Annotated in this window: 424 protein-coding genes, 3 tRNA genes, 2 rRNA genes, 1 other RNA gene, 2 pseudogenes and 1 riboswitch (2 of these 433 only partly in view); of the genes and pseudogenes, 182 read left to right on the top strand and 250 right to left on the bottom strand. The window is 55.4% G+C overall.

The window, feature by feature from the left end; all coding sequences use genetic code 11:
• Positions 1 to 1078: the 3' portion of an alpha/beta-hydrolase family protein gene (locus tag FIV00_RS07400; protein WP_247649352.1), read on the top strand. 593 nt of this gene lie to the left of the window's left edge; the window shows 1078 of its 1671 coding nt (coding positions 594-1671); the start codon falls outside the window, past its left edge; the stop codon is at positions 1076 to 1078.
• Positions 1079 to 1131: 53 nt separating this feature from the next.
• Here FIV00_RS07400 and FIV00_RS07395 read toward each other — a convergent pair whose 3' ends face one another.
• Positions 1132 to 2487 (bottom strand): MFS transporter, encoded by a 1356-nt coding sequence (locus FIV00_RS07395; protein WP_152500144.1) that lies wholly within the window; start codon positions 2485 to 2487, stop codon positions 1132 to 1134.
• 97 nt (positions 2488 to 2584) lie between these two features.
• Here FIV00_RS07395 and FIV00_RS07390 point away from each other — a divergent pair, with 97 nt between their 5' ends.
• The 13 genes from FIV00_RS07390 (at position 2585) to FIV00_RS07330 (ending at position 14991) form a co-directional block, all read left to right on the top strand.
• On the top strand, positions 2585 to 2947 hold the full coding sequence (locus FIV00_RS07390; protein WP_152500143.1) for a hypothetical protein: 363 nt from the start codon (positions 2585 to 2587) through the stop codon (positions 2945 to 2947).
• 38 nt (positions 2948 to 2985) lie between these two features.
• Positions 2986 to 4524 (top strand): ABC transporter substrate-binding protein, encoded by a 1539-nt coding sequence (locus FIV00_RS07385; protein WP_152500142.1) that lies wholly within the window; start codon positions 2986 to 2988, stop codon positions 4522 to 4524.
• Positions 4525 to 4562: 38 nt separating this feature from the next.
• Positions 4563 to 5501 carry an ABC transporter permease gene (locus FIV00_RS07380; RefSeq protein WP_152500141.1) on the top strand — a complete coding sequence of 313 codons (939 nt, stop codon included), beginning with the start codon at positions 4563 to 4565 and terminating at the stop codon, positions 5499 to 5501.
• On the top strand, positions 5494 to 6354 hold the full coding sequence (locus FIV00_RS07375; RefSeq protein ID WP_152500140.1) for an ABC transporter permease: 861 nt from the start codon (positions 5494 to 5496) through the stop codon (positions 6352 to 6354). Before FIV00_RS07380 ends, FIV00_RS07375 begins: the two co-directional genes overlap by 8 nt.
• Positions 6351 to 7118 carry a dipeptide/oligopeptide/nickel ABC transporter ATP-binding protein gene (locus FIV00_RS07370; RefSeq protein ID WP_173005908.1) on the top strand — a complete coding sequence of 256 codons (768 nt, stop codon included), beginning with the start codon at positions 6351 to 6353 and terminating at the stop codon, positions 7116 to 7118. The genes FIV00_RS07375 and FIV00_RS07370 overlap by 4 nt, the downstream gene beginning before the upstream one ends.
• Positions 7112 to 7882, top strand: coding sequence for an ABC transporter ATP-binding protein (locus FIV00_RS07365; RefSeq protein ID WP_173005907.1), 771 nt, complete (start codon positions 7112 to 7114; stop codon positions 7880 to 7882). The genes FIV00_RS07370 and FIV00_RS07365 overlap by 7 nt, the downstream gene beginning before the upstream one ends.
• Before the next feature lie 34 nt (positions 7883 to 7916).
• Positions 7917 to 8549 carry a transcriptional regulator gene (locus tag FIV00_RS07360; RefSeq protein WP_173005906.1) on the top strand — a complete coding sequence of 211 codons (633 nt, stop codon included), beginning with the start codon at positions 7917 to 7919 and terminating at the stop codon, positions 8547 to 8549.
• A gap of 10 nt (positions 8550 to 8559) precedes the next feature.
• Complete coding sequence (locus FIV00_RS07355; RefSeq protein ID WP_247649351.1) at positions 8560 to 9729, top strand: aminotransferase class I/II-fold pyridoxal phosphate-dependent enzyme; 1170 nt, start codon at positions 8560 to 8562, stop codon at positions 9727 to 9729.
• Positions 9730 to 9738: 9 nt separating this feature from the next.
• Positions 9739 to 10704, top strand: coding sequence for a hypothetical protein (locus FIV00_RS07350; protein WP_209006848.1), 966 nt, complete (start codon positions 9739 to 9741; stop codon positions 10702 to 10704).
• A gap of 32 nt (positions 10705 to 10736) precedes the next feature.
• Positions 10737 to 11324 carry a pyridoxamine 5'-phosphate oxidase family protein gene (locus FIV00_RS07345; protein WP_247649350.1) on the top strand — a complete coding sequence of 196 codons (588 nt, stop codon included), beginning with the start codon at positions 10737 to 10739 and terminating at the stop codon, positions 11322 to 11324.
• Between the two features lie 156 nt (positions 11325 to 11480).
• Positions 11481 to 11903 (top strand): MarR family winged helix-turn-helix transcriptional regulator, encoded by a 423-nt coding sequence (locus tag FIV00_RS07340; RefSeq protein ID WP_152500135.1) that lies wholly within the window; start codon positions 11481 to 11483, stop codon positions 11901 to 11903.
• Between the two features lie 99 nt (positions 11904 to 12002).
• Positions 12003 to 14075: an MBL fold metallo-hydrolase gene (locus FIV00_RS07335; RefSeq protein WP_152500134.1), complete on the top strand. Its 2073-nt coding sequence runs from the start codon at positions 12003 to 12005 to the stop codon at positions 14073 to 14075.
• Positions 14076 to 14085: 10 nt separating this feature from the next.
• On the top strand, positions 14086 to 14991 hold the full coding sequence (locus tag FIV00_RS07330) for a DMT family transporter (protein ID WP_152500133.1): 906 nt from the start codon (positions 14086 to 14088) through the stop codon (positions 14989 to 14991).
• A gap of 73 nt (positions 14992 to 15064) precedes the next feature.
• Here FIV00_RS07330 and FIV00_RS30420 read toward each other — a convergent pair whose 3' ends face one another.
• The 9 genes from FIV00_RS30420 to FIV00_RS07290 all read right to left on the bottom strand — a co-directional run bounded on the left by FIV00_RS30420 (position 15065) and on the right by FIV00_RS07290 (position 23702).
• Positions 15065 to 15193 (bottom strand): hypothetical protein, encoded by a 129-nt coding sequence (locus tag FIV00_RS30420; RefSeq protein ID WP_256366677.1) that lies wholly within the window; start codon positions 15191 to 15193, stop codon positions 15065 to 15067.
• A complete protein-coding gene (locus FIV00_RS07325; RefSeq protein WP_209006847.1) occupies positions 15190 to 16503 on the bottom strand; it encodes a c-type cytochrome in 1314 nt (437 codons plus the stop codon). Before FIV00_RS07325 ends, FIV00_RS30420 begins: the two co-directional genes overlap by 4 nt.
• A gap of 67 nt (positions 16504 to 16570) precedes the next feature.
• Entirely contained in the window at positions 16571 to 17782 is a 1212-nt protein-coding gene (locus FIV00_RS07320) for a formate dehydrogenase subunit gamma (protein ID WP_209006846.1), read from the bottom strand.
• 127 nt (positions 17783 to 17909) lie between these two features.
• Complete coding sequence (gene fdh3B / locus FIV00_RS07315; RefSeq protein WP_152500131.1) at positions 17910 to 18515, bottom strand: formate dehydrogenase FDH3 subunit beta; 606 nt, start codon at positions 18513 to 18515, stop codon at positions 17910 to 17912.
• A gap of 12 nt (positions 18516 to 18527) precedes the next feature.
• The gene (locus tag FIV00_RS07310) at positions 18528 to 21419 is read right to left on the bottom strand and encodes a formate dehydrogenase subunit alpha (RefSeq protein WP_152500130.1); all 2892 of its coding nucleotides are present in this window, start codon (positions 21417 to 21419) and stop codon (positions 18528 to 18530) included.
• Between the two features lie 104 nt (positions 21420 to 21523).
• Positions 21524 to 21724 (bottom strand): twin-arginine translocation pathway signal protein, encoded by a 201-nt coding sequence (locus FIV00_RS07305; protein WP_152500129.1) that lies wholly within the window; start codon positions 21722 to 21724, stop codon positions 21524 to 21526.
• A 57-nt stretch (positions 21725 to 21781) separates the two neighbouring features.
• Positions 21782 to 22390 carry a molecular chaperone gene (locus FIV00_RS07300; protein ID WP_152500128.1) on the bottom strand — a complete coding sequence of 203 codons (609 nt, stop codon included), beginning with the start codon at positions 22388 to 22390 and terminating at the stop codon, positions 21782 to 21784.
• Positions 22391 to 22455: 65 nt separating this feature from the next.
• Positions 22456 to 23136, bottom strand: a complete 681-nt coding sequence (locus FIV00_RS07295) for a DUF3306 domain-containing protein (protein WP_152500127.1) — start codon at positions 23134 to 23136, stop codon at positions 22456 to 22458.
• On the bottom strand, positions 23133 to 23702 hold the full coding sequence (locus FIV00_RS07290) for a DUF3305 domain-containing protein (RefSeq protein ID WP_209006845.1): 570 nt from the start codon (positions 23700 to 23702) through the stop codon (positions 23133 to 23135). Before FIV00_RS07290 ends, FIV00_RS07295 begins: the two co-directional genes overlap by 4 nt.
• A 151-nt stretch (positions 23703 to 23853) precedes the next feature.
• On the opposite strand from FIV00_RS07290, the gene FIV00_RS07285 reads away from it, so the two are divergent.
• Entirely contained in the window at positions 23854 to 25872 is a 2019-nt protein-coding gene (locus FIV00_RS07285; RefSeq protein WP_209006844.1) for a 4Fe-4S binding protein, read from the top strand.
• Between the two features lie 16 nt (positions 25873 to 25888).
• Here FIV00_RS07285 and FIV00_RS07280 read toward each other — a convergent pair whose 3' ends face one another.
• Entirely contained in the window at positions 25889 to 26650 is a 762-nt protein-coding gene (locus tag FIV00_RS07280; protein ID WP_209006843.1) for a hypothetical protein, read from the bottom strand.
• Between the two features lie 92 nt (positions 26651 to 26742).
• Between FIV00_RS07280 and FIV00_RS07275 the strand changes: the two genes are divergently transcribed.
• The 5 genes from FIV00_RS07275 (at position 26743) to ppk2 (ending at position 30540) form a co-directional block, all read left to right on the top strand.
• Complete coding sequence (locus FIV00_RS07275; RefSeq protein ID WP_152500125.1) at positions 26743 to 26931, top strand: DUF6494 family protein; 189 nt, start codon at positions 26743 to 26745, stop codon at positions 26929 to 26931.
• 7 nt (positions 26932 to 26938) lie between these two features.
• A complete protein-coding gene (locus FIV00_RS07270) occupies positions 26939 to 28030 on the top strand; it encodes an Mrp/NBP35 family ATP-binding protein (protein ID WP_152500124.1) in 1092 nt (363 codons plus the stop codon).
• Positions 28027 to 28728 (top strand): biotin/lipoate--protein ligase family protein, encoded by a 702-nt coding sequence (locus FIV00_RS07265; RefSeq protein ID WP_152500123.1) that lies wholly within the window; start codon positions 28027 to 28029, stop codon positions 28726 to 28728. Before FIV00_RS07270 ends, FIV00_RS07265 begins: the two co-directional genes overlap by 4 nt.
• 3 nt (positions 28729 to 28731) lie before the next feature.
• Entirely contained in the window at positions 28732 to 29208 is a 477-nt protein-coding gene (locus tag FIV00_RS07260; RefSeq protein ID WP_152500122.1) for a DUF6505 family protein, read from the top strand.
• Between the two features lie 255 nt (positions 29209 to 29463).
• Complete coding sequence (ppk2, locus tag FIV00_RS07255) at positions 29464 to 30540, top strand: polyphosphate kinase 2 (protein WP_247649349.1); 1077 nt, start codon at positions 29464 to 29466, stop codon at positions 30538 to 30540.
• A gap of 187 nt (positions 30541 to 30727) precedes the next feature.
• Here the strand turns inward: ppk2 and FIV00_RS07250 are convergent, their stop codons facing one another.
• Complete coding sequence (locus tag FIV00_RS07250) at positions 30728 to 31606, bottom strand: PhzF family phenazine biosynthesis protein (RefSeq protein ID WP_152500121.1); 879 nt, start codon at positions 31604 to 31606, stop codon at positions 30728 to 30730.
• Positions 31607 to 31838: 232 nt separating this feature from the next.
• Here FIV00_RS07250 and FIV00_RS07245 point away from each other — a divergent pair, with 232 nt between their 5' ends.
• Complete coding sequence (locus FIV00_RS07245) at positions 31839 to 32351, top strand: hypothetical protein (RefSeq protein ID WP_152500120.1); 513 nt, start codon at positions 31839 to 31841, stop codon at positions 32349 to 32351.
• A 90-nt stretch (positions 32352 to 32441) separates the two neighbouring features.
• Here the strand turns inward: FIV00_RS07245 and FIV00_RS07240 are convergent, their stop codons facing one another.
• The gene (locus tag FIV00_RS07240; protein WP_152500119.1) at positions 32442 to 33017 is read right to left on the bottom strand and encodes a TetR/AcrR family transcriptional regulator; all 576 of its coding nucleotides are present in this window, start codon (positions 33015 to 33017) and stop codon (positions 32442 to 32444) included.
• An 87-nt stretch (positions 33018 to 33104) separates the two neighbouring features.
• Between FIV00_RS07240 and FIV00_RS07235 the strand changes: the two genes are divergently transcribed.
• Both FIV00_RS07235 and FIV00_RS07230 read left to right on the top strand, forming a co-directional pair.
• On the top strand, positions 33105 to 34211 hold the full coding sequence (locus tag FIV00_RS07235) for an NmrA family NAD(P)-binding protein (RefSeq protein ID WP_152500118.1): 1107 nt from the start codon (positions 33105 to 33107) through the stop codon (positions 34209 to 34211).
• 25 nt (positions 34212 to 34236) lie between these two features.
• Entirely contained in the window at positions 34237 to 34776 is a 540-nt protein-coding gene (locus FIV00_RS07230) for a carbonic anhydrase (RefSeq protein WP_152500117.1), read from the top strand.
• Between the two features lie 28 nt (positions 34777 to 34804).
• On the opposite strand, the gene FIV00_RS07225 is transcribed toward FIV00_RS07230, so the two are convergent.
• Positions 34805 to 35878 (bottom strand): alpha/beta fold hydrolase, encoded by a 1074-nt coding sequence (locus FIV00_RS07225; RefSeq protein WP_152500116.1) that lies wholly within the window; start codon positions 35876 to 35878, stop codon positions 34805 to 34807.
• A 134-nt stretch (positions 35879 to 36012) separates the two neighbouring features.
• On the opposite strand from FIV00_RS07225, the gene FIV00_RS07220 reads away from it, so the two are divergent.
• A complete protein-coding gene (locus FIV00_RS07220; protein WP_209006842.1) occupies positions 36013 to 37041 on the top strand; it encodes an AraC family transcriptional regulator in 1029 nt (342 codons plus the stop codon).
• A gap of 73 nt (positions 37042 to 37114) precedes the next feature.
• Here the strand turns inward: FIV00_RS07220 and FIV00_RS07215 are convergent, their stop codons facing one another.
• The 7 genes from FIV00_RS07215 to FIV00_RS07185 all read right to left on the bottom strand — a co-directional run bounded on the left by FIV00_RS07215 (position 37115) and on the right by FIV00_RS07185 (position 45351).
• Positions 37115 to 38278 (bottom strand): iron-containing alcohol dehydrogenase, encoded by a 1164-nt coding sequence (locus FIV00_RS07215; protein WP_152500115.1) that lies wholly within the window; start codon positions 38276 to 38278, stop codon positions 37115 to 37117.
• 168 nt (positions 38279 to 38446) lie between these two features.
• Complete coding sequence (locus tag FIV00_RS07210) at positions 38447 to 39835, bottom strand: aldehyde dehydrogenase family protein (protein ID WP_152500114.1); 1389 nt, start codon at positions 39833 to 39835, stop codon at positions 38447 to 38449.
• 132 nt (positions 39836 to 39967) lie between these two features.
• Positions 39968 to 41335 (bottom strand): glutamine synthetase family protein, encoded by a 1368-nt coding sequence (locus tag FIV00_RS07205; protein WP_152500113.1) that lies wholly within the window; start codon positions 41333 to 41335, stop codon positions 39968 to 39970.
• Between the two features lie 93 nt (positions 41336 to 41428).
• Complete coding sequence (locus FIV00_RS07200) at positions 41429 to 42478, bottom strand: TRAP transporter substrate-binding protein (RefSeq protein ID WP_152500112.1); 1050 nt, start codon at positions 42476 to 42478, stop codon at positions 41429 to 41431.
• A 122-nt stretch (positions 42479 to 42600) separates the two neighbouring features.
• Positions 42601 to 43941, bottom strand: a complete 1341-nt coding sequence (locus FIV00_RS07195; RefSeq protein ID WP_152500111.1) for a TRAP transporter large permease subunit — start codon at positions 43939 to 43941, stop codon at positions 42601 to 42603.
• Entirely contained in the window at positions 43941 to 44537 is a 597-nt protein-coding gene (locus FIV00_RS07190) for a TRAP transporter small permease subunit (protein ID WP_152500110.1), read from the bottom strand. Before FIV00_RS07190 ends, FIV00_RS07195 begins: the two co-directional genes overlap by 1 nt.
• On the bottom strand, positions 44530 to 45351 hold the full coding sequence (locus tag FIV00_RS07185) for an N-formylglutamate amidohydrolase (RefSeq protein ID WP_152500109.1): 822 nt from the start codon (positions 45349 to 45351) through the stop codon (positions 44530 to 44532). Before FIV00_RS07185 ends, FIV00_RS07190 begins: the two co-directional genes overlap by 8 nt.
• Positions 45352 to 45496: 145 nt before the next feature.
• Between FIV00_RS07185 and FIV00_RS07180 the strand changes: the two genes are divergently transcribed.
• Positions 45497 to 46366: a MurR/RpiR family transcriptional regulator gene (locus tag FIV00_RS07180; RefSeq protein WP_152504145.1), complete on the top strand. Its 870-nt coding sequence runs from the start codon at positions 45497 to 45499 to the stop codon at positions 46364 to 46366.
• A 37-nt stretch (positions 46367 to 46403) separates the two neighbouring features.
• Here FIV00_RS07180 and FIV00_RS07175 read toward each other — a convergent pair whose 3' ends face one another.
• Positions 46404 to 47306, bottom strand: a complete 903-nt coding sequence (locus FIV00_RS07175; RefSeq protein ID WP_152500108.1) for a helix-turn-helix domain-containing protein — start codon at positions 47304 to 47306, stop codon at positions 46404 to 46406.
• Between the two features lie 92 nt (positions 47307 to 47398).
• Here FIV00_RS07175 and FIV00_RS07170 point away from each other — a divergent pair, with 92 nt between their 5' ends.
• From FIV00_RS07170 to FIV00_RS07140, 7 genes are all read left to right on the top strand, one after another.
• Positions 47399 to 48769, top strand: coding sequence for an alpha-glucosidase/alpha-galactosidase (locus FIV00_RS07170; protein ID WP_152500107.1), 1371 nt, complete (start codon positions 47399 to 47401; stop codon positions 48767 to 48769).
• 528 nt (positions 48770 to 49297) lie between these two features.
• Positions 49298 to 50932 (top strand): phosphotransferase, encoded by a 1635-nt coding sequence (locus FIV00_RS07165; RefSeq protein WP_152500106.1) that lies wholly within the window; start codon positions 49298 to 49300, stop codon positions 50930 to 50932.
• Positions 50925 to 51815, top strand: coding sequence for a GAK system ATP-grasp enzyme (locus tag FIV00_RS07160; protein WP_152500105.1), 891 nt, complete (start codon positions 50925 to 50927; stop codon positions 51813 to 51815). Before FIV00_RS07165 ends, FIV00_RS07160 begins: the two co-directional genes overlap by 8 nt.
• Positions 51812 to 52912: an HprK-related kinase B gene (locus tag FIV00_RS07155; protein WP_152500104.1), complete on the top strand. Its 1101-nt coding sequence runs from the start codon at positions 51812 to 51814 to the stop codon at positions 52910 to 52912. The genes FIV00_RS07160 and FIV00_RS07155 overlap by 4 nt, the downstream gene beginning before the upstream one ends.
• Positions 52909 to 53610 carry a histidine phosphatase family protein gene (locus FIV00_RS07150; RefSeq protein WP_152500103.1) on the top strand — a complete coding sequence of 234 codons (702 nt, stop codon included), beginning with the start codon at positions 52909 to 52911 and terminating at the stop codon, positions 53608 to 53610. Before FIV00_RS07155 ends, FIV00_RS07150 begins: the two co-directional genes overlap by 4 nt.
• An 18-nt stretch (positions 53611 to 53628) precedes the next feature.
• On the top strand, positions 53629 to 54981 hold the full coding sequence (locus FIV00_RS07145) for a metallophosphoesterase family protein (RefSeq protein WP_152500102.1): 1353 nt from the start codon (positions 53629 to 53631) through the stop codon (positions 54979 to 54981).
• Positions 54978 to 55253, top strand: coding sequence for an amphi-Trp domain-containing protein (locus FIV00_RS07140; RefSeq protein WP_152500101.1), 276 nt, complete (start codon positions 54978 to 54980; stop codon positions 55251 to 55253). The genes FIV00_RS07145 and FIV00_RS07140 overlap by 4 nt, the downstream gene beginning before the upstream one ends.
• Positions 55254 to 55291: 38 nt before the next feature.
• Here the strand turns inward: FIV00_RS07140 and FIV00_RS07135 are convergent, their stop codons facing one another.
• The 14 genes from FIV00_RS07135 to FIV00_RS07070 all read right to left on the bottom strand — a co-directional run bounded on the left by FIV00_RS07135 (position 55292) and on the right by FIV00_RS07070 (position 69953).
• The gene (locus FIV00_RS07135) at positions 55292 to 55762 is read right to left on the bottom strand and encodes a hydrogenase maturation protease (protein WP_152500100.1); all 471 of its coding nucleotides are present in this window, start codon (positions 55760 to 55762) and stop codon (positions 55292 to 55294) included.
• 102 nt (positions 55763 to 55864) lie between these two features.
• The gene (locus tag FIV00_RS07130) at positions 55865 to 57307 is read right to left on the bottom strand and encodes a Ni/Fe hydrogenase subunit alpha (protein WP_152500099.1); all 1443 of its coding nucleotides are present in this window, start codon (positions 57305 to 57307) and stop codon (positions 55865 to 55867) included.
• A gap of 85 nt (positions 57308 to 57392) precedes the next feature.
• Entirely contained in the window at positions 57393 to 57962 is a 570-nt protein-coding gene (locus tag FIV00_RS07125; protein ID WP_152500098.1) for an NADP oxidoreductase, read from the bottom strand.
• Positions 57959 to 58687 (bottom strand): 2Fe-2S iron-sulfur cluster-binding protein, encoded by a 729-nt coding sequence (locus tag FIV00_RS07120; RefSeq protein ID WP_152500097.1) that lies wholly within the window; start codon positions 58685 to 58687, stop codon positions 57959 to 57961. The genes FIV00_RS07125 and FIV00_RS07120 overlap by 4 nt, the downstream gene beginning before the upstream one ends.
• Entirely contained in the window at positions 58684 to 60570 is a 1887-nt protein-coding gene (locus tag FIV00_RS07115) for an NAD(P)H-dependent oxidoreductase subunit E (protein WP_152500096.1), read from the bottom strand. Before FIV00_RS07115 ends, FIV00_RS07120 begins: the two co-directional genes overlap by 4 nt.
• A gap of 388 nt (positions 60571 to 60958) precedes the next feature.
• Positions 60959 to 62044, bottom strand: coding sequence for a hypothetical protein (locus tag FIV00_RS07110; RefSeq protein WP_209006841.1), 1086 nt, complete (start codon positions 62042 to 62044; stop codon positions 60959 to 60961).
• A gap of 248 nt (positions 62045 to 62292) precedes the next feature.
• Positions 62293 to 63450, bottom strand: a complete 1158-nt coding sequence (locus tag FIV00_RS07105; RefSeq protein WP_152500095.1) for a M56 family metallopeptidase — start codon at positions 63448 to 63450, stop codon at positions 62293 to 62295.
• Positions 63437 to 63832: a BlaI/MecI/CopY family transcriptional regulator gene (locus FIV00_RS07100; RefSeq protein WP_152500094.1), complete on the bottom strand. Its 396-nt coding sequence runs from the start codon at positions 63830 to 63832 to the stop codon at positions 63437 to 63439. The genes FIV00_RS07105 and FIV00_RS07100 overlap by 14 nt, the downstream gene beginning before the upstream one ends.
• Positions 63833 to 63967: 135 nt before the next feature.
• Positions 63968 to 64246, bottom strand: a complete 279-nt coding sequence (locus FIV00_RS07095) for a DUF2160 domain-containing protein (protein ID WP_152500093.1) — start codon at positions 64244 to 64246, stop codon at positions 63968 to 63970.
• A complete protein-coding gene (locus tag FIV00_RS07090; protein WP_152500092.1) occupies positions 64246 to 65043 on the bottom strand; it encodes a carbohydrate ABC transporter permease in 798 nt (265 codons plus the stop codon). The genes FIV00_RS07095 and FIV00_RS07090 overlap by 1 nt, the downstream gene beginning before the upstream one ends.
• 11 nt (positions 65044 to 65054) lie before the next feature.
• Positions 65055 to 65924, bottom strand: coding sequence for a carbohydrate ABC transporter permease (locus FIV00_RS07085; protein ID WP_209006975.1), 870 nt, complete (start codon positions 65922 to 65924; stop codon positions 65055 to 65057).
• Positions 65921 to 67009, bottom strand: coding sequence for an ABC transporter ATP-binding protein (locus FIV00_RS07080; RefSeq protein WP_152500090.1), 1089 nt, complete (start codon positions 67007 to 67009; stop codon positions 65921 to 65923). Before FIV00_RS07080 ends, FIV00_RS07085 begins: the two co-directional genes overlap by 4 nt.
• A gap of 12 nt (positions 67010 to 67021) precedes the next feature.
• Positions 67022 to 68086: an ABC transporter ATP-binding protein gene (locus FIV00_RS07075; protein WP_152500089.1), complete on the bottom strand. Its 1065-nt coding sequence runs from the start codon at positions 68084 to 68086 to the stop codon at positions 67022 to 67024.
• A 127-nt stretch (positions 68087 to 68213) separates the two neighbouring features.
• Positions 68214 to 69953 carry an ABC transporter substrate-binding protein gene (locus FIV00_RS07070; RefSeq protein ID WP_152500088.1) on the bottom strand — a complete coding sequence of 580 codons (1740 nt, stop codon included), beginning with the start codon at positions 69951 to 69953 and terminating at the stop codon, positions 68214 to 68216.
• Positions 69954 to 70447: 494 nt separating this feature from the next.
• On the opposite strand from FIV00_RS07070, the gene FIV00_RS07065 reads away from it, so the two are divergent.
• Complete coding sequence (locus tag FIV00_RS07065) at positions 70448 to 71506, top strand: NAD-dependent epimerase/dehydratase family protein (protein WP_152500087.1); 1059 nt, start codon at positions 70448 to 70450, stop codon at positions 71504 to 71506.
• A 37-nt stretch (positions 71507 to 71543) separates the two neighbouring features.
• Here FIV00_RS07065 and FIV00_RS07060 read toward each other — a convergent pair whose 3' ends face one another.
• The 5 genes from FIV00_RS07060 to FIV00_RS07040 are packed head-to-tail and all read right to left on the bottom strand — an operon-like array spanning position 71544 to position 76065.
• Positions 71544 to 72233 (bottom strand): ABC transporter ATP-binding protein, encoded by a 690-nt coding sequence (locus FIV00_RS07060; RefSeq protein ID WP_152500086.1) that lies wholly within the window; start codon positions 72231 to 72233, stop codon positions 71544 to 71546.
• On the bottom strand, positions 72230 to 72979 hold the full coding sequence (locus FIV00_RS07055) for an ABC transporter ATP-binding protein (protein WP_152500085.1): 750 nt from the start codon (positions 72977 to 72979) through the stop codon (positions 72230 to 72232). The genes FIV00_RS07060 and FIV00_RS07055 overlap by 4 nt, the downstream gene beginning before the upstream one ends.
• A complete protein-coding gene (locus FIV00_RS07050; protein ID WP_152500084.1) occupies positions 72972 to 73955 on the bottom strand; it encodes a branched-chain amino acid ABC transporter permease in 984 nt (327 codons plus the stop codon). Before FIV00_RS07050 ends, FIV00_RS07055 begins: the two co-directional genes overlap by 8 nt.
• Positions 73952 to 74872 (bottom strand): branched-chain amino acid ABC transporter permease, encoded by a 921-nt coding sequence (locus tag FIV00_RS07045; RefSeq protein ID WP_152500083.1) that lies wholly within the window; start codon positions 74870 to 74872, stop codon positions 73952 to 73954. Before FIV00_RS07045 ends, FIV00_RS07050 begins: the two co-directional genes overlap by 4 nt.
• A gap of 56 nt (positions 74873 to 74928) precedes the next feature.
• On the bottom strand, positions 74929 to 76065 hold the full coding sequence (locus FIV00_RS07040) for an ABC transporter substrate-binding protein (protein ID WP_152500082.1): 1137 nt from the start codon (positions 76063 to 76065) through the stop codon (positions 74929 to 74931).
• Between the two features lie 569 nt (positions 76066 to 76634).
• On the opposite strand from FIV00_RS07040, the gene FIV00_RS07035 reads away from it, so the two are divergent.
• From FIV00_RS07035 to FIV00_RS07015, 5 genes are all read left to right on the top strand, one after another.
• Positions 76635 to 77537, top strand: coding sequence for a hypothetical protein (locus FIV00_RS07035; RefSeq protein WP_152500081.1), 903 nt, complete (start codon positions 76635 to 76637; stop codon positions 77535 to 77537).
• 127 nt (positions 77538 to 77664) lie between these two features.
• Positions 77665 to 80997: a DUF2126 domain-containing protein gene (locus tag FIV00_RS07030; protein WP_152500080.1), complete on the top strand. Its 3333-nt coding sequence runs from the start codon at positions 77665 to 77667 to the stop codon at positions 80995 to 80997.
• 88 nt (positions 80998 to 81085) lie between these two features.
• Positions 81086 to 83491, top strand: a complete 2406-nt coding sequence (locus tag FIV00_RS07025) for a circularly permuted type 2 ATP-grasp protein (protein ID WP_152500079.1) — start codon at positions 81086 to 81088, stop codon at positions 83489 to 83491.
• Positions 83492 to 83533: 42 nt separating this feature from the next.
• Positions 83534 to 84409 carry a transglutaminase family protein gene (locus FIV00_RS07020; protein WP_152500078.1) on the top strand — a complete coding sequence of 292 codons (876 nt, stop codon included), beginning with the start codon at positions 83534 to 83536 and terminating at the stop codon, positions 84407 to 84409.
• A gap of 133 nt (positions 84410 to 84542) precedes the next feature.
• A complete protein-coding gene (locus tag FIV00_RS07015) occupies positions 84543 to 85985 on the top strand; it encodes a serine protease (protein ID WP_152500077.1) in 1443 nt (480 codons plus the stop codon).
• A gap of 66 nt (positions 85986 to 86051) precedes the next feature.
• On the opposite strand, the gene FIV00_RS07010 is transcribed toward FIV00_RS07015, so the two are convergent.
• The 8 genes from FIV00_RS07010 to FIV00_RS06975 form a co-directional block, all read right to left on the bottom strand.
• The gene (locus tag FIV00_RS07010) at positions 86052 to 87110 is read right to left on the bottom strand and encodes an ABC transporter ATP-binding protein (RefSeq protein WP_152500076.1); all 1059 of its coding nucleotides are present in this window, start codon (positions 87108 to 87110) and stop codon (positions 86052 to 86054) included.
• Between the two features lie 18 nt (positions 87111 to 87128).
• Positions 87129 to 88418 carry a hypothetical protein gene (locus FIV00_RS07005; RefSeq protein WP_152500075.1) on the bottom strand — a complete coding sequence of 430 codons (1290 nt, stop codon included), beginning with the start codon at positions 88416 to 88418 and terminating at the stop codon, positions 87129 to 87131.
• 43 nt (positions 88419 to 88461) lie between these two features.
• Complete coding sequence (locus FIV00_RS07000; RefSeq protein WP_152500074.1) at positions 88462 to 89691, bottom strand: carbohydrate ABC transporter permease; 1230 nt, start codon at positions 89689 to 89691, stop codon at positions 88462 to 88464.
• A complete protein-coding gene (locus FIV00_RS06995; RefSeq protein ID WP_152500073.1) occupies positions 89688 to 90992 on the bottom strand; it encodes a sugar ABC transporter permease in 1305 nt (434 codons plus the stop codon). The genes FIV00_RS07000 and FIV00_RS06995 overlap by 4 nt, the downstream gene beginning before the upstream one ends.
• A gap of 187 nt (positions 90993 to 91179) precedes the next feature.
• Positions 91180 to 92529 carry an ABC transporter substrate-binding protein gene (locus FIV00_RS06990; protein ID WP_152500072.1) on the bottom strand — a complete coding sequence of 450 codons (1350 nt, stop codon included), beginning with the start codon at positions 92527 to 92529 and terminating at the stop codon, positions 91180 to 91182.
• A gap of 2 nt (positions 92530 to 92531) precedes the next feature.
• On the bottom strand, positions 92532 to 93638 hold the full coding sequence (locus tag FIV00_RS06985; RefSeq protein ID WP_152500071.1) for a LacI family DNA-binding transcriptional regulator: 1107 nt from the start codon (positions 93636 to 93638) through the stop codon (positions 92532 to 92534).
• A gap of 353 nt (positions 93639 to 93991) precedes the next feature.
• Positions 93992 to 94402, bottom strand: coding sequence for a D-ribose pyranase (gene rbsD, locus FIV00_RS06980; RefSeq protein WP_152500070.1), 411 nt, complete (start codon positions 94400 to 94402; stop codon positions 93992 to 93994).
• 34 nt (positions 94403 to 94436) lie between these two features.
• Positions 94437 to 95618, bottom strand: coding sequence for a GAK system CofD-like protein (locus FIV00_RS06975; protein ID WP_152500069.1), 1182 nt, complete (start codon positions 95616 to 95618; stop codon positions 94437 to 94439).
• Positions 95619 to 95915: 297 nt separating this feature from the next.
• Here FIV00_RS06975 and FIV00_RS06970 point away from each other — a divergent pair, with 297 nt between their 5' ends.
• Complete coding sequence (locus FIV00_RS06970) at positions 95916 to 96305, top strand: DUF427 domain-containing protein (protein ID WP_152500068.1); 390 nt, start codon at positions 95916 to 95918, stop codon at positions 96303 to 96305.
• A gap of 25 nt (positions 96306 to 96330) precedes the next feature.
• On the opposite strand, the gene FIV00_RS06965 is transcribed toward FIV00_RS06970, so the two are convergent.
• The 7 genes from FIV00_RS06965 to FIV00_RS06935 all read right to left on the bottom strand — a co-directional run bounded on the left by FIV00_RS06965 (position 96331) and on the right by FIV00_RS06935 (position 100950).
• A complete protein-coding gene (locus FIV00_RS06965) occupies positions 96331 to 96768 on the bottom strand; it encodes an SRPBCC domain-containing protein (protein ID WP_152500067.1) in 438 nt (145 codons plus the stop codon).
• Entirely contained in the window at positions 96761 to 97108 is a 348-nt protein-coding gene (locus tag FIV00_RS06960; RefSeq protein WP_152500066.1) for a helix-turn-helix transcriptional regulator, read from the bottom strand. The genes FIV00_RS06965 and FIV00_RS06960 overlap by 8 nt, the downstream gene beginning before the upstream one ends.
• An 83-nt stretch (positions 97109 to 97191) precedes the next feature.
• Entirely contained in the window at positions 97192 to 97563 is a 372-nt protein-coding gene (locus tag FIV00_RS06955) for a phosphate acetyltransferase (RefSeq protein WP_152500065.1), read from the bottom strand.
• Positions 97560 to 97949, bottom strand: a complete 390-nt coding sequence (locus tag FIV00_RS06950; RefSeq protein ID WP_152500064.1) for a MaoC/PaaZ C-terminal domain-containing protein — start codon at positions 97947 to 97949, stop codon at positions 97560 to 97562. The genes FIV00_RS06955 and FIV00_RS06950 overlap by 4 nt, the downstream gene beginning before the upstream one ends.
• A gap of 5 nt (positions 97950 to 97954) precedes the next feature.
• Complete coding sequence (locus FIV00_RS06945; protein WP_152500063.1) at positions 97955 to 99496, bottom strand: AMP-binding protein; 1542 nt, start codon at positions 99494 to 99496, stop codon at positions 97955 to 97957.
• Between the two features lie 42 nt (positions 99497 to 99538).
• Complete coding sequence (locus FIV00_RS06940) at positions 99539 to 100327, bottom strand: enoyl-CoA hydratase/isomerase family protein (RefSeq protein WP_209006840.1); 789 nt, start codon at positions 100325 to 100327, stop codon at positions 99539 to 99541.
• Positions 100324 to 100950 (bottom strand): TetR/AcrR family transcriptional regulator, encoded by a 627-nt coding sequence (locus FIV00_RS06935; RefSeq protein WP_152500062.1) that lies wholly within the window; start codon positions 100948 to 100950, stop codon positions 100324 to 100326. Before FIV00_RS06935 ends, FIV00_RS06940 begins: the two co-directional genes overlap by 4 nt.
• 362 nt (positions 100951 to 101312) lie before the next feature.
• On the opposite strand from FIV00_RS06935, the gene hemA reads away from it, so the two are divergent.
• Positions 101313 to 102530 carry a 5-aminolevulinate synthase gene (gene hemA / locus FIV00_RS06930; RefSeq protein ID WP_152500061.1) on the top strand — a complete coding sequence of 406 codons (1218 nt, stop codon included), beginning with the start codon at positions 101313 to 101315 and terminating at the stop codon, positions 102528 to 102530.
• Positions 102531 to 102609: 79 nt separating this feature from the next.
• Here the strand turns inward: hemA and FIV00_RS06925 are convergent, their stop codons facing one another.
• Entirely contained in the window at positions 102610 to 103839 is a 1230-nt protein-coding gene (locus tag FIV00_RS06925; RefSeq protein WP_152500060.1) for a hypothetical protein, read from the bottom strand.
• Positions 103840 to 104019: 180 nt separating this feature from the next.
• On the opposite strand from FIV00_RS06925, the gene FIV00_RS06920 reads away from it, so the two are divergent.
• From FIV00_RS06920 to FIV00_RS06885, 9 genes are all read left to right on the top strand, one after another.
• Positions 104020 to 104757 carry a DUF1194 domain-containing protein gene (locus FIV00_RS06920; RefSeq protein WP_152500059.1) on the top strand — a complete coding sequence of 246 codons (738 nt, stop codon included), beginning with the start codon at positions 104020 to 104022 and terminating at the stop codon, positions 104755 to 104757.
• 153 nt (positions 104758 to 104910) lie between these two features.
• A complete protein-coding gene (locus tag FIV00_RS06915) occupies positions 104911 to 106158 on the top strand; it encodes a cation:proton antiporter (RefSeq protein ID WP_152500058.1) in 1248 nt (415 codons plus the stop codon).
• A 54-nt stretch (positions 106159 to 106212) separates the two neighbouring features.
• The gene (locus tag FIV00_RS06910; RefSeq protein WP_152500057.1) at positions 106213 to 107823 is read left to right on the top strand and encodes a glutamate synthase-related protein; all 1611 of its coding nucleotides are present in this window, start codon (positions 106213 to 106215) and stop codon (positions 107821 to 107823) included.
• Positions 107824 to 107852: 29 nt separating this feature from the next.
• Complete coding sequence (locus tag FIV00_RS06905) at positions 107853 to 109829, top strand: thiamine pyrophosphate-dependent enzyme (RefSeq protein ID WP_152500056.1); 1977 nt, start codon at positions 107853 to 107855, stop codon at positions 109827 to 109829.
• Positions 109830 to 109990: 161 nt separating this feature from the next.
• Entirely contained in the window at positions 109991 to 110212 is a 222-nt protein-coding gene (locus tag FIV00_RS06900; protein ID WP_152500055.1) for a hypothetical protein, read from the top strand.
• Positions 110209 to 110376 (top strand): hypothetical protein, encoded by a 168-nt coding sequence (locus FIV00_RS29635; protein ID WP_173005902.1) that lies wholly within the window; start codon positions 110209 to 110211, stop codon positions 110374 to 110376. The genes FIV00_RS06900 and FIV00_RS29635 overlap by 4 nt, the downstream gene beginning before the upstream one ends.
• Positions 110373 to 111440 (top strand): Rieske 2Fe-2S domain-containing protein, encoded by a 1068-nt coding sequence (locus FIV00_RS06895; protein WP_152500054.1) that lies wholly within the window; start codon positions 110373 to 110375, stop codon positions 111438 to 111440. The genes FIV00_RS29635 and FIV00_RS06895 overlap by 4 nt, the downstream gene beginning before the upstream one ends.
• Positions 111437 to 112198: a hypothetical protein gene (locus FIV00_RS06890; RefSeq protein ID WP_152500053.1), complete on the top strand. Its 762-nt coding sequence runs from the start codon at positions 111437 to 111439 to the stop codon at positions 112196 to 112198. Before FIV00_RS06895 ends, FIV00_RS06890 begins: the two co-directional genes overlap by 4 nt.
• Positions 112195 to 112446, top strand: coding sequence for a hypothetical protein (locus FIV00_RS06885; protein WP_152500052.1), 252 nt, complete (start codon positions 112195 to 112197; stop codon positions 112444 to 112446). The genes FIV00_RS06890 and FIV00_RS06885 overlap by 4 nt, the downstream gene beginning before the upstream one ends.
• A gap of 15 nt (positions 112447 to 112461) precedes the next feature.
• On the opposite strand, the gene FIV00_RS06880 is transcribed toward FIV00_RS06885, so the two are convergent.
• The 9 genes from FIV00_RS06880 to FIV00_RS06840 form a co-directional block, all read right to left on the bottom strand.
• Complete coding sequence (locus FIV00_RS06880) at positions 112462 to 113259, bottom strand: alpha/beta fold hydrolase (RefSeq protein WP_152500051.1); 798 nt, start codon at positions 113257 to 113259, stop codon at positions 112462 to 112464.
• Complete coding sequence (locus FIV00_RS06875) at positions 113256 to 114317, bottom strand: branched-chain amino acid ABC transporter permease (protein WP_152500050.1); 1062 nt, start codon at positions 114315 to 114317, stop codon at positions 113256 to 113258. The genes FIV00_RS06880 and FIV00_RS06875 overlap by 4 nt, the downstream gene beginning before the upstream one ends.
• Positions 114318 to 114331: 14 nt before the next feature.
• On the bottom strand, positions 114332 to 115360 hold the full coding sequence (locus FIV00_RS06870; RefSeq protein ID WP_152500049.1) for a branched-chain amino acid ABC transporter permease: 1029 nt from the start codon (positions 115358 to 115360) through the stop codon (positions 114332 to 114334).
• On the bottom strand, positions 115357 to 116082 hold the full coding sequence (locus FIV00_RS06865) for an ABC transporter ATP-binding protein (protein ID WP_152500048.1): 726 nt from the start codon (positions 116080 to 116082) through the stop codon (positions 115357 to 115359). The genes FIV00_RS06870 and FIV00_RS06865 overlap by 4 nt, the downstream gene beginning before the upstream one ends.
• Complete coding sequence (locus FIV00_RS06860; RefSeq protein WP_152500047.1) at positions 116082 to 116864, bottom strand: ABC transporter ATP-binding protein; 783 nt, start codon at positions 116862 to 116864, stop codon at positions 116082 to 116084. Before FIV00_RS06860 ends, FIV00_RS06865 begins: the two co-directional genes overlap by 1 nt.
• A 132-nt stretch (positions 116865 to 116996) precedes the next feature.
• Positions 116997 to 118196 carry a substrate-binding domain-containing protein gene (locus tag FIV00_RS06855; RefSeq protein ID WP_152500046.1) on the bottom strand — a complete coding sequence of 400 codons (1200 nt, stop codon included), beginning with the start codon at positions 118194 to 118196 and terminating at the stop codon, positions 116997 to 116999.
• A 379-nt stretch (positions 118197 to 118575) separates the two neighbouring features.
• On the bottom strand, positions 118576 to 120168 hold the full coding sequence (locus FIV00_RS06850) for a BCCT family transporter (RefSeq protein ID WP_152500045.1): 1593 nt from the start codon (positions 120166 to 120168) through the stop codon (positions 118576 to 118578).
• A gap of 318 nt (positions 120169 to 120486) precedes the next feature.
• Entirely contained in the window at positions 120487 to 121548 is a 1062-nt protein-coding gene (locus tag FIV00_RS06845) for an ABC transporter ATP-binding protein (RefSeq protein ID WP_152500044.1), read from the bottom strand.
• Between the two features lie 25 nt (positions 121549 to 121573).
• Positions 121574 to 122353: an IclR family transcriptional regulator gene (locus FIV00_RS06840; RefSeq protein ID WP_152500043.1), complete on the bottom strand. Its 780-nt coding sequence runs from the start codon at positions 122351 to 122353 to the stop codon at positions 121574 to 121576.
• A gap of 119 nt (positions 122354 to 122472) precedes the next feature.
• Between FIV00_RS06840 and FIV00_RS06835 the strand changes: the two genes are divergently transcribed.
• The 9 genes from FIV00_RS06835 (at position 122473) to FIV00_RS06795 (ending at position 132932) form a co-directional block, all read left to right on the top strand.
• A complete protein-coding gene (locus tag FIV00_RS06835; RefSeq protein WP_152500042.1) occupies positions 122473 to 123732 on the top strand; it encodes an ABC transporter substrate-binding protein in 1260 nt (419 codons plus the stop codon).
• 189 nt (positions 123733 to 123921) lie between these two features.
• Positions 123922 to 124839, top strand: a complete 918-nt coding sequence (locus FIV00_RS06830) for a carbohydrate ABC transporter permease (RefSeq protein WP_152500041.1) — start codon at positions 123922 to 123924, stop codon at positions 124837 to 124839.
• 1 nt (position 124840) lies between these two features.
• Positions 124841 to 125689, top strand: coding sequence for a carbohydrate ABC transporter permease (locus FIV00_RS06825; RefSeq protein ID WP_152500040.1), 849 nt, complete (start codon positions 124841 to 124843; stop codon positions 125687 to 125689).
• A gap of 54 nt (positions 125690 to 125743) precedes the next feature.
• Positions 125744 to 127822 (top strand): alpha-galactosidase, encoded by a 2079-nt coding sequence (locus FIV00_RS06820; RefSeq protein WP_152500039.1) that lies wholly within the window; start codon positions 125744 to 125746, stop codon positions 127820 to 127822.
• A gap of 62 nt (positions 127823 to 127884) precedes the next feature.
• Positions 127885 to 128649 (top strand): SDR family NAD(P)-dependent oxidoreductase, encoded by a 765-nt coding sequence (locus tag FIV00_RS06815; RefSeq protein WP_152500038.1) that lies wholly within the window; start codon positions 127885 to 127887, stop codon positions 128647 to 128649.
• Entirely contained in the window at positions 128646 to 129566 is a 921-nt protein-coding gene (locus FIV00_RS06810; protein WP_152500037.1) for a 2-dehydro-3-deoxygalactonokinase, read from the top strand. The genes FIV00_RS06815 and FIV00_RS06810 overlap by 4 nt, the downstream gene beginning before the upstream one ends.
• Positions 129563 to 130177, top strand: coding sequence for a 2-dehydro-3-deoxy-6-phosphogalactonate aldolase (locus FIV00_RS06805; protein ID WP_152500036.1), 615 nt, complete (start codon positions 129563 to 129565; stop codon positions 130175 to 130177). Before FIV00_RS06810 ends, FIV00_RS06805 begins: the two co-directional genes overlap by 4 nt.
• A gap of 5 nt (positions 130178 to 130182) precedes the next feature.
• On the top strand, positions 130183 to 131022 hold the full coding sequence (locus tag FIV00_RS06800; protein WP_152500035.1) for an SMP-30/gluconolactonase/LRE family protein: 840 nt from the start codon (positions 130183 to 130185) through the stop codon (positions 131020 to 131022).
• An 8-nt stretch (positions 131023 to 131030) separates the two neighbouring features.
• On the top strand, positions 131031 to 132932 hold the full coding sequence (locus FIV00_RS06795) for a beta-galactosidase (protein ID WP_152500034.1): 1902 nt from the start codon (positions 131031 to 131033) through the stop codon (positions 132930 to 132932).
• Positions 132933 to 133016: 84 nt separating this feature from the next.
• Here FIV00_RS06795 and FIV00_RS06790 read toward each other — a convergent pair whose 3' ends face one another.
• The 5 genes from FIV00_RS06790 to iolG all read right to left on the bottom strand — a co-directional run bounded on the left by FIV00_RS06790 (position 133017) and on the right by iolG (position 138723).
• Positions 133017 to 133691, bottom strand: coding sequence for a DsbA family oxidoreductase (locus FIV00_RS06790; protein ID WP_152500033.1), 675 nt, complete (start codon positions 133689 to 133691; stop codon positions 133017 to 133019).
• A gap of 22 nt (positions 133692 to 133713) precedes the next feature.
• Complete coding sequence (locus tag FIV00_RS06785) at positions 133714 to 135612, bottom strand: monovalent cation:proton antiporter-2 (CPA2) family protein (RefSeq protein ID WP_152500032.1); 1899 nt, start codon at positions 135610 to 135612, stop codon at positions 133714 to 133716.
• Complete coding sequence (locus FIV00_RS06780; protein WP_247649406.1) at positions 135612 to 136220, bottom strand: NAD(P)H-dependent oxidoreductase; 609 nt, start codon at positions 136218 to 136220, stop codon at positions 135612 to 135614. The genes FIV00_RS06785 and FIV00_RS06780 overlap by 1 nt, the downstream gene beginning before the upstream one ends.
• 291 nt (positions 136221 to 136511) lie before the next feature.
• Positions 136512 to 137633, bottom strand: coding sequence for a Gfo/Idh/MocA family protein (locus FIV00_RS06775; RefSeq protein WP_152500030.1), 1122 nt, complete (start codon positions 137631 to 137633; stop codon positions 136512 to 136514).
• Positions 137634 to 137721: 88 nt separating this feature from the next.
• On the bottom strand, positions 137722 to 138723 hold the full coding sequence (gene iolG, locus FIV00_RS06770; RefSeq protein WP_152500029.1) for an inositol 2-dehydrogenase: 1002 nt from the start codon (positions 138721 to 138723) through the stop codon (positions 137722 to 137724).
• Positions 138724 to 138840: 117 nt separating this feature from the next.
• On the opposite strand from iolG, the gene FIV00_RS06765 reads away from it, so the two are divergent.
• The 8 genes from FIV00_RS06765 to iolB all read left to right on the top strand — a co-directional run bounded on the left by FIV00_RS06765 (position 138841) and on the right by iolB (position 148439).
• Entirely contained in the window at positions 138841 to 139683 is an 843-nt protein-coding gene (locus FIV00_RS06765) for a MurR/RpiR family transcriptional regulator (RefSeq protein ID WP_152500028.1), read from the top strand.
• Positions 139684 to 139825: 142 nt separating this feature from the next.
• A complete protein-coding gene (locus tag FIV00_RS06760; protein ID WP_152500027.1) occupies positions 139826 to 140767 on the top strand; it encodes a sugar ABC transporter substrate-binding protein in 942 nt (313 codons plus the stop codon).
• Between the two features lie 194 nt (positions 140768 to 140961).
• On the top strand, positions 140962 to 142095 hold the full coding sequence (locus FIV00_RS06755; protein WP_152500026.1) for an ABC transporter permease: 1134 nt from the start codon (positions 140962 to 140964) through the stop codon (positions 142093 to 142095).
• Between the two features lies 1 nt (position 142096).
• Positions 142097 to 142888 (top strand): ATP-binding cassette domain-containing protein, encoded by a 792-nt coding sequence (locus FIV00_RS06750; protein WP_152500025.1) that lies wholly within the window; start codon positions 142097 to 142099, stop codon positions 142886 to 142888.
• 32 nt (positions 142889 to 142920) lie between these two features.
• A complete protein-coding gene (gene iolC, locus FIV00_RS06745; RefSeq protein ID WP_152500024.1) occupies positions 142921 to 144867 on the top strand; it encodes a 5-dehydro-2-deoxygluconokinase in 1947 nt (648 codons plus the stop codon).
• Positions 144864 to 146702, top strand: coding sequence for a 3D-(3,5/4)-trihydroxycyclohexane-1,2-dione acylhydrolase (decyclizing) (gene iolD / locus FIV00_RS06740; RefSeq protein ID WP_152500023.1), 1839 nt, complete (start codon positions 144864 to 144866; stop codon positions 146700 to 146702). The genes iolC and iolD overlap by 4 nt, the downstream gene beginning before the upstream one ends.
• Positions 146703 to 146724: 22 nt before the next feature.
• A complete protein-coding gene (gene iolE, locus FIV00_RS06735) occupies positions 146725 to 147621 on the top strand; it encodes a myo-inosose-2 dehydratase (protein WP_152500022.1) in 897 nt (298 codons plus the stop codon).
• Positions 147618 to 148439: a 5-deoxy-glucuronate isomerase gene (gene iolB / locus FIV00_RS06730; RefSeq protein WP_152500021.1), complete on the top strand. Its 822-nt coding sequence runs from the start codon at positions 147618 to 147620 to the stop codon at positions 148437 to 148439. Before iolE ends, iolB begins: the two co-directional genes overlap by 4 nt.
• Before the next feature lie 107 nt (positions 148440 to 148546).
• Here the strand turns inward: iolB and FIV00_RS06725 are convergent, their stop codons facing one another.
• The 7 genes from FIV00_RS06725 to FIV00_RS06695 form a co-directional block, all read right to left on the bottom strand.
• Positions 148547 to 150727, bottom strand: a complete 2181-nt coding sequence (locus tag FIV00_RS06725) for a methyl-accepting chemotaxis protein (protein ID WP_152500020.1) — start codon at positions 150725 to 150727, stop codon at positions 148547 to 148549.
• Between the two features lie 206 nt (positions 150728 to 150933).
• Entirely contained in the window at positions 150934 to 151848 is a 915-nt protein-coding gene (locus FIV00_RS06720; protein ID WP_335343018.1) for a sugar kinase, read from the bottom strand.
• Positions 151849 to 152178: 330 nt separating this feature from the next.
• Entirely contained in the window at positions 152179 to 152964 is a 786-nt protein-coding gene (locus tag FIV00_RS06715) for a DeoR/GlpR family DNA-binding transcription regulator (RefSeq protein WP_152500018.1), read from the bottom strand.
• 391 nt (positions 152965 to 153355) lie between these two features.
• Entirely contained in the window at positions 153356 to 154447 is a 1092-nt protein-coding gene (locus tag FIV00_RS06710) for an ABC transporter ATP-binding protein (protein ID WP_152500017.1), read from the bottom strand.
• Positions 154448 to 154480: 33 nt separating this feature from the next.
• Positions 154481 to 155629 (bottom strand): carbohydrate ABC transporter permease, encoded by a 1149-nt coding sequence (locus tag FIV00_RS06705; protein ID WP_152500016.1) that lies wholly within the window; start codon positions 155627 to 155629, stop codon positions 154481 to 154483.
• Positions 155629 to 156870 (bottom strand): carbohydrate ABC transporter permease, encoded by a 1242-nt coding sequence (locus tag FIV00_RS06700; protein ID WP_247649348.1) that lies wholly within the window; start codon positions 156868 to 156870, stop codon positions 155629 to 155631. Before FIV00_RS06700 ends, FIV00_RS06705 begins: the two co-directional genes overlap by 1 nt.
• A gap of 141 nt (positions 156871 to 157011) precedes the next feature.
• Positions 157012 to 158379, bottom strand: coding sequence for an ABC transporter substrate-binding protein (locus FIV00_RS06695; protein WP_152500014.1), 1368 nt, complete (start codon positions 158377 to 158379; stop codon positions 157012 to 157014).
• A 249-nt stretch (positions 158380 to 158628) separates the two neighbouring features.
• Between FIV00_RS06695 and FIV00_RS06690 the strand changes: the two genes are divergently transcribed.
• Complete coding sequence (locus FIV00_RS06690; protein WP_152500013.1) at positions 158629 to 159669, top strand: LacI family DNA-binding transcriptional regulator; 1041 nt, start codon at positions 158629 to 158631, stop codon at positions 159667 to 159669.
• Between the two features lie 13 nt (positions 159670 to 159682).
• Here FIV00_RS06690 and FIV00_RS06685 read toward each other — a convergent pair whose 3' ends face one another.
• Positions 159683 to 160354 carry a GntR family transcriptional regulator gene (locus tag FIV00_RS06685; protein ID WP_152500012.1) on the bottom strand — a complete coding sequence of 224 codons (672 nt, stop codon included), beginning with the start codon at positions 160352 to 160354 and terminating at the stop codon, positions 159683 to 159685.
• A 669-nt stretch (positions 160355 to 161023) separates the two neighbouring features.
• Between FIV00_RS06685 and FIV00_RS06680 the strand changes: the two genes are divergently transcribed.
• Complete coding sequence (locus FIV00_RS06680; protein WP_152500011.1) at positions 161024 to 162532, top strand: TolC family outer membrane protein; 1509 nt, start codon at positions 161024 to 161026, stop codon at positions 162530 to 162532.
• An 81-nt stretch (positions 162533 to 162613) separates the two neighbouring features.
• Here FIV00_RS06680 and FIV00_RS06675 read toward each other — a convergent pair whose 3' ends face one another.
• The 4 genes from FIV00_RS06675 to FIV00_RS06660 form a co-directional block, all read right to left on the bottom strand.
• Positions 162614 to 163645, bottom strand: coding sequence for a glycine betaine/L-proline ABC transporter ATP-binding protein (locus FIV00_RS06675; RefSeq protein WP_152500010.1), 1032 nt, complete (start codon positions 163643 to 163645; stop codon positions 162614 to 162616).
• Complete coding sequence (locus FIV00_RS06670) at positions 163638 to 164522, bottom strand: proline/glycine betaine ABC transporter permease (protein WP_152500009.1); 885 nt, start codon at positions 164520 to 164522, stop codon at positions 163638 to 163640. The genes FIV00_RS06675 and FIV00_RS06670 overlap by 8 nt, the downstream gene beginning before the upstream one ends.
• Before the next feature lie 75 nt (positions 164523 to 164597).
• Positions 164598 to 165590 (bottom strand): ABC transporter substrate-binding protein, encoded by a 993-nt coding sequence (locus FIV00_RS06665; protein ID WP_152500008.1) that lies wholly within the window; start codon positions 165588 to 165590, stop codon positions 164598 to 164600.
• 489 nt (positions 165591 to 166079) lie between these two features.
• On the bottom strand, positions 166080 to 166937 hold the full coding sequence (locus tag FIV00_RS06660) for a LysR family transcriptional regulator (protein WP_152500007.1): 858 nt from the start codon (positions 166935 to 166937) through the stop codon (positions 166080 to 166082).
• A gap of 91 nt (positions 166938 to 167028) precedes the next feature.
• On the opposite strand from FIV00_RS06660, the gene FIV00_RS06655 reads away from it, so the two are divergent.
• The 6 genes from FIV00_RS06655 (at position 167029) to FIV00_RS06630 (ending at position 171718) form a co-directional block, all read left to right on the top strand.
• Positions 167029 to 167442 (top strand): VOC family protein, encoded by a 414-nt coding sequence (locus FIV00_RS06655; RefSeq protein WP_152500006.1) that lies wholly within the window; start codon positions 167029 to 167031, stop codon positions 167440 to 167442.
• Positions 167439 to 168386 carry a glyoxylate/hydroxypyruvate reductase A gene (locus tag FIV00_RS06650; RefSeq protein ID WP_152500005.1) on the top strand — a complete coding sequence of 316 codons (948 nt, stop codon included), beginning with the start codon at positions 167439 to 167441 and terminating at the stop codon, positions 168384 to 168386. The genes FIV00_RS06655 and FIV00_RS06650 overlap by 4 nt, the downstream gene beginning before the upstream one ends.
• 84 nt (positions 168387 to 168470) lie before the next feature.
• Entirely contained in the window at positions 168471 to 169289 is an 819-nt protein-coding gene (locus FIV00_RS06645) for a sugar phosphate isomerase/epimerase (RefSeq protein ID WP_152500004.1), read from the top strand.
• A 129-nt stretch (positions 169290 to 169418) separates the two neighbouring features.
• The gene (locus FIV00_RS06640) at positions 169419 to 170135 is read left to right on the top strand and encodes a cytochrome c biogenesis CcdA family protein (RefSeq protein ID WP_152500003.1); all 717 of its coding nucleotides are present in this window, start codon (positions 169419 to 169421) and stop codon (positions 170133 to 170135) included.
• 23 nt (positions 170136 to 170158) lie between these two features.
• A complete protein-coding gene (locus tag FIV00_RS06635) occupies positions 170159 to 170581 on the top strand; it encodes a thioredoxin family protein (RefSeq protein ID WP_152500002.1) in 423 nt (140 codons plus the stop codon).
• Between the two features lie 147 nt (positions 170582 to 170728).
• Positions 170729 to 171718, top strand: coding sequence for an aldo/keto reductase (locus FIV00_RS06630; protein WP_152500001.1), 990 nt, complete (start codon positions 170729 to 170731; stop codon positions 171716 to 171718).
• A 134-nt stretch (positions 171719 to 171852) separates the two neighbouring features.
• Here FIV00_RS06630 and gndA read toward each other — a convergent pair whose 3' ends face one another.
• On the bottom strand, positions 171853 to 173277 hold the full coding sequence (gene gndA, locus FIV00_RS06625; RefSeq protein ID WP_152500000.1) for an NADP-dependent phosphogluconate dehydrogenase: 1425 nt from the start codon (positions 173275 to 173277) through the stop codon (positions 171853 to 171855).
• A 263-nt stretch (positions 173278 to 173540) separates the two neighbouring features.
• Here gndA and FIV00_RS06620 point away from each other — a divergent pair, with 263 nt between their 5' ends.
• Positions 173541 to 174521 (top strand): ABC transporter substrate-binding protein, encoded by a 981-nt coding sequence (locus FIV00_RS06620; protein ID WP_152499999.1) that lies wholly within the window; start codon positions 173541 to 173543, stop codon positions 174519 to 174521.
• Between the two features lie 121 nt (positions 174522 to 174642).
• Positions 174643 to 176343 (top strand): iron ABC transporter permease, encoded by a 1701-nt coding sequence (locus tag FIV00_RS06615; RefSeq protein ID WP_152499998.1) that lies wholly within the window; start codon positions 174643 to 174645, stop codon positions 176341 to 176343.
• Positions 176344 to 176374: 31 nt separating this feature from the next.
• Here the strand turns inward: FIV00_RS06615 and FIV00_RS06610 are convergent, their stop codons facing one another.
• The 3 genes from FIV00_RS06610 to FIV00_RS06600 all read right to left on the bottom strand — a co-directional run bounded on the left by FIV00_RS06610 (position 176375) and on the right by FIV00_RS06600 (position 179837).
• Positions 176375 to 177634, bottom strand: a complete 1260-nt coding sequence (locus FIV00_RS06610; protein WP_152499997.1) for an OmpA family protein — start codon at positions 177632 to 177634, stop codon at positions 176375 to 176377.
• Positions 177635 to 177815: 181 nt separating this feature from the next.
• Positions 177816 to 178862, bottom strand: a complete 1047-nt coding sequence (locus FIV00_RS06605; RefSeq protein ID WP_152499996.1) for an ABC transporter ATP-binding protein — start codon at positions 178860 to 178862, stop codon at positions 177816 to 177818.
• A 57-nt stretch (positions 178863 to 178919) separates the two neighbouring features.
• Positions 178920 to 179837, bottom strand: coding sequence for a phosphotransferase (locus FIV00_RS06600; protein WP_152499995.1), 918 nt, complete (start codon positions 179835 to 179837; stop codon positions 178920 to 178922).
• A gap of 268 nt (positions 179838 to 180105) precedes the next feature.
• Here FIV00_RS06600 and FIV00_RS06595 point away from each other — a divergent pair, with 268 nt between their 5' ends.
• From FIV00_RS06595 to FIV00_RS06585, 3 genes are all read left to right on the top strand, one after another.
• On the top strand, positions 180106 to 181683 hold the full coding sequence (locus FIV00_RS06595; protein WP_152499994.1) for a trimethylamine methyltransferase family protein: 1578 nt from the start codon (positions 180106 to 180108) through the stop codon (positions 181681 to 181683).
• Between the two features lie 62 nt (positions 181684 to 181745).
• A complete protein-coding gene (locus FIV00_RS06590) occupies positions 181746 to 184181 on the top strand; it encodes an FAD-dependent oxidoreductase (protein ID WP_152499993.1) in 2436 nt (811 codons plus the stop codon).
• Between the two features lie 45 nt (positions 184182 to 184226).
• On the top strand, positions 184227 to 185603 hold the full coding sequence (locus tag FIV00_RS06585; RefSeq protein ID WP_152499992.1) for a Xaa-Pro peptidase family protein: 1377 nt from the start codon (positions 184227 to 184229) through the stop codon (positions 185601 to 185603).
• A 29-nt stretch (positions 185604 to 185632) separates the two neighbouring features.
• Here FIV00_RS06585 and FIV00_RS06580 read toward each other — a convergent pair whose 3' ends face one another.
• From FIV00_RS06580 to FIV00_RS06570, 3 genes are all read right to left on the bottom strand, one after another.
• On the bottom strand, positions 185633 to 185938 hold the full coding sequence (locus FIV00_RS06580) for a hypothetical protein (protein ID WP_152499991.1): 306 nt from the start codon (positions 185936 to 185938) through the stop codon (positions 185633 to 185635).
• Between the two features lie 148 nt (positions 185939 to 186086).
• Entirely contained in the window at positions 186087 to 186569 is a 483-nt protein-coding gene (locus FIV00_RS06575) for an SRPBCC family protein (RefSeq protein WP_152499990.1), read from the bottom strand.
• Between the two features lie 21 nt (positions 186570 to 186590).
• Positions 186591 to 187622 (bottom strand): haloalkane dehalogenase, encoded by a 1032-nt coding sequence (locus FIV00_RS06570; RefSeq protein WP_209006839.1) that lies wholly within the window; start codon positions 187620 to 187622, stop codon positions 186591 to 186593.
• Positions 187623 to 187780: 158 nt separating this feature from the next.
• Between FIV00_RS06570 and FIV00_RS06565 the strand changes: the two genes are divergently transcribed.
• Positions 187781 to 188662 carry a LysR family transcriptional regulator gene (locus FIV00_RS06565; RefSeq protein WP_152499989.1) on the top strand — a complete coding sequence of 294 codons (882 nt, stop codon included), beginning with the start codon at positions 187781 to 187783 and terminating at the stop codon, positions 188660 to 188662.
• Between the two features lie 18 nt (positions 188663 to 188680).
• Here FIV00_RS06565 and FIV00_RS06560 read toward each other — a convergent pair whose 3' ends face one another.
• The gene (locus tag FIV00_RS06560) at positions 188681 to 189583 is read right to left on the bottom strand and encodes a LysR family transcriptional regulator (RefSeq protein WP_152499988.1); all 903 of its coding nucleotides are present in this window, start codon (positions 189581 to 189583) and stop codon (positions 188681 to 188683) included.
• A 162-nt stretch (positions 189584 to 189745) separates the two neighbouring features.
• On the opposite strand from FIV00_RS06560, the gene FIV00_RS30415 reads away from it, so the two are divergent.
• Complete coding sequence (locus FIV00_RS30415; protein ID WP_256366676.1) at positions 189746 to 189880, top strand: hypothetical protein; 135 nt, start codon at positions 189746 to 189748, stop codon at positions 189878 to 189880.
• A gap of 22 nt (positions 189881 to 189902) precedes the next feature.
• On the opposite strand, the gene FIV00_RS06555 is transcribed toward FIV00_RS30415, so the two are convergent.
• Complete coding sequence (locus FIV00_RS06555; protein ID WP_247649405.1) at positions 189903 to 190724, bottom strand: phosphate/phosphite/phosphonate ABC transporter substrate-binding protein; 822 nt, start codon at positions 190722 to 190724, stop codon at positions 189903 to 189905.
• A gap of 2 nt (positions 190725 to 190726) precedes the next feature.
• Positions 190727 to 191680, bottom strand: a complete 954-nt coding sequence (locus FIV00_RS06550; protein ID WP_152499987.1) for a fatty acid desaturase — start codon at positions 191678 to 191680, stop codon at positions 190727 to 190729.
• A 304-nt stretch (positions 191681 to 191984) separates the two neighbouring features.
• Between FIV00_RS06550 and FIV00_RS06545 the strand changes: the two genes are divergently transcribed.
• Positions 191985 to 193298, top strand: coding sequence for an FAD-binding oxidoreductase (locus FIV00_RS06545; protein WP_209006837.1), 1314 nt, complete (start codon positions 191985 to 191987; stop codon positions 193296 to 193298).
• A gap of 94 nt (positions 193299 to 193392) precedes the next feature.
• Complete coding sequence (locus FIV00_RS06540; RefSeq protein ID WP_152499985.1) at positions 193393 to 194514, top strand: ATP-dependent RecD-like DNA helicase; 1122 nt, start codon at positions 193393 to 193395, stop codon at positions 194512 to 194514.
• Here FIV00_RS06540 and FIV00_RS06535 read toward each other — a convergent pair.
• Positions 194498 to 195151 carry a TetR/AcrR family transcriptional regulator gene (locus tag FIV00_RS06535; RefSeq protein ID WP_152499984.1) on the bottom strand — a complete coding sequence of 218 codons (654 nt, stop codon included), beginning with the start codon at positions 195149 to 195151 and terminating at the stop codon, positions 194498 to 194500. The genes FIV00_RS06540 and FIV00_RS06535 overlap by 17 nt on opposite strands.
• A 369-nt stretch (positions 195152 to 195520) precedes the next feature.
• Here FIV00_RS06535 and FIV00_RS06530 point away from each other — a divergent pair, with 369 nt between their 5' ends.
• The 4 genes from FIV00_RS06530 (at position 195521) to FIV00_RS06515 (ending at position 200025) form a co-directional block, all read left to right on the top strand.
• Positions 195521 to 197959, top strand: a complete 2439-nt coding sequence (locus tag FIV00_RS06530) for a Tex family protein (protein ID WP_152499983.1) — start codon at positions 195521 to 195523, stop codon at positions 197957 to 197959.
• Between the two features lie 144 nt (positions 197960 to 198103).
• On the top strand, positions 198104 to 198790 hold the full coding sequence (locus FIV00_RS06525) for a DUF2270 domain-containing protein (protein ID WP_152499982.1): 687 nt from the start codon (positions 198104 to 198106) through the stop codon (positions 198788 to 198790).
• 93 nt (positions 198791 to 198883) lie between these two features.
• Positions 198884 to 199531, top strand: coding sequence for a GntR family transcriptional regulator (locus tag FIV00_RS06520; RefSeq protein ID WP_152499981.1), 648 nt, complete (start codon positions 198884 to 198886; stop codon positions 199529 to 199531).
• A gap of 56 nt (positions 199532 to 199587) precedes the next feature.
• The gene (locus FIV00_RS06515) at positions 199588 to 200025 is read left to right on the top strand and encodes a GNAT family N-acetyltransferase (RefSeq protein WP_152499980.1); all 438 of its coding nucleotides are present in this window, start codon (positions 199588 to 199590) and stop codon (positions 200023 to 200025) included.
• A 73-nt stretch (positions 200026 to 200098) separates the two neighbouring features.
• Here FIV00_RS06515 and FIV00_RS06510 read toward each other — a convergent pair whose 3' ends face one another.
• From FIV00_RS06510 to FIV00_RS06455, 12 genes are all read right to left on the bottom strand, one after another.
• Complete coding sequence (locus tag FIV00_RS06510) at positions 200099 to 200779, bottom strand: MIP/aquaporin family protein (protein WP_152499979.1); 681 nt, start codon at positions 200777 to 200779, stop codon at positions 200099 to 200101.
• On the bottom strand, positions 200772 to 201281 hold the full coding sequence (locus FIV00_RS06505; RefSeq protein WP_152499978.1) for an arsenate reductase ArsC: 510 nt from the start codon (positions 201279 to 201281) through the stop codon (positions 200772 to 200774). Before FIV00_RS06505 ends, FIV00_RS06510 begins: the two co-directional genes overlap by 8 nt.
• Positions 201282 to 201311: 30 nt before the next feature.
• A complete protein-coding gene (locus FIV00_RS06500) occupies positions 201312 to 201665 on the bottom strand; it encodes a helix-turn-helix transcriptional regulator (protein WP_152499977.1) in 354 nt (117 codons plus the stop codon).
• A gap of 53 nt (positions 201666 to 201718) precedes the next feature.
• The gene (locus FIV00_RS06495) at positions 201719 to 203059 is read right to left on the bottom strand and encodes an MFS transporter (RefSeq protein ID WP_152499976.1); all 1341 of its coding nucleotides are present in this window, start codon (positions 203057 to 203059) and stop codon (positions 201719 to 201721) included.
• An 82-nt stretch (positions 203060 to 203141) separates the two neighbouring features.
• Positions 203142 to 203972, bottom strand: a complete 831-nt coding sequence (locus FIV00_RS06490; RefSeq protein ID WP_152499975.1) for a dipeptide ABC transporter ATP-binding protein — start codon at positions 203970 to 203972, stop codon at positions 203142 to 203144.
• Positions 203973 to 204809 (bottom strand): ABC transporter ATP-binding protein, encoded by an 837-nt coding sequence (locus FIV00_RS06485; protein WP_152499974.1) that lies wholly within the window; start codon positions 204807 to 204809, stop codon positions 203973 to 203975.
• Positions 204810 to 204813: 4 nt separating this feature from the next.
• Positions 204814 to 205743: an ABC transporter permease subunit gene (locus tag FIV00_RS06480; protein ID WP_152499973.1), complete on the bottom strand. Its 930-nt coding sequence runs from the start codon at positions 205741 to 205743 to the stop codon at positions 204814 to 204816.
• Between the two features lie 15 nt (positions 205744 to 205758).
• On the bottom strand, positions 205759 to 206766 hold the full coding sequence (locus FIV00_RS06475) for an ABC transporter permease subunit (protein ID WP_152499972.1): 1008 nt from the start codon (positions 206764 to 206766) through the stop codon (positions 205759 to 205761).
• A gap of 118 nt (positions 206767 to 206884) precedes the next feature.
• On the bottom strand, positions 206885 to 208489 hold the full coding sequence (locus FIV00_RS06470) for an ABC transporter substrate-binding protein (protein ID WP_152499971.1): 1605 nt from the start codon (positions 208487 to 208489) through the stop codon (positions 206885 to 206887).
• 305 nt (positions 208490 to 208794) lie between these two features.
• On the bottom strand, positions 208795 to 210282 hold the full coding sequence (gene glpK / locus FIV00_RS06465; protein WP_152499970.1) for a glycerol kinase GlpK: 1488 nt from the start codon (positions 210280 to 210282) through the stop codon (positions 208795 to 208797).
• A gap of 72 nt (positions 210283 to 210354) precedes the next feature.
• Positions 210355 to 211875, bottom strand: a complete 1521-nt coding sequence (gene glpD, locus FIV00_RS06460; RefSeq protein WP_152499969.1) for a glycerol-3-phosphate dehydrogenase — start codon at positions 211873 to 211875, stop codon at positions 210355 to 210357.
• A gap of 177 nt (positions 211876 to 212052) precedes the next feature.
• On the bottom strand, positions 212053 to 214362 hold the full coding sequence (locus tag FIV00_RS06455; protein WP_209006836.1) for a mechanosensitive ion channel domain-containing protein: 2310 nt from the start codon (positions 214360 to 214362) through the stop codon (positions 212053 to 212055).
• A 286-nt stretch (positions 214363 to 214648) separates the two neighbouring features.
• On the opposite strand from FIV00_RS06455, the gene FIV00_RS06450 reads away from it, so the two are divergent.
• Positions 214649 to 215764, top strand: a complete 1116-nt coding sequence (locus FIV00_RS06450; RefSeq protein WP_152499968.1) for a DUF2336 domain-containing protein — start codon at positions 214649 to 214651, stop codon at positions 215762 to 215764.
• 15 nt (positions 215765 to 215779) lie between these two features.
• Here the strand turns inward: FIV00_RS06450 and FIV00_RS06445 are convergent, their stop codons facing one another.
• From FIV00_RS06445 to fliI, 3 genes are all read right to left on the bottom strand, one after another.
• Complete coding sequence (locus FIV00_RS06445; RefSeq protein ID WP_152499967.1) at positions 215780 to 216214, bottom strand: paraquat-inducible protein A; 435 nt, start codon at positions 216212 to 216214, stop codon at positions 215780 to 215782.
• Positions 216215 to 216422: 208 nt separating this feature from the next.
• Entirely contained in the window at positions 216423 to 216830 is a 408-nt protein-coding gene (gene fliJ, locus FIV00_RS06440; protein WP_152499966.1) for a flagellar export protein FliJ, read from the bottom strand.
• 28 nt (positions 216831 to 216858) lie between these two features.
• Complete coding sequence (gene fliI / locus FIV00_RS06435; RefSeq protein ID WP_152499965.1) at positions 216859 to 218184, bottom strand: flagellar protein export ATPase FliI; 1326 nt, start codon at positions 218182 to 218184, stop codon at positions 216859 to 216861.
• 371 nt (positions 218185 to 218555) lie between these two features.
• Between fliI and ctrA the strand changes: the two genes are divergently transcribed.
• Positions 218556 to 219248, top strand: a complete 693-nt coding sequence (gene ctrA / locus FIV00_RS06430) for a response regulator transcription factor CtrA (protein WP_068406317.1) — start codon at positions 218556 to 218558, stop codon at positions 219246 to 219248.
• 257 nt (positions 219249 to 219505) lie between these two features.
• Entirely contained in the window at positions 219506 to 219982 is a 477-nt protein-coding gene (locus tag FIV00_RS06425) for a TrmO family methyltransferase (RefSeq protein ID WP_152499964.1), read from the top strand.
• A 63-nt stretch (positions 219983 to 220045) separates the two neighbouring features.
• On the opposite strand, the gene FIV00_RS06420 is transcribed toward FIV00_RS06425, so the two are convergent.
• Positions 220046 to 221017, bottom strand: a complete 972-nt coding sequence (locus FIV00_RS06420) for an MBL fold metallo-hydrolase (protein WP_152499963.1) — start codon at positions 221015 to 221017, stop codon at positions 220046 to 220048.
• A gap of 304 nt (positions 221018 to 221321) precedes the next feature.
• On the opposite strand from FIV00_RS06420, the gene FIV00_RS06415 reads away from it, so the two are divergent.
• Positions 221322 to 222233, top strand: coding sequence for a LytTR family DNA-binding domain-containing protein (locus FIV00_RS06415; protein WP_152499962.1), 912 nt, complete (start codon positions 221322 to 221324; stop codon positions 222231 to 222233).
• 31 nt (positions 222234 to 222264) lie between these two features.
• On the opposite strand, the gene FIV00_RS06410 is transcribed toward FIV00_RS06415, so the two are convergent.
• The 7 genes from FIV00_RS06410 to FIV00_RS06380 all read right to left on the bottom strand — a co-directional run bounded on the left by FIV00_RS06410 (position 222265) and on the right by FIV00_RS06380 (position 229503).
• Complete coding sequence (locus FIV00_RS06410; RefSeq protein WP_152499961.1) at positions 222265 to 223143, bottom strand: protein-glutamate O-methyltransferase CheR; 879 nt, start codon at positions 223141 to 223143, stop codon at positions 222265 to 222267.
• Positions 223140 to 224363 (bottom strand): chemotaxis response regulator protein-glutamate methylesterase, encoded by a 1224-nt coding sequence (locus FIV00_RS06405; RefSeq protein WP_152499960.1) that lies wholly within the window; start codon positions 224361 to 224363, stop codon positions 223140 to 223142. Before FIV00_RS06405 ends, FIV00_RS06410 begins: the two co-directional genes overlap by 4 nt.
• Positions 224364 to 224384: 21 nt before the next feature.
• A complete protein-coding gene (locus tag FIV00_RS06400; protein WP_152499959.1) occupies positions 224385 to 224750 on the bottom strand; it encodes a PleD family two-component system response regulator in 366 nt (121 codons plus the stop codon).
• Between the two features lie 36 nt (positions 224751 to 224786).
• Positions 224787 to 225278, bottom strand: coding sequence for a chemotaxis protein CheW (locus FIV00_RS06395; RefSeq protein ID WP_173005900.1), 492 nt, complete (start codon positions 225276 to 225278; stop codon positions 224787 to 224789).
• Positions 225275 to 228097 (bottom strand): hybrid sensor histidine kinase/response regulator, encoded by a 2823-nt coding sequence (locus FIV00_RS06390; RefSeq protein ID WP_152499958.1) that lies wholly within the window; start codon positions 228095 to 228097, stop codon positions 225275 to 225277. The genes FIV00_RS06395 and FIV00_RS06390 overlap by 4 nt, the downstream gene beginning before the upstream one ends.
• 132 nt (positions 228098 to 228229) lie before the next feature.
• Positions 228230 to 228874 (bottom strand): histidine phosphotransferase ChpT, encoded by a 645-nt coding sequence (chpT, locus tag FIV00_RS06385; RefSeq protein WP_152504138.1) that lies wholly within the window; start codon positions 228872 to 228874, stop codon positions 228230 to 228232.
• A gap of 173 nt (positions 228875 to 229047) precedes the next feature.
• Positions 229048 to 229503 (bottom strand): YHS domain-containing (seleno)protein, encoded by a 456-nt coding sequence (locus FIV00_RS06380; RefSeq protein ID WP_152499957.1) that lies wholly within the window; start codon positions 229501 to 229503, stop codon positions 229048 to 229050.
• Between the two features lie 156 nt (positions 229504 to 229659).
• Here FIV00_RS06380 and FIV00_RS06375 point away from each other — a divergent pair, with 156 nt between their 5' ends.
• The 3 genes from FIV00_RS06375 to FIV00_RS06365 all read left to right on the top strand — a co-directional run bounded on the left by FIV00_RS06375 (position 229660) and on the right by FIV00_RS06365 (position 232583).
• A complete protein-coding gene (locus FIV00_RS06375) occupies positions 229660 to 230265 on the top strand; it encodes a DUF1134 domain-containing protein (protein WP_152499956.1) in 606 nt (201 codons plus the stop codon).
• Between the two features lie 126 nt (positions 230266 to 230391).
• Positions 230392 to 231714 (top strand): hypothetical protein, encoded by a 1323-nt coding sequence (locus FIV00_RS06370; protein WP_209006835.1) that lies wholly within the window; start codon positions 230392 to 230394, stop codon positions 231712 to 231714.
• Between the two features lie 86 nt (positions 231715 to 231800).
• Positions 231801 to 232583, top strand: coding sequence for a DeoR/GlpR family DNA-binding transcription regulator (locus tag FIV00_RS06365; RefSeq protein WP_152499955.1), 783 nt, complete (start codon positions 231801 to 231803; stop codon positions 232581 to 232583).
• A 74-nt stretch (positions 232584 to 232657) separates the two neighbouring features.
• Here the strand turns inward: FIV00_RS06365 and FIV00_RS06360 are convergent.
• Both FIV00_RS06360 and FIV00_RS06355 read right to left on the bottom strand, forming a co-directional pair.
• Positions 232658 to 232733, bottom strand: a tRNA-Glu gene (locus tag FIV00_RS06360).
• 145 nt (positions 232734 to 232878) lie between these two features.
• Positions 232879 to 233232: a hypothetical protein gene (locus tag FIV00_RS06355; protein ID WP_152499954.1), complete on the bottom strand. Its 354-nt coding sequence runs from the start codon at positions 233230 to 233232 to the stop codon at positions 232879 to 232881.
• On the opposite strand from FIV00_RS06355, the gene FIV00_RS06350 reads away from it, so the two are divergent.
• From FIV00_RS06350 to FIV00_RS06340, 3 genes are all read left to right on the top strand, one after another.
• Positions 233231 to 234256 (top strand): RluA family pseudouridine synthase, encoded by a 1026-nt coding sequence (locus tag FIV00_RS06350; protein ID WP_152499953.1) that lies wholly within the window; start codon positions 233231 to 233233, stop codon positions 234254 to 234256. The genes FIV00_RS06355 and FIV00_RS06350 overlap by 2 nt on opposite strands.
• A 175-nt stretch (positions 234257 to 234431) precedes the next feature.
• Positions 234432 to 235322: an RNA polymerase sigma factor RpoH gene (gene rpoH / locus FIV00_RS06345; protein ID WP_152499952.1), complete on the top strand. Its 891-nt coding sequence runs from the start codon at positions 234432 to 234434 to the stop codon at positions 235320 to 235322.
• A gap of 138 nt (positions 235323 to 235460) precedes the next feature.
• Entirely contained in the window at positions 235461 to 237686 is a 2226-nt protein-coding gene (locus tag FIV00_RS06340; protein WP_152499951.1) for a CHASE2 domain-containing protein, read from the top strand.
• Between the two features lie 27 nt (positions 237687 to 237713).
• Here FIV00_RS06340 and FIV00_RS06335 read toward each other — a convergent pair whose 3' ends face one another.
• From FIV00_RS06335 to FIV00_RS06315, 5 genes are all read right to left on the bottom strand, one after another.
• Positions 237714 to 238655 (bottom strand): ABC transporter substrate-binding protein, encoded by a 942-nt coding sequence (locus FIV00_RS06335; RefSeq protein WP_152499950.1) that lies wholly within the window; start codon positions 238653 to 238655, stop codon positions 237714 to 237716.
• 22 nt (positions 238656 to 238677) lie between these two features.
• On the bottom strand, positions 238678 to 239433 hold the full coding sequence (locus FIV00_RS06330; protein WP_173005899.1) for an ABC transporter permease: 756 nt from the start codon (positions 239431 to 239433) through the stop codon (positions 238678 to 238680).
• A 147-nt stretch (positions 239434 to 239580) separates the two neighbouring features.
• A riboswitch (TPP riboswitch) is annotated at positions 239581 to 239687 on the bottom strand.
• A gap of 77 nt (positions 239688 to 239764) precedes the next feature.
• Positions 239765 to 241537 (bottom strand): hypothetical protein, encoded by a 1773-nt coding sequence (locus tag FIV00_RS06325; RefSeq protein WP_152499949.1) that lies wholly within the window; start codon positions 241535 to 241537, stop codon positions 239765 to 239767.
• A 257-nt stretch (positions 241538 to 241794) separates the two neighbouring features.
• Complete coding sequence (locus FIV00_RS06320) at positions 241795 to 243087, bottom strand: adenylosuccinate synthase (RefSeq protein WP_152499948.1); 1293 nt, start codon at positions 243085 to 243087, stop codon at positions 241795 to 241797.
• Between the two features lie 224 nt (positions 243088 to 243311).
• On the bottom strand, positions 243312 to 244601 hold the full coding sequence (locus tag FIV00_RS06315) for an MFS transporter (protein WP_152499947.1): 1290 nt from the start codon (positions 244599 to 244601) through the stop codon (positions 243312 to 243314).
• Between the two features lie 105 nt (positions 244602 to 244706).
• Here FIV00_RS06315 and FIV00_RS06310 point away from each other — a divergent pair, with 105 nt between their 5' ends.
• Positions 244707 to 245603 (top strand): DMT family transporter, encoded by an 897-nt coding sequence (locus FIV00_RS06310; protein ID WP_152499946.1) that lies wholly within the window; start codon positions 244707 to 244709, stop codon positions 245601 to 245603.
• Positions 245604 to 245639: 36 nt separating this feature from the next.
• Here the strand turns inward: FIV00_RS06310 and serA are convergent, their stop codons facing one another.
• Together serA and FIV00_RS06300 are read right to left on the bottom strand one after the other, a co-directional pair.
• Positions 245640 to 247229, bottom strand: a complete 1590-nt coding sequence (serA, locus tag FIV00_RS06305; protein ID WP_152499945.1) for a phosphoglycerate dehydrogenase — start codon at positions 247227 to 247229, stop codon at positions 245640 to 245642.
• A 76-nt stretch (positions 247230 to 247305) separates the two neighbouring features.
• Positions 247306 to 248484, bottom strand: coding sequence for a phosphoserine transaminase (locus FIV00_RS06300; RefSeq protein ID WP_152499944.1), 1179 nt, complete (start codon positions 248482 to 248484; stop codon positions 247306 to 247308).
• Positions 248485 to 248787: 303 nt separating this feature from the next.
• On the opposite strand from FIV00_RS06300, the gene FIV00_RS06295 reads away from it, so the two are divergent.
• The 5 genes and pseudogenes from FIV00_RS06295 (at position 248788) to FIV00_RS06280 (ending at position 251986) form a co-directional block, all read left to right on the top strand.
• Positions 248788 to 249081: a hypothetical protein gene (locus FIV00_RS06295; RefSeq protein WP_152499943.1), complete on the top strand. Its 294-nt coding sequence runs from the start codon at positions 248788 to 248790 to the stop codon at positions 249079 to 249081.
• Between the two features lies 1 nt (position 249082).
• A pseudogene (locus FIV00_RS30530) lies at positions 249083 to 249256 on the top strand (hypothetical protein); the annotation flags it as partial.
• Between the two features lie 438 nt (positions 249257 to 249694).
• A complete protein-coding gene (locus FIV00_RS30260) occupies positions 249695 to 249907 on the top strand; it encodes a hypothetical protein (RefSeq protein WP_247649347.1) in 213 nt (70 codons plus the stop codon).
• Positions 249900 to 250355, top strand: coding sequence for an HNH endonuclease signature motif containing protein (locus FIV00_RS06285; RefSeq protein WP_152499941.1), 456 nt, complete (start codon positions 249900 to 249902; stop codon positions 250353 to 250355). Before FIV00_RS30260 ends, FIV00_RS06285 begins: the two co-directional genes overlap by 8 nt.
• Positions 250355 to 251986, top strand: coding sequence for a terminase large subunit (locus FIV00_RS06280; protein WP_152499940.1), 1632 nt, complete (start codon positions 250355 to 250357; stop codon positions 251984 to 251986). The genes FIV00_RS06285 and FIV00_RS06280 overlap by 1 nt, the downstream gene beginning before the upstream one ends.
• A 7-nt stretch (positions 251987 to 251993) precedes the next feature.
• Here the strand turns inward: FIV00_RS06280 and FIV00_RS06275 are convergent, their stop codons facing one another.
• Positions 251994 to 252572, bottom strand: a complete 579-nt coding sequence (locus FIV00_RS06275; RefSeq protein WP_152499939.1) for a hypothetical protein — start codon at positions 252570 to 252572, stop codon at positions 251994 to 251996.
• Between the two features lie 49 nt (positions 252573 to 252621).
• Positions 252622 to 253014 carry a helix-turn-helix domain-containing protein gene (locus tag FIV00_RS06270; RefSeq protein ID WP_247649403.1) on the bottom strand — a complete coding sequence of 131 codons (393 nt, stop codon included), beginning with the start codon at positions 253012 to 253014 and terminating at the stop codon, positions 252622 to 252624.
• A gap of 244 nt (positions 253015 to 253258) precedes the next feature.
• On the opposite strand from FIV00_RS06270, the gene FIV00_RS06265 reads away from it, so the two are divergent.
• The 7 genes from FIV00_RS06265 to FIV00_RS06235 all read left to right on the top strand — a co-directional run bounded on the left by FIV00_RS06265 (position 253259) and on the right by FIV00_RS06235 (position 258818).
• The gene (locus FIV00_RS06265; RefSeq protein ID WP_152499937.1) at positions 253259 to 253633 is read left to right on the top strand and encodes a hypothetical protein; all 375 of its coding nucleotides are present in this window, start codon (positions 253259 to 253261) and stop codon (positions 253631 to 253633) included.
• Positions 253634 to 253718: 85 nt separating this feature from the next.
• A complete protein-coding gene (locus tag FIV00_RS06260; protein WP_152499936.1) occupies positions 253719 to 254273 on the top strand; it encodes a MerR family transcriptional regulator in 555 nt (184 codons plus the stop codon).
• Positions 254274 to 254373: 100 nt separating this feature from the next.
• Complete coding sequence (locus tag FIV00_RS06255) at positions 254374 to 255609, top strand: phage major capsid protein (protein ID WP_152499935.1); 1236 nt, start codon at positions 254374 to 254376, stop codon at positions 255607 to 255609.
• A 1-nt stretch (position 255610) separates the two neighbouring features.
• On the top strand, positions 255611 to 255886 hold the full coding sequence (locus FIV00_RS06250) for a head-tail connector protein (protein ID WP_173005898.1): 276 nt from the start codon (positions 255611 to 255613) through the stop codon (positions 255884 to 255886).
• On the top strand, positions 255883 to 256422 hold the full coding sequence (locus tag FIV00_RS06245; protein WP_152499933.1) for an HK97 family phage prohead protease: 540 nt from the start codon (positions 255883 to 255885) through the stop codon (positions 256420 to 256422). Before FIV00_RS06250 ends, FIV00_RS06245 begins: the two co-directional genes overlap by 4 nt.
• The gene (locus FIV00_RS06240; RefSeq protein WP_152499932.1) at positions 256419 to 257648 is read left to right on the top strand and encodes a phage portal protein; all 1230 of its coding nucleotides are present in this window, start codon (positions 256419 to 256421) and stop codon (positions 257646 to 257648) included. Before FIV00_RS06245 ends, FIV00_RS06240 begins: the two co-directional genes overlap by 4 nt.
• A gap of 165 nt (positions 257649 to 257813) precedes the next feature.
• A complete protein-coding gene (locus tag FIV00_RS06235; RefSeq protein WP_152499931.1) occupies positions 257814 to 258818 on the top strand; it encodes a site-specific integrase in 1005 nt (334 codons plus the stop codon).
• Positions 258819 to 259146: 328 nt separating this feature from the next.
• Here the strand turns inward: FIV00_RS06235 and FIV00_RS06230 are convergent, their stop codons facing one another.
• The 16 genes from FIV00_RS06230 to ruvC form a co-directional block, all read right to left on the bottom strand.
• Positions 259147 to 259971 carry an outer membrane protein gene (locus tag FIV00_RS06230; protein WP_152499930.1) on the bottom strand — a complete coding sequence of 275 codons (825 nt, stop codon included), beginning with the start codon at positions 259969 to 259971 and terminating at the stop codon, positions 259147 to 259149.
• A gap of 220 nt (positions 259972 to 260191) precedes the next feature.
• Complete coding sequence (gene glmM / locus FIV00_RS06225; protein ID WP_152499929.1) at positions 260192 to 261535, bottom strand: phosphoglucosamine mutase; 1344 nt, start codon at positions 261533 to 261535, stop codon at positions 260192 to 260194.
• Between the two features lie 173 nt (positions 261536 to 261708).
• Positions 261709 to 263628, bottom strand: coding sequence for an ATP-dependent zinc metalloprotease FtsH (ftsH, locus tag FIV00_RS06220; protein ID WP_152499928.1), 1920 nt, complete (start codon positions 263626 to 263628; stop codon positions 261709 to 261711).
• 169 nt (positions 263629 to 263797) lie between these two features.
• Positions 263798 to 265186: a tRNA lysidine(34) synthetase TilS gene (gene tilS, locus FIV00_RS06215; protein WP_152499927.1), complete on the bottom strand. Its 1389-nt coding sequence runs from the start codon at positions 265184 to 265186 to the stop codon at positions 263798 to 263800.
• On the bottom strand, positions 265158 to 266123 hold the full coding sequence (ybgF, locus tag FIV00_RS06210; protein WP_152499926.1) for a tol-pal system protein YbgF: 966 nt from the start codon (positions 266121 to 266123) through the stop codon (positions 265158 to 265160). The genes tilS and ybgF overlap by 29 nt, the downstream gene beginning before the upstream one ends.
• Positions 266124 to 266375: 252 nt before the next feature.
• A complete protein-coding gene (pal, locus tag FIV00_RS06205; protein WP_152499925.1) occupies positions 266376 to 266861 on the bottom strand; it encodes a peptidoglycan-associated lipoprotein Pal in 486 nt (161 codons plus the stop codon).
• Positions 266862 to 267001: 140 nt separating this feature from the next.
• Positions 267002 to 268273, bottom strand: a complete 1272-nt coding sequence (tolB, locus tag FIV00_RS06200; RefSeq protein ID WP_247649402.1) for a Tol-Pal system beta propeller repeat protein TolB — start codon at positions 268271 to 268273, stop codon at positions 267002 to 267004.
• A 120-nt stretch (positions 268274 to 268393) separates the two neighbouring features.
• Positions 268394 to 269353, bottom strand: coding sequence for a TonB C-terminal domain-containing protein (locus FIV00_RS06195; RefSeq protein ID WP_152499923.1), 960 nt, complete (start codon positions 269351 to 269353; stop codon positions 268394 to 268396).
• Positions 269354 to 269359: 6 nt separating this feature from the next.
• Positions 269360 to 269812 (bottom strand): protein TolR, encoded by a 453-nt coding sequence (gene tolR, locus FIV00_RS06190; protein WP_152499922.1) that lies wholly within the window; start codon positions 269810 to 269812, stop codon positions 269360 to 269362.
• Between the two features lie 3 nt (positions 269813 to 269815).
• Positions 269816 to 270523, bottom strand: coding sequence for a protein TolQ (gene tolQ / locus FIV00_RS06185; RefSeq protein WP_152499921.1), 708 nt, complete (start codon positions 270521 to 270523; stop codon positions 269816 to 269818).
• Positions 270524 to 270788: 265 nt separating this feature from the next.
• Positions 270789 to 271256: a tol-pal system-associated acyl-CoA thioesterase gene (ybgC, locus tag FIV00_RS06180; RefSeq protein ID WP_152499920.1), complete on the bottom strand. Its 468-nt coding sequence runs from the start codon at positions 271254 to 271256 to the stop codon at positions 270789 to 270791.
• A gap of 91 nt (positions 271257 to 271347) precedes the next feature.
• Complete coding sequence (locus FIV00_RS06175; RefSeq protein ID WP_209006834.1) at positions 271348 to 273459, bottom strand: methyl-accepting chemotaxis protein; 2112 nt, start codon at positions 273457 to 273459, stop codon at positions 271348 to 271350.
• Positions 273460 to 273575: 116 nt separating this feature from the next.
• Positions 273576 to 274616 carry a Holliday junction branch migration DNA helicase RuvB gene (ruvB, locus tag FIV00_RS06170; RefSeq protein ID WP_152499919.1) on the bottom strand — a complete coding sequence of 347 codons (1041 nt, stop codon included), beginning with the start codon at positions 274614 to 274616 and terminating at the stop codon, positions 273576 to 273578.
• Positions 274606 to 274851, bottom strand: a complete 246-nt coding sequence (locus tag FIV00_RS06165) for an endonuclease (protein WP_152499918.1) — start codon at positions 274849 to 274851, stop codon at positions 274606 to 274608. The genes ruvB and FIV00_RS06165 overlap by 11 nt, the downstream gene beginning before the upstream one ends.
• Positions 274848 to 275465, bottom strand: coding sequence for a Holliday junction branch migration protein RuvA (ruvA, locus tag FIV00_RS06160; protein ID WP_152499917.1), 618 nt, complete (start codon positions 275463 to 275465; stop codon positions 274848 to 274850). Before ruvA ends, FIV00_RS06165 begins: the two co-directional genes overlap by 4 nt.
• Positions 275462 to 275977: a crossover junction endodeoxyribonuclease RuvC gene (gene ruvC, locus FIV00_RS06155; RefSeq protein ID WP_152499916.1), complete on the bottom strand. Its 516-nt coding sequence runs from the start codon at positions 275975 to 275977 to the stop codon at positions 275462 to 275464. The genes ruvA and ruvC overlap by 4 nt, the downstream gene beginning before the upstream one ends.
• A gap of 200 nt (positions 275978 to 276177) precedes the next feature.
• Here ruvC and FIV00_RS06150 point away from each other — a divergent pair, with 200 nt between their 5' ends.
• Positions 276178 to 276939, top strand: coding sequence for a sulfite exporter TauE/SafE family protein (locus tag FIV00_RS06150; protein WP_152499915.1), 762 nt, complete (start codon positions 276178 to 276180; stop codon positions 276937 to 276939).
• On the opposite strand, the gene FIV00_RS06145 is transcribed toward FIV00_RS06150, so the two are convergent.
• The 7 genes from FIV00_RS06145 to FIV00_RS06115 form a co-directional block, all read right to left on the bottom strand.
• Positions 276928 to 277242 (bottom strand): MazG-like family protein, encoded by a 315-nt coding sequence (locus tag FIV00_RS06145; protein WP_209006833.1) that lies wholly within the window; start codon positions 277240 to 277242, stop codon positions 276928 to 276930. The genes FIV00_RS06150 and FIV00_RS06145 overlap by 12 nt on opposite strands.
• Positions 277243 to 277339: 97 nt before the next feature.
• Positions 277340 to 278086 (bottom strand): YebC/PmpR family DNA-binding transcriptional regulator, encoded by a 747-nt coding sequence (locus tag FIV00_RS06140; RefSeq protein WP_152499913.1) that lies wholly within the window; start codon positions 278084 to 278086, stop codon positions 277340 to 277342.
• 102 nt (positions 278087 to 278188) lie between these two features.
• A complete protein-coding gene (locus FIV00_RS06135) occupies positions 278189 to 279019 on the bottom strand; it encodes a TIGR00282 family metallophosphoesterase (RefSeq protein ID WP_152499912.1) in 831 nt (276 codons plus the stop codon).
• A gap of 48 nt (positions 279020 to 279067) precedes the next feature.
• A complete protein-coding gene (locus tag FIV00_RS06130) occupies positions 279068 to 279646 on the bottom strand; it encodes a 5-formyltetrahydrofolate cyclo-ligase (protein ID WP_152499911.1) in 579 nt (192 codons plus the stop codon).
• A 92-nt stretch (positions 279647 to 279738) separates the two neighbouring features.
• Positions 279739 to 279893: non-coding RNA, 6S RNA (ssrS, locus tag FIV00_RS06125), on the bottom strand.
• Positions 279894 to 280000: 107 nt separating this feature from the next.
• Positions 280001 to 280381, bottom strand: coding sequence for a cell division protein ZapA (locus FIV00_RS06120; protein WP_152499910.1), 381 nt, complete (start codon positions 280379 to 280381; stop codon positions 280001 to 280003).
• A gap of 7 nt (positions 280382 to 280388) precedes the next feature.
• Complete coding sequence (locus FIV00_RS06115) at positions 280389 to 280685, bottom strand: DUF4164 domain-containing protein (protein ID WP_152499909.1); 297 nt, start codon at positions 280683 to 280685, stop codon at positions 280389 to 280391.
• A gap of 421 nt (positions 280686 to 281106) precedes the next feature.
• On the opposite strand from FIV00_RS06115, the gene tkt reads away from it, so the two are divergent.
• The 12 genes from tkt to FIV00_RS06055 all read left to right on the top strand — a co-directional run bounded on the left by tkt (position 281107) and on the right by FIV00_RS06055 (position 293826).
• Positions 281107 to 283095 (top strand): transketolase, encoded by a 1989-nt coding sequence (tkt, locus tag FIV00_RS06110; protein ID WP_152499908.1) that lies wholly within the window; start codon positions 281107 to 281109, stop codon positions 283093 to 283095.
• Between the two features lie 145 nt (positions 283096 to 283240).
• A complete protein-coding gene (gene gap, locus FIV00_RS06105; RefSeq protein ID WP_152499907.1) occupies positions 283241 to 284251 on the top strand; it encodes a type I glyceraldehyde-3-phosphate dehydrogenase in 1011 nt (336 codons plus the stop codon).
• 295 nt (positions 284252 to 284546) lie between these two features.
• Positions 284547 to 285170: a LysE family translocator gene (locus tag FIV00_RS06100; RefSeq protein WP_152499906.1), complete on the top strand. Its 624-nt coding sequence runs from the start codon at positions 284547 to 284549 to the stop codon at positions 285168 to 285170.
• Between the two features lie 14 nt (positions 285171 to 285184).
• Complete coding sequence (pgk, locus tag FIV00_RS06095; protein ID WP_152499905.1) at positions 285185 to 286378, top strand: phosphoglycerate kinase; 1194 nt, start codon at positions 285185 to 285187, stop codon at positions 286376 to 286378.
• Positions 286379 to 286404: 26 nt separating this feature from the next.
• A complete protein-coding gene (locus tag FIV00_RS06090; RefSeq protein ID WP_152499904.1) occupies positions 286405 to 286776 on the top strand; it encodes a VOC family protein in 372 nt (123 codons plus the stop codon).
• Between the two features lie 230 nt (positions 286777 to 287006).
• On the top strand, positions 287007 to 288074 hold the full coding sequence (gene fba, locus FIV00_RS06085) for a class II fructose-bisphosphate aldolase (protein ID WP_152499903.1): 1068 nt from the start codon (positions 287007 to 287009) through the stop codon (positions 288072 to 288074).
• Positions 288075 to 288167: 93 nt separating this feature from the next.
• Positions 288168 to 288839 (top strand): thiamine phosphate synthase, encoded by a 672-nt coding sequence (locus tag FIV00_RS06080; RefSeq protein ID WP_209006832.1) that lies wholly within the window; start codon positions 288168 to 288170, stop codon positions 288837 to 288839.
• 46 nt (positions 288840 to 288885) lie between these two features.
• Positions 288886 to 289992, top strand: a complete 1107-nt coding sequence (locus tag FIV00_RS06075; RefSeq protein WP_209006831.1) for a tetratricopeptide repeat protein — start codon at positions 288886 to 288888, stop codon at positions 289990 to 289992.
• A gap of 176 nt (positions 289993 to 290168) precedes the next feature.
• On the top strand, positions 290169 to 290732 hold the full coding sequence (gene efp / locus FIV00_RS06070; protein WP_152499901.1) for an elongation factor P: 564 nt from the start codon (positions 290169 to 290171) through the stop codon (positions 290730 to 290732).
• Between the two features lie 73 nt (positions 290733 to 290805).
• Positions 290806 to 291612 (top strand): inositol monophosphatase family protein, encoded by an 807-nt coding sequence (locus tag FIV00_RS06065; RefSeq protein WP_152499900.1) that lies wholly within the window; start codon positions 290806 to 290808, stop codon positions 291610 to 291612.
• Between the two features lie 167 nt (positions 291613 to 291779).
• Positions 291780 to 292769: a flagellar motor protein MotA gene (locus tag FIV00_RS06060; RefSeq protein ID WP_152499899.1), complete on the top strand. Its 990-nt coding sequence runs from the start codon at positions 291780 to 291782 to the stop codon at positions 292767 to 292769.
• Positions 292770 to 292785: 16 nt separating this feature from the next.
• The gene (locus tag FIV00_RS06055; RefSeq protein WP_152499898.1) at positions 292786 to 293826 is read left to right on the top strand and encodes a peptidoglycan -binding protein; all 1041 of its coding nucleotides are present in this window, start codon (positions 292786 to 292788) and stop codon (positions 293824 to 293826) included.
• Between the two features lie 18 nt (positions 293827 to 293844).
• On the opposite strand, the gene FIV00_RS06050 is transcribed toward FIV00_RS06055, so the two are convergent.
• The 3 genes from FIV00_RS06050 to FIV00_RS06040 all read right to left on the bottom strand — a co-directional run bounded on the left by FIV00_RS06050 (position 293845) and on the right by FIV00_RS06040 (position 295531).
• A complete protein-coding gene (locus tag FIV00_RS06050) occupies positions 293845 to 294621 on the bottom strand; it encodes a DUF4240 domain-containing protein (RefSeq protein ID WP_209006830.1) in 777 nt (258 codons plus the stop codon).
• A 33-nt stretch (positions 294622 to 294654) separates the two neighbouring features.
• Positions 294655 to 294972, bottom strand: a complete 318-nt coding sequence (locus FIV00_RS06045; RefSeq protein WP_152499897.1) for a hypothetical protein — start codon at positions 294970 to 294972, stop codon at positions 294655 to 294657.
• Between the two features lie 154 nt (positions 294973 to 295126).
• Positions 295127 to 295531, bottom strand: coding sequence for a LuxR C-terminal-related transcriptional regulator (locus FIV00_RS06040; protein ID WP_247649346.1), 405 nt, complete (start codon positions 295529 to 295531; stop codon positions 295127 to 295129).
• Positions 295532 to 295544: 13 nt separating this feature from the next.
• On the opposite strand from FIV00_RS06040, the gene FIV00_RS06035 reads away from it, so the two are divergent.
• The 3 genes from FIV00_RS06035 to FIV00_RS06025 are packed head-to-tail and all read left to right on the top strand — an operon-like array spanning position 295545 to position 297020.
• The gene (locus tag FIV00_RS06035; protein ID WP_152499895.1) at positions 295545 to 295907 is read left to right on the top strand and encodes a nuclear transport factor 2 family protein; all 363 of its coding nucleotides are present in this window, start codon (positions 295545 to 295547) and stop codon (positions 295905 to 295907) included.
• A gap of 4 nt (positions 295908 to 295911) precedes the next feature.
• Positions 295912 to 296271 carry a DUF1801 domain-containing protein gene (locus tag FIV00_RS06030; RefSeq protein WP_152499894.1) on the top strand — a complete coding sequence of 120 codons (360 nt, stop codon included), beginning with the start codon at positions 295912 to 295914 and terminating at the stop codon, positions 296269 to 296271.
• Positions 296272 to 296288: 17 nt separating this feature from the next.
• A complete protein-coding gene (locus FIV00_RS06025; protein ID WP_209006829.1) occupies positions 296289 to 297020 on the top strand; it encodes a M50 family metallopeptidase in 732 nt (243 codons plus the stop codon).
• Positions 297021 to 297242: 222 nt separating this feature from the next.
• Here FIV00_RS06025 and FIV00_RS06020 read toward each other — a convergent pair.
• Together FIV00_RS06020 and FIV00_RS06015 are read right to left on the bottom strand one after the other, a co-directional pair.
• Positions 297243 to 297974 (bottom strand): annotated as a pseudogene (locus FIV00_RS06020) (DUF1013 domain-containing protein); the annotation flags it as partial.
• A gap of 153 nt (positions 297975 to 298127) precedes the next feature.
• Positions 298128 to 299132 (bottom strand): NAD(P)H-quinone oxidoreductase, encoded by a 1005-nt coding sequence (locus tag FIV00_RS06015; protein WP_152499893.1) that lies wholly within the window; start codon positions 299130 to 299132, stop codon positions 298128 to 298130.
• A gap of 149 nt (positions 299133 to 299281) precedes the next feature.
• Between FIV00_RS06015 and FIV00_RS06010 the strand changes: the two genes are divergently transcribed.
• Both FIV00_RS06010 and FIV00_RS06005 read left to right on the top strand, forming a co-directional pair.
• Positions 299282 to 299479 (top strand): DUF1192 domain-containing protein, encoded by a 198-nt coding sequence (locus tag FIV00_RS06010; protein ID WP_173005896.1) that lies wholly within the window; start codon positions 299282 to 299284, stop codon positions 299477 to 299479.
• Between the two features lie 417 nt (positions 299480 to 299896).
• Complete coding sequence (locus tag FIV00_RS06005; protein ID WP_152499891.1) at positions 299897 to 300439, top strand: DUF1465 family protein; 543 nt, start codon at positions 299897 to 299899, stop codon at positions 300437 to 300439.
• Positions 300440 to 300580: 141 nt separating this feature from the next.
• Here the strand turns inward: FIV00_RS06005 and FIV00_RS06000 are convergent, their stop codons facing one another.
• Positions 300581 to 301174 carry a TetR/AcrR family transcriptional regulator gene (locus FIV00_RS06000; RefSeq protein ID WP_152499890.1) on the bottom strand — a complete coding sequence of 198 codons (594 nt, stop codon included), beginning with the start codon at positions 301172 to 301174 and terminating at the stop codon, positions 300581 to 300583.
• A 136-nt stretch (positions 301175 to 301310) separates the two neighbouring features.
• On the opposite strand from FIV00_RS06000, the gene FIV00_RS05995 reads away from it, so the two are divergent.
• Positions 301311 to 302192 carry a sterol desaturase family protein gene (locus FIV00_RS05995; RefSeq protein ID WP_152499889.1) on the top strand — a complete coding sequence of 294 codons (882 nt, stop codon included), beginning with the start codon at positions 301311 to 301313 and terminating at the stop codon, positions 302190 to 302192.
• Positions 302193 to 302419: 227 nt separating this feature from the next.
• Here the strand turns inward: FIV00_RS05995 and rpmE are convergent, their stop codons facing one another.
• Positions 302420 to 302644: a 50S ribosomal protein L31 gene (gene rpmE, locus FIV00_RS05990; protein WP_152499888.1), complete on the bottom strand. Its 225-nt coding sequence runs from the start codon at positions 302642 to 302644 to the stop codon at positions 302420 to 302422.
• Positions 302645 to 302952: 308 nt separating this feature from the next.
• Between rpmE and FIV00_RS05985 the strand changes: the two genes are divergently transcribed.
• Positions 302953 to 304761, top strand: coding sequence for an ABC transporter transmembrane domain-containing protein (locus FIV00_RS05985; protein WP_152499887.1), 1809 nt, complete (start codon positions 302953 to 302955; stop codon positions 304759 to 304761).
• Between the two features lie 28 nt (positions 304762 to 304789).
• Here FIV00_RS05985 and FIV00_RS05980 read toward each other — a convergent pair whose 3' ends face one another.
• Positions 304790 to 305581 (bottom strand): SDR family NAD(P)-dependent oxidoreductase, encoded by a 792-nt coding sequence (locus FIV00_RS05980; protein WP_152499886.1) that lies wholly within the window; start codon positions 305579 to 305581, stop codon positions 304790 to 304792.
• A gap of 133 nt (positions 305582 to 305714) precedes the next feature.
• Positions 305715 to 307622 carry a propionyl-CoA synthetase gene (locus FIV00_RS05975; RefSeq protein WP_152499885.1) on the bottom strand — a complete coding sequence of 636 codons (1908 nt, stop codon included), beginning with the start codon at positions 307620 to 307622 and terminating at the stop codon, positions 305715 to 305717.
• Positions 307623 to 307805: 183 nt separating this feature from the next.
• Between FIV00_RS05975 and FIV00_RS05970 the strand changes: the two genes are divergently transcribed.
• Both FIV00_RS05970 and FIV00_RS05965 read left to right on the top strand, forming a co-directional pair.
• Positions 307806 to 308570, top strand: coding sequence for a sulfite exporter TauE/SafE family protein (locus tag FIV00_RS05970; protein ID WP_152499884.1), 765 nt, complete (start codon positions 307806 to 307808; stop codon positions 308568 to 308570).
• A 96-nt stretch (positions 308571 to 308666) separates the two neighbouring features.
• Complete coding sequence (locus tag FIV00_RS05965; protein WP_152499883.1) at positions 308667 to 310301, top strand: acyl-CoA synthetase; 1635 nt, start codon at positions 308667 to 308669, stop codon at positions 310299 to 310301.
• A 117-nt stretch (positions 310302 to 310418) separates the two neighbouring features.
• On the opposite strand, the gene FIV00_RS05960 is transcribed toward FIV00_RS05965, so the two are convergent.
• On the bottom strand, positions 310419 to 310598 hold the full coding sequence (locus FIV00_RS05960) for a YdcH family protein (protein WP_152499882.1): 180 nt from the start codon (positions 310596 to 310598) through the stop codon (positions 310419 to 310421).
• Positions 310599 to 310954: 356 nt separating this feature from the next.
• On the opposite strand from FIV00_RS05960, the gene FIV00_RS05955 reads away from it, so the two are divergent.
• The 3 genes from FIV00_RS05955 (at position 310955) to FIV00_RS05945 (ending at position 312938) form a co-directional block, all read left to right on the top strand.
• A complete protein-coding gene (locus FIV00_RS05955; protein WP_152499881.1) occupies positions 310955 to 311161 on the top strand; it encodes a YdcH family protein in 207 nt (68 codons plus the stop codon).
• A 145-nt stretch (positions 311162 to 311306) separates the two neighbouring features.
• Positions 311307 to 311795 carry a 5-(carboxyamino)imidazole ribonucleotide mutase gene (gene purE, locus FIV00_RS05950; protein WP_152499880.1) on the top strand — a complete coding sequence of 163 codons (489 nt, stop codon included), beginning with the start codon at positions 311307 to 311309 and terminating at the stop codon, positions 311793 to 311795.
• 48 nt (positions 311796 to 311843) lie between these two features.
• Complete coding sequence (locus tag FIV00_RS05945; protein ID WP_152499879.1) at positions 311844 to 312938, top strand: 5-(carboxyamino)imidazole ribonucleotide synthase; 1095 nt, start codon at positions 311844 to 311846, stop codon at positions 312936 to 312938.
• 5 nt (positions 312939 to 312943) lie between these two features.
• On the opposite strand, the gene FIV00_RS05940 is transcribed toward FIV00_RS05945, so the two are convergent.
• Positions 312944 to 314341, bottom strand: a complete 1398-nt coding sequence (locus tag FIV00_RS05940; RefSeq protein WP_173005895.1) for an MATE family efflux transporter — start codon at positions 314339 to 314341, stop codon at positions 312944 to 312946.
• Between the two features lie 389 nt (positions 314342 to 314730).
• Between FIV00_RS05940 and rpsU the strand changes: the two genes are divergently transcribed.
• On the top strand, positions 314731 to 314958 hold the full coding sequence (rpsU, locus tag FIV00_RS05935; RefSeq protein ID WP_008188883.1) for a 30S ribosomal protein S21: 228 nt from the start codon (positions 314731 to 314733) through the stop codon (positions 314956 to 314958).
• Between the two features lie 168 nt (positions 314959 to 315126).
• Positions 315127 to 315978, top strand: coding sequence for a tetratricopeptide repeat protein (locus FIV00_RS05930; RefSeq protein WP_209006828.1), 852 nt, complete (start codon positions 315127 to 315129; stop codon positions 315976 to 315978).
• A gap of 16 nt (positions 315979 to 315994) precedes the next feature.
• Here FIV00_RS05930 and FIV00_RS05925 read toward each other — a convergent pair whose 3' ends face one another.
• The 5 genes from FIV00_RS05925 to FIV00_RS05905 form a co-directional block, all read right to left on the bottom strand.
• Positions 315995 to 316666, bottom strand: coding sequence for an RluA family pseudouridine synthase (locus FIV00_RS05925; protein WP_152499878.1), 672 nt, complete (start codon positions 316664 to 316666; stop codon positions 315995 to 315997).
• 89 nt (positions 316667 to 316755) lie between these two features.
• The gene (locus tag FIV00_RS05920) at positions 316756 to 317037 is read right to left on the bottom strand and encodes an aa3-type cytochrome c oxidase subunit IV (RefSeq protein WP_152499877.1); all 282 of its coding nucleotides are present in this window, start codon (positions 317035 to 317037) and stop codon (positions 316756 to 316758) included.
• A gap of 149 nt (positions 317038 to 317186) precedes the next feature.
• Positions 317187 to 318566 carry an AarF/ABC1/UbiB kinase family protein gene (locus tag FIV00_RS05915; RefSeq protein ID WP_152499876.1) on the bottom strand — a complete coding sequence of 460 codons (1380 nt, stop codon included), beginning with the start codon at positions 318564 to 318566 and terminating at the stop codon, positions 317187 to 317189.
• An 81-nt stretch (positions 318567 to 318647) separates the two neighbouring features.
• Positions 318648 to 319565, bottom strand: a complete 918-nt coding sequence (locus tag FIV00_RS05910; RefSeq protein ID WP_152499875.1) for a DUF3445 domain-containing protein — start codon at positions 319563 to 319565, stop codon at positions 318648 to 318650.
• Positions 319566 to 319576: 11 nt separating this feature from the next.
• On the bottom strand, positions 319577 to 321403 hold the full coding sequence (locus FIV00_RS05905; RefSeq protein ID WP_152499874.1) for a M3 family oligoendopeptidase: 1827 nt from the start codon (positions 321401 to 321403) through the stop codon (positions 319577 to 319579).
• A 188-nt stretch (positions 321404 to 321591) separates the two neighbouring features.
• Here FIV00_RS05905 and FIV00_RS05900 point away from each other — a divergent pair, with 188 nt between their 5' ends.
• Positions 321592 to 323139: a sigma-54 dependent transcriptional regulator gene (locus FIV00_RS05900; protein ID WP_173005894.1), complete on the top strand. Its 1548-nt coding sequence runs from the start codon at positions 321592 to 321594 to the stop codon at positions 323137 to 323139.
• 291 nt (positions 323140 to 323430) lie between these two features.
• Complete coding sequence (locus tag FIV00_RS05895) at positions 323431 to 325164, top strand: DUF882 domain-containing protein (RefSeq protein ID WP_371419579.1); 1734 nt, start codon at positions 323431 to 323433, stop codon at positions 325162 to 325164.
• 88 nt (positions 325165 to 325252) lie between these two features.
• Here the strand turns inward: FIV00_RS05895 and FIV00_RS05890 are convergent, their stop codons facing one another.
• From FIV00_RS05890 to FIV00_RS05880, 3 genes are all read right to left on the bottom strand, one after another.
• On the bottom strand, positions 325253 to 325525 hold the full coding sequence (locus FIV00_RS05890) for a DUF2312 domain-containing protein (protein ID WP_152499872.1): 273 nt from the start codon (positions 325523 to 325525) through the stop codon (positions 325253 to 325255).
• Between the two features lie 154 nt (positions 325526 to 325679).
• The gene (locus tag FIV00_RS05885) at positions 325680 to 325976 is read right to left on the bottom strand and encodes a DUF1244 domain-containing protein (RefSeq protein ID WP_152499871.1); all 297 of its coding nucleotides are present in this window, start codon (positions 325974 to 325976) and stop codon (positions 325680 to 325682) included.
• Positions 325977 to 326023: 47 nt separating this feature from the next.
• Positions 326024 to 326833, bottom strand: a complete 810-nt coding sequence (locus FIV00_RS05880) for an N-formylglutamate amidohydrolase (protein WP_152499870.1) — start codon at positions 326831 to 326833, stop codon at positions 326024 to 326026.
• A 484-nt stretch (positions 326834 to 327317) separates the two neighbouring features.
• Here FIV00_RS05880 and FIV00_RS05875 point away from each other — a divergent pair, with 484 nt between their 5' ends.
• Complete coding sequence (locus FIV00_RS05875; protein WP_209006970.1) at positions 327318 to 327749, top strand: DUF1036 domain-containing protein; 432 nt, start codon at positions 327318 to 327320, stop codon at positions 327747 to 327749.
• Positions 327746 to 329182, top strand: coding sequence for a pyruvate kinase (pyk, locus tag FIV00_RS05870; RefSeq protein WP_152499869.1), 1437 nt, complete (start codon positions 327746 to 327748; stop codon positions 329180 to 329182). The genes FIV00_RS05875 and pyk overlap by 4 nt, the downstream gene beginning before the upstream one ends.
• A 70-nt stretch (positions 329183 to 329252) precedes the next feature.
• On the opposite strand, the gene FIV00_RS05865 is transcribed toward pyk, so the two are convergent.
• The 5 genes from FIV00_RS05865 to cpdR all read right to left on the bottom strand — a co-directional run bounded on the left by FIV00_RS05865 (position 329253) and on the right by cpdR (position 331997).
• Positions 329253 to 330278 (bottom strand): alpha/beta fold hydrolase, encoded by a 1026-nt coding sequence (locus tag FIV00_RS05865; RefSeq protein WP_209006827.1) that lies wholly within the window; start codon positions 330276 to 330278, stop codon positions 329253 to 329255.
• A 44-nt stretch (positions 330279 to 330322) separates the two neighbouring features.
• Positions 330323 to 330973 carry a tetratricopeptide repeat protein gene (locus FIV00_RS05860; protein WP_209006826.1) on the bottom strand — a complete coding sequence of 217 codons (651 nt, stop codon included), beginning with the start codon at positions 330971 to 330973 and terminating at the stop codon, positions 330323 to 330325.
• Between the two features lie 172 nt (positions 330974 to 331145).
• A complete protein-coding gene (ykgO, locus tag FIV00_RS05855; protein ID WP_008551489.1) occupies positions 331146 to 331271 on the bottom strand; it encodes a type B 50S ribosomal protein L36 in 126 nt (41 codons plus the stop codon).
• A gap of 153 nt (positions 331272 to 331424) precedes the next feature.
• A tRNA-Val gene (locus tag FIV00_RS05850) sits at positions 331425 to 331499 on the bottom strand.
• A 138-nt stretch (positions 331500 to 331637) separates the two neighbouring features.
• Positions 331638 to 331997 carry a cell cycle two-component system response regulator CpdR gene (gene cpdR / locus FIV00_RS05845; protein ID WP_055677766.1) on the bottom strand — a complete coding sequence of 120 codons (360 nt, stop codon included), beginning with the start codon at positions 331995 to 331997 and terminating at the stop codon, positions 331638 to 331640.
• Between the two features lie 198 nt (positions 331998 to 332195).
• On the opposite strand from cpdR, the gene FIV00_RS05840 reads away from it, so the two are divergent.
• Positions 332196 to 333116, top strand: a complete 921-nt coding sequence (locus FIV00_RS05840) for an N-formylglutamate amidohydrolase (RefSeq protein ID WP_371419569.1) — start codon at positions 332196 to 332198, stop codon at positions 333114 to 333116.
• A gap of 264 nt (positions 333117 to 333380) precedes the next feature.
• On the top strand, positions 333381 to 334184 hold the full coding sequence (gene hisN / locus FIV00_RS05835; protein ID WP_152499866.1) for a histidinol-phosphatase: 804 nt from the start codon (positions 333381 to 333383) through the stop codon (positions 334182 to 334184).
• Here hisN and FIV00_RS05830 read toward each other — a convergent pair.
• On the bottom strand, positions 334181 to 335254 hold the full coding sequence (locus tag FIV00_RS05830) for an alpha/beta fold hydrolase (protein WP_152499865.1): 1074 nt from the start codon (positions 335252 to 335254) through the stop codon (positions 334181 to 334183). The genes hisN and FIV00_RS05830 overlap by 4 nt on opposite strands.
• A 123-nt stretch (positions 335255 to 335377) precedes the next feature.
• Complete coding sequence (locus tag FIV00_RS05825) at positions 335378 to 335809, bottom strand: hypothetical protein (RefSeq protein ID WP_152499864.1); 432 nt, start codon at positions 335807 to 335809, stop codon at positions 335378 to 335380.
• Positions 335810 to 336085: 276 nt separating this feature from the next.
• On the opposite strand from FIV00_RS05825, the gene FIV00_RS05820 reads away from it, so the two are divergent.
• A complete protein-coding gene (locus tag FIV00_RS05820; RefSeq protein ID WP_152499863.1) occupies positions 336086 to 336532 on the top strand; it encodes an Hsp20 family protein in 447 nt (148 codons plus the stop codon).
• Between the two features lie 108 nt (positions 336533 to 336640).
• Here FIV00_RS05820 and FIV00_RS05815 read toward each other — a convergent pair whose 3' ends face one another.
• The 5 genes from FIV00_RS05815 to FIV00_RS05795 form a co-directional block, all read right to left on the bottom strand.
• The gene (locus tag FIV00_RS05815) at positions 336641 to 337699 is read right to left on the bottom strand and encodes a low specificity L-threonine aldolase (protein ID WP_152499862.1); all 1059 of its coding nucleotides are present in this window, start codon (positions 337697 to 337699) and stop codon (positions 336641 to 336643) included.
• Between the two features lie 44 nt (positions 337700 to 337743).
• Positions 337744 to 338331, bottom strand: coding sequence for a DoxX family protein (locus tag FIV00_RS05810; protein WP_152499861.1), 588 nt, complete (start codon positions 338329 to 338331; stop codon positions 337744 to 337746).
• Between the two features lie 38 nt (positions 338332 to 338369).
• Positions 338370 to 339152, bottom strand: coding sequence for a DUF2063 domain-containing protein (locus FIV00_RS05805; RefSeq protein ID WP_152499860.1), 783 nt, complete (start codon positions 339150 to 339152; stop codon positions 338370 to 338372).
• A 1-nt stretch (position 339153) separates the two neighbouring features.
• Positions 339154 to 340050, bottom strand: coding sequence for a DUF692 domain-containing protein (locus tag FIV00_RS05800; protein WP_152499859.1), 897 nt, complete (start codon positions 340048 to 340050; stop codon positions 339154 to 339156).
• A gap of 95 nt (positions 340051 to 340145) precedes the next feature.
• The gene (locus tag FIV00_RS05795; protein ID WP_152499858.1) at positions 340146 to 340448 is read right to left on the bottom strand and encodes a DUF2282 domain-containing protein; all 303 of its coding nucleotides are present in this window, start codon (positions 340446 to 340448) and stop codon (positions 340146 to 340148) included.
• A gap of 605 nt (positions 340449 to 341053) precedes the next feature.
• Here FIV00_RS05795 and gltB point away from each other — a divergent pair.
• Both gltB and FIV00_RS05785 read left to right on the top strand, forming a co-directional pair.
• Complete coding sequence (gene gltB / locus FIV00_RS05790; RefSeq protein WP_152499857.1) at positions 341054 to 345787, top strand: glutamate synthase large subunit; 4734 nt, start codon at positions 341054 to 341056, stop codon at positions 345785 to 345787.
• 87 nt (positions 345788 to 345874) lie between these two features.
• Entirely contained in the window at positions 345875 to 347305 is a 1431-nt protein-coding gene (locus tag FIV00_RS05785) for a glutamate synthase subunit beta (protein WP_152499856.1), read from the top strand.
• A gap of 71 nt (positions 347306 to 347376) precedes the next feature.
• On the opposite strand, the gene FIV00_RS05780 is transcribed toward FIV00_RS05785, so the two are convergent.
• The 3 genes from FIV00_RS05780 to FIV00_RS05770 all read right to left on the bottom strand — a co-directional run bounded on the left by FIV00_RS05780 (position 347377) and on the right by FIV00_RS05770 (position 351442).
• A complete protein-coding gene (locus FIV00_RS05780; protein WP_209006825.1) occupies positions 347377 to 348561 on the bottom strand; it encodes a DUF459 domain-containing protein in 1185 nt (394 codons plus the stop codon).
• Positions 348562 to 348611: 50 nt separating this feature from the next.
• The gene (locus tag FIV00_RS05775; protein ID WP_152499855.1) at positions 348612 to 349898 is read right to left on the bottom strand and encodes a lytic murein transglycosylase; all 1287 of its coding nucleotides are present in this window, start codon (positions 349896 to 349898) and stop codon (positions 348612 to 348614) included.
• Between the two features lie 77 nt (positions 349899 to 349975).
• Positions 349976 to 351442, bottom strand: a complete 1467-nt coding sequence (locus tag FIV00_RS05770) for an outer membrane beta-barrel protein (protein WP_152499854.1) — start codon at positions 351440 to 351442, stop codon at positions 349976 to 349978.
• Between the two features lie 196 nt (positions 351443 to 351638).
• Here FIV00_RS05770 and FIV00_RS05765 point away from each other — a divergent pair, with 196 nt between their 5' ends.
• The 3 genes from FIV00_RS05765 to FIV00_RS05755 all read left to right on the top strand — a co-directional run bounded on the left by FIV00_RS05765 (position 351639) and on the right by FIV00_RS05755 (position 354449).
• The gene (locus tag FIV00_RS05765; RefSeq protein ID WP_152499853.1) at positions 351639 to 352652 is read left to right on the top strand and encodes an SIS domain-containing protein; all 1014 of its coding nucleotides are present in this window, start codon (positions 351639 to 351641) and stop codon (positions 352650 to 352652) included.
• A 156-nt stretch (positions 352653 to 352808) separates the two neighbouring features.
• Positions 352809 to 353576 carry a motility protein A gene (locus FIV00_RS05760; protein ID WP_152499852.1) on the top strand — a complete coding sequence of 256 codons (768 nt, stop codon included), beginning with the start codon at positions 352809 to 352811 and terminating at the stop codon, positions 353574 to 353576.
• A 15-nt stretch (positions 353577 to 353591) separates the two neighbouring features.
• Complete coding sequence (locus tag FIV00_RS05755) at positions 353592 to 354449, top strand: flagellar motor protein MotB (RefSeq protein ID WP_152499851.1); 858 nt, start codon at positions 353592 to 353594, stop codon at positions 354447 to 354449.
• A 44-nt stretch (positions 354450 to 354493) separates the two neighbouring features.
• On the opposite strand, the gene FIV00_RS05750 is transcribed toward FIV00_RS05755, so the two are convergent.
• The 12 genes from FIV00_RS05750 to FIV00_RS05695 all read right to left on the bottom strand — a co-directional run bounded on the left by FIV00_RS05750 (position 354494) and on the right by FIV00_RS05695 (position 366982).
• Positions 354494 to 354949, bottom strand: a complete 456-nt coding sequence (locus FIV00_RS05750) for an NfeD family protein (protein WP_152499850.1) — start codon at positions 354947 to 354949, stop codon at positions 354494 to 354496.
• Positions 354946 to 355926: an SPFH domain-containing protein gene (locus FIV00_RS05745; RefSeq protein ID WP_173006225.1), complete on the bottom strand. Its 981-nt coding sequence runs from the start codon at positions 355924 to 355926 to the stop codon at positions 354946 to 354948. The genes FIV00_RS05750 and FIV00_RS05745 overlap by 4 nt, the downstream gene beginning before the upstream one ends.
• A gap of 328 nt (positions 355927 to 356254) precedes the next feature.
• On the bottom strand, positions 356255 to 357334 hold the full coding sequence (hemH, locus tag FIV00_RS05740) for a ferrochelatase (RefSeq protein WP_152499848.1): 1080 nt from the start codon (positions 357332 to 357334) through the stop codon (positions 356255 to 356257).
• 149 nt (positions 357335 to 357483) lie between these two features.
• The gene (locus FIV00_RS05735; protein ID WP_152499847.1) at positions 357484 to 358722 is read right to left on the bottom strand and encodes a phenylacetate--CoA ligase family protein; all 1239 of its coding nucleotides are present in this window, start codon (positions 358720 to 358722) and stop codon (positions 357484 to 357486) included.
• 30 nt (positions 358723 to 358752) lie between these two features.
• On the bottom strand, positions 358753 to 359607 hold the full coding sequence (locus FIV00_RS05730) for an ABC transporter ATP-binding protein (protein ID WP_152499846.1): 855 nt from the start codon (positions 359605 to 359607) through the stop codon (positions 358753 to 358755).
• A 58-nt stretch (positions 359608 to 359665) separates the two neighbouring features.
• On the bottom strand, positions 359666 to 360997 hold the full coding sequence (locus FIV00_RS05725; RefSeq protein ID WP_152499845.1) for an ABC transporter substrate-binding protein: 1332 nt from the start codon (positions 360995 to 360997) through the stop codon (positions 359666 to 359668).
• Positions 360998 to 361104: 107 nt separating this feature from the next.
• Positions 361105 to 362181, bottom strand: coding sequence for a branched-chain amino acid ABC transporter permease (locus tag FIV00_RS05720; RefSeq protein ID WP_152499844.1), 1077 nt, complete (start codon positions 362179 to 362181; stop codon positions 361105 to 361107).
• A 20-nt stretch (positions 362182 to 362201) separates the two neighbouring features.
• Positions 362202 to 363155, bottom strand: coding sequence for a branched-chain amino acid ABC transporter permease (locus tag FIV00_RS05715; RefSeq protein WP_152499843.1), 954 nt, complete (start codon positions 363153 to 363155; stop codon positions 362202 to 362204).
• Between the two features lie 14 nt (positions 363156 to 363169).
• On the bottom strand, positions 363170 to 363997 hold the full coding sequence (locus FIV00_RS05710) for an ABC transporter ATP-binding protein (RefSeq protein ID WP_152499842.1): 828 nt from the start codon (positions 363995 to 363997) through the stop codon (positions 363170 to 363172).
• On the bottom strand, positions 363994 to 365922 hold the full coding sequence (locus FIV00_RS05705) for an AMP-binding protein (RefSeq protein ID WP_247649345.1): 1929 nt from the start codon (positions 365920 to 365922) through the stop codon (positions 363994 to 363996). The genes FIV00_RS05710 and FIV00_RS05705 overlap by 4 nt, the downstream gene beginning before the upstream one ends.
• A gap of 310 nt (positions 365923 to 366232) precedes the next feature.
• Positions 366233 to 366712 (bottom strand): protein tyrosine phosphatase family protein, encoded by a 480-nt coding sequence (locus FIV00_RS05700; RefSeq protein ID WP_152499840.1) that lies wholly within the window; start codon positions 366710 to 366712, stop codon positions 366233 to 366235.
• 15 nt (positions 366713 to 366727) lie between these two features.
• Complete coding sequence (locus FIV00_RS05695) at positions 366728 to 366982, bottom strand: DUF1272 domain-containing protein (protein ID WP_152499839.1); 255 nt, start codon at positions 366980 to 366982, stop codon at positions 366728 to 366730.
• A 61-nt stretch (positions 366983 to 367043) separates the two neighbouring features.
• Here FIV00_RS05695 and FIV00_RS05690 point away from each other — a divergent pair, with 61 nt between their 5' ends.
• Positions 367044 to 368048, top strand: a complete 1005-nt coding sequence (locus FIV00_RS05690) for a GlxA family transcriptional regulator (RefSeq protein ID WP_152499838.1) — start codon at positions 367044 to 367046, stop codon at positions 368046 to 368048.
• A gap of 79 nt (positions 368049 to 368127) precedes the next feature.
• Here the strand turns inward: FIV00_RS05690 and FIV00_RS05685 are convergent, their stop codons facing one another.
• On the bottom strand, positions 368128 to 369030 hold the full coding sequence (locus tag FIV00_RS05685; protein ID WP_152499837.1) for a LysR substrate-binding domain-containing protein: 903 nt from the start codon (positions 369028 to 369030) through the stop codon (positions 368128 to 368130).
• Positions 369031 to 369126: 96 nt separating this feature from the next.
• Here FIV00_RS05685 and FIV00_RS05680 point away from each other — a divergent pair, with 96 nt between their 5' ends.
• Positions 369127 to 370134 carry a hypothetical protein gene (locus FIV00_RS05680; protein WP_152499836.1) on the top strand — a complete coding sequence of 336 codons (1008 nt, stop codon included), beginning with the start codon at positions 369127 to 369129 and terminating at the stop codon, positions 370132 to 370134.
• Between the two features lie 30 nt (positions 370135 to 370164).
• Here the strand turns inward: FIV00_RS05680 and FIV00_RS05675 are convergent, their stop codons facing one another.
• Entirely contained in the window at positions 370165 to 371193 is a 1029-nt protein-coding gene (locus tag FIV00_RS05675) for a LacI family DNA-binding transcriptional regulator (RefSeq protein WP_173005893.1), read from the bottom strand.
• A gap of 402 nt (positions 371194 to 371595) precedes the next feature.
• Between FIV00_RS05675 and FIV00_RS05670 the strand changes: the two genes are divergently transcribed.
• On the top strand, positions 371596 to 373557 hold the full coding sequence (locus FIV00_RS05670) for a PAS-domain containing protein (RefSeq protein ID WP_152499834.1): 1962 nt from the start codon (positions 371596 to 371598) through the stop codon (positions 373555 to 373557).
• Between the two features lie 7 nt (positions 373558 to 373564).
• On the top strand, positions 373565 to 374290 hold the full coding sequence (locus FIV00_RS05665; RefSeq protein WP_209006824.1) for a response regulator transcription factor: 726 nt from the start codon (positions 373565 to 373567) through the stop codon (positions 374288 to 374290).
• A gap of 29 nt (positions 374291 to 374319) precedes the next feature.
• On the opposite strand, the gene FIV00_RS05660 is transcribed toward FIV00_RS05665, so the two are convergent.
• From FIV00_RS05660 to FIV00_RS05645, 4 genes are all read right to left on the bottom strand, one after another.
• Positions 374320 to 374715 carry a GFA family protein gene (locus tag FIV00_RS05660; protein ID WP_152499833.1) on the bottom strand — a complete coding sequence of 132 codons (396 nt, stop codon included), beginning with the start codon at positions 374713 to 374715 and terminating at the stop codon, positions 374320 to 374322.
• Positions 374716 to 374856: 141 nt separating this feature from the next.
• The gene (locus tag FIV00_RS05655) at positions 374857 to 377523 is read right to left on the bottom strand and encodes a TRAP transporter large permease subunit (RefSeq protein WP_152499832.1); all 2667 of its coding nucleotides are present in this window, start codon (positions 377521 to 377523) and stop codon (positions 374857 to 374859) included.
• 21 nt (positions 377524 to 377544) lie between these two features.
• Positions 377545 to 378579 carry a TRAP transporter small permease subunit gene (locus tag FIV00_RS05650; protein ID WP_152499831.1) on the bottom strand — a complete coding sequence of 345 codons (1035 nt, stop codon included), beginning with the start codon at positions 378577 to 378579 and terminating at the stop codon, positions 377545 to 377547.
• 77 nt (positions 378580 to 378656) lie between these two features.
• Positions 378657 to 379757 carry a TRAP transporter substrate-binding protein gene (locus tag FIV00_RS05645; protein WP_152499830.1) on the bottom strand — a complete coding sequence of 367 codons (1101 nt, stop codon included), beginning with the start codon at positions 379755 to 379757 and terminating at the stop codon, positions 378657 to 378659.
• A gap of 189 nt (positions 379758 to 379946) precedes the next feature.
• Here FIV00_RS05645 and FIV00_RS05640 point away from each other — a divergent pair, with 189 nt between their 5' ends.
• From FIV00_RS05640 to FIV00_RS05630, 3 genes are all read left to right on the top strand, one after another.
• A complete protein-coding gene (locus FIV00_RS05640; RefSeq protein WP_152499829.1) occupies positions 379947 to 381308 on the top strand; it encodes a cache domain-containing protein in 1362 nt (453 codons plus the stop codon).
• Positions 381309 to 381315: 7 nt separating this feature from the next.
• Complete coding sequence (locus FIV00_RS05635) at positions 381316 to 381984, top strand: response regulator transcription factor (protein WP_209006823.1); 669 nt, start codon at positions 381316 to 381318, stop codon at positions 381982 to 381984.
• Between the two features lie 69 nt (positions 381985 to 382053).
• The gene (locus FIV00_RS05630) at positions 382054 to 382812 is read left to right on the top strand and encodes a gamma-glutamyl-gamma-aminobutyrate hydrolase family protein (RefSeq protein ID WP_152499828.1); all 759 of its coding nucleotides are present in this window, start codon (positions 382054 to 382056) and stop codon (positions 382810 to 382812) included.
• A 17-nt stretch (positions 382813 to 382829) separates the two neighbouring features.
• Here FIV00_RS05630 and FIV00_RS05625 read toward each other — a convergent pair whose 3' ends face one another.
• Complete coding sequence (locus FIV00_RS05625; RefSeq protein ID WP_209006822.1) at positions 382830 to 384659, bottom strand: DUF1007 family protein; 1830 nt, start codon at positions 384657 to 384659, stop codon at positions 382830 to 382832.
• A 307-nt stretch (positions 384660 to 384966) separates the two neighbouring features.
• Between FIV00_RS05625 and FIV00_RS05620 the strand changes: the two genes are divergently transcribed.
• Positions 384967 to 386040, top strand: coding sequence for a Glu/Leu/Phe/Val dehydrogenase dimerization domain-containing protein (locus FIV00_RS05620; RefSeq protein ID WP_152499826.1), 1074 nt, complete (start codon positions 384967 to 384969; stop codon positions 386038 to 386040).
• Positions 386041 to 386104: 64 nt separating this feature from the next.
• On the opposite strand, the gene FIV00_RS05615 is transcribed toward FIV00_RS05620, so the two are convergent.
• From FIV00_RS05615 to FIV00_RS05605, 3 genes are all read right to left on the bottom strand, one after another.
• Entirely contained in the window at positions 386105 to 386644 is a 540-nt protein-coding gene (locus FIV00_RS05615) for a TetR/AcrR family transcriptional regulator (RefSeq protein ID WP_152499825.1), read from the bottom strand.
• A 195-nt stretch (positions 386645 to 386839) separates the two neighbouring features.
• A complete protein-coding gene (locus tag FIV00_RS05610) occupies positions 386840 to 387739 on the bottom strand; it encodes a LysR family transcriptional regulator (protein ID WP_152499824.1) in 900 nt (299 codons plus the stop codon).
• A gap of 152 nt (positions 387740 to 387891) precedes the next feature.
• The gene (locus FIV00_RS05605) at positions 387892 to 388422 is read right to left on the bottom strand and encodes a CGNR zinc finger domain-containing protein (protein ID WP_152499823.1); all 531 of its coding nucleotides are present in this window, start codon (positions 388420 to 388422) and stop codon (positions 387892 to 387894) included.
• A 133-nt stretch (positions 388423 to 388555) separates the two neighbouring features.
• Between FIV00_RS05605 and FIV00_RS05600 the strand changes: the two genes are divergently transcribed.
• Positions 388556 to 389206 (top strand): AzlC family ABC transporter permease, encoded by a 651-nt coding sequence (locus tag FIV00_RS05600; protein ID WP_209006821.1) that lies wholly within the window; start codon positions 388556 to 388558, stop codon positions 389204 to 389206.
• A complete protein-coding gene (locus FIV00_RS05595; protein ID WP_152499821.1) occupies positions 389196 to 389504 on the top strand; it encodes an AzlD domain-containing protein in 309 nt (102 codons plus the stop codon). The genes FIV00_RS05600 and FIV00_RS05595 overlap by 11 nt, the downstream gene beginning before the upstream one ends.
• Before the next feature lie 48 nt (positions 389505 to 389552).
• On the opposite strand, the gene FIV00_RS05590 is transcribed toward FIV00_RS05595, so the two are convergent.
• The 3 genes from FIV00_RS05590 to FIV00_RS05580 are packed head-to-tail and all read right to left on the bottom strand — an operon-like array spanning position 389553 to position 392187.
• Positions 389553 to 390062: a DUF2937 family protein gene (locus FIV00_RS05590; RefSeq protein ID WP_152499820.1), complete on the bottom strand. Its 510-nt coding sequence runs from the start codon at positions 390060 to 390062 to the stop codon at positions 389553 to 389555.
• A 34-nt stretch (positions 390063 to 390096) separates the two neighbouring features.
• Entirely contained in the window at positions 390097 to 391074 is a 978-nt protein-coding gene (locus FIV00_RS05585) for a WD40 repeat domain-containing protein (protein WP_152499819.1), read from the bottom strand.
• A 12-nt stretch (positions 391075 to 391086) separates the two neighbouring features.
• The gene (locus tag FIV00_RS05580; protein WP_152499818.1) at positions 391087 to 392187 is read right to left on the bottom strand and encodes a GTP-binding protein; all 1101 of its coding nucleotides are present in this window, start codon (positions 392185 to 392187) and stop codon (positions 391087 to 391089) included.
• Positions 392188 to 392394: 207 nt separating this feature from the next.
• Between FIV00_RS05580 and FIV00_RS05575 the strand changes: the two genes are divergently transcribed.
• The 4 genes from FIV00_RS05575 to FIV00_RS05560 all read left to right on the top strand — a co-directional run bounded on the left by FIV00_RS05575 (position 392395) and on the right by FIV00_RS05560 (position 398101).
• Entirely contained in the window at positions 392395 to 393576 is a 1182-nt protein-coding gene (locus FIV00_RS05575) for a pyridoxal phosphate-dependent aminotransferase (protein ID WP_152499817.1), read from the top strand.
• A 148-nt stretch (positions 393577 to 393724) separates the two neighbouring features.
• Positions 393725 to 395899 carry a diguanylate cyclase gene (locus FIV00_RS05570; protein WP_152499816.1) on the top strand — a complete coding sequence of 725 codons (2175 nt, stop codon included), beginning with the start codon at positions 393725 to 393727 and terminating at the stop codon, positions 395897 to 395899.
• A 229-nt stretch (positions 395900 to 396128) separates the two neighbouring features.
• On the top strand, positions 396129 to 396464 hold the full coding sequence (locus FIV00_RS05565) for a hypothetical protein (protein WP_152499815.1): 336 nt from the start codon (positions 396129 to 396131) through the stop codon (positions 396462 to 396464).
• A complete protein-coding gene (locus FIV00_RS05560) occupies positions 396461 to 398101 on the top strand; it encodes a BCCT family transporter (RefSeq protein WP_152499814.1) in 1641 nt (546 codons plus the stop codon). Before FIV00_RS05565 ends, FIV00_RS05560 begins: the two co-directional genes overlap by 4 nt.
• A 68-nt stretch (positions 398102 to 398169) precedes the next feature.
• On the opposite strand, the gene FIV00_RS05555 is transcribed toward FIV00_RS05560, so the two are convergent.
• The 4 genes from FIV00_RS05555 to FIV00_RS05540 all read right to left on the bottom strand — a co-directional run bounded on the left by FIV00_RS05555 (position 398170) and on the right by FIV00_RS05540 (position 401626).
• Complete coding sequence (locus tag FIV00_RS05555; RefSeq protein ID WP_152499813.1) at positions 398170 to 399261, bottom strand: LacI family DNA-binding transcriptional regulator; 1092 nt, start codon at positions 399259 to 399261, stop codon at positions 398170 to 398172.
• A 99-nt stretch (positions 399262 to 399360) separates the two neighbouring features.
• A complete protein-coding gene (locus FIV00_RS05550) occupies positions 399361 to 399897 on the bottom strand; it encodes an OmpA family protein (protein ID WP_247649344.1) in 537 nt (178 codons plus the stop codon).
• Positions 399898 to 399938: 41 nt separating this feature from the next.
• Complete coding sequence (locus FIV00_RS05545; protein ID WP_152499812.1) at positions 399939 to 400583, bottom strand: L,D-transpeptidase; 645 nt, start codon at positions 400581 to 400583, stop codon at positions 399939 to 399941.
• Between the two features lie 137 nt (positions 400584 to 400720).
• Positions 400721 to 401626: a DMT family transporter gene (locus FIV00_RS05540; protein WP_152499811.1), complete on the bottom strand. Its 906-nt coding sequence runs from the start codon at positions 401624 to 401626 to the stop codon at positions 400721 to 400723.
• A 127-nt stretch (positions 401627 to 401753) separates the two neighbouring features.
• On the opposite strand from FIV00_RS05540, the gene FIV00_RS05535 reads away from it, so the two are divergent.
• Positions 401754 to 402209, top strand: coding sequence for a methylated-DNA--[protein]-cysteine S-methyltransferase (locus FIV00_RS05535; RefSeq protein ID WP_152499810.1), 456 nt, complete (start codon positions 401754 to 401756; stop codon positions 402207 to 402209).
• A gap of 39 nt (positions 402210 to 402248) precedes the next feature.
• Here FIV00_RS05535 and FIV00_RS05530 read toward each other — a convergent pair whose 3' ends face one another.
• The 3 genes from FIV00_RS05530 to FIV00_RS05520 all read right to left on the bottom strand — a co-directional run bounded on the left by FIV00_RS05530 (position 402249) and on the right by FIV00_RS05520 (position 406032).
• Complete coding sequence (locus tag FIV00_RS05530) at positions 402249 to 404207, bottom strand: M1 family metallopeptidase (protein WP_152499809.1); 1959 nt, start codon at positions 404205 to 404207, stop codon at positions 402249 to 402251.
• Positions 404207 to 405517: a ChaN family lipoprotein gene (locus FIV00_RS05525; protein ID WP_152499808.1), complete on the bottom strand. Its 1311-nt coding sequence runs from the start codon at positions 405515 to 405517 to the stop codon at positions 404207 to 404209. The genes FIV00_RS05530 and FIV00_RS05525 overlap by 1 nt, the downstream gene beginning before the upstream one ends.
• A 275-nt stretch (positions 405518 to 405792) precedes the next feature.
• On the bottom strand, positions 405793 to 406032 hold the full coding sequence (locus tag FIV00_RS05520; RefSeq protein ID WP_152499807.1) for a hypothetical protein: 240 nt from the start codon (positions 406030 to 406032) through the stop codon (positions 405793 to 405795).
• A gap of 190 nt (positions 406033 to 406222) precedes the next feature.
• Here FIV00_RS05520 and chrA point away from each other — a divergent pair, with 190 nt between their 5' ends.
• Positions 406223 to 407557 (top strand): chromate efflux transporter, encoded by a 1335-nt coding sequence (gene chrA / locus FIV00_RS05515; RefSeq protein ID WP_152499806.1) that lies wholly within the window; start codon positions 406223 to 406225, stop codon positions 407555 to 407557.
• A 40-nt stretch (positions 407558 to 407597) separates the two neighbouring features.
• On the opposite strand, the gene FIV00_RS05510 is transcribed toward chrA, so the two are convergent.
• The 3 genes from FIV00_RS05510 to FIV00_RS05500 form a co-directional block, all read right to left on the bottom strand.
• On the bottom strand, positions 407598 to 408131 hold the full coding sequence (locus FIV00_RS05510) for a MarR family winged helix-turn-helix transcriptional regulator (protein WP_152499805.1): 534 nt from the start codon (positions 408129 to 408131) through the stop codon (positions 407598 to 407600).
• Positions 408132 to 408366: 235 nt separating this feature from the next.
• Complete coding sequence (locus FIV00_RS05505) at positions 408367 to 409527, bottom strand: MFS transporter (protein ID WP_152499804.1); 1161 nt, start codon at positions 409525 to 409527, stop codon at positions 408367 to 408369.
• 138 nt (positions 409528 to 409665) lie between these two features.
• The gene (locus FIV00_RS05500) at positions 409666 to 410673 is read right to left on the bottom strand and encodes a putative metalloprotease CJM1_0395 family protein (RefSeq protein ID WP_152499803.1); all 1008 of its coding nucleotides are present in this window, start codon (positions 410671 to 410673) and stop codon (positions 409666 to 409668) included.
• A 173-nt stretch (positions 410674 to 410846) separates the two neighbouring features.
• On the opposite strand from FIV00_RS05500, the gene FIV00_RS05495 reads away from it, so the two are divergent.
• Together FIV00_RS05495 and FIV00_RS05490 are read left to right on the top strand one after the other, a co-directional pair.
• Positions 410847 to 411656: a creatininase family protein gene (locus tag FIV00_RS05495; protein WP_152499802.1), complete on the top strand. Its 810-nt coding sequence runs from the start codon at positions 410847 to 410849 to the stop codon at positions 411654 to 411656.
• A gap of 257 nt (positions 411657 to 411913) precedes the next feature.
• Positions 411914 to 412852: a LysR substrate-binding domain-containing protein gene (locus FIV00_RS05490; protein ID WP_152499801.1), complete on the top strand. Its 939-nt coding sequence runs from the start codon at positions 411914 to 411916 to the stop codon at positions 412850 to 412852.
• A gap of 75 nt (positions 412853 to 412927) precedes the next feature.
• Here the strand turns inward: FIV00_RS05490 and FIV00_RS05485 are convergent, their stop codons facing one another.
• Positions 412928 to 413230: a helix-turn-helix transcriptional regulator gene (locus FIV00_RS05485; protein WP_152499800.1), complete on the bottom strand. Its 303-nt coding sequence runs from the start codon at positions 413228 to 413230 to the stop codon at positions 412928 to 412930.
• Between the two features lie 133 nt (positions 413231 to 413363).
• Here FIV00_RS05485 and FIV00_RS05480 point away from each other — a divergent pair, with 133 nt between their 5' ends.
• The 3 genes from FIV00_RS05480 to FIV00_RS05470 all read left to right on the top strand — a co-directional run bounded on the left by FIV00_RS05480 (position 413364) and on the right by FIV00_RS05470 (position 417040).
• Complete coding sequence (locus tag FIV00_RS05480; RefSeq protein ID WP_152499799.1) at positions 413364 to 414803, top strand: short-chain fatty acyl-CoA regulator family protein; 1440 nt, start codon at positions 413364 to 413366, stop codon at positions 414801 to 414803.
• 175 nt (positions 414804 to 414978) lie between these two features.
• Positions 414979 to 415815 (top strand): bifunctional allantoicase/(S)-ureidoglycine aminohydrolase, encoded by an 837-nt coding sequence (locus FIV00_RS05475; protein ID WP_152499798.1) that lies wholly within the window; start codon positions 414979 to 414981, stop codon positions 415813 to 415815.
• A 205-nt stretch (positions 415816 to 416020) separates the two neighbouring features.
• On the top strand, positions 416021 to 417040 hold the full coding sequence (locus FIV00_RS05470) for a type I glyceraldehyde-3-phosphate dehydrogenase (protein WP_152499797.1): 1020 nt from the start codon (positions 416021 to 416023) through the stop codon (positions 417038 to 417040).
• 48 nt (positions 417041 to 417088) lie between these two features.
• Here the strand turns inward: FIV00_RS05470 and FIV00_RS05465 are convergent, their stop codons facing one another.
• From FIV00_RS05465 to FIV00_RS05455, 3 genes are all read right to left on the bottom strand, one after another.
• The gene (locus tag FIV00_RS05465; protein ID WP_152499796.1) at positions 417089 to 417580 is read right to left on the bottom strand and encodes an ureidoglycolate lyase; all 492 of its coding nucleotides are present in this window, start codon (positions 417578 to 417580) and stop codon (positions 417089 to 417091) included.
• The gene (gene puuE / locus FIV00_RS05460; RefSeq protein ID WP_152499795.1) at positions 417577 to 418995 is read right to left on the bottom strand and encodes an allantoinase PuuE; all 1419 of its coding nucleotides are present in this window, start codon (positions 418993 to 418995) and stop codon (positions 417577 to 417579) included. Before puuE ends, FIV00_RS05465 begins: the two co-directional genes overlap by 4 nt.
• 164 nt (positions 418996 to 419159) lie before the next feature.
• The gene (locus FIV00_RS05455; protein WP_152499794.1) at positions 419160 to 420077 is read right to left on the bottom strand and encodes a LysR family transcriptional regulator; all 918 of its coding nucleotides are present in this window, start codon (positions 420075 to 420077) and stop codon (positions 419160 to 419162) included.
• A gap of 119 nt (positions 420078 to 420196) precedes the next feature.
• Between FIV00_RS05455 and FIV00_RS05450 the strand changes: the two genes are divergently transcribed.
• On the top strand, positions 420197 to 421456 hold the full coding sequence (locus FIV00_RS05450) for a urate hydroxylase PuuD (protein WP_152499793.1): 1260 nt from the start codon (positions 420197 to 420199) through the stop codon (positions 421454 to 421456).
• 96 nt (positions 421457 to 421552) lie between these two features.
• Here FIV00_RS05450 and FIV00_RS05445 read toward each other — a convergent pair whose 3' ends face one another.
• Together FIV00_RS05445 and FIV00_RS05440 are read right to left on the bottom strand one after the other, a co-directional pair.
• A complete protein-coding gene (locus FIV00_RS05445) occupies positions 421553 to 423052 on the bottom strand; it encodes an aldehyde dehydrogenase family protein (RefSeq protein WP_152499792.1) in 1500 nt (499 codons plus the stop codon).
• Positions 423053 to 423091: 39 nt separating this feature from the next.
• Entirely contained in the window at positions 423092 to 424147 is a 1056-nt protein-coding gene (locus FIV00_RS05440) for a saccharopine dehydrogenase family protein (protein WP_152499791.1), read from the bottom strand.
• Between the two features lie 114 nt (positions 424148 to 424261).
• Between FIV00_RS05440 and FIV00_RS05435 the strand changes: the two genes are divergently transcribed.
• Positions 424262 to 425167 carry a LysR substrate-binding domain-containing protein gene (locus FIV00_RS05435; RefSeq protein WP_152499790.1) on the top strand — a complete coding sequence of 302 codons (906 nt, stop codon included), beginning with the start codon at positions 424262 to 424264 and terminating at the stop codon, positions 425165 to 425167.
• 16 nt (positions 425168 to 425183) lie between these two features.
• Here the strand turns inward: FIV00_RS05435 and FIV00_RS05430 are convergent, their stop codons facing one another.
• On the bottom strand, positions 425184 to 425879 hold the full coding sequence (locus FIV00_RS05430; RefSeq protein ID WP_152499789.1) for a GntR family transcriptional regulator: 696 nt from the start codon (positions 425877 to 425879) through the stop codon (positions 425184 to 425186).
• Positions 425880 to 425971: 92 nt separating this feature from the next.
• Here FIV00_RS05430 and uxaC point away from each other — a divergent pair, with 92 nt between their 5' ends.
• From uxaC to FIV00_RS05390, 8 genes are read left to right on the top strand one after another with little or no spacing between them, the layout of a single operon-like run.
• Positions 425972 to 427414, top strand: a complete 1443-nt coding sequence (gene uxaC / locus FIV00_RS05425; protein WP_152499788.1) for a glucuronate isomerase — start codon at positions 425972 to 425974, stop codon at positions 427412 to 427414.
• A 24-nt stretch (positions 427415 to 427438) separates the two neighbouring features.
• Positions 427439 to 428419, top strand: coding sequence for a TRAP transporter substrate-binding protein (locus FIV00_RS05420; RefSeq protein ID WP_152499787.1), 981 nt, complete (start codon positions 427439 to 427441; stop codon positions 428417 to 428419).
• 58 nt (positions 428420 to 428477) lie between these two features.
• Complete coding sequence (locus FIV00_RS05415) at positions 428478 to 429002, top strand: TRAP transporter small permease (RefSeq protein WP_371419568.1); 525 nt, start codon at positions 428478 to 428480, stop codon at positions 429000 to 429002.
• Between the two features lies 1 nt (position 429003).
• Positions 429004 to 430284, top strand: coding sequence for a TRAP transporter large permease (locus FIV00_RS05410; protein ID WP_152499786.1), 1281 nt, complete (start codon positions 429004 to 429006; stop codon positions 430282 to 430284).
• Positions 430285 to 430293: 9 nt separating this feature from the next.
• Positions 430294 to 430611, top strand: a complete 318-nt coding sequence (locus FIV00_RS05405) for a cupin domain-containing protein (RefSeq protein ID WP_152499785.1) — start codon at positions 430294 to 430296, stop codon at positions 430609 to 430611.
• Positions 430612 to 430641: 30 nt separating this feature from the next.
• The gene (kduI, locus tag FIV00_RS05400; protein WP_152499784.1) at positions 430642 to 431466 is read left to right on the top strand and encodes a 5-dehydro-4-deoxy-D-glucuronate isomerase; all 825 of its coding nucleotides are present in this window, start codon (positions 430642 to 430644) and stop codon (positions 431464 to 431466) included.
• Positions 431463 to 432191, top strand: a complete 729-nt coding sequence (kduD, locus tag FIV00_RS05395) for a 2-dehydro-3-deoxy-D-gluconate 5-dehydrogenase KduD (RefSeq protein WP_152499783.1) — start codon at positions 431463 to 431465, stop codon at positions 432189 to 432191. The genes kduI and kduD overlap by 4 nt, the downstream gene beginning before the upstream one ends.
• Positions 432181 to 433626 (top strand): mannitol dehydrogenase family protein, encoded by a 1446-nt coding sequence (locus FIV00_RS05390; protein ID WP_247649343.1) that lies wholly within the window; start codon positions 432181 to 432183, stop codon positions 433624 to 433626. The genes kduD and FIV00_RS05390 overlap by 11 nt, the downstream gene beginning before the upstream one ends.
• A gap of 79 nt (positions 433627 to 433705) precedes the next feature.
• On the opposite strand, the gene FIV00_RS05385 is transcribed toward FIV00_RS05390, so the two are convergent.
• The 8 genes from FIV00_RS05385 to FIV00_RS05350 all read right to left on the bottom strand — a co-directional run bounded on the left by FIV00_RS05385 (position 433706) and on the right by FIV00_RS05350 (position 441867).
• Positions 433706 to 434791: an ABC transporter ATP-binding protein gene (locus tag FIV00_RS05385; RefSeq protein WP_152499782.1), complete on the bottom strand. Its 1086-nt coding sequence runs from the start codon at positions 434789 to 434791 to the stop codon at positions 433706 to 433708.
• Positions 434792 to 434805: 14 nt separating this feature from the next.
• Positions 434806 to 435531 (bottom strand): SDR family oxidoreductase, encoded by a 726-nt coding sequence (locus tag FIV00_RS05380; protein ID WP_152499781.1) that lies wholly within the window; start codon positions 435529 to 435531, stop codon positions 434806 to 434808.
• A 70-nt stretch (positions 435532 to 435601) separates the two neighbouring features.
• Positions 435602 to 437107: an ABC transporter substrate-binding protein gene (locus FIV00_RS05375; protein WP_152499780.1), complete on the bottom strand. Its 1506-nt coding sequence runs from the start codon at positions 437105 to 437107 to the stop codon at positions 435602 to 435604.
• A 52-nt stretch (positions 437108 to 437159) separates the two neighbouring features.
• A complete protein-coding gene (locus tag FIV00_RS05370) occupies positions 437160 to 438002 on the bottom strand; it encodes a carbohydrate ABC transporter permease (RefSeq protein WP_152504120.1) in 843 nt (280 codons plus the stop codon).
• 32 nt (positions 438003 to 438034) lie between these two features.
• On the bottom strand, positions 438035 to 438931 hold the full coding sequence (locus tag FIV00_RS05365; RefSeq protein ID WP_152499779.1) for a carbohydrate ABC transporter permease: 897 nt from the start codon (positions 438929 to 438931) through the stop codon (positions 438035 to 438037).
• A gap of 27 nt (positions 438932 to 438958) precedes the next feature.
• The gene (locus tag FIV00_RS05360; protein ID WP_152499778.1) at positions 438959 to 439678 is read right to left on the bottom strand and encodes a class II aldolase/adducin family protein; all 720 of its coding nucleotides are present in this window, start codon (positions 439676 to 439678) and stop codon (positions 438959 to 438961) included.
• Entirely contained in the window at positions 439675 to 440496 is an 822-nt protein-coding gene (locus tag FIV00_RS05355) for an HAD-IIB family hydrolase (protein WP_152499777.1), read from the bottom strand. The genes FIV00_RS05360 and FIV00_RS05355 overlap by 4 nt, the downstream gene beginning before the upstream one ends.
• A gap of 3 nt (positions 440497 to 440499) precedes the next feature.
• On the bottom strand, positions 440500 to 441867 hold the full coding sequence (locus FIV00_RS05350) for a sn-glycerol-1-phosphate dehydrogenase (RefSeq protein ID WP_152499776.1): 1368 nt from the start codon (positions 441865 to 441867) through the stop codon (positions 440500 to 440502).
• Between the two features lie 99 nt (positions 441868 to 441966).
• On the opposite strand from FIV00_RS05350, the gene FIV00_RS05345 reads away from it, so the two are divergent.
• Entirely contained in the window at positions 441967 to 442956 is a 990-nt protein-coding gene (locus FIV00_RS05345) for a sugar-binding transcriptional regulator (RefSeq protein ID WP_152499775.1), read from the top strand.
• Entirely contained in the window at positions 442953 to 444434 is a 1482-nt protein-coding gene (locus tag FIV00_RS05340) for an FGGY-family carbohydrate kinase (RefSeq protein WP_152499774.1), read from the top strand. The genes FIV00_RS05345 and FIV00_RS05340 overlap by 4 nt, the downstream gene beginning before the upstream one ends.
• A gap of 10 nt (positions 444435 to 444444) precedes the next feature.
• Here the strand turns inward: FIV00_RS05340 and FIV00_RS05335 are convergent, their stop codons facing one another.
• The 15 genes from FIV00_RS05335 to FIV00_RS05265 all read right to left on the bottom strand — a co-directional run.
• Positions 444445 to 445263: a TIGR01459 family HAD-type hydrolase gene (locus FIV00_RS05335; protein ID WP_152499773.1), complete on the bottom strand. Its 819-nt coding sequence runs from the start codon at positions 445261 to 445263 to the stop codon at positions 444445 to 444447.
• Positions 445260 to 446519 (bottom strand): FGGY-family carbohydrate kinase, encoded by a 1260-nt coding sequence (locus tag FIV00_RS05330; RefSeq protein WP_152499772.1) that lies wholly within the window; start codon positions 446517 to 446519, stop codon positions 445260 to 445262. The genes FIV00_RS05335 and FIV00_RS05330 overlap by 4 nt, the downstream gene beginning before the upstream one ends.
• Entirely contained in the window at positions 446516 to 447586 is a 1071-nt protein-coding gene (locus FIV00_RS05325; protein ID WP_152499771.1) for a class II aldolase/adducin family protein, read from the bottom strand. Before FIV00_RS05325 ends, FIV00_RS05330 begins: the two co-directional genes overlap by 4 nt.
• Positions 447570 to 449138: a glycerol-3-phosphate dehydrogenase gene (locus FIV00_RS05320; protein WP_152504119.1), complete on the bottom strand. Its 1569-nt coding sequence runs from the start codon at positions 449136 to 449138 to the stop codon at positions 447570 to 447572. The genes FIV00_RS05325 and FIV00_RS05320 overlap by 17 nt, the downstream gene beginning before the upstream one ends.
• A gap of 16 nt (positions 449139 to 449154) precedes the next feature.
• Positions 449155 to 450192 carry a 2-hydroxyacid dehydrogenase gene (locus FIV00_RS05315; protein WP_173005892.1) on the bottom strand — a complete coding sequence of 346 codons (1038 nt, stop codon included), beginning with the start codon at positions 450190 to 450192 and terminating at the stop codon, positions 449155 to 449157.
• Positions 450192 to 451754: an FGGY-family carbohydrate kinase gene (locus tag FIV00_RS05310; RefSeq protein WP_152499769.1), complete on the bottom strand. Its 1563-nt coding sequence runs from the start codon at positions 451752 to 451754 to the stop codon at positions 450192 to 450194. The genes FIV00_RS05315 and FIV00_RS05310 overlap by 1 nt, the downstream gene beginning before the upstream one ends.
• Positions 451751 to 452875, bottom strand: a complete 1125-nt coding sequence (locus FIV00_RS05305; protein WP_152499768.1) for an ABC transporter ATP-binding protein — start codon at positions 452873 to 452875, stop codon at positions 451751 to 451753. Before FIV00_RS05305 ends, FIV00_RS05310 begins: the two co-directional genes overlap by 4 nt.
• Positions 452872 to 453978, bottom strand: coding sequence for an ABC transporter ATP-binding protein (locus FIV00_RS05300; RefSeq protein WP_152499767.1), 1107 nt, complete (start codon positions 453976 to 453978; stop codon positions 452872 to 452874). Before FIV00_RS05300 ends, FIV00_RS05305 begins: the two co-directional genes overlap by 4 nt.
• Positions 453979 to 453982: 4 nt before the next feature.
• Entirely contained in the window at positions 453983 to 454840 is an 858-nt protein-coding gene (locus FIV00_RS05295; RefSeq protein WP_152499766.1) for a carbohydrate ABC transporter permease, read from the bottom strand.
• 1 nt (position 454841) lies between these two features.
• A complete protein-coding gene (locus FIV00_RS05290; RefSeq protein ID WP_152499765.1) occupies positions 454842 to 455756 on the bottom strand; it encodes a carbohydrate ABC transporter permease in 915 nt (304 codons plus the stop codon).
• An 86-nt stretch (positions 455757 to 455842) separates the two neighbouring features.
• Entirely contained in the window at positions 455843 to 457282 is a 1440-nt protein-coding gene (locus FIV00_RS05285; RefSeq protein ID WP_152499764.1) for an extracellular solute-binding protein, read from the bottom strand.
• Between the two features lie 36 nt (positions 457283 to 457318).
• A complete protein-coding gene (locus tag FIV00_RS05280; RefSeq protein ID WP_209006819.1) occupies positions 457319 to 458278 on the bottom strand; it encodes a sugar-binding transcriptional regulator in 960 nt (319 codons plus the stop codon).
• A gap of 657 nt (positions 458279 to 458935) precedes the next feature.
• A tRNA-Met gene (locus FIV00_RS05275) sits at positions 458936 to 459012 on the bottom strand.
• A gap of 274 nt (positions 459013 to 459286) precedes the next feature.
• Positions 459287 to 459401: ribosomal RNA gene (gene rrf, locus FIV00_RS05270) — 5S ribosomal RNA — on the bottom strand.
• Positions 459402 to 459633: 232 nt separating this feature from the next.
• Positions 459634 to 461373 (bottom strand): 23S ribosomal RNA (locus FIV00_RS05265); it runs 984 nt beyond the window's last position.

Below are 461373 nucleotides of genomic sequence, written 5' to 3'. Positions count from 1 at the left end.
CACAGCCCCACCCCCACCGGACAAACCGAACCAGGCGGGATCTGCAGCATCCTTGATTGACTGGGCGGCCATGGGCCAACCAGGTCGAGATTTCATTACCAGCGGTCCGGATGCTGCCGCAATTTCTGCCTTTACCGGCAAACCGGCTCTGGACCCCATCAGGGTCTATGTTGGCCGGGCCGATGGCGAGACCCCGGAAGAGCGCGCGAAGCTTGCGCTCGCGGAACTCAAACGGCTCAAGGCTTTCGAACGCAAAGTGCTGGTAGTCACCAGCCCTACGGGCACAGGCTGGATGGATCCAGGGTCTCATGACCCTGTGGAGTACATGCACAATGGCGATATAGCCACCGTAAGCGCCCAGTATTCCTATTTGCAGTCCCCTCTTGCACTGATCCTCGAAACGCGCACCGGGCTGGATCAGGCAACGGCGCTACTGGAAGTGGTTCACAGCTACTGGAAAACGCTGCCCAAAGACCAGCGTCCAAGGCTCTACGCACACGGCCTCAGCCTTGGTGCCTGGTCATCCATGTATGCAACCAATCTGTTTCGTCTAATCGATGATCCGATTGACGGGGCCTTTTGGGCCGGGCCTCCCTTTCCGTCCGATCTTTGGCACTACGTTCAAACGTCCCGACAACCAGGCAGCCCCTGGGTTCTGCCAACCATTGGCGACGGGTCTGTTGTCAGATATGCCTCCCACTACGCCGATGCCTCCAAGGCCGAAGCCGACTGGAACGGAATGCGCATTGTTTTCCTGCAGTATTCCAGTGATCCAATCGTATTCTACGATCCACTTTCCCTTTGGCGTGCACCACCCTGGATGAATGACCCACCGGCCGAGGACGTGTCGGATCATCTGACCTTCATCCCGATCGTCACACAGTTTCAGCTTGCATTGGACATGGCCTTGTCATTCGGAGCTCCTCCCGGCCATGGCCACGCCTACTACGCACAAGACTATGTTGCCCCCTGGGCCGAAGTTACCGCGCCGGAGGACTGGTCTGCAGACGAGACAGAACGCCTGAAAGCTCACTGTAACCTCGGCCTGCAACTTGGTTGCGCCAATGGTGATCGATAAGGCTCAGGCACGACTGTCACGTGGCTCAATGGCAGGATAATTTCACTCCAGCACTACCCTCGCGGCCAGATTGGATGATGGTCGTCTATGATGAAAACGTGCTTGTGTTTTATTCGCCGATGACGATGCAAAGACCCGGTAACTGCCATGCCGGCGTCGTGGTGAAGCCCGTCCTGCAAGTCGTGGCTGTGCTCAAGCTCGTCGTGTTCGTGCTCAATGTCGCGTGGGTCGCGTGCCGGCCAAAGCGCCAACGCCAGCCCGAATGAAACAACAGACAGTGCACCCATTAGCGCAAACGCTGCCGAAAGACCCAGCCAAGCACCGACAAAACCTGCCAATGGATAAGCAATCAACCAGGTGGAATGCGACAGAGCAAATTGCGCAGCGAAGACAGCTGGGCGATCCTGATCGTGGCAGGAACGCGTGATGACAAGACCAGAAGGTGTCTGGATCATTGATGCACCTGCTCCCAGCACGAACCACAGAAAGAGGGCCGCGGCGGGTGCGACCCCAATTGCGGACAGCATCAAGGCAACGCCTAGCAAAAGTGCCCCGGCCAGCATGATCGGTCGCGGCGCTTGATTTTCCAGAAACCGTGGCAATAGCACAGCGACAAGCATTGAACCGGCCCCGCTGGCTGCAAAGAAGATCGCAACCGTGCCGTCGCCGAAACCGAAGTCGGATTTGACCAGCACAACAGTGTTGACGATCACCATCGAGGTTGCTGAAGCCACTGCAATATAGAGCGCCAGCATTCCGCGCAGCCGCGGCGTGGCAAGATAGATCCAAAGACCACGCGTAACACGTTTGGCAAATGGCGCGGCATTGGCGCTTGCAGTTCGTGACGGCAGGGATGCACCGGCCACCAGCAAGGCTGACGCGAGAAACCCCAGACCGGTTCCGGCAAACAGGCTGTGAAATGTGGCAACCGACAGCAGAAGGCCCGCCAGCATCGGGCTGATGAGGGCTTCAATATCGTAGGTCAACCGCGACAGGGAAAGTGCCTGCGTATAGGCTTTTTCATCTTTCAGAACATCAGGAATGAGAGCCTGAAAACTGGGTGTAAAGGCGGCTGACAATGCCTGAAATGCAAAAATCAGAACGTAGATCTGCCAGATCTGTGTGACAAATGGCAGCGTCAACACGAGCGCAGCGCGCGCGCAATCCAGTGAAATCAGAAAGGGCTTGCGGGGCAGCTTTACCGCCAAAGCAGCAGCGACTGGTGCCAATCCGACATAAGCAACCATCTTGAGCGCGAGTGCCGTACCCAGCACGGCCCCGGCATTTTCGCCAGCAAGATCGTAAGCCAACAACCCCAGAGCTATTGTCGCCAGGCCAGACCCAAGAACAGACAGCACCTGCGCCAGCAAGAGACTGCGATAGGTTGTGTTTGAAAGAGCAAGCAGCATGGCACGATCTTAACCGCTTCAACCTAAGGAACAATGGGTATAGTGTCGCAATTCTTGCTATGCTAAAGGTCGCCGGGTGTTTAGGAGACGGATGCCAATGAAACGGATGCCAAAGGCGATTTTGGGGACGCTGATTGCGTTCTCGTTGCTTTTTGCATCTGTCGCGCGTGCGCCTGGAACGATGCTATCGTTCGATGGCGACAGCATCACGATCGAGATATGTACCGGCGCTGGTGTCAAAACCGTCATATTGTCGGCGGATGGCACTCCGGTCGAACCATCTGATGTCGACTGCGATTTCTTTGCGACGCAAATCGCTGCGTTGCTAAGCGGCGCACCGCCAGCTTCATTGAGTCTTGCGGACACAGGACCGACCCAGCTATTCAACATTTCCAACGTAGCCGTCAAACGACTGACACAGCAGTCCCATCTTATCCGGGGCCCACCCCTGGCGAGCTGATTTCACACCTTGAAAATCAACTCAGATGGAACACTTCAATGTCCAAATCCAAGATCTTGGCCACCTTCGCCGCGCTGGGGCTGCTCGCGCTGCCAACCACAACGCATGCCGTTGCCGAAACACATTTAACGGTCGCGGTCAAAGCGGACCGCTATAGTGTCAAGCCTGACAAGTTCACCTTTACGACCAGGCGGCCTGCTGCCCAGATCGCTGAAACTGCAGTCAAGCCGGACGCGAATTTCAACCCCTCACCGCTTCTGTTCAAGGCTTGGGACTACGAAGACGGCACGTACAAAGTGACCCTGCAAGAGGGTGTTACATTTTCAGATGGCACACCCTTCAATGCCGACAGCGCAATTGCCTCTCTCAAGCTGTACGATCAGAACAAATCCGATTTTCTGCAACTCGATCAAAGCAGCTTCAAAAAGCTGGATGACTATCAGATCTCGTTCAGATCAGAAGTTGAATCAGCCCTGGTGATCGAGAACATGACCCATCGGGGAGCATCATTGTTTCTGCCGACGGACGCCATGGCCGAATATCCGGTTGGTACCGGCCCATATGTTTTGGAGAGTTACGAACCCAAAAAGCAGATCACCGTAACCCGGAACCCCAACTACTGGGGACAAGCACCCAAGATAGACAAGATCACCTTTCTTTTCATCGGCGATGACAATGCCCGGCTGTTGGCACTGCAAAATGGCGAAGTTGATGTCATAGGCGAAGTAACCCCGCAAATGATGTTGTCCATGCCACAAGATGGTTCCGTCGTTTTGAATGAGAGCCGCCCAATCCGCTATGCAGCGCTTATGTTCAATATGCTCGGCAAAGCCCCCTTCGACATCACGACAGATATCAGCGTTCGACAGGCTCTGGCTTTGGCGATCGACCGCGAAACGTTGGCCCAGGTGCTTTATGGCGGACGCGGTCAGGCTGCCAAGACAATCCTGCCTGGCTGGATGTTTGATCTTGGGGACGATCATGCCAATGGCTTTGCATATGACCCGTCGAAAGCTGGCAAGATGCTCGACGAGGCCGGTTGGGTCATGGGCGAAGACGGCATTCGCGAAAAGGACGGTCGCAAGCTCAAGCTTCGCATGGTTGCCGCCTATCCGAACGTTTCAACGGTAAAACCGATGCCGGAAATGCTGGAGCAGATGTTTGCCGCCATCGGTGTCGGCACCGAAATCGTCGAAGTAACCGACAGTGGCGTATACAACGACACGTATTTCGGGCCCGGTCAGGCGGACATGTATCTGGAGTTTGCCTCCAACAACAACACCGACCCCACCTATCTTCTCTACAATGTCTTCACAACCATGAGTCCTTGGGGTTATGCCGTCACGTCGCCTGGAGGCAATGTGGATGAGCTGGCCAAAGCCTCTCGGGTGGCATCAAGCCGCGAAGAGGCCATCGATCTGGTGCGGCAGGCGTATAAGTCCATCGTAGACGAACATACATCCAGCATTCCGATCCTTCTGGTACCGAATTTCACCCTGTCACGTCCGGGTGTATCGGTACCGATGTCGGAATATGCTGACTGGATCGGCTATGGCGATGTCAGCTTCGACAACTGAAGAACGAAAGGGCGGTCAGTCGGCCGCCCTCTTTTGACATGCTCAAATTTCTGCTGACACGCCTGGCGATGACACTGCCCACATTGCTGGGCATGTCGTTTGTCGCCTTCGCAATCGTGGCGCTTGCACCGGGAGACCCGGTGCAAATGGAGCTGCGTGCCATGGGCATTGTACCCAAACCGGAAGACATAGCAGCGATCAAGGTCGAATATGGCCTCGATAAACCATTTTTCATTCGTTACGCACATTGGCTGGTGCGGGCTCTGCAATTCGATTTCGGCACCTCTGTTGCAACTGGACGGAGCGTGATCGCCGAGATCGGACTTTACTTGCCTGCCACCCTGATGCTCTCGCTAACCTCGCTTGTTGGCGCCATAGGCATCTCGCTTGCGCTTGGAACGCTGGCCGTCATGGCCGACCGCTATACAGCAAACTGTGTACGTGCGGTTTCGATTGTGCTGGTTTCCATCCCTTCGTTTTGGCTTGCTCTCTTGTTGATCCACGTCTTTGTCCTCAATCTCGGGTGGTCAAGACTGGTTGGCAACGGTTCGGCAATCGATCTGATCCTCCCGGCATTGACGCTCAGCATTGGCGCAGGCGCTGCGATGGGGCGCTTTGTATATGAACGTGTACGCGCCGAGGCCTGTGAGGACTACGTTCGCCTCGCGATAGCCAAAGGCGTCAGCCCTCTGGGCATCCTGTTGGGTCATGTCGGCCCGAGGATCATTGGTTCAATGACCACGGTCTGGTCCAATACACTGGGCGGGCTTTTGGGAGGCGCGGTGATCGTTGAAAGCATCTTCGGCTGGCCGGGGCTTGGACAGCTGATCCTGCAAGCCATCGGCCAGCGGGATTTTCCGATCATTCAAGGATATCTCGTACTTATGGGACTGGTCTTTTTCGTGACGTCCTTCTTGGCCGACATTGTTTTGGTGACCGCTGATCCGCAGCTCAGACGCGGGTTAGCCGATGAGTGATACAGTTCTTGGCAAACCCGGTTTCTCACGCAAATTCGTGCCTGCACATGTCGGATTGATCATCGGTCTTGTCCTGCTCTCCGGTTTCGCACTGCTCGCTCTGGTACACGGTGCTTTGAATTTGCCGGCTCCTGAAAAAATGGATCTTCTCTCGCGGCTCGCAGGCCCGTCCGAAAAACATCTCCTCGGCACAGATCATCTCGGACGCGATCTGCTGGCACGATTGCTTGCAGCGATTTCGATTTCACTCGGTGCTGCCCTCAAAACGATGGGAGCAATCCTGGCCATAGCGCTTCCCTGGGGATTGATCGCAGGTCTTGCAGGTGGCCGCACCGACATGCTGCTGATGCGGCTCGCCGATATTGTGATGGCCTTTCCGACACTTGTGCTGGCATTGGCTGTCATCGGCTTCATGGGGGCATCTCTGGAAGCATCGATCATCGGCGTTGCCGTTGCCTGGTGGCCCTCAAATGCGCGTCTAATTCGTGCACTTGTGTTGTCGGCGAATGAAAGAGACTTTGTAAAAGCGTCATATCTCGCCGGAGCGTCCCGTTCCAGGGTGATTTTTAGACATGTTTTGCCACAGATACTGCCACCGCTTGCCGTAATCGTCTCGCTGGAGACAGCATCGGTTCTGTTGGCATTGTCCTCACTCAGTTTTTTGGGCATCGGCGCGCAACCGCCCATGCCCGAATGGGGCGCCATGTTGAATGAAGCTCGACCCTTTTTTGCACAAGCTCCTCATATGTTGATCGCACCTGGTCTTGCGGTCGTCTGCGCGGTTCTCGCGTTCAATCTGGTCGGCGAAGGTTTGCGTGACCTTCTGGACAAGAGGAGGCCTTACCAGTGGTGAGCGCGATCTCAACGCGAGACCTGACTGTCACAGCACCGCACGGACAACGCCTTTTGAACAAGCTCAGTTTCGATTTGGCCAAGGGTGAACGCGTTGGCTTGATCGGCGAAAGCGGTTCGGGAAAGTCTTTGACCGCCGCTGCGCTGTGCGGTTTGTTGCGTCCGCCGCTGTCCATGACGTCTGGCGATCTCATTCTCAATGGCATCAGTATGCGTGGCGCGCCTCCCAGCCTTTGGCGATCTCATCGTGGACGGAATGTCTTCCAGATCTTTCAAAGCCCGGCGTCGGCGCTGACGCCCGCAAGACGCGTCGGTCCGCAACTGGAAGAAGCTGCAAGGATTGCCGGTGCGCGCGCCAGGGACGTGATCCCGAATGTGCTGGACAAGGTGGCCTTGCCTTCTGGCGTGGCGCGGCAGTTTCCCTACCAGCTCTCAGGTGGAATGAAACAGCGTGTGTTGATCGCGATGGCGCTGATCCTCCGCCCCGCGGTGCTGATCGCGGACGAACCGACGACGGGACTGGATATACTGACGGAACTGGACATTTTGACCGCGCTGAGCAGTGCGGTCACCGAGACCGGTGCGACCTTGCTCTTCATAAGTCATGACCTGCATGCGGTGCAGGAAGTTGCCGATAGGGTTCTGGTCATGCAGTCAGGTGAAATAGTTGAAGACGGTTCGATCAAGATGCTCGGTCAGTCAGGCGCGTCAGCTGCACGGCAACTGACGGAGGCAGCAGACAGATTGCGAACAAAACCGTGCTAAGCGTCACCAAGTTTTCCAAACGGTATTATGGACGCACAATACTGCGAGACATCAGTCTGACCATCGGCCAAGGCGAGGTCGTCGGACTGATCGGCCGATCCGGAGCGGGCAAATCAACGCTTGCCCGATGCCTTGTCGGCCTTGAAAAGCCTTCAACCGGCGACATCAGATTGAACGGTGCCTCCATCGTCCCGGGCAAAGGATCAGCGCGCAGGAAGTTGCAATACCTTTGGCAGGATCCAGTCCAGTCACTCAGTCCTTATCTTTCTGCACATGGCGCCGTTATGGAGGCACTGAACGGCTTTGCCATCGGCGCGCCGAATTCACGCAAGTCCAACGCATCAGCCTATCTGAATGATCTGGGCGTCACACCGGACATGCAGGCCCGTCGGCCTCATGCGTTGTCAGGCGGGCAATGTCAGCGCGTTGCCTTGGCACGGGCAATAGCTGCCGATCCTCAGGTCCTGATCCTTGACGAGCCACTTTCGGCGTTGGATTTTTCAACCCGGGTTCAAGCGATCGAGATGTTGCAGAAGCTTCATCAGGACACGGGCCTGGCCATGCTGATTGTCAGCCATGACCTCGCACCTTTACAGCATCTGGCGAGCCGCATTCTGGTGCTGGACGACGCGCAAATCGTTGAAGATATTCCGATGAAACACTTTGCGGAACGTGCTGCGCACAAGCTTTCACGCGCCTATATCAGGACACTGGCCACGGATCCGGCGACAGAGCACATTGACGGCAACCTGCCGTCAGACTAAATGTCTAATTATAGACATTATGTATAGAAGTCGAATGACTGAGCTGCACGCACTAACTCCGATCTGCAAGGCAATTTCCGCCCTTTTCCCTGGGCAGGTCGAGGTCGTTTTGCACGATCTCAAAACAGGCAGAATTTCTGCAATCGAAAATGGATTTTCACCAAGAAAGCAAGGTGACGACAGCCTGGTCGAAACGGCGGATTTCCAGTCAGAGCTCCGTCCGGACGACACGATCGGACCTTATCTGAAGTCGAATTCGGACGGTGCAAGACTGCGCTCGGTTTCAGCATTGCTTCGGGACGAGGCAGGTCGGCCGAGTGCTCTATTATGCCTCAATCTGCGCCTGACCGAACTGGAAGCTGCGCGCGATGTGCTTGCAGCTCTCACTTCGTTTCAAATGGACACTGGCTCCAACATGCTCAGGAACGACTGGCGCGAAGTCACAAATTCAATCGTGGCCTCCACGCTGAAAGAATTGAAACTCTCGTTCAATCAGCTGCGTCGTCCCAATCGGCTGATAATAGTCGAGCGCCTTGTCAGTGCAGACATCTTCGCCGCCCGCGGTTCCACTGACTATGTCGCCGAAGTCTTGGGGATTTCCCGCGCCAGTCTCTACGAACTGATCAGACAGGCAAAACAGTCACCAGATACGAAAGTCAAAAGGTGAGTTTGAATTCATGACGCAACCAAAACCCATGCGCGATTTCGGTTTGGAAGTCTTTTTCTCCGAATGGGAATTCAAGGCGCAGCACCACATGACCGCTTCGGATTTGGAAAGCATGCGGGTTTCCGACCTTTTGTCACTGGCAGCGCCCGAAGATCGCGAGGGTTTTGAAACTCTCTGGTTGGGTTATACGGAAACCTGGGGAGCCCCAGCACTTCGTGCTGAAATTGCGCGAACCTACGAGCAGATGAAGCCGGAAAACATTCTTTGCCTCGCAGGCGCCGGCGAAGGACTTTACGCGGTTTCAAAAGTGCTGCTCGAAGCAGAAGACCATGCCATCGTACCAACACCGAATTATCAAAGCGCTGAAACAATTCCGCTCTCGATTTGTGAGGTCACGGGAGTACCTTTGCTGAAAGGCGACACCGATGTTGGGTGGCAACTGGATCTCGATCGCATTCGGGAGGCAATCCGGCCGAACACAAAACTGTTGTCCCTGAACTTTCCGCACAACCCGACCGGCATGCTGATCAATCGTGCAGATCTGGAGGCCCTTGTTGATCTTTGTCGCAAACACGGCATCTGGGTCTTGAGCGATGAGGTCTATCGCGGGGTTGAGCTGGATCCCGCGGACCGGATGCCACAAATTGCGGATCTATATGAACGTGGCATATCACTTAATGTCATGTCCAAAGCCTATGGACTTCCAGGGCTTCGAATCGGTTGGATTGCAGCACGGAACGCGACGCTTCTGCAGAAAGTTGAACGCTACAAGCATTATCTTTCTATCTGCAACTCCGGACCTTCCGAAGTCCTCGCAACCATTGCCTTGAAGGCACGTGAGGAGATCCTTGGACGGAACCGGGCGCTTCTGAAAAAGAACGTGGTCGCACTGGAAAAGCTTTTTGAAGAATTTCCAGGTCTGATCGACTGGAAACGTCCTCAGGGAGGATGTGCCGCCTTTCCGCGCTATACAGGTCCCGAAGATGTTGAACTGTTTTGCCGCAGACTTCTGGAAGAGAGCGGCGTTCTTCTGTTGCCGGGTTCCATCTACGCCTCTGACCTCAATGATGTGCCGAACGGTCATTTCCGCATTGGCTTTGGACGCGCAAAGGTGTTTGAGGATGGGCTTTCTGCCATGAGGGAACACTTCAGGGCGCACTATGCCGATTTTCAGATCTGAGGGCCAACCGTGCAGATAGTGACGCTGGATCAGATCCGCTCAATGATCAGCATGCCCGAGGCGATTGAGGCTGTGAGGCAAAGTTTCATCGACATTTCGAACGGACTGATCGACCAGCCGGAGCCGATGCAGATCCTGTTTCATGACGACGCAAACGAACTTGTTGGCGACTGCCATACCAAAGCTGCACGGTCGAAAGACAAGCCGTATTTCACCATTAAGATCGCCACAGGTTTTTACCGCAATCCCGAACGCGGCCTTCCCCCAAATGACGGCATGGTTCTTGTCCTGTCTTCATCCACTGGACGCCCTGTTGCACTTCTACAAGACGAAGGCTGGCTGACACAAATGCGGACAGCTGCCGCCGGCGCGCTGGCCGCATCGCTGAAAGCGACCGGCTCGAACGGTTCCTTGGGCGTGGTTGGCACGGGAACCCAGGCTCGGCTTCAGGCTTTGGCCATTCGAGAATCCACGGGTCTGAACCGGCTCAGTGTGCTCGGAAGGCACAAGAACAAGATCGACGGCTACATCAACGACATGGAACAGCTTGGCTTTAGCGTCACTGGGGCTGCCAACGCCAAAGCACTTTGCGAAAACAGCGACATTGTGGTGACGACAACCCCATCGACTTCTGCGGTACTTCACGCCGCAGATCTTAAATACCCTCTTCACATCATCGGTATGGGCGCTGACAGCCCCGGCAAAACCGAACTGGCGCCGGACCTGTTCGGGGCTGCGGATATCATTGCCACTGACAACCATGCACAATGTCTGCAACATGGTGACTTTGGAGTTGCTGTCAGGGCTGGCAGTGTTGAAGAAACGGCTGATCGGTCATTCTGTGACATCTTGGCGGGCAAGGCGCAGGATCTCGATTTTGAAAATGCAAGACTATCAATTGTGGACCTGACAGGCTTGGGTGCACAGGATCTCGCTTTAACCTCGGCTGTCGTTTCCAAACTTGACCTCAACTGAAATCGAGGCCGCTTTAAATGGGAGCCAAAGAGGTGGGATTGACGCTGACGCAGATTGAAGAAAGTGTCTGGGAAACTCTTCACGCGGATGTCCAGCGGCCAGGCTCAAGTTTCAGGTATTTGACCCTGTGTTCAGTGGATCACCGCCAAACACCAAAAGCGCGCATTGTGGTCCTGCGCAAGGTCGATCCTCACAAACGCACTCTTGAATTCCACACCGACACCCGCAGTCCGAAGTGGCGCGAGCTGACCGGCAACCCCAGTGCTGCAGTTCTTGGATATTGCGCTGAAACACGTCTCCAGTTTCGGTTCGAAGGTCATGTCACGCTCTTTGAGCCATCCTCCGACTACGCACTGACAGTCTGGTCGTCCCTGCCCCTTCATACCCGCGGCACCTATGCGGGCGGGCCACCTGGTGATGAATTGCCCGAACCTCATGCTCCAATAGAAGCTTTGCAAGACCAACCCGAAGGCCAACAAGGTCGCGATCGTTTTGGCATCATCGTCTTTTCAGTGACATCGCTCGACTGGTTCAAACTCAGCAGAGAAAGCAACGTCAGAGCCCAATTTGGCTATGATGACAACGGCGGCCTCATGTCCAGTTCTTGGGTCAATCCATAAACACAGCCAACCGGCTGATACCCCTGAAAACGCATCTTCAAGTAAAGCGTCTTGATCCGCACGCTCACGATGTTTCCTCTTATGGTGGCAAACTCACTTGACATTTAAGTGTATATACACATTTATAAGTGCAGTTACACATACAGAGAATTCACCATGGCAGAAGAATTTGGCGCCTGCGCCTGCATGAACCTCAGAATGACAACGAGATTGATTGCGCAGTTCTTCGACCAGCGCCTTCAACCAATCGGTCTGAAGAACACCCAGTTTACGTTGCTGGTGGTTCTGCGCCAGCATGCACCGGTCTCAATCACGAAGCTTGCCGAACTGCTTGGCATGGATCGAACCACCCTCACCCGAAACGTTAGACTTTTGAAAAACGACGGCCTGATTGATGAGCAGCCCGGGAATGATGCCAGAGTGCGTTTGCTCTCTCTTAGCCAGAACGGCGAAACTGCTGTAACCGAGGCCACACCCTACTGGCGAGAGGCGCAAACAGAATTCCTGAAACGATTTGGCGAGGGCCGCTGGCAGGCTTTGAAGCTGGAGCTTACCGACATCAACTATGTCGTGAGCTGACCATCTCCAGACAAATCCGCGCCCGCTCGCAGTCTCAGTCCCCGAAACACGGCAAAATAACTTAAATACGTGTAATTACACCTAAATAAAGGAATTGTTATGCAGAGATCAGAGCAAAGTGCGGCCGACGCACTTTATTCTCCTGTCCGCGGCGACGATCCGACTGTTGACCGCGTGGACGCCGCAAAGCGTGAACCTTCCAGCGAAGGGATCGAAGTAAATGGGGCCTTGTCTATCGATTGTTTAAAGCCGACGAAAGAGTTCGAAGACCTCACGGCAGAAGATCCGGATCGTAGTTTTCATTCGCAGCTGCATTACTTCGAGACCCTCTTGTCATATGGGCAAAACCAGGATCCGCGGGTCACCATGCTGATGGTCAATGCCTATCTCAACTCCAACCAGCAAGCGCACGGTATTGCGTTTTTTGAACGGCTTCTCGAAAGGTACGGCGAGGGATTTACCGATGACGTTCGTGCCGTCTATCTTTCAGCCTATGCCATTTTGCGTGCAACCCATGCTGAGCGCGTTCCACTCGTCAAGCGCATACCCTGGGTCTTGAAAACCTTTCAGCATCTGGAGGAAAGCCGGCGCCTTACAGGCGGCACTCACCCAATCGTGCGATGGGCGGCAGGGCAAATCTATGCGCAGGTTCCTTTTTTCTTCGGCAAAAGATCACAGGCCTATGAAGACCTGACATGGCTTGTCGAGAGACCTGAGACGGAACCGGTTTTCGGCTTCTATCGGGAAGTTTATCGGCAACTTGCGCGACTTTATGAGCGGGACGGGCATCAGGAGAAGGCCGACCATTTCTGGCACCGCAGCGGCTATCAGTCCTATGTTCCCAAAGCGATGTTCATGGGTTGGTTCACTTCAACCAAAGTCGCCGGTGCTTCGATGGCACCTGAACCCGTGTTGGAAGAAATCATTCCGGGCTCGATCTTCGCGCTCTACGGCTTCGGATTTTCAGATATCTACTTTGTCCTCTCAACAGATGGCACCGGGCTGATTGCCGTTGACGCAGGCACGCAGCCCCACTCCTTGAAGGCAGCACACGAATTTCTGCTCCAGAAACATCCCTCTCTGCCTACAGTTACGCATGTGTTTGTCACCCATGCCCATTGGGACCATATCGGCGGTCACAGCTACTTTCGCAACCTGAACCCCGACGTGATCTTCTACGGTCGCGACAACTATCAGGCCGTCGTGGATCGTGTTGTTCGCAATCACAGTTATCGGCAATTCCGCGGCCAGGATTTCGATCATCACTGGGTTGAAACCTACGCACCGGATATTGCGGTTAGCGACGTGACCTTTGTTGAGGTCGCCGGGACGAAGATTGAACTGGTTCCCGTTACGGGTGGTGAAACCGAAGACGCAATGCTCGTTCATTTGCCCGACCTCCAAACGGTCTTCGCCGGTGACATCGTCATGCCGTGGTACGGCGAACCCTGGGTCAATGAAGGTTATCCAGATGACGCAGTCAGCAGTATGGATGAAGTTCTCTCAAGAAGACCGAAACACATTCTGCATGGTCATCATCCCTTGACGGCCCTTTACGGGCACGAACAGCTCAAAGCGTTTCGACAACACTATTGCTGGCTGGTCGATATGGTGCGCGTCCATGTCAAGAATGGCTTTTCAGCAAAAGACATCATTCGCCTGAACCTGGTCCCGCATGGTCTTCAACATCAACCGGAGAACTACCTCTCATATCTGGCAGCGCGAGATAATGTGATCGCGCGTACTGCCGATCAGATGGTGGGAATTTGGCAGGAAGACAGGACCGGACAGGATCCGCAAGGTCTCGACGCTCTTACACCCGCAGAATTTGGCAGAATGCTGCAACACTATCTTGGGCTCACGGCCGCACAAGCCGCGACCACAATCCGAAAAATGATCGCGAACGGCGACAACGAACTTGCGCTCAAGATCGCGATCGCTGCCGAGCTGCGATTCGGCTCCACGCAAGTACTCACCGATCTCAAGGAAGAAGCCGGCGACCGGTTGAGAAGTGCCATACAGTTCTTCGACCCGTTCCGGTTTGTCACCTATACGGAAATGATCGGGCAGGAGCATCTACCGATGAAAGGTGTGAAGAGGATTGAGAGCGCACAGGCTCAATTCGAGCTTGGTGCCAGCTCAAGCCCCACCATGAAGCCGCACTCCCTTTGAGGAAAATTCCATGAAACAGACAATGACCCCGCGCCTCTGGGCGGTGTTGCTGCTCACGGCTGCACTCTTTGGGTCTTCGTTTTTATTCATCAAGCTCACGGTGGAAAGCATTCCGCCCATCACGCTTGCGGCCGGACGAGCAAGCCTTGCGGCACTGGCTGTCTATTTTTTCATGAGGCTGTCCGGTGAACGCATGCCAGCTCCAGGGAAAGCCTGGCAGCCAATCATCGTGCTCGGTGTCCTGACCGCCATCATTCCCTATATCGCTATTGCATATGGCCAAACCCATATTGCCAGCAGTCTGGGCGGAATTCTGTTTGCAACAATCCCGGTCTTCAGCGTTCTGATCGCCCCGACCTTTCTGCCGGAAGAGCACTTGACGAAAAGTCGCCTTTTCGGCGTCGCGCTTGGATTTGCAGGTGTGGTTCTAGCCATCGGACCCAGTGCCTTTTCACATCTGGACACACAGTTGGCTGGTGCCGGCGTCACTGTCCTGGCTGCCCTCAGCTATGCGACAGGAAACATATATGCCCGGGCGAATGGCAAACTCCAACCCGTTGTTCTGGCAAGCGGACAGTTGATCGTCGCAGCTTTGGTCCTGACCCCGCTCAGCATGATCTTCGACCGTCCCTGGGCCTTGTCTCCCGGTCCGTCGCAACTGGGCACCCTGATAGTCGTTGCCTTGTTCAACACCGCCGTGCCCGTCATGCTGATGTTCTGGCTGATCCGGAACGCAGGTGCATCAAATGCGTCTCTGCTCGCGTTCTTCATGCCTGTGGCATCCGTACTGCTCGGTGTTTTTGTTCTTGCTGAAGGTCTGTCCTGGACGACAGGTATCGGATTTGTGCTGATCGTACTTGGCGCGGTCCTGGTTACGGGAAGCCTAAGCCTACGTCGGTCGTTTCAGCGCGCATAACCGGGCGTCAGGCCACGCAGAAGGACCAGATCGGCGTTGTGTCCTTTCAGCGAAGCCGAGCTGGAAGACATTCCTAATTGCCCAAACGTACGGATGAGCCTGTTGCCTGTTGAGCGCTGGAATAGCCCATTCGATCCAGGGTCAGGCTTGCTCCAACTGCAATCACTGCGGTTGCAACAAATGCCAGCAGCATTGCCTTCATTGGTCTTCTCCTTCAGAAGTGGCCCTTTTGAGGTAGTCGATCAGATCACTCCGGTCTTCCCGCCGTACAATTCGTTGCATCGGCATCTTGGAGCCTGGAATATAGTGGTCCGGCCCGTCCAGGAACAGTTGATCGATAGTCTTTTCTGACCAGACAATATCAGACCCGGTCAGGGTTTCAGAGTATGAGTAGCCAGGCAATGTGCCTGCCTGACGGCCAAACACATTATAAAGGGTCGGCCCCGCCTTGCGTTCGCCCTCCGCTCCAAGCGCATGGCAAATGGAACACTTGCGCGCGAATTGACGCTCACCGTTGGACATTTCCTCCGGCTTTTTTAGGAAATCAGGCGTTTTGGACGCCATCGGTTCCGCCGAAGACAGATCCGCTAAAGGCCAGGAATAAACGATATTTTCAATGCCGCCAGCATGCAGCACGTCGCCGCTCCTGGAAAAGGCCAATGCCCAGATTGGGCCTTTCAGAGCCGCTCTGAAATCCGTCTCTATTGCCCAGGATCTCGTATCAACAACGGTGATGTATCCATGGCCGTCTCCCGTCGCAAGCTTTGTACCGTCATGGCTGAGATCAATCGCCAGAATGGGCCTGCGCTCAAACGAGAAATCCCGCAGTCGTTCACCGGTTTCGATGTCGACGATCCGGGTTACCCCGTCCTGAGTCCCGTAGGCAAGCCAGGTTTCCCTACCGTTCGTTTCGCCTCCGACAGCAAACACATTGATACCGAAACCATTGCGGTCGATGACCCGTGCTTCCTGTCTTTTCTCAAGATCCCAAAGTTTTATGGAACCATCGACAGACGCCGAATAGAGCCTTTTGCCATCGGCAGAAAATGCGACTGCGTTTACACCCGACGCATGACCGTTCAAATAGACCGGCTCACCGCCATCTACGGGCCAAAGACCAATGCGGGTGTCCCAACTGGCACTGGCCACGAACTTCTTGTCCGGAGAAACGGCGAGCCCCATGATCTTGGCCGTATGCCCTTCCAGACGTCTGGACGATCCATCTTCGATGTTCCAAAGCAGGAGATCGTTGTCGTCACCTGCTGAAACCGCGGTCTTGCCATCAACAAATGCAACGACTTTCACCGCCGCTTCATGGCCGTCCAGCCAGCGTGGTTCACGTTTGGACCAAACCGCAACGGAATTGTCGAAACTTGCTGTCGCGACAGTTCCCGTTTCTTCCGAAACCGCGATGTCCATCACCGGTCCGCCATGTCCCTTCAGAGTCTCGAATTCGGCGGCACTGGCCGCGCCTGCTGCCAGCAAGGCAAGCAGCCCAAAGGCGCTCTGCAAAAAGGCAGGTCGGCAGAGCTTCACTTTCGGTACGGTTGATTGACAGCCAGACATCCCGCTCTGAGGCCTATTCCGCGGGAACCGCGTTCTTGGCTTCAGCGGTCTTTTCCGCGTCTTCAACTTCCTGAACCCAAAGTCCGTGGTGTTCGCGGGCCCACTGCAATTCGACTTCGCCCGACCCCATGGCGTCGTATGCGCCTTCCATGCCGACGGATCCGATGTAGATATGTGCAAGGATCATCGCCATCATCAGGAACGCGACAATGGCATGCCACAGTTGCGCGAACTGCATTTCCTCATGCGGGGCAAGCGCCGTCGGCAGAACACCGAGGCCGACAAGCTGCGGCAATCCAGTCGCATTAAGGATCTCAAAAGTCTTGGCGAACATCGGAAATTCAAATGGGAACAGCAGTGAGATCCCCGAAGCCGATATGGAGGCACCAAGGACAATCACCCCCCAGAAGATCATCTTCTGGCCGAAATTGAACTTCTTGGCTGGCGGATGAACACCCTTTTTCAGCAGTCCCCCACCAACGGCGATCCATTTGAGGTCCGTCTTATTGGGAATGTTGTGCACCACCCACATCACGAACACCATCACGAGCCCAAGCATGAAGGCCCAGGCAACGTTGTTGTGGATCCATTTTGAGGCAAGCGCGACAGGTGCGTAAACTTCCTTGCCGATCAAAGGAATAACCGCAAAGCGACCGAACAATGTTATCAGCCCGGTGATCGCCAGCAGTATGAACGATCCTGCAAGGAGCCAATGCCCAAAACGTTCAATCGCCTTGAAACGCGTGATCGTCTGACCGGTCTTTTCGCCATCGATGCGGATACGACCTCGTAAGAGATAGAAGAGACCCAGCAACAAAACGGTAGCGCCCAGAAGATACGAGCCATAAGTGGCCAGTGGCCCTTCACGGAAAGCCAGCCAACGCATTCCGCCGTCCTGCATCAGGACGGTTGCTTCCTCGCCACCTGACGACACCTTGATATCCGCGGACCCATACCTGAGGGCGCGCCAGAGTTCTGGATCGGACACACCGCCAAGTGTGCCGAGCTGCGAGGAGATACCAGCTGCAGTATCTGGATCTCCGGTCGCGTTGCGCCTGAAATCGCTGTCGATTTTCTCGCCGCGTTGCCGTTTCAGAATGTCTTCCAGCGTTTGCGCACCGCCGGTCGCGCTGCGGTCTGCAGGTGGTTGCTGGTCTTGTGCAACACCCGGCGAAAGGAGCCCGAAAAGAACCACGAATGCCAGCACCAGGCGTTTCATAACCATCCTCACACGTTCCATCACTGAAGACAGACAGGGCGGCACAGTTGCCGCCCCAGTCCAACTTTTTCATGTCGATCGCAATGGCTCACCTGCCCCGCCAGTTCAGGCCGGCAGGCGATACCAAAATCGATCAACCGCCTTGCCGACCGTAAGCGCTGCCCCAGCCCCAGGCACCGGAGCCGAAACCACGTGCGACAACGCGCTCGCGGTAGATGGCGGAAACGACATCGCCGTCGCCTGCCAACAACGCTTTGGTGGAACACATTTCCGCGCAGAGCGGCAGCTTGCCTTCCGCAATACGGTTGCTGCCGTATTTTGAGAATTCTGCGGTTGAATGTGTTTCTTCCGGTCCACCAGCACAGAAGGTGCACTTGTCCATCTTGCCGCGCGATCCGAAATTGCCCGCTTGCGGGAATTGCGGTGCACCGAAGGGACAGGCGTAGAAGCAATAGCCGCAGCCAATGCAAAGGTCCTTCGAGTGCAGGACCACACCTTCTTCATTCTGGTAGAAACAGTCGACCGGGCACACCGCCATGCAGGGCGCGTCCGAGCAGTGCATGCAGGCGACCGAGATCGACCTTTCGCCGGGCTTGCCATCATTGATGGTCACAACGCGGCGGCGGTTGATACCCCAGGGCACCTCATGCTCATTCTTACAGGCAGTCACACAGGCATTGCACTCAATGCAACGCTCAGCGTCACAAAGGAACTTAGCCCTCGCTTGTCCAAGTGGCATTACATATCCTCCTTACGCTGCCGAGATCTTGCAGAGTGTGGCTTTGGTCTCCTGCATCTGGGTCACTGAATCGTAGCCGTAGGTTTGAGCCGTGTTCGTGCTCTCGCCAAGGACATACGGGTCTGCACCCTTCGGATACTTGGAGCGTTGATCTTCGCCCTGGAAATGGCCACCGAAGTGGAACGGCATGAAGGCAACGCCCTCACCGACCCTTTCAGTCACCATGGCCATGACTTTGACCTTGCCACCCTCCGGACCTTCAACCCAGACCTGCGCACCGTCACGCACCCCGAGATTGTTGGCATCTCGCGGATTGATTTCGACGAACATGTCCTGTTGCAGCTCGGCGAGCCACGGGTTCGAACGGGTTTCGTCACCGCCACCTTCGTATTCCACCAGTCGGCCGGACGTCAGGACAATTGGATAGTCCTTGGAGAAGTCCTGCTTCTGGATGGACGCGTAAAGCGTCGGCAGGCGGTAGAATTTCCGGTCCTCATAGGTCGGATAATCTGCCACCAGATCCCTGCGGTTCGTGTAGAGCGGCTCGCGATGGAGCGGCACCGGATCCGGGAACGTCCAGACGACCGCACGGGCCTTGGCGTTACCGAACGGAGCACAGCCATGCTTGATAGCCACCCGCTGAATACCGCCGGACAGGTCGGTTTTCCAGTTGGTCTTCGGACCTGCGACGCCTTCGATCGACGCACGTTCTTCGTCGGTCAGATCGCCGTCCCACCCGAGGTCCATGAGCATCTGCATCGTGAATTCGGGATAACCGTCCTGGATTTCCGCACCCGGATTGGAGACACCGTCAGCGAGCAGATTGTCGCCGTCCCGCTCCACGCCGAAGCGCGCACGGAAGCACAGTCCGCCTTCTGCGACAGGCTTGGACATGTCGTAGAGGTTTGGTGTGCCCGGATGTTTCATGTCCGCGGTACCCCAGCACGGCCAAGGCATACCGTAGTATTCGCCGTCATTCGGGCCGCCGACTGCCTGAAGCGTCGTCCGGTCGAATGTGTGCTGGTTTGCCATGTGCGACTTGATGCGCTCTGGCGACTGGCCGGTATAGCCGATTGTCCAAAGACCGCCGTTGAATTCGCGGGTGATGCTCTCGACGTTCGGTGTTTCCGGATCATCCATTTCGATGTTCCGGAAGAGCCGGTCGCCCCAGCCGAACTTGTTCGCGAACTTTGCCATGATCACTTCGTCAGGCAGGCTCTCGAACAGAGGATCGACAACCTTGTCACGCCACTGCAGCGAACGGTTTGACGCGGTCACGGACCCACGGGTTTCGAACTGGGTACAGGCCGGCAGAAGATAGACGCCGTCCGTGCGGTCATGCAGCACGGCTGAAACAGTCGGATAGGGGTCGATCACGACCAGCGTATCCAGTTGTTCCATAGCCTTCTTCATTTCGACCATACGGGTCTGGGAGTTCGGGGCATGCCCCCAAAGCACCATGGCCCGAACCGCATTGGGCTGGTCGGTATTCGCCGGATCCTCCAGCACACCGTCAATCCAGCGGCTGACCGGAATACCCGTCAGGTTCATGAGGTTCTTTTCTTTGCCATCGGCACCTGTCGTGGTGGCAAATTGGCCTTTCAGCCAATCGAGATCCTCACCCCAGACGCGGGACCAGTGACCCCATGCGCCTGCGCTCAGCCCGTAGTAACCGGGCAACGTATGGCTGAGAACGCCGAGATCGGTCGCACCCTGAACGTTGTCGTGGCCGCGGAAGATGTTGGTTCCACCACCGCTAGTGCCCATGTTGCCAAGAGCAAGCTGCAACACGCAGTAAGCGCGCGTATTGTTGTTGCCGTTGGTGTGCTGCGTACCACCCATGCACCAGATCACGGTGCCAGGACGGTTGTTGGCAAGCGTTCTGGCCACTCGTTTCAGCTGGCTTCCAGGTGTGCCCGTCACACGCTCGACTTCGTCGGGCGTCCATTTGGCAACCTCTTCACGGATCTGGTCCATGCCCCACACGCGGGTGCGGATGAACTCTTTGTCTTCCCAGCCATTGTCGAAGATGTGCCACAAAATGCCCCAGACGAGGGCAACGTCCGTCCCCGGACGGAAGCGCACAAATTCGTCGGCATGAGCCGCCGTACGGGTAAAGCGCGGATCGCAAACGATAACCGGCGCATTGTTCTGTTCCTTGGCGCGCAGGACGTGCAACAGCGAGACCGGGTGGGCCTCCGCAGGGTTGCCGCCGATAATGAAGATCGCCTTGGAATTATGGATGTCGTTGTAGCTGTTGGTCATGGCGCCGTAGCCCCATGTGTTCGCTACGCCGGCAACCGTGGTCGAGTGACAGATACGGGCCTGGTGGTCGACATTGTTGGTGCCCCAGTAGGCCGCGAATTTGCGGAACAGATAAGCCTGTTCGTTGTTGTGCTTGGCTGATCCCAGCCAATAAACACTGTCCGGTCCGCTTTCGTCGCGGATTTTCATCATCTGGTCGCCGATCTCGTTGATCGCCTCATCCCAGCTGATGCGCTTCCACTCTCCGCCTTCCTTTTTCATAGGATATTTAAGACGGCGCTCTCCGTGAGCGTGTTCGCGAACCGCAGCTCCCTTGGCGCAATGGGCGCCGAGATTGAACGGGCTGTCCCAACCCGGCTCTTGGCCGGTCCAGACGCCGTTCTTCACTTCGGCAATCACGGTGCAACCGACTGAACAGTGGGTGCAAACCGATTTCACCAAATTGACGGCTTCATCAGAAGATTGCGCCTGAGCTTTGGTAACAGTTCCGCCTGTGGCGGTAATAGCGGCCAAGCCGCCTGCGGCGATACCGGAGCCTTTGAGGAAGGTTCTGCGGTCTACCGATTTATGTGCAGCGTCTCTGAGGATACTTGCACCTTGGGGGCGTCGCGCAACCCCATTGGTCTTTTTCCTAAGCATTTTGCCCTACCTTGCTTGTATCGGAATCGATACGGCTGGGTGTGTCAGTGAACCGGCCATCGGGCGTCACGCAACCATCGGCCGGGTGTATTCACAGGGTCCAGTTAGAACCGGGCGCTGTCAAAGTAGGCGCGGGTATGCGCCGTGTCCTGCATCTTTTCAGATGTGAGGTCAGGTTCTGCAGCTTCAGCCGTCCCTACAGCAGTGGTCGCAGCCACAGCAACAGGCGCCGAAATGGCAGCAAGTTTCAAGAAGTCCCGGCGGCCGGCCCCATCTTTGGGCTCCACCTGTTCGGGTCGTTTCATTGTTGCAATCCTCCTCTCCTTGCAGCGGCTCCGCCGCCTAAATTGACAACATGAAGTCTAGTTGGGCAGCATGCCGAAGGCCTCGGCTTCAATCTCCATGAATTGCCGCCCGAGAGATCCAACAGCACCGTAGAAGACAGAGCTGGCGGATGTTTCAAGATCGGTGAAAAAGTGGATCGCCCATGGTTCGACATGAGCGTTGAAGAATTCTTTCTGTTCAGACACGGATGTCACCTGGCCGAACCGTCCCATGATCATACCGGCCATCATCTCCATGAGAGATGCGATATTGTCTTCCGGCTCACTCTTGTCTTCCGCGCGCTTGATGCCACGCTTGGCCATATCGGCGCGCAGGTTGGCAAGCGGCTTTTCGTTCAAGAAGCCGGTGAGATAGTGGCTCGCATAGGGCAACAATTCTCCGCGGCCGAGACCGATGAACAGGATGTTGTACTCGCGCTCCGCTGTCTCGGCGGAGGTCACGCCAGCAATTTTGGCAAGAGTGTTGAGTGTTTCACCAACGGGTGTGTCGTCACCCTTTAAACCGGCGACCTGGGCCAGGAGGGAGGCGTCAGCAGGCGTGGCCAGCAAGAGCCCTATGAAATCGTATAGTTCTGCGCGTGCCCGATCCTCCGGATCGATCACGTATTCCTTGACCACAGCGGACATCCGCAAGGTTCCTCCCTCGTGCGCGTCGCAATCAATCTACATAACTCAAGTCTTCGACTTTAGTATTAGGTATAGTCGAACCGCATTTTCCGCCTCGTTATTCGAGGTTCTTCTTGCGACTCACCTGCACCTGTTTCTTGCAAATCAAGAGAGACAACGCTTTCCTCTCCAGATTGGACGACGGAGTCACCTTGCGTCAATTGAAAAGATGTTTTTCCGTCATGTAAATAATCGTTTTGCGTCGCGATATTTTCTTCGCACTGCAACTCCGACTGAGCGTCTTCGACCAACTCCGCCTGCTCGCCATCGGCAACTTCCGTGGCTTCCGTTTCCGTCTCGGCAAGTTCCGCGAACTTATCGAACATGCCCTTACCAACTTGATAAACCGTTTGGAGGTTTTCGACGACAGTCGCAGCGTCGGTAAAATCTTCCCCATAGTCGACAAGGCCATCAATATTGGCCAGAACCGGGTTCAACGTCCACAATCTGCGCAAGGCGCGCCGCCGCAATCGCTCTGGCACGGCTGCTGAAAGAAATTTCGAGAAGTCGTCATTTTCAGCAAGATCATCTGGATTGGGAAGACCGAGTTCTTCCAGAATTTCTTCGTCGGACTTTTCTTCAAGTGCTGCACGCACCTCTGCCTGCTGAGCAGCCTCAAGATCTTCGCGCTCTGCCGCCTCTGCAGCTTTTACAGCAGCCTTTCGCCGGGACCAGAAGTCGGAACCACCATCGTCCTGCTGACTCATTGCAGCGTGTCCTTCGGTTTTCTCAAAGGCGCACGGTAAACGTCACTCAGCTGACGTATGCGCGGGTCGCCCACACCATCTTCCTGCAAATCGATTCGTTTTTTGTCACGTTTGCGTTTGATGAATATCTCTTCCTCGTGGTGGATCTTGACGAAATCCCGGATCCAGGCCACCAGCCCTTCTGGCATTGGGAGCTTTTCCACCATGACTTCGCTGGAATCCGCGTAGTCTTGCCCCTCGTATGCAGAGGCGGTGACGAGCATGACATCGAGAGGCAAATCTCTCTCAACCTCGTCGGCAGGACGCAGCACCACATAAACAGAAGGCACCTTGTCCGACAGCGCGGTCAGGTAGGCTTCCGTATCAGCGCGATGCAATTCCAGCGGAAGCGTTGCGGCATGGTATTCAACCGCCTCGCCCTCTTGTCTGAGCACTTTCCAATCGGCAGGCCCTGCACCCGGTAACAGCGACACGGGTCGCCAAGACCACTTTTGCCAACGAGTAACGCCGGGCAATCGTCTGACGACGACCCCGACAGGCATTGTCTGAGTTTTCTCCGCAGTCACGAGCGGCGGTCCTCCCACACCCCGGCTTTGAATCCGGCTGTTTTGTTTTCCTCTTTAAGCTGCAGCAATGCGAACAAATTTCAAGCCCGGCAGAAGTCGAACTTGACGTACGCCGAAACGCGCCCTTGTTATGGTACGTGGAGAGCTTGAGATGCCGCATGCGAAGATGGCAGCAGGCGATCCCTGGGGAGAGGACGCGCAGACAATGACGGAACCGAGGCTGCTGCTGTGCGATTGTCTGAAGAGTCAGACAATCGATGCAGAGCGGATTGAACAGGCGACAGGCATTTCCTGTTCGAAAGTTTACACCGAACTTTGCCGGAAAGAGGCAGCCATCGCGGAGGACGCGCTTCAAAAGGGTGGCGTTCTGATCGCGTGTCAGCAGGAACGCACAGCTTTTGAAGAGCTTGCTGCCGACATCGAAGCTGAAGACCCCGGTTTCATAGACATTAGAGACCGGGCCGGTTGGACCAACGACACCCGGAACGCCTCGGCCAAGATGGCGGCCCTGGTTGCAGAAGCATTGATTCCATCCCGCGGTGACAAGGTGATGGATGTCACGTCTGAGGGCACCTGCCTGATTTTTGGCGAATCAGAAGCTGCCCTGAGCGCTGCCGAACAGCTTTGCGAAATATTGAGCGTCACCGTGTTGCTGGCCCCTGAAGCTGAAACACCGATGACCGATGACCGGCGGTTCGACATCGTACGCGGTCGCATCAAGACCGTCACCGGAGCACTGGGCCAATTCAATCTGTCCTTTGACGCCTTGCAGGAACGTATCCCGGGGGGACGCGGACCGATGACATTCAGCGAGCCTCGCTCGGGAGGCAGGACACAATGCGATGTCGTACTGGATCTCAGCAGAAACGCGCCAATGGTGCCAGCCCCCGAGAAGCGCGAAGGATACTTGCGCGCCGATCCCGGCAATACCGGCGCAATGACGAAAGCCATACTCGAAGCGTCTCAGCTGACTGGAACGTTTGAGAAACCGATATTTGTCAAATTGAACGAACAATTATGTGCACACTCGCGGGCAGAAAAGACCGGATGCACCCGGTGCCTCGATCTGTGCCCGACCGGGGCGATCACACCAGCCGGCGATCATGTTGCCGTTGACGCCTTGATCTGTGCCGGATGTGGCAGCTGTTCGTCGGTCTGCCCCTCGGGTGCCATCTCATATGATGCCCCATCGGCTGACTTTACCTTCAAACGTGTCCAGACGCTTGCTGCGACGTGGCGCAAGCTTGAAGACACGGAACCTCGTCTTCTTGTGCACGATGCCGGACACGGGGCGGAGCTCATTCGTATGAGCGCTCGGTATGGGTCCGGCCTTCCTGCCGATGTTTTGCCCCTGGAAGTGGATGCTTTGGCAAGCTTTGGGCATGCTGAAATTCTGAGCGCGCTCGGCAGCGGCTTTGCCGGGGTCACCATACTGCTGTCACCGACCACCGAGACCGACGGCATTCCGTTCCAGATAGACCTTGCCAAAACGATCGGCGATCCAGAAAGAATCAAGGTCATCGAGCCACAGGACCCGGACCAGTTGGACGAAGCACTCGGACAGGCGGACACTGAAGCTCTTCAAATTCAGCCAATCCTACCGATCGGGTCCAGACGACAAGTCACCCGCTTGTCGGCAAAAGCGCTCAATCCGGACGAAAAAATGATTGAGCTGCCAGCGGGCGCACCCTATGGCGCGGTTCAACTGAATGTGGACAGCTGCACCTTGTGCCTATCCTGCGTTTCGCTGTGTCCGTCTGGTGCGTTGAAGGAGAACCCGGACCAGCCTCAGCTGCGCTTTCAGGAAGATGCCTGCCTGCAATGCGGCATCTGCGTGAATATCTGCCCGGAGAGCGCCTTGACGCTCGATCCCCGTCTGAACTTGACCGACGATGCTCTCAGACCGCATGTGTTGAAGGAAGAGGAACCGTTCAACTGCGTGGAATGCGGCAAACCCTTCGGTGTTCGCTCAACGGTTGAACGATTGACGGAAAAGCTCGCCGGAAAGCACTCAATGTTCCAGAACGAAAAGGCTGCCCGCCTGATCCAGATGTGCGACGATTGCCGTGTCAATTCGGTGTATCACTCCGAAAACAACCCATTTGCCCATGGCGAACGGACACCGGTACGCACCACGGACGACTACATAAGCAAGCGGCGCGACCATTGAGGCCTGACAGTCAAACTCACTGGTACTGGATAGGTGCGCCGAGATCAGCTGGAGGGATCTGGGTCACGAAGGCCAGGATCGCTTCCAGGTCGGTGAGCGACAATTCGACCGGCACCATTGGCGGCGGTCTGGCTTCGTCAAACGGTTCGGTCACTCCGTCGATGATGGTGAAAGAAGGGTGCGGATTGAGCGCGAAAAACGCCTCAAAACGGGCTTGCCAGTCGGCGAAGCTGCGCATGACTGCAAAGGATGGCGACGAACCGATTGTCGACAGCCTTGTGGCTTCATTGACCATGTGGCAGCGCCCGCAATGGATCACAGCCAATTTTTCGCCTTGCACAATGTCACCGGTCACTTCAATGGGCCCGGTATCCTCGACCTCTGCAACCGCCGCCACAAAAATTGCCCCGCTTTCCGCCTTGAATGTTTCGATGGTTCTGCGACCGACGTCGCTGGCGAGCCAATCGGTAAAGCGCGCCACCAGATCATTGTCTGAAACTTGCGTCTCCAGAAACCACGTTTCGCCAAGACCGGAAAAGACCGGACGGCCGATGTTCTCGGTCGACAAGTGCACTTCAGCTTCTGAACCCACCGCAACAAGCTCGATTCGGATGCTGTTCTTCAGCGAAAAGCGCGGGAGCAGGTGTTTCAGAAAACCGCTCGCGACAAGGGTATCCGGAACCGACATGCGGAATGACCGGGACTGGGCCTCACCCTGGTTCGTCCCCGTCAGAAGAACCAGAACACAGGACAGCACAATTAAGACACGGCAGCACACGCGCTCCTCCTTCACGCCGCTGGCTAATGCCCCAAGGTTAGGTGCGAAATCTGCTGCCCGTCAATCCACTCACGATTGCGGAGGAGAATAAGATGAGCGACGATTTCAACATGTCGATGAGAAAATTCCTGAAACAGGTCGGTGTGACCTCGCAGCAGGCTATTGAAAAAGCCGTTCGCGAGGCCGATTCCTCCGACGGAAAGACTTTCAAGGTCAAAGCCGTTGTGACAATAGAAGAACTTGGCATGGAACATGTCGTGACCGGTGAGATCGAGGGGTAACCGAAACGTGCCTTTGACACGCGAAACCGTTCTGGCCGCCCTCGGGACAGTCAAGGACCCGGCAAGCGGCGAAGCTATCGCAGCTTCAGGCATGATACGCTCCCTTCAGGTGCGTGACGCTTCGGTCCGGCTTGTCTTGGAGATCGACCCGAAACGCTTGGCGGAAATGGAAAAGCTCGAGGCGCACACCAGTCAGGTGCTAAAGGCGCTGGAAGGGTGCGACGACGTCCAGATTGTCATGACGTCCCATTCCGAACAGCCGGAACCCAAACAGGATCCGCAGGAACCCAAACCGATCAAACCCATTCCGCAGGTACCTGGCACTTCAGGGCCGCAAAGGGTTCCAGGCATTGACAGGGTGATCGCGATCGCGTCCGGAAAGGGCGGCGTCGGCAAATCGACCGTCGCTGCAAACCTTGCCTGTGCGCTTGCAGCTGAAGGACGCAAGGTTGGACTACTGGATGCGGATGTCTATGGTCCCTCGCAACCAAAGATGCTCGGCATCTCCGGACGACCGACGTCACCTGACGGCCAGATGATCCTGCCGCTCCGCAATCACGGAGTTACCCTGATTTCCATCGGGCTGATGACTTCCGGTGATAAGGCCGTTGTCTGGCGTGGTCCAATGCTGATGGGCGCACTTCAGCAAATGATGTCACAAGTTCAATGGGGTGCATTGGATGTCCTGATCGTCGATTTGCCGCCTGGCACCGGCGATGTTCAGATGACCCTCAGCCAGAAGTTCATTGTCGATGGCGCTATCATTGTCTCCACGCCTCAGGACGTGGCACTGCTGGATGCCCGCAAAGGCATCGACATGTTTCAGCAGATGAATGTGCCGATCGTCGGAATGATAGAAAACATGTCGACTCATATCTGCTCCAAATGCGGTCACGAAGAGCACGTGTTCGGTCATGGCGGCGTCGCCGCAGAGGCAGAAAAGCTGGGCGTCCCGCTTCTGGCCGAAGTACCTTTGCACTTGAACATTCGCCTTGCCGGAGACGGTGGCACACCGCTTGCGGTCAAGACGCCGGACGCGCCTGAAGCTTCCGTGTTCCGGCAGCTGGCAAAAACTTTGGTTGAGGGAGGCAAGGCGTGAGCGAAGTTCAGCTGCCCCCCTTGTTTCAGGGCGAGGCCGTTCCGGGTGCTATCGATCCCTTTGAACGCGCAACTGCCCTGGCCGTTGCCGGCACCGATGCAGGAACTGTTGTTTACAACCTCTCCGGCAATGTCTTTAAGGCAAGTCTGATCTTCACGCCTGAAATGCCGCTGGAGCCGGCCATGACTGCACTGCCGGTTTGCGGCCTCGGACTTCAGGCAGCCCTTGGAGCACTGGCACCCCCGGAGGTCGCCGTTCACCTGCAATGGGATGGCGGCATCAGGGTGAATGGCGCCATATGCGGGCGATTCCGGGTCAAGGCGTCCACGACACAGCCAACCGAAGAACCCGACTGGCTTGTTGTCGGACTGGAACTCAACATGTCGAGTTCCGACGGGAACCCGGGAGAAGCGCCCGACAGGACGTATCTGACGGAAGAAGGCTGCGCGGAAATCACTGCGACCGATCTGCTGGAGGCCTGGGTTCGCCATACGCTTTACTGGATCAATCGTTGGCTGGAAGATGGTCCACGGCCGGTTCACACCGATTGGCGTGCCCTTGCACAGAATATGGGCGAGCAGATCGACGTCGATGGCCAATCCGGAACATTTGTCGGCGTCGACGAACATTTCGGTTTGCTGCTTCGCGTCGATGAGGACACAAAACTGATCCCGCTCTCAAGTCGGCTGGAGACCTGAACCATGAAACTTGCCCGTGCCATTCATCTCGATGACAGTGACCGCAATGTTTTCTTTTCACCCGCACGAACAGGTGAATGGTGTCTGTCGGGAGGGTTTGAATTTTCAGACTGGACCGAAGCTGACCTGTCCGGCAAAGCTCGTCAGGCGTTTTCAAATGGCTGGCTCGGTCTGGAAACCTTCGGACGGGTCACCTTTGTGGCCATCACGCCTATTGAAGACACTGAGTTCGCCAGTCTCGCTGACGGGCTGGCCCAGCATTTTGTCGATGTTTATGGGGCCCCTTCCGTAGAGGCAGCAAGAGGCGTGGCGACAGAAGAGCTGACCTATATGGCTGAACTCTGTGAAGAGCATCCTGAAAACACACTCATTGCAGTGCAGCGAGAGCTGACAGACGGCGGTGTCAGAGAGAGCTTTCGAACCATTGAAGCCCCCGCTGCAGAACTGGATATGGTCGCCATGCACGGAGATATGGAATAAGCCCGGGCCAAACAAAACCGGTCTGGAATATCTGTTTCGTAGTGAAATTCAGACGTGGCAAGAGTGTTCCGCGCTAGGACCCACAGCCCGAGCGCGACAAACATCCCCCTAGTAAATTCTAAACAAAAACTTAATTCAAAAAGAAATTTACCTAATACGAATTGGCAAGCACTGCGTCACTTCTGAGTTGATTGGCATCAATGCTTGTTGCGATCTTCCGTGTTACCACCTCGCCATTCAGATGAGGAGACACACGTGACAGATACGCAGACAAAGAAAACCACCCCAAAAAACGGCGCTGCACAACCCGCCAAACCTACCGCCACAAAGGCAGCAAGCAAAAGCAAACCGCGCCAGCCTCCAGTCTCTCCAAGCACACAACCCGCAGCCAATTCCAAAGCCACGTCTACCGGCTCGGCCCTACGTCATCACCTTGCTGAAATGCGTCATAACTCCGAGGCGATCTCTCACGTCTTTGAAACAGGGGAATACCCCTATGCCACAAAGATGCGGCGGGCCGCCTATGAGAAGCGCAAGGCGAAACTCCAGGCTGAGCTTTTGAAGGCGCAGAAATGGATCCAGGAAACAGGTCAACGCGTGGTGATCTTGTTCGAAGGCCGCGATGCCGCGGGCAAGGGAGGCACGATCAAGCGCTTTACCGAACACCTGAACCCGCGTGGTGCAAGTGTTGTCGCTCTGCAAAAGCCAACTGAAAGTGAAATGAGTCAGTGGTATTTCCAGCGCTACATCGAGCACCTGCCGACGGCCGGTCAGATGATCTTGTTCGACAGGTCCTGGTACAACCGCGCCGGCGTCGAAAGAGTGATGGGATTTTGCTCCCCGTCTCAGTATCTGGAATTCATGCGCCAATGCCCGGAAATAGAGCGCATGTTCGTCCGTGACGGTATTCTTCTCTACAAATACTGGTTCTCCGTGACCCAGACCGAACAGCGTCGCCGCTTCAACCAGCGGAAGACCGACCCGCTGAAACAATGGAAACTGTCGCCGATCGACATGGCGTCCCTCGACAAATGGGACGACTACACGGAAGCAAAAGAGGCAATGTTCTTCTACACAGACACTGCTGATGCGCCGTGGTCCATCGTCAAATCCGATGACAAGAAACGCGCAAGGCTCAACTGCATGGAGCACTTTCTGAATTCGCTTCCCTATCCGGACAAGGACAGACGGATCGTTGGCGAACCAGATCCGCTCATTGTGGGTTCGAGCCAGCACGTGATCGGTAAGGACACTCATATTCTCGGCAAAACGCTTCACCCGGAGCTAAAGGACAAGCGTGTCGTTGATGGATCGGAACTCACCGTCCTATGAAGCCATAAACTGCCGATAGCAGAGCCGGATAAGGTGCGCTGAAGGAAGTTCTGGCCAAGCAGATCGGCGACGACCGCACCAAAGAACCGGCTCTGAAGCAACTGCGTCTGAAGCTGCAACTTGAAAGGTCCACGAAGAGGAAAAATTGCCTTTGTGGGCCTTTAAAGACTGCTTTGACAAACCCCTGTCAAAGGACGACGTCACCGGTCATTCGCAGCGCTGCATAGCCTCCAACACTGACATCGGTAATCTCACCGTTTGAAGTGTTCAGCACTGTGCGGACAATGCTCGGCCTCCCCATTTCAACACCTTGTTCTGCAACGACAACTGCTTGACCAGATGCCCCTGGTGTCAGGTACCTGGAGCGCACCAGTTCACAAGCAAGAGCACTGTTTGTCGTGCCGCTGGCTGCTTCCTCCGGATCTCCGACCCCATGGCAAAGGTCTCTCAAGCGAAGTTTTGTCTTCCCAAGTCCCTTATAGGTGGAGCACCAAACCCCGATAGTGTCGATGGCAAAATCCCGGCAAAAGCCACGCAGCGCGGCGTCGTCGGGGCGAATGCTTGCAAGGGTTTCCAGGTCTTCAAGTTGCACAAAGACATGACGCAGCGCGGTCGACGCGGTGGAAACACGTTTGAGTGCGTCAGCTTCCAGACCCAAATTTGCAGCAAGGTCGCCTGAGCCAACTTCGCACAGATCAAATTTCGGCAATGGCTGACGCATCGTTACGAAGCCGTCTGAGGCGACGTCGACAACAATACCACCTGCCGAAGTCTGTTGAATGTAGGTGTCAGGCTCTATCCTTTTATCATCGCGCAGGGCCGCAAAAACTGCGAGCGTCACATGTCCGCACATATCCATTTCCGACCATTTGGAATGAAACCTGGTCTGAAACTCTTTGTCTGAAACCTTGCGTACAAATCCGGTCGTGGGAGCACCCAGGTCACTTGCAATTCTCTGGCGGGCATCGGGCCAAAGCGGCCCGTCTTCAAATACCACTGCCCCGATATTTCCTCCCCGCTCATCGGCGGCGAAGGCGGCATATAGACGGACGGGCAGCTTGTCCATGAACCAAAACTTCCGGGCTACAGGTTTGGCTTTGAAAATATGTGCATCATCAGCGTTGAGGTGAAATCCCAACCCGGTCAACTGCTCTGACGAAATTGAACCGGATATCCGCAGGTAAACTTCCACTCACAAACTCGTCACGGAACAGGCGTTCTATTTTATTTCAATGTTACCGGCAGCATTCCCAAGTAACGAGTGCACCGAAATTCACAGTCTGGAAAGAGAACGCAACATGACGACCATCACTTCAGAAAGGAACCTGTCAGCATCCTTGCCGGCAATCAATTTCAACACACTCGGCCTGATGTTCATTACTGGCTTTTTTGCAACTGTAGCCTTTGACCTTTGGGGCCAGGTGATCAGCCCTGCCCTTGGGTTTGCAAAGCTGTCACCCCATGGTCTGGCGCAAAGCCTTCTTGGTAGTCTCGGTCTGCCCAATACCGCTTTTGCTGGCTACTTTGTGCATTTTTACATTGTCGGCCTGATTGGTTACCCGATTGGCTGGATGTTCATTTTCGCACCGCTTTGGCAGCGCGTTGTCGGAGATACACACTGGTTCGTTCCGTCCGCGATTTACGGTTTCGGCCTTTGGGTGTTTGCGATTGGCGGCATCACATCGCTCGCAGGATTGCCGTTCTTCCTGAACTTCAGCGGCATCGTCTGGGTCGCGCTGATCGGCCACGTGCTTTATGGCATCGTCATGGTTGCCATGCTCAAGCTGGTCGAAGGTCAGCAGAACCGCTGACAAAGCTAAACTCTGACAATCTCCAGAAGCTTCGGGCGTGCCTTCGGGCGCGCCTGCTTCTTTTTTGGGCTCTGCAATTGCCGGAGGTTTTCAATTAGCCGGCCAGCTTGACCGAAAAATATCGACACCCTTTGAACCGGCAGCCAGGATCGCGTCAGCGGAAGCATCGGTGTCGGCAAGACGTGCAAGGGTCACTGTCCCAAGCATGAGAGCAAGCATGGCAATGCCCTCAGACTGATCCTCACCTTCCTTCAACAGAGCTGCAACACGTTCTACAGCGTTAAACCCTTCGTGCCGCGCATCACTCGCTCCCCGCGACAAATCCCCTGCCAGCGCTGCCAGCGGGCAACCTTCACCACGGTTCTTGACGTGGCATCGTGACAGGTAAGTCTCAATGTAGCTGTCCCGCGTCGCCTGAAGCTGGGCCTTTGACGACGCACTTTCCATCTCCGCGAGCACATTGTCGACCGCGTTTTTGAAAGCTGCCGCGACAAGTTCATCCTTTGAGCTGAAGTGCCTGTAAAAACCGCCATGCGTGAGACCAGCTGCCTTCATCACGTCGGCGACACTCGTGGTTTCCGTTCCTTGTTCGCGAAACAGATATGCCGCCGCATCCAATATCCTTTTGTGAGATTTGCGCTTTTCGGCTTCTGTCATTCTCGGCATGAGGGCAGTTCTTTCCTGGGCTTGACAATTTAGATTTTAGTTATCATCTATATTTATAGATTACAACTATCATCTAAAAGGTTGCCCATGCCCCTCAAACCCAAGATCCTCGTCACAAGCGCAGGAGGAAAAACCGGACTGCCTGTCACCTTGCAGCTGCTTGAAAAGGGATTTCCGGTCCGCGCCCTTTTAAGAAAACGCGACGGGCGTGCTGAAATGCTGGAACGCGCAGGCGCGGAAATATTCGTCGGCAACCAGTATGCCCTTTCAGACATGCGAACCGCCATGGAGGGCGTTAACCGAGCCTATCAATGCGCACCGACAGCGCCTAACGGTCTGCATTTCAATGCGGTCTTTACGGTGGGTGCCAATGAGGCAAAGCTCGAACACGTCGTCACGCTTGGTCAGTGGCTGACATCGGTTGATCACCCATCCCTCTTCACAAGAGAGGTCTACCTGTCCGATGCGCTGGTGCGCCTGCTCGGGAGCACCAGTGTGACATCCATTAATCCGGGTTGGTTCGCAGACAACTATCTGATGGTCATCAACATGGCTGCTCACCTTGGCGTCTTCACCATGCCACTTGGCGAAGGTGGAAAGAAGAAGAACGCAGCACCATCGAATGAAGACATTGCCAGCGTTGTTGTCGGCTCCCTTGCCGACCCTGAAACCCATGCAGGCAAATCCTATCGCCCCACAGGTCCTGCACTCCTGTCCCCGGACGAAATTGCGCTCGCCATGGGCAAAGCCCTTGGGCGTCGGGTTACCTACAAAAACATTTCCGAAAAGATGATGACCAAGGCGCTACGGGCTTTACCGCCTTCCAACTATTCGGAGGCGGCCGTCTCCCAACTGGCAATTTATGCTGAAGAATATCGACGCGGCAGTTTCGCTGTGAACGCACCGACCAATGATGTGCAGCTGGTTGGGGGCCGAGATCCAGAACAGTTTGAAAGCATTGCCCGGCGGCTGGTCGCATCCCGCCCTGAGCTACGGCGAAGCGTGAGCGGCACCGCACGCGCAATGGCAGGATTTCTGAAAATTGCACTGACCCCGGCTCTTGACCTCAATCGCATTCAGTCAGCCCGCGACTATGTGCAGATCGCAACACCCAGGTTCAGCCAGGACACGCCGGAGTGGCTCCAAACCCACGCTGCCCAACAGAAAATAGCAAACCAGGCACGTGTTGCCTGACAGCCAGACGAACAAAGGAAACACCATGTCTGAGATTTCCGTTCTTTATGAACGCAATCGTCTGTTCGCCGAAGACTTCGCAGCTTCGGAATTGCCCGTTCTTCCGAAACTCAACACTCTGGTCCTGACCTGTATCGACGCACGCGTTGATCCTGCTCATGTGCTCGGCCTGGAACTCGGTGATGCAGTCGTTCTGCGGAACAATGGCGGACGGGTCACGCGATCCGTAATCGAAGAGATCGCAACGCTGTCCATGATGGTGGCCAAACTCACACAAGACGATACGCCAGCTTTCAATGTCGTCTTGATGCAGCATACGCAATGCGGTGCTCAGAACTTTGCCAACCCCGACTTTCAGGACGCCTTGAAAGACAAACTCGGCATCGACGTTTCGAGCTATGCTATCACTGACCAGCCAACGGACCTGAAGACCGACATCGCCCGACTGCGGGATGCTCCCGAAATTCCGGGGACACTAGTCGTGTCCGCGCTGCTTTATGATGTGAAATCGGGTCTTGTCAGAGAGATAACTGGCCCTGCAAAACTTTCCGACTTGCGGATCTGAAATCATCTGAAAAGCTCGTCGACCGGCCTCACTTGACCTTAGAAAAACTGCTTCGAAAGAGGTCCACGATTGTTTGCTCAAGCTCCTCGTGAAGCGCAGCGCGTGAGCGGCTCCCTTCGTCTGAGCACAATGGGTCAGCTTCGCCAATCGCCTTCATGAAGGCTTTGGCACCTTGTCTGCAGACAGGAAGAAAACTGAAATGGACTGCGTTCTCGATATTGGTGAGCGAGCCGTGGGAAATGCTTGAGGCCAATGTGTCAGATCTGACGGCAATCGGAACGGTTTCGTGCGCACCAAGATTGACAAAGTGAAGCGCCGACCGAACCTCTTCAAGACTTTCAAGGTCAAATGCGGTGGCCAGGGCGGGGTCTACGGCAACCACTGTTTGAAGCCTGGTATCAAGATTTGACTGCTCAAAACGCGCCTGGTCGACATTCCGCAAGTCATATGCTTCGACCTGAACCTCTGTCTGGTCGACATATGCCCTTCCCCCGGCGAACCAGCGGCAATCCGGCATGTCAGGATAGGTGTCGCAATAGCGGACATAATCGTCAAGCCGCGCTCTTGCGCCAGCCAGCTGCAGAACCGCGGCACCACCGAGGGAAAATCCGAGGGCGCCGATTTTGTCAGGATCAATGACGGACCGGAATTTCGGTTCGGCGAGCAGAGCGCTCAATACCGTGGAGAGATCGTCAGTACGCTCCCAAAGTTTTGGCGTATCCTCCGGCGTGGAATCACCACTGGTCGTTCCCGGATGATTGGGCCCGGCAACAACGAACCCTGCATCGGCAAGTGCGGTCGCGATCCAAGCCATTTTTTGGACTGTCGCGCCAGAGCCGTGGGACAGCAGGATTATCGGATGGTCGCCACCAGCAACCGGTGCATCGGCAAATGCCGGGGTTCCTTCGAAGATCCTGTCTTCGCCGACCGGTACGGCCTCTCCACCGGCAACTGCAGGGTACCAGACGAAAACGGCAAGGTCCTTGTTTCGCGCCTCGGAGTGAATTCGAATTTCCTTGAAACCAACACCCTCCGGAGTGGCTCCAGCCGCGCTCAATGTGGTCGTCAACGCCAGGGAAAAGACAAGTGAAAGAAGTCGCATGATCGGCCTCACAGTTCATTGGATCAATGGCTTCACACTTGCTAAGTAGGATCGCAAAATCGTCCTGTTTCGCGATTCAGTCATTCCGAAATCGTGAAAAAGGACCCACGCTACCGCTTCTTCGGTGATCCGCTGTGCTGTTCGTCCCCCTGCCTTTTGTGAATGCGCTGTTGCTTGCGCTTGTGTTTGTGATGCTTCGCCGAAGTAACGATCACGCAACAACGCGTGCATTCCTGTTGCTCATCGCCTTGTGCTGCCTGCAATCGATCGTTCTGGGACTGCGCTGGGGTTATCAGCTAGACGCGCTTCGTTTCGTACAGCCCATTCTGGCAGCAATACTGCCACCACTCACTTATGAGAGTTTTCGCAGTCTACGCGATCGACTGAAACCAGGTGCAATGCGTCTTGCATCTGTGCCCCTGGCAGCCTTCGTCGCAGTCTGCTTGCTGTTGTTTGCTCCCCAATTCATCGACAGCTTTCTGCTCTTTCTCGTTCTTGCTTACGCGCTTGCCTTGGCGATTTTGGCCCGGACCGGACCGGACGGTCTGGAACTGGCCAGACTTGACAGCGCCGCCCTTGCCAATCGGGCGGTCTGGTGGGCAGCAGCCTGCCTGTTGGCATCAGCGGGCTTTGACTTGCTCATCCTGTTGGATTTCGAGCGTTCCGGCGGTTCAAATGCCGCCATGCTGGTCAGCAACGCCAATATCATCGGTTTGCTCATTATCGGATTGGCTGCCCTTGCCGCGGGCAAAACGCAGACACTTCCAGATGAAGACGTTGAAAAGTCCACACCGGCACCCACAGATGCTGATGCGGAGATTGTTTCTCGTATCGACACAATGATGCGTGAGAAGCGCCTCTACCGCGATGAAAACCTGAACCTGTCCAGGCTTGCCCGATCGGCAGGCCTGCGCTCCCGTCAGGTTTCGCAGGCGATCAACAGGGTCCGTGGCAAGAACGTCTCGCGCTATGTCAACGACTTCCGCATCAACGAAGTCTGCCGGTTGCTGCGTCAGGACAACCTCACTGTGACGGAAGCAATGTTCAGATCCGGATTTTCAACCAAATCGAATTTCAATCGCGAATTCCTGCGCGCGACCGGCATGACCCCGGATGCCTGGCGCAAGTCGGCTAGTATGCTCGACGTAGGCCTTCAGTCCTGAACTGCATGACTTGGAAGAAACAAAAAAAGGCGCGCCCTGAAGCGCGCCAATTCGGTTGCCAAGATGCAGGTCCTCAGACCATGCCTGACTGAGCCTTGTCAAAGATCTCCAGAGCCCCGTCCTTGGTCAGCTCGACCGGGTTGCCTCCTGCCGTCGGATCGACAATCGCCATCTCTGCGATCAGATCGCGCTTGCTGGTATCGACGTTCAGCCCGGAAAGCGTGTGCGGTACGTCAAGGTCCGTCCGCAGTTTCAAGACGGCGTCCAGGACCCCTTGATAGCCACCTGCAATGCCGAGGAACCCGGCCAGACGCTCAAACTTCTGCTCGATCGCTGATTTGTTGAACTGCAAGACGTAGGGCATGAACACAGCGTTGGTCATGCCGTGATGCGTATCATAAAGTGCGCCAACAGGGTGGGACAGCGAGTGGATCGCACCAAGGCCTTTTTGAAAGGCAACAGCGCCCATTGCAGCCGCGCTCATCAAATGACCGCGGGCTTCAAGATCAGATCCGTCGGCGGCGACCTTCGGCAAGTTTTCAAAAACCAGCCGCATTCCTTCCAGCGCGATGCCCTCCGACATCGGGTGATACATCGGCGCCGAATAAGCCTCCAGACAATGCGCCAGCGCGTCCATGCCTGTGCCAATCGTGATGAAACGCGGCATGCCAACCGTCAGCTCCGGGTCGCAAATGACGATTTCCGGCAGCATCTTCGGGTGGAAAATGACTTTCTTCGTATGCGTCGCTTCATTGGTGACAACACCCGCACGGCCGACTTCGGAGCCGGTTCCCGCAGTTGTCGGCACGGCAATAATCGGTGCAACTCCGTCAGGATCCGCACGCTTCCACCAATCGCCGATGTCTTCAAAGTCCCAGATCGGACGAGACTGACCGGACATGAAGGCGATCAGCTTGCCGGCATCAAGCCCGGAGCCACCGCCAAACGCGATGACACCATCGTGGTTACCTGCCTTGAAAGCAGCAACCCCAGCAGAAATGTTGCTGTCGACCGGGTTTGGCTTGACGTCGGAAAAGACCGCTGCCTTGAGGCCTGCAGCTTCCAGGTCGGCAATCGCTTCTGCGACAATCGGCAAACCGGCAAGCCCGGGATCGGTCACCAGCAGCGGGTTGGTCATGCCGACGGCCTTGACCGACTTTGGCAACTCCTTGATGCGACCTGCGCCAAATCGTACGGAGGTCGGATAGGACCAGTTAACGGAAGGAAGTGAGCTCATGTTCGTCTCGTTGGTTTGAAACTCTGTGGCTTTGCTGAGCCCCTGATTCACAGGGACTGGATTTGATTTTGCGGGTGCCCGCACTCCGGCCATTAAGCGGATGGACCCTTGCCGCGCTGACGTTTGCGCAACCAAAATTCGCAAGCGACGAGGCGTCCAATCGTGCCGTTAATGCTCCACACGGAAGTGGAAGGATCTCGGCTGGGTCAGATTGTGAAAACCGATCTCCGAGAGCGCAGCGCCCTTCCCGGTTTCCTTGACACCGGTCCAGACAAGCGCCGGATCGAGATAGTCGCATCGGTTCATGAACACTGTCCCGGTTTCGATCCGGCTGCCGATATTGGCGGCCGCCTGGACGTCTTCAGTCCAGATTGAAGCCGTCAGGCCATAGGGACTGTCATTCATGAATTGAAGCGCTTCTTCGTCATCCTTCACCTTCATGATGCCGACGACAGGACCGAAACTTTCTTCCCGCATGACGGACATCTGGTGGTTTACGTCCGTCAGGACCTGCGGCGCGAGGTAGGGCGTGCCGTCTTTGTCTTCTGAAAACTTGGACACATCGATATGAGATCTTGCGCCCTTCCGAAGGGCTTCTTGTGTCTGTTCGCGTACCCAAGCGGCAAACCGCGCCTGGGCCATTGGACCCAGTGTCGTTGCCTCATCGAGAGGGTTGCCAAGCTTGTACTGGCTCGTCAGATCAACAAATCCATCGACAAACTTGTCGTAGAGGCTTTCGTGGACATAAACGCGTTCAATACCGCAGCAGCATTGTCCGGCATTGTAGAACGCACCGTCGACAAGGTTCTCAACTGCATAGGACAGATCAGCATCAGCCCGCACATAAGCGGGGTCCTTGCCGCCAAGCTCAAGACCGAGCGTCGCAAAAGTACCGGCCAGCGCCTTTTCAATTGCCCGTCCACCGGCGACCGACCCGGTGAAATTCACATGATCAATCTGTCCCGAGCCGAGCAGCTTCTCGGTTCCCTGGTGCGTAAGCACAATGTTCTGAAAGACGCCGTTGGGCAGGCCTGCGCTTTCAAAGGCCTTTGCAAGCCGCTCACCGACCAGCAGTGTTTGTGCGGCGTGCTTAAGGACAATCACATTGCCCGCCATCAAGGCCGGCATAATGGTGTTGATCGCTGTCATGAACGGATAGTTCCAGGGCGCGATCACCATGACGATCCCGAGAGGCACACGCTTCAGATAACGTTTGAAACCCGGCTTGTCGGTCCTCTCAATGTCAGCAAGGGCTTCTTCGGCAATCTTGGCGCAATATTCGGTCCGCTCGATTGTGCCACCTAATTCGCCGCCATACCGGATTGGACGTCCCATCTGCCAAGCAAGCTCGGGCACGACATCGTCATTCATGGCCTTCAGCGCTTCCAGTGCCTTCTGACAATAGGCAACTCGCTCGGCAATCGGCGTGGCCGCCCAACTGGACTGGGCCGACCGTGCCGCCGAAATGACCTTTTCAACGGCCGCTCCATCCAGTGCAGGCCGCTCCGCATAGACCGATCCGTCAACCGGCGAGATCAGCTTGATCACATCTGACATTTTGAACCTCTCATATCCGCATCTTTCCGTGCGGCTTTTTCGAAAGTGACTGGCTCTTTGTTTTGGTGTTTTCGACTTCGCAAACTCTGAAAGGTCCCCTGACGGAGACCGATATCGAAGGCTGCCAGGTCGTCACGCACGCTCGAATCCGCGGGCAATCTCGTAGTCCGTCACCGCTCGGTCGAACTCCTCGACTTCCCATTCGGCCGCCCTGGCATAGTGATCCACCACGGCGTCGGAAAAGGTCTCGCGCAGGAACTTCGATTTGCGCATGGTCTCGCGCGCCTCGCGAAGCGTGTGAGGGATTTCGCGCGCGCGTTTCGCCTCGTAGACATCGCCTGTGGTTGGTGGATCGAGCGGCAATTTTTCTTCAATTCCGCGCAGTCCGGCTGCCAGCTGGGCAGCCAGCGCCAGATAAGGATTAAGATCGGATCCACCGATACGGCACTCGACCCTGAGCGCTTTGGTGTGCTCTCCGCACAGGCGGAAACCGGCTGTGCGGTTGTCGACCGACCAGACGGTCTTTGTCGGCGCGAAGGTTCCCTTCTGGAAACGCTTGTAGCTGTTAATGTAGGGCGCCAGAAAATACGTATAGTCCGGCGCATATTTGATCAGACCAGCCAGATAGTGGCACATCGTTTCGGACATGCCATAGTCGCCCTTGTCGTCGCAAAAGACGTTGTTGCCCTTCTTGTCGAAAAGCGACTGATGGACGTGTGAGGACGACCCCACCTTGTCACTGCGCCACTTTGCCAGGAAGGAGGCTGAGCGTCCCTTGGCCCAGGCAATCTCCTTTACGGCGTGTTTGGCAATGGTGTGGTTCTCCGCCGTATCCATGGCCGGAGCGTATTTGATGTTCAGTTCTTCCTGCCCCGTCTCAGCTTCACCCTTGGTGTTCTCCACCGGAATGCCCGCACCATATAGACCGTTCCGCAGGGGCCGCATGACGTCCTCTTCCTTGGTCGTCTGCAGGATATGATAGTCTTCATTGTAGCCGGAGATCGGTTCCAGATCGCGAAAGCCGGATTTGCGCATATCGTCGAAGCTTTTCTCAAACAGGAAAAACTCCAGTTCCGTTGCAGCAATCGGCGTCAGTCCCTTTTCGGCAAATAGGCCGACGACCTTTTTCAGCATCGCACGCGGCGAATGCGGGACTTCCTCATGTGTATGGTGATCGAGCACGTCACACATCACCATGACCGTACCTTCAAGCCAGGGTGTCAGCCGCAAACTGGCCAGATCCGGCTTCATGACATAGTCGCCATAACCACCCGACCAACTCGTCGCAGCGTAACCTTCAACCGTGTACATTTCGATATCGGTCGCCAGCAGATAATTGCAGCAATGGGTCTCTTCAAAGGCGGTGTCGACAAAATGCTGCGCATGAAAACGCTTGCCCATCAGCCTGCCCTGCATATCGGTGATACACACAAGCACAGTATCGATCTCGCCGGATGAGACGCGAGTTTTGAGTGCTTCGAAGGTTAGGTTGCCAGGCATTATTATTTTCCGCTGGTTCGTGGACTTGGACTATCTGAAGTTCATTGAATGGACTTCGGAGAAAGTCTTCCCCGAAGCCCGCAGGAACTGATCTCACCCGAAATTGTAGGGAGGACCTGCCTGGTTGATAACGTCATTATATTCCTGGAAGATCGAAATGATCTTGGCTTGAAGTTCACCTTCTGCGGCGATCTCTTTCCAGAAATCCTTGGCAGCATCTTCGACTTGTGCCCATTCGGCAGCCGGAACGGTGCGCAGTTGTAGTTTGTCACCCTTCGCACGAAGACGCGCTTCACCGCCCCAATACCACTGGTTACGATAGGTATGACCGGCCTCGGTCGCAGCCAGAACAAGTTGCTGGAGATGTGCTGGCAGATCTGCCCAACGCTTCTGGTTGACGAACCATGAGCCGATCCAGGCACCGGAAATATTGTTTGTCAGGAAGTAGTCCGTGACGTCAGCCCAGCCGACCGTGTAGTCTTCCGTGATCCCGGACCATGCCATCCCGTCCAGTTCACCAGTTTGCACAGCAACTTCGGCATCTTCATAGGGTATTGACACAGGTACAACGCCGAATTTTGACAGGAAGCGACCAGCTGTCGGGAACGTGTAGAGCTTCAACCCCTCAAGATCTGAAACCGACTTGATTTCCTTCTTGGTGTTGAAGTTGCACGGATCCTGACCGGCGGCGGAAATCCAAGCCACACCGACCTTTTCGTATTCTGATCGCCAGATATCGGCGAGCCCGTACTGATTGAACAGAACTGGCACATCAAGAATATGCTTGGTCGCAAACGGGAAGTACCCGCCGAACTGGCGCAAGGGTGTCGGTGAGGCCATGGAGTCGTCATCGGAGTGGACGGCGTCAATTGTGCCGCGCTGCAATGCTTGAAACAGCTCGCCCGTCGGCACGATCTGATCGGCATAGAATAGCTCGATCTGCAACTCGCCGTTCGAGGCGTTGTTTACGTAGTCCACCATCGGCTTCGTCACTTGCTCGCCTAGCGCACCACCAGCATAGGTCTGCAAACGCCATTTGATGGGCTCCTGGGAAAGCACAGCAGGTGCGGCCAATGTCGTTGCGCCGGCGGCAGCAACGGTACCTAGTCCCGCATTCTTGAGAAAATTACGTCTATTGGTCATTTCAAGTTCCCCTACTTTCAGTTTACGGTCTGTGCGGTTCACCGTTTTCCGGTTCTGGGTTTTAACCGCTGCTCATAGTCCGTTTCCTCCAGACTTTATTGTTTTTGTCTCGCGTGTCGCCGCTACTTTCCGTAGATCAGATTGGGTAGCCAAAGTGCGATTTGCGGGAAAACCATTACGATCACGAGTGCCAGGATCATCACCAGAACAAAAGGCGTGATAGATCCGTAGATGTCACGCATCGTGATGCTCTTGGGCGCCATCGCCCGCATCAGGAAAAGATTGTAACCGAAGGGTGGCGTCATATAGGCGATCTGCGTCGTTATCGTATAAAGCACGCCATACCAGATCAGAATGTCACCGCGCGGCATGCCGAGGTCAAGCGACCCGACCAGAGGTACATAAAGCGGCGCAACAATCACGAGCATCGCAGTGTCGTCCAGGAATGTTCCCATGACCAGGAACGACAGTTGCATCAGAATCAGGATCATCCAGGGCGACAGGCCAAGCTGTTCCGTGAACAGGCTCTCAATGGCCTTGACGGCACCCAGACCATCAAACACCGCACCGAAGCCTAGGGCCGCCAGGATGATCCACATGAACATGCAGGAGATACCGAGGGTGTTCTTCAGGCAAAGAACCAGAATGGCCAATGTCATCCGGCGCTTGAGAACCGCCGCGATCAGGGCCGTGAGGGCGCCGACAGCCGATGCCTCGACCAGGCTGGTTTTCCCCATCACGAAAGGCACCATCATCATCGCAAAGATGATGAGCGGCAAAAGTCCTGCCAGCAGCAAACGGTATTTTTCGCCCCGGGAAACATCCCGTTCGTCTTCGGAGAGCGCCGGCCCGAGTTCAGGCTGTATACGGCATCTGATCGCAATATAGACAATGAACATTGCTGCCATCATCAGGCCCGGCACGGCGCCGGCGAGCCATAGCTGGCCAACCGGTGCCCGGGCGATCATCGCGTAAAGCACAAGCACGACAGAAGGAGGCACAAGGATCCCGAGTGAAGATCCGGCCTGAATCACGCCGGTCACCATCCGTTTGTCATACTTGCGTTTCAAGAGCTCCGGCAGCGCGATCGTCGCGCCAATTGCCATGCCCGCGACGGAAAGTCCGTTCATGGCCGAGATCAAAACCATCAGCAGAATCGTGCCGATGGCAAGCCCCCCGTTGATCGGCCCCATCCAGACATGGAACATCTTGTAAAGATCGTCTGCAATCTTGGTTTCCGACAGGACATAACCCATGAAAATGAACATCGGCAGCGTTAGCAGCGGATACCATTTCATCAGTTTCATTGCGGCCGAAAACGGGATGTCTCCACCACCGGTTCCCCAGAGCATTATCGCTGCAATGGACGCAATGCCGCCAATCGCGCCAAAAACCCGCTGACCGGTCAGCAGCATCAGCATCATCGACGAGAACATCAAAAGAGCGATCATCTCATATGACATCAGATCGTCTCTCCCTTGATACGGGCAATATCTTTCAGGAACTCGGCAAAAACCTGAAGGAGCATAAGAAAAAATCCGATGATCATGACCAGTTTGATTGGCCAGACATATGGTCGCCACGATGTTGGGCTGCGTTCGACAAATCCAAGAATTTCACTTGCAGCTTCCGGACCACCTGTCACGAATGCAACGATCAGGTCCCGATAAAAGACAAATGGTTCCTGCGTGAAGTGCCCCAGCGAATAAGCAAAGGAATTGAGCGCGCCGTAGAGAAGAACCCCGAGGTAAAAAAGTAGAAGCAACACGGTGAAGGCATCGAACCAGGCTTTTTTCTTCAAGCTCCAGTCCGCGTAGAAAAGATCCATGCGCACGTTCGATCCGAGTTGTATCGAATAGGGCCCTCCCAGAACGTAATAGGCGACCATAGCGAACTGCGCGACTTCCAGTGTCCACAATGAGGGACTGAAGAAAGTCTTTGAGACAGACGACCAGAGCAAGATGGCGGCCATCACGAAGATGCCCCACATGATGATTCTGCCAAGACCTCGATTGAACCCGTCGACAAACCGGACGTAAAGGCGGGCCGCCTTAAGCATCAGCACCTCCAGATAAGTCCGCTGTCCCCGTTTCAAGCGCGCCTGAAAGTACCGGGGCGAGCATCTCCGCCCAATGTCCTTCCTGCTCGCTTGTCTTCACCTCATCGTTTCTGATTTCAATCATCAGGCACGGCAATTGCCGGCTTTCACCGTGTCGACGAATGGTGTAGTAAACGCCATCGGACGGTGCATAGGGCTGGTTGTCGCCAACAGTCAGATCACCGCGGATCCTGAGCGCTTGAAGCACAGGATCAGCAAGGCTCCGGTCGCTTTCCGAAATCAAGCCGATTTCCCACGGCCTTGCTTTTCCTTTGTAGACCGGCGTGAAGGAATGGACGGATACAAGCGCGGTTGGAATGCCCCGATCGAGTCGCTGGTTCAGCACCTTGTCGATCGCCTTGTGAAAGGGGCGATGCACCAGATTGAGCCGGAAGGCCTTTTCATCCGCCGAGAGGTTACGATTGCCTGCAATCTGTGTGGTTTCACTCAGACAGGGGATCAGGTCCGCGCGGGTTTCCTCACGGTTGCAATCGATGACCAGCCTTGAGATGGTTGTGAAGACCAGCGGGGCATTCAGGCTTTTCGACAATTGCCTTGCAACGCCAAGTGCGCCGGGGTCCCACGCGATATGCTCTGCCTTTTCCGCCTCCGACAGACCAAGACTGGTGTCGTAAGGCGGCGGGAAATGATTGGAGGCGTGATCGCAGACAAAAACGAACGGTCCAATGCCTTCCGCGTTTTCAACCGCAACAGCCCGGGTTACCCCTCCTGCCTGACCATTTTTTTGGCCGCCGCTTTGAGGGCTTGCACCCATTCCCAACTCCCTGAAAGGCTCACCGAAAAATTGTAATGTTTATTACAGGATTGCCGACTTAACTAAGTTCTGTAATATTTGATACGCAGATTGGAGCCGCTGTCAAATGAAAATCGGCGTCAAATTTTGTGAACAGGTTACGCCCATGGAACGCCCGCTTCTGGAAGACATTCGCGACCGGCTAGACGAATTCACCGCAACGGAGAAAAAGGCGGCCCATGCTTTGCTGGCCAATTATCCGATGCAGGGCCTGGGCACGGTTGCGCAGTTTGCAGAAGCTGCCAGCGTCAGCTCTCCAACCATCTTGAGATTCATTGCCAGACTGGGGTTTCCCGGTTTTGCCGAGTTTCAAAAGAAACTCCGCAGCGAACTTGAGAGCCAGCTCAATTCACCACTGGCGCGCAGCACCAGCATGTCCGATGAAAAAGCTTCCGACCCGCATGTCGGACAGCTGTTGGACAACATACGCGAAACCTTTGATCACTTGCCGAAAGGCGAGCTGGAAGGACTGACCAATCTTCTCTCGGATGAACGCAAGACCATTCATCTCATCGGTGGCCGGTTCACTGATGGTCTTGCGCGTTACATGGCAGCCCATTTGCGCATTGTCCGTCCCAATGTCACCCATGTTGCAGGCCAGCAGGGAAACTGGCTGGATCAGCTTATCGGAATTGGCCCCAAAGACGTTGTCGTCGTCTTCGACATCCGCCGGTATCAGGCTGAAATTATTCAGTTTGCCGAAGCTGCCGCGAAACAGGGCGCAACCGTTGCACTGGTGACGGACAGCTGGATGTCACCGGTCGGCAGGATCGCGAGCTATGTGCTACCTGCCCGTGTTGCAGTCCCGTCTCCCTGGGATTCCTCACTGGCGCTGATGGCAATTGCGGAAGTTCTGATTGCAGGCGTGACACGACAGAACCAGACCCGTGCCCAGGCCCGGATGCGGTCGCTGGAAACTCTGCGCAACGAAATCGACCCCTCAACGGAAGACGGTCGCAGCGGACCGGACATCTGACGTCTCAGCGACGTGGGACCATATCTATTCCAGCCGATCAGGCCGGTCTTGCCTGGCGCAGGTCGCTTGGCACGCTTCCATAGACGGACTTGTAGTTGTCATAGAACTGACTGGCGGAAGAAAATCCGGCCTGGAATGCGGCTTCCGACACAGAAACGTCGGAAGACAAAAGAAGTTCTCGAGCCCTGATTAACCGCATGCGAACAATGAATTGCTTGAGCGTGATCCCGAGCGTCTTCTTGAACATGTTGGATGCGTAGTTGGCATTCAAACCGCTTATCGTCGCGATCTCCTGGGTCGATACCGGCAATGATGTGTTCTGGATGACGGCCTCGATCATGCGCACCACATGCTCGGTCGGTCCCGACTGCCTGCCATCATCCCTGACCGGCCGGAAGTTGTTGCGCAAGTCCTTGATGCTTTCTTCAATGGAAAGCCGTCGCATCAATGCATGGAGTTCCATTGTCAGGCATTCGAACCGACCGAGATCCTTTGATTGATAGTCCTGATGCCAACGGCCCGGAATGTCTCCGATTGCGAGATGTTCCGGCACAACCAGAACAGCACCGGACAGCAGTGCGCGCTGAATGCGACCAATTCCACGAAAAGACAAAAAGACATCAAGTGGAAAATACATGTTCGTAAGCTGGTAGTTGGAAGCCTGGACAGGGTTAAGATCGACAGTCTGATGCGGAATTCCAGCCCAGAAGAAACACATCTGACCCTCCGGAAGCACGACCTTGTCCGTTTCGAACCTGTATGTCATCTCGCCGCCTGTGAGCCAGTTGAACTCGACATGTCCATGCCAGTCCAGACCATGCCGAACCGGCACAAAACGGCGCATTGCAAACTGACCGAAGACAACAGGCTTACCGCCGACAAATGACGGACGGTCAGCATCTTCAGGTCCAAAAACAGAGCGAACGGGCAAATCGGGCATACCTGTAATTTCCGGACATTTTACTTTGATAACAGGATAGAATGTCCCGAACAGTCGTGCAATCTGATCTCACAACCAGGAGGTCTTTGCCCATGTCCAATCCAGCCAAGATTACCTTTATCGGTGCCGGATCAACCGTTTTTGCCAAGAACATCATCGGCGACTGTCTGCTGCGGCCAGCGCTTGCCCATGCTCATTTTGCCCTCATGGATATCGACCCTGAACGCCTTCGCGAATCCGAAATTGTGATATCCAAAATGATCTCCTCGCTAGGTGCCAAGGCAACGGTTTCCTGTCATCAGGACCAGCGGGAAGCGCTGGAAGGCTCTGATTTTGTCGTCGTTGCCTTCCAGATCGGAGGCTACGAACCTTGCACCGTCACAGACTTCGAGATTCCAAAATCATATGGCCTACGTCAGACGATTGGCGACACGCTCGGCATTGGTGGCATCATGCGCGGCTTGCGCACCGTTCCGCATCTCTGGGGCATTTGTGAAGACATGCGGGCCGTGTGCCCGGATGCGTTGATGCTGCAATACGTCAATCCAATGGCAATCAACACCTGGGCGATCAGCGAGAAATATCCTGACATTCGTCAGGTGGGTCTGTGTCACTCGGTTCCTCTGACAGCTGCCGAGCTGGCCGAGGATCTGGAAATTGACCCAAGCCGATTGCGCTACAAAGTTGGCGGCATCAATCATATGGCCTTCTATCTTCACCTTCATGAAGTGCTGGATGACGGTTCAACGCGGGACCTCTATCCCAAATTGAAAAAGCTTCACGCGAGCGGAGCAATTCCGAAAACGGACAACTTGTGGAATCCCCGGTGCCCCAACTATGTTCGCTATGAAGTCATGCAAAAGCTTGGGTATTTCGTGACCGAAAGCTCCGAGCACTTCGCAGAATACGTTCCCTGGTTCATCAAGAGTGGCCGCAAGGATCTGATTGATCGCTTCTCGATCCCATTGGATGAATATCCGAAACGTTGTGTTGAGCAGGTGGCCGATTGGAAAGAGCAGGCGAAGGCCTTCCTCGGACCAGATCCTATTGAGGTGAAGGCTTCGCCTGAATATGCGTCGGAAATCATCAATGCGATCGTGACCAACACACCAACAACGATCTATGGAAACGTGCCCAACCATGGTTTGATCGACGCCCTGCCGAAGGGGTGTGCCGTTGAGGTGCCTTGCCTGATCGACAGCAACGGTGTTCAGCCTACACGGGTCGAAGGTATCCCGCCGCAGCTGACGGCCCTGATGCGGACCAATGTTTCCGTTCAGGAACTGACTGTTCGGGCGCTTGTCGACGAAGTACCGGAACATGTCTATCACGCAGCGATGCTTGACCCGCACACTGCAGCCGAATTGGATCTCGATCAGATCTGCGGCCTTGTCGATGACCTGATCAGGGCTCATGGCCACTGGCTGCCCAGCTGGCTGGCGACAAACAGACAGGCTGCCTGATCGACATCGATTTAACCCAAGACGCCCTCGCGACCATCGAAAACGGATTTGACCAGCACGATCAGTTTGACCACCCTTGCGAAACACTTTGCAAGGGTGGTTCGCGCTTTGGCGCGGACTTGTTCAGTCTGACGCTGATCGGCTGATTGTTCGCGACTTGGCGAAACCTTGTTCAAGAGATTGAACACCGCAGCAACGACGTGCTGTCAGGCCGGCTCAATTGCAGGCCTTGTCGGCAGATGCGAGGATAAGACACCCTTCCAAAGGGCCGCGCATCGGTAAAGCCCCTTTTTCGGCAAACCTTCCGATCCTCTTTCCACACATTCATCTTCCGGGATGAAAAGTTGTTCGTTCAAGAAAAACAACATTCCTTCAAAGGTTGCTATTTCAAACTTACCGGCGGAAAACAGTGGCTTGGCGAAACATCTGAAGATGCTCAACAACTTCTTCCAGCCTATGTCACAAAACTGTTTTCACTTGGCTATAGTCGGAGCTTGGAAACTATCTCGGATCGCACAATGAAGAACAATGACTAGCCTGCCCAAGACCATCCGGGAAAATCTCCACTTTTTGTGCGCTGAAATCGATGGGCAGCTGATCCTTCTGGAAGCGTTCTTCCAGGATCCGACAGCCGCACTCGCTCGAAGGATCATGGACCGGGCGGGCTATGCCCACAATCTGAAGACACGGATCCTGGACGCATGCGTGCGCCAGATGGCGGGCGCGAAAAAAGACAACAGAAAACATCTGACACTGCGCAGCCTCGAATTTGTCGCCGTCGACCTGCAACGCCTTTCCAATCTGGCGCGCCAGTCACTGCGGCATGTGGAACGGATCGACACCTTCAATACACTGGTCCCGGAGCGGTACCCGGTAATCGTTGGACATGTCCGCAGCGGTGTCGCCAGGATCGAAAATGCCATTCATAGCAGCGACAGCAATCTGGCCATCGAAATTGGCCAGATGCAAAACAAGATCGAGGCCGACTACCGCAAGGTTTTCAAGGTCTACACACGGGAAATGCGCAATCCCAAAACTCAGCCGTCCGACATCGCCAACAGTCTGCTCGTCGCAAGCGAGTTTCAGCGTATGGGCGATTCCCTCAAATCCATCAGCGAAGCGCTGATCTCGTCAAATATCGGACAGGCGGTCAATTTTGAACGCTACTTCTCGCTGCAGAGCCTGATGTCCGACCTTGAGGAGCCAAACGGCGAACTGGCTATTGAGGCCATCGCAGAAACGCGGTCCGGCAGCTCCATCTCAGCAATTCGAAACACAAAAACCGAAACCGTGACTGCCGTCTTCAAGGATGGTGAAAAGAACAAGGTGAAAGAAGAGCGTCAGGGTGTTGAAAGCTGGCACTCTATCTATCCGGGCCTTGCTCCCAAGATCCTGTCCTATAAAAAGCGCAACCAGTCGGCTGCTCTTTTGATCGAACATCTGCCGGGCCTGACGCTCGAACATATTCTGCTGAACGAAAACGGAGATCTTTGCGACAAGGCACTCGCACGCCTGTCCAAAACACTTCGTGACATCTGGAAACAGACCAGAACCAAGGAACCCGCCGAGCTGGGCAGCATGCAACAATTGTCTGAACGGCTCGGAGAGGTGCGCCGGGTTCATCCGGAGTTTCAGGAAACTCACGTCCGGTTCTGCGGAGAAGCCTTACAGTCGCTCGACACTCTGGTCGGTCAGGCGGCAAAGCGCGAGGCGCAGGTGGCAGCCCCCTTTTCCGTCTACATTCATGGCGACTTCAACGTCGACAACATCATCTTCGACCCGGGAGAAAACAGGATCCATTTCATCGATCTGCACCGATCGCGTTACATGGACTATGTTCAGGATATCTCGGTGTTCATGGTTTCGAACTACCGTCTGCATGTTCTTGATCGCGAGACACGCAGCCGCATCATGAATGTCTCGCAAACCTTCTTTAAATCGGCACGGGCATTTGCCCGAAAACAGAATGACGACACTTTCGAATTCCGTCTCGCGCTCGGCCTGGCACGATCCTTTGCCACCTCCACCCGTTTCATCTTCGACAAGGTTCATGCCAGACGCATGTGGCTGCGTTCCCGTTACCTGATCGAAAAAGCCCTTGCCTGCCCCGTTGGCGAGGAGGCCAGGTTCCGTCTCCCATTGAAGGAGATTTTCGTTGACTGAGCTGAAGATTGGCGTGGTCGGCATTCCCGGCAAATGGTCCACCGAAATTCTGGCGGATGAGCTTGAAGCCCGAACCGGATTTCGCTGTGTCATCGACATGGCCGATGTTGTGCTTGACCTGAAGTCCCGATCGCTAAGCGCCGGAAATCACAATCTCTGTGGTTTTGACGGCCTGATCATCAAGAAAATCAGCCAGGAGTATAGCCCCACGACGCTGGATCGCCTGGATCTTCTGCGTATCGCCGAAGCTGCAGGTGTACGGGTATTTTCCAAAACCCGATCCATCTTCAGCCTCGTCAACCGGCTCAGCTGCACCCTTACGCTTTCCGATGCAGGCATACCAATGCCCGCAACGTGCATCACCGAAAGCATCGACGAGGCAGCTCTTGCCGTTCAACGGTTTGGCACTTCGGTTTTCAAGCCATTGTTTTCAACCAAAGCACGCGGAATGACGCTGATTGAAGCACAGTCAGACGGTGACCGCCTCCGGCAGGACATCGCTGCCTTCAAGGCAGAAAACCCGGTCATGTACCTGCAGAAGAAAGTCAATCTTTCCGGTCGGGACCTCGGCATGGTGTTCCTGGCAGGTGAATATCTCGGTACCTATGCACGCGTTGCCAAGGAAGGCAGCTGGAACACAACCATCCATGACGGCGGCCGCTACGAAGCATTTACACCTGAACCGTCGTTGATAGATCTCGCGCGCCGCGCACAGGCCCCGTTTGATCTGGATTTCACCACGGTCGACGTCGGGCTGACGGACGAAGGTCCTGTCGTCTTCGAGGTTTCCGCTTTTGGTGGTTTCAAGGGTGCGCTCGAAGGTGCGTCAATCGACGCAGCCAGTCTTTATGCATCATATGCAATTGAAAAGGCGCGTTCGTGAGAAAGCCTCACCTTCAGGAAATTGTCGACGCACTTGCACCTGACCGGGCAACCCGAAACGCTGACCCGGTCTGCTTGAGCGTCGGTGGATTTGTGATCGAAGTGCGGTGTGTCTCCATCACCTTGCTGGCAGAACTGCTAAGATATTTTCAGCATGTCATCGTCGCGCCTTGCGAACCCGACACCGTTGTTCATGTTCTTGGCAATGCACAGCTGCCCTTTGAGCCTGAATATGTCGACTGGGTACGGGAGGCGAGCAAGCGCGGGCGCAAGGATACCATTTATGACTTGCCTGACGGCCGGTTGATCCTCAAGGTTCGAACGGGAGTTCAGTTTCTGCAGTCCCCAGCCTGGTCCATTGCTTTCGGGCCTACAGAGCAAAATGCCAACCAGGTTATCAATTTCATCAACACGCAAATCCTGAACCGGTTTCAGCGCGAGGGCTGGCTCGCCTGTCATGCGGCGGCGGTCAAGACCAGTGACAAGGGTCTGGCCATTTCCGGTCTGTCCGGGGGCGGTAAATCAACCACCATGCTCCGCCTGATGGAGATCGCGGATACGCATTATGTCACCAACGATCGATTGCTCGTTCGCAAAAACGCAAACAAGACGGATGCACTCGGCATTCCCAAATTACCGCGCATCAATCCTGGAACCATCGTCACCAACGCCAGGCTCACCGGCCTCATCGACGAGGAACGGGAGGAAGAGCTTCGCAATCTGGAACCGGATGAGCTCTGGCATCTGGAAGAAAAATACGACCTCTTCATTGATGACATCTACGGGCCGGGCCGCATTTCGCACGAAACGCATCTGACGGATTTCTGGGTCCTGAACTGGTCACGCGACAGCACTGCACAGACCGACGTTTCCGCAGTGGACTTGAAATCACGACCGGATCTTTTATCCGCCATCACAAAAAACCCGGGGCCTTTTTATCAAAGATCGAACGGTGCCTTCTGGACTGACCGGTCGGCTCTGGAAGCGACCGCTTACCTTGAAGCACTTTCAGACATTCGTGTCTGGGAAGTCTCTGGCCTCATCGACTTCGACGCATTGTTTGATGCTGGAATGCAATTGTTGGGAACTCCATCATGAACGACAGGTTCATCATTCTCCTGCGCCATGGCGCTTACCGGCAAAAACCTGGAACGCCAAGCGCACTGCAACCTTTTGATCTGACCGAAACAGGAAAAGCGCAAGCCAAGGCAGCCGGCCTTGAGCTGGCAGAACTCGCCAGGGACGAAAACTGGCACCTTTCGCCGGAAATCTTCTGTTCGCGCCAATTGCGGTCCTGGCAAACAGCAACGCTGCTCGGCAGGACCATGTCGAAAACGACGGGCCAAACTTTTGAGGTAACGGAAACAGAAGCACTCGCCGAAAGGTCGGTCGGGGCACTGGCCAATCTCACCATTCCAGAAATTGAGCAAGTGCTGATGGAAGATCCCCGCCATGAAGCTCCGCCGGAAAACTGGAAATCGGACAGTCACTACAAATTGCCGGTTCAGGGAGCCGAGAGCCTGATGGAAGCCGGGGCACGGGTGGCCGACTTTCTGCAAAAACGTGTCGAAGCAAACCCCCACGTGAATGGCCCGATAGCCCAGATATGTGTCGGTCACGGAGCAGCGCTGCGCCACGCTGCTCATCATCTGGGAGTGCTTTCCTTTCCGAAAATCCGGCAAGTGAGCATGCATCACGCCAAGGCTGTGATCTTGAGATTTCACCCGGATGCCGGCTGGAGCCATCACACCGGCGCCTGGAAAGAACGCCGGGTTCTGGAACTCACAATGGACTGATTGGACCTCAAGAAAACTATGACGACCAACAAACCCGTTGCACAAATGCTACCGCCCATCGCTGCCAAGGATCTGACCGATCTGGGTGTTCCGAACAGCTGCGTTCCCTGGCCGCTTGTCCACACAGGAAGCGAGCCGCACGTTCACGCCAGGACCCCTGATCTGTTATCCAGTGTCGCAAAAGCCAATGCTCTCGGCCCCTGGGATTGGCCAGACAAACCAATAGTTTTTATCTCGGATCTGCACGCAGACGCCGAAAGCCTTCTCCGTTCACTTGTTGCAGTGGGAGCAATCGTTCGCTTTGGCAGTGGCCTGACCGACTTTGAGTTGACGTCTTTCGGCCGCAGCTGCCAGATCGTTGTTGGCGGGGACTGTATCGACAAAGGTCCGAGCAATCTCGATCTGCTTGATAGCCTTTCAGCGCTTATGAAGCTGGGTGCAGACATTGTTCTCCTGGCAGGAAACCATGACCTGCGTCTTTATCTCGGCCTTGAGTCGCTGACCGTCAAACGCGGTTCCCTGAATGCGCATATGTTTGTGCGTATGGGCAAGAAGGTCATGCCTTTGCTTCGGGAGGTCTTCGACAGATATGTTGATCCGGACACCGCATTGGACCGTCTGCCGGACGAAAAGGCCTGTCTTGAACTGATGGTGCCAGGCAAGAAGTGGGCAAAACAGTTTCCAAAAGCAGCTGCCGGCTTTCTGAATGACGCTGCAGTCAAAAAGGAAATGCGCCGGCTCAAGAAAAAAACATCCAGATTTTCCCAACATGCTGAAGAGCATGGCTTCACCATGCGACAGCTCTATGCTGCGGCGCTGGCGTGCAGAGAGCTCTTCATAAATCCCACAGGACAATACGCCTGGTTTTTTCAAAGCATGAAAGCTGTGCACCAAAGCGGGTCTTTGCTTTTTGTTCACGCCGGCGTCGATGACAGCATGGCCGCGCTGATTTCAGCAAAGGGTATTGCGCATGTGAACCGCCGCTTCAGGAAGGAGAGCCGGAAAGATCCCTTTGTTTTCTATTCTGGAACGATCGCCAATCTGATGCGCACCAAATACCGCGATGTCGATCATCCGCTGACAGCCAGGGGTGTTGAAGAACTGCATCTGGCAGGCATCAAGATGCTGGTTCAAGGCCACGTCAATCGACACAGCGGACAGGAACTGACTTCAAAAAACGGGCTGCTGCACCTGGAAGCAGACGTCACTCTTGATCGGCACTCCAGAAGCTCAGAGGGCCTTGAAGGCATTGGCACCGGCGCGACCATCATTCATCCAAATGGCAACATTCTGGGTATCAGTCGCGACTATCCGCATGCCAAACTGTTCAACCCGGACCACATTCTTCAACAACACGGACTGCTGCTATGATGGAACGTAAGGGCCGTTTCCGGCACCAGTCGCTTCAGGATAAGAAATCGATCCAGAAGATGCTCGATGCCATCAAACGCGGGATCGCCAAGGGAGAATTGGAGTTCGGGGACGAAACCGGCGATATCACACTGGAACCGAAGGGTCTCATGAACCTGCGTGTAACCGCGACGGTTGAAGATGACCAGTCGCGCCTCGACTTGCGCATCACTTGGACCAGCGACAGCATCGACCGAAAAGAAAGCGGCAAGCTCAAGGTCAAAGGAGGATAGAAGGCTTCAAGTCCCCCAGTTACGCGCTTTGACAAGGATCAGCTGTCAACTCGGTCCGGCACGACGCCGTTGGTACAGGTGCGTTCTGACAGCCAGTCCAAAAAGAACGCTTCGGCATCGTCAAGGTTTTTCAACGCCTTTTCCGAAAGCCCTTCTTTGACTTCGCCGAATTCGTGACCGGATATCCCGAGCACATAGGCCCGCGGTTTTGCCCCGTAGAGCGTCTCGCAAAGCGCAAGAACCGTCTGTGGCTTCAGACTGTGGCTGCCCAGAACTTCAGGAGCGCCTGCGGCAATTTCCTGGAAGGAAAATGGGTTTTCGCCTTCAATCTCCGCGTCGGCGAACACCACCACCTCATGGCCTGAAATCGTCAAGGCATGCTCGGCGACCAATTGATAGTCGGTGTCGATTTCCAACTCGGATAGTGCCCTGCCTGCCAGTCTTTGGGAGAACGCCGGGCCAAGTCCGTCGTCGCCACGCCCCGGGTTGCCATAGCCAATCAGGATCATCGCGCTATCCCGCTCCGGACGGTCGAAAAATGGATTGCCAACCGTATGTTGCTTGCCTCTGAGGGCTCATCTGGAAGAATGACCGCAAGTGTTTTTCATTTCTCATATGCATTGAGACCTACAGTCGACCAGACCGCCATCAGCATCGAACAGCTCCACCTGCAGCGGCATTTGACCGAGTGCATGCGTCGCGCATGACAGGCATGGATCATACGCCCGCACGGCAACCTCAACATGGTTCAGGAGACCTTCCGTGATCTGTTCCTTGCCCGATAGATGTTTGACGGCGACATCTTTTACCGCCCGGTTCATGCCTTCATTGTTGTGCGTGGTGGAAACGATCAGGTTGCAATAGGTCACCTGGTCGTGCTCATCGACCTTGTAGTGGTGAATGAGATTACCGCGCGGGGCTTCGATAACACCGATACCTTCTTCGCGCCTGTCCCCCTTGGCGATCAGGTCCGTGCCCTGCAGATCCGGATCGTGCAAAAGCTCACGGATCTTTTCGACACAGTGGAGGACCTCGATCATTCGGGCCCAGTGATTGGCGAGCGTGGAATTGTTTGGTGTTCCGCTCGTGACGGCTTTCAGTTCCTTGTGGGCAGCGTCCGCCAACGGCGTGTCGATGAAACTTGCCGTGTTCATACGGGCAAGCGGACCAACCCGGTACCAACCGACGTCAGGACCCAACTCCTTGATGAACGGAAACTTCATGTAAGACCAGGAGCGGACATCCTCGACAATCAGCTCGTGATATCTGGTGTAGGGCACCTGATCGAAGATCGTATCGCCGGTCGAACTCAAGGCCCGCAAAGTGCCATGATAAAGATCCAGGGCTCCGTCGCTCTCTCTCACAATCGACATGTAATTGGATGGGAAGGACCCGAACTCGGAAACAAGGTCCTCGTTTTCAAGTGTGTAGTCGCGCGCAAGCTTCACCGCGTCCTGACACCATTCAATCATCTCGTCGACATTCGACAAGAAATGGTCGCGTCTTTCGAGCGGCAGATTGCGATTGATCCCACCCGGAATGGCACCCGTTCCGTGCACCTTCTTGCCAGCCGTCGCCTCGATGATTTCCTGGCCGTATTTCCGCATCAGAACAGCGCGTTTGCCCAGTTCAGGCTGCTCTTTCAGAACTTCAAAAATATTGCGCTTTTCGGCAGGCGCTCCGAAGCCGAACAAAAGGTCGGGAGCTGCGAGATGAAAGAAATGAAGCACATGGCTCTGCATGACCTGCCCATAGTGCATCAGCCGGCGCATCTTCTCACCCGTCGGCGTCAATTGGTCGACCCCGGCGATCATGTCCATCGCTTTTGCTGCAGCCAGATGATGGCTGACCGGGCAAATACCGCACAGCCGCTGCACAATCACCGGCACTTCCCACATCAGACGGCCACGGATGAAACGCTCAAATCCGCGGAATTCGACAATGTGCAGCCGAGCTTCGTCGACCTCATTTTCCGCATTGAGGTGGATGGTGACCTTCCCGTGTCCTTCAACGCGGGTGACCGGCGAGATTTCAATCATTCTGGGTTCAGTCATCTCGAATTTCCAGCCAACTCTGGTGGGTTGCATCTGTGCGCCGGCGGACCGGCGACACTTCCAAAAAAGGGTTCAGAACGCGCCCTTAGTCGAACCTGATCATTTCGCGTTCAAAGCCGCGGAATTTTCCGGTCAGCAGTTTGAAGAGCGTGTCGAAAATTACATCGCCTGTCGGTGCACAGCCCGGGATCTGGTAGTCGATCTCCACCACTTGGGAGCAGGGATAGACCTCGTCGAGCAACAACGGCAAAGCGGGATCGTTCGGCACATTATGGGTCGTATTGCGGATGTATTTCCCGGTGATGTAGGCCTCGTCAAGGCACTCACGCAAAGGCGCATCGGAATGCATGATCGCGTTTCGCATCGCTGGAAGTCCGCCCATGATGGCACATTGCCCGAGCGCGATCAGGATGTCGCAATTCCGTCTGAAATCGTGCAGCACATGCACGTTTTCCTCGTTACAGCATCCCCCTTCAATAATGCCGATATCACAGCGCTCGGTGAATTTTTTCTTGTCTGTTAGCGGAGAACGGTCGACGTCGACCAGTTTCATCAACTCGATCAGACGCTCATCGATATCGAGGATCGCCATATGGCATCCAAAGCACCCGGCCAAAGACGCTGTTGCTATGCGAGCCTTGGGAAGTTCGCTCATTTGCGCTTCTCCTCGATCTCATGGCCGATCAATCCCTTGTCGAACTCACGCTCGCCGATCGGGACGGCGAAACCGACGCGCTTTCGGATGATGCAGCCCACTGGGCAGACTTCACTCGACATCGCATGATCGGAAACTTGCGCATCCGTATCGGCAAGGTTCTCACCGTTCACGGCGACCCGGCGGTGGATGCCGCGCCCGACATAGCCAAAGACACCTTTGCCATCGACATCCTGCGAGGCGCGAATACAACGGCCACAAGAAATACAGCGATTGGTGTCCAGCGCGATGTCGGGGTGCGATGCGTCGAGCGCACGGCACGGCTCCAGATATGGAAACTTGGTGGCTTCGGTCATGTCGAGCCGGTAGGCCATTGCCTGCAATTCGCAATTGCCGCTGGCCTCGCAGATCGGGCACAAATGGTTGCCTTCATGGAACAGCATCTCCACAAGGTCACGGCGCATTTTTGTAAGATGCGGAGTTTCGTTTTCGACTGCCTGGCCAGGCGCCGCCGGCTGCGTGCAGGCAGCGACGCTGCGGCCACCTGCCTTTACTGTGCAGACCCGGCAACTGCCCTGATGCCGTAACCCTTCGTGATCACACAAGCGCGGAATATAGACACCCGCAGCGTCAGCCGCTTCCATAATCGTCTGCCCCGCATGGGCCTTGATCTCCACCCCATCGATGGTGAAAGTGAAGCCGGTTTCCTTCTCTGTTCCGCTCATTGGGTGAAGTCCTTGTCGAAGATGTAGGAGCGGCGCTTGGCAATCTTGCGCGCGCCGTCGATCGCCGACTGAATGTCGAACGTATCGCGAATGCCATCCTTGCTCGGCTTGGAAACGGCCGAATAGACAAGCGGAAAATTCTTAAGCGTTGAGAGGATCGGATTGGGCGACGTCATGCCGAGACCACATCGGCTGGTCTCTATGATGGTTCCGGAAAGGTCCTTCAAGTAGTCAATGTCTTCAGGATTGGCAAGCCCCTTCTGGAACTTCTGGATCGCCTTCTGCAGAAAGACGTTCCCGACCCGGCAAGGCGTACAATAACCGCAGCTCTCGTGAACGAAAAAGGACATGTAGTATTCAACGATTTCCAGAATATTCCTCTGTCCGTTGAAGATGATGATCGCACCGCCCGTCGCCAGATCATCGAAGGTGAGTTTGCGATGGAAGCTGTCGCGGCCGATCATGGTCCCGCTTGGGCCCCCTACCTGAACAGCGGCAGCATCGGTGCCGCCAACCATCTCAAGCAGTTCCCAGACCGAGTGCCCGTAGGGCAGCTCGTATATACCCGGGTTCAGACAGTCGCCGCAGACGGAAAAGAGTTTGGTTCCGTGGGATCCTTCGGTCCCCATCGCGTGAAACCACTTGGCACCTTGATCCAGGATGCGCGCTGCATGGCAGAAGGTTTCAACATTGTTGACCACTGTCGGGTAACCAAGATACCCGCGACTGACTGGAAACGGAGGTCGCGTCTTTGGTTCGCCCGGCAGGCCTTCACAGGAACTGATCAAAGCGCCTTCTTCACCACAGATATAAGCACCGGCACCGAGCTGTAACCGGATGTCGAATTCAAAACCTTTGACGCCGAGAATGTCTTTGCCAAGCAGCCCGCGGCGGCGACGCTCCTCAAGCACGCCTTCCAACAACTCGCGCAGATAAACGTATTCACCTCGCAGGTATAATATTCCCTCGCGAGCGCCAACTGCCCGTGCAGCTATCGTCATTCCTTCAACGAGAAGGTGCGGGCGCTCTGTCAAAAGCACACGGTCCTTGAAGGTTCCCGGCTCACCTTCGTCGGCATTGCAGATCACAAAGTGCCTGTCGAGCTTCTCACTGGCCGCGAAACGCCATTTTCTGCCGGTGGTGAAACCGGCACCGCCGCAACCGCGCAAGCCGCTTTCTTCAACTGCATTGATGATCTGGCTCGGTCTCATGCCAACGGCATTGTTGAGGCCTGCATCTTCCGGCACTGGTCCAAGCAATACGGCCCCGGCGTGCCGAATGTTGTTTTCAACCATCCGCACGGCCCGCTCGTGCGCTGACAGTTCGTTAAAGCGATCGCTGACAAGGCTTTCAGGAGCCTGACCTGCCATCAATGCCTCTGCGGCCGTGCGAGCGGTCTCGGGTGTCAGGCTGGTCAGCATGACATTGTTCACCATGGCGGCCGGTGCCTGATCGCACATGCCGATGCAAGGTGTCGTCTCGAGAGAAAATGCCCCATCAGCGGACGTCTCACCGAGCTTGATGCCAAGAACGTCTTCAAATACGGCGACAACATCGTCCAAACCACAAAAGCGGTCGACAATGTCGTCGCACAAGCGGATCGTCACCCGTCCCTTCGGTGTCAAAGAGAGGAACGAATAAAAACTCGCAACTCCTTCAACTTCGATGCGCGTGAGATCGGTGTGCGACGCAATCGCATCCATGGTTGAGGGAGCTATGCAGCGATAGCGGTCCTGAACATCGTGAAGTATGTCGAGCATCCGGTGCTTGTCATTGCCGAACCTCTCACAAATGGCAGCGATTTCTGACTGCGGAACAGGAGCCACATTACAGGATGAAGCTGTGAGGCCGTTGGCGCCGGCGCCATTTCGACCGTTGTCCATAGTGAGCTCCCTCGTGATCCGTCCAGGTTCGCTTCCGGCTGGTAAATCGATTTGAACGAAATGCCTTTCACAAGGAATGACCAACACCGGGCACGTTCAATCGCCAGAAACTCCGATTGCTCTACGCTCCCAAAGATGGGGAGAAACGTCTTTGAGCCAGATCAAGATGCACGGAATAGGTGCAGGAAACACGCTGCTATCGTGACAAGGTCACACACGGCAATGCAATGGACACGGTGCGTTGGTTTCCCCGCTGCTACTGGTTGACCTCGAAAGCGGTCCGCAGTGGCTTGGTCAGCAGGTCCGACGGCGCAACGCTAGAAGCGCTTCCGGTCCAAAAGGACCGGTGCGGTCACTATTGAGTGGCCTATGACCATTCAATCGTCAGCTAGGATATCAACGTCGCGCGATGAGCCAATGCCTGCTCGATTGTCTGGCGAAAGCGCGCAGCGACAGCCGTATAACCATCGTCCGTGCCGTGTATCTCGTCGTTCCAGTCCGAGACTTCGGGCATTGCCCCGCGACAATCGACCAGCCAGACGCCAGTATTCAACGGGTTTGCCGACAGCCCGGCCAACATGCCGTAAAGCTCATCCACGAGGTACATGATCAGATTGCGCCGCAGGGACTGGCTGACAATACCGCGCCGGTCCAGCGGGTCTCCCAGCCACTGGTTCTTGTCCGCATATTTGGGATTGCGCCTGTCCTTGCCCCCGGCTGGATGGTGCGGATAAGGAAACGCATAGTCATATCCATGAATAACAATCGGCAGATTGCGAAATCCGGGATCCGCTCTGATGTCGGAAATTACCTTCCTGTAGGCCGTCTTCAGGAAGGTCAGTTTTTCTTTCAGAACCGCGTGATCGATGTGCCCCGCAATGTCGCCGGGATTGCCGTTGAACGGCCGGATCAGATCGTAGAGCACGGGTTCGCCGGTGTCCGGATCAGCCCCGATAATGTCGTTGCCGGCGGCAGAAAACAGGAAGGCGTCAACATGGTCGCGCATCTTCCCCAGTGAACTCATGTATTCACGGCGCGCTTTTTTTTCAGGTCCATAAACCATGTTCTCAGCCGTGTCGCCGGCAGCTCCAACAGAATAAATCAGAAAGTGCCTGTTGAGCTGGTCAATAACGTCTTTGATCAGGACCGGGAACTGAAACCAGCTGTCACCTTCAGAAACCAGAACCGGACGGTTTTCGCCCGCGTTCAGCCGTCTTCGAAACTGGCTCTGCCGTCGCCATCTGGCCAGGCGATTGGCGGTACCCATCGCGTTTTCCAGCTCCTGAAGGTCCGGGTCCATCTCAACCTTTTCGGGGTCAGGAGCCAGCACAAGATCGAAACCGCCCTGGTTTTTAACAACAACCGAATACTTGAGTATCTCCTCTGACTGTTCTGCGAACGCGTCCGGGTCCGTGGCCGGCTCTTTCAACAAGAGTCCCAAATAGTCCTGATAGGAAATTTTCTCCGCAGTCATGCTCAAAGCCTCCCTAAATGAAATCGAAAAACGAAAAGAAATAACTCTACTTATTCTAGCATGCCCTTACGTTATACAATCAGTATTTTAGGTGCAACCTGACCTCATAGAGAACAGGGCACTGTAATCGCCGACCGGACGCGGCTGGTGCAAAGTTTCGTCTGAGGCAATCAAGTTGAGAATAAAAAAGCCCGGACCATGAGATGATCCGGGCTTCTTGGATGTGGTCCAGAATAAGGTCTGGCAAATTACCTTAGAGGTCTCTGACCGAAGGTGTTGATCGCTTCCAGGCGCTCAAGATTGACGATCGTCGACAACATCAAACGATCATGGGTCCAATCGGGTGGTTTCTGAATGGACAGTGCCGTCAGGAACACAACGGCGACGACAGGCAGAACGGCAAGACCCAGCACGCCCCAGTGAGGACGCACCTGTTTTGTGTCAAGCAGAGCTTCCACGCGTCGGCGCAATTTCTGCGACGGGGAACGCCGAAGAACCTTGTCCTGAACTTCGATCAAGGCAACGGCTGCGATGTCGCCAGTCACACGCTTTGCCGCCTGCTCCTGACGTTTTTTCAGACCCGCCTGCGCAGCGCGCAGCAGGCACATGCAATAGGCCATCACGTCGATGCGCTTGTCTTCAGTGACTTTCTGATCGCAAGCCAGTTCACGCAGACGCTCAACTTCGGATTTCCAGACATAGAAGAACGGGTTCCAGAAGAAGAACGGCCGAAGCGTTTCCAGTGCGATTTCCCAGGTGACATCGCCCTGCCTCACGTGCTGAAGCTCGTGACGCATCACCAGCTTGAGATCCTCAGGCTGGGTCAGAAGTTCGGACGGGATGACAATGTAGTGGCGACTAAGCCCCCTTGCGGAAAACGGCACCAGCGCCCAGTCGGACAACAATAGCTGAACACGTCCCGAACGGCGCCATTCGTGGCAATTGGACAGAAAGTCCGACAGACGGACAAAGCTTGAGACCAGCCGCAGTCCGAAATAGGTAAAGCCGGCAAGCAACAGGACAGCTATCGCGCCGCCAATGCCAGGCGAGAAGCTCAAGATGCCTTCGCTGATCTGCCCGCGCATACCAAGGATGGCCTGAAAGTCCTGAGCGGGCATATCAATGCCGCCGCGAATGTACTGGGCCACCACCATATCCGACAGATTGACGCTCGCCGCAGCTGGGACCATCTGAAGCGTTCCCAGGTAGTGATAAAGCGCCGCTGCAGCCGGAGACAGGATCAGAACGGCAAACAGGCCGTTCAGAAGTGCGAGTTGAAGATTGTAGGCAAGCTTGATGCCTGTGCGTGTCATCACCAGCTTTACGACCATCCAGATCAGTGCAGTCACAGCCAGCGTGACATTTAAGTCGATGTAAACATCGAGCATCATGTTAAGTAGCGTCATCTGTCCTCCTCCTGTCCAGTAACGCTCTAATTTCCTCCAGGTCGTCCTCCGAAAACTCGTATTCATCGACCAGCCGGGCCACAAGCGAGGCCGGCGTGCCGTCAAATAGTTTTTCTGACAGATTTCGGATGGAACGGGACTGGTAGGCGTCCTTGGTCAGCACGGGGGAATAGATAAATGTCTTGCCTTCTTTTCGGCTGTCCACGAACCCTTTCTCATCCAGGATCCGCATAATGGTGGCACAGGACGTATAGGCGAGCTTTCTCTCCGACGGCAGACAATCCAGAATGTCGCGCACGGAGCCTTCGCCGATCTTCCAGAGTTCGGTCATGAACTCCAGTTCGACTTCGGTCAAAAACTCGTTGCTTTTACGCTTTCTCATTATGGTCCTGCGCCTATCGCGGAATGGATGTGACTCACAGCGCCTATTCTTGCATCAATCTTCCGCAAATTACTATACTTTTAGTCGATCAAAGAACTTCGCCACGCCCGATACTTTACCGGGCGTGGCAAATGTTTAGACCTTCCAGAAGCAAAACACACACCAGGCAAGGCTAAGTCCCAACGCACCCCAGAGCGGGTATCCGATGAGGCCGAGCCAGGCCAGGAATATGTAGGCAGTGCCGAGCAGTGTGATGAAAAGGCGGTCACCACGCGTCGTTGTGAGCCCCAGCACCCCCTGGCGCGCGTCACCGCCTGGATACCGGATTTCTAGGAACGTCAGAAAACCGACAGCTGAAAAGATGCCGACAAACAAAAGAGCTGTCGGCCAGGTCCAGGCCATCCAACCAAGCATTACACCCTCCCCAGGGCGAAGCCCTTGGCAATGTAGTTGCGGACAAAGTAGATGACGATGGCGCCGGGAATGATAGTCAGGGTCCCGGCGGCCGCCAGAAGCCCGAGTTCATAACCGGCGGAGGAAGCGGTTCGGGTCATCACGGCGGCAATCGGTTTGGCTTCAACAGCTGTCAGGGTCTTGGATAGCAGCATCTCCACCCAGGAGAACATGAAGCAGAAGAAAGCGGCCACCCCGACACCGGATTTGATCGCCGGCAGGAATATCGTCGCGAAGAACCGCGGGAACGAATAGCCGTCGACATAAGCAGTCTCGTCGAGTTCTTTCGGGACACCGCTCATGAAACCTTCCAGAATCCAGACCGCCAGCGGAATGTTGAACAGGCAATGCGCCAGAGCAACTGCGATGTGGGTATCGAACAGACCAACAGCGGAATAGAGCTGGAAGAACGGCAGTGCGAAGACTGCAGCAGGAGCCATCCGGTTGGTCAACAGCCAGAAGAAAAGCTGCTTGTCGCCAACAAAGGAATAGCGTGAGAACGCATAGGCTGCAGGCAACGCCACCAGAACGGAGATCACCGTATTCATCGTGACGTAGATGATCGAGTTGATGTAACCCCAATACCAGGTCGGATCGGTGAAGATCTCGATGTAGTTGGCGAGCGTCCAGGTTTGCGGGAACAGGGTGAACCCGGCCAGGATTTCATTGGTTGTTTTAAAACTCATCGCGACGAGCCAGTAGATCGGCAGCATCAGGAAGAGGATGTAAAGCGCGGGAACCAGGCTTTTCATGCGCATGTTGGTTCTCCTCAGGACTTGTTATCGTTCAGCGTCATCAGCGTGTAGAACAGCCAGGAGGCGAACAACGTGATGGCGAAGTAGATGAGCGACATGGCAGCTGCAGGACCGAGGTCGAACTGACCGAGTGCGATTTTTACGAGGTCGATCGACAGCAGTGTCGTTGAGTTGCCGGGCCCACCACCGGTGAGAACGAACGGTTCGGTATAGATGTTGAAGCTGTCCATGAAGCGCAGCAGCACCGCGATAGTCAGCACCGTTTTCATTTTCGGCAGCTGAATGAACCGGAAGACGGCCCAGTTGGACGCACCATCGATTTCGGCGGCCTGATAGTAGGCGTTCGGAATGGAAACCAGTCCGGCATAGGCCAGGAGCACCACCAGCGACGTCCAGTGCCAGACATCCATGACGATGATCGTTACCCAGGCGGCTACGGGATTCTGGGTCATGTCATAGGAGATGCCGAGGACATGGTTCATCGTGTATCCGAGGAGACCGATATCCGGCAGCGTGAAGATGTTCCACATTGCACCGACAACGTTCCAAGGGATCAGCATTGGCAACGCCATCGTGACCAGGCAGAACGGAACCCACGGTCCTTTCTTCGGCATCGCAAGCGCGATTGCGATGCCAAGCGGAACCTCGATGATGAGGATCATGAAGGTGAAGAAGAACTGCCGTCCGAGCGCATTGTGAAAACGTTCGGACTTCAGAACCTGTTCGAACCAGTCGAGCCCCTGCCAGAAGAACAGGTTGTCGCCGAAGGTTTCCTGGACCGAGTAATTCACCACCGTCATCATGGGAATGAGCGCGTTGAACGCGACCAGGAAAAGAACGGGCGTGACAAACAGCCAGGCGCGTTGGTTTTGAGTTTTCATCAGGCACCCTCCCCCGGGCTGCTCGCCAGCCAGCCATCTTTGTAGAGGCGGGTCTGAGATTGTTTGAAGTCAAGCATCACCGCATCCCCTGCGGTCGGAGCTTCGCCTTCCAGAATCGCGTGAATCCGGCTGTCATGGGCAACGGCTTCCACCACCTTGTGGCGACCGATATCCGCGACCTTGCGAACCTGTGCGGCAAGACCTGTTCCTTCCTTGGAAACAGACACGAATTCCGGACGAATGCCGACTTCCGCCTTGCCATCGCCGGTGCCCGTGACCGGGCCTTCCAGATTGATCTGCTCACCTCCGAAGAATGCACCGCCGTCCTTGACGTCGCACGGCAACACATTCATGCCCGGTGAGCCGATAAAGTGACCGACAAAGGTGTGCGCCGGACGCTCAAAAAGCTCCACCGGAGTTCCAATCTGCACAACTTCACCGTCCTGCATGACCACGACCTGATCGGCAAAGGTCAGAGCCTCGGTCTGGTCGTGAGTCACGTAGATCATCGTCGCCTTGACCCGCTGATGCAGCTCCTTCAACTTGGAACGCAACTTCCATTTCAAATGCGGGTCGATCACGGTCAGCGGTTCATCAAACATGACGACATTAACGTCTTCCCGTACCAGACCGCGACCCATGGAAATCTTTTGCTTGTTGTCAGGCGAAAGGTTTGCCGCCCGTGTCCCAAGCATCTCGGTAACTTCCAGCATCTCCGCTATACCGGTCACCCGGCGCTTGACGATGTCTTCGTCCCGACCTCGGTTGCGCAGTGGAAAGGCCAGATTGTCGTAGACCGTCATCGTGTCGTAAATGACTGGAAACTGGAACACCTGGGCAATGTTGCGCTTTGCAGGCGGCAAGGCCGTGACGTCCTGATCGTCGAACAGCACCTGGCCGTCGGATGGGACCAAGAGGCCCGAAATGATATTGAGAAGCGTGGACTTGCCGCAGCCGGACGGACCAAGCAATGCATAAGCGCCACCATCTTCCCAGGTAAGGTCGATTTTCTTCAGCGCATAATCGTCATCACCCGTCGGGTTCGGATTGTAGCTGTGTCGCAAGTTGGAGAGTTTGATCTGTGCCATGAATTCCTCTCCTCAAGCCGCCAAATCGCCGTCAGGCGAAAAGAAGAAGCAATGGCTCGGATCCAGATAGAACGTGTGGACCTCGCCGACGAAATAGGGATGCACGCCAGGTGACAGTGACACCCATGATTGTCCGTGCATGTCGAAATGAGCGCTGCTCTCAGACCCGCTGAGTTCGGTCACCTGAACGTGCCCGTCCAGGCGAACGCTATGATGATCGCTCTCGACCGGCATCACGTGGTTCGGGCGTATGGCAAGCGTATATGGCCCATCGGAAAGACCGGCTGCCCCACCCGAAGCTGTCCAACGAATGTCGTCGTTCAAAATGATCATATCGCCCTGTTTCGTGACAGGCGCAGTGTTGATCGGCGGGTTGGAGAACACCTTGGCGGACTCAAGATCCTTCGGCTTGCGGTAAATTTCTGCAGTTGAACCGAATTGAACCACGTTACCGTCGCTCATCAGAGCCGTGTTGCCGCCGAGAAGCAGTGCTTCTTCTGGTTCCGAAGTGGCATAGACCACAACGGCACCACGTCCTGCGAAAAGCTCTGGCAGCTGGTCGCGAAGCTCTTCGCGAAGCTTGTAGTCAAGGTTGGCCAGGGGCTCGTCCAGGAAAACGGCATCGCTTTCCTTCACGATCGCCCGCGCCAGCGCGGTGCGCTGTTGCTGACCGCCTGAAAGCTCATGAGGCTTGCGTTTGAGGTAGGGGTTCAGTTTGAGCAGCGCTGCGGCTTCTTCCACCCGCCCTTCGATTTCCGACTTTGCAACACCCGATACTTTCAAAGGGGAAGCAATATTGTCGAAGACCGACATATGCGGATAGTTGACGAAAAACTGGTGAACCAGGCTGATGTTGCGCTTTTGCGCAGACAGGCGGGATACATCCTTGCCATTTAAGATGATCTGCCCGGAGGCCAGGCTGTCGAGACCGGCCATCAGCTTGATCAGCGAGGTTTTCCCGGAACCTGTTTCTCCAAGGAGAACATTGAAGTGGCCCGGGAGCAAGGTCAGGCTCGTTTCCTTGACATGCGTGATGCCGGCAACGCGCTTGCTGACGTTTTTGAGTTCTAGTGACATGAATAACTGCACCTGCGTCCGGACTGGACTTACTTGCGGCAATCAGTTGCCGCTGCCATCGCTTTCGGATCGGTGAAGGACCGGGGCCACGCCCCGGTCCAGTTTGGTGAGAGACTAAGCTCTCGGCTTAGTTCTGCGACCAGCGGGCAACGAGCTCGTCATAGTTGACGGTTTCGCCCTGTGGCTTCTCATTGTCGAGCTTGGCCTTCGGAGCACCCGGCTTGGACAGCCACTCGTTCGGGTCAGACTCTTCGTTGAGACGCGGACCGCAACCACCATAGACGTTGGCGCGTTCGTCAGCCTGCTGCATGCGGGCCATGACGATGTCCATTTCTTCCGCCAGTCGGTCCATCGCTTCCTGCGGTGTGAAGGCACCGGAGTTCACATCACCGATCTGCTGCCACCAGATCTGGGCCAGCTTCGGATAGTCCGGAACGTTGACGCCGGTCGGAGACCAGGCCACGCGATCCGGAGACCGGTAGAACTCAACCAGACCGCCGAGCTTTGGAGCCCGCTCGGTGAAGGACTCGTGGTTGACGGTACTGTCGCGGATGAACGTCAGACCAACGTGGCTTTTCTTGGTATCAACCGTTTTGGAAACCACGAACTGAGCATAAAGCCAGGCGGCCTTTGCACGATCTTCCGGTGTGGAATTCAGGATTGTCCAAGACCCCACATCCTGGTAGCCGACTTTCTGGCCGTCTTCCCAATAAGGACCATGCGGGCTCGGAGCCATACGCCACAGCGGCGTGCCTTCGTCGTCAACCGTGTTGTTACCTTCGGACTTCGGCTTCACCATGTCGGCGGTAAAAGCGGTGTACCAAAAAATCTGCTGGGCCACGTTGCCCTGGCTCAAGGCCGGCAAGGACTGGTAGAAGTCGAAGCTGGCGGCGCCAGGAGGCGCATAGTTGCGCAGCCATTCGTCCCACTTGCGGATCGCGTAGACCGCAGCCGGACCGTTGGCAGCACCACCGCGAGACACGGATGCACCCACCGGGTTACATGTGCCTTCTTCCATGCGGATGCCCCACTCGTCGACCGGGATGCCGTTCGGCTCACCCTTGTCGCCTGCACCTGCCATGGAAAGCCAGGCGTCGGTCATGCGCCAGCCGAGGTCCGGTGCGCGCTTGCCGTAGTCCATGTGGCCATAGATCTGAACGCCGTCGATTTCCTTGACGTCCTTGGAGAAGAACTCCGCAATGTCCTCATAGGCAGACCAGTTGACCGGTACGCCGAGATCATAGCCATATTTTTCCTTAAAGGCCTTTTGCAGGTCTTCGCGGTCAAACCAGTCCTTGCGGAACCAGTAAAGGTTCGCGAACTGCTGGTCGGGCAGCTGGTAGAGGTCGCCGTCCGGACCTGTGGTGAACTGGGTGCCCATGAAGTCATCCAGGTCGAGCCCAGGGTTTGTGACGTCCTTGGCAGCACCGTTCATCCAATCCGTCAGGTTGTAGGCCAACTGAAGACGTGAATGGGTACCGATAAGGTCGGAATCGTTGACATAGGCGTCATAGAGGTTCCGACCGGTCTGCATTTGGGTCTGAACAGCCTGGACCACTTCACCCTCGCCGAGGATCTGGTGGTTCACCTTGATGCCGGTGATTTCTTCAAAGGCCTTTGTCAGAACTTCCGACTCGTAAGAGTGTGTCGGAATGCCCTCAGACAAAACATTGATTTCCATGCCATTGAAAGGCTCGGCCGCATTGATGAACCACTGCATCTCTGCAAGCTGCTCGTCTTTCGACAGAACTGATGGCTGGAATTCCTGGTCGATCCACTTTTTGGCCGCTGCTTCATCGGCAAAAGCGGACCCTGCTCCCGCAAGCACAGCACCTGCTGCGACTGCGGAGAGTAGATACTTACGCATCTTGATCTCCTCCCGTGAGAAATTTTCGCCGTATTTATCCGGCTGGGTATACTTGGACACACCGCCGCCACGTTGTCAAACTAATTTTTTAGTAGATTTTCATAGGATCTAAAGATCGGTATAAAATATTGAAAAATATGTATTTTTTAAAACAACTGCAACCAAAAGCATGCCTGAACCGACCGCAATTTCTCGCCAAGGCAACACGCAGTGTGGCACAAATTTGACGTTAAATGGAGTCAAAAACGGGGTTTCGGTTCTTTCATTTGAATATACAACCACCTTCAAATGGCGCTCACTTTGCAGTGCAAACGAAAAATATTGAAAACCCACGTGCTGCGTTTTTGTATGACCGATTGCAGATTTGAACGCTGTCAGAAACCGATTTGCGTCGCATTGTTTGCTCCCGATGCCGCGTCACCTATCTTCTCTTTCGAGACCTGAGCAAATGCAGATTTTACAAACCCCGCCCCGACAGAACCGGAAGCAGCAATTTGACACACATACCAACTGACACTCCCGTCCTGGTGACCGGCGCATCCGGCTATGTCGCCGGTTGGCTCGTCAAAGAGCTGCTTGAAGCCGGTGTGACGGTGCATGCCGCTGTCCGCAATCCGGATGACACCGAAAAGCTTGAACATCTGACGACGCTTGCGGCAGGTACTCCCGGCCAGATCAGGTTTTTCGGGGCCGACCTCCTCAGCGAAGGGTCCTATCAACAGGCCATGGAAGGATGCTCCGTGGTCTTTCATACAGCGTCGCCATTCACGGTGTCTGTCAGGAACCCTCAAAAGGAGCTCATCGACCCAGCCGTCAAAGGAACGCAAAATGTCCTGAGGACAGCGAACGAGACACAAAGCGTAAGCCGTGTCGTAGTCACAAGCTCTTGCGCTGCCATCTATACCGACGCGATCGACTGCAAAAAAGCTCCGGGCGGGGTTCTGACCGAAGCGATATGGAACACCACAGCGTCCTTGTCTCATCAGCCCTACAGCTATTCTAAGACACTTGCTGAAAAAGAAGCCTGGAAGCTGGCGCAGTCGCAAGACCGGTACAAACTCGTAACCGTCAATCCGTCACTGGTCATCGGCCCATCGCTTGCCAGGAAGCCGACGTCTGAAAGTTTCAATATCGTCCGTCAAATGGGAGACGGCACGATGAAACCGGGAGCACCGAAGCTCGGCATCGGCGTCGTTGACGTGCGCGATCTCGCCAAGGCACACGTTGCAGCCGCCTTTCTTCCAGATGCTGAGGGCCGCCACATCATCTCGGGCCACAACACCAACATTCTCGAGCTCGGCAAGGCACTTATCCCGAAATACGGCGACAGCTACCCGGTCCCTCGCAACTCATTGCCGAAGTGGATGGTCTGGCTGCTTGGACCGCTGATCAACGACATCTCAAGGAAGTTCATCGCCAACAACGTCAACGTCAAATGGCGTGCGGACAACTCCAAAAGCAAATCGGCCCTCGGTGTTACCTATCGCCCCTTGCGCACGTCCATGGAAGAGATGTTCCAGCAGATGATCGACGCAGACGCATTCAGGAAATAGCGCGTCAGTTGGATGATCATCTTTCCAGGTGCTTTGGTTAAACGCCCAGATGCCTGTCTGCGACTTCACGATCAAGCGCATCGAACGGACCGGACCAGACGTCTTTGCCCCGCTCCACGATCACAGCCCGGTCCGCAATCCGTGCCAATTCCTTGAGCGACTTGTCGATGATCAGGATCGAGACACCTGTCTGGTTTTTGAGAGCTTCGATGGCGGTCCAGATTTCCTGCCGGACGACCGGTGCAAGGCCCTCCGTTGCCTCGTCAAGGACAAGCAGTCTCGGATTGGTCATCAGGGCACGACCGATGGCAAGCATCTGTTGCTCCCCTCCCGAAAGAGAGGCAGCCTGTTGCCGACGGCGCTCAGCCAATCTCGGAAACAGATCCGTCACCTTGGCGAAATCCCACTCGCCCTTGCGGCTCGCCGCCACGAGATTTTCCTCAACACTCAGTCCGGAAAAACATCTCCGGCCTTCCGGAACGAGCCCGATACCCAGCCGGGCAATCTTGTGACTGGGCAGCCCATTGATACCGTTTCCAGCAAACCGGATATCACCCTGCGCCGGCAACATTCCGCAGATTGTCTTTACTGTAGTGGACTTGCCCATGCCGTTTCGTCCCATGAGCGCCACAGCTTCTCCTTCGCTCACGTCCAGCGAGACACCGAACAATGCTTGGATAGGTCCATAGGAAGCTTCTATTTGTTCAAGGGAAAGGACCGATGTCATGCCTCGTCCCCCAAATAGGCTTCGCGGACGCCAGGATCTGACCGAATTTCCTCAACGGTTCCGCTGGCAATGATGCTGCCATAGACCAGAACGCTGATGCGGTCGGCCAGCGCAAACACAGCATCCATGTCATGCTCGACGAGCAGGATCGGAGCTTCGGCGCGCAAAGTGTCAAGAAAACCGGTCATGCGTTTCGACCCTTCCGCACCCAGACCTGCCATGGGCTCATCCATGACAAAAGCTTTGGGCGCCAGTGTCAGCGCGATGGCGACTTCAAGTTGTCTGCGCTGACCATGGCTGAGATCGGCAGTACGTTTTTCGGCCACATCCTCAAGACCGACCCGCTCCAACGCCGTTCGTGCTGTTTCCAAAAGGTCCTTGTCGGTCAGAACTGGCTGAAACAGCCGGAAGGCTTTGCCACTCGCTCCGACACATCCAAGAACGACATTTTCCAGAACGGTATCTTCCATCGCCAATGCCGAAACCTGAAAGGTGCGCGCTAGGCCCGCCTTTGCCCGTTTGTCGACAGGCTTTTGGGTAACGTCTTCGTCGAGAAGATGAATACTCCCAAAATCTGGTTGTACCGTTCCGCAGATCTGATGAATAAGTGTGGATTTGCCGGCACCATTCGGCCCGATTACGGCATGAACTTCACCTTTGCGCAGCGTCAAGGAAATGTTCTTGCTGACCTCCAGCGCCCCGTAATTTTTGCATATCCCTCTGGTTTCCAGGACCACATCACCCATGAGCAGCCCTCCGGCCGCTGACCGCCCCGATGATCCCGCCCTTGACGAAAAGCACCACAAGCAGCAGCAGGACACCCAGATAGATATGCCAATAGTCCGACAGGTCGCCCAGCACATGCTCAAGCAGAACATAGACGATGGCGCCGACGACCGGGCCATAAAGCCTGCCGACACCACCAAGGATCACCAGGATCATGATCTCGCCTGACATCTGCCAGGAGAACATGGCCGGACTGACGAACCGGTTCAGATCCGCAAAAAGTGCACCGGCAAGACCGGTAATCGCACCGGAGATAACAAAGGCTGCAAGGCGCAAGCGAAACGGCATCATACCGACAGCCTGAACCCGCTGTTCGGATTGACGCGCAGCGTTCAAGGCAAGGCCGAAAGGCGAGCGCGCGAGGAGCGACGCGAACAAAAGCACCAGCATCAATAGACCGAAACAAAGTCCATAGAACTGAATAGGTGCCAGCGTGTTGAGGCCGGGGAAACCGTTTCGAAGATAGATCGAGACACCATCTTCCCCGCCATAAGCGCTCCAGCTGATCGAGAAGAAAAAGAACATCTGCCCGAAAGCGAGGGTGATCATGATGAAATAGGCCCCGGATGTCCGGAGTGACAACAGGCCGATCACGAAAGCCGCAAGAGAGGACATCACGACCGCCACAAGCCAGATGACCGGCATGGACTTCGTCCCCTCGATTACGAAGGGCCATTCGATAAATGGTGTGTAGGTCTGGGCGTGATAGGCTAAAATGCCCATTGTGTAGCCTCCGAGACCGAAGAACACCGCATGCCCGAGGCTGATCAACCCACCGAGGCCAAGCGCAATATTAAGCCCGACTGCCGCCATGGCCAGAATGACCGCACGTGTTGCCAGCGTGATGGTAAAGGGCTCATCTGCAAAAAAGGCCCAAAGCGGCACCAGCACAAGACCGGCGATGATCAGCAAATTGAAACCGTTTTCCCGGGTCATGCGCGCGCTCCGAACAGACCCGTCGGTTTCAGGATCAGGACGGCGGCCATCAGGATGTAGATCGCCATGGACGCCAGCGAGGCACCGACAGATGTGGCAACAGAGGGCTCCATGAACAGTTTCATCACTTCAGGCAGAAAAATTCCGCCAAGCGTGTTCGTAAGCCCGACAAGAAGCGCTCCGACAAGAGCACCTTTGATGGACCCGATCCCGCCGATCACGATGACGACGAATGCCAGGATCAGGACCGGTTCGCCCATGCCCACCTGAACGGACTGAATGGCCCCGACAAGCGCACCCGCCAATCCGGCCAGCGCCGCGCCCAGCGCGAAAACGATGGTGTAAAGCCGGCCAATATCGACGCCAAGCGCAGCAATCATTTCGCGGTCATTTTCGCCCGCACGGATCTGAATGCCAATGCGCGTTCGCGATATCAGCAGGAATAGCCCGAGTGCCACCATCAACCCGACGGCAATCAGCGTCAGACGGTATAGTGGGTATTCGATACCGCCCGGCAGCGTGATCGGGCCGGACAGGGCATCGGGAACATCAAGAAAAAGCGGAAAGGAGCCAAACAGCCACCGCGTTCCTTCCGAAAAAATAAGGATCAGGGCAAAAGTGGCCAGCACCTGATCCAGATGGTCTTTTCCGTAAAGTCGCCGGATGACCAGGATCTCGACCAGTGCCCCGGCAATGGCCGCTCCGGCGAGAGCCGCCACCAGCGCCAGCACGAAGGAACCTGTGGCCCCTGCAACCGCTGCCGCGCAGAACGCACCGATCATATAAAGCGAACCATGCGCAAGGTTGATCAGCCCCATCACACCGAAGATCAGCGTCAGACCGGCAGCCATCAAAAACAGCATGACACCGAACTGCAGGCCATTCAGAACCTGCTCTATGAGCAATAACAGTGACATGAAAATCCCGATGAAACGGCCGGCGCAGTCAGTGCGCCGGCCAGAGTAGAATTCGGTTACATCTTACACTCGGCCGCATATGCATCGGCACGATCGGTCAATGCAGTTGCAATGATCTTGTTGGTGTAGACGTCGCCTTCCTTGATCACCTCGCGGACAAAAATGTCCTGCACTGGATGGTGGTTCGGCCCGAACTCGAAGTCGCCCCGGGTCGAACTGAAGTCAGCTGCCTTAAGCGCAGCACGGAAGGCATCCGCATCGTTTACGTCTGCCGAAACCATTGCCGACAACAGCAGATTTGCCGTGTCGAAGCCCTGGGAAGCGTAGAGCGAAGGCAACCGTCCGTATTCGGCCTGGAAGCTCTCGACAAAAGCCTTGTTGGTGGCGTTGTCGATGTCCTTGTTCCATTGGCTGGTGTTTTTCACACCCAAAGCAGCATCGCCAACGGCCTGCAGAATACCCTGATCGAAAGAGAAGGCCGGTCCGACGACAGGCAGGTCGACACCGCTGTCGGCATATTGCTTGAGGAAGGAGATGCCCATTCCGCCAGGCAGGAAGAAGAAGACGCTGTCAGCATCAGATGCACGTATCTGCGCAAGTTCTGCTGCGTAGTCGGTCTGGCCGAGCTTGGTGTAGATCTCCCCGGCAAGCTCGCCATCGTAAAAGCGCTTGTAACCGGTCAAAGCGTCTTTGCCCGCCGGATAGTTCGGCGCAAGAATGAAGCTCTTCTTGTAGCCGGCTTCCTTGGCATAAGCACCGGCAGCTTCATGCAGATTGTCATTCTGCCAGGCCACATTGAAATAATTCGGATGGCATCCCTTGCCTGCAAGTGCGGATGGTCCCGCATTGGGCGAGAGGTAGAATTTACCTTGCGCGGTGACTGCAGGCACCACGGCCATTGCCAGATTGGACCAGATGATTCCGGTCAAGACGTCGACCTTTTCTGACTGCACAAGCTTGTCAGCAAGCTGTACCGCGATGTCCGGTTTGCGCTGGTCATCCTCAATGATGACTTCGATATTCTCGTTGCCGGCTTGCTTGACCGCCAGCATGAAACCATCGCGCACATCAATACCAAGACCTGCGCCGCCCCCTGAAAGCGTGGTGATCATGCCGACTTTTAAAGGTTCGGCGTGCGCAGACACCACACCGAGTGCCAGCGCGGCACTCGCCGCAAGGCTAAAGAATTTCATCTGTCTCTCCTGTTGGTTCCAGTGTTCCCGATTTCTGGATGGGCTATTGTTGTTGTCGCCCTTCACTCAAACAGACTTGTGTTTTTTCGCAAGGCCGATCGTGTTGTAATAAAGCACCTTTCGGAGCGTATGTTCCACATATTGCACGCGATTTTCAGTTTTCGCGAAGCATTTGAGCCCACATGTCCAGGTTCATCTGATCGCAAACCTTGGCTGACACGCAACTGAAGCCTAGTCAGACGGAAAATAAATTTCAAGCATGAAATATTAAACCTTAAAGAAGATCACTTTCTGAAGCTTACCTCTGCTTGCGAACAAACAGACGACCAACCCGGATCGGTCGCTGCATTCCCTATAAGCTCGCGCTTGCGCACTCCTGACCAGGTATCGACTTGAAAGGGCCCCTTAAAGAGCCAGAAATTGAAGAGAGAACCATATCGCTCAGAGCAAAACTCTTTTTTGCTTCAGGACCCCAAGGCGTGGAAAGACCGGAAGTACCTCTCGGTCAAGCTGGAACAATGGTATAAGATACAGCGACAATTTTCGCCTGAAAGCGCAGGATGACGACAATGCGATCTGCATATTTGAAAATTGCACTCGCAAAAATCGCGATAGTTTTTTCCAGCGTGATCGCTTTCGCCGGAACTTCAGAAGTTGTTACGATCAAGCCTTACGGGCAGGACGATCAGCGATACCGCTACGCTCAAATTCTCCTGGAAATGTCCCTTGAGAAAGCCGGACAAACCGCTCGCGTTCGACAAATGGACACAGAACTCTCCAGGGACAGGTTACTGCCAGAACTGATCGACGGTGAAATTATTCATGTTGTCGCAGAGGCCCCGAAGCCGGGGTGGGAAGAGAACCTTCTGACAATCAGAATTCCCATAAGGAAGGGAATTCAAGGCCATCGACTGTTCCTCATCAACAAACGGGATCAGCTAGCGATCTCGCAGGTTGAAACACTTGAAGACCTGCTCGCTTTTCCGACAGGATCTGGTGCTCAATGGTCGACGCGCCGGGTCATGGAGAATGCAGGTTTTCAGGTCGTCACAGCACCTGAATACAAGACCCTATTCGATATGCTGAAACTCGGGCGCTTCACGACGTTCGGCCGCGGCCTCAACGAAATATTTCAGGAACAAACGGTTTTCAGCAAGACCAACCCCAATCTGGTCATTGAAGAAACGCTTTGCCTGTTCATTCCCCTGCCGACCTATTTTTTTGTCAGTCCCAAACATCCAGAACTCGCAAGACAGATCGAAACGGGATTGAGGCAAATGATATCTGACGGCAGTTTCGACAAACACTTTCTGGATTTTCACGGAGACGATATTGCGCGGGCAAAGCTGGAAGGCAGGAAGATTTTTTCGATTCCCAATCCAAACCTCAGTCCATTGACCCCGCTCGATGACAAATCGCTGTGGCTCGACCCGCGCAATCTGCGGGGCAATGCGTCTGATTCAGACAGCTGATCACGATCAGCCACACACATAGAGCCGCTCAGCGATGCTTTTTCTGCCTACAGTTTGACGTGGAACGGAGCGTGGAATTGTGAAACGCTAACCCGACTTACCAGCTCGTCCTGACCAGGGTCCGTTCATGTCGATCAAAGCAAGCATTTATCACCTTACGCACTACCGCTATGACCGTCCGGTCACGTTGAGCCCCCAGATCATTCGCCTAAGGCCTGCTCCTCACAGCCGCACCAGGGTACTTTCACATTCATTGAAAGTTGCCCCTGCCGATCATTTCGTCAATCATCAGCAAGATCCCTACGGCAACTGGCTTGCCCGTTTCGTGTTTCCCGAACCCGTTCGTGAATTCAAGATCGAAGTGGATCTGGTCGCGGACATGACCGTCTACAATCCGTTTGATTTCTTCGTTGAAGAACGTGCGGAAGAATGGCCATTCGACTACCCGGAAGAACTCCGCGAAGATCTCCTGATCTATACGCGCGCCGATCCAGCAGGTCCGCGTCTAACGGACTTTCTCGCTTCCATACCGAGAGAAACAGAACGCACGGTCGATTTTGTCGTCGGGCTGAACGCACGGGTTTCAAAGGAAATCGGATATGTCATCCGAATGGAACCGGGCGTGCAGACACCTGAAGAGACCTTCAATAAGGGTACCGGCTCTTGCCGGGACTCCAGTTGGCTTCTGGTTCAAACCTTGCGCCACCTTGGCTTCGCCGCGCGCTTTGTCTCAGGATATCTTATCCAGCTGAAGCCGGACCTTGAAGCGCTCGACGGGCCATCGGGAACGGACCATGATTTCACCGACCTTCACGCCTGGACAGAGGTCTACCTCCCCGGTGCCGGCTGGATCGGACTGGACCCGACATCCGGGCTCCTGACAGGGGAAAGCCACATCCCGCTCGCTGCAACGCCGCACTACACGAATGCCGCACCAATCGTCGGCATGGCTAGCGATGCGAATGTCGACTTTGCCTTTGATATGAAGATCGCACGGGTTGCCGAACATCCGCGCATTACAAAACCCTTTTCAGACGAAGCCTGGAACGCCCTCAACACTCTGGGAGAAGATGTCGATCGTATCCTCAAACAGGAGGACGTTCGCCTTACAATGGGCGGCGAACCTACATTTGTCTCAATCGACGATTTTGAATCCGACGAATGGAACACGGACGCGGTCGGTCCGGCCAAACGCGACCGGGCTGACGTTCTGATCCGCCGCCTGCGGGAACGTTTCGCACCGGGCGGGTTCCTGCATTACGGCCAGGGCAAATGGTATCCGGGAGAAACGCTCCCCAGATGGACGTTTTCGTTGTTCTGGCGACGCGACGAGAAGCCGATCTGGAATGATCCGGATCTGATCGCCGATGAGGGTCAGGAAACCGGTGCCGATGCCGAAAAGGCGCAAGCCCTGCTCAATGGCATGGCAGAAAATCTTGGTCTCGAAACCGACTATGTGGTTCCGGCATTTGAGGATCCTGCTGTGTGGCTCGTCAAGGAGGCGGGCCTTCCAGTGAATGTCACGCCGGACAATTCGGAACTGGAAGACGCAGAGGCGCGCCATCGCATCGCACGCGTGTTTGACCGAGGCCTGGCAACGCCGTCCGGTTACGTTCTTCCCGTACAACGCTGGCAATCGAAAGCGGCAGGTAAGGGGTGGCGCTCAGAACGCTGGAACCTCAGGCGCGACGCCCTGTTCCTGGTTCCGGGTGACAGTCCGGTCGGGTATCGAATTCCACTTGAATCCTTGCCTCATGTTCCCCCAGCTCAATATCCCTACACAAACATCATGGACCCGACATTGCCACGGGAGCCCTTGCCCGACTTTCCTGTCGGAAAGCAGGGTGACAGGCCTCAGGGAGTTGCACATTTCACCGCAGGTGGCGCACAGCAGGACCGGCGCGAGCAGCAACTGACAAATGACGAGTTGGGCGAGGCCGCCGTGCGGACGGCACTGTCGGTAGAGCCGCGCGACGGTAGGCTCTGCGTCTTCATGCCACCGGTCGAACGTCTTGAGGACTACCTGGAACTTGTCTCGGCGGCGGAAACCGCCGCTACCGATATGAATTTGCCAGTTCACATCGAGGGCTACCCCCCTCCAACCGACCCCCGCATGAATGTCATCCGCGTTGCCCCCGACCCAGGCGTCGTGGAAGTGAATATTCATCCGGCGACGAGCTGGAAGGACTGCGTCGCCATAACTGAAGGCGTCTATGAGGACGCGCGCCAGTCCCGCCTTGGCGCTGAAAAGTTCATGATCGACGGTAAGCATACCGGCACCGGAGGCGGCAATCACGTTGTTGTCGGGGGCGCAACGCCTTTGGACAGCCCTTTCCTGAGGCGGCCGGACCTGTTGCGCAGCCTGATCCTGCACTGGCAAAGACGGCCGAGCCTGTCTTATTTGTTTTCCGGCCTTTTCATCGGCCCGACTTCGCAGGCACCACGGGTCGACGAAGCTCGTCACGACGGCTTGTATGAACTGGAAGTGGCCCTGTCACAGATCCACCGCCCGGACGAGGGCGCTGCACCTTTCCCATGGCTGGTCGACAGATTGCTGCGAAACCTTCTTGTCGACGTCACCGGCAACACGCACAGAGCCGAAATTTGCATCGACAAGCTCTATTCACCGGACGGCCCGACCGGACGTCTTGGACTGGTGGAATTTCGAGGCTTCGAAATGCCGCCCGACTCGCGCATGAGCCTTGCACAACAGCTGCTTCTGCGTGCGCTGATTGCCCGTCTCTGGCAGCACCCATTGTCAGGCAATTTGACCCGCTGGGGAACAGCTCTGCATGATCGCTTCATGCTGCCGCACTATGTCTGGACTGACTTCCTTGAAGTCCTGAAGGACTTGGAACACCATGGTTTTTCGATGCGGCCCGAATGGTTCGAGGCGCAAGCCGAATTCCGCTTTCCCTTCTGCGGTGAAATCGAGGTTGAAGGTGTGCATCTTGAGTTGCGCCAAGCCTTGGAACCCTGGCACGTGCTTGGCGAAACTGGAGCGATTGGCGGAACTGTCAGATACACGGACAGTTCAACCGAACGCCTGCAAGTCAAGCTGACGACCAGTGACCCGGACCGTTACACCGTGACGTGCAATCGCCGAATGATGCCATTGCAGAAAACGGAAACGAATGGCGTTTCCGTCGCCGGCGTTCGGTATAAGGCCTGGCAGCCTGCCATGGCTCTGCATCCCGTGCATCCGGTTGATGCTCCGCTGACATTCGACATATTCGACACGTGGAGCGGACGCGCTCTGGGGGGCTGTGTTTATCACGTCGCGCACCCTGGCGGGCGCAACTACGAGACGTTCCCGGTCAATGGCAACGAGGCCGAGGCAAGGCGGCTCGCCCGCTTCGAGGCCCATGGTCATTCACCTGGTCTATATATGCCAACAGCAGAGCACCCACATCCGGAGTTTCCTTTGACCCTAGACCTGCGCAGGCCTCAAAATGTATAAGGACGATCCGCGTTCATCGAAAAGTGCTTGAATACGGATAGGGTTATGTCAGCGGGCCGAACAACGGCTTCGGCTCGGGAACACGCAGATGAGTCTTGACGAAAACGCAGAGACTGGAGCGCCTGGATATGCCTTGTTGAAGGCATACCGGCCCTTTCCGGGCGTTTCCGATGAGCTTCTGGATCCTCAAGGAAGAGTCCGTCCGGTCTGGCGCCCCTTCCTGAACCACCTGTCTTCGCTCACGTCAGAAGAGATCAGTGACCGCTTTGCCAGGGGCAACCAGTATCTGAACGATGCGGGGGTTTATTTCCGTCAATACGGTCAGGAAGGTGCAAATGAGCGCGAATGGCCGCTCAGTCATATTCCCGTTGTCATAAGCGAAGACGATTGGCAGGTGATTGCCGAAGGTCTCGTTCAGCGGGCGGAACTCCTGGAACAGGTGGTTGCAGATCTCTATGGCGACAACAGGCTTGTCAGCGAAGGATATCTGCCCGCCAATCTGATCGCCAAAAGCCCGGAATGGCAGCGCCCGCTTGTTGGCATAAAACCGAACTCGGGACAGTTCCTGCATTTCCTTTCCTTTGAAATCGGCCGTGGTCCGGACGGCACCTGGTGGGTGCTTTCCGATCGAGCGCAGGCACCCTCAGGCGCCGGGTTCGCGCTGGAAAATCGTGTCGCAACAGGCCGCGTATTCAATGAGTTTTTTGCCAAGGCCAACGTTCATCGACTGGCTGGTTTCTTCCGACGGTTCAGAGACCATCTTGTGGATTTGCGCGATGAAAGTGACAGTCGGGTATCGATCCTCACGCCGGGCCCATTGAACGACACGTATTTCGAGCATGCCTATATTGCCCGATACTTAGGCTTCATGCTGTTGGAAGGCGAAGATCTCACGGTCGAAAACGAACGCCTGATGGTAAGAACCGTTGCAGGCCTCAGACCGGTCAGCGTTCTTTGGCGCAGACTGGATGCGGCCTGGTCCGATCCGATGGAACTGAACGAGAACTCTCACATCGGAACACCGGGTCTGGTGGAAGCAGTCCGTCGCGGCTCCGTCACAATGGTCAATGCGCTCGGCACTGGCATTTTGGAAACCAGGGCCTTGCTCGCCTTTCTGCCGCGTATCAGCGAGCACCTTCTGGGTGAAACCCTGAAACTTCCAAACGTTGCGACTTGGTGGTGTGGAGAAGCGACGACACGCTCTTATGTGAAAGAGCACGCCGAGAGCATGATGTTCAGCCCCGCACTTTCAACGGCTCTGCCCTTCGCTTCTGCGCAGACTGACTTTATCGGCAAGGACTTCCGCAAGTTCCACAAGGGCGTGCTTGATACCTGGATCGACAACAAACGCGACGCTTTGATCGCCCAGGAAGCCGTCACGCTTTCCACGACCCCTGCCTATTTCGAAGAGCAACTCGTGCCAAGGCCGATGAGCCTTCGCGTTTTTCTGGCAAGAACAGAAAAAGGCTGGGAAGTCATGTCCGGAGGCTTTGCCCGGATCGGCCGTACCGAAGATGCAAGCGCGATTGCAATGCAAGCGGGCGGATCGGCGGCGGATGTCTGGATTGTTGGTGGCAAGAGACCTGCAAAAGACACTTTACTTCACCAGACTGAGTCCCCTTATTTCAAATCTCAACCAGGGGCGTTGCCGTCACGGGCAGCTGATAACCTGTTCTGGCTGGGCCGCTATGTGGAGCGGGCTGAAGGCGCTGTCCGGCTGCTGCGTGCCTATCATGCAAGACTGATGGAAACGGCTGATCCCGATGCGCCGCTGGTTTCCCAGACGGCGGACTATCTGGAAAAGATAGGCGTTACACCTGAAGACCCGGTACCCGACGCGCTGATTGCGATGCTTCAATCAGCCGTTTCAAGTGCGGGCAAGGTCCGCGACCGCTTCTCGGTCGATGGATGGCTCGCCTTGAACGATCTGGCCCAAACCGCGAACGGTGCCAAACGCGCGATGCGCCAAAACAGCGACATCCCACGCGCCATGGGTTTGCTGCTGCGAAAGATCACGGGCTTTTCCGGCCTCGTCCATGAAAACATGTACCGGTTCACCGGTTGGAGGTTCCTGAGCATAGGCCGGGCACTAGAACGAGCCCACAGGATGACGGACCTCTTGTCCGTGTTCACCGAGCCTGATGCTCCGGAAGGTTCGTTGGAACTGCTTCTGGAGGTCGGTGACAGCGCAATGTCGATGAGCCGCCGTTACGCGGTGTCGCTCAGCAAGGCAACCGTTCTGGATCTTTTGGCGATGGACGGGAAGAACCCCAGAGCGGTGCTTTATCAGCTGACAGACATAAAAGATCATATTGACGACCTGCCAGGTGAAACGGAGCATGGGCATCTGTCTGACCTTGCCCGCTCGGTGCTGCAAATTCACACCAGCCTTGCCATAGCGTCGCCCGAAACGCTTAATCCGGCAGCCCTTAGCGAGCTGCGTGACCAGATTGCCTATCTCTCCGTGGAACTGACTGATGCCTATATTCGCTAGCGCCGGGGCGTTGCACACAACTCCTTCCAAGTGAGGTCAAACGTGCTCTACGACGTCGCCCTGGAAATCACCTATGACTACGCCAGTCCGGCAAATTCGGGTCGCCATGCGCTGCGTTTGATGCCCGCGACGATCACTGGCGAACAAAGACTGATATCCGGTCAGATTCAATTGGCTCCGGGGCCCTCCGAGCGTCACGACCGCACAGACTTTTACGGCAACGCGGTGACCGATGTGGCCTACCGCAAGACCCATAGCGAATTGACATTCAAGCTCAAAGCGCGGATCGACCGCACCGCCTTTACCGAGGAACTTGATATCTCACCACCGCTCAACAATCTCGGCAAGGAACTGGCGGTGATACAGTCCCTCCAGCCAGAAGCTCCTGTGCACTTCACGTCGGCCTCTCCGAGGTTGCCGCTGGATCCGGTCTTTGCTGTTTATGCCGAAGAGCATGTGAACCCGAATATGAGCGCATGTGCTGCGGTTGAAGCCATTGGCAAAGCATTGCACAAGGATATGCACTTCGACGCGGACGCAACCACGGTGGACACGCCGGCCCTTGAAGCCTTCGAGCGTCGGCATGGCGTTTGTCAGGACTATTCGCATATCATGATCGCCTGCCTCAGGAGCATCGGCATTCCGGCAGGATATGTCAGTGGCTTCTTAAGAACGATCCCGCCAGAAGGCCAACCTCGCCTGGAAGGTGCTGATGCGATGCACGCCTGGGTACGGGCGTGGTGCGGGATTGAGGTCGGCTGGATCGAATACGACCCCACCAATGCAACGCGCGTGGGTCAGGACCACATTGTCGTCGCCAGGGGACGTGACTATGGAGATGCAGCACCGGTCAAGGGTGTGTTGCGCACTGCAGGGTCGCAAACGACCGATCACAAGGTGGATGTCATCCCGCGCTGAGGCTTCGAAACATGAAGCTGGAGTAAACAACATCGCGATAATCGAAAGATATCCCCCAAAGAGCGCCTGACACCTGTTCCAATGTGATCGGTTTTGATAAAATCTGATCAGCGACCATTGGGCCGGGAGCTGCATGATGCGTGCATTTATCTGTGCAATTGCCTTTCTCGTTTTATCTTTCGGCAACGTGCAGGCCGACTACGACCAGTCGAAAGACTGGTTTAATTCGCTCAGTCGAAACGAGCGTATTCGCCTGCAGTTCCTGTTGGTCTTTACCGGTGATTATGTGGCCATTGTCGACGGAGCCTTCGGGCCGAAGACTTATGGTGCGCTTATGGAATTTCAACGAAATCGGGAATTTCGGCGAGATGGGGTCCTGGACACCGAGGAGTTACAAATCCTGCATAGGGACGGACTTGATCTGGTCAAACGTGTCGGCTTCAGAACCCGGAACGATCCAACAGCCGGCATCACGCTCGGCATCCCCGCCAGCTTGTTCGACCCACCCAAGAAATCCGAGCGCGGACACCTCTGGCGCGCTTTTGACGGAAGCATCGAACTGGAGACGCTGCGCGTTGACGGTCAACGATCCGAATATGAAGCTCTCTATCGTCACCTGACCTCGACAGAAGATGGCCGGACGATCGAAAACAAGCAGTTCCGCAATGATTTTTTTGTTGTGTCGGGCACACAAAACGGCCGTGACTTCTATCTGCGCATGATGAGAACCGGTGCGGACAGCCGCGGCTTCTCGCTCTTCTGGCAACCCAAACATGCAGTGTTCATGGATCGGGTTGCCATTGCAATGTCCAACAGCCTGACGTTCTTCGACCGCTCGGCGACGGGCCGGATGGACGCGGTGACATCGGCCCCTGCTCTGGACAACGCGCCGGACAGCGAAAACCGGTTGGGAGAACTCTCCGCTGGAAGCACTGCATCGACATCGGACGAAACCGGTTCATCAACCGGTTCCGGCTTTTTCATCACACCAGATGGGCACGTGGGAACAAATGCTCATGTCGTCGGCAACTGCGACAATCTCGAAGTCGCAGGATATGGCTCGGCGGCCTTGGTTGCTTCCGACACGACCAACGACCTTGCGATCATTCAGCTCGACAGCAAAAAGGCTGATCACTTTGCTCAGTTCCGTGCCAAGCAACCCATTGTGCGCGGCGAGGAAGTGTTTGTCCTGGGCTACCCGTTTGCACAGATCCTGGACAACAATCTGAATTTCACCTACGGGATCGTCTCGGCACTTGCCGGTGTGAGCGGTGACATTCGGCACTTCATGGTGTCTGCGCCCGTACAGCCAGGCAATTCCGGTGGACCGGTTCTCGATCGGACAGGTGCCGTCATCGGCACGGTGCTCTCACGCCTCGACAAATTGAAAACCCTCAAGGTCGCCGGTGACCTTCCGGAGAACGTCAATTTCGCCATTCGCGGCCGCTTGATGGCTGAATTCATGGAAAGCCTTGGCCTTACGCCTTCCTACAACACCGTAACCAGCATTAAGACCCCTACCACGATAGACCAGGAAGCTGCCCGCTATACGGTTCAGGTTCTGTGCAGGAACTGAAGCTGCGGCGACGCTGCTTGCATCCATCGTCAAGCAATCTCACCAACGTCGTAGCGGCTGCTCAAGTTAGCGAACAGCCTGGTCCTTGTTGTCGAAGAAGTGCATCCGGCTTTCGTCGAAACGAAGGCCTACACGTGATCCTTCTTCCACCTGATCGCTTCCACTGATCCGCACCAGTACGGTTTCAAGTCCGTCGAGCGCCACATAGAGGAAGGTGTCGGCACCAAGATATTCGGCAACTTCGACCGTGCCTGTGCAATGTCCTTCGTCCGTCGCAACAATACTCATATGTTCCGGGCGAATGCCAAGCTTGACAGGTCTTTGAGGGTTGTCCTGGTGGGGGTAGTGCCCGCCTCCGTGACCTTGAAGCGAGAACTGATCTCCCTCGACCGAACATGGCAGCACATTCATTTTGGGAGAGCCGATAAACTGGGCCACAAACAGATTGTCCGGGCGCTCATAAAGCTCGCGCGGTGAGCCCACCTGTTCGATCCGTCCCGCTTGCAGGACAACGATCTTGTCCGCCAGCGTCATGGCTTCGACCTGATCGTGCGTCACATAGATCATCGTGGTTCCGAGGCTCTTGTGAAGCCTTGCAACCTCGAAACGCATTTCGACCCGAAGCGCCGCATCAAGGTTGGACAGCGGTTCATCGAAAAGGAACGCGCTCGGTTCACGGACGATCGCCCGGCCAATGGCAACACGCTGTCGTTGACCGCCGGAAAGCGCCTTTGGCCGGCGATCGAGGTATTCGTCAAGCTTGAGCACATCTGCCGCCGCATTGACCTTCTTTTCGATTTCGTCCTTTGGCAGGCCTGCGGTTTTCAGACCGAAACCGACATTTTCACGCACGGACATATGCGGATAGAGCGCATAGGACTGGAACACCATGGACAGGCCTCGGCCGGACGGTGGCAGAGCAGTGACGTCCTTGCCGTCAATTTCGATCTCGCCCCGGCTGGTTTCCTCCAGTCCGGAGATCAACCGCAGCAATGTCGATTTACCGCAGCCTGACGGACCGACAAAAATCACGAATTCGCCCTCCTGGATATCCAAATCGATACCCTTGATGACCTGAAGACTGCCGAACCACTTTTCGACCTTGTTGAGCTGGATCGCTCCCATGACATTAAACCCCGCTCGTTAAGCTGCCTGTTCTTGGTGTGAGGGCGACGCCCAGGTTAGCCAGATGGCTGCCGTCCATGAGAAGGTGCCTCCTCCGGCTCCGGCACCGTTTTCCGGGCTGAAATACTCGGCAAAACCGCCTGTTGCGATCAGATCGGCGGTGTCCTGACGCAACCTGTTGGCGCGCTCATTGTCACCTGCTTCCGCAAACCCTCTTGCGATCATATAGTTGATCATGGCCCAGACCGGACCGCGCCAATAGCGCAGCGGCTCATAGTTCCTGTGATCAGGATCGTAGGATGGCATCAGATATCGGACTTTCGAGGCAATGCGATCGAAATGGCCCTGCAACGATGTCAGCGTCGTCTGATCCGCAAGGCCCGCATATGGTGCCAGGAAGGATGCGCTTGAAATACCGTCGGTCTGCCGTCCGGTTCTTTCGTTGAGAGCCACATGAGCTTTCAACTCATCGTTCCAGAGTGTTTTGGCACCAGCCTCCATCTTGCGGATCCAGCCACGAACTTCTTCGGCCTCAGCATCCAAACCGAGCCTTTCCGCCAGGATCAGAAGATCTCTGTTCGCGCGCAGGAAAATGAAGGTCACTCCGGGATCAGCCACAAAGAATGGACAGGTTTCGGCAACCTTCTGCGGATCCCAACCCACATTCCGGCAGGCAGCCATAATGCTCAAATAGCGATCATAGTCTTCCTTGTGCGGACGCATTGCCGGATCCACATGGGAGGTGTCCTTGCGCTCGTAAGGACCAATGTCCTTGACCTCGACCGCGCGCAGAGCCTCGTCCCAATCCGGCAGATTGTCGCGGCCTGACTCCCAGGGATGAATGACAGCGAGAACGCCGAGGTCCTTGGGGTCCCGATAAGCAAGATACCAGCGATGCCAGTTCATCAGTTGCGGCATGAGCTTTGCCGCCCGCTCAAGTGCCTTGCCCGAACCGTCTGCATCGACCAGATCTTTGATCACCGTCGCGGCGACCGGTGGCTGAGAGTGCCCGGAACTCGGGATTGGCCCGCCATCGGTTCCCCAGACAGATGGTCCGGGGAAGTAGCTCGGATCGTCCTTTCGGAACAGGATGTGCGGCACCATACCGTCACGCCATTGACCTTCGAACAGCATCTCGATTTCGCGCCATGCGCGGCCTTGATCGAAAGTGGCAAAGCCCAGCGCAACAAAGACGGAGTCCCAGTTCCATTGATAGGGGTAAAGCCCCTTGGTCGGGATTGTATAACCGCCCTGATCATTCTCAATCAGGATAGTCCGGGCGGTTTTGTCTAGATCTGCGTTTGACACAGGTAACTCCTATGGGCCTCTCACGAGCCCTTTTGAATTTCCACTAACCCTTCACACTGCCGGCCGTGAGGCCCTGCACAAGGAAGCGTTCGAACCAGAGGAAGATAAACAGAACCGGCACGGTCGCGATCACGGCACCCGCCATCAGGTGTTGGCGTGGGACCTCCGACGAGTTCAGAGAGACCACCCCACGAGACAGGGTGAAGATGTCCGGATCATCCAGGAACATGAATGCAAAGAGGAATTCATTCCAGGCAATCATGAAGACATAAAGCGAAACGGACGCCAGCGCCGGCAGTGACAGTGGCAGTGTGATTTTCAGGATCACACCAATCCGCGAAAGGCCATCCATGAGACCGGCCTCTTCCAGCTCGGACGGGAGCCCGCGGAAGTAGCCTTGCAGCATATAAAGTGCGACCGGGATGGTTGTTGCCGGATAGACGATCAGAAGACCGGTCAACGTATTGCGAAGGCCGAGCTGCGAAAAGACTGCATAGAGCGGGATCACGAGAACGATCGCCGGGACCATGTAGATGAGCAGCACGGATCGCGCGAGAAACGCCTGTCCCGGGAACCGGAGCCTTGAGACCGCATAGGCGCCAGGCACTGAAAAGGCGAGCGTCAAAACCACTGTCGCAATCGACACGAAAGTCGAGACCAACAGATAACGGCCAAAGTTGAACTGGGTGAACAGCTCCACATAGGAGCGGAACAGACCATAGAGCCCCTGCGAAAAGTCGATGGACAGATCAAGCGGATTGGCGAGCAGGGTCTGCTGGCTTTTCAGCGACGTCATCACCATCACATAAAACGGCAGGGCAACAACGATCGTGAACAGAACGAAGCCAATACCCTTGGCGATGCGAATATAGACAACCTCACGCTCGTAGCGGGTCATCGCACCAAGAGATGCACCAGAGAGCGACAGATGGTTGGCGCCGGTGACACCTGCGATGAAGGCGATCAGCGCAAGCCCTTGCCACACCGGTTCCTTGTTGAGCGGAAGCCCGAAGGGTGCTGCAAAGGTTGCGGCCATCAACACTATGAAGAGAACCGCGGCGGACAGCGCCCAGGCCGGAAGACCACTTGCTGCTGATGACTGCCGCCACACAAAGACGAGTGAACTCAACAAACCCGCAATCGCAGCAGCGGTTGCCTGCGGCAGAGCCACCTCGCCGGTGATCAGCGTCAGTGTCACACCGATCACCACCATTGCGGTCACGCCCCAGATCAGGCCTGTAATGGCCGTGAGCAAAACACTTCCCGGTCTCATAGGCCTTCCTCCTTCGGTGAGAAGCGGATGAACAAGGTGGCAAAAGTCACAAGCACCACAAAGACGACCACCGCGACGGCAGCACCAGCCCCGAGATTGGAGAGTGCAAAACCCTGTTCATAGACATCGACAGTCAATGTCCGCGTACCTGCGTTGCCGCCGGTCAGCAGGAAAATGTCGTCGAACTTGTTGAACGTCCAAATGAAACGCAGCAGGAACAGGACAGACAGGATGCCCATCAGTTGCGGCAGTGACAGGTACCAGAATTGCTGCAGCGGTGTAGCGCCGTCCATTTCGGCCGCTTCATACATGTCCGTATTGATCGACTGCATGCGCGCAAGAATGAATAGGAACGACAGCGGAAAATATCGCCAGGCCTCAAATGCGATCACGGTCGTCAGAGCCAGTGGGAACTCCATCTGGATGCCGAAAATCGAATATTCGATCGCGCGCTGCCCGAAGAAATTGATCGGGTCGGATACCACCCCCATCTTCGTTAGGAGCGCGTTGACAGTGCCTGAGAATGGGTCGAACAAGACAACCCATGTAAAGGCAACTGCTATCACCGGTGAAACATAGGGGAACAGAAACAGACCGCGCATGAAACCGCGCCCGACAAAGACGGTGTTAAGCAGCTGCGCAGCGAAGAGACCGAGCACAAGTGCACCGCCGGTGCCGAAAATTGTGTAGTAGAAAGTCACTCGCAGAACCGACCAGAATTCATCGGCACTGAAGATCCTCTGGAAGTTTTCGAACGTGAAGTCGAAATTGGTGAGCACGTTGTTGGCATCACCGGACACCTCGGGTTCGCTCGCGCGCTCCGGGCGGTTGGCAGACAGGAAGGCCTCTGTGACGGTTCCCTCGAGGCGGAGCCGTTCACTCCAGCCTGGTTCAACCGTGCCAATGGTACAAGTCAGCGCACGCCCATCAAGCGCACAAGCGTCTGGCACAACAGCAACATTAAACCCGTCCGGCACCTGATCCTTCACAACAACGTTCCGGATTTCCTCGGTCCGGGACGAGTTCCGGAGCCTGTATTCCAACGTTGCTTCGTCACCGTCTGCCGCGGGACGGCCACGCACACGTTCGTTGACGAGGACAGTCGGCGGCCTCAGATCGGCCAGCTGGACAGGCTTCACACTTATCCAGAAATTGGCCAGAAGAGGACCGGCGACAATCATCAGGATGATGGCGAATGTCGGTGCCAACATCAGATAGGCCAGCCACATTTCGCGGCGCTGCATGGGTCCGATCCCTTTGGGGGGACCTGAAGAAACAGACTGTTGGTCAGTTGCGCTCATCGTTCCAGCTCAGCTTTCGGCTATGCGTACGCCCCGAAGGACGTCGGCGTCCGGGCAGATCTCCTCCGGCCCTCCCGCACGCAGTCGCACGGGAGGTGGGAGGAGGACCGGGCAATCCAGGACTGTACTGTCCGGTCCTATGCGGTTGTCGATGGGGGCCCCGCCACCTGATGTGGCGGGTGTTCAGTTACTGGACTTTCGCCAGTTCTTCATTGAGTTTGGCAACCGTTGCGGCCGCATCGCGCTCATCGTCGATATATTCACGCACCAGACGGTTGATCACCTGGCTGTTGATGATCTTGGAAGCAAGCGACAGCTGACCTTCCGTGACACCCCAACGGCTGGCCGTGTCCAGACCCGAGACGATTGTTTTGATTGTTTCCGCGTCATAAAGGTCGGTCAGGGGTGCCTTGCGATCGACACCAACCGGCAGTTTGGACCAGCCATCGACAAACGCCGTTGCATTGTCCTTGTTGCCACGGCGAACCGGGAACTTTCCTTCCGGCGCGATCGACAGTGTCGACATGTAGCCATCATCCATGGAGAACTCGATGAACTGCATCGCAGCTTCCGTGTCCGCATCGTTGGTGATGCCGAAATAGCGAACATCGCCCCAAGCTGCACCATCCGGGTTGGACGGACCGCTCAATGTGGTCACGATACCGGTCTTGGATGCCAGCTCACTGGACGTCGGATCGTCGGTGATGGTTGGCGGTGCACTGTCACGCAGACCGGCCAGTTCATCCAGGATGAACGGAGACCAGATGATCATCGCTGCTTTGCCGGCAAAATAAAGTTCGCGCGACTGTTTCCAGAACAAATCGCCTGGAGGAGAGGCCTTTGCGATCGCCTTGTAGAAATCCAGCGCCTCAATGGTCTTCTTCTCATCAAGCGGCTTGAAGCCTTCGTTGTTCACCGGATTGACGCCGTTTGCCAGAAGCACATGCTCCAGCACCTGGCTCATGAAGTTTTCGTCAATCTTGGTCGCAGCAACAAACGCGAACATTTCCGGCGGATTGTGCAGCTTTTCAACGGCAGCCAGAATGTTCTCGTAGCTATCGGGAGCCGCAAGGCCATTCGCATCGAAGAGGTCCTTGCGGTAGACCACCATCTGGGTCCAGCCATCAACCGGAACCGATGCGATCCCGCCATCGACGGCTGCCATGGAAACAGCGCCAGGTGCGAAGGTATCCTTACCGAGGGTTTCAACCACTTCGGTAGCAGCTTCCGTGTCCAGAATGCCGGCTTCCGCCCAGGGAAGAGCATATTGCAGCGTGTGATAGATCACGTCCGGCAAGTCGCCTGCGGCAAAGGCAGCCGTTGCCCGGGTACCCAGTTCTGATTCCGAAACCGGAATGACATCGACTTCAATGCCTGTTTTTTCCTTGAATGCAGCCGCCAGTTCTTCCTGTTTGGCCAGTCTTTCCGGCTGCTCTTCCGTCGTCCAGAAACGCAAAGTGTCAGCCTGGGCCGTTGTCAACCCGAGTGCAAGTACACCCGCGATGGTCGAGGCCAGGAATTTAGTCCTCCCAAACATTCTCATTCTCCCTTGTTGCCAGAATGTGGCTGGTCTTTCAGCCGTTCCCGGAGCGCTGTCGCCAACGCTGCCGGTGTCTTCGCCGGCGCGCCATCCGAGGCGCGGCGGATCAGGTCTGCCTTGGACAGCTCCTGCAAACTTGTCGGTGACTTTCCATCCAGAATGTCGGTCAGCATGCGCGCGACCCGGCCACCCGCTTCCTGCGCACTCTGGGAAAAGGTCGTGAGCGGCGGATCGAGATATTCCCCGACGGGCAATCCATCATAGCCGATGACCGTGACGTCCGCCCCGGCTTTCAATCCAATCTTTCGACAGTACTGAACAGCACCAATGGCCAGAGCGTCGGTCGCACACAGCAAGGCTGTCGGCGGTTGATCCAGCGACAACAGTTCTTCTGCACCGAGGATCCCGCCTTTTTCGCTCACGGTCTGAATGGTTTCGAGAGCAGGGTCGTGTTTCACACCCAGGTCTCGCAGCCCCTGGCGATACCCTTCTCTGCGCTGACGCGCGAAATTCAGCTCCAATGTGCCGCCGACCAGTCCGATCCGCTCATGCCCGAGGCTGTAAATATGACGAACGCCCTCGGCGAACGCCGCCTCGTTGTCGATGTCGTACCAGGCATAACCGGACGGATTTGCCGTGCGCCCGTGGGCAACGAACGGAAAATTGCGCTCCTGCAGATAGGCAATACGCGGGTCGTTGACTTCGGTTCGCGTGACGATGAAACCATCCACCTTGCGGCGTGCGATCAACCGCTCGAGCGACTCGATCATGTGCTCGCGTGAATGTGCGGTGGTCACAAGAAGGTCCAGATCCAACTCATCCAATGCGCGGGCGATACCGTCGATGAATTCAGACAGGAATGGATCAGCACCGTTGCCATGCCCGACCGGGATGATAATCCCGAGGGTATCCTGACGACCGCGTTTCAGGTTTCTTGCGGTTGCCGACGGTTGATAGCCAAGGTCCTTGACCGCCTTCAAAATGCGCTTGCGGGTCTCGTCGGATATGTCTGTGTAGTTGTTGAGGACGCGCGAAACAGTTCCCTTGGCGACGCCGACATGGCGTGCCACATCATCAATCGTGACGGAACCGCGTAACCGCGACATGCTTCCTCCCACTGGACATTTGGAATGTCCTGATTGTTTTTGGCGCAAATCGAAGATCTGGCTTCAACTCCGCCTTTCTTAACAAAAAGTGTTACAAAACCGATTTTGTAAGTCAACAAAATCGGTTTTGGTGCTCCGCAGAATCTTTTTCGCATAGCGGGAAGACACTGTCTTTACAACAAAACCTTGCGCCATTGTGTTTTGGGAAGCGGCCTCGTTATTCGAAACAATGCCGCCAGGAGACAGGCTTACAGACCACTTGAGGAAACAAATAAGGTCGTTTGGCCTTCAGGGCGCACACCTGCCTTCAAACACTGATAGCAGCAAGATCAAGAAACGGTCTGGACATTCATCTAAAACGGGACGCCGGAAACCAGGATGACATTTGCGTAAGGCGTGCACTCACCTGTTCTGATAACGGCCCGTGCATTGGCGGACCTCGATTTCAGATCGTCATGGGAAATTTTCAGTTGCGCAATCGGCTTGCCGGTATCCGCCTCCCAATGCGCCAGCCGGACTTCGATTTCCGTGCCAAGCTCAGGCGATGTTTCATCGGCGAACACTGCCTGCTCAATGATAAGTTCGCGGGACAGGGCCTCAAGAACATCGAAGAAACCTGGAATACCGGGAGTAACGGCGAGGTCAATAACCTCAACACCGGCAGGCACTGGCAACCCCGCGTCGGCAACGACGATCTCGTCCAGATGCCCGAGCGAGGCAACAAGTTGGCTTAAGTGACGGTTTAGCAGCTGTGTGCGTTTCATGTTGTTTTTCCAGCAGATGTCTTATCTTGGCCGATCAGGTCAACGAGACCAGGGCTTCGCAAAGCGGTTCGGGATCATAATAGGGAGCAGACTGAGCGCTGACGAGATCCAGTTTCAAAACCGTGATGCCGCGAGCACTGATTTCAAGCGTTTCGTCATCGGACAGTGTGCGATCGACAACGACGAAATTGATCAGTTTATGAGTTGGACAATCAGGTCCGACATCCCTGTGCAGATAGTTCAGCAGGGTGTGGACCTTATCGGACAGGTTCATATTTCCCGTTTCCGGGTCCAGTCCGAGACTTGGAATATAGACCTTGGGGACAGTCCGTTCTGCAATCGCCCGACCGACCCCTTCCGGCAACAGATTTGCGATCAGGCTTGTGTAGAAGCTGCCAGGTGCGTAGCAGATGAGATCAGCCGTTTGCACCAGCTTCCGATTTCGCGTTGGAAACGCTGTCACAGCGGGATCACGCCCGGCCAGCGACTTGTTGAGGAAAAGATCCTTGATCGGTGATGTAAGCGGCGGATGTTCCTTGGCAGTCAACAAATGCTGCCCGACAACCATCTGGCCATCCGCCAGCTCTGCGCCCAAATGCAAATTATCATCAGAAACAGCCCGCACTGTTCCAAGGACGCCAACAAGCTTGGAGACGAGGAAGATAATCGGCTCAAGCTGCTGGTTCTGGTTCAGATAGCCGCCGGCAAGGATCAGGTTTCCAATGCTGGCGCCACGCAAGTCGAATCCTTGCGGACAAGCTGCGCGGAACATGCCGAGCTGGTTTTGAATGAGCGTGCGCATCGGCTGCTCGATGGCCGTGACCAGCGGGTGAGTGCCGGCAATCATGGCATCGAGTTCTCCTTTCAGATCGTCTTTTCGAGCCGATTTGGAGTAACGATGCGTGAACAGTCGAAACACTTCCGGATGACCGAGAACAGTCTCGTCCGCAAGCGCCATCAAGCGGCTTCTCAAGTCTCCGATCGCGGGCATGTTGAACGCCACCCGGAGCCCCTGCGAGCTTCCTCCGCTATCAAACGGTGTCACCAGATGTATGGAATTGTGCGTGTATTTCTTGAGCCTTTGCGACAGACCATTGAGAGCTGATCCTCCGCTGAAAAACAGGACACGAGGGCCAAGTTTCGGGTTGGATGAAAAACGCTCGATCCGAAAAGGGTCCGGCATGCGCACGGCGCGGGTTATGGTAATTTCCGACACTTCCAACCCTTTCTAAGCGGAAGCCGGCTGCACTTGGCACCGGTTGAAATCCTCGTTGCACAGAAGTGGTTACAGATTGGACAACCCCGCAATGACAAGTCTGAGTGAACACTATAAGCGTTTCGAATACGGCTCAAAAGATACCTTTTCCTCTGAGAGGACCTCGGGCGTCTGTCGGGAATTTGCACACTGGTGCGATCAACCTGCAACAGTTGTGTTCACGGCAATGTCAGAAATTTGTTTTTGCGCTCCCGCGTACCGATACTCAACTAGTTCTCAGGAACCAAGGAGATTCAGATGACCGCACAGCAATCCGCGGCATTCGCCAATGCTGCTCGCAACCCGAACAATCCTGAGCACATGATGGTGATCAAGCCCGTGCCACGACGCATCCGTATTTACCAGGGTGATACTCTGCTTGCCGATAGCACTGCCGCTTTGCGTGTCCTGGAAATTGGCAAAGCCTTTTATGACCCCGTGGTTTATGTGCCCGAGGCAGATTTGAAATCGGATTTCGATCCAGTTGAGAAATCCACCCATTGCCCGATCAAAGGTGACGCCAGCTATGCTGCACTCAATGGTGAGGAAATCGGCTGGGTCTATAAATCGCCAATAGAAATGGCCAGCCAATTGAAGTCACATTATGCGTTCTGGCCTGCCAAGGTTCGCCTGGTCGAAGGGGATTGATCAGCGAAGTCCAGACAGCACCTGACTATCCGGCACTTGCCTCTGAGAGGCCGTGATCCATTGTCTCCAATATTTTGCCCCAGCCCGCACGATGGTTGTCACGGCTTTCCTCTGACGGAAATTTCACATGTGTGAGTGTAAGCTCCGTACCGCCCGCAACTTCCTCAAAGTCGAGCGTCACCGTGCTGTCGGCGGTTGAAAAGGGGCTGTCCCAAGTAAAGACAAGACGGCTATGGCGGTTGATTTCCTTATAGATCCCCCGGTGCGGGATCTGCTGGTCACCCGCCTGCATGATAATTTCGAATTCACCACCAACGCGAGGGTCGGCCGTTGCCTTTGGCACACTCATGTCCGGTCCAGGGATCATAAACTTTGCCAGCATGTCCGGATCCAGCCATGCCTCGAATACGCGGGCTGCGGTAACTGAAAACCTGCGGGATACAACAACTGTCAATTCACTCATCGTCCGTCTCTCCGGAAAGGGCCTGGTCCAATGCGTCGAGCCGTTGGGTCCAGATTGACCGCAATTCCTGAAACCAGTGATCGATTTCGCTAACCGGTTCCATAACCGGTTCAATCAAGTGCTCGCGCCATTCGGTTCGGCGACGCACGAGCCCTGCAGCTTCCAGGATCTTTATGTGCTTCGACACGGCATTCAGGCTGACTTCGAAATGCTTGGCGAGATCCGTGACTCGCGTCGGCCCATGCTGCACAAGCAGTGTGAGCAACTCCCGGCGCTTTGGATCACTTACCGCCTTCAAAATGACGGTAAGTTTCTGGTCGTCAAGCCGTTGTTCAACCATATGGTTGAATTACCTCCTGCAGCTAATTCAGTCAACCCCGAAGTAGATCATTCGAAGCGCATTAGTCCATTGAACTTCTGGTCTCAGAATTTTCCGACATCCTCGACATAGACCAGTGCACGGCCTTGGCATATGCGGTGTCCGCTTGAACTGACACAGACGGTTTCCAGATCGACCAAGTGTTTTTCAGGGCGCAGCTTAGTGACTGTGACAGACGCAGTCAGCGTTTCGCCAACCGGAGCGGGTGAGAGGAATTCCAGGTTTTGTTTGAGATAATTTGTGCCGCGGCCCGGCAACTCGACACCCAGGAGGTAGGAAAACAACCCTCCGATCAAAGGCCCTGGAACAGAATTGGGCACGTTGGCTGCGTCGCCTGAAAGCGCTGCGAACTCGAGCATGTCCTGCTGCGAATAAGTCCTGGTCAATTCAGCCTTTTGTCCTTCACGGAAGTTCATGATGGCCCTCCCAGTCGGCAGGATCCTGATAGTGTGACTGCACCATCTGCGCTTCGCTTCACTTCAATCAACACCTCGCCGTTGTCATCCGGTCTTTCACTAAAAATGAAGACAAGTTCTTCATCGGCATAGGATGGATTTGGGAACATCAGTGTTTGCAGCTGATGGTCTCGCCCCGGATAGAGCGCCTGAAGATGAGCGAAGACGCGCGAATAAAGCAGCATGCCGTGGGACACGGTCCGGCCAAACCGGGTTCGAGCGGAAAATTCCGGATCGACATGGATAGGATTGTCGTCCCCTGAGAGCTTTGCAAATGCGTCAAAGTCGGTTTGCCGGGGAACCCAGGTATATGTTGCCATGACAGCTGCTTCTGTTGTGCGGTCCATCGGTCTTAAGCGTCCTCCGATGCCTTATGTGTCGACAATTGGTCTTTGAGAACGTTCTTTCGGACCTTTCCGGCGGCCGTCCTGGGAAGATCGTCAACGACGGAGAATGTTTTTGGAATCTTGTAGGGCGCCAAATACTCGCGGCACCAGCCGGGAAGTGACGAGGTGTCGATTTTCCGATCCGGCCGCGCAATCACAAAGGCTGCCCCCACTTCACCCCACGTCGCGTCGGGGAGACCGACAACGACGGCTTCGAGAATGTCGGGATGGCTTGCCAGTGCTTTTTCCACTTCGGCCGGATAAACATTTTCGCCACCGGAAATGTACATGTCCTTGATCCGGTCGACGATGAAGTAGTAGCCGTCCTCATCCCGGCGACCGACATCACCAGATCTTAGCCATCCGTCGACCGTGAAAGCTCCGGCAGTCGCATCCGGATTGTCCATGTATCCGGGAGTGATGTTCGGCCCTCTGAACTGGATTTCACCTTCACCGGGCCCTTCAAGAACACCGCCCTCACCGTCCACAAGCCGCACGTCGGTAAGGATCTGCGGCTTGCCGACCGAGCCGATTTTCTCTGCAGCATGATCCCGGTCCATGAGAAACACCGTCGGGCCGGTCTCGGTCATCCCCATGCCGTTGCAGATGGTCACTCCGCGCTTTTGGAAGTCAGTCAGGAGGTGTTTGGGAACCGGCGCACCGCCACAGCCGAGTGAGCGCACACTGGAAAAATCGGTGCGCCCGACCGCAGCCGAGAGCGCCAGGGCCTGATAAATTGCCGGAACGCCAAAGAAGCTGGTAACGGCTCCGGCATCGATCAGTCCGAGCACAGTATCGGGATCGAATTTCCGAAGAATGGTCGACGACCCTCCATTCAGAAAGATCGGTAAGGTTGGCAGGTTGATGCCGGCTGTATGAAACAGCGGCAGAAAATTGACACCGCTTTCTCCGACACTAAGGCCCGTCGCCTGCGCGTAGTTGATCATGTTGGCATAGGCCATTCCCGCAGTTTGAATGACCGCCTTGGGCAGACCGGTCGTACCGGAAGTAAAAAGCAGATACCAGGGCGTACTGGCTTTTACCCGACCGCAGCCGATTGCAGCCGGGCTAACGGAGCTCAGCACCTGATCGAGCGCGCTTGGGGCTCCATCCGCAGAACCGAGCATCAGAACGGGTATGTCCCCATCTTCCGCCAGCTTGGATGCAGTATCTGCGCAGGTGAGGTCGTGAAACAAAAACTTCGCCCTGGACGCCGCCAGAACCGGTCGCAATTCGGCAACAGGCTGACGCCAGTTCAGAGGCACCAACACAATTCCGGTCTTTTGAGCTGCAAAAAGCAGAATGAAGAAATCCGGGTGGTTGAGGCACAGCACAGCTACACGGTCCCCTTTGGAGAGGCCGTGTTTCAAAAGCAGATTTCCCAGTCGAGTTGCCCGACTGTTCACTTTACAAAAAGTGTAGCGAAGTCCGCTTTCGTGATCGATGAAGGCAACATGGTCGGGCGTTAGCTCTGCCCGCTTGGCCGCCATGTCAGTTAAAAACTCCATGCGTCCTCCCGAAACCAGGTTCTTCGAAGAACTTTCAAAATCTCATGCCCGTCTGCGTGTGAATTCCAGCATGCCCTCAATGGTCTCCGGAAGGGCAACCAATTCAAGGAAGCGGTCCTTTTCCTGATCGAGGCGTCGGCGAACAGTTTCACGCCGTGCGTCATCCCAAACGCCCCGACGGGTCGCAAGATGCGTTCTGGATGATCCCCCACTGAGATCATCCAGCCATTTGCCAATCTGCCCTTCCAGCTCAGATAGCGGACAAACCGAGGACACAAGACCGATCTCGCGCGCTTCAGCTGCGTTAACCCGCTCGTTACGATACTGGATCTCAAGGGTCCTGCTGACACCAATACGGTCCGGCATCAGCGCGGTCCAGCCACCATCCGGGCCGAAGCCGACCTGCGAATAATAAGGCTGCAGAAAAGCATGTTCGGCCATCGCAACAAGGTCTGCGGCAAGCATCAATCCAACCGACCCGCCGGTGACAGGACCGTTAAGTGCAGCCAATACCGGTGCCGGAAAGTCAATAAGATCCAGAATGACCCCGTGCAGACCGTCGACCAGCTCTTCTGCATAGTCCCTGAGGTCTTGCTGTGTCCTTCGGTGATCCAGAAATCCGGCGATGTCACCGCCTGTTGAAAAACTGCTGCCTTTCGCAGTGACCACAAGCGCTCGCGGTCTTTGTCGAGCCGCATCCATTAGAGCGTTTTTAAGATCCGAGATGAGTTCCGGGATGAGCGAATTATGACGATCAGGCCGGCTCAGCCAGACCCAGACAACATCGTCCCGGTTTTCAATCAGGACGAACCCCTGTACCGTCGTTGTCACGGTCTGATACCGCGTTCAATCAAACTGTATGCTGCCTCGACAATGTCCGGGATCGGCTTGTCCGATTTAAATACGACAAGCTGTTCGCCCAGCGACTTGGCGATGCCCATCAAGGCCCAGGCGCGGGTATCCGCGTCGCCTTTTGATATTTGCCCGGCCGCTTCGGCCGCAATCAAGCCGGTTTTGTAACCGGCGGCAAACGTCTCGTAATATTCCTGGTAGGCATCCGGATCGACGAATAGTGCTTCTTGAACAATCCGGTAAAGATCCGGATGAGCCTGCACAAATTCCAGAAATGCCTGCAGACCGGCCCGCTCCGCATCAAGGCGGTTCTCGAAACCCTGGGTCGCCTCGGCGATCTCGTGCCGGACCAGCCGTCCCATCTCAAGAACAAGTTCGGAAAAGACCTGCTCTTTCGTGGAGAAATAGATGTAGAATGTTCCCTGGGCGACCCCTGCCTCACTGGTGATATGACCGATGGATGCATCGTTGTAGCCCTTGGACCCTATGACCCGTTCGGCAGCTGCCAGAATCGCCCTTCGCGTCGCTTCACCGCGGGCGGTCTTGGGCAGATTTCCCTGCGCCTTTTGCGGTACTTCCGCAACTCCGGCAGATTTTCGCACCAGATTTTCCTCCCAAAAGCATGAAACATGAATCAGTATTCATGTTTATCTCGTGAAAGCAAGCAGCATGTTGGAAAATCGCAGTTTACCTCACATTGAAGGTCTTGCCTGTGACCGGTGTCTCACATAAATCAGGCGGACATACGCTACCTTTTTGGCTAGGACGGATAGACGCATGTCTGTGATTTGACCTTGATCAAGGCTAATTGTCTGGTAATGCGGTTTTGAATAGATAGACGTTACTTGGTAGTCTGAGATCTAAAGGGATGATCTCGGTTAAAACTGACCCGCCCATGGACGCATTATCGGGGCGGAAGAAATAAGAGGCGCTGGAGAATTTCCAGTGAAGAGAGGGCCGAAGGATGGACGTAAACGCGTATCTCGAGGAACGCCTGGGCAAGCTGCACGACAACGGCAATTACCGAGTGTTTGCAGACTTGGAACGCATGGCAGGCAATTTCCCGCGCGCGAAACGTTACCGTGAAGACGGCTCTGTCCAGGACGTGACCGTCTGGTGCTCCAACGACTATCTCGGCATGGGTCAGCACGACAAGGTTGTCGGTGCCATGCAGGATGTGATTTCCAAATGCGGCGCAGGCGCCGGTGGAACACGGAACATTTCAGGCACCAATCACTATCACGTGCTTCTGGAAAACGAACTGGCTGACCTTCATGGCAAGGAAGGCGCGCTGATCTTCACCTCCGGTTATGTTTCCAACTGGGCCGCGCTCGGCACTCTGGCGTCTCAAGTTCCGGGCATGATCGTTTATTCCGACTCCCTGAATCATGCGTCCATGATCGAAGGCATTCGGCACGCACGCTGCGAAAAGCGGATCTTCAAACACAATGATTATGAAGATCTCGAGCGTCTGATGGCAGCTGACGACCCGGACGCTCCCAAGATGGTTGCGTTTGAAAGTGTCTATTCGATGGATGGCGATATTGCTCCCATCAAGGAGATTTGCGACGTCGCTGACAAATTCGGCGCTCTGACCTATCTCGATGAAGTGCATGCCGTTGGCATGTATGGGCCGCGCGGTGGCGGTGTTGCCGAGCGTGAAGGACTGATGGACCGCCTGACGATCATCGAAGGTACACTCGGCAAGGCCTTTGGCGTGATGGGAGGCTACATCACCGGTTCCAAGACAGTTGTCGACTTCATTCGCTCCTTCGCATCCGGGTTCATTTTTACGACGGCACTTCCGCCTGCATTGGCGGCAGGCGCGACGACCTCGATCCGTCACCTGAAGGACAGCCAGCTTGAGCGTGCAGCTCACAAGCAAAGAGTTGCGCAGGTTCGTGCCGCCCTCGACAAGCGCGGCATCCCGCACATGGAAAACCCCAGCCATATCGTTCCGGTGATGGTGGGCGATGCCAAGAAGTGCAAATGGATCTCCGATATTCTGCTGGAGACCTACGGCATCTATGTACAGCCGATCAACTATCCGACTGTCCCCGTTGGCACCGAACGCCTGCGCTTCACACCGACCCCGCTGCACACGGCCGCCGACATTGAGCATCTGGCCGATTCGATCAACGATCTCTGGTCGCAATGCGCCTTGGCCCGGGCCGTCGCCTAAGCCAGACGAAGTATAGGTTGCAAGACCCGCTCTCCGTTGGAGGGCGGGTTTGTTTTTTATTCAGTCGCAATGGCAATGGTCATTGGAGACAAGCAAAGGTCTTGTTGTGAAACGCTTCGTGCAAGCGCTCTGCCGAATTTGAGCCGCGTTCTGCGTTTGCAATCCGCAGAACTTTTCCGTCTTCGTTGACACAGACAAAACTCTCCCCTTTAGACTTTGTTTTGTATTGCTCCAAAATGTGAAATTGAAGGTGGAACAGCCACAACTCCGCGTTCTCTGAGACAGCCCAGTTCTGAACCGACACCATCAACTCGGAGCCCTCATCGGTGTAAGCGACTGTCCCTCGGCACCAAATCTGACCGGGTGACTGGCAACGTTCGCGTTTCCTATCACGATTGCTTGATGAAAGGCCCATTCGGCCAAGCAATGGCTGTGAAACGGCGTCTCTTGCAATCACGAGAGCATTGCGGAACTGCTCCACGTTTTTCGTGGCTTCACCTTTTCCGCGAACACTTATGTAGTCGCCATGCGGAAGCCTCAGCCCAAGTGGTGTAACCACTGGCTCAGCAGTGCAGGCCTCGACGACACCAGAAAAAAGCAAAGGGATTTCTTTCGTCAGGCAATAGTACCCACCACCTAGATCCCTCAATTCGTTGATGTTCAGCAAGGCGTCTTGCAAGATATCGCTCGAATTCGGTAACTGCAGTAAATCCCAGACAAAACTAACCGCACGGCTGTTGAGCTTATTCTTGAGGCGGCTCATGTCGATGTCGCCCGTCAAATCAAACGGTCGAGATGTCGCCGATTGCTGCAACTTGGTATCTTGTGACCTAGTTGGCCGTCCAACCACCGGGACATTTTTATCGCGATAGAATTGCGCGTGTATCTCAAAGCGGCCAGCTGAAAAGTTCTTACATGAAATAGGAAGATCAAACGGAGCCCACCATGTGAAGAGACCGCTCCAATAGAAAGTATTGGTTTCGTCGGGATTAAATGGGAGCGTAACCGGGGTTAGTGCGCCTTTGCAGCCAGGGCTTGAGTAATAACCGCGCTCGTTCACGTCACCCGGCATGACAGGCCACAACCAGAGAACGACGCTGGAACCCGACGGAGCGCGCTCATTGATTACATTGATCTTGATTTCTTCGCCAATCGCAAAGCTGTCTGCCTCCAGCTCAACCCGAATATCTCCTTCAGGTTTCGCATCGTTTCCCTCCGCTCTCCCAACCACACTGTTTAAGAAAAGAAAGAGCACAGCGACAAGGAATGAACCAGCGAGCTTTTTTGCATCAGGCCAAACAATCTCCAAAACACTGCTCCTCGAATGCACCCCCAAAGAAATGCGAGAAAGTGTGTTAAAATCTTGGTTGCCCAAAAAGAAATTTGGCAAAAATTCGCAATAAATTCAGGCTCTCCATTTCTCCGCACTTTTCCTTTTTCCGCTTGCTGCCCTAGCTACTGCAGGTGAATGGCCTGATAGGAGGGGCATATGAAACGGATTGCGGCTCTGGTCTTTGCCTGGTGTTTCCTCACGGCGACGCCTACCGTGTCCGAAGAACTGGACCTTGAACTCGTGCTTCTGGCCGACGCGACCGGCTCGATCGACGACGCCGAGATCCAGTTCCAAAGGCAAGGTTATGCCGAAGCGATCACGGATCCGTCAGTGCTGAGCGCCATTGCCAGCAATGCTTACGGGAAGATCGTTGTGACCTATGTTGAATGGGCCGACATGTTCTCGCAGGACGTTGTTGTCGATTGGACAGTCATAGATGGCAAGGCATCTGCGGAAGACTTTGCGGCAAGGCTTTTGGAGCCACCGCGCCGCGCGTTCGGACGGAACGCGATTGGCGCAGCCCTTCTAAAAGGCAAGGAATTGATCGACACCAACGCCTATACCGGATTGCGGCGTGTCATCGATCTGTCCGCCGACAGTGCCAACAACTGGAACGGTCCGACCATTCACGAGGCCAGAGAAACTGTCGTTTCATCAGGGATCGTGATCAACGGCCTCGCCGTTCTGTGCCGTCATTGTTCCGGGCGCCCTGTGGCCTACGACCTTGAGGAAAGGTTCCATCAGGACATCATTGGTGGTCCCGCAGCCTTCGTAGTGACGGCCGACAGTGCCGCAACATTTGCAGATGCCGTGCGCAAGAAACTGATTCTGGAAATTGCTGCACGCCCGGAAGACGCCGACAAGATCCTGCAGCGTTTCGCACAGGCGCAATAAAAATTCTCTCTCGCAGATCAATGGCCGACGTCCAGCAAATCTGACCTCGGGTAAATTCACAGTTGCCACACACGAGTGTCATCGGGTTATGATTTGAGCCTGCGGTGCCATCGAGCCTAAATGCTGCCGTGGGCTTTGGGAGAGAGTGCATTCATGGCCACCGGTCTTTTGATGCTGGCAATGTTTACGGTGAGTTACACCTTGCTGGCAAAAACGCTTTCCAGAAGCATTTTAACAGCGCCGATGCTGTTTCTGGGCTTCGGCTTCCTAATGTCTCAGACAGGGATGTTTCCCTTTCAGGATGCAGAGCATCTGCTGCATATCGTGGCCGAACTTGCGTTGATCATCCTTCTGTTCCTTGATGCGGCCCAGATCAACCTGCAAGCCATTCGAAAACGCCACCAATGGCCGCTGCGCATGCTGCTTATCGGCCTTCCGTTGGCAGTGGTTCTGGGCACTGCTGCAGCAGCGCCATTCTTTTCCACCGAACCCTTGATCGTAGCAGCTCTGGCAGCAGCGCTCCTCGCCCCAACCGATGCCGCCCTTGGGCAAGCCGTCGTTACCAATAAGGCCGTTCCTGAGCGGGTACGCAGGGCCCTGACGTTGGAAAGCGGCCTGAACGATGGTCTGGCTTTGCCGGTGATCCTGCTCTTTGCCAGCCTCGCAGGTGAAATGATGCAGCCCACCGCCACGAACTGGCTGCTCTTCGGGGCAAAACAGGTTGTGCTGGGGCCGCTTGTCGGAGGTGTTGTCGGTGCGGTCGGAGGCATCATGTTTCTGGCGGCAAAACAGCGCAAGATGACGACGGTGACTATTGAAGGCATTGGTGCCATCGCCATGGCGGGCGGTGCTTATCTGGCCGCCGGTCTTGTCGACGGCAACGGCTTTATCTCAGCATTTGTTGCCGGCCTTTTCTTCGGCAATGTCATCAAGGGCCAGTGCGCATTCATTTACGAATTCACCGAAAGCGAAGGCCAGATGCTGGCCTGGGGCGCTTTTTTCCTGATTGGTCTGGCCCTCGTTCCAACTGCAATTGCCCATCTTGACGGTGGAAGCCTCGCAATCATCCTGATCAGCCTCTTTATTGTGCGTCCGCTTGCCGTTTGGCTGTCGCTCAGTGGAACGGACGCTTCGCCGTTGACAAAACTGTTCTTTGGCTGGTTCGGACCACGCGGTCTGGCAACAGCGCTGTTTGCCCTGCTGGTCGTTGATCAGATCGATCATGAAATCGGTGAGCAACTGCTCAACCTCGCCGTCAACGCAGTCTGGATCAGCGCTGTGCTCCACGGCATCACCGCGGTGCCGTTCGCCAAGTGGTACGGCGCGCGCATGTCAACACAAGATGAAGCTGCTGAGATGGTGAGTGTTCCATCGATGCGGCCGGAAACGCAGCCAGACTGACTGGCGCTCATATTCAACAAGCCAAGGCAATAGAGCCGGTAGCCGGGGGAAGAAATGAAGAAGACAGCTGTAGCAAATCTGAGCGAACTGGCAGACAGGGACCCTCAATACGCGCTTGTTGCAAGTGTTGACCTGGTTGTCGTCCGGTTCGACGACGATGTCTCTGTTTTCTATGGGCGCTGCCTCCATCGTGGTGCGCTTATGTCGGATGGGTATGTTGACGGCGACAATCTGATTTGCGGGCTGCACTATTGGGACTATCGGCTCGACAGTGGTGTCTCCGAATACAACAACTCCGAAGCGCTTCCGAAATTCTCCAGCTGGATCGAGGACGACAAAGTTGTTGTCGATGAAGACGAGATTGCCGCCTGGGCAAAAGAGCATCCTCAACCCTTCGACCGCGACCAGTATCTCGGCCTTTATGCCGACACCAGCCATGGCACGGAAGAAGAGCCTTATACCGGGCTCATCCAGCAATACGCCCGTGACGCCCTCACAAAAACCGGCCATCACGGCAGGGTCGACGCAATGGGTGTACCCAGAACACAGTTGCCCGACTGGGACGACATTCAAATTCTGACCGCTCAGCTGCACCGCCCGCCTCTTCTGGACGACGATCCGGTCGGAACGGATGTCGTGATTGGCCCCAATGCCCAAAAGCCGCTGCGCCTTAAGATACCGCTCTTCGTTTCAGATATGAGCTATGGCGCATTGTCCGAGCCGGCAAAGGTTGCGTTGGCGCGCGGCGCCGAACTTGCCGGCACGGGCATCTGCTCAGGTGAAGGCGGCATGCTGCCTGAAGAACAGGAAGCAAATTCGCGATATTTCTATGAGCTGGCGTCTGCCCGGTTCGGCTTCGACTGGGACAAGCTCAACAAGGTACAGGCCTTCCACTTCAAGGGGGGACAAGGCGCCAAGACCGGCACGGGAGGCCATTTGCCCGGTTCAAAAGTGAAGGGCAAGATCGCCGAAGTTCGCGGTTTGAATGAAGGTGAGGATGCCATCTCTCCACCGCGTTTTCCGGACTGGACGGAAGTCTCGCAGATCAAGGAATTTGCCGACGAAGTTCGTAGCCGCACAGGCGGCATTCCAATCGGTTACAAGCTTTCAGCCCAGCACATTGAGAAGGACATTGATGCCGCACTGGAGGTCGGTGTCGACTACATCATTCTGGACGGCCGGGGCGGTGGCACGGGTGCGGCTCCGATCATTTTCCGGGACAACATCTCAGTCCCGACGATTCCAGCCCTTGCCCGTGCCCGGCGGCATCTGGACAGGCTCGGACGATCAGACGTGACCCTTGTGATCACCGGCGGCCTTCGAAAACCGGCTGACTTCCTGAAAGCCTTGGCACTCGGCGCAGATGCCGTCGCCGTTTCCAACTCGGCCATGCAGGCGATCGGCTGTATAGCGATGCGTGCCTGCCACACCAACAATTGCCCCGTTGGGATCGCGACGCAGAAACCCCATTTGGTCAACCGCCTGCAAATCGAGAAGTCAGCCCGACAACTGACCAATTTCTTTGATGCCTCCGTGGAGCTGATGCAGGTAATGGCCCGTGCCTGTGGCTATTCCCACCTCAACCAGTTTTGTGAGGAGGATCTGACGACTTGGAAACGGGAAATTTCGGATCTTTCCGGTGTAGCCTTTGGCGGCGTTGCCTGACACGGACCGACTTCAAGGGAGACCAGAAAATGGACGCTCAAAATCTCGACTGGATCAAGGTCGCACATGTCGATGATCTGCCGGAAGGCCGGGTCAAGACCGTCACCGCAAGAACCACTTCCATCTGCTTGTCGCATTTCGACGGCCAATGGGCTGCGATGGACAATCATTGCCCGCATCAACGCGGCCCTCTCGGGGAGGGTTCGATTGAAAAGGGCACCGATGGCAAATGCTGGATCCGGTGTCCATGGCATGGGTGGGATTTCGACCCACTGACCGGTGCGCCTCCTGGCGGTCACGAAGACACGGGCCAAAAAGTCTTCCCACTCAAGATCGAGAACGGAGAGGTTTTTGTCGGGATAGAGGCTGAACCGGAGCACGAGCGGACTGTCACCGATGTCATGGCCGAGACCATGGTGAACTGGGGCGTAAAACGTGTCTTTGGCATGGTTGGCCACTCCAATCTCGGGCTGGCAGATGCCATTCGGCTTCAGGTCAACAAGGGCAAACTTGGCTATGTCGGTATCCGGCACGAAGGCGCAGCAGCCTTCGCAGCATCTGCCTATGGCAAGTTGACGGGAAAGCCTGCAGGCTGCCTGACCATTGCAGGACCGGGCGCAACAAACCTTCTCACAGGCCTATGGGATGCCAAGGTGGACCGGGCTCCGGTTCTTGCCCTGACGGGCCAAGTCCAGACACAGGTCTTCGGACCGGGTGCATTTCAGGACATTGACCTTAAATCGGCCTTCGATGCCGTATCGCGTTTCTCCCAGCCCGTCCTCAGCACGTCCAACCATGCCGAGCTCATGTCGTTGGCACTCAAGACAGCAATCGTTGAACGGGATGTCTCAAACCTGATCTTTCCAGACGATGTCCAGACGATCCCGAGCGAGAAAGATGCCGGATCTCCCGAAGGGCGAATTGGCGGCTCTAAGGTGACCCCTTCAACGGAAGATCTCAATAAAGCCATCGAGATGATCAATGGCGCAAAACGCCCAGCGATCGTTCTTGGCTATGGTGCCAAGGATGTCAGGGACAAGGTTATAGCCCTGGCCGAGAAGATCGGCGCACCGGTTATGACGACCTTCAAGGGCAAGGGTCTGATCCCGGACACGCACCCGCTCGCCGCTGGTGTTCTTGGCCGATCCGGGACACCGATTGCAAGCTGGTTCATGAATGAAGCGGACCTGATCGTTTCTCTTGGATCATCATTTGCAAACCACACCGGCATTGCCCCCTACAAACCGATCATTCAGGTCGATTTCGAACGCATGCAACTCGGAAAATTCCATCCTGTCTCTTTACCGGTCTGGGGAGAAATTGGCACTTTCTGTGAAGCAGTCATGCCTCAGGTGACAAAGGCTTCCGACGCTGCCGATCAGGTTTCCGAGCTTGTCGAACGCTGGCAGATCTGGCGCGAGGAAAAGGAGCGCCGTCTAACGGAAGAGCGCGGCCAGGGCATTCACTCAGCAGCAATCTTCAAGGTCTTGAGCGAATTGTGCCCGGAAGACGCGATCATTCCCGTCGATGTCGGCAACAACACCTATTCCTTCGGCCGTTATTTTGAACCACGTGGTCAGCGTATCTTGATGTCAGGTTATCTCGGTTCAATCGGCTTTGGCCTACCCGCAGCCATTGGTGCCTGGTGTGCCACACAGGACTTCGAACAGTATCATGGCCGCAAAGTCATCTCGATCTCCGGCGACGGCGGGTTCGGTCAATATGCGATGGAATTCACCACTGCCGTAAAATACGGGATGAACATCACACATATCCTCCTGAACAACTCCGAGCTCGGCAAGATCTCGAAAGAACAGCGTTCCGGTGAATGGCCGGTGTGGGAAACCAACCTCACAAATCCATCCTTCGCGGCCTTTGCGCGGCTTTGCGGTGGACAAGGACACAGAGTGACCGATAGCGCTGATCTGAAGAGTGCCATTGCCGAGGCAATCGCTCACAATGGGCCGTCGCTTGTGGAAATCATCACCGACGCCGATCTGGTTTGAGGAGGTAGGAATGCCGTCATTCCTGCTGCGCCGGGGCGATACCGGATGCCGCACTGCCACCGGTCTTTACCGGTGCAAACGACAAGTGGCTGGTGTTTACTGGACACCGGAAGCTTGACCCGGGTGAAAAGACGCAAAGTTGATAAAGCTGGAGCCGTAAATTGCAAACAGCAGAATTTTTGATCGAAATAGGCCAGTACTACCTGATGGCAGGTGGTGTTGTTGCAGCTCTGTTCCTGGTAATTGGCATTGACCGGATAGAGCCGTCCTCACGCGGGTCCTACGCTTTCCGGCCCCTGCTCATTCCAGGCATTTGCCTAATCTGGCCTCTGGTGATCTATCGTTGGGTCGTGCTTGAAAAGCATGGGGAGGCGCGGCGATGAAACGTGCTCACCGTACAGCCCATGCCAGGATCTGGACGATCCTTGGCATCTTGCTTCCCCTCGCCTTCTTCACAATTCTCGCCCTGCGGCAAACGCCTCCGGTTGATCGTCCGGCCGTCTTGATCGAGGCTCCGGAAAGTGGTTCGACGGAGGCAGCACAATGAGTGTTCAATATACGCCCGTCATCTGGAACCGGAACAAGATCTTCTATGATGCCGTGCTGCTGATTGCAGTTGCGCTTTATCTCTACATCTTCATTCGTGTCGGCCCGATGTTTGAAGATGTCACCAAGCCGATTGATGGCGCTATCTTGAGAATGCGCGCCTTTGGCAGCTGCGCCTTCTTGATGCTGACAGTGATCTTGTGCATCGGTCCGCTCGCTCGCCTTGACCGGCGGTTCCTTCCACTGCTCTACAATCGCCGCCACTTCGGTGTCATGACCGCGGGCATTGCCGCCGTCCATGCGAACTACGTGCTGACATGGTATTTCAATTTCTCGCCGACCGACCGCTATGTCGCCTTGTTGTCATCCAACACAAACTACGGCCAACTGCTCGGCTTCCCTTTCGAAGCCCTTGGTATTGCGGCCTTGATAATCCTGTTTGTCCTGGCAGCAACAAGCCACGACTTCTGGCTGAGTTTTCTGGGAGCACCAATCTGGAAAGCGCTGCATATGTCTATCTATGCCGCGTACGCCTTCGCTGTGCTTCACGTTGCGCTCGGGGCACTTCAGGGCCCCGCCGACCCGATCTTCACCAGCGTCGTGGCGGCCAGCGTTGTTCTTGTTTGCGGTCTGCATTTTGCGACCGGCCGCATGGAAGCCAGACGGGAACGCGGCGAACAAACCGCAAAGGCCTCACTCCAGGAAGCCGGTTGGGTCGTTGCCGGAGAGCTTGAAGAAATAGACGACGATTGCGCGAAGGTCGTGACGCTCACCGAAGACGAGCGCGTTGCCATCTTCAAATATGATGGCAAGCTTTCCGCCATAACCAATGCCTGTGCACACCAGAATGGTCCACTCGGCGAAGGCAAGGTGCTTTGGGGATGCATTACCTGTCCCTGGCACGGCTACCAGTACAATCTCGCAGACGGCCGTGCGCCTGAACCTTTCACAGAGAAGATTTCAACCTATCGGCTCAAACTGATCGGATCGACCGTTCTGCTCGACCCCAATCCTCAACCACCGGGCACCTATGTCGAGCCTGTTGAGATAGGAGAAGCGGCATGACCTGGAGACAGACCAAAGAAGCGCCGTTTTTTGTCGGCTATCTGAACGCGGTCCCCAAAACTCTTGTAATGTTCCTGGGCGTTTTCTCCGTCTGCTTCGTTGCAGGTCTCGGTCTCGCCGCACTGGCTCTTTCGTCAACGCAAAACGACCCTGGCGCCGGCGGCTTCCAGTGGGGAAACCGATTTGAAACCGCGGGCATATTGGAACTGAGGCCATACCCGGTGTTTCGGGTGCCCGCCAAGGACGGTGAACCGGCAAAGACCTACATGCTGGCTGGACAGGGCAAACGGGGTGTCTTCAAACAGGCTGAAGCCCACAAGGGGTCTGCCGTTTCAATACGCGGTGTTCCGGTAAATCGGGGCGACTTGACAATGGTTCAGGTCGGCCGCGTTGAAGCCGTTGAAGACGAAACCGAGGAATTTGCTCCCAGCGAAGCGGTTCCGCTTGGCCGCTGGAAACTTGCCGGCGAAATCTGTGACGGCAAATGCTATGCGGGCGCTATGCGGCCTGGCAGGGGCCTTGCTCACAAAGCCTGTGCGGATCTTTGCCTGACCGGTGGAATTCCGCCGGTTTTCGTTTCATCCGGTCCGGTCGAGAACCGCAACTTTTTCATGATGGCCGACAAGGATGGCAATTTGCTTGGCGACGAACTCAAGTCGCTGCTCGCGCTTTACATCGAGGTTGAAGGCGAAGTCGAAAGGTTGGATGACCTGATGGTCTTCAAAGTGGATCTGGCGACCGCGAGGATCTTGAAATGAGCGAGACACCTCAAAAACCGACCTGGCAGACGATTGTTGTTTCGCTCGTACTGACGGGAGCGCTCGCGGCAATCGCTTACTATGTCTGGATCTATGCCAATTCGAGCGTACGCATGTTGGACCTGACAAAGGGAACCTTGCTCACCGACATGCGCTTCTTTGTCGGCCTGTTGGCAGTGTTTCTGGTGCTTACGTTTCTTGACCGGATTATCGGCTTTATCTTGTCAAAATTCGGTAATGGCCACTGAGCGGCAAGAATTGCATCAGTCTGATTGGATGACATCCAGAAGAAACTGATTGAACGCCTCAGGCTGCTCCAGATGCGGAGCGTGTCCGGACTGTTCGAACAGATGCAAATGAAAGTCGGGCACATTGTCCAGATGCCATTGGCGGACCCCGCAACCGTAAAGCTGGCTACGCGCACCTGAAGCAAGATGAAGAGGCACTGGAAAGGACTTCAACAATGGCCTGAAGTCCTGCGCTGTCAGTGACATCCACATCTCTCGCAGCAGACCCGGGTCCTCGCGCGCTATTTCCACGGCAACCTTATCGATCAACTCCTGATCAATCGGCAGACCGTCGGCAAAAAGGCGCCGTGCAATCCGGCCCGGCAGTTTGGACCAATCGGCAATGATCCCGTCGATCACATGCGCGTTCTGGGTAGTATCCAGCCCATTCAGCGTTCCATTTGACCAGGCCTCGTCATTAAGAACCCTGGGCGTCATGTCGATGGCAACGACCGACGACAGCCGCTCCGACCCGTGGCGTTCTATCATTGAATAGATCACCAGCGCGCCCATCGACCAGCCGCACAGAACAATGTCGCTCAGGTTTTCAGCGAGAAGATACTCGTAAAGCGCATCGGCTGCTGCTTCGATACTGAGCGGCGAATAGCTCCCGGTTTTGCCGTGACCGGGAAGATCCGGGACAATGCAGCGGGCATACATTTTCAAAGCAAGCGTCTGATCGTCAAAGAATTGCCCGGGACAGGACCATCCATGCACCAGCACCAGTGGCCGGCCTTTTCCCTCATCCCGGATATAAAGCGAATTGGTGCTCACGCACGTCCTGCCCTCAATCGCCCGACGATCCCCGACGGGAAGAAATACACAGACAAAATAAACAGCACGCCCAACCAGAGCAGCCAGCGCTCCGGAGCAACCAGCGTTGAGAAAAATGGCACCGCGCTGGTGGCCTCCGAAGCGATACCCATCAGATTTTGCAGATAGGTTTGAGCCAGAATGAACAGCGTCGCCCCCAACACTGCGCCATAGAGCGTGCCCATGCCTCCTATCACGACCATCAAGAGAATGTCGATCATGATTTCCATCGAGAGGGTTGTTGCAGGTCCTGTGTAGCGCAGCCAGACGGCGAGTAGGGAACCGGCCAGCGCCGCCATCACCGCGGAGAGAACGGTTGCTGTTGTTCGATACCAGACAACACGATAGCCGATTGCTTCTGCCCTGAAAGCGTTGTCACGCACCGCCTTCAAGGTTCGCCCGAACGGGGAATTCACGATCCTCAGCATGACAAGAAACAGGAATGCAGATGCAAAGAACACGAGATAATAGGCCAGCAGCTTACCATTGATCCGAACGTCAAGGACCTTCTCCTTGACGAGCTTGAAGGCTGGTGTGAGCTCCCTCGGGATCTTGTAATTCAAGCCATCTTCGCCGCCCGTCAGCCAGGACATTTGCGACACAAGAACGGCAAAGGCGCTCGCGACCGCCAACGTCACCATTGCGAAGAAAATTGCCTTCACCCTCAATGAAAAGAGACCGATAGCAAGCGCAAAAACGGCTGCCAGAACAGCGCCTGCCAATGTTCCCCATGCAAGGGAGAAATAGCTCGGCCCCGTAGCGGAAAGTGCAAGAGCCGTCCCATAGGCCCCAATTCCGAAAAACATCGTATGCGCAAAGGACACGATCCCCGCATAGCCGAGCAACAAATCGTAGCTGGCAACCAGAACGATGAAGATACAGATCCTTGCCGCCGTCTCCAGCGATTTTGTTCCTGGAAAAAGAAAAGGAGCAAACGCCAGGCATACCAGCACGACCAGCAGGATCACCGTCAGAAGGCGGCTGCGTGGCGTGTCACCGGAAAGAAGTTTCGTCAACATGCTTTTCGCCCGCCCTACTTTGCCTTAACGACCGGATAAAGGCCTTGAGGCCGCCACATCAGGATCACCACCATCAGAGCGATGGTCGAAATCAAGGCCACCTTTGGAGCCAGAAAGGCTGTGTAATTGGCCAGGAGGCCAACCATCAGCGCTCCGATGAAACAGCCTTCGACGGAACCCAATCCGCCAATAATCACCACGATGAAAACAAGCACCATGATCTCTGAGCCCATATGAGCGGTAATGGTTTCCTGGTAGAGGCCCCACATGACACCTCCCAAGCCGGCCAGTGCCGATCCGGTCATGAAAACGACCAGGAAAAGTCGGCGGATCCGATACCCAAGAGCTTCGACCATCTCGCCGTTTTCAACACCGGCACGTACCAGCAAACCAACTTTGGTATTTTGCAATATATGCCGCATGGCGAGAAACAACGCGAGCCCGATACCAACGGCGACAAGCCTGTATTTCTCGATCGCGGCCTCCCCGAAAATGAGCGAACCCTGGAAGGCTTCGGGACGCGAAATATGGAGCTCGTCCGGGCCCCAGACCACGTAGATCATCTGCTGGGCAACAATCAGCCCGCCCATGGTTACAAGGATCTGCTTCAGGTGCTCGCCATAGACCGGCATGACGATGACCCGTTCAAATGCGTATCCAAGCAACCCGGTCACCAGCATTGCTGCAAGGATCGCGATCAGAACGGCAAAGAGGTTCAACAAGACGCTCGGAGATTCTGTCCAACCGGCCAGCCATGCCAGAACCGTGAACCCCACAAAGGCCCCGATCGCCACAAAAGCTCCATGGCCGAAATTGATGACGTCCATGAGCCCGAAAACCACTGTTAAACCCGAGGCCATGATGAAAATCATCATGCCCATGGCAAGACCCGCGACAGTCAGCGTCAACCAACTTGCCGGATTTCCGATGGCAAGCAGCCCTGCCAAGGCTAGCAAGGGAACCAGCATGACCGGCAGTTTCTGGAAGAACTGTTCGCTTAGCGGAACTTTTTCGATGCGTGGTTTGATCGAGGTGTCGCTCATTGGTGGACCTCCAGCGTGAGTCCCATCAGCTTTTCCTGAAGGGCCGTGTCTTCAACCAGTTCCTGCATGTTACCGGCGTGAATGATGCGACCGTCATCCATCACAGCAACGGTGTCGCCAATGCTGGAGGCCATTGCGAAATTCTGTTCGACCAGAAGGATGGTGGTGTCCGTTTCCTTCAACTCTTTCAGCGCGTCCGTCATCGACTTGATGATCGCAGGAGCAAGGCCTTTGGTCGGCTCGTCGATGAGGATGAGACGCCGGGGTTCGATGATTGCGCGTGCGACAGACAACATCTGCTTTTGTCCACCGGACAAGGTACCTGCGGACGATTTCCAGAAAGTGCCTATAGGAGGAAACAGATCGGTTATCCATGAAAGGCGTTTTTCGTCGATCGGGCCGTTCGATGCGGCAAGCATCATGTTTTCCGAGACAGTCAGATCGGTAAAGATGCCCATATCTTCGGGCACAAAGGCGATGCCACGCCGCGAAATCTCCGGCGTTGCGAATTTGGTGATGACTTGATCCTCGAACCGGATGTCACCGCGGCTTGCCGTCCAAAGTCCCATGATGGTGCGCAGGGTCGTGGTTTTGCCTGCACCGTTTCGCCCAAGCAATACGGTGACGCCACCTTCGGGAACAAGAAGATCCACCCCCTGCAGTATGTGATAGGGCCCGATATGAGTGTGAACGCCGGAGAGCGAAAGCAAAATATCAGACACTACGCCGCCTCCCCAGATTCTGCAGGTGCTTTGCCGAGATAAGCTTCCTGGACAATGGGCAACGCGATTACTTCTGCCGGTTCACCATCGGCGACCAGCGCACCATTGTGCAGCACGATGATCCGGTCTGCGAGCGTTCGGATCACATCCATTTTGTGTTCAACCAGCAGGATTGTGCGGTCCATATCGGCCTTGAGTTTCTGGATCAGCTCCAGAATGACCGGCACCTCATCTACACTCATGCCGGCCGTGGGCTCATCGAACATCAGCACCTGAGGACCAAGTGCGATCAAGAGCGCAACTTCCAGCTTACGCTGGTCGCCATGCGGCAAAGCCGACACGATTTGGTCGGCCTGATCAATGAGCCGGACCTCCGAGAGCACGTGGTCGGCGCGCTCAAGCAATTCAATGTGGCTTTCGGCAATGGAAAAAAGGTCAAAGCCCTTTCGAGCCTTGGCCTGAGCAACCAACCGCACGTTTTCCCGCACGCTCAATGTCGGAAAAAGGTTGGTCAATTGAAAGGCCCGGCCGATCCCCCTGTCGGTGCGTTCTGGAACCGACAGTCTGGTGATGGTCTCGCCATTCAGCCAAACGCTCCCGCTTGTGGCGGCAAGCTGACCTGATATCAGGTTGAAATAGGTGGTTTTGCCGGCCCCGTTGGGCCCGACGATGGCGGTCAAAGTGCCCCGGTCAAAACTGCAGCTCACATGGTCAACCGCAACGTGTCCGCCAAAGCGGATCGCAAGGTCTCTCGTTTCAAGAATGGGACGTTCCTTGGTCACGGCACGTGTTCCCAGGTCAAGTAGGAGGAAAAAGTATTATCGGAGCGTTGCCTGGCTGAACAGCGAATGCCCAGCCAGGACGAAGGTGTGATGGGGCCACCTAGCAAGAGCAACAGGCTCAGCAAATGCGGATCACTGATTGCGGACGGGAATATCCATGTCTTCTATTTTGAGCTCACGCACCAGCTCCGGAATACCCCATTCGACCTCCGGATCGACCTTGATCTTGAAATGGTACATGGGCTGCAGCGCCTGGTGATCTTCGGCGCGAAACATCATCTTGCCCTTTGGCGTGTCGAATTCCATGCCTTCCATCGCGGTGATCAGGTCTTCCGTGTCGGTGGACCCGGCTTTGCGAATGCCTTCGACAATCGCGATTCCAGCTGACATGCCCCCAGCTGTGAAGAAATCCGGTGGCGTGTCGAACCGTTTCTGATGCTCGGCAACCAGCCAATCGTTCACCGGGTTCTTGGGAATTTCATAGTAGTAATAGGTGGCGCCTTCCATGCCCGGGAGTTCCTTATAGGCCTTCATGGCAGCAAGAATGTTCCCGCCGGTCGCGATTTCAACGCCGAAGCGCTCCGGTTCCATTGCCTTGATCTTGCTGATCGGGTTGCCGCCTCCGGCCCAGATAACAAACAGGAATTTGCGGCCAGGCTCATCCTTCAAGGCATCGAAAATACGTTGCGCATTTGCCGTGAAGTCTTTCGTGTCTGTTGGCGCGTATTCCTCGAAAACCAGATTTGCGCCAGTGCCTTCCAGCGCTTCCTTGAACGCAGCGACACCATCGCGGCCAAAGGCATAGTCCTGTGCCAGCGTTGCGACCGAGACACCTTCTTGTCCCAGAGCAACCGCATTTGCAATGGCATCCTGAGAAGAGTTTCGGGAGGTGCGGAACACATACCGGTTCCAGTTTTCGCCTGTGATGGAGTCCGCAACGGCAGGCTCAACAATGAGCAACTTCTCATATTCTTCAGCCACGGGCAGCATGGCGAGTGCCACACCAGAAGAGACCGGTCCAACGGCCAGATCCACTTCATCATCACCATAGGCCTCGGCAAGAACCGCTTTACCTATGTCCGGCTTCAGCTGCGTGTCCTTTTCGATGACAACGATCTTGCGGCCGTCGATCTCCATTGTCCCGTCGGTGGCAAATTCCAGTCCCATCATCAGACCCGTGTGAGACTGTTTGGCATAGGCCTCAAACGGTCCCGTCTTGCCATAGACATGGGCGATTTTGATGTCTTCCGCAAAAGCGGCAACGGACCCCGATGCCGCAAGGCCGAGGCCGGCCACAAGCGGCAGTGCCCAGCGGGTAAACTGCTTGGTCATAAATGCTCCTCCCGTTTTGCGCCAAGGTGCAGCCGGCAATCTCAGACCGTTTCCAGCCTGGAAAAAACGCCGCTGCTTCGCTTAACGCCTCCTAATATGAAACCTGAATCAGTATTCATGTCAAGGCTTCAACACGCTTAAGGCGTTGTTGTGCGGGCGCATGCTTTGCAGCAGGAGCACAATGAGAAAGGTGTTTAAGGCTCCGTGTGCAACAGACCGGAAACGAGGATCTCGACTGATATTCAGTCTGACACGGCCTGTGTGACGTGCTCACAACACGATGGGTTCTGCCGAAATCGAAAGACACAAAAAAGGCGGCTGCAAGAAGCAGACCGCCCGAACAAAAAAGGCGCGCCGTAGCGCGCCTTTGGCGTCAGTTTCAGATTTTTTGTCGTTCAGATCGAAGCGCTTTGTAAAGGCAATAACACATCGCCAGAACGACCAGGGTGAAGGGAATCCCCATCGAAACCGCCGCTCCTTGAAGTGCGTTGAGCCCTCCACCGAGAAGAAGCGCAATCGCAACCAGGCCTTCGAAAGTGCACCAGAACACGCGTTGCGCCACCGGAGCATCCATTTTTCCGCCTGCCGTGATCGTGTCGATGACCAACGAACCGGAGTCCGACGACGTCACGAAGAAGATCACGATCAGGACCAGCGAGATCGGCGCGATAATGTTGTAGAGCGGCAGCTGATCCAGCATACGGAAAAGAGACAGCTCTGGCTGATAGGCCACCACCACGTCTTTTGCGCCGGTATAGCCATTCGCCAATTGGTCGAGAGCAAGACCACCGAAAACGGTCATCCAAAGCGCGCAGACCAGTGAGGGCGCAATCAAGACGCAGAGAATGAACTCACGAACGGTCCGTCCTTTAGAAATACGCGCGATGAACATGCCGACAAATGGTGACCAGGCAATCCACCAAGCCCAATAGAAGGTGGTCCAGCCGTGCATGTAGCCCAAATCATCCCGGCCGAACGGGTTGGACAGCGGAACGAAGGCAACAACATAGTCTTTAAGGACGCCACCGAATTGAGCGATGAGATCAAAGGTCGGGCCCACAAGCAGAACGAAAACGAAGAGGCACGCCGCCATGATCATGTTGATCTCAGAGAGCCGCTTCACGCCTGCGTCCATGCCAAGAAGCACGGATCCGAGCGCAATCGCCGTGATGCCGAGGATCAGCCAGACAACAAGGGAACTTGAGACCGGAATTCCAAACACATCGTTCAGACCGGCAGCAACCTGCTGTGCTCCGAGACCAAGAGAAGTGGTTAGACCGAACAGGGTCGCGAAAACCGCCAGCGTGTCGATCACATGACCTGGCCAACCCCAAACGCGTTCGCCGAAAATCGGATAGAAAGCCGAACGCAACGTGAGAGGCAGGCCGAGATTGTAGCAGAAAATCGCCAGGCAGAGCCCGACGACAACATAGACCGCCCAACCACTGATGCCCCAGTGATAAACGGTGCCAACAATGCCCATGTTTTCATTGCCCGGAAGCGACGGATCAGACCCGAGAGGCAATGTATTGAGCTCCGGAATCGAATAGTACATCGGCTCCAGAACGCCGAAAAACAATAGCCCGATACCGATGCCCGCAGAAAACAGCATCGCGATCCATCCCGCGTAGGAATAATCCGGAACCGCATCCTTGCCGCCGATTTTCACCTTCCCCAGGGGCGACAGCGCAAGAAAGAAACAGAAAACGACCATGATGTTGACGGACAACATGAGAAACCAGTCGAACGTACTTGTCAGGAAGGGTCTGAACCATCCGAAGAAGGACGCTGCTGCTTCCTGATTTGCCAAGGCAACCATGACGAATCCGACGATCACGATCGCCGAGACCAGGAAGACCGGATTGTGCAAATCAAGACCGAACGGCCGAATGTTATCCTGGCCCAGTTCGTATTCCGTGCTGAAATCCATGACCCGCGGGTCCGGATCCAGCATCTTCTTCGTTTTACTCATAAATATTCCCTCCAGACTTTGCCACCCGACCACCTTCGGCGGTTACACGCTTGCTGTTTCGGACGGCGGCTTGTCGCCGCTCTTCGAGAAACCCGTCCACGCAGGGCAGCAGACACAGTCAAGTATGAAAGGACATTCTGTCACAATTGTCGATTTTACGTAGCGTAATAACGCCAATCCGACAATTTTAAGTATTTACCTGTTGCCCAAAGACGATAGAAACTCAAAAAAAACCCCGGCAAACAGCCGGGGTCGTATGCACTTTGAGCCAAAGTCCGGGAGGAAGGGCTTTGGTGCAAGTTGGAGCGTTTTCTCTGCTTAGCGCAGACGTTTTTCTGTCTTGATGTCGAAATACATCGCCGATGCCGGGTCGAACGAGACGGAAACTGTTCCGTCTGCAGGCGGTTGATCCTCGCCCTTTGTCTCAACAATGACACGCTCACCCGTCGGACACACCAGATAGGTGTAGGCAACACCGCCCAATTGCTCGCAAAGATCAACCCTTGCACCTTCTGTGCTCGGTGCAATGTCGAAATGCTGAGGCCGCAGTCCGACAAGAACCTTCTCCCCCTTGGCCGGCAAAGCCACGGATGTCGGAACCTTGGTATCGCCAAATGCCGGAACGATTACCGCGCCTTCGTCTGCCACGCCTTCAACGAAATTCATGCTCGGCGATCCGATAAAGCCGGCAACAAAACGATTGTCCGGATCGGAATAAAGGTTCATCGGGGAACCTACCTGCTCGATGATACCTCCGCGCAGCACGACGATCTTGTCCGCAAGGGTCATGGCTTCGACCTGATCGTGCGTCACGTAGATCATCGTCGCGCCGATATCCTTGTGCAGACGTGCGATTTCAACGCGCATGTCGACACGCAGTTCGGCATCAAGGTTAGAGAGCGGCTCATCGAACAGAAACACTTCCGGGCCGCGGACAATCGCACGCCCGATGGCCACACGCTGACGCTGCCCGCCGGACAGCGCTTTCGGCTTGCGTTTCAGATACGGGTCAAGCTTCAAGATCCTGCTGGCTTCCGAGACTTTTTCATGAATCTCGGTCTTGGGGTGACCGTTCATCTTGAGGCCGAAGCCCATGTTCTCTTCAACCGTCATGTGCGGATAAAGGGCGTAGGTCTGAAACACCATGGCAACGCCACGTTCCGCCGGATCCACTCTGGTAACGTCGCGGCCACCGATCTCGATCTTGCCGGAGCTTGTTTCTTCCAGGCCTGCGATCATCCGGAGCAATGTGGATTTGCCGCAGCCGGAAGGCCCGACAAAGACGCAAAACTCACCATGCTCGATCTGGAGATCCACTCCATGGATCACCTGAAGATCGCCATATTGTTTGACGGCATTTGTAAGAGTTACGCCAGACATCTTATTTCTACTCCCTCCGAAATGTTCACGCGGGGAACTGCCAGTCTTCGACTGCCGCGGCAATCTTGGATGCGGCCTGCTCCAATGCAGGACGCGCATTCATCAGTTCATCCAAATTTTTTCGCTGTGTTGATGTTGTCACGGACAGGGCGCCGACCGGCCGCCCTTTGGTGGACAGGATTGGAGCGGCAATACAGATGATCCCGGGTTCGTGCTCCTCCCGGTCAAAGGCGATGCCGTCCTGCCTGATCTGGTCAAGTTCCGCGCGGAGCGCCGCTTCGGTTACGAGCGTTGCCGGCGTGTACCTGTAAAAAGACTGTTTCTGAATAATCTGGTCGATCTCGCTTGGGTCCTGAAAAGCCATCAGAGCTTTTCCGACACCCGTGCAATGCCCAGGCCCGACCTTTCCGGCCTGCGAGAACATGTCGATCGCATTCTGGGGGTTGCGCTTGTCGACATAGAGCACCTGCCCGTTGTCCAACTGTGCCAAGTGGACCGTCTCGCCAACCTCGTCGGACAGCGCGGAGATGAAGGGCCGCGCTATGGGCGCGATGGAACTTTGACGCCAAGCTGCATGTGCCAGCCGAACAAGACGGATGCCGAGCGAGTAGGTCTGCTGCTTGTCGTCATAGGCCAGCATGCCCTGGTTCACGAGGGTCTGCAGCAGACGATAGAGTGTCGCCTTGGGATGCGCACTTTCTGAAAGCAGCTCGGAAAATCGCACAGGCCGGCCCACGGCTGCGACTTTGTCGAGCACTTCAAGAGCCTTTCCGACCGTACCGTCGCCGGTGGCCTGCTTGTTCATTTTTTCCTCCACTCGGCCCGTTTCTTTATGTCGGACCTGTTGACAACCTAACCTGATCGCAGCAAAGTATCAATATACAAAACTAAGTTTCACATAATGGAACCTAAAGGGAGGACACCATGCGTTCCATGCTGAAAACGTCCGCTGCGGCGTTTGCCATTCTGGCAGCCTCAATGGGCGGAGCATCTGCTGACGGCCTGACAGGCGATCTGAGAATTTTCCTCGACACATCCAATCCGGCGCCGCGCGCGACCATGGAAAAGATGATTTCGCAGTTCCAGGAAAAGAACCCGGATCTGAACATCGAGACGACAGTTATCGATCGTGAAGCCTACAAGACACAGATCCGTAACTTCCTGTCTGCAAATGCGCCGGACGTTGCAACCTGGTATGCGGCAAACCGCATGCGCCCCTATGTTGAAGCAGGCTTGTTCGAAGACGTATCTGACCTGTGGGCAGATCCGGCAATCGGCGACAACCTGGCCTCGACCAAGGGTGCGATGACCATTGATGGGAAGCAGTGGGGCGTGCCCTACACCTACTATCAGTGGGGCGTTTACTACCGCAAAGACATCTTTGACGAGCTTGGCCTTTCCGAACCGACAACCTGGGAAGAAGAAAAAGCCAACTGTCAGAAAATCATCGACGCCGGCAAGAAATGCTACACCATCGGAACCAAGTTCCTTTGGACCGCAGGCGGCTGGTTTGATTACCTGAACATGCGCACGAACGGCTTCGACTTCCACATGGACCTGCTGACCGGCAAAGCCAAGTGGACCTCTGACGAAGTACGCCAGACGTTTGCCAACTGGCGCGAACTCATCGACATGGGTGCGTTCATCGACAATCACCAGACCTACAGCTGGCAGGAAGCTCTGCCGTTCATGGTCAAGGGTGATGCAGCAGCATACCTGATGGGCAACTTTGCTGTTGCACCGCTGCGTGATGCAGGCCTGACTGACGACCAGCTCGATTTCTACCAGTTCGTTGAAATCACACCGGGCGTTGAAAAGGCTGAAGATGCTCCGACCGACACCTTCCACATTCCGGCAAATGCCCAGAACAAGGAAGCTGCACGCGAATTCCTGAAATTCGTCGTATCTCCGGACATCCAGACCCAGATCAACGATGGCAAGAACCTCGGCCAGCTGCCGGTGAATGCACAGTCTTCCGTTGATAAGGACAAGTTCCTCGAGCAGGGCTTTGAAATGCTGTCCACCAACTCTCCGGGCGGCGTTGCTCAGTTCTTTGACCGCGATGCTCCGGCTGAAATGGCAAAAGTTGCCATGGAAGGCCTGCAGGAATTCATGGTCAAGCCGGACAATCTCGACAAGATCCTGGATCGTCTGGATCGCGCTCAGGAGCGCATCTACAAGTAAGCTCTCCTATCGAGCCGGACAGGGTGCTTCCTGCACCCTGTCCTTTTCCAATTCGTTTCTCCGACAGGTTCGGGGACCGGCCTCGCAGCGCGCGCCCGTGTGACGACAATGGGCGACCGGTTGATAATTGGGTGAACGCGCACGTGACATGAGCTGACTCTCTGCCGGATCAAAAGAAGAGCAACGACAATGGCTCAAGCATCTGTCGAAGGAACCCGCCAAAGCTCCTGGTGGCATCGCAATCAGCAACAGCTGACACCCTGGCTTTTTCTGGCACCGGGTATCCTGTTTTTCCTGTTCTATGTGATCTTCCCGATCTTCCAGTCCTTTAACCTGTCTCTGTACCAGTGGGACGGACTTGGAGCCGCGGAATATGTTGGCGTCAGCAACTATGAAGAGCTTTACTGGGACGAGGCCTTTTATACGTCCCTGAAAAACAACGTGATCTGGCTGGTGCTGTACCTTGCAGCAATTCCCGCCGGCTTGTTTATCGCCCTCTTTCTGAACCAGACGGTAACCGGGATCCGGGTCTACAAATCCCTGTTCTTTTTCCCCTTCGTGATCTCGCAGGTCGTCGTCGGTCTGGTCTTCACCTGGTTCTACGATCCGACATTCGGCATCCTCAACGTGGTGCTCGGCTCAGTAGGCCTGCCGCCCATGAACGTGCTAGGCGATGAAAACTGGGTAACCGTCGGCATCATCATTGCCGGCCTCTGGCCCCAGACCGCCTACTGCATGATCCTTTATCTGACGGGTCTGAATGCCGTCGATCCAGAACAGATCGAAGCTGGTCGCCTTGATGGCGCCAAGGGCTGGCGCATGCTCTGGTACATCATCGTTCCTCAGCTGCGCCCTGCGACGTTCATCGCATTCGTCGTCACCATCATCGGCGCCTTGCGATCATTCGACCTCATTTCAGTCATGACCAACGGCGGTCCATTCGGCTCCAGCCGCGTCCTCAGCTTCTACATGTTCGAGGTTGCGCTGTCCGAATATGGCTTCCGTATGGGCTACGGCGCTTCGATCGCTGTCGTCCTGTTCCTGATCATGCTGGCCTTCATCGCCTACTTCCTCTGGTCGATGTACAAAGAAGAAAAGGCGCGCTGAGATGTTTCCGACACCTATTGAACGCTCGCCACGAGCCTGGCAGATCACCTATCAAAGTCTTCTGCCTCTTGCCTTGATCCTGTGGCTGCTGCCTCTCATTGCGGTCGCGATCTTCTCCGTCAAGCCGGATGCGGATTTCGTCAATGCAAACTACTGGGGCTGGCCGTCTTCCTTTGAAGGCTTCACCAACTACGCGCTGGTTTTCACCGGCTCGGACATGCCGCAGTATCTCTTGAACTCTTTCAAGATCACCATTCCGACCGTGATCGGGGCCGTGGCCCTGTCCTGCATGACCGGCTTTGCGCTTGGAGTATACAAGTTCAAGTCGAACATCTGGATCTTCTTCATGTTCGTGGCCGGCAACTTCGTGCCGTTTCAGATCCTGATGGTGCCTGTGCGAGATCTGACGTTGCAGATGGGTCTCTACAACACGATTACCGGCCTTGTGCTGTTTCATGTTGCCTTTCAGACCGGCTTTTGCACGCTCTTCATGCGCAACTTCATCCGCGCTCTGCCATTCGAGCTCATCGAAGCCGCGCGCGTTGAAGGCATCGCGGAATGGCGGATCTTCTGGTTTGTTGTTCTGCCGCTGATGAAGCCGGCCATTGCCGCACTGTCGGTTCTCATCTTCACCTTTATCTGGAACGACTACTTCTGGGCCGTCGTGTTGACACAAGGCGTTGAGAGCCAACCGGTGACTGCTGGCATCACATCCTTCAACGCACAGTATCGCGCCGCTTATCACCTGATGAGTGCCGGCTCACTCGTGGCTGCACTGCCGCCAGTCGCAATGTTCTTTCTGATGCAGCGGCACTTCATTGCCGGACTGACACTCGGAGCCGTGAAATGATCCACGGTCTCCGGGCTTTTCAGCCGATAATCGAAGCTACAGGAAAGGCCGGAAATGCAGGCTAAGACGTGGCATCTTGGTGATGCCCGTCAAAGCCTGGTTCTTGCCAGCTTTGCGGGCCGCCTGCCGGAAGTGATCTATTGGGGCCCGGCTCTACCGGGCAAAGACGATCTCCAGCTACTTGCCGCAGCCTCTCTCACAGATGTGACTGGCGGAATGGTGGATCGGAATGCAGGGATCAGTTTGAGCCCGGAAGCATCACAAACATTTACGGGCCATGCTGGTCTGTCGATTCGTGATACCGATGGCAAAATACTGGTTCCGGCCTTCCTGTTCGAAAGCGAAACCACAACTGAAAACGGTTTGAGACTCGAATATAGTGACAGTCATCATGGCCTGACGCTTATATGTGACCTGTCACTGACCGCCGAAGCTTCACTCTTCAAACTCCAGACCCGGCTCGAAAGCACCAATGTCATCCTGGTGGACTGGCTGGCAGCTCCCGTCGTACCAGTGCCTGCGCACACAGGTGAGATGATCGAGTTTTCCGGTCGATGGTGCGCCGAATTCCTGACCAGACGTCTTCCGTTTTCACCTGGTGCACGTGTCAGAGACAACCGGACCGGACGGACGGATCATGCCCATTTTCCGGGCCTGATTGTCTGTAACGGTGCCACCACCAATACCCAGGGAGAGGCCTACTCGTTCCACTATGGCTGGTCAGGCGGTCACAAGATGGTCGCAGAAGAGCTGGCCGACGGACGACGCCACATTCAGTTCGGTCACGCTTCTTCCAGTAAGGAAAAGGGAAAGGCCTTCCAGAGCGCGCCCCTTTACGCCACCTACTCGGCAGAAGGGCTCAACGGAGCCGCAATCCAGTTCCAGCGGTATGCGCGTGACCGAATGGTGACGGGTGCCAGATCGCCAAGGCCCGTGCACTACAATTGCTGGGAAGCGGTCTATTTCGATCACAAGATCAGCGAGCTCAAATCCATCGCCAGCCACGCGGCGGGACTTGGAGCCGAGCGGTTTGTTCTCGACGACGGCTGGTTCGGCCGACGGGATGACGACACTTCATCTCTGGGTGACTGGTTCGTCGATGAACGTAAATATCCCGATGGTCTGACCCCGTTGATCGATCACGTCAAATCGCTCGGCATGGAATTCGGGATCTGGTTCGAGCCGGAAATGATCAACGAGGACAGTGATCTTTATCGAGCTCATTCCGACTGGGTTCTGGGCCGCAAGGACCAAACACGCGGGCGCCAGCAGCTGGTTCTGGACATGTCCCGTGAGGATGTCAGGTCGTATCTGTATGACCGGATCGCCGACATCTTGAAAAGCAACGATATCGGTTACATCAAATGGGATCACAACAGGGTCCTGCCGATCGTCGCAGCGGCACAGACGATTGGTGTCTATGAACTTCTGGATCGGCTGCGCGCCAGCTTTCCCGAGGTGGAAATCGAAAGCTGTGCTTCCGGTGGCGCCCGTGTCGACTTCGGCATCCTGGAACGCACTCAGCGTGTGTGGCTGTCCGACAGCAACGATGCGCTGGAACGTCAGCGGATCCAGCATGACGCAGCGCTCTTTCTACCGGGAGCCGTTACAGGCTCGCACGTCGGTCCGCGGCGCTGTCACACATCAGGCCGCGTCCTCGACATGAAACTGCGCGCCTGGACCGCAGCCCAGCGGCATATGGGATTCGAGATGGACCCACGCGAACTGGACGATGCCGAGACAGCCACCCTGTGCGATGCCACCAACTGGTGGAAAGCCAATCGGGACTGGACCATGCAGGCAGACATCCATCGCCTAGACAGTTCCGATCCCGCTGTCATAGCCGAACAACAAATGGCAAGAGACGGTAATCGTTTCGTCGTGTTTGCGGTTTTGGCACGCACATCCGACCAGATCCTTCCACACCCTGTTCGATTGACAGGACTGGATCCGGACGCGATGTACAGCGTTTCCCTTGCCAATAGGAACGAAGCTCCGAGGCTCTCCCGCGGCAATCCACTCTTGAAAGAAAAAGACATCGAGGTCAGCGGACGCTACCTCATGACACATGGCCTTATCCTTCCCTGGCGCTTCCCGGAGACAATCTGGGTCCTGGAAGGTCAGAGGCTCTAGGCGTTAAGGCGCACCTGAATTCATCGGCGAAGGCCGTCAACACAAACAAAGGCATTGGTCCCATGCACGCTACATTTCCGGATCTTGACGGTGCTTCGGTCTTCATCACCGGTGGCGGTTCCGGCATTGGAGCAGCATTGACCGATGCCTTCATGTCTCAAGGTGCCAAAGTTGCATTTGTGCAGCGGTCAGATGCCACTGATTTCTGTGACGAGATGGAGCAAAAACACGGCGTTAGGCCACTTTTCGTCTCATGCGACATCACCGACATCCCTGCTCTGAAGGGCGCGATCGACAATGCCGCCGAGGCTCATGGCGCGGTGACTGTCCTGGTGAACAATGCAGCAAATGACAAACGTCATGCGACTGAGGAAGTCGACGAAGAATTCTGGGACTGGTCGCAGGCAATCAACCTGAAGGCCTATTTCTTTGCTTGCCAGCATGTGATCGCTGGCATGAAGGCCGCCGGTGGTGGCTCCATCGTAAATTTCACTTCGATTTCTTATATGATGGGCAACGCCGGCTACGCGGCCTACACCACCGCCAATTCCGGCATCAACGGGATGACGCGCAGCCTGGCGCGCGAATTCGGACCGGACAAGATTCGAGTGAATGCTGTTGCTCCCGGTTGGGTTCTGACTCAAAGGCAGAAGGATCTTTGGGTGACCCCGGAAGCACTTGGCGCGCACATTGATCGACAATGCCTGAAGGAAGAGCTGTCGCCGGAAGATATTGCTGAACCGGTTCTGTTTCTTGCCTCCAAAACCAGCCGGGCGATGACCGGACAGGCATTGGTTGTGGACGGTGGTGTCGTGGTGACGGGATGACAATACAAACCGACATTTCCTGGATTGCTGCGGATTGGGGAACCACCAACCTGCGCGTCTGGGCGCTAAGCGATACCGGTGAGATCCTGATCCATCGCGGCTCCGACAGGGGTATGGGGAAACTCGCGCCGGCAGAATTTGAGCCCGCATTGCTAGACTTGATCGAGGACATTCTGCCTGCTCGGGGCGAAGTCCCGATCATGGTTTGTGGCATGGCCGGCTCGCGTCAGGGCTGGGCTGAAGCGCCCTATAAGTCTGTGCCCTGCCCGCCCCCTTCGATAGCTGACGCAACACGCGTTAAGACCGCGGACCCTCGGCTCGATGTGCATATCCTCCCGGGCCTCAAGCAATTGAAGCCGGCAGATGTCATGCGCGGCGAGGAAACCCAAATCGCCGGTTTCCTGGCGGATCAGCCGGGTTTTTCCGGAACGTTGTGCCTGCCCGGCACACATACAAAATGGGTCAAGCTCAAATCTGGGGTTGTTGAACGCTTCCGGACCTGCATGACCGGTGAAACCTTTGCGCTCTATCGACATCGATCCGTACTTCGCCATGGTCTGTCCGAATCTGAATTCGACACTGGCGCGTTCAAGAATGCCGTCCTGTGTGTTCTCCAGGATCCAAAGGTCTTCGCTTCCGAATTGTTCGGCATTCGCGCGGCAAGCCTCGTGGCCGGCCAGACCCCCGCAGAAGCCACCGGTCGTTTGTCCGGATTATTAATCGGTGCTGAACTTGCGTCCATCAGGGACGAATTCGACCTTGTGGATGTTGCTATTCTCGGCAGCAGCAAGATTGCCGGAACCTATCACGCCGCGCTGGAGTGCCTTGGACAAGATGCCAGGTTGCTGGACGCGGAATCCATCACTTTGCGAGGTTTGACCCTCGCCTTTTCTTGCTATGCAAGGGAGACATCATGAGCCGCAATCTGATCGCCATCTTGCGGGGCCTGACACCTGACGAGGCACTGCCTGTCACAGAATGCCTGATTGCCGCGGGCATAACCCGCATAGAAGTGCCTCTCAACTCACCCGATCCGCTCAAAAGCATCGAGGCCATGGTTACCTCATTTGGCGGCGATGCGGAGATCGGTGCAGGTACAGTTCTGGAGCCGGAACAGGTGCGCAATGTCAAGTCTGCGGGTGGCACTTTGATCGTTTCACCGGACTGCAACCCCGAAGTCATCAGAGCCACCAAAGCAGAAGGCATGTCATCTTTCCCGGGCGTCATGACACCAACGGAAAGTTTCACGGCTCTGCGCAATGGCGCAGATGGCTTGAAGTTTTTCCCCGCGTCCCTCGTCGGCCCTGACGGATTGAAAGCACTTTTGGCGGTTTTACCCAAGGGCACGGCAACTTACGTTGTAGGTGGCGCTGGGCCGGATAATTTTGCTGAATGGATCAAAGTTGGCGCCGCGGGCTTTGGCATCGGAACGGCTCTGTTCAAGCCCGGGTTTACGGTCGATGAGATCGAAGACCGGGCCCAAAAAATCGTATCCGCCTATGACATGGCCGTTACAGCCAGCGAGTAATTTCAATGACAACCATTTTCGACGAACGCCAGTGCAAGCTCGGCGAAGGTCCGCTTTGGCATCCTGAACGACAGCAATTGTTCTGGTTCGACGTATTGAACAAAAAGCTTATGTCCCAGGAAAACGGCAGGGCAAAATCTTGGGAATTCGATGAATATGTCTCTGCGGCCGGTTGGGTGAGCAAGACAGAACTCCTGATCGCAAGCGCGAGCAAACTGTTCCTCTTCAATCTCGACACAAAAACATCCATGAAGCTATGCGACATGGAAGCAGACAATCGGGTGACCCGGTCCAATGATGGCCGTGCAGACCCGAAAGGCGGTTTCTGGATCGGTACCATGGGCATTGAGGCGGAAGCCGGTGCCGGATCCATCTATCGCTTTTACAAAGGAGAGCTGCGCAAGCTTTTCAGTGGCATCACCATTACCAATGCTATCTGTTTCGCACCCGATGGCAACAAGGCCTATTTCTCCGACACGGATACCCAGACGATCCAGCAGGTGATGTTGGACGACCAGGGCTGGCCAACAGGAACACCCAAACTGTTTGTCGACCTTACCGGTGACAACTTGAATCCCGATGGGGCGGTGGTCGACAGCAAAGGGTATTTGTGGAACGCTCAATGGGGCGCAAATCGTGTCGCGCGGTATTCACCTGAAGGCCAGTTTGTCGAGGAAATTAGTTTCCCTGCCAAACAGATATCCTGTCCGGCCTTTGGCGGGGCAGAGCTGCAAACACTCTTTGCGACCTCTGCGGCGGTCGACCTGAGCGGTGAAGACGAGGGAAAGACCTTTTTTGCCCAGACCGGCACCCGTGGTCAGCTCGAACATCGGATCATTTTGTAGGCAACGTAATGAAACGCACCCTGGGCACCTGCTATTATCCGGAGCATTGGCCGGAGGAAATCTGGGAGGCCGACGCAAGGCGCATGGCCGATGCCGGACTGACATGGGTCCGGATTGGCGAGTTCGCTTGGTCCCGGCTTGAACCAACCCAAGGCAATCTGCAATTCGACTGGCTCGACCGAGCAATTGAAGTGCTCGGCAAGGCGGGCTTGAAGGTCGTGCTCGGCACTCCGACTGCAACCCCACCTCATTGGATGGTCGAAAAGCACCCGGACATGCTGGCGGTTGATGTAAATGGTCATCCACGCAAATTCGGATCCCGGCGCCACTACTGTTTCTCGCACGAAGGCTTTCAGCTCGAAAGTGATCGGATCGCGCAACTCCTTGCCGAACGTTATGGCGACAGTCCCTATATCGCGGCCTGGCAAACCGACAACGAGTATGGGTGCCATGACACCGTGCTGTCTTATTCAAACGCAGCGAAAAAGGCATTTGGCCTCTGGTTGGCACGACGTTACGGCTCGATCGAAGCTCTGAACCGCGCATGGGGCAATGTCTTCTGGTCAATGGAATACGCATCCTTTGACTCAATCGACCTGCCCAATCTGACCGTAACCGAACCCAACCCGTCCCACAGCCTGGCGTTCCGCAGGTTCTCATCCGATCAGGTCGTTGCGTTCAACAAGCGTCAGGTTGACATCATTCGCCGCTACTCCGACGCACCGATCAGTCACAATTTCATGGGGCGTATCACGGAGTTCGACCATTTCAAGGTAAGCGATGACCTGGATATTGCAACCTGGGACAGCTATCCCCTCGGCTTCCTGGAAGACCGTGTCGGCGCAACTTCCGAGCATCAGCGCCTTTATGCCCGACAAGGCGATCCGGACTTTCAGGCATTTCACCATGATCTCTATCGAGCGGCCGGCAACGGACGTTGGTGGGTGATGGAGCAACAACCCGGGCCGGTCAACTGGGCGCCGTATAATCCGGCGCCGCTGTCTGGCATGATGCGGCTGTGGGCATGGGAAGCCTATGCACATGGCGCTGAGGCCGTTTGCTATTTCCGCTGGCGACAAGCCCCGTTTGCGCAGGAACAGATGCATGCCGGCATGCTGCGCCCCGACAATGCCGATGCACCTGCCCTGATCGAAGCACGGCAGGTCCGGGACGAACTGCACGACGCTCCTGATGTGGAGACTTCACCAGCTCCTGTCGCATTGATTTTTGACTATGACGCTGACTTTGCCTGGGCAACCCAGCCACATGGTGCTGGCCTGAGCTATTTTCAGCTTGTCTTCGAAGCTTACAAGGCACTCCGCGGCCTGGGACTTTCCGTTGATATTTTGCGAGGCGAAACACGTGACTTTGCCGGTTATCAGATCGTCGCCGCACCCGGATTGATCTATATGTCGCAGGACCTCAAAAAGGCTCTCGCCGAAAGCAATGCAGAAGTCGTGCTCGGGCCACGGACAGCCGCACGCAATGCGGACATGGTCATACCTGTGCCGCTTCCTCCAGACATGCCGGGCCTTGAAGTCACGGTAGCACGTGTTGAAAGCATGCGCCCTGACATGCCCATGCCCCTCAAGGGCGGCGGAAACTTTGTCTCTTATCGCGAAGAACTGGAAGGTGCCGCCGAAACGTTTCTGGAGCTCGAGGACGGGCAGATTGCGGCCATGCGACAAGACAATCTGACCTATGTCGGCGGCTGGTGCGATGGCATAGCCTGGAAACGGGTTTTCAAGATGCTCTGCGATGAGGCAGGTATTGAAACCTTCGACCTTTCCGGAGGCGTCCGCTGCCGCGACGCAGGCAACATCAGGATCTGGACGAACTACGGAGCTTCACCTTCAGATACACCGGCTGGCCGGATCGATGCCGCCGGTGTTCTGTTCGAAAGGCTCTGAAGTTTTCGGACCTGCTGGGACCGGCAACCGCAAAAAGAAACAGCGTCCATCAAGATGTGAAACCCGGATATCCGGGTTGCAACTTCACTCTGCAGCCTTTTCGGTCACAAGCTGCTGGATGATCGAGGCGTAGTTCTCGGCCCCCTGAGCGCCGCTGACCAGGTGCTTGCGCTCAAAAATAACCGCGGGAACCCCGTGAATGCCGTTTCCAGTCCAGAACGCTTCTTCCTGGCGAACTGTTTCTGCAAAGCGACCGTCCTGCAAAACGTCCAGTGCCTCGCTGCGGTCTAATCCGATGTCAGCCACCACGTCGGCAAGCACCTCATCGTTGTTGAGGTCCTTGCGTTCCTGAAAATAGGCCTGGAACAACGCCATCTTAAGCTGGTGCTCCTTGCCTTGTGGACCTGCCCAATGAATGAGCTGATGGGCCTTGAAAGTGTTGACCATCCGCATGTCATCGGTGAAGTGAAAATCGAAACCAAGCTCTTTGCCGACATCCGTCAAGCGCTCCCGCGCGGCCTGAGACTGCTCCTCCGTGGAACCGTATTTGCGCATGATGTGCTCTTTGAGGTTCTCACCTTCCGAAGCCATGTCCGGATTGAGTTCAAACGGGTGCCACTTCACGGCTGCAGAAACGCCAGTCATCGCGATGGCCCGTTCGAGTTGCTTGAAGCCGACAATACACCACGGGCAGACAACATCGGACACGATGTCGATTTGCAGAACGGGGTCAGTTTCCTGACCGGTTGCGTCTGTCATCAGATTTCTCCTTTGCGACCCACTACAAAGTCGCATCACCTTTCGGCGGTGGGTTCCAGCCCCGTTCCGTGCGTTCGTGCCGTTCGTCGCCGCGGTCAACCCGCATGATCTCGAACAGCGTATCGGAATGGGCTCGCATCGCATCGATATAGGACGTGTCGACGCCGCCGTCATTGTAATTGGCACGAAGATCGTCGAGCATCGCAAGATCGTGATGACGGAACTCCTGTGCCTTGGTCCGAGACCGGAAGGGGTGGCGGCCAAGTTCGGTGAAGGCGCGCCGACCAAGTGCCAAGGCTCCCTCGAACACTTCTCGTTCGGCATAGTGCGCGCCGGCATTTTCCAGCTCATAGACATGATGCCGGTCTCTGGCCCGCGCCAGGATCTTCACATTGGGATAGGTCTTGGCAACATGTTCCACCATCAGGGTTTGCTTGTCGCGGTCATCGACGGCGGCAATGAAAAGATCTGCATCCTCCAGTCCGGCACCATGCAAGAGATCCGGCCGTGTCGCATCTCCATAGAATGTCCGAATGCCAATCCGGGAGAGATTGTCGATGGTTTGAGGATCATGATCGAGAATGACCACATCATAGCCGCTGGTCAAAAGCATGCGAGAGACGATCTGTCCAAATCGCCCCATGCCGGCAACGACGACACGTCCTCGGCTGTCGATTTTGTCCGGCTCCCGGTCCGAAGTTGCGACCGCACGCGGCGCGACCACTTTTTCATAGAAAATGAAAAGAGCGGGTGTAAGAACCATCGAAATGGCCACCACGAGCGTCATGGTCTGGAGAAGGCCCGTTTCCAGGACGCCGCTGCCCGCTGCAAATCCGAACAAGACAAAGGCAAATTCACCAGCTTGCGCCAATCCGAGCGCAAACAGCCATCGATCAGCGCCCTTGAGCTTGAAGATCGTGCCAAGTGCGAAGAGCAAAGCGAATTTGACCGAAAGCAACCCAACTGCAAGCCCGAAGATCGTCAACGGCGCACCGAACAACAATCCGAAGTCGATACCTGCACCAACTGTCAGGAAAAACAAACCGAGCAGAAGACCCTTGAAGGGCTCGATATCGGCTTCTAGCTCATGTCGGTAGTCACTGTCGGACAGGACGACGCCGGCCAGAAACGTTCCAAGAGCGGGCGAAAGACCGACAAAGTCCATCAGGAGCGCAATTCCAATCACAAGTAACAGCGCGGTTGCCGTGAAGATTTCCCGCAGACGCGCTTCGGCAATGAAACGGAAAACCGGACGCAGCAGATGACGCCCGGCAATGATGATTGCCGCAATGACAGCAAGAATGATCAGCGCTTGCGCCCAGCTTGGCAGTGAGGCGAGCGCCTCACCACCATGTGCTGCGGCATCGCCATGGCTGTCAGACCCATGGCCGCCACCATGACCGGCACCGTTGCCAGCAGCCAGAAGGGGCAGAACAGCCAGCATCGGAATGACGGCGATATCCTGGGTCAAGAGGACAGAAAACGAACTTTGACCGCCCTGGGTTTTCATCCAACCCTTTTCGTTCAGTGTTTGTAGAACGATTGCCGTCGAGGAGAGAGCCAGGATCATTCCAAGAGCAACCGCACTTTGCCAGGATAGCCCGAAGAGGTAGCCGATGCCTGTAAAGACGGCTGTTGTGCCGACGACCTGTAGACCGCCAAGGCCAATCAGTTGTTGCCGCATTTTCCAGAGCATCGCCGGTCGCAGTTCGAGCCCGACCAGAAACAGCATCATCACGACGCCAAATTCTGCAAAGTGTTGAACGTCAGCTGTTTCCTTACCGACAATTCCCAGGATCGGACCAATCACAACACCAGCTATCAGATATCCGAGCACGGACCCGAGACCGAGCCGGTTGGCAATGGGCACGGCAATGACTGCTGCGCACAAATAAACGAAAGCGTCGCCCAAGAGACCCATCAGACGGCCTCCCCTTTCAAGATGAAATCGTCCAGGACATCTGTCAGCACGGAAGCATGTGTGGCCTTGTCCAGATCAAGCCGATCCGCGACGAGAGCTTTCAGAAGGTCGTCATAGCCATTGCGGTGTATGTCTAACCTGCTGTCTTCCAGTGCGCGGCCTGCGCCATACATCACAAATGGAGCCAGATAACGCATACCACAAAGGTCGGCGGTCTTCTCGAATGGCGCCAAAAGACTGCGCAGATCAGCGTGGTTCATCCCCTCAGTAGAATAGGCTTCGGACAGAGCGCCGGCCGTGATCGCATTCATGAAGGTCTTACCGTGAAGGGCTTTGCCATGGAGGCCGTAAGCAAACCCGTGTTCCAGAACCAGGTCCTGCCATTCCTTCATGATCGATGGGGCCGAGTACCAATAGAGTGGGTGCTGAAAGACAATCACGTCATGTGCAATCAACTGGGCTTGCTCACTGTCAACATCGATACTGAAGTCGGGGTATCTGGCGTAAAGATCGACCGCCGTAACACCTTGAACATTCTGCGCTGTTTCAAACAGGGGCAAATTCACCTCAGACCGGTCGGGCCTGGGATGAGCAAACAAAACTAGCACTTTGGCCAAGAGCAACTCCCGATCATCGAATGGAGATCCAGGCGGGTCGTGCCCGCCCATCGGTTGGGCTTCTTGAAAATGTATAGCGCCTGACCCTGGATAGACAAACATCGGGCCTGTCGGACGTCACCGGCGAACAATCGGCGTGTGCCTTCAGGATGGCAATTTCGTCCGCACTCCCCAACGGTTGATTGAGGTTGGGGATCATCGGGAATTCAAACTGGAGCGATTGAGCAGGTTCTGACTTCAGAGTGTCAGATCAAGCAAGCCCGACGCGTGCTTAAGACGACTTCAAAGCTTCACGGGCTTGCCGGTTGCACCGGATTGGGCAATCGCGTGGATCACCTCTTCGAAATGAAGTGCTTCTGAAAAAGACGGCACTGCAGGGCGGTCGTCCTGAATTGCGCGCAACAGCTCGTTGGCTTCAATCACCTTGAGATCGTTGAACCCAAGTTGGTGACCGGGAGCTGGCACGAACTGACCATAGGGTGGATGCGCGGGCCCGCTCAGCATGGTCTTGAACCCTTGCTCGGACAGAGGACCCTTGTTCTGATAGAGCCGCAACTCGTTCATACGCTCCTGATCGAACGTGATCATGCCTTCCGTTCCATGGACCTCAAAGGAGATGTAGCTCTTGCGGCCCCAGGCGCTGCGGGAGGTTGAAAAGACACCATGAACACCATTTGCAAAGGTCAACAGCGCCGAGGCAATGTCCTCGTTTTCGACTGGCCTGTGTTCATCCGATCCATCGCCCATTGGCCGTGTCACATGTACGGTTTTGGTCTCCGCGATCAGGCTTTCGATCGGTCCGACCATGGCGACCGCCAGCGAGATCAGATGACAGCCAAGATCTCCAAGCGTGCCGAGCCCTGCCCCTTCCCTGGTGGCGCGCCAGGTCCAGGCAAGATCCGGATCTGCCTGATAATCTTCATCGACCATGCCGCGAAAATGCACGATGCGACCGATGGCACCGTCCGAAATCAGTTTGCGTGCATGTGCAATTGCCGGATTGTGGAGATAGTTGTAGCCGACAATCGTCTTGGCACCTGTTTTGCTCGCCAACTCCAGCATTGCCGTCGAATCTTGCAGCGTCAGTGCCATCGGCTTTTCCAGATGCACATGCTTGCCGGCATCCAGCGCGGCCATAGCCATTTCCTTGTGCACTTTGTTCGGTGTCGTGATGCAGACAATATCGACCTTCGGGTCGGCTATCAGGTCTTCCCAGTTGTCTGTAGAGCGTGCAAACCCGAACTGATTGCCAAGAACTTCCGCCTTGTCTGCCGGAACATCACACAAAACCTCCAGCTGAATGTCGGGAACGTCTCCAAAGACCGCCTTCACCGAACCATAGGCGAGCGCGTGACACTTGCCCATGAAGCCGGTGCCGATCAGACCAATGCCGAGCGAATCCATATCCCGGTTCTCCTGAAAATTCTGCTGCCGAATTTGACAAAAGAGCGTGCCGACACGCCTCTTTCACGGGGATCGAAGTCTGCAGTCTCTATTGGATTTCATCCGTTCCGACAGCGCGCCGCTCGGCCACGGATTTCAATGCAGCCTCACCCAAAATGAGCGATTTCAGTCCGTCCTCACCGGTTGGAGATGGTTGTGTTCCGTTTTCGATGGCTTCTACGAACGCCTTGATTTCCGCGGCATAGGCCTCGGTGTAGCGCGTCATGAAAAAATCATGCAAAGGCGGGCGCAGGTATCCATCCTCGGTCGCGACCTCTATGGAAACCGGGCGCTGATTTTCGGCGGAAACAGCTCCCTTGGATCCATGCACTTCAATCCGTTGATCGTAGCCGTAGGCCGCGCGGCGCGAGTTGGATATCGAACACTGCTTGCCGGACGCTGTTGTCAGCACGATGGTTGCGCTGTCGTAGTCGCCAAGCTTGCCGATTTCAGGATCGACCAGAACCGAGCCGGTTGCATAAACGGTGGTGAATTCCTCGCCGAGCAGAAATCTTGCCATATCGAAGTCGTGAACAGCCATATCGCGAAAAATCCCGCCAGAGGACTGGATATATCCCGGAGGTGGCGCGCCTGGGTCACGCGATGTGATCTGGACCATCTCAACATCGCCGATACGGCCTTCCAAGATGGTGTCGCGCACAGCAGAAAAATGCGGGTCAAAACGGCGATTGAATCCCAACATGAGAGTCGCACCATGGTCTTCAACCGTCTGGAGACAGGATTTGACGCGCTCTATGGACAGGTCGATCGGCTTTTCGCAGAAGATCGCCTTACCGGCTTTTGCAAACTGTTCGATCAGATCCGCATGTGTGTCTGTTGGCGTGCATATGATCACCGCATCGACATCACCGGCCGCCGCAATCTCGTCAATCGTTGCAACACGTGCGCCATAAGCTTGTGCCAGCGCTTCCGCAGCCTCCGGGAAGGCATCGGCGACGGCGACGAGCATTGCTCCATCAACCGCGCCGATGGCTTTTGCGTGCACCTTGCCAATCCGTCCTGCTCCCAGCAGAGCGACCTGAGTTGCCATTTGTTTTCCTCCCGGATGGACGGCAGCACGCGAGCAGATCCAACGCCTTGCCAATTCAGAATAAAAATTCCAAAATCACTTTATACGGAATGTGTCAAGCAGGAAAAGAAGAAATAGATGAACGATATGAGCCCGGAGCAACTTTCTGCATCCGCCGCCCCTGAAACAGTCGATGGGTTCTTCAATCGGCTAGGCAGTTCCGCAGACCGGCTTCCCAAGCGGCTCAAACAGTTTGCCGATTTCATTGCCGCAAACCCGGACCGGGTCGCCGTTTCAACGGTCGCCGAACTTGCAGAAGGGGCTGACGTTCAGCCATCTGCCGTCATGCGATTTTGCCAGGAGATGGGATTCTCCGGCTTCTCGCAGATGCAGAAGTTGTTCCGCTCGCACTATTCCCAGAAATGGCCCGACTATGCGACCCGCCTCGCCAAGCTTCGCGACCATGGCACGGAATCTCCTTCTGCGTTACTGGCCGAATTTGTCGAGGTCGGAAGAGCGTCGCTGGAAAATCTGCTGACAACGGTGGATTCTTCGGCTTTGCAACAGGCGGTCGATGTGCTGTCCCGGGCGGAAACTATTCACATGATCGGTTTTCGCCGAGCCTTTCCGGTCACCTCCTACCTTGCCTACGCGTTTGAAAAAATGGATGTGCCGGCGGTCCTCCATTCCGGCATCGCCAACATCAATATGGAACACCTGATCCGCCCAAACGATGCGGTCATTGCTGTGACCTTTGCGCCCTATACGGAAATGACAATCGACATGGCCACCAGCGCCCGCGCATCCGGGGCCGATATTGTGGCGATCACAGATGTGGTCACAAGCCCGCTTGCCCGCCTGAAGGCCATCCAGTTGCTTGTCTCCGAACTTGATGTCGGCGACTTTCGCGCATTGTCAGCAAGCCTTTCGCTTGCGATCGCTCTGGCAGTCTCTGTTGGGGCTGAACGAAACCGGAAATGACTTTTTTGGAAAATTTCTGTTGCAATGAGAAAAAAATAGAATTTAAATTCCAAAAGTGGTTTTTCGATCTCGAGCCACGCCGAGTTTTGAAATCGCGGACAGAAAGATGTCTGAACCGCGAGGTTTGTTTTGGGAGGAACTAATGAAGAAGACATTGATTGCGCTTGCGACGGCCGCCATTGCGTTTACGGGTGTGAGCGGATCGGCAGTTGCGGACGGCGAGCGTTTTGTTCTTGTGAGCCATGCGCCTGACAGCGACAGCTGGTGGAACACGATCAAGAACGGCCTTGCACTTGCTGGCGAGCAGGTTGGGGCAGAGGTTGAGTATCGCAATCCGCCGACAGGCGACATTGCCGACATGGCACGCATCATCGAGCAGACGGCTGCGTCCAACCCGGATGGCATCATCACCACGCTTGCCGATCCTGACGTTCTGTCCGGACCGATCCAGAACGCGGTTGCTAAGGGTGTTCCCGTGATCATCATCAACTCCGGCACGCCTGAGCAAGCAGCCGATGTTGGTGCGCTGATGTATGTCGGCCAGCCTGAGTATGATGCCGGTCTTGCAGCCGGTCAGCGCGCCAAGCGTGATGGCGTTGGCTCGTTCCTGTGTGTCAACCACGTTGTCTCCAACCCTGTGGTTGGCGAGCGCTGCCGCGGCTTTGCCGACGGTCTGGGTGTGGATCTGGGCACCAGCATGATCGACAGTGGCCAGGATCCGGCCGAGATCAAGAACAAGGTCAAGGCGTATCTTCTGGCCAACCCGGACACGGAAGCTGTCCTGACGCTCGGCCCGACCTCCGCGGACCCGACCATCCAGGCGCTTCAGGAAATGGGCAAGGCCGGCGACATCTACTTCGGCACCTTTGATCTGGGCACCGAGATCGTCAAGGCGATCAAGGACGGCACCATTCAGTGGGGCATTGACCAGCAGCCGTTCCTGCAGGCCTACCTGCCGGTGATCGTTCTGGCCAACTACCAGCGCTATGGTGTGCTTCCGGGCAACAACATCAACTCCGGCCCGGGCTTCATCACCAAGGACGCTCTGGCGAAGGTTGAAGAATTCGCCGGCGAGTACCGCTAAGGCAGTGGCCGCCCGAGCGGTCGACTGGAGAGGCGGTCCTGCCGCCTCTCCCTTCTCAAGAACGTAACCCAAGCGCTCCTTTGTCGAAGTCGAGCGCGCTTCATCCAGAACATTGTTCTGCGGCCGGGCCGCATGGGAGCGGGCCTTTCCTGCTTCTCAAGGCGGCCGGCCACACCGGCACGCAGGAGGACATCATGGCTGAGACCCAAACGGCAGCCCCACCAGAACCAGAGAAAGACGAACGCGTCCGCGAGATGTCTCGCATGCGCAAGGCGTTGATCCGCCCAGAGCTCGGCGCCATTTGCGGCACCATTCTCGTATTCATGTTCTTCCTCGGCATAGCCAGCGACAGCGGCATGTTCGCCGCCGAAGGCATCATCAACTGGGGCACCGTTTCTGCCCAGTTCGCCATCATCGCTGTCGGCGCCTGCCTGTTGATGATCGCCGGCGAGTTCGACCTGTCCGTCGGCTCCATGATCGGTTTTTCCGGCATCATCATCGCTCTCATGAGCGTGCAATGGGGCTTTCCCGTCTGGTTCGCCATTCTGGTCGCCTTCGCCCTGTCCCTTTGCATTGGCGCCCTCAACGGCTATCTGGTCATCAAGACCGGCCTGCCCTCCTTCATCGTCACGCTCGCCTTCCTCTATATCCTGCGCGGGCTGACGATCTTCATTGCCATTGCCACCACCCGCAAGACCATCATCGGCGGCGTCAAGGATGTTGCCGAGGGCGACCCGATCGCCTGGCTGTTCGGCGGCAAGGTCTTTTCCGGAGTGTTCGTCTGGCTGGCGGATCTGGGCCTTGTCGGCACCTTCGTGGCCGGCCCCAAGGCCGGCCTGCCCGTGGTCGAGGGCATTCCCATGCTGATGATCTGGGCCATTGCCCTCATCATCTTCGGCCACATTCTTCTGACCCGCACCCGCTTCGGCAACTGGATCTTTGCCTCCGGCGGGGATGCCCAGGCCGCCCGCTATGTCGGTGTGCCGGTCAGCCGGGTGAAGATCTCCATGTTCATGTTCACCGCCTTCTGCGCCACCGTCTTTGCCACCTGTCAGGTGATGGAGTTCGGCTCGGCGGCTGCCGACCGCGGTCTGTTGAAGGAGTTCGAGGCGATCATCTCCGTGGTGATCGGCGGCGCACTTCTGACCGGCGGCTACGGCTCGGTCATCGGGGCCGCCCTTGGCGCGCTGATCTTCGGCGTCGTCCAGCAGGGCCTGTTCTTTGCCGGCGTGGAAAGTTCGCTCTTCAGAGTGTTCCTCGGGGTGATCCTGCTGCTTGCGGTGATCCTCAACACCTATATCCGCCGCATGATCACAGGAGAACGTTGAGATGCCCGATGCAAACACAGCTCCCCTGATCGAACTGGTCGACATCGAGAAGCATTTCGGGCCGGTGATTGCCCTCAACGGCGTCTCCGTCTCCGTCAAGGCCGGCGAGTGTCATTGCCTGCTCGGCGACAACGGCGCCGGCAAGTCCACCTTCATCAAGACCATGTCCGGTGTGCACAAGCCCACCCGCGGCAAGATCCTGATCGACGGCAAGGAGATGGCCTTCTCAACGCCCCGCGATGCCATGGAGGCCGGCATTGCCACGGTGTACCAGGATCTGGCGATGATCCCGCTGATGTCGGTGACCCGGAACTTCTGGATGGGCCGCGAGCCCAGAAAGAGCGTCGGCCCGTTCAAGTTCTTCGACTTTGCCGAGGCCAACGAGGTCACCATGGCCGAGATGGCCAAGATGGGCATTCACCTGCGCTCGCCCGACCAGGCCGTTGGCACCCTGTCGGGCGGGGAACGCCAGACGGTCGCCATTTCCAGGGCGGTTTATTTCGGGGCAAAGGTGCTCATTCTCGATGAGCCGACATCCGCCCTCGGTGTGCGACAGACCTCCAACGTGCTCGCCACAATCGACAAGGTCCGCAAAAAGGGCATCGGCGTTGTCTTCATCACCCACAATGTCCGCCATGCCATGGCCGTCGGAGACCGGTTTACCGTGCTCAACCGCGGGAAAACCCTCGGAACAGCCGAGCGCGGCGACATCAAGGCAGAAGAACTCCAGGAATTAATGGCTGGCGGACAGGAACTCGCTCAACTCGAAGGATCCCTCGGAGGAACCGTGTAAAAAACTGGTCTCACAACGGACGGAATGCACACGTGAAAGAACTTGATGTCATCACGATCGGTCGGTCTTCGGTCGATCTTTATGGAGCCCAGGTGGGTGGCCGGTTGGAGGACATGTCGTCCTTCAACAAGTATATCGGCGGCTCGCCCACCAACATGGCGACAGGCACAGCCCGTTTGGGTCTCAAGTCCGGCCTGATCACCAGGGTTGGCGACGAACATATGGGCCGCTTTGTCCAGGAGGAACTGGAACGCCACGGGGTCAACACCCAAGGTGTCGTCACCGACCCGGACCGGTTGACCGCGCTTGTCCTCCTGGGCATTCGGGATCAGGAACAGTTCCCATTGATTTTCTATCGTGAGAACTGCGCGGACATGGCGCTCTGTGAAGATGACATCAACCCGGACTTTATTGCCTCTGCCAAAGCTATCGTCGCGACCGGCACGCATTTGAGCCACCCAAAGACGGAAGCAGCAGTGCTGAAGGCGCTGAAATTGGCGCGTGAATCAGGTGGCAAGACGGCCCTCGACATAGACTACAGACCAAATCTCTGGGGTCTCTCCGGTCACGGCGACGGGGAGAACCGCTTCATCGCCTCAGATGAAGTCACAGCAAAACTGCAATCGACCCTGGAGCTGTTCGACCTGATTGTCGGGACGGAAGAAGAATTTCACATTGCCGGCGGCACCACAGATACGTTGCAGGCTTTGAGGAACGTCAGGGCGGTTTCCAAGGCAACGCTCGTCTGCAAGCGTGGTCCCATGGGTGCTGTGGCATTCGAACAGAACATTCCCTCAAGCCTCGATGACGGCATTTCCGGACCAGGCTTCCCGATCGAGGTATTCAACGTCCTTGGAGCTGGTGACGGTTTCATGTCCGGTCTCCTCAAAGGCTGGATCACAGGCTGTGACTGGGTCACTTCCCTGACTTATGCCAATGCGTGCGGCGCTTTCGCAGTCTCCAGACACGGCTGTACGCCAGCTTATCCCAGCTGGGAAGAACTCCAGTTTTTCATCAAACGCGGCGTCAAGGACAAGGCCTTGCGCAAAGACAAGGAACTGGACCAGATCCACTGGGCCACCAACCGGCACACGTCTCATGGCGGCGACTGGTCCACCATGCGCGTTTTTGCATTTGATCACAGGATACAGCTGGAACAGATGGCCGATGAAGCCGGTGTTACGCACGAACATCTGGGCTTTTTCAAGAACCTGTGTCTCGATGCGGCGCTCAAGGTTGCCGATGGAAAACCCGGCTACGGCATTTTGTGCGACAGCCGGCTGGGACGCGATGCCCTCTATAAAGCTGCCGGCACAGGACTGTGGATCGGACACCCTGTTGAATGGCCAGCGTCACGCCCCTTGAGCCTGGAACCGGAAATCGGCCCCGATTTCGGTGGCCTGGCCGAATGGCCGGTAGAACATGTCGTCAAGGTGCTGTGCTTCTATCACCCTGACGACGCCGAAGACTTGAAGGCCCTGCAGGAGGACGTCTTGAAACGTCTCTTTGCCGCCTGCAGGCGAAATGGTCTGGAACTTCTTTTGGAAGTCATTCCATCAAAGGTTGGCACTGTTGATGATGACACGACCGCCAAAGTCATTCGCCGCATCTACGAGATAGGCATTTATCCCGACTGGTGGAAGCTGGAGCCCCTCACAACAAAAGAGGCCTGGTCCCGCGCTTGCGCGGCGATTACCGACAACGATCCGAATACCCGCGGCATCGTAATCCTCGGTTTGGATGCGCCGGAAGACCAACTGGCTGCAAGCTTTTCGGAAGCGGCACAATTTGAACTCGTCAAAGGCTTTGCCGTCGGCCGAACCATATTTGCTGACGCGGCACGCAAGTGGCTTGCCGGTGAGCTTGGCAATGAAGACGCCATCGCTGAAATGAGCAACAGGTTCGAGCGCCTTTGCCGGATCTGGGACAAAGCGCGCGCGCATTCGCAGTCTTTTGAATATCAAGGAATACCTGCATGAACACCATCCGCCTCACCGCGGCGCAGGCCATGGTCCGATATCTCTCGGCACAGATGACCGAAGACGGCGAACGTTTCATCGACGGCATCTGGGCCATTTTTGGTCATGGCAATGTCGCAGGCCTCGGCGAAGCGTTGGAGCATGCCGGCAACACGATGCCGACCTGGCGTGGCCAGAACGAGCAAACTATGGCGCACACAGCCATTGCATACGCCAAGGCAAAGCAGCGTCGGCGCGCTATGGCAGTCACGTCCTCGATCGGACCGGGCGCAACCAATATGGTCACCGCGGCAGCACTTGCTCATGTCAATCGCCTCCCGGTTCTGTTGATCCCTGGCGACATCTTTGCAGGGCGAGCGCCGGATCCCGTGCTGCAGCAGGTTGAGGATTTCGACGACGGCACGGTTTCCGCCAATGACTGTTTTAGACCCGTATCCCGCTATTTCGACAGGATCTCTCGCCCGGAGCAGCTGCTTACCGCCTTGCCGCGTGCGTTCCGCGTCATGACCGACCCGGCCAATTGCGGCCCGATCACGCTCTCCTTCTGTCAGGACACTCAGGCCGAAGCCTTCGACTATCCTGATAGTTTCTTTGAACCCAAGGTCTGGCGCATTCGGCGCCCCGAACCGGACAACCGGGATGTCGCCGACGTTGCGGCCCTGATCGAGACCGCGAAACGCCCCGTGCTTGTTTGTGGTGGCGGTGTCGTCTATTCGCAGGCCGAAGAAACGCTTGCCGATTTTGCAATCCGACATGCCATACCGATTATCGAAACCCAGGCAGGCAAATCTGCGCTGGCACAGTCTCATCCGATGAATTTTGGTGCTGCCGGGGTCGATGGCGCCGCGTCCGCCAACGAACTGGCGGAAAAGGCCGATCTTGTCATCGGCGTTGGCACACGATTTCAGGACTTCACGACTGGTTCATGGGCGCTTTTCAAAGGCCCAAGTCGCAAACTGGTGTCGATCAACGTTCAAGGCTATGACGCGGACAAACACGGCGCGATCGGTCTTGTCGGTGACGCCAAGGTCTGCCTTGAGCGACTGTCCGCAACACTCAAGGATCACCGGTCTGGCGCTTTTGATCCGCAGTCCCGTCTCAATTGGCTTGCAAAGATTGATGCACACTGCAGCGCCCGAACCGATGTATCAGAAGACTACCTGCCACTTGATGCAGAGGTGATCGGCGCGGTTCAACGCACGGCGAACGAGAAGACCATTGCCATGTGCGCCGCCGGAACCATGCCGGGTGCGCTCAAGCTTTTGTGGCAAGCACCCCAGGGCGGCTATCACATGGAATATGGCTATTCCTGTATGGGCTACGAGATCGCCGGTGCCATGGGTGTCAAGCTTGCGCAACCTGATCGAGACGTTGTCTGCTTCGTCGGCGACGGTTCTTACATGATGGCCAACTCCGAACTTGCGACGGCTGTTATGCGTCAGGTCCCTTTCACGGTTGTCCTGACCGACAACCGTGGTTTTGGCTGCATCAACCGGCTGCAACTGGGGACCGGTGGGGCCGAGTTCAACAATCTTTATCGAAGCGCCAATATTGAAGTGCAGCCTGAGATCGATTTTGTTGCTCATGCATCGTCCATGGGCGCACATGCGGTAAAGGCGAAGGACATTGCAGACTTGGAAACGCAAATCCTGGCATCCCGCGAGCGGCAGGTTCCAACTGTGATCGTGATCGACACCGATCCGATGCACGGCCCAGGTGAAGCAGGAGGTGGTCATTGGTGGGACGTTGCCGTTCCAGAGGTTTCCGACCGGCCCCAGGTCAAAGAAGCACGCGAAACCTATTTGGCTGCGCTCAAAGATCAACGAGCCGACTAATCCTCATCAGGGACAAGAAAACATGATCCTTTACGGCGCAAACCCGATTGCTTGGGCAAACGATGACGACCAGACGCTCGGTGCGCACATACCTACGGAGCAGATCCTGCAGGAAGCTTCAACAATCGGCTTTGACGGCATCGAAAACGGACACCGTTGGCCGGACGACCCGGAGGAGCTCAGACAGTTGCTCGCCAGTCATGGCCTGAAGTTCATATCCGGCTGGTACTCACTAAATCTCCTAGCCCAGTCGGTTGAGGACGAGAAGAAGGCGATCCAGCCGCATCTGGACAAACTGAAGCACAATGGCTGCAAGGTTTGCATAGCCTGCGAAACCTCAAACACCATTCAAGGGTCTGATGTAGATATTTCCACCAGCCCGGTACTGAGCGCAGATGAGATGAAGTCTTTTGGCGCTAAGGTGGAGGAACTTGCAGCCTTTTGCGCGCAGCAAGGCATTGATCTTGTCTATCACCACCACATGGGAACCGTTGTCGAAACCCCTTCGCAAATCGATGCGTTCATGGCCGCAACCGGCCCGGCGACGAAACTGCTTTTTGATGCCGGTCACTGCTATTTCGGCAGCAAAGGCGAGGACCCGGCACCGGTCCTGAAGACTTACATCGACAGGGTCGGCCACTTCCACGCCAAGAACGTCCGGCCTGCCGTGATGCAGGACATCAGAGCGAACGGCAGCTCCTTCATGGATGGTGTCCGGGCAGGTGTGTTCACCGTGCCGGGTGACCATGAAGGTGGCATTGATTTTCATCCCCTTTTGACGATCCTGAAAGAAGCCGGTTATCAGGGCTGGATTGTAATTGAGGCTGAGCAGGACCCTGAGGTCCACAATCCGTTCAAATACCAGAGCCTGGGACTTAATACGCTCAAGGCCATTGCGAATGAGTTGGAACTAACATGAGCGACCTCCTTCGAAAACCGTCCGGTGCAAGCGGCAAGGTTCATGACATCACCGTTGAAAGCGCAAAAGGACCGAAGTCGCCGGACTGGGGATATGTCGGGTTCTCCCTCTATCGCCTGAAAGCGGGTGAGACGGCCAGCGAAGCGACTGGGGACCGAGAGGTGATCCTGGTCATGGTCGAAGGCAAGGCCAGCGTCTCTGCAGGTGGAGAAGACTTCGGTGAGCAGGGTGAGCGCATGAACGTTTTCGAGCAACTGCCACCACACAGCGTCTACGTGCCAAACGAAACCACCTGGTCGGCAACGGCCACGACCGACTGCACCGTTGGCGTGTGTACCGCACCGGGGAAAGGCGGCCACAAGGCTCGGGTTCTGCCGATACCGGAAAAGGTCACACGTGGTAAAGGCGCCAACACGCGCTACATTTTCCCGATTGCCATGGAAGAAACGGATGTTGCCGACAGTCTCCTGGTGACGGAAGTCTTCACCCCTCAAGGCAACTGGTCGTCCTATCCACCTCACCGGCACGACGAGGACAATTTTCCGGACATGACCTATCTTGAAGAGACGTATTATCACCGTCTCAACCCGGATCAGGGCTATGGGCACCAAAGAGTTTTCACTGAAGACGGAACGCTGGACGAGACCATTTCCATGAACAGTCATGATGTCGTGTTGGTTCCGAAAGGTCACCACCCTTGCGGCGCACCTTATGGCTATGAAATGTACTATTTGAATGTCATGGCGGGCCCGATGCGCAAATGGCGCTTTCAAAACCATCCAGACCATGACTGGATCGCCGAGCGGGATGCTGGCTAAGACCTCCTTAGCGAGACGTCCTGGCAACACTTCCGGCGCGTTCCAGGAAAACCAAAAAGGGTGCCCGGAGGCACCCTTGATTTTTCACTCCGATCGTCGTGCAGCCGTCACGCCGCACTTCGATCCTCGACCCTGTCACCGGAAACCCTGGCAAGGAAACGTTCGACCTCTTCTGCCAGATTTGAGCTGGCCTCAGAGACGAGATCAGACGCCGAGTTCACGGAAACCGCTTCCTCGGAAGTCTGGAGCACAACATTCGATACGGATGACATGCTGGTAACGGCATCACCCGTACTGTCGCTGGCTGACTTGGCCGAACGGGCAATTTCCAGATTGGCTGCACGCTGTTCTTCGATGGCACCGGCCACAGAGCTGGTCAGACTTCTGATCTCATCAACCTTCTCAGCAATATGTCCGATGGCACCTGCTGCATCTTTGACCGAGCCCTGAATACCGGTAATGCGACCGGAGATTTCGTCCGTCGCCTTAGAAGTCTGCTCCGCCAGGTCCTTGACCTCCGAAGCAACAACAGCAAACCCGCGTCCAGCTTCACCGGCGCGCGCCGCCTCGATGGTTGCGTTAAGAGCAAGCAGATTGGTCTGTTCGGCAATATCCCGGATCAGATTGACAACACTGCCGATGTGTTCAGCGGCATCGGACAGGGTCTGCACATCCTTGTTGGTCGCTTCAGCAGCTTCCACAGTTTCCTGTACGATCCGAGACGTGGTTTCGGTCTGATTGGCGATTTCCTGAACCGTCGCCGTCATTTCCTCGGTCGCGGCCGCAACGGTGGCAACACTTTCAGAAGCACTTTTTGAGGCATTGCCGGCAACATCGGATTCCGACCTGGCATTTGTGGCAAGTTCATCAAGTGTCGCTGCTGCTCCACGCATCAATCCCATTTGATCGGATACTGTGGCCAACCGCTCCGACATGGTTCCCTGGAACTCAGAGATGAGCGTTTCAAGATACTCCTGACGTTCTTGTTCGCGATCTCGTTCTCCGCGAGCATTGGCTTCAAGTTCCTGCCTCTGGATGGCATTGTCCTTAAAGACAGTAACTGCGCGGCTCATATCTCCGATCTCATCTGTGCGATCCGCACTTTCGATCTCGACACTCAGGTCACCAGCTGCGAGGGCACTCATCGCGTTCACCAACCGGTTGATTGGAGACGTAATCGTACGAGCGGCAAACAGACCCGCGACGGCAGCAATAGCAAGCAGAGCCAGACCAGCCATAAGCATACGATTGCGCAAAGCGACGATCGGCAAAGATGCTTCTTCGTAGGACTGCAAGGCCAGGAGAAGAAATTCGTTGTTCTGATAGTCGAACGTGATGGCCTCGACATCCATCAATTCACCGCGGTGCAGTTCGGCGTAACCGAAGGCTTCACCATTGGCCCTTGCCTCGTCAATCACCGCGCCTTCGATCTTGGTGGTCAAGATATCGTTGACATCTGGGGTGTAAGTGGTGTCGTTCCGCATCAACCCGTCTTCGCCGATCAACACAAGTTCACCCGTGGTGCCCAGACCAAGATTGTGACGCATCAGCTCATTGATCTTGTCAACGGGCATCTGAAACGCCAATACGCCTACAGTGTTGTTGTCGCTGTCAACAACAGGGTGTGCCATGAAACTCGCGGGTGCATCATAACTTGGGCCATAGGGTGCGAAATCTTCAAACGCCACATCGCTGTGCGCAGTAATCGTCATAGCCTTCCGGAACACTTCGCCGAGGTCAGATCCGGCCCACTTGCCACCATCTGCCTTGAAATTGGTCGCGTAGTCCAATTCCTTGAATACGGAATAGACAAGGTTGCCGTCGGTATCGAACAGGAAGACGTCATAATAGCCTTCATCCTGCTGAAGCTTGTGGAACCAAGGATGGTATTTGCCGTGGACGTCATCATAAGCTGTGCCGGTATCTGCGGCGTAAAGCTTATCTTTCTCTCCAGTCGGGTGCGGATTGTTCGAGATATAGGCATCCTGAAGCGCGGTCTCCAGATTTACCCCTTCCTCGGACATTTCCTGCCACGCAGCCGAAAACTCGTGGACTGCGGTGACCGTTCCCGGGTTCTCGGCTATCAAAACAAGTTGATGCTCAATCGTTTCCAGGTAGGCGCGGATTTCCGCTGAACCGGTTTCAGCTGCCGCCAAAAGCCTTTGCTTGGTCAATTCATCGATACTGGCCACAGATGTGAAATAGCTGGCCAAGCCGATGCCGACGCCAACAATTGCGGCAGCCCCAACGACCATCGCGGGTATTTTTCTTGCGAGACGGAAAGCCATTTTCGTCCCTTCCTTAGTGGTATTTTTGGTTTCATCAGCCCGAAATTCCCGGCAAAGGTAAGGTTAATAATAAAATATAGACTTAACGTTTTCGCCTTTAGGTAATAATTAGATATTGCAAGAATTTACAATATACAAAAGTCGCAAACTAGGTGAGACGCTTTTAAAATCTGACAGTTAGGGTAAAGAGTGGCCAAGCGCCGCTCCTAAGCCGGCTCAAGAATTTTCACCAGCGCACCTCTATGCTGAATCACCGTCGCGGCCAGTTTTGCCCCGGCCTCGACGCTTGAAGCAACATCTTGCGAAATCAGGTAGTCAGCAAGAAAGGCTGCGTTGAAGCTGTCTCCGGCAGCCGTCGTATCCACAATGCTGCCGACGGGTTGCGGCGTATAACTTTGATGCTCACCGCGGCGCGCACAGACAACGTCTTCAGGGCCGTTTTTGACCACCACCATATCAGCTCCGGCTGCAAGATATCTTTCAGCGCTGTCTTTAGGGGTTGCATCACCAAAGTGTTCCAGCTCGTCCTCGAAAGACGGCATCACAAAATCACAATGACCCGCGGCCTCGGTCACGACCGACCGCATGGTTTCAAGGTTTTCCCATAGCCGCGGCCGAAGGTTCGGATCAAAAGCCACTTTGGAACCGCTGACACGGGCCGACTTCAAGGCATCCATAAACGCGGAACGATCCTTTGCGGAAAGAATAGCGAGCGTGATGCCGCTGAAGTAGATCAAACCGGCATTTCCAAAGGCTCGTGCCAGATGCTCAGGATCGCTGGCCAAGCATCGGGCCGCTGATTGCGAACGCCAATAGGCAAAACTCCGCTCGCCGTCTTTCAGCTGGATCATGTAGAGACCAACCGTTCGATCATCCAACTTTCGGATTTGGTCGGTATTGATGTTGGAACTCTTCAAAAACTCCAACATCTGATCTGAAATCTGATCGCGGCCAACGCCCGTCAGGTAGCTGACGGTCCAACTATCAGGCAATGCGCGTCGGGCATACCAGGCCGTGTTCAATGTGTCTCCAGCGAACCCCATCGAATAGGTTCCCTCTGCTGTCGGCGCCATTTCAACCATGCATTCGCCAACGGCAAGAAACGATTTTGACACGAGCATTTCCTCACAAACTGAATCCAGGTTTTCCCGGATTTCTGTCATTTTAATCGATTTAAAATCTTTACCACAAACGCCCCCATACTCCAATTCTACTTTTGGAAGGGGGATTCGCTTGCCTTTTCTTTTCGGAAACTTTTCGCGCGATTGCAACTCCCCGCTTCAATTTGTGGGGAGAAACGCAACTCTCAGCAGGTTGGACAATGCAAATTGGATGAACGCAAAAATACCAAAATCTGACATCTCACAGTCCTGAAGATGTCAAGGTTTTCACACTGTTTGCAAGACAGCAGAAACCTTGCCTGTTGCCGCGATTTTTCGTCGGACAGACAATCAGATACGGGGCGTGCCAGCCACATACACCCGCGTTTGTGTCCCCTTAAGACCTGAGAGAATTGCAGGCGGAACGGGACGATCGGTGAATATGGCATCGACGTCGCTCAAGACTCCACCGCGCACATGAGCGCTGCGTCCAAACTTGCTGTGATCAAGCACCAGATAGGATTTGCGGCAGTTGGCGAGGATTGACTGACGCGCGGCCACCTCGTCTTCGTGAAAATCGAGAAGCGTGCCATCTTCGTCAACGCCGGCGACACCAAAAATCCCGACATCAACCTTGTAGTTGGAAAAGAAAGCCTGTGCAGCAGATCCGAGCACATCTCGGTCGCCATGCCGTAGACGCCCACCTGCAATCGTCACTTGAAAAGACGGGTTGATCGACGCCGAAAAGGCAACATTCAGATTGTTCGTGAAAATCGACAGTTTTTCGTTTGCTGTCAGGGCCTGCATGACAATTTCGGGCGTCGTGCCGATTGAAAATGCGAGAGAAGTATTGTTTTCGATCTTGCTGGCAACGAGATTTGCGATCCGCTGCTTTTCCGGAAGATTCAGGATCTGCCGAGTCGAATAGTGAATGTTGGAAGCTGGTGCCGGAGGCTCAACGCCGCCATGCGTTCGTCTGAGTATGCCCAGCTCACACAGGCGGTTCACATCCCGTCTGATTGTCTGTGTGGTAACTTCAAAACGATCGGCGAGTTCTTCGACAGATGCAAAACCTGCCTTTTGAACGAGATCTGAAATTTCAGCCTGACGTTTTGAAATATCTACTTGCCCAAGCATATGCTTTATAACCCGACGCCGTATCGCTCTTTCCGGCACGTGCCGGAAAACCCTTCTGAAAGAGCTTGTTGCTGGTTCGAAAAACGAAAGCTTCGAAGCCAGATAAATCATGTTCATATGAACCTTATTAGACGCTCATATGAACATGATATGACAGTTTTAGCGCGTCATCACGCCAGATGACAAACCAAGACTGCACACGACGAAGTCTCAAGGTTCGGATCCGTCCAAAAGGAGCGACTGAATGGGATGAAGCTGTGGCTCCCCGGAGCCAGGGAAACACTATGAAAATTCAAAGATCCCACTTTGGCGGGGCTGAAACGCAACGGCCCTCCCCGATTGGGAAGGGACGGTGCAAGTTGGCAAAAGGCGGATACAGTCGACCAGTCGATTACCTGTAAAGGAAGGACTTTCCGTCGGCATCGAACAGGTGCAGCTTTTCTTCGGCTGCCGTTAGCCGAACCTTGGTGCCACGCTTGATCTCGTGAATACCCGGGAGCTTTGCAATAAGACCCGGATTCCCGTTCTGCGCCTTGAAGTAAAGCACTGTCGTTTCACCAAGCGCTTCAACGATTTCGACTTCAGCTGTGACCAGATAGTCGTCACTTTCCGTGAGCACCAGATCTTCCGGCCGCACACCGAGTTTGACGGTCTTACCGACATCCGCATCCGTCGATGCAATAGGCACATCGGCATGGCCGCCATCCGACATCACCACCGAGGTCTGGCCACCGGCGACTTTTACCGTCGCCTCGACAAGGTTCATGGCCGGTGAGCCGATGAACTGCGCCACGAAAGTGTTTGCAGGGCGTTCATAGAGATCCAGCGGTGCTCCGAACTGCTCAACGTCACCGCCGTGAAGGACCACGATCCGGCTGGCCAGCGTCATGGCCTCCACCTGGTCATGGGTCACGTAGATCATCGTGCTGTCGGGCATGCTCTCCTTGAGCTGAGCAATTTCAATCCGCGTTGCAACGCGCAGCGCCGCATCGAGGTTTGAAAGCGGTTCATCGAAGAGAAACACCTTCGGGTCACGCACGATCGACCGGCCGATAGCAACCCTTTGCCGCTGCCCGCCCGATAGGGCCTTGGGCAATCTGTCCAGATATTGCGTAAGCTGCAATCTGTCTGCGGCGGCGCGCACGGCGGTGTCTATTTCGTCTTTTGACTTGCCGGCCAGCTTAAGAGCAAAGGCCATGTTGTCGTAGACCGTCATATGCGGATAAAGCGCATAGGACTGGAACACCATTGCAATTCCACGCTGAGCCGGCGGCACATCGTTGACGACCATGTCGTCAATTTCCAACGTTCCGCCGGTGATGCGTTCCAGGCCTGCAATCATGCGCAGCAAAGTGGATTTCCCGCAGCCTGACGGCCCGACAAATACGATCAACTCGCCCTGTTCGATCTCCAGGTTGATATTCCGGAGAACTTCCACGGTGCCATAAGACTTGCTGACGTCTTTCAGGGACAACGAAGTCATGCCGGCTCCTCCCGATTATTGAAAATGTTCATGTTACTTGACCGATCCGGCGAGCAATCCCCGCACGAGATAGCGCTGCATCGCGAAGAACACGATGAGCGGCACGGCGATGGATACGAATGCCGCGGTTGCCAGAATTTCCCAGTTTCCACCACGAGTACCGAGAAGTTCCACGATCTGGTTGGTCATCACGGTTGTCGAACCGGTCGAGTCGATCAGGAACACTTTGGCGACGAGAAGATCGTTCCAGGTCCACAGGAACTGGAAGATCGCGAAAGAAGCCAGGGCCGGAAAGCTGAGCGGAAGTATGATCTTGGTGAAGATCTGAAAGTCCGTTGCGCCGTCGACCTTGGCGTTTTCGATGATATCTCGCGGCAATCCGACCATGTAGTTTCGAAGCAGATAAACCGCGAGCGGCATTCCAAACGCCGTATGGGCGAGCCAGACGCCGAGGTAACCCTTCCCTATACCGATTTCCAGGTGCAGCCGAAGCAACGGAATAAGGGCCAGCTGCAACGGGACGACGAGAAAGCCGACAACAGCTGCAATCAGCAAGGCCCGTCCGGGAAACTCCATCCAGGCCAGTGCATAGGCAGCAAAGGCGGCCACAACAATCGGGATGATCGTTGCTGGAATGGTTACAGTCAGGGTGTTGAAGAACGCCTTGGCCATGTTGTCCTGCCCGGAGCCGGACAGCAAAATGGTTTCATAGTTCTCGGTTGTGAATTCCGGCGGCACTGTTGCGGTGATGAAAATGCGCTGACCGCGGCCGGACAGTTGCTTGTCATTGCCCCGCCAGGCGTAACTGCCGTCGGCTTCAAGCGTGACAGTCTCGCCATCCTTCATCTCAGCGGTTTCACCGGGCTGATAGGCCGACACATTGCGTGACGACACGCCCCAGGACCTGATTTCACGCGGCTCACCGTCAAAGATGTTTCCGGTCACGACAAAATTGTTGCCGTCGGCCACACGCGTGTCGTCAGGGTCTGACGCACGGTAGACTTCGTTCTGTTCGGCAGGGAAGAGCGCTGCCCACCAGCCTGAACTCGAGATCTGGTCGGCCGTCCGGAAGGACGACACGAACAGCCCGACTGTCGGAAACAGCCAGAGCAACACGAGAAAGGCGACGGAAATCTGCACGGCCCATGTCAGGCCGGATTTTTTTCCAGCAATACTGGCCATCACTTCATCTCCTTGCGGGCGTTGTAGACGTTCCAAACCAGGATCGGCGTGACCAGCACCATGATGATGATCGCGCTTGCCGATCCAACGCCCCAGTCGTTGGCCCGGAAGAGCTTGTCATACATGTAGTTGGCGAGCACCTGCGTCTCCCACTGCCCATTGGTCATGGCAAACACGATGTCGAAGACCTTGAGCACTGTCAGTGTGATCGTCGTCCACACAACAACGATCGTTCCCATGATCTGGGGCACCTTGATCTTGAAGAAGATCTGGAACGGGTTGGCACCATCGATGATGGCAGCTTCCACCGTTTCCTCTGGAATGCCACGCAGCGCGGCGGACAGGATCACCATGGCAAAGCCCGTCTGGATCCAGATCAGAACCACCATCAGAAGAAAGCTGTTCCAGAGTGGAATTGTCAGCCAGGTCTGAGGTTCGCCGTAAGGAAGTTGGGTTGTCCAGACACCCAATAGCGAGCTCAGCGACGTCCAGATCAGCCAGAGCCCGGCAACGGCAACAAAAAGGCGCAGTGGCAACAGCCAGACCGATTTGTCTTCTCCCTTTGCAACGATCCCGCGCGCAAAGATCCAGGCGACATAAGCGACGATACCTGCAAAAGCCAACAGCACGAGGCTCGGCAGAACTTGAAGAAACAGAACGGATCCGATCCCACCGTCAAACCTCAGCCAGACAGCATTCAGGACGCCGATCTGGTTCTGATCGGCTGGGCGCGTATCGTAAATCAGTTTGAAGATCACCGAAGCACCGACAAAGGAGATCGCCATCGGCATGAAGATCAAGGACTTCGCCAGGTTGCCCCATTTGATCCGGTCGGTCAGCTGCGCAACCAGCAATCCGAATGCCGTTGACGCCGCGGGAACGACAATCAGCCAGAGCAAGTTGTTCTGGACAGCTTCCCAGAATTTCGGCTCCGCCATCATTTGATGATAGTTCGCAAGGCCTACAAAGGCACCGCCCTGATCCCTGTCCGTCAGCGACAGTCGCAGCGTCTCAAAGACCGGGTAGGCCAGATAGAGCGTCAACGCGAAGATCGCCGGGAACAGAAACAGCCATGGTCGAACCATGTTTGCCCTGTTGATGTTGGATCCTGCTTTTGGTCCTGAAGCAGGAAAGATCAACTTGTCGAGGATCAGATTTGAAAAATAGAAATATCCCAGGCACCCACCAACGCCAATGACGATGGTTAGCAGGCCCAATACTGCTGGATTTTCCGTCAGCACGGCCGTTCCCTCCCATTTGATTATGGGGATACGCCCGGCTTGCCGGGGGCATCCAGTCGCAAGGAAACTTCGGATCGCGGCTATTGCCGCTGATCGGATAAAAAAGGCCGGCCCCACGAGTGGGCCGGCCATTGGAGGAGCTTACTTGAGAGCGTCCCAGCTTTTCTGGATTTCGCTCGCCACTTCCTTGGCGTCTTTGCCGCCGGTGTAGTCGACCATGCCGGTCCAGAACGTACCCGCACCAACACCACCAGGCATCAGGTCAGATCCGTCGAAGCGGAAGGTTGTGGCGTTGATGAGGATTTCACCCTGACCGCGAAGCGTGTCATTGAGATAAGCTTCCAGGTTGACGCCCTTGTGCGGGGTCAGGAAGCCAGTCTGGGCCATCATCACTTCATGTGCCAGCGGAAGCTGGAAGAACTTCATCAGTTCGTTCGTGGCATCGGACGGGTTGGTGATCGCCATCAAAGTGCCGCCACCCAGAACCGGATTTCCGAGGTCTTTCTCGGCGTAGGCCGGGAAATAGAAGAAATCGACATCGGACCCGAATTCAACACCATCGGGGAAGAAGGCAGGCACGAAAGACGCCTGGCGGTGCAGGTAGCACTGCGGAGGCGAGGAGAATAGACCCTTCGGGCTATCCCGGAAATCGGTCGACGCAACTGCGTTCGCACCACCGGCAACTTTGGCATCGTCGCGTGCGAACCAGCCGAACTCTTCGATAGCGGCGACGACGCGCTCGTCATCAAACGGGATTTCGTTCTTGGTCCACTGGTCATAGACATCAGCGGACTGTGTCCGCAGCATCATGTCTTCCACCCAGTCGGTTGCAGGCCAACCCGTGGCTGCGCCAGATCCCAACCCGATGCACCAGGGTGTTTCACCATCTGCAACGATCTGCTCTGTCAGCGCTTTTAGGTCTTCCATGGATTCAGGCACTTCATAACCTGCATCCTCAAAGTTTTCCGGAACGTACCAGACAAGGCTCTTTACGTTGACGTTGTAGAAGAAACCATAGAGTTGATCAGCACCATCCTTGTCCTGATAGGTGCCAAGGTTCACCCAGCTGTCACCAGCGCCGTAATTGTCTGCAACCCAGCCACCCATGCCTTCCGGCAGCGGCGTCAACAATCCACGGGCCGCCATGTCAGAGGCAAGACCAGGCTGTGGGAAAACGGCGATATTGGGCGCAGCGCCCGCTTCGGCATCGATCACGATCTGCTGCTCGAAGGAATCTGAACCGGTGTAGATGACTTCAGCGCCGGTTGCTTCGGCGAAATAGGCAAGCACGCTGCGGAAATAGCCATCTTCCGGCTGCAACCACGGACCGGCGATTGTCACGGTCTGGCCCTTGAGATCAGGAGCGCTTTCCGCCCATTTGTTATAGCTGTCCCAGTTGAAAGGACCTTCGCCCACCGGGAACTTCAAGTCAGCCGCAGACGCCGCTCCGGCGCCGAAAGCAAGGCTGAGCGCGATACCTGCAGTGCAGGCCATCAAACGAAATTTCATCTCAATCCTCCCAGATTGCCCCTATCCTGGGGCCCTCCATCAAAAGTGGCACAACTCGCCACCTGGCAGCAATACCCGCACATCGATGAATGTCGGTAATCCTACCAGAACCGTGCATCCAAACCGCTTTGGATTTCGTCTTCAACATGTCTCTACAAACCGGACTTGTCAAGCGCGCAACTCACCAATTAATGTTGGATTTCAATAACTGCCTGAAGGGAGGGCGCTTTCAAAGCGTTTTGGGCGAGCATGAGCAAGGGCGTAAATCTTAAAATTCTGTCACAACGGCTGAACCTGTCTCAAACGACAGTCAGCCGCGCCTTGAACGGCTACCCTGAGGTGAGTGCAGAAACCCGAAAGCGCGTGGCCGAAATGGCTGACAAGCTAGGCTATGCGCCCAACAGTCAGGCCCGACGATTGGCCACCGGACGATCCATGGCCATAGGCCATGTCATTCCGCGCTCGATCCATGAGATGATGAACCCGATCTTCCTGGAATTCATCGCCGGTGCCGGCGAAACCTATTCCAAGCACGGCTATGACATGATCATTTCGGTCGTGGAAGACGATCAGGAAGAAGAAGCCTATCGGCAGATTGCCTCACGCAAAAAAGCAGATGGCGTCATTGTGCATGGGCCCGCTCACGATGAGAACCGGCACGCCCTCTTAAAAGACCTGAACCTGCCCTTCGTTGTTCATGGCCGCATCGCTGGCGCTGAAACCGAAACCTGCTGGATTGACATGAACAACCGCAGGGCATTCCAACGGGCAACAGACTTGCTGCTGGACCTTGGCCACACGCGCATCGCGCTTCTAAATGGCCTGGAACACATGGATTTCGCCCGCAGGCGCCGACGTGGTTTTGAAGACGCCGTCAAGGAACGGGGCCTGGCCCCGGACCCGGCGCTCATGCGCAGCAATGACATGACCGAGCCCTATGGATGCGACAATGCCATGGAGATGCTGAAGTCAGACAATCCTCCCACCGCATTCCTGGTTTCGTCCATGATTTCAGCCATTGGCGTTGCACGCGCCATAGGCCAATGCGGCCTTGTCACCGGAAAGGATGTCTCGATCATCACCCACGACGATGCGCTTTCGTTCCTTCCCAATAGCGGAGAAGTACCAATTTTCACCTGCACGAGATCATCCGTACGCTATGCCGGGGAAAAGGCAGCAGAGCTGCTGCTGGCCATGATCGCAAACCCCAACAGTGAACCGACTTCGCTGCATCTGGACGCCGAGTTGATCATCGGGCAGTCCACGGGGCCGGCCCCAGCAAAAGTCTGATTTTCGGGGATGCCTATACTTGTGTGAGACCGCAGTCTTGTAAAAGCTTCCTCATTGTTTTCAATCCGTTGAGGCGGTGGCTGCGGGCAATCTCCCATGCAGCACCGCCCTCCCCTGACTTTATGGCGGCGGTGAGCTTCCGGTGATCGGCCGCACATGAGGCCGGTGCCTGATTTAGCCGAAGCAAAACCGTGTTTGCTCGAAGCACCTGATCGAGAAACCCGTTGATTTCGGCCTCAAGACGATTGTTGCCGCTCGCTTGGGCAATGAGCCTGTGGAACTTGTCATCAAGCTGCGCCCAGGCATCAATATCTTTGGCAGCAAGCGCCTGATCGGCCTCATCGCTGACCACCTCAATTTCCGTCAATACTTCTTGGCTTGCATCGTTTTCACCTGCACGCTGTGCGGCCAGCGCCTCCAGAACGGACAGGATTTCGAAGACTTCGCAAATGTCGTTGCCGGTCACGGGTATGACCCTCGCGCCACGCCTTGGGATGAGTTCCACCAACCCGTCTGCCTCAAGCCGGATAAGCGCTTCGCGAACAGGTGTTCGACTCATACCAAGCCGACTTGCCACTTCTGGCTCGGGCGCTTGAAAACCCGGTGGCAACATGCCCGTCAATATGTCTGACTTCAGCCGATCGTAGGCGCTATCAACACGTGTTGCTTTGGCTCTTGATGACATCGAGAACAACACCCAAACCTTTGTCCAAATTGAATTATCCTATTCAGGCTCGATGCCTGAAAGGGCAAACGACAACAAGCGACGGGATCGTCCCGCTGGCGCAGCAATACCGTTTTGGATGCAAATCAATTCATCATCGATAATATTATCGATAAAAGTTTATCGACCGCGTTTTCTCTGCCACTCCAGCTGCCATTCAGATCATCATGCAGCCGTCAGGCTTCCAGCCCCATGAGTTGGCCAAACCCGGTTCTTCCAAGGCAACCCGGACCTGCAAGACTGCGGACCCGATTTTTGTTGAGATATCAAACGCAACGCAAAGTTACCGTTTCCGATTGGAACACGGTTTCAGCCTCGTCATCTGTTTGAAACAGGAAAAAACTTCCTGCGGAGGTTTGAGAAAAGACACGTATTCGACGTGAATTTTATTCTTTTTGCGCGCGGCTGAGTTCAGTTTTTTGCAGCTTTTGACAATAGCATTTGCAGGTTACTATTTAACCTTGCGGTTAAAAACTCGCACCCTGATATAAGGGCCAATATTAGTTCATATAAAGCAATGACTTAATTGTGAAATCCGGCCGATTGCACATGTGACATTTCACATATCGGCTTACCTTTGATTAACCATAAAAAACTACGGTTGGCGCAGATATCCGAACTGGTGCCACCATGACAACCCTTTCAAGCCCTACCGACCAGCCGCCGGGGATCACCTCCCTGCTGGCCCGTGCTATGGCCGGGGTCTCTGTCTTCGTTGTGGCCATCGCCAATCTGCCAGCACAGGGGCAGTCTCTTGAAGAGGCAATGGCATCGGCCTATGCGGTCAATCCGGGTCTGAAAGCTGAAAGGTCACGTTACCAGGCCACGAACCAGGGTGTCTGGACAGCCAGGTCTGAATTTCTGCCGACAGTAACCGGATCTTATCTCGGCGAGCAAAATGCCTATAAAACGCGAAGCGGCTCGAGCGACCGTGCGTTCTTCCACGAACTTGGCGTCTCCATGTCGCAGACCCTGTTTCAGGGCTTTGCCGGTGTCAATCGACTCAATCAGGCGCATGAAGAATCCGAATCCGGCCGCAACCAGCTGATTAGCGCCGAGCAAACACTGCTGCTGAACACGGCTGACGCTTATTTGCGTGTCGTGCGGGACAAGGCCATTCTCGCACGTCTGAAAGCCTATACCGGTGTTGTGCAACGCGAGGTGAAGGCTGCACGGGCCCGGTACAAGTCCGGCGATGCCACGAAGACCGACATCGAGCAAGCGCTTGCCAGGCTTGCTGAGGCACAAGGGAATTCAGACCAAGCGGTCGGTGATCTGGAAGCGTCGGAAGCGCTCTATGAACGACTGACGGGACAAAAGCCCGGCAAACTGGGTTGGCCCGGCATTCCCGAAAAACTGGAACCCGATGGGTTAGATGATGCGATTACGATCGCGTTTCAAAACAATCCCTCTATACGCGCCGCGACTGCAGATGCACGTGCTGCCCGTTACGCAGCACGGGCCGCGGTTGGAGACATGCTTCCGCGGGTATCCCTGGAAGGTGAATGGGAAAACGGATATCGCGGCAACCTTGGCAATCAGGACGAAGAGGATTTCCGCTTCGGTGTTCGTGTCTCAGCTCCGCTCTTTACAGGCGGCCGCAACATTTCTTCGGTCAAGCGTGCCAAGTTCACGGCGGCCCAAGAGGAATATGAGCTTGACGATACCCAGCAGATTATTCGTGAGAACGTCATTCGCGCGATGAAACAGAGAACCGCATCCCGATTGCGGGCAAAAGCCGGCAAACGCGCCATTGAAGCCAATCGGCGTGCCGTGAAGGGTCTCCAGATAGAGTTCGACAGTGGCCAGAGGTCTCTGCTCGACGTATTGGACGGCGAACGGGAATTGCTTTTGAGCCAGGTCGATCATGTCCGTGCACGCTATGATGCGCGCATCGCCGATTTCTTCTTGTTGGCAAACATTGGGCGACTGGCCCCGCAACACTTTTCAATCATTGAAGAACGCCCACCGGCAGTCGGCAGATTAATCCCTGAATTCAACACCTGGGATCTGCGGCTTGGTCCGACCGAAAACGATACTGTTCAGATGGAACTGGCCGACGCGAATTCGCCTGATCCTGGCGGAGAAGGTTCGGGCAGGATCAACTGGTTGTCCTGGCCCTATCGGTCTGGGAACTGACCGGCCCCTTTCAGTTCGGCCACAAAAAGACGAAGCCCCGGAATTTCTTCCGGGGCCTTGAATGTTGAACCGAGCTGCATGTTAGTGGCTGGCGGGTGTCACCATGGCACTGATGGTGTCCTGGACGTTCAGGACGCCGACTGGTTGTCCATCACCATTGACGACACAGGCTTCGCCCTCGCCGGTCTCTGCGAAGGTTTTCGCGGCTTCTTCGAGCATAATGCCGCTTTCGATGGTCAGTCCGCCTTCAACGGTCTTGGATTTATCCATGACCGTATCGACCAGGATCACGCGGCCGCGATTCACCTCTTTCACGAAGTCGGCGATATAAGCATCTGCGGGATTGAGAACGATGTCTTGGCCCGAGCCCTGTTGAATGACAGCGCCATCTCGAAGAATTGCAATCTTGTCGCCAAGCCGCAGTGCTTCGTCGAGATCGTGCGTGATGAAGACGATGGTCTTGTGCAACTCTTCCTGCAGATCCAGGAGAACCGTTTGCATGTCCATGCGGATCAATGGATCGAGCGCCGAAAACGCTTCGTCCATCAGCAGGATATCGGCGTCGTTGGTCAACGCACGCGCCAGGCCGACGCGCTGCTGCATACCACCGGAAAGCTGGTTCGGATAATGATCCTCAAACCCTTCCAGACCGACACGCGCAATCCAGCGGGCCGCCCGCTCTTCCGCCTCTTTCATCGGCACGCCCTGGATTTCAAGTCCATAGACGGTGTTTTTCATGACCGTTCGATGCGGCAACAGAGCGAACTTCTGGAACACCATGGCAGTCTTGTGGCGGCGGAATTCGCGAAGCTCATCCTGGGACATCTTGCAGACGTCCTCGTTGCCATAAAGAACCTCACCGTCGGTCGGATCGATCAGCCGGTTGATGTGCCGGATCAAGGTGGATTTACCCGACCCGGACAGTCCCATCACCACCTCGATTTTGCCACCAGGCATCGAAATGTTGATGTTGTTCAAACCGAGCACGTGATTGAACTTTTCGTTCAATTCCGTCTTGGACATGCCCTCCTTGACCTTCTGGACCATCTCTTTGCCGTTTGGTCCGAAGATCTTGTAGAGATTCTTGATCTCAATGCCGGTTGCCTCAGCCATGGACGACCTCCGAGTGTTTTTGAAGGCGCTTGCCATATGCCTGGGTCGCACGGTCAAAGATAATTGCGATTGAAACGATTGAGAGACCGCTCAGCATTCCAGCCGTCAGGTATTGGTTGTTAATCGCGTTGAGGACCTCTTGTCCAAGTCCCTTCACGCCGATCATCGATGCAACGACGACCATGGACAGGGACATCATGATGCACTGGTTGATGCCTGCCATTATGGTTGGCAGGGCCAGCGGCAATTGGACATTCATGAGTTTCTGTCGCGCATTGGACCCGAAGGCGTCTGCGGCTTCAAGCACGTCTTGATCGACAAGCCGGATCCCCAGATTGGTCAGTCGGATCATTGGCGGGATTGCATAGATCACGACCGCGATCAGACCCGGGACCTTACCAATTCCGAAGATCATGACGACCGGGATCAGATACACAAAACTCGGCATGGTCTGCATCAAATCCAGCACCGGGTTGACCATCCGTTGGACACGGTCAGAGCGCGCCATGAGGATACCGATGGGAATGCCCAGAACAATTGCCAGCATGGTGCAAACCGTCACCATGGCGACTGTACGCATCGTGTCTTCCCAGAGCCCGAAAACCCCGATCAGAACAAGCGCAACAACCGTGCCGATCACAATGGACACTTTCCGGCTCAACAGGAAAATGATCACAGCAAATGCTGCAAGCACAATTGGCCAGGGAGAGTTTATCAGCAGCTGTTCAAGAAAAATCAGGAAGTCCTGTAACGGATCGAACATCCTGTCGATGATGTCACCATACGCCCTGGTGAACTCTTTGAATGATCCATCAATGGTTTTCTTGATTGCTAGCAAGGTGCCCCGGCTAAGCGAGGGAAATTCGATCCAGTCCATCTGTGTCGTCCCGATGGTTTTGCCCCAAATGAAAAGCCCGCACATTAGCGCGGGCTCCAGTCTCGTCTCGGCAGCTTAGAGCGATGCCTTGATTTTTTCGGCAGCTTCCGGGCTGACCCACTTGGTCCATACATCCTCGAAATTTTCCAGGAAGTAGTATGCGCCGTCTTCATTGGCAGCCTGGTTGTCGCTCATCCAAGCCAACACCTTACCGGCTGTCCGGTTGTCCCATGTACGGCCCTTGATGTAGTCCATTGCCGGACCAGCCTTGTTGGCAAAATCGTCCGTCACAACGGTGAAGACTTCGGACTTGACCCAGGAATTCGGCTTCGGATCAGGACAATCTTCAACCACGGTGCACTTGTCCCACTCGGCTTTGTCATGCGGCACTTCAAAGTCAAGCAATGTCATGTCGTATTTGCCGAGAATGGACGTCGGCGCCCAGTAATAACCAAGCCAACCTTCTTTACGCTCGTTGGCGCGGGCAATTGAACCGTCGAGGCCTGCAGCAGAACCTGGATCAACCATTTCAAACCCGGCTTCATCGAAGCCGAACGCACGGAACAGGTTGCCTGTGGTTATACGGCAGTTCCAGCCAGTGGGGCATGTGAAGAAGCCACCCTTGCTGTCGTCTTCTGCTCCCTTGAAGAGATCAGGACGGGCAAGAGCATCCTTGACGGTTTTAATGCCGTGTTCTTCGGCAATAAACGTCGGCACCCAAAAGCCTTCAACACCACCTTCGTTGAGAATCTCACCGCCGATGATCAAAGAGCCTTCGGAAACAGCCTGGTCGAGCGGTTCGCGCACGGCGTTGATCCAAAGCTCGGGAGCCATGTCCGGCTCACCTTTTTCGTTCATGGAAGTGAATGTCGGCATCGTGTCTCCAGCAACGAGTTCGACATTACAGCCGTAACCGTTCTCGAGGATGATTTTGTCGATCTGGGAGATTGCGCCTGCGGACGCCCAGTTCATTTCGGCAACGGTGATCGTCCCGCAGTCTTCGGCCATGGCTGACGACGCCATCCCGACAAGCGCGGTCGCGGCGACCGTGGCAAACAACTTCTTCATAGGAACACTCCTGTACAGTCTTTTTGCTGATTGTGTTTATGGGCGCAGCTCGCAAATTCTATCCGCGAAGTATTCACGTGCCAGCGCATCCAATTGGAAAGTATATCAAGCAAGAAACGAAGTTCCGACTTGAAGGCATGAATATTGATTATTTTTAATTTAGCCTTCATCTAACGCTTATACGCTACTCTTGCTCTGCAGCCTCTCTGATGAGCCAAACGCTAACGTATGGGATCATCGCCGGTATTTAAACCGGCCCGAAGCTCAACACGCAATACCATTGCACTAAGAAGCCGTTAGCACAACAGTATACTCCCAAATCACACCCCAATCATATTGTTAATTTCAATAGCGCGCCCCCAAGCGACATTTTTATGCCTACAATCGTCATAAAATTTAGTTTTCTTTCAAAAAAGTGATTCTTGCTGACCGAACGGAAGCCCTAAAAATGCACCCAGAGATTGAAAAAACGGGCACAGCAATCAAATTTCAAGGCGCTTTGGAAATCGCAGCGAGCACCAATTCCGTCAGAGAGGCGACAACAGAAGCAGTCGGATGAACAAGAACCAGCTTGCGCACTGCAGTAGTTGTCATTGACAGTTCCTGCAGATTGGATCGTTGAGCATTCAGACCACGCCAATCCGGCACAATTGCTTGACCGGCTCCGCGTGCAACCATCTGCGCAATCGTCTCCAATCCATCCAGTTCGCAAAGGATATGTCCGCTGCGAATTATCCGCTCACAGGCGTTCCAGATCACACGACCACCCCAGGCTTCCCTGTCATAGACGATCCAGGGCAAAACAGCGTCACCGACGTCCTTCTTGACGACACCTGCAGGAAGAATGTGAACCGCCTTTTCTTCGCAGAACAATCTGCTGTGCAGGCTTTTAGGCAATGAAAAAGGCGGTTCAGATATCAAGACCGCATCCAGGTGACCAGACACAAGATCCTGGTAGAGGACGCGAGAGGTACCAGGCCGAATAGTGAGCGTTGCCTTGGGCGCATTTTCCTTGAAGGTGTCGATAATTGTTGGACCATAATCAACAAGAACGGTCGAGACCGCACCGAGACGATAAGGTCCACCCAGGCCTTGTGCATCTGTCGCAGAGCTCAGACGCTGCGCAGCCTTCACCAACTCTCGCGCCGCGGGCAAAACGCGAAGGCACTCCGGTGTCGGCTGTGCCGCATGAGAGGTCCGGACGAGCAGCCGAGAGCCAAGTTCTGTTTCCAAGACACGTATTCTTTGGCTGACAGCTGCGGCAGTGAGGTTTTGTGCCCTGGCAGCACCGGCGATCGAGCCACTTTCAACGACGGCAATCAAGCTTTCCAGAAATCTCGTATCCAAAACATTTTCCTACGTAAATCGAAGAAAAAAGATAGTAATTGTTTTGCATGGGTTCTGCTACTACAGGCACGCTCAATTTATGGAGAAACTCATGCAACCCTGCTTCCACCTCGCCTACCACGTAACCGACCTGGATGAAGCACGTACGTTTTACGGTCGCTTGCTCGGCTGCCAGGAAGGACGAAGCACTGAAACCTGGGTGGACTTCAATTTCTTCGGACACCAACTCTCTCTGCATCTTGGCAAGCCATTCGAAACAACAAACACCGGAAAGGTCGGTGACCACATGGTTCCGATGCCCCATCTGGGCGTTGTGCTGGCCATGGAAGAGTGGAAGGCTCTTGCGCAACGGCTCGAAGCCGCTAACCTCGACTTCGTTATTGCGCCGACCATTCGGTTCGCGGGCCAGCCCGGGGAACAAAGCACGATGTTTTTCTTGGATCCGTCCGGGAACCCGATAGAAGTGAAAGGCTTCGCTGACGCTGCAGGGGTCTTCGACAGATGAAACCGATTGTGCCGTTCGTTTCCGAAGCAAGTGAGGACGAGCGAAAGGCCTGGCGCACCGCGTTGCCAATTGCCTTGGCGGATATTGCCGAAGTCAAAGCCTTCGACACGTTGAGTGAACAGGAACGCTCGCAGGCAACCGTTGCAATTGTTGCCAACCCGGATCCTGCCAAAGTTGCGGCAATGCCAAACTTGGTCTGGGTGCAAAGTCTTTGGGCCGGTGTTGAGCGCTTGACCGCAGAATTGCCCCAGGATGGCCCGTTGATAGTGCGCCTGACCGATCCCCAGATGGCGGAGACCATGTCGGAGGCGGTGCTTGCCTGGTCTCTTTACCTCCATCGGGATATGCCAAGGTACATGGCGCAGCAGCATCAGCGCGTCTGGCAGGGACATGAGCTACTCCTTCCCGCACACCGTACCATTGCAATTCTTGGTCTTGGGAAGCTTGGCATCGCATCAGCCAAAAGGCTGATATCAAACGGCTTCAATGTCATTGGCTGGAGCCGGAGCGAAAAGTCGCTCGACGACATCAGAACCTATTCCGGCCAAGACGGTTTGAAGGCTGTCTTGAAACAAGCCGACATTCTTGTGCTTTTGATGCCGTTGACCGATGAAACACGTGGGCTGCTTGACTCAACCGCCTTTGAAAGCTGCAAACCTGGCGCTGCCATCATCAATTTTGCGCGCGGCCCGATCATTGAAACGCCGGCTCTGATCGCAGCACTGGACGGCGGAAAACTGAGCCATGCTGTTCTTGACGTCTTCGACAATGAGCCCTTGCCTCCCGAAAGCCCACTTTGGAGCAACGGCAGTGTGACCATCCTGCCGCATATATCCGCACCAACAATTACATCGACTGCGTCCCAGATCGTCGCAGACAACATCAACCATTATTTCCGGACTGGTTGCCTGCCTGAAAGCGTCGATCGCAAAAAAGGATATTGAAACAAGACGATGCAAACGTCGCAATAGTGTCAAGGGTTGCGACTTATCTGACAGGGAAAAGCCATATTGAACATAGGTGCCACCATGCCAGACCTTCCTATTTTGGGCGCAGCCCTGAACGTGACTTCGCTGAAAACGCATCGGAGCCTGATGCTTGAGAAGCAACGGGACCTCGAACTTCAGGACTTCTGGCCGGCCGAAACGTTGAATGGTGACTGGCAGCCGCTGGTCGACGAGGCCAAGACACTTCTTGACGGACACACCGGCCGCGTTGGCATTCATGGCCCATTCTGGGGCTTTACCATCGACCCGGTTGATGTCGACATTCGTGAGATCGTCAAAAAGCGCCTGCTGCAAGGGCTTGAAGTATGTGATGCCCTGGGCGGAACTCATATGGTGGTTCATAGTCCCTATTCCACTTGGGACCACAACAATCTCGACAATTACGACGGCGCGAGAGATCGCAAGATCGAACTGTGTCATTTGACGATGAAGGACGCGGTCAAACGCGCAGAGGATATCGGCTGCGAACTGGTCATCGAAAACATCGAGGACAAGGATCCCTATGCCCGTATTGAACTTGCGGAAAGCTTCGGTTCAAAAGCGGTCAGGATATCCATCGACACCGGGCACGCGCACTACGCCCACGGCTCTACCGGAGCACCACCGGTCGACTATTTCGTCAAGGCAGCAGGAAGCAAACTCCGTCATATGCATTTACAGGATGCAGATGGCTACGCCGATCGGCACTGGGCTCTTGGTGAAGGCAATATCAACTGGCAGTCAGTCTTCAATGCGATCGGTAAACTCGACAGCGATCCTCGCCTGATTGTTGAGATCAAGGATCACGCAAAGCTCCCGGCTTCGATCGCGAACATGGAAGCACTCGGTCTGGCCCAATAGGATCAGCCAACAAATTTGTGATCAGACTTTAGCGGACAGAAACCCGTCACCGACCTATCTACGGTGCGGAGCCGACCGGCAGCAACCGGCCGGCTTTTGTGATCAACAGACCAGCACTGCCCGGACCATATGCTTGAACTACCACTCGCTTATCTCGCAGGCCTTTTAACACTCATAAATCCCTGCGTCCTGCCGGTCCTGCCCATCGTTCTGGCATCCGCATTGAACGCTGACCGGCGCGCTCCTATCGCGCTTGCGGCAGGCATGAGCGTTTCCTTCGTCACCGTTGGCATGCTGATTGCCACGCTTGGCTACGCCATCGGCCTGACGGAAGAATTGATGTCAAAAGTCGGCGCAACGTTGATGATCGTCTTCGGTCTTGTTCTGCTGGTGCCTGCGTTCAGCCAACGCTTTGAGCTTGCAGCAGCAGGCTTTTCCGGTTCCGCCGGCCAGAAAATGCAATCTACCGACACAAGCGGCCTGCGCGGTCAGTTTCTTGGCGGCATCCTTCTGGGTGCCGTCTGGTCGCCCTGCATCGGCCCGACACTGGGTGGCGCAATTGCTCTTGCTTCACAGGGAGAAAGTCTCACCTGGGCTGCACTCATTATGTGCTTCTTCGCTCTCGGTGTGTCGACACTGATCGTCGGGTTGGGACTGGGTGCCGGTGAAACTCTGCGCAATCGAACCGACAAGTTGCGCGGCCTGGCCGAAAGATCCAAACCCATCATGGGCCTCGTATTCCTGACAGTCGGCGTGCTGTTGATCTTCAACGTCCATCACATGGTCGATGCCTGGGCGATGAGCGTCATGCCGATCTGGCTTCAGGACCTGTCTGTTCGTTTCTGACCCTTTACTGGAAAGGATACCCGATGAACCGCCGTCACTTTCTCCTCTCAACCGCTGCAGCCGGACTAGCGGCAACAGTTCTGCCCGGCACCGCATTTGCCAGCGAAACCCTTGACTATGCTCCCGGCCTTATCGAAAAAGAGCTTTCTGCAGGCAAGACGGTGTTCGTTGACTACGCAGCGTCATGGTGCGGAACCTGTGCCCGGCAGGAGCGTGTGATCAACGCACTTCGCGGTGCCAACCCGGCATACGATCAGGCGATGGTTTTTGTTCGTGTCGACTGGGATGACTACCGGCAGCACGAAGTCACGACTTCGCGGAAAATCCCGCGCAGATCCACTTTGCTTGTGTTGAAAGGCAATCAGGAGCTCGGACGTGTTGTCGCCGGCACGAGCGAAGCTCAAATCAAGTCGCTGATGGACACAGGCCTCCAGGCAGGAAGCTGATATCTGAACTTGCCACGAACCGTTTCGCAATCGCTGTGATGCGGTTCCGCGGAGTTCGTTTCAATCTTGAAACGATGGTTTCAGATTGTTCTATGGATGCGCAATGATGTGCATGGCACTTTCCCGTCGAAACGACAGGAAAAAGCCATGCATATTTTTTCAAAAGAGATCTCGCCACTCGGGATGGGATGTTGGCCAATCGGCGGCCCAATGTTCAAGGACGGGCGTCCGCTCGGATATTCAAACAGCGACGACTCTGAATCCATTCGCACCATTCACGCCGCTCTGGACGGTGGTATTACCCTGTTCGACACGGCCGCAGCTTACGGCGCTGGACATGCGGAGAGGCTTCTCGGCCAAGCTCTTGTCAATCGTCCCGACGCCATAATCGTCAGCAAATTGGGCCTGGCAATCGACGAGACCACAAAGGAAATTCTTGGCGAAGAGGCAAGTCCGGACAGCGTGCTTCCAGCGATTGAAAACAGCCTCGGAAGACTCCAGCGCGACTGCCTCGACATCGTCCTTCTCCATCTGAATTCACTGCCGGTCGATCGCGCGATGCCCATTTTCGAAGAGATGGAAAAAGCGCGCAAAGCAGGAAAGATCCGAGGCTATGGCTGGAGCACTGACTTCACAGGCAATGTCGAAGCCTTGTCGAGGAGAGACGGCGTCGTGGCCATAGAACACGGCACGAACGTCTTTTGCGATACACCCAAAATCCGCAAAGCGATCGCGCACCAAGGCCTTGTTGCCTTCATTCGCTCTCCCTTGGCGATGGGTCTGCTGGGCGGAAACTATCGGAAAGGCTCTGTCATGCCTAAAGATGACATCCGATCAACGGAACAGATGTGGCTGACCTACTACAAGGACGGCAAGCCCAACGCCGAGTTTCTGGAAAAACTGGATACAGTTCGCGACCTGCTCCAGTCAAATGGCAGATCCTTGCCACAGGGCGCACTTGGTTGGCTCTGGGCAAAATCGGATCGCAATTTTCCCTTGCCTGGTGCCCGAACGGTCGCCCAGATCCAGGAACTTGCAGGGGCCCTGGAATTCGGGGCACTCCCGCAAGCCATTGTTTCAGAAATCGACACCCTCATCGGACCAAAGCACGAGGACTATGTCGAAAAGGAACTCTGAATGGGCGTAGCTCAGACGTCATGAGAGTTCGATAAATTCCAACAGCCTATAAAAAACACGGCGGCCACACTGGCCGCCGTGTCCTGTTTCAATCAACCAAATGAGCTGCGCTGAAAAACCTTCAGACCGTATGGTCAGCCCATTGCCCAAGGACCGTGGTAGCCGCCACCATCCCTGTCTGTACGTTCAAAGCCGTGTGCGCCGAAAAAGTCGCGTTGACCTTGCAACATGTTCGCAGTCGACCTGCCGGTGCGCATGATGTCGAAATAGGAAAGTGCCGCTGAAAGGGCCGGAACGGGCAGACCGTGAAGTGCTGCCTGTGCCACGACCTGACGCAGCATTGCCTCTGTTTCCTTGAGCTTGTCTGAGAAGAACGGAGCCAGCATCAGATTGCGTTCTGAATCATCAGCAAGTGCTGCAGACATGTCGTTCAACATGGCAGAACGGATGATACAGCCATTGCGCCAGATACGCGCAATTTGCGGCAACGGCATCGCCCAGCCATATTGCCGTGCAGCTTCCAGGATCAGCCCGAACCCTTGCGCATAACAAACGATCTTGCCGGCAACCAGTGCTGCTTCCAAAGCATCGATGGTCACAGCTTCTCGGTCCATTTCACTGGGTGCGGCACCGAATTCGGCTTCCCCGGCCTTACGCTCGTCCAATCGTGCCGACATATTTCGCGTCGCGACGGCAGCCTCAATGGCGCTGGCCGGTGTTCCCAGCATCAAGGCCTCGATTGCGGTCCAGCGCCCGGTACCCTTCTGCCCGGCCTTGTCCAAAATGATGTCGAGCATCGGTCGGCCGGTTTCAGGATCAGCGGTCCCGGCGACCTTCCCTGATATTTCGATCAGGTAGGATTGAAGGATGCCCCCATTCCACTTTTCAAAAACGCGCGCGATTTCAGACGAGTTCATTCCAAAGCCGTCGCGCATAACGCCATAGACTTCAGCGATCATCTGCATGTCGGCATATTCAATACCGTTATGCACGGTTTTCACGAGATGGCCCGCGCCCGCTTCTCCGAGATAGGCCGCACAAGGTTCGTCCTCGTGTTTTGCTGAGATGGCTTCAAGAATGTGGCCAACCTGGTCCCATGCATCCTTCGCACCACCGCCCATGATAGACGGACCGAAACGCGCGCCTTCTTCACCGCCAGACACACCAATACCCATGAAGCGGTGTCCCTTTTCCGCCGCCTCTGACGCCCGGCGGTTGGTATCATGATAGTTAGCATTGCCAGCGTCGATAATCAGGTCTTCGCTATCAAGCAAAGGGCGCAGCGCTTCAATCTGTGCATCGACAGCCTCGCCGGCTGGCACCATCAAAATGACAGCTCTCGGCGATTTGATGGAGGCAACGAATTCCTCAAGCGTTTTCGTCGGCACAAGCTTGTCAGCAAGAGCACCGGCTTTTTCTATGAACTGATCTGTCTTTTCGGTGGTGCGGTTATAGACCGCGATCTGAAATCCGTTCTCGGCAATATTGAGCGCGAGGTTGCCGCCCATTGTGCCAAGACCAATCAGCCCGATTTCCGCGACAGCACTTTCAGAGCTCATGAACAACGCCTTTCTCAAATCGATTTAGAACCGTGTGCAGCGGTGATAGCGGACCGGTGCGCATCCGGCAATCCTTGCATACAAGCGAACACAATTTGAGGAACGCCCTTCAGGCCGAGAACTCCGGCAAACACCAGATCTCGCGCAAGAATCTGAAAGGTCGCATCTATTTGCCTGTCGGTCGAAAAAATCTGTCACACAAGACTGATACCCGATTGCCTGACCGCAACAACCAACGCGGCTCAGCCAAAGGGATCTGTCAAATGAAAAAGCTTCTGATTGCAGCCAGCCTCTTCGCTGCGGCGTCCGTTTCCGCCTACGCTGAGGATGTAACAGGCAAACTCGTCCTCTATACGTCACAACCGAATGCCGACGCACAGGCAACCGTCGACGCGTTCTCTGCAATGCATCCGGGTGTCGAAGTCGAATGGGTTCGCGATGGCACCACCAAAATGATGGCCAAGTTGCGCGCCGAATTCGAGGCGGGAGCACCGAAACCGGACGTCCTGCTGATCGCTGATATGGTCACCATGGAAGGCCTGAAACAAGAAGGCCGCCTGATGGTGCACGAGGGCGCAGACGTTGCTGCGTATGACCCGGCGATCATGGACAAAGACAAAACCTACTTCTCCACCAAGCTGATCACCACGGGCATCGTCTACAACACAAACGCGCCGATGAAGCCGACGTCCTACAAGGATCTCCTGAAAGAGCAGGCCAAGGACAAATTGGCGATGCCGTCACCGCTGACATCCGGTGCCGCTACGATCCATATGACTGCGCTGACATCCAATCCAGATCTGGGCTGGGCTTTCTACGAAGGCCTTGCAGATCAAGGTGCCAATCCGAAGGGCGGCAACGGCGGAACTTACAAGGCGATCGCCGGCGGTGAGAAACTGTACGGTTTTGTAGTCGACTTCCTGCCAATCCGCGAAAAACTAAAGGGTGCCCCGGTTGAATTTGTGTTCCCGGAAGAAGGTGTCTCTGCAGTGACGGAGCCGGTCGCAATTCTCACCACTGCGCAAAACCCCGACGCCGCTAAGGCCTTTGTAGATTTCCTTATCTCTGAGGAAGGTCAAAAACTGGCTGCCTCGCAAGGGTATCTGCCCGCACATCCGGCAGTGACAGCACCAGACGGCTTTCCAGCACGCGATACGATCAAACTGATGGACTTTGACCCGGTCACGGCCCTTGAACAAGATCAGGCCAACAAGTTGAAGTTCAGCGAAATCTTCGGCGGCTGAAAAGACATCCCTTCACCAAAGACAGCGCAGTGCGGACTTTCTCGCCCTGCGTTGTCTTTTTGCCTTTGCGTCCATATGCGCTGCATTCCTAGGCAACAAAAACAGAGTAATTTGAAGACGCATGCTTTCAAAGCTTGCCCCTGAGAAAACAACACTATTGCTGCTTGTGGTCGGTGCGACGACAGTATGCGGCCTGCCACTACTGTTGTTGTTCAAAACCGGACTGGCAAGTGAAGGCAGCCTGGATCTTGGACCGCTTCTGGAGGCGATTCAGAACCGCTCGGTCCAGCGGGCGCTTTGGCATTCCATTGAGAGCAGCCTTTGGTCAGCACTTGGCGCATCTATCCTCGGAACTTGCCTCGCTCTGCTCATCGGCCTGACCGACATTCGCGCGAAAGGCCTGCTTGTCTTCCTCATCCTCTTGCCGATGATGATCCCACCGCACGTCACAGCCATAGCCTGGATACAGGCGCTCGGCCCCGCCAGCCCTGTTTTACAATGGTTGGGCCTCGCACCCGAACTGGGGTCGACACATCCGCTCTATTCACGCGAAGGCCTGGTGCTTTTGCTGACGCTGCAGCACAGTCCACTCGTTTTTCTGCTTGTCCGCGCTGCCTTGCGATCCTTTCCGCGCGAGCTTTCCGATGCCGCCCGAATCTCCGGTGCTAGCGCTGCCTTGATGCTGCGCCGGATAACGCTCCCGCTCCTTGGCCCATCGCTCTTGGCCGGATTTGCGCTGGCCTTTGTTGCTGCGCTTGGCAACTTCGGCATCAATGCGCTGATCGGTATTCCGGCACGTTACACAACCTTGCCGGTGCTCGTGTGGCGGCGCCTGGCCAGCTTCGGACCGGACATTCTGCCCAATGTCGCCGTGATTTCCGTCATCCTGGCATTTGTCGCGCTTGCCGCCATTTTTCTACAAAGCCTGTTGCAGCGCCGCATGCGCGCAAGCCTCATCGGGCTGCCGCAGAACCCTCTGGCGATTTCACTCGGCGCCAAGCGGTTCCTTGTCGAAGGCATCGTCTGGGTCTTTGTCGCCGGCGTCCTCTTGCTTCCAGCAGCTTCCCTGCTTGCGACGTCTTTGGTGAAGACCTACGGCCTGCCGCTGTCGCTCGGAACCCTGACATGGGACAACTTCACCGAAGTTCTCTGGCGCCAGACGGTCACGATCCGGGCATTTGCCAATTCGACATTGATTGCCGGGCTAAGCGCATTTGTCATCGCCGCTGTGAGTTTGCTGCTCGGCTATTATCTTGCTCACAGAAGTTCAGGAAACAGGCGCTTGGCCGGACTGGCGTTGACCCAGTCGGAAATCGCTTTTGCGGTTCCGGGCCTTGTCATGTCGATCGCATTCATTCTGGCCTTTATCCGACCGATCCCTTTTCTTGGTATCTCGCTCTATGGCACGATCTGGATCATCCTGATTGCATATGTCTCCGTGTTTCTTGCGGTTGGATTGAAGCCTGTCATGGCCGCATTTTTGCAAATGGACGCTTCTCTGGACGATGCGGCACGGGTATCGGGAGCCGGGTTTTTCAGGCGCATGCGCAAGATATTTGCTCCTCTAGCCGCACCATCCGCAGCTTCCGGTGCAATCCTTGTCTTTCTCACGGCTTACAATGAAGTCACGGTATCAGCGCTGCTCTGGTCAACGGGAAACGAGACCATCGGAACGACTATCTTCAACTATGAAGACGGCGGTTACACCACACTGGCAGCCGCCATGTCAGCCGTTGTGGTAGGTGCAACCATCTTCATCATGCTGGCCATGAACGTTTTGGCCAATCGCGTTCCAAACGGCACCATTCCCTGGAAGGATTGAGAAGCCAGATCATAGGCTTCTCCTTCCGTTTCTAATTCAGGATTTTCATTTCGACACGCCGGTTTAGACTGCGGCCGGTTTCGGTAGCATTGTCCGCAACCGGCTGGATCTCACCAAGACCAACATGCGTCAGATTGCCGATGTCGACACCTTGACCAGAGAGCCAGCGAACAACTGCCGCAGCACGCTTTGCCGAAAGTGATTGATTGTAGGCATCACTTCCCTTGGCATCGGTATGCCCTTCGAAGACAACTCTCTTTCCAGGATTGTCTTTTAGCCAAGCTTGAACCTGATTGAGCGTAGTCGCGGACTCTGGTTTGATAACGTCGGAATCGAAATCAAAGTAGATACCGTATAGCCGTGTCACGCCATAAGCATCGAGGGATTGCGCAACCTTCGACTTGGTGGAGGTTTGCACTATTGCTGCGCATTGCGGCGCTCCTGCCTGGTCGACTGAACGCTTGCCTATCCATGTCCCATGAAGCTCAGCATTTTTGTACCAAAGTCCGCTAAACTGATCTCCGCTGGCCGAAAGAGCGAGAACCGCACTGCCTGAATCCTCGCCATCCTCTCGCCATTCGATATTCATGACACCACCAACGGATGTTCCGACGAACTTACCATTGTCATGATCGTAGCAGCCGCTCAGTTCACCATCGCTAAATTTCAGGTAGAACGGGCCCCAATTTGTTGTGTAGACGCCAGAAAAATTGGAGGTCTGTTGGCGATTTCCCTGCGGTTGACCAAATGCTGCAAATTCCATCAACTCTGTATATTCAGCGTGTCCCCCATTTGTTGAAAGCAAGAGCTTTACAAACCGTGCAGTCTCCTTTTTCTCCAGACCCACCGTAGTGATCCCGGTCGGAGCAATATTTCCCTGATAGATTTCTCGGTAAGGCCCGTCCGCCCTGTCATCCGAGACAAAGACTTTTACACCTTGCGCAGAAATACCAGGGTGTGTCGGTTCATCAGTATGAGTGTTGTCAAATGATAGCGCTTCGAGGACGTAGTCCTCTGCCAACTCAAAAACAAATTCATTAGGGGCACTCTGATGTTGTGCACTCGACCAGCCGATCGTCGGATCGCCGTCGATCAAGGCGAGGGCGATCCAGGAACCGCTGTTGCGTCCACCAAACTCCGAAGTATAGGATTTCAAGACCGCGCCATTTTCCAAAGCGACCACACTAATTTGCTGTGCCTGAGCTCCAACACTCAGGAGAGAGAAGCTTGTCAAAGCGATTGCAATTTTAGCAATGTACGGATTCAACGATCTTGTATTTCCTGACTTCATTTCCTGATTTTCTCACTTATCAATCAATTTGCTTTTGCTAATTTCCTGAAGAATTTCGTTAGATCAACACTCACAACGTCGATGTAACAAACGTCACAAACGACCCCTTCAGAACGAAAGATCTTTGAAAACAAAGTTGCGAAAGATGTCCTCAAGGTCCAAGCACAAGTTTGCGAGCTGCCTATTGAGGCAACACCCAGCCTCGAAGAACGTCGAGACGAAGCCTGTCTCCCGGAGCAGCCTGTCGATGAAGCGACATCATCAAGTGCTGGTCCAAACCGGGCATCGAAACAAAGACGTCCCAGATACCCCCGCGATAGACCGTCCGAACCACACGGGCTTCAAAACCAGATGAGCTGCTTGTCAGAACAATATGCTCTGGTCGAAGCAGCAACGTGCCTTGTCCGGGGACGGCATTATGCGGACACTCAACTGCCAATTCAATGCCACCAAAACCGATCTCTGCCCGGTTCTCCCAAACACGGTTGATGCTCACGGGCAAGAGCGTGCTTCGACCAATAAAGCCCGCGACCTCTTTCGACATCGGCCTTCGATACAAGGTGTCAGGATCGTCCACCTGAAGAATTTTGCCGTCCCACATCACAGCCACTTTGTCGGCCAGCGCCATTGCTTCGCGCTGATCATGGGTAATGAAAAGTGTCGTTCCACCGCTGGCCCTGTGGAAGCTTGAAAGCTCTTCTTCCATGACGCCTCTGAGGTGCGGATCCAGATTGGCGAGCGGTTCGTCCATGAGTACCGTGCCTGCCCCTTGCGCAAGGCAACGCGCAAGCGCAACCCTTTGGCGCTGTCCGCCCGACAATTCAGCCGGTTTCCTTTGCCCAAACTCGGAAAGAGCGACCGTCTCCAGACAGTCATCAACACGGGCAGAAACAACCGACCGCCCCTTGCCCGCAGCTTCCAGAGGAAAGGCAACATTTCCCGCGACGCTCAAATGTGGCCAAAGTGCATAAGACTGGAAGACCACCCCGACCTGGCGCTGCTCCGGAGGGACATGGAACTTCTCGCCCGCCACCTTTCGACCGTCAAGCAAGACCTCACCGGCATCGATGGGCTCAAGGCCTGCGATTGTGCGCAACAAGGTGGACTTGCCACATCCGGAAGGACCAAGAACAACAAAGAAAGTACCGTCTTCGATCGACAGCGAAACGTCATTCAGAACTTTGTGGTCACCGAAGGATTTGGACACGGCATCAAGACGGATGGACATGCCCTCCGGTATCGCTGTCTTGTGACAGGATCATTACATCACGCGGAGTGACACCTGTTACCTGGCCCGGAGACGTAGCATCAGGTCGACTTCTTCTTCCAGGGCCCGTCCATAGGCCCGCGCTGCAGGTGCATTGCTCGTCATGAGCGTTTCATGTCGGAATAGGCAATAAGCGGCAAAGCACCAATGGTAGCCGACACGCTCCTCCAAGAACCGCTGAACAGTCTGCTGAACCGGATAGGCCTGCAGGAACATGTCTTCCGCATGTGCGACCAGTGGGTGAAGTCCGTAAAGAGTTGCGAGACCTGGTGAGACAAATCCCACAATGTCTTCAACCGGATCACCCAGACCCGCGAACTGCCAGTCGATCAGTCTCGCCCCCTCACCCGTTGCCAGAATGGTGCCAAGACAAAAACTGCGATGAACCAGCGACCTTTCGACAGGCTTTTGTTCAACCGCATTGTCCTGAGGGCGCAGCCTTTTAAGATTGGCGGCTTTGCGGCTCTGAGGGATCGCCGCCAACATGGCATCACCGCGGCTCAGCACCTCGTGATATCCCGCTGGGACCGTTTGGTGGCCCTGACCCGGTTCTTTGAGAGCGGCAAAGCGCCCGATGAGGGCAGCGGCTTCAGAAACATCAATCTCGTTGTGTTCGGGCGACGGATATCCATAGACCAGCACCGGGGTTCCAGCCGGGCTGACCGCAAAGGCTTCCAACTCTGGTGATAATTGGTGTCGGGAAAGAACGGCAAGAGCATCAGCCTCCTGCCTTGGCAATGTTGGAAAGAGCGGATTGTCTTCAGCTTCGGGGAAGAATTCCTTGATCACATAGCTGCGGCCCGGCACATCAAGACGCCAGAAGCGGCAGGTATAGGCAACCGGTAAAGGACGCAAACGTGCGTTGTCCCAGTCTGCCTCAGGCAACTGCGTTTCCAGGAACCCCAGCAGGGAACTATCGGAGAGCTGCTCCTTCACCGAAACCTCATTGAAAAATAACGCCCCGTTCTGATCGCTTTGATCGCCCCGATCCGTCAAGCCAAAGTTTTTCTGCTGAGGAGGCCTGTCGCTTTCACTCTCTCCGATGTCGGAGTTTGAGCACTCTCCGTCGCACTGAGACTGCCCGTAAAAAGCGGCTCCTCAACTAAGCTTGCAGATCGTGGCGACAGGCCTGTCGCCCGGTTGCCCGGTTGCCCGGGCCATTCCGCCAACGCCGGCAAGTCTCAAGACAACGGATAGCGACGCAATGACGAGCGAAATCGAAGCCGTTTCCCAGACCGAGGCACCGCCTGCCCGCCGTGGACGGCGGCGCAGAAGTGGTGACAAGAGCGGTCCGGACCTGTTTCCGCAAAAGCCGTTCAAACAACCCCGTCATCGCTTCAAACCTCTCGAAGTGGTCTCGGAGGACGAATTGGAGGCCATTCACGATGCTTCCATGCGCGTGCTGGAGGAAATCGGCATTGATTTCCTCCACGAAGACGCAAAGGCATGGCTGAAAGCTGCTGGTGCCGACATAAAACCCGGCGAAGACCGTGTGCGAATGGATCGCGCCATGGTCGAAGAGCTTGTCGCCAAGGCACCAAGCCAGTTTACCGTTCGCGCCAGGAACAGGGCACATGATCTTCAGATCGGCGGCGATGCGATTGCCTTTTCCTGTGTTGCAAGCGCGCCCAATGCAGTGGACAAGGACAGGGGTCGACGTGCTGGAAACCAGCAGGACTACCGCAACTTCCTGAAACTTTCCCAGCATTTCAACATCATTCATTGCATGATGGGATACCCGGTTGAACCCGTTGATATCCACGCGTCCGTTCGCCATCTCGATTGCGTTGCAGACATGCTGCGCCTCACCGATAAGGTGTTTCACATCTATTCGCTGGGGCGGGAACGCAATCTCGATGGTCTGGAGCTGACACGTATCGGCTATGGCCTGACGCCTGAAGAATTTGTGCAAACACCAAGCGTTCTGACCGTCATCAACACCTCGTCACCGTTGCGTCTTGATACACCCATGCTGACGGGCCTGATCGAGATGGCCAAAGCCGGCCAGGTTTCCATTGTTACGCCGTTCACCCTTGCGGGTGCCATGGCACCTGTGACAATCGCAGGCGCACTTACGCTGCAAAACGCCGAAGCCCTTGCTGGCATCGCCTTCGCCCAGCTCGTACGTCCGGGAGCCCCGGTGGTCTATGGCGGATTTACTTCCAATGTTGACATGAAGTCCGGTGCGCCGGCTTTCGGCACTCCGGAATACATGAAAGCCGCGATTGCCGGAGGGCAACTCGCCAGACGTCATAACCTGCCCTATCGCACCTCGGGGGTCTGCGCGGCCAACACGGTAGACTATCAGGCTGCGCTCGAAACCACCTTGTCGGAATGGGGAGCAATAAACGGCGGGGGCAATCTGATCAAACATGCCGCCGGCTGGCTCGAGGGCGGTCTCAGTGCAGGGTTTGAGAAATTCATCACGGACATCGATCTGCTGCAGAAAATCCAGGAGTACCTGACACCTCTGGATGTTTCGGAAGATGCCCTTGCACTCGAGGCAATCCGTGATGTTGGCCCGGCAGGACATTTCTTTGGAACCGAACACACACAGGCCCGTTACAAGGACGCCTTTTACGCCCCGATTGTCTCCGATTGGCGCAACTACGAAACATGGGCCGAAGCAGGCAGCCCAACCGCCTTCGACAAGGCGAACACACTCTACAAAAAAGCGCTCGAAGCCTACGAGGCACCGCCTATCGATCCGGCCATTGATGAAGAAATCACTGCCTTTGTCGAAAGGCGGAAAGCCGAAGGCGGCGCACCTACCGATTTTTAGTACCCATGTCAGATGTCGACCTGACCACCAATTTTGGCGCAGGCCGTTGCGGAGCAGAATGAATGAAAACCCACACACAAGTAGTTGTCATTGGCGGCGGTGTCGTTGGCTGCAGTGTGCTCTACCATCTTACCAAACTCGGATGGACCGACGTGACGCTGGTCGAGAGGGACGAGCTGACATCCGGCTCGTCCTGGCATGCGGCGGGAGGCTTCCACACACTCAATGGCGACCCTAACGTCGCGCAACTGCAAAGCTATACGGTCGACCTCTACGAAGAACTGGAGGAGATTTCCGGCCAATCCTGCGGACTGCACCTGACCGGCGGCGTCATGCTGGCCGATACACCGGAACGCATGGATTTCCTGAGACTGGCTCAGGCCAAAGGACGGTATCTCGGCATGGAACTGGAATTGATTTCCGTTGCCGAAGCCAAAACCATGTTTCCGATCCTGGACGAAAAACACTTCATCGGAGCGCTATGGGATCCGATTGAAGGTCATCTCGACCCGTCCGGAACGACCCACGCCTATGCCAAGGCCGCACGTGTGAACGGAGCGACCGTTTACCGGCACACCAAGGTGGAAGAGCTGGTTCAGACACGGGACGGCGCCTGGGACGTGATCACGAACAAAGGCACCATTCGTGCAGAACATGTGGTCAATGCCGGGGGACTCTGGGCGCGAGAGTGTGGACGCATGGTCGGACTGGAACTGCCTGTACTGGCTATGGAACACATGTATCTCCTGACCGATGAAATGCCTGAGGTGACGGCACATAATGCGGCAACCGGCAAGGAACTGATTGGTGTTCTTGATTTTGGCGGCGAGATCTACACACGTCAGGAAGGCAAGGGCATGTTGCTCGGAACTTACGAGCGGAACTGCAGGCCCTGGAGCCCGCGCCAGACACCTTGGGATTTCGGCCACGAGTTGCTCGCTCCGGACCTTGATCGCATAGCGCCCGAGCTTGAAGTCGGGTTCGAACACTTTCCTGCGCTACAGTCCGCCGGCATCAAACAGATCATCAATGGCCCGTTCACGTTCGCTCCGGACGGCAATCCGCTTGTCGGCCCGGTACGCGGCCTGCGCAATTATTGGGTAGCGTGTGGTGTCATGGCCGGGTTCAGCCAAGGTGGCGGCGTCGGCCTGACACTTGCGAACTGGCTGGTGAATGGTGACCCTGGCTATGACATCTGGGGCATGGATGTTGCGCGCTACGGCAACTGGGCCACGCTGTCTTACACAAACGCGAAGGTCCAGGAGAATTACAGACGCCGTTTCCGTATCAGGTTTCCCAACGAAGAGCTGCCCGCTGCACGCCCGCACCAGACTACGCCACTCTACGACAGGATGCTCGCTCAGGGAGCAGTCATGGGGGACAGCTGGGGTCTTGAAACGCCGCTCTGGTTCGCACCGGAAGGCACCGAGGCGAAGGATGTGGTGTCTTTCCGAAGATCAAACGATTTCGAACATATCGGCAACGAATGCCGTGCAGTGCGTGAAAGCGTTGGCATCACTGAAATCGCAAACTTTGCGAAATACGAAGTTACCGGATCGGGTGCCGAAGACTATCTCTCACACCTGATGACAAACACCATGCCGAAGATCGGGCGGATCATACTGACCCCGATGTTGAACGAAAACGGCAAGCTGATCGGTGATTTCACAATTGCCCGGGCAGATGAAGACCGGTTCTTCATGTTCGGCTCATCTCAGGCTGAAATCTATCATTTGCGCTGGTTCGAACAGCATCTGCCGCAAGATGGGTCGGTGCAGATCCGGGCCATCAATCTAGGCTGGGTCGGGTTGTCGATAGCCGGACCCAATGCCCGCAAGGTCCTTGAAAAGGTCACGGGCGAAGACGTTTCAAATGAAGCTTTCCGCTTTATGGATTTCCGCGAAATGGACGTCGCCAACGCGCCTTGCAAGGTGAATCGGATCTCTTATACCGGTGACCTTGGATACGAGATCTGGATGGCACCCGAATACGAACGGCAGGTGTACGAAGCCCTGATGAGCGCCGGAGCCGAATTCGACATCCGGAACTTCGGAATGCGTGCATTGCTGGCCATGCGTCTTGAAAAGAACTTCGGCACCTGGTTTCGCGAATTCCGCCCGATCTACGGCCCGTACGAAGCGGATCTCGGGCGGTTTGTGAAACTTTCCAAGGAAAGTTTCATCGGAAAGAACGCTGCTCAGAGTGAACATGACCAAGGGCCAAATCGTTTGCGCGTCAGTTTTGTCGTCGAGGCCGGTGATGCCGATGTGATGGGCGATGAACCGATTTGGCATGCAGGCAAAGTGATCGGCTGGGTCACGTCAGGCGGCTATGCACATTTTGTCGACCGCTCACTCGCACAAGGATATGTGCCTGCGGAACTGGCCAAGAATCTGGACGAAGGCGCCTTCGAAATCGAAATCCTCGGAGAGCGCCGGAAAGCGACAATCAATCCCGACCCCTTGTTCGATCCCGGTGCTGACCGCATGCGCATGTAATCGCACCGGCAACTGATCGTGACTGCACTGGGAGGTGTGGGCATCATGAATACGGAGCATTTCGGCCGGCATCGGCGCAAGATCATGCCATCGGCTTTGCCGGTTCATCCCGGAGTGATGTCGGACTACACAGCGTTGTCGGCCTATGCCACCGAAAAAGCCACCGTCCTGAACCGTCACGTGCTCGGATATGGAGACCTGGCCGAAAGCGAATGGGCCGCTCTCGGCCTGGCACCTCCGGACCTGGAAACTCTGCGTGGCTACCGCTTGCGGCGCATCAAAGAGCAATTGGCGGCCTTCGACCTTAGTGCCGCGATCCTGTGCGATCCGCTCAATGTACGTTATGCGACAGACGCTACCAACATGCAGGTCTGGTCGACCCACAATGCAGTCAGATACACGTTCGTTGCGCTCGAGGGACCTGTTGTCGCCTTTGACTTTCACAACTGCGAGCATCTCAACGCGCACAATCCGCTCGTCACTGAAATACGTCACGGCGTGCCCTGGTTTTACTTTGAATCCGGGCCCCGTTCAGCCGAGCTCTCTCAGAAATGGGCTGATGAACTTGCGGATCTGGTCAAGGCATTCGGCGGGGGCAATCACCGTATTGCACTCGACAAGTGCCGGCGGGAGGGTGTCGCCGCGCTCGAAAGACACGGCATAACCATCCATGACGGTGAAGAGGTCATGGAATTGGCCCGGGCCATCAAATGCCACGATGAGATCAAGGCCATGCGCCGGGCCATTGCAGCTTGTGAGGCAGCGATGCGGGAAATGGAAGAGGCACTTGTGCCCGGCATCACGGAATGGGACCTGTGGGCATACCTGCATGCCGGCAATATCAGGCGTGGAGGCGAATGGATCGAAACCCATCTGCTTTCATCAGGGCCACGCACGAATCCGTGGTTTCAGGAGGCCTCGGCACGTCAGATCAACGAAGGTGAGCTTGTCGCGTTCGATACCGATCTCGTTGGTCCTTACGGCATGTGTTGCGATATCTCCCGCACGTGGCTGTGCGGCGACGGAGTGCCGACCAATGAACAACGCGCGCTTTATGAGATGGCAGTCGACCAGATTGAAACCAATATTCAGATGCTCGCGCCGGGCCGGACTTTCCGCGAGCTGTCACATCGGGGCAAAAGCCTACCGGACGACTGTCTGGCAAATCGCTATTCGGTCCTGTTCCATGGCGTTGGACTTTGCGATGAATATCCGGCGGTGCCCTATCCGGCGGATTGGGAGGCTGGCGGCTATGATGGTGTGCTGGAAGCCGGAATGGTGGTGTGTGTCGAAAGCTACGCGGGACGCCACGGCGGGTATGAAGGGGTGAAACTGGAAGAACAGCTTCTCATCACCGATACCGGCTCAGAGCGCCTGAGCACCTATCCTTGGGACGCAAGACTGATGGGCCGCCCGCGTTGACGGCCCTCAGAAACGGGACGGCAATGGTGTCACTTCAGGCGAAGGATCTTGGCACCGAGGTTCCGTGCATAATCATCTTGGGTAACCACAACGACCTTGGTTTCACGCACGTCGGTATGCTTCAGCTCAAGCGGAGTTTTGCCGCCTGGATTGACCACGACCTTGCGTGTCGGTGGCAAGGCGCGAAACACCAGAACACCTGCCTCCTTGGTGACAATTGCTCCGTAAGGCTCATCATGAAGAATACGAACCGTACCGCTTTCAGCCAGGACCGTAGTGCTTGAAACCGCTGCCAGAGCGGCAACCGCACACAGTGTTTTCAGAAATACTTTCATGACGCTTCTCGCAGTTAAGTTTTTATTTACCTAGAATCGTAACCCTTTCTTAACTTCTGCACCAGTGTTTCTGCGGCGTTAACCAATAAAAAGAAACGCCCCGGCACCAAAACCGGAGCGTTTGTCTTAAATTGAAACACTTCTGATCTTAAGCGGCTGCCTTGGGGTGTATTTCAACACCGTTTTCAACGAAATTTGCATTCGCTGACAGCAGATCAGACAAGCCTTTTCTGAATTGTCTCTTGAGCAACGGTGTCAGCAACCAGCCGATGGGCCCGAACTTGGGCGTGAACTCTATCCGCATCGTTACTTGCGTCTGCCTGACTGACAATGCTGCAAAGTCCAACGTAACCCGAGCGGTCTTCAACGGCACATTGGCGTCGAAGATGTCGATGACCAGATGCTCTTCGGGCTGATAGCTGATAATCCGCTCTTTCAGATAGGTTTTTCCGTCCACATGTTTGCAATGCCGCTCAGCTCCAAGCCCGGTCGCCACACTGTTTGACAGCAAAGGCGACTGATTGATTTGAGGATTGAACCGGTAGATCTCGTCAAACCGATCCCAGCTTTGCCAAACTTCGGAAATGGGTGCATTGACGGTTTGAAAAACAGCAGCTTCAGGCATGCTCATGTCCTCCTTTTGTACGGGGCTTCAAAGACGGCGCAACCAATCGGCAATGCCCTGCCCGATCTGATGTGGGTGTTCTTCCTGCAGAAAGTGCGTGCCAGCTCCCACGAAGCGGACTTCGAGGTTGGAGGCGTTCAATGCCATATACTCGGCAACCGCCTTGGGTGTGATGGCTCCCGGCTCGGCGTAAAAGAGCAGCTTCGGAATGTCGGTGGTAAAGAGCCACTCACCGTTCAGCGTTACTTCCTTTGCCACGTCAGCCGGATTGCCGCCGATCGGCACCTGGCGGGGCCAGGCAAGAACCGGTTTGCGTGAATCAGGTGTTGGAAAAGGTTCGCGATAGTGGTCCATTTCCTCTTGACCAAGCTTCCTGATCACCCCGAACTCAGGCAACGTCACTTCAACGAAGAAGTTCTCTTGAAGAACTAGCCGCGCACCTTCATCGCTATTCATCAACCGGAAGAAATCAGCGATCTGTTCAGGCATCGCTTCGTAACTTGGTGCCGGCATGGCCGGCGGTACGATGGCTTCCATAAGCACCAGTGCACTGACCCGTTCCGGATGAAGGCGCGCGTACCGCATGCCGAGCGCTGATCCCCAATCATGCACGACAAGAACAACGTCGTTGAGATCAAGGTCGGTCAGAAAGGCGTCGAGATAGGCTGCATGATCGGCAAAGCCGTAATCGATATCGGGTTTGCCGCTGTCACCCATTCCGATGAGGTCAGGAGCAATCGCACGATATCCTTCCGGCATGTACGGGATCACATTGCGCCACAGATAGGATGAGGTCGGATTGCCATGCAGAAAGACGACCGGTTGACCGCTGCCTTCATCAACGTAGCTGATATGCGATCCCTTGATGCCAAGTTGCTTTTTCGCAAACGGAAAGTCAGACGCAATTTCAATGCCGTATGGTGCGGACCCCGTCGGCCTTGACGACGCGGTCTGAGCGTTTGCGGCTCCCGGAATTGCGAGCGCCATCGCGCCCGCCCCGGCTGCCATGCCCTGTAACAGTCCCCGTCGATTTGTCTTGAATTGCTGATTCTTGTTCATTCCCCGTCCACTCCTCGTTCGTGTCCGTCCTTGCCCGGACAAGTACTGATGGTTATTAGATGTGGATAGAAAGTTGCTATGGAATATTCATTCGATAGCCATGGCGGATCAAAAACGATCCACTCAGCAATCATGTTCCAGGGAGAGAGTGCTCAGCCATGAAGAAGGATTTGGACTGGGATCATCTGCGAATTTTTCTGGCGTCGGTGCGCACAGGCAGCTTCCGAAAGGCGGCGGAAAGACTTGCGGTGAACCACGGCACCGTTCACCGCGCAATTTCCGCGCTCGAAACCGACCTGGGTACGCGGCTGTTCGACCGAACTTCGAGTGGACTTCAGCTCACGCAGCCCGGTGAAACACTTGTCGCCCCGGCAGAGGAAATGGAGACACAGGCCAACACCATTACCCGCAAGTTGACCGGCCTCGATATGGTTCCTTCGGGCACCATCCGGCTTAGCCTCCCCCCAGCCTTTTCACACGGATTGCTGTCAGACATGCTGCTTGAGTTTGCAAAGCGCTACCCCGAGATCACCGTGCGGGCGATCTCGACAAACCGGGTGTCGGATCTGTTGCGTCTGGAGGCTGACATTTCCCTCAGGGTGGCCACAAATGTGGATGACGACGTCTTCGGCCGGAAGTTGATCCGTTTCGTGCAGGCCGTCTATGCATCACCCGACTACCTTGAGCGGCATGAAAGCCTGGTAGAAAAGAACGGCGAAGGAGCACACTGGATCACCTGGGGCGACAATCATGACTGGATTGCGCAAAGCCCATTTCCAAAAGCGAAGGTACGCCATGTCCTGCCGGAAGTTTCCATGCAGATTGAAGCCGCGGCCAAGGGTCTTGGCCTGATCAAGGTTCCCGCGTTTGCAGGCGACGCGGACCCGCGAATCCTCCGTGTACCGTCCTTGCCGGTGCTGCCTGGCTACAACTTGTGGCTTCTTTATCATGGCGACCTGCGACGCGTTGCCAGGATCCGCGCCTTTGTCGACTTCACGACCGCTTATTTTGATCGCAACAAACACCTGTTCACACGCTGACCAGCCGCTGCAGTAACACTAGGCTGAAACACCGAGAGCAAGTTCACGGAAACACTCCTCGACATGCTGCGCAAAAGCATGCGTGGCCTTGCCGGCACGCGCCCGCTCGCGCATGACGATGTGATAGTCGCCGATCTCGGGAAGACCATGGCGCTCGTCCAACACCTGCAACGGCGCTTCGACAACACTTGCCGGAAAGGGCGCAATGGCAAGGTCCGCAAGGAGAGCTGCCTCCTGGCCCGCGCTGTGAAAGCTCGTATAGGAAATCCGGTAAGGTTTTTGCGCATCGTCAAGCGCAACCCGCGCCGCGCGGCGCCAGGGACAGCCAGGTGTGGACACAGCAAGGGGCAAAGGTTCCCGGTCATAGGCAATTCCGCCTTCGAGGCCGACCCAGACCAAAGGCTCGGTGAAGACGATCTCACCGCCGCTTGCCAGTCCCGTGCCCGGGCGGGCCGTGAAGAGCACTAGATCCAGCTCTCCTGTCTTGACCTTTTCATCCAGCATCGGGCTGCCGTCCAGGTGAACATCCACATTGACGCCGGGATGGGAACGGGCAAAGCGGGACAGAATATTGGGCAAAAGTCGTGTGCCGAAGTCGGACGGGGCTCCAAAGCGAACCTCACCTTCCACGTCAGGCGCAACAAACAGCGAAACCGCTTCCTCGTTCAACATCAAGATCCGGCGTGCGTAGCCAAGCAGGGCCTCACCCTCCGGCGTCAATCGGACGCTGCGTCCTTCCCGTACGAACACGGCAACGTCCAACATGGTTTCCAGTTTCTTAATCTGCATGGACACCGCTGAAGGTGTTCGGCCAATGAGTTCTGAAGCTTTTGAAAAACTTGATGTTTCTGCAATCACCAGGAAGGTTCGATAGAGTTCCAGATCGATGAGCGGCGTCCCGCTGCCGGGCAGTTTATCCATGAAAACGTCCAAACATGTATGAGTTCAATTTTTTTGAACAGTTCGATGAATACAATTCGATTGATTGAAACGCAAGGAAGGCCCATATGTTGGTCAAGCGGCCAGTATATTACGCAGTGGACCGCCCGTACCCACAACATCAAAACAAGGATTGGGATTGCCATGACTTATCTCGCTCAAGCTTTGCGCACCAACCTCATGGGTGTCGTTTCCGGCCATTCCGCTGCAGAATTGGCCAGGATGAACCAGGCCCTGCGCCTGCGCGAAACCGCACAAGACCCGAAGGCTGCACGCTGACAGTCTGACGTGATGGCGTGATTTATGCCAGAACGGGATATCCAAGCACAGAAGCTTCCCGCTCCATGGCAGGGATGCTCGCATAGTCTTCAAGACCGAGTTTAGAAAAGCCGCGAATGCCCAACCGTTCGCGGCTTTTTTGCGTCTTCTGATCTTGGAGCACATCCGCAACGACATCCGCAATCTGCGCGGCCTGTGCGACTGAGAAACGGTTGGATGTGATCATTGGAAGCCCTGGCGCGGGCAAAGTCTGCGCTATTGGTCGCACTTTGTCGGCAAGCTCAGGAAATTCCTGGCAGACAAGCCACCAGCACACTGCATCGATACTTGCGACATCAGCTTCACCGGCGGCAACTGCTTTTACCGACTTCAGGTGCCCGCCGCTCTCAACAACCGACGAGAAAAACGGTTTCCCGTTGGACAAAGGCGCTACGCTGCGGCGAAAGGCGTTCATACCCGATTGGCTGTCCGGTGTGTTGAAGACCGCCCGCGCGCCGCGCAAGTCTTCCAGTGTCTCATGGGAGCTGTTCTTGCCGACAATTATCTGGCTGCAATAAAAGTGGTCACGGCACCCCGGGGCCGCATAATGAGCGGCACCCAGAAGTCTCACCCTTCCATTCAAGGCATGGGTCAGTGGATAGCCGCAGGTTTGAGTGAGCAGAACGCCCGGCTCACTCCAGCTTTCATGAACATCCAGTTCAATCGGCCAAGGCGTGAACTGTTCCGGTCCGATACCCAGAGCAGTGGTGATTGCGTCCTGGAAGGCCTCTTCAAGGGCACTCGTTGCCTTGCGCACTTCCGGCCAGTCATACATCGGCAACCGCACCGGATGATACACAGGCACGGTCAATGCGCGGCCCCACCCGTCGAAGACACTTGGGGAGGCGGTCCTCCTGCAATTTCCTTCCGGTACTTGATGGGATGCACAACCGGCTCCTTCACCTTGAACAAATAGCGTTTTGCCAGATCGAGGTAGCTGTCAAAAACATATCCCTTGTTGCGCCTTTGCCAGGCCGCACGCCCTTCCCGGTAAATGGCCGGAAGCTCATACCAGGGCGCCCTCGGATGGGCATGATGCACGACATGGAGATTGTTGTTCAAAAAAAGCAAAGCAAAAACCGGGCTGTTTTCAACCACGATCGAACGCGCTTCCGCGTCCTCATGTGCCCTGTGCTCAGCAAACGTGCGCAACATCAGGAGGCTCAGTGCCGGATAGGCGACACACAGGATGTAAAGCCAAATCGACATGCCGCCAATATAGACAACAAAGAGTAGGACGGGGACGATGCCTGCCACGTGATGGGCCCACGCCTTGAGGACAGCCCCGTCACCCCGCAGCATCAATCGAACTTCCGACCCGACAAAACCGATTGTCGATACAGCGGGACCCATAAGAAGGCGGCCGAGCAGGGTATTGTTCAGTGTTAGAATAAATCGGATGACGCTTGGCAGCCTTTGCCAGTCTGCCCACGCCAGATAGAAGCTCTCCGGATCATCGTAAGGATCGGTCAAGCGGTCGTTGTTGTGGTGCCTCAGATGCAGCGATTTGAACCGGCGATATGGGATGAAGAGATTGAGTGAACAATAGACCAGTGCTTCATTGATGGCCGGGCTGCGCGTTGGATGCCCGTGGAGTACTTCGTGCTGCAGCGATGCCTGAAGTGTCACAAGCACGGCCGCAAGTGGACAAACAATCCAACCACCGAGCATTCCGTAGGAACCGATCAGCAGCATCCAGATTGCCGACACACCCAGTATCAAGGCCAAGGTCGGCCATTCGCAGACATTCTCGCGCGGCACAAAAAACTCCCAAATTATTGAAAAATCGGCAAAAACCGAACTGAACCGCAATTACTATGCGGTGTTGTCTACAGCGCTTCAATTGGGGAGTTTTGAACAAAATCTACATTGTCTAATTTATTTCAATAATTGGGGAATAAAAGAACCAAAGTTTAATATTAGTAACAAACTAAGAGGAATTTCGACAAATTTCCGACTGTTTCTCAACAGGACTGGGCGCTTATGGTTCTGGATAATTGTGAACTTGAGGTCTGTTCCAGCCTGACGCAAGAAAACCGCCACACCAACCGGGAGGACGCGCTTGGTGACCGATCCTGAAAACCGATACGACGCAATAATCATCGGCGCCGGTGTGATCGGGTGCGCAATTGCCTTTCATTTGACGAAGCGGGGCTACAAGACACTCAATGTCGATGCTTTGCCTGCGGCCGGGTATGGGTCCACGTCAAGCTCCGCAGCCGTCATTCGGACCTACTATTCAACACGGGACGGAACTGCGATGGCCTATGAGGGCTATCACGAGTGGAAAAACTGGCAGCAAATACTCGGCACTGACACTCAAGATGGCCTTGCTCAATTCATTGAAACCGGCACGCTTGTCATGAAGACGGCCGCCGACAACTACCAAAAACAGGTTCTGGAACATGCTGACGCGCTCGGCATCGCTTATGAACATTGGACGGCCGAGCGGATCGTAAAGGAACTCCCGGGTTATGATCTTGCGTGCTTTGCACCGGCCAAGACAATGGAGGACGATGAATTCGGCACCCGCTCTGGCGGCGAACTGACGGGCGGCGTGTTCTTCTTCGCAGGTGGCTATGTCGACGATCCCCAGATCGCGGCTCGAAATCTCAAGGACGCCGCGGCCAGCAAAGGGGCGGCTTTCCGTTTCAACACGAGGATCGTTGACATCCCGACCAGGAACAACCGCGTTCAGGGCGTTGTGTGTGACACCGGAGAAGAAATATCGGCCGGAATTGTCATCAATGTCGGAGGTCCGCATTCAGGCAAGGTCAATGCACTTCTTGACGTGGATCCCGGCGTCCGGATCGGACATCGCCCCCTGCGCCAGGAAGTCGTGCAGATCAAACCACCGGAAACACTGGGCTATTCACGACAGGGCTTGGTCATCTCCGACAATGACATTTCGGTTTACGTTAAGCCCGGCAGCGGCGGGCAATTGATGATCGGTAGTCAAAACCCGGCCTGCGATCCGCATCTGGAGGCCGATCCGGACGATTTTTCAAGAGACCTGACCGACAGGGCACTCACCTATGCCTATCGCTATTCTCAACGCCTGCCCGAACTCGGCGTCTCTCAGCACCCTGTTGGTGTCGCCGATCTTTATGACGCGACGGACGACTGGTTGCCGATTTACGACTGCAGCGATGTAGACGGCTACTACCTCGCCATAGGCACCAGCGGCAACCAGTTCAAAAACGCCACGGTCGCCGGACGATTGATGGGCGAATTGATCGATTATTGCGAAGGCGGCAACGACCATGACGCTGAACCTCTGCAATTTGCACTGCATCATGTTGAGCACACGCTCAATACGGCAACCTTCTCCCGGCGACGCGAGCTGACAAAGGAAAGTTCCTTTTCGGTCCTGGGCTAGGGTTGATCGTCCGGGGCAGCGGAAAAGGAAACTCTCTTGGTCGAATCGCACAAATCAGGCTAAGCAACGGAGCACACCTTAAAGGAGCTCTTCCGTGGCCTGGTCTCCCCAGCAAGACGACGCCTTGAATGAAACCGCCGCCTGGCTGAAACGCGGTGACCGGCAGGTCTTCCGGTTGTTCGGGTATGCCGGAACCGGCAAAACCACTCTCGCCCGCCATCTGGCAGAAGGCATCGACGGAGACGTCTGCTTCGGTGCGTTCACTGGCAAGGCGGCTCATGTATTGCGTCAGAAAGGGTGCGAGGATGCCGGCACCATTCATTCCCTGATTTATCGTCCCCGATCTGCCAAGGAAGAAGAAGATCTTGATGACGACGACGAAGATACCGGCCCGCAATTCGCGATAAAGCGTGACAGTGCCGCGGCCACGGCCAGCCTGATCGTCATCGACGAATGCTCCATGGTCGACGAGGAGTTGGGCAAGGACCTTCTGTCCTTTGGGACACCGGTACTTGTGCTTGGTGATCCGGCTCAGCTTCCCCCCGTCAAGGGCGGTGGCTTTTTCACCGAAGCAGAGCCGGATGTGATGCTGACCGAAGTTCATCGGCAGGCGCAGGACAATCCGATTGTCCGGATGTCGATGACCATTCGCGATGGTGGTCAACTGGACTATGGCGAGTTCGGCGAGAGCATGGTCATCAACCGACGCCAGATCGACAAGGAACAGATCCTCGGAGCCGATCAGGTTCTGGTTGGAACCAACAAGACCCGCAGGCTCTATAACGCGCGCATCCGCGAGTTGAAGAATTTTGACACGCCCATGCCGGCCGTTGGTGACAAGCTGGTGTGTCTGAGAAACGACAAGACCAAGGGACTGCTGAATGGCGGTCTCTGGACTGTCAAACGCCTGCGTCCACCAAGGGGCAACACCTTGCGTTTCGACGTTCATTCGGAAGACGAACTCAGCAAACTGGCTGTGAAGGTGAAAGTGCTGCCGGCCATGTTTGAAGACGGAGCGGAGAGTATCCCTTATGCCATTCGTCGCAAGGCCGATGAGTTCGACTACGGCTACGCTCTGACCGTTCACAAGGCACAGGGATCGCAGTGGGATAGTGTGGTGCTGTTCGACGAAAGCTGGGCTTTTCGCGAACACAAAAGCCGCTGGCTTTATACCGCCGTCACCAGGGCGGCAGAGCGCATTACTGTCGTAAAATAGGCTGGTCTACTGCGGCAAGTTCATCAAAGACCTGGTCGCTGTTCAGGATCGGTAGCGCGCGCAATCCAGTCTCAATAAATGTTTTGAGGTCACTCTTGCTGCTTCCACCCCGCCCAAGGATGGCGATCGCGGAAAACTGCCCATCAACAAAGGTCGCTGCCCGGTCGAGGTCGGCATCGGACGCAAATTCGCCATTGGACACTGCCTTCAATAAGCGCTCCCGGATCATGGCGTAACGTGAGTCCCGCAACCCGAGGACCAGTTCCCGATGCCGGTCAGACCCATAGGCGCAATCGACCAGCGCATTGACGAGAAAACAGCCTGACGGAGTGTTGGGGTCCATCGTCAAATCGGCAACCGCTCCCAAAAACTCACGCAGATCCGCCACTACATGTTTTCTGGCTGCCATCAGACGGTCGAAGACAGGGCCAGCGTAGGTCTCAAAATAATGCAGCAGCGCTTTTTCGAAGAGAGCTTCCTTGTCGCCGAATGCCGCATAGAGACCAGGCTTTGCCATGCCCGAGACCTCAGACAGATCTGTCATGGACGTTGCGGAATATCCGTTCTGCCAGAAAGCGAGCATGACCGCCTGAAGAGCGTCTTTCGCTTCCACTTTCCTCGGCCGTCCCCGTGGCATCGGCATAAACTCCTTTCCGCAACCAATTCCTGAACAATCCAGCCTCTATTTAGATTGTTATTCAGCAACAGCAATGCGGCTATATGATCACAGCAGTTTGGCAAACATAGCCATGATTTCGGAACGCATAATACGCAATGTGTTGCAAATCGTTCAAGATCGGCAAGAAAACCACTCATGATTGCACCTTGATTGCAACAATTTTTCCAAAACGGACCGAAGCAGACAGGCTGAGACGAGCTATATCGGCGATGGCTCAATCACGACCAGTTTCCCGGTGGAAGGATTTATTCTGGCTCTTTCATGCCATAGATAGGGACACTATCGTCTGCGGCTTCAAAGGCCTCTTATTGGAAAGCTTCATCGTAAATGGTCAGTGTTTCATCACCCTCGCAATCCCAGACCGGCAACAACAGCACCGTGGCCGCTGGAACGGCAACCAGGATCGCACAGCGAATCTCCGAGGAAATTGGGTGCAAAGCCGGCCAGGTGAACGCAGCAGTGCAATTGCTCGATGAAGGGTCGACCGTTCCCTTTATTGCCCGTTACCGAAAGGAAGCCACCGGCGGCCTGGACGACAGCCAGCTGCGCAAGCTTGAAGAACGCCTGATCTATCTTCGCGAGCTTGAAGACCGCCGAGTAGCCATAACGAAATCGATTGAAGAACAGGGCAAACTCACTGACGAGCTGACCAATGGTATTCAGGCAGCGGAAACCAAGTCACAACTTGAAGACTTATATCTTCCTTATAAGAAAAAGCGGCGGACCAAAGCACAGATCGCCAGGGAAGCCGGTCTCGAGCCACTCGCCGATCAGCTGTTGGCTGACCCGCAGAAGGATCCGGAAACCGAGGCAAACGCTTTTGTGGACGAAGGCAAGGTCATTGCCGATACCAAGGCTGCCCTGGATGGCGCCCGGCAAATTCTCATGGAGCGGTTTGCCGAAAACGCGGACCTCGTCGGAAGGCTGAGACGCCATGTTGAAGACCGGGGCGTCGTGCAGTCCAAGCTCATCGAAGGCATGGCAGACAAGGGTGCGAAATTCGCCGACTATTTCGACTACTCGGAAAAGTGGTCGAAAATTCCGAGTCACAGGGCTCTAGCGCTGTTTCGTGGCCGCAACGAGGGCATTCTGTCCGTTGATCTGACCGTCGACGCCGACGATGTTTCACCCATATTGCCTGCAGTCAGGATGGTGGCCGACACATATGGCATAGCCGATCGTGGTCGACCTGCGGACAAGTGGCTGATGGAAGTTGCAAGGTTTGCCTGGAAGGTAAAACTGGCGCTCCACCTGGAACTTGATCTGATGGGGGTTCTTCGCGACAAGGCAGAAGAAGAAGCCATTCAGGTTTTTGCGAGAAATTTGAAAGATCTGCTTTTGGCCGCGCCGGCAGGTGCCACGGCAACACTCGGGCTCGATCCGGGAATTCGCACCGGGGTGAAGGTCGCCGTGGTGGACGGAACCGGCAAACTGGTCGATACCGCAACAATCTATCCCTTCCAGCCGCGCAACGACATTTCAGGTTCTAGGGCGACATTGCTTGCCCTTATGGCGAAACACAAGGTCGGGCTTCTGGCGATTGGCAACGGCACCGCCAGCCGGGAAACCGACAAGCTTGCCGCTGATGTGTTGTCCGACATTCCTTCTGCACAACGCCCGGTCAAGGTGATCGTCAACGAGGCCGGTGCATCCGTCTATTCGGCATCGGAGCTCGCAGCAAAGGAAATGCCGGACATTGATGTGTCCCTCAGGGGTGCGGCATCGATTGCGAGGCGTTTGCAAGACCCGCTCGCCGAGCTCGTCAAGATCGAGCCGAAATCCATCGGGGTCGGTCAGTACCAGCATGATGTCAATCAAAGCAAACTTGCACGCGCGCTTGATGCCGTTGTCGAAGACGCAGTGAATGCGGTCGGCGTTGATCTCAACACCGCCTCTCCTGCACTCCTCTCACGCATTTCCGGCCTATCCGAAAGCCTTGCCACGGCCGTTGTGGAACATCGGGACGGCATCGGCCGCTTTGACAGCCGCCGCCAGCTCAAGGACGTGCCGCGCCTCGGCGCAAAGGCTTTTGAACTGTGCGCGGGCTTTCTGCGGATCAACGACGGCAAGGAACCGCTTGATGCGTCTTCTGTTCACCCGGAAGCCTATCCGCTTGCCAAACGCATCGTGAAGGCCTGCGGACGGGATGTAAGGCAGATCATGGGTGACAACGCTTTGCTCAAGGGTCTCGACCCTTCAGAGTTTACCGACGAGACTTTCGGACTGCCGACCGTTGAGGACATTTTCTCAGAACTTGAGAAGCCCGGCCGCGATCCGCGCCCGGAATTCAAGACGGCCGCCCTCCAGGACGGTGTTGAGGAAATTTCGGACCTGAAACAAGGAATGAAGCTCGAAGGCACCGTCACCAATGTCACCAATTTCGGTGCGTTCGTGGATGTCGGCGTCCACCAGGACGGTCTCGTTCACGTTTCACAGCTTGCCGACCGCTTCGTCGACGATCCCCACAAAGTCGTCAAGGCAGGTGACATCGTCAAAGTAACGATCCTCGACGTCGATGTTCCGCGCAAGCGCATCTCTATGACGATGAAATCCCAGGCCGACTACCAGGAACAGCGCGAGCGTCCGCGGCAGGATAGAGGTGGTCAGAGCCATAAGGGCTCCGGCAATCGGGGCCCGGCAGGCCGTGGGCCCCGCGGTGGTCCCTCCGGTGGTGGAAAGGGCACCACTCCGAAAGGTTCCGGCGACGGCGGCAACAACGCCATGGCAGCAGCCCTTGCAGCGGCCATGAACAAGAAAAGAACGTGAGGAACATCGGTCGATCAACTGTTTTATCGAAGCCAATACCGGCTGTGCGCCCGGTTCTGCATGGTCCCGCACGTGCGGAAAAACTAGAAAAGAATACCAGTTGAGGTAGTCTTGTCGTGAGCACGCATGATCAAGGATCAGCTCATGAGCGAGGAAAGCCCCAGGAGAGACTGGCCGAACCAGGAAATAGAATCCGGCACACTCGGTGCGCTGGCGCATCTTTATCGGGCCGAAGTGTTTCGCAGCACGCACTGGCGCACACGGTTGGACAACACCACGAACTGGGCAGTGGTCACCACAGGCATCGCGCTATCAGCGACCTTTTCCAACAAGGATGCCTCGCCATTGCCTATGGTTCTGGTTGGACTGCTGGTCACGGTCTTTCTGATCTTCGAAGCACGCCGTTATCGATACTACAATATGTTCCGCGCCAGAGCCCGGCTGATGGAGTCCGATCTCTACGCGCCGATCCTCCACGGGCGAAAGGTGCCGTGGGGCAGCGAGTGGAGCAAGATGCTGGCGGATGACTACGAAACGCCACACTACCACATCAGCCTGGTGCGAGCTGCAGGACGTCGGCTGCGATCAAATTATTCCTGGATCCTCGCCATTCAAGCCGTCGCCTATTACGGCAAGATTGCAATTCATCCAGAACCTCTCACCAGTTTCGCAGACGTATTCGCACGAGCTGCAATCGGCCCTATTCCTGGAAGTTTCGTGATGTTTGCCGGGCTTGTGTTTCATCTGAGCTGGGTTGTTTTTGCTTTCGTTACCCTGCGGCTGGACAAGATTTACCGCGAAAAGCGTCAATCGCCGATGCAGGCGATCTGACCTGGGACCGCGACCGAAATACCGGCAGTTTCATTTCTGATCAGCAACTGATATATCAAAAGACCATCTGTTACAGACATAGAGTATATTTTGATGACCAGCGATGTCAGCCAATCCGCCCAGGCGTACCGGGACCTGGAAGAAGACATCGTCACCTTGAAGCTGAAGCCCGGTGAAGCGGTTACGGAAACTTATCTGACACAACGGCTCGGTATGGGACGGACACCCATCCGTGAAGCTTTGCAACGGCTCAGTTGGGAAGGCCTTTTGACGATACGTCCAAGGCTTGGTGTGATCGTCGCCGACATGAACCCGGCAGATTTCGTCAAGGTGCTTGAAGCAAGGCATGCGCTGGAGCGCCTGATGGCCGGCTCAGCTGCCAGACTAGCCAGTCAGCAGGAGCGCAAGGCTCTTGAAAAATGCGCGGAGGAAATGAGAGAGGCTGCCTCTGTGCCTGATGTTGAAGCCTACCTGAGACTGGACAAGGCTTTCGACGAGGTGGTTGCTCAAGCAGCCTGCAATCCTTTTGCAGCAAAGGCACTCGCGCCGTTGCAGAGCCACAGCCGACGCTTCTGGTATCGCCATTTCGGTCAGACCGATCTGAACCCTGCCGCATGGAGCCATTTGGAGGTTATGCAGGCGATCGCCGCCGGTGACGAACCGTCTGCGATGGAACATGCTGAAAATCTCATGCTCTACCTGAGGCGGCATGCCATGTCTTTGCTCAGCGGACTCAGCTGACGTCAACGCGGAAGACACGCTGCTTCAAGTGAAGTCACCCACACAGGAGAGGATCGATGCTATCGGCGAGGATTTCCAAAGAGAGTGGTGATGAAAGCGCAGAACTTGCCGATGAGATCGAGCGACAATTGCTTCGCTCGCTCCGACAACACAACATCCAATCGCGCAATGAAGCCATTGTTCTGAAGGCAACGTCAAAAGATGGTCAGTTGCTTGGCGGTGTAACGGCATCAACGTCCTATGGCTGGTTGCTTTTGAAAGTCCTCTGGGTTGACGAAAAAGCCCGCGGCTCGGGGCTAGGGTCAGAGCTTTTGAATGCCGCGGAAACCGAAGGACGCCGGCTCGACTGCCATGGAGCCTGGCTGGACACGTCCAACCCCCAAGCCTACGAATTCTATCTGAACCGTGGCTACGAGACTTTCGGCACTCTAGAGAACAAGGCGTCTCAGCACCCGGCAAACCATTGCCGCTGGTTCATGAAAAAAGAGCTTTAGGCAAGCGATTGCATTAGCTTGGCAACCAACCGAAAGCCAATTGCAACACACTCCAGCAATAGCCGGTTGAGCTTTACGAAATCGCAGCCTGCTTTTCCGACTTGAGCAGCCAGGAGAAGAGCGCCAGAGCAACAGCTGCTCCTGCAAATTCAGCAATGATGAAACCCGGCAGATCGACGGGCCTGATGCCGGCAAACGTATCGGTAAAAGCTCTTGAGATCGCCACTGCGGGATTGGCAAAGGACGTCGAAGCGGTGAACCAGTATGCTGCCGTGATATAGAGCCCCACCAACCAGGGCACCGCCGCTTCTCGAAACCGAATGCCGGCGAGAATAGTCGCGAGCAGGCCGAATGTCGCAACGATTTCCGCAACCCATTGCCCTGCCCCCGTGCGCACGGTTGTCGAGGCTTGCAGAACCGGCAGTTCAAACATCACATGCGCAACCAACGAACCTGAGATACCGCCAAGGATCTGCGCGATGATGTAAACTGCAGCGACGGCCAAACCGAGTTCACGTTTCAGCCAGAAGACAAACGTCACGGCAGGGTTGAAATGCGCACCGGAAATCGGGCCAAGCATCGTGATCAACACCACCAGGATTGCACCGGTTGGGATCGTGTTGCCGAGCAGAGAGACGGCGACATCATCAGAAAGCTTGTCCGCCATGATACCGGATCCGACAACAGTTCCCACAAGCATGGCGGTTCCGAGCGCCTCCGCAACGAGGCGCCGGGACAGGCTGAATTCAGACATGTTTTAAATCCTGTGCGTCAGCTGCAGCGCCGATCGCTGCCAGTTTTTGTTTTCCGTCGCCGGTGGTGAAAACGGCATCACCAAGAACAAGCATGGCTTGGATACGCTGTTTGAGGCGCCGATAGGCCAGGTCAAAGGCTTCACCCCTTACAGCATCATCGCCTTCTACGGACGCCGGATCCGGAATACCCCAGTGAACGACCAGTGGATGACCCGGCCAGACCGGACACGCTTCTCCGGCAGCGCTGTCACAAACGGTCACGATCAGGTCCATCTGAGGTGCATTCTGTCCAGCAAATTCTTCCCAGCTCTTTGAGCGGAAACCGTCTGTGGGAAGACCATGACGCGCTAGACAGGCCAATGCGTCTGGATTGACCGATCCACGCGGTGTGGACCCTGCCGAATAGGTTTCAAACCTGCCTTCGCCCATGTGACGAAGAAGGCCTTCGCCCAAAACTGAGCGCGCGGAATTCGCCGTACAGACGAACAGAACATTACGCATTTTCAAAAATGCCCCACCATGTTTGTGAAGTCAGGTCGCCTCGTCTTCAATCGAAGTGCAGGAAGTGAAGATATTTGCAATCGGAGCACAAAGATCCGGGTTTCCACCGCAACAGTCTTCCAGAAGATAGGTCACCAGGAGCTGCATTGTGCTCAAACTGGCCGTGTAATGAATGGACCGCCCATCTCGTTCAGCGGTAACGAGACCAGACCGCGCCAAAGCACTTAGATGCGCCGACAAAGTGTTCGGGAGCACTTTGAGCGCGTCTGCAATGGCACCTGCGCTCATGCCTTCCTTGCCGGCCTTCACCAGCAGACGAAAAACATCGAGGCGGGTTTCCTGGCCAAGGGCGGCCAAAGCATCAAGAGCTTTTTGTTTTTCCATACTTCGAGAATACTCGAAATAACGAAGTAAGCAACTTCTTTTCCGAATGCATCTCAGGCACCTCGAAAGGCGAAAGCGGCATAAATGAATACCAGAGTCGAGAGTAGTGCGGTGAGAGCGAAAACGAGCCCGAACCCGCCAAGAGCGAACGCAGCGCTGGACACTGCAAGTCCGACGGTGCCGCCGGCGATCTGGGATGTCATGGCAATCCCGCCTCCCTGTCCATGTTTGTGCTCAGGCAATGCCTCCGAAACGGCCGCTCGTGTCGGTGTGAATAGAAACGGAAACGCCAACCCCGCGATCAAAAGCCCTGGAACGAACAGAAACACATTCTCATAGGACCAGGTCACGGCTTGCCAGAGGAAGGCAAGCGTCAGTACACCAAGGCCGAAAAGCACTTGCCATCGTTTTGCAATCTTGTCGGCATACCGCCCGCACACCACAGCGGTAATAGGCTGCAGGGCCGGCGCGAGCATGACAACGACACCCGCTTGAAAAGGCGTCAGGTGCAGATCGGTCTGGGCATAAAGAGCAACAAAGACAAAAAGTGGCATCTTGGCATATTGAGCCGTGAAGATCGTCAGATTGCTTCCCGCGAAAACGGGACTCGAAAACAGATCGACTTCAATCAGCGGCATGCTTTGCCGAAGCTCGAACCTCCAGAAAAGCCCGAAAAGAACCAGCCCGAGGAACATCGAAGCAAGGATCAACGGATTGCGCCATCCAAGATCACTCGCCTCCATGAGACCGAAGACAACGCAAAACATGGCCGTCGCCATCAGAAGCAAACCGATCCAGTCAATTTGCCGCCCCGCTGGTCGCGGCACATCTCGCCAGGTGAGCGTCACCAATACAGCAACGACTACGGCAACAAACGGATTGATCCAGAAGATCCATCGCCAGGACAGAAAGTCGGTAAAGAGCCCTCCAACCAGAGGTCCGAGTGCGAGAAACGTCGTTCCAACGGCACCACTTGTTGCCAATGCCGCTCCTCTGACATCCTTTGGAAAAGTTATGGTGATCATCGCAAGGAACAACGGAAAGATGATCGCGGCACCAAGTCCCTGCAGTGCCCGTGCTGCGATCAACGCGCCTCCCGACGGTGCAAACCCGCACGCAACCGAGCAAATGGCAAAAAGCGCCAACCCGAACAGGAAAACGCGCAGAATTCCAAACAAATCCGCAACCTTTCCGCCAACTGCAACAAAACAGGCAAAGGTCAGGAGATAGGCATTCACCACCCAGTGGGCGTCATTGTTCGAGAGCCCAAGCTCTTTCTGGATGGTCGGCAAGGCAATTCCGACCACCGTTTCGTCCAGAAGCACAAGCCCCAGGACACAGCTGACGGCACCCAGGAGCCACCATTTTCGATTTGCGTCCGAAATTGCCTGCATGAAAAAGGCTCCCGAAGACCAGCCTCAGGAGCCTACATGAACAAGCCGAGTACGTGCACGGCTTAATAGCTTTACAACAACATCAGGCGGCTTTCGCCGCCAGACGCTTTTTGATGCTCTCGACATCGGCCCGGGGTGTCGCAGCAAACAATGTTTTGGTGTAGTCGTGTTGAGGATCGTTGAACACCTCGTCCCGAGTGCCGTATTCAACAACTTCACCAAAATACATCACCATCACCTTGTCGGCGATGTAACGCACCACTGACAGGTCATGAGAAATGAACACGTAAGTCAGGTTCATTTCTTCCTGCAGATCGGCGAGAAGGTTGAGGATCTGGGCCTGTACGGAAAGATCCAGAGCGGAGACAGGCTCGTCCAGCACGAGAAGTTTTGGCTTCATCATGATGGCACGGGCAATTGCGATGCGCTGCCGCTGCCCACCGGAAAACATATGCGGGTAACGACCGTAGTGCTCAGGCGGCAACCCGACTTTCTCCAGCATCTGAAGTGCAAGGTCGCGACGTTCAGCTGACGGCATGTCTGTATTCAGGAGCAGCGGTTCTTCAAGAACATGTCCTATCTTCTGGCGCGGATTTAGCGATCCATAGGGATTCTGGAAAACAATCTGGACTTTCTGGCGCATCTCCTTGGAAATGCCAGTCTTCGAAATGTCGATCGGAAGACCGTCAATTTCAATCGATCCGGACGATTGTGCGTCGATCATGGTGAGCATGCGGGCAAGGGTGGACTTGCCGCATCCGCTTTCTCCGACAACGGCCAGTGTGGAACCGCGTTCCACATCAAGGCTCACACCTTTGACAGCAGTCAGTTGAGACGCTTTTTTGAACAGCCCGCCCTTGATGTCATAGGTACGATAAACGTCGCGGACTTTGAGGATGATATCGTCGGCCACTTAAAATCCTCCCGCTTGAGCAAAATCGCTGACCGTCGGCAGACGGTCGCCCGTCGCATTTTCCGGCAATGCCGAAAGCAGCGCTTTTGTGTAGGGGTTTTGAGGGTTTTCAAACAGAGAAAGCACATCAGCCTCCTCCATCTTGCGGCCCTGATACTGAACGATCACACGATCGGCGGTTTCGGCGACAACGCCCATGTCATGTGTGATCATGATCAGCCCCATGCCGCTTTCCTGCTGGATTTGAACCAGCAGATCCAGGATCTGCTTTTGAATGGTCACATCAAGCGCCGTTGTCGGCTCGTCTGCGATCAACAGTTTCGGCGAACACGCGATTGCCATGGCAATCATCACACGCTGACACTGGCCACCGGACATCTGATGCGGAAAGGCATTGAGCCGTCCCGCCGGGTCAGGGATGCCAACAGCTTCGAACAGCTCGATCACGCGGTCCTTGATCTGTTTGCCCTTCAGACCCGTGTGTGTCTTGAGGGTCTCGTTCATTTGAAAGCCGACCGTGAAACAAGGATTCAGACTTGCGATGGGTTCTTGAAAGATCATCGAAATATCTTTGCCGATAACCTTCCTGCGATCCTTCGCGGAAAGGGTTCGAAGATCGAGGCCTTCGAACTCCATCTTGTCGGCAGTGATGGTTGCGCTGTCCGGCAACAGGCCCATTGTCGCCAGCATGGCGACCGATTTTCCAGAACCGGATTCGCCGACAATCGCCAGGACTTCACCTGCATCGACTGTGTAGTCAACGCCAGCCAACGCCCGGAACGGTCCCTTGGCGGTATCGAATTCAACTCGAAGGTTTCTGATTTCCAGAAGAGACATTCAATCAGCTCCTCTTCAGTTTCGGGTCAAGCGCATCACGCAGACCATCGCCGACTAGATTGATGGCAATCACGGTGATCAGAATGGCCAGACCTGGGAAAGTAACCACCCACCAGGCACTCAGGATGAACTCCCGGGCCTCGGCAAGCATCGTGCCCCACTCAGACGCAGGCGGCTGAGCGCCCATCCCGAGAAAGCCAAGTGCGGCTGCATCCAGGATTGCGTTGGAAAAGGAAAGCGTTGCCTGAACGATCAGCGGTGCGAGACAGTTCGGCAATATGGTCTTGAACATCAGACGAAGGTGACCAGCACCAGCAAGCCGTGCGGCGACCACATAATCGCGCGACCGCTCCGCCAAGACGGCTGCACGTGTCAATCTGACGAAATGCGGCTGAAGAACAAGCGCGATGGCAATCATCGCATTTGTCAGCCCCGGACCGAGGATGGCAACAAGAACCAGCGCAAGAAGGAGTGCCGGGAAGGCAAGGATGATATCCATCAAACGCATGATGAATGTATCGACCGCGCCGCCTGCATAACCTGAGATCAGCCCCGTCACGATCCCGACACAAAGCGAAATGGTGACAACGATGACGCCGACCCAGAGCGAGTATGCAGCACCGTGCATAAGCCGGGAAAGGATATCGCGCCCGACAGCATCCGTTCCAAGAATGAAGGTCGACTTGCCACCTTCTTCCCAGAAGGGCGGAACCAGGAAGCTGTCCCGATATTGCATGTCCGGATCATGCGGTGAAATCCAGGGGGAAAGCACCGCGACTGCGACCAGCGCGACAAAGATGCACAGTCCGATAACCGCGCCTTTGTTCCGCGAGAAGTAGTACCAGAATTCGGCGAGATTGGCCCAGGTGGCGCTTCGGCTCGCCGCCTGAACCTTGTCTGTTTCGGCACCGGTGGCCGGAGAGGTATTTGTCATTTTCTAACCCTCGGCTCAGTTGTGTCGGATGCGTGGATTGATCAGGCCGTAGAGCACATCCACAATCAGATTGACCATCATCACGATGCCGGCAATCAGAAGAAGGCCGCCCTGGACCACAAAGTAGTCCCGGCGCGAAATGCTGTCGAAAAGCCATTTGCCGATACCGGGCCACGAGAAAATGGTTTCTGTCAGGATCGCTCCGCCAAGCAGAACTCCAACCTGTAGGCCAATGGTCGTAACAACCGGGATAAGAGCGTTTCGAAGCGCGTGGAGACCTATCACCGATTTTGGCGCCAGGCCTTTTGCGCGCGCGGTGCGCACATAGTCCTCTCCGAGGACCTCAAGCATGGCGGATCGGGTCTGGCGGGCAATCACCGCCAGCGGGATGGTCGCCAGAACGATTGACGGCAAGATCAGATGCCGTACCGCCGACAGGAACGCGCCCTTTTCTCCAGACAGCAAACTGTCGATCAGCATGAAACCCGTCACCTGCGGGAAAAAGTAAAGCAGCGAGATCCGTCCGGAAACCGGTGTCCATTGCAACACACCGGAAAACAGGATGATCAGCAACAAGCCCCACCAGAAGATCGGCATCGAGTAGCCGACAAGCGCTGTTCCCATGATCGCCTGATCCGCGATCGATCCGCGTTTCACCGCAGCAAAGATACCTGCCGGAATTCCTATGCAAACTGCAAGAATGATCGCGCAAAGCGCGAGCTCCGCCGTCGCAGGAAAGAGTGTCATGAACTCGTCAAGCACAGGCTTCTTGGACGAAAAGGACGTTCCCAGATCACCTTGGAAGATCCCGAATATATAGTCGAGATACTGTTGCCAGTAGGGCTTGTCAAAGCCCAGCTGCCTCATGACTTCAGCCTTGCGTTCCGGCGTAATCCCGCGTTCTCCGGCAAGGAGCTCAGCTGGATCACCGGGCAAAAGGCGAATGAAGGTGAAGGCGACGAAGGTGACGCCGATAAATGTCGGGATCAACAAGCCGAGACGACCTAGAAGAAAGCGGAGCATGTCAGGTTCCAGATACGAAGAACCAGCGGAAACTGTCCGTACTCCCGGAAGCATCCGCCGGCCATAATATTTGAAGGCGCCGGCATTGCTGCCAGCGCCTCCTTGAGATTAGGCGGATTTATTCCGCGATGTCTACGCCGTCAAACCAATGGCCGCCGAGCGGATCCATTACGTAGCCGGTGACTTTGGAAGACATCGGCATGAAGACGACGGAGTGCGCGATGGTTGCCCAAGGTGCTTCTTCCTTGAAGACAGCCTGTGCTTCTTCGTAGAGCTTGGTGCGCTCCGCCTTGTCCGTAACGGTCTTGGCTTTCTGGATCAGAGCTTCGAACTCGTCGTTGCACCACTGCGCGCGGTTGGAACCACCAACACCGTCACAGCCGAGCAAGACGGCAAGGAAGTTGTCCGGATCGCCATTGTCGCCGGTCCAGCCGAGAAGAACGGCACCGTCGCGGTCAACATCCTTGGAACGGGACAGGTATTCACCCCATTCGTAGGAGACGATTTCAACATTGACACCGACATTGGCGAAATCAGCCTGAATGACTTCCGCCATCCGGCGAGCATTCGGGTTGTAAGGACGCTGCACCGGCATCGCCCAGACCTTCATGGAAAGGTTTTCTACACCGGCTGCTGCCAGCATTTCCTTTGCCAGGTCAGGATTGTAGTCGTCGTCCTGGGTCGCTTCGTTGTAGGACCACATGGTCGGCGGGATCGGATTCTTGGCGGCCTGGCCGGAGCCCTGGAATACCGCGTCAAGGATTGCCTGCTTGTTGACGGCATGGTTAAGCGCCTTGCGGACTTCCTTCTTGTCGAACGGAGCCACCTTGGTGTTGTAGGCAAGGTAACCGACGTTCAGACCCTGTTGTTCCATCAGCGTCAGGTTGCTGTCAGCCCGGATATCTTCAATGTCAGCCGGTGCCGGATAAGGCATGACATGACATTCGCCGGCTTTCAGCTTCTGCAGTCGAACGGCTGCATCCGGTGTGATTGCGAAGATCAGGTTGTCGATCTTTTCCTTGCCGTTCCAGTAGTCGGCATGTGCCTGATACCGGATCACTGCATCTTTCTGGTAACCGACAAATGCGAACGGACCAGTGCCTACCGGCTGCTGGTTCAGCTGTTCCTTGGTACCAGCAGCTTCAAGCTGCGCAGCATATTCGGCAGAAACGATGGACGCGAAATCCATGGCGAGGTTCGCGATCATCGGAGCTTCCGGGCGGTTCAGCACGAACTTGACCGTATGGTCGTCAACCTTGACGATTTCCTTGATCAGGTCCGGCATGGACATGCCGTTGAAGTATTCCCAGGCAGTGCCAGGTGTGTACTCGTGCCACGGATGATCTTTCTTCAGCTGACGCTCGAAAGAAAAGACGACATCGTCAGCGTTGAAATCACGGGTCGGTGTGAAGAAGCCGGTGGTGTGATACTTCACGCCCTGACGCAATTTGAAGGTGTACTCCAAACCGTCTTCAGAAACTTCCCAGCTTTCAGCAAGACCTGGCAGGACCTCTGTCGTGCCACGCTTGAACTCGACAAGCCTGTTGTAGATCGGCTTGGAGGAAGCATCGAAAGTTGTACCGGCGGTGTAAAGTGCGGTGTCGAAGCCTTCAGGTGAACCTTCAGAGCAATAAACCAGGGTTTTTGCGGACGCGCCGGTTGCTGCGATCACAGCAAGGCTGGCGCCAAGAAGGCTAGCCTTCAAGGTTTTTTGGAAATTCATCAAACTGTTCTCCCCTTGATGAAGAAGCAAGGGCCCTGCATCGTTGAACCGTGCAAAGGAGTTAAGCCCGAGCCAGCGCAAACTAAGGCGTTTTTTTGGCGGAAAATCAACTGCCAACATATTTCTAATTTCACCTGTTTTTTGAAATTTTTTTTCTAGGTAAGCCATGCTGCCGTAAATTTTTGACGCAAGACCCTAGGCACAATGGAAACAAATACCGCTACGGCACTATTTTTTGGACTTAGTATAAGTGTTTGAAAACAAAAAAACTCCCGCCTTGGCGGGAGCTTGTGAATCTAGCAACCTTACGTAGATCTTGTTCGCCTGACCGCATCCTGCCAGCCGGACAGCAATCGACGTCTTTCTGCCTCATCCAGCCGAGGTTCGAACCTTTTTTCCAGTTTCCATTGCGCTGAAAAGGATTCAGCCCCCGGCCAGACACCTGCTTTCGAGCCTGCAAGCCAGGCGGAGCCGAGTGCCGTCGTCTCGGCAACCGTTGGACGGTCAACGGGCGCTCCAAGAATGTCGGCCAAAAACTGCATGGTCCAGTCGGATGCCGTCATGCCGCCATCCACCCTCAGGACAGGCTTTTCGGCATCCGGCCAATCCGCCTGCATCGCATCAATCAGATCGCTGGTCTGGTAGCCAACGCTTTGCAGCACGGCTCGCGCGATTTCCTTCGGGCCTGTGTTCCGGGTGAGTCCGAACATTGCTCCTCTGGCGTCCGCATCCCAGTGCGGCGCTCCCAGACCGACAAAAGCCGGAACCAGAAAAATATCCTGGTTGGCATCTGCCTGTTCAGCAAGTCCTTGCGTGTCGCCTGCACTTTCAATGATGCCAAGTCCGTCCCGTAGCCATTGCACCGCGGCACCTGCGACGAAGATTGACCCTTCCAGGGCATAAGTCGTCTTGCCGTTCAAGCGGTAGGCGATGGTTGTCAGCATCCTGTTGTTGGACCTGACCGGCGCATCGCCGGTGTTCATGAGTGCGAAACAGCCGGTTCCGTAGGTCGACTTCACCATTCCGGGCTTGAAACAGGCCTGACCGACGGTTGCTGCTTGCTGATCACCGGCAACACCAAGGATCGGGATCGACCGGCCGAACAGATCGGCCTCGGTAACGCCAAACTCGTCAGCACTGTCTTTCACGTCCGGTAGCATGTTGAGAGGGATCTTCAACAAACTGCAGAGTTCTGCGTCCCAGGCATTTTCGTGAATATTGTAGATCAGTGTCCGCGCGGCATTTGTTGCATCGGTTACGTGAACCGTACCACCCGTAAGCTGCCAGATCAGCCAAGTATCGACCGTGCCGAAAACAAGTTCGCCACGGTCTGCCCGAGCCCGGACGCCGTCAACATTGTCGAGAATCCAGGCAATCTTCGTTCCCGAAAAATAAGGGTCGAGGAGCAGGCCGGTCTTTGACGTGAATTTGTCTTCCAGTCCATCGGCGCGCAGCTGTGCGCAAAAATCGGATGTTCGCCTGTCTTGCCACACGATCGCGTTGTAAACCGGCTCACCGGTTGAACGATCCCAGATCAACGTGGTTTCCCGCTGATTGGTGATCCCGATCGCGGCAACATCCGCACCACCTGACGGAGCCTTTTCCATGGCTTCGCGGCAAACGCGCAGCGTACTGGTCCAGATGTCCGTCGGTGAATGCTCCACCCAGCCTGATTTCGGGAAATGTTGCGGAAATTCCTGCTGGCCGACACTAAGCGGCTGATAGTCATCGCCAAAGACGATCGCTCGGCTTGACGTCGTGCCCTGGTCTATAGCCAACACACATCCTGCCATGGCCCACCTCCCATTGATTTGTTTGAACGAGAAACTGTCGGCGCTACCGTCAGCTATTTCGGTTAGAGAAAACTATGCAGCAGCGTCAGGTCTGTCCGCAAGATAGTCTGAAATGAAGCCATCCAGTCTTGCAGCCTCCTCCTTGGAGATCCGAAGACCAAGCTTGGATCGGCGCCAGAGCACATCGTCCGCGCTTCGCGCCCACTCGCGTTCGATCTGCCATTTCACTTCAACTTCATAAAGGTCATGACCGAAGCAAGGGCCAAGCGCATCAAGTGACGCTGCATCGCCAAGCATAAGCCGGGCATCGGTGCCGTAGTGGCGCATCAGGCGTGAGGCGAACTGCTTCCCGATAAAGGGATAGTCTCGCACAAGTTCATCAACTTGACGGTCAAAGTCCGTCACCCTGAAATCACCGCCCGGCAAGGGAGCATACGCCGTCCAGACGCCGCGCTTGAAAGGAAGATACGGTTCCAGTTTGGCAAGGACATTTTCTGCCAATTTTCGATAGGTGGTGATTTTGCCGCCAAACACCGACAAAAGGGCAGGCTTGTCTTCGCCGCCATCCAGTTCAAGCACATAGTCGCGGGTGGCCGCCTTGGCGTCTTTCGCACCATCATCATAAAGAGGCCGCACGCCCGAATAAGTGTGAACGACATCTTTGGGCTCGATCGCTTCCGCCAGATACTCGCTGGCGGACTTGCAAAGATAAGCAATCTCATCGTCGGAGATGCGCACGTCGCCCAGGTCGTCCTGGTAGTCGACATCCGTTGTTCCTATCAACGTGAAATCGTCTTCATAGGGGATAGCGAAAATGATGCGGCCATCGCCATTTTGAAAAATGAAACAGCGATCGTGTTCAAACTGGCGCGGAACGATGATGTGACTGCCTTTGACCAGCCGAACGGCAGAAGTGTTGTTCGCACCAACAACGCCGTTGAGCATTTCAGCAACCCAGGGCCCTGCGGCATTGACAAGAACGCTGGCGGAAACAGTCCGTTCCTCTCCGGTATCCTGATCCTTTAGAACGACATTCCAGACATCATTGTCCCGACGCGCGCTGATGCATTTGGTGCGTGTAAGAACCTCCGCACCACGGTCCGCCGCATCGCGCGCGTTCAGGACAACCAGCCGGGCGTCATCCACCCAGCAATCCGAATACTCGAACCCCTTCTTGAAGAGATTTTTGAGACCTTGAGAAAAAGGTGCCTGATCAAGGCGCACTGTTTTGGTCGCAGGCAGAAGTTCACGCCCGCCCAGATGGTCATACATGAACAAACCCAACCGCAGCAGCCACGCCGGACGAAGATCTTTGTGGTGAGGCAGAATGAAGCGAAGTGGCCAGGCGATATGCGGCGCGGCCCGCCAGAGCACTTCGCGTTCCTTGAGCGCCTTCCTGACCAGATTGAACTCGTAATATTCCAGGTAGCGCAGGCCGCCATGAATGAGCTTCGTTGACGCCGATGAGGTCGCGCCGGCAAGATCACCCATTTCCACAAGCATAACGGAAGCACCGCGGCCGACAGCGTCACGTGCGATGCCCGTGCCATTGATGCCTCCGCCAATGACCAAAAGATCGTAGTCCGCCGCCATAACCTGTCTCCGGCTGATATGAAATTGCAGTTGCCAACCCAAAATGAAAATAAAGCGAAACTCAGTGAAATTCAATCAACAATTTCCTGCTCGCGACGAAACCACCATTTCGTCGAAAGCCCTGTAGAATACTCCAAAAAAGAGCATCATGAGTTCACTTACAAATTATTGAAAAATCTAATGTTCCCCGTCATCCGCCGGCGCATCATCTACAGGTTTCGACTTCTGAGATCCGGTTTTCACTTTCTCTTTCGCTTTCGCGGTATCGGTTGCAAAAGGAGGTGTCGCCGCATGATAGGTCACTTGCGGGAACGGAATCTCGATATCGCGCTCGTCAAAGACCTGCTTCACAAATTCATTGTAAGCTCTGCCAACAGACCACTGATCGCCGGGCCTTGTCTTGATACGCGCCCTGATATCGATTGAGCTGGCGCCGAAATTGGTCACTCCGTGCATTTCGAGGTCACCGAAAATGCTCGATTTGAAATCTGTCTCGTTCAATCGTCGGAATGCCTCCGCCATTGCCTCTTTGGCGTAGGAAATGTCGGTATCGTACGACACGCCGATCAAGGCAACATGATAAGAAAAGCCGCGCATGAAATTGGACACCATGTCCACGGAGGAAAACGGAATGATATGAGTGGTGCCATCCAGATCTCGCATCCGAACGGATCGCACCGTGATGCCTTCCACTGTTCCCGTTATGCCTGCCACGGTCACCACATCGCCTTCGTTGATCGCGTTCTCAATCTGAATGAAAGCACCGGTGATGATGTCTTTCACCAGGGTTTGCGCACCAAAGGAGATCGCCAGGCCCACAACACCGGCACCGGCGATCAACGGACCGATATCAACACCGATTTCCGAAAGTGAAAGCAGGATCGCCATGACGATAATCACGACTGTAAAGGCGTTTCGGAACAGCTGAAAAAGGGTCCTCTCCCGCGCCGTAACAATGTATCCGGCTCGGGACTGCAGGCGAAGATCCACCCAGGACATAACAGCAAGCCAGACGACAAAGGCAACAATCAGCACCATAAAGGCCGCACCATAACTGCTGACCAGGCGAGCTCCGGTTTCGCTATATACCCAATCTATGACGCTCAGGAGGCCCCAAATGTCGAAGAGCAGCAAAATGGTACCGAAGAACACGATTGTTCTGATGAGCTTGAGCAGCCTTGGAACGAAGGCGTTGAGCCTGGACTGAAGCGCAGGAAGTTTTTCGCGAAGCTCGCTTGGAATGCGAATGCCGCCTTTGATCGCACGCGTCATCACAAGCGAAATTGCCATGCCCGCCATTATTGTGATGATTGAAAGACCAGTTGCCCGAAGAATGATTGTCGTTGCATCGAACGGGCGGGTAACCCAGACCAGAAAAATCGCGATGATGTAACCATAGGCACCGACATGCCAGAGGTTTCCAAGATTGGTGAGGGCGCTCTGGGCAAGTCCGCTTTGAAGGGTTTGTGCATAAGTGCGTGTGCCTTCGCGAACATTCAGCCGGTTCCGTGCGATCAGCACCATCAGATAGAGCATCCCGATGAGGACAATCAGAAAGCGCAACGCGTTCCCAAGAACAAAGGAGACGGCGATGTTCGCCACCGGAACGGCAAGGAAAACGCCGTAGTTGACCCAGAACATGTAGTAGCGGAGCTTGACATACCAGTAGTCGGCACTCGCATTGGAAAACGGAAGAAGACGCAATTCCGGTCGCTGTGGTGCAAACACAAATCTGAGAGAAACATTGGCCATACCGGTGATGAAAAACGCATTCAGCGCCAGGCTCTCCTGGAGTGACACACCGGCCTGAAAGCCACCATAGGCAAGAAGGGCAACCAGATACCCGACGCCTAACCCGATTGCGACGGTGAGCCCGTCAATGATGGAAGTCAGGACAAGTATGAAGCTTCGGGTCAGCCCACCGCCATAGCGGGCCCGAACGGACAATTTCGGATAAATCAGCCGGGCGACCGCCTGGCCGGCCCAAAAGGCCACATAGGCGGATCCAAGGACGACCGCAACCTGGATGAGCACATCTTGAGCCCGGTCCCATTTGATCGGAATTTCTCCGCTGAAAATGAGCAACAGCCCCCTTAGCGAATGCACTGATCGATCGACAACCACTCCAATTTCGTCTGCAATCGCTTTGGTATATTCACCGACCCGGATAACGAAGCCACGTCCGGTACTTTCGTCATCGCCAGATGCGGTCTGTCCAGTCGCCTGACCTTCTCCGGTCTGCGCATTGCTGTGCGCCCCAGCGCCTTCTTCGGAGGTGCTGTCCTTGAGCAATTTGATGAGCGCTTCACGACTGGCAGGATCGTTGAGAACTTTGATAAGAGCTTCATTGGCCTTTTGAACATCCGACGTCTGTGAAGCCTGTTCGCTCGCCTCCTGGATTGGCGCGTCTTGCGCAAGTGCCAAAGGTGCCCCAAGCGCCATCAACCCCAGGATCACGACAAGGATGTTGCCCAAAATTCTCATCATAATTCCTGTACTTGCGGCGCGAAGGTGCGAACACTGTCTCAAGCACAACAATAGAAAACAACCTGCGGAAAAGAAAAGAGAGCTTGAAGGTCGATTGACCTTTTTGCACCGCGATGAAACTCAGCAACCGGGGGCCGACACGCTTCATGTATCAAGTTCAAACTGCAAATTTTCCGTGCCGGGCAACAATAAACCAAGTTTACGCAAGGTAAAAAAGCATCATTCATCCATCGGGTAACGTAATAATAACAATATAGACGTCAATCTAATGGGAAGAGGAGCGTGGATGTCGAATTCCCTGATCGAACTGGCCCAGGATAACACCGAGGGAGCTCGCGAGCGCTTGTTTGCGCAAGTGAGCGAGCTTGTTGTTTCCAATCTGGATCAGCGCACTGATCGGGAGCTGGCAATCTTTGCTGAAGTCATCATCAAGCTTTATGGCGTTGGATCCGCAAAGGATCGCGCTCGCCTGGCCAAAAGGCTGGCATCGCAAACAAACACCCCCTCGGAGCTTGCAAAGCGTCTGGCGGAAGACAATGTCAACGTGGCCATGCCCGTCCTTGCCAATTGCCCTGTGTTTTCGCAAGAAGACCTGCTGGACTTTGTTGAGCGTCTGAGCGCTTCCCATCTCCAGGTGATCGCGCGTCGCGCCGACCTCTCACCGCAGATTTCAGATGTTATCGCCGAGAGAGGTGACCGACCGGTTCAACGGATCCTGGCCGGCAACCGCGAAATCAAACTGTCTCGAGAAACGATGCTCAAATTCGTGCAGCTGGCGACGGAGGACGTGGTTCTGCGGGAAGACCTGTGTTTGAGAACCGATTTGTCACCTACCGTCTGCCGCCAGTTGCTGCCGCTTGTGAATGAGGAAACAAAAAAACGGCTTCACGGGATCATAGAGGGTTCACTTTCACAAGATCAGCTCAATCAGATCGCGCGGCTCAAGGCGTTACGCCGTGAGTTCGGCGATGCGCTCGAAACCACCGATATGGAGCTGCTTTGGCGGGATGCCGAACGCAACGGAATTTCGATTAGTGAATTGATGATCCTGCTGTTGCAGGATGGCCGGTTCAATCACACGATTGAACTGCTCAGCGCACGCGGCCGTATTGCCCAAAAAGCTCTGAAAGACGCAGTCTTTGAAGGCAAGCTCGATCTTGTCTTGAAAACAGCTGCCAAGGCGCAACTCGACACATCAACCTTCGCTCTTTTTGCAAAGGTGCGCTGCGATCATCTCAAGATTCCCTCTGCAAGCGCCTCGGAGTGGACGGTTGCCTATAAGAAACACATCGAAAGCGCGGCCTCGGCTCGTCAGTCGAGATGTGGAGACTTTCAGGCAAAGCGCAAAGAAAAAAAGGCAAAACCGGGCACAGAACGCGCGTCCCGTCTGGCTGCGATGTAGTCTGCCTCCAGGCGATCAGGCTCGTGCGCAAAGGTTGGCTGCCACTGCGGTCGACAGGGTTGCGGCAGCATAAAACCAAAGACCAGGCAAAATGGCCGCTGCGGCCAAACCACTGGTTTTGGCAGCGAACAGCACCAGAGCAACCAGCATCACATCCAGCATCGACCATTTGCTGACCATGGACAGCAGTGCCAGAGATCTGGACTTTCCTCCAGTCAGAACCGCGATGTGAATCAAGAGGATCTTGAGTGCAGGAAACCCAACGGAAAAGAGCGCGACAATGCCTGCGAGCGCAGCATCGCCATCCTGCCATAGTTCCGAGATCATCCTGATGAGGCTTGGACGATCCTCCAAAAAATACAGCCGTTCAAACCGCATCAGAGGTTGGGTGAGGCCGAGTGCAAAGGAAAATGTGGAGATCGGGAGCAGCAGAGCCAGAAATAGTCGCATTGATCTTGCCGAGCTCCGGCTCTTTGTTGTGACTGGGCGGTTCGGTGACCGTCAACAGATGGTATCGACGCCACCATTTGCCTATACCATTGCCACCACAAAGCACAAAACCCGACCGCCACCGGGGCGATCAGGCTGATTGGGGAAATATTTTCGTCGCCGCGCACGCCAAAAAAGATGCAGTACTTTGCAGCTTCAGGCGCATTGCCTAACGCATGCGGGCACGTGCGGCGACTTCATCCAGCTGTTCTTGTTCGGCAATCTCTTGCGCAGTGCGTTCCCGTTGCTGGTCACGCTCTTCAAGTTGCTCGAACTTCTTCAATTCTTCGATCGCCTCACTGAGCTCGTCTTGAGCTCGCTGCAGCTGGTCGTCGAGTTCGTGCGCGGAATTGCGCAGATTGTCTCTTCGGTCAGCGGCTGCTTTGGCAAATGTCGGATAAGCAAAATGTGTGACATCGGTAATACCGACCCGTTCCTGTTCGGATCGGATCTGATCGTCAAGTTCATCGGCCATGCGATTGAACTCGGCGATCATGCCCTCAATCTGGGCAAGCTGACGCCGTTTTTCATCCACTTGAAACCGCTTCAAGCGGATCAAACTGTCTCGGGTTTTCATTACTCAATACTCCCCTAACACGGGCAGTCTACCCCTGAGTCATTTCCAAAAGGTTGGCAAGTTGCAGATAACCATCAGAAAGTGACGTTGATTCGTCTTTTTCCTGATTCAAAAAAGAGTCTATCAACTCGAACCTGTGAATTGCCTCGTCCACGACCGGGTCGGATCCTTTTCGATAAGCGCCAAGACGGATCAGTTCTTCCATATCGGTATAAGTCGATAACAGCTGCCGCGCTTTGCGCAAAACGGGCAGCGATTGTTCCGGCACACAGCGCGGCATCGTCCTGGATACAGACTTTAGCACATTGATCGCCGGATATCGTCCACGCTCTGCAATCGCCCGTTCCATGACCACGTGACCATCCAGAATTCCGCGAACGGCATCCGCAACCGGTTCATTGTGATTGTCACCCTCGACCAGCACCGTAAACAGACCGGTGATCGAACCAGACCCTTCCGGACCGGGACCGGCTCGCTCCAGAAGCCGAGGCAACTCGGTGAAAACAGTCGGCGTATAGCCTTTGGATGTCGGAGGCTCGCCCACCGAAAGGCCGATTTCTCTCTGCGCCATTGCGAATCGCGTAACCGAATCCATCATGCAAAGGACGTTATTGCCCTCGTCCCGGAAGTGTTCGGCGACGGTCATTGAAAGATATGCAGCCTGTCGGCGCATTAATACACTTTCATCAGAGGTCGCCACAACGACCACCGAACGCGCCAGGCCTTCTTCACCCAGATCGTCTTCGATAAACTCCTGAACTTCTCGGCCCCGTTCACCGATCAGACCAATCACGGCAACATCACAATCGGTGTTTCGAGCCAGCATGGACATCAATACCGATTTGCCAACACCAGAGCCGGCAAAGATGCCCATCCGCTGTCCTTCGCAGCAGGTTACGAAGGTATTGAGAGCTCTGACACCCAGATCAAGTGGCGGTCCGACTCGTTTACGTTCAGACGCCGGTGGCGGTGAACTTCGCAATTTGCGAGGCACTCCGCCATTTGGAAGATCTCCTTTACCATCAATTGGTTCACCATGTGCGTTAACGACTCGACCAAGCCACTCGCTACTTGGATGAACGACACTTTCCCGAGCGTTTATGACGGCTTTGCAGCCCATACGGACGCCTTCGAGGCCGGAAAACGGCATGCAAAGGGCATGACCTTCCCTGAAACCGACAACTTCGGCGGGAACCTTCGGGTTATCCTCACCATTATCGATTAAAAGTCGCGAGCCGACACTCATCTCATGAATAGGTCCCGCGATCTCCACAAGAAGGCCCTGAACCGCAGTAACCCGGCCATAAATCTCGGTCGACATGAGCGAATCAATCTCGGCGAAAAGCGCCTTCACGGAAAATTCCTTCACACGTTAACGGTTTTGGTAACCTATCGTTTACGACTCTGGTTAATCTTAACGTTTGGAAGGCTGACAAGCGAGAGCCATTTCGAAGTCATTTCGGCTTTGTTGAAAGGAATCTGAACGGAATCGGTTAGACCCGTTTCTTAAAGTTCAACATTAAGACTTCTGAATCCGGGTTTTTTCTGGGGATTCAACAAGTTGGTCGTTGTTCACAGTTTCCTCTTTTCGAAGCTTGCCGTTGCGAATCATATTTTGTTAACCATTAACCGATAGCTTTGAGTCGGGGTTAACACAGTCCTTCGTAGCAGGCACCGACAGAGCCGTTGCGACTTGCCCAGGAAAGGCAGAACAAGGGGATTGGCATGCGTGTATTGTTGATTGAGGATGATAGCGCTACAGCGCAGAGCATCGAGTTGATGCTGAAGTCCGAGAACTTCAACGTCTACACGACAGATCTTGGCGAGGAAGGTATCGACCTCGGCAAACTGTACGACTACGACATCATCATGTTGGATTTGAACCTGCCGGACATGTCCGGATACGAGGTTCTTCGGACACTCCGCGTTTCGAAGGTCAAGACACCGATCCTGATCCTCTCCGGTAACGCGGGAATTGAAGACAAGGTTCGTGGCCTCGGCTTCGGCGCTGACGATTACATGACCAAGCCCTTCCACAAGGATGAGCTTGTCGCGCGTATCCACGCAATCGTTCGTCGGTCCAAAGGCCATGCACAGTCGGTGATCATCACCGGCGACCTGAAGGTCAACCTAGACACCAAGACCGTCGAAGTTGGCGGCCAGCGTGTGCATCTGACCGGCAAGGAATACCAGATGCTAGAGCTTCTCTCCCTGCGCAAGGGAACGACGCTCACCAAGGAAATGTTCCTGAACCATCTTTACGGTGGTATGGACGAGCCGGAATTGAAGATCATTGACGTCTTCATTTGTAAGCTGCGCAAGAAACTGGCGGCGGCAACATCCGGTAAAAACTATATCGAGACGGTTTGGGGACGTGGTTACGTTCTTCGTGAACCGGAAGTCGAAGCTGCCGCTTAAGCAGCTAAAGACATCTCTGAAGATTAAGAAGCCCCGGTTTTCCGGGGCTTTTTTGTGTCTGCCTACAAGGCTCCGCATACCTTTGGAAGCTTCTAACTGCATCCCCTGCCCCTTCGGCGGTATGGTAGATCGCGGCATCTCCCAGACGGGTCTTGTCGGTAAAAGCACCTAGAACACCGTTTTTCGTTGTGCTTTTCATAAAGTATCTGCAGCTTGCCGAAGTCGGGCCCGGCGCATCAGAAATCAAACCAAGGAATATGATGATGAACACCACATTGCGGGTGATCGGTACCGTGCGACCTTTTGCAGAAGGTTTCCGCGTTACCATCGACAAAGACTATGCGCCTGGCCTGAAAGGTCTTTCGGATTTCAGCCACGCGATTGTTGTGTGGCTTGCCCACGAGACGGACACCGACGGCTCACAGCATGCGTTGAGTTTCCCGTCTCCCTACACAGCGTCTGAAGAAGCCGTTGGAGTGTTTGCCACGCGGAGCCCCCAAAGACCCAATCCTGTCTGCTTCTCGATTGTCCACCTGTTGAGTGTCGACGAAACCAAGGGTGTGATCACGACCCCCTTCATAGATACGCTGCCAGATACACCGGTCATCGATATCAAACCCTATTTTCCGGCAAGTGATCTTGTGAAGTCTGCATCAATCCCGAGGCACTTTGGCCATTGGCCATCCTGCTATGAAGACTCGGCGAGCTTCGACTGGGACGCTGAGTTTCGATAATCACCGTCAAAAACGAGAGAAGCCGGCAAATGCCGGCTTCTCCTGTGCACTGTTGAAAGCGAATCAGAGATGCATCTGATAGGAGGCCGGCACATACCGGAACCCATCTCCCTCTGCGGCGACATAACCGACCGCCGGGAAAGGCATGTGGTAACCGACGAACGGCACCTTGTCGGCCGCGAGCATACCGAAAATGCTCTTTCGCGTTGCTGCTGCCGCCTCTTTGTCCATGTCAAAGCGCACTTCCCATTCCGGCTTGGCAAGTGACCAGACATAGTGATTGGCCGTATCTGCTGCCAGAAGTAGCTGCTGACCACCGTTTTCGAGCATATAGAGCATGTGCCCTGGTGTGTGGCCATGCGCTGCAACTGCAGTCACACCGGAGGCTACCGTGCCGCCATCACCGAGAAATGTCATCTTGTCGGCAAGCGGCTTGACATTTTTGGCCATCAGTTTTGTGACACCATTGGCCTCTGGATCCATAGCCGCCCAGAAATCATATTCTTTCTGGCCGGTTACGTATCGCGCATTGGCAAAAGCAGGTGCGCCGCCCTCCATCAGGCCGCCAATATGGTCAGGGTGCATGTGCGTGATCACGACGACATCAACTTGCTCGGGCGCGTAGCCAGCGCTTTCGATCGCCGCGCGCATATTCCCACGGGCTGGCCGCCCGCCCTCACCGACACCTGTGTCGAACAGGATAAGTTCGTTGCCTGTATTGACCAGTGTTGGCGTGAAAAACGCTCGGAACTGATCGGCAGGAATGAAGTTCTCTGCCGAAAAATTATTGAACGCATCGGCCTCAACATTCATCCCAAAGGTTTTTTGCGGTTCGGATGCCGTAACAGCGCCATCTAGCAGAGTGTTGACTTCAAATTCACCGACGGAATATCGCGCCACAGGCGCTGCCATGGCCCCTTGTTTTTCTGCAGCTGCCATAACAGCTCCGGTGGTACCGGCTAGACTGGCACCGGCAACTGCGCCGCCCGCGCCCAGCAATGCGGCCCGCCGTGTCAGTTTCACATCGATTGTCATTCAAATTCTCCCAAACTGCTCTTCAGCTCAACACCCGGTGATGGGGCCCGTGCATCTTCGCCAAGTTGGACATTGGAACCGATTGGAAAAACCAGTTCCTTCCGGCCAGTATCTGGCGCAGCGGCCTGAGAAGAAAAGCCATGCCTTCACAAGCCGGCAGAAGATTTCATCAATTCTTGAACCGCAAGAAGTGGTGATAAAAGATTAATATTTACAATGTTTTAGATAAGCCGCATTTCATGCTTCTTGAATGGCAGGCCTGAAATGCCGTAGTTTGCGGTAACTCAGAATTGAGATCGTCCGGATGATCCGATCCTATATCGCGCAGGTAACCTTCCTTTGTTTGGCGGCAGCTCTGCTGTTGGCAGCCTCTCAAGCAATGCGACCGGAAGGTTGGACGCTGGCCAGCCTTTATGGCTATTGGCTGATCAGGGTTCTGATCGAAGCAGCCTTGTTTGTTGCCTTCTTTGAGTTCATCGACCGCGTGCCTGGACTGAAATCCCGCATCTGGCCTGTTGCGGCAATTGCCGCGGTCGTCAGTCTGTTCCCGTTTGCGCTTTCAATAACGGCGCTCGATCTCATCCTAGGATTACCGGAACTGGATGGCCTCAATGCTTCGGCTCTTCCGGCCGCTTCTTCAACGGGAACAACCGCGACCGGCATTTCGCATATTGGCTCGTTTTTTCGCGAAGTTGTTTATCTGTCTGACAATCATCTCGCACTCTGCCTGCTGCTGACCGCGCCAAAGCTGTTTGTGTTCTCTGCCAACTCCCAGACAGGCACCAATGCAGTCAGCCAGGTGCAATCCGACACTGCCGAGACCGCCATTTCAACGGAAAAACCTGAATTGCAGGGCATCCCTCTTACCCCTGTCGACACGGGTTATGGAAGACATTTGGAGACCCCGCTTGAAGGTGACTTGCTGCGTGTCGAAGCGCAGGAACATTATGTAAGGCTCGTAAGTGAGACAGACAGCCGTATGCTGCTCTATCGCTTCAATGACATCGTTGCGGAATTGCCTGACAATGACGGCATGCAGGTTCATCGGAGCCACTGGGTGGCTTATGAGGCGGTTGTCGGCCACTCACGTGAAAACGGGCGTCTTTGGCTTGATCTGAAAGATGGTTCCAAGGTCCCGGTTAGTCGAAAATACGCCGACGATGTCGATGCCCGTTTCGGGAAAGAGGCCACAACACTAAAAAAGGCGGTCAACTGACCGCCTTTGATTTGATCTTGTCTTGTGCAGATCAGCGCTGAAAACCGCCACCGACCGCAAGCCGCGGGCGACTCGTGGCTCCAGTGGCGGACTGAGCAACCTGTTTCTTTTGAAACAGACCACGCTTTCCTGACACCGGCTTGAAGGCATCGGTCAGCCCAACAACCGTTTCCGCAGCTCCAAGCACGAGGAACCCGTCGTCCGGCAAGGATTTGGCCATCCGTCCGAGGATCTCGGACTTGGTGGCCTGATCGAAATATATCAGCACATTTCGGCAGAATATGATGTCGAACTCACCGAGATGCGTAAAGCTCTCAAGAAGGTTGAACTTCTTCCATTCGATCATGGCCCGCATGTTCGGATTGATCTGCCAGACATCGCCTTTCTGCTCGAAATATTTCAGCAGCAGCTGAATAGGCAAACCACGCTGGACTTCGAACTGGCTGTAGAGACCGGTCTTGGCCTTCTCAAGCACTTCCTGCGAAAGGTCCGTACCAAGAATACGGGTCCGCCAACCTGGCATTTTGGCCGCATCTTCCTTGAGACAGATCGCCAAGGAATAAGGCTCCTGCCCGGTGGACGCTGCCGCGCACCAGATCTTGAGCTGTTTTCGCGTCGCCCGGCTTTCCAGGAGCGAAGGCAGCATCGTATCCTTGAAATGCTCGAACGGCGTCTTGTCACGGAAGAAGAACGACTCGTTCGTCGTCATCGCTTCCACGACTTCGTTTTCAAGCGCCCGATTGCCACCCCGTTGAAGCTGCTGAATAACAGCACTCAAGGTCTCCAGCTTTGTGCTGCGCGCAATTGGCTGTAGACGGCTTTCCACCAGGTACTGCTTGTCATTTGACAGGACCAGCCCGGACCGGGTCTTCAGGAAGTTCTTGAGGAATTCAAACTCGCTCGGCGTCATCTTGTATTCCCCTTCAATACGCGAGAGATCTTCGGACCGATCTCCTTCAAGGGAAGAATGTCACAGCACACGCCCGTCTGAGCTGCCGCACCCGGCATTCCCCAGACCACACTGGTCGCTTCGTCCTGGGTGATGATACTGCCGCCGCCAGCTGCGATCGTCTTCACACCATCGGCACCATCATGGCCCATGCCTGTGAGGATGACACCCAGTGTCGCCGAACCGTAGACTTTGGCCACGCTGTCAAAGAGAGGATCAACCGCCGGCTTGCAGAAGTTGACCGGATCGTCGTCAGTCAGTCGAATTTTGACCGCGCCACCGTCCTTTTCCAGCACCATATGCTTGCCGCCCGGCGCAACATAGATGTTGCCTGGTTTGAGCAGTTCCCCGTGCTCTCCCTCCTTGGCAGGACGAAGTGCAGCTTTGCCCATATGCTCGGCCAGAATGGAAGTGAAGGTCGGCGGCATGTGCTGGGTTATGACAACCGGCACGTCGTTCATTGCGGTTCCGACTTCCTTCATCACTTCCTGAAGCGCCTGAGGGCCTCCGGTGGAAGATCCGATTGCCAGGATCCTCGGCCGTGCTGAAGAATACGGTCTGGTCTTGAACTGCGGAGCACCAGCAGCCGCAGCTGCAGGCTGAGCTGCTTGACGGAAGCTTGCACGCGTGTCCGTTGCCGGACGAGAACCCAAAGGTTTGACCGGCTGCGAAGTCCGACCGGCCCGCGTTTCAGCTCGCATGGTCCGTGCCGGTCCACGCATACGCACCGCGCGTGCCCCAAGCGCCTTGACCTTCTCGATCAGTTCACGACGAAAATCGATGGACGTTGTCACTTCGGAAGTGGATTCAGGCTTCGGCACATAGTCCGCGGCCCCAAGCGACAGGGCTTTCAGACTGATTTCGGCATTTCTGCGTGTCAGGGTCGAGGCCATGATGACGACCAGATCGCGTTTCTTTGCCAGCATCAGCGGCAAAGCGGTCATGCCATCCATCTCGGGCATTTCGATGTCGAGCACAACGACGTCGGGATTGCTTTTTTCTATATCTTCGACGGCCAGTTTGCCGTTCCGGTGTGAGCTGACAACATTCAGCCCCTTGTCTTCGCCTAGCCAGCGAGTCAACAAACCACGTATAACGACGGCGTCGTCGACGACCATTACCTTAATCGGATCGCTACCCGGATTTGTGCCCGCGGAAGCGCTTCTCTGCGCAAATGCCATTAGTGACTGCCCAACTCAATACTAAATAAGACCAACTTCCTGAAACTTGGCTTCGACAATTTCGCGGTCGAAAGGTTTCATGATGTACTCGTTGGCACCGGCACGAATGGCCCGTGCGATATGCGCAACATCGTTTTCGGTCGTGCAGAAAACTACGATGGGGTTCTCCCCGCCTTCTTCGCCTCTGAGACTGGTCAGAAACTCCAGTCCGTCCATCACCGGCATGTTCCAATCCAGTAGGATCGCGTCCGGCATTGTCTTCCTGCACTCGTCAAGCGCCTGCTGGCCATCCTCTGCTTCCGTGATCTCGAAGTTCAAGTCTTCGAGAATCCGGCGGGCGACCTTACGGATGACGCTTGAGTCATCGACTACAAGGCACTGTTTCATCAGGCGTTACTCCACTTTTTGGCCGTTTCGGCCTTGTTATGCTGCGACCATTGGTTCTGTGAACATCGACCCCAGCAAACGGTCGACATCGAGAATGACCATCAGCTGACCATCCAGGCGATGGACACCACCGGAAATCTCGGCCCAGCGGCGATCAAGGTTCGACGGATTGGATTCCGCAGAAGCTGCCGGCAGCGTCAGAACTTCACCGACGGTATCAATAACGAGACCGTAGCTTTCCTGTTTGTACTCGATACCAACGGCCATCATTTGTTCATCCTCCAGCGGAGGAAGATGCAGTCGGCGGCGCATGTTGATCGCCGTAACGATTCGACCACGCAGGTTCAGGACGCCCTGAACTTCCGGTGCGGACATTGGCACACGGGTAACGCTTTCCGGCACGAATACATCATGCACCTGGGAAATCGGGAGGCCAAAGAGCTGGCCTCCAATCACCACGGTAACGTACTGGATCATGTCGCTTGCAGCGTTCTGATCCGCGTTGAGTTTGTGTTCCAGCACACTCATGCTGCTACTCCCATTTCACCGGAGAAGACGTCTTTCAGAGCGGCAATCAAGCCGGGACGGTCGAACTTGGCGACATAGTCGTCAAAGCCGGCCTGGCGACCACGTTCAATCGATGCCGGTGTCACAAGCGAGGACAGGGCCAACATCGGAATGTCGCGGAAGCGTGGATCACGGCGCAACGATTCGCAGAATTCGAAGCCGTTGATTTCCGGCATTTCGATATCACTGACGATTGCGTGGAACTTGTCACCGTTCTCCAGAAGCTCGAATGCATACTGCGGACCGTTACAGGTCGTGACGTCATAGCCCGCCGCCTTGAGCACCGGTGTCAACATGTTGCGGAAGAAGGAACTGTCGTCGACGAAGAGAACTTTCTTCGTCAGCGCTTCGATATCCATCTCTTTGCGCATGAACCAGTCTTCGAAGGCCTGCGGCAGGTAGTAACCGAGGTCGATGATCTCGGTGGCACGTTCCTTGACGACCGCGGAGCCGAGGATGCCCGGGCGCTCCGAACCGACCTCGATGTTCATGCGATCTTCGACAATATCGACGATTTCGTCGACAACGAGACCCATGGAACGGCCTGCGTCGGAGAACACCAGCATCGGCTGGGTGCCTTCTGTCTTGTGACAATCCCCGTCGTTGACGTAGACCAGCGGCATCAACGCACCGCGATACTGCACCAGGTCGCGGCCATTGGAGCGCTCGATCTTTGAGACCTCGAACTCTTCCAGGCGCGTGACCAGCGACAGCGGAACTGCCTTTGGCTCCGGCGCACCGGCGCGGAACAGAAGCAGCGAGATCGAGCTTTGGCCGCTGATGGCCTTGCGTGCCAGATCTTCTTGCTCGTCCTCTTCGGTTTCGGCCACAGCGCTGGAAGCATGGCTTGCCATTGCGCTTGCGATGCCGTTCGGGTCGATGATCATGATCACGGATCCGTCACCAAGAATGGTGTTGCCGGAGAACATGTCGAGGTTGCGCAGCATGGTCGACATCGGCTTGACCACGATTTCTTCCGTGTGGAAGACACCGTCGACAACAACACCGAAGGTCTGACTGCCCACCTGCATCACAACGATGAAGCCGTTGTCCGCATCGATGGCCTTGTCAACGTCCTCGCCCTCGTAGATGCCGAGGAGTTGAGACAGATGAACCAGTGGCAGCAACTTGTTGCGCAGCCTCAGTACCGGCGTATCCTTGATCCGCTCGATGCGATGTTCCGAATTGGTCTGTACGCGCACCAGTTCGACAACAGAAAGCTGCGGAATGGCAAAGCGGTCACCGCTGGCTTCGACAATCAGCGTCGATACGATCGCCAGTGTCAGCGGGATTTTGATGATGAAGCTCGAGCCCTTGCCGGTCGCAGAGCGCAGATCGACCGTACCGCCAATCAGCTCGATGTTGTTGCGCACAACATCCATGCCAACGCCGCGGCCAGACACACTCGTCACCGAAGCAGCTGTTGAGAAACCTGCATGGAAGATGAACTTGTGGATCTGGGAATCCGTCATCTTCTCGATTTCGGATTCAGTGGCAAGGCCACGCTCCAGGATCTTTTCCTTCACCCGGTCGACATCGATGCCCTTACCGTCGTCACGGACTTCGATGATGATGTGGCCGCCTTCATGATACGCAGCCAGGGTGATGACACCTTTTTCCGGTTTACCCGCAGCCCGGCGTTCTTCCGGCAACTCCAGACCGTGATCGGCAGAGTTTCGAACCATATGGGTAAGCGGATCCTTGATCATTTCAAGGACTTGTCGGTCAAGCTCGGTGTCAGCGCCGATCATTTCCAGATCGATCGGCTTTTCCAGTTCCTGGCTAAGGTCGCGGACGATACGCGGTAGCTTCTGCCAGGCATTGCCGATCGGCTGCATGCGTGTCGCCATGACACCTTCCTGCAGCTCGGCTGTCACATTTGACAAGCGCTGCAGCGGTACCTTGAACTCGCTGTCCTCGTGACGACGAACGATTTCAAGAAGCTGGTTCCGAGTCAGCACGAGCTCAGAGACCATTGTCATCAGATGCTCAAGCGTGTCGACAGCAACGCGAATGCTCTGGTTGGAGACACCTCCGCCAGCTGCTTTCTTCTCGCTTTTTTCTTCAGTCTTCTTTTTCGTCGCCGGTGCTTTCGGCTCCACCTTCACGGCAGCCGGCGCCGGAGCAGGCTCTTCGACCTCTTCCACGACCTCTTCAGCTTCCGGAGCCGGAGCTTCGGCAACTTCTACCTCGATTTCGGTCTCGCGGAAGGCGCGTTCCAGCTCATCAAGCGATACTTCGCCCGGGCGCAATGGACGCTCAAGGGTCTGGTCCGCTTCTGCGTCATTCTCGTCTTCAGAGTCATTTGCTTCGGCGTCTACGGCAGCTTCCGCCTCGGAAGCCTCGTCATTTGCGGCTTCTTCGGCCGGAGCTTCGTCTCCGCCGCCTGCCATCGCAGCATCAGCCTTAGCGGACATCACTTCAAGATGTCCGATCAACTCGCTGTCGTCACCTTCCGGCTCTTCGCCGCCAGCAGCTTCCAGCTCGCCAAGAATGTCCTTGATCTGGTCGATCGACGTCAGAATAAGGGACACGGCTTCTTGTGTAACCGGTGCTCCGTCACGGAACTTGCCCATAAGGGTTTCCGCAGCGTGTGCAATTCCTTCCAGCCGGGGAAGGCCAAGGAAGCCGCAAGTGCCCTTAATAGTGTGCACCAGACGGAAAATGTTATCTAAGATAGTCGCGTTGTTTGGTTCTTGTTCGAATTTGACAAGTTCTACGTCAACAACATCGAGACTCTCGTTCGTCTCAGTAATGAATTCCCTGAGGAGGTCGTCCATGGCCTGCTCTCACCCGACTTGTTACTGGTTCCGCACCCTGGAAAGGATGTCTGGACCGAAAAGTCCATGAGGGTAGGTTGACGGGAAACAGTTAAGATACGCTGAAACAGGTAGAGACTTTTATCTGGAAGGTTATTCTGCTGGAGACGCCGTAATTTTTACCAACTCTTCTTGTTTATCTATCGTTAATACCATGCCGGATTCACGAGCCAGAAGTAGAGTGTAGATCGGCTGAACCGAATGCGCATCGATGCGCTCCGGCTCTTCTCCGCCCAGAGTTTCCTTCATTCCCAAGGGGATACGCGGATTGAGACCGCTGGCGTGAAGCGTGAATGACGGTGAAGCAGGTTCGCCGGACATTTCAACTTTGATTTCTCCACCACGCGGCACGCACTGATTTGCAATCAGGATAAGGTTAAGGAGCAATTTGACATTATTCTTCGGCATCAGATGCCGGTCGAGTTGCCAATTTAAGTCGGATTTTTCGTTTTCCATAAACCCTGTGGCAACGACTTGGGCATCTCCGAGATCGATCTCAGCGCCAGCAGATCCAGCAGCTCCGAATGCCAGGCGGGCAAATTGCAATTTCGCAGATGCCTGGCGCGCGCTCTTTCGGATAAGGTCCATCGCAAAATCGCGCATGTCCTCAGAGCCTTCCTCGTCCAACACTTCCAATCCGTTGGTAATGGCACCGACGGGTGAGATGATGTCGTGGCAGACACGGCTCGCCACCAGAGCGGCCAGATCAAGCGAGGTTAGCTCTTTGAGTGCGGACATGGTGGTGCTGGGCTCTTCTATAGGTCTCGGCAAAACTGATTCGCGAATGTGGTTGCAAGCGTTACACATCAGCAAAGCCGCTGCCAAGGCAACGCCGGAGAGCAAGGCTGGTCATCCAAATGAAAGTTCGCACCAATGCGACAACAGCGCGCAAATCCGCCCGTTCTGCTGGTTTAAAGCACGGGAACACAACCAACGCGCGTTGAATTTTCCTTCGCATCCTTCATCAACTGCGCACCGCTGACAATAAATAAGAAGCGATTGACAACGGAATGGAAAAAAACGAGTCGGCCTTCGACGATGGCATAGATAAAGGGACTGCCCGCTGTCGCAAAACCTTCAGAAAGGGCGTATCCGCCGCAACCGGCAAAAAGCGGTGCATAGGCTTCTGGGTCCCGCTCAAAGGCAGCCATGTTGCCCTGATTGACGAAAATCCACTCCGCACCGCCCCACTGCAGCTCATATTCGCGCTTTCCCTTGCGCGGTTGCCCATCGACAAAAAAACTGACCGGGTCATGTCCGCCAATGGCATACCCGGTTATCGGATCAGGAACGAAAGTCTTGGGACGCGCAAAACTATTCCCCGCAAAAACGCAGACAAGTACTATCAAAACCAGGGAAAGACACATCCTCGTCTTTTTTTCAGGCCAGCTTTCCATTGATTCGGCTTATGTAAGGTGCGCGATTTCATGCGAATCAGCATGATGTCGCATCAGTTTAGCATCGCGTTCCAGCCGGACCGCAACTATCGCAGCCACTGGGGCATTAAAAAGAGGAGTTGTTGAATGACACAAAAATCCTGGCGTGTGGCGTCTGTCTTGTCAGCTGCGTTCCTGTGTTTGTGTTTGTTTGCTGTCCCCCTCCCCTCTCAAGCGCAGTCCAGCGGCGATGAACCGATCCCGCCGGGCCAGACCTATGGCGAAGATGAAATCGTCAAGACTGGCCATCAGTTCTTCGGCTCTGTGTCTGGCGGCATTGCATCCGTTGTTGAGCGCGCCTTTTCCCAATACGGCGAACCAAACGGCTACATCCTGGGCGAAGAAGGATCCGGTGCGATCATCGCAGGCGCCCGGTACGGCGAAGGCCACCTTTACACGCGCAACGCCGGCAATCACAAAATTTTCTGGCAAGGTCCCTCGGTCGGGTGGGATTTTGGCGCCGACGGCGCCAGGGTCATGATGCTCATCTATAACCTCCCGACGGTGAATTCGGTCTATCAGCGTTTTGCCGGCGTGAACGGGTCCGCCTACCTGGTCGGCGGCGCAGGTATGACGGTTTTGTTGAAAAACGAGATCGTGCTTGTCCCTGTTAGGGCTGGTGTCGGCGCCCGTCTTGGGCTCAATCTGGGCTACCTGAAATTCACGGACAAGCCGACCTGGAACCCGTTCTAAGAGCAAACCCGCTGCAACCAGGCATGGCAACAAGGCTTTTACCTTGTTTTGAGTACACTTGGCGGCGCGCCCTCGGTCGTCTAATGATGGAGCGGTTGCGCCGAGAAAAGGAACCAGGAGCCAGACGTGATTGAAGCGGCGATGTATGTGGCACTCGGATTTTGTACGGCCGGTTTGATCGGCCTTGCGATCCTGCCTGCATTCTACCGCCGAGCCGCACGCCTGACGGAAGAGGCGCTTCGCGCCGTAAACCCGTCCAGCTATGCGGAAGTCAGGGCTGCCCAGGATCAGGCGCGCGCACGCCACGCAGTGGAACTGAGACGGGTCGAACGACAGCTTGAGAGCGAGCGCGAGAAAGCCTCCAAACACCATCTTGAAGCTACTCGCATGAAACGCGAGGTCGAGGCACTGGAACGGTCGCTCCAGGAGAAAGCCGACGAGATGAAGGCCAGACAAGCCAGCATCGAAAGCGACGAAAAGGCCGCCGATCTGCTCTCAGAGGAAGTTTCCACCCTCAAGAAGAAGCTGTCGGAGGCCGAAAAATCACTTGCGGAAAGCTGGACCAATTCAGCAGAGGACAAACCTTCATCCGAGAGTGAGGAAAGCCCGAAAGACGAGAGCGGCTGGATGCCTGCCAGCGACACAATGGCACTTGCGACCATAACGGGGCTCGAGGCAGAGGTCGCAACACTCAAGGCAAAACTCTCCAAATACGAGCCAACTGTGGCCGGCGAAGTTCAAGCCGAGCGCGATGAAGCCGCCAGAAGTCGGCTGGCCGAACTGGAAGCCCAACTCGTCGACACGGAATCCAAGTATATCTCCGCACAGGCCGAAGTGACCCGGTTGTCGCTTGTCCTTGAAAGTTCCGGCAGCGCGGAAAACGAAATGAACGCCGATCTGAAAGAACAGTTGAACCGGATTTCCAACGAAAGCTCAGAACGACTGGCGAAACTGGAAAACAAGGAACGTCAGCTGGCCCGGCTAACCGGACAGGTGAAAAGGCTTCAGAACGACCTTGCCGGGGCCCCAGCCCTGAACGACCTCCGCAAGGAGTTTCGCAAGTTGGCGGACCGCGTGGCCACAGCTGACAAGGTTCTTGTCACCAAGAAATCTGCACAAGCTGCACCCGCGCCTGCCGTTTCGAAAGCCGAAGAAGAGACAGGGCTGGCTGCGAAACCGAAACGACGCGTCAAGCGTTCCGCGAACGGTGCATCCGGGACTGAAAAACGCTCGGCCAAACGGACGACACCCGAGACGGAGACACCGGCCAAGTCTGCCGACATTGCTTCCGCTGCTGAAGCACTTGTCAGCCGTATTGTTGCCTCCAACAGAGGAGCGCAACCCAAAAAATCCGGTGAACCTGATGCTGTGGTGGCAAATCAACTTTCTGAAGACAGCGCGCCGCAAGAAACAAAACCTGCCAAACAAAAAAAGAAAGATGTGGCTTGATCTTGAAAGGTTAGGTCGGTCATCTAGGGTTTAAACGCTCAACTAGGATGACACGGCACGTGATGTGCCGAACAAGAGCCCTGCCGATGCTGATTGAACGTCACAACGCCATATTGGAACTTGCCCGGCAACTGGGCCGCGTCAGCGTCGACGACCTGGCCAAACGCTTTGATGTCAGTCCGCAAACAATCCGCAAGGACCTGAACGAACTGTGTGAGCGCCGCTTGCTGGCCAGAACCCACGGTGGCGCGCTGCTGTCTTCCGGAATAGAGAACGTCGGCTATGAAGCAAGGCGTATCATCTCCAGCAAGGAAAAGGCCGACATAGGCGAAAGCGTGGCTGCGCTAATTCCCGACAACACCTCGATCTTCATTAACATCGGCACCACAACAGAGGCTGTTGCCCAGGCCTTGCTGCAGCATCGCGGGCTCATGGTCATAACCAACAATATCAATGTCGCAAGTTTGATGCGGGGCTATTCGCAAATTGAGGTGGTTATCGCAGGCGGGGTCCTGCGGCATGCCGATGGCGGCATCGTCGGTGAGGCCGCGGTTGATTTCATGCGGCAGTTCAAGGTTGATTTTGCAGTCATAGGTGCTTCGGCAATCGATGCCGACGGGTCACTGCTGGATTATGACTACCGTGAAGTGAAGGTCACCAAAACCATCATGGACAACGCCCGTCACGTCATTCTGGCTGCCGACAGCACCAAGTTCGAGCGCACAGCCCCGGTCCGGGTCGGACACCTGTCACAGGTAACCACCTTTGTAACCGATCATTGCCCGCATCCTGAGTTTGCTCGCATTGCCAGCGAAGCTGAAGTGGACATGATTGAAACCGGCCGACAGCTGACCGAAAAATCTGCTTGATGAATTGAAAGTGCAGGAAACAGCGTGACCTGACCAATTTGCCGAAGGGCATCTGCCGTTTTTTCGAGAAAAGTTGGCACGCCCAACGGGACTCGAACCCGTGTTTCCGCCGTGAAAGGGCGGCGTCCTAGACCGCTAGACGATGGGCGCGCGGGGCTTGAATGGCAAAAGCTTCAAGCCAAGGACCGTGCGTATAAGGCTGCGCAAAGCATGACGCAACCCCTTTTGATCATTTTTTTCACACCTGAAGGTTTATCAACGCCGGAGTGTCGAAGTTGATGCGAACCGAAGGCGATCAACGTGAGACAAAATCCGTTCGGCCCAGGTTTTTTCCCGTTACGGCATCAAAACGCAATAAGGCCGTCTTCGTGCCCTCGCGGACCAACACGAGCAGCATTCCGTCGGAAAGATCGGCAGACAGCACCTCCGCGTCCGGTCCAACCGCAACAGTTGCTGCGACACCGCCTTCTGCCGGACCGTCGTCATTTGTGTTGATCTTGTAAAGAATAGCTGCAAAGACAGCGATCAGACCGGCAAACATGATCAGGGATGAGCCAAGCAGCAGGCGTCTCAGTTTTACCTGAAGCTTCTGGGCAGCCGGATCAAGCGGCGCCTCATCAGCGTCTTCCCGAAAATCAGGTTGTGACATGACAGAAAATTCCCACGAAGATCCGGCTGACCTGGAGCCGGATTTCAGTTTAACGGTTGATGCAGCCGATGCTGGAGGGCGTCTGGATGCAGTGCTTGCAGCTCATCTGGAAGCTCTTAGCCGCAATAGGATCCAATCCCTGATCAAATCAGGAGACGTCACCGTCGGCGGCGCGAAAATAGTGGAGCCTAAATACCGGGTCAATGAAGGTGATGCACTTTGTCTGACTTTACCTGAAGCGGAGGACCCGGAACCGCAAGGCGAAGATATTCCGATAAACGTTGTCTTTGAAGACGAACACCTGATTGTTGTCGACAAACCGGCGGGTCTGGTGGTGCATCCAGGTGCAGGCAACTGGACAGGCACTTTGGTCAACGCGCTCATCCATCACTGTGGCGATAGCCTGTCTGGTATCGGCGGCATCAAGCGCCCGGGGATCGTTCACCGCATCGACAAGGACACTTCAGGCCTGCTCGTTGTGGCCAAAACCGACCAGGCACATCAGGGACTGGCAGCGCAATTTGCCGATCACGGCCGCAGCGGTCCGCTCGAACGGGCCTATTCAGCGCTTGTCTGGGGCGCGCCTTCGAGCCTCAAAGGAACAATTGACGCGAACCTGGCAAGGTCACAGTCCAACCGACAGAAGATCGCCGTGGTGAAGACCTCCGGCCGTCGGGCCATAACTCACTGGCAAGTGAAGGAAAGGTTCGGAAAAGACGATCAACCGGCGCTTGCCAGCTTGATGGAGTGCCGGCTGGAAACCGGCCGCACGCATCAGATCCGAGTTCATATGGCCCATATCGGTCATCCGCTGATCGGCGACAACGACTATGGGTCCGGTTTCAAAACGAAGGTCAATCGGCTTGAAGATCCACTCAGAACCCTTGTGGGCGACTTCAGCAGGCAGGCATTGCACGCAGGATTGCTGGCCTTCGAGCATCCCGTAAACGGTAAAACTTTGCGTTTTGAGAGCCCTTACCCACCTGATTTCGCAAAACTTTTGTCCGGATTACAAAAATTTTAGGAATGAATTCTGTTTTCCGCCCATGCAATCGCCTAAAATCTACCTATATTAAAACCTCTTGTGTGCCGTAATGGACACGATATTGCGTCTGTTTTCTCCCAAACATTCTTGCTTGCGCCTTAAGCGGAGCAACCGGAGAAGCCGGATGTAGACTTGACGAAAGGGGGCGCATGTTATGGCCCAGAACGTACCGACACTCACCGCAGGGGAAGGTGGCCTGAGCCGCTACCTGGATGAGATTCGCAAGTTTCCGATGCTGCAGCCGCAGGAAGAGTACATGCTCGCCAAGCGCTACAAGGAGCATGAAGACCCCGCTGCAGCTGAACGCCTGGTCAATTCTCACCTTCGCCTTGTTGCAAAAATAGCTATGGGATACCGCGGCTACGGCCTGCCGATCGGAGAAGTGGTCTCTGAAGGCAACGTCGGTCTGATGCAGGCGGTGAAGCGCTTTGAGCCGGACAAAGGTTTCAGGCTCGCGACCTATGCCATGTGGTGGATCAAGGCCGCTATTCAGGAATATATTCTGCGTTCGTGGTCACTCGTCAAAATGGGAACCACTGCCAACCAGAAACGCCTGTTCTTCAACCTGCGACGCCTGAAAGGCAAGATCCAGGCTTTGGACGAAGGCGATCTCAAGCCGGATCAGGTAGCAGAAATCGCCACCCGCCTCGGTGTCTCCGAGGAAGAGGTGATTTCCATGAACCGCCGTCTGGGCGGTGATGCCAGCCTCAATGCCCCGGTGCGCGCCGAAGCTGATGCAGGCGAGTGGCAGGATTGGCTTGTCGACGAAAGCGACAGCCAGGAAACACTGCTCGCCAATCAGGAAGAGCTCGACCAGCGCCGCAAAATGCTGAGCGACGCCATGGACGTCTTGAACGACCGGGAGCGCCGGATTTTTGAGGCTCGCCGTCTTTCTGAGGATCCGATGACGCTTGAAGACCTTTCCGGGGAATTCGGCGTTAGCCGCGAACGCGTTCGCCAGATCGAAGTCCGCGCATTCGAAAAGGTCCAGAAAGCCGTTCGCAACAGCGCACGTGCGAAGGATCAACCCGCACCCGTCGCTTAAATCGGAACATTGCGGACTGCCCGAAGACGCTGGAGCCACCGCTCCAGCGTTTTTTTCTTTTATCTCGGCGCCACCCTCTCGCTTGCGAACCCTCAAACCTGAATTTAGGCTGACCCGGTCTTAACGAAATGGGTGGCCATGCGCCGGGTTCTCAAAGCACTGTCGTCCAAGCGCGCTCTTGTCGCCATGATCGCCTGCGTCATCCTCGCTTTCATGACCGGGCTTCGAACCGCCGATCCGGATTTTCTGAAGTCCATTCGAGAGCTGACATTCGATCAGTATCAGCGTCTGCATCCAAGAGATTATCAAACCGCGCCGGTCCGCATCGTCGACCTTGATGAAGCATCGATTGCTGAAATCGGGCAATGGCCCTGGCCCCGCACAAAAATCGCGGAGATGGTTCGTGTACTGACGGATCTCGGCGCTGCAACAATCGTCTTTGATGTGGTCTTTTCCGAACCGGACAGAACATCGCCTGCTCAGCTAAAAAACTCTCTTGCCGCGACAACGCCGAGAGAGGTGCTGGAAGCCCTTGAGATCCTTCCCGACCATGACGAGCAGTTTGCGGATGCCATTGCCAAGGCACCAGTCGTGCTTGGTTTCGCCGTGACGCCGGATGAAACCGGAAGCAAACCGGTCAAGATTGCCGGCACGGCATTTGGTGGTCAGGATCCGGTATCGTTTCTTCCACCGTTTCCTGCTGCGGTCACGAACCTTGAAGTCTTGCAGAAATCGGCCAGTGGCATTGGTTCGATTTCGATTTCCGAGGATGACAGAGAGGGCATTGTACGGAGGGTCCCCCTGATTGTCAGTGACGGTGAGCAGATTTACCCGAGCCTCGTCGCTGAAGCGTTGCGAGTTGCACAGGGCGCAAGCGGCATCATCGCAAGGTCAACCGGCTCAAGTTCAGAAAGCGCCACCGGTGATCCGGCTGTCACGGCCATAAAGATCGGCGACTTCACTCCCCCGACGACTGCTGCAGGCGAACTCTGGCTTTATTTTACTTCTGACAGGGATTTCCCGGAACGGTACGTATCTGCGCGCGACCTTTACGATCAGGAGAAACTTCCTGAGCTCGTTCCATATTTCGAGGGGCAGATCGTTCTTGTCGGAACATCCGCCGTCGGCCTTCGGGACATCAGGGCAACGCCCCTGGGTGAACAGGTCCCTGGTGTATCCATCCATGCTCAGGCGTTGGAGCAAATCCTTTTCGATCAATATCTGTCGCGGCCTGATTGGGCCAACGGACTGGAAATCATTGCAACATTTCTGGCAGGTGCCATCATAATTCTGGCCATGCCCGCAATCGGCAGCATCGGCACCGCGGTCCTCGGCGGCCTGATGGTGACCGGGTTGATCGGCGGATCTGTATACCTCTTCTGGAACAACGGTCTGCTGATCGACCCGATCTACACCAGCCTCACGGTCTTGCTTGTTTTCACCGCCGCGACTGCGCTGCTCTACTTTCTCACCGAACGGGAGAAGAAATTCGTCAGACAGGCCTTCAGCCAGTATTTGTCTCCCGATCTCGTAAACCAGCTGGAACAAACGCCTGAACAGCTGGCGCTCGGCGGCGAAATCAGACCCATGACAATCCTGTTCATGGACATTCGCGGTTTCACCCCGATATCTGAACAGCTGACACCGGAAGAACTGGTGAGTTTTCTGAATACGCTTCTGTCGCCCTTGTCCGATGCCATCCAGGCAGAAGGAGGAACAATCGACAAATATATCGGCGACAGCATCATGGCGTTCTGGAACGCACCGCTGCACACACCGGACCATGCCGCCATGGCCTGCCGTGCAAGCCTTGCCATGCTCAAGGTCGTGGATGATCTGAATGCCCGGGATGCATTCCGTTTCAAAGCCAGAAAACTGAAATCGCAGTCGGTCAAGATCGGCATTGGGCTGAACAGCGGTGAAGCCTGTGTCGGCAACATGGGATCAGCCAGAAGGTTCAACTATTCGGTCATCGGAGACGCCGTCAACGTGGCCTCGCGGATTGAATCCAGCTGCAAGGCTGTTGGTTCGGAACTTCTCGTTTCAGAAGATACGCGCAACGCGGCACCAACCTTCGCCTATCTCGAAGCCGGCGAAATTGACCTGAAGGGCAAAAGCGAGCCGATCAAACTTTTCGCCTTGCTCGGTGATGAGGGCTTACGGAACTCGGAGGAATTCCGCGAACTGGAGGCAACGCATATCAGTCTGCTCAGCGCCGTCGCGGAAAATGACATTCAGGCGGCAGAGGACGCCTTGCAGAGCGCATTGCTACTGGCGCCGTCCCTGATGGACTTTTACGGCCGCTTTGAGGACATGCTGGAAAACCTCAAAACGGTGGAGCCCACCAGCAGCGCCGCGCAATAGTCGGCGCTGCCGGTTCGCAAAAAGCCTTTAACGGATCTCGACTGCGTATGTCTCCACCGGAACGACCTTGCTGATCAGTCCGGCTTCCGCCATGAACTCTGCAAAACGCTGATACCGACCTTCGTCAAGAGCTGCCGGACGCTTTGCAAACCTTGGCAATGTGTCCGCCCAAGCGCGCTTGTTGAGCTCATCATTCAAATGGGGATAGGCCTCGATAAAGGCATTCCAGGCTTCATCAGGATGATTGGTCAGATAAACCGTCGCAGCTTCAACAGCTGCGAGAAACTTCTCATAGCGCGGGTCTTCAACCTGATCCTTGTTCACGACATAGATCAGCTCGTCAAAAACCGGAACGCCGTTCTCTTCTGGGAAGAACGCTTTGCCTTCCTTGCCTTCAATCTCGATCTGTGTGAGCTCGAAATTGCGATAGGCACCGATCACCGCATCGACCTGACCTGACATCAGGGCAGGCGACAGCGCGAAATTCACGTTGATCAACTCAACATCGTCCATGCTGAGACCAACCGAACGCAGCATTTGTCCAAGCATCGCATCTTCGAATCCGGACACGGAAAATCCGATCGTCTTGCCTTTGAGATCTGCGATTTCCTTGATCGGACCATCTTTCAGAACGATCAGGGAATTCAGTGGCGTCTCGACCAGCGTGCCAATCCAGGCGACCGGCAGTCCTTCCTCGATATGCGCGTGCAAAGTCGGTTGATAGGAAATTGCAATATCGCCCTGCCCGGCAGCCACCAGCTTGGGCGGCATTGCAGGGTCAGCCGGTTCGATCAATTCAACTTCCAGGCCTTCGGCTTCAAAAAAGCCCTTGGTCTGAGCGGTGATGACCGGTGCATGGTCCGGATTGGTGAACCAGTCCAGAAGCACCGTCAGCTTGTCCGCAGCATGCGCAGGTACCGCCGAAAGCACGGCGGCGGCAACTGTCAAAGACATGAGTGTTTTTTTCATTCAATCCTCCAGATTGTGGCAGTCAGTCTTCGACCTGCCATGGAACAAGAAGTTTGCTGAGATGCTCAACCGCATAGCGCAGAGCAAGCACCATGAGGGCGAGCAGGATGACGGCGGAAAACAGAAGATCGGCATTCCCGCGGGCGTTCGCCTGAAGCATGATGAAAGCAAGGCCGCCTTTGGCGCCCGCCCATTCGCCAACCACCGCGCCAATCGGCGCAAAAACGGCGGCCACACGAATGCCAGATACGAAGGCGGGCAGTGCTGCCGGCAGGCGAAAGACCCAAAGTTCACGAAAGCGGGGAACCCTGTAGAGGCGCGCCAGATCGACAAGCCCAGAATCGAGTCGCCTCAGTCCGTCGTAAACCGTTGAGGTGACCGCAAAGAAGATGACCAGAATGGCCATGACAATCTTCGATGACATGCCGAACCCGAGCCAGAGAACAAGGACCGGTGCAATGGCAAAAACCGGCAAAGCCTGCGTCACCAGGATTGTCGGCATAACGATCCGTCCGGCCAACGGATAAAGCCAGATCCAAACAGCAAGCATCGCCCCGCAGCTGACGCCGAGGACAAAACCGATCACCGTTTCAAGCGCAGTGATGCCGGCATGGTGCAACAAAAAGGGCGCGTTTGCAGGGAATGACCGCAGCACTTCGAGCGGCCCGGGAAGCATGAATGAAGGCGGCTCAAACAAAACGACCAGCAACGTCCAGATGCCAAAAATGACCAGGACGCCCACAAGAAACTTGCCACAAACTGACAGGAATGCGCTCATACCGCCTCCAAAAGGCGGTTCAACGGCTCTGGGAGCGGCTTATGATCGAGAGGCTTGTTCCAAAAATCAAACCTCTGCTCTTTCAAGCAAACAGACATAGGATCTCCCGTCGTCGGACAGACCGACACTGACAATGGAGATCCGGGATTTGGCTAAGGATTCCGTCCCTTCGCCGGCATGACCCGGATCAGGTTCTAAGGGTTCGGCAACTTGCCATCTCAGTTCCGCAACACGGAACACCCCTCGGACCGAGACGGACCATGCCTAACCTTTCGGAAAAAGGCAAGACATGGAACGATCTGTTTTTGAAATTTCGGAAAAGCCCTGGCTGTTAGCCCGCTTGCCAGGATGAAATCGCCTTTTCAACGGCATCTTCACCAGCAGCACCTTTTTCGAGTGTCAGGATACCGCGCTTGCCGTTTTCATACAGCATCGGAATATCGATCCAGCCCCTCTCCCTAAGAAGAGCCATATTGCGTTGCTGCTCATTGGGCAGGCTCGAAAGTGCAATCCAGAAGAAACCGGGAGACACTTTCACCGACGCACCGATCAGCGCATCGCCCCGGGCTTCTTCCGTCGGTTTCATCACAAGACCTGGGACGTTGACGACATCTCCAGAGGCAAAGTTTTCCGGAAACTCGTATTTGATCTCAACAAGGTGACTTGCCGGAAGCGAGGTGTCGTCATTGGGCTTGATACGAATATCGACCCTGACGTCGCGTTCGGGAATTTCGATTTCAGCGCTCAGCACCGCCTGCGACCTGCCATCGAGATTGGTTTCCTCTTCGATGTTCCAGACAACCGCTCCCTGTGCGGCTGTTCCGGAGCCACCGGTGTCTTCGCCTTCTTCGTAGAGAATGGAGCGCTGTATGCCGTTGTCCTGGCTTACAGGTGAGTCAGTGGTCGCCGGTGTTTCAGGTGCAACAGCCACAAGGTTGTCATCAGCCGGGGCCGGCGGCGTGGCTTCGATACCGGGAACCGGAGCAGCATCGGCTGCCGGTGGTGTCGGAGCCGGTTCGCTTTCAATACTGGTCACGATCGACGGCTGCGAGGGCGTTGGAGCCGGCTCGTCAGCCTGCGGCGTGATTGTTGTGGTGGTAACGGTTCTGGCGTCCGGAGCTACCACATCTCCATCGCTGACACCCTCGCCGCCATCCAGCAACCTGTCTGAGATTTTTGAGGAATCGCTGTCGTCCGTTGGCACTTCGCTTGTCTGGACCTGGGTGTCCGTGCTCGGCGGCACAACAGCTGCGCTCGAGGTGTCTTCCGTTTGACTTGCGACACGTTCTTCTGAGTTCTGTCCGCCGATCGGGAGCAGGAAATAGGCTCCTGCACCAACAACAGCAAGCGCCAAGACTGCTGCGATTGCGATTGGCAACCAACGCTTTCCCGCACTGTCGCCGCGCAAAGCGTCGGAAGCCTTCGGGCGGTCCTTGCGTGATCGCTTGGCCTTCTTAGTCGGCTCTTCCTTTGCAGCCGGCGCAGGTTCGTCGGCATAAAGCCCTGCGTCCGCCGCCAATCCCGGTTCACCAGCCTGCTCTGCAGCTACAGGGTCCGCAGTAGCAGTTTGAGGTGCCGGAGCATCAAATGCCGGTTCTTTGCGTTCTGGAACCGGGTCGGATGCGGCCTGCTCGGCAGCTACCGGATCAACGGCTTCCTTCGCCTGCTGCACGGCCTGGCTCGTGGCCACTCCAAGACCTTCGGCTTCCGTGAGGGTCTCTTTCAATGGCGAAGGTGTGTCTTCCATCGCGGGAGCTGGCGCATCGGGCTCAACCCTCGGCGGATCCTGAGACGCCTGAACTGGCGCCTCTGCCATTGGCTCCGGTGCTGGCTCTGATGCCTTTGGCGCAGCTTCGCCACCCGCAGCTCCAGTCGGACTGAGACCAAGACTTTCACGAGCCGCTTCGGCTTCAACCTTGCGAATAGCTTCTTCAAGACGAAGTTGCTCAGCCGTTATCTCGGAGGGTGCAAGCGGCGGTTCGTACGCTTTCAACTGGTTGACGATGGCGTTGCGGGCACGGCTGTAGACGCTTCGGCGCGCAGCACCGTTGTTCTCGGGCAAAGACGCGATCGTTTTCTTCAATATCGAATAGTAATCAGCCATCTTCCTGCCTACCGGCCGACTGCAGGGATTCGTCTGCTGGCCTGAGTGTCGGATCTTTCTCAGGCTTATAGCAAGTTTTTGAAGCCAAGGGACAATCTTCGCACGCTAAGCTTCAACCGAATTCCCTACAATACCTTATCTACCACTGTCTAAGTTCACGGGACACGCTAGCCTGTCCCATGACGGGGCGCACTGTTTGTTCTGATTCGCAATACGCCACTATCTCGTTCAATAATGTGTTTTTCCAGACACAGATCTCAATCCTGGAAAGGATTCTGCACAAGAATTGTGTCATCCCGCTCAGGGCTGGTGGAAAGAAGCGCCACAGGCGCACCAATCAATTCCTCTACATGACGCACATATTTGACGGCCTGCGCCGGCAAATCCGCCCAACTGCGAGCCCCTTCCGTGGACTCTTTCCATCCCGGCAGTGATTCGTAGATCGGGACAACCCGCTCCTGAGCACCTTGCGAAGCAGGCAGGTAGTCGATCCGTTCGCCGTCAAGTTCGTAGCCGATGCAAATCTTGATTTCATCAAGACCGTCGAGAACGTCGAGCTTCGTCAATGCAATGCCATTAATGCCCGATGTGCAAACAGTCTGGCGCACAAGAACTGCATCAAACCAGCCGCACCGCCGGCGCCGGCCTGTCACGGTTCCGAATTCATGTCCGCGCGTTCCAAGAAATTCGCCGACCTCATTTTCCTGTTCGGTCGGGAACGGGCCTTCACCGACCCGGGTCGTATAAGCCTTGGTGATACCAAGTACATAGTCAACGGAGCCCGGGCCAAGCCCGCAGCCCGTTGCCGCCTGACCGGCCACGGTATTGGAAGACGTGACAAACGGATAGGTACCGTGATCGATGTCGAGCAATGCTCCTTGCGCGCCTTCAAACAGGATGCGCTTGCCCTGGCGGCGCTGTTCGTCCAACAGGTACCAGACCTTGTCCATATAGGGCAGCACCTTGTCGGCAACACTCGCCAATTCGTCGTAGATGGCCTGAGCGGAAACTTCCTCTTGCCCCAGGCCACGCCTCAGCGCGTTGTGGTGCGTCAAAAGGCGATCGATTTTGGCCGGTAGCGTCGTCAGGTTCTTCAGATCCATCAACCGGATTGCGCGCCGTCCGACTTTGTCTTCATAGGCAGGACCTATGCCACGCTTGGTGGTGCCGATACGCGTACCGGTGTTTGAGTTTTCACGCAGGGCGTCGAGCTCTCGGTGAAGAGACAGAATCAGGGTCGCGTTTTCGGCAACGCGCAGGCTTTGAGGCGTAACGACAACACCCTGCGCGCTCAATCGTTCGACCTCTTCAGCAAGCGCATGCGGGTCCAGAACAACGCCATTTCCAATGACGGACAACTTACCTTCGCGCGCCACACCGGAGGGCAGAAGAGACAGCTTGTAACTGACACCGTCGATAACCAGCGTATGCCCGGCATTGTGTCCGCCCTGGAACCTTACGATGACATCGGCTTGTTCCGACAACCAGTCGACAATCTTGCCTTTGCCTTCGTCTCCCCACTGCGAACCGACAACAACCACATTCGCCATTTAGTTTCTGCTCTCCTGAAGCGTCTTCGCACGGAACCGCCTGAATTGCGCTGCGCAACACGGGTCGGTATGTGCCAACATGACAAACCCCGGCAACCGGACCGGGGCAAACGGCGCGGACTATAGACAGGTTTCCATGCTCTTGCGAGTCTTCGAACCGAAATAAATCATACGGTCCGCGTGGTTTTCAGCTACGTGGCATATAGGACCTTTCAGGGCGACAATTAGGCAGACCCGGAGCCATCCGGTGATTGCTTGTCGGAGGTCTCTTCCTTGTCTCCCCCGGCAAGACGATAGATCATCGGAGATGTCCTGAGCAGCCAGACAAAACGTTCCCGCTCGTCGGCCGGAATTGCTTGCCGGCTGAACATCCTGAAGATGACAAAAAGCACCAAAGCCAGATGCAGGGTCGCCGTATAGACGAAGAACGCTGCGGGACCGAACATGCCCATCAACAATGAGGCGATGAACGGACCAAGCACCGCACCGCAGCCAAATGACAATGTCAGTCCGGCAGCAATGTCGACAAACTGTCCGGGTTTTGCGTGGTCATTCGCGTGTGCGGCTGCAAGCGAATAAAGTGGCAGGGCAAATCCGCCGAAAAGAAAAACCCCCAGGAACAAATCGGTTTGACTGGACGTTCCCGAAATGAAGAGACAAGCAAGACCAGCTGCAATCGTGAAGCCGATGAGAACCCATCTTCGATCGACCCTGTCGGACATCCATCCGGCCGGATACTGAAACAAGGCTCCTGCAAAGACCCATAGAGCGATGAAGATCGCGACGGTTTCCAGGCCAAGGCCAATCGATTCAGCGTAAACCGGTCCGACCATTCGAAATGCACCATTCGTCAGACCGATCGTGAATATTCCGACCATCGCAACAGGAGACACCCGCCATAGCGCCAGGGGGTTGACGATTTTGGCAGGTGGTGCGGCCGGGTTGCTTTCACGCGTCAAGGCAACAGGAACAAGAGCAAAAGCAAACAACATCGCCAAAACGATCAGGATATCGCTGCCTGTTGCTCCAAAGATCGGCAGCATGAATTGGCCGCCCATGACGGCTGCGAGATCAACAATCCTGTAAACTGAAAGAATGCGCCCTCTCGACGCATTGGATGCAATGGAATTCAACCAACTTTCCAGCACCATAGCCGTCCCGCAAAAAGCAGCACCGCTGACAAAGCGCGCAATCATCCAGGGCCAACCGGCAGGTGCAAAGGCAATAGCAAGAATGGCAATCGCACTGATGGCCGCCAGTGCGGCAAACACACGAATATGTCCTGCTCGGGCGATCAGGAAAGGTGCCAAAATTACCCCGCAGATCAAACCTGCGTAGTAAAGAGAACCAAGCAAACCGATGCTGGCGTCGGAAACCCCTTCGACACGTGCCCGAACCGCGATCATGGTCATTGCCAGACCGTTTGCTCCCAAAAGGCAGGCAGCGGCAATCAACAGCGGCGATATGCGCCCTGCGAGTGGCCTTTCCTCCCCGGTGGTCGAACCCTGTGTCATTGTTCGCTTTCTTTACTTCCTTTTTCGCAAATCGGTTTTCGGGTGTCGGCAAGTCTCACAGCATGGTAGGCGAGAGACATCACTCCAGATCAACGAGAAATGTCAATGTCGCTTCGAAACTGGGTTCTGCTGTTTGTTCTCGGCGCTATTTGGGGCGGTTCTTTTCTCTTTGCCAAGGTCGCAGTTGCCGAAATTCCGCCATTCACACTGGTCTTTTTCCGAGTTTCGATCGCCTGCGCCGTTCTTCTCCTCGTCCTCTGGCAACAAGGGCTGGTCAAGCGTCTGGAATGGCGGCTTGCCCTGCCGTTTCTGATAATGGGCTTTCTCAACAACGCCGTTCCGTTTTCCCTGTTGTTTCTCGGTCAAACGGAAATCGGCGCGGGGTTGGCATCAATTCTGAATGCGACAACACCAGTCTTTACCGTAGTCGTTGCAAGCTTGATCGTGAAGCAGGAACCACTTCAGGCAAATCGCGTTGCAGGCGTTGTGCTGGGCGTTGTTGGCGTGGCAGTCATGTTGTCGAGCAGCCTCACAGGTCTTGCCAGCGATCCGCTCTGGGCGCAGCTTTGCTGCCTCGGCGCAGCAGTTTCCTATGCCTTTGCCGCAACATTTGCGAAACGCTTCAAGGATGTCCCGCCACAGGTCGCAGCAACCGGACAGCTGATCGGATCAAGTGTGCTGATGTTACCGGTTGCGATCCTGACAAGCGCAGGCTGGTCAATTGGCGACCCTGGCATGACCGCATGGCTCAACGTGTTGGCTCTCGGCATTCTTGCGACCGCCTTCGCCTATCTGATCTATTTTCAATTGCTGGCAAATGCCGGTGCTACAAACGCTTCGCTCGTTACGCTGATAGTACCAGCAAGCGCGCTCTTCTTTGGCTGGCTCATTCTGGGTGAAAATCTGAGCGCACTTCAACTCAGCGGATTCGGCGTGCTGCTGATCGGACTAGTCGTCCTTGATGGCAGAGTGATGCGCGGCAAACAGGCAGAAACCGTTTAAAGTGGAGGCGCTGCGTTACCAGCGCCTCCGGTAGCATCATTGAAATTCCAGAGCTTTTACCTGTTTTACATGTGAGACGGCCTCCAGACGGGACATCACATCCCCAGGCACTCTTCCATCCACTTCGACAAGACAAATGGCATCGTCGCCGGGCGCGAGGCGGCCCAGATTGAACGTTGCGATGTTGACGCCATTGTTGCCAAGTTCCATGCCAAGATGGCCAATGAAGCCGGGCTTGTCTTCGTTGGTGATGTAGAGCATGTGCTGACCTAGTTCGGCCTCCATATTGATGCCCTTCACCTGAATGATCCGAGGTTTGCCATCGGCGAACACCGTACCGGCCACCGACCGCTCCTGTCTTTCCGTGATCACCGTCAACCTGATGTAGGTTTCGTAAGCGCCTTGTTTTTCGCGGCGGATTTCCTCAACCTTGACACCGCGTTCCTTGGCCAGAATTGGTGCGGATACCATATTGACGGTCTGAAGGAGCGGCGTCAGCAAACCGGTAATCGCCGCCGCTGTCAGCGCTTGGACATTCATTTCCGAAACGGCACCCGCATATTCCAGTTTGACACCCTGGATCGCGGTTTCCGTCAACTGACCGGCGAAAGAGCCAAGTTGCTCGGCAAGCCGAACAAATGGCGCGAGCTTGGGTGCTTCTTCCGCGGAAATTGAAGGCATGTTGAGCGCATTACGCACCGCGCCATGCAGAAGGTAGTCGCACATCTGTTCAGCGACTTGCAGGGCGACATTCTCCTGTGCTTCCGACGTTGACGCACCAAGATGCGGTGTCGACACAAAATTGGATGTCCCAAAGAGGATGTTTTCCTTGGCCGGCTCTTCAACAAATACGTCAAAAGCCGCGCCACCGAGTTTCCCCTCATCAAGCGCTGCCTTAACGGCTTTTTCGTCTGCCAGACCCCCACGCGCACAGTTGATGAGGTAAGCCCCCTTTTTCATCTTCGAGATGGCATCGGCATTGATGATGTTTCGTGTCTTGTCGGTAAGAGGGGTATGCAAGGTGATGAAGTCCGCGCGTTCAAGCAACTCGTTCAATTCGACCTTTTCGACACCAAGCGACATCGCCCGCTCAGGTGTCAGGAACGGGTCATAAGCAAGAACGCGCATCTTCAGACCTATGGCGCGATCTGCGACGATAGAGCCAATATTTCCGCAGCCAACCAGCCCAAGCGTCTTGTCTGTAATTTCCCGCCCCATGAAACGGGATTTTTCCCACTTGCCCGATTGCGTTGATGCATCAGCTGCCGGAATTTGCCGCGCGACCGCCATCATCATTGAGATGGCATGTTCTGCAGTGGTGATCGCATTGCCAAACGGTGTGTTCATGACAATGATGCCACGCGCGGTCGCTTTGGGAATATCGACATTGTCAACACCGATACCTGCCCGGCCAATCACCTTAAGATTATCGGCGGCCGCAATGATCTTTTCCGTGACTTTCGTGGCAGAACGAATGGCCAGTCCATCATACTGGCCGATGATTTCGAGGAGTTTTTCCTTGTCCTTGCCAACATCAGGCAGGAAATCGGCGTCAATGCCGCGATCCTTGAAAATCTGAACTGCTGCGGGCGAAAGCTTGTCGGAAATCAATACCTTGGGTGCCATTAAAGCATCTCCTTCAATAAATACTGTGTCCGGGCAGAAACCCGCCCGGGAATGTCACTGTGTTTTTGAGAAATGCTCAGGCGGCCTGAGGAAGTTTGCCTTTTTCGAGCGCAAACGCCCAATCAAGCCACACCGTCAGGGCCTGCAAGTCAGCTGTTTCAACTGTTGCCCCCGCCCAAATTCTGAGACCGGAAGGCGCATCGCGATAGGCACCGATATCGAAGGCAACACCTTCGGCATCGAGCGTAGAAACAATCGCCTTGGCAAATGCTGCCTGCTGATCGTCCGGCAAAGCCAGAACATTCGCATCCGTCACCTTCAGACACACGGACGTATTCGATCTTGTTGCGGAATCTTCAGCAAGAAAGTCCACCCACGCGGATTTTTCGACCCAGTCGGCGAGAACTTTGAGATTGGCATCGGCACGAGCGCAAAGGCCCGACAGACCACCAAGTCCGTCTGCCCATTTCAACGCATCGAGATAGTCCTCAACGCACAGCATGGAAGGCGTGTTGATGGTCTCGCCCTTGAAAATGCCTTCAATCAGTTTATCGCCTTTGGTCAGGCGGAAGATCTTCGGCAGCGGCCATGCAGGTGTATAGCTCTCGAGGCGTTCCACGGCTCTCGGGCTGAGGATCAGCACCCCATGCGCAGCTTCACCGCCAAGCACTTTCTGCCAGGAAAACGTGACGACATCGAGCTTGTCAAAAGGAAGCGCTTGCGCAAAGGCAGCAGATGTCGCGTCGCAAATCGTCAGACCAGCGCGGTCATCCGCGATCCAGTTGCCGTCGGGAACCCGGACACCTGACGTCGTGCCATTCCAGGTAAAGACGACATCATTGTTAAAATCGACGTCGCTCAGATCGGGCAAGGCACCATATGGTGCTTTCAAGATCCTGGCGTTGTCCAGCTTGAGCTGTTTGACCACATCGGTCACCCAACCGGCACCAAAGCTTTCCCAAGCCAGCAAATCGACCCCGCGCGCGCCGAGAAGCGACCAGAGCGCCATTTCAACCGCGCCTGTGTCGGAAGCAGGCACAATGCCGATGCGGTAGTCGTCGGGAACATTCAAGATCTTGCGTGTCAGCTCAATCGCTTCGGCCAGTTTGGCCTTTCCCGGTTTGGCTCGGTGAGACCGTCCAAGCGGTGCATCGGACAGTTGATCAAGAGACCAACCGGGGCGCTTGGAGCAAGGACCTGACGAAAAATTGGGATTGGCCGGACGCACGTCCGGCTTGGCAGTGAGTACAGTCATATCTGTCTACCCTCGCAGATAGTTGCCCCTCGTTGGGGAGGGGTGGCCCACCACGGGACATACGCCAAACCCGAAAAAACCACAAGTAAAGTCTGTGTTTATGATGCAGCTTCCAACGATATCGCGAGGAACGAAACAAGATCGCGCAATGAGAAGTGGCACAAAACTGACACAGGCGGTTCCGCTTCTGTTCGCGCTCTAACCAAAAAAGAAAATGCCGCTCCGGCTGGTCCCCGGAACGGCATCACATCAAATCAGAAAAGCAATTTTTCCGCTCTAAGTGTTAGCACGACGAGCCCCAATTTGGAAGCTGAAAGCCCTTCGCCGCTGCATAATTCGGATAGGGTTGAACGCCTTGACCGCGCTGTTCTGGCAGCGCTCACCAAGCCGGATGGGCACCGTCGCAATGGCAAGTATTGCTTTGTCCGCCGCTCAAGAATCGCTCGCGAGATCGGTATACGCCGAGATGTCCTGAACGCAGCAATTCGCCGTCTCACAGAAGTTGGAAAACTGCGTCCTGTGTACTCCTCTGTCCTTGCCCGCTGGGGGCTAGAGATCTGGGTAGAGCCGACACAGCTCATCGAAGGGGGTGAATGATATGGCCCTCTTGGAACAAAACGACGTCCTCTTTGCTCAGAAAGCCATCTTGCTGACGCCAAACTTGTCGGCCGCAGCCAAGCGTGTCGCGGCTGCGATTGTCGACCACTTCAACAAAAGAACTGGGCAATGCGATCCTGGCATCAATCGCTTGGTCAAATTGCTTGGAATGAGCCGGGCGACGGTCATTCGTGCGACTGAAACACTCAATGAACTTGGGTTCATCGAGAAGCAAAGCCACGGCGGCAAATCCCATCGTGCAGCTTACATCCCTAACTGGAAATTGTTCCGGCAAATTGTGGACGATTGGGACGCTCGGATGAAGTCGAAACCGGACGCGGCAGAGGCGCTGCCAGGCCATGAAAAGACAACAACAAAGGTCTCAAGACCGAAACGTTCAAGGTCGCAAAAATGTGACGTTAAAGGTCTCAATTCTGCGACCCAAACCCATCGAAGTAACCAATCGAATAAACCCGTCGAACCGGAGCAAGTGGAAACGCTAATTGAAAAACTTCCCAATCCTACTGCGCGGAAACCCATCCCAAAGACTCCGACGAGGGATCTGCGGCGAGCACAAGGGAACTTCCTCTTGTCTCTGAATGGAGGAAAGCGAATGAGCCGAGGTGAGGTCGCGAGAGATGCGGCACAGCGACGTTGGGAACTCGATGCCAAGACAAAAGGCGAGCACGTTTATGCGGCGGTTGTGGAATGGATCACACCGGAACGCCAACAAACAGCGACAGACGCAGAATTGAAACGCAGAGGAGGCGGCTTCGAGTTCATTGCCGCATCCATGTGCAACGAGCGGAGACCTGCACATGGCTAGATGGCCCTACAACACAACGCGCTGGAAAAAGTTGAGGCTTGCAAAGCTCAATCTCGATCCGCTTTGCGAAATCTGTACCCGACGCGGAAAACTCATCAATGCAACAGTTGTCGACCACATCAAAGCAATCAAAGCTGGGGGCTCTGCTTTTGCTCCGCTCGACGAGCTAATGAGCCTTTGCGTCAGCTGCCACAACGAGAAAACTGCGCGGGTGGATCGACCTGAACGGGCAAACTCGGGACGCAGGTTTCAAGGTTTCGATCGAAACGGCGAACCACTCGACACTGATGACGACTGGTTTGGCGAACGAAGCGCTTGTGCACAGCCTGACAGGGGGCGGTCAAATCACCAGAATGGCTCCGAGAAGGACCGTAGGGGTAAGTCGCGAATATACTTAGTTTCAGACATTTCGAAGACCGAAAGCCCTGAAGAACCGGGGAGCGCTTGATGGCAACTAGAGGCATAGGAGCCAAGGCACTTTCTGAGCGCGGCAAGATTGAAGTTCGGCCTGTGAAGCCGTGGGAAGAAGCCGGATTGAGCCGCGCGGGCAAGGTGATCGCGTTTCTTGAAGATCTTCCTATCACTGCCGGAAAACTGGCTGGCCAGAACATGAAATTGCGGCCCTGGCAGTGTGAGTTCATCGAAGAGGTTTACGCAGAGGATGGAAAAGGCCGGCGGCCTGTGCGCACAGCAGTTCTCTCGATGGCGCGCAAGAACGGGAAGACGCAGCTGGCGGCCGGGCTGGCGCTTTGCCATCTGATGGGCCCGGAAGCGGAACAGCGTGGCGAAGTTTATTCGGCCGCTCTAACCAGGGACCAGGCAGCAAAACTGTTTCAGGAAATGTGCGCGATCCTCGCCGCGCATCCTGAACTTGATGACCGGGCCAACATCATCCGCTTCAACAAACAGATCGAAATTCTGTTCGGTGATGGTGAGGGATCGATTTACGCCGCATTGTCCGCTGACGCGGGTTCAAAAATGGGCCTTTCGCCCTCCTTCGTTGTCTACGATGAATTGGGAAGCGCTCCAAATCGAGATCTGTTCGACGCACTGGATACGGCGACAGGCGCACGAGATAACCCGCTGATGGTCTGCATCTCGACACAGGCGGCCGCAGATCATCACGTGTTCTCCGAGCTGATTGACTACGGAATGCAGGTCGAGGCAGGCGATGTTCAAGACCCGACGTTTCACCTCACGCTTTACGCTGCCCCACAAGACGCAGATCCTTGGTGCCAGGAAACCTGGGTGGCCGCCAATCCTGCCCTGGACGACTTTCGATCATTGGAAGATGTCGAGCGCCAGGCGGCGCAGGCACAGCTGGTTCCTTCTAAAGAAAGCGCCTTCCGGAACCTCATACTGAACCAACGCGTCTCGGCAGTCGCCCGCTTCATTCACAAGGCCGAATGGGATCGCTGCAATACAATTCCGGACCTCGCACAGCTCTCCGATCGAGAGTGTTTTGGCGGGCTTGATCTGTCGGGTTCGCGCGACCTCACGGCCTTTGTGCTGGCGTTTCCGAATAAGGATCGCAGCTTCGACATAAAGTGTCAGTTCTTCATGCCGGAAGCCAACATCGCAGAGCGCTCAAACGAAGACCGGGTGCCATACGATCTCTGGGCACGGCAGGGCTTCATAACGCTGATTCCGGGAGCAACGATTGACCCAAGTTATGTCGCGCACGAAATCGTATTGGCATCTCAAACCTACAATTTGCAGACCGTCGCTTATGACAGATGGCGGATTGAGGATTTAAAACGAGAACTTGGCCTGTTTGGTGGAAACGTACCTCTAGAGCCATTTGGTCAAGGCTATAAGGACATGTCGCCAGCTGTCGACATGCTTGAGCGTTGCGTCGCGGAAAAGCTCTTAAGGCACGCTGGCAATCCAGTGCTGAATATGTGCGCTGCGAACGCTGTGATTACCCGCGATCCGGCTGGGTCTCGTAAGCTCGATAAGAGCAAAGCGACTGGTAGGATTGACGGACTTGTCGCGCTGGCTATGGCTCTTCAGATTTCGTGTCGGCACGAACCTGATCATCTACCTGCCTGCCTGGTGGATCTTCTGTCTTCTGATTGAAACCTGACTACAACGGAGCATCTTCACCGGATCCCAGGCGAAGGTTCGCGAAAATTGAAATTACCATAAGCGAGATAAAGAATCGTCTCGCACGATCCGTCTTAGGAACGTGTTTCTGCTCCAGTTCATATATGTAGATCTTTTCTAGGAGACGCTCATTTGGACGTTGTTCACTAATGTCCTCAATAGATAAATCCACATTCTTGATGCTGTGGCTATAGGCATTTCTCAGCGTATTCAGGGCTCTCAAAAAATTAATCTTATCTTTTGAAAGCAAACCGTAGGCCTCTATGTATGCTATTTTGCCTGCCTTACCATCAAAACCGAAGCTCGAAACAATTTTGGAGAGCTTTTTTACTCCATTAACTTCACAAGGTGCCTGGAAACATCTTTCCAATATTGCTTTCTCTAGAGCTGCATCAATCAGACTATGGCACTTTAAAATAAATCCCCAGTCATCCTCGTTTAATAAGTCCATCAAGAACTTCATTGAAAAGCCAATATCTTTGAGAGAAGTGCTAGCAGAATCAAGCACATCTAAGAATTCTTTCGGTATTCCTAGCTCCTCATACTCGTGTCTTTTCATCTGTCTCAATTCACTTGTTGATGTCCGATAAGTTAGAGGTTATCGGGCGTCAGGAATCAACTTTCAGCGGCAATTTTTCCGCCTCACGCGCCGCCTGCTCCAAGCTCGACGCCCATTGTTCATTTCCATCTCTTCTCGCGGCCTTGGCCTGTCGTCGTGCGTCCGTCGGCAGAATTGCGATAGCTGGCTCATATGGCGAAGTATGTATCAAAACGCATCTTCGTCCTTGCACAACAGACGCGATAGCCGTTGCGACTTGAAGCTCCAAACCAACCCGCGGCTTTTCCAAAAAAACAATCCCGTGAGCCTCTAAGGTAAGTTTCAGTTTTCTAAGGGTTTCGGGCCTCGCAGATACCTCGCCGTGTCCCGGTTCCAATCGCTTGATTGTGGGTACAGATACACCTGAGCGCTCAGCAAGCTCCCCTTGGCTCCAATCTAACATTGCTCTTGCCGCACGTAGCACACTCTTTTGCATTTGACCTCTATTAGATAAATTATTTGATGCTTTAAGCATCTAATTATTGACAAGACGTTTAGACTCTCGTTTATGATGCAATTAGCATTATACCCACGCAGTTTAGGGTCACAATGCTGGTCAGAGGTTTTCGGCAGAAGCCAGGGTCAATCTCTCAGAAGGAGCCCCTCAAATCCCGAACAGGTGACAAATGTCCAAGGAGACTAAATCGATGAACCAGATCGTGCAGCAGTCCAACTTCGATGACGCAACTTTTGTCCAAACGGAAATTCCGCACAGGCGGCCATTTGAGATTACCAAAGATTGCATTCAGAAGATGGAATTAACTCGAAACGATGAAACCGGAATTTGGGAACGAGAAGGTGAGCCAATCCTTGAGGTCTCAACCGAGAGATTTCTCGACCTTGTCCGAATTTCGACCGAAAAAGGTGTTCACCATTTTTGGCAAGACCATCAGCACGAACTCTTCGCTCATCGCGATCCGGCGACTTTGAATGCTTCCGACGCAGCGGCCCTATTTGAAGCCGTGAGATACGATGTGTGTAAAGTGCACATCATCGATAAATTCCATGGGGGCAAAATCTAATATTGCCCACACCTCAAACAACCAAACGTTGACAAACACGCTCACGTGAGTACTTTTATTAAAACATACTCACGTGAGCACAATCATGAACGACACTCTGAAAAAGAAATTGCGCTTTTCTGATATCGTCTACGGTGCCGGGGCAACACCGAAGGCAGTTCGGAATTGGATGCAACGGAAGCAAATTCGCCTCACGACCTTTGAGACCGACGGTTGGCGCGAATTTAATTTGCTCGACGTGTTGTTGCTGGCCCTCATTCGGCGAATGGTGGACCATGGCGTGTCGGTTGAGGAAGCTAGCGATATCGCAAATGTAGTCGTCGTTGGGCACGGTGTCGCTTTCAATGATCAAGCAACTGCCTATCGCAATCTGGTACGCTTTTCGGGTCAGAATTTAATCCTTTGGCGCTCTATTGCTGATTGGAAATTCCAAGTTCTGGACCTTGCCAAAACAGAAGCAAATGACCTTCCGCCCTGTTTTGTATGCCTTTCGCTCGAGGAAATATCGGCAAGTGCAATTGAGCGTGCAGTCATCGGCAGTGAAGGCGAAAGACTCGATGACGAAAGGCAAATTGCCGCCGCGCTTGAGAAACTAATCATCACAATCAAAGACGCCACCCCTGATAGAAACGATAGCTAGTTTCCCGTCGTGAGACGGCAATTCCCAGCGCCGTAAATCCGGCCCGATGGATCCAAACCCCGCCGCGAGGCGGCATGTCCCCTAGATGGAGCTTTAAACCATGAAAAAGCTGATTGAATTGCGCGAGAAGCGCGCTGTGAAAGTCGATGAAATGCGCAACCTGCACGCCAAAGATAAGCTGGAAGCCAACGAAGAAGAGCGCTTCACAGCTCTCGAGCGAGAAGTATCCGACATCGATCGCCAAATTGCGCGCGAAGAGCGCATGGCCATGTTCGAACGCGAAGACCAGCGAAGTGAAGCTGTCAACGGCGGCGAACTTGACCGCGAACTGCGCAACTACTCCCTTTCAGCTGCGATCACAGGGGCACTTTCGGGGCGTTTGACAGGCCGTGAAGCCGAGATCGATCAGGAACTCAAGCGCGGCCGGGAAAGCCGTTCCGGCGCTTCCGGCATTCATATCGCCGTTCCGTCAGAAATTCTTCTGGGAAGTGAGAAGCGCAATCAGACCGTCGGAACAGACATCGCCGGCGGTTACACAGTCGCCACTAACCTGGCGTCGATGGCCGACCGCTTCCGGCCCGCGCTCAAAGTTGAAAGCCTCGGTGCCACGATTCTGCGCGGCCTTACTGGCTTTCTTGACCTTCCCAATCTTGCGTCGAGCGGGACCGCAGGTTGGGTCGCTGAAAATGGCGACGCAACACGGTCTGCTGCGACTTTTGAAAAGGTTTCTATGGCACCGCAGACAGTCGCTGGAGAGTACCAGCTTTCCCGGCGTTTGATGCTTCAGTCCAACGAAGCCATTGAAGCCGTTCTTCGTCGGGATCTGGGTTTCCTTCTTGCGCAAGCTTTGGATCTGACTGCCATCAACGGCAGCGGTGTCGCACCAGAACCACTTGGCATCCTCAACACAACTGGTGTCGCGACCGTCACGACCGAAGCCGAGTTTTCGGACACAACCGCAAACCTGATTGCGGAGTTGGAGTTGGACGATATCACGGGCACAGGGGCGTTCCTGACGAACCCAACCGTGATGAAAGATGTCCGTAAGCTGAAGGACGGTGACGGGCACACCTTTTCGCTTACCGAGCTGTTCCACAATGGACGTGTCGAGATCTCTTCGCAGGTACCTACTGATATCGGCGTAGGAAGCGACAAATCCGCTTTGATTTACGGCCAGTGGGGAGAGCTTTACCTGGGTTACTGGAGCGCGGTTGATATCCTGATCAATCCCTATCACCCGGATGTCGCCTCCAATGGCGGTGCACTTCTCCATGCATTCTTGGATGCCGACGTTGCAGTTCGCCATCCGGAAGCCTTCTCGTACGCGGAGATTTAAGATGATCTCGCTCGCTGACGCAAAAGCTTATCTTCGCCTTGACTCCGGCGACGAGGATGCTGTGGTCCAGCGCCTTATTTTGGCAGCGAGCGACCATTTGTCTGCAATCGGTGTCGACATGTCAGCCGATCCCCTGCCCGATTCCGTAGAACAGGCGCAATACCTGCTGATCAATCATTTTTATGAGAACCGGGAAGCAACGGCCCCAGTCGTCGGCCGGGAATTTGCGATGGGCGTTGATCGTCTGATTGCCCCCTATCAGGAGCAAGGCATATGACCCAACTGGAGAAACGGGCCGTTGCGGCAGAGATCCGCACCAAAGGGCGTCGCCTGGAAGGATATGCCGCGACCTTCAACGAGGATGCCAACATTGACGGCAGCTTCGTGGAGACTATCGCACCAGGTGCGTTCGCATCATCCCTGCGTTCTCAATCGGACGTGCTGGCGCTTGTCGATCATGATCCGGGCCGCGTCCTCGCGCGCACACGCTCTGGAACCCTGCGCCTTTCGGAAGATAGTCGGGGACTCGCATTCGATCTCGATATCCCCGACACCACAGCCGGACGCGATGTTCTCGCTCTGGCAGAACGTGGTGATCTCGGAGGCATGTCATTCGGCTTCACAATGCTGGAAGAAAGTCGGCAAGGTGACCGCCGCGAGTTGCGTACCGTTGATCTGCACGAAATCAGCGTGGTTCTGGCTTGGCCTGCTTACGACGGGACCGTGGTTCAGGCTCGCAATCGATTTGTGCAACCATCAGACTTCCTCGCCTATGCAAGCCGGGCCATGCGACTCCTGGAGATTTCCAAATGAGCTTCTTCGACCGTCTTTTGGGGCGCGAGAAGCGCTCAACGATTAAATCCAACGACCCATATCTGGCTGAATGGTTCGGCCTGCGCAGCGGTATCGGAGGCTATACGGACCCGGCACGCGCGAGCGGGATCGCAGTCGCACACGCCTGTATCGCAATCGTCAGCCAGAACCTGGCAGCCATGCCGCTGAACCTTTACCGCCGTACTCAGGACGGTGGACGCGAGCGCGCGGTGGAACATCCGCTCCATTCGGTTCTGCATGACATGTCGAATACGGCCCTGACCGCGTTCGAAGCCCGTGAGTCGCTGATTGCTTCGCTTATGGTGACCGGAAATGCTTTCGGTATCCTCGATCGTAACCAGCGTGGCCAAGTTGTAGGCCTGACGCCCATCGATCCCTGCACGGTCGCTGTCGAGAAGCTGCAAAGCGGCCGGATGAGATATCGAGTGTCGTATCCCTCTGGCGGTACTCGATACTACCTGCAAGAAGAAGTCCTTCACTTGCGGTACCGCCTTGGCCGTGACGGTATCATGGGTCTTTCTCCAATCCAGATCGCACGCGAGACCTTCAATCTCGCCTTGACGCAGCAGGACACGGCCTGCGACCAGGCCTCCAAAAGCTTCAAGCCCGAAGGAGCACTGGTGTTTCCAAACACCATTGGCACCGAGCAACGCCAAAGCGTGCTGGACAAACTCGAATCCAAAGTCAATTCGGATCTGTCAACTCGTGGAATTCTTGTTCTCGATGGCGGAACGGACTGGAAGTCGTTTTCGTTCTCTTCCAAGGATGCCGAGTTTTTGGAAAGCAGGAAGCTCACCAACCTCGACATCTGCCGTATTTGGGGCGTTCCTCCGACCGTCGCAGGGATTACCGACAACGCCACCTATTCGAACAGCGATCAGGAAAGCCGGGCTCTGGTCGTCCGCTGCCTTGCGCCGATGGCACGCCGTGTCGAGCAGGCCATGAATGCGACGCTGCTGACCGACACAGCTCGCAAGACGCTGTTCATCGAACATGATCTTGCCGGGTTGCTGCGCGGCGACATGAAGGCTCGTTACGATGCCTATAGCGTCGGCCGGAACGGCGGCTGGCTGTCGGTCAACGAGATCCGAACTCTTGAGAACATGCCGCAGATCGAAGATGGCAACGAGTTTCTGTCTCCCCTCAATATGACTGAGCTGGGGGATAGGGACGCGGATGACGCGGGCGGCAACAATGACATCTGAGTTGCTGCCCAAATACACAACGCCTGAGGCTTTGGCCGAACATTTGGGTGTGCCGAAACGCACAATCCGCGAAATCGCCCGTCGTCTTGGGGCTTGTTCTCAATTGGGAAACAGGCTGATTTTACGTGAAGGCGACGTTCATCGGATCATGGAGGAAACACGCCCATGCCCCTCGAAATCTACCGCCGTGGAAAAGTCTGGCACTATCGAGGCACCGTTAACGGGCGGCGGCTACGAGGATCTACGCGCACGACTGAACGCAAAATCGCGGAAAGGGTCAAAACGGAGGTCGAAGCGCGGGCGTGGCAACGTCATTTCGATGGCCCCGGAGCGGGACTGACAATGGCGCAGGTTTTCACTGCGTATCTCGACGCTGGAAAGTCTGACCGCTTTCTGTTGAGGCTGGCAGACCACTGGAAGGATACCCCTGTGGCAGATATTCACGGTGAAACGATCCGGCGCGCAGCAAAGAAAATCTATCCGAGTGCAAACGAGCCAACTTGGAATCGCCAGGTCATCAAGCCCACTCAGGCGGCGATTAATTACGCTGCTGGCCTTGGCTGGTGTACACGCATCTCGGTCAAACGCTTCACTGAAAACCCTTCGGTCAAAACACCTGCCACTGTGGAGTGGGTTCGTGCGTTCCATAGTCAAGCCGCTAAAGACGGCCTTCCTCACCTCGGTGCGCTTTGCATGTTCATGTTCGCGACGGCCGCGCGCATTGGTGAAGCCTGTCGTCTCACATGGGCCGATGTCGATTTGTCATCTGGTCGAGCAACACTCTACCTTTTCAAACCAACGCCATGGAGCCGTGTTGCCCATCTCCACAAGGAAGTCATCTGTGCACTCGAAAGCATCCCGTCAAATCGAAAACCTGACGAGCCTGTCTTCGGCTATGCCGAGCGCGGCAGCGTTCGCTGCTCCTGGAACAATGTCGCGGCGCGGGCTGGCATTGAGCGCCTGACACCGCACTGCTGTCGTCATGGCTTCGCGACCGAGATGCTCCGTAACGGCTTCGACGTAAAGACTGTTGCGGAGATGGGCGGTTGGAAAGACGCAACAACAGTCTTGCGCACATACGCCCATGCAATCGAAGACAAGACTGTCACTGACGTACTCTTTGACACACCAGTGACACAACGGAGAACAAAGAAGCGGGTAAGAAATTGATTTCAAAGGAGAAAATAGAAATGAACACCTACCCTCGTTGGGAGGGGTGGCCCACCTAGGGGGATAAGGTGTTCCTGACGCCCGGTCAACGGAAAATGGGAACATTGCGGCAGCGTGAGCACTTCAAGATGGATTTCAAATGAAACCGCCCCTTGCTTGCTGACACCGGGAAGATAGGCAAAATCTGAGGCGTGGGAATTCCTGAACAGAGTTTTTGCTTCGCTTGAGAAAGTTAACGGTCGACTGGGCGACCCCTTTGATTTGGAGATCGCAATAGAAAAAGGCCGGTCAAGTGACCGGCCTTTGTGAACGAAGTTTGATGTGCCAATCAGAAATTGCTGCTGATCGGTCCTTGCGGCTCGTAGTAAACCGGAGCAGTAGGCGCTGCACCGCCACTATTGAAGGTGTAACGCATACCCAAACGGAATTCGTGCGCGGTTAGGTCTTCCCAATGAACGCGCCCCTGACCAGATCGAACGCCGTCATAGACGACTGTTCGGGCATCTCCCAAATCTTTGTACCGATAACCAGCATCAATCGAGAAGTTGTCGTTAACGGCGTAAGCTGCACCGGCCATCAATGCCCAAGCGAAATTCCATTCGCCGTTAGTGCCACGATACACACCGTCTGCTTGGCCGGGATTGATGGATACTGCATTGTCTGTTCGCACGTATGCGGCACCTATGCCACCGCCCACATATGGTGTAATCCGGTTCCAAGTACCAAGATCGATATACGCGTTGAACATCGTTGTCCAAACGTCGATGTCCGCATATTCGCTCGATTGCGTACCAGTACAAACTCCACAGGCAGCGTAACCTTTTGCGGTAGCAGGCGTTTCGTAATCGAGCGTCACATCCGCGCGCAGATATTTGTTGAATTTATACCCAGCACCTACACCGATCATCCAAGCGTTGTCCATGGATTCACCAGTGAATCTAAGGTCCGTCGCGCCCGGCTCCTGGAACGACCCTTTAGGATCACCATAGATCTTGTACCCGATATCACCACGCAGATAAAAACCGCCAACAGCCGGTGCTGGCGCTGCGGGAATATGTTCGATGACCGGGGTTGGCAAATCCGCAGCGTAGCCCGCGGAGGAAAGCACAACAGCAAATCCGGCCAAAGACAAACGCTTGAAGAAATTGTCCATGTCCTAGTCCTCTTCCATTGAGCGCCCGCTTCAACATTGCCGGACACATCAAACTCTTGAGGATAGTGACGGGAATTCATTAATTGTGACTTAACTCTGTTCTTTAACCGCGTTTTTTTACCTTAAGGAAACCTTAACAAGAAAAGCACTGATTAACTCTCATAAAAAAAGCCGCCCAAGTTGGGCGGCCTGAATACAAAAACCTAAGTGAAGATAGTCTTCAGGCAGCGGCTGAAGCAACCACGCCGGCAATGTCATTGACCACCTGGTTCACAAGATCAGCATCATCCCCTTCCGCCATCACCCTGATCAAGGGCTCTGTACCGGACGCACGAATGACAAGACGACCGGTATTTCCAAGTCTTGCCTCGCCATCCTCAATCGCCGTTTTGACCAGGTCTTGTTCCAGAGGGGTGCCACCTTTGTAGCGGACATTCTTGAGGATCTGAGGCACTGGTTCGAACCGTCGGCAAACTTCCGAAACCGGCTTGTTCTGGTCCTTGACACAGGCCAACACTTGCAGTGCAGCGATCAGACCGTCCCCTGTTGTGGCGAAGTCGGAAAGGACGATATGACCGGATTGCTCTCCGCCGACATTGTAACCATTGGCGCGCATGTGTTCGACCACGTAACGATCGCCCACCTTTGTCCGCGCAAGCCCCAAACCAAGATCTTGAAGGTAACGTTCAAGCCCAAGGTTGGACATGACGGTTGCCACGATCCCGGGCGCTGAGAGCCGGTTGTTGGCCTGCCAGGACTGAGCCACCAGAGCCATGAGCTGGTCGCCATCAACGACGGTCCCGGTTTCATCGACAATAATCACGCGATCCGCATCGCCGTCGAGCGCAATACCGATATCCGCCCGCACTTCGTGAACTTTGCGCGAAAGTGCTTGCGGTGACGTGGAACCGCAATCCTGATTGATGTTAAAGCCGTCCGGCGAAACACCCATGGAAATGACATCCGCACCCAGCTCCCACAAAGCCTCCGGCGCCACTTTGTAAGCGGCCCCGTTTGCACAATCGATCACAACCCGAAGACCTTCGAGATTCATGTCTTTGGGCAAAGTGCGTTTTGCAAACTCGATATAGCGTTGCTGCGCGCCGTCAATTCGTTTGGCCCGGCCAAGATCGCGCATGCCGGCAAGGCGAGAGGTCAGGTCGCTTTCGACAAGAGCCTCGATTTCCTTCTCTATTGCATCACTCAGCTTGAAGCCGTCCGGACCAAAGAACTTGATACCGTTGTCCTGGAAGGGATTGTGCGAGGCAGAAATCATGACCCCAAGGTCTGTTCTGAGGGACCTCGTCAGCATCGCCACCGATGGGGTCGGCATTGGGCCAAGCAGAAAGACATCCATGCCAACAGAAGTAAATCCGGCAACAAGTGCATATTCGATCATGTATCCGGAAAGGCGGGTGTCTTTACCGATCACAACGCGATGCCGATGACCGCCGTTTCTGAAAACGAGACCAGCGGCCATGCCGACTTTCAAGGCCATCTCTGCGGTCATGGGATAACAATTGGCCTGGCCGCGAATACCATCGGTGCCAAAGAATTTACGCATCTATCATGCCTGTCTGACTATTTGTTTGGCGTTCCTTGTAACGCAATGAGGAACGGCTGCGTTTCAAAATATGTGAGCAATTGTTACTATTCACTAACAAGTCCTCCAAACACCCAAATGAAAAATGCCCGGCAATGCCGGGCACTCTCAACTTTTGATCACTGTCTGACGGATCAGGACTGCGGCTGAGGCTCCATGCCCCCACTCGCTTCATCGCCGCCGCGCTTTGCACCTGCGGTCGGAACAGCGGATGACCGGCCTACAGGCTGATCGTCATCTGTGTCGCGAACCGGCGGCTTCCCGTTCAGGAGATCCTTGATCTCGTCACCGGACAGTGTTTCGTACTCCAGAAGCCCTTTGGCAATCGTATGAAGCTGGTCTTCATGATCTCCAAGGATCTTGTTTGCAGTCTCATATCCCTGATTCACAAAGGATTTGATTTCTGCGTCCACGATCTTCTGGGTCTCATCGGAAACACTCTGGTTCTTGGCAACCGAATGTCCAAGGAAAACCTCTTCCTGGTTCTCACCATAGAGCAACGGTCCGAGCTTGTCCGACATGCCGAACTGGGTCGCCATTGCACGCGCAAGCTTGGTTGCCATCTGGATATCGCCGGTTGCGCCGGAGGTGACTTTCTCATAGCCGAAGATCATTTCTTCCGCCACACGTCCGCCCATGGCCACGGCAAGGTCAGCTTTACACTTCGCGCGTGTCAGGGACACCTGATCTTTCTCGGGCAGACGCATCACCATACCAAGCGCACGACCGCGCGGGATGATTGTTGCCTTGTGGATCGGATCAGACGCTTCCTGGTGCAGCGCGACCAGCGCATGGCCAGCCTCATGATAAGCGGTCAGCTTCTTCTCTTCTTCGGTCATGACCAGCGTGCGGCGTTCCGCACCCATCATGACCTTGTCTTTGGCATCCTCAAATTCGGCCATCGTTACCAGACGCTTTGAGCGCCGGGCAGCAAGAAGAGCAGCTTCGTTGACGAGGTTCATCAAGTCGGCACCGGAGAAACCCGGTGTACCACGCGCGAGCGTCTTCACGTCGACGTCCGGCGCAAGCGGAACCTTCCGCATATGCACTTTGAGGATCTTCTCACGTCCGGTGATGTCCGGATTTGGCACCACGATCTGGCGGTCGAAGCGCCCGGGACGCAGCAGTGCCGGATCAAGCACGTCAGGTCGGTTGGTCGCAGCGATGATGATGATGCCTTCGTTCGGCTCAAAACCGTCCATCTCGACCAGCAACTGGTTGAGCGTCTGTTCGCGTTCATCATTGCCGCCGCCAAGACCGGCACCACGGTGGCGACCGACTGCATCAATCTCATCGATAAAGATGATGCAGGGCGCATTTTTCTTAGCCTGCTCGAACATGTCGCGAACACGGGATGCACCCACGCCAACAAACATTTCGACGAAATCAGAACCGGAAATCGTGAAAAACGGCACGTTCGCCTCGCCGGCAACCGCGCGCGCTGTCAGTGTCTTACCGGTGCCCGGAGGCCCGACAAGCAGGACGCCGCGAGGAATGCGGCCGCCTAGACGCTGGAACTTCTGCGGGTCGCGAAGGAATTCAACGATTTCCTGAAGGTCTTCCTTTGCCTCATCGATGCCCGCAACGTCTTCAAACGTTACGCGCCCATGGGCTTCCGTCAACAACTTGGCCTTCGACTTGCCGAAGCCCATCGCCTTTCCGCCGGAGCCTTGCATCTGGCGCATCACGAAAATCCAGATACCCAGGATGATCAACATTGGCAGCCATGAGAACAATGCACCGAGCAAAGGAGAGCTTTCCGCAGGCGGCGTTGCCTTGATCAGCACCCCCTTACCGCGGAGTTCATCGACATACTGGGCACCGTCGGGTGCATAAGTCTGGAATGCTCCACCGCTGTTGTAATTACCGGTGATCTTCTGTTCTTGAATGACAACGGATCTGACCTCGCCATTGTCAACCTGCTTCATGAAGTCCGAATAAGCGATGTCATTCGTTGCGCCTTGCTGCGCGGGACTCTGAAACAGCTGGAACAATGCGATCAAAAGCAGGGCGATGATCACCCAAAGAGCGAAATTGCGAAAATGTGCGTTCATTGTGTTCCCTTAACCGCCCAACGCGACTTATCTGCACGCGGTTATTTCTCTTCCAGCGAAGATAGGTCGCCCAAAGCCCTCTGCCAAGGCGGTGCGCCATAGTTGCGCAGATGAACTGACTATTTTGTTAAGCCAGGACGTCTATCAGATGTTGCAAGCGGGGAAAACTCTAGATTTCCCCGTTTTCGGCATCTTCGTCGAAATGGTTACCCGGCAATTTAACCCGATTTGGCAGCCGCTCCAATTCCAAATCCTCACACCTGTCGGAAATGTCATGCTCAAAACTGACACTGGCGACGTGATTTAGGGCAATTCCAGCATCTGTCCAGATGACCGGCGAACAGTCAAAGACCTCGCGAGGCCAGCCTTCCGGCCAAATAATCGCACTTCTGGAGATAGGCGCATCGCAAAGCGGGCCAAGAAAAAGGCGATTTTGAACGTCAGAATGTTCGCATGCGTCCGGCACTTTGTATCGGAATCGATTGTCCCAAATCCCACCCCCCGTAAAGGGAGCAAGTGTCGGAGGGGCTTTTCGACCGGGTTCCCGCCAACACCAGATTGTCTGTTCACTCGCTCTAACCTGACACCCAGACAGGGTTTGTCGGAACCCGTCCTTTGACATGAGGCCATTATCAAGCGCTTCAACGCTGGAAAACCGGCGTTTGGTCCGCTGCCCGCGAACCCGGTCCAGCACCACACCCAAGAGCCGCAGCCGAAACTCTTCCGCGAGATCGCGATAGGCAGGCAAACTCAACTTGACCGGTCCTGCAGGGTGCTCAACGAGAAGGCGTTTCGCGATTTCCTTCACGGAAACTTCCAGCGCATGACGTGCGCGGCGAACATGCGCACTGGTTTGGAAAATCCGTTCCGGCGTCAATCCTTCCGCTTCCAACAAACCCAAAATGCGCCGCAATCGGCTTCTCTTGTATTTTTCATCTTTGTTGGAAGGATCTGAGCACCAGCTCAACCCGCGCTCCATGAGGCTGGCTTCCAGTTGCAGCTTCCGTACGCCTAAAAACGGTCGCAAGAGCCGCAAACCTTCGGGGCCGTCCGGCTCGTCAGCGGCCATGGCACTTAATCCTGAAACACCGCTGCCTCGTGTCAAACGATCCAAAAATGTCTCTGCCTGATCGTCTAGATGATGACCCAGCAACAGCCCCTGGCCGCCGGTCTCAGAAAGACGTTTCGCAAAAAGCCGGTAACGCGCAACGCGTGCCTCTTCCTGAATATTGGCGAGAGGTTTGGGTCCGACCCAGTGCAACACAGTCGCGGGCAATCCCCTTTTGCCAGCTTCCCGAACAACAAAAGAGGCCTCTTCAGCGCCTTCGGCCCGCAGTCCGTGGTCGACGATCAGGACTTCTGCGCATCCGCGCCAACCGGTCCTTTGACGCCATTCATCGAACAGCACCATCAGGCAAAGCGAATCCGCGCCGCCGGATACTGCAAGTGCAAGGCTTGAAAAAGAATTCAGTTTTGAAAAAAGGAGATCGACATCTTCGACCGGGAGCCCTTTCGGCTCAACCGGTCCGTCAGGAACATTGTGCACGGCTGCGCTCATCCCGCGCCTGTGTCAAAACCGCCGGAGCGGCGTTCGGGTATTTGTTCAAAAGTTCTGAAAACGTTGCACAAGCAGCTTCAGCTTCGCCGAGGCCGCGCAGGGATACACCAAGCTTCAGCAAACTGTCCGGGCTTTTCGAGTTGCCAGGATGATCTGTGTAAGTCTTCAGGAATGCGTCGGCTGCTTCGCGGTAGTTCTGCTGCGCCAAAAGGCTTTCTCCAAGCCAATACTGTGCCTGTGCGGTCAGGTCGCTGTTGGGGTAATTCTCAAGAAAATTGCGAAAACCGCGTTCTGCGCCCCGATAGTCACCGTTCACGGCCAGAGAATAAGCCTGATTGTAGTCGGTATTCGGATCGCCGCTACCAATCACCGAAGCTATTTGATCATCATCGGTCGCCAAACCGGGTCCCGGTGTCGACAAGTCGTCACCAAGGCCGTTCAAACCATCAAGGCCACCATTCGCAAGGGCTGAAAGATCAATCGGTCCATCGGTCGACAGTCCGTTGCCTTCGTAGCCACCGGACTGATCCCAGGTGCCGTCTCCAGAACCGTCAGCCGGCAGTGTTACAGCGCTGCCGTTCGGGGCTGCCAAAGTGCCTGTGCGCGGCGTTCCGTCTGCGGCGAGCCCCGGGGCAGTACTGCCCGGAGCTCCCTGAGGGATGAATTGCGAGCGTTTGCCCGGCGTTCCGCCTTCCAACTGCTGAAAACGGTATTCGTTGTCTTCCTGCATGCGGCGGATTTGATCCTGCAATTCCCGCATCTGAAAGGACATTTGTTCCAACTGGCCGGTCAGAACCCTGATCCGTTCTTCCAGTTGACTGATTCTGACAGCCGATTCGTCATTACGCCGACCGAACAACTGTGCTTCGGACGGTGTGGCAGTTGCGATGATAACCATCGCCAAAAGGAAACCTGCCAAGCCCTTCATATGTCGCATTCGCTCCTCCGGGTTGGGACCTGCATGCGTTCCCAGCCAAGCCTTTATTACCTGACTGATTTTGTTCGCAGTGCAGTTCCGCGCGCATGTTGTCTTAACATGCCCCGCTCTTTACTCAAGTGCACAGAGCGCCCGGACTTCGGCTAAAGTTTGACGGTTCATGGTATCGACCGGGAGAATTCTGTTTCAGTTCGTCAAATACGAAAAAAGCCGGACACTTGGCCCGGCCTTTTCTTGCAATTTACAGCTCGCTCAGTTTGTCGCGTTGTTCAACACTGTCACCGCACGGCGGTTCTGCGACCAGCAGCTGTTGTCGTTACAGACCGCGACAGGGCGCTCCTTGCCATAGGAAATGGTTTTGATCCGTGATGCGCTCACGCCCTGACCGACAAGGTAGTCACGCGCAGCCTGCGCGCGTCTGGCACCGAGAGCGATGTTGTACTGACGCGTGCCACGCTCATCTGCGTGCCCTTCCACCGTGATGGTGTATTGGGAATAGCGATTGAGCCACTTGGCCTGATTGGCAAGCGTGGCCTGACCTTGCGAATTCAACACCGACTGGTCTTCTTCAAAAAACACGCGGTCGCCGACATTCACGACAAAGTCCTGGCCGGTTCCCGGTTTCACGTTGCTTGAAAGCCCGTCCGGCTTGGTCTGGGCACATGCGGCCGCGAATAGAACGGCGAAACAGACCACGATCCAGCGCGCGCTCTGACCGGCGTATTCTCGTTTGAACATTCCTGTCTCCTAATCCCCAGCCCGACTCCCGGGACCCCCGGTTCTTGGTAAACGCTTTCTAGTCAAAGCTGGTTAAAAGCCTCTTTGCAAACATGGTTAATCGGAGCTTAACACGAACGATGAAGAGACTTTGCTGTTGTTTAGTCTATGAGCGGCGACCATGACGGGTCCGAAGCGAAGGCAGGCGTATCCAGCCTCAGCTCATTGTAACCCGTCAGATCAACGGTCCAGACTTGAGGTCCGCCATTTGCACCCGGCGTATCGCGGAAAAACACCAGAACACGGCCATTTGGTGACCATGCCGGACCTTCGTTGTGATAACCCTCGGTGAGGATACGCTCGCCTTTTCCATCCGGGCGCATAACACCGATCATGAACCGCCCCTGATGTTGCTTGGTGAAGGCGATCAAATCACCGCGAGGTGACCACACGGGCGTTGAATAACGGCCAGGGCCGAAGGAGATGCGCTGCGCATTTCCACCGTTCGCACCCATGACATAAAGTTGCTGCGTGCCGCCGCGGTCAGACTCAAACACGATGCGGCGTCCGTCGGGCGAATAAGACGGGCTGGTGTCGATGGCCGCCGTATTGGTCAGGCGTGTCGTTCGGCGGGACCGCAGATCCATCTGGAAGATGTTTGCATTGCCGCCTTGCTGCAGACTCATGATGACGTTTTGACCATCAGGAGAAAACCGAGGGGCAAATGTCATCCCCGGAAAATTGCCGACAATCTCTCTCTGACCTGTTTCGATATTGAGCAAGTAGACACTCGGGTCAGCACCGCCATATGACATGTAGGTGATTTCCTGGCTCGTCGGCGAGAAACGCGGGGTCAGAACCAGATCGTCGCCCCGGGTCAGGTACCGCACATTGGCGCCATCCTGATCCATTATGGCAAGGCGCTTGATCCGTTTGTCTTTTGGACCGGTTTCATCGACATACACAATCCGCGTGTCGAAATAGCCTTTTTCACCCGTCAGGCGCTCATAAATCGCATCGGCAATAATATGCGCCAGTCGCCGCCAGTTTTCAGGGGTCGTGTAAAACTGCTGTCCGAGCATCTGCTCCGCAGCAAACACATCCCACAGACGGAATTCAGCGCGAAGCCGCCCGTCCGGCTGTTTAATCACCGTGCCGGTCACCAGGGCCTGGGCACTGATCTGGCGCCAGTCGCCAAAGCGTGGCGTGGAGTTCACGCTCATGTTCTTTTGGATGAAACTTGCCGGGTCGAGAGGATTGAAGAGCCCTGATCGTTTGAGATCCGCTGCGATGACGCTGGTCATGTCCGCGGCCAGTTTGCTGTCTCCGCCATCTGCCGAAAATGAGGGCAAGGCAATCGGAAGCGGCTCGATATTACCCTGCGTGATATCAATCTCGACCAATGCGGACGCGGGTTGAGGGGCCAATATCATCAGGACTGTGGCGACAAATGCGAGCCCCGGGGCCTTACGGCCAACGAGATCAGAAAGACGTTTCAAAATTCCACGCATGAGCAATACCGCTCCCTCACCAACAGTGTCCGGGTTTCCGGACTATCCCCCGATAATCATCTCTCTCGGGTCAAAATTGATAATCACTTCCTGCCAAGCGTCATACTTGGCAATTGGAAGAGAATAAGGCTGACAGCGCATGACTGCGCGAACAGCACTGCTTGCCGCAGCACCGAAAGCCGGGTTTCCATTCGAATTCAGCACCCTTGGGTTCCCAGAAACCTGACCGTCCTGCGACAGGTTGAATTGTACTCTGACCTTTAGCTCTTCAGCGCCAACAGCACCAACAGGCGGGTTCCAGCAAGCGGCCACCTGACCGCGCAGGGCATCCAGTTCGGACTGGGACATGCGCACGTTCTGAGCACCATTGCGCGACCCCAGCGATGCAGGTTCTTGCGAAGCGTTGCCTTGCTGTCTCTCGGGCTCAACCTTGTTCAAAAGCGCCGCAATTTCTTCGGTGTTGAGATCTTCTCTCGGCGGCTCCTGGGTCCTGCGCGGCGGCGCTGGCTTTGTACGAGGGGCTACGCTGGTGACGATCGGTTGCGGCGCAGGGGCTGCTTCCTGCTGAGGGGCCGGTTCAGGTGCCGGTTCCGGATCGGCGGCAGGTTCTGGCGGAGGTGCAGGCGCAGGTTCGGGCGCAGCGACAGGCTCCGGTTCCGGTGCAGGTTCAGGCTCAGTAACGGGTTGGGGTTCCGGAGCAGGTGTCGGGGCGGGCGACGGCGTCGGTGGCGTCGGCTGCTCAACCTGGCTCTCACCTGGCCTGTCGGTCGGTTGCGGCGGCTCTTCCACTTCGGTTTCAGACGGCTGAGTTGCAGCCACGTCGCGGACTTCAGCCGTTCTTTCGCCAACGCGCAGTCGGGTAAACTCTTCAACAGGTATCAGGTCAACCGGCAGGGACTCGACTTGTGGTACAGAAAAACTCTCCGCGTCCGGAAAGGCCAGCAAGCCCCAGAATAGAATGGCCGAGTGACCGGCTAGTGACGCGATGAGACCTGCGCGCATGACGCGTTACGAGTCCCGTTCTTCCAGAGTGACAAGGCCGAGCCGTTTGAACCCGGCCGCATTGATCCGGCCCATGAGTTGCATCATGGTGCCGTAATCGGCGTCCTGATCTCCGCGCACGTAAATGCGCTCCTCGTATCCGTTTTCCGCGATCGCTTCGAGCTTGGGCACGATTTCGTCAATGGCAATCGGTGTGTCCTGAATAAAGATCTCACCCGCAGAATTGACCGAAATCGTTATCGGTTCCGTGTCCCCTTCCAGCGCCTTGGCGCGGGTTTCCGGCAGGTCGATTGGCACGCCCACCGTCAGGAGCGGAGCGGCGACCATGAAGATGATCAGGAGAACCAGCATGACGTCGACAAAGGGCGTCACGTTGATTTCACTCATGGGCGCGTGCCGACGGCGACGACGGCCTCTGCGCCCTCCACCTTCTTCTGCGGATCCGACCTGCATGGCCATGCCTTAACCCCTCTCGTCGATCTGACGAGAAAGGATCGCGGAGAACTCGTCCGCAAAGCCTTCCATCCGGGCAACTGCCTTGCCGACGTCGGAATTGAATTTATTGAAGGCAATCACGGCCGGGATAGCGGCGAGAAGCCCAAGCGCAGTTGCAAAGAGGGCTTCGGCAATACCCGGCGCCACAACAGCAAGATTGGTGCTTTCGGATGCGGCGATCGCCTGAAAGGCGGTCATGATACCCCAGACGGTGCCGAACAGTCCGATAAAGGGAGCAGACGACCCAACCGTTGCCAGGATCAATAGCCGGTTCTCCAGCCGCTCCGCTTCACGCTGAATGGTGACGTCCATGACCCTGTCGATGCGTTGCTGCAGACTTCCGATGGCCGGTCGCTGGCCCTCGTGACTGCGCTTCCATTCCCTCATGGCAGCAACGAACAATGCGGCCATGGAATGGTTCACGCGGTTGTGGAGCGTGTTGTAAAGCTCTTCGAGCGATTGACCGGACCAGAAAACGGTTTCAAACCGCGTCATCTGCCGGCGTGTGCGGCCAATCAGCAGAACCTTGTCGACTATGATCGCCCAGCACCAAACCGACGCAGCGAGCAACCCGATCATGACAATCTTGACGACGATATGCGCCTGCCAGAACAACGCAAAAAAAGACAGCTCGTGTTCTGGTGCTGCCAAAGTGGATTGGACGAGTGTTTCCATTTATTCCTTAGACCTCTAGGCCGTCTGACGCTGTTGCGCTTTCAAAGAACCGGCAGCCACAGCAGAGAACCGGAATCAGACGACCAGCTCATATAACCAGCCGCCTCTCTGACGTTTGAATTTGTCAAAACTGGGACTTTTCCAACCAATAAGCCCCTTTCTAAAGGAATCAATTAAGGTAAATGCAAGATTAACGAAGCGATTTGTTTTGTAAGTATTTTGCTTTGTAAGGGTTTCTGTTCCCGCAAGACCACACTTAAGTGAATCACCCGGTGTAGGTTTCATCCGGGAGATGACGTTGAAGTTTTTCTGCCAAAGCAACAGGTAAGCGGGTTGGCTTGCCTTCGCTCGTGATAATTGCAACCGTCACGGCCGCCGAGATCAACAATTCGTCACCTCTGTGGATCAATTGGTCCAGTTTCAGCCGAGCGCCCCTGTATTCTGCAATACTGGTGTGCACTTCGAGCACGTCGTCGATCCTGGCGGGCCTTTGGAAGTCGAGTGTCATCGTGCGTACTGCGAAAGCGAGAGAGACGCCATGCACGCCTTTCGCAAGTTCGGCATGATGAATTCCCACGAGACGAAGAAAGTCTGATCGTGCACGCTCGAAGAAGCGAACATAAGCACCGTGATAGACAATTCCGGTAAAATCAGTGTCTTCATAATAGACGCGCACCGGGAGCACATGTCCGCCTTCTTCCAGGCGGCCAGCAAGGTCGGGCCAATCCGTCACATCTGCACCTCTTTATGACACTTTAAAAAAGGCCTCCCGATCACGTGACCGGGAGGCCTCAATTGCCTTGAGCACTTACCTAGGTTCGACGTCAGGCCGCCGCAACCTCGGAGAGGAATTTCTCCACCGAGGCGCGAAGATGCTCGGCTTGCTGTTTCATTTCAATGGTTGCCGTCAACATGTCATCGACCGCCAAGGAGTTTTCTGAAACCCCTTCGTTAAGCGATGCAACTGTTGATGCGACACTGCGCGTGCCATCGGCAGCTTCGGCCACGTTTCGAGATATTTCACTCGTCGCAGAGCCCTGCTGCTGAACAGCATCGGAAATGGTCGTCGTATAGGAATTCACTTCCTCAACCGATTCCGAGACCCGGGCGATTTCTTCCACCGCTTCGGTGGTTGACGCCTGGATCGCAGCGATCTGTGCCGAAATCTCCTCGGTTGCCTTTGCCGTTTGACCGGCAAGGGACTTCACCTCAGAGGCAACAACCGCAAAGCCTTTGCCGGCATCTCCAGCACGTGCGGCCTCGATTGTCGCATTAAGGGCCAGCAGATTGGTCTGTTCTGCAATCTCCGAAATCAGCGACACAACGTCACCGATCTTGTTGGCCGCTTCCGCAAGACCTGAAATCTTCGAATTGGAGCTTTGCGCAGCCGTCGTTGTCTGACCAACGATGGATGCCGTTGTTTCCACCTGACGGGAAATCTCCGAGATCGAAGCATTCAGCTCTTCAGTTGCCGAAGCAACGGCCTGCACATTGGACGATGCGTTCTCAGACGTCGTCACGGCGGCCTCGCCCTGCTCTGAGGCAGACGCAGAGCGCTGACTGAGCTGCGAGGAAACATCCTCGACCCGAGCAATATTGGTTTCGACCAGTTCCAATACGGCCTGGGATTCCGCCCGGAAGTCGCCGATCAGAGAATCGATCAGCTTCTCGCGCTTTTCGCGGGCGATATGGCCAACCTTGCGTTCCGCCGCCATGCGTTCACGCTCAACGGAGTTGTCCTTGAACACTTCAATGCAGCGCGCCATGCGACCGATTTCATCATGACGCTCGGTTGCTTCAACAGCCACTTCCAGATCACCATCCGCAATCTTGCGGGCTGCAACCGATAGTCGCTCCATTGGAGAGAACATACGGCGCGTGACCCACCAGATCAAAAGAACGATCGGCACGAGGCAGGCAAATCCTGAAATAACCGCGCCGAAAGTGATCCTGTCAGCAGCAGCCGACAGTTCGGTCTGCTGAACGGCATCCACCACACCATAGGCTGTTCCCTGATAGGTGTTTGTCGCTTCAGCAAAACGATAGTCATTGCCGTCCAGTTTGATCAGACGATCACCTGCGGAAATCTCGCTCAACACGTGAACGGCTTCTGCCTTGCCGGAGTTGTCCAGCTGGATGGCCTTTCCGGCAACGTCCACCAGGAAGAAGCGTTCGCTGTCTGCAAGTCCTGTCGGCTCGTTCAACAGCGAAGCCAGTGCCTGCATGTTGGCGGAGAAAGCGACCGCGCCGAAGAAACGGTCCAGATAGAAGACAGGCGCTGCGAGGACCAACGAAACTGTGCCATCTTCACCAGTGACAAAGCCAGAAGAATAGATTTGCCCCGCGGCAAGGGATTCGTCTTTGGCGGCGGCAAACAATTTGCCGAATGCAGCCTGGACCGGATGCCCCAGGATGTCAGCATCATCCACATGGAAGGCAAATTCCTCGCCCTTACCATAGGTGTAGGTGATGAAGCCGTCCGGATTGGCAAGCGCGGCATCGGAGAACAGTCCCTGGCCGATGACATCCTGGTAAATCGGATGCACAACCTTATGGTTGTTCACGTAGTAGTTGGACTCCGCCGGCTCGACCAGCAGATGACGCTCGTGAGCAGGATGCGGATTGTCTGCCACGAAGATCTTGCGGAGGGTCTCGTTCTGCCCCTCTTTCAGGTTCTTCCAACCGACCAGGGTCTTCATCAGGCTGTCCTTGGCCTCTTCAAGAGACACGAAGAACTTCGCGCTGTATGTGACCTGGTCCAGCGCCATTTCAAGCACTTTTTGCTTGGCCTTGGTGGCACTTTCCAATCCATTGTCCGCCTGTCCGTTGGCAACATCCCTGGACAACATGGACGTAACGGTAACGATGGCGACGCACATGGTCAGGGCGCCAGCCAGAAACATAAGAGCAAGTTTTGATGAAAGCCGCTTGCGCATGATTCCCCCACAAATTTGGGGGATCATAGGTTGAGATTCGCCAATAAATGCTTAATCAAATCTGAGCCAGTTCGATAAAATTACCTATAATTTGACTTTCAAAATCACACGTAAAACTAGTCCGGGTCCTGGAACAAACCCATTTGCGGAGCATCCGGCCGAGACGGTGCTGCCAGTCCGAGATGCTCAAATGCCATCGGTGTCAGAACGCGCCCGCGCGGTGTTCGCTGCAGAAAACCATTCTGGATCAGATACGGTTCGACAATCTCTTCAATGGCGTCCCTGGGCTCCGACAAAGCTGCCGCAATGGTTTCGATTCCAACGGGCCCGCCGCCGAAATTGACCGCAATCTGATTGAGATAACGCCGGTCAAGGCTGTCCAATCCCGCGTGATCAACCTCCAGCTGACGTAGTGCCTTGTCGGCGAGCGCACGGTCAACCCGTTCCGTCCCTTCGAAAACGGCAAAGTCCCGCACACGGCGAAGCAACCGCCCTGCGATACGCGGCGTACCGCGAGACCGCTTGGCAATTTCGTGTGCACCGTCTTCAGCCATGCCTATCTGAAGGATCGATGCGCCCCGTTTGACGATATGTTCGAGTTCCGGGACCGTATAGAATTGCAGGCGCACGGGAATTCCGAACCGGTCGCGTAGCGGTGTCGTCAGCAGCCCGAGCCGCGTTGTCGCGGCAACAAGAGTGAATTTAGCCAGATCGATCTTGACCGATCGCGCTGCCGGTCCTTCACCAATAATCAGATCGAGCTGGTAATCCTCCATTGCCGGATAAAGCACTTCCTCAACTGCGGGGTTGAGCCGGTGGATCTCGTCGATGAAGAGCACGTCCCGCTCTTCCAGATTGGTAAGCAGAGCAGCAAGATCGCCTGCTTTGGCAATAACAGGACCGGATGTTGCCCGGAAATTCACTCCAAGCTCGCGCGCCATGATCTGGGCCAGTGTTGTCTTGCCAAGGCCCGGCGGCCCGACAAACAGCACATGATCGAGCGCTTCTCCACGTGCCTTGGCCGCACCAATGAAAACCTTCAGATTGGCACGCGCCTGGGCCTGGCCGACAAATTCGTCCAATGCCTGCGGGCGCATCGTGCTGTCGATCTCATCGCCGCGAATTTCCGGCGTCACAATGCGTTCGTCATCCGACATGGCTGACGACCACAAACAGCATCACCAGGAGAAACAGGGAATAAGCCACCCTGATCGCATAGAATTTTTTGAACTGGCTCCGCACAAACGGATCGTCCGTTTCGATGCGGCGCCCTTTGATCGCAAATGGACGATCGCCGACAGACAGCGAAAACCGGTGGTCGAGATACATGATACCGCCGATCCCAAGGACAATGAATGTTACGGCAATGACGGCATAAGTGAACGCTATCATGCGGACAGTTCCTTCAAACCGAGGCGTATGAGCGTTTCCGTAGACGCATCCTCACCCGCGGACTGCATTGCCTTGGCAACGGCCGCACTTGCCTGCGGCTGAGGGTAGCCGAGATTTGTAAGCGCGGATACGGCTTCGGCAACCGGGCGGGCGGCGACATTGTCTGCCACGTCCTGCGAAACGGCAATCGTCCCTTGATCGACCGTTGCCAATGCCGGAGCCTTGTCCTTGAGTTCTGTCAGAATGCGCTCGGCAACACGTTTGCCGACACCCGGGGCGCGTGAGATCGTCGCCTTGTCGCCAAGTGCTATTGCATTGGCCACTTCACTGGCTTTCAAGATGCCCAAGATACCAAGAGCAACCTTTGCCCCGACCCCCTGAACGGTCATGAGGATCCTGAACCATTCCCGCTCCGCCTCCTGAGCGAAACCGAATAAACGGATCATGTCCTCACGCACCATGGTTTCAATGAAGAGCACCGCGGCTTCGCCAGTTCTCGGCAAGCCCTGAAGAATGCGCGAAGGGCAATGAACCTGATAGCCGACACCATGGACATCGAGGATCACATGATCCTCGCCGTAACTGTCGATTGTCCCTTTCAGCTTCCCGATCATGCCGCCCCCATCGCCGCAAGGCGTGCTGCGCTGTTGGCCCGATGCTGCGCGTGGCAGATGGCAATCGCAAGCGCATCTGCCGCGTCGTCGGAATTAAACGTTGCGCGGGGCATCAGCACCTTGACCATTGCCCGGATCTGTTCTTTTTCCGCGTGTCCTGTTCCAACCACTGTCTTCTTCACAAGATTGGGCGCGTATTCTGCGACCGCCAGTCCTGCAAGCGAGGGAACCAACAAAGCCACACCACGGGCTTGACCGAGTTTCAGCGTCGCCCCGGCATCCTTGTTTACGAAAGTGTGCTCAACGGCGGCTTCTTGCGGCTCGTGATGCCGTACCACTTCGGAGAGCCCGTCATGCAACTCCACGAGACGCTCGGCCAGACTCTTCTTGTTGTTTGAAGTCACCGTGCCGGAAGCAATGAAGGACAGCCTGTTGCCCGCCGCTTCGATCATGCCCCAACCGGTGCGCCGCAGTCCCGGGTCGATCCCCAGCAATCGAATCGCATGTGTCATGGAACAAATCGGTAACAAAACTTCTTCGTTGACGCCAGTAGAAGCGAAGCTTACCAACCTAAAGCCTGTCTAAAACCCGCCAGAACGGTCTGGCCGGCGCATGTTGTCCATCACCGGCTCCGCGCCTGTCGATCATTTCGGTTCTTTGGCCTGAGCCCAATCACCGCTATTGCGTGGATGCTGCTCACCAACGAGAATTCATGGACGAAATTTTCACCTCTTACACACCCGACTTGCTTGCCTTCCTGGCGCTTGTTCTGTTCGTCGCCGGGTGCGTTCGCGGATTTGCTGGTTTTGGTGCCGGCATGATTTTCATCCCCGTAGCAACAAGCGTCATCCTGCCGGCCACAGCCGCCGCGACATTCCTTTTCATTGACAGCATCGTGACACTGCCGCTTTTGATACGCGCTGTCAGGCAGTGCGTATGGTCCACGGTGCTGCCCGCCGTGTTCGGTGCGGTCATCTTTGTACATCTCGGCGCATGGCTTCTCGCCAATACGGACATTCTCGTTTTGAGATGGACCATCTTTGCCATCGTGACCGGACTGCTTCTGCTTTTGATTTCGGGCTGGCGCTACCAAAAGCAGCCAAATTCGGCGATATCTTTTGCAACAGGTGGGGTCTCCGGCATTCTTGGCGGCGTATCACAGGTGTCAGCCCCGCCCGTCGTTGCCATGTGGCTGTCCAGCTCATCCGACCCTCAAACCATCAGAGCCAACCTGATCGTCTTCTTTTCCCTGGCAAGCGTGGGTACGTTTTTCGCCTACATGCTGCATGGATTTTTCACCATCAAGGTGCTTCACCTGCTGGTCGTAGCGGTTCCGGTTTATGCCCTTGCGATCTTCACCGGCACACGCGGCTTTAAATGGGCGAACCCGAGCCTCTACCGGAAAGTTGCCTATGGCCTGATCGCCTTGGCGGCTTTGACCAGCATGCCAGCACTGGACGAATTATTCCGCTGACGCTTCCTGTTCCAGAACCTTTTCTCGCCACTTCCCGCATTTTTCGCTCATGAGCCTTTCCAGTTCGCTCTCGAATTCTGAGCGGCTTGAACACGCTTGCGCAAGAATGCTGAGCGCGACGATTGTTGCATCGACCGCCTCTTCGCGCACATCCTCAATGGAATGGTTTTTATAAGCACTGCCCGGTGCTTTGGTGACGGACAAAACGGCCTGCGCCAGTTCGCCGGCCTCTTCGGAAAGCTTCAGCGTGCGTTCCTGCAGCGTCTTGGGATCGTCCTGGGTCAACTCGAAAATCTGGAACACAGCGAGACCTTTCAAAAATTCGTGCAGAAAATAAACGAGCCGTTGAACCAAAAAACCCCGGCCTAGCCGGGGTTTTGAAAAGAAACGTCACGCCCTCTTAGGTCGCAAGTGCGGCCATTGTTTCTTCATCGACATCGAAGTTCGAGTAGACGTTTTGAACATCATCATCGTCCTCAAGCATATCGATCAGTTTCATCAGCGTTTGCGCCTTGTCCACATCAACGGGCGTGAGGTTCTGCGGTTTCCAGATGATCTTGGTGGAATCGGCTTCTCCAAGTGCATCTTCAAGCGCCTTGGCAACGTCATTCAAATCTTCAAAGGCCGTATAGATCGTGTGACCGCCTTCATCCGATTGCACATCTTCAGCACCCGCCTCGATCGCAGCCTCCAGAACCGCATCGGCTTCACCTGCATCGGGCTTGTAGATGACCTCACCAACACGGTCGAACATGAAGGAGACCGAGCCGGTTTCCCCAAGCGAGCCGCCGCATTTCGTGAAATAAGAGCGCACGTTGGAAGCAGACCGGTTGCGATTGTCCGTCAGCGCCTCGACGACAACGGCAACACCGGCTGGTCCGTATCCCTCGTAGCGGATCTCTTCGTAGTTATCGCCATCACCCGTTTGCGACTTGTTGATTGCCCGCTGGATATTGTCCTTGGGCATCGACTGGGCCTTGGCGTTCTGAACGGCAAGACGCAGGCGCGGATTGGAGTCTGGGTCTGGGTCACCCATCTTTGCCGCGACGGTGATTTCCTTGGACAGTTTGGAGAACATCTTGGAGCGGGCTGCATCCTGGCGGCCCTTGCGGTGCATGATGTTCTTGAATTTTGAATGGCCTGCCATGGCTCTTCTCGGTTCTTCTTAAGGTAATTTCGATGAAAACTGCGCCCGCTTATAGGCAAGTTGAGGTCGAAAATCCAGCTTGCGGAAACGCATGACGTCTCATCAGTCTGGATCGGACCAGAAATACGGCTGGACCGGCTCCAGGCGCCCTCCGATCCGGAGAGGTGCAATCCGGTCTGCAAGTCCCGTCTGATCATCGGTTTCGATAGCCACGCCGCAGATCGTGGCGTCTCCCGTTGCCGGCGTGAACCTTGATCCCGGGATCTTGCGTTGGAACCGATTGACCGGCTCTTCTTTGTCCATCCCGAGCACGCTGTCATAAGCACCGCACATCCCGGCATCCGAAAGGTAGGCCGTCCCGTTCTCCAGGATTTGGTGGTCGGCAGTCGGAACATGGGTATGTGTGCCAACCACGAGACTGACCCTCCCATCCAGGAAATGACCCATCGCCTGTTTTTCGCTTGTTGCCTCGGCGTGCATGTCGACAATGATCGCATCGGCAACTTCAGCCAGCGGGCAGTCGGACACAACCCTGTCCATCGCGGCAAAGGGGTCATCGAGCGCATCCATATAGACGCGCCCCATCACATTGGCGACCATCACCTGAGCACCGTTTCGGGCCGTATAAAGATGTGCTCCCCGACCCGGCGTGCCTGAAGGATAGTTCACAGGTCTGAGCAGACGATCCTGACGCTCGATATAAACAAGCGTGTCCCGCTGATCCCACACATGATTTCCAGTCGTTACAACGTCTGCACCGGCGTCCAGAACATCTTGAAGAATTGCCTCGGTGATCCCGAAACCGGACGCCGCGTTTTCACCATTCACAATGACGAAGTCGAGCTGGTTGTCTTCTACGAGCCCGGGCAATTTGTCGATCACCGCAGAACGACCGGAGCGGCCGACAAGATCCCCCAGAAACAAAATACGCATGTAACCTCGCTAGGCGATCAAAGGCTGACATGCGACAGCGGTCTGTAGTCAGCTGAATGCCCGGTATCCGACTTCAGTTAAAATCCCATTCAGAGGTTTGTCATGCGCTTCAAAGGGCACGCGGTCAACCTCCTGAACCGCAAAAGCCACGCCGATACACAGGAGGGGGCCTTCTCTTTCGATGGCTGCAATTGCCGTATCGTAGTGCCCCTTTCCATAGCCAAGTCGGTTACCGGCACTGTCGAAACCGGACAGGGGCATGAGCATGACATCCGGGCGCATTTTTTCTGCAGACGGCGCTGGTTCCAGTGTCCCAAAACCTGCCCGCACCAGTTCGCTGTCGCGCTCAAGTCTGCGAAACTCAAGATGAGGTTCGGCAATCGCCGGCAGACACAGTGGGTGGCCTCTTTGACGCAAGGCATCCATGAGCGGTCTGATATCTATCTCGTCACGGATTGGCCAGAAACCTGAAACGATAGCTCCCTCGGGAAGAGGCAGATCGTCGACATGATCAACCAGCGCAAGGCTCTTTTCGATCCGTTCGATCTCGTCCATCGCCTTTCGGCGGGCGAGTGCATGCCTGCGAACAGCTTCTTTTTTGTCGGCATGGGAAGAAGGAATAGCCATGAGCCTTTACGTCAGAGCGATCAAATCTGTCTTGGCCCGGTTCGCCGCAAGCACGACTACCGGCCAGTGTAGCCGGGCACTTGGAATAGAAAGGTGCAGCCGTCCGACCGTTGGATCTGCAATCCCGGAGAACCTACAAAGTAGGTGGGCGCCGTATGCAACGGACCACGGCCCAGCGCAGGGACAGCTCCCGAAGGAATGCGTAAGGCCCCGGGGATAATGTTCCTGACGTGTCGGGCAGCCGCGACTACGGCATATAGACCCGACTTCAGGCAATTACCAGAGCGGCATGGAATTCAATACAAACGATTTTGAAGACTGAATTCAAAGAACCACAGCACGAACCAGCAGTGTTCAGGAATTTTCCGGATTTTTGAGGCTCTTGCTCAAGCCATCAGCAAGGCTTTCAATCCTTGCTGCAGCAGTATTGACCGCCCTGGAGAGTTCTTCTTCGTTCTGGCTCATGTTATCGAGCGCTGCATCCTGCTGCCGTTTGGCATCTTCCAGGTCCGCTTCAAGCCTGACGATCTTGCGTTCAAGTTCCGACAATTGGTCGGTTGCCATGATGCCGGCCATGACGGTCAGGCGCTGATCGCCAATCTCACCGAACGCACCCTTCAATTCCCCGATCCAGCCATCGAAGCGCGCCGCCAGGCCCTGAAGACGTTCCTCTTCACCATCATCGCAAGCCATCCGGAAGGCTTTGCCATTAATCGTGACGGTAATCTGCGCCATTGTTCAGTCAGCCTCCATGCGCATCAAGAACGCTTCGGATGGTTTCCATGGCGGAAACAAGCCGGCGGGACACGTCCTTGTTGGCTTCCTCCAAACGGGAGGCCCGCGCTTCGCTTTCATCCAGTGATGCAGCCAGCTGAGACCTGTCTTCGCCAAGCCTTTGAAGATCATCCTGCAGGGCATTCAACGATCTGTCGGCGTCCATGCGACGCTGAACAGCCGCCTCCAGCTGACCGACAGCAGTATCAAGGCGCTTTACCGCGTCGGTAAGACTGGTCTTTTCCATGCAGTCGACATCCGCCATTAATTACATTTTCCCAAAGTGTTTTGCGGCGGTCCGCCAGTTCCTTTCAAACGCACATTCCGGAGATTTGGCGCTTTCGCTACTGTGTCGCGCAACATCCAATGACACTTCCGACACAGCGTTCACGCGATTGTTTCGCGGCGAAAAAGCAAATCTTTTTCAGGGCGTCGAGCTTAGGCATCGCAACTTCTCTCAGTCAATGGCACCATTGGCAGAATCCTCAACTCTATAACGCCCAAAAAGAAAATTTCTTCCCGGATTCCGTTGGCTCGCCTTTGTTGACTCGCCGACGGTTCCTGATATTTGTCTGGCGCCTGTTCGAAATTGACGATAGTCAGCTTCTGAGCAACGTACCTCATTCATACCTTGCCGGGCGGTCCAACCTCGGCAACGGCGCTTCAACGCAAGCAACGGGAAGACGATGACCGATATTGAAAAACACCAGCGCATGGCAAACGCGATCCGCTTCCTTGCCATCGATGCCGTGGAAAAGGCGAAATCCGGTCACCCCGGACTGCCCATGGGGGCCGCCGATATCGCAACCGTTCTGTTTACCCAGTTCCTGAAGTTTGATCCGACTGCACCCGACTGGTCCGACCGCGATCGCTTCGTTCTTTCTGCTGGTCACGGATCCATGCTGCTGTACAGCCTGCTGTACTTGCTCGGCTACGAAGATTTCACGCTCGACGAAATCAAGAACTTCCGCCAGCTCGGCTCGCGCACGGCCGGCCACCCGGAATATGGCCATGGCGCTGGCATTGAGACCACAACCGGCCCGCTCGGCCAGGGCCTGGGCAATGCGGTTGGCATGGCGATTGCCGAACGTCTGCAGGAAGAGCGTTTCGGCAAAGATCTTGTCGATCACTACACATACGTTCTCGCTGGCGACGGCTGCCTCATGGAAGGCATCAGCCAGGAAGCACTGACACTTGCCGGTCACCTCAAGCTGAACAAGCTGATCGTGATCTGGGACGACAACGGCATTTCCATTGACGGTAAGGTCGAAATCACCGATTCGACGGACCAGCAGGCCCGCTTTGCGGCCTCAGGCTGGAACACTTTGAGTGTTGACGGTCATGACCCGGAAGCTCTTGCCGCCGTGATCCGCCAAGCCCAGGCAAGTGACAGACCGACCCTGATTGCTGCCAAAACCACAATCGGATTTGGAGCTCCCACCAAAGCCGGGTCGCAAAAGGCGCATGGTTCACCGCTGGGTGCTGAAGAAATTGTCGGAACACGCGACGCGCTCAACTGGCCGCACGAGCCCTTTGACATTCCAAGCGATGTTCTGGATGCATGGCGGATTGCCGGGCTCCGTTCCGCCCACGCACACAAGGACTGGCAAAAGCGATTTGCGGATGCGGACGCGGAAACGCGGGCCGAATTCGACCGCCGGTACCGTGGTGATCTTCCAGCGACGTTCACCCAGGCTATTCTGGACTACAAGAAGAAGCTCGCAGACGAACAGCCAACCATGGCAACGCGCAAGGCTTCCGAAGCTGTCCTGAACGTGATCAACGAAGTCGTACCGGAAACGATTGGTGGGTCAGCCGACCTGACCGGCTCGAACAACACCAAAACACCACAAACCGTGCCGGTTACACCGGACGATTTCTCCGGTCGCTACATTCATTACGGTATTCGCGAACACGGCATGGCTGCGGCCATGAACGGGATGGCGCTGCATGGTGGCCTGATCCCCTATTCCGGCGGTTTCTTGATCTTCTCCGATTACTGCCGTCCGTCGATCCGACTAGCAGCATTGATGGGCCAGCGAGTTATCCATGTGATGACGCACGATTCCATCGGGCTTGGCGAAGACGGCCCAACCCACCAACCGGTCGAACATTTCGCGGCTCTGCGGGCAATCCCGAACCTCACGTTCTACCGGCCTGCCGACATCACCGAAACGCTGGAATGCTGGCAGCTGTCGCTTGAAGACAGGTCCGGACCGTCTGTCCTGGCATTGACCCGCCAGAACCTTCCGTCTCAGCGCAAGAATTTCGAAGAAGACAACCTTTGTGCCAAAGGCGCTTATGTGTTGATTGACTGTGAAGACAGCGCAGCGGTCACCATCTTTGCGTCAGGCTCGGAAGTTGAGATCGCTGTCGATGCTCATAAAGAGTTGACCGAAGAAGGTATTGCGACGCGAGTAGTCAGTGTCCCATCTTTCGAACTGTTCGAATCCCAATCGGACGACTATAAGGCCGACATCATCGGCGACAGCGCGGTCAAGATTGCCGTTGAGGCGGGCATCCGCATGGGATGGGACCGTTTCGTCGGCAATGACGGCCTGTTTATTGGCATGAACGGCTTCGGCGCGAGCGCACCTTACAAGGAGCTGTATGAGCACTTCGGCATCACCAAGGACGCCGTCGTCTCTGCAGCGAAAGAAAAGCTCGCAACTTAATTGAGATCAATTCCCGGCAACGCCAGATCCTCCATATGTTGCCGGGCCCTGAGCACTTGAGGCTCTTCCAAGCGACCACGACACATGTGGTCATAAAGGTGGCGTTTTTCTTGGAATGAAACGCCGAAGATCGCAGGAGTGGAATATGGTAACCAAGGTAGCAATCAACGGTTTTGGCCGCATTGGCCGGAACATCCTGCGCGGGATTGTCGAATCCGGCCGCACCGACATTGAAGTCGTCGCCATCAACGATCTTGGTCCGGTTGAAACAAACGCACATCTGCTGCGCTATGACTCCGTTCATGGCAGGTTCCCCGCCGAAGTGACAGTCGACGGTGACACGATCTCGGTTGGCGGCGGCAAGCCTATCAAGGTCACCGCAATTCGCGACCCGAAGGAACTGCCATGGGGCGAGCTCGGTGTTGACATTGCGATGGAATGCACAGGCATCTTCACCGCCAAAGAAAAGGCCTCAATGCTTCTGGAAGCCGGTGCAAAGCGTGTTCTCGTTTCAGCACCAGCCGCAGGCGCTGACAAGACCATCGTTTATGGTGTGAACCACGATGCACTGACTTCAGAAGATCTGGTCGTGTCCAACGCGTCGTGCACCACTAACTGCCTGTCGCCGGTTGCTTACGTTCTCAATGACACCGTCGGCATTGAAAAAGGCTTCATGACAACGATCCACTCCTACACGGGTGACCAGCCGACTCTGGACACCATGCACAAGGATCTTTACCGCGCTCGCGCGGCGGCCATGTCCATGATCCCGACATCCACTGGTGCGGCAAAAGCTGTTGGACTGGTTCTGCCGGAGCTGAATGGCAAGATGGATGGCGTGGCAATTCGCGTGCCGACACCCAACGTCTCTGTGGTCGACTTGAACTTCATCGCCAAGCGCGAGACCAGTGTTGAAGAAATCAATGCTGCGATCAAGGCAGCTGCGGACGGTAAGCTGAAGGGTGTTCTCGGTTACACGGAAGAAAAGCTTGTTTCCATGGACTTCAACCATGACAGCCACTCTTCCGTCTTCCACATGGACCAGACCAAGGTTATGGACGGCACTTTTGTGCGCATCCTGACCTGGTACGACAACGAGTGGGGCTTCTCCAACCGCATGGCCGACACGGCCGTTGCCATGGCGAAACTCATCTAACCAGATGATCTGGTTGACCAGACAATCAGTCTGACGTCAGGCGGGTGCAGCAGCGTTGCATCCGCCTTTTCTTTGTTTGGTACTGAGGTAGTTGCATGACAATTGCGATCATAATTTGTGTCGTTGTGATGCTTGGGCTCGGCTTTTATTGGCTGGAGCGCTCAAAGGAAAGAAATGGGCAGCGCAGTCACCGGCATTGGCAGCCTGACGTTGACCAACAAAAGGCTGAAACGATCAAGAACCTCGAAAATCCACCAGATCGCTAGGCCATCTTATTCCAACTTCTGGAGACCACGTGCTCGAACTACTAACCGTTATCTCACTGACGATCGTCGTCGCAATTGTGCCGGGGCCTGACTTCGCGGTCGTTTTGCGAAACGCCCTGATCGGCGGCAGACTGGCCGGCATCATGACCGCGCTTGGCATCGCATTGGCACTGGGTGTTCATGTCTCCTACGCGCTTGCAGGCATCGGCCTGATCGTGTCCCAGTCAATACTGCTATTCAATGCACTCAAGCTGCTCGGTGCTGCCTATCTGATCTTTCTTGGGGTGACCATGTACCGGACAGCCTCAAGGGACATGCCCGGCAGTAACGGCCTCTCCGGCATGCCGCCTCTCAAGGCATTGCGTTGGGGCTTCTTCACAAATGTGACCAATCCGAAGGCCACGATGTTTGCCCTGAGTGTCTTCCTGCAGGTGACTTCACCCATGACCCCGCTCTGGACGCAAATCGGCTATGGCATGATCATGGCGGGCGGCGTCTTTTTGTGGTTTGTTCTGGTCACGCTGTTCTTCACGCTGCCATCCGTGCGGTTTCAATTCATGCGCGCCAAGCTTTGGCTGGAGCGCTCCTTCGGCGTGCTGCTGACCTTGCTCGGTATTGGCATCGCCGTGTCCACCAATTCCACCCGTCCCTGACAACAGGTGTTCCCATGGCTTTCAATACACTCGACAATATCAACGACATTACCGGAAAACGGGTTCTCGTCCGTGTAGATCTGAATGTGCCGATGGACGGCGGCAAAGTCACAGACACCACACGTATTGAACGTGTTCTGCCGACAATCCGCGAACTCTCTGAAAAGGGCGCAAAGGTCGTGCTGCTGGCTCATTTCGGCCGCCCGAAAGGCGAGCGGGTGTCATCCATGTCGCTTGCCCCGGTTGCACCCGCGGTCTCCAGTCTGCTCGGCAAAACGGTCGGCTTTGCGGATGATTGCATCGGCCCGGCCGCATCTGACGCCGCATCCGCAATGTCAAATGGTGATGTCCTGCTTCTTGAAAACACGCGTTTTCACAAGGGCGAGGAAAAGAACGACCCGTCTTTCGCAGAGGCCCTGGCGTCAAATGGCGACCTCTACGTGAACGATGCGTTCTCCGCAGCACACCGTGCCCACGGCTCCACAGAAGGCATTGCCAAACTGTTGCCGGCTTACGCGGGACGGACAATGCAGGCGGAACTAGAAGCGCTCAGCTCTGCGCTCGGCGACCCTAAACGGCCGGTCCTGGCCGTTGTTGGCGGTGCGAAAGTGTCTTCAAAGATTGATCTTCTGGAGAACCTCGTCTCCAAAGTCGACATGCTGGTGATCGGTGGCGGCATGGCCAACACGTTCCTCGCAGCCAAGGGCGTCAATGTTGGGAAATCACTCTGCGAGCACGACCTTGCCGATACGGCCAAGAGGATCATGTCAGCTGCGGAAGCAGCCAGTTGCGAAATCGTCCTGCCGGCGGATGCAGTGGTCGCGCGGGAATTCAAGGCTGGCGCGGAAAACGAAACCGTTTCTTTGGATGCGATACCTGCAGACGGCATGATCCTTGATGTGGGTGTGGCATCGATCGAAACCGTCGCATCCAAGATCGATACGGCCAAAACGCTGGTTTGGAACGGTCCGCTCGGTGCGTTTGAGATTGAACCTTTCGATACGGCAACAGTTGCTGCAGCAAGGCATGCCGCCGCCAACACCAAGGCCGGCAAGCTCAATTCGGTTGCTGGTGGTGGTGACACGGTCGCAGCTCTCAATCACGCTGGTGCGGCCGATGATTTTTCCTATGTCTCGACAGCAGGAGGTGCCTTCCTTGAGTGGCTGGAAGGTAAGGAACTGCCCGGCGTCAAAGCGCTTGAAGCCTAACTGACAAGATCAGCAGGAGAACCGTCATGCAGCGCAGTTTCACAAACATCCTGACGGAGGAGGTTGCCGTGACAGCAGCCTTCTATCAGGAGATTCTAGGCTTCGAACCGCGATTTTCCGCGGACTGGTTCGTCAATCTTGCCGACCCGGAAAACCCGGCCCTGGAACTTGGTATCCTCAAGCAATCGAGTGAGATTGTTCCGGCAAGGGCCCAGCGGGCCCCTGCCGGAGTAATCCTGACATTTGTCGTTAATGATTGTGATGCCGTCTATGAAAAGGCGCTCGCGCAAAATGCAAACATCGTCGAAGCTCCCCGGGAAATGCCTTATGGCCAGCGGCGCATGATCCTGCGTGATCCGGCAGGTACATTCGTTGATATCAGTTCCCCGAGCACATGATCGAAGCTGATACAGGTCCGGCAGCAAATTTATTTTTATTTCCAAATTAAATACGGGAGTGAAATTTCTGCCATGTCTTTGTATTTAAATTGATTTAACCGATAAGGCCCTCTTTCAACGCCGGAAAATCTTGATAGAAACACCGATGATTGACGCACCGCAACACCGGCAACGCGAATACTTGTTATGGTAAGGCTCGTTTCGCAGACACCGGATCAGGGGAGACTTTAATGGCACGTATCACCCTTCGCCAGCTGTTGGACCACGCAGCGGAAAACGACTACGGCGTTCCCGCATTCAACATCAACAATATGGAGCAGGCGCTGGCGATCATGGCTGCGGCCGATCAGACAGACGCTCCGGTGATCATTCAGGCCTCCCGCGGCGCACGTGCATATGCACATGACGTCATGCTGAAACACATGATGGATGCCGTTGTGGAGATTTATCCGCACATCCCAGTCTGCGTCCATCTGGACCATGGCAACGCACCGCAAACTTGCATGAGCGCCATCCAGGCCGGCTTCACATCCGTGATGATGGACGGCTCGCTTGAAGCGGATGGCAAAACCCCTGCCAGCTGGGACTACAATGTCGGCGTCACCAAAACGGTGACTGACATGGCTCATCTTGGCGGTATTTCCGTTGAGGGCGAACTGGGTGTCCTCGGATCACTCGAAACCGGCATGGGCGACAAGGAAGACGGCCACGGCGCGGAAGGCAAACTGAGCCAGGATCAACTGCTGACCGACCCTGAGGAAGCTGTAAAGTTCGTCAAGGAAACCAAGGTCGACGCGCTCGCGATCGCAATGGGCACAAGCCACGGCGCTTATAAGTTCACGCGTCAGCCTGACGGGGAAATCCTGGCGATGAACGTTATCGAGGAGATTCACCGCCGCCTTCCGGACACCCATCTCGTGATGCACGGGTCATCGTCCGTCCCGCAGGATCTCCAGGACATCATCAACCAATATGGTGGTGAAATGCCCCAGACTTGGGGTGTCCCCGTCGAGGAAATCCAGCGCGGCATCAAGAACGGCGTGCGCAAGGTCAACATCGACACCGACAACCGGATGGCGATTACCGGCCAAATCCGTCGCGTTTTTGCCGAAAACCCGTCCGAGTTTGATCCGCGCAAATACCTGAAGCCTGCGCGCGATGCGATGCAGAAGCTTTGCATCCAGCGGCTGGAAGCGTTCAACACGGCTGGTCAGGCATCCAAGATCAAGAAAATCATTACCCTGGCCGATATGGCTGCCCGCTACCAGTCCGGCAGCCTCGATCCAAAAACGGACTGACATCCCGTATCCCGGGACGTCAATTCATTCACTTTCTCGAAAGAGGGGCCTTGCGTCCCTCTTTTGCCGTCTTTAGGGACAAGAACCCGATTTGTGATTGAACAGGACCTGACCACCGTGAACCGCCCGCGCCTATTTCTCGTTACGCCGCCGGAATTCGATCTGGCCGAACTGACAGGCAAACTCGATCAGGCCTTTGCAGGTGGTGATATCGCCTGTGTGCTCATCTATATGCCTGGCGCAAACACAAAGGATCTGCAAACAACAGCTGAAACGCTCGTTCCCATTATTCAAAAGGGAGGAGCTGCGGCGATCGTCTATCGCGACACACAGGCAGCCGGCCGGTCCGGTGCCGATGGCGTCCACGTCGACACATCTCTGGATGACCTGAAACTCGCCGTTGAGAGCTTCCAGCCCGAGCGTATTGTCGGAACGGGAGGCACAAAGCTCAAGCACGATGCCATGGAATGGGCGGAAACCGGCGTAGACTATCTCTTCTTCGGCAAACTGGATTTGGCCGAAAAGGAAAATGCACATGCCAAGACGCTTTCTTCCGCCTCCTGGTGGGCCGAGCTTTTCGAAACACCCTGTGTCGCACTTGCAGGAAACTCCATGGAGACCTTGGCCGAGGTCGCGGCAACAGGAGCCGACTTTGTTGCGGTCAAGGATGTCATTTGGCAGTCTGATCGAGACACATCCGACCTGATTGCCGAGGCAAACAAAATATTGGACGCTCATCCATTTCCCGATATCGATCAGACTTAAAAAAGCCGGAGCCGGATCTATGCCGTTAGTTGGGACAAATCTTAGCTTGAGAAGCTGGACCGGGATCCTGGTGCTGAGTGGTATCTTGACGGGTTTTTCATCTGTCGCATCATGGTCTGAAGCCCTGGCAAAAGAGACGGGAGAAAAGGAAACTGAAGAAAACCAGCCGGCCGAAAACGATCCGGACAAACCGCTTCCGGTTTTGATCGATGTGACCACCGCCGACAAGACCCTTTTGAGCATCGTCGATGCAGGGCCGCCCAAGCTGTCCGAGGACGAAACCGCGGACGCAACAACGGCTTATGCGGCTTTTCAACGTGGTTGGTTTTTGACAGCGCTCGGCCTGGCGACACCGCTTGCCGAAGGCGGAGACCAGTCCGCCCAGGCATTGCTGGGCGTGCTGCATGAGGCGGGCCTCGGGATCAAGCAGGACAAAACCAAGGCTGCTGACTGGTACCGTCTTGCTGCGGACAAGGGCGACAACGGCTCAGCGATGCAACTCGCCCAGTTCTATCTGTTGGGAGATGGCGTCGACGTCGACAAGAAGAAGGCGGCCGATCTCTTTGAACAGGCAGCCAATGCGGGCAACGCTTCGGCACTCTACAATCTCGCGCTGCTTTATCAGGAAGGCGAAGGCCGCCCCTTCAACGAACAAAGGGCGAGAGAACTCCTGGAAGAAGCAGCTCAACTGAACGATCCGGAAGCTCAATATGCCCTCGCCCTTTCCTATCTTGAAGCCCAGAGCGGCCTGAACGATCCGGGCCAAGGTGCTTTCTGGATGGGCAGGGCAGCACGGCGTGGGCACACATCAGCGCAGGTCTATTACGGTATCCTGCGCTTTCAGGGAAAGGGCGTTGATCCGGACGAAGCAGAAGCTTCTGACTGGTTCGAACGCGCAGCCACGTCAGGCAACCCGGTCGCAATGAACAGGCTTGCACGCATCTACGCCTTCGGAAGAGGCCGGGAACAGGATTTCGCCGCGGCCGCTGGCTGGCACCTCATTGCCCGCACGCTTGGCGTTTCTGATCTTAATCTCGATCAGATCGTCGACAGTCTGGACGAAACAACCATGGAAAACGCTCGCAAGCTGGCAGAACAGTACTCAGCAACGTTGATGGCACCGTCCGAAGATCCGGCAGCCGAAACACCTTAACGCCTTTTGCCCTCGAAACTTCACGGTGCAAAGGCCCTCGCTGAACCAAAAATGCCTTTTTTCCTTGAAACCTGCGCACTTTTGTGGTGGACAGGCGCCAGCAATTTTCGGTGCCCCAGCGTCCGCTGTTCCATGCGCCGTTCCAGATCCAAACAAATCAACAAGTCGGTCGTTCCATGAAAATCAACGGAAACGAAATCAAGCCCGGTAACGTGCTGCAGCATCAAGATACGCTTTGGGCCGTTGTCAAGGTTCAGCACGTCAAGCCAGGCAAGGGCGGTGCTTTCGCCCAGGTCGAAATGAAAAATCTGCTCGATGGCCGGAAGCTGAACGAGCGTTTCCGCTCTGAAGACAAGGTCGAGCGCGTCCGTCTGGAACAAAAGGATTTCCAGTACCTTTATACCCAGGACGACATGCTGATCTTCATGGATACTGAAACGTACGAGCAGCTAGAACTGCAATCGGAATTCGTCGGAGATCGCGCAGCCTTCCTTCAAGACGGCATGATGGTCACCGTTGAACTGCATGAAGACCGTCCGATCGGCATCACGCTGCCGCAGCACGTGACCCTGGAAATCAGCGAAGCCGATGCCGTGGTCAAGGGACAGACCCAGTCTTCGTCCTATAAACCGGCACTCATGGAAAACGGCGTCCGCGTCATGGTCCCGCCTTTCATCACGGCTGGTGAAAAAATCATCGTCGATACGGGCACGCTGGAATACGTCCGCCGCGCTGATTGAGCCACCTTATTTGGCAATTTCCTTTGGCGTGTCCGGACCCGTCCGGGCAGCGCCCAGCAACAAGTGATAATTCATGGCCCGCACTGCTCTCCTCAATGTCATGACCCAAGCCGCGATCAAGGCAGGGCGTTCCCTGGTCCGTGATTTCGGTGAAGTGGAAAACCTTCAGGTCTCCCGCAAAGGCCCGGGAGACTTTGTCTCTGCTGCAGATCGCCGTGCTGAGGAAATCGTTCGCGGAGAGCTGACAAAAGCCCGCCCGACCTTCGGCCTGGTGATGGAAGAAAGCGGCGAAGTTGACGGCTCGGACGGTCAGCATCGCTGGCACATCGACCCGCTCGACGGCACCACCAACTTTCTTCATGGCATTCCGATCTTCTCGACTTCTATTGCGCTTGAGCGCGCGGGAGAGATCGTCGCCGGGGTGATCTTCAACCCCGTCATGGACGAGCTTTACACGGCCGAGCGCGGGCGGGGTGCCTTTCTGAACGATCGCCGACTGCGCGTTGCCGGCCGGACCGATCTGAATGACATGGTGTTCGGCACGGGATTGCCGTTCATCGGCATGGGCGACCACGGCCGCTCCCTGCGCGAACTCAGATATGTCATGCCGGAAGTAGCAGGCATCAGGCGTTTCGGTGCAGCATCGCTTGATCTGGCCTGGACCGCGTCAGGCCGCCTCGACGGTTACTGGGAGCGCAATCTCAATTCCTGGGACATTGCCGCGGGCATCCTCATGGTGCGCGAGGCCGGCGGTTTCGTCAGCGATCTGTCTGGCAAGCCGAAGATGCTGGAAAGCGGCGATATTGTTGTCGGCAACGAAGATGCCCACAAACAGCTGCTGCGTCTTTTGAAGAAGGCCGAAGCTCCGGCGCAGGACTAATCTTCCTGAAAACCAGCAACATGCTTCACCGGCGCACCTGTTTCAGAGCGCCGGTTTTTGAGCTTTCCAGACTTTATTAAGGTTTCAGTCACGATTCACGGTTCCCAAGCCCTTAAAAATCACGCTATCAATTAGTTACATCCAATTCAGGTATTTGATTGCGCAATATGGCCCGTGAATTTGATCCCTACAGCCTGTCCAGCCCAAGGGCCTATCTGACCTTCATGATCATCTTTCTGGTGATCGTTGCCTTCATCGCTTTCATCCTGTTTCCCCAGATATCAACCGCCTTCATGAGCAACCCCGGACTGAACGGGCTGATTGTTCTGGTTGGCGTCTTCGGCATCTTGCTCCTGTTCGGACGCGTCATTCGCCTTTTCCCGGAGATCTCGTGGGTCAACAGTTTTCGGATTGGCGATCCTGCCCTCGAGACACGCTCACCGGTGCTTCTGGCACCTATGGCAGCCCTCCTCGGCAACAAGGCCGGTGATATGGCGCTGACGCCGACAACGGCGCGGTCCATCCTGGACTCCATCGGCATGCGATTGGAAGAATCGCGGGAAATGTCGCGCTACTTGACCGGGCTTCTGGTGTTTCTAGGTCTGCTTGGCACGTTCTGGGGCCTGCTCCAGACCGTGAGTTCGGTCGGCGCTACCATCCAATCGCTGGATGTCGGCTCAGGCGATGCCAATGTGATCTTTGAAGACCTCAAGGCCGGGCTGGAAGCACCGCTCTCCGGCATGGGCACCGCATTTTCGTCATCGCTTTTCGGTTTGACCGGATCGCTGGTTCTCGGCTTTCTTGATCTTCAGGCCGGACAGGCACAGAACCGGTTCTACAACGAACTGGAAGACTGGCTCTCCACGGTCACCGATATCGACCCGGAAGAAGGGCTTTTCAACACAACCGATTCTCCAGGTGTTGAAGAGATTCAGTCATCGATCACAGCACTCCAGAAAACTGTCGAGGATGGCGGCAGCAAGAATGCTGCGCAGGCGATGGCGAATTTGGCAGAAGGCATTCAGGGCCTTGTCAAACATGTGCGTTCCGAACAGCAGATGATGCGCGACTGGGCCGAGCAGCAGGGCGAACAGCAAAAGCGCATAGAGAGCCTCCTCTCGTCAATTGCCGCGGCCTTCGACCGCGCCAAGGAATAACGGGAGCACTTCGGAAATGGCCGGACTGGCAGGACTGAGAGCGCGCCGCCGGGCACAGTCTACGGACTACTGGCCGGGCTTCGTTGATGCCATGGCGACGCTTCTGCTTGTGATCATCTTCCTGTTGTCGATCTTCATGATCGCGCAGTTTTTCCTGTCGCAGCAACTGTCCGGACGGGACACTGTGCTGAATAGGCTCAATGCCCAAATCAGCGAATTGACCGAATTGTTGGCACTAGAACGCGCCAGCTCCGGTGAGCTTGAGGACACCATCCTCGGGCTGCAAGCCAGCCTTTCGGATGCTGAAGCTGAGCAGTCCCGACTGCTCGGCCTCCTGGAAAGCAGTTCGGGCGCAGCAGACGCTGCCGGTGGCCGCGCAACTCGTCTTGAAAACCTCCTCGACGATGAACGTCAGGTCAGTCAGGAAGCATTGGCTCAGGTCGAACTGCTGAACCAGCAAATTGCCGCCTTGCGCCGTCAGATTGCAGCCGCGAACGCAGCTCTTGAAGCCTCCGAGGCCAAGGAAGCCGACAGCCAGGCGAAGATCGCCAGCCTCGGCCGCCGGCTCAACGCGGCTCTTGTGCAACGCGTTCAGGAATTGTCGCGCTATCGCTCCGATTTCTTCGGTCGCCTGCGCGAGATCCTGTCGCAGCGCTCCGATATTTCGGTTGTCGGTGACCGTTTCGTGTTCCAGTCCGAAGTCTTGTTCGACAGTGGACAAGAAGACATCAACCCTGACGGTGAACAGGAGCTCGACAAGCTGGCAGAGGCGATCCAGGAACTGAGCGCGCAAATACCCGACGAAATCAATTGGGTTCTGCGTGTTGATGGCCACACCGATGCACGACCACTTTCTGGAACCGGCCGGCTTCGCAATAACTGGGAACTCTCTGCTGCGCGTGCAATCTCCGTCGTGCGCTATCTCATCGAAAGGGGCGTTGATCCCAAACGGCTGGTCGCTGCCGGCTTCGGAGAATTCCAGCCATTGGAAGAGGGAGAGACACCGGACGCCCTTGCCAAGAACCGACGGATTGAGCTGAAGCTAACCGAACGCTAAGTGACCGGTTGCACCTGTTCATCGGATGCGAGCGAGTTCCGAGCTCACTCTCGGAAAGCGGTCGGCAAGTTCGGTATCATTGAATTCCACAAGATCCACATTGGGCACTTTGACTGCTTTGCGGGAAAGCGCTTTTCCCTGCCGCATCTCAAAGGCCTGCATTGGTGCCATCCGCAGATCCATCGCACTGCCGGCTTTTCCGTCAAAGCGGGAGACCGGAAAAGCATCGGGGTCGGTCAGGACGGCCTCGAATACATCACGGCCTTGCAGGAGCAACCAAGACCTGAAGCCTTCAAAGTCATCATCCGAGCAACCGTCATTCAAAAGGTAAGCAAGCGCCCAGACGTCTTCACGGTACGCCAGGGCACACTTTTCCTGTAGCAAAATGTCGAAAGACTTGATCGACGTCGCCTTGAACCCGGCCAAGCGCTCTACGAGCTGTTCGACCTGTCCGCCCAGGCCGTCGGCGTCGGCAAGCCCGACGATTTCCCAGAAGACATCTTCATCGATTTTTCTTGGATCGACCTTGCCGCTTGGACCGCGGCGTTCTTCTGCCGCAACTTCGTCGCGCTCTGACGCAAGGCGTTCAAGTTGGGCAGGACTTGCCCCTACCCGCTCAAAACATTCCTTCGCCGTGTCCATCATGGCCAGAAGGTCGGCCTTGTATTCAGGAACTCGCCCTGTCCAACGGTCCCAGTCAGCGCGTTGCTCAGCTTCACTTTCGTTCAGATGGGGCGCTTTCTTGAAGCCACGGTTTCGCGCAGCAATCAGCTCCCAATAGTGCTGCTTGATCAAAGCCAGATAGTGTCGCCAGATCCGAATTGCCCGCTAGCCCTGCCCGGCAGATATGAGCTTCTCCAGATCGGAACGCATATCCGCATGAGGCCAGCTGAATGCGATCTCAAATGTGTAACAGTAATGCGTTTCAATCTCTTCAAAGAGCTCACGTGCAAAAAATGCGTCGATCAAACGCCGCTCGGCGTCTTTGATATAAAGGTCAAAAAGAGACTTACCTTCTTGCCGCTGCAACTGTCCCTGATGGGTCAGTTCGACGACACGTTCCATAAGACGCTCGCAATCCCTCGACACGTTGTCGAAACGCGGACGAAACATCACGTCGCCTGCGATTACAATCTCGTTCGTCATTTGCGGGCCACTCTCGATCAAAAGAAAGGCTGTTCTACTGGGCGGCAGATTGCATCCAGCTTTCTTAATTTGCCGTTGCAGTTCGTATCTGAGCCGGGGCAGTAGAGCGGATGACATCCATCTTCAGATGGATTGCTACCGACTTCCTTCCCGGCTAGCTTTTTTCAGGGGATCTCGCTGCAGCGATAACCGCTGCCCGTGAAGGCAGGTTTAAGTGCTTTAAAATGGCATGGACATGGTCTTTTACGGTGGCGGGGCTGATGGAGAGATTTCTCGCAATTTCTTTATTGGACTGACCACAAACCAATAGAGCGGCGACGTCACGCTGACGGGGTGTCAATGGAGCGAAGAGATCGCTCTCGGGCACCGAGTAACCGAGAGTGACAAGTGGCGCACCGATCTGGCGACTGGCCTCCAGGTCAATTTTAAGGTTGGTCCCTTCTCTGGCCAAGGGCGCAAGCGCTGCAATCACACTTGAGGGAACAGGACGCTGGGGATCCCGGTTCAAACTTTCAAGCGCCTCGGAAAGGGCGGCAAGCACATTCGGATCAACAGACATATGGGACACTTCCATGAATGACATGCCTCTAGAGATCACAAACTTTTTCCTGGCAATGCAAGCCGGTCCGTCCGGGCAGGCACAACTGGGAGAGCTTTTTGCCGATAATGCAGAATACTCCGAACCCTTTTCCGGCCAAGATGGACCTCATCGTGGACGCGAGGCGATCCTTGCCGCTTTTGCAGCAAGCAGGACCGACGACTTCGACGATGCCGTGATAAATTTGGGTGCGGTCGAAGTCTCCGGCTCAACCATTACAGTTAAATGGACCTGTTATTCCAAGGCCATTCCCGGAGGCAGCGGCAGCGGCACGAATGTCTTTGTTCTGCAGAACGGCAAGATCATCTCGCTGAAGACAACACTTGATTTGGGATGATGCCATGAAGAACCCGGATGTGGACGCATGGCTGAGAGCCTATGACAACCCGATGAAACCCGTTCTTGAGGCAACCCGTGAACTTATTCTGCGTGCGGATGCGCGGATTGGTGAAACCATAAAATGGCAAGCGCCGACATTTGAATACAAAGGCAACCTGGCAAGTTTCTTCCCGAAGGCGAAAAAACATGCGTCGCTTATGTTTCACAAAGGCGCCCTGATACCAGGTGCCTTTCCGAACCTGGAAGGCGATGGCAAAGAAGCCCGCTCCTTCAAGATCGCCAGTCTGGATGATCTTGCCCAGAAAGAAACAGAGCTACGGTCTATCGTGAAAGCCTGGTGCGATTTGCGGGATGAAGCATAGGCGGATTCTCAACCTGCTTGACTTTTGCTTATCGCCAAGGCCTTTCAGATGGCATGCAGATCCTGAAGAACCACTGGCAGCTGATATTGATCATGGTGGTGCTGTTCCTGCTGTGGAACACACCTCTCGTCATTCCGCTTAAAATCCTGATTGTGTTCCTGCACGAGCTGTCTCATGCCATTGCTGCCATCCTGACCGGAGGCACGGTGCTCGACCTCTCATTGTCGCCAAACCAGGGCGGGCATGTGATCTCGAGTGGCGGCAGCAGGTTCATAATCTTGTCTGCCGGATATCTTGGCTCGCTGATCCTGGGTGCCGGACTTTTGATGCTCGCGCTGCGCACCGATTTCGATCGTCAAATCCTGGCACTGTTCGGCGTCGTCATGCTTCTGGTCACATTGCTCTACATCCGTGACTGGTTCCCGTTGCTCTTTTGCACGGTCACGGGACTTGGAATGCTCGCAATCGCTCGATTTTTAAGCCTCGAAATCAACGACATGGTGCTTCGGGTCATCGGCTTGTCGAGCATCTTTTACGTCCCCTACGACATATTCGACGACACAATCCGAAGATCAGGATTGCGTTCAGATGCCTATATGCTGTCAGAGGAGTTCGGCCTGCCAACCGTGTTCTGGGGCGGTCTTTGGCTGGTTTTGAGCCTGGTTGTTATCTTCTATTGCATGCGATTTGCGATCGGCGAGAACAGCAACATCCAAATCGGCCGCGTCAAGCGCAACAAAGCCTCTTGAAACAGCACTCGTGGCTGGGGTAAGGGCAAAACCTACGGCAAGGTAGCGGCCTGATAACGGCGACAATGGTCGATTGCCAGGCACAAAAAAACCGCCGGCTGCAAACAGCCGACGGTTCTGATCGAGCGAGCGAGGAACCGATTACTTGGTCTCTTCGCCTTCAGTTTCTTCGCCTTCAGCTACATCATCGTCAGTTTCAGCCGTCGCGTCTTCGCTTGCAGGCGCATCGCCCTCTTCGCCGACTTCACTCTCATCGCTCTTCAGTGAACCGAGATTCGCAAAGACGGCGTCCGCATCGATTTCTTCTTCTTCCTCACGTTTGACCGGTTGGCTCGGGTCAAAGGAGAATGCGGCAGCGATTGCGTCTTCATTGGTCGTTTCTTCGACCGGCATCAACCTTTCGACCGGCTCACCAGCCATCGGCTGCGGAGCATTCTTGGCTCCCTTCTCAACTTCCATATCCAGCTCCAGCTGGCTGCACAGGCCGAGTGTCACAGGATCAGACGGTGTCAGGTTGGCGGAATTCCAATGCGTCCGGTCGCGAATTGCGGCAATAGTCGGTTTGGTGGTGCCAACCAGGCGCATGATCTGCGCATCTTTCAGTTCCGGATGATTGCGCACAAGCCAGAGGATTGCATTCGGACGGTCCTGGCGCCGTGAAACAGGCGTATAACGTGGCCCTTTGCGCTTTGATTCCGGCACGACCACTTTCGACCCCTGAAGCTTCAGCTGGTAGTTCGGGTCGTTCTGGGCTTTTTCAACCTCTTCACGGCTCAACTGTCCGGTCAGGATCGGATCAAGGCCCTTGATGCCCTGGGCGGCTTCTCCGTCGGCAATCGCTTTCACTTCGAGCGGATGCAGTTTGCAGAAGGACGCAATCTGCGTGAAGCTCAACGCGGTGTTGTCCACGAGCCAGACGGCGGTTGCCTTTGGCATAAGCGGCGTGTTCGCCATCGGGTAAATTCCTCTCATCGGCTCCCTCGCCCGGCGGGGCGAAAAAGCAGTGTTCCATTTATCTTTAATGGGAAGTGGGCGGAATATAGTGAAAACGCGGGGGAAACGCAAATAGGAAGGCAATCTTTGCGTCTTCCCGATCCTGCGGGACTATCACACGTCCATCGTCAGAACGATTTTGCCAATGTGCCCAGAGCTTTCCATGCGCCGATGCGCATCGGCTGCCTGGTCAAGTGGAAACGTGGAATCCATAATCGGCTTGATATTTCCCGATTCGAGCATCGGCCAGACCCTCGTCTTGAGGTTCTCGGCAATCGCCGATTTAAAAGCATCGCTGCGAGGTCGCAAAGTTGATCCCGTGTGTGTCAACCGCTTGACCATCAGACGGGAGAAATTCACCTTCTCTGAAAGTCCATTCAATGTGGCGATCTGGCATATCCGTCCCTCGACTGCGGCGGCTTTCCAGTTTCTCTCAACATAGTCGCCGCCAACCATGTCGAGGATCACATTCACTCCCTCACCATTCGTGATCTCAAGGATCGCCTTTTCAAAGGCTTGCTCCCGATAGACGATTGCGTGGTCAGCGCCCAAAGCACGAACGGCTTCTGCCTTTTCTTCCGATCCGACAGTCGTGAAGACTTCGGCACCGAACGCCTTTGCCAATTGAATGGCGGTTGTTCCGATACCGGATGTTCCGCCATGGACAAGAAACCTTTCACCACTGGCCAATCCGCATCGATCGAACACGTTCGACCAAACAGTGAAGAAGGTTTCCGGAAGGGCCGCAGCTTCGATCATTGACAGTCCCCGGGGGACTGCAAGCGCGTGACCTGCAGGCACTTTGCAGTAGGCGGCATATCCACCTCCAGGCGCAAGCGCTGTTACCATATCGCCAATCTTGTGACCGTTAGCGCTTTCTCCGCACGCAACAATCTCTCCCGACACTTCAAGGCCAGGCAGATCCGAGGCCCCTTTAGGTGGTGGATAGGCCCCCACTCGCTGGAGGACATCGGGCCGATTCACGCCGGCAGCATGCACACGGATCAGAACTTCGCCGACACCCGGCTCCGGAACGGGACGCTCCTCAAGCTGCAATACGTCCGGACCGCCTGCTTCCGAAATTGCAACAACAGACATGCTAACCGGCAATTTTTGCATGAAGATCGTTCCTTCTGGTTCATTTTGGGACTGGTCCACTGCTCGATGGCCGGACTATGGTAAATTGGCAATCGGCCGATTTGAACGTGTCCAACTTTTTTGAACCGGTCCTTGTCGTTCCTGCGTCTCACATTCCGGGGAAGGAAACAATGAGCCTATTTGACGAAGATGTCCCCAAAAAACCTGAGGCCGACCCCATCACCGTGGGCGAGGATCTTTCACGTCATTCGGAAAACGATCTTAATGAGCGGATAGAGGCCTTACGGGAAGAAATTAACCGTACGCAGAAAGAACTCGAACAACGAGGTACTATTCGCGATGCGGCGAACTCGTTCTTTCAGAAATAGCCTTGGCATTTATTACAGTCTTTGAACTAAATCTGAGAACTAGACGATTAACAAGGTAAATCAGCTAGGTAAAAATTTACTCGTTTACCTCTTATTAATCTTTCCAAAGTATAAATTTGTATATCCAGTCATCTGGATGTGAGTGGCTCCTGTCCACTCTGTTTGACGCCTCCCTGTTAAAGACTTCAGAGCCGCAACCGTGCGGCTCTTTTTTTTTAGGCCACGCTCATGGTATCCTCATACCGTTCTGGTTAAGGGCCACATTTGAGCGAGTTTGGCATGGAGATTGCTCAGTAGTTGGTACGAAGACCTGCATCGTTCCAAAAAGGGACACCTGCCCCGAAATGACATGTTTCGGGACAAGCAATGATAAAAATGCAAGTCGAACCGGGAGAGTAACTGAGGCGTAGCAATCCTATGACGGAAGACATCAAAACAGCCGAAGAAGCGATTGGCACCGTACACATCGCTCATCATCTTGCCAGTTCTGACAATTTCCAGACCCTGTTTCAGGAAGGCATGTCACTGGTTGAAGAGACCGCCATGTATTTGGATGGCTCCGGCCGCGAGGAAGCCAAGGAGTTGCCCCGTCCGGCATCATTGGCCTACGCAACAGAATCCATGCGCCTGACAACGCGTCTGATGCAGCTTGCATCCTGGCTTTTGCTCCAAAGAGCTGTGAACGAGGGCGAAATGTCTCGCGAGCAGGCTGGCAGCGAAAAGAACAAGGTGCGCCTGGACAAGCTCAGCAGCGCAACCGGCGGACCGTCATGGGACGAACTTCCCGAAACTTTGCGCGACCTGGTCGGTCGTTCGACACGCCTGCAGGAACGCGTTGTGCACCTGGACAAGATGCTCTACCGCGGCGGTGACGAACCGCAGACCGAGGAAGCCAACAACGACAACCCGGTCGCCTCGCAAATCAACCAGCTGCACGCGGCATTCGGAAATCTCGGCTAAGCGATCTTCGACCGATGAACACGAAGAGCCGCCAATTGGCGGCTTTTTTTATCACTCGCTCGATCCATGAGGAGCGAAGCACACTCGGAAGCCGAAAGTTTGCTAGCGTCTTTTGCCAGAGACCTCAGCGCCGCCCAGTAATCATGAGCGCTCAACCAGACGTCCTATAACTTCCAGCAAGGCGGTCTTGATGTCGCTTTGCGACGCTTCGCTGGTTCCAACCGCACTTTGTCCCGCTCTTTCGATCAGATCGAGAACGAGGCCTGCTGTTGCGGTCCGTTTTGAATAATGGTCGGGTACATGTTCTTCAAGCGCATCGATCAATCGCTTTCTCGTACCCGAAAAAACTTTGCCGATATCCGGATTTCTGAAGGTCTCCGCAACGATTTCCGCACTCAGAGCTGCATTTGCCGGCGAGCAACAGACTGCGAAATAGGCTTCCGCAAACTCGATTAAAGCAGCGCTATCGCTAACCTGGGCACTCTCCAGACGACTTAGCAGTGGTTCCATATCTACAGCTTCTATCTCGGAGATGGCTGCAATAATTTCATGCTTTCCCTTGAAATGATTGTAGAGGTTTCCAAGGCTTATCTCAGCCTGGCCAGCTATGTCGCGCATGCCCGTCTGATGGAACCCCTTGAGGATGAAAAGCGTCGCAGCTGCCTCGATGATCAGACGGCGTCGACGCGCTGTCTTTTCCTCGCGAAGGGACAGTTCCGGTTTCTTTTCCATCATCTGCACTACCGTGGACTGTTGATGTTTCTGCGTTGAAGCTACCTGCAGTTCTCATTTCAGGTTTTGAGCGCACTTGCAATTCAGGCAACATGATAATACTTAAACGAACGAACGTTCGTTTTTATCGAGGTTTGTGATGTTTGATAATATCGAGTTGCGATTGTCCGTTGTGGATCCGGTTTTCTCCGTCATCGAGATGATCGGTCTTGTCTTCCTCCTGATGCTGGTTTCCGAGGCAGCGTGGGATGTCTTTTCCGGATACCGAAAGTCCTTGAAAGAAACCGGCGCAAACATTTTCATTTCGATAGTCAACAGTGTTCTGGAGCGATTGGCGTTTGGCGCAATATTCGTTGTCGGCATCTTTGCGTCAGAGAAACTTGCCGTTTCGGAGGTATCCCTGTCCTGGTGGTCCTGGCTTTTGGCAGTGCTACTGGCCGATCTGACATATTATTGGATGCACCGATGTGAGCATCGCGTTCGCCTGCTGTGGACCTATCACAGCGTTCACCACTCTTCGCCTGAGTTCAACTTCAGCACTGCGTTGCGTTTGGCCTGGGTCGAGGCCTTGTTCACCTGGATTTTCTTTGTTCCCATGGTCGTCATAGGATTTGATCCCGCGCAGGTGATTGGCGCTTTGGCTGTCGTGATTGCCTATCAATCCTGGATCCACACTGAAAAATTCGGAAAGGTTCGAATTCTCGACGCGGTGCTCAACACCCCCTCGAACCATCGCGTCCATCATGGCCGCAACCGGATCTATCTTGATAAGAATTTCGGCGGGATTCTGATCATCTGGGACAAGCTGTTCGGCACCTATGCACCAGAAACAGAAGAAGTCCTTTTCGGAATTACCAAACCTGTCGGCTCGTCAAATCCCTTTGTGATCAATTTCAGTGAAACTGCGCTTATGCTGAAGGAGGTTTTCCGGCCAGGCCCGATGAAATTGCGGCTTGGAAGAATTTTCATGCCTCCTGGCTGGTCTGACAACGCCAAACCAAGGCGCAATAAAACCTCTTAAGATCAACAGGCAGCTCGTCGAAAACTCAATTGAGATCCGTGCGAATTGGGAGAACCAATTTGGCAGCGCGCGTGTTCCCGGTTCGACAGCACAATCGGCTGTAGACTTTCTTGCAGACAGAAACGGACCGCAAGACCAAACCGCCGGGCATCCAAAGAGATACCTTTTCAAAGCACAAAAAAACCCGGCAAGAGCCGGGTTTTTCTATCAAGGCTGTGGATCGGTGATTAGGAACCGAGGAAACCAGCAAACTTGTTTTTGAAGCGCGATACGCGTCCACCGCGGTCCATCAGCTGACGGTCACCACCGGTCCAAGCCGGGTGAGACGTCGGGTCGATGTCCAACTGCAGTGTATCGCCTTCCGATCCATAGGTGGAGCGGGTGGTGAATTCGGTACCATCGGTCATGACGACCTTGATGGTGTGGTAGTCGGGATGGATATCCGCTTTCATGGCCGGTCCTTTCAAACACCAGGATGGTCTTTCAGGGAAAGTCGTTATCTTGGCGTAAAACGTAGTAAAGGGCCGCCGATCCGGTTGCGGACGCCGCCCTCAGAAACATGTGGCGGGGATATACCCCAAGGTGGAGTGCAAAACAAGAGGCAAAATCGGGCAAATCCTCTCAATCTCAAACATCTGTTTCAAATAGCGATATCAAAATAAATTACCCAATCAGCGCAGTTTCCATAGAACTTGATCAATGCCATTGAGCCTTTTGCGGAACATGCTAAAGACGGCTTGAAAAGCATGAGGAGAGACTTGTGGCCGACGCCCCTGCATCACAAACGCAGCAAGACCGGAAATCTGTTCGCAGATCGCTGAAGCCTTTGACGCGATTGATCCCCTATCTTCGCAAGCACAAGGGTATGGCCATCGGTGCGTTGGTTGCCCTGTTCTCTGCTGCCGTCATCACACTCATACTGCCCAACGCTGTTCGCCGCATGATCGATTTTGGTTTCGGAGCGGATGACCCGGCGTTGGTGAACTCCTATTTTGCGGTTCTGGTCGGTGTGGTCTGTGCCCTGGCGACTGCCAGCGCTGTGCGATACTTCCTGGTCATGTGGATCGGCGAACGTGTGGTCGCAGAACTCCGCTCGGACGTGTTCGCACACCTGACGCAACTCAGCCCTACCTTCTATGACACTGCAAAATCAGGCGAGATACTCTCGCGGCTGACTGCTGACACAACGCAAATAAAGTCTGCCTTCGGGGCAAGTGCATCGCAGGCGATGCGCAATTTCATTATGTTCGCCGGGGCTTCGGTCATGATGGTCGTCACCAGCCCGCGGCTGTCCGTCATCGTTCTGGCAGCCATTCCCGTAATCCTGGTCCCGATCCTGGGTTTCGGACGACAGGTTCGCAAACGGTCACGCTTTGCACAGGACACATTGGCTGATGCATCGGCCTATGCAGGCGAGATGCTTGGTTCCGTGAAAACCTTGCAGGCCTTCACTCATGAATCCAGAAGCGCGGACCGCTACGGCAGTGCAGTGGAAGCAGCTTTTCAGGCAGCGCGCAAAGCCATTATGGCGCGCGCCGCACTGACCGGTTTCGCAATCATGGTAATAGGTGCCAGCATCGTTGCCGTCTTGTGGATTGGTGCCAGCGACGTCTTTTCGGGGCGGATCACCGGCGGGGAGCTCAGCCAGTTCCTGCTCTATTCAATTCTTGCCGCCGGGTCACTCGCAACGCTTTCGGAAGTCTGGGGCGAGCTGTCGCAAGCTGCTGGCGCTGCAGAACGGCTGTCTGAACTGCTGGATATTGAATCGGAGATCAGTGCTCCGGCTACACCGGCCATCCTCCCGGCCGAGCCACGCGGGTCCATTTCCTTCGATGATGTTTCCTTCGCCTATCGCAATGCGGAGCACATGCCGGTCGTGAAAGACCTGTCACTGGATATCGCTCCAGGTGAAACCGTTGCCGTGGTCGGCCCATCCGGTGCAGGCAAATCGACACTCTTTAATCTGCTGATGAGGTTCTACGATCCGGCAACGGGCATCATTCGGTTGAACGGTGTGGACCTGAAACAGCTCGATCCAAAGGGTCTGCGTCAACAGATTGCCCTTGTTCCGCAGGACACGGCGGTCTTCGGAGCAAGCATTGCAGAGAACATCGCCTATGGCCGTCCGGATGCCAGCAGAGAAGAGGTGATTGCTGCGGCGAAAGCTGCTTTGGCGGACCCGTTCATTGCAGCGATGAGCGACGGCTATGACACTCTGGTCGGCGAACGCGGCGTAACCCTTTCAGGAGGGCAGCGTCAGCGGATCGCAATTGCCCGAGCCGTCTTGAAAGATGCACCCGTTCTTTTGCTGGATGAAGCCACGAGCGCGCTAGATGCAGAAAGCGAGAGACTGGTTCAAAAAGCGCTAGACCAGTTGATGAAAGGCCGAACGACGCTCGTCATTGCGCACCGTCTCGCCACGGTTCTCAAGGCGGACCGCATTGTTGTCATGGACGAAGGGCGCATTGCAGAGACCGGTACGCACGCGGATCTGAGCGCGGCGGGCGGGCTATATGCCAAACTTGCTCGCCTGCAATTCGATGCGGAAAGGCAGGCCGAGGCGGTTTAGAACACCTGTGATCGGGCTCAAGGTGCCCTTACTCCTCGTCCGGCACTTCCACCGTGTAGTTCAACGGCATGCGGCCACCATCGGCGATGATGGTCTGGCCGGTCACATAGCTTGCGTCTTCAGACGCCAGAAATGCGGCGACACCTGCAATCTCAGCCGGGTCGCCCACGCGCAGCATGGGCGTGCGCGACAACAGTCTTTGCTTGGCCTCCGAATCGTCATTCACGGAAGACAGCATGTCTGTCATGATTGATCCGGGTCCGATGGCGTTGACGCGAATACCATGTTTTGCCAGCGATAACGCCGCTGTTTTTGTCAGCTGCGACACGCCCCCCTTTGAAACGCAATAGGCAAGCTGCGTGGGGATTGCCAACACCGCGTTGATCGAGGACATGTTGATTATGCAACCTGGTGCCCCGCCATTTTCCACCGTTTCGACCATATGCCGAGCAACGGCTTGCGAACACAGGAAGACACCTTTGAGATTGACCGACAGAACACGGTCGAATTCGTCTTCTTCGAAATCCAGAAAATCAGCACCGGAGACAATACCCGCGTTGTTGACCAGGATATCTATCTCACCATAGGCGTTCAGAGTTTCGGCAACCAGATTGCGAACATCCAGGCGTTCCGCCACATTTGCATGGATATAGGTGGCTTCGCCGAGCGTCTTAAGATCATCCGCTGCACTCTCGCCAGCATCGTCATCCACATCACAGATCACGACTTTTGCGCCGTCCATGACAAACCGCTTGGCTACGGCGAAGCCGATTCCTCGAGCTGCGCCGGTTACAATGGCAACCTTGTTTTCCAGAGACACGGAATCCTCACCGCTGTTGGTTTCAAACTGCGCTGTCTTGAGCGCGGGCCGCTGCGCGGCGGCCCGACATTAGTTCGCAATTCACGCGGTGTCGATGGCGGTCACTTGCCTCCAGTAACGTCAGGCAAAGACGTCAGCTGGAAATCCCGTGTGTTTTCAAGGCGTCAGTGATTTCGTCCAAAATCGCAGGATCATCGATCGTGGCGGGCATCTTGTAACTCTCACCATCAGCAATCTGGCGCATGGTGCCTCGCAGGATCTTGCCGGAACGCGTTTTTGGCAGTCGTTCGACAGTGATCGCGATCTTGAAAGCCGCGACGGGCCCGATCTTTTCGCGAACGAGCCCGATCAATTCCTTTTCGATGATCGCATGGTCCCGATCAACACCGGCCTTGAGGACGACGAAACCGCAAGGCAGCTGCCCTTTGAGCTTGTCGGCAATGCCAATCACCGCACACTCGGCAACGTCTGCGTGGGTTGCCAGAACTTCTTCCATGCCGCCGGTGGAAAGCCGGTGACCGGCAACATTGATGATGTCGTCGGTCCGCGCCATGATCGAAAGATAGCCGTCATCATCAATGACACCCGCGTCCGCAGTTTTGTAGTAGCCCGGAAACTCGGCAAGGTAAGCATCGAAGAAACGCTGATCGGCATTCCACAGTGTCGGCAGGCACCCAGGCGGCATCGGCAGTTTTACGACAATGTTTCCTAGTGTGTTGGGCCCAAGCGGGTGGCCGGCATCATCCAGCACCTGCACGTCGTATCCCGGCATTGGAACGGTAGGAGAACCCGGCTTGACGGGTAGTTTTCCCAAACCCATCGGATTGCCGACGATGCACCATCCCGTTTCGGTTTGCCACCAATGATCGATCACTGGCACCTGAAGCTGATCGATGGCCCAATTGACCGTTTCCGGGTCTGCACGTTCACCAGCCAAAAACAGCGATCGAAACTGGGAGAGATCGTATTTCTTGATCAGCTTGCCTTCCGGATCTTCCTTGCGGATCGCCCGGAACGCGGTCGGCGCCGTGAACAGTGACACCACATTATGATCCGAGATCACCCGCCAGAAAGTCCCGGCATCCGGTGTTCCCACCGGTTTGCCTTCGAACACGATGGTGGTGCAGCCGTGCAGCAGCGGCGCATAGCAGATGTAGGAATGACCAACCACCCAGCCGACATCAGAAGCAGCCCAGAACACCTCACCCGGTTGAATGTCATAGAGATTGCTCATCGACCATTTCAACGCGACCATATGGCCGCCATTGTCGCGCACCACTCCTTTGGGCTGGCCAGTCGTGCCGGACGTATAAAGAATATAGAGCGGATCCGATGCTTTGACGGGAACCGGTGCAATCCTGCGGCCCTCGGCAACGGCCTGCGCCTGCAGCGCACCCAGGTCGAAGTCACGCCCGGAAACCATGTCAGCGGGTTTTTCATCGCGTTGATAAACCAGACAGCACTCAGGCGAGTGAGACGCCAACTCAATCGCGTTATCGATCAGCGGTTTATAGGCGATGACACGGCCCGGCTCGATGCCGCAAGAAGCCGCGATGATGGCTTTCGGTGTGGCATCATCGATACGTGTTGCCAACTCGTTGGCGGCAAAGCCCCCAAATACGACCGAATGGACGATGCCTAGCCGCGCACAGGCCAGCATGGCCATGACTGCTTGGGGTATCATCGGCATATAGATGATGGCCCGGTCACCCTTTTGCAGTCCGCGATCGGACAGCACGCAGGCCAGTGCTTCCACTTCCTCCAGAAGTTCAGCATAAGTGTAGGTCGCCGTCCTGCCGGTAATCGGGCTATCGTAGATCAGCGCCGGCTGGCCAGGGCGACCGCGTTCCACATGCCTGTCCAGGCAGTTGTAGCAGGTGTTGCATTCCCAGTCCGGGAACCAGCGACCGTATTGCCCCTGATCCGGATCAAAAACCGTATCGGATGTCGAATCCCAGTCGATTTCAGATGCCGCCGTTTTCCAAAATCCCAACGGATCGTTTTTCCAGCCTTGATAGACCTCGTGATACCGGCTTGCCATCGCTATGTCCTCCCAAACGCCGACCGGGTCAAAACCCCGCCTTTTGCCGGACAGAGTGCTGTAAGGGAAGGTCAAATTGCAAGCCTTCACGCGTAGGCAATTCGACGGTCGGGACTTTACGTAAACACTTTGGCATGCTTGTTTGCCGGTCCCTTCCCCTTTACCTCTCACGTTCTTTGGCCCATGACCCCGATCACAGACATCTGGTTTTACGCTGCGGCGATTCCGGCGATTTTTTTCGTTGGCCTGTCCAAAGGAGGTTTTGGTGGCACTTTCGCCATGCTTGGAGTTCCGATCATGTCGCTGGCCATCCCCCCGATCCAGGCAGCTGGCATCCTGTTACCGATCTTGATTGTAATGGATGTGATTGCGCTGCTTGCCTACCGGGGCCGGGCGGACTGGCGATCCCTGGCAATTCTGATGCCCGCGGCTGTCGCCGGCATCAGTATCGGATGGGCAACAGCGGCCTACGTCAATGATGCCTTTGTCATTTTCCTGATCGGGATCATGTCTCTGGCTTTCGTTGCCGACTATATCTTCAAGCAACGCAAAAACGATGCTGCCAAGAGCCACAGCGTTGCAAAGGGAACATTCTGGGGAACCGTTGCCGGCTTCACCAGCTTCATCAGCCATACGGGCGGGCCACCGTTTCAGATGTATATGCTGCCGCTGCGCCTCGCACCCGTCCTCTTCGCCGGAACAGGCGTCATTTTCTTCGCAACGGTCAATGCGATCAAGCTTGTTCCCTACTTTCTGCTTGGCCAATTCGATGCCACCAACCTGTCGACATCGGTCGCTCTATTTCCCGTGGCCCTGGTCGCAACTCTGGTCGGCGTCTGGCTGGTCAGGATCGTCAAGGCCGATACCTTCTATTCGGTTATCTACATTGTCATGGGCCTGATCGGTGTCAAACTCACCTATGACGGTCTGATCGCGTTACTTGCATGAACTCAGGTTCAGACGGTCGGTCCCTGCAATGATGAATTGCGCGGCCGACTGTTTCCGGTTTTCATACCGCCAGATACCGATCAAGGGAGGATGATCATGGACACCGGCGTCAGTCCGTTTGCGCGGGGACTTGAGAAAAACGAGGCGAACTTCGCCGCCCTGTCACCGCTCAGTTTTCTGGCGCGCGCCGCTGATGTGTTTCCGGAAGTCACGGCGATCATACATGGCAGTCAGCGCACCGATTACCGGACGTTTTATCGCCGGTCCCGGCAACTTGCCTCAGCGCTTACGGGTCTCGGTGTCGGCAGGGACGACACCGTCAGCGTGATGCTATCCAATGTCCCTCCGATGCTTGAGGCCCATTACGGTGTTCCAATGGCCAGGGCTGTTCTCCATTCCATGAATACGCGACTGGACGCAGCGATCATCGCTTTCCAGCTCGATCACGCCAACGCGAAAGTGCTCATCACTGATCGAGAATATGCATCGGTCGTCAAGGAAGCCCTCTCGATCGCGAGCGTCAACCCAATCGTTATCGACTATTCCGATCCGGAGTTTCCGCAGGACGGCGAGCGCCTGGGATCTCTCGACTACGAGAACTTCATTCAAACGGGAGATCCCGAGTTCAACTGGTCGCTACCGGACGACGAATGGGACGCAATCACGCTCAACTATACTTCCGGCACGACCGGCAACCCGAAAGGTGTCGTCTATCACCATCGCGGCGCTTACCTTCTGGCCCAGGCCAACGTCATTACAGCCGCCATGGGAAAGCATCCGGTCTATCTTTGGACCCTGCCAATGTTTCACTGCAACGGCTGGTGCTTCCCCTGGTCGCTGTCGATTGTCGCCGGCACTCATGTGTGCCTGCGTTGGGTAAGACCGGACACGATGTGGGATCTGATAGCCGATGAGGGAGTGACCCATCTGTGCGGTGCTCCGATCATCATGTCCACGCTCCTGAATGCGGCCCCTGACCAAAAGCGCGAACTTGATCGGGAAGTCGAGTTTTTCACCGCGGCGGCCCCACCTCCCGAAAGCGTTCTGGCTGCCATGAAAACCGCAGGCTTCAATGTCACCCATCTTTACGGCCTGACAGAAGTGTATGGTCCGGCCGTCGTAAATGACTGGAAACGGGAATGGGACGCGCTTTCCATAGAAGAGCAGGCACAGAAAAAGGCGCGCCAGGGTGTGAGATATGTCGCGCTGGAGGATCTCACTGTGCTCGATCCGGAAACCCTAGATCCCGTTCCCTCAGACGGAGAAACGCTTGGGGAAGTCATGTTCCGCGGCAACGTGGTCATGAAAGGTTATCTGAAAAATCCCGAGGCGACCGACAAGGCCTTCAGGGGCGGCTGGTTCCATTCAGGCGACCTCGGCGTTCGGCATCCGGACGGCTACATTCAGCTCAAGGACCGTTCAAAGGACATCATCATTTCTGGAGGTGAAAACATCTCCTCGATAGAAGTGGAAGAGGTTCTTTACAAACATTCCGATGTTCAGGCCGCAGCCGTGGTTGCCAGACCGGACGAGAAGTGGGGCGAGACGCCCTGCGCCTTTGTGGAATTGAAACCCGGAGCGGATGTCCTTGAAACGGATCTGATCAGCTTTTGCAAAAACCATCTGGCAGGTTTCAAAGCACCGAAGACCGTGGTCTTTTGTGAACTGCCGAAAACGTCGACAGGCAAGATCCAGAAATTTGCGCTCAGAGAACAGGCCAAGGCCCTTTAGAAGTTGGATAGCAACTTCATTAGGCTGACCTGTGGCACCATCCACTAAGCTGAACCAAGATATAAAAAAAACGCCGCGCGAAGCACGGCGTTTCGATTTCTCTTTTCAAGGGGATCGCTAGTGCAGCGTGTCGTTACTGCGTAGTCGTTCGATCTCGTCCTTGATCTTGAGTTTCTGTCGCTTCATGTCAGCCAATTGCAGGGAGTCGGTACTCGGATGCATCAGAGCGTCTTCGATCTTGCGTTTCATTTCTGCGTGGCGGCGCTCAAGTTCTGCGAGATGTGACTGCATTGACATGGAATTTTTCTCCTGTCTGTTGGCTCAACCTTTTCATCGTGCCACACAATTTCCAGCCTTGTCGATTGCTGAATCTGCATATCTGAGACGCTTCGCCGTCAAATAATGCATTCTTCCAACTAACCTTAGGAAATCCTGAAAAACCGGGTGCAAATAAGAGGCTCAAAACTCACAAAAAATTCTCATGCGTGCTTTGCACGATGACATTTTCCACAGCATCAGGATTTCTAGGTCTTTTTGTCCCATTTCGTGGGCAGCATGGCCCGGGAAGCGTGATTGTTGACTTGCCAAAGATGCTATCTTGCCCGACAGCTGCAAAATAGATTAGGACTCATGTCCGGCTTTAGGGGACATAGATGGCGCGAATAGATCAGGATGCTTTGCGGTTGGAGCTGGCGCAGCTTCGTCAGGAACACCGGGATCTTGACGTTGCCGTCGAAGCACTCGGAGCAACGTCGAACCATGACGCGCTTCAACTGCAGCGACTGAAGAAAAAGAAGCTGATGATCAAGGATCGAATCTCGGCTCTGGAAGACCAGTTGTTCCCCGACATCATCGCCTGAAGAACCGAAAATCTCCACTTCGCTGGCCTGCCCAAAAACCCTTCGCTGCCGCAACGAAGGAATTCCATCGTTTGCGTCTTGCGATGTGCGGCGCGCTGCCTATACTCCGCGGCTCTTCTGAGCCCGCCGGATACTGGAGCATAAAATGGCACAAGCGGACGTCGCAATCATCATGGGCAGTCAATCTGACTGGCCGACAATGAAACACGCGGCGGACACGCTCGACCAACTGGGTGTCAGCTACGAGGCGCGTATTGTTTCCGCCCACCGCACGCCGGACCGCATGTACGACTTCGCCAAGGGTGCGAAAGACGAGGGCTTCAAGATTATCATTGCCGGAGCCGGGGGCGCAGCACACTTGCCCGGCATGACGGCTTCGCTGACATCCCTTCCGGTTTTTGGTGTTCCAGTGGAAAGCAAAGCGCTCTCGGGCGAAGACAGCTTGCTTTCCATCGTTCAGATGCCGGCAGGAATCCCGGTTGGAACCCTGGCGATTGGCAAAGCGGGCGCTACCAATGCCGCCCTTCTGGCCGCCGCAGTCCTTGCGTTGCAAAGCAGCGCTATCGAAACCGCCTTGAATAAATTCAGAGCCGAACGCACCGCAGCAGTCGCCGAGACGCCATCGGACGACTAGGCCTTTCACGCAAGCCCGCTTGAAGTGTCCGCAGCAGGATTTCACGATATGACTGACAACACCCGTTTGAGCCCCGGCGACACGATCGGAATTCTCGGCGGCGGACAACTTGGCCGGATGCTGGCGCAGTCAGCTGCCAGCCTCGGATTGAAATCGCACATCTTTTGTCCCGATCCCAACAGTCCCGCTTTCGATGTCAGCTCCAACTTCACCGTTGCGCCCTATGAGGACGTCGACGCACTTGATCGATTCGCGGCCGCCGTTTCCGTTGTCACTTACGAGTTTGAGAACGTCCCAGGACCAACAGCCGCCCATCTTGACCGGAAGGTGGCGGTCCGCCCGGGCGCAAGAGCACTTTCTGTGTCTCAGGACCGACTGTCGGAAAAGCGGTTCCTCGCGGACACAGGTGTTGCGATTGCAGATTTCCGCGAGATCAATTCTCAAGAGGACGTCGAGCAGGCTGTTGCTGAGTTTGCCGGGAAAGGCGTTTTGAAGACGCGGCGCTTTGGCTATGACGGCAAGGGTCAGCTGATGATCCGCACTCCCAATGATGTCGCCAATGCCTATGAACGGCTTGGCAGTGTGCCAACCGTCCTCGAAGCCTTGATTGACTTTGAATGTGAAGTGTCCGTCATCGTGGCCAGAGATCTTGACGGCAATTGCGCCAGCTACGACATCGCCCGAAACCATCATGAAAATCACATTTTGAAGACATCCACTGTGCCGGCGGGCGTTGCGAAGGAAACGTTGGATGCGGCACGGAACATGGCCGCAAAAATCGTCACAGGCCTTAACTATGTTGGCGTGATGGGCGTGGAAATGTTTCTGGTGAAGAGCGGCGACGGCGAGGAATTGCTCGTCAACGAAATTGCACCGCGAGTTCACAATTCCGGTCACTGGACACAAGATGCGTGTCTCACCTCTCAGTTCGACCAGCATATTCGTGCCGTCGCGGGTTGGCCGCTCGGCGCGGCAACGCGTCACTCTGACGTCGTCATGGAAAACCTCATTGGCCATGATGCCGATGATTGGAAGGCTGTTCTGGAAGAGCCTTCAGCCAAATTGCACCTCTATGGCAAGGCCGAAACCAGGGACGGGCGCAAGATGGGTCACGTCAACCGGATTTCGAGCAAAACCACCTGACGGGGTCAAAAAGTCACCAGGCCGAGCCGTTCCCGCTTTGCAAAGCGCAGATTTGCGAGAATCGCGACTGAGGCCAGTCCGCCCGCCAACCCACACCAGACGCCAACACCACCCCAACCGGCGACAAAACCAAGGCCAAGGGACAGGCTGATACCAACGACCCAATAGCCGAAGAGTGCAAAAAACAGCGGGATTGTAGTATCGCCCAGTCCGCGCAAATTGTTGACGCCGATAATCTGTCCACCATCGGCCAACTGAAACAGCGCCGCCACCAGCAGGAACGAAACACCGTAGCGAAGGACCTCGTTGGCTTCCGGGTCGCTGAGATCCAGATAAAACCCGACCAGAATTTCGGGAATGGTCCAGAACGCGACAGCGAAGCAGCCCATGAAGGCGACTGTCGTACAAAGCGCTGTCCATCCGGCCCTGCCGACACCTGCGTGATCGCCTCGACCGGCCGCAAGGCTGACGCGGGTCATGGCTGCGACCGACAGACCTACAGGAACCATGAAGGTTATTGAGGCAATTTGCAGCGCAATACCGTGTCCGGCCAGCGGAAGTGTACCCAGCCATCCGATCATGATCGACGATGCGGTAAACAGCGACCCTTCAGCGATGATCGTCAACGCGATTGGTGTACCCAGTCGAACGATCTGGAAAAAGACGGGCCAGTCCGAGCGCCAGATACGGCCCATGATGTTGTAGCGGCGCAATTTTGGATGCCAAACGGCATAGGCCAGCAGGAACAGGAAGGTTGTGGTCGCACTGAAGACGGAGGCAATGCCGGCGCCAACAAGCTCCAGTCGAGGAAAACCGAATTCACCGAAAATCAGAAGGTAATCGGCAATCGCATTGACGACGGCACCGGCAATTGTCGCCCAGAGCACAACCTGCGTGCGCTCCATGACGGTTAAAAACCCGCGCACGGCCATGATCAGCAAAGCAGGCAACATCGTCCATTGCAGATAGCGCATATAGTGCCCGGCCAGGTATGCCAGTTCCGGATCCTGCCCCAGAAGCAGCAGGATCGATTCCGTGAAAAACAGAATGCACCAGACCGGAATGCAAAAGAGCACCGAAATCCAGAAGCCCATGCGCACGGCCCGGCGCAGATCCCGCAATTTGCGCTGGCCGCGAGCGCGTGCAGCCAGTGGAATCACCGCTTGCAGCAAACCCATGCCGAAAAACCACAGCAACATGTAGAAATTGAAGGCAAGCACTGAGGCGGCAAGTTCTTGAGCGCCCAGTCTGCCAATCATCAACACATCCGTTGTGTTGATCGCCATCTGGGCAATCTGCGCTCCGGCCAATGGCAGGCCGAGCGCCAGCGTTGGCAGAATATCGCTGCGCCACAAAGACTGATTTGTTGCCGAATCGGGGACCCCGGACGCTGGCCGCGCCATTGTTTCCTCCAAAAACAGGGCTGGATGGATGCTCTTCTGGAATAGAGATCTTGAAAATGAGAGCCAATCAGCAGTAATCCTCAAATCAGAGACTGTCTACAATTCTTCGCAGCCTCTACAGGCGCAAAAGTCCGCCACGGAACCTGTTTCTTTTCGAATGACTGTGGACAGGCGCAGCGGGCTCTGGTATCAAGCGCACCAAAGTGAGCGACGCGTCAGCGGCGATCAGGCTTCTTTGCACTTGTGAATGCTTAGCCCTGCAGGGCGTATATGAGCGTTACATGCGTGTGTTCAGCCCGAACGCAAATCTTGTTGGCGAGACCTTGCTTAAATCATAGTCCATTCTTGCTGCGGAACGGCCGCGGCGCATCGAAAACGGGAAAAAACGCGTGCAGGTTCTGGTTCGCGACAACAATGTCGATCAAGCGCTGAAGGCGCTTAAGAAAAAGATGCAGCGCGAAGGCATCTTCCGTGAAATGAAACTTCGCGGTCATTTTGAAAAACCGTCTGAAAAGAAAGCGCGCGAAAAAGCTGAAGCTATCCGCCGCGCTCGCAAGCTGGCTCGTAAACGGGCACAGCGTGAAGGCTTGCTTCCGGGCAAGTCCGCTCGCCGCTAAACCGGCTTGAGCATATTTGGCAGCAGGCGCTGCCGATCTCAATAAACTGCCGTAAGGCCGGCCGATGTCACGGTCGGCTTTTTGGCGTTTATCGAGAGATTGCTCTGGACACCGGCCGCACGGAGATCGTTAGCCATACTCCCGCCCAATTGGAGGCAGAAGAACGGCATGGTTTATCGCTTGACTGTAAGAGATCATATGTGCCGCATGCGCAACTTTCTGCCACATGCCATTGTTCTGAGCCTGGCTACGTTTCTGGCCGCCTGCAACACGTCCAGTGTCTATAACAACGTTCCCGTGAACAAGTCAGCCGGATCGGCAACCAACATCGCGTCACTGACAGCGGTGATCGAGGCCAATCCGTCCGACGCCAGCGCATACAGCACGCGCGGCATCGCCTACGGCCAGGCCGGAAAGCTCGACAACGCTGTCGAAGACTTCAACCGGGCCCTGCAGCTTAATCCGCAGTCCTATCAGACATACGCGAACCGGGCACTTGTCTATCGTCGCATGGGCCGCAATCAGGAAGCTGTTTCCGATTATACGCGGGCCATCAATATCAAGCCGGACTACGATGTCGCTTATGTCGGTCGCGGCAACATCTATCGGCAGCAGGGTAATTTTTCCGCTGCCCTGTCAGATTTCAACTCCGTCATCACCCGCGACAGCAGCGATGCGCGTGCGTTTTATAACAGAGGTCTGATCTATCAGGCGCAGAACCAGCACCCTCAGGCCATCGAAGACTTCGCAACGGCAATCGGGCTGAACCCGAAGGCAAGTGCGCCTTATACCGCGCGCGGCATTTCCTATATTGCCGTAAACGACCCGACCACGGCGTTTTCAGACCTTTCCATGGCCGTCAATCTTGACCGGGATTCTTCAATTGCCTGGGCCAATCGCGGCCTTGCGCAGGAAATGCTCGGCAAGCCAAAGGAAGCTCGGCGGAACTATACCCGCGCGATCACACTGGACAATTCGAACCAGGTTGCCCGCGAAGGCCTGGGCCGCGTCGGAAGCTGATTGTCGCAGCGTTTTCCTAAAATGGGCATTCGGCACGAAACGTGACCCGCTCGCCATTCGCCGGGTGATGCAAAGTCAGGCTTTCAGCGTGAAGCGCCAGACGGTCTGAGGCGTTCAAGGCTTCATCCGATGCATAGAACCTGTCTCCGATGATCGGGTGGCCGAGCGAGAGCATATGAACCCGCAACTGATGTGAGCGCCCCGTCAGGGGAAAGAGGCGCAGACGCGTTGTCTGCGCGTCGCGCTCAAGAACCTGCCATCGTGTCTGCGCCGGTTTTCCATGTTCGAAACTGACCATCTGTTTGGGTCTGTTGGGCCAGTCGCAAATTAGCGGCAGATCAACCTCTCCCGTGTCCTCAAGCACATGGCCCCACACCACCGCAACATAGGTCTTTTCGGTTTTCCGTCTCTCAAACTGCAAGCCGAGATGCCGATGGGACTTGCCATTCATGGCCAGAACCATCACGCCGGATGTATCCATGTCCAGCCTGTGCACGATACGGGACTGATCATGCGCCTCCCGCGCCCGCTTCTCGATGCAGTCCGAGTGCTCCGGCGCTTTTCCCGGAACACTGAGCAGACCGCTCGGCTTGTTCACGACAAGCAACTCCGCATCGACATGAAGCACCTCAAGATAAGGGCTCATCGGAGGCTTATAGTGAAACGCTGTCGGAACAGGCAGATTCATGAGCTGTGCAATCAGGTCTCAACCAAAAATAAAAGGCGCGGCTGTGGCCGCGCCTTGAATACCGACACAGTGTCTGGGTCGACGATCCGTCAGACAGTCAGAATCGCGAGGATACCTGTCAGGACGAAAACCACGGTTGGTGGGATCCAACCTGAAGCACCCAGGGCCAGGCCAATTCCGGAAGAAACGATTGTCGCGATCAGCATCAACCAGCCGAATACAACAGCAGTCGTGCCGCCAAAGCCGAAAAGGATCAGCAACAACACGACGTTCAGACATGCGATCGTGCCGACTTTCGAGAAGTTGATGAACCCCTCGTACGTCCGCTCGTGAGCATCGTAGTCCATTGCAGGTGCGTTTTCGTCAGACATGAAGTTCCCCAGAAAAAATCTTTAGTCGGCAGTCTACATACAATAAAGCCTGTGCACTCGGCAATGATCTGAATTGCATTATTCGCCTCTCAGACGCGACTCTTTGACCGGTTGGTCTTGCCGGAGCTTTCCAGGCGAACACCGTCGGCTCAGGCAGCATGCGTTTCATTCGCAAGGCCTGCCGCACCCAGCACACGGTCCTGTCGAGCACGCACGGTTGCGGCCTCAAAACCATCGATCTGCTCATTGAACAACTCAAAGAAATTCAGTTCCGCTCGCAAATGCAGAAACACACCACCCAGTCCGATTGCGGCACGGTCCATGAAGACGAATTCCTGCGGTACGGTGACCGGTCCAAGTTCCTTGAGTGCGGAATGGACACGGAAAGCTTCCTTGCGGCCGTATTCTGCGGCAGAAACACCATCGGCAATCGAGCGCACGCGATCCGTCAAAAGCGGGCCGTAGATGAAACGAGCCCAAATGTTCAGAACTTCAATGACCTCCTTCTTGAGATTTGTGAAGCCCCACCGCTCGTACGCAGCGACCACGCGGTCATTGTTTTCCTCAAGCAGCCCACGGTAGAGCTCGACCACCCCTTCGACAAAGGCTTCCGGAAAGATACGGATGCAACCGTAGTCCAGGAGGTTGATGCCCGCAGGTGTGCTGTCCTGTTCAAAAACCGTGTAGTTACCCAGATGCGGATCGCCGTGAATGACACCAAAATGACTGAAGGGATGCCACCAGGCCTGGAACATTGTCCTGGCCAGATGATTGCGGTCTTCCAGACTATGTTCCTTGAACTCAAGGAGCGGCTTGCCGGTCAACCAGCCCATCGTCAGCAGACGACCCGTCGACAGGTCGTCTACGACCTTCGGGACCCTGATATCTTCGCTTTCTGACAAAATGTCCTGGTACATCGCGATATGAGCAGCCTCGCGGCCATAGTCGAGTTCTTCTCGAACACGCGCGCTGATTTCCTTGGCGATTTCCCGCGTATCAATGGCCGGGCTCATGCGGCGATGCAACGAAAACAGCATCTGAAGTTGCTTGAGATCGGCTTCCACTGCCGAGGCCATATCCGGATACTGCAGTTTGCAGGCAAGTACGCGGCCGTCATGCGCGGTAGCACGATGAACCTGCCCAAGCGAAGCCGCGGCGGCAGGTTCACGGCCGAATTCGGCAAACCTGCTCTGCCAGTCCGCGCCAAGCTCGGCCCGCATCCGCCGTTTGACGAATGCCCAGCCCATCGGAGGCGCGCTTGCCTGGAGTTTGGCAAGTTCAGTTGTGTATTCCGGCGGCAATGCGTCGGGAATGGTGGACAACAGCTGCGCCACTTTCATCAACGGCCCTTTGAGGCCACCGAGCGCTTCAGCCAGCTCGGCCGCATTCTTGGCGTTGTCGAGCTCCATTCCGAACAATCGGGCACCCGCAACTTTGGCTGCAATCCCGCCCATATTCGTACCAACCTTGGCATAGCGCCCTACTCTGGCACTGAAGCGATTGCTTTCACGGTCTTTGGACGGCGGCATCTTGCAGGGCTCTCCCCGGTTGGCTCAACAAAGTGTATTCGGACTAAATATGTATCTCGCCGCCAATATCCAGCGGCAAGATCAGTCAGAATGCCGCAGACGTTCGGAGACATTGCGCAAGGCAGCGACAAGTGCATCTCGCGAAGTATGCAGTCCTTTGTAGCGCAATTGTTCGTTGCTCAACGCCAGCAACTGCCTTGAGAGCCCACTGGCAACGTTTGAACAGTTAGCATGGCTTTGGAGTGCAGCCATCGGGTCATGATGGATCTTGATCGTAAAGAGGATATCGCCCGATCCAGGCAAGCGCCGAAGGGTCTGCCTTTCAACTCGCAGGAAAAGCGACGCCAGAACCCGCGCGGTATCTGCCACCTCAATATGATGCGCACCTGGATGATAGAGCTTCTCATCCGGATAGACTGACCAGTTGAACCTGCAAAGAAGTTGTCCCGGCTTAAGGTTGTCAAAAAGGCGCGCCACCATCTGGCCCATGCGCGCGCCGTTGAAATCGGGCACAGTCTCGTGGATATCAGCCATCGACAGTCCGAACTTTTGTCCCAGCGACCAGGAAGACGGGAAGCACAATGATGCCGCAACAAGGCGGTAGCCGTTCTCTCCCGGGCGCATGAGGACAAGATCCTCCTGAACCATCAAGGATGCTGTTTTCAATGCCGGAAGATCTGCGTGGTTTATCCGGCGTCCGGCGGCAGGAATCCTCACACCGCTTGAATGAACATCATGTGTGCCGCTGTGAAAGCGCTTTAGATGGTCAAGAACGAGATCAAGCACCTCGGTCTGCGCAGCCTTCGTATCGGGCTCAGCCCGAAAAACATCATCGGGCCTTTCTGCGAACAATCTGTCCTTTTCGGCAAGGTGCGACGCCAGAAACGGATCGGTTTCGAGCCAATCCTTTTCTGAAACGGGCTTCAATCCAACCGTAAATGGCTGACTGGTCCCGTCATAAGGCCGGTGCTGAAAGTGGACAGATCGTTCTTCCGTCAATGCACTTTGCCTCAGGCCCTATCGAGGTCTTCCAGTTCATCGATGATCCGTTCTATGACGGATAGGCCTTTCTTCCAGAAGTCGGGATCAGCTGCGCTCAGTCCGAAAGGTTCCAACAATTCGGAATGATGCTTGGTGCCACCAGCTTTCAACAGATCAAAGTACTTTTCCTGGAAGCCCGTTTCCGCTTCTTCATAAACGGCATAGAGCGAGTTCACGAGGCAGTCGCCAAAGGCATAGGCGTAAACATAGAACGGCGAATGAATGAAATGAGGGATATAGGTCCAGTAGGTTTCATAGCCCTCGTTCAGTTTGATTGCCGGACCGAGGCTTTCCTCCTGCACGGAAAGCCACAACTCGCCGATCTTGTCTGAAGTCAGTTCGCCATTGCGCCGTTCGGAGTGCACCTTGCGCTCGAACGTGTAAAACGCGATCTGCCGCACCACGGTGTTGATCATGTCCTCCGCCTTGGACGCCAGCATCACTTTTCGCGTCTGCGGATCGGAAGCCTTTGCAAGCAAGGACTTGAACGTCAGCATTTCACCAAAGACACTTGCGGTTTCAGCAAGCGTCAATGGTGTCGGCGCCATGAGTGCACCGTTTGGCCCTGCCAGAACCTGGTGCACCCCGTGACCGAGTTCATGGGCAAGTGTCATGACATCGCGGATCTTGCCCTGATAGTTCAGCAGCACATAAGGATGCGCGCTTGGCACTGTCGGGTGTGCGAAAGCTCCCGGTGCTTTACCGGAGCGCGCGGGTGCATCAATCCAGTTCTTGTCGAAAAATCGACCGGCAATGTCTGCCATATCAGGCGAGAACGCGCTGTAAGCAGACAGCACGGTTTGTTTGGCTTCGTCCCAGGAAATCACACGTGTATCGGCGTCAGGCAGCGGCGCGTTGCGGTCCCAGGTGTTCAACTGATCCATGCCGAGCCATTTGGCCTTCAGCTTGTAGTACCGATGCGACAGGCGCGGATAGGCATCGCGAACAGCAGCAACCATCGCCTCGACGACATCTCGCTCCACCCGGTTGGCCAGGTGCCGACTGTCGGCAATATCGGAAAAATTACGCCACCGATCTGAAATTTCCTTGTCCTTGGCCAAGGTGTTGGTGATCAAGGTGAAGGTTCCAAGATTTGCCTTGAAAGTGGCGGTCAGCGCTTCAGACGCTTTGCGACGCGTGTCCGCAGAGGGGTCCACCAGCATATTGAGTGTCGGCTCGATGGTGAGATCCTGATCGTCGACCTTGAACGTGAGAGACGCCATGGTCTCATCGAACAACCGGTTCCAGGCACTGCTCCCGGTGACAGATTTTTCGTGAAACAATTGCTCGACGCGATCTTCCAGCTGATACGGCTTGTCTTTGCGCAGATCCTCAATCCAGGGTCTGTAATGCGCAAGCTGTTGGTCCCGAAGAGCTGTTTCGACGACAGCGTCCTCAACCTGATTCAATTCAAGCGTGAAAAACAGCAGATGCGAGCTGGCAGTCGTGATCTGTTCCTGCACATCACCATAAAATTTCTGTGAAACGGGATCGACGGTGTTACCGGCATAAACCAGGCCAGCGAACGAGATCAGGCGTCCCATCAAGTCTTGAAGATCTTCATAAGCTCGGATGGCAGTGACCAGCGCAGGCACATTGTTCTTGGCCATTTCCGCGAGCCGGCCTTTATAGGAAGCCTCAAAGGTTTTTGCGCGATCCAGGCTCTCTTTCAAATCCGCTGAGACTTCAGGTGCATCCACCGCTTGATAAAGATCGCTCAGGTTCCACTCCGGAAGGGAGCCAAGGTCAGCCGCTGCTGAAGACTGAGAGGCAAAAACGGGTGTCGGGAAAGGCATGAGTGTCTCCGGGAACGGTCGGCCAAAGATGCAGGCAATGAAAATGCCCTCCTGACTAATTAGGCGCGCCAGGCCCAACCCTGCAATCGGAAAAGGAAAACTTTTTCACCTTCACTTGGACGATTTGTTTACCCAATTGCGACCAGAATGGCTCGAAACGAGACAATTCAGGGCGATCAGAGCACGCAATGCAAGCAATCAGCGGCAAAATTCTTATCGTTGACGACGATCCCATTCAGCGCAGACTGCTACAGGAAGCCGTCAAGAAATTCGGCTACCGCTCGAAAACAGCGGAAAACGGTGCTGAGGCGGTTCGCATCATGACCGGTCCGGAAGCCGGTGAGATCGATTTGATCATTCTGGACATGGTCATGCCCGAACTGGATGGCCTGGGTGTGCTCGAACGCCTGCGAGGAGACAAGATCGCAACGCCGGTCATTGTCCAGACAGCGCATGGCGGCATCGATACGGTTGTATCGGTCATGAATGCTGGTGCTCAGGATTTTGCTGTTAAGCCGGTTGCGCCGGAACGCCTGAATGTTTCCATTCGCAATCTCCTCAAGACATCTGCACTTGAGGGCGAGATCACCCGTTTCAGAAAGCAGGCCTCCGGAACGCTGACTTTCGCAGACATCGTCACACGATCAGCCGCGATGGAACGTGTCATCAATCTGGGCAAACGCGCTGCTGCTTCGAATATTCCCATTCTGATTGAGGGAGAAAGCGGCGTCGGCAAGGAGATGATTGCCAGCGCGATTCAAGGTTCCAGCGACCGCAAGTCAAAACCGCTGGTGACCGTCAACTGCGGCGCTATTCCGGACAATCTGGTGGAGTCCATTTTGTTCGGACATGAAAAAGGAGCCTTTACGGGTGCCGTCGACAAACATGTCGGCAAATTCCAGGAAGCGCATGGCGGCACGCTTTTCCTCGATGAGGTTGGTGAACTGCCGCAGGATGTGCAGGTGAAACTGCTTCGCGCAATCCAGGAAGGTGAAATTGACCCCATTGGCGCCCGCAGACCCGTCAAAGTGGATTTCAGGCTGATTTCAGCAACCAACCGACGCCTGGTCGACCAGGTCAAGGAAGGCGCTTTTCGGGAAGATCTTTACTACCGTTTGAATGTCTTTCCGATCTGGATACCCCCGCTGCGCGACAGACGTGAAGACATTCCAGCCCTGACACGGCATTTTCTCGCTCGATTTGCAGCTGAAGAAGGCAAACCTCAGGTCGCGGGCGTGACACCTGAAACTCTGGAGCTTCTTCAGGCCTATCACTGGCCGGGCAATATCCGGCAGCTGGAAAATGCTGTCTTCCGTGCCGTCGTCCTGTGCGACGGTGCCCAGCTCACAATAAATGACTTTCCGCAGGTCGCCTCTGCTGCAGACCAGCCATTGGCGCCGTCAGGAACCTTGATGGCATCTGCGCTCTCCGACATTCCGCCTGCGATATCCACCACGCCGGTGAGTGCAGCTGCGGCAAACAGTTCAGCGCCTCCGCCCGCACAACCATCAGCATTCGAACAGGTTGCGCCGTTCGGCTTCATGCGCAACCTGGACAAGGAAGGTCATGTGCGAAAACTCACGGACATAGAGGAAGAGCTGATTCGCGCAGCCATCAATCACTATTCCGGACGCATGACGGAAGTCGCCAAAAGACTCGGAATTGGGCGCTCCACGCTTTATCGCAAGCTCAAGGAATACGGATTGGAAGAGGGCGGCAAAGATGCCGCAGCCTGACTTGAGGCAACTCAAGGACAACTGAATAGATTTGGACGATTTTTTGACGCATTCTCCGGTTATCCAGCGCGACCGGAGGATTTTACCCTCTTCACACTTGCATCGTTGCATTTCTGCCACGATTATCAAACAAGCGGATTTAGGGTAAAAACTTCTTAACCTGCAGCAGCTAATAATCCCTCCTGCTGGGGAGCACGGGATGGGCGCAAGCCCTCGAAAACGGCGAGATAGAGATTGCGTAAACGGTTAGTTGGTTTCAACGCCGCCGTATGGCTGAGACGTGCCGCGAAGATTGCAGGCGCGCTTGCTATTGCGTCTGCCTGCCTGGTGCCTGCTGCACAGGCCGAAACCCGCACACTTAAACTCTACAACACGCACACCAAAGAACGCGTTTCCATCACATTCAAGAAAAACGGCCGCTACCTTCCTGCTGGATTGCGTGAGGCAAACCGTTTCTTGCGCGATTGGCGGCGCAATGAAATCATCAAGATGGATCCGGAACTCCTCGACCTGGTCTGGGAAGTCTATCGGAAGGTCGGCGCGCGGGACCACATTTATGTCGTCTCGAGTTACCGTTCACCGGCGACCAACAACATGCTCCGCAAGCGTTCGTCGGGTGTGGCAAGAAACAGCCAGCACACGCTCGGCAAAGCGATGGATTTTTATATTCCAGGCGTCAATCTTGCCAAGCTGAGAGCAGCCGGTCTGCGCAAGGAAATCGGTGGTGTCGGGTATTATCCACGCTCTGGATCGCCCTTTGTTCATATGGACACCGGCCGGGTTCGGCATTGGCCGAAGATGAGCCGGTCACAACTGGCCAAAGTTTTCCCAAGCGGCAAGACGCTGCATATTCCCTCAGACGGCAAACCGCTTAAGGGTTACAAGATCGCACTTGCGGAAGCCAAATCCGGCAAGAAGAGACCGTCTCGGCCAACCATTGTCGCGTCGAACAACCGCTCCTCCTCCGGTCAGAGCCGGTCTAGCACAAGAGACCAGAACCTGACGAAACCTGGCGCTCCGATCCCGGCGGCCGGCCAGGAGCGCAACACGTCCGGGGGCGGCAATCTGTTCGCAAGTCTGTTCGGTGGCGACAATGACAACAGCAACAGGTCCGCACGTCCGGGAGCTGTTGGCAACCAGCGCAGCACGCCGACACAGGCCACCGTTTCACCCGTGGTGAAAAACCCGCCAGTGCCGGCCAGAAAAGTGCTGGAAGAGCAACAACCTGAACCGACTGCGCCAGTGCTCGTTGCAAGCGCCGCACCGACGTTCAAGCCCGGTATCGACGAACCTATACCACCTGCCGCAATTGGCACCGCAGCTCCCACTGCAAATACTTTGGACGCGCAACGCATTGCGATCGAAAATGGCCAGCCATTGCCGACCAACGCGGCAATCGACAACCGTTTCCAGGTCGCGCGCACACCGTCTCAAAAACCTGATCAGGGCCTCAGTGAGGCCGCGCAGGTTGCAGCAGCAACTCTGGGAACAACCGGCTCAATTCCGGTTCCTGCCGCAGCTCCTGTAACAGACCCTGTTGCGGCTATCGCGGCCGCCACCGGAACCAGAGTTCCTTCGCCTTCGCCTGCACCACGACCTGAAACAACACTGGCTTATGCTTCGGCAAGTGCGACACCGCCTGCATTGAGCCGATCCTTGAGACCATCTATCACCGGTCAACGCCAGGCTGAAGCGCGCCCTCAATCGTCCAATCCAGACCAGCCGGCGCCGGCACAGCCCTCGTTGTCAGGACGCATTCCACGCGATCAGATCGTGGATCCTCTGGCCGGGTTCGCCAGCCTGCCCGACAAATCGGGGTCTACACTTTTGTCAGGTGCAGGAACCACCCGTCACCAGGCCTTTGCGTCACTAAGCCATCCCAACCAGCGCGCCTTGAAAAACGTCATGATGCCGGGCAACCGTTTCGTCTCTTCGAGCTTTGATCGTGCGCCTTATGGTGGGCTTAGAACTGACCGCTTCGATGGTCCGGCAGTGGTTGTGCTTCCCGTGCGCTTTGCACGTTAGAACTTCAGACAGTTCTCAACCAATAAAAAAAAGAGCGGCCCAAAGGCCGCTCATTTTCGTCGTGGCGGGCTATGCACCTGCCGTCAAATCAACCTTCAGATTCGGGCCCTGCCGGCCCGGCCATGCCAAGCGCATGCATATAGAGGTCCAGCACCGCTTCCTCTTCTTCACGCTCATGAGGTTGCTTCTTGCGAAGTGAGACAACCTTGCGCAGAATTTTCACATCGTATCCGTTACCCTTGGCTTCGGCGTAGACGTCCTTGATGTCATCAGAGATGACTTTTTTCTCTTCTTCCAACCGCTCGATACGCTCGACAAATGCGCGCAGCTGATCCGCTGCTACTCCACCCGGATCGGACATGAACTTGGTTCTCCTTCTTGATTTTTCTTCACAGTCTGTGTGTTCCCGGAAAGACGAAATTAGATTGCCTGCCGGAGTTCATGAAAATTTCGTGTGCCCTGCCAGACTCGGTGATGTCCGTCAAGCGGTGAATGGCGGGCAATGACACCATCGATCAGTGCTGAGGTTTGCTTTTTTCAAAAGCCGCCTTCTGTTCAGCGTTTGCCTCGGTCTGATACTTGGACTTCCATTCGTCATAGGGCATGCCGTAAACAATCTCGCGCGCATCCGCCTTCTCCATCGGCAGTCCCTTCTCTGCCGCCGCATCCTGATACCAGTTGGAAAGGCAGTTCCGGCAAAAACCCGAAAGGTTCATCATATCGATGTTCTGAACATCGGTTCTGCCGCGCAGATGATCGACGAGACGCCGGAACACAGCGGCTTCAAGCTCGAGTTTTGTCTGTTCGTCCATAATGCAAACCTCCCTTGATGTTCAAGTTCAAGCCAAATCCGCCACGCTCAGTCCGTGTCGCTGCGCGATTTGAAATGTTGAATCTTCCGGCAATCCGGCATTTGCGCGATTGCGCGCAACGTTGGCTCCAAACGACCGGCCCACTCCTTGGCGCCATTGTCGTCGGCGATCAAATCCTGCCGCAGTTCAAGCAACACATGGGCAAGACCGTTTCGCGTTGCGTGCCGATACATTGTGTCGTTTTTGAGAGCCCCGTCATAGGGTTCATTGTCGCCGACGACGAGGTCATCTTGAGCACGCAATCCGGCAAGCATGGGCTTGACCGCACGCGGATCACAGTCCCACAGAACCGTTGCATGCCACGGTCGCGGCACGCCGCGCCAGACGGGCGTGAAACTGTGGATCGACACCACCACCGGCGGAGGTGACACGGCTTTCATGGCATCGAGCGTGTCATCTATGAGGCTGTGATAGGGCTCATGGAATGCCTGGATGCGAAATGATCTTTCAGCCGCGTCAACGTCAGCGTTTCCCGGCACGACCGCGCCGTCTGATAATCTCATGATCAGTGTCGGATCGTCTTCACCGCGATTTGGATCAATGAAGAGGCGTGAAAATGTCGTCAGGCAGGCAGGTGCTGCCAGACGTTTGGCAAGTTCCAGGGTAACGGCGCGTGCTCCGATGTCGTAGCCGATATGCCGCCGAAACTGTTCAGCGGGAACTCCAAGGTCGCCATAGCCCGGGGGCACTGTATTGCGCGCATGGTCACACAAGAGCAAAAGGCCGGAACTGAGGTCCCCAGGAATGTATTCTGTTGGCTGAAAAGCTTCGCCAGCCTCGGCTGCTGTTTCTATCATTTCTCGCGTCGTGGAAAATCTGAAGGCGTCTGCAGGCGCAGGCGGACAGGTTTAAGGCAATCTCGTTCCGGAACCAAGCCTGAATAATAATCTGTCCTCCGTCCGAATCGACAGAACCGTCACCCCTAGATCCAGCAAATGGATGTGTTACGGAAAACAGCTTTGTTTTCAGGAGCTTTCCTGAGGAAAGACCTGCTTTGTATACGGTTTATTGATGGCTAACCTCTATCAGGGTCGCAACGGCCATGTTCCCGCCCCATTTTTGACTTCATAGGTGGGGTAATCGTCCTTTCGGGCAATTTTCATGGGACGGTTGCGGGATTAAGTCTGGGCGAAAGCCATCCGTATCCTGTTAACGACGTTGACAAGACCCCCTTGTCCACGCAAAAAGCGAATGTCTGTAAAGCAGCAAAGTGAACGACTGCATATGTTTAAGGTTGGGGAACGGTACCAGGGTGGGTCTCGGGCACGTATTGGTGTGCCCATGAAAGCTGCCTTGACCGGACTTTTGACCGTGCTGCTTTTTTCCGCATCTAGTGACGACGCCAGGGCCGATTTGCGCCTTTGCAACAAGACGGACAGTCAGGTTGGTGTAGCCATTGGCTACAAAGACAAGACCGACTGGGTTACCGAAGGCTGGTGGAACCTCGCATCCAATTCTTGCGAGACCCTGGTCCCCGGCTCGCTGGTGTCACGATACTATTACATCTACGCAGTTGACTACGACCAATTTGGCGAATGGGGCGGCCGGGCATTCATGTGCACCCGGGAGAAAGAATTCACCATTCGCGGGATTGAAGACTGTGTGGCTCGCGGATTTGAGCGGACAGGCTTTTTTGAAATCGACACGGGCGAACAGAGCAGCTGGACGGTCCAGCTGACCGAACCCGTGCAACAAGGAACAGGTGGGCGATGAGGCGAAACCGACGAGTCAAAATCTTAGCAACTCTCGGACCCTCTTCCTCAGAACAAGACATAATTGAAGAACTGTATCGCTCAGGTGCGGATGTGTTCCGCATCAACATGAGCCATACAGATCATGACCGTCTGAAAATGCTCGTTGAGCGTATCCGTTCTGTCGAAGAGAAAATCGGGAGGCCGATCGGAATTCTGGCTGACCTTCAGGGACCAAAGCTGCGTGTGGGAACATTCACCGGCGGCCCCGTCATGCTGGAGAACGGCGCAACGTTTACGCTGGACGCCGACCAATCCGGCGGCGACATCAACCGGGTCCATCTTCCGCATCCGGAAATTCTGGAGGCTCTCGAGCCGGGTCACCGCCTGCTGCTCGATGACGGCAAGATCCAGCTGAAAGTCGTTGAAGCCACGGCCACCAAAGCCGTTACCGAAGTGATCGTTGGCGGCAAGCTTTCTGACCGCAAGGGCATCAGCGTTCCCGACACTGAAATCAAAACAAGTGCGATGACCGAGAAGGACCACAAGGACCTGATCGCTGCACTGGAACAAAATGTCGACTGGGTAGCGCTTTCATTTGTGCAGCGCCCTGACGACCTGGCCGAAGTCCGCAAGATCACACGTGGACGCGCTGGCGTTCTGGCCAAAATCGAAAAGCCGCAGGCTATCGGCCGTCTGGATGAAATCATTGAACTGTCCGATGCGATCATGGTCGCCCGCGGTGATCTTGGTGTCGAAATGCCGCTGGAACAGGTTCCGGGGCTGCAGAAGCAAATCACGCGTGCCTGCCGCCGTGCAGGTAAGCCGGTCGTGATCGCAACCCAGATGCTGGAATCCATGATTTCGGCGCCGGTGCCGACCCGCGCGGAAGTCTCTGACGTTGCCACTGCCGTTTTCGAAGGTGCGGATGCTGTCATGCTGTCAGCGGAATCGGCCGCCGGCGATTTCCCTGTTGAAGCGGTTTCCACCATGGACAAAATCGCCCAGCAGGTCGAACAGGACAACAATTACCGCAACATCATCTATGCACAACGCGCCGAGCCCGAGGCAACGGGTGCCGATGCGATCTCCGCGGCTGCGCGGCAGATTGCCGAGACACTCAATCTCGCGGCTGTTGTTTGTTACACGACATCCGGTGCAACCGGACTGCGTGCCTCTCGTGAGCGGCCCGCCTGCCCTGTAATCGTTCTGTCCCCGGTGCTGGCGACAGCGCGGCGACTGGCATTGGGATGGGGTCTCCACTGCGTTGTTAGTGAAGATGCGGCCAATGAAGAGGATATGATCGACCGTGCCTGTCGAATTTCCTACTCGGAACAGTTCGCAAAGCCAGGTCAGCGGATCATCGTGACAGCCGGCGTCCCGTTTGGGACACCAGGGTCCACGAACCTGTTGCGCATTGCTTTTGTCGGCAATGACGGTCAGGGCGGCATTTGACTGTCTAATCGGTTAAAAACCGAGACCAAGGCGTAACGGAACTGAGAAGGCGGCTACGTGCCGCCTTTTTTCATGCCGGTTCGCGCAATTGTGGTTTTCGCGCTGTGCCCTCGCCTTGGCCGGGCACGGCCATCACGCGTTCGATCAGAGTTTCCAGCGTTTCGATGACCTTTTCATTGTGCAAATGATGCGGCATGTGGCCGGCCTTTTCCAAGACAATCAGCTCAGCGTTCGGGAGGTCCCGTCGCAGACCTTCACTATGGATCGACGGCCAGACAATCGTGTCATCCGCACCAGTTACGACTACAGCTGGCTGCCTGATCTTGTGATAGGACTTGGCATGCTGCGTAACCTGCGGCTTCAACGTCGCGATATCGGTAGAATTCGCCCGGAAAGTCTGCGGCCTGTACAGGAGCGGTAGATTTATCCGTTCAGCGTAACGTTCCGGCGCTTGCCCAGGAGCGAAAACACGAAGTATGGCCGCCGGGGCAAGGCGTTCTGCAAGTGGAAGTGTCAAAGTTCTAGTGAAGAGTTCGCCAACAATCGGAAGGGCAGCCACCGAATAGTGCCAGTCCACGCCACCTGGCCAAGGATGGCTGACGGGCGCGATAAATGCCAGTCCCGCGACACGCTCCGGATGTGTCAGCGCTAGCACCACGGTCACGGCAGCGCCAAAAGAATGCCCAACAACAATGGACTTTTTTATGTCGAGATGTTCAAGCAAACCGGCAATAGCTCCAGCTTGCCCCTCAAGTGAACTGTGCCGCTCAAAATCGCGCTCCGAGAACCCAAGCCCCGGTCGGTCGACAAAAAGCGTTGTGTACTTTCCGTCAAAGGCATCCTTGAAGGTGATCATCGGATCATAAGCGTTGCCGCTCGCTCCGTGAATGAACACAAGGACCGGTGCTTCGCTGTCCTGATTGTCCGCAGGAAACAGATGATAGTGGAGTTTCACGCCGTCGATTTCGGCAAAGCTGCCATCCGGCTGATGCGCCGACGAAATCTGACTGACACGCCAAGCTGTATAGGCTGCGGACAGGACAAGAATGATCGAGATCAGCAACAAAAAATACATGGTGAAACGAACAACAAACATTTCGACATACCGTCTTTTAGAATGGGAACGGTACGTGTGTCAGGTCAGGCTGGTTCACCCTCAGCGTCTTTTTCCAGGTCTTCGACCGCCTTGGTGGCATTCTCCAGACCCGGATTGACCTCTAGCGCACGCTTGAAGGTTTCAAGGGCGCTATCTTCAAAACCAAGGCGCCTTTGAATGATCGCCAATCCCGACAAGGCTCCCCAGTGACGTGGTTCAAGCGCAAGCGTGCGCTCGATGTCGACCAGCGACTTGCCGAAGTCCTCCCGCATGTAATGCACGGTTGCCCGGCGGTTCCAGCCTTCCGCAAAAGAAGGTTTCAAAACCACCACAACGTCCAACAGATCCAGTGCCAGTCCGTGGTCATCTGCCTGGATGGCCTTGCCTGCACGCGACATCAGCACGTCCACGGTGTCACTGCCAGAATCCATCCATATGCGCTGAATTTCGCGTGTGATGCGGCCCGCAGCATTCGCGTCTTCTGTATCAGCAAGCTCTGCATAAAGTTCGTCCAGCCTGGACTGCTCTTCTTCTGGATCCGCTTCCTCAACAACAACCTGCCCGCCGTCTTGCGGCAAGTCTTCAGGCATAGGGTTGAAGTCCTCAGCTGACGGAGGGTCCATGTCCGGTCCAAGATCCGGCACAGGTTGAGCACCGGCAATACCGGAGCTGACAACAAAAGCGATGGCAAACACAAAAATCCGCATCCAACGATTATGGGTCGTTCGATGCGGCGGTCAATCCGGGAAATTTACACATCTTGGTGCGTACGTCAGAAAATTCGCTGAACCGTCCTGAAAGCAGCCTGCTAAGCGCTTCTGGAAAAACGGCAAACAACGATCTCGATGCGCAATCGCACCGGCAAGATCAGCCCTGGCGTGCTTTGAAACGCGGGTTTTTCTTGTTGATGATGTAGACGCGGCCTTTGCGGCGAACCATGCGGTTGTCGCGGTGACGGCCCATCAGCGCTTTAAGCGAGTTCTTGATCTTCATGTCACTGTCCCCCTCTAAAGGGTCCTGCTTCTTTAAACCAAATGAGCGCCTGCGGCGCTCACATTCGATTGGGCTGTTCCTAAAGCAGCTGCAGCAAGTGCGCCTGTCTTCTGATCAACCCGCGCGTCTTGAAACCATCAATCAGCGCAACAATGGTGGGCGTGACAGGGATTGAACCTGTGACCCCTTCGATGTCAACGAAGTGCTCTCCCGCTGAGCTACACGCCCGAATATCTCGGTAGTCCGGCGCCCCAACGCCGTGGTGGAGTGCGATATAGCGGGGAACGCAGATCTGTGCAACCCCCCTTTTTCACCGAACTGGCAAATTATCACCAGTCCGGCAGCAGCCAATTCAGGCCCTAGCTATCAGGCCGCCAACATGCGCTCGACTTCCTGTACAAGATCCTTCAAATGGAAGGGCTTAGACAGGACTTTCGCATCTTTGGGCGCATCCGATTCAGGGTTCAGGGCCACCGCTGCAAAGCCGGTGATAAACATCACCTTCAGGTCCGGATCCAACTCCGTTGCGCGCCTTGCAAGCTCAATCCCGTCCATCTCCGGCATCACGATATCGGTCAACAGCAGGGAAAAGGGTTCCTCACGCAATCGTTCGTAAGCGCTTTTGCCGTTATCGAAAGACACAACATCATGGCCGGCATTTTCCAGCGCTTTCGCCAAAAAGCGGCGCATGTCATTATCATCTTCGGCTAGCAGGATACGCGACATCTTTTATGACCATTTGCCTTTATTTTTGATACCCGGAGCGAAATCGAGAGCTCCTTCTGCCGGTTATAGCCCGAATTCCACAGAATGATAGCCAGAATTGGTTCTCCTAAGCTTTTGATATCAACACTGTGGACTGCGTGTTGATTCCTTGGCACCATGGGCCGACTTGTCATAGGGGCAATAATCGGAACCTGGCATTTGACGAATAAGAAACCGCCCTCCTCGCAAACGTCTCTTGAAGCCGACTTCAACGGCTATCCAGCGTTTGATGTACTTTGCCCTGCTGATCAGCGCCTGCCGTATGTTTTCAATTCACCGCATTCCGGCCGGCAGTATTCTCAAAGTTTCCTTGCGTCGTCACGTCTGGATGAAAAATCCATCAGGCGATCTGAAGATGCCTATGTGGACGATCTTTTCGCACACGTTGTTCCCATGGGCGCACCGCTTCTGAGAGCTCATTTTCCTAGGGCATATCTGGATGTGAACAGAGAGCCATACGAGCTCGATCCAAAGATGTTTGACGGTCGATTGCCGTCCTATGCAAATGTCCGCTCCATTCGGGTGGCAGGAGGCCTTGGGACAGTTGCCCGGATCGTGAGTGAGAATCACGAGATTTATCGGCACAAATTGCCTGTTGAAGAAGCCCTCAGACGGGTCGAGGAAATTTATAAGCCCTATCACTCGACGTTGCGACGGCTGCTCGCGCAGACTCATGTCACCTTCGGCTACGCAGTGTTGATCGACTGCCATTCAATGCCTTCAAGCATCAAATGCCAGACGACCGACAGTCGGCCCGATTTCATTCTTGGCGATCGCTATGGAACCAGCTGCAGTAGCGATTTGACGGAATATGCCTGCACGATCCTGCGAAACCTTGGCTACAGTGTCAGCCGGAACAAACCTTATGCCGGCGGCTTCATCACGGAACACTATGGCAGACCGGCAAGCGGGCTGCATGCGCTTCAGATAGAAATCAACCGTGGTCTCTATCTGAACGAGGCCACGCAGGAGCCTTCAGCCGGGTTCGGCCAGCTGTTCGACAACTTGAGGGCCTTCGCCCTGGAGCTGACAGCCATGCCGGATGCTGCCTTGCCCGCGGATTCGATCGCTGCCGAATAGCCCTGGACAAAAAAAGAGGCCGCACTCAAATGAGGCGGCCCGAGTCTAGGGAGGAAACGCCCAAGGAGGGCGATGCAATACAACGTATCGCACCGCAATAAAATCGCATTGCACCGCACAAAGGTCAAGCCCAATGCGGTTCGGAATCTGATCAAACAATATGCAACTAAACCGGTTTTGCTGAGGCAATTTTCAGCAGAAACGGTTATACAGGCGGCAAATTAGCACTTTTCAACCGATTTACCCCTCATCCGGGAGCCATGAATGTCAGACGGGTTCAAAGCCAGTACCAACACGTTTGCGCCATTTCTTGACAAGCTTGCGAACGCGGCAAGCAGTGCGATCATGCCGCATTTCCGGCAAGGGTTTGCTGTCGATAACAAATGGGACACAGGATTTGACCCGGTCACCATCGCCGACAAGAACGGCGAAACGGCGATGCGTGCCCTGATCAACGACGCATATCCCGATCACGGCATCCTCGGCGAGGAGCACGGACCTGAAAATCTCGATGCTGAAAATGTCTGGGTACTTGATCCGATCGACGGCACGAGGGCCTTCATCACCGGACTGCCGACTTGGGGTACCCTGATTGGTCTGAAGACAGCTGGCCGGCCCAGTCTCGGCATGATGGTCCAGCCTTATATCGGTGAACGTTTCGGGGGAGATGGCAGCATTGCCTGGTATCAGGGCCCGCTTGGTCAGATGTCTATCAGAACCCGAGCTTGCGACAGCCTGGAGGCCGCAACCCTTTTCACGACAACCCCTGCGCTCTTTACGGAGATCGAGCGACCCTTATTCGACCGCATTGAGGCGTCTGCGCAGCTCTCTCGCTATGGAACCGATTGTTACGCCTATTGCATGGTGGCTGCCGGTCACGGCGACGCAGTCATTGAAACGGGCCTTCAGGCCTATGACATAATCGCATTGGTGCCGATCATCGAGGGTGCTGGTGGCGTTGTGACGACTTGGACCGGAGGCGCACCTGCCGATGGCGGCCAGATTGTCGCCTCCGGGGATCCACGCCTTCATGACATATTGCTGCGAGAGTTGGCAAAGGCCGCCTAAAGCCCGGACTTTTGAAGCTCCAGTTCCACTTCCAGACCCGGGACGAATGCATCGAACGCGGCCCAGAACTGGTCACGATAGACGTCCTGCTCCATCATCAGCTCATGTGCAGCACCTGCGACTTCGACATAGGCGGTCGCTTTCGCGCGTGAAACGAAGTCTTCGATTTGAGGTGTTGATACGATCCTGTCGGCCCCTGCGGCCAGGATCAGGCATGGCAGCTTTATGCCGGGACCTGCATCACGTTTGCGCAACGCTAGCATGGTGCGCGCAGCAGCCGCCAACCAGCCCATGGTCGGTGCACCGACGCCAAGCTCCGGCGCCGCCTCAAGCACCTTGTTGAACCTCTCAAATCGGACTTTGTCGGAGGTTTGTCTGTTGGTTTCGTAAGGAACCAGGATCTTGCCGTTGCCGCCTGGAACAAAGAGACGTCCAAGCCCGACCATTGAAAAAATCCGTGCCATCGGAAACCCGACGTTTTCAATCAATCCAGAAGTTTTGGGCGACAGCGCTTTCAGGGGCGGTTTACCAAGCAGACCAAAGGTCAGTTTTCTGACAAGCCAACGGCGCGCGGCAGCAAGATCAGGCGCCCAGGCGCCGGATGGGATCCCAAGCAGTGGCGCAGTAATCACTGCCCGGTCAAGCATGGTTCGAAGCCGCTCTGAATCAGACAGAACAACCAACCCTCCCGTCGAATGCGCCAATGCGAAATGCGGTCCCGGATAAGTTGCCAGCGAAACGTCTTTCAGAACCGTGCGAAGATCGAGCCGATATTTCTTGAAATTCGAGACGTGTCCCCGCCTCGGATTGCGGGTCACGCGCTGCGAACCGCCCTGACCGCGCCAATCAAATGAAACGACGTTGAAACCTCGGTCCCGCAGATCCTCGATAACTTCAAAATACTTTTCGATAAATTCCGCCCGCCCCTGCAACAGCGTAACAGTACCTTTGCGCGCCGATCCTCTTGCAGGCCAGTGGGCATACCGGATTTTGATACCGTCCGCTGTGTCGACAAATCCTGATTGTGTTCCCTCAGGGACTGGATTGTCAGGATGATTGAAAAGGCTCATGCGGCCCCTTTTGAAAAGCTAAGGCAACGAATGACTGTGATAACGGTCTTCGCCGTGGCTCACAACATACTTCAGGCCGGCCCCGTGGGACCGGCCCTGAAAGCCAAAGATATTCACGGAACATTACCAGCGATGTTGCCAACCCCAGTGCGCACGGTGGCCTCCAACCGGGCGGCTCCGGACGATCTGCGCTGATCTTGAATCAACAACCAGACGGAACTTTTGACCACCCCAGGCACGGGCTTTGACAATATACATCGGGCCGCGGCGATCCAGGATCCGGATTTTGTGAAAGCCGCGATGACGCAAGCTGCGGCGAATCTGTCGAGGACCCATCTCGTGGTACCCCCAACCACGGCGGTCGTCCCAGCCACGCTGGCCGCGATGTTTCTTGTGCTTGCGGTGATCAACTTTCACAATCAGTTCGGATTGTGGTTGATGGATCTTTATGCCGCTGGCCAGAGGAGCCGCATTGGCAGAGGAAACAAGACCGGCGGATACAAGCAGAACGGCACCGGCGATCGGGGCAGAAAATTTCGAAAGAGTGGCAAGCATTTTTCATCTCTCCTGACTGAGCCGCCAGCGCCGTGCTGACGTTGAGCACAAGATGCACCCTGCCACTTGAACCCAATCGGAAGGCTCCGTTCATCCGCCATTCATCTGCAAAACGGGCCGCCGGCAAGCCTCTTGAAATGAAAAACCGGAATTCCCAGATTCCCTATTGCAGGCGCCACTAACGGGTCTGCAGCGCAATCCTGTCCCGCCAAGATGGGGGATGATGGAAAGCACTATGAAGTGAAGTAACCGTTGCTCAAAGAGAGGACACTACACATGCGTCACTTGGATTTTTCTCCGCTATATCGGTCCACCGTCGGGTTCGACCGTTTGTTCTCAATGCTGGATTCTGCCGGCAGCGAGACCCCCAGCTATCCGCCCTATAACATTGAACGCACTGGCGAAAACACCTACCGCATCACCATGGCGGTCGCCGGGTTTACCGAAGACGAACTCTCGGTTGAAGCCAAAGAACACGTTCTGACAATCAAGGGTGAGAAGGCTGACGAAGACACTGACCGCGAAATTCTTTATCGCGGCATTGCATCTCGCACATTCGAGCGCCGTTTCCAGATCGCCGAACATGTCCGTGTCGATGGCGCAAGCCTCGAAAACGGGCTGCTGCATGTCGATCTCGTTCGTGAGATCCCTGAGGCAATGAAACCGCGCAAGATCGATATCACGAGCGGTTCTGCCAAGCAGATCGAAACAACCGCTCACTAATCTGCTGAAATCGCTTGCGAAAGCCTGTTGCGAGGCGCCTGGAAACCCAGGCGCCTCTTTTGTGAGCGTCGCTTGACCACCAAATGTTCTGAAATCCTCAACGACCGCTCAAACGGTGCCTGCAAGGACACTCAAGAACGCGTCTACATCAGCCTCAACGGTGGCAAAACTCGTCACCATGCGCAGACAAACTTCATCCTCGGAAGGTTTGCCATCGCCTGGCAGATCATCGGCCGGCCATTCATAGAGTTTCGCACCAGCGGCCTCCAGCGCCTCAAACTGCCTCCGTTTGAGAATCGGAAAGACCTCGTTTGCTTCCACCGGACAAGCTGTGCGGCCGCCGATGTCCCGAATGCCTTCAGCGAGGCGCAACGCCATTGCATTGGCATGCGCGGCCGTCGCCATCCAGTTGCCGTTTTCGAAGTAACCCTCAAATTGCGCAGCCACGAACCTGTTCTTGGAAAAAAGGTGCCCGCCGCGTTTTCGGAAATACTCAAATCCCTTTGCCGCTTCCACATCGAAGAAGACGACGGCCTCCGCACACCAGCAACCGTTTTTCGTGGCCCCGAAGGAAAGTACGTCGACGCCTGCCTTCCATGTCATGTCAGCCGGTGAGCACCCGAGCGATACAAGCGCATTGGCAAACCGTGCGCCGTCCATATGCAACGGCACACCGCGTGAGCGGGCGACACTCTGGATCGCCGCAATCTCATCAAGCGTATAGACGGTTCCCCATTCGGTGGCCTGCGTCAATGAAACCGCCGCAACCTGGCCGTGGTGTACAACGCCGTCGGGATATGCCGCCATTGCATTTTCCAACGCATCGGGCGTCATTTTACCGAATGCGCCTGGAACGCCGACCAACTTGTTGCCGCCGGTCATGAATTCGGGACAGTTGCACTCGTCTACCTGGATATGCGCTGTTTGGTGGCAAAATATGACGCCGCCAGGTTTCGCATATGCGGCCAATGACAACGAGTTTGCAGCGCTCCCGGTAGCGACCTGATAGACGGCCACCTCCCGTTCGAAAATTTCACTGAATGTGTCGGAAACGCTTTCGGTGAGAGGATCGGTGGCATAGGCCGACGCGAACCCACTATTATGGCGGGTCAGTGCCGACATCACCGCCGGAGCTGCACCCGCCCAATTGTCGCTTGCAAAGTTCATGTGCCGGTTTAATCAGGTCGACTTCCAACCGGCAACATGAATTATCAGTCGTAGTACATTTCCCGCTTGCGGTAGTAGGAACCGAGCAGCCAGTCGAGGGAGATCACTCCAGGACCCTTGAGGGTCGGAACGAGCAGCAGGAAGATCCACAACAGCCGGTCATCAGAGATGATCGAATAGGGTTCACCATCAAAGAGCGCGCCGATTGTCTTGGCGTCTGCGCCGTGCCCAGTGATGTCCACGTAGGTCATGACGATGATGAAAACGATCATGCCAAGGCTTGCAAAGCGCGTGAACAAACCGACGACGACGAGCAAGGGCAGAATGAATTCGCCCCAGGTACCCAAAAGAACGATGAGCCCATACGGAAAGAAGGCAATCTGACTGGTGTCGTAGCTGACCTGTTCCATCAACTGCGGCAGCATTTGCGCGTACGCGCCTGCAGTCGGTGTGAAAATATTGGCAACACTTCCACCGATCTTGGTCAGTGCTGAGTTCCAAAAGAACTGGAGCAGAACGGCAGCAAAAATGAACCTGGAAGCAAGTCCCAGAAACCAGCCGTTCGTCAGGCGCTCAATCGCGCCGAACACCATTGTGTACAATCGTACGAAGAAACCAATCAACGCACCCATAAATTCCCCCTTCCTGTATCGAACCTCGCCCCTGTTCCTCAGGCTACGTCGAGATCCGCAAATGCTCCAGTTGAAAGACAGTCCGAAAGACAATCAGACAGTGAAAAGTTTTCTGCGGCTGTTTGAGCGGCTTCAGCGCCCTCAGCCAACATCGCTCCTTCGAAGAGCGAACCAACGAAATTATCTGCTCCAGGACGGAGCAGTAACATATCAACGCTCAATTCAGGTCGGGTGATCAGCACGGACTGAGCCAGTTTCAGGTCAATCTGAATTTCGGCATTCGGATCGAAGCGATTCGCGCGCGCCAGATCCCAGACAGGCCAACGTGAAGTAACGACATGTGCAGCCGGATGCTTTCTAAACCGGACGGCACCAACCGACTGATCGTCAACAGAGCTCAATCTGGCTGGGTCAAGCGGAACCTGGTCAGCGGCGTGATAGGCTTGCAACCAGGCCCATTCCAGGCGGGCTACGTCGGCAAGATAAGGGTAGGTTGCCAGAGGCGGAAAGCTTTCGACGAAGTCCGCGAATTCGGACCCATAGTGCAGCAACACCGGCGACTTGGGAGGGTGTGTAGTGACGAACGCACGCGCAAGTGCGTTAAAATAGTCTTCGCCGAGCAGGTTCTTAATTGCCGGAAAGGTTTCCCCGAGCGCGTCGCACAAACTGACAACCACATTGTTTCGATAAACGCTGAAGCGCTTGGGAGCTGTCTCGCCGTCGGGCCCGACAAGACCCACGGGCGTGCCACTCCCGGGATCGAATAGAGCTTCGCAGAAAGTCGTTTCATCGACTTTGTCGCTGATCGCCATCGCGCACATATCAGCCTGCACGCCGAATGCTGGATTGGCTGTTGTTAGCAAGGATCCGGTCAGCTGCCTGCGCCTCGGACATCAAAACCGGCCAGACGGGAACATCATTGTCCCATTCGATCAGGGTTGGTATGGCTCCGGTGCGGGCAATCAGGTGCTCATAAAGTGTCCAGACAGCCTCATCGACTTCCCTGTCATGGGCATCGATCAACAACGGACGTCCTGCATCATCCTTATCGGGTGCATGACCACCGAGATGGATTTCGCCCACGGCGTCGATCGGAAATGCGTCAAGGTAGTCCAGAGCAGATCTCTCATGATTGGTGCAGGAGACATGGACATTGTTCACGTCAAGCAGGAGACCGCATCCGGTTCGGCGCGTAATTTCTTTTAGGAATTCCAGTTCGCTCATGGTGCTTTGCGCGAAGGCAACGTAGGTGGACGGGTTTTCCAGGAGCATGCGGCGCCCGACAGTTTCCTGAACCTCGTCGATATGGTCGCACACCCGATCAAGTGTTTCCTGATCATAGGGAACCGGCAACAGATCGTTCAGATAAGTGGTTTCGTGGGTCGACCAGGCCAAGTGTTCGGAAAAAAGACCTGGCTCGTAGCGTTTGTTCAAGATGGCCAGACGCTGAAGGTGATCACGATCGAGCGGCCCTTCGCCACCAATCGAAAGTCCGACCCCGTGAAGGGACAGAGGGTATTTCTCCCGAATTGCCTCCAGCTGGCGATGCGGCATGCCTCCATCGCCCATATAATTTTCCGCATGGACTTCAAAGAAACCGATATCTGCGGACGTCTCGAGTATCTCGGCGATATGTTCAGCCTTCAGGCCAGCTCCGGCTCTTGCCGGGACTGAAGCATCGATCCGTGTCAGGTTCTGGCTTGGGCTGTCTGGAAACATGATGAGCTCCATAGGGAGACTTGGTTGTCAGGCAGACGGACGGTGACCCGTCTGCCTGAAATTTCTGCCGAATATCGGCGCTGTCAGCCTGACAATCAGGCTTCAGGAAGGTCGCGGTTAAGCTCAGTCAGAGAGCCTTTGCGGTCGCCCGGTACTTCCATGCTGACGCATGTGCCTTTTGGAACCAGCGTCCAGGCATTGCCCTGATAGTCGACTGTGGACGTGCCTGCGCAGGTCGTGCCGGCACCGGCTTTACAGTCGTTCTGGCCTTTCAGGGAAACGCCATAGCATTTTTCTTTGGCCTGCGCATGAGCCGGGGTAGTCGTGGTGGACAGACCTGCAACAGCTGTTGCGACGGCACCTGCGACGATTGCAGCGGACATAGCCTTATGCTTCATTTCAAACTCCTCTGGTCGAACCTTATATCCAGTATTGGCCAACGCTTAGCGGCGAGCAGCGCGGCTCAACCTGTACATGAGCATATTGCTGATAAATAGGAAATCAAACGGCTGTGACTATTTTGCGAGCACATGCCCACAAAGATTACCAGACGCAAGAATCTTACACAAAACACCTCGCATTTGAGCTATCCGGACACATGGAACTTTTTGCGCGAAACAATTATAATGCGCGCAACAAGAAACACTCTTGCTCCTGACTGAGAAATCTGTCATGTTCGCGCCGCCTGAAATAGGACAGGGATACTGTCCCAATTGTTGCGGTAAATCCGGACCTGCGGTAATGAACGGGCTGGAGCAATGATCAGGATGACCATTCGTGAGATCCAAATGGATCTGCGAAAAGCGGAATGAGAATTTCCGGCAGCGGTAACGCCGCTGCGTCAATGCGGCGGTTTGTGTTAAGAAGCCGGCGCGGTAAATACAACGACAGAGCCGGGGCAGCTAAGCCAGGGTTCGCCGAGCCGCATTCTTGATGGAATGCGACCCGAACGAAACCGGACGCTTCAGCCACGGCGGCACTGGGGTAAACAGTGAGGGCGCACATGACGATTAAAGAGCTGACGACCAGCACAGCCATGCAAGCCGGGCGCGCGGACGAAAAAACCGCTGCGACCGCAACACTTGCCGAACGACTGGGCACGGCCGCCGACAAAGGGCTCTACAATCCGTCGCGCGAACACGATGCCTGTGGCGTGGGTTTCGTTTCCCACCTGAAGGGTGTGAAATCGCACAAGATCGTTTCCGATGGATTGCAGGTTCTTGAGAACCTGACCCACCGCGGTGCGGTTGGCGCAGATCCGCTCATGGGCGATGGCGCTGGCATGCTTGTGCAGATCCCGCACGCCTTTTTTGCAGAAGAGATGGCAAAGGCAGGCACGCCTTTGCCGGCCGAAGGCGAATACGGTGTGGGCTTCGTGTTCTTGCCGCAGGACGACGCCCTTCGCGCCAAATGCGAAGAAATTGTTGATCGTGCCATTGCCGAGGAAGGCCAGGACATGATCGGCTGGCGCGATGTGCCGGTTGACAATTCCTCGCTCTCAAAGGCTCCGGATATCGCCGCAACAGAACCAGTATCCCGGCAGCTTTTCATTCGCAAAGCGGCAAGCGACGATCAGAACGCCTTCGAACGTCGTCTTTATGTATTGCGCAAGGTGATTTCCAACACCGTACGCGCTGAGACCGATGCTGTCTCCAAGGGCTTCTATATCGTTTCCCTGTCGAGCCGCACGATCGTTTATAAAGGCATGTTCCTCGCTTACCAGCTCGGTGCCTATTATTCAGACCTGAAGGACGCGAGATTCACCTCCGCTCTCGCTCTTGTCCACCAGCGCTTCTCCACGAACACTTTCCCGTCCTGGGATCTCTCCCATCCCTATCGGATGGTAGCCCATAACGGCGAAATCAACACGCTTCGAGGAAACGTCAACTGGATGGCCGCGCGCCAGGCATCAGTCTCCTCAACACTGCTCGGCGATGATATCTCCAAGCTCTGGCCGATCTCCTATGAAGGCCAGTCGGATACCGCCTGTTTCGATAACGCCCTGGAATTTCTCGTCATGGGCGGCTACTCGCTTGCACATGCGGCGATGATGCTGATCCCGGAAGCCTGGGCGGGCAACCCGTTGATGGACGACAACCGGCGGGCTTTTTACGAGTATCACGCAGCCATGATGGAGCCGTGGGACGGTCCGGCTGCTGTTGCCTTTACCGACGGTCGTCAGATCGGTGCGACACTGGACCGGAACGGCCTTCGCCCGGCCCGTTACATCGTCACCGACGATGACTTCGTCATCATGTCCTCTGAAGTTGGCGTGCTGCCAGTCGATGAAGAGCGTATCGTTCAGAAATGGCGTTTGCAGCCAGGCAAGATGCTGCTCATCGATCTTGAGGAAGGCCGCATCGTCTCCGACGACGAAATCAAGCGCCAACTGTCGACTGCCAATCCCTACAAGGACTGGCTGCATCGCACTCAAATCGTTCTGGAAGATCTGCCGGGCGTTCGCCAAAGAGCTCCGGTTGCCGGGGAAAGTCTGCTCGATCGTCAACAGGCCTTCGGCTATACGCAGGAAGATATCAAACTTCTGATGACGCCGATGGCGACCGTTGGCCAGGAAGCCATTGGTTCGATGGGTACGGACACGCCGATTTCGGCGCTCTCCGACAAGTCGAAGCTGCTGTATACCTATTTCAAGCAGAATTTTGCGCAGGTCACCAACCCACCGATCGACCCGATCCGTGAAGAACTGGTGATGAGCCTGGTGTCCTTCATCGGTCCGCGCCCGAACATCTTCGATCTCGAAGGCCAGTCGACATCAAAGCGTCTGGAAGTCCGTCAGCCGATCCTGACGAACGAGGATCTGGAAAAGATCCGTGCGATTGGCGACATCGCCGACAACCAGTTCTCCGCGAAGACGCTCGACACGACCTATAGTGCCGAGAAAGGCGCTGACGGCATGGAAGGCGCGCTCGATGAGCTTTGCCAACGCGCTGAAAAAGCGGTTCGAGACGGCTACAACATCATTATTCTGTCCGACCGACTGATCAGTCGGTCCAGGATTGCCATCCCGGCGCTCCTGGCAACGGCTGCTGTTCACCACCATCTGATCCGCAAAGGTCTGCGCACATCAGTTGGTCTGGTGGTGGAGACCGGTGAAGCGCGTGAGATTCATCACTTCTGCGTTCTGGCCGGCTTTGGGGCTGAAGCCATCAATCCTTACCTGGCCTTTGAAACTCTTCTTTCCATGCACATGGAAATGGACTTCCCTGAAGAAGTCGACCAGTTCGAGGTTGTTGAGCGCTACATCAAATCGATCGACAAGGGTATCTTGAAGGTCATGTCCAAGATGGGCATCTCGACCTATCAATCCTATTGCGGCGCGCAGATATTTGATGCTGTCGGCTTGTCCTCGGACTTCATCAAGAAATACTTCTTCGGCACCGCGACCATGATCGAGGGCATCGGCCTTGATGAAGTCGCGGAAGAAACGGTACTGCGTCACGCTGAAGCTTTCGGCGATGTTGCCATCTTGAGACGGTCGCTGGACGTGGGCGGTGAATATGCTTACCGCACACGCGGCGAAAGCCACATGTGGACGCCGGACTCCATCGCCACGTTGCAGCATGCAGTACGCTCAAACTTGCCGGACATGTACCGTTCTTTCGCAAAGCAGGTGAACGAGGAAAGCGGTCGCTATGCCATCCGGGGCCTTTTCCGCATCAAAGGCGCTTCGGAAATCGGTCAGCAGCCGATTGAGATCGAACAGGTCGAGCCGGCAGAAGCGATAGTCAAACGCTTTGTGACGGGCGCGATGTCCTTCGGTTCGATCTCCCGCGAAGCACATTCGACCCTCGCAGTCGCCATGAACCGGATTGGCGGCAAATCGAACACGGGCGAAGGTGGTGAGGAACCCGAGCGTTTCAATCCGCTGCCGGACGGTTCAAGCAATCCGCAGCGGTCCGCGATCAAACAGGTGGCATCGGGACGCTTCGGCGTCACCACAGAGTATCTCGTCAATTCCGACATGATCCAGATTAAGGTCGCTCAGGGTGCAAAGCCTGGCGAAGGTGGCCAGCTGCCGGGTCACAAGGTAGACGCGGTCATCGCGAAAGTGCGCCATTCCACACCTGGCGTTGGATTGATTTCACCGCCACCGCACCACGACATCTATTCGATCGAGGATCTGGCACAGCTCATCTATGACCTGAAGAACGTCAATTCCGCAGCTGATATCTCCGTCAAGCTGGTATCGGAAGTGGGTGTCGGCACGGTTGCGGCAGGTGTTGCCAAGGCCCGCGCGGACCACATCACGATTTCCGGTTACGACGGCGGCACGGGTGCATCCCCGCTGACTTCCATCAAGCATGCCGGTTCTCCATGGGAAATCGGTCTTGCAGAAACACAGCAAACGCTGGTGCTAAACGGCCTGCGCTCGCGCATCGCGCTGCAGGTGGATGGCGGACTGCGCACCGGACGGGACGTTATTATCGGGGCATTGCTCGGAGCCGACGAATTCGGTTTCTCAACTGCACCTCTGATTGCAGCTGGTTGCCTGATGATGCGCAAGTGTCACCTCAACACCTGCCCGGTCGGGATCGCAACTCAGGATCCTGTGCTGCGCAAGCGCTTCAAGGGCACGCCTGAACATGTCATCAATTACTTTTTCTATGTTGCAGAAGAAGTCCGTGAATTGATGGCAAGCCTTGGCATTGCCAAACTGGACGATCTGATCGGTCGGTCCGACTTCCTCGACAAGGACGCCGCTCTCGAACACTGGAAGGCCAAGGGTCTCGATTTCTCGCGAATCTTCTTCCAGCCTGAAGCCGCTCCTGAAGAAACACGCTGGACCGAGCGCCAGGTGCACCCGATCGACGACATTCTCGACCGCCGCCTGATTGCGGCGGCAGCTCCCGCGCTGGAAAGCAAGGAGCCGACCGTCATCGATGAAACGATCTGCTCCGTCGACCGTTCTGTCGGTGCGATGCTGTCCGGTGAAATAGCCAAACGCTACGGCAACAAGGGTCTGAAAAAGCCTGACACCTTGAAGATCAACCTCAAAGGGACTGCCGGTCAGGCCTTTGGTGCGTTTGTCGCACGCGGTGTAACGATTGATCTTGTCGGTGATGCTAATGACTATGTCGGCAAGGGTCTTGCCGGAGGAAGGCTGATCGTCCGGCCACCGGAAAACACCCGTATTGTGGCCGAAAACTCGATCATCGTCGGAAACACGGTGCTTTACGGCGCAACGGAAGGTGAGTGCTATTTCCGTGGTGTTGCTGGTGAGCGCTTTGCCGTTCGCAATTCCGGCGCCATCGCGGTCGTTGAAGGCGTTGGCGACCACGGTTGTGAATACATGACCGGCGGTGTGGTTGTCGTTATCGGTCAGACTGGCCGCAACTTCGCGGCAGGCATGTCCGGCGGCATCGCTTACGTTCTGGATGAAGATGGTTCCTTCGGCACCCGCTGCAATCTGGCCATGGTTGATCTGGAGCCGGTGACAGAAGAGGACGATCTTCTCGAGAAGCTCCATCACCATGGCGGCGACATCGAGCATAAGGGGCGTGTTGACCTGTCCTGCGACATGACGCGCCATGATGACGAGCGACTGCGGCAAATGCTGACCAAGCATGTGGAGTATACCGGCTCGACCAAGGCGCAAACCATCCTGGACGACTGGGCCACCTACCGGCCGAAGTTCGTCAAGGTCATGCCCGTTGAATACCGCCGCGCTCTCCGGGAGATGGAAGAGCAACGGCTTGGAATGGTCGCAGCCGAATAATCAGGCACTTGAACAAACAGGCTCTTGGCCAACTGAAGCGGTCAATCGAGCCGCCATGTGGAAGAGAAACGTTTTGAGGAGGTCGCCTTGGGTAAGGTAACCGGTTTTCTGGAAATCGATCGGCAGGAACAGAAGTATCAACCTGCTTCAGATCGTATCCGCCATTTCAAAGAGTTCACGATTCCGCTGAACGATCAGGAAGTCGCAAATCAGGCAGCACGCTGCATGGATTGCGGCATCCCGTTCTGTCACGGTCCGACCGGTTGCCCGGTCAACAACCAGATTCCCGACTGGAACGACCTGGTGTTTCAGGGCGACTGGGACATCGCGCTTCGGAACCTGCATTCGACAAACAACTTCCCGGAGTTCACCGGCCGCATTTGTCCCGCGCCTTGCGAAGAGGCCTGCACGCTCAACCTGGAAGACATCCCGGTAAACATCAAAAGTGTTGAGCAGGCAATCGCTGACAAGGGATTTGAACAGGGCTGGATTGTACCAGAACCGTCGGCGACAAAAACCGGCAAGGCCGTTGCCATCATCGGGTCTGGTCCGGCAGGCATGGCGGCTGCACAACAGCTCGCCCGTGCGGGCCATACGGTGCATGTCTACGAGCGCGAGCCGCGCGCTGGTGGATTGCTGCGCTACGGCATTCCCGACTTCAAGATGGAAAAACACTATATTGATCGCCGTGTCGAGCAAATGGAAGGCGAAGGTGTCACGTTCCATTATGGCGTCAATGTCGGCGTGACCGTCAGCATGGAAGAACTGACCGAGCGCCACGACGCCGTGATCCTGTGCGCCGGCGCTGAGCGCCCCCGCGACCCTGGCGTCACTGGAATGGAGCTTGAAGGCTGTCATTGGGCAATGCCTTATCTGGTTCAGCAGAACCGACGCGTTGGCGGCGAACCTGAAGGCGATGAAGCGCCGATCTGGGCAGGTGGCAAACATGTCGTCGTCATCGGCGGCGGCGATACTGCATCCGACTGTGTCGGTACCGCTTTCCGTCAAGGTGCACTTTCCGTCACTCAGCTCGATATTCGTCCGATCCCACCGCTGAAGGAAGACAAGTTGACGGTGTGGCCATATTGGCCGACCAAATTCCGTACGTCGTCATCGCAGGCCGAAGGGGCTGAACGTGAGTTTTCCGCCGCAACACTTTCCCTTGTTGGCGAAGACGGAACGGTTACGGGTGTGAAATGCGCACGCGTCGATGAAAAACGCCGGCCGATCGAAGGCACGGAATTTATCCTCCGCGCGGACCTGGTTCTGGCTGCCATCGGATTCTCTGGCCCCTTGCTTGAGACCTATATCGCTGAAGCCGGCGACAAGCTGGAACTTGACGGTCGTACCAACGTGAAGGCCAACACCGACGACTACAAGACCAGTCTCGACAAGGTTTTCGCTGCCGGTGACGTGCGCAAAGGGCAGTCTTTGGTGGTCTGGGCAATCCGGGAAGGCCGTCAGGCAGCCCGCGCCGTGGACGAATTCCTGACCGGTTCGACCGATCTGCCTCGCTGATCGACTACCGACCTTATAAAAAGGCCCGGTCTGCTCAGCTGACCGGGCCTTTTTGGAACTATCGCCTTTGCTCAGGAACCGCTTGGCCGTTGCCCTTCAGAAAGAGCAGAAGTACCCTCAACCGCAACCCGCGGATCGTCAACGCGTCCGGGCATGGGTTTCAGCGGTTCGCCTTTGACAAAAAACCGATATGCGGCACTGTCGGGGTCTATCGCCTTGTCTTCCTCTCCGCCCAGGAGCAATGCTTCCGGAGACGTTGTTCGCCCCGTCAAAACGATGAAATTCGGGTCGTCTTCGACGCCTTCAAAGGCCAACCCTCCATAGCCACCAAGAATGCGTGAGAGCTCTCGTTCAACGAAGAACGCAACTTTTCGATAGCCTGCCCAGGTGAAGCCAATTCTGTCATTGGTTCTAAGCCGAGCATTTTTGCCATCGACATCCGGACCGAAGGAGGAATAACTGCCGTCTTCCGCCAGAAAGATATCCCAGATGTCGACATACCGAACACGCCGATCAGCGGCGGCTCCCTGAAACAGCGAATTCAATTGTGTGAAATCACCGTTGGTCAGCTCGTTATTCGTCGGTGGAAGACCGGCCCAGATAATCGGTTTCTTCTCCTGCCTGACCACCCTGACAAGCGCTTCAACCTTATTGCGGTAGGTATCGAGCCATTCCGCGGTCATGAATTCGATTGGCGGGTCCCCGGGAAAGGTTTTTCCAAGATCGCGGCGCCCGATCATGACGACAACTGCCTTGACGTCTGCACCTCTGATTTTTGACAGAACCTGGGTTGACCAGTCCGGAGGCGTTTCACCTGTGAAACCAGCTTTGTCTTCGGTGATCCGCTCCACTCTGATCTGCGGTTTTTCCGCCAGTGTGAACTTCAGCCCTTCAGCCACTCCTCGTGCCATCCGGTCACCAACAACGAGGACCAACCCCGCATCCGGGTCTTTCGGCAAGACTTCAAACCTGGGTGCAGCACCTGCTGGTCGTGTTGCTCTGGGACGTTTCTTGACACGTTTCTGAGGCTCCCGGCGTCTTTCAGCGCCTCCGCCGAAGAGCCTTTGCAGTGGAGCAAACGGATTGAACCCGCGCAGCGGTCCGTTTTGCGCCACCACTATTTCTCCCGCTGGAGCGGACTGCGACAACGCGGTTGGAACCTCACCAAAGAGGACAGCCAGAACACAGACCAGTCCAACCCGTGTTGACCGGATTGCCGGGGTCCAGTTTCTCGCCATCGGACCAGTAAAACGCAAAGAAGCCTCCTGTCCGGCGCCGTCAACTTAGACGGCGCGATGGCGGCAGTTTAACTGTCGACTTTCAAACGTGCCAGCAAAACAACGGATGCATATCCATCCGGGATCATGCCACGCGAACGTTGATATGCCCGGATGCCCCGACGTGTCGCTGGACCGACTTTACCGTCCGCTGTCCCGACCGAGAATCCCCGGCTGTTCAGCAGTTTCTGGAGTTCTGCGGTTTCAGTTCGGTTGAGGGGCATATGCTCGCGTGACCAGTCGCCGGCAAGCGGACCACCGCCGATGATCCGATCCGCCAGATGGCCTACAGCCAGAGCATAAGCAGTCGCGTTGTTGTATCGCTTGATGACGTAAAAATTACGCAGCATCAGAAATGCCGGACCACTAGCGCCTGCGGGCAACACAAGAATGCCCTTGTCCGAGGGACGCGGAAAACCCTTGCCATTGATCCGTTGAACGCCAGCCTTGCTCCATGCACCGAGCGTCTTCGTTTTCTCGCCATCGGCAAGATTATAGTCGAAACCTGCCGGCAGCCGCACTTCATACCCCCAGGTCTTGCCTGTCTGCCAACCATGCTTTTTCAGATAATTCGCGGTTGAGGCAAGCGCATCGGGTATCGATGTCCAGATATCGCGGCGGCCATCGCCATTATAGTCGGCAGCATAGGCTTTCCAGCTGGACGGCATAAACTGCGTGTGACCCATGGCACCGGCCCAAGAGCCTTCCATGTCCTTGAAGCGAACATGGCCTGCCTGCACGATTGCCAGGGCGGTCAGCAACTCTCGTTGCCAAAAACTCTTTCTGCGAGGCGCAGCATAGGCAAGCGTCGCCAGGGCTTGAATGACATTGTGGCGTCCCATGAAACCACCGTAGTTGGTTTCCATGCCCCAGATCGCCAGCACCGCTTCCCGGTCAACGCCGTAGCGAGCTTCAATCTGTCTGAGGACAGGACCATACTCCTGCAACAGTTCACGGCCTTTTTCGACCCGTGTGTCGGAAACAGCGCTGTCCAGATAGTCCCAGATGGGTTTGACAAATTCAGACTGCTTGCTCATCAGCCTAAGCGTGTCGTTGTCCGGCTCCATGCCGGTAAAGACGGCATTATAGGTATTGGCGGAAATCCCTACAGCCTGGGCTTTTGGCCAGAAACCTCGAACAAACTTATCAAATCCGGCATCTGCGAATGCCGTATTGGCAGAAACCGACAACACGCCTGCAAGAAACAGCCGCGTGAGCCGATGCTTTCCAGCAGACCGGTTTGGTTTTGTTCGCGACGCTATGAATCGGGACAGCGTCTTGATCACGTTAGAAGTTTGCCACGCAAAGCTCCGCATCAGGGCCTCCTTAACGCCCAAGTCCGTGTTGTACTGCCCCCGGCACTATCAATGCTGCTTATTTGGTTAGCTTATAGTTAATGCCGGAAACGAAGACCGGCTTCAATCGCATTTTCCGAGTAATCGCTTCCGCTTTCGGAGCTGTCAAACCGGCGATGTGAGTAGTCAGCCGTAATCGCCACATTTTGCGTCAATGCAAATGTGACACCGCCAAAGCCGGTCAAAGTACTTTCCTCGATCGATATACCCTCATAGGTTCGATAGCTGTACCCTACCCCTGTTTCTCCGACCAGGCGGTCGCTGAATGCATGGGCAAGCCGAATATCGCCAGAATAGATAATCGACCCGCTGGCGCCGTCAATATCGGTCGCCTCAAAGCTTGTTCCAAGCCCTGCAGTTACGGTTGTGAGCCGGCTTGGAGACCAGACCAGCGAACCATCGATAACGAGACCGGACAAACTGTCCAACCGATCATCGTCAATGTCTTCAATCCGCCAGCCAACGCCAACTTCCCCATTCATTTTGGGGCCCGAAGCGATTGTGACACCACCTCTCAACTCATACCCGTTTGCATCGCGGTTTTCGCAAAGACTGTCGTTACAGGCTTCTTCAAACCGGCGCAGCAACAACGATCCTTCCACAAAGGGCGCAATGACACTGCCTGTATTGGCATCGAGCCTCAGGCTTGCCGAATAAAGTGTATTGTCGCGATCACTGTTCGTGGTGCCACCTTCGTCAGCAGTATAGATGCTGCGGTCCGCGCCAAGCGCAGCGGTTGCGGCTAGAAGACCGACACTTCGCGTTGCGCTGAGGCTTCCGGAGAGCTGGTGAACATTATCCGTTCCGCTGGCTGATTCTGCGCTGCCATCTTCTTCACGGGTGAACGTATAAGCCAGGCCCGTCGTGACCTGTGTCGCCTCGCTGACATCCAGCCTCAGGTTCGCGGCTGCAAATATCGAGGCGTCATTGTCGTCGGAGTTTTCAGGGTAACCTGTATAGGTTCCGCGCAGCGAAGCGTCGAACTGGTGCCGTGACCATCCCGAGGTAAGCGAGATATCCGGTGAAATCCGGTAAAGCCCGCCGGCGGTTCCGTCCGCCGACTGGGCGGTGTTGTCCGAATAACCGGTCATGAACGTCACTTGCGGTACCAATGTGAACGAACCAAGGCGTATCCCGTCCGCCGCATCAAAGGTCGTGTCGCCGCCAAATACGCTCGTGTCGAGTCCAGGACCGGAAACCGGTACAGCCCTCCCGACAGCCGCAATCCGATCAGAAAACGGGCGAACCGGCGTCACCCGGCCATTGGTACCAAGACCAGTCGATCCGGTTTCAGCGGCAGCTGCATTAAGGGTGCGGCGAAGCGCGAAAACGTTGGCTTGTGTCGGGTTGGATTGAGAGTTTGCTGCCTGATCCGCTGTGTCTTCCGCATCCAGAGCTTCTGCCGGGTCACCGCTGCCGCGCAAATCCGTCACAGCAGTCTGCGCAGCTGCAGGTGCTACCTGCAACGCGGCGAAACAGACAAAAAGGGGCAGAATGCGGCGCATATAGCTTGTAGAACCAGTCGACGTCGGGATCTCGTTCAAACTGACGAAGGTTGGTTAATGCTTCGTTTCTTTTTCGCATTTTGATAGTTTGAACAAAGATTCAAATTCTAATGCATTTAAAAGATCACAGGTTCTTGATCCTCTGAAGAGACTGGCCTAGAGCTACACCATTCAAGAAAAAGAAAAGTTGCATTCAATGACCAAGCCGTTGCTCGATGCCGTTTCAGAAGAGACAAATGACATTGCGTCTCATTGTCTTGTTTCCGCAGAACGCACATTGGAAACAGAAATCGCAGGCTTGAGCGCGGTTAGAGCCGCATTGAAAAACGGGCTTTCAGCCAGTTTCCAGCAGACTTTCGACCTGATCCGAAAGAGCCCAGGGCGCGTCATCGTCACCGGAATCGGCAAAAGTGGTCACATCGGCACGAAAATCGCCGCCAGTCTGGCGTCGACCGGAACACCTTCCTTTTTTGTGCATGCAAGCGAAGCCAGCCATGGCGACCTTGGCATGATTACGGATCAGGACGTCGTACTGGCTTTGTCGTGGTCTGGTGAGACCCAGGAACTTGCCGGTATCGTCAGTTACACCCGCCGATTTAAAGTTCCTCTTGTCGCCATCACATCGCGCCAGGACAGCACTCTGGGTCGCGCAGCGGACCTCGTGATGAAGTTGCCAAGCGTGACGGAAGCATGTCCTCATGGCCTCGCACCAACGACATCGGCGCTTATTCAACTGGCCATCGGCGATGCCCTGGCAGTTGCATTGCTTGAAGGCCGCGGGTTCACGGCGCAGGATTTTCGGGTCTTCCATCCGGGTGGGCGCCTCGGTGCAAGTTTGAAGTCCGCGAAAGACATTATGCATTCGGAAGATCGGATGCCGCTGACACCGGCCTCAACCTTGATGAGCGAGGGGATCGTGCTGATGACTCAGAGAGGCTTCGGCGTTCTGGGTGTCACGGATGAGCTGCGCCAGCTGGTCGGCATCATTACCGATGGTGACTTGCGCCGGCATGTTGCTTCCAACCTGCTGGAAAAAACGGCCGGTGAAATCATGACACCGGCGCCGAAAACCGTTACGCCGGATACCTTGTCCGCGTCTATCCTGGAACTTGTGAACTCACTCTCGATCACGTCCGTATTCGTTGTCGAGGATGGTCGTCCGGTTGGTATTGTGCACTTGCACGACCTGCTGCGTATCGGCGCGGCCTGACACCCGAATAGCCTTCACAATTGCGTCACGCACGGGAAAAACTGAATGTCCCGGCGCGCATTCTGCCGTTCATTAGGATTTGATTAGCCATAACCCACTTACACTGACCCGAAGTTTCAATGGCTTGAACGCCACAAACACTGGTGTGTGTACAGAATGGATCTGGCGACATTAATCGGCATAATCGGTGCATTCGGCGTCGTGATCACCGCCGTTTTCCTGGGCGGTAGCTTCGGTCAATTCATCGACATCCCGTCGATCCTGATCGTGCTTGGTGGCGGCCTTGCCGCCACTCTGATTCGATTTCAGCTATCGGATATCCTTGCCGCCTTCGTAACAGGCTTCAAGGTTGCTCTTGCGGGAAAAAACGCGAGTCCGCGAGATCTTATCTCCGAAATTACGAACCTTGGCGAAATCGTACGCAAGTCCGGTCCTCTGGGACTTGAAAACGTCGATGTTTCCGATCCAGTCCTGGCAAAAGGCGTACAATATGTCGCTGACGGCTATGAACTGGAATTCATCAAGGAGGCGATGGAGCGCGAACGCGACCTTCAACTCTCTCGCCTGTCGGAAGGAAAACGCGTTTTCAAGGCACTTGGTGATTCGGCACCGGCCTTCGGAATGATCGGGACGCTTGTCGGTCTGGTGCAGATGCTGGCCAACATGGACGACCCTGCAGCCATTGGTCCTTCCATGGCTGTTGCGCTTCTGACAACGCTCTATGGTGCGCTTGTTTCCAATATCATCTGTCTGCCTTTGGTGGACAAGTTGGACGCAAAGTTCGATGTCGATGACCTCAGTCAGACTCTGATCATCGACGGCGTTTGCCAAATCAGAGAATCAAAGAGTCCAGCGCTTATCAAAGAGATGTTGGTGGCATATCTGCCTGAAAAGATGCGAACCGAGCTTGCGGAAGCCGCCTAACGCGGACAGGAAACAATGGCTAAGAAGAAAAAGGCACAAGGCGGTGGCGGCGCTCCAGATTGGCTGGTCACATTCGCTGACTTGATGTCGCTGCTTGTTTGTTTCTTCGTTTTGATCATTTCCTTTTCCATTCAGGACAAGGAAAAACTGCAAGTCGTCGCCGGTTCGATGCGTGAAGCCTTTGGCGTCAAGGATTCAGCTCGCAAGACCGGGATTATCGAGGTCGAGGGCATCCCGATCCGCGATTACATGAAGGACATCAGTCAGGTCGAACAGGAAGTAGACTCCGACTTCGCCACGGAGCGTCACGAAAAGCGTCGCAAACAGGGACCGGAAGCGAACACGCACGACACGTTGGAAGCGGAAATCGAAAAACCGCGCCAGTTCGCGACCGCGGCTGCCTCTTTGCGCCAAGCCTGGCAGGAGATGCCCGAAATTACGGAGATCTCCAACAACATCATTCTTGAGGAAACCGAAGACGGCCTCAACATCATGCTGGTCGACCAGGACGGCCGATCAATGTTCCGCGAAGGGTCCAAGTACCCCTATGAAACAACACGGCGCCTGATCGCAAAAATGGCGCCTGTCCTGGCAAAGATGCCGAACCGCGTGGAAATCACAGGCCACACGACCGCTGGCCAAATCCCTTCCAACCCGAGTTACACGGGTTGGGATCTATCCAGCGAAAGAGCCAATATCGCGCGTCAGATCCTGGCGGAATATGGTGTTCCCGGCGATCAGTTCTATGCAGTCGTCGGTAAATCGGATACCGAACCGCTCTTTCCAAACGACCCATATCTTGCCGCCAACAGGCGCATCGGCATCCTTCTCAAGGCAGAAGAGCCACCGATACCGCCAGGCCATAAGCCCTGAGTCTTTGAAAACAAGCCTCGGCAAACTGACCGGGAAGCACAAGTTCACTCAGCTGGTGAAACAACTAGGCGAGCGCCGTCGATCGAATCAACGCGCACTTTTGTTCCTGCCGGTAAATCGGGACCCGTAATCCGCCAGATCGTATCGTCGATGGATAACTTGCCGGCGCCTTCATTCAGTGGCGCAGCCAGTGTGAATTCTCTGCCGATATACCGGCTGCCGCGTTGGTTGAGACCCGGGTCTCCCTTTTCTGAAGCCAGGTTTCTCATCAAGCGCCTGCCGATCAACAGGCTGGCCAACGACAGCACCAGAAACAGTCCGACATCGACCTGCCAGGCAAAATCAAAAAGGAGCGATACGACCCCAACGACCAGCGCCGACAGGCCGAACCAAAGGAAAATCGTACCGGGCGCCAGGATTTCCAACCCGAGTAGAAACAGGCCAAGAACGAACCAGCTCCATGGCCCGAGCGCTGCAATTGTGCTTTCGACCAGGCTCACCGGTCATCCCCCTCGTTCGGGCCCGTATTCGGTATGCCGGACGCGTTTCTTGATCCACCCTTGCTGTCACCGAACGCTTCCTTCGCGATTTCACCAATACCGGTCAATGCACCCAGTAGCGATGTCGATTCCATTGGCAAGATCAGAGTTTTCTGATTTCTGGATGTAGCGAGAGCCTGGAACGCTTCGACATATTTATTGGCCACGAAGTAGTTGATGGCCTGAACATCGCCCGCCGCGATGGCCTCGCTCACCATACGTGTCGCGTTGGCTTCTGCTTCTGCCTCGCGTTCGCGCGCCTCCGCATCACGGAACGCGGATTCCCTGCGGCCTTCGGCTTCCAGGATCAGCGACTGCTTTTCACCTTCGGCTTTGAGAACCTCCGACTGACGCTTGCCTTCAGCTTCCAGAATGGCGGCGCGTTTGTCTCGCTCAGCCTTCATCTGCCTGGCCATCGCATCAACAAGGTCGCGCGGTGGATTGATGTCCTTGATCTCGATACGCGTGATCTTGACCCCCCAGGGCTCCGCCGCAGCATCCACGACCCGAAGGATCTTGGCGTTGATTTCATCGCGGTTTGACAGGAGGCTGTCGAGATCCATCGATCCCATGACCGACCTGATGTTGGTCATTGTCAGGTTCAGGATCGCGTTCTGCAGGCCAAGCACTTCATAGGCGGCCCGTGCGGCATCCAACACTTGATAAAACGTCACCCCGTCTGCGCTGACCGTAGCATTGTCACGCGTAATCACTTCCTGGGTGGGAACATCCAGAACCTGCTCCATCATGTTCAGCTTGTGACCGATTTTGTCGACAAAGGGCACAATGAAATTCAGGCCGGGTGTCAGGGTCTTACGATACTTCCCAAAACGTTCGATCGTATAGTTATAGCCCTGCGGCACGGTTTTCACGCCTGCGAAGAAAACCAGAATGACCAGCAGCACGAGGCCGATCAGAAAAATGTCAAATCCCGCGATTGGCATGAATATCTCCCGGAAATAATTGAAGTCTGCGGCCACTATGCGTTGTTTCACCGCCCTGTTCCAGCGTCTTCCCCTTGTGACCCGAGCAAACGGGTGTTGCAACCGGTAATATGCAAATTTGTCAATGCTGTCGCCAAACGCAGTTAATCGCGAACTACCCCAACTTCAAAGAGTTTAACGCCGAAGGCTCCAACGCATTGCGCGCACTTTTTGATGGCTTGTGTTGGCACAAACCTAAAAACGCGCGCTCATTCTTGGGGGATGCGTCGAAACTTTGCGGATTTATGGCCGGATCTCAGAGCCGTTCTGTGGCAATTGGCCTTCAGATCCAGCCACCCAGTTCGCGGCGGACAATATGAGCAATCACGTCCATGCCGAGTTCGCTGTCATTCAGACACGGAATATGAGTGAAGTTCTCTCCTCCGCTTTCCTCAAAGATCTCTCCGGCTTCGCCAGCAATCTCTTCGAGTGTTTCCAGACAATCCGATACAAAACCCGGGTTCATGACGGCGACGTTCTTCACGCCGTCCTTGGCAAGTTTTTCGACGGTCTTGTCGGTATAAGGCTGGAGCCATTCCTCAGGCCCGAACCGTGACTGGAAGGTCACGCGCAGTTTTTGATCATCCCAGCCAAGGACCTCACGCATCAGGCGCGTCGACTTCATACAATGACAGTGATAGGGGTCCCCGCGCTTGAAGTAGGACTGCGGAATGCCGTGATATGATGTCAGAACGACATCCGGCTCGAAATCCAGGCTCTCAAGGTGGTTCTCAACCGATTTTGCAAGTGCCTTCACATATACGGGATCGTCGTGATAGGGCGGAACGGTGCGGATAGCTGGCTGCCAGCGCATTTTTAGAAGAGACTTGCAGACCACATCATTGACCGTTGCAGTCGTGGTTGCCGAATATTGCGGGTAAAGCGGGAAAACCAGAATTCGGTCGCACCCAGCGTCTTTCAGAGCCTTGAGCCGGTCCGGTATCGAAGGCTGACCGTAACGCATTGCCCAGTCGACGTGAATCCGCCCGTTGTCATCGCCAAGGATGTCTGAAAGTTTGTCGGACTGGCTTCGCGTGATTGTGCGAAGCGGAGACTCGTCCTTGTCGTGGTTCCAGATCTCATCATATGCTTTGCCCGACTTTCCGGGTCGGGTCATGAGCACTATTCCGAAAAGGATCGGATACCAGACCGCCTTGGGCCACTCGATCACGCGTTTGTCCGTCAGGAATTCGCGCAAATATCGGCGCATCGACCAATAGTCGGTTGCATCCGGCGTCCCCAAATTGACAAGCAAAATGCCGACCTTGCCGCTCTTTACCGAAGGGTGGCCTTCCGGCAATTTGACGGTCTTGAAATCTGCCTCGCTTTCAGCAGTCAAGGGAGCGGACGGTTGCACAGTCATCGGCGGGGGTTTTCCTCAATCTCTCGGTCACTCTACTGCCTTACATAAGCCACGCACGCGATAAGGCCAATGCGGCATATGTCATACGAGTGAGGAAAGCACCGGATCACCTGATGGCATGGGTTCCTTCAGCCCAGCCGAGGTTGGTATCAACCATACTCTCGCTCATCAGCGATGACCTTGCCATCGTTTGGCAATCCCCCTGGTGGGACGAGATGAATTTCCCCTTTCAGGCGTGTGACATCACGCAAGGTTGCGGCCACACGTTCAGACAATCCGTTCTCGACAGCCTCCGTTTCAACAGACAATGTCATCGCGTCTGCTTCACCTTGCCGCACAACGGCAAGACGCGCCTTTTGCACTTCCGGATGGGCCGCCACAATTTGCGCAATCTGCGCCGGGTCGACAAACATCCCCTTGATTTTGGTGCGCTGATCCGCGCGTCCCATCCAGCCCGCAAGCCGCATATTGGTGCGCCCGCAACCTGACCGACCAGGCACGATTTTGGAAAGATCACCTGTTGCAAAACGGATCAACGGATAGAGAGTGTTGAAATTGGTCACAACCAACTCACCCACCTCACCTTCGGCGACCGGCTCGCCAGTGCCGGGACGAACGATCTCAACGATATAGTCCTCATTGACCACCATGCCGTCTTGGCTTTCTGTTTCATAGGCAATCACGCCGAGGTCGGCAGTCGCATAGCATTGCCCGACCCGGATGCCCTGGTCTTCGTATTCCTGCCTGAGTGACGGAAACAGAGCGCCGCCGGAAACAAGGGCTTTCTTGATGGAGGAGACATCCCTGCCCTGTTCCCGGCCGCGGTCCAGGAGGACCTTCAGATAGTCAGGTGTTCCAACGAAACCGGCTGGTTTGAGCACTTCTATTGCTTCGACCTGCGTGTCGGTATTGCCCACGCCGGCAGGAAAAACCGTGCAACCAAGGGCAATTGCGCCTTGATCCAAAATAAAGCCTCCGGGTGTCAGGTGATAGGAAAACGCATTCAGTACGACGTCTCCTTTCCGAAATCCGGCAGCAAACAGGCTGCGCGCGCCGTTCCAGGCGTCAAGACCCGGTGCCTGCGGCTCCCAGATCGGGCCTGGTGACATGAAAACTCTGGCAGCGCCTTCAAGCGTGCCGGCCAGAAAGCCACCAAAGGGCGGATTGGCCTTTTGCTTTTCCATGAGGTCGGATTTTCGCAGGACAGGCAAACCTGCCAATGCACTCCTGTCACCGATTTGGGCAATATCCTGGCCTTGAAGATGGGCCGCCCAACCGGGCGCGTTGGCTACCGCGTTCTTAAGAAGATCCGGCAGTTTGGCAAAAAGATCCTGTTCGCGCTGAGCAGGGTCTTGCCGCTCGCGCGTGTCAAACTGTGTGTCGCTCATGGTCGTCTCCGCCTGTTTCGGCCTGCTTGGTCAGGCCAGCCAGCGCTTCCTTCGCTTGTAGTGCTTGACATTTCGGAACGAGCGGCGGCCTTCGCCACCAACGCCCAGATAGAATTCCTTCACGTCCTCATTCTCGCGCAGAGCCTTGGCATCGCCATCAAGCACGATCCGTCCGGATTCGAGGATGTAGCCATATGTTGCGTATTTCAGCGCAACGTTGGTGTTCTGCTCCGCCAGGAGGAAAGAAACGCCTTCATTCTGATTGAGCTGCCGCACAATCTCGAAGATCTCTTCAACGAGTTGCGGCGCTAGTCCCATGCTGGGCTCATCGAGCAGGATCATCTTCGGTCGGCTCATAAGCGCCCGGCCGATGGCACACATCTGCTGTTCACCACCGGAGGTGTAACCCGCCTGACTGTTGCGCCGCTCACGCAGGCGCGGAAAATACGTATAGACCATGTCAAGGTCTGCCTTGATGGCACCGTGACCGTCTTTTCGGGTGTAGGCTCCCGTCAGCAAATTCTCTTCTATGGAGAGGTGCCCGAAACAGTGGCGACCTTCCATCACCTGGATACAACCGCGCCGGACCAGATCATTCGGCGATAGCGCCTGAACTTCAGACCCGTCAAACAGGATCTTGCCCTTGGTGACTTCGCCGCGTTCAGCGCCAAGAAGATTGGAGACAGCCTTCAAGGTTGTCGTCTTGCCGGCACCGTTGGCTCCGAGCAAAGCGACGATACCGCCTTGCGGAACTGTCAGCGAAACGCCCTTGAGCACGAGGATCACGTGGTCGTAGATAACTTCGATATTATTGACCGACAGGATCGTTTCGGCCGTCTCAACGGCTGCTTCCCCACCAGGCTGTTCTGCATCCAGCAATGCCATTCCGTCTTCTCCTGTAAGGCCCCGCCGCACGACTGAGCGCGGCGGAGCAGACTGCCGATCAGTTCGGGCAGGGTTCAGTGCGTGCCGGCCAAGGCGCATTCTTTTCGGCATATTCAGCCGCGGCCTTTTCCAGCATCGGACGAACCAGATCGGTCATCGGCTCAATCCAGCCGGATGCCTGGCGCCAAGCCTTGCCGTCCCACTCCTGGATAAACACAGGATGGCTGCCGGCATGGTCTTCACATGTGACCTTCATCGGATGCGCGAAGCCTTTCAGGCCCAACTCTTCCAGACGAGCTTCATCCAGATTGAGGGCTTCAAGACCCATACGCATGTCTTCGCCGGTGATGACTTTCTTGCCGGTCAATTCCTGTGCGGTCCGAATGCCTTCCGCAATGATCACGGAGTTCAAAACACCGCGGTTGTAAAGCGTACCGCCAATGGTTTCCGCGTCGGTGGAGCTGAGGCCAGCGTCAACCACGTGTTTCTTGATGTCATCAAGCGCAGGGAAATCGCTGCCGACACCGGAGAAATTCATCGCCTTGTAGCCCTTGGCGCCATCGCCGCCAGCCGCTGCATCGTCGTCACCTGCGGACCACCACACACCGATGAACTTGTTCATCGGGAACCGGATCTTGACCGCTTCTTTGATGGCGGTCGGGTTCATTGCTCCCCAACCCCACATAACCATGTAGTCAGGACGGTCACGGCGCACATTCAGCCATTGTGAGGACTGGTTCTGCATTTCTTTCACGCCGACCGGATATTGAAGCAGTTCAAAGCCGTATTTTTCGGCGAGCTGCTCCAGAAGCGGGATCGGCTCACGGCCATAACCGGCATCCAGGAAGATGTAGCCGATTTTCTTGCCCTTCAGGTTCTCCAGGCCGCCTTCCTGTTCCCCGATATATTTGATGACGACGGAAGCGCCGTCCCAGTATGTGTCAGGAACATTGAACACCCATGGGAAAACCGAGCCATCGGCAGCAGCAGAAAGACCGTAGCCCATGGACAGGACCGGGATCTTGTCAACGCCCGCCTTCGGGATCAGCTGCAGCGTAATACCGGTGGAATAAGGGTTATAGACCAGCGCTCCCTTGCCTTTGGTCGCTTCGTAGCATTCAACACCTTTCTGGGCGTTGTAGCCGGTCTCACATTCTTCCAGCTCCAGCTTGACACCGCCGATACCACCGTCGCGCTCGTTCAGCATCTTCAGATAGTCATGCATGCCGTTCGCGATGTGAATGCCGGACGCTGCAAACGGACCGGTCCGGTAAGTCAGCAGCGGCACGTAGTTGCTGTCTTCTGCCTGGGCCACCGTTGTCATGGCGCCGGAAAGCCCGACCCCAAGAGCAACAGCGGTTCCAAGCGCAAGTTGCATGATAGTTTTCATATTCACCTCCCATGCGGAGCCGGACCACCCGACACCGCCAGACCAGTTGCGCCATTCCTCCCCGGATCGGTCCAAATCCGGATGGCGGGCGAAAAGGCTGGCATTCCCTAGTAAGGGAACGGCCAGACCCTTAGCTTTTGCTTCGCGATTTGCCAGAGCCTGGCAAAACCATGCGGCTCGACAATCAGGAAGAAGATGATCAATGCCCCGACGATCATGAACGTGACATGTTCAACCGTTTCAGCAGCGATTTGGATTCCAAGCGTGCCTGGAATGAATTTCAGGAACACAGGCAGGATCCAGATAAAGGCAGCCCCCATGAACGCACCGCTGAGGCTGCCCAACCCACCCAGGATCACCATGAACAGGACCTGGAAGGACAGCGAGATCGAATAGGAGGACGGCTCCGCGGCATTCAGCCAGAAGAACACCATCATCGCACCGGCAACGCCGCAGATGTAGGATGACACTGCAAAAGCCATCAACTTGGTCTGTAGCGGCCGGATACCCATGAGTTCGGCGGCGATGTCCATGTCGCGGATCATCATCCAGGACCGCCCGATACGGCCCCGCAGCACGTTGGCCATCAGAAATGCAATTCCCGCGGTGATGCATAGCACGATGAAGTAGCGAACAATCGGTGTTGCTTCCGCACCGGAGGCAACAATGCCGAACACTTCGCGGTGCGGGACTTCAATCGCACCGGAGGCGTTGTAGTTGTAAAGCCAGCCGATCCGGATGAAACACCATTCCAGAAAGAACTGGGCCGCCAGGGTTGTCACAGCCAGATAAAGGCCCTTGATCCTCAGGCTCGGCAAACCGAAGATTGCGCCGATAGCTGCCGAAAAGACACCCGATAGCAGAACCATCAAGATGACATTGGCGTCAGGGAAGATCGTGGTCAATTTGTAGGCCGCATATGCGCCAACACCCATAAATGCGCCGGTACCCAGCGACAGCTGTCCGCAGTAGCCGGTCAGGATGTTGAGCCCGATCGCCGCCAGTGAGAACACCAGGAACGGGATCATGATGGACGTCAGGAAAAAGTCGTTGGCAAATGCCGGAATGATCACAAAGGCAACGACAAGGATGACGCACAGACCGATCCGGTCCTGAAGGATCGGCATGAGAGCCTGATCCGCCTTGTAGCTTGTCTTGAACTGGCCAGCTTCACGATAAAACATTGTTCAGGAGCCTCTTTGTCTTAAATCCGCTCGATGATGCGTTCACCGAACAGGCCTTGAGGCCGGAACAGCAGGAAGATCAGTGCGATGATATAGGCGAGCCAGGATTCAATGCCGCCACCGACAAGGCCTCCCCAATAGAGCTCGCCAATCTTTTCGCCGAAACCGATGATGAGACCGCCGACGATAGCGCCCGGAATGGAGGTAAAGCCGCCCAGGATGAGAACCGGAAGGGCCTTGAATGCAACGATTTCAAGCGCGAAGGACACATCGGAGCGCGCGCCCCACATGATGCCCGTTGCCAGCGCGACCAGACCTGCAGCGAACCAGACAATCGCCCAGATCTGATTGAGTGAAATGCCGACCGACAGAGCTGCCTGGTGATCATCGGCAACCGCGCGCAGCGCGCGGCCAATCCGTGTCTTGTTGAAGAAGACCCCAAGCGCGGCCACCATGATGACAGCAATGACGGCCGCGGCAATATCGATATGCTGCAGAATGACAAGCCCGCGCTCGCCGAATTCAAACGCCGTCGACCCTGTTGGCAGACCGAGCTCCTCGGAAATCATCTGCTTCGGCTCACCACCGAAAACAAATTCGCCAAATCCGATCAGGAAGTATGTCAGACCGATGGTCGCCATCAAAAGGATGATGTCAGGCTGGTTCACCAGCGGTCGCATCACAACCCGTTCAACCCCATAGGCCAGTATGCCCATCACGCCGATGGTCAAGAGCAGGGCAACATAGGCGGGAACCCCGTTTTCGTGCAGTCCAACCAGTGTAAGACCTGCGAAAACGACCATAATGCCTTGGGCAAAGTTGAAGACACCCGACGCCTTGAAAATCAGCACAAAGCCGAGTGCAATCAGCGCATAAAGAATCCCGGCGACGAAACCTTCCCAAAGAACCTGCAGGAAGAAATCCGGCATTTCGTACATTTGGACAAAGGGGTCGATGAAAATGTCGTAAAGCATGGTCCAGTTTCCCCCTAGTGGCTCACGCCGAGATATGCATCGATCACATTCTGATTGGCCTGAACTTCCTCAGGCGCGCCATCAGCGATCTTTTTGCCGTAGTCGAGAACCACCACACGGTCGGAAAGGTCCATGACAACTCCCATGTCATGTTCAATCAGCGCGATGGTTGTTCCGAATTCCTGGTTCACATCGAGAATGAACCGGCTCATGTCTTCTTTTTCTTCCAGGTTCATGCCGGCCATCGGCTCATCAAGCAAAAGAAGATCAGGCTCCATGGCGAGCGCTCTGCCAAGTTCGACCCGCTTTTGCAGGCCGTATGGCAAACGCCCGACCGGCGTCTTGCGGATTGCCTGAATTTCGAGGAAATCGATAATATCCTCGACCTTCTTGCGATGCTCGATCTCTTCACGCTCGGCCGGGCCGCGCCACATCAGCTGCCAAAAGAAATTCTTGTTCATTTTCAATGATCTGCCGGACATGATATTGTCCAGAGTGGTCATTCCCTTGAACAGGGCAACATTCTGGAATGTCCGGGCAATTCCCTGGCTGGCGGCCTCATAGGGTTTCATCTTCCGCCGCACTTTTCCTTGCCAGGTAATTGTACCGTGCTGGGGATGATAAAACCCGTTTATGACGTTGAGCATCGACGTCTTGCCGGCACCGTTCGGGCCGATGATCGCGCGAATCTCTCCCTTCAAGATATCGAAGGAAATGTCCGTGATCGCTTTGACCCCTCCGAAAGACAGCGAGACATTGTCGACACGCAGCAATTCCTCGCGCGCGGACGGTTCAGAGGAGCCGGCCGGCTCCAGTTCCTTTTCCGATACCAGGGCATTCATTCGGCAGCCTCCTGAAAGCCCTTGCCGGCCTCGTAGGAATTCATGTCGCGGATCTCGACGGTGGCTTCGATTGCGCCCTTGCGGCCATCTTCGAAGGTCACTTCGGTCTTCACGTGTTTGGAAGTCGAACCGTCGTAAAGCGCTTCGATCAGCGGGTCATAACGCTCTGCGATGAAAGAACGACGGACTTTCTGCGTCCGTGTCAGTTCTCCGTCATCCGCGTCCAGCTCCTTGTGCAGGATCAGGAACCGTCTGACTTGAGCGCCCGCCATCATTGGCTCTTTGGAGAGGTCCCGGTTTACCTGATCGACATGACTTTCGATCATCGCATACACATCGGGATTGGCGGCCAGCTCCTGATAGGAGGCATAGTTGACGTTGTTGCGCTCCGCCCAGGACCCGACGGCTGTCAGATCGATATTGATAAAGACGGCAACCATGTCCCGCTCATGCCCGAAAGCAACGGCTTCTTTGATGTTGGGGAAGAACTTGAGCTTGTTCTCGATGTATTTCGGAGCGAACAGAGCGCCGTCATTGAGCTTGCCGACATCCTTGGCCCTGTCGATGATTTTCAGATGGCCGTTTTCGGCAATGATGCCGGCGTCTCCGGTGTGAACCCATCCGTCTGCGGTCTTGGTCTTTTCAGTCGCCTCGTCATTCTTGAAATAGCCCACAAACACGCCAGGCGACCGGTACATGACTTCGCCGCTGTCGGCGATTTTTAGCTCCACATCCGGGGCGGGCTTTCCGACCGTGTCTCCGAAGATCTCTCCATCCGGCTGTAGAGTGATGTAAACACTGGCTTCAGTCTGGCCATAAAGTTGCTTGAGGTTCAGGCCGAGCGCCCGGTAAAACTGAAAAATTTCGGGGCCGATGGCTTCGCCCGCGGTGTAGCCCACCTTCATACGGGTCAGGCCCATGCGATTCTTGAGTGGCCCGTAGACGCAGAATTCTCCCAGCTTATAGAGAAGTCGATTCTTCAGGCCGACGTCTTCGCCATTGAGGATTTTCTCGCCGACATTCCGCGCCAGATCCATGAAATAGTTGAACATGGCGCGTTTGGTTTTTCCGGCATCCTCCATCCGCACCATGATCATGGTGAGCATGTTTTCAAATACGCGCGGCGGTGCGAAGAAATAGGTCGGTGCAATTTCGCGACGGTCTACGTCAATGGTGTCCATGCCTTCTGGACAGTTGACGCAGTATCCAGCAGTAAAAGCCTGCGCCAGGGAAAAGACGTGGTCGCCGATCCAGGCCATGGGCAAATAGGCCAGGACTTCTTCGGTCTCATTCAGATGGTCGAAGACATTGGCGTTTCTGGCCGAGATCACCAGATTGTCGAATGACAGCATCACACCTTTGGGGCGCCCGGTCGTGCCGGACGTATAAAGCATCACCGCGATATCGCTGCCTTTGCTCTCGGCAAAGCCCTGCTCCCATTCGGCTGCAAGAGATGCGGATTTCGACAATTGCTCACGGCCCAGATCGCCGACGGAGTCAAAATCGTGCAGATGGGTGTGGTCGTAATCGCGAAGTCCGCGCGGTTCGTCATAAACAATGTGCTTCAGCGACGTAACTTCGTCTGTCATCGACAGCAATTTATCGACCTGTTCCTGGTCCTGAACAGCAGCAAATTTGACCTCGGCATGTCCGAGAACATACGCCATCTCTTCCGCAACACTGTCAGCATAGACGGGCACGGGCACTGCGCCGATGGCCTGCGCTGCGACCATGGACCAATAAAGTCGTGGCCGGTTCGATCCGACGATTGCGATTTTGTCTCCTGGCTCCAGACCCAGAGTTTTCAATCCGATGGAGAATGCGCGGATTTCATCTGACACCTCGGACCAGGTCCAGCTTTGCCAGATGCCCAGATCCTTTTCCCGGAATGCTGTCCGGTTTCCGAATACCTTTGCGTTGCGCATCAGGATTTTCGGAAAAGTGTCCTCCCCGCGCGACGAGGCGCTGGCCGACCCTACCATATTCGTTTCTTCCCTTTAGAAGGCGCCCCGGTTTGTTCGAGGTCGTTTCCTATTGGGTATGAAACTACCTGAGGTAAGAACCTTCAACCGATAAATTCCTAAAGGCGAAGTCTCAGGTTGTCCCAGCCCGTTAAAGAGAAGCTAGTCCGGCCGATTTGCAGCAATATGTGTCAATCATTTCGAAATGTTTCATTCGCGCTGCACGTGCGAAAAACAGAGTGTCTTTCATTTGAGATCGAAGCCCGCCAGTGTCTCAGTAGTCTTCGCCGGCATAGCGGTTTGGCTGACCCACCGCAGCTTCGCTGCCAATGAATTTCGCCCAGTCATTTCCAGGCCGCCAGATGCCATCCATGAGAGAAAAGGCGTCTGCTTCGGAAAGTCCGCGTCCGGATTTCGCGTATCGGTAAAAAAAGGCGCTGACACGCGCGTTGTATATGCAATGCACATGGACTTGTGTCGCTGGAAGACTCTCCAGAGCATCGCAGAAAGCTTCAAAATTTTGATCAGTCGGATCATCAAACTCCACTGGTACATAGATGTAGTCCAAACCAAGCTTTGAAAGGGTCCCCGGCTCGTCTTCAAGCGCGCCCTTGTTATGATGCGGTCCAAGATTAATGACATGGGTCACGCCCAGCTTCTTCAGATCTGCAAACTGCTCTTCCGTTGGCTGACCTGAAGATGTGATCCGCTCGGTCAGTCGTCGCCAGTTCAATATGTATGGCAAGTCTCGCATCACACCCTCCAGAGTTCATGCATAAAGGTCTGCGCATTCGGCATGAGCCTTCGTGAACCGTTTCGTGGATGCCGGGTTCTTCAATAGATGCCTTTCAGGGCGGATCGGCCGCTCAACGAGGTTCCCGCCGCAATTTGGGCAGATGTTTCCAAACCTCGTTTCGGCGCAATCTGCGCAAAACGTGCATTCAAATGTGCACATGCGCGCATCGGCGGCGCTTGGTGGAAGGTCTTTGTCGCAACATTCGCAATTCGGTTTGAGCAATAGCATGACGTGTCTCCTTTATGTCTTCGCATAGACTATCAATCAGCATCATGGCATGAATGACAATATGACCTCATTTTCTGCCAAATCATCTGAGAGCACCATTAGTCCGAAACTGGTTGTCTTTCTCGTTTATCCCGACATCGTCCTCCTTGATCTTGTTGGCCCTTTGCAGGTTTTCAGTCACGCACTTGAACAGACCACAGGTAAAAACGGGTATGCATGTGCAGTGGTATCCAGCAAAGGCGACATGGTCAGAACGAATACGGTGGTTCCAATCCCGAGCGAGCCGGTTTCCCGATACCGCGATCGCCAGATCAACACACTCGTTGTCGTCGGGGGAGACGGTGCCAACCAGGCCATGCTGGATGTGAGTTTTCTTCAGCAAGTAACGTTGCTGGCATCCAAGGCCGAGCGTGTCTGTTCCGTCTGCTCAGGTGCACTGGTCCTCGCAGCTGCCGGTCTGCTTGAAGGTCGCAGAGCCGTAACGCACTGGGAAGATTGCAAGATGCTTGCCGAAACGTTCCCAGGAGTGCATGTGGAAATCGACCCCATCTACATCAAAGACGGCCACATCTGGACATCCGCCGGCATCACCGCAGGGATGGATCTGGCCCTTGCTATTGTCGCTGAGGATCTAGGTCGGCAATCCGCGCTCAAGGTGGCCAGATCCATGGTCACTCATATGGTTCGATCTGGTGGTCAGTCGCAATTCAGCCCGGTTCTTGGCCGCCAGTTGCTTGATACGACCGGGCGGTTCGAAGAACTACATCATTGGCTTGCAGATAATCTGCAATGCGACCTTCGAGTGGAGGTTCTGGCGGAGCGTGTGAACATGAGTGCCCGCAATTTCTCCAGGCTCTATTCCAAACAAATGGGACTGACGCCGGCCAAGGCCGTTGAGGCAATTCGCACGGAAAAGGCCCGTGACCTTCTGGAAACGACGGACATCAGTATCAAACGGATTGCGGCACAATGCGGTTTCAACGACGAAGAACGCATGCGCCGGGCTTTTCTGCGCCTTCTTGGTGTTGCCCCCTCAGACTATCGGCAGGGCTTCAAGACGCAGTAGCCGTTGTTGACTTTTCCCTATCGTCTTGTTGCCCATGGACGTGTGGTGGGAAAAGACGGCCAATGCAGCTTGCCCCTCACTAAGTCAGTTCATTCTCAAGCCAGCCCAACAAGCGCTCCGTGCTCTTGTGTTCGTCACGTCCAGTGGCGCGATAGACGGAAATCTCGGTTGGCCGCGATACGAATTGAGCGCACGGTCGGACCAGTTTGCCTTCACTGATCATGCCTTCAGTTGTCCGCCGCCATCCAAGCGCGATGCCTTGACCCGCGACGGCTGCCTGAAGTGCAAGGGGATAGCTGTCAAACTCGACGAAACGGGGCTTTACCGGCATGGATGCACCAACACCTTTGAACCACTCCGGCCAGGTCATCCAGTCCTGTGGGACGACAACATGGGTCAGGAGCGGATAACTCACAAGCGATGCCGGTTCGACAGGCCGATTAGCTTGCTCGACTAACGTTGGTGCGCAAACCGGAAAGACCTCGTCAGCGGCTGTGAAAGCCAGGCGGGCGGAACCGGACGCGCGTCCGGACGTCTGGATCGCGACGTCGAAAACGCCTGAAGCGTGCGTCAATGGCTTTTGCGCACTCACGACCCGCAACTCGATACCCGGATTTTGTTGATGAAACCGGGAAAGGCGCGGCATGAGCCAATAGAATGCCTCACATAGCTGGCAATGAAGAACCAGTTCACCACCGCGTCGGTTACCGCGCAAGATCGCAATTTCCGCGGCAATTTCCGACAGTGCAGAACCGACGACCTGACCTAGCCTGCGTCCATCCTCAGTCAGGAAAACGGCCCGATTTCGACGTTCAAACAACGCCAATCCCAGCTCAGCCTCCAAAAGGGCAATTTGCTTGCTGACCGCTGTCTGTGTCAGCCCGAGCTCTTCAGCAGCCAGTGAAAAACTCTCACATCGGGCAGCTGCCTCAAAGGGCTTCAGACGAGAAAGAGGTGGCAAATTGGACGTTGAATTATCCATTCTATTTTCTCATGCAAATTGGAGAAAAACTCCTTTTTCTTTCGAGATTTTACATGATTTTTATTCCTTTACGAGATCATTTGGAGCTGAAACGCAATGTCGCCCACACAAGTTGGCATAGTCTTTTGTCTTGCTTTTGTGACGCTTGAAGCGTTTCAGGCGGTCTATCTCGGCACTGTCTTTCAAAACGTGAGTTCGTTTCTCGTTGGAGCTTGGGTCTTTGGCATTTCCGTTTGCGGTTGCACGCTTGCGACACTGCTGGTGCGGCCAAATGAAATCGTGGCTTCCATTCGCGCATGGAAAACGGTTGTTGCCCTCAACGTCTTCGCCGCACTCACATGGACATCCTATTTCGCTGCCGTTCAACTGATCGAACCTGCGGTAGTCTTCACCATTTTTTCCGGGATGGTTCCACTGGGAACAATCATGGGCGCCAGGCTTGGATTGCCGGAAGCAGCATCCCCCTCGACACGGGCAAGCCAGGTCGGGCATCTGACCATTTTGATATCGTTGCTTGTACTGGCCGCTATAACCATACTCGGCTATTCCGGCTTCGTTCGCGGAGGCATGATCGATGCTCTGGTTGGCTTGGGCCTTTCAGCCTTTTCCGGTGGCTGCACAGCGTTTGTTATTCTCTACTCCGTACGCCTGAACACCCGAGGAGTTGGACCCCTTGCACAATTCGGTCTGCGATTTGTTCTATATGCACTTGTCGCCTTTACAGCCTTCAAGTTTGGCATAGATGACAAAGCTCAAGAGACACCTGCAGGTGAGCTGACCTTGATCGTACTCGTCGGTTTGGCAGTTATCGCCTTCCCGCTATATCTGGTCCAAAAGGCCGTTCCACTGGTCTCTGCATCCGTTATTGCGGCCATCACCGCCCTCGGACCCGCAATGGTCTTTGTGCTGCAGCTGTTTGATGGTCGGACACATTATTCAATGCTAACCCTGACTGGTCTTTCCATTTATATGACCGGAGCGTTGTTGGCTGTCTTTGGAACGATCATGCCGAAGGCACAATCAACGAAATCGGCAGTCATCTATTTGGAAGCAAAGACCGAGCACTCCGACAAGGTCGAGCATGTCTCCGGTCAACTCTTCTGAAAAGTGATGTGCCAGCCAGCCCCCTTCTGGTCAGCCGAACTCCACCGAACTTTTGCGCACTTCGAGCCAGGGCTCAAGCAGGGCACTGCCTTCATCGGGACGCCCACCTTGAAGCAGTGTGAGCAATAGCTTGGCAGCCCGTTCGCCAATGGCACGCCGGGGCTGATGAACCGTCGTCAACGGCGGCACGAAATGGGCAGCGATGTCGATGTCGTCGTAGCCGACGACCGAGACATCTTCCGGAACACGTACTCCCGCAGCACTGAGCGCCGATATGAACCCGAATGCGGTGCGATCACTGGCGCAGAAAACAGCGGTTGGCCTGTCCTCCAGCTCCAACCATGCGGCAGCGGCCTGTGTTCCGATTTCCAGTGTGTAATCACCTTCAAATACCCAATTTGCTGCCGGATCGAGGCCCGCACCCGAGAGGGTCGCCTTGAAACCGTCGAGCCTGTCGCAACCCGGCTTGTGCGTGAGCAGCCCCGTGACATGCCCGATCTTCCTGTGTCCGAGTTCCAGCAAATGTGCCGCGGCCAATTCCGCGCCGAGCAGATTATCCACCACCGCGATTGGTACGGCGGGATCATCACTCCATTCGCCTGCGGTGACGATAGGCGGCAGCTTGGGATTGGCTGCGCGAATGCCCGCTATCGAAAAGTGACCGTCCATAATAACGATCCCATCGCAATTGTTGCGGCTGAAGAAGTCGCTGAGACTGGAGCGTGACATGGAGGGTTTGCGTGTATCCGCAATCAGAACCTTCAGACCTTTTTCCGCGCAAACGGTTTCGATCCCTTGAAGAATGTTTGAAAAATGGGAATTGCCGATATCAGGCACAAGAGCGACGATGGCCCCGGTATCGCGCCGGCGCAAGTTGCGGGCGGCATGGTTCAGAACATAGCCGGTCTGCTCGATCGCCAGAGCAACCTTTTTGCGGGTTTCGACCGAGACACGGTCCGGCATGGACAGTGCGCGGCTCACTGTCGCCGAGGAAACCTTGGCGGCGCGTGCAACATCCTGGACCGTTGGATTTGTCTTCTTAAGGTCGGGTTTCGTCATTCTGCTCTTTTGGTCAATGGCAATCTGAATTCGTCGCCATTCTTCAAAATTCGACCTGAAATGCAATGTCTGTGACACGTTTCTGACTGAAAAGCGCAGCCCTCTTGGTCGAAAAGGCATTCTTGCGTCCTTCACAGGAGAGCGCAAAGGAAACTGAAATCAGCGCACCTTTAAAATGCTTACTGCCGTCTTTCCAAAACTCACCATCTGAGTTCTGATTGCCAAGAGATCGCGCCCAAACTCTGCGAAAGGCGGTCCAATTACGACCAAGCTGGGCCTGATATCGTCTAGATCGCTCGACTGAATTGCACACATCTTCAGAAGACTTCGGTCCTCAAGGCTCACCTTTCGGACTATGTTTCTTCAGTTCAGTCTCCATCGATTTTGAACTATTCTCGCCACATGGAGGAGACACAACAGCTGAGAGCACAGATAGACCTGCTACAGGCAGCGCTCGATCACATCAGTCAGGGGTTCACGGTGTTCGACAACGAGCTTCGGCTTGTTGCGTGGAACCGCGGGCTTTACGACATGCTCGACATGCCAAGGGAAATCGTCAAACGCGGTTCTCATCTGGAAGCGTTCATTCGCGTCAATGCCGAGCGCGGCGAATATGGCGAAGGTGACATTGAAGGCAAGATCGCCCGGAGGATCGAACGAGCCAAGCTGTTTGAACCACACTATTTTGAACGAGTTCGTCCGAACGGGCAAATAATCGCTGTCTCGGGAACACCTCTGCCGCAGGGCGGTTTCGTCACGATCTATTCCGATGTTACCGAGGAACGGCAGCGTCAGGAGAAGCTCGAACGCACGGTGCAGGAGCGCACACGTGCGCTGCAACAGAGCGAGGACTGGTTGCGTCTCGTCACCGACAACATTCCAGCTCTGATTGCTTATATCGCACCTGGACCTGTATTTCGGTTCGCCAATCGCCGGTATGCAGACTGGTTTGGACATTCCGTCGTTTCGATTGCTGGAAGACCAGCACCTGAGGTTGTCGGCGAAGATCTTTTTTCCGAGCTCGAACCGCACATCAACCACGCATTTGAGGGCAACGCGGTTTCATATGAATATCAGCGCAAGCGGCCCAACGGGTCCACTGCCTATATGCGTTCCACGCTCATTCCGGACATGACCCAGGACGGTCGAACGCTCGGCATTTTTGTGTTGTCTCTGGATGCAACCGATCAGAAACAGGCGGAAGCGGCCCTCGTCCAATCTCAGCGCATGGACGCGGTGGGCAAATTAACCGGCGGCCTTGCGCATGACTTCAACAATCTGCTCGCCATCTTGATGGGCAATCTGTTGAGCCTCAGCCGGATGGAGGAACCCGTTTCAAAACAGGCGCTGGACAGCAAGGTAGCGCCCATGCGCGAGGCGACAAAAAGAGGATCGGACCTCATCCAACGCCTTCTGGCATTCAGCAGAGGCGAAGCAATCGATCCTCAAACCGTACCTTTGGCCCAGGTTCTGACCAATGTCAGCGGATTGCTGGAAGGGTCCTTGCCGTCAGCCGTCAGGATGGAAACCGAGATAGCGGATGTGCACATAGCCGCGTGTATTGACCCCACCCAGATGGAAACGGCCCTCATCAATCTGGCTTTCAACGCGCGTGATGCAATGCCAGAAGGCGGCACGTTGCGCATTGCGCTTGCCGAGACGCGCCTCAACAAGCGAGAGGCCGACGATCTTGGTGTTCAAAAGGGACGTTTTGCGGAAATCCGCGTCGAAGATACCGGAACGGGCATGGATGAAGATACTCAGCTCAAACTGTTCGAACCATTCTTCACCACCAAGAATTTCGGCACCGGAAGCGGGCTTGGTTTGTCCATGGTTTATGGCTTCATGAGGCAATCCGGCGGTGCCATCAGTGTCAGCAGCGCGCTTGGCACAGGCACTTGCTTTACGCTTTATCTGCCTTTCACACGGCTCGAAAAACAAGACGGTCCACCTGGTCAGGAAGCTGATGCAAATGACTTCAAACAGGGTGAAGGCGAATTGTTGCTGTTGGTTGAGGACGATCCCGATGTTGCCACGACCGTCACCGATCAACTACAAAACCTTGGCTACAGTGTGCTGCTTGCGGAAAGTGCCGAGGATGCCCGTTCACTCGCTCTGGACCTTCCCGAGCTTCGCGGGGTCTTGAGCGACATTGTCATGCCAGGACAAATCAACGGTCTGGCACTGGCCCGCGAAATTCGTCAAAAGCGCACCGATCTCGGCATAGCGCTCATGTCGGGCTATGCAGACTGGTCCTCGCTTTCAGGTCATGGGCAACAATGCGAATTCCCGGTCTTGGCGAAACCGTTTGCAGATGATCAACTTGCGGACACGCTGCAGCAGATTCTTTCACCCAAGAGGTAGGCTTCCATTGCAGACACACTCGGTTCAAAGCGCCAAACGCTCGGTGTTCATCGTCGATGATGAACCGGAGATCGGCAATTTGCTGATTGACGCCATGCTTCAGTTTGAAATGGAAGGCAGGGTTTTTTCAACTGCGGCGCAGGTGCTTGATGCGCTGCAGCGGGAAACTCCGGACGCCTGTATCGTGGATCTGGGACTTCCGGACATGGAAGGCATGGCCCTCATCAACGAAATCAGACGTCAGTCCTCGGTCCCGATCATCGTCCTGTCGGCACGCGGCCACTCTACAGACCGCGTTCTGGGGCTGGAACTGGGCGCTGACGATTATGTGGTCAAACCATTCGACCCGCGCGAGGTCGTGGCAAGGATCAGATCCATCTTGCGGCGCAGTTCAGATCAGGTTCAGTCAGAGTCAAAGGTCGAGATTGCCCGGTTTGACAATTGGGCGTATCGACCGGCATCGCACTGCCTGACGTCTCCCGAGGGAGAAGAAACATTCCTTTCAACCGGCGAGGCCACTTTGTTGGAAGCCTTGCTACGCGCGCCGAAGCGGGTCCTGACGCGTGACTATCTGCTTGAGCATGGCGGGCGGGATGAAAGCCTGGATCGCTCGATTGACGTGCGAGTCTCGCGTCTCAGAAAAAAGCTGACGAGAAAGGGCGAAGCTGAAGTCATCAGAACCGTTTATGGATCGGGCTATATGTTCGCAAGCGGCGTAAATTGGACCGGATGAATACCGGCAAAGGCCTGAAGCCTGCTTCTTTACTTGCGAAATTTGTCCCTGAACTCGGCAGCCGTCAGGCGTCTGGTATCGTTTGAAAACGCATAATTTTCAGGCTTCTCGTCAATGAAGAACTCAGCCTTGAATGGCAGATCCGATTGACCGTCGAAAAGGCCAATCGGGATGCCATGCAACCCGCTGCCAATCGGGTGAAAGAAGAGGTTGGATCCGCAGGTCTCGCAGAATCCACGCTCAAAACCTTCGCTTGAAGCATACCGTTTGATGGGTCCTTTGAACTCGGCCCTTTCACAGGGAACGGAAAGGAACGGGCCTCCAACCCATTTGCGGCATGAGGAACAATGGCAAGCCTGAAAGCGCGGCATCGCCTCTGCCGAAAAGGTTACTTTACCGCAAAGGCAACGTCCTGTTCGTCGCATATCGCTCTCCCCTGTCGATGAACTGGCCGCACTGTCTGGCCTTAAGGCCATCTTGCCGGGTCCAACCTATTTAACCGGAGAACCAAAGAAAAGAGCGGGAGGATTGTTCCTCCCGCTCCTTTATAACGTGTGTTCTGATGATCAGAAGCTCAGGGAAATGTCCCTGTGATCGGACAGGCAGGCTGCTACGTCCAGAGCCATGTCATTCGGCAACCGGTTTTGCTGACGCAAACCGATATTGTTGACAATTGCAGCGTCATAGGCGGCAATTTGCGGCAGGATTTCATTTGCCGCTTTCTGGCGCCAGGCAAGATCCGCATCGAGCGCCTCCAGAGATTTGTTGATCTCTTCAACCGCGGCTTCCGCATTCGGTTCACGGCTCCGCATGATCTTGCGAGCTTCGGTCAGACCCTTTCGGATATCACTGGTCCCTTCTGCAGCACCGACCTTTGACCGCATGGCAGCAATCGCTTCCACTGCGGCATCCGGCTCAAGCTGGGGAACCTCTTGCTTCAGCGCTTCCAGCTCCGGTTTGAAAGCTGCAACCGTATCGGCATCGGCCAGGATTGCCTTCAACTCCAGCATCGGTTCATAGGCTTGGTCAACTGTCCTGCGATAGGTCAGCCGGGCTGTGTTTTCCGCTTTCTGGATCTGGGAGAACTCGCCATAGACATTTTCCCAGGCCTCGGGGATCTCGGCCAACAGGGCGTCATGCTCTTTCTGAAGAGCCTCGATACGCGCCTGCGCACGCTCGCCTTGCTCAGGAGAATAGACACCCCCCTCGCCGGACCTGTCGACAACAACCTGCAGTTCTTCGATGCGTTCGTCGATCCGGCGCGCATCGCGCTCCAGCGCCCGCACCTGAATGTGCATCGGTCGGTAGTCGCCGGAGGCTGAAGCAACCTGGTTCTCTGCGTCCTTGATGGCTTGCATCAAGGGCAGAGCTTCTCTTGCCTTCGCAAAACCCTCGGCCATGTCTTCCTGGAGATCTTCCGGAAGATAACTCATGTCGATACTTTCCGCATTCTGGATCGCGGTCAGAATCGAGCTGCCGTTCTGCTGGAAATCCTCATGAACAAGGCGCTCCATGCAGTATTGCAGACGCGGGTTCTTGGGCGGCGGCGCAGTCTCAGACAGAAGTGTCGACCGGTTCGGCAGATAGTTCACCAGCTGCGGGTAAAGGCCGACAATACCAAGCGCCAACAATTGCAGGCAGATAAAGGCGATCACGCCCTTGTACATGTCCAGCGTCTTGACGACTGCCGGCGCAACGCCGCGCAGGTAAAACAGCGCAAACCCGAACGGCGGTGTCAGGAACGATGTCTGGATGTTGAGACCGATCATCACACCGAGCCAGACGGCCGTCACGTTTGCTGACGGATCTGCAAGCAGAATGGGCGCGACAATCGGCACGACCACCACGGCAATCTCAATGAAGTCGAGGAAAAAGCCCAGAATGAAGATCACCAGCATGACGATCAGGAACTGAGCCCAGAAACCTCCCGGCAAACCCTGCAGGAAGTCCTTGACAAGCTCCTCCCCACCAAAGGCCCTGAAGGCCGATGTGAGCATGGCAGCGCCGAGCAGAATGATGAACACCAGTGACGTCGTCTTGGCCGTTTCCACCATGACACCACGCAAGGTGTTTTCAAGTTGCAGCGTGCGCCAGCCGGACCAGAAAATGGCAATCAGCAGCAGAGAGACAGCTATCAGCGCAAGCACAAGACCAAGCACATCCTGGCTGGACGTAACCAGCTTGATGTTCACCGCTCCGATGAAGCTGATCACCATCGCAAGTCCAAGCAGAGCGATCACCGCAAGGATAGCCGGCGAATAAGCGCCCTTCTTGCCTTCGCGGAGACGGTAGCCGGCCATGATCATCGCACCGACGGCGCCAATGGCACCGGCCTGGTTCACTGTCGCAATACCGGCAATGATGGAGCCGAGCACCAGGAAGATCAGAGCCAGCGGCGGCACCAGGGTTATAACCACTTTGCCCGCGAACTTTCGTGTGAAAGTACCTTCCTCATGGACGGCCGGAGCCGCCTTGGGGTTGAGCAGGGCAAAGCCGAGAATGAACAGCATATAGAGGCCGACCAGAACAAGACCCGGCAGAAACGCCCCGAGGAACATTTCACCGGCGCTGGTCGAGACAACCGAGAAATCCGACGGCATGGAAATCTCGCCGGTACTGTCCTTGTAAAGTGTCTGGCGCAGCGACCCTGCCTGATCCACCGCACTTGCCAACTGGTCGGCCAGAATGATGAGAACGATGGACGGAGGAATAATCTGACCGAGCGTGCCGGACGCGGCAATCGTGCCGGTCGCCAAGGGCACCGAATAGTTGTTGCGCAGCATCGCCGGAAGCGAAATCAGGCCCATGGCGACTACAGTCGCACCAACGATACCTGTGGTCGCTGCCAAAAGAGCGCCCACGAACACCACCGAAATGCCGAGACCGCCGGGAACCGGACCGAATAGACGCGCCATGGTCACGAGCAGATCTTCAGCAATCTTCGAGCGCTGAAGCATGATGCCCATGAAAACGAAAAGCGGAATGGCGATCAGCGTATCTCGTTCCGCCTCCCAATAGATGCCTCGGAAGTTCGTGACACCTGCGCTAAGCCACTGTCCGGCCCCGCCATGGGCGAAATAGGCTGCCGGATCACCGGCAAACAGGTATCCCGATCCTGCAGCAATGCCGATGGTCAGAATGGCCGATCCCGGAAGGGCAAAGGCGACCGGAAAGCCGGACCCCAAGGCAAAAGCCATCAGGACGACAAGAAGGAAGAGGAAGAAAAGTTCCATATCAAGTGGTCTCGTCAGGCTCTATTGAACAGAATGGCTGTCATGATCCCGTCCGCCGGGCTCACCGCGAATGTCGGCGACAGCGTCCAGGAAATAGGCCACGAACTGGACCATCATGGTCACGGCAAAGACACCGAGGAAACCCGCCATGAGATACTTCACGTAAAGGCCAAATCCGGCCTGGGTCACTTCGTAACTCAAGATCGGGCTGTTGATGATGTTTTGCTTGCCGCCCATGCCGATAACCAGGATCACAGTGCAAAGGCTCATGCCCAAGACCACGGAACCGACGGCATTGACATACCCCTTGGTCCTCGCAGCCATGCCCGCATAGAAGACGTCGACCCTCACGTGGCCTTCTTCCAAAAGCGTATAGGCACTGGCGAACAGGAACAGTGCCGCATACCAGAAGCGCACGAGGTCAGCCAGAAAGGCCTGTTCGTAGGAGAAAACGAAACGGCCGATCACGATCATGAGCTCGGCACCGACAACAAGCAGTGCCAGCCAGGTAAAACCGAGCGTTCTGGTGAAAGCGGCAATCACCACCGATGCAGCGATCAGCGGCATATGAACATATGCGCCACGGAAGCGCGATTTGCCGAGATCTTCCGCCAGCTGTTCGCCAACCACACCTGCGAGCAAACCTTCCACACGCAAAAATGAGATAGCAGCATCGACAAGGCCTACGATCAGCACGGCAAAAAACGCGGCTCGGATCAGATAGGCATTGATCTGACTGATCCTGGCGCTGTCTTCGCGCAGTGTTGCGCCTGATCGCAATACGTAGGAAATGCCCCAAAGAGCGAATGCCGCATAGATTGCCAGTTGCAGCCAGGACCAAAGGATCGGCATCGATCCGTTTGCCTTTCCACCGAAAATGGGGGAAATCCCGGGCAGGTTCTGCCAATACGTGAGGTAGTTGTTGATCAGAAACGCTGCCATGACTGCAAGCACAACCCACCCGAAAAGGCGGTAGATGCGAGCACTACCGGACGAATGTGAACCGTCGGAATTTATGGCAGACGAGCCGTCTTGAACCCCGTCCAAGGCCGTCATCGTGGCTTTGCCTTTTTTAGTCTTGTCAATGCGAAGAGGGACGGGATTTCTCCCGCCCCTTTAGCTCCGAACCATGTTTAGGACGGAATGCCCAGAACGCGGTTACGCTTGTTGGAATAAGCAACGTCGGAGATTGCCATCCAGCTGCCGATTTCCTGGCGCGCATTGACAACGCTTTCGAAGATCTTCTTGGACTCTGGAGAGTGATCCATTGCCTCTTCGAGAACTTCCTGTGCAGCTTCACCGAACGCATCGTAGATCTCGTCATTGAACTCTTTCAGTTCAACGCCGTGTTCTTCGATCAAGCGCTTCAGATAAACACCGTTGTTGGCATTTGTTTCCGCCATGGTGTTGGCGTTTTCTTCCGCACATGCTGCTGCGATGATGGCCTGGTCGGTCTTGGAAAGTCCGTCGAACCAGTCTTTGTTGCAGCCCATGGCCAACATGGCACCCGGTTCATGCATACCCGGATAGTAGTAGTACTTGGCCGCTTCGTAGAACTTCATAAAGTAGTCGTTGAACGGGCCAACCCACTCAGTCGCGTCAATCGCGCCGGAGACAAGGTTTTCGTAAATCTGGCCACCTGGCAGAGATACCGGAGATGCGCCGAGTTTCGCCAGAACGTCACCGCCCTGACCCGGAATACGCATCTTCAGACCTTTCAGGTCGTCAGCAGTTTCGATTTCCTTGTTGAACCAGCCGCCCATCTGAACGCCGGTGTTACCGCAAGCAAAGTTTTTCAGACCAAAGCCAGCTGCCAGCTCATCCCAGAGCTCCTGGCCGCCGCCGAACTTAATCCAGGCGTCCATTTCGGTGACAGTAAGGCCGAACGGTACAGCAGTGAATGCTGCCCAACCCGGATGCTTGCCTTTCCAGTAATAGTCGGCGGCGATGTAGGCCTGCGCGTTACCGGAAGCAACTTCGTCGAAGGAGTCAAACGCGCCAACGCGCTCGCCAGCAGCGAAATACTGAACGTTGATACGGCCTTCGGTCAGCTCGGCGATACGAGCGGCAAGGCGCTGTGCCGGAATACCCAGTCCTGGGAAATCCCGCGGCCACGTGGACACGATCACCATGTCGGTGGTGCCCTGCGCAATTGCCGGAGCAGCAAGAGCGGAGCCAGCAGCAATACCGCCAGCGCCCAGGCCAGCCTTTTTGATAAACGAACGACGATCCATTAGTTTCCTCCCTAAACGGACCCGATTTCAGATCGGAATACACACTTGCACCGATCTCGACGTATGTCTAGTTGACGGAGTGACCGCAAATCTATTCGTGGTTCTGCGCAACTTCTCAGTAGTTCTACCGAGATGTGCGCAAGAGATGGCAAGAGCAATGAGTATTGGTGCAACAAGAGGGCGAATTTAGTGACATTTAAGACCAAATTGCTGCTCATCACCATTTTACCGCTGATCGCGGTCTCGCTGCTGATCGGGGGGGCGACCTACTATCAATCGCTTGAACTCATCAATGCTGAAACCCAGTCCGTCGAGCAACGTATTCTCGCCGCCAAGCGGCAGGAAATTCGCAACTATGTCAGCCTGGCACTGACGTCCATTGAACAGATTTACAGAGACGAGCCGGACGGCCGTGAGGCAGCCCAGGCCGAAGTGAAGGAAATCCTCCAAAACCTCACCTTCGACTATGATGGATACTTCTTTGTCTATCAGCTGGACGGCACCAATGTGGTTCACCCGAAACTGCCGCATCTGGTCGGGGGCAACTGGTGGGACCTGCAGGACAACAACGGCGACTACGTAATCCGCAATCTGATAGGAGCAGCCAAGGAAGGTGGAGGATTTCATCAGTATGTCTGGCACAAGCCTTCAACCGGGTCGGTGGAAGAAAAGCTCGGCTATGCGATCCTGCTGAGCAAGTGGGACTGGATGCTCGGTACCGGTCTCTACACTGACGATATTGCACGCGAAGTTGCTGCGATCCGGACGGAGTTCGCTCTCAGTATCCGACAGACCCTGTTTGTCATTTTCATGATCACGCTTGCAGCCATCGTTATTGCAGGCTCGCTGATCGCCGGCGTGCGCTTCTCCGAACAACGGTTTGCTGACAGCAAACTGAAAGAGTTGACCAACCGGATTTTCCAGGTCCAGGAACAGGAGCGCAAGCGGGTTTCAACGGAACTGCACGACAGCATCTCGCAATTGCTTGTCTCCGTGCGCTATGGCGTTGAAATGATCCATAGCGAAGCGAACAGGGATCCGGATCTTCAAGTCCAGGCAGCCAAGTGCCTGAAGACACTCGACGGCACGATTGCAGAAGTTCGGAGGATCTCCCGCGACCTTCGACCAAGCGTTCTTGACGATATGGGACTTGCTGCAGCTCTCGGCAGTTTGGGCAAGGAATTTCAAAATCAGTCCGGCATAACCGTAAATGTGACCGCAGAACAATGTCACAGCAGATTGTCGGAGGGCGCTAAAACTGCCCTTTACCGTGTGGTCCAGGAATGCATGACGAACGTGGCTCGACACTCCCAGGCAAACGAGGTCAGCATCAGCCTGAAAGTCGGATTGCAGTCGCTTGTTCTGTCCGTCGAAGACAATGGCGTCGGACTTCCCCGACCGTTGCCGAAATCCGGCGGGCTAGGCTTCCGCAACATGCGCGAACGGATCGAGACCTATGGCGGCAGCCTCTCCCTGAGCCGGCGTTCCTCCGGCGGCACCCGGATCAAGGTTCAGATGCCGCTCGACAATGCGGCAGCAAAGGCGGCATGATACCGGCATGACGATGCATCCACCGCCGCCACAAGCCACCACCAAACCCATTCGAGTGTTGTTGGCTGACGACCATGAACTGGTTCGGGACGGTATCCGCGCCCGTCTCCAGAAAGTTCCGGAGCTGGAAGTCGTCGGTGAAGCAAAAAACGGTCGGGACGCGCTGGCGCTCGCGCAGGAACTCAGACCCGACGTTCTTCTCATGGACGTTTCAATGCCGGTCATGAATGGCCTTGAAGCGGCTATGCAGATCCGCAAGACAATGCCCGGCATCGCCGTGTTGATGCTGTCGATATACGACAACCCGGAATATGTTCGCGGCGTCGTTCAGGCAGGCGCGCGCGGCTATATCCTGAAAGACATCTCAGCAACGGAGATGATCACCGCGATCACAAGCGTCGCAACGGGCGGATACTATTTCTCTTCCGCGGTTGGTCCAACACTTGTGGGAGCCGGAACGTCAGCACCTGTTGAGGACCCATACGGGCTGACAGATCGGGAAAGGCAGGTCCTGACCGCTGTGGCAAAGGGCCAGCCGAACAAGGAAGTTGCCAAGGAACTTGGCATCAGTGTGCGCACTGTTGAGTCGCACCGGTTGAACCTGCGCGAAAAAGTCGGCAACAAGAATGCAGCCCAGCTTTACAAAGTCGCACAAGATCTGGGATTGCTGGACTAACCCGACCTCCGCTACATCTGGCTCTCAATTCACACTTGAGACCAATGCCTCCTTTTTTCGGAATTCAACATGACAAAACCTCTCGTCCTGGTCACTGCTGACGTGAAATCCATAGACGGCTTCAATTGGCACGCCGTCATCTCGACTTACCTGCATGCGATTCTGAAAGGCTCGGATGCAATCCCGATGATCCTGCCATCCCTCGGCGTGGAAATGGACCTGGATGCAGCCCTTGATCAGGTAGACGGTGTGGTTGCGACGGGCGCCCGGTCCAATGTCAATCCGCAGCTTTACGGCGAAGTTCCGACTGAGGAGAACGGTCCTTACGATCCGGACCGGGACGCGACCACTTTACCTCTCTTGAAAAGAGCGATTGAACGCGGCATTCCCGTCTTCGCGATCTGCAGAGGGATGCAGGAACTCAATGTCGCGCTAGGCGGCACCTTGCACACCGAGATTCAGGCCATGACCGGACGGCGGGATCACCGCGCGCCGCAATCGGACAATCAGGATGAACGCTTCCGCATCGCGCATCCGATTGAGGTTGCACCGGGCGGCTGTTTGGAAAAGGTGCTGGGTGCAGAACCCTTTGAAGTCAATTCTCTCCACAGACAGGCTGTCGGCGATCTCGGCAACGGCCTCACGATTGAAGCGCAGGCCGAAGACGGCACGGTTGAAGCTGTTTCGGTAAAGGACAGCCCAGGCTACGTTCTCGCCACACAATGGCATCCCGAATATTGGGTGACCACCGATGGACCTTCCAGGAAACTGTTTGCTGCGTTTGGCGATGCGGCCAGAGCCTATAGGGAAAAAAGACTGGCGCTTTAAAGACAGAAGAGTGCGCCTTAGCCCCAGCCCACTGATGCAATCAACAGCGTCAGGCCGAGCAGAAACACAATCGCCGCTCCCAGAATCTCGATCGACCTGTGGATGCCGATCGACATCGGGCTGCCTTCACCGAAAAGCTTGACGGCAAGCTCTTTAGCGCCGACGGCGAGACCGGCGAGCAGTGAAACGGTAATGCCTGTGCCGACGGCCATGGCGAGAGTGGATGCCACACCGGCGAGGATCATTCCTTGCGAAAGGGCGAACACAAGAACAACAAGAGCACCTGTGCAGGGCCGCAATCCAACTGCAAGGATGATCGAGGCCGCACGAGCCAAAGTAATCCTGCCCTGCACCATGTCAGGTGTCGGTGCGTGCGCGTGCCCGCAAGTGGAACAGATGCCATCCGCCCCGATCTCATGATGGTGATCATGACCGTGATGATGGCCACCTGCGCCAGCAAAGGCCAGTTCACCGCCAGAAGTTCGTGAGGCGACCATGGCCGCAAACGGGCGCACTGCTTTCTGCCAGAGCAACCACCCACCAAGCCCGGTAATCAGCACATAGGACCCGATTTCGAACCATCGGGCCGTATCCTGAATTGCAATGCTCGTCAGGTTGAACAGAACGGCGAAACCGCCAACCAGAACGATCGCTGTCACCGCCTGGGCAAATGCTGAAGCAAAGGACAGAACAATACCCTTGCGCAGCGTTTCGTTGTTGGCAACGACATAAGAGGTAATGATCGCCTTGCCGTGTCCGGGTCCGGCCGCATGGAACACGCCATATGCAAAGGAAAGGCCGATCAAAAGCCACATGGCATTCGGGTTGTTCCTGAACGACCGGAGGCTTGATACCAGCGCCTGATAGAATTCCTTTTGCTTGACGGCAATCGTCCCGAAAACACGGTCAAGGATGCCTGTCGGAACGGTGGTGGCATCAGAACCGTCAATCACTGTCACGACGGACTGGGTGGACTCGACAACGTCTGCCGCCCTCGTGTCCGTTGCATCGGCTTGCTGCTGTAGAGCTTGCGAAACATCGGTCTCAGGAACAGATGCCGTACCTGTTGGCACCGCTTGACCGGCACCTTCGTTCATGCTGGCAGCCGTGGCGGCCACAGCACTGCAATTTACGATCATCTGATTGACCTGCGAGGCGGCCGCCGATTGCAATTCCGGCGGCAGATCGCGCTGCTCGGGACCGATTTGCGCAAGTGCGTATGCGGTTGCGTCGTCGAGTGGCGGCGGTTCCTTGCGTGTGACCTGACAGGTTCCTGGTGGATTTACGGTGCCAACGGCCTCATCTTCGCTGCCAAACCGAAAGTCGACATAATAAGTCGGATCGTAGACATCCAGCGTGATCACATTGTCCGCATCGCTTGGATCCTTGAGCGGCAACGTGAAATGCAATTCCAACAGCTGAACGTCTTCAGGAGCAGTACCACCGTTCATACGGACATCTTCCTGAATGGCTTCAAAGTCTTCAGGCTTCATTGTCCAATAGTCTGAAAGCGGAACCGTCGTCACTTCCAGCCAGTAGTCGGTGGGCGTGTTGAAATCCAGTTCGACCCGGGTGTTGTCACCAAATGTGAAGTAGCCGAAGTCGGCCATGCTTTCGACGTTGACCTGGGCAAGTTCGGCAAGCTCTTCGCGTGAATAAACTCCGTCTCCGTTCGTATCGAAACCCTGTATAGCGAATGCGGAGAAGGCATCGTCAAACCGAAAGATATGATTGACGGCAACGGCTTGGCCGTTTTCGTCAAAAACCAGTTTCGTCCTGGCTTCGACAAAAACATGAGGGTGTGCCGCTACAACAACAACCGACAGCATCAATGCAAAAATGCACATCAAAATCCTGCCGCCGGCGGCAGGAAGGGCCGAAATTGGGTTCAAGTTGAGAAGATGCAACGGTCTCATCCAAAAGAACGAATGCAATATTTTTACATTGCCAGCGCACTCCTTGGCCAGAGAAGACGGCAGGAAGATGGCAAATCGTCTACCGCGTCGCAAAACTCCCCTGGAACAAATTTCACATAACCCGACAAAAATTGGAATGTATCTCCTAATTCTGATCGCAAATTGAGGATAAGAAAGACAATTTACCTCAATTTCTGGCTAAAATATTTGCAATGACAACAACCTTACAGAGCCAACAATGAATGCCTTGCACACATCTGTTCACCACAGCGCGGTTTTCGATCATCCGGAAATGGGTGAACATGAGAACATCGTTTTCGTACAAGACAAGGAAACCGGGCTGAACGCCATCATCGCGGTTCACGACACCACACTGGGCCCGGCGCTTGGCGGGTGCCGTGTCTGGCCCTATGACAATCCCGCTGATGCGTTGACTGACGCACTTCGCCTGTCGCGCGGCATGACGTACAAGAACGCACTTGCCGGGCTTGATCTTGGCGGTGGCAAGGCGGTGATCATCGCAGACCCGCGAAAACACAAGTCTGTGGAATTGATGGAAGCCTTCGGGCTGCATGTTGACCGTCTGTCAGGCACCTATGTCACGGCGGAAGACGTCGGGGTGTCGCCAGAGGATATGGAGGCTGTGGCAAGGTTTACGGAGCATGTGCGCGGCACAAGTGCTACCGGACTTGGCGACCCTTCCCCCTATACGGCGCTCGGCGTGTTTCAAGGCATTAAGGCCTCCGCACGGCATGTATTCGGCAATGATGACCTGAGTGGCAGAACCGTTTCGGTACAGGGCCTTGGGCATGTCGGATTTGACGTTGCCCGGCAGCTGCATAACGCAGGCGCCAGCCTCGTCGTCTCGGACATTCATGCCCCAGCGGTCCTCAAGGCAATTGATGCGTTTGGCGCGACAGCAGTGGATCCGGCGGAGGCTCACATGGCTGAAGTGGATATCTTTGCTCCTTGCGCACTTGGTGCCGGCCTCAACGCGCGAACCATTCCGCAGATCAAGGCTAAAGTCGTTGCGGGAGCCGCCAACAATCAACTTCAAACCCCCGCCGATGGCATCGCCCTCAAAAAGCGCGGCATTCTTTATGCGCCGGACTACGCAATCAACGCCGGCGGCGTGATCTCCATTGCACTGGCATCACCTGGCGAAGACGACCAAGTGGTGCGCGAAAAGACGGTGGCGATTGGTGACACGCTGTCTGCTATCTTCAAGCGTGCAGAAACCGAAAATTCCACGCCAGAACAGGTTGCCGACACAATGGCGGAAGAACGGCTTGCGAAGGCAAGACTGGCATAAGCCAATAAAATCAAAAACAGAAACGGCGACCTGAGTCGCCGTTTTTTGTCCGTATCGGTTGAATTCAGGAATATTTGCGCGCGTTCGATGTTTTGAACATCTGACGAACAAGGGTCTTTGCATCTTCAACCGCCTGTTCTCCCATTTCCGCGTAGCAGGCAGTTACCCCTTCGTGAAGCAAGTAGAGTGTCGACGCAAATTCTTCCTGACCGCTCAACTCGCCGAAGAACTTCACCAGTTCACCTTTGTGGCGTTTCACTGTCGCTTCGATATCCGTGCTGTCAGGGTTGGCAGCAAGCGCCTGGCGGAAGAAACACTCCTTGCCGTTTGTCATGCGCATCCAGCCGCCAAGCTTGTCGAACAGCTGTTCCGCAGCTTCCAGGCCCGGTTGCGACACGCCTTCATGCACATATTTCAGGTATCGCCGATGGCGATGTTCCAGAGCACCGAGGATCATTGCTTCCCGGGACGGGAAATGTCGGTAGAGCGTCCTCATACTGACACCAACGCCAGCACGCAATTCAGGCACGCTCGGTTCTGCAAAACCACGGCTCCAGAACACCTGTTCCAGGCCAGCTGCGATTTGTTCCTGTGCTTCGTTCATAGTTTGAGTGTGGTGTGTATACATTAACTTTGCAAGACAAAGCGTCGAACAAATCCAATTAATACGCCTAAACTTAAGAATTGAAGGTGAACTACGTCAAAAATCTCCAAATAAGTATGTACTTAATATTTCAATCAGTCAGTTCCAAATGCACTTACCTAAGGCGAATCTCTGACATGTTGAGAAAGTTTGGCTTCATGCCTTTGCGGCACCGGATGAGAACCAGTCGACCAGAAAATCGACAAACGCACGCACCTTAGCGCTAAGGTGCCTTCTATGCGGATAAACCGCGTGAATGCCCCTCATCGGCTCTTCGTAGTCTTCCAATAGGGTCACCAGCCGTCCTGCTTCGAGGTCCTCTGCCACGAAGAACTGAGGCGTTCTGAGGAACCCCAAATCGCACAGAGCCGCTTCCCGCGCTGCTGCTGCGCTGTTGACTTCCAAAGGACCCTTCACCGACACGGAAAGCCGCTCACCATCGTTCTGGAAGGCCCAATTCTGCTTGTAACGATAGTTCGTATCGATAATGCACGGGCGGCTTGCCAGATCTGATGGAACCCGCGGGGCACCATGCGCTTCGATGACCTTGGGGCTTGCGCACACGACCGTTCTGAAAGGAGCAATTTTTCGCGCAATCAGGCTTGAATCCTCCAGTTGAGAGACCCTCACGGCAAGGTCGAATCCTTCTTCCACCAGATCGACAAATCTGTCTTCCAGGCGCAGATCCAGGTTGATTTCAGGGTATTGTTTCAGGAACTGCATCATCGCACGATTCAAACTGTCATCACCCATCGACCGTGGAGCGGATACCCTTAGGCGGCCACGTACCTCCTGATGTGACGACTGGACGGACGCCTGCAGATCATCGATCCGTTGCAGAATTTCGATGGCTTCCTTGTAGTAGGCCTCCCCCACTTCCGTGAGTGACACTTGGCGGGTGGTTCGGTTCAACAACCGGACACCGAGCTCATCTTCCAGTTCACCTACATATTTGGAGACAAGTGCCTTGGAACGTCCCATTTCCCGGGCAGCTGCGGAAAATCCTTTGGAATCTACAACTTGAATGAAACATCGCATCCGGGTGATTGCATCCATCCGGCTTTCCTTCCGCTCAGGCATATACAAATGAAATGCTTACAGTTTGCGTGCCTGCCGGTCAAAACCGTCCTTGGTCCAATAGGTCCACGACGGCTCTCCTGCTTACCGCGGCGATGTGACCACACCCGCGAATAACGCAATGGGGGTCTCTATACCCTTGCCGGAGCCCGGTTTTTCTTTCGCGCATAATGGCGCGCCGCTTTTGCGCGGTTTCCGCAGCTTTCCATGCTGCACCAGGTCCGTCTTCCGTTTTTTGTTTCGTCTATGAACAACCAACCGCAATTTTCACCCGGGCACATTTTGATCCGTTCATGCTCCCTGGAATCGGCCAGCAGTGAAACAGCTGAGGCGGCGAGCAAGGCCTGGAGCGGCTGACGTCTTGTGATGGGGTCGCTTGAGGCGTCTTCAAAACAGAGAGCCTGAACGGCGTTCAAACTGCTGGGATCACCACCAGACAGGAGGATCTGCCGAAGTGATGCCCGATAACGGATGAGATTTGCCAAACTGTCCAACGGCTTTGAGTCCAGATTGACGGCCTCAAGCCAAAGCGTAAGATCGGCCAAGCTGCGCAGTTTTTCATGTGCAATATGCCCGTCGGCAGTCCAATCGGCCGTATTGACGAAATCAAGCGCGAGCCTGCCGCCGATCAATCGCACGGGATGTCCTTCGGAATAGCACATGCGCAAATTCTAACCGCTACTCTGGTTGACACTCAACAGGAAGTTTTGTCTAACCAGAATTATGGTTAGAAACTTTGAGCACAACACGGTTCAGCCAATTACCACGCTGACTCGTGAAGGGGTCGTTCGTGGTATGCACAGGCTGCTGCCGGTCTGCATCTTTGTGATCCCGTTCGGCATTGCCTTTGGGATCGCGGCAACCGAAAGAGGTCTAAGCCCGTTTCAAGTGACAATGATGAGCGTCTTCGCCTATACGGCAACAGCGCAATTCGCAGCACTGGAATTCCTGCAAGACCCAATAGCCTTCTTTTCGCTTGGCCTCGTAGCGCTCGCACTCAGCGGCAGGCACATAATCATGGGCGCAGCGTTGTCGAAATGGGTCAACCAACTGCCTGTAGGACGGCGTCTCTTGACGCTCGCATTCTTGAGCGATGCAAATTTTGCAGATTCTCAAAGAGCGCTCCAACGCGGCGAAACCGATCTCGGTCCCTTGCTGGGTGGCGGTCTGATGTTGTGGGTCTTTTGGGTTGGCAGCACAGCCGCAGGCGCTTATGGCGGTGATTTGCTGGGCAACACAGAAGCCTACGGGTTCGGGGTTGTGATGCTCTGCTTCTTTGCTGCGACGGTATTTGGGATGGTACGCAGTTCACCCTCGATGGTGATCCCCGTTGCTTGCGCCATGGCAACATCCGGATTGACCTATTCTCTGCTGCCAACGGGTTGGAACATCATACTTGGAGCCGTGATTGGTGGCGTTACCGCAGTTTTCAACCATGACAGATGATTGGTCCTATGCCCTGGCCGTGGTGATCCTGGCTGCCGCGGCCTTCGCCACCCGCATTTCAGGGGCCGTCCTGATGTCGTTTGTGACCCTAACCCCAAAAACGGAGCGGTTTTTGGAGGGGCTTTCCGTGTCGGTGATCGCGGCACTTGTTGCGTCAAATCTCGTCACCGCGGACCTCAAGACGGTGACCGCAACCTTGCTTGCCGTAGCCGTGATGGCGCTGTCGCGGAGCGTAATCTGGGCGATGTTCGCAGGAATGATGATAGCTGCCGCCTTCCCCTTTGTGTTGACGCCCTAAGGAAAGGCGCACGGGAACTGCAGCTACAGGAAGTCTCGGGTGCGTATCCTAGACACGTTCATCGGAAACCGTCCTCCGACGGCGTCCGAGGCGCAGGACGCCCGCAAGGACACGAAGCACAAGAAAACCGATGAGAGCACCGACACCAGCACTCGCAAAACCTGCGGTCGTAACCGGTACTGCCGGCTCATAGTCTTCCGCCGTTGCCTGAGCGAGTTGAGGATCAAAACCACGCGTAAAAATCACCAGCCGTTCGATCGGCCCCGCATTTTGCAGATCAACTTCCTGCTCTTTGAGCCTGCTTAACCGGATCTCCGCATTGAGCATACTGTCACCACGCGCACGTACAAAGGGATCTTCCGACGACTGCTGACGCGCAATCGCTTCAGCGGAGGTCAATCCGTGCGCGGACGCATCCCGGTTGAAATCTGCAAGGATCTCTTCCAGCGCGTCGATCGCACCGCCAAGGCGTTGCCGGTACTGCTGTGAGAATTCCGGCAATTGGGAAGTGGCTGTTCCGCTCATCACCATGACAACCAGCATGAAGATACGCATCATTTTGGCCACTCCAGCTCTAGGCGCGCTTGCTCACTTAGTCCTGCAAGGAAATCAATCCGGCTTCGGCTTCCTCGGTTCCGAAGGCCAGTCTTTTGCCTTCCTTGTCCCAGTCCATTGTGGAAATGGGGCCTTTTCCGGGCCGTCGCAGCTGAACTTCGGCTTTGTCCGCAAACCGGATCATCATGATCATGCCGTCCTGATACCCGACAGCAACGACATCTTCTTCCGGATGGCACGCAACAGCGCTAACAAGAGTTTCGTTACGCGTCCCCAGTTGTAGAGGCGTCTGCCCCATTGGACCGGTCTTTCCAGAGAAAGGCCACAGGATTGCAGCGTTGGCACCGGATGTTGCAAGGTATTTTCCCTTGGCCGACCAACTGAAGGATTTGACCTTTGCAGGATAACCGGTCATGCGCATGTCTTGCGCGTCTGAAAGACGCCAACCGTGAAGGGCGTTTTCCTGCATCGCCGTAACCAGGTATTTGCCGTCAGGCGAAAAGCTGATCCCGAGATGTGCGCCCTTCCAACTGAGTTCGACGGGATCTCCATCGGTCCCCGCCCACCACATGGTTGCACCGTCATATCTGGATACGGCAAGCCGCGTTCCTTTTGGCGCAAACGCGAGACCGCCTACGGCACGCTCATGGGCGAACTCTTTTTCTCTGCCATCAGCAAGGTGGACCCAGGCTGTGCGCCCACTTGCAAAAGCGACCGCACCGGAAGGTCCGGTCGCAATGAGATCAATCCATTTTCGAGCGCGTTCTGCGACCAGGACAGGTGTCCCATCCGACCCAAACTGATAAATGCATCCATCGTCGCCGGAGGTCACCAACGCGCTGCCATCAATGCTCGGCACCGCTGCAAGCAACCCGGCCTTGTGTGGCCGGAGCCTTGTCTCGCCCTGGCCTGACAGCAGAATCTCGCCTTCGCCGGACGCAAAATAAGCGCTGTCTTTCAAAAACCCGGCACGAACAACAAAACCGTCGATCTCGACGGGAGCTACGGTAGGCAAGATCGAGAATCCTTATTGAGCGGCGCAGGCGGCAAAGCTGTCTCTAAGCACATCCCAATTGAGATCGCGACCAATGAACACCAACCGGCTCTCACGCGGCTCGCTTTCTTTCCAGTCGCGCTGATGATCACCTTCCACAATCATGTGAACACCCTGGATGACATATCGTTGTGGATCGTCCTTGAAAGCAAGAATGCCCTTCATACGCAGGATGTTCGGCCCTTGCACCTGTGTCACCTGATTGATCCATGGAAAAAACATGTCGGGATTGAGGTCGCCGGCTTTGAGCGAAATACTCTTCACCGAGTGGGTGTCCCCATGATGATGATGGCGGCCATGCGCATGATCGTGACCGCGGTGATGGTGGTGATCGTGATCGCAATTCGAGCCACACTCATCGGAGTGGTGATCGTGATCGCAATTCGGGCCACACTCATCGGAGTGGTGACCATGTGCAAGAAAATGAGGGTCGAGGGACAGGATCCTGTCGAGATCAAAAGCTCCTCGGTCCAGAACCTTCGCGATCTCGACACCGCAACGCTCGCTCCGGTGCAACACGGCGTACGGATTGATCGACTGGATACGGGCTTCGACATTGGCCAATTCTTCGGAACTGACCAGATCCGTCTTGTTGATCAGGATGACATCAGCAAAAGCCACCTGGTCTTCAGCTTCCTCAGTATCTTCCAACCGCTGAAGCACATGCCTTGCATCGACCACGGCAACAACCGCATCTAGACGCGCCGCGGCCCGAACATCATCATCCATGAAGAAAGTCTGGGCGACGGGTGCAGGATCTGCAATTCCCGTGGTTTCAACTATGATCGCATCAAACGCATTTTTGCGTTTCATCAGGTTCTGCACAGTCCGGATCAGATCGCCGCGGACCGTGCAGCAGATGCAGCCGTTGTTCATTTCGAAAATTTCTTCGTCGGACTCCACCAGGAGATCGTTGTCGATACCGACCTCTCCGAACTCATTCACGATCACCGCATAACGCTGGCCGTGATTTTCAGTTAAAATCCGGTTCAAAAGAGTGGTTTTTCCGGCTCCGAGATACCCCGTTAACACGGTAACAGGGATCTGTGCAGAAGCGTCCTGTGTCGCAGACATTGCGCAACTTCCTGGAATGAGGAGTGATGGTCAAGCCTGCGAAGCAGGCGTCTTGGCGGCGAATATAAGCACATACGTGGCGCAATGGGAGAGCCTGCTCGAAATTTCCGCCACTCACCCGAACCGATTCACCCTCATGCCGCCTTTCCAAGGATTTGCAGAAGACACTACCTTTGCTGGAAGGACAGATTGAAACGGGAGATCCCGATGCTGAAAACAATTGCCGGCTTTGACCGGATCGGCGAAGAAAATGCCTTCGCCGTATTGGCTCGCGCAACCGAGCTGGTCGGTCAAGGCCGAGACATCATCAATCTGGGCATCGGACAGCCGGATTTTAAAACGCCGGCTCACATTGTCGAAGCCGCCATCAAGGCGCTGCAGGACGGACATCACGGATACACACCGGCGACGGGAATCGCGCCGCTGAGAGAGGCCGTTTCGGCTGACCTTCTAAAACGTCATGGAACCGAGACAGATCCTGGCCAAGTCCTGATTGTGCCCGGCGGCAAGGTCACGATGTATATGGCCATCCTGATGTTTGGCGAAGCCGGCACGGAGATCCTATATCCAGATCCCGGCTTCCCGATCTATCGCTCAATGATCGAGTTCACAGGTGCGCGCCCGGTTCCGGTGCCGATCCGTGAAGAGAATGACTTTGCTTTTTCAGCCGAAGAAACGCTGTCTCTGATCACAGACAAGACACGCTTGCTGATCTTGAATTCACCGGCAAATCCGACGGGTGGTGTAACACCGCGATCTGAGATCGAAAAACTGGTCAGCGGCCTGGAAAAACACCCGAATGTCGCGGTTCTGTCCGACGAAATTTATTCTCAAATGACCTATGATGGCATGGAACATGTTTCGTTACTGCAATTCCCGTCATTGCGTGACCGCCTGATCCTGCTTGACGGCTGGTCGAAAACCTATGCCATGACAGGCTGGCGTATCGGCTTCTCGCTCTGGCCGGAACAACTGATCGACAAGGCGCGTAAACTTGCGGTCAACGCCTGGTCTTGTGTCAATGCGCCGACCCAATACGCCGCGCTGGCGGCACTTGAGGGCCCTCAAGACGCAGTCATCGACATGGTCGCGCAGTTCGATGCGAGGCGGTCGGTGATCGTCAACGGGCTGAATGCAATTGACGGCATTACATGCCGGACCCCACGAGGGGCCTTTTACGCTTACCCGAATATTCAAGAAACCGGCTGGAAGGCGAAAGAGCTTGCATCTGCACTTCTCGAGGACGTAGGTGTCGCCACGATCGGAGGCCCGGACTTCGGAATTCTAGGTGAGGGATATGTCCGGTTGTCCTACGCAAATTCAACCGAAAACATCAAATTCGCGCTTGATCGGGTCAAAGACTATGTAGAAACCAACTCAAAACCTTAGTTGGTTGTGTAATCACAAATACTCACCCACGACTGAATTTAGAAATCTCTGAATAACTGCGGTATTTTCCTTTACGTAGTCTATTTCTTAAACTTTTATCCCCTTGATAACGTCGAACCCGAGGTATTCGCGTGGAACGGGGGCATTGATGATCGAAAGCATAACTCTGAATCTGGATCAGTCGTTTGGCGATCTGAAAGAGTGCGTGCTCGTGACCGATGCCGAACGAACCATCGTCTTCGTCAACAAGGCGATGGAGACACTGTTCCGCGTCGACAGGACTGAGCTGATCGGTTCTCAAACCAAGCGCTTCTTCGCCGACCCCACCCAATTCGAACAGATGGCAGATCTCTATCGAGGGCCGTCAGAAAAACAGCACAAACTAACGCACACGATCGACCTTGTTCTTGGCGATGGGTCGAAAACAACGGTTGAAGTTGTCAGCGCACCTTTGTTCAACGCCGAACGTGATGTCTCCGGCATCTTGTTCATTGCCCGGGATATCAGTGAACGCAAAGCACTTGAAAGCAAACTCAGCGACATTGCCCTCACACTGGAAGACGCACTGGACGCCATTCTGGAAGGGTTTGCGATATTTGATGCCGACGACCGGCTCGTCCTGTGCAATGACAATTACAGGGACATTTACGCCCATTCGGCTCCGGCAATGTTTCCAGGCAACCGGTTCGAAGACATCCTGAGATTTGGCCTCGGAAAGGCTCAATATGACACCGGTGACCTGCCGCAAGAGCAATGGCTCAGCGAGCGGCTGAAGTGGCACCAGAAAGCCGATGGCAAGGTCCTTGAACAGAAACTGCAGGACGGGCGCTGGATCAGGATCTCGGAGACCCGCACACGCACGGGGGGAATTGCCGGTATTCGCGCGGATATCACCGAATTGAAGGAAGCCAGAGCCCAGGCCGAAAGCGCCTACAAGAACCTGTCGCTGATTGCGGATAATGTGTCGGCCAGCATCACGGAAGCGGACAAGGACGGGAACTGCCTTTTCATCAACAAAACCGGCTGCCGTTGGTTCAATGGAACACCGGAAGAATTGTTGGGAACCCGGCTTCGGGACCGATTGCCCTGGAAGGAAAGAGAAATCGTTCGCACGGTTTTCCAAAATGCGTTGGCAGGCGACAAGGTAACCCACGAAGCAAGGTTCAGCTTTCCGGATGGCGTGAGCAGGGAGTGTTTTCTGGAGGCGACGCCCCGTCTCAATGAAAGTGGTGAAGTGGACGGTCTCGTGGTGCTTGTCACCGATATTACGGATCGGAAAAAAACCGAACGAACGCTTGCTGAACTCTATGCGATAACGTCAACGCGCGAACTCGGACACGAAGACAAGATCGCAGAAATCCTGAGGCTCGGCTGTGAGCATTTCGATCTTCCCTTCGGCATAATCTCGCATGTGATTGACGAGCACTACACGATCACCCACGCCCTAAGTCCGAATGCCGAACTCGTCCCGGGAACGTCCTTTGACCTTAAGGACACCTACTGCACGGTTGCCTTGTCGGCCGATGAGCCGATCGCAACGTCGAATGCAGCAGAGTCACCTTTCGCGAAACACCCCTGTTACGGCATCTTTGCGCTGGAAAGCTATATTGGCGCTCCTTTGCTGGTCGACGGTGTTGTCCACGGAACGATCAACTTTTCTGCGCCTGAGAAAAGAACACGCGACTTCACGCCCGAAGACATTCAGATCATACGCCAGTTCGCCGACTGGGTAGGCCACGAAATCGCCCGGCAACGAGATCATCAGGCGCTCATGGATGCGAAAATCAGTCTTGAACGCGTCGCCAGCATCGATGATCTGACCCAGATTTTGAACCGACGTGCGTTCCTTGAACGTGCCAACACGGAAATCCAGCGCTTCCGGCGAACCAAGCGCCCGTTTACTGCGGTGATGCTCGACATCGACAAGTTCAAGCAGATCAACGATATGCATGGTCATTCCACCGGCGACGAAGTGTTGGCGAGATTTGCCCACACGGTCGGAAGTGAACTGCGCGCTGTTGACGTGTTCGGCCGGGTCGGCGGGGAAGAATTCTGCATGATCCTCAACGAAACCGACATGGACGACGCCATGCAGGTTTGCGAACGCCTGCGCGAGAAGATCGTGAATGAATGCCAGTTCGACAGGGTGAAGCAGACGATAACCTGCAGTCTCGGGCTTGCAACCGCATCACGCGAAGACGTGGAATTCTCGACGCTGATGCAAAAGGCCGATACGGCGCTCTACGAAGCCAAATCCTCCGGGCGGAACAAGTGCGTTGCCTATCAATCCTGCAGGGACTCAGCACTGGCATCAAGAATCTGATCACTCATTCCGAGCTTTAACCGGCTCACGCCGATCCGCGTCGCCTTCCAATTTCCAGATGCCGTATTTGACTGCACGCCCCGCCTGCTTCACAGTATTTTGGAACGGTGGCGGAGCGCACCAAGACCAACCAAAAAAACTTCAAAATTTCCGAAATAGCGGCCACCGCTGGAACATCTTCTCGAGCGTATTCCAATCGTTTCTCATCGAGCAGATCAGGGAGGGAATTTTGATTGATCATCTATACGCCCTTTGTAATCTGACATACCCGTCCGAACTGGCGAGAGCGCTGGCCGCAGAGCCTTGCCTTGCAGCCAAAGGGTCAATCTGCCGTGACGCGATCAGTCTCATTGGATTCGGTCATACGACACGCACCCAGGGTGCTCGTACCATGCGATTCTCCGGTGCAATTCCGGGTCTGGACAAAGTGGCCCGAATGCGAACTGTTATTCCAACACCGGTCGAATCTGGTCCTAAATCAATGATTTCCACTCCGGCCACGATGGCATTGCCGTATTCCACGTCAGACAACGCCTTTCACCCAACACAAGGAACGCGCCCATGAGCGACAGCGACACATCCCAGGGCATCCGCAATCCTGAAGGCGATGCCAATATCATCGACACGGACTATGAAATTGGCCAGGACAATATTGAAGCCAAGGTCGGCCCGTTCAATCTGGACATTCACAATCCGGTCTTTCTGGTATCCGGCCTGACAATTGCCGCGTTCACCTTCCTCACGCTGGCTTTTCAAAATGATGTTGGCCCCCTGTTTGACGCTTTGCGTAAATGGCTGACATCCAACCTGGACTGGTTCTTTATCATCTCCGGCAACATCTTCGTCGTTGCCTGCCTCGCGCTTATTGTCACCCCGCTCGGCAATGTGCGCATAGGCGGTAAGGACGCGGAACCCGACTACAGCTATTTCGGTTGGTTCGCCATGTTGTTCGCCGCAGGGATGGGCATCGGGCTGATGTTTTTCGGTGTCCTGGAGCCGGTCTATCACATGGCTTTTTCCTCACCGGTCGGCGTGCCTGCTCCGTTTGATGCCGACGGCAATCTGATCGCAGAAAATGTCGCCGCCGCAAAGGCCATGGGAATGGCGGCAACGATCTTTCACTGGGGACTGCATCCTTGGGCGATCTACGCCGTTGTCGCGTTGGCTCTTGCCTTGTTTTCATTCAACAAGGGTTTGCCGCTCACAATGCGGTCGGTTTTTTACCCGATTTTCGGAGAGCGCACCTGGGGATGGCCAGGGCACATCATCGATATTCTAGCGGTTTTCGCGACCCTGTTCGGGCTCGCGACATCTTTGGGCTTCGGTGCGCAGCAAGCGAATGCCGGCCTCGATTTCGTTTTCGGAATTCCGATCAGCAACACGGCGCAGGTCGTCCTGATCATCGGCATAACGGCAGTTGCACTGATTTCGGTTTTGCGCGGCCTTGATGGCGGCGTGAAGGTACTGTCCGAAATCAACATGCTGATTGCGGCCCTTTTGCTCCTCTTCGTGATCTTTGCAGGGCCGACTGCGACGCTGGTATCAGGTTTCGTGTCCAATCTCGCCTCATATGCGCAAGAGATCATTCCTCTTTCGATGCCGTTTGGTAGAGACGATGACGGCTTTCGTCAGGGCTGGACCTCCTTTTACTGGGCCTGGTGGATTTCCTGGTCGCCCTTCGTCGGCATGTTCATCGCCCGTGTCAGCCGGGGAAGAACCGTGCGGGAATTCGTCGTGTGCGTGCTGATCATTCCGACCATCGTTTCGGTCATCTGGATGACGGCGTTCGGCCAAACCGCAATCGAACAGGTTCTGGCTGATCCTGAAGGCAGTCAGGTCCATCAATACGTGATTGCGAGTTACAGTCCCGAGCTTTCGCTTTTCGGCATGCTCGCCGACCTGCCACTTGCTTCGATCACCTCGTTTATCGCCATTGTTCTGGTGATCGTGTTCTTCGTTACCTCGTCCGATTCAGGCTCGCTGGTAATCGACACGATAACCGCGGGAGGCAAGGTCGACGCGCCGGTGTCACAGCGGGTATTCTGGTGCACTTTTGAGGGCCTTGTTGCGATCGCCCTGCTGCTCGGTGGAGGATTGGGCGCATTGCAGGCAATGGCGGTCTCCACGGGCTTTCCCTTCACCATCGTCCTCCTGCTCGCCTGTTATGCCATTTTCAAAGGCCTAATGGACGAACCACGATGATGGTTGTCGAAAAAATGAAAGGGCGGCTACAGCCGCCCCTTTTGACGTATTGACCCTAAATCAGGGGGCTAATCAGCCAATTTCTGAGCTAGGCGGACACCCGGAGGCGGAGAACTCTCGCGAACCTTGAGTTCGGGTTCAATCACGATGGGCGTGTTGGGAACGCGATCACCGGCGATTTGCCGCAACAGGGTCAGGGCAGCCAGTCTGCCGATCTTGTCGGGTTGGCTGTTGACGGATGTCAGCGCAGGTGTCCGGGCATCAGCCCCGTCGATATCGTCATAACCCGTCACGGCAATATCCGGTCCGGGCTCGATTCCGGCGCGACGGAAGGTCGTCATCAGACCGAAGGCAACCAGGTCATTGAAACCGACAATGGCCGTCGGCCGCTGCTGAACTTCAAGAACCTTGGACACGGCCGCACGTCCGTCGGCCTGCGTCATCAACTCAGGCAGATCAAGCTGGCTGTCTGGATCGAGCCCTGCCTCACTCATCGCCTTGCGCCATCCCGCGTTTCGATACTTGCCGGTGGAACTGTCGCGGCGCCCGCCAATCATGGCGATATCCTTGTGCCCCTGGGCAAGCAGATGCCTGGTGATTTGAAAAGTCCCGGACAAATCGTCACCACGCACACACGGAGCCCAGACGCCCTGAACCTCGCGAGCAACAAGAGTGACGGGTATACCCTGGTCCACCAGTCGATTGATCTCCTCAGCCGAGGTGCCAACCGAAGGGCACAGGATCAATCCATCTGCGCGATGCTGCAAAAGCGTGTTCACAAACGCCCGTTGCCGTTTCACGTCGTCCCGGTGATTGCAGATGAAGATCATCTGTCCTTGTTCTTCAAGAACATCTTCGAGAGCGGAAAAGACTTCGGCGAAAAACGGGTTCAGAATGTCATGGACAGCCACGCCGACAATCTGACTGCGCGCTGTCCGGAGCGACGCAGCCGACCGATTGTAGATATAACCAATTTCCTGCGCGGTCTGCTTGACCTTTTCACGCGTTTCTTCTGCGACAAGCGGGCTGTCACGAAGCGCCAGCGAAACCGTCGCGGTCGAAATGCCCAGCTGGTCTGCGATATGTCCCAGTGTCAGCCGCTTGCCGGGTTTCGGCGGAAGGTTCGGCGTAGGAGACGATGATCCGTTGTCTTCAGACATTTATTGTTCTCAGGTGACCGCTGCGGCAGTGGCAGAGAGCGTTACAGCCCTCTGCCTTCGCGGTAAACAGATTTTTGTTATTTATCTGAGGCACGCGCCTTATCGACGCGCCTGAGGTGCAGAATCGTCATACTCCTCACGCAAATTGACCACGACGCGTCGATTTTGCGACTGACAGGCCACTTCGTCACAATCCGTCACCGGACGCTCGACGCCATAGCCTTTGGCCCAGACCCGCTGCGACGGCACGCCCAGCTTGACCAGTTCAGCCACAACGGCATCGGCCCGCTTGGTGGAAAGTGTTTTTTGCGCTGCCTCACTGCCCGGATCGTCTGCATGACCCTGAACTTTCACCAGCCACTTCCTGTTGTCTTTTAGCCATTTGGCCTGGTTCTGAAGCGTCATCTTCGCCTCATCGCTGACGACCGACGACCCTTTGGCGAAATAAACCCGGCGACCGACATTCATGATGAACTCTTCTTCGGACCCAGGTTTGATTTCAACAAAACCTGCTGCAGGCGCATTTGTAACGTCAGGCGACGTCAAACCGCCCGCGCTGTTGCACCCTGCCAACCCCAACAAACATATGCCGGCGACAATCACGCCCTGGCCTGACCGGCCCAACCACTTACCCAACGAAGCCCCCAAATTCTTTGCAAAACAGCACCGCGCCAGACTTATCCGGCGTTGGCACCAAGATGTTCAAGCACCAGTACGGCTGTTCCCTTGGGGCAGCGCTGGTAAAGATCGATAACGTCTTCGGGCAACATGCGGATACATCCGCTGGAGACGTCATGTCCGATGCTCCACGGCTCCAGAGTTCCGTGCAAGCGGTACCCGAGATCTTGTCCGTTCCGGTAAAGGTACAGAGCCCGCGGGCCAAGCGGATTGTTGGCTGCACCGCCATCCACCTTGCGCGGCAAATCGGGTTGACGCTTAAGCATCTCAGGCGGCGGCACCCAGCGCGGCCAAAGGGCCTTGCGGTCAATTCGCGCTCGGCCGTACCATTTGAAGCCTTCACGACCAACACCTACGCCGTAGCGAAGCGCTGTGTTGTTTTCCCAGATCCAATAGAGAAAATGGTTGGTGGTGTCGACAACGACGGTACCGGGCGGTTCCGGACTGAAGTACTTCACCATCTGCTTGCGCCAGACGGGTTCTATCCGGTTCAGATTGGTTCGCCTGTATTGGAAACCATTGTCATCCTGATAGCCGTTGAAATATGCATTCGCTGCGGCATTTGCCCGCGCGACGTGCGGCATGGCAAGCGTGCCCGCAATGGCGGCAGCGCCTCCCAAAAACGTGCGGCGGCTCAAGTCCATCCCATTCCTCCTAAACAGGCTGGCGGCCCTTTCTGGCCAGTCGGTAAATCCAGCTCGTATTAAGAGGGAAAGACAGGTGTCGCGTCAACCGCCACTCATGATTGATTCCAAGCGTGCCGTTGCCCGCAGCAACAAAGTCAAAGCGACTTCACGCGCTCGCGGTAAAGAATATAGAGCCCGGAGGCAACCACGATTGCCGCCCCGATCAAGGTCGTCACGGTCGGGACGTCATTGAAGAACATGAGGCCAAGCCCGATCATCCAGATGATTTGGGAATACATGAAAGGCGCAAGCACCGGCGCAGGTGCAAGCGTGTGCGCCTTTATGAAAAGCATGTGTCCGCCGGCGCCAAGTACACCAGTCCCGAGCAACAATATCCATGTCCAAAGGTCGGGTGGCATCACCCAGACGCTCAGACCGGAGGGTGTCATCAGGATCGACGCAAGCAAACCGGAGATGATCAGCATCCCTGCGGAATTTTCGGTTGCAGTAAGCTGCCGGGTCAGCAGCGCATAAAGAGCATAGCTTATCATTGCTGCAACGGAATAGATCGCAGCCCAGTGCATAGCGCCTGTACCTGGCTGGGTTACGAAGAGAACACCACCGAAGCCGACAAGAATGGCCACCCATCGCCTGGGACCCGCCCACTCTCCAAGCAAAGGTCCGGCCAGTGCAGTGATGAGCAGAGGTCCGGCAAACATGATGGCAGTCGTCTCTGCCAGCTGGAGATAACGGACAGCGAGAAAATTGAAAACTGTGGTGCCAAGCAGGCAGAGCGTTCTGATGATCTGAAGAACGGGTCTCTCGGTCTTGAGCAATGACGGAGCGTTCCATACCCTGAAGGCAATGATCGCCAGAACGGCATGACTGACAAATCGTATCCAGGCGATCTGCAGCGTCGGCAGAGTTGCCGAAAGATACTTCGCCACAGCATCCAGAATTGAAAAACTCAGGGCCGCAAGAACGATAAGCCCGATGCCCGCCAAGGGTGCTGACGGCAACTCGACGCCTGCAATTGGCTTCTGCCCTTTGTTTTGCCTCATACGCCTTGCGTCCTCGCAATTCTATCTTGCTCACTTGGGCGCATTCGAACGGCACGCTCGGCCTGATGCATAGCTTGCACTTGAAACGGTCACCGGATACAGAAATTGAAGAAGGCCGGAGACAGGCATGCCCATTTTGGAAATAGAAACGTGGCTCGGGCGCCTATCCATCCGGGAGGATGAAGGCGCGATTACCCAGTTACACTGGAATGGCACCCCAGGCAAAGAGGAAACGCCTTTGCTGCTTGAAGCAGCAAATCAGATCCAAGCATATCTGGATGGAACGCTGAAAGACTTTGACTTGCCGCTTGCCCCGAAAGGCGGAGAACTTCACCAGTCGGTCTTCCAGGCAATGCTGGCGATCCCGTATGGCGAAACCAGAACCTATGGCGATGTCGCCAGGGAATTGGACACCTATGGTCAGCCCGTTGGTCAGGCCTGCGGTGCCAATCCCATCCCCATCATAATTCCATGCCATCGTATTCTGTCGGCAAATGGACTTGGTGGATACTCGGGCTCAGGCGGCACGGACACCAAGATTGCGCTTTTGAAACTGGAAGGCGGCTACCCGTTCCTGCTGTGATCAGTTCCACCTTTGCAAAACAGATTTGATGATACGCGGTCAATCCGGAAACACAAATTCCAGCGGGCTCGATTCCACGGGCCAGATGCCCCGTTCAATGGCCTTGTTTCCAGCATAGGTCACATAGCTTTGGCGCCCGTAGTGAGGCAGCGATCGTACCAGCGCGCTCAGAGCGTCACCATCGCGGGCCGAGATCAACATAACAGGCAGATCATCTTCCAATCGGGTCACCCAGGCAGCTGCCGTGTTGCCGGTATCATTTTGAGGCAAACCTTCCAGCCCATTCGCTGTGGCAAACTCTTCGATGACCTCGCTCGGACCGAGTACCACAGTGGCCTTTTCTATCTGCCCATGCGTGCTGATGGGTGTGGTAACTGTGTCGTCGCCCAAAAGCCGCGCCAACAACCTTTGCGACGCGTCGACAAATGGACTTTGTTCGGAAAGAAGAAGCACGTCCACTGCAGGCGCTAGCGTCACATCTCGAAGGATCGCCGGGCTTTCGCCCGGCAACAGACGGCGAAAAACATCGAAAGATGGATCGACATTGAGTCGCAGCGGTTTGGTTTCAGATTGAATCCGGAAAGTTTGTTCCCGCTCAGACAGCCTGACATGTTCACTGACAAGGCGACCCCTTGTTTCAATCACAATTGGAATATTCAGGCTGTAGACCGAACCGATCTGGCGGATTGTAAACTCGCTGACATAGCCATTGGAACCGCGGTGAACATCGGCCATCGACAATTGGATTTCCGGAGCAACCTTGCTTTCAAGCCATTGTTCGAAAAACCAGCCGAGATCACGACCCGTCACGGTTTCAAACGCGTGACGCAAATCAGACCAGTCAGCATATGAAAACTTATGCTCTGCCCAGAATTGTTTCAGGCTCTCTGTAAACTTCTCATCGCCGATTTCGCCCTTCAACATGTGAAAAACAAAGGCCGCCTTGTTGTAACCGACGATTTGCGACGCATCGTGTCGCTTTGACCGGAACGCTTTCACCGGCATATCGCGCTCGGGAGGCAATGCGGCAAAGTCTCTAAGCCAATCAAGGCGCATCTGTCTCGCCGCTTCCGGACCCTTGTCAGCCTCAAGCGCGTAGTCCGCCATATAAGTTGTCAGACCCTCTGCCCAGTTGCCCTCCCGATAGTCGACAAAGACGCCGTTGCCCCACCAATTGTGCAAAATCTCATGGGCAAGTGAGCGTCCCTGCATAAAAGGGAGTGGCACTATCATACGGCCGACATATGCCAGATTCACAAATCCGTACCCAACGGGAAGCGGCGATGAAACGACGTGGAAATCCTGATACGGATACGGGCCGATCTCGCTTGAAAAGCGGTTCAGATAAGCTTCGGACTTTTCCAGATACTGATCTGAAAAGTCTTGAATATCCTTGTGAAAATATGTCCTTAACCTGACATTCGAGGAGACCCGTTCTGCCTGGGCATAAGGCCCAATGAACACAGAAGGAGGCTCCAGCGCCATATCCGAAATGAAGGTCGCTGAAGTCGACGAGGCCGTTTCTGTTTCCTCAGACAAGCGGCCTGAGGAAACCGCCCGATAGGGACGAGGTACGGTCACCTGAAGTTCATAACTCAAGTCTTCCGCTTGAGTGATGGGAAACCAGCCTGAACTGCCGAAGAGAGCCGCCCCATCCGATCCCGCTGGTATGGTTTCGGGAATGTCGCCGCTTAGCGTCAAGAATACGATTTGACGATCACGTCCTGGCAACGAAATGACGCCACCGCCACTCTGCCGATCTAGCTCAACAGTGGTTCCGTCTACGATCACCCGATCCACATCTAGCCAGTCAGCGAACCGCAGTATCAGCCTGTCGGTTCCATTGACCGTGATCCGATTTTCAATCTCAATCGCTCTCGCATCTGGATCGACATACAGGTTCACGTTGTAGTGGATCGTCCTGTCCGCGGCGATGGAGGGCAAAGCAAAGGTGAGCCCGCAAACAACGGCAAAGGTGACCCGGATAACGCCCTGCATCAGTTGGTGTCCGAAAGAGACGGAAACTTTGCAACCAGGGTCTGGATTTTACCGTCACGCTCTATTTCAAGTGGAAGCCATGTGCCCGGCGCCTGTCGCTGGATGATCTCAACAAGGTCTGCCGTCGACGACAAGTCTTCGCCGGCAGCTTTTAAAACCACATCGCCACTGCGAAGATCTGCCGCCTGCGCGATGCTGCCATCCGACACGTGGCTCAACAAAACACCTCCGTCGCTTGCCTCTTCAATAAAAACACCAAGCCTGGGGCGTTGCGGTTGGTCTTGAACCGTCTCCCGGTCGTCCACGAGAAAGACCAGATCTGCGATCGACGCCTCGATCGTCCGGCACTCGCCTGTGACAGATACCGGCAACAATGAAACGATCTTTCCAGCGCCTAGGCTTTCGAGTTGATGTGGAACACCAAATCCGTGTTCAACATGACCACGCCCCAGAATGCCTACGACAAGCGCGCCCGGATTCTCTTCGCTGGCTTCGAACAACGCTTCGGCCATGGCCCTGTCCCAGACGAGCTGTGCATCAACGAATTTGTTGAAGTCGGACCGGGCAAGAATATCTTCGACGGTTGGTTCTTTTGTTTCCGTCTCACTGTCACTGTCGGCCACCCGCCCGATACCATGCGAAAGCTTGCTGGAAAAAACCGCTGCGAGCGCTTCCCGATAGGCCTGGCTTGCGGGCGTCGGTGTGCTGATCCCTTGCCGGTCCGTTTCCGCAACAGCCTCCCAACCGTCGCGGCCAACTGTTGAAACAAGACTGCGATCGACATTGATCGCTTTCATGTCGAGCCGGTTCTGGCGGGCGAAATTGAAGAGCGGCAAATAAAAATCGGCGTCATAACCCCAAACGTCGTTCCAGCGCGCTTCCTCAAGAAACGCGTCCTCGAGCAGATCGCCAGCGGTCCATTTGTCGAGAACCGGCTGCGTTTCACGCGGAAAGGCCTCGAAGCCGACGATGATGTCCGGATTATGCGCAAACAGTCCCGCGAGCGTGTGGATTTGCCAGAGATGATCTTCCTTCGAGGTATGAGATTCTCCCAAGAGCACTATCGAGCCTTTAGCCGCCTGCAACAGTGCATCTTCTGGCGGCACAGTGTTGCCAGTTGCTGGATCAATCCATTGCCCGGCCGGTCCGCAAATTTCAAAGTGTGAAGTTGAGTCATGCCCATCGGTCTCACCGGAGTGTGCAGGACTGAAGGAAATGCTCGCAAACACCAGAGCACCGCAGACGATCCTGGCAGTTCTTTTCGTGAGCGAAGACTTGTGTAAATCAGAGATACCGGTTGCAGGTCCCAAGTCACTCTCCTAAGGCTTTTGTCCCCGATGGCAAAGGACGGGGACTGAATGACAATCAAGGCATTTTGCGCAGGGCCCTGCTGCCGGCTGACCGGGATCACATCGAATGCGAGCGCAAGGTCGTTTGAACCAGCGTGACGCTGTGACGCCTTTGGACGCGTCTGCACTCAAGTGTCGCCGTCCTGACCTTTGCAGGTCAAACCGTCAAATTGTCACTTGCGACAAGACGCGCCATTCCTGAAACAAATAGGCTCGGCAACGAAAAGCGACAGCCGTCAGAAGAGAACAAACCCGAAGAAGACGACGATAACAGCCAAAGTGAGCCAGATCAGAAGGTCATTCACATGCGAACGGCGCGACTTGATTTCAGACCATGCGGCGGCCTCAGGCTCTGATCTTAGCCCGAAGGCCGGTCTCTTGATGGCGGTGTTGGAGACATGCGAAAATCGACGGCGAAGCTCTGCAGCCCTGCGAGCTCCCCGTTCCTCATTGAGGGTCTGATATCTCGAAACCATCTCGAATTCCTCCGATCAATCGACAGCAACGTCTGTCGGAAATCTGGTCTCCAACAAAGCCAATTTCAAATGACCGTTTTGTAATGTTTCCGAAGTTGGGTATGCATCTGAAAAACAACGAGCTTTCCATGTCTTATGATCTTCATCATCAGGCAGTAGGAAAATCCGTCTTCAAGTAGAAAAGTTGTCAATGTCATCTTCTAGCAAACAAGACGGATCGGCACTCGGTCAGAATTCCGCACCACCTCTTTCCGAAGTGATCGCTGTTTCCCTGAAGGTCGGTTTATTGTCTTTTGGAGGGCCTGCCGCTCAGATCTCGGTGATGCACAAGGAATTCGTCGAAAACCGAAAATGGCTTTCAGAAGACCGGTTTCTGCACGCCCTGAACTACTGCATGTTGTTGCCCGGGCCGGAAGCCCAACAGCTGGCGACCTATTGCGGATGGTTATGCGCGCGCACCATTGGCGGACTGATCGCTGGACTGCTTTTCATACTTCCCGGCGCCTTCGCTATGGCGGTCGTCAGTTTCGTGTATGCAGCATATGGCGACACGGATGTCATCGTTTCCGTGTTTTACGGCGTTAAGGCCGGTGTTCTGGCAATTGTTCTCCAGGCCTTGTTGAAAATCGGCGGGAAAGCCCTGAAATCGCGTCTTGCCTGGACTATTTGCGGTTTGTCCTTCGTTGCGCTGTTTCTCTTTTCGATACCGTTTCCGTTAGTCATCATTGCTGCGGCAGTCAGCGGCCTGATTTTCGGAACCCCACCGGGCTCCATACCTGCAGAAGAAGGTGCGCAATCTGAAAGCACGTCGCTTCTTTCAACCCTCCGAACGGTTGTCGTCGGGCTCCTGATCTGGATGGCTCCCCCAATGATGGCAGCATTGGTGCTTGCGCCCGACAACGTCCTATTGGAGGTCGCAGAGTTCTTTTCTGTATTGGCTGTCGTCAGTTTCGGTGGCGCCTATGCCCTTCTCAGTTACATGGCTCAAGTCGCCGTTGAAACGAAAGCCTGGCTGAGTGCGGGAGAAATGCTCGACGGCCTCGGGCTTGCCGAAACCACGCCGGGACCGCTGATCCTGGTAACTCAGTTTGTCGGCTTTCTGGGTGGCTGGCGGGACCCTGGCGCGTTCTCGCCGCTTACAGGCGGCCTGCTGGCGGCAGCGATGACCACGTGGGTAACCTTTGCACCCAGCTTCCTGTTTGTGCTTGCCGGCGCTCCCTGGATGGAACGACTGCGAGGCAACAGGGTCCTTGCCAACGCCCTGTCCGCAATCACTGCCGCGGTTGCGGGAACCATTTTGAACCTGGCCGTCTGGTTTGCGATCAACGTGCTTTTCACCGACACAAGCACGGTTCGATTTGGTGCGCTGGAAGTCATTTGGCCCGATCTTGCAACCATTGACCCGGTTCTTGCCGGAATTGCCGTTTTGGCAATCGCCATGGTTTTTGTCGGCGGACGCGGCATGGCGAGCGTTTTGGCGGTCACCGCGAGCCTGGGGTTTTTGGCGAGAAATTTTCTAGGCTGAACAGATCGAAGTTCAGAAACGCTCGCCTCTGAATATGCGGTCAGGCAGCAGTGCGCGCCTTTTCCTTGGATTTTGTCTGCTTTTCCGCATTTGCCGTTTCGTCTTCGGTGTCGAAATCAGCTTCATGCTCGGGATCGTCATCAATCGAAATGGAAAGGTTCTTCTCAACTTGCCGCAACAATTTACGCAGTTTCTTGCGATCCTTGTCTTCAATGCCTGCCATCGCCTCCCGCTCAAGGCGTTTCCAAGCCTTGTCGACGGAAGTCACCAGGTCACGGCCCTTGTCCGTCAGATGAACCCTGGCAAGACGTCCATCCGTGTCGGACACCTGTCGACGCACAAAGCCCTGGCTGGACAGACGGGTCACCATTTTTGTGACGGTCGGCGGCTGAACACCCAGAGCGAGCGCCAGCTGACTCATTGTACGCCCGTCGGAATCTGCAAGCACCTTCAGAACAAGCTCCTGTCCCGGATGAAGTCCTATCCGCATCAGATGCGCTCCGGCGCGGGCACGTTGTGCCTTCGCAGCCTGAACCAGGCGGAATGTAATGCTCTTTTTGTAGTTAAAAGCCATCGCCTAAACCCCGTAATCAAATCTATCCGAATCACCTTCGTCTTCAACGCGGCTGCAACATAGAGGGAGTATTTAACCGTCAAATGACATCGCGGCCACAATCAGCCTTTTTTGATAATAAGCCGACGCTTGAAATAATTTAGTTGGCTCAGCAATGTCTCAGCGACCGGTAATGAGCCCACCTGCATTGATTGCCGGGCTTCCATTCTTGTTCTCCGCTCTGAGAGCTCGAGCGTTAGGATTTAACCTGAAGCGTACCGGCTAGAAACGGTATCAGCAGTGTCAACAGTGCGACCGCACCAAAGGAAGCCCGAAGCGACCAGACTTCACCGATAAAGCCTAGCAGTGGAGGTCCAAGAAGAAATGCACCGTATCCTAGCGTTGCGACAGCGGCGAGCGCCGGACCTTTGGACATGTGCGGATCAGCGGCAGCGCGCGACATTGCAAGGGGAAACAGGACTGCATATCCAAGCCCCATGACAAAGCAGCCGGCCCAGACTGACCAGATGTTGATGCCCGACACGAGCAGAAGGCAGCCGAAAAACGCCACGACACCGCTTATCCGGGCGACACGGACCGGACCGAACCGGGCAACAACAGCGTCTCCCGTTAAACGCATCACCACCATGGCGATCGAAAAAACCGTGAAAGCGGTCGGAGCAATGGCCTCCGAATAGCCAAGTTCCTCGATCTGAAAGAGGGCCGCCCAATCAGTGACCGCGCCCTCGCCCAAGGCAGCAACCAGCGCCACCAGACCGGCGAGTACAAGAGCCCCTTTTGGCAAGGCAAACAGGGGGGCCTTGGTGCCCGTTTCCGAGACGTTGTCCATTTTCGGCCAGCTCTGCCACCAAAACCAGAAGAGAAAAGGAACCGTTGCAAGGCTCCAGGCGCTGAAATGCTGTGTTACCGACAAGCCGAATTCGATCGCAAGACTGCCAGCGGCGGCGGCAACGCCTGCCCCCAAACTGAAAAGGCCGTGAAAAGACGACATGATCGGCCGCGCACGGACTTTCTCAACCTCCGTACCCCATCCGTTCATGGAAACGTCAAGGGCGCCAAAAGAAAATCCGGCGAAGAAGAGCGTCAACGCAAGCACATAAGTTGTTGGCGCAAGCCCGACCAGGACGAACGAGACAACCGTCGCGACGGCGAGCGCCTTTGACACCGGGGCCGCGCCGAGCCTGTCAATCAAGACCCCGGTGAACGGAAAGGCCACGAAGGCGCCGCTGGCCATGACAAGCAGCAAAACACCGAAACCGCCTTCACTCAGACCGGTTGCCGATTTGATGTCCGGGATCCTGGAAGCCCAGAGCCCTATGAAACTGCCGCACATGAAGAAGATCGCCGAAACTACACGGCGTGCGGCAATTGCCTGTTCCTGGTCGGGAATACGCATCGTCTGACCTGAAAAGGGGAAGAACCCGTAAAAGTGAGGGAGTATCTTTTGTCACGTCTGGCTTGCTTTCACAAGCGCATGAAATCGCGACAGGTCTTGAATTCCGATGAGCCTGGTTTTCGATCCTGAGGAAGATCTTCAGGCGATCAAGGCTTCAATCAGGCGCTGGCTGTCGTTGTTTTGCTCAATGAGCGAACGATAGGCAGCTGCGGCTTCCTCACTGGCACTGCGACTACCAGTTTCGGCATCCTTACCGGCGTTACTGTCTGAGCGCTGTGAACCGTCTACGTCCGTTTCGTTACTGTCTTCATCTATGGAACCAGACTGTTCCGAACTTGGCCTGGTATCGGTGTCGGCGGGATCGACAGGCGCATCATCGTCGCCTCTCAGTTCTTCGGCCTTTAGCTGGCGCGATTCTGCCTGAGCTTCAGACAGCTGGGATCGCGCCTGCTGAGCAACCTTCAGATCTTGGGACGAAGGTTCTGCGGGAGCCAGAGCGGCCCGGATGACAATCTGCATCTTGCGGATTGTAGCTTCCGGCGTGCGCTCTTTGGCAGTGTCGATCTGCACTTCTCCTCCAACGGCATACCGCTTGCCGTCCGGGCCCTGCTGAAAGGTGTAGCTTGGGGCAGACGCATAGGCTCCTCCAACGCGTGCGTGTGCCTGCTCATGTGCCCTGACCTCTCGATCACGCTTGGCAAGTTCCTGGACTTGCTTTTCCTCTGCTTCATTTAGACCATCTCCGTCCGGATCTTCTTTCTTTGACGAGTTTTGCTGCTGTGCCAGTGCACCACCGATGCCTTGCGCGGGTGCTGGAGCTGCCCCCTGACTGTTCGCATTGGAGGCGCTCTCTGGTGCAGTCTCCGCGCCGCCGGCGTCGTCGCCGGTGGCCTCTTGAGCGCTATTTGATTGAGCGGCATCGGGATCAGATGCGCTCGTGCTTTGAAGCGCCAGAACCGCAGCAGAAGTCAGTGGTTGGACGCCGCCGGATCTGGCAGCAGCACGCCGGTTGCTCACAAGACTTTCGCGCGCACTTTCCTGTGCCCGGTCCGAACTGTTTATGCCCGTACCAGGTTCCACCTCTCCGGCGACACCGCTGCTTCTCAATAGGTTCGCCGGCGTATTCGACAAGAGAGCGCCGATCATGCCCTTGAGTGTCTCAAAGACACGTCGCCAAATTCTAAACGGCAGTTAAGGCTAATTGATCATAAATTCGTGAGCTCCGTTCCACGGCCAATTGGAACTCGCCTTGCCCGGTCCTGACAGGTATGCAAAGCAGGTTGACGACCCGGCGATGACTTATCCAGCAGGACCTGACCATGCTTCCCAAACATTTCTGGCAAGACATGATTGCCACGGATTTTTTAAGCCCAAACTGTCGGAACTGGATTGCGGTCTTGCCGGTAGCCGCGATTGAACAGCATGGCCCTCATCTGCCCATCTCTACGGACACCACCATAGCAGAGGGGCAAATAGCACGGGTTCTGGAACTTCTGCCCGCAGAATTACCGGCAACTTTCTTGCCGATACAAACCGTCGGCAAATCCGATGAGCACATTTCATCTCCTGGAACGCTGACGCTTTCCTGGGACACCGTCACCCGCTCATGGCTGGAGATTGGCGAGAGCGTTGCCAGAGCGGGAATTCGGAAAATGGTTCTGATCAATTCCCATGGCGGCAATGTTCCGGTTCTTGACATCGTCGCACGTGAACTGCGCATCAAGCACGAAATGTTTGTGACCGCGACGAACTGGTTGCGCTTTGGCCAGCCCGTCGACCTCTATCCTGAGGAGGAGTTCACATATGGCATTCACGGTGGAGATATCGAAACATCGCTGATGCTGCATCTGCGGCCCGATCTTGTTCGCATGGAACATGCGGAAGATTTTAGATCGGAGCAACAGGCGTTCCTGACCGAATTCAAGCATCTGCGAGGTCACGGCAAGGCGCAATTCGGCTGGAAGGCCCAGGACCTCAACACAGCGGGCGTACAAGGCAACGCAGCAATGGCAAGCGCTGAGAAAGGGAAACGCTCGCTGGACCACGCTGCAAATGGGCTCATTGAGCTGCTGGCGGATATCAATTCCTATGATCTGGACAGACTTTGGACACCACAGAATCAAGATTAGTATTCTGATCGACAAGTCATGAACAACCAGAAACCCGCTCTAGCCTTCACCACAACCCGCCTACACGCTTTAAATGGCCATCAGTCAAGCAAAGTGGCAATCCATTTGTGAAAATACGTAGAATTCATTTCAGTAAAAATGACCTAAAGGTCAAAAAATATCTGGTCATGTGCGGTGTATTGCCGAACTGTTGACCTTGGACAAATTAACAGACACAGTATTTGAAACTAAAATCGGGAGGGTGCGCTCGCGGAACCATGAACCTGTCAATCCGGCAACTGGCGACTTTTCGCGAGGTTATGCGCAGCGGATCAATTTCTGAAGCTGCTCGTACGCTTGGCAGAACACAACCAGCCGTGAGTTCAACAATCGCGGGGCTGGAAACCGAGCTTGAGCTAAAACTTTTTGTTCGCGAACAAGGTCGTTTGGTTCCCACTCCTGAAGCAGAATTCTTCCTGGAAGAAGCTGAGGCAATTCTGAAGCGGCTGGAGGTCTCCAAGAGAACCTTGCGGGGTTTGGCCAACCGGGAACACGGTCAATTGCGCATTGCTGGCATTCCCGAAGCTGCAACGGATTTTCTGCCCAGGAGCCTCTCCCGTTTCATCGCAGACAAACCAAGCGTCAAGGTTGCTCTTGCGAGCCGCACGTCTGGCGAAATTGAAGAGCTGATCGCGGCCCAGCAATTCGACATCGGCTTTGCCGAAACCCCGCGTGCGCGCAATTCCTTCGATCAGATTGATTTTGACTTGGAATGCATGTGCGCAATCCCCGCGACGGATCCACTTGCGTCCAAGGAAGTCATCACACCAGCCGAGCTCGATGGTTATCCGCTCGCATTGCTGCATTCCGAACACCGAAGTCACAAGCAGACACTCGCCCGCTTCCGGGATGCCGGCGTTCGCTTCAATCAACGCTTCGAACTTCAAACGGCGCTGCCGGGTCTAAGGTTCGTGGAGGCCGGATTGTGCGCCCTTGTCTGTGACATGATCACCGCCTTCAAGGCCCAGGAGGAAGGGCGTCTCGGCTTGGGGCCACCGAGGATCGTGTTCCGCCCGTTCAGGCCACGCATTCAAAACAGCCTGTCGATCCTGACACCGACCCATCGACCGATTTCCATCGTGGCGAAGGACTTCTGCGATTTCCTGGCTGCAGAAGTCGAGGCGATCCGGTCTTCCATGATCAAGAGAACCGCCTGATATTGGTTCCAAACCTTCAAGCAAGCGGCACGATCAGCGCCGACAGGCAACGCCTTTTGGCGTAACTGCCCGTGTTCAAACGGCAGCGTGCCGGAAACTTGCACTGTTGGCGGCAACAATTGCGACAGCATTCACACGGTTCTTGGCACCAAGGCGTGTGATGGCATTTCGAATATGGGCTTTCACGGTTGCCGTGGTGACATCCAGTTCCCAAGCGATTTGCTTGTTGACCTTGCCTTCGCACAGCTTGAGCATGATCTCCAGCTGACGCGGAGTAACCATTTCACTCAGGTTCAGAGGCCAGCGGATATTGCTTGCAACCAACCTGTTATCTGTACCGGTCGCAGCGCTAGAATTCAGGGCAAAATGGGCAGTCATGTCTGTCGCTCCACCTATTTGTCATCTGTTTTCGAGTGCGGGGACTTTCACCTAAGTGACTAATTTTGTAAAATGTTAAAATGCATAATGAGACTTGTTAAATATTTGCAATTTGATTGAACGGAGACCCATCGTGAGCAAAAAACTGTATTCCGGTCACACGGTGCGACAGATCAGATCGGACTTCGGCCTGTCTCAGGTTGATTTCGCGAAAAAGCTGGGTCTTTCAACGGCCTACATCAATCAGATTGAAAACAACAACCGTCCGGTCACCGCTTCTGTCCTATTGACCATCAACCGGATCTTCGGAGTGGACCTCTCGGCATTTGAAAAGAATGACCTTGATCGGGTGACACAGGATTTACAGGAAATCTTCGCCGATACACAATTTCACAACGCATCGATCACCCGTCAGGAACTGAACGAACTGGTAACCCGGGCTCCCGGCATTACCCAGGCGATCATGGATCTCTATGGTTCCCTGCGCAATTTTCATGACCGGGAAGCCAACGAAGACGAATTGGCGCACATGAACGGGCCGCAAGATGGAACCCCAAGCCTCAAGAAATCTGCTTATGACGAGGTGCGCGACTATTTTCACTATATGGACAATTACGTCGACACGCTCGACAGGGCAGCCGAAAAGCTCGCGCTGGAAATCGGTCTGGAAACGGCCGGAACCAAATTCGACAGTCTCGTCACCTGGCTGGCGGAAAAATTCAACATCGAGGTGGAGCAGTTTCCAGACTACACCGGCACATTGATCCGTCATGACGAATACACCCGGAAAATCTCGATTTATAGGGCCAGCCCTCAATCGACCAAAAATTTCCTGCTTGGATCGGTAATCGCCGAATTATGTGTGAGAGACCTGATCCTGGAAGAGGTCAAACGGGCGCGTTTCAAGACGAAGTCCGCTGAAGGCATCGCCCGGCTGGCACTGCGCAACTATTTCGCCGGAGCACTGTTGTTGCCCTATGACGCGTTCCTGAAAGCGGCCACGATGCACCGTCACGACATCCAGCTTTTGTCCAACCGGATGGACGCGAGCGCGGAAACAATTTGCCATAGATTGTCGACACTGCAGCGCCCCGGAGCCAACGGACTGCCATTTTATTTCGTAAAGATCGATCGCGCCGGCAATGTCGTGAAACGACACAGCGCGACCCGGTTTCAGTTCGCCCGGTTTGGCGGTTCCTGTCCCCGCTGGAATGTGCACCAGGCATTCGAACAGAACTCCAACAAATTTACTGCCCAGGTCGCGCAGATGCCGGACGGTGTTCAATATCTTTGCATTGCGACCAGTGTCAGCAAACACCAGCCTGACTACAGCACTGGTGAGCGCCGTTACGCACTCGGCTTCGGCTGTGAAATCAAATATGCGGATGCGATTGTCTACGCGGATGGCCTGGCGGTCGACGAAATATCAGCACCCGAGCCAATTGGCGTAAATTGCCGTATCTGCCCTCGGGACAATTGCGACCAGCGCGCCTTTCCTGCGATTGACAAGGATCCGTTCATCGATCCGGGCCAACGCGGCATTGTGCCTTACCGGGTAACATCCAACGGCTGACATTTGCAGGAAAGACATTCCCAGTAGGAAGAGCTTCGCCGTCATTTTCCAGAAAATCAGAACGCTGCCATCGATTTTCTTGTTTTTTTGAAAAGATCTCGTTTCATAAAACCCATGGTCTCCAGCCTGGTCAGGCTTCATAGTTCTATTGGTGAAATCGAAAAAGAGGCTCCCTGTGTCCCGTCCCCCTTCCTATTACGCGCCCAAAGGTGGCCATCCTGGCCAAGAAACCCTTTTGACCGATCGCGCCGTATTCACCGAGGCCTATGCCGTAATCCCTCGCGGAACCATGCGGGACATCGTCACGAGTTTCCTTCCGTTTTGGGAAAAAACGCGCCTATGGGTTCTCTCCAGGCCGCTTTCGGGTTTTGCCGAGACATTCTCCCAATATATCGTCGAAGTTCTGCCGGGTGGTGGGACCGACAGACCGGAGACCGACCCGGCAGCGGAAGGCGTTTTGTTTGTCGTGGAAGGCGAAGCCACACTGACCACCAATGGCTTGGCACGCAGACTTCGTCCCGGAAGCTATGCCTTCATTCCGCCGGGCTGCGATTGGGCGTTCCAGACCATCGGCGACGAAGCTGTCCGTTTTCACTGGATCCGGAAAGCCTATGAAGCGGTTGACGGGCTTGAGCGGCCGGACTTTTTCGTAACACACGAAAATGACGTCGATCCGATTGCAATGCCGGGCACGGACGGCAAATGGGCAACAACGCGCTTCGTCGATCCCCATGACCTTCGCCACGACATGCATGTCAACATCGTCACTTTCCAACCAGGTGCGGTTATTCCGTTCGCCGAAACCCATGTCATGGAACACGGTCTTTATGTGCTGGAAGGCAAGGCGGTCTATCGATTGAACCAGGATTGGGTAGAGGTGGAAGCAGGTGATTACATGTGGCTGCGCGCGTTTTGCCCGCAAGCCTGTTATGCCGGAGGGCCCGGCCCGTTTCGCTACCTTCTTTACAAAGATGTCAATCGTCACATGAAGCTTCGCCCGGTAGGCAGCTGATCTGCGCGATTGTCCCTCAGGACAATATAATTGAGATTGCTGCATTTTTTGGTGCTAATTGTTCTGGCCGTGCCCGAATTTCTGGACCTAAGGTTCACCGGGCACAGGCGCCGGATACGATTTTTTCAACCGGTATCGACACCTGTCGAAACGGTTTTCCATTGGGCGCTGAGAGAACGACGAATTTCTGAAGCGGACCCTTGGAATGCAGATTGTCATCAATGGGTTTGGCCGCATAGGTCGAACAGTGTTGCGGCAGGTTCTTGAGGCCTCCAAAGATGGAGACGTCGAAGTTGTTCGCATCAACGATATCGCGTCTTTGGAAACCTGCGCCTATCTCTTCAAATACGACAGCGTCTTCGGACCCTGGCCCGGCAACGTGACAGCGCATGATGGCGTGTTGGCAATTGACGGGCGCCAGATCCTTTTTTCGTCTGAAGCCGATCTCTCGCAAGCGGATCTGACCGGGGTTGACGTTGTGATGGAATGCACCGGCAAGGCCAACACGCGCATAATTGCCGAGAGGGGGCTAGTTGCCGGAGCAGCCAACGTTTTGATCTCCGGACCGTCGGATGCGGCAGATGTGACACTGGTGCTTGGAGCCAATGAAGATCAGTTGGCGGACCAGCAGGTAGTGTCTAATGGATCTTGCACAACGAACGCTTTGGCGCCGCTCCTGAGAGGATTGGATGACGCCGTTGGAATCGACAGCGGGCATATGACAACCATCCACTGTTACACGGGCAGTCAGCCTATGGTTGACGCCCCGAGAGGGCCGCTCGAACGCAGTCGCGCAGGCGGCGTCTCGATGGTCCCAACGACAACAAGCGCAACCAAACTGGTTGGCAAGGTGTTGCCCCAGCTCGATGGCAAGGTCAGTGGCGCAGCAGTGCGCGTACCTGCCATAAGCGTATCGGCTGTAGACCTGACAGTGACACTCAACCGTCCGGTCAATGCGCCATTCAATGAATGGCTGCAATCCGTGTTTGCCGACAATCCCGTTATCGGCTTCACCGAGGACAGGGTTGTTTCCACCGATATGCGAGCTCGTACGGAATCACTGATCATAGCCTTGCCCGAAACGCTGGAAACCAATTCGAGACAGGTACGCCTCTTCGGCTGGTACGACAATGAATGGGGATTTTCAGCCCGCATGATCGAGATGGCAAGACTGATGGCTGCGAGGAAGGCTAGCGTGAATGTTGTGGCTTCGCTGGCCTCTTAAGTAACTTCCGACTTTGAAAGTCCTGCAAGCACACGCGCAGCCACCAATCTACCGATCTGGGGCTTCGACAATCCATGGTTCGGGAAACCAGTGTTCTTCAAGATTTTCCCCCTGCCCGATACGATCGACGACGACAAAGCGTCCTGCACGATCCAGCGGTGCAAGCACGCCGTGCCAGGTGCCCCGATGAAGATTGACCGATTGTCCCGGCTGACTGATGAACGCCTTTAGGTTCACCGGCTGCCCATCTCTGTCATTAGCTACAACGACAATCATCGGAACGCCATCGACCGGCACAAAAGCCTGACTGCCTTCCGGATGCCGCTCCACCAATTCGACTGTATAGGGTAACGTCCTCGCCTTTGCGTCGAAGAGGCTGATCCCCGCCTGTCCTGTTCCGAAATCCAGTTTGGCAAGATCATGGTGCCGGCCGCACATGCCTTGATTGATGATCTTGTCTGGTGAGCCGCCAACTTCGATGACGTCGCCATAGTCCAAAAAGGCTTCCGATGTCAGCGGGACGGGAATGATTGTCTTCATCGCGCGAAAAGGTCCTCGAGCCTGAAACGGGCGATTCGTTCGACTTGTCGACAGGCTTCGCTGAACTCTTCGTCACGGCCATGGCCGATCCTTTTGTGGAAGGCTGCCAAGATCGAGGCCTTGTCATGATCGCGCACTGCGATGATGAACGGAAATCCGTGCTTTGCCACATAATCGGCATTCAAGGTCGAAAAGGTTTCACGTTCCTCATCTGTCAAAAGGTCCAACCCGGCGCTGGCCTGTTCTGATGTGCTTTCGGAGGTCAATCGTCCGGCCTGCGCCAGTTTCCCGGCGAGATCCGGGTGAGCAGTCAGGACACCAAGGCGTTCTTCTGCTGTTGCAGATCGAAACACACGACAAAGTGCGTTGTGAACGCCTGCTGCACAATCATGTGCAGGGCCGAGTTCCAACGCGAAGGCACGCTCTGCGATCCAGGGCGAATGTTCGAAAATACCGCCGAAGTGCTCGACGAAATCCGCCCTTGTCATATTGCTCGGGCTTATGCCTTTTTGCGGTGGGTGATGGGCAGCCCAATGTTCTGCGATTTCAATCCTGCGCGGACACCAGACACCCTCATACTTCTGAATATGCTCAATGAACTTCCGGAGCGCGGCCGTCTTTCCCGGACGCCCGGCCAGCCGGCAGTGCAAGCCGATGGACATCATTTTCGGCGTATCCGACGTTCCTTCAGCGTAGAGTTCGTCAAACGCATTCTTCAGATACTGGAAGAAGTCCTCGCCATCGCTCCAGCCGGGAGAGACTGCAAATCGCATGTCATTGGCTTCAAGCGTATAGGGAATGACCAATTGATCACGGCCACCTGTTTCCAGCCAATACGGCAGGTCGTCGTCATAGGTGTCTGAAACATAGGCAAGGCTGCCTTCTTCAGCGACAAGCCGAACTGTGTTCTCCGAGCAGCGACCGGTATACCAACCACGCGGTGGCTCACCGACGACTTCTGTGTGAAGGCGAATGGCTTCGGCGATGGCAGCGCGCTCTTCTTCCTCGGGCATATCCTTGTGCTCGATCCATTTCAAACCGTGGCTGGCTATTTCCCAGCCGGCTTCTTTCATGGCATCGACTTGTTCGGGATTGCGTGCCAGCGCTGTGGCAACACCATAGATCGTCAGCGGAACACCGGCTCGTGTGAACAGGCGATGCAGACGCCAAAAGCCCGCGCGTGCGCCATATTCATACATGGATTCCATGTTCCAGTGTCGCTGACCCTGCCATTGCGCAGCACCTGGAATATCGGACAGGAATGCTTCAGAAGCGGCATCCCCATGCAAGACGCAGTTTTCACCGCCTTCTTCGTAGTTGAGGACGAATTGCACAGCTATTCGTGCATTGCCGGGCCATTTCGGGTCCGGCGGATTGGCACCGTAACCGCGAAAGTTTCTGGGATAGCGATTCAAGGTGAGCCTCCTTGCAAAACCTGGACTGTTCAAACCTGGCAAAGAGCATGCCCGACCAAGCAGATGGTATAGGACTTTCTTTTAAAGCAGAAAAGGAGCGATGATTTTTCGGTCTTTCAAGAAAGTGCTTTCAATGTTTCGAAAGCCACCGTTAGCAACCTCTCTTAGCCATCTGAACCTTCAGCCAAAACTGACTGAATCTGCGTGACCATGAAGTCCAGGAACAATCGCACCTTTGGATCCTGAAGCCGTCGATGGGTGAAGAGGCACGCCATTGTCACCGGTAGTGGCGGTTCATCCTGCAAAACGGTGACAAGCCGCCCGGATTTTAGATGGTCAGCAACCTCAAAGACCGGCTTCAGAACAATTCCGTGACCATCCAGAGCCCAACCTGTGAGGACATCACCGTGATCGGATTCGAATGGTCCGCTGACCGCAACCCGCTTCACGCCGTCCTGCGTTTGGAGCGGCCACTGGAACTCCGGTGCACCCGGATACCTTATGTTGAGACAGTCGTGGTCTCCGGAGGCTAGCGCTGCGTGGCTTTCGGGACTGCCTTTCCTTTGGATGTAGTCAGGTGAAGCGCACAGCACTCGTCTGCAATCGGCAATCTTTCGGATCTTGAGCGCGGAGTCTTCCGGCTGCCCGAGAAAGAAGGCTGCATCCAAACCTTCACCTGTCAGGTCGACTTTGCGGTCAGACAACCGAAGCCGGATGTCGATCAGCGGATTGGCATGCTTGAATTGTGGTATCGCCGGGGCGATGAGGCTTTGGCCCATGCCGATGGGCGCCGCGATGAAAAGCGTGCCACGTGGTGCGCGTGTAACGTTGCTGATCTCAGCTTCCGCTTCTTCCACTGCATCGATAATCTTGGTCGCACCCCGGTAAAAAAGCTTGCCTTGCTCTGTCGGGCTCAAGGCGCGCGTCGTGCGCTGAAAAAGTCGAACATGCAGGTGTTCTTCCAATTGGGAGATGCGAGAAGAGGCAACTGCTGAAGATATCCGCAGGTCACGGGCAGCAGCGGACATGTTTCCCAGTTCATAAACACGCAAGAAGGTGCGAATGTTCTCCAGATAGGCCATCAGGACTTCCAACGGACAGGTATTGTTCCGTTTTTTTTGAAACTGCTCGGAATTATACCGAGATACCAGACAATGGATTCCTGCGCTAGCTTGGTCCGGTTGATTTTGGAGGGTTTGCAATGCTGGACATTGCCATCATTTGGGACTGGTTTGCATTCGCAGTCCGCTGGCTGCATGTGATCACGGCAATGGCCTGGATTGGGTCGTCCTTTTACTTCATTGCTCTTGACCTTGGGCTGCGCAAAGCGCCGGACCTCCCGCCTGGCGCTCATGGCGAAGAATGGCAGGTTCACGGCGGCGGATTTTATCACATCCGCAAATTCCTGGTCGCGCCCGAAAACATGCCGGAGCACCTGATCTGGTTCAAATGGGAAAGCTACTCGACCTGGCTGTCTGGAGCTGCGCTCTTGATGATCGTTTACTGGGTCGGCGGTGAACTCTATCTGATCGATCCCGCCAAAGCGGACCTGGCGCTATGGCAGGGTATATTGATTTCTGCTGCATCACTCACACTCGGCTGGATCATTTATGACAGGCTTTGCAAGTCAGGCCTGGGAAATCATCCGACACTTTTGATGGTGTTGCTGTTCGCACTGCTCGTGGCGATGGGCTACGGTTACAACGAGGTCTTCACTGGCCGTGCGACGATGCTGCATCTGGGAGCGTTTACCGCCACCATCATGACGGCCAATGTCTTCTTCATCATCATTCCCAATCAGAAGATTGTCGTCGCAGACTTGAAAGCAGGACGGACGCCGGACGCAAAATACGGCAAGATTGCCAAGCTGCGGTCGATGCACAACAACTACCTGACGCTGCCCGTTATCTTCCTGATGCTGAGCAATCACTATCCGCTCGCGTTCGCGTCTCAGTACAACTGGTTGATCGCCGCACTGGTCTTCCTGATGGGCGTGACGATCCGGCACTATTTCAACACGCGGCATGCCGGCACCGGAAACCCGACTTGGACCTGGCTGGCGACGGCCATTCTGTTTGTAGCCATCATCCAGCTCTCCTTGTTGCCTCTCCAGCAAGAAACCTTCGACGCGTCCGAAGCCCGCAAACTCACTGCAACAGAGGAGGTCTTTGCCAGCGCAGACGGAATTGACGATGTCTTGGCAATCGTGCCGGGCCGCTGTGCCATGTGCCATTCGCGCGAGCCATTTTATGAAGGCATTCACTGGGCACCCAAGAACGTTCTGCTGGAAACAAAGGCCGACATCGCGCGAGCGGCCAAGGAAATCTATCTTCAGGCTGGCGTAACAAACGCCATGCCACCGGCCAACGTCTCCTTCATGGAAGAAGAAGAGCGGAGGAAAATCATTAGATGGTATCGCGGTGCGCGCGAGAAAATCCCCTTCGGGGTCGCGCTTCAATAGCAGCCAGCATCACGCGTGTCGCGCGCCGGGGTCTGGCAACATGACGGTGCACATTCCGAGGTGAGACAAAGCCCGCCAAGAGGCGGGCCGTGCCAGCTAAATGTCAAATTCGACACCTTGTGCCAACGGTAATTCAGCCGAATAGTTCACTGTCGAGGTCTGACGTCGCATATAGCCCTTCCAGGCATCTGACCCCGACTCGCGACCGCCGCCGGTTTCCTTTTCACCGCCGAATGCGCCGCCGATTTCAGCCCCTGACGGACCGATGTTGACATTGGCTATGCCGCAGTCGGATCCGAGTGCCGACAGGAAGGTTTCCGCTTCACGCATATTGAGCGTGAAGATGCAGGACGAAAGTCCCTGGGGGACATCGTTCTGAAGAGCGATCGCTTCTTCAAGGGTCTCGTAGCTCATCACGTAGAGAATGGGCGCAAAGGTTTCCGTTTTTACGGTCTCGCTCTGTTCGGGCATTTCAACAAGCGCAGGAGCTGCATAGCACCCGGCTGGAACGCCTTCGTTCACCTTGTTGCCACCGTGGACACGCGCACCTTCAGAACGCGCATTTTCAAGGGCAAGCTGCATTGCATCAAGCGCCCCCTCGTCAACCAGGGGACCGATCAGTGTGCCCTCCTGGCGTGGGTCGCCGATTTTCAGGCTGTCATAGGCATTCCTGAGCTTGCCGACGAGTACGTCCTTGATTGTGGAATGCACGATCAGTCGGCGCAAAGACGTGCAACGCTGGCCGGCAGTTCCCACCGCGGAAAAGACAATTGCCCGCACGGCCATTTCCAGATCAGCACTCGGTGCAACGATCATTGCGTTGTTGCCACCCAGTTCAAGGATTGAACGTCCGAAGCGTGAGGCAACTTTTGGCCCAACAACAGAACCCATGCGGGTCGAGCCGGTCGCCGAGAGGATTGGCACGCCTCTTGACGTTACAAGTGCATCGCCAATGTCTGCACCGCCGATGACGACTTGCAACAGGTGCTTCGGTGCATCTTTTCCGAAACGCGTCAGAGCCTTTTGGAAGATTTTCTGGCAGGCCAATGCCGTCAGCGGCGTCTTTTCAGACGGCTTCCAGATAATGGGATTACCGCAAATAAGCGCCAAAGCCGTATTCCAGGACCAGACGGCGACGGGAAAGTTGAACGCGGTGATGACGCCACAAGGTCCCATCGGGTGCCAGGTTTCAGACATTTTGTGGCCAGGGCGTTCCGAGGCGATTGTCAGGCCGTAGAGTTGACGGGACTGACCAACCGCAAAGTCACAGATATCGATCATCTCCTGAACTTCACCAAGCCCTTCGGATGTGATCTTGCCGGCTTCAAGCGTAACAAGCGCACCAAGCGCCTCTTTTGCATCTCTCAACTCTTCGCCAAGAAGGCGGACCAGCTCACCCCTGCGTGGCGCCGGGAGGGCCCGCCAGCTTGCAAACGCGGCCTGTGAACGGGTGATGATTTTCTCCATATCGCCCAATGGTGTCTCATGCACCTGAGCAATCTGAGCACCGTCGATCGGTGACCTGACGGCAAGTGTTCCGCCTGTCAGTTCACTTGTGCTGAAGCCAAGCGCGCTCAGGACCTGGGAATGTTCCATGTCTAACTCCTCGGAGAATGTGATTGTTTGCGCTATTGGCTAGGCGTTGTAGCGAGCGCCGTTATGTGTCTTCAAAAATGTCTCGAGCGAGACATCTTCCTGTTTGAGAAAGCCGTGGTCGGGCAAAGTTCCCTCACGAACCATTTCAATGATTGCGACCACTGACGAGGCAGTCGTCCAGGCTATGGCTGTCCGTTCCTGACCGGCAATCTCAACCGGTTTCAGGCCGCGAACGAATTCCTTTCGTTGCATACGCCCGTTGATTTCGCCTTCGGCTGATACGTGGACAAAAACGATATCGTCGCTGACAGGCGGCTTGGCGTTGACCAGGATTTCTCCGGCCTCCTTGCGTCTGTCACGCATCAGAAGTTCGTGGAAGAAGAAATTCATCAACTGCACGTGCCCCGGATAGCGCATTGTCTTGTAGTCCATGTTGGGAACACGGCTTTTGTAAGTCTCGCACATCGTCCCGAGACCGCCTGACGTAGTAAAGGCCTCCAGTTCGATGCCCCCAATGACAATCTTTTCAATCCATTCCATCGGCGAGACCCACTTGATCTCTCCGTTCTCAAGAACTTCGCAATCATTGAGATATTCGTTCACCACCCCTTCAGGCGACCAGTTGAAGGAATAGCCCATGAGGCCGGTAGGGTTCTGGGGCAAAGCGCCGACACGCATGCGGCAAGACCGGCAGGTTTCAAAAGCATCGATAAGGTGGGCGCCAACAATACCCACAAAACCTGGAGCCAGTCCGCATTGCGGTGCCATAATGCCTCGTGAAGTCTTGGCGAGCTCCTGGATTGCCTTTGTGGTCGGCACATCCTCGGTCAGATCGAAATAGTGAAGCCCAAGGCTGTGCGCAGCCGTCGCAACACCAGTGTTCAGGAAATAGGGCAAGCAGGACAACACCGAGTTGAAGTCCTTGAGGACGTCTTCAAGAGCAGCGTTGTCACCAACATCGATCTGCCGTGTTTCGAACGGCAAGTCCGGCACCGCATGCGCATCAAATCCCGTCACGGAAAAACCGGTTGCATGCAACAGTTCGGCAGCCAGTGTGCCGACTTTGCCGAGCCCCAAAACCGCGATCTTCTGCATGTCCGTTTAATCCCCGTTGTCGATTACTTTGGAGAATACTCTTCCTTGACCTGCACAAAAATACCTGAAAAAGAGTTTTATTCATGACTAAAACTCATGATTGGAGCGGTTTAAATGAAGCGTGACATCCCTTTGCCGAGCGTTTCGGTGCTGCGTTGTTTTGAAGCCGCTGCGAAGCATCAGAGTTTCACCGCAGCGGCCGAAGAATTGGGCCTCACACAAAGCGGCGTCAGCCGGCAGGTGAAGGAACTGGAAGATCAGATCGGCGCAGCTCTTTTCCGGCGTGAAGGCCGCGGCATCCGATTGACGCAGGCCGGAAGATCCCTTGGAGACAGCCTGGCGTCCGATCTCACGCGACTGCGGGCGACCATTTCCCAAGCTGTTGCAGCTGGCAGCACGCAGGAAATGCTTACAATCGGCGTACTTCCCGCGTTTGGGGAACGCTGGCTGGTTCCGCGCCTGGGAGAGTTCAAAGCCAGACGCCAAAATCTCGACTTGATGCTCTACAGCCGTTCAGAGCCCTTCGATATTGCCGAACAGGGGGTCGATGTGGCCATTCATTTCGGTGCAAATGATTGGCCTGGAGCAAAACTGACGCCGCTTTGCCCGGAAGACCTGATCGTTGCGGCGGCCCCGGCCCTGATCGAGGAACATCGTGTCTCCAGCCGCGAGGACATATTCCGAATGCCTTTGCTTCACCTGACAACACGGCCGCATCTTTGGAGCGTTTTCCGCAAATCAGTACCCGGCTCAGAGGAACGGGCACAAATAGGCAGCTATTTCGATCAGTTTCCGCTCATCATCTCGGCCGCGGTCAACGGCATGGGAGCTGCAATCCTGCCGACATATCTGGTGGAAGCCGAAATCACATCAGGCGCCCTGAAGCAGCTCGCACCGGTCAAAGACGGTTCGGGACATAACTACTATGTCGCGACGCCCGCAGGAAAGCTCAGCCCGGCGGCTAGCGATTTTGTCAACTGGATCAAAACGCAGGTGAGCAGACGCGTTCCGCGCCCTTAGGATCGCAATCGGTGCGTTATTCCTGAAAATATTCAGGCTTTTCATCGCGAATTTGCGCGAGCGTGAGTTCGATCCGGCCGAGATGTTCGTTCAAGATAGGTTCCAGACGCGTGTGATCGCGCGCGCGCATGATTTGAAGCAGCTCGATATGGTCGTCATACGCTCTTTGCGCTGCTCCAATCGTCAGGGAAATGAAGCGGACGCGGTCCATATGCGCCTTTTGCTCGCGGATGAATGACCAGGCATATTCATGTCCGGCGATTTCGCAGATGCGCCGATGCAGATCGTCGTCCAGCGAATGGAACCCCTTCAGATCATTGGCGCTGACAGCATTGGCCTGCTCCTTGAGCAACAGCTCAAGATCATCAATTTGTGCATCGGAAATCACACTCATTGCCGCCTTCCAGCATGCTAGTTCGAGAGCGATCCGCATGAATTTCGCACGCAGGACCGCTTGTTCCGAAATCTTGGAAATTACAGTTGCGCGCTGAGGCCGGATCAGAATAAAGCCGAGCTGAGACAAGCGAAAGAAGGCATCGCGGACCGGTTGCCGCGAAATACCCAGCGCTTTCGCCACCTCAATTTCTGACACCTTTGTTCCAGGCGGCAGTTCCAATGACAGGATCTGCTGATGCAGTTCCTCAAATACCGTGTCGGCGACTTTGGGAATTTTAAGTGGTTCCAGCGCCTTTAAGGCACTTGAGTCTGTCATCAGCCTCTCTCCGTTGACTTATCTATTCAACTAGCATATCAGTTTACTAGTAGCAACATGTGCTAGCCGGTTTGCGTGAACGGGAGAATAGTATGGCCCTGGAGAATTCGATAGTTCCGGAAACGGCAATCAAAGGGTTATCTCCAGACCGCCTCCTGCCAACCGAGCCCAAGGCTCTTGAAATCGCGCGCAGGCTCTACGAGAGCGTTCGGGACTTGCCGATCATAAGCCCGCACGGCCACACCGACCCGCAGTGGTATGCCGAGAACGAGGCTTTTCCTGATCCGGCGCAGCTGTTTGTCATACCAGACCACTACGTCCTTCGAATGCTGGTTTCGCAAGGTATTGACTTGACCGAGCTTGGTGTTCAGCGCAGGGACGGCGGCCTTACGGAAACAGACAGCAGAAAGGTCTGGCAGACCTTTGCTGAAAACTTCCACCTCTTTCGCGCAACCCCATCCCGCATGTGGCTTGAACACGCCTTTCAGGAAGTGTTTGGCTGGACAAAGCGCCTGACGGCAGAAACCGCTGAAGAAGCCTATGACCATATTGCCGAACGGCTGGTCCAACCGGACTTCAAGCCCAGAGCCCTGTTTGAGCGCTTCAACATCGAAGTCATCGCCACAACTGAATCGCCCCTGGACGACCTCAAGTGGCACCGCGCCATTCGAGAATGCGACTGGCGGGGCCGGGTTGTTACGGCGTATCGGCCGGATCCGGTGGTTGACCCGGAGTTCGAAGGATTTCAGCAAAACATCGAGCACTTCGGAGAAATCACCGGAGAAGACACGTTCTCCTGGCAGGGTTATCTGAACGCTCACTTGGCAAGACGCGCCTACTTCAAGTCTTTCGGCGCAACGTCATCTGACCATGGTCACCCAACTGCCAGAACCGAGAACCTGTCCTCGGCAAAGGCACAGGAATTGTTCCAGAAGGCACTCAAAGGCACCTGCACAGTTGATGAGGCCGAAGCTTTTCGGGGGCATATGCTCACCGAAATGGCAAGAATGAGCCTGGATGATGGACTGGTGCTTCAGATCCATCCGGGCAGTCACCGCAACCATTCAAATCCGGTCATGGATACATTTGGGCGTGACAAGGGCTTCGATATTCCAACCAGAACCGACTACGTCAAAGCGCTCAAGCCCCTGCTCGACGCCTATGGTCTGGAAAAAGATCTTTCCATCATCCTGTTCACTCTGGATGAGACCTCTTATTCGCGTGAATTGGCACCGCTTGCCGGTGCCTACCCGACGCTCAAATTGGGTCCGGCCTGGTGGTTCCATGACAGCGCGGAGGGCATGCGCCGGTTCCGCGAAATGACGACCGAGACCGCTGGTTTCTACAACACCGTCGGCTTCAACGACGACACCCGCGCCTTTTGTTCGATCCCTGCCCGCCATGATGTGGCGCGCAGGGTCGACTGCGCATACCTCGCATCACTCGTGACATCCGGGAGGCTGAACGAGGACGAGGCATATGAGGTCGCTTACGACCTCACTTACAGGCTTGCAAAACAGGCCTATCGGCTCTGACAAGCCATTCATCGGGAGGAATAAATGAACGTACTGAAGACTTTGGCGATGTCGCTTCTAGCGACAGCCGCTTTCGCGACCACTGCTGTGGCTTGCGAAGTCACCTTGAAGTCATCTGACACCCATCCAGACGGTTATCCGACCGTCGAGGCCGTAAAGCATATGGGGAAGTTGCTTCAGAAAAGCACCGACGGTCGCATTTGTGTTGAAGTTTTTCATTCAGCGCAGCTGGGGCAGGAAAAAGACACGATCGAGCAGACAAAATTTGGCGTTATCGACTTGAACCGCGTCTCCATGGGACCGTTCAACAACCTTGTTGAGGAAACAAAGGTTGTTTCGCTGCCTTACGTGTTCAAGGGCGTCGACCACATGCATCGCGTTATGGATGGTCCGATTGGCGAAGACATTCTGAAAGCCTTCGAACCACATGGCTATGTTGGCCTTGCTTTTTATGACGGCGGATCTCGCAGTTTCTACAATCGAGTTAAACCAATTAAATCGATTGAAGACCTCGACGGCATGAAAGTCAGAGTGATGCAGTCCGACATTTTCGTCGACATGATGTCTGCCCTTGGCGCCAATGCGACGCCCATGCCATATGGCGAAGTCTACTCGTCGATCCAGACCGGCGTTATCGATGGTGCTGAGAACAACTGGCCGTCATACGAGTCTTCAGGCCACTATGAAGTTGCCGGTTACTATACCCTGGATGAGCATCTGATCGTTCCTGAAGTGCTTGTTATGTCCAAGGTCTCCTGGGACAAGCTGTCACCGGAAGACCAGGAAGCCGTCAGGCAGGCAGCACGCGCCTCCGTCCCGGTAATGAGGGACCTGTGGCAAGCGCGCGAAAAAGCGTCTGAGGAAAAAGTGCGTGCGGCAGGCGTTGAGGTGATCACCGAGATCGACAAGGAACCTTTCATGGCCGCGATGGACAGCGTCTATGAAAAACATGTCACGTCCGACAAGCTGAAAGATCTGGTTTCCCGCATCCGCGCAACCGACTGACGGCAACACCTGTCTGTGGCCGGCTTGCCGGTCACAGACCACCTTTCAGGACGACGACGTGAACGCACCTCTCTTATTGGCCGCAACATCAATGCGGTACGTTTCAACGGCAGCTCTCTGGTTTGCCGGTGGCGGGCTCATCCTCATGACGATGTTTATCAGTGCGCAGGTGTTCATGCGCTATGTGATGAATGACAGTCTGGTCTGGAGCGAACCGGCATCCGTCATCCTGATGGGTTGGTTTATTTTTCTGGGCGCTGCGGTCGGCATTCGGGAAGGTTATCATCTCAGCTTTGATGTCCTGCTCTACTTCTTGCCCGCAGGTGCAAAGCTCGCCCTGTTCAGCGTTTCAGACATTGTGGTCGCCGCCTTTGGTGCCGGCATGGCCTGGTTTGGAACTGAGCTCGCTTTATCCGCCTGGAACGTCAAGCTTCCATCGCTCGGCATTTCGGGGGCGGTCGACTTTTTGCCCCTGGTCGCAGGAGGCTGTCTGATTTTCGTGTTCTCGCTCGAACGGCTTGTGCGTCGTGCAGCGGGTTTGCCGACAGCTCGTTTCGGCGAAACAGAGATGGAGGACGCCTGAAATGGAACCTTTCATCTTGTTCGGCACATTTACATTCCTGCTGCTGATCGGCACGCCTGTGGCGTTTTGCCTGGGCGCTGCATCCCTTGCCACAGTTCTCTACATGGGCCTGCCGCCGGTTATCGTTTTCCAACGATTGAACTCCGGGGTCTCCGTTTTTGCACTCATGGCAATACCATTTTTCATCTTCGCCGGTGAATTGATGGTGCGCGGGGACATTGCCCGCCGTCTGGTTGCACTGGCGGGCGCTGTTGTCGGTCATCTGCGAGGTGGTCTCGGTCAGGTGAATATTTCGGCTTCAGTTCTTTTCGGCGGCATATCCGGTTCGGCAGCGGCCGACGCAACCGCCATCGGTGGCCTGATGATCCCGCAAATGAAAAAGAAGGGATACTCGGTCGAATACGGCGTGAACATAACTGTGATGTCTTCAATCATAGCGTTGATGCTGCCACCATCGCACAACATGATCATCTATTCGATTTCTGCAGGTGGGCGGCTGTCGATTGCAGACCTCTTTACGGCAGGGATCCTGCCGGGTCTTCTGCTTGCCACCACGTTGATGACCACGGCTTGGTTTGTGGCAAAACGGGCAGGGTATCCGACAGAGTCATTTCCAGGCTGGTCAGCACTTGGTGGTCTTTTGCTGAATGCAGTTCCTGGCCTGTTATTGATCGGCATCATCTTTGGTGGCGTGCGCTCAGGAGTGTTCACAGCCTCAGAGAGCTCCTGTATCGCAGCTGTTTATGCGTTACTTGTGACCACTCTTGCCTACCGCACCATGCACTGGCCTGAATTTGTTGCTGCCACCAAGGCAGCCGTCAGAACCACCGCCATGGTGTTGCTTGTCATCGGCTGCGCCGCATCTTTCGGCTGGTTGCTGGCATTTCTGAAAATCCCGGCAGAGCTGGTCGCCTTCATGAAGGGTGTATCTGAGAACCCTCTGATCATTCTCCTGATGATCAACATCGTTCTTCTCTTCTTGGGCACCTTCATGGACATGTCGCCGTTGATCGTGATCACAACACCAATTTTCCTGCCGGTTGCCACGGCCTTTGGCGTCGATCCTGTTCATTTCGGCGTAATTCTGGTTCTGAACCTCGGGATAGGCTTGTGTACACCGCCCGTGGGAACTGTCCTGTTTGTCGGCTGTGCCGTCGGCAAGATCTCCGTATGGGATGCCATTCGTACGATCTGGCCTTTTTATGGAGCAGCGATCTTCACCTTGGGCCTTGTGACCTACATCCCCGCGCTGTCGCTATGGCTTCCGTCTTTGTTTCATTGAGGTCGATTCATGTTTGTAAACTCTTATCCGGAAGTGCCTGCAGACGAGGGCGTTACCCGTCAGGTACTTTCTGAAAATTCAGAACTGATGGTGGTTGCGTTCCGCTTTCAGGCAGAAGGTGCTGAAGGAAAACTGCACCGTCACATCCATGTTCAGTCCACCTATGTGGAGAGCGGCTCTTTCCGCTTTTCGATCAACGGATCTGAGTTTGTCGTCGGGCCGGGAGACAGTTTTGTCATTCCCTCCAACGCCGAACATGGGTGTGTTTGCCTGTCGCCCGGCACACTGATCGACACTTTCGCACCCCGCCGCGACGATTTTCTCTAAGCCTTGCAGACAATTCAGAAAGCGCATCACATGCTGAATGTAGAAACCCGCTATGCCATAGACCCTGAAACAGCCAAGTCGTTGGACACCAGCGGCATCCGGAAGAACTTTCACGTCTCCGGCCTGTTTGAGGACGACAGGATCAACCTCGTTTATAGCCACTATGACCGATTGATCCTCGGTGGCATCGTTCCGGCAAACGGAGACCTCGTTCTTGACGAAGTCAAGGAAGCCGGCACATCGTCGCTGCTCGACCGGCGAGAACTCGGCATCCTCAATATCGGCGACAAGGGCAAGGTGACAGTTGACGGCGAAATCTATGAGATCGACCGGGGCGAAGTCCTTTACGCCGGGATGGGTTCCGGCCCGGTGACCTTCGGCGGAGCAGGCCGATATTACGTTTTGTCTGCTCCGGCGCATCACAGTTACCCGACACGTCTGATCAGACTTCAGGACGCCAGACGCGTCGAACTGGGCTCTGCGGAGACCTCCAACAAGCGCGTGATCCTGCAATTCCTCCATCCAGAAGTTGCCGACAGCTGCCAGCTTCTGATGGGCTACACCGAATTCGCGCCCGGGTCGGTCTGGAACACGATGCCGGCACATGTGCACGACCGACGCATGGAAGCCTATCTCTATTTCAAGCTCGGGGTTGATCAGCGGGTTTTTCATTTCATGGGCAAGCCGGAAGAAACCCGCCACCTTGTTATGGCCAACGAAGAAGCAGTTCTCTCACCGCCTTGGTCGATCCATTGCGGCGCCGGCACAGGCGCTTACACATTTTGCTGGGCCATGGCCGGTGACAATGTTGATTTCACCGATATGGACATGGTTGCGATGGAGGATTTGCGGTGAACGCGTTTTCGCTTGAAGGGAAACGAGCGCTTGTAACCGGGGCCAATACCGGAATTGGTCAAGCCATCGCCATTTCCATGGGCAATGCAGGTGCAGAAGTGCTTTGTGCCGCGCGTCGCGACTGCGAAGAAACTCTGAAGCAGATCGGGAACGGGAGGCATGTACCGCTCGACTTTTCCGATCCGATGGCTGCGGTGCCCATCTTCGAAAAGGAACCCATCGACATCCTGGTCAACAACGCGGGAATTATCCGGCGTGCCGACAGCATCGACTTTACCGAAACGGACTGGGACGACGTCATGGACGTCAATCTCAAGGCAGTCTTTTTCACCTGCCAGGCATTTGGCAGAGCGACACTTGCTGCGGGCCGGACCGCGTCCATCGTCAATATCGCCTCCTTGCTGTCCTTTCAGGGTGGCATCAGAGTGCCGTCTTATACGGCTTCCAAACACGGCATTGCCGGCTTGACCAAGCTGCTGGCCAACGAATGGGCGGCGCAGGGCATCAATGTGAATGCTATCGCTCCAGGATATATTGCGACCAACAACACAAAGGCCCTGCGGGAAGATACCGAGCGCAACAAACAGATCCTCGAACGAATCCCGGCAGGACGCTGGGGCGAAGCGTCCGATATCGGTGAAGCAGCGGTGTTTCTTGCATCTTCCGCGGCAAAGTATATTCACGGTGCCGTACTCAATGTTGATGGAGGCTGGCTTGCCCGCTGAACAACCGCGTCTGACCAGACAACGCGGCCCCGCGCAAAAACCAGGTATTGTCCACCTCGGCCTCGGAGCGTTTTTTCGAGCCTTCGGAGCCATCTACATTGAAGAGGCGCAACGAAAAGACGGTGGAGACTGGGGTATTGTCGGGGTCAGTCTGCAAAGCTCTCGAACGCGAGATCAACTGGCACCACAGGACTTCGTCTATACCGCGAAGGAACTTGGCGCTGAGGCGTCATCGCTTCGTCAGGTTGAGATCCTTTCTGACGTACTTGCGGCAAGAGAAGACCCAGAAGCCGTCCTGAGCGCCATGGCCGATCCGGCAACACGGATCGTCAGCCTCACGGTGACCGAAAAGGGATATTGCCATGATCCTTCAACCGGTCAGCTCAATCCACAACACCCGGACATTGCGGCAGACCTCAAAAACCCGGTTCCTGTCTCAGCTCCTGGCTACCTTGTGCGGGCACTTGCGAGGCGCAAGGCAGCGGGTGAGCCTCCTTTTGCGGTTCTGAGCTGCGACAACCTGCCGGACAACGGCAAGCTGGTGCGCGGTGTTGTGATCGAACTTGCTAGACTGATTGACCCTGACCTCGCCACATGGATTGAACACGAAGGACGCTTCCCCTCGACAATGGTCGACCGGATCGTGCCCGCCACGAAACCGGAAGACATTGACGCACTTGCCGCTGAAACCGGCCGATTTGACGACGCGCCCGTATTCCACGAACCGTTCCGTCAATGGGTAATTGAAGATGACTTTGTGCCCGCATTCGGCACCCGGAAGCGTCCCGATCTTGGAGCCGTCGGTGTTCAACTGGTTGATGACGTTGCCCCATATGAACATATGAAATTGCGTATGCTCAACGGCACACATTCTGCAATTGCCTATCTCGGCTACCTGGCGGGTCACGAAACCGTTGCCGACACTGTCGCCGATGCAGTCTTTGCTCCTTTCCTGAAAGCCCTCTGGCGACAGGAAATCATTCCATCATTTGAAGCTCCGCCAAGCGTCGATCTTGAGATCTATGCCGACGAACTCCTGGCCCGCTTTGCCAATCCCGGGATCAGGCATCGAACCTGGCAGATCGCCATGGACGGCAGCCAGAAACTGCCGCAACGCATTCTGGGAACCTTGAAGGACAACCTTGCCGCAGACCGCCCCACGTCGAGATTGGCAACAGTGGTGGCAGCCTGGATGCACTATGCCGGTGGCACTGACCTTAACGGTCAACCAATCGATGTGCGTGACCCCATGGTTGATAGGCTAAAATCCATTTCGGACAATCCGGCAGACGATGCTGAGAAAGTGGCGGCTTTCCTGAATATTCGCGACATCTTCGAACCGGATCTCGCCGGCGTTTTGAAACCGTCTGTGACGCGCACTTATCAGGACTTGAAGACCGATGGTGTTCAGAGCGTTTTGAGGTCTCTCGGATAACCGGTGTCAAAACTAACTGACCGCGCGAAAAAGACCGTGCCAGTCAAGAAAAAGAAGGCCGGTCTTCGAGCTGGGCTCGCTAATCAGACGTTTGGGCTTCTATGCGGATTTCGCTGTCCGCGTCGAAAAGATGGACAGCCTTGGATGGGATCGCAAGTTCTATCGGCCCACCCGCAACCACACCATTGTCGCGCGCCATCGTCGCCACAAGATGTGCCGTGTCGCTCAGGTCGACATGGATATTGACGTCTGCCCCCGTCTTCTCAACGAGTTTTACGGTGCCTGAAATTTGGCCGTTTTCCGCGGTCACGAGATCGGATGGACGCAATCCGCAAATGACTCTTTGCCCTGGCTCGGCGGCGAGGCTTTCATCGAGCGGTAGATTGATATGAGGCCCAACGAATGCCGGTTTGCCATTCTGCGCATAGATTTCTCCTTCAACGAAATTCATTGAGGGAGATCCAATGAAGTCAGCCGCAAATTTGGTCGCAGGCCTGTCATAAAGGTCGTCAGGTGTCCCGACCTGTTCAATCTTCCCGCCTTTCATGAGGACGATCTTGTCCGCCATTGTCATGGCTTCGATCTGATCATGCGTGACATAAATCGTCGTCGCCTTGAGCCGTTCATGCAGCTGGCGAATTTCAACACGCATATGTGCACGCAGCTTGGCATCGAGATTGGACAACGGTTCGTCAAAGAGGAACACCTTGGCATCGCGCACCATTGCGCGTCCCATGGCCACTCTTTGCCGCTGACCACCTGAAAGCTCACGCGGGTACCGGTCGAGATAGTCAGTGAGGTTCAACACTGCGGCCGCCTCATTGACCTTGCGCTTGATCTCTTCCTTGCTCAAACGCTTGACCTCCAGACTGAAGGCGATGTTGTCAAAGACTTTCATCGTCGGATAGAGCGCGTAATTCTGAAACACCATGGCGATGTCGCGATCCCGCGGGTGCACCTCATTCATCACCTGACCGTCGATTGTCAGGTCTCCGCCGGTGATGTTCTCCAAGCCTGCCGTCATGCGGAGCAACGTCGTCTTGCCGCATCCTGACGCCCCCAGAAGCACTGCGAACTCGCCATCATGGATAGACAGCGACAGGTCGCGCATGACCTCAAAGGACCCGTAGGATTTGGAGATATTGTGGTAGGCGACTTCGGCCATAAATGCAGACTTCCTCAGTAGGTTTGCCGTGTCGGTGTCAGGCAGATCTCCTGCACCAGTGCCTTTTGCGGCAATTGATAGGCATTGAGTATCAAATCGGCGACGATGTCAGCGCCAATGCCACCACCCATTTTGACCTTGTTGCTCTTGTAGTTTTCAAGCGTTTCTTCATCGAGGACACCGGACAGCACTTCGGTTTCGATCACCCCCGGCGAAAGCACCACGACCCGCACGTCATAGGCGGAAAGATACTCGCGCAAACTCTCCGAAACCGCGTGAACGAAATACTTCGTGCCGCAATAGACCGTGTGATCGGGATAGACCTTTCGCCCTGCGATGGAACTCATCATGACGAGCGTGCCATGACGCCGATCCATCATGCCTTTCATCACGGCATGCACCGTGTTCATCACACCTTTGGTGTTGATGTCGATCATCTCGTCCCACTCCTCGGGAGGCTGACGACCGATATCAGCCAGACGCGCAATGCCCGCATTCGCAAACATCATGTCCACGGGTCCGAATTCGGCTTCCGCATCGCGCACTGCTGCGGCAATCGCATCCCGATCACGGACATCCACCTGACGAAGAACCGCATTGGGAAGCCCAAGCGCTTCCATCCGGTCCATGCGGCGTGCCATCAGCAAGACCGGATGCCCAGCTTCGGAGAACGCACGCGCAGTCGCTTCACCGATACCCGAGCTTGCCCCTGTTATTGCGACAAGAGGTTTATGTCCCACAGGATCCTCCCAACCCTCATAGATGGGAAGGGTGGATCCACCCTTCCCTTAGCTTTTGCTTCTGGAACGGTTATCCAGACACGATCTTGTCGACCGACTGGGCAATATCGTCCATTGCCTCTTTCGGCGAGCCGTAGTCGCCGGCAAAGTACTTGCCGAGCCTGACCGGGATGGTGTCGTTGGACAATTCCGCCCACTGCGGCAGATCAGGCTCAGACCCCATGTCCATGGCGATGGTGTCTCTCACCACATTGAGGTGGCGCGTTGTGCCTGGTCCGACGCGATTGTTGGCGATGATGCGCGGATCGTCATAAACGCTTTCGCGTGTCGGGCCAGTGCCACCGCCCAGCGCCGTAATCAGGACCTGGGTATCGTAGCTTGTCGCCCACTGCATGAAGATCCATGCCGCATCCGGGTTCTTGGAGTTCTTGGAAACCGCGAGCGAGGAACCGCCCTGGTGACCGACACCTGGGATTTCACCAAAACCGGTCTCTTCGCTTGTGCGAAGCGCACGGACGGGTGGCGGACACCTGACAGCCTCCATCAAACCGGAAACCTTGGTCGCCGAAGGATCGTCGAAATACGGGAAGAACTCACCCCAGCTCATCATGGAAGCTGCAACGCCTTGAGCAACGGATTGCCCCTGGCCATCCCACGTCCACCCTGTCACGCCAGGCGGCATGGTTTTCCAGAGTTTGGTCCAGTAGTCCATGGCCTCCAGACCGCGTTCATCATTGCCCGAGAACTTGCCGTCCGGAGTGAAGATGGACCCGCCATGTCCCCAAAGCCAGGCGGTCCAGTCACACTCAAGGCTGTAGTGACCGGACTTCATTTGCCCCGTCGATCCGTAAAGATCCGGGCCCTTGGCATCCGTGATTGCCTTGGCCTGCTGGTAGTATTCTTCAAGAGAGGATGGCGCATTGAAACCCATCTCTTCCCAGATGTCCTTCCGGTACATCATGATGAAGATCGGAATGTCGTACGGCACACCGACCCAACGGTCCTCGTATTTCGCGATACCGTCAACGAGTGCCGGCAGGAAATCATCGATGTTGTAATCCGGCATTGCCAGATCCGGTTTGGCTTCAATCTGCTCGCGCGGATCGAAAACATCCTGGCTTACGGACGCAGCCCAGCTCTGGTCAATGTAGTAGAGATCATAGGTGCCGAGCTGGGAAGCGATATCGAGGGTCATTTTTTGAAGGACCTGCTCAAGTGGCAGAACCTCGATCTCAACCGTCATGCCTGAAGCTTCTTCGAAATACTTTTTCAGCTGACTGTTGATCGCATTCGAAGGAGGAGTGGACTCGGTCGCCAGCTTCAGCGTCGTACCGCGAAACGGGCCCGAAACGTCCTTGACCCACTTCAACACCTCGTCTGAGGGCCGCAGATCGTCAGAAGCATGCGCAAAAGGCATGGACCCCAGACCGAAGGGCCGGCGCATCCCCGCACCGAACGCAGCTGCACCCAGACCGAGCAACCCCGCGTTCCTGAGAAAATCCCGTCGCCCCATTCGGCGGTGCACATAGGCGTCCACCACATTGGCCAGGTATTGTTTCTTGTCAGTGTCTCTCATGACTAACTCCTCCCATGATACTTGATTGATGGTCCCGTAAAGACAGTTTCTCCTATTGCTTGAGGGAACCGAGCGTCAGCCCACGGACCAGCTGTTTCTGGACCAGCAGGATGAATAGAAACGCCGGAGCCATCGCAGCCACTCCCAAGGCCGCCATGTTGCCCCAGGCGGTGCCTGTGGATGTTACGAAGCTCGAAGACACGACCGGCACCGTTTTCAGTCCGGTCTGCGTCAAGGTCAGAACAAAGATGAATTCAGTCCAGGAAAAGATGAAACAAAGGACGGCCGTCGCAGCGATTCCACCCTTGGCCATCGGCAAAATGATCCTGCGGAAAATCTTCCAGCGCGACGCTCCGTCGACAATCGCGCTTTCATCTATCTCTCTTGGAATGTCGTCGAAGAAGCTCTTCAGCAAAAGCACAGCCAACGGCAGGTTCATCAGAGCGTGGATTAAGATGATGCCCGTGTAGGAATCCATCAGTCCGATGTCCTTGTAGATGAAGAACATCGGGATCGCGACGGCAACCGGCGGCATCATCCGAGTGGAAAGCACCCAGGCGACAAAGTGGTGTCGACCGCGAAAATCCATTCGGCTCAACGCATAGGCCGCAAAGGTCGAAATGGCGATTGCGAGCGCAGTGGAAAACAGCGCAACGACAATGGAGTCCCAAAGCCGCGGCGCCATGTAGAAATTCCCGCCACCGGGCAATACCTCCTGCTGGCGCAGGAAGCCGAACGAAATGCCGAAGACCTCTTCAAAATTTCGGAGCGTTGGCGTGAACGACCAGACCGTTGGCGGAACGGAGAAGATCTCCTTGGCTTCCTTGAACGCCGTTGTGCCCCAGTAATAGAGCGGGAACACGAACAGCGCGGTAATAAACCACGCGGCGGCCATGCGCGAATAGCGCCGATATTTGCTCTCGACAATCACCAGCGCACCTTTGCAATCCAGATAAAGAGATTGGCGATAACCAGGATCAGCACCAGGCTGACAAGGCTGATGGTCGCGCCATACCCCCATTTGATGAAGCTGAACGTTTGCTGCCAGGCGTAGAGGGACAATGTGTAGGTGGAGGTTCCCGGGCCACCTGAAGTCATGACGAACATGTAGTCAAACGCACGGAACAGATCGATCCCGCGGATCAGAACCGCAACGGCGATGACCTTAGACATCATCGGCAAGGTGATCCTTCGGAAAGTCTGAAAGGCAGATGCACCATCCAGCATCGCGGCCTCGTAAGGCTCTTGCGGCAGCGATCGCAGCCCGGCCAGAAAGATCAGCACCATGAAGGGTGTCCATTGCCAGATATCGGCCAGCATGACACCGGCGAGTGCCGTCGAGCTTGTTGCCAGAATCGGGTCCTGACCGCTCAAGATCCCCATGGCCTCAAGAATATATGTGAGGACACCGAACTCGGGATCTTCCATCAGCAGGAACATCATGCCGGTGATGGCTGGAGGGATAACGAGGGTCAGCGTTAGAAGGCCCCGAAGCAGGCCGAACCCGGGCTCGTCTGAATCAAGAAGAAGCGCAATGATCATGCCCAGCACGACCTGGATCGCCAGAAGCACGAAGAAGTAGGTGAAAGTGACTGAGAGCGCTTCCCAGAACCGGGGATCGGCAAACAGGTTGTTCCAGTTCTCCGTGCCGACATAAACCAGGCGGCGCTTGAAGGGAGCGTACTCGTGGAAGGAAAGCCAGATGTTGTAGAACAACGGGTAGATCGTGAAGACCACAAGCATGGCAACCAGCGGCGCAAGCCAAGGCACCGGGCTGTCGCCGGTGATATAGCCTCGCAATCCTCTGGTTCTCACAAACGCCATGTTGACCCTCCCAAGTTCATGGCACCTCTACTTCTTTTTCACCGGTGTCTTCTTGGGAGCCCGTCGCCTCGGCTTCGGCTTCTTGTCGGCCTCACTGTCCTGAAGGCCATAGCCCGCGAACCCGCGGTGGGTGTCATCGATGGCGGCATCGCTCAAGAGAACCGGACCGCCAATGACGAGGCTGAGGTAATATTGTTTTGCGATCGTTTCGAGCTCGATTGCCCGCCACATGGCCTTGGCAAGATTTTCGCCGATCGCAATCATGCCGTGGTTGGCAAGCAGGCAGGCCGTGCGGTCGGTCATTGCCTCAATGGCAAGCTCGGACAGCTCCTCAGAACCGAATGTCGCGTAACCTGCGCAACGCACGTTGTTCCCGCCGAACGCAGCGACCATGTAGTGGCAGGACGGGATCTCCTTCCGGGCGATCGCAAGCGTCGTGCAATAGGTCGGGTGCGCGTGAACCACCGCGCCGGCATCCGGCCGGCCACGCAGAAGCTTTTGATGGAACCGCCATTCTGTCGACGGTTTCAACGGCCCTTCATAAGCACCGCTTGTGTCGTCCAGTCCGACGGACGCGATCATCTCCGGCGTCATCTGATCGTAAGGTGTCGCTGACGGCGAGATCAGCATCCGGTCTTCAAATCGAACGGAAATGTTTCCGGACGTACCCTGATTGATACCGCTGGCATTCATCTCCTTGCAGCGAGCGATGATCTCCTCACGCAGAGCCAATTCGGCCTTTTTCATGCACTTATTCTCCTGTCAGAGGTTTTCTTTGCGGCAATCAGCACGTCCGCCAGTTCGGCAAATCCGGCTCCGCCACGCTCGGAGGCTATCCAGCCGGGCTCAGCCTCGATACGGCCCTTGAAATCCAGAACGTTGGCGACGCCGCATGCATTAGGGAAATAGCCGAACATGGGGGCGTCATTGGGACTGTCTCCGCAAAAAACGATCCGGTCTTTTTCGGTTTCAAGATCCACGCCCAGCACATCGGATGTAAACCGCCGCGTCATGGTCAGCTTGTCATAGGCTCCATACCACCCATTGACGTGGATTGAAGACACCTTGGCGACCGCGCCTTCGTCTTCAAAAATTGCCTTGATCCGTTCGACATCCTGCTGACGCAAAGGGGCGACGTCTTCACAAAAGTCGATGGCAAGATCCGCCTCACGAAAGGACTGATCTGCCGAGACTGCGGATCCGGGAACTTCTTTCAGGATGCGCTCTGCTATTTTTTCATAGCGAGTCTGATTGTGTCGGCGCACGGTATCGCTTGTCGCAAACACCCGGTTCATTTTCCGGGCAGTCCGGTCATAGGCGTAGTAAAGCGCGCCGTTTTCCCCGACCACCCCGTCAACCGGCCAGAATCGCGCAATCATATCGCACCAGCCAGCTGGTCTACCTGTAATCGCCGCAACATGGAATCCGGCAGCTTTCAATCTCTCAAGCGCGGAATATGCTTTTGCCGGTAGGCTGCCATCTGTCGTCAGCGTATCGTCTATGTCCGCCATGACCGTGTGGATTGAGGCGGCGGTTTCAGCTGGCATTGCATCGAGAGGCCTCACGCGTCAGACCTCCCTTGCCGCAAAATCGTCCAGCAGACCTGCATCGCAGGCGAGATCCGCAAACGAGAACCGGTTCCGCATTTCATGGGCGTGGCGCACCGCCTCGCGATAGAAATCGGCCGAAAGCCCAAGGTCGCTCCCGCTGGTCGCACCGCCTACCTGGGTGAGCTTGGCAAGCATTGCCTCAACCGGATCGACCAGTTTTTTGCAGTCCGCGCGCAGCTCCTGCCAGATGTCCTGGAGATGTTCATTCAGGCGGGCGGCACCGTCTTCATCCAGCGCTTTCTTTCGATATTCCGCTTCGCATTGCGCCGCGATTTCGGGACCCATCCGGCGCGCCATATCTTCGCCGTCAACTTTCGTCGGGCGAACTTCCGGCGGCTTCTCCTGATCGAGATACCATTGCTGAATGCGACCCATGCTCAAGGTTGCAACGCCGACCTGTTCTCCATGAAGCGTTCCCTTGTGCTGATCGCGCGCAAAACAATCGATGTAGTGGGAAATCTGATGCTCGCCCATGGAGCCGTGATTGGAGACCTTGGTGAACGCAACCCCAAGCCCAGAGAGAACCAGCGCTCTTACAAGGTACCCGACCGCCGCAATGTCGCCTTCCTGCAAACCGGAGGCATGAGCTTCCAACATGCCTTCGTCCGGCTCACTGATGAGATAGGGCTCCAGCCAGAACTGACTGCCCAGCAGCTTGTGGGACATCCACCAGTCGATCCTGGCAACGCTGTTGCACAGACAGTCACCGAACCCGGCCGCTGCCATTCGGTTCGGAGCGCGTGAAATGACATCAAGATCTAGAAAAACGCCCTTAGGTGCATGTGCTGGCAACGAAATTTTCAGACCGCTCGGCAATCCCATCGAGGCTGTCGTCGATGCATACCCATCCATCGACGCAGCGGTTCCAAATACGCAATAGGGACGCCCGGTATGAGCCGTCACATATTTTGTCAGGTCATTGACAGTGCCCGAACCGACCGCGATGACGGACGAGAAGTTTTGCAGGCGCTGTTCGAGAGCATCCGCTTCTGCAACGGTCGCATGCGGTCGTCCAGATAGAATGACTTCGCTCACCTTGAACCCGTTCTGGCCGAGGTTTCGCGCAATCCGTGCTCCTGCAGCATCCCAAGTGTTGGCATCGGCGACCATCGCGGTTGAATCGCCGATGCCCACGGAGCGGGCGAGGTCCGCCTCCTCTCCGTCAATTGATTCCGAAATCAGGATCTTGTCGACCGGAGCTCTTGGTCCCGTTTCACCTGTTGCCGGGTTGACCCAGCGACCCAGATAGACGTCCTCGATATGCTCCATCCAACCGTTTTCCGGTCGTTCTGGTAAAGATGAAGACTGACGACTAATTGAGGACATTTACTAACCTTCGGCTCACACATGACAAATGACAGCATCTATTGACATTTGTCAAATCGAAATTCAGACTCCCAGGATCACAAAGGCAAAAGAACGAAAATGTCAGACACTCCAAAGGACGGATCGGGCGGAGAAAGCGCAAGGTTCATCGAGGACACAACGGCCTGGGCAACCTGGCTTTACTACGCCGAGTCCCGGACGCAGGCCGAAGTTGCCAAGGCACTTGGGGTTTCACGTGCATCGGTCGCGAACTATCTCGCCGATGCCCGGCGGCGTGGACTCGTGACCATCAGTCTCGCACCCGACCTTCTTGAGCAGGCCGATCTCAGCCGGAAGCTGGCCACGCGTTTCAGTCTCAAAGGTGCCTTCATTGCACCTGAGGTTTCAGAAGAAGACAGTGACCCCAAATCGCTTCGAAAGCGTCTGGGCATTGCCGGTGCGCAAATTCTGTTGTCACGACTGAAAAAGGACATGACACTCGGTGTCGCCTGGGGTCGGACAATGCTGGAGTTGGCGAACGCATTGCCGGAAAGCCGTCAGGAGAGCCTGCGAGTGGTGCAGGTCTCCGGAAGTTCTCTTGGTGACGATGCCTCCTCCCCGGAGGCCTGCACCTTGTTCATTGCGAACCGCCTCGGCGCCAGGTGTCACAATTTTCATGCGCCTGCTGTGGTGACCACACCCGATCTTCGAACGGCCCTCCTGGGGGAGCCTTCTCTGAAACGCCACTTTGAACGCGTGCACAGCTGCAACACTGTGGTCTTTGGTGTCGGGGAACTGAACGACGAGACACGATGGGCGGACGGCAACAACCTCATCCAGCCCTCTGCCGAGGAATACATGAAATCTGGCGCAGCCGGAATCGTCATCGGACGATTTATCGATGACCGGGGGCATGCTCTGGAAGGGCCACTCACCGGACTTCAGATCGGCATGGAGCTGCACGATCTTAAAGCCGTTCCGGAGCGTATTTGCGTCGCAGGTGGCCAAGAAAAACTTGAGGCACTTCATGCGTGCCTCACCGGTGGATATGTGACAGATCTTGTGACCGACAGGACAACGGCCGAACATTTGTTGAGGGAGGACAAATGACACAGGATCTGGTCATCGGGCTGGACAGCTCAACGCAATCAACCAAGGCGATTGCCTGGACGGCATCCGGAAAACCGGTAGCAGAGGGGCGTGCTTCAATTCCCTTGTCGCAACCGAAACCCGGCTGGGTTGAGCAGGATGTTGAAGACTGGTGGACAGCTGCGTGCAAATCACTGCGGGCGTTGTCGGAAGAAATCGACATGAACCGGGTTGCAGCACTCGCGATCTCCAATCAACGCGAAACGGTTGCGTTTCTGGATGAACAAGGTCAGGCGATCCGTCCCGCGGTTCTCTGGCTGGACGAACGTGCGAAAAAGGAAGTCGAGCTTCTGTCACAGGAAATCGGACAGGACCGGCTGCACCGGACTTCCGGAAAACCGATAGACATCACTCCGGTGATCTATCGTCTCTCCTGGTTTCAACGCCACGAACCGGAGATCATGAAAAGAACCGCGAAATTTGCTGACGTTCATTGCTTTTTGTCAGGACGGCTTACAGGGAACTGGACCGCCAGCTGGACAAGCGCAGACCCGTTCGGCGTTCTCGACATCGCAACCATGTCCTGGTCCGAGGAGTTTCTCGATCATTTGAGCGTCAGCGCCAGCCAGTTCGGCACTCTGGCACGTCCCGGCACCCTGGTTGGCCATGTAACCGCGCAGGCCGCTGAAGCGACAGGGTTGCCTGAAGGACTGCCACTCATTGCCGCCGGTGGCGACGGACAATGTGCAGGGCTCGGGGTCAATGGCGCTCGAGAAGGTGTCATATATCTCAACCTCGGCACCGCGCTCATCACCGGCGCCTGGGCTCCTGATCCCATGATCAGCCTCAATTGGCGGACAATGACGTCTCCAACAGGGAACGGCTACTTTCTCGAAGGTTGTCAACGCGCAGGCGCTTTTCTGCTGAATTGGTTTGTCGACACATTCGCCGGTGGCAGAGAGGATGCTTCCGTGTTTTCGAAACTGGAAGCGGAGGCTGCCCAAATCCCGATCGGTTCTGAAGGGGTCACCGTTTGTCCTTATCTGACCGGCTGTATGGACCCGCATTGGGACACTGGCGCACGCGCAAGCTTCAACGGCCTGTCCCCGAACCATGGTCTGGGCCATATATATCGAGCCATCCTCGAAGCAATGACGCTTGAAAGTGCCAGAGCCATCACTGCCATGAAGGCAAATGGTCTTAAAATCGAAAAGATCGTTGCCGTCGGAGGCGGCGGCAACAGCCCGCTCTGGACGAGGATGTTTGCGGACGCGACCGGACTACCGGTTCATATCAGCCAAAGCCTTGAAGCGTCGTCACTTGGCGCTGCGATGAGCGCAGCCTTTGGTGCTGGCTGGTTCCAAAGCCTTGATCAAGCCGCCGCGGCAATGAGCGAGGAAAGTGCGCCTGTTGTGCCGGATCCTGACAAGTTTCAGGTTTGGAATGACCTGTCCTCCAGACAATTTGCCAGCTACCGGCCGGAATACACCGGTCCTTAGTGTTGCACGATCAATAGCGAAGTGACGGGATGGCAAAGTCAGGTGCAACGTCGACAGTGTCAGCCTGCGCCTGAACGCCATTTGCGATAAGCAGGGTCTTGCATCCGACAGCTGCCGCTCCGGCAACGTCGTGATGATGACTGTCGCCGATCATAAGGACCCTGGACGGCTCCAGTGACCCCAAGATCTCCAATGATCTGACAAAAATCTCCGCCCCGGGTTTTCCGACAAAAGTGACTTGCCCACCGGCTTGTTCATAGTCAGCTGCAACAAGACCGGGACCGAAGGCAGCCTTGCCATTCACATAAACCATATGGTCCGGATTGGCGCAGATTGCCGGAACACCCTGTTCCGCCAAGGGGCGCAACATCGTCAGATAGTCTTGACGTGACAAGGCCTCCGGCTGCAGTCCGGAAATGAAAACCAGCTTGGTCGAGGAACTGATTTCGTCGGAGAGTTCCAACCCAAGCCCCTCCAACACCGTCACATCGTTTTCACGGGTCAGATTCAGGACGCCATCACCCTGCGAAATCGTGCCGTCTTTCAGCATCTTCAAGACCTGATCACGTGCAACCATACCCGATGTGACAACATCGGGGATCAAGTCGGGCGTAAAGCCAAACCGATCAAGGCGTCGCCGGTTGGGCTCTTTCATGCGGCCCGAATTGGTAATGGCGACAACCGGAACCCCTGCCGCTGCTACCTTTTTAAGACAAGGCGCCGCGTCCTCGAACGGTTCGACGCCATCGTGCAGAACACCAAACTGGTCAATAAGAATGCCGTCGAATTGTTCCAGGATATCTCCGAGGCCGGAGATTTCTTTCGTCATGTCTGTCCCTTCAAGAATGACCAGGCAATGCGCGCGGACCCCGCAGCAGCCTCTCCAGAGGCAACCGGTGCAACCGGTACAGACAGCAATCGTGCACGCAGACTTGTCCAGACTTCGTTTTCAGCGCCACCACCGACCGACCGGATCGACTTCAGTTTCGGTCCGCCGAGTTCCATCAATCGCTGATACCCCAGCAACTCGATATTGGCGATGCCTTCAAGTAACCCGTGCAGAAACATGTGTGCTGCATCAGGACGGGGGCTGACCCGCGAGGCAAGATCAGGGTCACTGATCGGGAATCTCTCACCCGGTTTTGGCAAGGGATAATAGTCGAGCCCGCATGAAACGTCCGGGTCAATCGACTGGCTCAGAGCAGCAATTTCGTCGGGTGAAAAATGCACCGCCAAAGCGCCACCGCCACTGTTCGACGCTCCACCGGCAAGCCATTGGTTGCCGATACGGTGACTGTAGATACCGAACTCGGGTGCAAAAATCGGATGGTCCGACAAGAGTTTGATTGTCAGTGTCGTCCCGAGTGCAGTGACACCGTCCCCTGGGCTGGAAGCGCCTGTTGCCAAAAAAGAAGCGCATCCGTCCGAAACGCCGGCCACCGTTGGAATGCCTTTTGGCAAACCGAACGCGCCTGATGTCGTCCCGGTTTGTGTGCCTGTGGCGACGACATCGGGTAACAGTTCTGCCCGGAGGCCGCTTTCGGCCATCCAGTCAGGCCACTTTCTGGCAATCGGATCATACCCGGTTTTCAGCGCGTTGCTTTCATCGCTCGGCATGGCTTTGTCTGTGAGACGCTCGGCAATCCAGTCCGCCTGGTGCGCTATTCGGGCGATACCCTTCCGCCGCTGCAGAGACATCGACCTCGCAAGTGCAGAGCTTGATCCATGCGCCGCACTTTGCCTCGGTGCTACTTTCGCAATCGCTTGCGGGATCTCCGGATCGTCAACCGCATCATTGTACATCAACGCCGAACCGATCGGCTGATCATCGGTATCGAGGGCCAAGACAGTGCCTGACGTACCGTCAACGCAAATCGCTTCGATGTCGTGGGGCCGTATAGTCTGAAGCATAGATGCAAGCGCTTCGTCCAACGCTGCAGACCAGACCGCGGGATCGTTCCGTTCTCCCGCCGACAGATCCATGGCGGCTTTCGAGACGGAGACCACATTGAACTGCGGATCAAGGGCTGCAATCCGCACGCCCGATGTGCCAACGTCAATCCCGATGGCAAGACCCTGGCTCATGCCTGCTCGCTTTCGGCCTTATTGAGGGCCTGACGAAGCTTCTCGGCATCCCAATTGATCAACTCGTCTTCCTGTTCATCTGTGAGGCGCTCCAATTGAGCTCCCGGATCCACGCGCACAAGCACGTCACCGAAAGCCCGCACCAGCGTAAGCGTTGCCGCGTTCGCGGTCTCCGGCACGGCGACACCCTTGCCCGGACAAATCACGAGCTTTCGCTCCGACCGTGCCATCGAACCTCGAGCGGCTGCTTCGACAACCGTTTCAGCGTCATTCGCAACCACACATCCAGGTCCTAAAAACACGACATGATCAGGGTAGAGCGAATTGCCGTTGGCGAGTGCCAACAATTGGTCGTCAAACGCCACTGATTGTGTTGTGGGGAACGGGGCTGCTATCCAGCCACTGCCCTCAAGTGAACTCTGCCAATCGGAAACCGGTTCTGCCCCTGATGCAATCGCTACGGGTTCGAGCCGGCGCGAGACCTCATATATCCTTTGCGACGCTTCAATGACTGTGGCACCCGTCGCAACCAATCCATGATTGCCCAGGATCAACACTTTCGTCTCCGCGGTGGTGCGTTCCATGATACCACGCGCAAGATCCAGACCCGGCTTGAAATAGGGTATGAACACCGCGTCCAGGCCAGCCAATTTGTTCCGCACGATTTCTTCAGCATCAGTCCTTGCAGCAACCGCGATCGTCGCAACGCAATGCGTATGCAGCACGACCGGTCTGTCAAGGATGGCATGAACCGAGGTCTCTATCGATGAATGAAGCTCAGGTGCGCCTTCGACAGTCGCAAGGAAACTGGCTGTGTGTTCTGCGCTTTCGTCCCCGGTGTTAAGAGCCGCGCAAAACCGATCAGCATCAACCGGGACCATGATATCGCGATCATCTGCTTCCGCCAGCCAGGTTCCCGAGGCTTTTATCCACATTCTCCCGTTTTTCTTCAGCGAGGTATTTCCGCCGGGTCCTTGCACTTGCAGCGGGTTCTTTCCCAACTCAGCTGAAACGGCTCTTAACCTTGCAAATTCCGCGCTGTTCCGCAGCTCAAGAAACGGGTTCATGGACCGCCTGTCTCCTTTCAAGCCAGTTTTCAAATCCTGATTTTTCCGCAGGGGTCAAAAACAATCCGTGTTTGGTCCGGCGAAGCAAAAAATCTTCCGAGCTGACGGCCCACTCCTCGCGCAACAACCAATCAGCTTCCTTCTCGAAAAAGACGCCACCAAAGTGCTCACCCATGTCGCAGATATCATTGACACCATCCAGCAACCGCACAACGTCCGTGCCGTAGCATCGCGCCAGGTGAAGCACTAGCGCCTCCGGCAAATAAGCAAAGCGCCTTTTTAGGCCTGTGAACCAGGCATCGAAATTCTTGTCCGGCAGATCTCCACCCGGCAGTGGCGTGTCGGCAGTCCAGGCATCGCCCATCTCCGGAAAATACGGCGAAAGCATTTGAAGCGCTTGTTCCGACAGTTTTCTGTATGTCGTTAGTTTGCCGCCGAAGGCGGAGAGCAGAGGCGGTTGATCGCTGCCCGGTTCCAGCGATCCGTCCAGCTCGAACTGATAGTCGCGTGTGACAGCCGATGCGCTCTTGTTTGCGTCATCGTCGAAAAGCGGCCGCACACCGGAATAGTTGAACAGAACGTCTTCTGACTTGAATTCGTGCTCGAAGTAACTCCTCAGGATTTCCAGCAAATAGTCGACTTCGGATGCCTCGATTGCAACGTCCTCTGCCCGACCTTCAAACGGAATATCCGTTGTCCCGATCAAGGCCATATCGTCAAAATAAGGATTCACGAATATCAGGCGTTTGTCCGGTGCCTGCAGGACGTAACCGTGATCTCCCTGCCACCATTTCGGCATGACAAGATGGCTGCCTTTCACAAGGCGGACACTCATCCTGGAATTCACGCCTGCCACTTCACCCAGAACCTTTTCGACCCATGGCCCAGCCGCGTTGACGACAGCTTTTGCATAGACGGTCGTTGGCTTCCCGTCCCCTTTCAATTCCGCACGCCACACATTTCCCTGCCGGCGTGCGGAAACACACGCCGTTCTGGTGAGGACCTGTGCGCCACGCCTGAAAGCGTCAACGGCATTCAAGGCCACAAGACGCGCATCGTCGATCCAGACGTCCCAATAGCTGAAGCCCTTGGTGAACCTTGCCTTCAGCTGTTCACCGGCCAGATCTTTGCGCAGATCGATTGCGCTGGAGCCCGGGACCCGCTTACGCCCCCCCAAATTGTCGTAAAGGAACAGCCCTAGTCGAATGAGCCAACGAGGTCTTTGTTCAGGACTGTGGGGAAGAACCAGCCGCAATGGCCATGACAGATGTGGGGCTGCTTCCAGCACAACCTCCCGCTCGTTCAACGCCTCACGAACCAATCTGAATTCGTAGTATTCGAGATATCGCAGACCACCGTGAATGTACTTTCCTGAACGCGATGAAGTCCCCTCGCCAAGATCTCCCTTTTCGCACAGGATGACGGACAGTCCGCGTCCAGCAGCATCGCGGGCAACCCCCGCACCGTTGATACCGCCGCCTATTACAAGCAGATCCACAGGCCGATCCGGAGATCCCCCCTCCGGTTCATACTTGGAATGGTCAGGCGTCATCAGGTTCATGGAAACCTCAACACGGACTGAGTGGTGGCTCGTCGGAAATCCATCGCCGGATTTCTTCAGCAATCCTTTGTGCGGCAATTTTTACGGTCTTCTGGGATGCACCCGCTATGTGCGGTGTGAGCGTCACATTGGGGAGCTGCAGAAGGGGATCATTCGGATCGGTCGGTTCAACCGCAAATGTCTCCAGCATTGCGCCGCCAAGTTGCCCGCTCGACAAGGCCTCGAAAAGCGCCTGATAGTCCATCAAGGGACCGCGTGCGGTATTGATGACCACGGCTCCGGGTTTCATTGCGGCGAATTGCTCCTTGCCGATCATCCCGGTAGTTTCCTTGGTGACCCTAGGATGGAGCGTCACAACGTCGGACTCGCTCAGCAAACGGTCCAGCGCGACCTGCTCTACACCGTCCTGGCTGTCTTCTACCGACAACTGAACATACGGATCTGTGACCAGGATCTTGCTGCCGAAGGCCCTCAACAGCTTAACGACGCGGGTTCCGACATTGCCATAGCCAATGACACCAATGCACATGTCGGACAATTCGTTTCCGACAATATCGGCGCGATAAAGGTCCCCTCTGTAGTCGCCTCTCCGCAACGAGTCATGGCCTTTGGTGATGTTGCGCGTCTCAGCAATGATTGCACCGATAGTGAATTCAGCAACGGCCGACGCGTTGCGGCCAGGTGTGTTCACAACAAGGACACCTCGTTCGCGTGCTTCATCCATTGCGATATTGACGGGCCCACCGCGAGACACTCCAACCAGCTTGAGATTGGGTGCGGCTTCCAGAACGCCGACGGAAACCGGGGCAAGATGGGTTACGAGCACCTGCGCATCCTGCAAATGATCAAGCACCATCTCAGGCGTGCCCATGTATTCCTTCAGACCCTCCAATCCTGGCGTTGCGTAGCCGTGCTCCATCGGTTCGTCCGGCCAGGCAAGGTCGATGCACTTGCAGGTTACGCGATCACCGCATGAGGCGAGAATTTCCCGTTCAAATACGGACGAACCCATGAACCTGTCGCCAATGATTGCCACTGTTGTCATCAACTCAGCTCCCGCCTGGCTTTCGATTGACTTGACCACACGTGCGGCAGTGCACGTCGGGTTTCCAGATATGTGTCGAACAGACCGCTATAGAGATGCGTCAACTCTTCATCAGGCAGTTCGGCATCGTTGAGATGCGGCATAACCCAGATATCAACCGCCGACGCCACATCTTCAAAAAGACCTTGTTGGACCGCGGCAATCATCGCCGCACCGGCTGCGCCAGCTTCCGGCTGCGCAATTGTGCGCACGGGTGCTCCGAGACCTGCGGCAAGCAGCGTCCGAAACGCTTTCGATTTTGCCGCCCCTCCTGTAAGCCTGATTTCCCCCGGCACGGTGCCCATGGTTTCGTAGCAGTCTCTTGCTGCGAGTATGAGGCCATCGAAAACAGCACGCAGCATATCGGCCCAGGTTGTTCCCTGATCGAGTCCCGTCCAGCTTGCGCGCGCATCGGGATTGGTGAAAGGCCCTCTTTCACCTGCAGACGAAATATAAGGATGATAGAAAGCGCTGCCCGGTCTGGCTCCGATCACAAGATCATCCATTGCGGCAAGAAACGTTTCCGGTTCCACGCTCACATTCTGCGTGGCGCAGACCTGAGAGGCGATCCCGAGCGCCCAATCGATGTTCAACGTGGCGGCCATGTTTGTTTGCATCTGCGCAAAAGAACCGCCCGGAAACGGCATGGTGTAACCACATTTTGCATCGTTCAAAACCACAGCCTCTGCGTCCGGAACGAAACGCATATGCATTCCTGTCGAACCAAGAATGGTCAGTCCGGGTGCGACCGCCGGATCATAAAGTCCTGCACCAAGCGCACTGCACATGACATCCACAAGTCCGAGGCAAATCGGTGTTCCCGCCGTCAGGCCGCATGCTTTCGCTGCTTCGTCAGACAAGCCATGGGAAACAACCGACCCGTCTATGATTGGTGGCAACAGTTCCCTGCAGTCCGTCAGTCCGAGAGCATCAATCACTTCAGGGCTGTAGTCCCTTGTCCGGTAGTCACCGAACGTGAATACGCCTTCTGAAATATCGGATGCCAGAACCCCAGTGAGTTTGAAATAGAGCCAATCCTTGCAGTGAAGTGCCGTCGAAGCCTGCTTCAAGAGTTCAGGCGCATTGTCCCTCATCCAGCAGAGGTGGGTTCGCATCTGACAGACATTGAGACCAGTAGCGGTACGCGTATAAATGGCGTGGCTTTCAGCCCCTTCGGCCAATTGCGTCGATGTTTCGGCTGCGCGTGCATCGAGCCACAACCAGCCGTCATGTACAGGGTTGCCGTTCCGGTCGATGAGCCAGGTCCCGTCGCCTTGACCTGTGACAGCAACGGCGGCGCATCTGGAAGCACACGCAGGGACTGCTTCAACCAGCTCACCCAGCACGGCGACCGTGTCACGCCACGTTCGGTTCATATCCTGCTCAACACCGCCATTGGCGAGCGACGTATATTCGTTTCTCCGGCTCGCAAGCGCGATCTGGTGCCCCGACAAATCAAATGCCACGGCCTTGATCACAGAAGTGCCGGCGTCGATCCCGATAATGAGATCCTTTTCGCTCATGCCAGGCTCCCTCCATGGCTGAGCGCGTCACCTGATTTGGTATCGAATATGTGCAGATCATCCGCCGCGATAGAGACCTTGATCTGGTCACCCGGCCTTGGCAGCGCCAGGTCGTGAACAACTGACACAATGCTTGCTCCTGCAAACCGCGCTGCAATGTGTGTCTGGTCGCCTAGCCACTGGTTTGCAAAGACCTCTGCCGGCAATCCTTCTTCGGTCAATTGTACCGAGTGTGGACGAATGCCGATCATGATCCCGTCTTCATGCTGAATACGTTGGCGCAATTCTTCTGAAAATGCAGTCGCCGGATAGCTCAATGCTGTGTCAGCCGACAAACGAAGTTCAACCCGGTCGGCCGAAACACCGGCAACAGCCGAGAAGAGGTTCATCGGCGGCTCTCCGATAAAGGCTCCGGTAAAGATATTCGCTGGCCTGTTTTTCAGATGTTCCGGCGTATCGAACTGTTGAAGAACACCGCCTTCCATCACTGCGATTCGGTCGGCCAGCGCGTTCGCTTCTGTTTGGTCGTGGGTGACCAGGATCGCCGTAAGTTCATGCTCCTTGATATAGTGCTTGATCCTGCCACGAAGGATCGCCCTCAGCTGAGGCTCTAGCTGACCCATGGGTTCGTCCAAAACATGCAGATCCGCGCGCCGTATGAGCGCCCGGCCCAAACTTGCTCTTTGCTGCTGACCACCGGAGATGGCATTGGGTCGCTTGTCGAGAATATCGCTGATTTCCAGAAGGGCCGCGATTTGTTCAACCCGATTGTCGACGTCAGATTGCGGAAGCTTCTCGGATTTGAGCGCGAATGCAATGTTCTCCCGGATGCTCAAAGGTGGATAGAGAGAGTATCCCTCAAATGCCATGGCAACACCGCGCTTGGCTGGAGCAAGTCGGTCAATGCGGCGTCCATCAATCGAGACTTCGCCAGCGCTTACTTCTTCAAAACCGGCAATCATCCGCAACGTGGATGTCTTTCCGCAACCGGACGATCCAAGCAGCGCCACAATCTCTCCACGCACGACTTCAAGGTCGAGATCCTGCACAGCATGCACTTCGTGGTCTGTACCGGGATTGTAGCGTTTGTTGACAGATTTCAGATGAAGTTGCGATGTCATGCTGCCTCCTCCACCTGGTTTCCGTCGGGTTCGGGCGCAATTCGATCCCCCGTCGCACGGTCAAACAGGATCGCGTCTTGGGCTGCGATCTGGAGGTTTACGTCCGGGCCGTCCGGAACCGCATCTTGGGCGGGCTGTGACAACAGGATTTCCCGACCGCGCAAGGTCGTCGCCAAAGTGACGGTCTTTTCGTTGAAGGGGGTAACCGCCTCAATCGTCACCGGAAAGCCACCTTCATCGGTAAATGAGAGTGCTTCCGGTCTCAGGCCGACGATGCAATCCCTGCCGGCGACGCCCGGAAACCGGCCGTGAAAATCGACCCGCTGGTCGGAGAGAAAGGCATGCAGGCCGCGATCATCTTCCTTTGGCACCACATCGAGAAGGTTGATTGTCGGATCACCGAAAAGTTGGGCGATTTGCGTGTTCGCCGGCCGTCTGTAGATGTCTTCGGGCGATCCGATTTGAACGATGTTCCCCTGGTCCAGCACGGCAATCCGATCCCCAAGGGCCATGGCTTCTTTGTAGTCCTGGGTAACATAGATGATCGTCGCCCCACGGTCCGCCAGCAATCGCGGCAATTCGAGCCTCATTTCAAATCTCAGCTTCGCGTCGACATTGCGCAGTGGGTCATCAAGCAGGAGGATCTTCGGCTCCGCAACGAGTGCCCTGGCAAGCGCGGTTCGCTGCTTCTGACCATTGGAAAGTGCCTTTGGCGCATGCGAAAGCACATGCTCAATCTTCAACAATTGGGCAACGGCATCTACCTTCGTGCGGATTTCTGACGCGGACATGCGTTTAGAAGTCAGCGAACTGGCGATATTGTCGTAGGCCGTCATATGCGGGAACAGCGCGAAGTTCTGAAAAGCCATGCCGATACCGCGATGTTCGGGAGGCACAGAGGTAACGTCTTCCCCTCCGATCATGATGGACCCGCCATCAGGATCTATAGCTCCTGCGATACTGCGCAAAAGGACAGTCTTGCCGGCTCCGGACCGCCCGAACAAAACCAGCGTTCCGCCTTCCGGGACGCTGAGCGACACACCGTCCAGAACGATCTCGTCTCCGAACGACTTTGACAATGAATTGAGTTCAAGAAATCCCATCTGGTCAGCCCTTCACCGCACCGAGGGAGAGCCCTTCGACAAGATATCTTTGTGCCCAAAGTGCCAGCGCCAGCGTGGGTGCGATCGACAGCACGATTGCAGCAGCGATCTGCCCATACTGGATGCCGGACGCGGTGACGAATGCAAGTGCACCGACCGTGACCGGTTGCTTATCTGCAGAGGCCAGCACGAGCGCAAATATGAAGTTGTTCCAGGCGAATATGAACGCAAGCAGGCCTGCTGCCGCGATGCCCGGACCGGCCAGTGGCAATGCTATTTTTCGGAAAGTCGAGAACCAGCTGTGGCCCGCAATCCTGTAGGCATATTCAATGTCTGGAGAAATGTCCTCGAAATAGCCACGCACGATCCACAAGATCAACGGCAGACAAATCAACTGATAGACCCACACGAGGCCAAGATAGGTGTCTGCCAGACCGATTTCCTGAAAGTAGAGGGTCAGCGGCAACAAGACCAATAGCGGCGGGGCAAATCGAAAGGAGAGCAAGGTGAAGGCGATGTCTTCCGAGCCTTTGAACTTGTGCCGGGCGAAGGCGTAGGCCGCAGGCACCCCCAGACAGAGTGCAACCGCTACCGAGCAGACGGACAGGATGATCGAATTCATCAGATTGTTCACAAAATCGATGCCCATGCTGGCGACGTTGGAGTCCAGGCGGCCCGCAAGAATTGCCAAATAGTTGTCGAATGTCGGTACGAAGGACATTGATGGCGGCGAGCGCAGGATTGTTTCATTGGTCTGAAGGCTCATGAGCACGATCCAGAAAATCGGGAACATGAAAAAGATCACGATGATCGAAAGCGCAACACGCCGAAACCAGCGTTCCAGGAAAGAAGTATGATCCATGTCACGCGCCCCCTTTTGCGCGTTCACGCAGTCGCAACCAGTTCTTGACGAATATATTCGAGAGCACATAGGTGATGGCCCAGAGGATCAGCAGCAGTGCCGCAGACCGCCCGACATTCGTCGATTGGAAGAAGTTCAGATAAGCCTCAACCTGAAACACCATCAAGGTATCGCCTGGTCCACCCTGGGTCATGGCGTAAATGATATCGAATTGCTGAATTGAATCGAGAAGGCGGAACAGGGCGGCCGTCAGGATGTAGGGCATCAGCATAGGCAGAGTGATCCGCCAGAACTGCTCAAGTTGCGGCACACCGTCCAAAGCCGCTGCCTCGAAAGGCTGGGTTGGGAGCGAACGCAAACCAGCCAGAAGCAGGATCATCATGAAAGGCGTATAGACCCAGATATCCACCAGGATCACTGTAAAGAGCGCCGTATCCGGCGAGGACCCCCAGCGGAAGTCGTCAAAGCCGATGACCTGCATGAAATAGCTCAGGATACCGAAGTTCGGATTTGTCATCAGCTTGAACATCAGCGCAGCCAGTGCAGGCGCTGTCATCAGCGGCAGAAGCAGCATGATGGAAATGAAGTTGTTGACACGGCTACGCTTTTTCAGAAGCAGAGCAATCGCCAGCCCAAGCAAGAGTTCCAGAACCACTGTGGACCCGGCATAGACAAGCGATACCTTCAGCGTGTTCCAGAAATCTGCGTCAGTCAGAAACTTGACGTAGTTCTCACCCCAATTCATTTCCCGGTTCCAGGGCTGGGACATCCGGTAGCGCTGGAGTGAGTAATAAATTGCCGTCACGAACGGAATGAGAATGCCGATGCAAACGATCAGTGCCGGCAAGCTCAAAACATAAGGAAGCACCCTGGGCGAAATCAGTTGGCGTCGCCGGGTCATCACGGTGTCAGTCATTAAAACACCAGACTTGAAGAATTATTGTCGAAAGGATCAGAACGGCATACGCGACGTTGGGAGCCGCGTATGCCGCAGGCTGCGACCTATCTCAGTCCCGCTTCACTGAGCTGAGAATTCATGCTCTGAGCGAGTTGATCAAGGCCTTCATCGACTGGCACCTCGTTGGCGACCATCCTTTGCAGAGTGGCTGCCCATTCGGTTGTCAGGTCGAAGAACAAGGGCTGTGCGGTGAACTTGATCGACGCACCGGGCGCAGAGACATCATGCATCTCGACATATCCCGGATAGTTCTTGTTCAGCCGTTCGCGGAAAAGGTCGCTGTCCCAAACCGACTTGCGGACCGGGTTGACGAAATCCATTTCAGTTGCACCGAACAAGCCGTGCTCCGGACCCGAAGCCCACTGCATGAAGTACCAGGTCGCATCCAGGTCCTTGGAGAACTTCGACATGGCAAGCGACCAAATCCAGATATTTGGCGTTGGCGCAGAGGCTGCCGGGTTAGCCGCAAATGGCGCGAACTGCAGCTGGCCAGCCATTGCGTTCTCACCGCCATTCATGAAGTAACCCAGAATATCAGCATCGAAGATCATTGCCGACTTACCGGCTCCCAGATCCGTACCCACCTGATACCAGGTATGGGTTGACCAATCGCTGGCACCGCTTTCCTGGATCATCTTGACCCATTTGGCGTGGAATTCCTTTGATCCTGCCGTGTTCATTGCAGCGCTCAGCTTGCCACCATCATTGCTCAGATCGGATTCACCGAAATTCGCATAAGCGGAAAGGAAGCCTGGATGGATCGTTGCCCAAGAGCGAGACCCACGCACGCCAATTCCGTAAACACCGTCATTTCCGGCCTGAACAGCAGCTGCTGCTTCAAGCATCTCGTCCAGATTGGTCGGTACTTTCACACCGGCCTTTTCGAACATGGCGGCATTAAAGGTGAGATTGTTCTGCTCATAGCCCCAGGGAATGCACCATTGCTTGGCATCATCAGAGCCAAGCTCACCACCCGGAACACCGTTCCACGCACAGGATTTGCGCACGCCTTCCAGCATGTCATCCCAATTGTAGTTCGGATTGGTTTTTGAAGGATCGTTGATCCACTCATTGTGATCGACAATCCACCCCGCCGGACCGTAGGTCCACGTCATGTAGGCGCCGGTCATGAACGCATCATACTCACTGGAGCGGGATGACAGCGCCGCAGTTACCTTGTCGAAATAGACGTCTTCAGGAAAGATGTCGTAGCTGACATCCATACCGGTCAATTCCTTGAAAGCCGGCAGATTGGCAATCATGGCATCCGTATAGGGATGTTTGTTCAACAGCAGCTTGACACTTTTGCCCTTGTGCTTTTGCCAATCGAAATCAGCAGCAAGCGCATTCGACGCCATCATGTTGTAGAGCGTGCCTGCGGAGGCTGCGGTCATCCCGAGCCCACCAAGACGTCGGATGAGCGCTCTGCGATCCATTTCCCCACGCAAAAACGCCCCTATGGCATCTTTTTCCTTGTCGTACATCCTTATTTCCTCCCTGGTGAAATCTGGCGCACCGCGTCATTTTTGATCTTCTAGAAGCGCCTTGGCTGTTACCTCGTCAGTCAATAGTCCAGTCAAATGCCCATTTTTGAGTGCAGCTGTGATCGCCCTGACCTTGTTTGCTCCTCCAGCAATCGCGGTCACTTCCCGGCCTTTCAGGCTCGCTATTGGCGGCGCCATGACGCGCTGGTCAAACTCCGTTTCAATCTGCCGTCCTTCAATGTCGAAAAACTGGCCTAGTAGTTCCGCTACGGCTCCGCTTTCGCGCAGCTGCCTCGTGCGGTTTGGATCATCAATGGCCGTGTCAATGATGCTTCCCTTGTCAGGGTCAAGGCTGCCGACACCAAGAACAACAAGCGACGCCTCATCAATCAGAGCCATTGTGTCCGCAATGCCGAACTGTTTCGTCATCACTTCCTTATCCGCGGCACTGTTGGCATAAAGCGGAGCAGGCAGAAGATGGGCTTCCGCTCCCGTTTTTTGGGCCAGGCGATAAATGACGTCATAGGGGTTTGCGGCATAAGAGCGTGTCAGACCGCCAAGAACCGACACAAACTGCTTTCCGACGACCGGATCCCGTCCCATCGCATTCACGGAAGCGGTCAGTGTACGGCCATTCCCAAGCCCGATGATCTTGTGACGGCTTCCGCTCGATACTTCCATCAGGTATTGGGCACCGACGGTGGCGAGCGAACGCAACGGCATGGGACCGCTTTCCGGTATTTCCATTGCAACACGGCAGAATTTCAAGCCGAACCGCTCCATAAGCTGGCGTTCGAGCATGACGCATTCGGTGGCTTCAACATCGACGAATATCTGAACCAGACCATCAGCTTGCGCACGCGCAATCAATCGGTGCGCACGCGTATTGGTGACGTTGAGATGACGCGCAACTTCGCCCTGAGTAAGTCCCCCGACAAAATGCAACCAGGCAGCACGTGCCGCCACATCCGGATTGTTTTTTGTCTCAACCACCATCCACATCACTCAAAGTGCAAAATATTGCGTCGATGCAAAATATTGCACTTTGAGTCGAAGAGGTCAAGTTAATGGCGTCACATGCGGCGCAAACCAATCGAACAAATATGAAATCCGCCTGGAAATTGACCAACAAAGCTAAGAACTCGGCCCAAGCACCTAACCTGGATCAAAGGATATTCTCATTGGCCAAACGGTCTATTTTTGAACCCTGCGGGGGACTCAAATTGGAAGAGAATGCCAACAGACACGTTTTCTGATGTTTGATCGTCAGAAGGAAAGCTGAGGTTCCTAAAGTCCAAATTTGAGACTTTCAGCGTCATTAGATTTTGGGCGTTTCGTTCAGCAAAAAAGCCGCCCGAGATGGGCGGCTTTTTTGGTTTTGTGAGCAGGATTTGGGAGTTTTTTGCCCTTCTGCGTCGGACGTTGTCCTCCTTGATGGGGCCCGGGGAGGTCCAACTCTGTATCCACTGACCGAATACGACAACAGCCCCACCCCTTACGGGATGAGGCTGTTGTCGAATTTGGTTGCGGGAGCAGGATTTGGTGTTTTTTGCCCCGTTGCGTCGGGCAAAGCCCTCCTTCCGGGGACCCCGTCCGGTTCAAATCGACGACCCCTAAGCAAAAAAAAGCCGCCCGAGATGGGCGGCTGTTTTTTGGTTGCGGGAGCAGGATTTGAACCTGCGACCTTCAGGTTATGAGCCTGACGAGCTACCGGGCTGCTCCATCCCGCGTTATTTTTGTTTTGCGCGTCCTCGATCTTTTGGATCTTCGGTTGTCGCGTGGGCTGCTCCCTTTTGGAGAGGGTCCCTATTTGATTTCGCTGGAATGGAACGATTGTTCCGAAGCGCAGCGAAGGCAAGCGCAAAGCGCGTCGGCCACTTTTGGCCGCCCTCGCGGAGGCCAGGGCGAAGCCCGGTGCGGCCGTGAGCGCTCAAGTTGAAGAGATTTAGCGCTCAAGTAGCCGACAGGCGGTAGCGCACTAAACTGTCAAACTGCGTTTAGCAGGCCTGGCGGCGACCTACTCTCCCACACCTTAAGATGCAGTACCATTGGCGCTGGGGAGTTTCACGGCCGAGTTCGGGATGGGATCGGGTGGGGGCTCCCCGCTGGGGCCACCAGGCCGGCGAAGCGCAGTTTGTTGTGAACTGGTCTTGGTTTGTTTTTTGTTTGCCCTCACGGCCGCACGCTGCTTTGCAGCTGGCCTCCGGGAGGCGGCCTGACCGGCCGGCGCGCTTTGCGCTTACGAACCTTTCGGTTCGAACCTTTTCCCTTGAGGGGCAAACTGGTCTTAAACGCGCTCAAGTAGCCCGAAGGGCGGTAGCGCATTTAAAAGATGAACATTGACTAATGAGAGGATCAAGCCGAACGAGCTATTAGTAAAGCTAAGCTTCATGCGTTGCCGCACTTCCACACGCTTCCTATCGACGTGGTGGTCTTCCACGGCTCTTCAGGGAGAGCTGGTTTTGAGGTGGGTTTCCCGCTTAGATGCTTTCAGCGGTTATCCCTTCCGTACATAGCTACCCTGCAATGCGGCTGGCGCCACAACAGGTCCACCAGAGGTACGTCCATCCCGGTCCTCTCGTACTAGGGACAGATCCTCTCAATTCTCCTACACCCACGGCAGATAGGGACCGAACTGTCTCGCGACGTTCTGAACCCAACTCACGTACCACTTTAATTGGCGAACAGCCAAACCCTTGGGACCTGCTCCAGCCCCAGGATGTGATGAGTCGACATCGAGGTGCCAAACAATGCCGTCGATATGGACTCTTGGGCATCATCAGCCTGTTATCCCCGGCGTACCTTTTATCCGTTGAGCGATGGCCCTTCCACGAGGGACCACCGGATCACTATGGCCGACTTTCGTCTCTGCTCGACTTGTCAGTCTCGCAGTCAGGCAGGCTTATGCCATTGCACTCAACGAGCGATTTCCGACCGCTCTGAGCCCACCTTCGCGCGCCTCCGTTACCATTTGGGAGGCGACCGCCCCAGTCAAACTACCCGCCACACACGGTCCCGGATATTGTTGTACCGCGGTTAGATATCCATGACGACAAGGGTGGTATTTCAAGGGTGACTCCACAAGAGCTGGCGCCCTTGTTTCAACGTCTACCACCTATCCTACACATGTCGTGACGAATACCAGTGTGAAGCTGTAGTAAAGGTGCACGGGGTCTTTCCGTCTGACCGCAGGAACCCCGCATCTTCACGGGGAATTCAATTTCACTGAGTCTATGCTGGAGACAGCGGGGAAGTCGTTACGCCATTCGTGCAGGTCGGAACTTACCCGACAAGGAATTTCGCTACCTTAGGACCGTTATAGTTACGGCCGCCGTTTACTGGGGCTTCAATTCGGTGCTTGCACACCTCCTCTTAACCTTCCAGCACCGGGCAGGCGTCAGACCCTATACGTCGCCTTGCGGCTTCGCAGAGCCCTGTGTTTTTGATAAACAGTCGCCACCCCCTGGTCTGTGCCACCCCAATCCGGTTGCCCGAACTGAGGTCTCCCTTCTCGCGAACTTACGGGAGCATTTTGCCGAGTTCCTTCAGCATAGTTCTCTCAAGCGCCTTGGTATTCTCTACCAGTCCACCTGTGTCGGTTTCGGGTACGGTTTATACGGTGGAGCTATTTCCTGGAACACCTTCGCTGCACCCCCAATCCAATAAGGAGATACAACACACGGCATCCGTCACTACCACCAAGCTGCAGAATATTAACTGCATTCCCATCGACTACGCCTTTCGGCCTCGCCTTAGGGGCCGGCTAACCCTGCGCCGATTAGCGTTGCGCAGGAACCCTTGGACTTTCGGCGAGAGTGTCTCTCACACTCTTTATCGTTACTCATGTCAGCATTCGCACTTCTGATATCTCCAGGAGCCCTCACAGGTCTCCCTTCGCAGACTTACAGAACGCTCCGCTACCGCGCATCAAAGATGCACCCGCAGTTTCGGTGTATGGCTTGAGCCCCGGTACATTTTCGGCGCGGGACCCCTTATTTAGACCAGTGAGCTGTTACGCTTTCTTTAAATGATGGCTGCTTCTAAGCCAACATCCTGGTTGTTTTGGGAGTCCTACATCCTTTCCCACTTAG

Origin of the sequence: Labrenzia sp. THAF82, assembly GCF_009363435.1 — a bacterium.
GTDB lineage: Bacteria > Pseudomonadota > Alphaproteobacteria > Rhizobiales > Stappiaceae > Roseibium > Roseibium porphyridii.
Note: the sequence above shows the minus strand (reverse complement) of the source record. Positions and strands in the feature narration are given on the sequence as shown.

What these genes read in the sequence shown, in the direction of transcription:
- FIV00_RS07395 (WP_152500144.1), bottom strand. Translation starts at nt 2,487, where the DNA reads ATGCTGCTTGCTCTTTCAAACACAACCTATCGCAGTCTCTTGCTGGCG.
- FIV00_RS07390 (WP_152500143.1), top strand. Translation starts at nt 2,585, where the DNA reads ATGAAACGGATGCCAAAGGCGATTTTGGGGACGCTGATTGCGTTCTCG.
- FIV00_RS07385 (WP_152500142.1), top strand. Translation starts at nt 2,986, where the DNA reads ATGTCCAAATCCAAGATCTTGGCCACCTTCGCCGCGCTGGGGCTGCTC.
- FIV00_RS07380 (WP_152500141.1), top strand. Translation starts at nt 4,563, where the DNA reads ATGCTCAAATTTCTGCTGACACGCCTGGCGATGACACTGCCCACATTG.
- FIV00_RS07375 (WP_152500140.1), top strand. Translation starts at nt 5,494, where the DNA reads ATGAGTGATACAGTTCTTGGCAAACCCGGTTTCTCACGCAAATTCGTG.
- FIV00_RS07360 (WP_173005906.1), top strand. Translation starts at nt 7,917, where the DNA reads ATGACTGAGCTGCACGCACTAACTCCGATCTGCAAGGCAATTTCCGCC.
- FIV00_RS07355 (WP_247649351.1), top strand. Translation starts at nt 8,560, where the DNA reads ATGACGCAACCAAAACCCATGCGCGATTTCGGTTTGGAAGTCTTTTTC.
- FIV00_RS07340 (WP_152500135.1), top strand. Translation starts at nt 11,481, where the DNA reads ATGGCAGAAGAATTTGGCGCCTGCGCCTGCATGAACCTCAGAATGACA.
- FIV00_RS07335 (WP_152500134.1), top strand. Translation starts at nt 12,003, where the DNA reads ATGCAGAGATCAGAGCAAAGTGCGGCCGACGCACTTTATTCTCCTGTC.
- FIV00_RS07330 (WP_152500133.1), top strand. Translation starts at nt 14,086, where the DNA reads ATGAAACAGACAATGACCCCGCGCCTCTGGGCGGTGTTGCTGCTCACG.
- FIV00_RS30420 (WP_256366677.1), bottom strand. Translation starts at nt 15,193, where the DNA reads ATGAAGGCAATGCTGCTGGCATTTGTTGCAACCGCAGTGATTGCAGTT.
- FIV00_RS07320 (WP_209006846.1), bottom strand. Translation starts at nt 17,782, where the DNA reads ATGGTTATGAAACGCCTGGTGCTGGCATTCGTGGTTCTTTTCGGGCTC.
- fdh3B (WP_152500131.1), bottom strand. Translation starts at nt 18,515, where the DNA reads ATGCCACTTGGACAAGCGAGGGCTAAGTTCCTTTGTGACGCTGAGCGT.
- FIV00_RS07310 (WP_152500130.1), bottom strand. Translation starts at nt 21,419, where the DNA reads ATGCTTAGGAAAAAGACCAATGGGGTTGCGCGACGCCCCCAAGGTGCA.
- FIV00_RS07305 (WP_152500129.1), bottom strand. Translation starts at nt 21,724, where the DNA reads ATGAAACGACCCGAACAGGTGGAGCCCAAAGATGGGGCCGGCCGCCGG.
- FIV00_RS07300 (WP_152500128.1), bottom strand. Translation starts at nt 22,390, where the DNA reads ATGTCCGCTGTGGTCAAGGAATACGTGATCGATCCGGAGGATCGGGCA.
- FIV00_RS07295 (WP_152500127.1), bottom strand. Translation starts at nt 23,136, where the DNA reads ATGAGTCAGCAGGACGATGGTGGTTCCGACTTCTGGTCCCGGCGAAAG.
- FIV00_RS07285 (WP_209006844.1), top strand. Translation starts at nt 23,854, where the DNA reads ATGCCGCATGCGAAGATGGCAGCAGGCGATCCCTGGGGAGAGGACGCG.
- FIV00_RS07275 (WP_152500125.1), top strand. Translation starts at nt 26,743, where the DNA reads ATGAGCGACGATTTCAACATGTCGATGAGAAAATTCCTGAAACAGGTC.
- FIV00_RS07260 (WP_152500122.1), top strand. Translation starts at nt 28,732, where the DNA reads ATGAAACTTGCCCGTGCCATTCATCTCGATGACAGTGACCGCAATGTT.
- FIV00_RS07250 (WP_152500121.1), bottom strand. Translation starts at nt 31,606, where the DNA reads ATGGACAAGCTGCCCGTCCGTCTATATGCCGCCTTCGCCGCCGATGAG.
- FIV00_RS07245 (WP_152500120.1), top strand. Translation starts at nt 31,839, where the DNA reads ATGACGACCATCACTTCAGAAAGGAACCTGTCAGCATCCTTGCCGGCA.
- FIV00_RS07240 (WP_152500119.1), bottom strand. Translation starts at nt 33,017, where the DNA reads ATGCCGAGAATGACAGAAGCCGAAAAGCGCAAATCTCACAAAAGGATA.
- FIV00_RS07235 (WP_152500118.1), top strand. Translation starts at nt 33,105, where the DNA reads ATGCCCCTCAAACCCAAGATCCTCGTCACAAGCGCAGGAGGAAAAACC.
- FIV00_RS07230 (WP_152500117.1), top strand. Translation starts at nt 34,237, where the DNA reads ATGTCTGAGATTTCCGTTCTTTATGAACGCAATCGTCTGTTCGCCGAA.
- FIV00_RS07225 (WP_152500116.1), bottom strand. Translation starts at nt 35,878, where the DNA reads ATGCGACTTCTTTCACTTGTCTTTTCCCTGGCGTTGACGACCACATTG.
- FIV00_RS07215 (WP_152500115.1), bottom strand. Translation starts at nt 38,278, where the DNA reads ATGAGCTCACTTCCTTCCGTTAACTGGTCCTATCCGACCTCCGTACGA.
- FIV00_RS07210 (WP_152500114.1), bottom strand. Translation starts at nt 39,835, where the DNA reads ATGTCAGATGTGATCAAGCTGATCTCGCCGGTTGACGGATCGGTCTAT.
- FIV00_RS07205 (WP_152500113.1), bottom strand. Translation starts at nt 41,335, where the DNA reads ATGCCTGGCAACCTAACCTTCGAAGCACTCAAAACTCGCGTCTCATCC.
- FIV00_RS07200 (WP_152500112.1), bottom strand. Translation starts at nt 42,478, where the DNA reads ATGACCAATAGACGTAATTTTCTCAAGAATGCGGGACTAGGTACCGTT.
- FIV00_RS07195 (WP_152500111.1), bottom strand. Translation starts at nt 43,941, where the DNA reads ATGTCATATGAGATGATCGCTCTTTTGATGTTCTCGTCGATGATGCTG.
- FIV00_RS07190 (WP_152500110.1), bottom strand. Translation starts at nt 44,537, where the DNA reads ATGCTTAAGGCGGCCCGCCTTTACGTCCGGTTTGTCGACGGGTTCAAT.
- FIV00_RS07185 (WP_152500109.1), bottom strand. Translation starts at nt 45,351, where the DNA reads ATGGGTGCAAGCCCTCAAAGCGGCGGCCAAAAAAATGGTCAGGCAGGA.
- FIV00_RS07180 (WP_152504145.1), top strand. Translation starts at nt 45,497, where the DNA reads ATGGAACGCCCGCTTCTGGAAGACATTCGCGACCGGCTAGACGAATTC.
- FIV00_RS07175 (WP_152500108.1), bottom strand. Translation starts at nt 47,306, where the DNA reads ATGCCCGATTTGCCCGTTCGCTCTGTTTTTGGACCTGAAGATGCTGAC.
- FIV00_RS07170 (WP_152500107.1), top strand. Translation starts at nt 47,399, where the DNA reads ATGTCCAATCCAGCCAAGATTACCTTTATCGGTGCCGGATCAACCGTT.
- FIV00_RS07165 (WP_152500106.1), top strand. Translation starts at nt 49,298, where the DNA reads ATGACTAGCCTGCCCAAGACCATCCGGGAAAATCTCCACTTTTTGTGC.
- FIV00_RS07150 (WP_152500103.1), top strand. Translation starts at nt 52,909, where the DNA reads ATGAACGACAGGTTCATCATTCTCCTGCGCCATGGCGCTTACCGGCAA.
- FIV00_RS07145 (WP_152500102.1), top strand. Translation starts at nt 53,629, where the DNA reads ATGACGACCAACAAACCCGTTGCACAAATGCTACCGCCCATCGCTGCC.
- FIV00_RS07140 (WP_152500101.1), top strand. Translation starts at nt 54,978, where the DNA reads ATGATGGAACGTAAGGGCCGTTTCCGGCACCAGTCGCTTCAGGATAAG.
- FIV00_RS07135 (WP_152500100.1), bottom strand. Translation starts at nt 55,762, where the DNA reads ATGATCCTGATTGGCTATGGCAACCCGGGGCGTGGCGACGACGGACTT.
- FIV00_RS07130 (WP_152500099.1), bottom strand. Translation starts at nt 57,307, where the DNA reads ATGACTGAACCCAGAATGATTGAAATCTCGCCGGTCACCCGCGTTGAA.
- FIV00_RS07125 (WP_152500098.1), bottom strand. Translation starts at nt 57,962, where the DNA reads ATGAGCGAACTTCCCAAGGCTCGCATAGCAACAGCGTCTTTGGCCGGG.
- FIV00_RS07120 (WP_152500097.1), bottom strand. Translation starts at nt 58,687, where the DNA reads ATGAGCGGAACAGAGAAGGAAACCGGCTTCACTTTCACCATCGATGGG.
- FIV00_RS07115 (WP_152500096.1), bottom strand. Translation starts at nt 60,570, where the DNA reads ATGGACAACGGTCGAAATGGCGCCGGCGCCAACGGCCTCACAGCTTCA.
- FIV00_RS07110 (WP_209006841.1), bottom strand. Translation starts at nt 62,044, where the DNA reads ATGACTGCGGAGAAAATTTCCTATCAGGACTATTTGGGACTCTTGTTG.
- FIV00_RS07105 (WP_152500095.1), bottom strand. Translation starts at nt 63,450, where the DNA reads ATGACGCTACTTAACATGATGCTCGATGTTTACATCGACTTAAATGTC.
- FIV00_RS07100 (WP_152500094.1), bottom strand. Translation starts at nt 63,832, where the DNA reads ATGAGAAAGCGTAAAAGCAACGAGTTTTTGACCGAAGTCGAACTGGAG.
- FIV00_RS07095 (WP_152500093.1), bottom strand. Translation starts at nt 64,246, where the DNA reads ATGCTTGGTTGGATGGCCTGGACCTGGCCGACAGCTCTTTTGTTTGTC.
- FIV00_RS07090 (WP_152500092.1), bottom strand. Translation starts at nt 65,043, where the DNA reads ATGCGCATGAAAAGCCTGGTTCCCGCGCTTTACATCCTCTTCCTGATG.
- FIV00_RS07080 (WP_152500090.1), bottom strand. Translation starts at nt 67,009, where the DNA reads ATGGCACAGATCAAACTCTCCAACTTGCGACACAGCTACAATCCGAAC.
- FIV00_RS07075 (WP_152500089.1), bottom strand. Translation starts at nt 68,086, where the DNA reads ATGTCACTAGAACTCAAAAACGTCAGCAAGCGCGTTGCCGGCATCACG.
- FIV00_RS07070 (WP_152500088.1), bottom strand. Translation starts at nt 69,953, where the DNA reads ATGCGTAAGTATCTACTCTCCGCAGTCGCAGCAGGTGCTGTGCTTGCG.
- FIV00_RS07060 (WP_152500086.1), bottom strand. Translation starts at nt 72,233, where the DNA reads ATGACATCGGTCCTTTCCCTTGAACAAATAGAAGCTTCCTATGGACCT.
- FIV00_RS07055 (WP_152500085.1), bottom strand. Translation starts at nt 72,979, where the DNA reads ATGGGTGATGTGGTCCTGGAAACCAGAGGGATATGCAAAAATTACGGG.
- FIV00_RS07050 (WP_152500084.1), bottom strand. Translation starts at nt 73,955, where the DNA reads ATGACCCGGGAAAACGGTTTCAATTTGCTGATCATCGCCGGTCTTGTG.
- FIV00_RS07045 (WP_152500083.1), bottom strand. Translation starts at nt 74,872, where the DNA reads ATGTCACTGTTATTGCTCATAGAGCAGGTTCTGAATGGCCTGCAGTTC.
- FIV00_RS07040 (WP_152500082.1), bottom strand. Translation starts at nt 76,065, where the DNA reads ATGAAATTCTTTAGCCTTGCGGCGAGTGCCGCGCTGGCACTCGGTGTG.
- FIV00_RS07035 (WP_152500081.1), top strand. Translation starts at nt 76,635, where the DNA reads ATGCGATCTGCATATTTGAAAATTGCACTCGCAAAAATCGCGATAGTT.
- FIV00_RS07030 (WP_152500080.1), top strand. Translation starts at nt 77,665, where the DNA reads ATGTCGATCAAAGCAAGCATTTATCACCTTACGCACTACCGCTATGAC.
- FIV00_RS07025 (WP_152500079.1), top strand. Translation starts at nt 81,086, where the DNA reads ATGAGTCTTGACGAAAACGCAGAGACTGGAGCGCCTGGATATGCCTTG.
- FIV00_RS07015 (WP_152500077.1), top strand. Translation starts at nt 84,543, where the DNA reads ATGATGCGTGCATTTATCTGTGCAATTGCCTTTCTCGTTTTATCTTTC.
- FIV00_RS07010 (WP_152500076.1), bottom strand. Translation starts at nt 87,110, where the DNA reads ATGGGAGCGATCCAGCTCAACAAGGTCGAAAAGTGGTTCGGCAGTCTT.
- FIV00_RS07000 (WP_152500074.1), bottom strand. Translation starts at nt 89,691, where the DNA reads ATGAGACCGGGAAGTGTTTTGCTCACGGCCATTACAGGCCTGATCTGG.
- FIV00_RS06995 (WP_152500073.1), bottom strand. Translation starts at nt 90,992, where the DNA reads ATGAGCGCAACTGACCAACAGTCTGTTTCTTCAGGTCCCCCCAAAGGG.
- FIV00_RS06990 (WP_152500072.1), bottom strand. Translation starts at nt 92,529, where the DNA reads ATGTTTGGGAGGACTAAATTCCTGGCCTCGACCATCGCGGGTGTACTT.
- FIV00_RS06985 (WP_152500071.1), bottom strand. Translation starts at nt 93,638, where the DNA reads ATGTCGCGGTTACGCGGTTCCGTCACGATTGATGATGTGGCACGCCAT.
- rbsD (WP_152500070.1), bottom strand. Translation starts at nt 94,402, where the DNA reads ATGAAACGCACACAGCTGCTAAACCGTCACTTAAGCCAACTTGTTGCC.
- FIV00_RS06970 (WP_152500068.1), top strand. Translation starts at nt 95,916, where the DNA reads ATGACCGCACAGCAATCCGCGGCATTCGCCAATGCTGCTCGCAACCCG.
- FIV00_RS06965 (WP_152500067.1), bottom strand. Translation starts at nt 96,768, where the DNA reads ATGAGTGAATTGACAGTTGTTGTATCCCGCAGGTTTTCAGTTACCGCA.
- FIV00_RS06960 (WP_152500066.1), bottom strand. Translation starts at nt 97,108, where the DNA reads ATGGTTGAACAACGGCTTGACGACCAGAAACTTACCGTCATTTTGAAG.
- FIV00_RS06955 (WP_152500065.1), bottom strand. Translation starts at nt 97,563, where the DNA reads ATGAACTTCCGTGAAGGACAAAAGGCTGAATTGACCAGGACTTATTCG.
- FIV00_RS06950 (WP_152500064.1), bottom strand. Translation starts at nt 97,949, where the DNA reads ATGGACCGCACAACAGAAGCAGCTGTCATGGCAACATATACCTGGGTT.
- FIV00_RS06945 (WP_152500063.1), bottom strand. Translation starts at nt 99,496, where the DNA reads ATGGAGTTTTTAACTGACATGGCGGCCAAGCGGGCAGAGCTAACGCCC.
- hemA (WP_152500061.1), top strand. Translation starts at nt 101,313, where the DNA reads ATGGACGTAAACGCGTATCTCGAGGAACGCCTGGGCAAGCTGCACGAC.
- FIV00_RS06920 (WP_152500059.1), top strand. Translation starts at nt 104,020, where the DNA reads ATGAAACGGATTGCGGCTCTGGTCTTTGCCTGGTGTTTCCTCACGGCG.
- FIV00_RS06915 (WP_152500058.1), top strand. Translation starts at nt 104,911, where the DNA reads ATGGCCACCGGTCTTTTGATGCTGGCAATGTTTACGGTGAGTTACACC.
- FIV00_RS06910 (WP_152500057.1), top strand. Translation starts at nt 106,213, where the DNA reads ATGAAGAAGACAGCTGTAGCAAATCTGAGCGAACTGGCAGACAGGGAC.
- FIV00_RS06905 (WP_152500056.1), top strand. Translation starts at nt 107,853, where the DNA reads ATGGACGCTCAAAATCTCGACTGGATCAAGGTCGCACATGTCGATGAT.
- FIV00_RS29635 (WP_173005902.1), top strand. Translation starts at nt 110,209, where the DNA reads ATGAAACGTGCTCACCGTACAGCCCATGCCAGGATCTGGACGATCCTT.
- FIV00_RS06895 (WP_152500054.1), top strand. Translation starts at nt 110,373, where the DNA reads ATGAGTGTTCAATATACGCCCGTCATCTGGAACCGGAACAAGATCTTC.
- FIV00_RS06890 (WP_152500053.1), top strand. Translation starts at nt 111,437, where the DNA reads ATGACCTGGAGACAGACCAAAGAAGCGCCGTTTTTTGTCGGCTATCTG.
- FIV00_RS06885 (WP_152500052.1), top strand. Translation starts at nt 112,195, where the DNA reads ATGAGCGAGACACCTCAAAAACCGACCTGGCAGACGATTGTTGTTTCG.
- FIV00_RS06875 (WP_152500050.1), bottom strand. Translation starts at nt 114,317, where the DNA reads ATGTTGACGAAACTTCTTTCCGGTGACACGCCACGCAGCCGCCTTCTG.
- FIV00_RS06870 (WP_152500049.1), bottom strand. Translation starts at nt 115,360, where the DNA reads ATGAGCGACACCTCGATCAAACCACGCATCGAAAAAGTTCCGCTAAGC.
- FIV00_RS06855 (WP_152500046.1), bottom strand. Translation starts at nt 118,196, where the DNA reads ATGACCAAGCAGTTTACCCGCTGGGCACTGCCGCTTGTGGCCGGCCTC.
- FIV00_RS06850 (WP_152500045.1), bottom strand. Translation starts at nt 120,168, where the DNA reads ATGAGTAAAACGAAGAAGATGCTGGATCCGGACCCGCGGGTCATGGAT.
- FIV00_RS06845 (WP_152500044.1), bottom strand. Translation starts at nt 121,548, where the DNA reads ATGTCTGGCGTAACTCTTACAAATGCCGTCAAACAATATGGCGATCTT.
- FIV00_RS06840 (WP_152500043.1), bottom strand. Translation starts at nt 122,353, where the DNA reads ATGAACAAGCAGGCCACCGGCGACGGTACGGTCGGAAAGGCTCTTGAA.
- FIV00_RS06835 (WP_152500042.1), top strand. Translation starts at nt 122,473, where the DNA reads ATGCGTTCCATGCTGAAAACGTCCGCTGCGGCGTTTGCCATTCTGGCA.
- FIV00_RS06830 (WP_152500041.1), top strand. Translation starts at nt 123,922, where the DNA reads ATGGCTCAAGCATCTGTCGAAGGAACCCGCCAAAGCTCCTGGTGGCAT.
- FIV00_RS06825 (WP_152500040.1), top strand. Translation starts at nt 124,841, where the DNA reads ATGTTTCCGACACCTATTGAACGCTCGCCACGAGCCTGGCAGATCACC.
- FIV00_RS06820 (WP_152500039.1), top strand. Translation starts at nt 125,744, where the DNA reads ATGCAGGCTAAGACGTGGCATCTTGGTGATGCCCGTCAAAGCCTGGTT.
- FIV00_RS06815 (WP_152500038.1), top strand. Translation starts at nt 127,885, where the DNA reads ATGCACGCTACATTTCCGGATCTTGACGGTGCTTCGGTCTTCATCACC.
- FIV00_RS06810 (WP_152500037.1), top strand. Translation starts at nt 128,646, where the DNA reads ATGACAATACAAACCGACATTTCCTGGATTGCTGCGGATTGGGGAACC.
- FIV00_RS06805 (WP_152500036.1), top strand. Translation starts at nt 129,563, where the DNA reads ATGAGCCGCAATCTGATCGCCATCTTGCGGGGCCTGACACCTGACGAG.
- FIV00_RS06800 (WP_152500035.1), top strand. Translation starts at nt 130,183, where the DNA reads ATGACAACCATTTTCGACGAACGCCAGTGCAAGCTCGGCGAAGGTCCG.
- FIV00_RS06795 (WP_152500034.1), top strand. Translation starts at nt 131,031, where the DNA reads ATGAAACGCACCCTGGGCACCTGCTATTATCCGGAGCATTGGCCGGAG.
- FIV00_RS06790 (WP_152500033.1), bottom strand. Translation starts at nt 133,691, where the DNA reads ATGACAGACGCAACCGGTCAGGAAACTGACCCCGTTCTGCAAATCGAC.
- FIV00_RS06785 (WP_152500032.1), bottom strand. Translation starts at nt 135,612, where the DNA reads ATGGGTCTCTTGGGCGACGCTTTCGTTTATTTGTGCGCAGCAGTCATT.
- FIV00_RS06775 (WP_152500030.1), bottom strand. Translation starts at nt 137,633, where the DNA reads ATGGATTCGCTCGGCATTGGTCTGATCGGCACCGGCTTCATGGGCAAG.
- iolG (WP_152500029.1), bottom strand. Translation starts at nt 138,723, where the DNA reads ATGGCAACTCAGGTCGCTCTGCTGGGAGCAGGACGGATTGGCAAGGTG.
- FIV00_RS06765 (WP_152500028.1), top strand. Translation starts at nt 138,841, where the DNA reads ATGAACGATATGAGCCCGGAGCAACTTTCTGCATCCGCCGCCCCTGAA.
- FIV00_RS06760 (WP_152500027.1), top strand. Translation starts at nt 139,826, where the DNA reads ATGAAGAAGACATTGATTGCGCTTGCGACGGCCGCCATTGCGTTTACG.
- FIV00_RS06755 (WP_152500026.1), top strand. Translation starts at nt 140,962, where the DNA reads ATGGCTGAGACCCAAACGGCAGCCCCACCAGAACCAGAGAAAGACGAA.
- FIV00_RS06750 (WP_152500025.1), top strand. Translation starts at nt 142,097, where the DNA reads ATGCCCGATGCAAACACAGCTCCCCTGATCGAACTGGTCGACATCGAG.
- iolD (WP_152500023.1), top strand. Translation starts at nt 144,864, where the DNA reads ATGAACACCATCCGCCTCACCGCGGCGCAGGCCATGGTCCGATATCTC.
- iolE (WP_152500022.1), top strand. Translation starts at nt 146,725, where the DNA reads ATGATCCTTTACGGCGCAAACCCGATTGCTTGGGCAAACGATGACGAC.
- iolB (WP_152500021.1), top strand. Translation starts at nt 147,618, where the DNA reads ATGAGCGACCTCCTTCGAAAACCGTCCGGTGCAAGCGGCAAGGTTCAT.
- FIV00_RS06725 (WP_152500020.1), bottom strand. Translation starts at nt 150,727, where the DNA reads ATGGCTTTCCGTCTCGCAAGAAAAATACCCGCGATGGTCGTTGGGGCT.
- FIV00_RS06720 (WP_335343018.1), bottom strand. Translation starts at nt 151,848, where the DNA reads ATGCTCGTGTCAAAATCGTTTCTTGCCGTTGGCGAATGCATGGTTGAA.
- FIV00_RS06715 (WP_152500018.1), bottom strand. Translation starts at nt 152,964, where the DNA reads ATGCTTGGGCAAGTAGATATTTCAAAACGTCAGGCTGAAATTTCAGAT.
- FIV00_RS06710 (WP_152500017.1), bottom strand. Translation starts at nt 154,447, where the DNA reads ATGACTTCGTTGTCCCTGAAAGACGTCAGCAAGTCTTATGGCACCGTG.
- FIV00_RS06705 (WP_152500016.1), bottom strand. Translation starts at nt 155,629, where the DNA reads ATGGCCAGTATTGCTGGAAAAAAATCCGGCCTGACATGGGCCGTGCAG.
- FIV00_RS06695 (WP_152500014.1), bottom strand. Translation starts at nt 158,379, where the DNA reads ATGAAATTTCGTTTGATGGCCTGCACTGCAGGTATCGCGCTCAGCCTT.
- FIV00_RS06690 (WP_152500013.1), top strand. Translation starts at nt 158,629, where the DNA reads ATGAGCAAGGGCGTAAATCTTAAAATTCTGTCACAACGGCTGAACCTG.
- FIV00_RS06685 (WP_152500012.1), bottom strand. Translation starts at nt 160,354, where the DNA reads ATGTCATCAAGAGCCAAAGCAACACGTGTTGATAGCGCCTACGATCGG.
- FIV00_RS06680 (WP_152500011.1), top strand. Translation starts at nt 161,024, where the DNA reads ATGACAACCCTTTCAAGCCCTACCGACCAGCCGCCGGGGATCACCTCC.
- FIV00_RS06675 (WP_152500010.1), bottom strand. Translation starts at nt 163,645, where the DNA reads ATGGCTGAGGCAACCGGCATTGAGATCAAGAATCTCTACAAGATCTTC.
- FIV00_RS06670 (WP_152500009.1), bottom strand. Translation starts at nt 164,522, where the DNA reads ATGGACTGGATCGAATTTCCCTCGCTTAGCCGGGGCACCTTGCTAGCA.
- FIV00_RS06665 (WP_152500008.1), bottom strand. Translation starts at nt 165,590, where the DNA reads ATGAAGAAGTTGTTTGCCACGGTCGCCGCGACCGCGCTTGTCGGGATG.
- FIV00_RS06655 (WP_152500006.1), top strand. Translation starts at nt 167,029, where the DNA reads ATGCAACCCTGCTTCCACCTCGCCTACCACGTAACCGACCTGGATGAA.
- FIV00_RS06650 (WP_152500005.1), top strand. Translation starts at nt 167,439, where the DNA reads ATGAAACCGATTGTGCCGTTCGTTTCCGAAGCAAGTGAGGACGAGCGA.
- FIV00_RS06645 (WP_152500004.1), top strand. Translation starts at nt 168,471, where the DNA reads ATGCCAGACCTTCCTATTTTGGGCGCAGCCCTGAACGTGACTTCGCTG.
- FIV00_RS06640 (WP_152500003.1), top strand. Translation starts at nt 169,419, where the DNA reads ATGCTTGAACTACCACTCGCTTATCTCGCAGGCCTTTTAACACTCATA.
- FIV00_RS06635 (WP_152500002.1), top strand. Translation starts at nt 170,159, where the DNA reads ATGAACCGCCGTCACTTTCTCCTCTCAACCGCTGCAGCCGGACTAGCG.
- FIV00_RS06630 (WP_152500001.1), top strand. Translation starts at nt 170,729, where the DNA reads ATGCATATTTTTTCAAAAGAGATCTCGCCACTCGGGATGGGATGTTGG.
- gndA (WP_152500000.1), bottom strand. Translation starts at nt 173,277, where the DNA reads ATGAGCTCTGAAAGTGCTGTCGCGGAAATCGGGCTGATTGGTCTTGGC.
- FIV00_RS06620 (WP_152499999.1), top strand. Translation starts at nt 173,541, where the DNA reads ATGAAAAAGCTTCTGATTGCAGCCAGCCTCTTCGCTGCGGCGTCCGTT.
- FIV00_RS06615 (WP_152499998.1), top strand. Translation starts at nt 174,643, where the DNA reads ATGCTTTCAAAGCTTGCCCCTGAGAAAACAACACTATTGCTGCTTGTG.
- FIV00_RS06610 (WP_152499997.1), bottom strand. Translation starts at nt 177,634, where the DNA reads ATGAAGTCAGGAAATACAAGATCGTTGAATCCGTACATTGCTAAAATT.
- FIV00_RS06605 (WP_152499996.1), bottom strand. Translation starts at nt 178,862, where the DNA reads ATGTCCATCCGTCTTGATGCCGTGTCCAAATCCTTCGGTGACCACAAA.
- FIV00_RS06595 (WP_152499994.1), top strand. Translation starts at nt 180,106, where the DNA reads ATGACGAGCGAAATCGAAGCCGTTTCCCAGACCGAGGCACCGCCTGCC.
- FIV00_RS06590 (WP_152499993.1), top strand. Translation starts at nt 181,746, where the DNA reads ATGAAAACCCACACACAAGTAGTTGTCATTGGCGGCGGTGTCGTTGGC.
- FIV00_RS06585 (WP_152499992.1), top strand. Translation starts at nt 184,227, where the DNA reads ATGAATACGGAGCATTTCGGCCGGCATCGGCGCAAGATCATGCCATCG.
- FIV00_RS06580 (WP_152499991.1), bottom strand. Translation starts at nt 185,938, where the DNA reads ATGAAAGTATTTCTGAAAACACTGTGTGCGGTTGCCGCTCTGGCAGCG.
- FIV00_RS06575 (WP_152499990.1), bottom strand. Translation starts at nt 186,569, where the DNA reads ATGAGCATGCCTGAAGCTGCTGTTTTTCAAACCGTCAATGCACCCATT.
- FIV00_RS06570 (WP_209006839.1), bottom strand. Translation starts at nt 187,622, where the DNA reads ATGAACAAGAATCAGCAATTCAAGACAAATCGACGGGGACTGTTACAG.
- FIV00_RS06565 (WP_152499989.1), top strand. Translation starts at nt 187,781, where the DNA reads ATGAAGAAGGATTTGGACTGGGATCATCTGCGAATTTTTCTGGCGTCG.
- FIV00_RS06560 (WP_152499988.1), bottom strand. Translation starts at nt 189,583, where the DNA reads ATGGATAAACTGCCCGGCAGCGGGACGCCGCTCATCGATCTGGAACTC.
- FIV00_RS30415 (WP_256366676.1), top strand. Translation starts at nt 189,746, where the DNA reads ATGACTTATCTCGCTCAAGCTTTGCGCACCAACCTCATGGGTGTCGTT.
- FIV00_RS06535 (WP_152499984.1), bottom strand. Translation starts at nt 195,151, where the DNA reads ATGCCACGGGGACGGCCGAGGAAAGTGGAAGCGAAAGACGCTCTTCAG.
- FIV00_RS06530 (WP_152499983.1), top strand. Translation starts at nt 195,521, where the DNA reads ATGGTCAGTGTTTCATCACCCTCGCAATCCCAGACCGGCAACAACAGC.
- FIV00_RS06525 (WP_152499982.1), top strand. Translation starts at nt 198,104, where the DNA reads ATGAGCGAGGAAAGCCCCAGGAGAGACTGGCCGAACCAGGAAATAGAA.
- FIV00_RS06520 (WP_152499981.1), top strand. Translation starts at nt 198,884, where the DNA reads ATGACCAGCGATGTCAGCCAATCCGCCCAGGCGTACCGGGACCTGGAA.
- FIV00_RS06515 (WP_152499980.1), top strand. Translation starts at nt 199,588, where the DNA reads ATGCTATCGGCGAGGATTTCCAAAGAGAGTGGTGATGAAAGCGCAGAA.
- FIV00_RS06510 (WP_152499979.1), bottom strand. Translation starts at nt 200,779, where the DNA reads ATGTCTGAATTCAGCCTGTCCCGGCGCCTCGTTGCGGAGGCGCTCGGA.
- FIV00_RS06505 (WP_152499978.1), bottom strand. Translation starts at nt 201,281, where the DNA reads ATGCGTAATGTTCTGTTCGTCTGTACGGCGAATTCCGCGCGCTCAGTT.
- FIV00_RS06500 (WP_152499977.1), bottom strand. Translation starts at nt 201,665, where the DNA reads ATGGAAAAACAAAAAGCTCTTGATGCTTTGGCCGCCCTTGGCCAGGAA.
- FIV00_RS06495 (WP_152499976.1), bottom strand. Translation starts at nt 203,059, where the DNA reads ATGCAGGCAATTTCGGACGCAAATCGAAAATGGTGGCTCCTGGGTGCC.
- FIV00_RS06485 (WP_152499974.1), bottom strand. Translation starts at nt 204,809, where the DNA reads ATGTCTCTTCTGGAAATCAGAAACCTTCGAGTTGAATTCGATACCGCC.
- FIV00_RS06480 (WP_152499973.1), bottom strand. Translation starts at nt 205,743, where the DNA reads ATGACAAATACCTCTCCGGCCACCGGTGCCGAAACAGACAAGGTTCAG.
- FIV00_RS06475 (WP_152499972.1), bottom strand. Translation starts at nt 206,766, where the DNA reads ATGCTCCGCTTTCTTCTAGGTCGTCTCGGCTTGTTGATCCCGACATTT.
- FIV00_RS06470 (WP_152499971.1), bottom strand. Translation starts at nt 208,489, where the DNA reads ATGAATTTCCAAAAAACCTTGAAGGCTAGCCTTCTTGGCGCCAGCCTT.
- glpK (WP_152499970.1), bottom strand. Translation starts at nt 210,282, where the DNA reads ATGGCAGGATGTGTGTTGGCTATAGACCAGGGCACGACGTCAAGCCGA.
- glpD (WP_152499969.1), bottom strand. Translation starts at nt 211,875, where the DNA reads ATGGCGGCGGACTACGATCTTTTGGTCATTGGCGGAGGCATCAATGGC.
- FIV00_RS06455 (WP_209006836.1), bottom strand. Translation starts at nt 214,362, where the DNA reads ATGATGAGAATTTTGGGCAACATCCTTGTCGTGATCCTGGGGTTGATG.
- FIV00_RS06450 (WP_152499968.1), top strand. Translation starts at nt 214,649, where the DNA reads ATGTCGAATTCCCTGATCGAACTGGCCCAGGATAACACCGAGGGAGCT.
- FIV00_RS06445 (WP_152499967.1), bottom strand. Translation starts at nt 216,214, where the DNA reads ATGCGACTATTTCTGGCTCTGCTGCTCCCGATCTCCACATTTTCCTTT.
- fliJ (WP_152499966.1), bottom strand. Translation starts at nt 216,830, where the DNA reads ATGAAAACCCGAGACAGTTTGATCCGCTTGAAGCGGTTTCAAGTGGAT.
- ctrA (WP_068406317.1), top strand. Translation starts at nt 218,556, where the DNA reads ATGCGTGTATTGTTGATTGAGGATGATAGCGCTACAGCGCAGAGCATC.
- FIV00_RS06425 (WP_152499964.1), top strand. Translation starts at nt 219,506, where the DNA reads ATGATGATGAACACCACATTGCGGGTGATCGGTACCGTGCGACCTTTT.
- FIV00_RS06420 (WP_152499963.1), bottom strand. Translation starts at nt 221,017, where the DNA reads ATGACAATCGATGTGAAACTGACACGGCGGGCCGCATTGCTGGGCGCG.
- FIV00_RS06415 (WP_152499962.1), top strand. Translation starts at nt 221,322, where the DNA reads ATGATCCGATCCTATATCGCGCAGGTAACCTTCCTTTGTTTGGCGGCA.
- FIV00_RS06410 (WP_152499961.1), bottom strand. Translation starts at nt 223,143, where the DNA reads ATGACGCCGAGCGAGTTTGAATTCCTCAAGAACTTCCTGAAGACCCGG.
- FIV00_RS06405 (WP_152499960.1), bottom strand. Translation starts at nt 224,363, where the DNA reads ATGGCATTTGCGCAGAGAAGCGCTTCCGCGGGCACAAATCCGGGTAGC.
- FIV00_RS06400 (WP_152499959.1), bottom strand. Translation starts at nt 224,750, where the DNA reads ATGAAACAGTGCCTTGTAGTCGATGACTCAAGCGTCATCCGTAAGGTC.
- FIV00_RS06395 (WP_173005900.1), bottom strand. Translation starts at nt 225,278, where the DNA reads ATGAGTGTGCTGGAACACAAACTCAACGCGGATCAGAACGCTGCAAGC.
- FIV00_RS06390 (WP_152499958.1), bottom strand. Translation starts at nt 228,097, where the DNA reads ATGGACGACCTCCTCAGGGAATTCATTACTGAGACGAACGAGAGTCTC.
- chpT (WP_152504138.1), bottom strand. Translation starts at nt 228,874, where the DNA reads ATGTCCGCACTCAAAGAGCTAACCTCGCTTGATCTGGCCGCTCTGGTG.
- FIV00_RS06380 (WP_152499957.1), bottom strand. Translation starts at nt 229,503, where the DNA reads ATGTGTCTTTCCCTGGTTTTGATAGTACTTGTCTGCGTTTTTGCGGGG.
- FIV00_RS06375 (WP_152499956.1), top strand. Translation starts at nt 229,660, where the DNA reads ATGACACAAAAATCCTGGCGTGTGGCGTCTGTCTTGTCAGCTGCGTTC.
- FIV00_RS06365 (WP_152499955.1), top strand. Translation starts at nt 231,801, where the DNA reads ATGCTGATTGAACGTCACAACGCCATATTGGAACTTGCCCGGCAACTG.
- FIV00_RS06350 (WP_152499953.1), top strand. Translation starts at nt 233,231, where the DNA reads ATGACAGAAAATTCCCACGAAGATCCGGCTGACCTGGAGCCGGATTTC.
- FIV00_RS06355 (WP_152499954.1), bottom strand. Translation starts at nt 233,232, where the DNA reads ATGTCACAACCTGATTTTCGGGAAGACGCTGATGAGGCGCCGCTTGAT.
- rpoH (WP_152499952.1), top strand. Translation starts at nt 234,432, where the DNA reads ATGGCCCAGAACGTACCGACACTCACCGCAGGGGAAGGTGGCCTGAGC.
- FIV00_RS06340 (WP_152499951.1), top strand. Translation starts at nt 235,461, where the DNA reads ATGCGCCGGGTTCTCAAAGCACTGTCGTCCAAGCGCGCTCTTGTCGCC.
- FIV00_RS06335 (WP_152499950.1), bottom strand. Translation starts at nt 238,655, where the DNA reads ATGAAAAAAACACTCATGTCTTTGACAGTTGCCGCCGCCGTGCTTTCG.
- FIV00_RS06330 (WP_173005899.1), bottom strand. Translation starts at nt 239,433, where the DNA reads ATGAGCGCATTCCTGTCAGTTTGTGGCAAGTTTCTTGTGGGCGTCCTG.
- FIV00_RS06325 (WP_152499949.1), bottom strand. Translation starts at nt 241,537, where the DNA reads ATGGCTGATTACTATTCGATATTGAAGAAAACGATCGCGTCTTTGCCC.
- FIV00_RS06320 (WP_152499948.1), bottom strand. Translation starts at nt 243,087, where the DNA reads ATGGCGAATGTGGTTGTTGTCGGTTCGCAGTGGGGAGACGAAGGCAAA.
- FIV00_RS06315 (WP_152499947.1), bottom strand. Translation starts at nt 244,601, where the DNA reads ATGACACAGGGTTCGACCACCGGGGAGGAAAGGCCACTCGCAGGGCGC.
- FIV00_RS06310 (WP_152499946.1), top strand. Translation starts at nt 244,707, where the DNA reads ATGTCGCTTCGAAACTGGGTTCTGCTGTTTGTTCTCGGCGCTATTTGG.
- serA (WP_152499945.1), bottom strand. Translation starts at nt 247,229, where the DNA reads ATGGCACCCAAGGTATTGATTTCCGACAAGCTTTCGCCCGCAGCAGTT.
- FIV00_RS06300 (WP_152499944.1), bottom strand. Translation starts at nt 248,484, where the DNA reads ATGACTGTACTCACTGCCAAGCCGGACGTGCGTCCGGCCAATCCCAAT.
- FIV00_RS30260 (WP_247649347.1), top strand. Translation starts at nt 249,695, where the DNA reads ATGAGCCGAGGTGAGGTCGCGAGAGATGCGGCACAGCGACGTTGGGAA.
- FIV00_RS06285 (WP_152499941.1), top strand. Translation starts at nt 249,900, where the DNA reads ATGGCTAGATGGCCCTACAACACAACGCGCTGGAAAAAGTTGAGGCTT.
- FIV00_RS06280 (WP_152499940.1), top strand. Translation starts at nt 250,355, where the DNA reads ATGGCAACTAGAGGCATAGGAGCCAAGGCACTTTCTGAGCGCGGCAAG.
- FIV00_RS06275 (WP_152499939.1), bottom strand. Translation starts at nt 252,572, where the DNA reads ATGAAAAGACACGAGTATGAGGAGCTAGGAATACCGAAAGAATTCTTA.
- FIV00_RS06270 (WP_247649403.1), bottom strand. Translation starts at nt 253,014, where the DNA reads ATGTTAGATTGGAGCCAAGGGGAGCTTGCTGAGCGCTCAGGTGTATCT.
- FIV00_RS06265 (WP_152499937.1), top strand. Translation starts at nt 253,259, where the DNA reads ATGAACCAGATCGTGCAGCAGTCCAACTTCGATGACGCAACTTTTGTC.
- FIV00_RS06260 (WP_152499936.1), top strand. Translation starts at nt 253,719, where the DNA reads ATGAACGACACTCTGAAAAAGAAATTGCGCTTTTCTGATATCGTCTAC.
- FIV00_RS06255 (WP_152499935.1), top strand. Translation starts at nt 254,374, where the DNA reads ATGAAAAAGCTGATTGAATTGCGCGAGAAGCGCGCTGTGAAAGTCGAT.
- FIV00_RS06250 (WP_173005898.1), top strand. Translation starts at nt 255,611, where the DNA reads ATGATCTCGCTCGCTGACGCAAAAGCTTATCTTCGCCTTGACTCCGGC.
- FIV00_RS06245 (WP_152499933.1), top strand. Translation starts at nt 255,883, where the DNA reads ATGACCCAACTGGAGAAACGGGCCGTTGCGGCAGAGATCCGCACCAAA.
- FIV00_RS06240 (WP_152499932.1), top strand. Translation starts at nt 256,419, where the DNA reads ATGAGCTTCTTCGACCGTCTTTTGGGGCGCGAGAAGCGCTCAACGATT.
- FIV00_RS06235 (WP_152499931.1), top strand. Translation starts at nt 257,814, where the DNA reads ATGCCCCTCGAAATCTACCGCCGTGGAAAAGTCTGGCACTATCGAGGC.
- FIV00_RS06230 (WP_152499930.1), bottom strand. Translation starts at nt 259,971, where the DNA reads ATGGACAATTTCTTCAAGCGTTTGTCTTTGGCCGGATTTGCTGTTGTG.
- glmM (WP_152499929.1), bottom strand. Translation starts at nt 261,535, where the DNA reads ATGCGTAAATTCTTTGGCACCGATGGTATTCGCGGCCAGGCCAATTGT.
- ftsH (WP_152499928.1), bottom strand. Translation starts at nt 263,628, where the DNA reads ATGAACGCACATTTTCGCAATTTCGCTCTTTGGGTGATCATCGCCCTG.
- tilS (WP_152499927.1), bottom strand. Translation starts at nt 265,186, where the DNA reads ATGAGCGCAGCCGTGCACAATGTTCCTGACGGACCGGTTGAGCCGAAA.
- ybgF (WP_152499926.1), bottom strand. Translation starts at nt 266,123, where the DNA reads ATGCGACATATGAAGGGCTTGGCAGGTTTCCTTTTGGCGATGGTTATC.
- pal (WP_152499925.1), bottom strand. Translation starts at nt 266,861, where the DNA reads ATGTTCAAACGAGAATACGCCGGTCAGAGCGCGCGCTGGATCGTGGTC.
- tolB (WP_247649402.1), bottom strand. Translation starts at nt 268,273, where the DNA reads ATGATATTGGCCCCTCAACCCGCGTCCGCATTGGTCGAGATTGATATC.
- FIV00_RS06195 (WP_152499923.1), bottom strand. Translation starts at nt 269,353, where the DNA reads ATGCGCGCAGGTCTCATCGCGTCACTAGCCGGTCACTCGGCCATTCTA.
- tolR (WP_152499922.1), bottom strand. Translation starts at nt 269,812, where the DNA reads ATGGCCATGCAGGTCGGATCCGCAGAAGAAGGTGGAGGGCGCAGAGGC.
- tolQ (WP_152499921.1), bottom strand. Translation starts at nt 270,523, where the DNA reads ATGGAAACACTCGTCCAATCCACTTTGGCAGCACCAGAACACGAGCTG.
- FIV00_RS06175 (WP_209006834.1), bottom strand. Translation starts at nt 273,459, where the DNA reads ATGCGCAAGCGGCTTTCATCAAAACTTGCTCTTATGTTTCTGGCTGGC.
- ruvB (WP_152499919.1), bottom strand. Translation starts at nt 274,616, where the DNA reads ATGTCGGATGACGAACGCATTGTGACGCCGGAAATTCGCGGCGATGAG.
- FIV00_RS06165 (WP_152499918.1), bottom strand. Translation starts at nt 274,851, where the DNA reads ATGATAGCGTTCACTTATGCCGTCATTGCCGTAACATTCATTGTCCTT.
- ruvA (WP_152499917.1), bottom strand. Translation starts at nt 275,465, where the DNA reads ATGATCGGGAAGCTGAAAGGGACAATCGACAGTTACGGCGAGGATCAT.
- ruvC (WP_152499916.1), bottom strand. Translation starts at nt 275,977, where the DNA reads ATGACACATGCGATTCGATTGCTGGGGATCGACCCGGGACTGCGGCGC.
- FIV00_RS06150 (WP_152499915.1), top strand. Translation starts at nt 276,178, where the DNA reads ATGGACGAAATTTTCACCTCTTACACACCCGACTTGCTTGCCTTCCTG.
- FIV00_RS06140 (WP_152499913.1), bottom strand. Translation starts at nt 278,086, where the DNA reads ATGGCAGGCCATTCAAAATTCAAGAACATCATGCACCGCAAGGGCCGC.
- FIV00_RS06135 (WP_152499912.1), bottom strand. Translation starts at nt 279,019, where the DNA reads ATGCGTATTTTGTTTCTGGGGGATCTTGTCGGCCGCTCCGGTCGTTCT.
- FIV00_RS06130 (WP_152499911.1), bottom strand. Translation starts at nt 279,646, where the DNA reads ATGGCTATTCCTTCTTCCCATGCCGACAAAAAAGAAGCTGTTCGCAGG.
- FIV00_RS06120 (WP_152499910.1), bottom strand. Translation starts at nt 280,381, where the DNA reads ATGGCGCAGATTACCGTCACGATTAATGGCAAAGCCTTCCGGATGGCT.
- FIV00_RS06115 (WP_152499909.1), bottom strand. Translation starts at nt 280,685, where the DNA reads ATGGCGGATGTCGACTGCATGGAAAAGACCAGTCTTACCGACGCGGTA.
- tkt (WP_152499908.1), top strand. Translation starts at nt 281,107, where the DNA reads ATGACCGATATTGAAAAACACCAGCGCATGGCAAACGCGATCCGCTTC.
- gap (WP_152499907.1), top strand. Translation starts at nt 283,241, where the DNA reads ATGGTAACCAAGGTAGCAATCAACGGTTTTGGCCGCATTGGCCGGAAC.
- pgk (WP_152499905.1), top strand. Translation starts at nt 285,185, where the DNA reads ATGGCTTTCAATACACTCGACAATATCAACGACATTACCGGAAAACGG.
- FIV00_RS06090 (WP_152499904.1), top strand. Translation starts at nt 286,405, where the DNA reads ATGCAGCGCAGTTTCACAAACATCCTGACGGAGGAGGTTGCCGTGACA.
- fba (WP_152499903.1), top strand. Translation starts at nt 287,007, where the DNA reads ATGGCACGTATCACCCTTCGCCAGCTGTTGGACCACGCAGCGGAAAAC.
- efp (WP_152499901.1), top strand. Translation starts at nt 290,169, where the DNA reads ATGAAAATCAACGGAAACGAAATCAAGCCCGGTAACGTGCTGCAGCAT.
- FIV00_RS06065 (WP_152499900.1), top strand. Translation starts at nt 290,806, where the DNA reads ATGGCCCGCACTGCTCTCCTCAATGTCATGACCCAAGCCGCGATCAAG.
- FIV00_RS06060 (WP_152499899.1), top strand. Translation starts at nt 291,780, where the DNA reads ATGGCCCGTGAATTTGATCCCTACAGCCTGTCCAGCCCAAGGGCCTAT.
- FIV00_RS06055 (WP_152499898.1), top strand. Translation starts at nt 292,786, where the DNA reads ATGGCCGGACTGGCAGGACTGAGAGCGCGCCGCCGGGCACAGTCTACG.
- FIV00_RS06045 (WP_152499897.1), bottom strand. Translation starts at nt 294,972, where the DNA reads ATGACGAACGAGATTGTAATCGCAGGCGACGTGATGTTTCGTCCGCGT.
- FIV00_RS06040 (WP_247649346.1), bottom strand. Translation starts at nt 295,531, where the DNA reads ATGTCTGTTGATCCGAATGTGCTTGCCGCCCTTTCCGAGGCGCTTGAA.
- FIV00_RS06035 (WP_152499895.1), top strand. Translation starts at nt 295,545, where the DNA reads ATGAATGACATGCCTCTAGAGATCACAAACTTTTTCCTGGCAATGCAA.
- FIV00_RS06030 (WP_152499894.1), top strand. Translation starts at nt 295,912, where the DNA reads ATGAAGAACCCGGATGTGGACGCATGGCTGAGAGCCTATGACAACCCG.
- FIV00_RS06015 (WP_152499893.1), bottom strand. Translation starts at nt 299,132, where the DNA reads ATGCAAAAATTGCCGGTTAGCATGTCTGTTGTTGCAATTTCGGAAGCA.
- FIV00_RS06010 (WP_173005896.1), top strand. Translation starts at nt 299,282, where the DNA reads ATGAGCCTATTTGACGAAGATGTCCCCAAAAAACCTGAGGCCGACCCC.
- FIV00_RS06005 (WP_152499891.1), top strand. Translation starts at nt 299,897, where the DNA reads ATGACGGAAGACATCAAAACAGCCGAAGAAGCGATTGGCACCGTACAC.
- FIV00_RS06000 (WP_152499890.1), bottom strand. Translation starts at nt 301,174, where the DNA reads ATGATGGAAAAGAAACCGGAACTGTCCCTTCGCGAGGAAAAGACAGCG.
- FIV00_RS05995 (WP_152499889.1), top strand. Translation starts at nt 301,311, where the DNA reads ATGTTTGATAATATCGAGTTGCGATTGTCCGTTGTGGATCCGGTTTTC.
- rpmE (WP_152499888.1), bottom strand. Translation starts at nt 302,644, where the DNA reads ATGAAAGCGGATATCCATCCCGACTACCACACCATCAAGGTCGTCATG.
- FIV00_RS05975 (WP_152499885.1), bottom strand. Translation starts at nt 307,622, where the DNA reads ATGGCAAGCCGGTATCACGAGGTCTATCAAGGCTGGAAAAACGATCCG.
- FIV00_RS05970 (WP_152499884.1), top strand. Translation starts at nt 307,806, where the DNA reads ATGACCCCGATCACAGACATCTGGTTTTACGCTGCGGCGATTCCGGCG.
- FIV00_RS05965 (WP_152499883.1), top strand. Translation starts at nt 308,667, where the DNA reads ATGGACACCGGCGTCAGTCCGTTTGCGCGGGGACTTGAGAAAAACGAG.
- FIV00_RS05960 (WP_152499882.1), bottom strand. Translation starts at nt 310,598, where the DNA reads ATGTCAATGCAGTCACATCTCGCAGAACTTGAGCGCCGCCACGCAGAA.
- FIV00_RS05955 (WP_152499881.1), top strand. Translation starts at nt 310,955, where the DNA reads ATGGCGCGAATAGATCAGGATGCTTTGCGGTTGGAGCTGGCGCAGCTT.
- purE (WP_152499880.1), top strand. Translation starts at nt 311,307, where the DNA reads ATGGCACAAGCGGACGTCGCAATCATCATGGGCAGTCAATCTGACTGG.
- FIV00_RS05945 (WP_152499879.1), top strand. Translation starts at nt 311,844, where the DNA reads ATGACTGACAACACCCGTTTGAGCCCCGGCGACACGATCGGAATTCTC.
- FIV00_RS05940 (WP_173005895.1), bottom strand. Translation starts at nt 314,341, where the DNA reads ATGGCGCGGCCAGCGTCCGGGGTCCCCGATTCGGCAACAAATCAGTCT.
- FIV00_RS05930 (WP_209006828.1), top strand. Translation starts at nt 315,127, where the DNA reads ATGGTTTATCGCTTGACTGTAAGAGATCATATGTGCCGCATGCGCAAC.
- FIV00_RS05925 (WP_152499878.1), bottom strand. Translation starts at nt 316,666, where the DNA reads ATGAATCTGCCTGTTCCGACAGCGTTTCACTATAAGCCTCCGATGAGC.
- FIV00_RS05920 (WP_152499877.1), bottom strand. Translation starts at nt 317,037, where the DNA reads ATGTCTGACGAAAACGCACCTGCAATGGACTACGATGCTCACGAGCGG.
- FIV00_RS05915 (WP_152499876.1), bottom strand. Translation starts at nt 318,566, where the DNA reads ATGCCGCCGTCCAAAGACCGTGAAAGCAATCGCTTCAGTGCCAGAGTA.
- FIV00_RS05905 (WP_152499874.1), bottom strand. Translation starts at nt 321,403, where the DNA reads ATGCCTTTCCCGACACCCGTTTTTGCCTCTCAGTCTTCAGCAGCGGCT.
- FIV00_RS05900 (WP_173005894.1), top strand. Translation starts at nt 321,592, where the DNA reads ATGCAAGCAATCAGCGGCAAAATTCTTATCGTTGACGACGATCCCATT.
- FIV00_RS05890 (WP_152499872.1), bottom strand. Translation starts at nt 325,525, where the DNA reads ATGTCCGATCCGGGTGGAGTAGCAGCGGATCAGCTGCGCGCATTTGTC.
- FIV00_RS05885 (WP_152499871.1), bottom strand. Translation starts at nt 325,976, where the DNA reads ATGGACGAACAGACAAAACTCGAGCTTGAAGCCGCTGTGTTCCGGCGT.
- FIV00_RS05880 (WP_152499870.1), bottom strand. Translation starts at nt 326,833, where the DNA reads ATGATAGAAACAGCAGCCGAGGCTGGCGAAGCTTTTCAGCCAACAGAA.
- FIV00_RS05875 (WP_209006970.1), top strand. Translation starts at nt 327,318, where the DNA reads ATGAAAGCTGCCTTGACCGGACTTTTGACCGTGCTGCTTTTTTCCGCA.
- pyk (WP_152499869.1), top strand. Translation starts at nt 327,746, where the DNA reads ATGAGGCGAAACCGACGAGTCAAAATCTTAGCAACTCTCGGACCCTCT.
- FIV00_RS05865 (WP_209006827.1), bottom strand. Translation starts at nt 330,278, where the DNA reads ATGTTTGTTGTTCGTTTCACCATGTATTTTTTGTTGCTGATCTCGATC.
- ykgO (WP_008551489.1), bottom strand. Translation starts at nt 331,271, where the DNA reads ATGAAGATCAAGAACTCGCTTAAAGCGCTGATGGGCCGTCACCGCGAC.
- cpdR (WP_055677766.1), bottom strand. Translation starts at nt 331,997, where the DNA reads ATGTCGCGTATCCTGCTAGCCGAAGATGATAATGACATGCGCCGCTTT.
- hisN (WP_152499866.1), top strand. Translation starts at nt 333,381, where the DNA reads ATGTCAGACGGGTTCAAAGCCAGTACCAACACGTTTGCGCCATTTCTT.
- FIV00_RS05830 (WP_152499865.1), bottom strand. Translation starts at nt 335,254, where the DNA reads ATGAGCCTTTTCAATCATCCTGACAATCCAGTCCCTGAGGGAACACAA.
- FIV00_RS05825 (WP_152499864.1), bottom strand. Translation starts at nt 335,809, where the DNA reads ATGCTTGCCACTCTTTCGAAATTTTCTGCCCCGATCGCCGGTGCCGTT.
- FIV00_RS05820 (WP_152499863.1), top strand. Translation starts at nt 336,086, where the DNA reads ATGCGTCACTTGGATTTTTCTCCGCTATATCGGTCCACCGTCGGGTTC.
- FIV00_RS05815 (WP_152499862.1), bottom strand. Translation starts at nt 337,699, where the DNA reads ATGAACTTTGCAAGCGACAATTGGGCGGGTGCAGCTCCGGCGGTGATG.
- FIV00_RS05810 (WP_152499861.1), bottom strand. Translation starts at nt 338,331, where the DNA reads ATGGGTGCGTTGATTGGTTTCTTCGTACGATTGTACACAATGGTGTTC.
- FIV00_RS05805 (WP_152499860.1), bottom strand. Translation starts at nt 339,152, where the DNA reads ATGTGCGCGATGGCGATCAGCGACAAAGTCGATGAAACGACTTTCTGC.
- FIV00_RS05800 (WP_152499859.1), bottom strand. Translation starts at nt 340,050, where the DNA reads ATGTTTCCAGACAGCCCAAGCCAGAACCTGACACGGATCGATGCTTCA.
- FIV00_RS05795 (WP_152499858.1), bottom strand. Translation starts at nt 340,448, where the DNA reads ATGAAGCATAAGGCTATGTCCGCTGCAATCGTCGCAGGTGCCGTCGCA.
- gltB (WP_152499857.1), top strand. Translation starts at nt 341,054, where the DNA reads ATGACGATTAAAGAGCTGACGACCAGCACAGCCATGCAAGCCGGGCGC.
- FIV00_RS05775 (WP_152499855.1), bottom strand. Translation starts at nt 349,898, where the DNA reads ATGCGGAGCTTTGCGTGGCAAACTTCTAACGTGATCAAGACGCTGTCC.
- FIV00_RS05770 (WP_152499854.1), bottom strand. Translation starts at nt 351,442, where the DNA reads ATGCGCCGCATTCTGCCCCTTTTTGTCTGTTTCGCCGCGTTGCAGGTA.
- FIV00_RS05765 (WP_152499853.1), top strand. Translation starts at nt 351,639, where the DNA reads ATGACCAAGCCGTTGCTCGATGCCGTTTCAGAAGAGACAAATGACATT.
- FIV00_RS05760 (WP_152499852.1), top strand. Translation starts at nt 352,809, where the DNA reads ATGGATCTGGCGACATTAATCGGCATAATCGGTGCATTCGGCGTCGTG.
- FIV00_RS05755 (WP_152499851.1), top strand. Translation starts at nt 353,592, where the DNA reads ATGGCTAAGAAGAAAAAGGCACAAGGCGGTGGCGGCGCTCCAGATTGG.
- hemH (WP_152499848.1), bottom strand. Translation starts at nt 357,334, where the DNA reads ATGACTGTGCAACCGTCCGCTCCCTTGACTGCTGAAAGCGAGGCAGAT.
- FIV00_RS05735 (WP_152499847.1), bottom strand. Translation starts at nt 358,722, where the DNA reads ATGAGCGACACACAGTTTGACACGCGCGAGCGGCAAGACCCTGCTCAG.
- FIV00_RS05730 (WP_152499846.1), bottom strand. Translation starts at nt 359,607, where the DNA reads ATGGCATTGCTGGATGCAGAACAGCCTGGTGGGGAAGCAGCCGTTGAG.
- FIV00_RS05725 (WP_152499845.1), bottom strand. Translation starts at nt 360,997, where the DNA reads ATGAAAACTATCATGCAACTTGCGCTTGGAACCGCTGTTGCTCTTGGG.
- FIV00_RS05720 (WP_152499844.1), bottom strand. Translation starts at nt 362,181, where the DNA reads ATGTTTTATCGTGAAGCTGGCCAGTTCAAGACAAGCTACAAGGCGGAT.
- FIV00_RS05715 (WP_152499843.1), bottom strand. Translation starts at nt 363,155, where the DNA reads ATGCTTTACGACATTTTCATCGACCCCTTTGTCCAAATGTACGAAATG.
- FIV00_RS05710 (WP_152499842.1), bottom strand. Translation starts at nt 363,997, where the DNA reads ATGAATGCCCTGGTATCGGAAAAGGAACTGGAGCCGGCCGGCTCCTCT.
- FIV00_RS05705 (WP_247649345.1), bottom strand. Translation starts at nt 365,922, where the DNA reads ATGCGCAACGCAAAGGTATTCGGAAACCGGACAGCATTCCGGGAAAAG.
- FIV00_RS05700 (WP_152499840.1), bottom strand. Translation starts at nt 366,712, where the DNA reads ATGCGAGACTTGCCATACATATTGAACTGGCGACGACTGACCGAGCGG.
- FIV00_RS05695 (WP_152499839.1), bottom strand. Translation starts at nt 366,982, where the DNA reads ATGCTATTGCTCAAACCGAATTGCGAATGTTGCGACAAAGACCTTCCA.
- FIV00_RS05690 (WP_152499838.1), top strand. Translation starts at nt 367,044, where the DNA reads ATGACCTCATTTTCTGCCAAATCATCTGAGAGCACCATTAGTCCGAAA.
- FIV00_RS05685 (WP_152499837.1), bottom strand. Translation starts at nt 369,030, where the DNA reads ATGGATAATTCAACGTCCAATTTGCCACCTCTTTCTCGTCTGAAGCCC.
- FIV00_RS05680 (WP_152499836.1), top strand. Translation starts at nt 369,127, where the DNA reads ATGTCGCCCACACAAGTTGGCATAGTCTTTTGTCTTGCTTTTGTGACG.
- FIV00_RS05675 (WP_173005893.1), bottom strand. Translation starts at nt 371,193, where the DNA reads ATGACGAAACCCGACCTTAAGAAGACAAATCCAACGGTCCAGGATGTT.
- FIV00_RS05670 (WP_152499834.1), top strand. Translation starts at nt 371,596, where the DNA reads ATGGAGGAGACACAACAGCTGAGAGCACAGATAGACCTGCTACAGGCA.
- FIV00_RS05660 (WP_152499833.1), bottom strand. Translation starts at nt 374,715, where the DNA reads ATGCGACGAACAGGACGTTGCCTTTGCGGTAAAGTAACCTTTTCGGCA.
- FIV00_RS05655 (WP_152499832.1), bottom strand. Translation starts at nt 377,523, where the DNA reads ATGGAACTTTTCTTCCTCTTCCTTCTTGTCGTCCTGATGGCTTTTGCC.
- FIV00_RS05650 (WP_152499831.1), bottom strand. Translation starts at nt 378,579, where the DNA reads ATGACGGCCTTGGACGGGGTTCAAGACGGCTCGTCTGCCATAAATTCC.
- FIV00_RS05645 (WP_152499830.1), bottom strand. Translation starts at nt 379,757, where the DNA reads ATGGATCGTCGTTCGTTTATCAAAAAGGCTGGCCTGGGCGCTGGCGGT.
- FIV00_RS05635 (WP_209006823.1), top strand. Translation starts at nt 381,316, where the DNA reads ATGACGATGCATCCACCGCCGCCACAAGCCACCACCAAACCCATTCGA.
- FIV00_RS05630 (WP_152499828.1), top strand. Translation starts at nt 382,054, where the DNA reads ATGACAAAACCTCTCGTCCTGGTCACTGCTGACGTGAAATCCATAGAC.
- FIV00_RS05625 (WP_209006822.1), bottom strand. Translation starts at nt 384,659, where the DNA reads ATGTGCATTTTTGCATTGATGCTGTCGGTTGTTGTTGTAGCGGCACAC.
- FIV00_RS05620 (WP_152499826.1), top strand. Translation starts at nt 384,967, where the DNA reads ATGAATGCCTTGCACACATCTGTTCACCACAGCGCGGTTTTCGATCAT.
- FIV00_RS05615 (WP_152499825.1), bottom strand. Translation starts at nt 386,644, where the DNA reads ATGAACGAAGCACAGGAACAAATCGCAGCTGGCCTGGAACAGGTGTTC.
- FIV00_RS05610 (WP_152499824.1), bottom strand. Translation starts at nt 387,739, where the DNA reads ATGGATGCAATCACCCGGATGCGATGTTTCATTCAAGTTGTAGATTCC.
- FIV00_RS05605 (WP_152499823.1), bottom strand. Translation starts at nt 388,422, where the DNA reads ATGTGCTATTCCGAAGGACATCCCGTGCGATTGATCGGCGGCAGGCTC.
- FIV00_RS05600 (WP_209006821.1), top strand. Translation starts at nt 388,556, where the DNA reads ATGCACAGGCTGCTGCCGGTCTGCATCTTTGTGATCCCGTTCGGCATT.
- FIV00_RS05595 (WP_152499821.1), top strand. Translation starts at nt 389,196, where the DNA reads ATGACAGATGATTGGTCCTATGCCCTGGCCGTGGTGATCCTGGCTGCC.
- FIV00_RS05590 (WP_152499820.1), bottom strand. Translation starts at nt 390,062, where the DNA reads ATGATGCGTATCTTCATGCTGGTTGTCATGGTGATGAGCGGAACAGCC.
- FIV00_RS05580 (WP_152499818.1), bottom strand. Translation starts at nt 392,187, where the DNA reads ATGTCTGCGACACAGGACGCTTCTGCACAGATCCCTGTTACCGTGTTA.
- FIV00_RS05575 (WP_152499817.1), top strand. Translation starts at nt 392,395, where the DNA reads ATGCTGAAAACAATTGCCGGCTTTGACCGGATCGGCGAAGAAAATGCC.
- FIV00_RS05570 (WP_152499816.1), top strand. Translation starts at nt 393,725, where the DNA reads ATGATCGAAAGCATAACTCTGAATCTGGATCAGTCGTTTGGCGATCTG.
- FIV00_RS05560 (WP_152499814.1), top strand. Translation starts at nt 396,461, where the DNA reads ATGAGCGACAGCGACACATCCCAGGGCATCCGCAATCCTGAAGGCGAT.
- FIV00_RS05555 (WP_152499813.1), bottom strand. Translation starts at nt 399,261, where the DNA reads ATGTCTGAAGACAACGGATCATCGTCTCCTACGCCGAACCTTCCGCCG.
- FIV00_RS05545 (WP_152499812.1), bottom strand. Translation starts at nt 400,583, where the DNA reads ATGGACTTGAGCCGCCGCACGTTTTTGGGAGGCGCTGCCGCCATTGCG.
- FIV00_RS05540 (WP_152499811.1), bottom strand. Translation starts at nt 401,626, where the DNA reads ATGAGGCAAAACAAAGGGCAGAAGCCAATTGCAGGCGTCGAGTTGCCG.
- FIV00_RS05535 (WP_152499810.1), top strand. Translation starts at nt 401,754, where the DNA reads ATGCCCATTTTGGAAATAGAAACGTGGCTCGGGCGCCTATCCATCCGG.
- FIV00_RS05530 (WP_152499809.1), bottom strand. Translation starts at nt 404,207, where the DNA reads ATGCAGGGCGTTATCCGGGTCACCTTTGCCGTTGTTTGCGGGCTCACC.
- FIV00_RS05520 (WP_152499807.1), bottom strand. Translation starts at nt 406,032, where the DNA reads ATGGTTTCGAGATATCAGACCCTCAATGAGGAACGGGGAGCTCGCAGG.
- chrA (WP_152499806.1), top strand. Translation starts at nt 406,223, where the DNA reads ATGTCATCTTCTAGCAAACAAGACGGATCGGCACTCGGTCAGAATTCC.
- FIV00_RS05510 (WP_152499805.1), bottom strand. Translation starts at nt 408,131, where the DNA reads ATGGCTTTTAACTACAAAAAGAGCATTACATTCCGCCTGGTTCAGGCT.
- FIV00_RS05505 (WP_152499804.1), bottom strand. Translation starts at nt 409,527, where the DNA reads ATGCGTATTCCCGACCAGGAACAGGCAATTGCCGCACGCCGTGTAGTT.
- FIV00_RS05500 (WP_152499803.1), bottom strand. Translation starts at nt 410,673, where the DNA reads ATGATCGGCGCTCTCTTGTCGAATACGCCGGCGAACCTATTGAGAAGC.
- FIV00_RS05495 (WP_152499802.1), top strand. Translation starts at nt 410,847, where the DNA reads ATGCTTCCCAAACATTTCTGGCAAGACATGATTGCCACGGATTTTTTA.
- FIV00_RS05490 (WP_152499801.1), top strand. Translation starts at nt 411,914, where the DNA reads ATGAACCTGTCAATCCGGCAACTGGCGACTTTTCGCGAGGTTATGCGC.
- FIV00_RS05485 (WP_152499800.1), bottom strand. Translation starts at nt 413,230, where the DNA reads ATGACTGCCCATTTTGCCCTGAATTCTAGCGCTGCGACCGGTACAGAT.
- FIV00_RS05470 (WP_152499797.1), top strand. Translation starts at nt 416,021, where the DNA reads ATGCAGATTGTCATCAATGGGTTTGGCCGCATAGGTCGAACAGTGTTG.
- FIV00_RS05465 (WP_152499796.1), bottom strand. Translation starts at nt 417,580, where the DNA reads ATGAAGACAATCATTCCCGTCCCGCTGACATCGGAAGCCTTTTTGGAC.
- FIV00_RS05455 (WP_152499794.1), bottom strand. Translation starts at nt 420,077, where the DNA reads ATGGCCTATCTGGAGAACATTCGCACCTTCTTGCGTGTTTATGAACTG.
- FIV00_RS05450 (WP_152499793.1), top strand. Translation starts at nt 420,197, where the DNA reads ATGCTGGACATTGCCATCATTTGGGACTGGTTTGCATTCGCAGTCCGC.
- FIV00_RS05445 (WP_152499792.1), bottom strand. Translation starts at nt 423,052, where the DNA reads ATGGAACATTCCCAGGTCCTGAGCGCGCTTGGCTTCAGCACAAGTGAA.
- FIV00_RS05440 (WP_152499791.1), bottom strand. Translation starts at nt 424,147, where the DNA reads ATGCAGAAGATCGCGGTTTTGGGGCTCGGCAAAGTCGGCACACTGGCT.
- FIV00_RS05435 (WP_152499790.1), top strand. Translation starts at nt 424,262, where the DNA reads ATGAAGCGTGACATCCCTTTGCCGAGCGTTTCGGTGCTGCGTTGTTTT.
- FIV00_RS05430 (WP_152499789.1), bottom strand. Translation starts at nt 425,879, where the DNA reads ATGACAGACTCAAGTGCCTTAAAGGCGCTGGAACCACTTAAAATTCCC.
- uxaC (WP_152499788.1), top strand. Translation starts at nt 425,972, where the DNA reads ATGGCCCTGGAGAATTCGATAGTTCCGGAAACGGCAATCAAAGGGTTA.
- FIV00_RS05420 (WP_152499787.1), top strand. Translation starts at nt 427,439, where the DNA reads ATGAACGTACTGAAGACTTTGGCGATGTCGCTTCTAGCGACAGCCGCT.
- FIV00_RS05410 (WP_152499786.1), top strand. Translation starts at nt 429,004, where the DNA reads ATGGAACCTTTCATCTTGTTCGGCACATTTACATTCCTGCTGCTGATC.
- FIV00_RS05405 (WP_152499785.1), top strand. Translation starts at nt 430,294, where the DNA reads ATGTTTGTAAACTCTTATCCGGAAGTGCCTGCAGACGAGGGCGTTACC.
- kduI (WP_152499784.1), top strand. Translation starts at nt 430,642, where the DNA reads ATGCTGAATGTAGAAACCCGCTATGCCATAGACCCTGAAACAGCCAAG.
- FIV00_RS05385 (WP_152499782.1), bottom strand. Translation starts at nt 434,791, where the DNA reads ATGGCCGAAGTCGCCTACCACAATATCTCCAAATCCTACGGGTCCTTT.
- FIV00_RS05375 (WP_152499780.1), bottom strand. Translation starts at nt 437,107, where the DNA reads ATGAGAGACACTGACAAGAAACAATACCTGGCCAATGTGGTGGACGCC.
- FIV00_RS05370 (WP_152504120.1), bottom strand. Translation starts at nt 438,002, where the DNA reads ATGGCCGCCGCGTGGTTTATTACCGCGCTGTTCGTGTTCCCGCTCTAT.
- FIV00_RS05365 (WP_152499779.1), bottom strand. Translation starts at nt 438,931, where the DNA reads ATGGCGTTTGTGAGAACCAGAGGATTGCGAGGCTATATCACCGGCGAC.
- FIV00_RS05360 (WP_152499778.1), bottom strand. Translation starts at nt 439,678, where the DNA reads ATGAAAAAGGCCGAATTGGCTCTGCGTGAGGAGATCATCGCTCGCTGC.
- FIV00_RS05350 (WP_152499776.1), bottom strand. Translation starts at nt 441,867, where the DNA reads ATGTCCTCAATTAGTCGTCAGTCTTCATCTTTACCAGAACGACCGGAA.
- FIV00_RS05345 (WP_152499775.1), top strand. Translation starts at nt 441,967, where the DNA reads ATGTCAGACACTCCAAAGGACGGATCGGGCGGAGAAAGCGCAAGGTTC.
- FIV00_RS05340 (WP_152499774.1), top strand. Translation starts at nt 442,953, where the DNA reads ATGACACAGGATCTGGTCATCGGGCTGGACAGCTCAACGCAATCAACC.
- FIV00_RS05335 (WP_152499773.1), bottom strand. Translation starts at nt 445,263, where the DNA reads ATGACGAAAGAAATCTCCGGCCTCGGAGATATCCTGGAACAATTCGAC.
- FIV00_RS05330 (WP_152499772.1), bottom strand. Translation starts at nt 446,519, where the DNA reads ATGAGCCAGGGTCTTGCCATCGGGATTGACGTTGGCACATCGGGCGTG.
- FIV00_RS05325 (WP_152499771.1), bottom strand. Translation starts at nt 447,586, where the DNA reads ATGAACCCGTTTCTTGAGCTGCGGAACAGCGCGGAATTTGCAAGGTTA.
- FIV00_RS05320 (WP_152504119.1), bottom strand. Translation starts at nt 449,138, where the DNA reads ATGACGCCTGACCATTCCAAGTATGAACCGGAGGGGGGATCTCCGGAT.
- FIV00_RS05315 (WP_173005892.1), bottom strand. Translation starts at nt 450,192, where the DNA reads ATGACAACAGTGGCAATCATTGGCGACAGGTTCATGGGTTCGTCCGTA.
- FIV00_RS05310 (WP_152499769.1), bottom strand. Translation starts at nt 451,754, where the DNA reads ATGAGCGAAAAGGATCTCATTATCGGGATCGACGCCGGCACTTCTGTG.
- FIV00_RS05305 (WP_152499768.1), bottom strand. Translation starts at nt 452,875, where the DNA reads ATGACATCGCAACTTCATCTGAAATCTGTCAACAAACGCTACAATCCC.
- FIV00_RS05300 (WP_152499767.1), bottom strand. Translation starts at nt 453,978, where the DNA reads ATGGGATTTCTTGAACTCAATTCATTGTCAAAGTCGTTCGGAGACGAG.
- FIV00_RS05295 (WP_152499766.1), bottom strand. Translation starts at nt 454,840, where the DNA reads ATGGATCATACTTCTTTCCTGGAACGCTGGTTTCGGCGTGTTGCGCTT.
- FIV00_RS05290 (WP_152499765.1), bottom strand. Translation starts at nt 455,756, where the DNA reads ATGACTGACACCGTGATGACCCGGCGACGCCAACTGATTTCGCCCAGG.
- FIV00_RS05285 (WP_152499764.1), bottom strand. Translation starts at nt 457,282, where the DNA reads ATGTACGACAAGGAAAAAGATGCCATAGGGGCGTTTTTGCGTGGGGAA.
- FIV00_RS05280 (WP_209006819.1), bottom strand. Translation starts at nt 458,278, where the DNA reads ATGGTGGTTGAGACAAAAAACAATCCGGATGTGGCGGCACGTGCTGCC.